General features: G+C 60.4%; 350 protein-coding genes, 1 tRNA gene and 30 pseudogenes (1 of these 381 running past the window's edge). 160 read left to right on the top strand and 221 right to left on the bottom strand.

Features of this window, described 5'->3' with window-relative positions:
- The 3 genes and pseudogenes from BFE01S_RS37580 to BFE01S_RS45670 form a co-directional block, all read right to left on the bottom strand.
- A pseudogene (locus BFE01S_RS37580) lies at window positions 1-502 on the bottom strand (hypothetical protein); the annotation flags it as partial.
- A 411-nt stretch (window positions 503-913) separates the two neighbouring features.
- Complete coding sequence (locus tag BFE01S_RS37575; RefSeq protein ID WP_042337239.1) at window positions 914-1,333, bottom strand: DUF4279 domain-containing protein; 420 nt, start codon at window positions 1,331-1,333, stop codon at window positions 914-916.
- Between the two features lie 7 nt (window positions 1,334-1,340).
- The gene (locus tag BFE01S_RS45670) at window positions 1,341-2,009 is read right to left on the bottom strand and encodes a hypothetical protein (RefSeq protein WP_322787810.1); all 669 of its coding nucleotides are present in this window, start codon (window positions 2,007-2,009) and stop codon (window positions 1,341-1,343) included.
- Between the two features lie 1,079 nt (window positions 2,010-3,088).
- Between BFE01S_RS45670 and BFE01S_RS42745 the strand changes: the two genes are divergently transcribed.
- Window positions 3,089-3,310 (top strand): c-type cytochrome, encoded by a 222-nt coding sequence (locus BFE01S_RS42745; protein WP_081833137.1) that lies wholly within the window; start codon window positions 3,089-3,091, stop codon window positions 3,308-3,310.
- A gap of 103 nt (window positions 3,311-3,413) precedes the next feature.
- Here BFE01S_RS42745 and BFE01S_RS05585 read toward each other — a convergent pair whose 3' ends face one another.
- Entirely contained in the window at window positions 3,414-4,124 is a 711-nt protein-coding gene (locus BFE01S_RS05585; protein ID WP_042337238.1) for a FadR/GntR family transcriptional regulator, read from the bottom strand.
- 109 nt (window positions 4,125-4,233) lie between these two features.
- Between BFE01S_RS05585 and BFE01S_RS05580 the strand changes: the two genes are divergently transcribed.
- The 8 genes from BFE01S_RS05580 (at window position 4,234) to BFE01S_RS05545 (ending at window position 15,342) form a co-directional block, all read left to right on the top strand.
- Window positions 4,234-5,439, top strand: a complete 1,206-nt coding sequence (locus BFE01S_RS05580) for a mandelate racemase/muconate lactonizing enzyme family protein (protein WP_028197596.1) — start codon at window positions 4,234-4,236, stop codon at window positions 5,437-5,439.
- 111 nt (window positions 5,440-5,550) lie between these two features.
- On the top strand, window positions 5,551-6,954 hold the full coding sequence (locus BFE01S_RS05575) for a sodium:solute symporter family protein (RefSeq protein WP_028197595.1): 1,404 nt from the start codon (window positions 5,551-5,553) through the stop codon (window positions 6,952-6,954).
- A gap of 23 nt (window positions 6,955-6,977) precedes the next feature.
- Complete coding sequence (locus tag BFE01S_RS05570) at window positions 6,978-7,946, top strand: 2-hydroxyacid dehydrogenase (protein WP_028224628.1); 969 nt, start codon at window positions 6,978-6,980, stop codon at window positions 7,944-7,946.
- Between the two features lie 49 nt (window positions 7,947-7,995).
- Complete coding sequence (gene kdgD / locus BFE01S_RS05565; protein ID WP_028197593.1) at window positions 7,996-8,913, top strand: 5-dehydro-4-deoxyglucarate dehydratase; 918 nt, start codon at window positions 7,996-7,998, stop codon at window positions 8,911-8,913.
- A 409-nt stretch (window positions 8,914-9,322) separates the two neighbouring features.
- The gene (locus BFE01S_RS05560) at window positions 9,323-10,906 is read left to right on the top strand and encodes an aldehyde dehydrogenase (NADP(+)) (protein ID WP_028197592.1); all 1,584 of its coding nucleotides are present in this window, start codon (window positions 9,323-9,325) and stop codon (window positions 10,904-10,906) included.
- A gap of 372 nt (window positions 10,907-11,278) precedes the next feature.
- Window positions 11,279-12,430 carry an L-dopachrome tautomerase-related protein gene (locus tag BFE01S_RS05555; protein WP_127837931.1) on the top strand — a complete coding sequence of 384 codons (1,152 nt, stop codon included), beginning with the start codon at window positions 11,279-11,281 and terminating at the stop codon, window positions 12,428-12,430.
- A 186-nt stretch (window positions 12,431-12,616) separates the two neighbouring features.
- The gene (locus BFE01S_RS05550) at window positions 12,617-13,942 is read left to right on the top strand and encodes an MFS transporter (RefSeq protein WP_042275559.1); all 1,326 of its coding nucleotides are present in this window, start codon (window positions 12,617-12,619) and stop codon (window positions 13,940-13,942) included.
- 218 nt (window positions 13,943-14,160) lie between these two features.
- Window positions 14,161-15,342 (top strand): porin, encoded by a 1,182-nt coding sequence (locus tag BFE01S_RS05545; protein ID WP_042275556.1) that lies wholly within the window; start codon window positions 14,161-14,163, stop codon window positions 15,340-15,342.
- 394 nt (window positions 15,343-15,736) lie between these two features.
- On the opposite strand, the gene BFE01S_RS05540 is transcribed toward BFE01S_RS05545, so the two are convergent.
- On the bottom strand, window positions 15,737-16,672 hold the full coding sequence (locus tag BFE01S_RS05540; RefSeq protein WP_028224627.1) for a LysR family transcriptional regulator: 936 nt from the start codon (window positions 16,670-16,672) through the stop codon (window positions 15,737-15,739).
- Between the two features lie 168 nt (window positions 16,673-16,840).
- Between BFE01S_RS05540 and BFE01S_RS05535 the strand changes: the two genes are divergently transcribed.
- From BFE01S_RS05535 to BFE01S_RS05510, 7 genes are all read left to right on the top strand, one after another.
- Entirely contained in the window at window positions 16,841-17,629 is a 789-nt protein-coding gene (locus tag BFE01S_RS05535) for an SDR family NAD(P)-dependent oxidoreductase (protein WP_028224626.1), read from the top strand.
- A gap of 11 nt (window positions 17,630-17,640) precedes the next feature.
- Entirely contained in the window at window positions 17,641-18,696 is a 1,056-nt protein-coding gene (locus BFE01S_RS05530; RefSeq protein WP_028197588.1) for an SDR family oxidoreductase, read from the top strand.
- Window positions 18,693-20,117 (top strand): MFS transporter, encoded by a 1,425-nt coding sequence (locus BFE01S_RS05525; RefSeq protein WP_028197587.1) that lies wholly within the window; start codon window positions 18,693-18,695, stop codon window positions 20,115-20,117. Before BFE01S_RS05530 ends, BFE01S_RS05525 begins: the two co-directional genes overlap by 4 nt.
- Window positions 20,114-20,848, top strand: a complete 735-nt coding sequence (locus BFE01S_RS05520; RefSeq protein ID WP_042275550.1) for an SDR family oxidoreductase — start codon at window positions 20,114-20,116, stop codon at window positions 20,846-20,848. The genes BFE01S_RS05525 and BFE01S_RS05520 overlap by 4 nt, the downstream gene beginning before the upstream one ends.
- Before the next feature lie 12 nt (window positions 20,849-20,860).
- The gene (locus BFE01S_RS42740) at window positions 20,861-21,361 is read left to right on the top strand and encodes a hypothetical protein (protein ID WP_052420790.1); all 501 of its coding nucleotides are present in this window, start codon (window positions 20,861-20,863) and stop codon (window positions 21,359-21,361) included.
- Window positions 21,362-21,610: 249 nt separating this feature from the next.
- Window positions 21,611-22,021 carry a hypothetical protein gene (locus BFE01S_RS42735; RefSeq protein WP_052420789.1) on the top strand — a complete coding sequence of 137 codons (411 nt, stop codon included), beginning with the start codon at window positions 21,611-21,613 and terminating at the stop codon, window positions 22,019-22,021.
- A gap of 32 nt (window positions 22,022-22,053) precedes the next feature.
- Window positions 22,054-22,239: a tautomerase family protein gene (locus BFE01S_RS05510; RefSeq protein WP_028197585.1), complete on the top strand. Its 186-nt coding sequence runs from the start codon at window positions 22,054-22,056 to the stop codon at window positions 22,237-22,239.
- Window positions 22,240-22,323: 84 nt separating this feature from the next.
- Here BFE01S_RS05510 and BFE01S_RS05505 read toward each other — a convergent pair whose 3' ends face one another.
- The 4 genes from BFE01S_RS05505 to BFE01S_RS05490 form a co-directional block, all read right to left on the bottom strand.
- On the bottom strand, window positions 22,324-23,301 hold the full coding sequence (locus BFE01S_RS05505) for an amidohydrolase family protein (RefSeq protein ID WP_028197584.1): 978 nt from the start codon (window positions 23,299-23,301) through the stop codon (window positions 22,324-22,326).
- A 58-nt stretch (window positions 23,302-23,359) separates the two neighbouring features.
- Complete coding sequence (locus BFE01S_RS05500; RefSeq protein ID WP_245621032.1) at window positions 23,360-24,592, bottom strand: MFS transporter; 1,233 nt, start codon at window positions 24,590-24,592, stop codon at window positions 23,360-23,362.
- A 177-nt stretch (window positions 24,593-24,769) separates the two neighbouring features.
- A complete protein-coding gene (locus BFE01S_RS05495; protein ID WP_028197582.1) occupies window positions 24,770-25,924 on the bottom strand; it encodes a mandelate racemase/muconate lactonizing enzyme family protein in 1,155 nt (384 codons plus the stop codon).
- Between the two features lie 54 nt (window positions 25,925-25,978).
- Window positions 25,979-26,926, bottom strand: coding sequence for a dihydrodipicolinate synthase family protein (locus BFE01S_RS05490; RefSeq protein ID WP_028197581.1), 948 nt, complete (start codon window positions 26,924-26,926; stop codon window positions 25,979-25,981).
- 160 nt (window positions 26,927-27,086) lie between these two features.
- Between BFE01S_RS05490 and BFE01S_RS05485 the strand changes: the two genes are divergently transcribed.
- Entirely contained in the window at window positions 27,087-27,989 is a 903-nt protein-coding gene (locus BFE01S_RS05485) for a LysR substrate-binding domain-containing protein (protein ID WP_028197580.1), read from the top strand.
- A gap of 203 nt (window positions 27,990-28,192) precedes the next feature.
- Here BFE01S_RS05485 and BFE01S_RS37560 read toward each other — a convergent pair.
- From BFE01S_RS37560 to BFE01S_RS46495, 3 genes and pseudogenes are all read right to left on the bottom strand, one after another.
- Window positions 28,193-29,776, bottom strand: a pseudogene (locus BFE01S_RS37560) (aldehyde dehydrogenase (NADP(+))).
- 419 nt (window positions 29,777-30,195) lie between these two features.
- The gene (locus BFE01S_RS41770; protein WP_028197579.1) at window positions 30,196-30,501 is read right to left on the bottom strand and encodes a porin family protein; all 306 of its coding nucleotides are present in this window, start codon (window positions 30,499-30,501) and stop codon (window positions 30,196-30,198) included.
- Between the two features lie 59 nt (window positions 30,502-30,560).
- Window positions 30,561-31,025: pseudogene (locus BFE01S_RS46495) on the bottom strand (MFS transporter); the annotation flags it as partial.
- Here BFE01S_RS46495 and BFE01S_RS42730 point away from each other — a divergent pair.
- Window positions 30,970-31,419: a GNAT family N-acetyltransferase gene (locus BFE01S_RS42730; protein WP_244144087.1), complete on the top strand. Its 450-nt coding sequence runs from the start codon at window positions 30,970-30,972 to the stop codon at window positions 31,417-31,419. The pseudogene BFE01S_RS46495 and the gene BFE01S_RS42730 sit on opposite strands and share 56 nt — an antisense overlap.
- Before the next feature lie 333 nt (window positions 31,420-31,752).
- Here the strand turns inward: BFE01S_RS42730 and BFE01S_RS42725 are convergent, their stop codons facing one another.
- The 8 genes from BFE01S_RS42725 to BFE01S_RS05445 all read right to left on the bottom strand — a co-directional run bounded on the left by BFE01S_RS42725 (window position 31,753) and on the right by BFE01S_RS05445 (window position 41,066).
- Window positions 31,753-32,187 (bottom strand): MaoC family dehydratase, encoded by a 435-nt coding sequence (locus BFE01S_RS42725; RefSeq protein WP_028197578.1) that lies wholly within the window; start codon window positions 32,185-32,187, stop codon window positions 31,753-31,755.
- Window positions 32,184-32,999 (bottom strand): enoyl-CoA hydratase/isomerase family protein, encoded by an 816-nt coding sequence (locus tag BFE01S_RS05475; protein ID WP_028197577.1) that lies wholly within the window; start codon window positions 32,997-32,999, stop codon window positions 32,184-32,186. The genes BFE01S_RS42725 and BFE01S_RS05475 overlap by 4 nt, the downstream gene beginning before the upstream one ends.
- On the bottom strand, window positions 32,996-34,564 hold the full coding sequence (locus BFE01S_RS05470) for a 3-hydroxyacyl-CoA dehydrogenase (protein ID WP_028197576.1): 1,569 nt from the start codon (window positions 34,562-34,564) through the stop codon (window positions 32,996-32,998). Before BFE01S_RS05470 ends, BFE01S_RS05475 begins: the two co-directional genes overlap by 4 nt.
- Window positions 34,561-35,388, bottom strand: coding sequence for an enoyl-CoA hydratase-related protein (locus tag BFE01S_RS05465; protein WP_028197575.1), 828 nt, complete (start codon window positions 35,386-35,388; stop codon window positions 34,561-34,563). Before BFE01S_RS05465 ends, BFE01S_RS05470 begins: the two co-directional genes overlap by 4 nt.
- A gap of 96 nt (window positions 35,389-35,484) precedes the next feature.
- Window positions 35,485-36,729, bottom strand: coding sequence for a benzoyl-CoA 2,3-epoxidase subunit BoxA (gene boxA / locus BFE01S_RS05460; RefSeq protein WP_028197574.1), 1,245 nt, complete (start codon window positions 36,727-36,729; stop codon window positions 35,485-35,487).
- A gap of 87 nt (window positions 36,730-36,816) precedes the next feature.
- Window positions 36,817-38,244, bottom strand: coding sequence for a benzoyl-CoA 2,3-epoxidase subunit BoxB (boxB, locus tag BFE01S_RS05455; protein ID WP_011494013.1), 1,428 nt, complete (start codon window positions 38,242-38,244; stop codon window positions 36,817-36,819).
- Window positions 38,245-38,320: 76 nt separating this feature from the next.
- Window positions 38,321-40,000 (bottom strand): 2,3-epoxybenzoyl-CoA dihydrolase, encoded by a 1,680-nt coding sequence (gene boxC / locus BFE01S_RS05450; RefSeq protein ID WP_028224625.1) that lies wholly within the window; start codon window positions 39,998-40,000, stop codon window positions 38,321-38,323.
- Window positions 40,001-40,118: 118 nt separating this feature from the next.
- Window positions 40,119-41,066, bottom strand: coding sequence for a helix-turn-helix transcriptional regulator (locus BFE01S_RS05445; RefSeq protein WP_028197572.1), 948 nt, complete (start codon window positions 41,064-41,066; stop codon window positions 40,119-40,121).
- A gap of 185 nt (window positions 41,067-41,251) precedes the next feature.
- Between BFE01S_RS05445 and BFE01S_RS05440 the strand changes: the two genes are divergently transcribed.
- The 4 genes from BFE01S_RS05440 to BFE01S_RS05425 all read left to right on the top strand — a co-directional run bounded on the left by BFE01S_RS05440 (window position 41,252) and on the right by BFE01S_RS05425 (window position 45,943).
- A complete protein-coding gene (locus BFE01S_RS05440) occupies window positions 41,252-41,719 on the top strand; it encodes a DUF4863 family protein (RefSeq protein WP_028224624.1) in 468 nt (155 codons plus the stop codon).
- Between the two features lie 10 nt (window positions 41,720-41,729).
- Entirely contained in the window at window positions 41,730-43,325 is a 1,596-nt protein-coding gene (locus tag BFE01S_RS05435; RefSeq protein ID WP_028197570.1) for a 3,4-dehydroadipyl-CoA semialdehyde dehydrogenase, read from the top strand.
- Between the two features lie 138 nt (window positions 43,326-43,463).
- Complete coding sequence (locus BFE01S_RS05430) at window positions 43,464-45,059, top strand: benzoate-CoA ligase family protein (RefSeq protein WP_028224623.1); 1,596 nt, start codon at window positions 43,464-43,466, stop codon at window positions 45,057-45,059.
- 20 nt (window positions 45,060-45,079) lie between these two features.
- Window positions 45,080-45,943, top strand: coding sequence for an alpha/beta fold hydrolase (locus BFE01S_RS05425; protein WP_028197568.1), 864 nt, complete (start codon window positions 45,080-45,082; stop codon window positions 45,941-45,943).
- A 27-nt stretch (window positions 45,944-45,970) separates the two neighbouring features.
- On the opposite strand, the gene BFE01S_RS46215 is transcribed toward BFE01S_RS05425, so the two are convergent.
- The 4 genes from BFE01S_RS46215 to BFE01S_RS44015 form a co-directional block, all read right to left on the bottom strand.
- Window positions 45,971-46,099, bottom strand: coding sequence for a hypothetical protein (locus BFE01S_RS46215; RefSeq protein ID WP_281177389.1), 129 nt, complete (start codon window positions 46,097-46,099; stop codon window positions 45,971-45,973).
- Window positions 46,100-46,527: 428 nt separating this feature from the next.
- Window positions 46,528-47,727 (bottom strand): helix-turn-helix domain-containing protein, encoded by a 1,200-nt coding sequence (locus BFE01S_RS37550; RefSeq protein WP_081833130.1) that lies wholly within the window; start codon window positions 47,725-47,727, stop codon window positions 46,528-46,530.
- 516 nt (window positions 47,728-48,243) lie between these two features.
- Window positions 48,244-49,716: a benzaldehyde dehydrogenase gene (locus tag BFE01S_RS05410; protein ID WP_028197567.1), complete on the bottom strand. Its 1,473-nt coding sequence runs from the start codon at window positions 49,714-49,716 to the stop codon at window positions 48,244-48,246.
- A 94-nt stretch (window positions 49,717-49,810) separates the two neighbouring features.
- A complete protein-coding gene (locus BFE01S_RS44015; RefSeq protein WP_156966915.1) occupies window positions 49,811-49,999 on the bottom strand; it encodes a hypothetical protein in 189 nt (62 codons plus the stop codon).
- 333 nt (window positions 50,000-50,332) lie between these two features.
- On the opposite strand from BFE01S_RS44015, the gene BFE01S_RS42295 reads away from it, so the two are divergent.
- Window positions 50,333-51,340 carry a SphA family protein gene (locus BFE01S_RS42295; protein WP_042275473.1) on the top strand — a complete coding sequence of 336 codons (1,008 nt, stop codon included), beginning with the start codon at window positions 50,333-50,335 and terminating at the stop codon, window positions 51,338-51,340.
- Between the two features lie 867 nt (window positions 51,341-52,207).
- Here the strand turns inward: BFE01S_RS42295 and BFE01S_RS05395 are convergent.
- Complete coding sequence (locus BFE01S_RS05395) at window positions 52,208-53,212, bottom strand: oxygenase MpaB family protein (RefSeq protein WP_028197565.1); 1,005 nt, start codon at window positions 53,210-53,212, stop codon at window positions 52,208-52,210.
- A 727-nt stretch (window positions 53,213-53,939) separates the two neighbouring features.
- Between BFE01S_RS05395 and BFE01S_RS42720 the strand changes: the two genes are divergently transcribed.
- Window positions 53,940-54,887 (top strand): helix-turn-helix domain-containing protein, encoded by a 948-nt coding sequence (locus BFE01S_RS42720; RefSeq protein ID WP_081833129.1) that lies wholly within the window; start codon window positions 53,940-53,942, stop codon window positions 54,885-54,887.
- Window positions 54,888-54,942: 55 nt separating this feature from the next.
- Here BFE01S_RS42720 and BFE01S_RS37545 read toward each other — a convergent pair whose 3' ends face one another.
- The 11 genes from BFE01S_RS37545 to BFE01S_RS37540 all read right to left on the bottom strand — a co-directional run bounded on the left by BFE01S_RS37545 (window position 54,943) and on the right by BFE01S_RS37540 (window position 68,389).
- Window positions 54,943-56,406: a carotenoid oxygenase family protein gene (locus BFE01S_RS37545; RefSeq protein WP_042275470.1), complete on the bottom strand. Its 1,464-nt coding sequence runs from the start codon at window positions 56,404-56,406 to the stop codon at window positions 54,943-54,945.
- A 152-nt stretch (window positions 56,407-56,558) separates the two neighbouring features.
- The gene (locus BFE01S_RS05380; RefSeq protein ID WP_042337237.1) at window positions 56,559-58,037 is read right to left on the bottom strand and encodes an aldehyde dehydrogenase; all 1,479 of its coding nucleotides are present in this window, start codon (window positions 58,035-58,037) and stop codon (window positions 56,559-56,561) included.
- A 214-nt stretch (window positions 58,038-58,251) separates the two neighbouring features.
- The gene (locus BFE01S_RS05375; protein WP_028197562.1) at window positions 58,252-59,394 is read right to left on the bottom strand and encodes a methyl-accepting chemotaxis protein; all 1,143 of its coding nucleotides are present in this window, start codon (window positions 59,392-59,394) and stop codon (window positions 58,252-58,254) included.
- Between the two features lie 126 nt (window positions 59,395-59,520).
- Complete coding sequence (gene leuD, locus BFE01S_RS05370; protein WP_028197561.1) at window positions 59,521-60,186, bottom strand: 3-isopropylmalate dehydratase small subunit; 666 nt, start codon at window positions 60,184-60,186, stop codon at window positions 59,521-59,523.
- Between the two features lie 91 nt (window positions 60,187-60,277).
- Entirely contained in the window at window positions 60,278-61,408 is a 1,131-nt protein-coding gene (locus tag BFE01S_RS05365; protein ID WP_028197560.1) for a porin, read from the bottom strand.
- Window positions 61,409-61,492: 84 nt separating this feature from the next.
- Window positions 61,493-62,809 carry an MFS transporter gene (locus BFE01S_RS05360; RefSeq protein ID WP_028197559.1) on the bottom strand — a complete coding sequence of 439 codons (1,317 nt, stop codon included), beginning with the start codon at window positions 62,807-62,809 and terminating at the stop codon, window positions 61,493-61,495.
- Between the two features lie 87 nt (window positions 62,810-62,896).
- Window positions 62,897-63,850, bottom strand: a complete 954-nt coding sequence (locus tag BFE01S_RS05355) for a PDR/VanB family oxidoreductase (RefSeq protein WP_042275464.1) — start codon at window positions 63,848-63,850, stop codon at window positions 62,897-62,899.
- 4 nt (window positions 63,851-63,854) lie between these two features.
- Complete coding sequence (locus tag BFE01S_RS05350; protein ID WP_042275460.1) at window positions 63,855-64,931, bottom strand: aromatic ring-hydroxylating dioxygenase subunit alpha; 1,077 nt, start codon at window positions 64,929-64,931, stop codon at window positions 63,855-63,857.
- A 225-nt stretch (window positions 64,932-65,156) separates the two neighbouring features.
- Window positions 65,157-66,218, bottom strand: a complete 1,062-nt coding sequence (gene gtdA, locus BFE01S_RS05345; protein WP_028224620.1) for a gentisate 1,2-dioxygenase — start codon at window positions 66,216-66,218, stop codon at window positions 65,157-65,159.
- Between the two features lie 2 nt (window positions 66,219-66,220).
- A complete protein-coding gene (locus BFE01S_RS05340; RefSeq protein WP_028197555.1) occupies window positions 66,221-67,090 on the bottom strand; it encodes a fumarylacetoacetate hydrolase family protein in 870 nt (289 codons plus the stop codon).
- A gap of 66 nt (window positions 67,091-67,156) precedes the next feature.
- Complete coding sequence (locus BFE01S_RS37540; protein WP_042337236.1) at window positions 67,157-68,389, bottom strand: 3-hydroxybenzoate 6-monooxygenase; 1,233 nt, start codon at window positions 68,387-68,389, stop codon at window positions 67,157-67,159.
- A 156-nt stretch (window positions 68,390-68,545) separates the two neighbouring features.
- On the opposite strand from BFE01S_RS37540, the gene BFE01S_RS05330 reads away from it, so the two are divergent.
- Window positions 68,546-69,442 carry a LysR family transcriptional regulator gene (locus BFE01S_RS05330; RefSeq protein ID WP_028197554.1) on the top strand — a complete coding sequence of 299 codons (897 nt, stop codon included), beginning with the start codon at window positions 68,546-68,548 and terminating at the stop codon, window positions 69,440-69,442.
- Window positions 69,443-69,706: 264 nt separating this feature from the next.
- On the opposite strand, the pseudogene BFE01S_RS42290 reads toward BFE01S_RS05330, so the two are convergent.
- The 5 genes and pseudogenes from BFE01S_RS42290 to BFE01S_RS37525 form a co-directional block, all read right to left on the bottom strand.
- Window positions 69,707-70,186 (bottom strand): annotated as a pseudogene (locus BFE01S_RS42290) (OmpW/AlkL family protein); the annotation flags it as partial.
- 297 nt (window positions 70,187-70,483) lie between these two features.
- Complete coding sequence (locus BFE01S_RS45665; RefSeq protein WP_322787812.1) at window positions 70,484-70,648, bottom strand: aldehyde dehydrogenase family protein; 165 nt, start codon at window positions 70,646-70,648, stop codon at window positions 70,484-70,486.
- Entirely contained in the window at window positions 70,645-71,091 is a 447-nt protein-coding gene (locus tag BFE01S_RS45660) for a flavin reductase family protein (protein WP_052660761.1), read from the bottom strand. The genes BFE01S_RS45665 and BFE01S_RS45660 overlap by 4 nt, the downstream gene beginning before the upstream one ends.
- A 95-nt stretch (window positions 71,092-71,186) precedes the next feature.
- A complete protein-coding gene (locus BFE01S_RS05315) occupies window positions 71,187-71,615 on the bottom strand; it encodes a hypothetical protein (protein WP_028197553.1) in 429 nt (142 codons plus the stop codon).
- Complete coding sequence (locus BFE01S_RS37525) at window positions 71,575-72,225, bottom strand: transporter permease (RefSeq protein ID WP_028197552.1); 651 nt, start codon at window positions 72,223-72,225, stop codon at window positions 71,575-71,577. Before BFE01S_RS37525 ends, BFE01S_RS05315 begins: the two co-directional genes overlap by 41 nt.
- Before the next feature lie 116 nt (window positions 72,226-72,341).
- Here BFE01S_RS37525 and BFE01S_RS46210 point away from each other — a divergent pair, with 116 nt between their 5' ends.
- The 3 genes from BFE01S_RS46210 (at window position 72,342) to BFE01S_RS05300 (ending at window position 73,494) form a co-directional block, all read left to right on the top strand.
- Window positions 72,342-72,476 carry a cupin domain-containing protein gene (locus BFE01S_RS46210; RefSeq protein WP_255246794.1) on the top strand — a complete coding sequence of 45 codons (135 nt, stop codon included), beginning with the start codon at window positions 72,342-72,344 and terminating at the stop codon, window positions 72,474-72,476.
- A 6-nt stretch (window positions 72,477-72,482) separates the two neighbouring features.
- The gene (locus BFE01S_RS37520; RefSeq protein WP_244144085.1) at window positions 72,483-73,073 is read left to right on the top strand and encodes a helix-turn-helix domain-containing protein; all 591 of its coding nucleotides are present in this window, start codon (window positions 72,483-72,485) and stop codon (window positions 73,071-73,073) included.
- A 109-nt stretch (window positions 73,074-73,182) separates the two neighbouring features.
- Window positions 73,183-73,494 carry a cupin domain-containing protein gene (locus tag BFE01S_RS05300; protein ID WP_028197551.1) on the top strand — a complete coding sequence of 104 codons (312 nt, stop codon included), beginning with the start codon at window positions 73,183-73,185 and terminating at the stop codon, window positions 73,492-73,494.
- 189 nt (window positions 73,495-73,683) lie between these two features.
- Here the strand turns inward: BFE01S_RS05300 and BFE01S_RS05295 are convergent, their stop codons facing one another.
- Window positions 73,684-73,968, bottom strand: coding sequence for a hypothetical protein (locus BFE01S_RS05295; RefSeq protein WP_028197550.1), 285 nt, complete (start codon window positions 73,966-73,968; stop codon window positions 73,684-73,686).
- 869 nt (window positions 73,969-74,837) lie between these two features.
- Between BFE01S_RS05295 and BFE01S_RS05290 the strand changes: the two genes are divergently transcribed.
- From BFE01S_RS05290 to BFE01S_RS46205, 4 genes and pseudogenes are all read left to right on the top strand, one after another.
- The gene (locus BFE01S_RS05290) at window positions 74,838-75,671 is read left to right on the top strand and encodes a DUF932 domain-containing protein (protein WP_028197549.1); all 834 of its coding nucleotides are present in this window, start codon (window positions 74,838-74,840) and stop codon (window positions 75,669-75,671) included.
- 125 nt (window positions 75,672-75,796) lie between these two features.
- Window positions 75,797-78,040, top strand: a complete 2,244-nt coding sequence (locus BFE01S_RS05285) for a ParB/Srx family N-terminal domain-containing protein (RefSeq protein WP_028197548.1) — start codon at window positions 75,797-75,799, stop codon at window positions 78,038-78,040.
- A gap of 90 nt (window positions 78,041-78,130) precedes the next feature.
- Window positions 78,131-78,376 carry a hypothetical protein gene (locus BFE01S_RS05280; RefSeq protein ID WP_028197547.1) on the top strand — a complete coding sequence of 82 codons (246 nt, stop codon included), beginning with the start codon at window positions 78,131-78,133 and terminating at the stop codon, window positions 78,374-78,376.
- 184 nt (window positions 78,377-78,560) lie between these two features.
- Window positions 78,561-78,716, top strand: a pseudogene (locus BFE01S_RS46205) (DUF6900 domain-containing protein); the annotation flags it as partial.
- A gap of 255 nt (window positions 78,717-78,971) precedes the next feature.
- Here BFE01S_RS46205 and BFE01S_RS05270 read toward each other — a convergent pair.
- From BFE01S_RS05270 to BFE01S_RS37515, 4 genes and pseudogenes are all read right to left on the bottom strand, one after another.
- Window positions 78,972-79,673 carry a hypothetical protein gene (locus tag BFE01S_RS05270; RefSeq protein ID WP_028197546.1) on the bottom strand — a complete coding sequence of 234 codons (702 nt, stop codon included), beginning with the start codon at window positions 79,671-79,673 and terminating at the stop codon, window positions 78,972-78,974.
- Window positions 79,666-80,358 carry a nucleotide-binding protein gene (locus BFE01S_RS05265; RefSeq protein ID WP_028197545.1) on the bottom strand — a complete coding sequence of 231 codons (693 nt, stop codon included), beginning with the start codon at window positions 80,356-80,358 and terminating at the stop codon, window positions 79,666-79,668. The genes BFE01S_RS05270 and BFE01S_RS05265 overlap by 8 nt, the downstream gene beginning before the upstream one ends.
- 9 nt (window positions 80,359-80,367) lie before the next feature.
- A complete protein-coding gene (locus tag BFE01S_RS05260) occupies window positions 80,368-80,820 on the bottom strand; it encodes a hypothetical protein (RefSeq protein ID WP_028224619.1) in 453 nt (150 codons plus the stop codon).
- A gap of 790 nt (window positions 80,821-81,610) precedes the next feature.
- A pseudogene (locus BFE01S_RS37515) lies at window positions 81,611-82,156 on the bottom strand (IS110 family RNA-guided transposase); the annotation flags it as partial.
- A gap of 182 nt (window positions 82,157-82,338) precedes the next feature.
- On the opposite strand from BFE01S_RS37515, the pseudogene BFE01S_RS42710 reads away from it, so the two are divergent.
- The 6 genes and pseudogenes from BFE01S_RS42710 (at window position 82,339) to BFE01S_RS42700 (ending at window position 89,181) form a co-directional block, all read left to right on the top strand.
- Window positions 82,339-83,065, top strand: a pseudogene (locus tag BFE01S_RS42710) (IS6 family transposase).
- A 55-nt stretch (window positions 83,066-83,120) separates the two neighbouring features.
- Window positions 83,121-83,368: pseudogene (locus BFE01S_RS45655) on the top strand (hypothetical protein); the annotation flags it as partial.
- 498 nt (window positions 83,369-83,866) lie between these two features.
- Window positions 83,867-85,036 (top strand): DUF4382 domain-containing protein, encoded by a 1,170-nt coding sequence (locus BFE01S_RS05250; RefSeq protein ID WP_028224618.1) that lies wholly within the window; start codon window positions 83,867-83,869, stop codon window positions 85,034-85,036.
- Between the two features lie 49 nt (window positions 85,037-85,085).
- Window positions 85,086-85,253: a hypothetical protein gene (locus BFE01S_RS44010; protein ID WP_102857445.1), complete on the top strand. Its 168-nt coding sequence runs from the start codon at window positions 85,086-85,088 to the stop codon at window positions 85,251-85,253.
- 399 nt (window positions 85,254-85,652) lie between these two features.
- Entirely contained in the window at window positions 85,653-86,096 is a 444-nt protein-coding gene (locus BFE01S_RS37510) for a hypothetical protein (protein ID WP_025647668.1), read from the top strand.
- A 670-nt stretch (window positions 86,097-86,766) separates the two neighbouring features.
- On the top strand, window positions 86,767-89,181 hold the full coding sequence (locus BFE01S_RS42700) for a putative bifunctional diguanylate cyclase/phosphodiesterase (protein WP_169742599.1): 2,415 nt from the start codon (window positions 86,767-86,769) through the stop codon (window positions 89,179-89,181).
- 139 nt (window positions 89,182-89,320) lie between these two features.
- Here BFE01S_RS42700 and BFE01S_RS05235 read toward each other — a convergent pair whose 3' ends face one another.
- Together BFE01S_RS05235 and BFE01S_RS46725 are read right to left on the bottom strand one after the other, a co-directional pair.
- Entirely contained in the window at window positions 89,321-89,674 is a 354-nt protein-coding gene (locus BFE01S_RS05235; protein ID WP_245621037.1) for a GAF domain-containing protein, read from the bottom strand.
- An 843-nt stretch (window positions 89,675-90,517) separates the two neighbouring features.
- Window positions 90,518-90,652, bottom strand: a pseudogene (locus BFE01S_RS46725) (transposase domain-containing protein); the annotation flags it as partial.
- A 2-nt stretch (window positions 90,653-90,654) separates the two neighbouring features.
- Between BFE01S_RS46725 and BFE01S_RS46720 the strand changes: the two are divergent.
- The 3 genes and pseudogenes from BFE01S_RS46720 to BFE01S_RS45415 form a co-directional block, all read left to right on the top strand.
- Entirely contained in the window at window positions 90,655-91,284 is a 630-nt protein-coding gene (locus BFE01S_RS46720) for a hypothetical protein (RefSeq protein WP_454805904.1), read from the top strand.
- Complete coding sequence (locus BFE01S_RS46715) at window positions 91,253-91,441, top strand: hypothetical protein (protein WP_025647663.1); 189 nt, start codon at window positions 91,253-91,255, stop codon at window positions 91,439-91,441. The genes BFE01S_RS46720 and BFE01S_RS46715 overlap by 32 nt, the downstream gene beginning before the upstream one ends.
- Before the next feature lie 637 nt (window positions 91,442-92,078).
- A pseudogene (locus BFE01S_RS45415) lies at window positions 92,079-92,211 on the top strand (ATP-binding protein); the annotation flags it as partial.
- Window positions 92,212-92,344: 133 nt separating this feature from the next.
- Here the strand turns inward: BFE01S_RS45415 and BFE01S_RS37500 are convergent.
- Both BFE01S_RS37500 and BFE01S_RS45650 read right to left on the bottom strand, forming a co-directional pair.
- Window positions 92,345-93,427: pseudogene (locus BFE01S_RS37500) on the bottom strand (glycosyltransferase).
- Between the two features lie 226 nt (window positions 93,428-93,653).
- Window positions 93,654-94,043 (bottom strand): GMC oxidoreductase, encoded by a 390-nt coding sequence (locus BFE01S_RS45650; protein ID WP_278499587.1) that lies wholly within the window; start codon window positions 94,041-94,043, stop codon window positions 93,654-93,656.
- Between the two features lie 320 nt (window positions 94,044-94,363).
- Here BFE01S_RS45650 and BFE01S_RS46710 point away from each other — a divergent pair.
- Together BFE01S_RS46710 and BFE01S_RS44000 are read left to right on the top strand one after the other, a co-directional pair.
- A pseudogene (locus tag BFE01S_RS46710) lies at window positions 94,364-94,821 on the top strand (DDE-type integrase/transposase/recombinase); the annotation flags it as partial.
- Between the two features lie 847 nt (window positions 94,822-95,668).
- Window positions 95,669-95,959 carry a hypothetical protein gene (locus BFE01S_RS44000; RefSeq protein ID WP_156966914.1) on the top strand — a complete coding sequence of 97 codons (291 nt, stop codon included), beginning with the start codon at window positions 95,669-95,671 and terminating at the stop codon, window positions 95,957-95,959.
- 513 nt (window positions 95,960-96,472) lie between these two features.
- Here BFE01S_RS44000 and BFE01S_RS43995 read toward each other — a convergent pair.
- Together BFE01S_RS43995 and BFE01S_RS46490 are read right to left on the bottom strand one after the other, a co-directional pair.
- On the bottom strand, window positions 96,473-96,856 hold the full coding sequence (locus BFE01S_RS43995) for a hypothetical protein (RefSeq protein ID WP_156966913.1): 384 nt from the start codon (window positions 96,854-96,856) through the stop codon (window positions 96,473-96,475).
- Between the two features lie 277 nt (window positions 96,857-97,133).
- Window positions 97,134-97,367, bottom strand: a complete 234-nt coding sequence (locus tag BFE01S_RS46490; protein WP_169742598.1) for a cytochrome b/b6 domain-containing protein — start codon at window positions 97,365-97,367, stop codon at window positions 97,134-97,136.
- Between the two features lie 296 nt (window positions 97,368-97,663).
- Between BFE01S_RS46490 and BFE01S_RS05175 the strand changes: the two genes are divergently transcribed.
- The 5 genes from BFE01S_RS05175 (at window position 97,664) to BFE01S_RS37490 (ending at window position 103,165) form a co-directional block, all read left to right on the top strand.
- On the top strand, window positions 97,664-98,557 hold the full coding sequence (locus tag BFE01S_RS05175) for a LysR family transcriptional regulator (protein ID WP_028197523.1): 894 nt from the start codon (window positions 97,664-97,666) through the stop codon (window positions 98,555-98,557).
- Between the two features lie 638 nt (window positions 98,558-99,195).
- Entirely contained in the window at window positions 99,196-100,365 is a 1,170-nt protein-coding gene (locus tag BFE01S_RS05170) for a porin (RefSeq protein ID WP_030101873.1), read from the top strand.
- A 422-nt stretch (window positions 100,366-100,787) separates the two neighbouring features.
- A complete protein-coding gene (locus BFE01S_RS43990) occupies window positions 100,788-101,084 on the top strand; it encodes a hypothetical protein (protein WP_145962427.1) in 297 nt (98 codons plus the stop codon).
- A 361-nt stretch (window positions 101,085-101,445) separates the two neighbouring features.
- Window positions 101,446-102,135: a response regulator transcription factor gene (locus BFE01S_RS05165; RefSeq protein WP_028224614.1), complete on the top strand. Its 690-nt coding sequence runs from the start codon at window positions 101,446-101,448 to the stop codon at window positions 102,133-102,135.
- Entirely contained in the window at window positions 102,119-103,165 is a 1,047-nt protein-coding gene (locus BFE01S_RS37490; RefSeq protein ID WP_051743444.1) for a histidine kinase dimerization/phospho-acceptor domain-containing protein, read from the top strand. The genes BFE01S_RS05165 and BFE01S_RS37490 overlap by 17 nt, the downstream gene beginning before the upstream one ends.
- A 64-nt stretch (window positions 103,166-103,229) precedes the next feature.
- On the opposite strand, the gene BFE01S_RS05155 is transcribed toward BFE01S_RS37490, so the two are convergent.
- Window positions 103,230-103,535 carry a PepSY domain-containing protein gene (locus BFE01S_RS05155; protein ID WP_028197520.1) on the bottom strand — a complete coding sequence of 102 codons (306 nt, stop codon included), beginning with the start codon at window positions 103,533-103,535 and terminating at the stop codon, window positions 103,230-103,232.
- A gap of 205 nt (window positions 103,536-103,740) precedes the next feature.
- Between BFE01S_RS05155 and BFE01S_RS05150 the strand changes: the two genes are divergently transcribed.
- The 5 genes from BFE01S_RS05150 to BFE01S_RS05130 all read left to right on the top strand — a co-directional run bounded on the left by BFE01S_RS05150 (window position 103,741) and on the right by BFE01S_RS05130 (window position 107,824).
- Complete coding sequence (locus tag BFE01S_RS05150) at window positions 103,741-104,067, top strand: DUF4148 domain-containing protein (RefSeq protein WP_028197519.1); 327 nt, start codon at window positions 103,741-103,743, stop codon at window positions 104,065-104,067.
- A 193-nt stretch (window positions 104,068-104,260) separates the two neighbouring features.
- A complete protein-coding gene (locus tag BFE01S_RS05145; protein ID WP_028197518.1) occupies window positions 104,261-105,037 on the top strand; it encodes a COG4705 family protein in 777 nt (258 codons plus the stop codon).
- A 31-nt stretch (window positions 105,038-105,068) separates the two neighbouring features.
- Window positions 105,069-105,815 carry a COG4705 family protein gene (locus BFE01S_RS05140; RefSeq protein WP_030101870.1) on the top strand — a complete coding sequence of 249 codons (747 nt, stop codon included), beginning with the start codon at window positions 105,069-105,071 and terminating at the stop codon, window positions 105,813-105,815.
- A 21-nt stretch (window positions 105,816-105,836) separates the two neighbouring features.
- Window positions 105,837-106,502: a response regulator transcription factor gene (locus tag BFE01S_RS05135; protein ID WP_028197516.1), complete on the top strand. Its 666-nt coding sequence runs from the start codon at window positions 105,837-105,839 to the stop codon at window positions 106,500-106,502.
- The gene (locus BFE01S_RS05130) at window positions 106,478-107,824 is read left to right on the top strand and encodes an ATP-binding protein (RefSeq protein WP_028224613.1); all 1,347 of its coding nucleotides are present in this window, start codon (window positions 106,478-106,480) and stop codon (window positions 107,822-107,824) included. The genes BFE01S_RS05135 and BFE01S_RS05130 overlap by 25 nt, the downstream gene beginning before the upstream one ends.
- 481 nt (window positions 107,825-108,305) lie before the next feature.
- On the opposite strand, the gene BFE01S_RS05125 is transcribed toward BFE01S_RS05130, so the two are convergent.
- Genes BFE01S_RS05125 through BFE01S_RS42285 form a run of 3 tightly spaced genes read right to left on the bottom strand, consistent with a single transcriptional unit; the run spans window position 108,306 to window position 111,237 of the window.
- On the bottom strand, window positions 108,306-109,304 hold the full coding sequence (locus BFE01S_RS05125) for a tyrosine-type recombinase/integrase (RefSeq protein WP_028224612.1): 999 nt from the start codon (window positions 109,302-109,304) through the stop codon (window positions 108,306-108,308).
- Window positions 109,301-110,257: a tyrosine-type recombinase/integrase gene (locus BFE01S_RS37485; protein WP_042337233.1), complete on the bottom strand. Its 957-nt coding sequence runs from the start codon at window positions 110,255-110,257 to the stop codon at window positions 109,301-109,303. The genes BFE01S_RS05125 and BFE01S_RS37485 overlap by 4 nt, the downstream gene beginning before the upstream one ends.
- Window positions 110,254-111,237: a site-specific integrase gene (locus tag BFE01S_RS42285; protein ID WP_081923035.1), complete on the bottom strand. Its 984-nt coding sequence runs from the start codon at window positions 111,235-111,237 to the stop codon at window positions 110,254-110,256. The genes BFE01S_RS37485 and BFE01S_RS42285 overlap by 4 nt, the downstream gene beginning before the upstream one ends.
- A 213-nt stretch (window positions 111,238-111,450) precedes the next feature.
- Here BFE01S_RS42285 and BFE01S_RS46705 point away from each other — a divergent pair.
- The 7 genes and pseudogenes from BFE01S_RS46705 to tnpC form a co-directional block, all read left to right on the top strand.
- A pseudogene (locus BFE01S_RS46705) lies at window positions 111,451-111,701 on the top strand (hypothetical protein); the annotation flags it as partial.
- A gap of 410 nt (window positions 111,702-112,111) precedes the next feature.
- Window positions 112,112-112,960 (top strand): metallophosphoesterase, encoded by an 849-nt coding sequence (locus BFE01S_RS37475; protein WP_051743440.1) that lies wholly within the window; start codon window positions 112,112-112,114, stop codon window positions 112,958-112,960.
- Window positions 112,961-114,279: 1,319 nt separating this feature from the next.
- Window positions 114,280-114,714 carry a response regulator gene (locus BFE01S_RS37470; protein WP_051743439.1) on the top strand — a complete coding sequence of 145 codons (435 nt, stop codon included), beginning with the start codon at window positions 114,280-114,282 and terminating at the stop codon, window positions 114,712-114,714.
- Between the two features lie 448 nt (window positions 114,715-115,162).
- Window positions 115,163-115,405 (top strand): annotated as a pseudogene (locus BFE01S_RS45640) (SMP-30/gluconolaconase/LRE-like region family protein); the annotation flags it as partial.
- Window positions 115,406-115,482: 77 nt separating this feature from the next.
- Window positions 115,483-115,869, top strand: a complete 387-nt coding sequence (gene tnpA / locus BFE01S_RS05080) for an IS66-like element accessory protein TnpA (protein ID WP_028197512.1) — start codon at window positions 115,483-115,485, stop codon at window positions 115,867-115,869.
- 16 nt (window positions 115,870-115,885) lie between these two features.
- Window positions 115,886-116,203, top strand: a complete 318-nt coding sequence (gene tnpB / locus BFE01S_RS37465; protein ID WP_081833121.1) for an IS66 family insertion sequence element accessory protein TnpB — start codon at window positions 115,886-115,888, stop codon at window positions 116,201-116,203.
- A 63-nt stretch (window positions 116,204-116,266) separates the two neighbouring features.
- Window positions 116,267-117,613, top strand: a pseudogene (gene tnpC, locus BFE01S_RS37460) (IS66 family transposase); the annotation flags it as partial.
- A gap of 118 nt (window positions 117,614-117,731) precedes the next feature.
- On the opposite strand, the gene BFE01S_RS42670 reads toward tnpC, so the two are convergent.
- A complete protein-coding gene (locus BFE01S_RS42670) occupies window positions 117,732-118,160 on the bottom strand; it encodes a tyrosine-type recombinase/integrase (protein WP_255246792.1) in 429 nt (142 codons plus the stop codon).
- A 188-nt stretch (window positions 118,161-118,348) separates the two neighbouring features.
- On the opposite strand from BFE01S_RS42670, the gene BFE01S_RS42665 reads away from it, so the two are divergent.
- The 5 genes and pseudogenes from BFE01S_RS42665 to BFE01S_RS05050 all read left to right on the top strand — a co-directional run bounded on the left by BFE01S_RS42665 (window position 118,349) and on the right by BFE01S_RS05050 (window position 121,559).
- On the top strand, window positions 118,349-119,008 hold the full coding sequence (locus tag BFE01S_RS42665; protein ID WP_051743438.1) for a site-specific integrase: 660 nt from the start codon (window positions 118,349-118,351) through the stop codon (window positions 119,006-119,008).
- A gap of 24 nt (window positions 119,009-119,032) precedes the next feature.
- Window positions 119,033-119,308: pseudogene (locus BFE01S_RS46485) on the top strand (tyrosine-type recombinase/integrase); the annotation flags it as partial.
- Window positions 119,309-119,312: 4 nt separating this feature from the next.
- On the top strand, window positions 119,313-119,609 hold the full coding sequence (locus BFE01S_RS45635) for a tyrosine-type recombinase/integrase (protein WP_127837934.1): 297 nt from the start codon (window positions 119,313-119,315) through the stop codon (window positions 119,607-119,609).
- The gene (locus BFE01S_RS45630) at window positions 119,606-120,553 is read left to right on the top strand and encodes a tyrosine-type recombinase/integrase (RefSeq protein WP_028224607.1); all 948 of its coding nucleotides are present in this window, start codon (window positions 119,606-119,608) and stop codon (window positions 120,551-120,553) included. Before BFE01S_RS45635 ends, BFE01S_RS45630 begins: the two co-directional genes overlap by 4 nt.
- The gene (locus BFE01S_RS05050) at window positions 120,546-121,559 is read left to right on the top strand and encodes a site-specific integrase (protein WP_028224606.1); all 1,014 of its coding nucleotides are present in this window, start codon (window positions 120,546-120,548) and stop codon (window positions 121,557-121,559) included. The genes BFE01S_RS45630 and BFE01S_RS05050 overlap by 8 nt, the downstream gene beginning before the upstream one ends.
- Here BFE01S_RS05050 and BFE01S_RS37450 read toward each other — a convergent pair whose 3' ends face one another.
- From BFE01S_RS37450 to BFE01S_RS45625, 6 genes and pseudogenes are all read right to left on the bottom strand, one after another.
- Complete coding sequence (locus BFE01S_RS37450; RefSeq protein WP_245621031.1) at window positions 121,560-122,228, bottom strand: tyrosine-type recombinase/integrase; 669 nt, start codon at window positions 122,226-122,228, stop codon at window positions 121,560-121,562.
- On the bottom strand, window positions 122,225-123,172 hold the full coding sequence (locus BFE01S_RS05040; protein ID WP_028224605.1) for a tyrosine-type recombinase/integrase: 948 nt from the start codon (window positions 123,170-123,172) through the stop codon (window positions 122,225-122,227). The genes BFE01S_RS37450 and BFE01S_RS05040 overlap by 4 nt, the downstream gene beginning before the upstream one ends.
- On the bottom strand, window positions 123,169-124,401 hold the full coding sequence (locus BFE01S_RS05035; protein ID WP_028224604.1) for a site-specific integrase: 1,233 nt from the start codon (window positions 124,399-124,401) through the stop codon (window positions 123,169-123,171). Before BFE01S_RS05035 ends, BFE01S_RS05040 begins: the two co-directional genes overlap by 4 nt.
- 169 nt (window positions 124,402-124,570) lie before the next feature.
- Complete coding sequence (locus BFE01S_RS43970) at window positions 124,571-124,807, bottom strand: helix-turn-helix domain-containing protein (protein ID WP_028197508.1); 237 nt, start codon at window positions 124,805-124,807, stop codon at window positions 124,571-124,573.
- Window positions 124,808-125,073: 266 nt separating this feature from the next.
- Window positions 125,074-125,652: a glycine zipper 2TM domain-containing protein gene (locus tag BFE01S_RS05030; protein WP_028197507.1), complete on the bottom strand. Its 579-nt coding sequence runs from the start codon at window positions 125,650-125,652 to the stop codon at window positions 125,074-125,076.
- 334 nt (window positions 125,653-125,986) lie between these two features.
- Window positions 125,987-126,175, bottom strand: a pseudogene (locus BFE01S_RS45625) (hypothetical protein); the annotation flags it as partial.
- Between the two features lie 99 nt (window positions 126,176-126,274).
- Here BFE01S_RS45625 and BFE01S_RS05025 point away from each other — a divergent pair.
- Together BFE01S_RS05025 and BFE01S_RS46480 are read left to right on the top strand one after the other, a co-directional pair.
- Complete coding sequence (locus tag BFE01S_RS05025) at window positions 126,275-126,673, top strand: hypothetical protein (protein WP_028224603.1); 399 nt, start codon at window positions 126,275-126,277, stop codon at window positions 126,671-126,673.
- A gap of 1,031 nt (window positions 126,674-127,704) precedes the next feature.
- Window positions 127,705-127,859: pseudogene (locus BFE01S_RS46480) on the top strand (hypothetical protein); the annotation flags it as partial.
- Between the two features lie 577 nt (window positions 127,860-128,436).
- Here the strand turns inward: BFE01S_RS46480 and BFE01S_RS05020 are convergent.
- From BFE01S_RS05020 to BFE01S_RS05015, 3 genes are all read right to left on the bottom strand, one after another.
- Window positions 128,437-129,339: an NAD(P)-dependent oxidoreductase gene (locus tag BFE01S_RS05020; RefSeq protein WP_028197504.1), complete on the bottom strand. Its 903-nt coding sequence runs from the start codon at window positions 129,337-129,339 to the stop codon at window positions 128,437-128,439.
- On the bottom strand, window positions 129,239-129,760 hold the full coding sequence (locus BFE01S_RS46375) for a helix-turn-helix domain-containing protein (RefSeq protein WP_311733173.1): 522 nt from the start codon (window positions 129,758-129,760) through the stop codon (window positions 129,239-129,241). Before BFE01S_RS46375 ends, BFE01S_RS05020 begins: the two co-directional genes overlap by 101 nt.
- An 83-nt stretch (window positions 129,761-129,843) precedes the next feature.
- Complete coding sequence (locus BFE01S_RS05015; RefSeq protein ID WP_028197503.1) at window positions 129,844-130,767, bottom strand: LysR family transcriptional regulator; 924 nt, start codon at window positions 130,765-130,767, stop codon at window positions 129,844-129,846.
- A 131-nt stretch (window positions 130,768-130,898) separates the two neighbouring features.
- Here BFE01S_RS05015 and BFE01S_RS05010 point away from each other — a divergent pair, with 131 nt between their 5' ends.
- The 7 genes from BFE01S_RS05010 to BFE01S_RS46200 all read left to right on the top strand — a co-directional run bounded on the left by BFE01S_RS05010 (window position 130,899) and on the right by BFE01S_RS46200 (window position 138,585).
- On the top strand, window positions 130,899-131,762 hold the full coding sequence (locus BFE01S_RS05010; RefSeq protein ID WP_028224602.1) for an amidohydrolase family protein: 864 nt from the start codon (window positions 130,899-130,901) through the stop codon (window positions 131,760-131,762).
- A 170-nt stretch (window positions 131,763-131,932) separates the two neighbouring features.
- The gene (locus BFE01S_RS05005; protein WP_028224601.1) at window positions 131,933-133,237 is read left to right on the top strand and encodes a dicarboxylate/amino acid:cation symporter; all 1,305 of its coding nucleotides are present in this window, start codon (window positions 131,933-131,935) and stop codon (window positions 133,235-133,237) included.
- Between the two features lie 113 nt (window positions 133,238-133,350).
- Window positions 133,351-134,445: a porin gene (locus BFE01S_RS05000; protein ID WP_030101862.1), complete on the top strand. Its 1,095-nt coding sequence runs from the start codon at window positions 133,351-133,353 to the stop codon at window positions 134,443-134,445.
- Between the two features lie 101 nt (window positions 134,446-134,546).
- Window positions 134,547-135,572 (top strand): amidohydrolase family protein, encoded by a 1,026-nt coding sequence (locus BFE01S_RS04995; protein ID WP_028224599.1) that lies wholly within the window; start codon window positions 134,547-134,549, stop codon window positions 135,570-135,572.
- Window positions 135,573-135,574: 2 nt separating this feature from the next.
- Window positions 135,575-136,258: a 4-carboxy-4-hydroxy-2-oxoadipate aldolase/oxaloacetate decarboxylase gene (gene ligK / locus BFE01S_RS04990; RefSeq protein WP_028197498.1), complete on the top strand. Its 684-nt coding sequence runs from the start codon at window positions 135,575-135,577 to the stop codon at window positions 136,256-136,258.
- 14 nt (window positions 136,259-136,272) lie between these two features.
- Window positions 136,273-136,962 carry a substrate-binding domain-containing protein gene (locus BFE01S_RS04985; protein WP_028197497.1) on the top strand — a complete coding sequence of 230 codons (690 nt, stop codon included), beginning with the start codon at window positions 136,273-136,275 and terminating at the stop codon, window positions 136,960-136,962.
- Between the two features lie 63 nt (window positions 136,963-137,025).
- Entirely contained in the window at window positions 137,026-138,585 is a 1,560-nt protein-coding gene (locus BFE01S_RS46200; protein ID WP_030101861.1) for a methyl-accepting chemotaxis protein, read from the top strand.
- A gap of 179 nt (window positions 138,586-138,764) precedes the next feature.
- Here BFE01S_RS46200 and BFE01S_RS37440 read toward each other — a convergent pair.
- The 7 genes and pseudogenes from BFE01S_RS37440 to BFE01S_RS37420 all read right to left on the bottom strand — a co-directional run bounded on the left by BFE01S_RS37440 (window position 138,765) and on the right by BFE01S_RS37420 (window position 148,317).
- Window positions 138,765-140,426 (bottom strand): annotated as a pseudogene (locus tag BFE01S_RS37440) (phage integrase family protein).
- Window positions 140,427-140,481: 55 nt separating this feature from the next.
- Window positions 140,482-140,775: pseudogene (locus BFE01S_RS42645) on the bottom strand (transposase); the annotation flags it as partial.
- Window positions 140,776-141,022: 247 nt separating this feature from the next.
- Window positions 141,023-145,060, bottom strand: coding sequence for a CheR family methyltransferase (locus BFE01S_RS37435; RefSeq protein ID WP_042337230.1), 4,038 nt, complete (start codon window positions 145,058-145,060; stop codon window positions 141,023-141,025).
- Window positions 145,061-145,579: 519 nt separating this feature from the next.
- Window positions 145,580-145,777 (bottom strand): hypothetical protein, encoded by a 198-nt coding sequence (locus BFE01S_RS43960; RefSeq protein ID WP_025496736.1) that lies wholly within the window; start codon window positions 145,775-145,777, stop codon window positions 145,580-145,582.
- 331 nt (window positions 145,778-146,108) lie between these two features.
- A complete protein-coding gene (locus tag BFE01S_RS43955) occupies window positions 146,109-146,519 on the bottom strand; it encodes a hypothetical protein (protein ID WP_156966912.1) in 411 nt (136 codons plus the stop codon).
- A 74-nt stretch (window positions 146,520-146,593) separates the two neighbouring features.
- On the bottom strand, window positions 146,594-147,370 hold the full coding sequence (locus BFE01S_RS45600; RefSeq protein WP_245621029.1) for a hypothetical protein: 777 nt from the start codon (window positions 147,368-147,370) through the stop codon (window positions 146,594-146,596).
- A gap of 485 nt (window positions 147,371-147,855) precedes the next feature.
- Complete coding sequence (locus tag BFE01S_RS37420; RefSeq protein ID WP_311733170.1) at window positions 147,856-148,317, bottom strand: c-type cytochrome; 462 nt, start codon at window positions 148,315-148,317, stop codon at window positions 147,856-147,858.
- A 765-nt stretch (window positions 148,318-149,082) separates the two neighbouring features.
- Here BFE01S_RS37420 and BFE01S_RS43950 point away from each other — a divergent pair.
- Complete coding sequence (locus BFE01S_RS43950) at window positions 149,083-149,442, top strand: hypothetical protein (protein ID WP_030101858.1); 360 nt, start codon at window positions 149,083-149,085, stop codon at window positions 149,440-149,442.
- A 130-nt stretch (window positions 149,443-149,572) separates the two neighbouring features.
- Here BFE01S_RS43950 and BFE01S_RS04945 read toward each other — a convergent pair whose 3' ends face one another.
- Window positions 149,573-150,484, bottom strand: coding sequence for a class I SAM-dependent methyltransferase (locus BFE01S_RS04945; RefSeq protein WP_169742597.1), 912 nt, complete (start codon window positions 150,482-150,484; stop codon window positions 149,573-149,575).
- Window positions 150,485-150,990: 506 nt separating this feature from the next.
- The gene (locus BFE01S_RS04940; RefSeq protein ID WP_028224596.1) at window positions 150,991-151,347 is read right to left on the bottom strand and encodes a SpoIIAA family protein; all 357 of its coding nucleotides are present in this window, start codon (window positions 151,345-151,347) and stop codon (window positions 150,991-150,993) included.
- Between the two features lie 1,203 nt (window positions 151,348-152,550).
- Between BFE01S_RS04940 and BFE01S_RS37415 the strand changes: the two are divergent.
- Window positions 152,551-153,243, top strand: a pseudogene (locus tag BFE01S_RS37415) (tyrosine-type recombinase/integrase); the annotation flags it as partial.
- A 611-nt stretch (window positions 153,244-153,854) separates the two neighbouring features.
- On the opposite strand, the gene BFE01S_RS04925 reads toward BFE01S_RS37415, so the two are convergent.
- From BFE01S_RS04925 to BFE01S_RS04855, 17 genes are all read right to left on the bottom strand, one after another.
- Complete coding sequence (locus BFE01S_RS04925) at window positions 153,855-154,625, bottom strand: DUF3047 domain-containing protein (protein WP_028224595.1); 771 nt, start codon at window positions 154,623-154,625, stop codon at window positions 153,855-153,857.
- Between the two features lie 346 nt (window positions 154,626-154,971).
- On the bottom strand, window positions 154,972-155,274 hold the full coding sequence (locus BFE01S_RS04920) for a hypothetical protein (protein ID WP_028224594.1): 303 nt from the start codon (window positions 155,272-155,274) through the stop codon (window positions 154,972-154,974).
- Window positions 155,275-155,422: 148 nt separating this feature from the next.
- Window positions 155,423-155,638: a hypothetical protein gene (locus BFE01S_RS37410; protein WP_144193915.1), complete on the bottom strand. Its 216-nt coding sequence runs from the start codon at window positions 155,636-155,638 to the stop codon at window positions 155,423-155,425.
- A 182-nt stretch (window positions 155,639-155,820) separates the two neighbouring features.
- Window positions 155,821-156,174, bottom strand: coding sequence for a DUF3579 domain-containing protein (locus BFE01S_RS04915; RefSeq protein ID WP_035520035.1), 354 nt, complete (start codon window positions 156,172-156,174; stop codon window positions 155,821-155,823).
- The gene (locus BFE01S_RS37405) at window positions 156,156-157,781 is read right to left on the bottom strand and encodes a methyl-accepting chemotaxis protein (protein ID WP_042337228.1); all 1,626 of its coding nucleotides are present in this window, start codon (window positions 157,779-157,781) and stop codon (window positions 156,156-156,158) included. Before BFE01S_RS37405 ends, BFE01S_RS04915 begins: the two co-directional genes overlap by 19 nt.
- A gap of 114 nt (window positions 157,782-157,895) precedes the next feature.
- Entirely contained in the window at window positions 157,896-159,026 is a 1,131-nt protein-coding gene (locus BFE01S_RS04905) for a porin (RefSeq protein ID WP_028197488.1), read from the bottom strand.
- Between the two features lie 200 nt (window positions 159,027-159,226).
- Window positions 159,227-159,901, bottom strand: coding sequence for a response regulator (locus tag BFE01S_RS04900; RefSeq protein WP_028224593.1), 675 nt, complete (start codon window positions 159,899-159,901; stop codon window positions 159,227-159,229).
- Between the two features lie 417 nt (window positions 159,902-160,318).
- Window positions 160,319-161,179, bottom strand: a complete 861-nt coding sequence (locus tag BFE01S_RS04895) for an ABC transporter permease (protein WP_025495996.1) — start codon at window positions 161,177-161,179, stop codon at window positions 160,319-160,321.
- A 39-nt stretch (window positions 161,180-161,218) separates the two neighbouring features.
- Window positions 161,219-162,016 (bottom strand): ABC transporter ATP-binding protein, encoded by a 798-nt coding sequence (locus BFE01S_RS04890; protein WP_028197486.1) that lies wholly within the window; start codon window positions 162,014-162,016, stop codon window positions 161,219-161,221.
- Between the two features lie 99 nt (window positions 162,017-162,115).
- Window positions 162,116-163,129, bottom strand: coding sequence for an ABC transporter substrate-binding protein (locus BFE01S_RS04885; RefSeq protein WP_028224592.1), 1,014 nt, complete (start codon window positions 163,127-163,129; stop codon window positions 162,116-162,118).
- Window positions 163,130-163,982: 853 nt separating this feature from the next.
- On the bottom strand, window positions 163,983-164,156 hold the full coding sequence (locus tag BFE01S_RS43945) for a hypothetical protein (RefSeq protein WP_156966911.1): 174 nt from the start codon (window positions 164,154-164,156) through the stop codon (window positions 163,983-163,985).
- Window positions 164,157-164,399: 243 nt separating this feature from the next.
- Window positions 164,400-164,702, bottom strand: coding sequence for a hypothetical protein (locus BFE01S_RS37400; protein WP_052420782.1), 303 nt, complete (start codon window positions 164,700-164,702; stop codon window positions 164,400-164,402).
- A 158-nt stretch (window positions 164,703-164,860) separates the two neighbouring features.
- Window positions 164,861-165,490 (bottom strand): ubiquinol-cytochrome c reductase iron-sulfur subunit, encoded by a 630-nt coding sequence (petA, locus tag BFE01S_RS42640; RefSeq protein ID WP_051743434.1) that lies wholly within the window; start codon window positions 165,488-165,490, stop codon window positions 164,861-164,863.
- Between the two features lie 293 nt (window positions 165,491-165,783).
- The gene (gene pal / locus BFE01S_RS04865; protein WP_028224591.1) at window positions 165,784-166,302 is read right to left on the bottom strand and encodes a peptidoglycan-associated lipoprotein Pal; all 519 of its coding nucleotides are present in this window, start codon (window positions 166,300-166,302) and stop codon (window positions 165,784-165,786) included.
- Window positions 166,303-166,366: 64 nt separating this feature from the next.
- The gene (locus BFE01S_RS43940) at window positions 166,367-166,630 is read right to left on the bottom strand and encodes a hypothetical protein (protein ID WP_156966910.1); all 264 of its coding nucleotides are present in this window, start codon (window positions 166,628-166,630) and stop codon (window positions 166,367-166,369) included.
- Between the two features lie 708 nt (window positions 166,631-167,338).
- Entirely contained in the window at window positions 167,339-167,770 is a 432-nt protein-coding gene (locus BFE01S_RS04860) for a carboxypeptidase-like regulatory domain-containing protein (protein WP_028224590.1), read from the bottom strand.
- Window positions 167,771-167,822: 52 nt separating this feature from the next.
- Window positions 167,823-169,277 (bottom strand): trypsin-like peptidase domain-containing protein, encoded by a 1,455-nt coding sequence (locus BFE01S_RS04855; RefSeq protein ID WP_028224589.1) that lies wholly within the window; start codon window positions 169,275-169,277, stop codon window positions 167,823-167,825.
- 1,168 nt (window positions 169,278-170,445) lie between these two features.
- On the opposite strand from BFE01S_RS04855, the gene pstS reads away from it, so the two are divergent.
- Together pstS and BFE01S_RS37395 are read left to right on the top strand one after the other, a co-directional pair.
- Entirely contained in the window at window positions 170,446-171,477 is a 1,032-nt protein-coding gene (pstS, locus tag BFE01S_RS04850) for a phosphate ABC transporter substrate-binding protein PstS (protein ID WP_028224588.1), read from the top strand.
- 1,613 nt (window positions 171,478-173,090) lie between these two features.
- Window positions 173,091-173,300, top strand: coding sequence for a hypothetical protein (locus tag BFE01S_RS37395; protein WP_042337225.1), 210 nt, complete (start codon window positions 173,091-173,093; stop codon window positions 173,298-173,300).
- A gap of 76 nt (window positions 173,301-173,376) precedes the next feature.
- Here the strand turns inward: BFE01S_RS37395 and BFE01S_RS04835 are convergent, their stop codons facing one another.
- The 4 genes from BFE01S_RS04835 to BFE01S_RS04820 all read right to left on the bottom strand — a co-directional run bounded on the left by BFE01S_RS04835 (window position 173,377) and on the right by BFE01S_RS04820 (window position 178,320).
- The gene (locus BFE01S_RS04835) at window positions 173,377-173,694 is read right to left on the bottom strand and encodes a P-II family nitrogen regulator (RefSeq protein ID WP_028224587.1); all 318 of its coding nucleotides are present in this window, start codon (window positions 173,692-173,694) and stop codon (window positions 173,377-173,379) included.
- Between the two features lie 501 nt (window positions 173,695-174,195).
- On the bottom strand, window positions 174,196-176,211 hold the full coding sequence (locus tag BFE01S_RS04830) for a bifunctional DedA family/phosphatase PAP2 family protein (RefSeq protein WP_028224586.1): 2,016 nt from the start codon (window positions 176,209-176,211) through the stop codon (window positions 174,196-174,198).
- Window positions 176,212-176,344: 133 nt separating this feature from the next.
- On the bottom strand, window positions 176,345-177,682 hold the full coding sequence (locus BFE01S_RS04825) for a sensor histidine kinase (protein ID WP_028224585.1): 1,338 nt from the start codon (window positions 177,680-177,682) through the stop codon (window positions 176,345-176,347).
- Window positions 177,646-178,320, bottom strand: coding sequence for a response regulator (locus BFE01S_RS04820; RefSeq protein ID WP_028224584.1), 675 nt, complete (start codon window positions 178,318-178,320; stop codon window positions 177,646-177,648). Before BFE01S_RS04820 ends, BFE01S_RS04825 begins: the two co-directional genes overlap by 37 nt.
- 293 nt (window positions 178,321-178,613) lie before the next feature.
- Between BFE01S_RS04820 and BFE01S_RS04815 the strand changes: the two genes are divergently transcribed.
- The 4 genes from BFE01S_RS04815 (at window position 178,614) to BFE01S_RS04800 (ending at window position 185,181) form a co-directional block, all read left to right on the top strand.
- Window positions 178,614-179,774 carry a TolC family protein gene (locus tag BFE01S_RS04815; RefSeq protein WP_169742596.1) on the top strand — a complete coding sequence of 387 codons (1,161 nt, stop codon included), beginning with the start codon at window positions 178,614-178,616 and terminating at the stop codon, window positions 179,772-179,774.
- 7 nt (window positions 179,775-179,781) lie between these two features.
- Window positions 179,782-180,819 carry an efflux RND transporter periplasmic adaptor subunit gene (locus BFE01S_RS04810; protein ID WP_028224582.1) on the top strand — a complete coding sequence of 346 codons (1,038 nt, stop codon included), beginning with the start codon at window positions 179,782-179,784 and terminating at the stop codon, window positions 180,817-180,819.
- 20 nt (window positions 180,820-180,839) lie between these two features.
- Window positions 180,840-183,875: an efflux RND transporter permease subunit gene (locus BFE01S_RS04805; protein WP_028224581.1), complete on the top strand. Its 3,036-nt coding sequence runs from the start codon at window positions 180,840-180,842 to the stop codon at window positions 183,873-183,875.
- A gap of 106 nt (window positions 183,876-183,981) precedes the next feature.
- Complete coding sequence (locus BFE01S_RS04800) at window positions 183,982-185,181, top strand: MFS transporter (RefSeq protein WP_028224580.1); 1,200 nt, start codon at window positions 183,982-183,984, stop codon at window positions 185,179-185,181.
- 170 nt (window positions 185,182-185,351) lie between these two features.
- On the opposite strand, the gene phoU is transcribed toward BFE01S_RS04800, so the two are convergent.
- The 5 genes from phoU to BFE01S_RS04775 all read right to left on the bottom strand — a co-directional run bounded on the left by phoU (window position 185,352) and on the right by BFE01S_RS04775 (window position 190,580).
- Window positions 185,352-186,059, bottom strand: coding sequence for a phosphate signaling complex protein PhoU (gene phoU, locus BFE01S_RS04795; RefSeq protein ID WP_028224579.1), 708 nt, complete (start codon window positions 186,057-186,059; stop codon window positions 185,352-185,354).
- A gap of 1,127 nt (window positions 186,060-187,186) precedes the next feature.
- Window positions 187,187-188,590 (bottom strand): ATP-binding protein, encoded by a 1,404-nt coding sequence (locus BFE01S_RS37390; protein ID WP_042337223.1) that lies wholly within the window; start codon window positions 188,588-188,590, stop codon window positions 187,187-187,189.
- Entirely contained in the window at window positions 188,587-189,249 is a 663-nt protein-coding gene (locus BFE01S_RS04785) for a response regulator (protein WP_028224578.1), read from the bottom strand. Before BFE01S_RS04785 ends, BFE01S_RS37390 begins: the two co-directional genes overlap by 4 nt.
- A 328-nt stretch (window positions 189,250-189,577) precedes the next feature.
- A complete protein-coding gene (locus tag BFE01S_RS04780; protein WP_028224577.1) occupies window positions 189,578-189,880 on the bottom strand; it encodes a PepSY domain-containing protein in 303 nt (100 codons plus the stop codon).
- Window positions 189,881-190,031: 151 nt separating this feature from the next.
- Window positions 190,032-190,580, bottom strand: a complete 549-nt coding sequence (locus BFE01S_RS04775; protein ID WP_028224576.1) for a cytochrome b — start codon at window positions 190,578-190,580, stop codon at window positions 190,032-190,034.
- Between the two features lie 875 nt (window positions 190,581-191,455).
- Here BFE01S_RS04775 and BFE01S_RS42635 point away from each other — a divergent pair.
- Together BFE01S_RS42635 and BFE01S_RS04765 are read left to right on the top strand one after the other, a co-directional pair.
- Entirely contained in the window at window positions 191,456-191,749 is a 294-nt protein-coding gene (locus tag BFE01S_RS42635; protein WP_030101846.1) for a DUF4148 domain-containing protein, read from the top strand.
- 1,661 nt (window positions 191,750-193,410) lie between these two features.
- The gene (locus BFE01S_RS04765) at window positions 193,411-193,593 is read left to right on the top strand and encodes a hypothetical protein (RefSeq protein ID WP_028224575.1); all 183 of its coding nucleotides are present in this window, start codon (window positions 193,411-193,413) and stop codon (window positions 193,591-193,593) included.
- Between the two features lie 1,610 nt (window positions 193,594-195,203).
- Here the strand turns inward: BFE01S_RS04765 and BFE01S_RS04760 are convergent.
- Genes BFE01S_RS04760 through BFE01S_RS04755 form a run of 3 tightly spaced genes read right to left on the bottom strand, consistent with a single transcriptional unit; the run spans window position 195,204 to window position 196,404 of the window.
- The gene (locus tag BFE01S_RS04760; RefSeq protein ID WP_028224574.1) at window positions 195,204-195,635 is read right to left on the bottom strand and encodes a DUF6691 family protein; all 432 of its coding nucleotides are present in this window, start codon (window positions 195,633-195,635) and stop codon (window positions 195,204-195,206) included.
- Between the two features lies 1 nt (window position 195,636).
- Window positions 195,637-196,071, bottom strand: coding sequence for a YeeE/YedE family protein (locus tag BFE01S_RS37385; RefSeq protein ID WP_030101844.1), 435 nt, complete (start codon window positions 196,069-196,071; stop codon window positions 195,637-195,639).
- Window positions 196,072-196,086: 15 nt separating this feature from the next.
- Window positions 196,087-196,404 carry an ArsR/SmtB family transcription factor gene (locus BFE01S_RS04755; protein ID WP_028224573.1) on the bottom strand — a complete coding sequence of 106 codons (318 nt, stop codon included), beginning with the start codon at window positions 196,402-196,404 and terminating at the stop codon, window positions 196,087-196,089.
- Window positions 196,405-196,490: 86 nt separating this feature from the next.
- Here BFE01S_RS04755 and BFE01S_RS37380 point away from each other — a divergent pair.
- Both BFE01S_RS37380 and BFE01S_RS42625 read left to right on the top strand, forming a co-directional pair.
- Window positions 196,491-197,351: pseudogene (locus BFE01S_RS37380) on the top strand (MBL fold metallo-hydrolase).
- Window positions 197,352-197,582: 231 nt separating this feature from the next.
- Window positions 197,583-197,906 carry a DUF4148 domain-containing protein gene (locus tag BFE01S_RS42625; protein ID WP_028359581.1) on the top strand — a complete coding sequence of 108 codons (324 nt, stop codon included), beginning with the start codon at window positions 197,583-197,585 and terminating at the stop codon, window positions 197,904-197,906.
- A 278-nt stretch (window positions 197,907-198,184) separates the two neighbouring features.
- Here BFE01S_RS42625 and cueR read toward each other — a convergent pair whose 3' ends face one another.
- Window positions 198,185-198,625: a Cu(I)-responsive transcriptional regulator gene (gene cueR, locus BFE01S_RS37375; RefSeq protein ID WP_042275411.1), complete on the bottom strand. Its 441-nt coding sequence runs from the start codon at window positions 198,623-198,625 to the stop codon at window positions 198,185-198,187.
- Between the two features lie 125 nt (window positions 198,626-198,750).
- On the opposite strand from cueR, the pseudogene BFE01S_RS46350 reads away from it, so the two are divergent.
- Window positions 198,751-199,082, top strand: a pseudogene (locus BFE01S_RS46350) (type II restriction endonuclease); the annotation flags it as partial.
- Window positions 199,083-199,153: 71 nt separating this feature from the next.
- Here the strand turns inward: BFE01S_RS46350 and BFE01S_RS04740 are convergent.
- The 19 genes from BFE01S_RS04740 to BFE01S_RS04660 form a co-directional block, all read right to left on the bottom strand.
- Complete coding sequence (locus tag BFE01S_RS04740; protein WP_025496007.1) at window positions 199,154-199,471, bottom strand: P-II family nitrogen regulator; 318 nt, start codon at window positions 199,469-199,471, stop codon at window positions 199,154-199,156.
- Between the two features lie 39 nt (window positions 199,472-199,510).
- Window positions 199,511-200,068 (bottom strand): PCYCGC motif-containing (lipo)protein, encoded by a 558-nt coding sequence (locus BFE01S_RS42615; protein WP_028197462.1) that lies wholly within the window; start codon window positions 200,066-200,068, stop codon window positions 199,511-199,513.
- A 28-nt stretch (window positions 200,069-200,096) separates the two neighbouring features.
- Complete coding sequence (locus tag BFE01S_RS43930) at window positions 200,097-200,252, bottom strand: hypothetical protein (RefSeq protein WP_156966908.1); 156 nt, start codon at window positions 200,250-200,252, stop codon at window positions 200,097-200,099.
- Between the two features lie 88 nt (window positions 200,253-200,340).
- On the bottom strand, window positions 200,341-200,568 hold the full coding sequence (locus BFE01S_RS04725) for a DUF2933 domain-containing protein (RefSeq protein WP_028224572.1): 228 nt from the start codon (window positions 200,566-200,568) through the stop codon (window positions 200,341-200,343).
- A gap of 54 nt (window positions 200,569-200,622) precedes the next feature.
- The gene (locus BFE01S_RS04720) at window positions 200,623-200,931 is read right to left on the bottom strand and encodes a hypothetical protein (RefSeq protein WP_028224571.1); all 309 of its coding nucleotides are present in this window, start codon (window positions 200,929-200,931) and stop codon (window positions 200,623-200,625) included.
- 133 nt (window positions 200,932-201,064) lie between these two features.
- On the bottom strand, window positions 201,065-201,421 hold the full coding sequence (locus tag BFE01S_RS42610; protein ID WP_030101841.1) for a hypothetical protein: 357 nt from the start codon (window positions 201,419-201,421) through the stop codon (window positions 201,065-201,067).
- Window positions 201,422-201,490: 69 nt separating this feature from the next.
- Window positions 201,491-203,350, bottom strand: a complete 1,860-nt coding sequence (gene dsbD, locus BFE01S_RS04715; RefSeq protein ID WP_028224570.1) for a protein-disulfide reductase DsbD — start codon at window positions 203,348-203,350, stop codon at window positions 201,491-201,493.
- 78 nt (window positions 203,351-203,428) lie between these two features.
- Window positions 203,429-203,773 (bottom strand): copper-binding protein, encoded by a 345-nt coding sequence (locus tag BFE01S_RS04710; protein WP_028224569.1) that lies wholly within the window; start codon window positions 203,771-203,773, stop codon window positions 203,429-203,431.
- The gene (locus BFE01S_RS04705) at window positions 203,770-206,976 is read right to left on the bottom strand and encodes an efflux RND transporter permease subunit (RefSeq protein WP_028224568.1); all 3,207 of its coding nucleotides are present in this window, start codon (window positions 206,974-206,976) and stop codon (window positions 203,770-203,772) included. The genes BFE01S_RS04710 and BFE01S_RS04705 overlap by 4 nt, the downstream gene beginning before the upstream one ends.
- Complete coding sequence (locus tag BFE01S_RS04700) at window positions 206,973-208,496, bottom strand: efflux RND transporter periplasmic adaptor subunit (protein ID WP_028224567.1); 1,524 nt, start codon at window positions 208,494-208,496, stop codon at window positions 206,973-206,975. Before BFE01S_RS04700 ends, BFE01S_RS04705 begins: the two co-directional genes overlap by 4 nt.
- Before the next feature lie 11 nt (window positions 208,497-208,507).
- Window positions 208,508-209,803 carry a TolC family protein gene (locus BFE01S_RS04695; protein ID WP_028224566.1) on the bottom strand — a complete coding sequence of 432 codons (1,296 nt, stop codon included), beginning with the start codon at window positions 209,801-209,803 and terminating at the stop codon, window positions 208,508-208,510.
- Between the two features lie 92 nt (window positions 209,804-209,895).
- On the bottom strand, window positions 209,896-210,258 hold the full coding sequence (locus BFE01S_RS45595) for a hypothetical protein (RefSeq protein WP_030101838.1): 363 nt from the start codon (window positions 210,256-210,258) through the stop codon (window positions 209,896-209,898).
- Between the two features lie 463 nt (window positions 210,259-210,721).
- Window positions 210,722-211,057, bottom strand: a complete 336-nt coding sequence (locus BFE01S_RS04690; RefSeq protein WP_028197457.1) for a DUF4148 domain-containing protein — start codon at window positions 211,055-211,057, stop codon at window positions 210,722-210,724.
- A 375-nt stretch (window positions 211,058-211,432) separates the two neighbouring features.
- Window positions 211,433-212,374 (bottom strand): copper resistance D family protein, encoded by a 942-nt coding sequence (locus tag BFE01S_RS04685; RefSeq protein WP_028224565.1) that lies wholly within the window; start codon window positions 212,372-212,374, stop codon window positions 211,433-211,435.
- Entirely contained in the window at window positions 212,374-212,748 is a 375-nt protein-coding gene (gene copC / locus BFE01S_RS04680; protein ID WP_028224564.1) for a copper homeostasis periplasmic binding protein CopC, read from the bottom strand. The genes BFE01S_RS04685 and copC overlap by 1 nt, the downstream gene beginning before the upstream one ends.
- Window positions 212,749-212,815: 67 nt before the next feature.
- Window positions 212,816-213,166 carry a copper-binding protein gene (locus tag BFE01S_RS04675; protein WP_028224563.1) on the bottom strand — a complete coding sequence of 117 codons (351 nt, stop codon included), beginning with the start codon at window positions 213,164-213,166 and terminating at the stop codon, window positions 212,816-212,818.
- 64 nt (window positions 213,167-213,230) lie between these two features.
- Entirely contained in the window at window positions 213,231-214,526 is a 1,296-nt protein-coding gene (locus BFE01S_RS04670) for a copper oxidase (protein WP_028224562.1), read from the bottom strand.
- A gap of 1 nt (window position 214,527) precedes the next feature.
- Window positions 214,528-215,961, bottom strand: coding sequence for a TolC family protein (locus BFE01S_RS04665; protein ID WP_028224561.1), 1,434 nt, complete (start codon window positions 215,959-215,961; stop codon window positions 214,528-214,530).
- Window positions 215,958-216,260 (bottom strand): hypothetical protein, encoded by a 303-nt coding sequence (locus tag BFE01S_RS04660; protein WP_028224560.1) that lies wholly within the window; start codon window positions 216,258-216,260, stop codon window positions 215,958-215,960. The genes BFE01S_RS04665 and BFE01S_RS04660 overlap by 4 nt, the downstream gene beginning before the upstream one ends.
- Before the next feature lie 266 nt (window positions 216,261-216,526).
- Here BFE01S_RS04660 and BFE01S_RS46370 point away from each other — a divergent pair, with 266 nt between their 5' ends.
- The 7 genes from BFE01S_RS46370 (at window position 216,527) to copM (ending at window position 222,031) form a co-directional block, all read left to right on the top strand.
- On the top strand, window positions 216,527-216,751 hold the full coding sequence (locus BFE01S_RS46370) for a hypothetical protein (protein WP_051743433.1): 225 nt from the start codon (window positions 216,527-216,529) through the stop codon (window positions 216,749-216,751).
- Between the two features lie 269 nt (window positions 216,752-217,020).
- Window positions 217,021-217,692, top strand: coding sequence for a heavy metal response regulator transcription factor (locus tag BFE01S_RS04650; protein ID WP_028197448.1), 672 nt, complete (start codon window positions 217,021-217,023; stop codon window positions 217,690-217,692).
- Entirely contained in the window at window positions 217,689-219,086 is a 1,398-nt protein-coding gene (locus BFE01S_RS04645) for a heavy metal sensor histidine kinase (protein ID WP_028197447.1), read from the top strand. The genes BFE01S_RS04650 and BFE01S_RS04645 overlap by 4 nt, the downstream gene beginning before the upstream one ends.
- 104 nt (window positions 219,087-219,190) lie before the next feature.
- On the top strand, window positions 219,191-219,388 hold the full coding sequence (locus BFE01S_RS04640) for a heavy-metal-associated domain-containing protein (protein ID WP_028224559.1): 198 nt from the start codon (window positions 219,191-219,193) through the stop codon (window positions 219,386-219,388).
- Between the two features lie 27 nt (window positions 219,389-219,415).
- Window positions 219,416-220,378, top strand: coding sequence for a YVTN family beta-propeller repeat protein (locus tag BFE01S_RS04635; protein WP_028197445.1), 963 nt, complete (start codon window positions 219,416-219,418; stop codon window positions 220,376-220,378).
- 23 nt (window positions 220,379-220,401) lie between these two features.
- Entirely contained in the window at window positions 220,402-221,613 is a 1,212-nt protein-coding gene (locus tag BFE01S_RS04630; RefSeq protein ID WP_028197444.1) for a permease, read from the top strand.
- A 22-nt stretch (window positions 221,614-221,635) separates the two neighbouring features.
- A complete protein-coding gene (gene copM / locus BFE01S_RS04625; protein ID WP_028197443.1) occupies window positions 221,636-222,031 on the top strand; it encodes a CopM family metallochaperone in 396 nt (131 codons plus the stop codon).
- Window positions 222,032-222,290: 259 nt separating this feature from the next.
- On the opposite strand, the gene dmeF is transcribed toward copM, so the two are convergent.
- Entirely contained in the window at window positions 222,291-223,568 is a 1,278-nt protein-coding gene (dmeF, locus tag BFE01S_RS04620; RefSeq protein WP_028224558.1) for a CDF family Co(II)/Ni(II) efflux transporter DmeF, read from the bottom strand.
- Between the two features lie 10 nt (window positions 223,569-223,578).
- Window positions 223,579-223,854 carry a metal/formaldehyde-sensitive transcriptional repressor gene (locus tag BFE01S_RS04615; protein ID WP_028197441.1) on the bottom strand — a complete coding sequence of 92 codons (276 nt, stop codon included), beginning with the start codon at window positions 223,852-223,854 and terminating at the stop codon, window positions 223,579-223,581.
- A gap of 149 nt (window positions 223,855-224,003) precedes the next feature.
- Here BFE01S_RS04615 and BFE01S_RS04610 point away from each other — a divergent pair, with 149 nt between their 5' ends.
- Window positions 224,004-225,065, top strand: a complete 1,062-nt coding sequence (locus tag BFE01S_RS04610; RefSeq protein WP_028224557.1) for a DMT family transporter — start codon at window positions 224,004-224,006, stop codon at window positions 225,063-225,065.
- A 159-nt stretch (window positions 225,066-225,224) separates the two neighbouring features.
- Here the strand turns inward: BFE01S_RS04610 and BFE01S_RS45585 are convergent, their stop codons facing one another.
- Genes BFE01S_RS45585 through bufA1 form a run of 5 tightly spaced genes read right to left on the bottom strand, consistent with a single transcriptional unit; the run spans window position 225,225 to window position 227,926 of the window.
- Window positions 225,225-225,428: a GDCCVxC domain-containing (seleno)protein gene (locus tag BFE01S_RS45585; RefSeq protein ID WP_407668180.1), complete on the bottom strand. Its 204-nt coding sequence runs from the start codon at window positions 225,426-225,428 to the stop codon at window positions 225,225-225,227.
- Window positions 225,429-225,433: 5 nt separating this feature from the next.
- Entirely contained in the window at window positions 225,434-225,925 is a 492-nt protein-coding gene (locus tag BFE01S_RS04605) for a DoxX family protein (RefSeq protein WP_028224556.1), read from the bottom strand.
- Complete coding sequence (locus tag BFE01S_RS04600; protein WP_028224555.1) at window positions 225,922-226,737, bottom strand: HvfC/BufC N-terminal domain-containing protein; 816 nt, start codon at window positions 226,735-226,737, stop codon at window positions 225,922-225,924. The genes BFE01S_RS04605 and BFE01S_RS04600 overlap by 4 nt, the downstream gene beginning before the upstream one ends.
- Window positions 226,709-227,599 (bottom strand): MNIO family bufferin maturase, encoded by an 891-nt coding sequence (gene bufB, locus BFE01S_RS04595; RefSeq protein ID WP_028224554.1) that lies wholly within the window; start codon window positions 227,597-227,599, stop codon window positions 226,709-226,711. The genes BFE01S_RS04600 and bufB overlap by 29 nt, the downstream gene beginning before the upstream one ends.
- A 15-nt stretch (window positions 227,600-227,614) precedes the next feature.
- Entirely contained in the window at window positions 227,615-227,926 is a 312-nt protein-coding gene (bufA1, locus tag BFE01S_RS04590) for a BufA1 family periplasmic bufferin-type metallophore (protein WP_028197436.1), read from the bottom strand.
- Between the two features lie 265 nt (window positions 227,927-228,191).
- Between bufA1 and BFE01S_RS04585 the strand changes: the two genes are divergently transcribed.
- From BFE01S_RS04585 to BFE01S_RS04575, 3 genes are all read left to right on the top strand, one after another.
- Complete coding sequence (locus BFE01S_RS04585) at window positions 228,192-228,719, top strand: sigma-70 family RNA polymerase sigma factor (RefSeq protein WP_028224553.1); 528 nt, start codon at window positions 228,192-228,194, stop codon at window positions 228,717-228,719.
- A complete protein-coding gene (locus BFE01S_RS04580) occupies window positions 228,716-229,369 on the top strand; it encodes an NrsF family protein (protein ID WP_028224552.1) in 654 nt (217 codons plus the stop codon). Before BFE01S_RS04585 ends, BFE01S_RS04580 begins: the two co-directional genes overlap by 4 nt.
- Window positions 229,370-229,493: 124 nt before the next feature.
- Window positions 229,494-230,108 (top strand): class I SAM-dependent methyltransferase, encoded by a 615-nt coding sequence (locus tag BFE01S_RS04575; RefSeq protein ID WP_028197433.1) that lies wholly within the window; start codon window positions 229,494-229,496, stop codon window positions 230,106-230,108.
- Window positions 230,109-230,160: 52 nt separating this feature from the next.
- Here the strand turns inward: BFE01S_RS04575 and BFE01S_RS45580 are convergent, their stop codons facing one another.
- From BFE01S_RS45580 to BFE01S_RS04565, 3 genes are read right to left on the bottom strand one after another with little or no spacing between them, the layout of a single operon-like run.
- The gene (locus tag BFE01S_RS45580) at window positions 230,161-230,373 is read right to left on the bottom strand and encodes a GDCCVxC domain-containing (seleno)protein (RefSeq protein ID WP_081833110.1); all 213 of its coding nucleotides are present in this window, start codon (window positions 230,371-230,373) and stop codon (window positions 230,161-230,163) included.
- Window positions 230,373-230,660 carry a mercury resistance system periplasmic binding protein MerP gene (gene merP / locus BFE01S_RS04570; RefSeq protein WP_042337218.1) on the bottom strand — a complete coding sequence of 96 codons (288 nt, stop codon included), beginning with the start codon at window positions 230,658-230,660 and terminating at the stop codon, window positions 230,373-230,375. The genes BFE01S_RS45580 and merP overlap by 1 nt, the downstream gene beginning before the upstream one ends.
- Before the next feature lie 9 nt (window positions 230,661-230,669).
- On the bottom strand, window positions 230,670-231,020 hold the full coding sequence (locus BFE01S_RS04565) for a mercuric transporter MerT family protein (protein ID WP_028197431.1): 351 nt from the start codon (window positions 231,018-231,020) through the stop codon (window positions 230,670-230,672).
- A gap of 67 nt (window positions 231,021-231,087) precedes the next feature.
- Here BFE01S_RS04565 and merR point away from each other — a divergent pair, with 67 nt between their 5' ends.
- The 3 genes from merR to BFE01S_RS04550 all read left to right on the top strand — a co-directional run bounded on the left by merR (window position 231,088) and on the right by BFE01S_RS04550 (window position 232,804).
- Window positions 231,088-231,498: an Hg(II)-responsive transcriptional regulator gene (gene merR, locus BFE01S_RS04560; protein WP_028224550.1), complete on the top strand. Its 411-nt coding sequence runs from the start codon at window positions 231,088-231,090 to the stop codon at window positions 231,496-231,498.
- A 191-nt stretch (window positions 231,499-231,689) separates the two neighbouring features.
- Window positions 231,690-232,076 carry a thioredoxin family protein gene (locus tag BFE01S_RS04555; protein WP_028197429.1) on the top strand — a complete coding sequence of 129 codons (387 nt, stop codon included), beginning with the start codon at window positions 231,690-231,692 and terminating at the stop codon, window positions 232,074-232,076.
- Entirely contained in the window at window positions 232,076-232,804 is a 729-nt protein-coding gene (locus BFE01S_RS04550; RefSeq protein ID WP_028224549.1) for a cytochrome c biogenesis CcdA family protein, read from the top strand. Before BFE01S_RS04555 ends, BFE01S_RS04550 begins: the two co-directional genes overlap by 1 nt.
- Window positions 232,805-232,966: 162 nt before the next feature.
- On the opposite strand, the gene BFE01S_RS42585 is transcribed toward BFE01S_RS04550, so the two are convergent.
- Window positions 232,967-234,829: a sensor domain-containing diguanylate cyclase gene (locus BFE01S_RS42585; RefSeq protein ID WP_051743432.1), complete on the bottom strand. Its 1,863-nt coding sequence runs from the start codon at window positions 234,827-234,829 to the stop codon at window positions 232,967-232,969.
- 844 nt (window positions 234,830-235,673) lie between these two features.
- Between BFE01S_RS42585 and BFE01S_RS42580 the strand changes: the two genes are divergently transcribed.
- Window positions 235,674-235,997 carry a DUF4148 domain-containing protein gene (locus tag BFE01S_RS42580; RefSeq protein ID WP_081833109.1) on the top strand — a complete coding sequence of 108 codons (324 nt, stop codon included), beginning with the start codon at window positions 235,674-235,676 and terminating at the stop codon, window positions 235,995-235,997.
- Window positions 235,998-236,342: 345 nt separating this feature from the next.
- Here BFE01S_RS42580 and BFE01S_RS42575 read toward each other — a convergent pair whose 3' ends face one another.
- The 3 genes from BFE01S_RS42575 to BFE01S_RS04530 all read right to left on the bottom strand — a co-directional run bounded on the left by BFE01S_RS42575 (window position 236,343) and on the right by BFE01S_RS04530 (window position 237,945).
- Window positions 236,343-236,630 (bottom strand): hypothetical protein, encoded by a 288-nt coding sequence (locus BFE01S_RS42575; RefSeq protein WP_081923029.1) that lies wholly within the window; start codon window positions 236,628-236,630, stop codon window positions 236,343-236,345.
- A gap of 152 nt (window positions 236,631-236,782) precedes the next feature.
- The gene (locus BFE01S_RS46365; protein ID WP_028197426.1) at window positions 236,783-237,016 is read right to left on the bottom strand and encodes a glycine zipper 2TM domain-containing protein; all 234 of its coding nucleotides are present in this window, start codon (window positions 237,014-237,016) and stop codon (window positions 236,783-236,785) included.
- A gap of 614 nt (window positions 237,017-237,630) precedes the next feature.
- Window positions 237,631-237,945, bottom strand: a complete 315-nt coding sequence (locus tag BFE01S_RS04530; protein ID WP_042275394.1) for a PepSY domain-containing protein — start codon at window positions 237,943-237,945, stop codon at window positions 237,631-237,633.
- 119 nt (window positions 237,946-238,064) lie between these two features.
- Between BFE01S_RS04530 and BFE01S_RS43915 the strand changes: the two genes are divergently transcribed.
- On the top strand, window positions 238,065-238,220 hold the full coding sequence (locus BFE01S_RS43915) for a hypothetical protein (protein WP_156034532.1): 156 nt from the start codon (window positions 238,065-238,067) through the stop codon (window positions 238,218-238,220).
- A gap of 259 nt (window positions 238,221-238,479) precedes the next feature.
- Here the strand turns inward: BFE01S_RS43915 and BFE01S_RS41725 are convergent, their stop codons facing one another.
- The gene (locus BFE01S_RS41725) at window positions 238,480-239,193 is read right to left on the bottom strand and encodes a response regulator (protein WP_051743431.1); all 714 of its coding nucleotides are present in this window, start codon (window positions 239,191-239,193) and stop codon (window positions 238,480-238,482) included.
- Between the two features lie 546 nt (window positions 239,194-239,739).
- Here BFE01S_RS41725 and BFE01S_RS04515 point away from each other — a divergent pair.
- The 5 genes and pseudogenes from BFE01S_RS04515 to BFE01S_RS37355 form a co-directional block, all read left to right on the top strand.
- A pseudogene (locus BFE01S_RS04515) lies at window positions 239,740-239,910 on the top strand (IS110 family transposase); the annotation flags it as partial.
- Between the two features lie 158 nt (window positions 239,911-240,068).
- Entirely contained in the window at window positions 240,069-241,310 is a 1,242-nt protein-coding gene (locus BFE01S_RS04510; RefSeq protein WP_028224546.1) for a site-specific integrase, read from the top strand.
- Between the two features lie 14 nt (window positions 241,311-241,324).
- Window positions 241,325-242,275 carry a tyrosine-type recombinase/integrase gene (locus BFE01S_RS04505; RefSeq protein WP_028224545.1) on the top strand — a complete coding sequence of 317 codons (951 nt, stop codon included), beginning with the start codon at window positions 241,325-241,327 and terminating at the stop codon, window positions 242,273-242,275.
- Window positions 242,268-243,275 (top strand): site-specific integrase, encoded by a 1,008-nt coding sequence (locus BFE01S_RS04500; RefSeq protein WP_028224544.1) that lies wholly within the window; start codon window positions 242,268-242,270, stop codon window positions 243,273-243,275. The genes BFE01S_RS04505 and BFE01S_RS04500 overlap by 8 nt, the downstream gene beginning before the upstream one ends.
- A 190-nt stretch (window positions 243,276-243,465) precedes the next feature.
- Window positions 243,466-244,314 (top strand): annotated as a pseudogene (locus BFE01S_RS37355) (IS110 family RNA-guided transposase); the annotation flags it as partial.
- A gap of 492 nt (window positions 244,315-244,806) precedes the next feature.
- On the opposite strand, the gene BFE01S_RS45570 reads toward BFE01S_RS37355, so the two are convergent.
- The 10 genes from BFE01S_RS45570 to BFE01S_RS37335 all read right to left on the bottom strand — a co-directional run bounded on the left by BFE01S_RS45570 (window position 244,807) and on the right by BFE01S_RS37335 (window position 251,827).
- Window positions 244,807-245,415, bottom strand: coding sequence for a helix-turn-helix domain-containing protein (locus tag BFE01S_RS45570; RefSeq protein ID WP_245621028.1), 609 nt, complete (start codon window positions 245,413-245,415; stop codon window positions 244,807-244,809).
- Window positions 245,415-245,735, bottom strand: a complete 321-nt coding sequence (locus BFE01S_RS37350) for a response regulator (protein ID WP_063607668.1) — start codon at window positions 245,733-245,735, stop codon at window positions 245,415-245,417. Before BFE01S_RS37350 ends, BFE01S_RS45570 begins: the two co-directional genes overlap by 1 nt.
- 1,293 nt (window positions 245,736-247,028) lie before the next feature.
- The gene (locus tag BFE01S_RS04485) at window positions 247,029-247,364 is read right to left on the bottom strand and encodes a hypothetical protein (RefSeq protein WP_028224543.1); all 336 of its coding nucleotides are present in this window, start codon (window positions 247,362-247,364) and stop codon (window positions 247,029-247,031) included.
- A gap of 56 nt (window positions 247,365-247,420) precedes the next feature.
- A complete protein-coding gene (locus tag BFE01S_RS04480; protein WP_028224542.1) occupies window positions 247,421-247,633 on the bottom strand; it encodes a hypothetical protein in 213 nt (70 codons plus the stop codon).
- A gap of 674 nt (window positions 247,634-248,307) precedes the next feature.
- Window positions 248,308-248,508 carry a response regulator gene (locus tag BFE01S_RS42565; protein WP_051743429.1) on the bottom strand — a complete coding sequence of 67 codons (201 nt, stop codon included), beginning with the start codon at window positions 248,506-248,508 and terminating at the stop codon, window positions 248,308-248,310.
- An 11-nt stretch (window positions 248,509-248,519) separates the two neighbouring features.
- Complete coding sequence (locus tag BFE01S_RS42560; RefSeq protein WP_156966907.1) at window positions 248,520-248,669, bottom strand: response regulator transcription factor; 150 nt, start codon at window positions 248,667-248,669, stop codon at window positions 248,520-248,522.
- Between the two features lie 228 nt (window positions 248,670-248,897).
- Window positions 248,898-249,218 (bottom strand): hypothetical protein, encoded by a 321-nt coding sequence (locus BFE01S_RS45305; protein WP_063607667.1) that lies wholly within the window; start codon window positions 249,216-249,218, stop codon window positions 248,898-248,900.
- 860 nt (window positions 249,219-250,078) lie between these two features.
- The gene (locus BFE01S_RS04465; protein WP_028224541.1) at window positions 250,079-250,282 is read right to left on the bottom strand and encodes a cold-shock protein; all 204 of its coding nucleotides are present in this window, start codon (window positions 250,280-250,282) and stop codon (window positions 250,079-250,081) included.
- A gap of 765 nt (window positions 250,283-251,047) precedes the next feature.
- The gene (locus BFE01S_RS04460; RefSeq protein WP_028224540.1) at window positions 251,048-251,287 is read right to left on the bottom strand and encodes a DUF2442 domain-containing protein; all 240 of its coding nucleotides are present in this window, start codon (window positions 251,285-251,287) and stop codon (window positions 251,048-251,050) included.
- A 168-nt stretch (window positions 251,288-251,455) separates the two neighbouring features.
- Entirely contained in the window at window positions 251,456-251,827 is a 372-nt protein-coding gene (locus tag BFE01S_RS37335; protein WP_051743427.1) for a response regulator, read from the bottom strand.
- A 213-nt stretch (window positions 251,828-252,040) separates the two neighbouring features.
- Here BFE01S_RS37335 and BFE01S_RS04450 point away from each other — a divergent pair, with 213 nt between their 5' ends.
- The 4 genes from BFE01S_RS04450 to BFE01S_RS04435 all read left to right on the top strand — a co-directional run bounded on the left by BFE01S_RS04450 (window position 252,041) and on the right by BFE01S_RS04435 (window position 256,712).
- Window positions 252,041-253,801 carry a hybrid sensor histidine kinase/response regulator gene (locus BFE01S_RS04450; protein WP_028224539.1) on the top strand — a complete coding sequence of 587 codons (1,761 nt, stop codon included), beginning with the start codon at window positions 252,041-252,043 and terminating at the stop codon, window positions 253,799-253,801.
- Between the two features lie 260 nt (window positions 253,802-254,061).
- Window positions 254,062-254,658, top strand: coding sequence for a ParB-like protein (locus BFE01S_RS04445; protein WP_028224538.1), 597 nt, complete (start codon window positions 254,062-254,064; stop codon window positions 254,656-254,658).
- A 103-nt stretch (window positions 254,659-254,761) separates the two neighbouring features.
- Entirely contained in the window at window positions 254,762-255,265 is a 504-nt protein-coding gene (locus BFE01S_RS04440; RefSeq protein ID WP_028224537.1) for a DUF421 domain-containing protein, read from the top strand.
- A gap of 196 nt (window positions 255,266-255,461) precedes the next feature.
- Window positions 255,462-256,712: a phosphatidylserine decarboxylase family protein gene (locus BFE01S_RS04435; protein WP_028224536.1), complete on the top strand. Its 1,251-nt coding sequence runs from the start codon at window positions 255,462-255,464 to the stop codon at window positions 256,710-256,712.
- Between the two features lie 102 nt (window positions 256,713-256,814).
- Here BFE01S_RS04435 and BFE01S_RS46475 read toward each other — a convergent pair whose 3' ends face one another.
- From BFE01S_RS46475 to nirB, 7 genes are all read right to left on the bottom strand, one after another.
- Window positions 256,815-257,252: a response regulator gene (locus BFE01S_RS46475; protein ID WP_081923027.1), complete on the bottom strand. Its 438-nt coding sequence runs from the start codon at window positions 257,250-257,252 to the stop codon at window positions 256,815-256,817.
- 704 nt (window positions 257,253-257,956) lie between these two features.
- Window positions 257,957-258,190: a hypothetical protein gene (locus BFE01S_RS45565; RefSeq protein WP_156966905.1), complete on the bottom strand. Its 234-nt coding sequence runs from the start codon at window positions 258,188-258,190 to the stop codon at window positions 257,957-257,959.
- Window positions 258,191-258,941: 751 nt separating this feature from the next.
- The gene (locus tag BFE01S_RS43910) at window positions 258,942-259,121 is read right to left on the bottom strand and encodes a hypothetical protein (RefSeq protein ID WP_030101817.1); all 180 of its coding nucleotides are present in this window, start codon (window positions 259,119-259,121) and stop codon (window positions 258,942-258,944) included.
- A 185-nt stretch (window positions 259,122-259,306) separates the two neighbouring features.
- The gene (locus BFE01S_RS04430; RefSeq protein WP_042337213.1) at window positions 259,307-262,129 is read right to left on the bottom strand and encodes a nitrate reductase; all 2,823 of its coding nucleotides are present in this window, start codon (window positions 262,127-262,129) and stop codon (window positions 259,307-259,309) included.
- Window positions 262,130-262,142: 13 nt separating this feature from the next.
- A complete protein-coding gene (locus tag BFE01S_RS37330; RefSeq protein ID WP_051743426.1) occupies window positions 262,143-263,414 on the bottom strand; it encodes an NAD(P)/FAD-dependent oxidoreductase in 1,272 nt (423 codons plus the stop codon).
- Complete coding sequence (nirD, locus tag BFE01S_RS04420; RefSeq protein WP_028224535.1) at window positions 263,411-263,758, bottom strand: nitrite reductase small subunit NirD; 348 nt, start codon at window positions 263,756-263,758, stop codon at window positions 263,411-263,413. The genes BFE01S_RS37330 and nirD overlap by 4 nt, the downstream gene beginning before the upstream one ends.
- A gap of 32 nt (window positions 263,759-263,790) precedes the next feature.
- Window positions 263,791-266,331: a nitrite reductase large subunit NirB gene (gene nirB / locus BFE01S_RS04415; protein ID WP_028224534.1), complete on the bottom strand. Its 2,541-nt coding sequence runs from the start codon at window positions 266,329-266,331 to the stop codon at window positions 263,791-263,793.
- Between the two features lie 671 nt (window positions 266,332-267,002).
- Between nirB and cobA the strand changes: the two genes are divergently transcribed.
- On the top strand, window positions 267,003-267,815 hold the full coding sequence (gene cobA, locus BFE01S_RS37325) for a uroporphyrinogen-III C-methyltransferase (protein WP_081923026.1): 813 nt from the start codon (window positions 267,003-267,005) through the stop codon (window positions 267,813-267,815).
- Window positions 267,816-268,063: 248 nt separating this feature from the next.
- Here cobA and BFE01S_RS04405 read toward each other — a convergent pair whose 3' ends face one another.
- The 4 genes from BFE01S_RS04405 to BFE01S_RS04375 all read right to left on the bottom strand — a co-directional run bounded on the left by BFE01S_RS04405 (window position 268,064) and on the right by BFE01S_RS04375 (window position 273,314).
- Complete coding sequence (locus tag BFE01S_RS04405) at window positions 268,064-269,461, bottom strand: MFS transporter (protein WP_028224533.1); 1,398 nt, start codon at window positions 269,459-269,461, stop codon at window positions 268,064-268,066.
- A gap of 23 nt (window positions 269,462-269,484) precedes the next feature.
- Complete coding sequence (locus tag BFE01S_RS37320; protein WP_035520028.1) at window positions 269,485-270,183, bottom strand: methyl-accepting chemotaxis protein; 699 nt, start codon at window positions 270,181-270,183, stop codon at window positions 269,485-269,487.
- Between the two features lie 1,228 nt (window positions 270,184-271,411).
- Complete coding sequence (locus tag BFE01S_RS44935; RefSeq protein WP_169742594.1) at window positions 271,412-271,552, bottom strand: hypothetical protein; 141 nt, start codon at window positions 271,550-271,552, stop codon at window positions 271,412-271,414.
- A gap of 739 nt (window positions 271,553-272,291) precedes the next feature.
- Window positions 272,292-273,314, bottom strand: coding sequence for an IS110 family RNA-guided transposase (locus tag BFE01S_RS04375; RefSeq protein WP_028224532.1), 1,023 nt, complete (start codon window positions 273,312-273,314; stop codon window positions 272,292-272,294).
- A 145-nt stretch (window positions 273,315-273,459) separates the two neighbouring features.
- On the opposite strand from BFE01S_RS04375, the gene BFE01S_RS04370 reads away from it, so the two are divergent.
- Both BFE01S_RS04370 and BFE01S_RS04365 read left to right on the top strand, forming a co-directional pair.
- Window positions 273,460-273,645: a hypothetical protein gene (locus BFE01S_RS04370; RefSeq protein WP_028224531.1), complete on the top strand. Its 186-nt coding sequence runs from the start codon at window positions 273,460-273,462 to the stop codon at window positions 273,643-273,645.
- 69 nt (window positions 273,646-273,714) lie between these two features.
- The gene (locus BFE01S_RS04365; protein WP_028224530.1) at window positions 273,715-274,149 is read left to right on the top strand and encodes a universal stress protein; all 435 of its coding nucleotides are present in this window, start codon (window positions 273,715-273,717) and stop codon (window positions 274,147-274,149) included.
- A gap of 689 nt (window positions 274,150-274,838) precedes the next feature.
- Here BFE01S_RS04365 and BFE01S_RS04360 read toward each other — a convergent pair.
- Window positions 274,839-275,156, bottom strand: a complete 318-nt coding sequence (locus BFE01S_RS04360) for a DUF1840 domain-containing protein (RefSeq protein WP_028224529.1) — start codon at window positions 275,154-275,156, stop codon at window positions 274,839-274,841.
- 433 nt (window positions 275,157-275,589) lie between these two features.
- On the opposite strand from BFE01S_RS04360, the gene BFE01S_RS04355 reads away from it, so the two are divergent.
- From BFE01S_RS04355 to BFE01S_RS37315, 4 genes and pseudogenes are all read left to right on the top strand, one after another.
- Window positions 275,590-276,753 (top strand): HPP family protein, encoded by a 1,164-nt coding sequence (locus BFE01S_RS04355; protein WP_028224528.1) that lies wholly within the window; start codon window positions 275,590-275,592, stop codon window positions 276,751-276,753.
- A 92-nt stretch (window positions 276,754-276,845) separates the two neighbouring features.
- Complete coding sequence (locus BFE01S_RS04350) at window positions 276,846-277,259, top strand: MarR family winged helix-turn-helix transcriptional regulator (protein ID WP_028224527.1); 414 nt, start codon at window positions 276,846-276,848, stop codon at window positions 277,257-277,259.
- Window positions 277,260-277,265: 6 nt separating this feature from the next.
- Window positions 277,266-279,056 carry a chloride channel protein gene (locus tag BFE01S_RS04345; RefSeq protein ID WP_028224526.1) on the top strand — a complete coding sequence of 597 codons (1,791 nt, stop codon included), beginning with the start codon at window positions 277,266-277,268 and terminating at the stop codon, window positions 279,054-279,056.
- Between the two features lie 291 nt (window positions 279,057-279,347).
- Window positions 279,348-280,064 (top strand): annotated as a pseudogene (locus tag BFE01S_RS37315) (RNA polymerase sigma factor).
- Between the two features lie 414 nt (window positions 280,065-280,478).
- Here BFE01S_RS37315 and BFE01S_RS45560 read toward each other — a convergent pair.
- On the bottom strand, window positions 280,479-280,655 hold the full coding sequence (locus BFE01S_RS45560; protein ID WP_245621027.1) for a hypothetical protein: 177 nt from the start codon (window positions 280,653-280,655) through the stop codon (window positions 280,479-280,481).
- 229 nt (window positions 280,656-280,884) lie between these two features.
- The gene (locus tag BFE01S_RS45555; protein WP_245621026.1) at window positions 280,885-281,643 is read right to left on the bottom strand and encodes a nitronate monooxygenase; all 759 of its coding nucleotides are present in this window, start codon (window positions 281,641-281,643) and stop codon (window positions 280,885-280,887) included.
- Between the two features lie 265 nt (window positions 281,644-281,908).
- Between BFE01S_RS45555 and BFE01S_RS04330 the strand changes: the two genes are divergently transcribed.
- Together BFE01S_RS04330 and BFE01S_RS37305 are read left to right on the top strand one after the other, a co-directional pair.
- On the top strand, window positions 281,909-282,391 hold the full coding sequence (locus tag BFE01S_RS04330; protein WP_028224525.1) for a universal stress protein: 483 nt from the start codon (window positions 281,909-281,911) through the stop codon (window positions 282,389-282,391).
- Between the two features lie 72 nt (window positions 282,392-282,463).
- A pseudogene (locus tag BFE01S_RS37305) lies at window positions 282,464-283,287 on the top strand (pyridoxal-phosphate dependent enzyme).
- Between the two features lie 26 nt (window positions 283,288-283,313).
- Here BFE01S_RS37305 and BFE01S_RS42535 read toward each other — a convergent pair.
- Both BFE01S_RS42535 and BFE01S_RS37300 read right to left on the bottom strand, forming a co-directional pair.
- A pseudogene (locus tag BFE01S_RS42535) lies at window positions 283,314-283,454 on the bottom strand (IS5/IS1182 family transposase); the annotation flags it as partial.
- A gap of 522 nt (window positions 283,455-283,976) precedes the next feature.
- Window positions 283,977-284,530: pseudogene (locus tag BFE01S_RS37300) on the bottom strand (PDDEXK nuclease domain-containing protein); the annotation flags it as partial.
- A gap of 160 nt (window positions 284,531-284,690) precedes the next feature.
- Here BFE01S_RS37300 and BFE01S_RS04315 point away from each other — a divergent pair.
- Window positions 284,691-285,122 (top strand): hypothetical protein, encoded by a 432-nt coding sequence (locus BFE01S_RS04315; RefSeq protein ID WP_042337209.1) that lies wholly within the window; start codon window positions 284,691-284,693, stop codon window positions 285,120-285,122.
- A gap of 184 nt (window positions 285,123-285,306) precedes the next feature.
- Here BFE01S_RS04315 and BFE01S_RS04310 read toward each other — a convergent pair whose 3' ends face one another.
- Entirely contained in the window at window positions 285,307-286,320 is a 1,014-nt protein-coding gene (locus BFE01S_RS04310; RefSeq protein ID WP_028224523.1) for a relaxase/mobilization nuclease domain-containing protein, read from the bottom strand.
- Between BFE01S_RS04310 and BFE01S_RS43905 the strand changes: the two genes are divergently transcribed.
- From BFE01S_RS43905 to BFE01S_RS04295, 3 genes are all read left to right on the top strand, one after another.
- A complete protein-coding gene (locus BFE01S_RS43905; protein WP_028224522.1) occupies window positions 286,319-286,564 on the top strand; it encodes a hypothetical protein in 246 nt (81 codons plus the stop codon). The genes BFE01S_RS04310 and BFE01S_RS43905 overlap by 2 nt on opposite strands.
- A 992-nt stretch (window positions 286,565-287,556) precedes the next feature.
- Window positions 287,557-287,760 carry a hypothetical protein gene (locus tag BFE01S_RS04300; RefSeq protein WP_028200415.1) on the top strand — a complete coding sequence of 68 codons (204 nt, stop codon included), beginning with the start codon at window positions 287,557-287,559 and terminating at the stop codon, window positions 287,758-287,760.
- Between the two features lie 84 nt (window positions 287,761-287,844).
- Window positions 287,845-288,273 (top strand): hypothetical protein, encoded by a 429-nt coding sequence (locus tag BFE01S_RS04295; protein WP_028200416.1) that lies wholly within the window; start codon window positions 287,845-287,847, stop codon window positions 288,271-288,273.
- A 78-nt stretch (window positions 288,274-288,351) separates the two neighbouring features.
- On the opposite strand, the pseudogene BFE01S_RS37295 reads toward BFE01S_RS04295, so the two are convergent.
- The 21 genes and pseudogenes from BFE01S_RS37295 to BFE01S_RS04190 form a co-directional block, all read right to left on the bottom strand.
- A pseudogene (locus BFE01S_RS37295) lies at window positions 288,352-289,142 on the bottom strand (DNA adenine methylase).
- Window positions 289,143-289,157: 15 nt separating this feature from the next.
- Window positions 289,158-290,207: a relaxase/mobilization nuclease domain-containing protein gene (locus BFE01S_RS04285; RefSeq protein ID WP_028224521.1), complete on the bottom strand. Its 1,050-nt coding sequence runs from the start codon at window positions 290,205-290,207 to the stop codon at window positions 289,158-289,160.
- A 1-nt stretch (window position 290,208) separates the two neighbouring features.
- Window positions 290,209-290,730, bottom strand: coding sequence for a hypothetical protein (locus BFE01S_RS04280; RefSeq protein WP_028200418.1), 522 nt, complete (start codon window positions 290,728-290,730; stop codon window positions 290,209-290,211).
- Between the two features lie 10 nt (window positions 290,731-290,740).
- Window positions 290,741-292,300 (bottom strand): LPD7 domain-containing protein, encoded by a 1,560-nt coding sequence (locus BFE01S_RS04275; RefSeq protein ID WP_028224520.1) that lies wholly within the window; start codon window positions 292,298-292,300, stop codon window positions 290,741-290,743.
- A 45-nt stretch (window positions 292,301-292,345) separates the two neighbouring features.
- Complete coding sequence (locus BFE01S_RS04270) at window positions 292,346-294,259, bottom strand: PriCT-2 domain-containing protein (RefSeq protein WP_028224519.1); 1,914 nt, start codon at window positions 294,257-294,259, stop codon at window positions 292,346-292,348.
- Window positions 294,256-296,037 (bottom strand): type IV secretory system conjugative DNA transfer family protein, encoded by a 1,782-nt coding sequence (locus BFE01S_RS04265; protein ID WP_028224518.1) that lies wholly within the window; start codon window positions 296,035-296,037, stop codon window positions 294,256-294,258. The genes BFE01S_RS04270 and BFE01S_RS04265 overlap by 4 nt, the downstream gene beginning before the upstream one ends.
- Window positions 296,034-296,435: a hypothetical protein gene (locus BFE01S_RS04260; protein WP_028200423.1), complete on the bottom strand. Its 402-nt coding sequence runs from the start codon at window positions 296,433-296,435 to the stop codon at window positions 296,034-296,036. Before BFE01S_RS04260 ends, BFE01S_RS04265 begins: the two co-directional genes overlap by 4 nt.
- Window positions 296,436-296,449: 14 nt before the next feature.
- A complete protein-coding gene (gene virB11, locus BFE01S_RS04255) occupies window positions 296,450-297,589 on the bottom strand; it encodes a P-type DNA transfer ATPase VirB11 (protein ID WP_028224517.1) in 1,140 nt (379 codons plus the stop codon).
- Window positions 297,586-298,788 (bottom strand): type IV secretion system protein VirB10, encoded by a 1,203-nt coding sequence (virB10, locus tag BFE01S_RS04250; protein ID WP_028200425.1) that lies wholly within the window; start codon window positions 298,786-298,788, stop codon window positions 297,586-297,588. Before virB10 ends, virB11 begins: the two co-directional genes overlap by 4 nt.
- On the bottom strand, window positions 298,781-299,617 hold the full coding sequence (locus BFE01S_RS04245) for a TrbG/VirB9 family P-type conjugative transfer protein (protein WP_030101808.1): 837 nt from the start codon (window positions 299,615-299,617) through the stop codon (window positions 298,781-298,783). The genes virB10 and BFE01S_RS04245 overlap by 8 nt, the downstream gene beginning before the upstream one ends.
- Entirely contained in the window at window positions 299,614-300,348 is a 735-nt protein-coding gene (locus BFE01S_RS04240) for a virB8 family protein (RefSeq protein ID WP_028224516.1), read from the bottom strand. Before BFE01S_RS04240 ends, BFE01S_RS04245 begins: the two co-directional genes overlap by 4 nt.
- A 177-nt stretch (window positions 300,349-300,525) precedes the next feature.
- Complete coding sequence (locus BFE01S_RS04235) at window positions 300,526-301,170, bottom strand: type IV secretion system protein (RefSeq protein ID WP_245621034.1); 645 nt, start codon at window positions 301,168-301,170, stop codon at window positions 300,526-300,528.
- A gap of 62 nt (window positions 301,171-301,232) precedes the next feature.
- The gene (locus BFE01S_RS04230; protein ID WP_028200429.1) at window positions 301,233-302,390 is read right to left on the bottom strand and encodes a type IV secretion system protein; all 1,158 of its coding nucleotides are present in this window, start codon (window positions 302,388-302,390) and stop codon (window positions 301,233-301,235) included.
- Window positions 302,387-304,858 carry a VirB4 family type IV secretion/conjugal transfer ATPase gene (locus BFE01S_RS04225; RefSeq protein ID WP_028200430.1) on the bottom strand — a complete coding sequence of 824 codons (2,472 nt, stop codon included), beginning with the start codon at window positions 304,856-304,858 and terminating at the stop codon, window positions 302,387-302,389. Before BFE01S_RS04225 ends, BFE01S_RS04230 begins: the two co-directional genes overlap by 4 nt.
- Before the next feature lies 1 nt (window position 304,859).
- Window positions 304,860-305,192, bottom strand: a complete 333-nt coding sequence (locus BFE01S_RS04220) for a type IV secretion system protein VirB3 (RefSeq protein WP_028200431.1) — start codon at window positions 305,190-305,192, stop codon at window positions 304,860-304,862.
- A gap of 13 nt (window positions 305,193-305,205) precedes the next feature.
- Complete coding sequence (locus tag BFE01S_RS04215; RefSeq protein ID WP_028224515.1) at window positions 305,206-305,547, bottom strand: TrbC/VirB2 family protein; 342 nt, start codon at window positions 305,545-305,547, stop codon at window positions 305,206-305,208.
- 35 nt (window positions 305,548-305,582) lie between these two features.
- A complete protein-coding gene (locus tag BFE01S_RS04210) occupies window positions 305,583-306,254 on the bottom strand; it encodes a lytic transglycosylase domain-containing protein (protein ID WP_025496127.1) in 672 nt (223 codons plus the stop codon).
- On the bottom strand, window positions 306,251-306,829 hold the full coding sequence (locus BFE01S_RS04205) for a hypothetical protein (protein WP_028200432.1): 579 nt from the start codon (window positions 306,827-306,829) through the stop codon (window positions 306,251-306,253). The genes BFE01S_RS04210 and BFE01S_RS04205 overlap by 4 nt, the downstream gene beginning before the upstream one ends.
- Entirely contained in the window at window positions 306,822-307,670 is an 849-nt protein-coding gene (locus BFE01S_RS04200; RefSeq protein ID WP_028200433.1) for a ParA family protein, read from the bottom strand. The genes BFE01S_RS04205 and BFE01S_RS04200 overlap by 8 nt, the downstream gene beginning before the upstream one ends.
- 457 nt (window positions 307,671-308,127) lie before the next feature.
- On the bottom strand, window positions 308,128-308,439 hold the full coding sequence (locus BFE01S_RS42525; protein ID WP_025496123.1) for a hypothetical protein: 312 nt from the start codon (window positions 308,437-308,439) through the stop codon (window positions 308,128-308,130).
- Window positions 308,436-308,678 (bottom strand): helix-turn-helix transcriptional regulator, encoded by a 243-nt coding sequence (locus tag BFE01S_RS04190; protein ID WP_028200434.1) that lies wholly within the window; start codon window positions 308,676-308,678, stop codon window positions 308,436-308,438. The genes BFE01S_RS42525 and BFE01S_RS04190 overlap by 4 nt, the downstream gene beginning before the upstream one ends.
- 470 nt (window positions 308,679-309,148) lie before the next feature.
- Between BFE01S_RS04190 and BFE01S_RS04185 the strand changes: the two genes are divergently transcribed.
- On the top strand, window positions 309,149-310,240 hold the full coding sequence (locus BFE01S_RS04185) for an IS630 family transposase (protein ID WP_028224514.1): 1,092 nt from the start codon (window positions 309,149-309,151) through the stop codon (window positions 310,238-310,240).
- Between the two features lie 488 nt (window positions 310,241-310,728).
- On the opposite strand, the gene BFE01S_RS04175 is transcribed toward BFE01S_RS04185, so the two are convergent.
- The 8 genes from BFE01S_RS04175 to BFE01S_RS04140 form a co-directional block, all read right to left on the bottom strand.
- On the bottom strand, window positions 310,729-311,763 hold the full coding sequence (locus tag BFE01S_RS04175; RefSeq protein WP_028200436.1) for a porin: 1,035 nt from the start codon (window positions 311,761-311,763) through the stop codon (window positions 310,729-310,731).
- Between the two features lie 81 nt (window positions 311,764-311,844).
- A complete protein-coding gene (locus tag BFE01S_RS04170) occupies window positions 311,845-312,390 on the bottom strand; it encodes an amino acid synthesis family protein (RefSeq protein WP_028200437.1) in 546 nt (181 codons plus the stop codon).
- A complete protein-coding gene (locus BFE01S_RS04165; RefSeq protein ID WP_028200438.1) occupies window positions 312,387-313,802 on the bottom strand; it encodes an amidase family protein in 1,416 nt (471 codons plus the stop codon). Before BFE01S_RS04165 ends, BFE01S_RS04170 begins: the two co-directional genes overlap by 4 nt.
- Window positions 313,803-313,856: 54 nt before the next feature.
- Window positions 313,857-315,035 (bottom strand): ABC transporter substrate-binding protein, encoded by a 1,179-nt coding sequence (locus BFE01S_RS04160; protein ID WP_028200439.1) that lies wholly within the window; start codon window positions 315,033-315,035, stop codon window positions 313,857-313,859.
- 28 nt (window positions 315,036-315,063) lie between these two features.
- Window positions 315,064-315,807 (bottom strand): ABC transporter ATP-binding protein, encoded by a 744-nt coding sequence (locus BFE01S_RS04155; RefSeq protein ID WP_028200440.1) that lies wholly within the window; start codon window positions 315,805-315,807, stop codon window positions 315,064-315,066.
- The gene (locus tag BFE01S_RS04150; protein WP_028224513.1) at window positions 315,794-316,528 is read right to left on the bottom strand and encodes an ABC transporter ATP-binding protein; all 735 of its coding nucleotides are present in this window, start codon (window positions 316,526-316,528) and stop codon (window positions 315,794-315,796) included. Before BFE01S_RS04150 ends, BFE01S_RS04155 begins: the two co-directional genes overlap by 14 nt.
- Complete coding sequence (locus BFE01S_RS04145; RefSeq protein WP_028224512.1) at window positions 316,528-317,601, bottom strand: branched-chain amino acid ABC transporter permease; 1,074 nt, start codon at window positions 317,599-317,601, stop codon at window positions 316,528-316,530. Before BFE01S_RS04145 ends, BFE01S_RS04150 begins: the two co-directional genes overlap by 1 nt.
- Window positions 317,602-317,606: 5 nt before the next feature.
- Window positions 317,607-318,482 (bottom strand): branched-chain amino acid ABC transporter permease, encoded by an 876-nt coding sequence (locus BFE01S_RS04140; RefSeq protein WP_028200443.1) that lies wholly within the window; start codon window positions 318,480-318,482, stop codon window positions 317,607-317,609.
- Window positions 318,483-318,708: 226 nt separating this feature from the next.
- On the opposite strand from BFE01S_RS04140, the gene BFE01S_RS04135 reads away from it, so the two are divergent.
- Together BFE01S_RS04135 and BFE01S_RS04130 are read left to right on the top strand one after the other, a co-directional pair.
- Complete coding sequence (locus BFE01S_RS04135) at window positions 318,709-318,948, top strand: helix-turn-helix domain-containing protein (protein ID WP_028224511.1); 240 nt, start codon at window positions 318,709-318,711, stop codon at window positions 318,946-318,948.
- 316 nt (window positions 318,949-319,264) lie between these two features.
- On the top strand, window positions 319,265-320,689 hold the full coding sequence (locus BFE01S_RS04130; protein WP_028224510.1) for an amidase family protein: 1,425 nt from the start codon (window positions 319,265-319,267) through the stop codon (window positions 320,687-320,689).
- Between the two features lie 51 nt (window positions 320,690-320,740).
- Here the strand turns inward: BFE01S_RS04130 and BFE01S_RS04125 are convergent, their stop codons facing one another.
- On the bottom strand, window positions 320,741-321,577 hold the full coding sequence (locus tag BFE01S_RS04125; RefSeq protein WP_028200446.1) for a FadR/GntR family transcriptional regulator: 837 nt from the start codon (window positions 321,575-321,577) through the stop codon (window positions 320,741-320,743).
- A 241-nt stretch (window positions 321,578-321,818) separates the two neighbouring features.
- On the opposite strand from BFE01S_RS04125, the gene BFE01S_RS04120 reads away from it, so the two are divergent.
- The 12 genes from BFE01S_RS04120 to BFE01S_RS37285 all read left to right on the top strand — a co-directional run bounded on the left by BFE01S_RS04120 (window position 321,819) and on the right by BFE01S_RS37285 (window position 333,955).
- Window positions 321,819-323,129: an acyl-CoA dehydrogenase family protein gene (locus BFE01S_RS04120; protein WP_028224509.1), complete on the top strand. Its 1,311-nt coding sequence runs from the start codon at window positions 321,819-321,821 to the stop codon at window positions 323,127-323,129.
- Entirely contained in the window at window positions 323,119-323,397 is a 279-nt protein-coding gene (locus BFE01S_RS04115) for an acyl carrier protein (protein ID WP_025496106.1), read from the top strand. The genes BFE01S_RS04120 and BFE01S_RS04115 overlap by 11 nt, the downstream gene beginning before the upstream one ends.
- Window positions 323,381-324,415: a beta-ketoacyl-[acyl-carrier-protein] synthase family protein gene (locus tag BFE01S_RS04110; protein ID WP_028200449.1), complete on the top strand. Its 1,035-nt coding sequence runs from the start codon at window positions 323,381-323,383 to the stop codon at window positions 324,413-324,415. Before BFE01S_RS04115 ends, BFE01S_RS04110 begins: the two co-directional genes overlap by 17 nt.
- Window positions 324,416-324,417: 2 nt before the next feature.
- Window positions 324,418-325,371, top strand: a complete 954-nt coding sequence (locus BFE01S_RS04105; RefSeq protein ID WP_028224508.1) for a ketoacyl-ACP synthase III family protein — start codon at window positions 324,418-324,420, stop codon at window positions 325,369-325,371.
- 19 nt (window positions 325,372-325,390) lie between these two features.
- Window positions 325,391-327,007, top strand: coding sequence for an acyl-CoA ligase (AMP-forming), exosortase A system-associated (locus tag BFE01S_RS04100; protein ID WP_028224507.1), 1,617 nt, complete (start codon window positions 325,391-325,393; stop codon window positions 327,005-327,007).
- Window positions 327,004-328,212: a pyridoxal-dependent decarboxylase, exosortase A system-associated gene (locus tag BFE01S_RS04095; RefSeq protein ID WP_028200452.1), complete on the top strand. Its 1,209-nt coding sequence runs from the start codon at window positions 327,004-327,006 to the stop codon at window positions 328,210-328,212. The genes BFE01S_RS04100 and BFE01S_RS04095 overlap by 4 nt, the downstream gene beginning before the upstream one ends.
- A gap of 24 nt (window positions 328,213-328,236) precedes the next feature.
- Entirely contained in the window at window positions 328,237-329,337 is a 1,101-nt protein-coding gene (locus BFE01S_RS04090; protein WP_028200453.1) for an acyl-CoA dehydrogenase family protein, read from the top strand.
- Between the two features lies 1 nt (window position 329,338).
- On the top strand, window positions 329,339-329,947 hold the full coding sequence (locus BFE01S_RS04085) for a GNAT family N-acetyltransferase (RefSeq protein ID WP_028224506.1): 609 nt from the start codon (window positions 329,339-329,341) through the stop codon (window positions 329,945-329,947).
- Window positions 329,944-331,008 (top strand): beta-ketoacyl-[acyl-carrier-protein] synthase family protein, encoded by a 1,065-nt coding sequence (locus tag BFE01S_RS04080; protein ID WP_028200455.1) that lies wholly within the window; start codon window positions 329,944-329,946, stop codon window positions 331,006-331,008. The genes BFE01S_RS04085 and BFE01S_RS04080 overlap by 4 nt, the downstream gene beginning before the upstream one ends.
- Complete coding sequence (locus BFE01S_RS04075) at window positions 331,005-331,931, top strand: 3-oxoacyl-[acyl-carrier-protein] synthase III C-terminal domain-containing protein (RefSeq protein ID WP_028200456.1); 927 nt, start codon at window positions 331,005-331,007, stop codon at window positions 331,929-331,931. The genes BFE01S_RS04080 and BFE01S_RS04075 overlap by 4 nt, the downstream gene beginning before the upstream one ends.
- Window positions 331,932-332,328: 397 nt before the next feature.
- Complete coding sequence (locus tag BFE01S_RS04070; protein WP_028200457.1) at window positions 332,329-333,024, top strand: autoinducer binding domain-containing protein; 696 nt, start codon at window positions 332,329-332,331, stop codon at window positions 333,022-333,024.
- Window positions 333,025-333,190: 166 nt separating this feature from the next.
- A complete protein-coding gene (locus tag BFE01S_RS37285) occupies window positions 333,191-333,955 on the top strand; it encodes an acyl-homoserine-lactone synthase (protein ID WP_081833266.1) in 765 nt (254 codons plus the stop codon).
- 2 nt (window positions 333,956-333,957) lie between these two features.
- Here the strand turns inward: BFE01S_RS37285 and BFE01S_RS04060 are convergent, their stop codons facing one another.
- Window positions 333,958-334,524, bottom strand: a complete 567-nt coding sequence (locus BFE01S_RS04060) for a hypothetical protein (protein ID WP_025496095.1) — start codon at window positions 334,522-334,524, stop codon at window positions 333,958-333,960.
- A gap of 600 nt (window positions 334,525-335,124) precedes the next feature.
- Between BFE01S_RS04060 and BFE01S_RS04055 the strand changes: the two genes are divergently transcribed.
- On the top strand, window positions 335,125-336,021 hold the full coding sequence (locus tag BFE01S_RS04055) for a hypothetical protein (RefSeq protein ID WP_028200459.1): 897 nt from the start codon (window positions 335,125-335,127) through the stop codon (window positions 336,019-336,021).
- Window positions 336,022-336,190: 169 nt separating this feature from the next.
- On the opposite strand, the gene BFE01S_RS42520 is transcribed toward BFE01S_RS04055, so the two are convergent.
- From BFE01S_RS42520 to cysS, 8 genes are all read right to left on the bottom strand, one after another.
- Window positions 336,191-336,421, bottom strand: a complete 231-nt coding sequence (locus tag BFE01S_RS42520; RefSeq protein WP_025496093.1) for a helix-turn-helix transcriptional regulator — start codon at window positions 336,419-336,421, stop codon at window positions 336,191-336,193.
- 334 nt (window positions 336,422-336,755) lie between these two features.
- Entirely contained in the window at window positions 336,756-337,961 is a 1,206-nt protein-coding gene (locus tag BFE01S_RS04050) for a tyrosine-type recombinase/integrase (protein ID WP_028200460.1), read from the bottom strand.
- A gap of 159 nt (window positions 337,962-338,120) precedes the next feature.
- Window positions 338,121-338,214 (bottom strand) — tRNA-Ser (locus BFE01S_RS04045).
- 173 nt (window positions 338,215-338,387) lie between these two features.
- The gene (locus BFE01S_RS04040) at window positions 338,388-339,638 is read right to left on the bottom strand and encodes an aspartate kinase (protein WP_028224505.1); all 1,251 of its coding nucleotides are present in this window, start codon (window positions 339,636-339,638) and stop codon (window positions 338,388-338,390) included.
- A gap of 596 nt (window positions 339,639-340,234) precedes the next feature.
- A complete protein-coding gene (tilS, locus tag BFE01S_RS04035) occupies window positions 340,235-341,668 on the bottom strand; it encodes a tRNA lysidine(34) synthetase TilS (RefSeq protein ID WP_028224504.1) in 1,434 nt (477 codons plus the stop codon).
- A gap of 43 nt (window positions 341,669-341,711) precedes the next feature.
- Window positions 341,712-342,683 (bottom strand): acetyl-CoA carboxylase carboxyltransferase subunit alpha, encoded by a 972-nt coding sequence (locus BFE01S_RS04030; RefSeq protein ID WP_028224503.1) that lies wholly within the window; start codon window positions 342,681-342,683, stop codon window positions 341,712-341,714.
- A 219-nt stretch (window positions 342,684-342,902) separates the two neighbouring features.
- Window positions 342,903-343,922, bottom strand: coding sequence for a DNA-3-methyladenine glycosylase family protein (locus BFE01S_RS04025; protein ID WP_028224502.1), 1,020 nt, complete (start codon window positions 343,920-343,922; stop codon window positions 342,903-342,905).
- Window positions 343,923-343,967: 45 nt separating this feature from the next.
- The gene (cysS, locus tag BFE01S_RS04020; RefSeq protein WP_028224501.1) at window positions 343,968-345,365 is read right to left on the bottom strand and encodes a cysteine--tRNA ligase; all 1,398 of its coding nucleotides are present in this window, start codon (window positions 345,363-345,365) and stop codon (window positions 343,968-343,970) included.
- A gap of 262 nt (window positions 345,366-345,627) precedes the next feature.
- On the opposite strand from cysS, the gene BFE01S_RS04015 reads away from it, so the two are divergent.
- The 4 genes from BFE01S_RS04015 (at window position 345,628) to BFE01S_RS04000 (ending at window position 348,455) form a co-directional block, all read left to right on the top strand.
- A complete protein-coding gene (locus BFE01S_RS04015) occupies window positions 345,628-346,338 on the top strand; it encodes a tetratricopeptide repeat protein (RefSeq protein WP_028224500.1) in 711 nt (236 codons plus the stop codon).
- Window positions 346,339-346,407: 69 nt separating this feature from the next.
- Window positions 346,408-346,995 (top strand): peptidylprolyl isomerase, encoded by a 588-nt coding sequence (locus BFE01S_RS04010; protein ID WP_028224499.1) that lies wholly within the window; start codon window positions 346,408-346,410, stop codon window positions 346,993-346,995.
- Between the two features lie 130 nt (window positions 346,996-347,125).
- Window positions 347,126-347,620: a peptidylprolyl isomerase gene (locus BFE01S_RS04005; RefSeq protein WP_028224498.1), complete on the top strand. Its 495-nt coding sequence runs from the start codon at window positions 347,126-347,128 to the stop codon at window positions 347,618-347,620.
- Between the two features lie 37 nt (window positions 347,621-347,657).
- Window positions 347,658-348,455, top strand: a complete 798-nt coding sequence (locus BFE01S_RS04000) for a UDP-2,3-diacylglucosamine diphosphatase (RefSeq protein WP_028224497.1) — start codon at window positions 347,658-347,660, stop codon at window positions 348,453-348,455.
- Window positions 348,456-348,525: 70 nt separating this feature from the next.
- On the opposite strand, the gene cysE is transcribed toward BFE01S_RS04000, so the two are convergent.
- Together cysE and BFE01S_RS03990 are read right to left on the bottom strand one after the other, a co-directional pair.
- Window positions 348,526-349,371 (bottom strand): serine O-acetyltransferase, encoded by an 846-nt coding sequence (gene cysE / locus BFE01S_RS37275; protein ID WP_042337205.1) that lies wholly within the window; start codon window positions 349,369-349,371, stop codon window positions 348,526-348,528.
- A 189-nt stretch (window positions 349,372-349,560) separates the two neighbouring features.
- The gene (locus BFE01S_RS03990; RefSeq protein WP_245621025.1) at window positions 349,561-350,403 is read right to left on the bottom strand and encodes an RNA methyltransferase; all 843 of its coding nucleotides are present in this window, start codon (window positions 350,401-350,403) and stop codon (window positions 349,561-349,563) included.
- A gap of 395 nt (window positions 350,404-350,798) precedes the next feature.
- Between BFE01S_RS03990 and BFE01S_RS03985 the strand changes: the two genes are divergently transcribed.
- From BFE01S_RS03985 to BFE01S_RS03970, 3 genes are all read left to right on the top strand, one after another.
- Complete coding sequence (locus BFE01S_RS03985) at window positions 350,799-351,596, top strand: inositol monophosphatase family protein (protein WP_028224495.1); 798 nt, start codon at window positions 350,799-350,801, stop codon at window positions 351,594-351,596.
- 164 nt (window positions 351,597-351,760) lie between these two features.
- Window positions 351,761-353,059: a lysophospholipid transporter LplT gene (gene lplT / locus BFE01S_RS03980; RefSeq protein WP_028224494.1), complete on the top strand. Its 1,299-nt coding sequence runs from the start codon at window positions 351,761-351,763 to the stop codon at window positions 353,057-353,059.
- Between the two features lie 492 nt (window positions 353,060-353,551).
- Entirely contained in the window at window positions 353,552-357,661 is a 4,110-nt protein-coding gene (locus BFE01S_RS03970) for a hypothetical protein (protein WP_156966903.1), read from the top strand.
- Between the two features lie 26 nt (window positions 357,662-357,687).
- Here the strand turns inward: BFE01S_RS03970 and BFE01S_RS37270 are convergent, their stop codons facing one another.
- The 6 genes from BFE01S_RS37270 to BFE01S_RS37265 all read right to left on the bottom strand — a co-directional run bounded on the left by BFE01S_RS37270 (window position 357,688) and on the right by BFE01S_RS37265 (window position 368,022).
- A complete protein-coding gene (locus tag BFE01S_RS37270) occupies window positions 357,688-361,395 on the bottom strand; it encodes an SNF2-related protein (protein ID WP_084169557.1) in 3,708 nt (1,235 codons plus the stop codon).
- A 69-nt stretch (window positions 361,396-361,464) separates the two neighbouring features.
- Window positions 361,465-363,099: an EH signature domain-containing protein gene (locus BFE01S_RS03960; protein WP_028224491.1), complete on the bottom strand. Its 1,635-nt coding sequence runs from the start codon at window positions 363,097-363,099 to the stop codon at window positions 361,465-361,467.
- Window positions 363,096-363,815: a flagellar motor protein MotB gene (locus tag BFE01S_RS03955; RefSeq protein ID WP_028224490.1), complete on the bottom strand. Its 720-nt coding sequence runs from the start codon at window positions 363,813-363,815 to the stop codon at window positions 363,096-363,098. The genes BFE01S_RS03960 and BFE01S_RS03955 overlap by 4 nt, the downstream gene beginning before the upstream one ends.
- A 6-nt stretch (window positions 363,816-363,821) precedes the next feature.
- Complete coding sequence (gene zorA / locus BFE01S_RS03950) at window positions 363,822-365,825, bottom strand: anti-phage ZorAB system protein ZorA (protein ID WP_028224489.1); 2,004 nt, start codon at window positions 365,823-365,825, stop codon at window positions 363,822-363,824.
- A gap of 464 nt (window positions 365,826-366,289) precedes the next feature.
- Window positions 366,290-367,282, bottom strand: coding sequence for a helix-turn-helix domain-containing protein (locus BFE01S_RS03945; protein ID WP_169742592.1), 993 nt, complete (start codon window positions 367,280-367,282; stop codon window positions 366,290-366,292).
- Between the two features lie 302 nt (window positions 367,283-367,584).
- Window positions 367,585-368,022, bottom strand: coding sequence for a helix-turn-helix domain-containing protein (locus BFE01S_RS37265; protein WP_042337198.1), 438 nt, complete (start codon window positions 368,020-368,022; stop codon window positions 367,585-367,587).
- Window positions 368,023-368,150: 128 nt separating this feature from the next.
- Between BFE01S_RS37265 and BFE01S_RS03935 the strand changes: the two genes are divergently transcribed.
- The 4 genes from BFE01S_RS03935 to BFE01S_RS03920 all read left to right on the top strand — a co-directional run bounded on the left by BFE01S_RS03935 (window position 368,151) and on the right by BFE01S_RS03920 (window position 370,837).
- Complete coding sequence (locus BFE01S_RS03935; RefSeq protein ID WP_245621024.1) at window positions 368,151-369,287, top strand: CAP domain-containing protein; 1,137 nt, start codon at window positions 368,151-368,153, stop codon at window positions 369,285-369,287.
- Window positions 369,288-369,295: 8 nt separating this feature from the next.
- Entirely contained in the window at window positions 369,296-369,655 is a 360-nt protein-coding gene (locus tag BFE01S_RS03930) for a hypothetical protein (protein ID WP_028224486.1), read from the top strand.
- A gap of 95 nt (window positions 369,656-369,750) precedes the next feature.
- Window positions 369,751-370,383, top strand: a complete 633-nt coding sequence (locus BFE01S_RS03925) for a TapB family protein (RefSeq protein WP_028224485.1) — start codon at window positions 369,751-369,753, stop codon at window positions 370,381-370,383.
- A 76-nt stretch (window positions 370,384-370,459) separates the two neighbouring features.
- Window positions 370,460-370,837 (top strand): hypothetical protein, encoded by a 378-nt coding sequence (locus tag BFE01S_RS03920; RefSeq protein ID WP_028224484.1) that lies wholly within the window; start codon window positions 370,460-370,462, stop codon window positions 370,835-370,837.
- A gap of 139 nt (window positions 370,838-370,976) precedes the next feature.
- On the opposite strand, the gene BFE01S_RS03915 is transcribed toward BFE01S_RS03920, so the two are convergent.
- From BFE01S_RS03915 to BFE01S_RS37260, 3 genes are all read right to left on the bottom strand, one after another.
- Window positions 370,977-371,996 carry an ankyrin repeat domain-containing protein gene (locus tag BFE01S_RS03915; protein ID WP_169742591.1) on the bottom strand — a complete coding sequence of 340 codons (1,020 nt, stop codon included), beginning with the start codon at window positions 371,994-371,996 and terminating at the stop codon, window positions 370,977-370,979.
- Window positions 371,993-372,280 (bottom strand): hypothetical protein, encoded by a 288-nt coding sequence (locus BFE01S_RS44930; RefSeq protein WP_028224482.1) that lies wholly within the window; start codon window positions 372,278-372,280, stop codon window positions 371,993-371,995. The genes BFE01S_RS03915 and BFE01S_RS44930 overlap by 4 nt, the downstream gene beginning before the upstream one ends.
- 91 nt (window positions 372,281-372,371) lie before the next feature.
- Window positions 372,372-374,387: a type IV secretion system DNA-binding domain-containing protein gene (locus BFE01S_RS37260; protein ID WP_156966902.1), complete on the bottom strand. Its 2,016-nt coding sequence runs from the start codon at window positions 374,385-374,387 to the stop codon at window positions 372,372-372,374.
- A 294-nt stretch (window positions 374,388-374,681) separates the two neighbouring features.
- Between BFE01S_RS37260 and BFE01S_RS03900 the strand changes: the two genes are divergently transcribed.
- Window positions 374,682-375,236, top strand: coding sequence for a hypothetical protein (locus BFE01S_RS03900; RefSeq protein WP_156966901.1), 555 nt, complete (start codon window positions 374,682-374,684; stop codon window positions 375,234-375,236).
- Window positions 375,237-375,396: 160 nt separating this feature from the next.
- On the opposite strand, the gene BFE01S_RS41710 is transcribed toward BFE01S_RS03900, so the two are convergent.
- Window positions 375,397-376,470, bottom strand: a complete 1,074-nt coding sequence (locus BFE01S_RS41710) for a site-specific integrase (RefSeq protein WP_028224480.1) — start codon at window positions 376,468-376,470, stop codon at window positions 375,397-375,399.
- A 537-nt stretch (window positions 376,471-377,007) separates the two neighbouring features.
- Here BFE01S_RS41710 and BFE01S_RS03890 point away from each other — a divergent pair.
- The 3 genes from BFE01S_RS03890 to BFE01S_RS03880 all read left to right on the top strand — a co-directional run bounded on the left by BFE01S_RS03890 (window position 377,008) and on the right by BFE01S_RS03880 (window position 381,801).
- Entirely contained in the window at window positions 377,008-377,499 is a 492-nt protein-coding gene (locus BFE01S_RS03890; RefSeq protein WP_028224479.1) for a helix-turn-helix transcriptional regulator, read from the top strand.
- 27 nt (window positions 377,500-377,526) lie between these two features.
- Entirely contained in the window at window positions 377,527-380,859 is a 3,333-nt protein-coding gene (mobF, locus tag BFE01S_RS37250) for a MobF family relaxase (protein WP_084169529.1), read from the top strand.
- Window positions 380,860-381,012: 153 nt separating this feature from the next.
- Window positions 381,013-381,801, top strand: coding sequence for a hypothetical protein (locus BFE01S_RS03880; RefSeq protein ID WP_156966900.1), 789 nt, complete (start codon window positions 381,013-381,015; stop codon window positions 381,799-381,801).
- Window positions 381,802-381,992: 191 nt separating this feature from the next.
- Here the strand turns inward: BFE01S_RS03880 and BFE01S_RS37245 are convergent, their stop codons facing one another.
- The 3 genes from BFE01S_RS37245 to BFE01S_RS03865 all read right to left on the bottom strand — a co-directional run bounded on the left by BFE01S_RS37245 (window position 381,993) and on the right by BFE01S_RS03865 (window position 386,175).
- Window positions 381,993-382,403, bottom strand: a complete 411-nt coding sequence (locus tag BFE01S_RS37245) for a hypothetical protein (RefSeq protein ID WP_156966899.1) — start codon at window positions 382,401-382,403, stop codon at window positions 381,993-381,995.
- Between the two features lie 109 nt (window positions 382,404-382,512).
- Complete coding sequence (locus BFE01S_RS03870) at window positions 382,513-382,983, bottom strand: hypothetical protein (protein ID WP_084169527.1); 471 nt, start codon at window positions 382,981-382,983, stop codon at window positions 382,513-382,515.
- Between the two features lie 90 nt (window positions 382,984-383,073).
- Entirely contained in the window at window positions 383,074-386,175 is a 3,102-nt protein-coding gene (locus BFE01S_RS03865; protein WP_028224476.1) for a TrlF family AAA-like ATPase, read from the bottom strand.
- A 362-nt stretch (window positions 386,176-386,537) separates the two neighbouring features.
- On the opposite strand from BFE01S_RS03865, the gene BFE01S_RS03860 reads away from it, so the two are divergent.
- Together BFE01S_RS03860 and BFE01S_RS03855 are read left to right on the top strand one after the other, a co-directional pair.
- Window positions 386,538-387,185 (top strand): hypothetical protein, encoded by a 648-nt coding sequence (locus tag BFE01S_RS03860; RefSeq protein ID WP_028224475.1) that lies wholly within the window; start codon window positions 386,538-386,540, stop codon window positions 387,183-387,185.
- Window positions 387,186-387,281: 96 nt separating this feature from the next.
- Window positions 387,282-388,412 (top strand): DUF3800 domain-containing protein, encoded by a 1,131-nt coding sequence (locus BFE01S_RS03855; protein WP_028224474.1) that lies wholly within the window; start codon window positions 387,282-387,284, stop codon window positions 388,410-388,412.
- A 41-nt stretch (window positions 388,413-388,453) separates the two neighbouring features.
- Here the strand turns inward: BFE01S_RS03855 and BFE01S_RS03850 are convergent, their stop codons facing one another.
- Window positions 388,454-389,458 carry a hypothetical protein gene (locus BFE01S_RS03850; RefSeq protein WP_028224473.1) on the bottom strand — a complete coding sequence of 335 codons (1,005 nt, stop codon included), beginning with the start codon at window positions 389,456-389,458 and terminating at the stop codon, window positions 388,454-388,456.
- 346 nt (window positions 389,459-389,804) lie between these two features.
- On the opposite strand from BFE01S_RS03850, the gene BFE01S_RS03845 reads away from it, so the two are divergent.
- Together BFE01S_RS03845 and BFE01S_RS37240 are read left to right on the top strand one after the other, a co-directional pair.
- Window positions 389,805-390,440, top strand: a complete 636-nt coding sequence (locus BFE01S_RS03845; RefSeq protein WP_028224472.1) for a hypothetical protein — start codon at window positions 389,805-389,807, stop codon at window positions 390,438-390,440.
- A 378-nt stretch (window positions 390,441-390,818) separates the two neighbouring features.
- On the top strand, window positions 390,819-391,048 hold the 5' portion of the coding sequence (locus tag BFE01S_RS37240) for an ImmA/IrrE family metallo-endopeptidase (RefSeq protein WP_052420779.1). 454 nt of this gene lie beyond the right edge of the window; only the first 230 of its 684 coding nucleotides appear in the window; the start codon lies at window positions 390,819-390,821; the stop codon falls past the right edge of the window.

Raw genomic sequence — 391,048 nt, 5'->3', positions numbered from 1 at the left:
CCTGTGCGTCCGCAGGAGCCTGTCGGGTACCTTTTTCCCGCTGCTTCGGTATGGCCTCCATACACTTGCGAATGGGGTCCCGCTCGGGCACAAAGAGCAGGTTGCCGTCCTTTACCTCGTTGTACAGGGCTTTCGCAACTTGGTGGTTGTCCATCGTTTTCATGTGAAAGCGGTTACCACTTCGGCCCAGCATGTCGCGCAGTTCTTGCGATGGGTGCGCCAGCAGCGTGGATTCAGCGTGCTTTAGCCACGCTGCGCGCGCTTCCTGCATGCCCTGCACGATGTCATCATGCGCTTCGTGCGGTACGCGCGCCGGCCATGCAAGATGAAACCACCGGTCCACGTCAAACATCCAGGGGGACTCGATATGAAGGTACTGCGACTTGCGAATGCTTGCAGAAGAAGTGTCCGTGCCGCCCTTCACGGACGCTGTGACCAGACCTGGGGGAAAGTGACAACATCGCGCCTCGCCGTCAATTGACCAGACCCGATTGTGCAGCATGACGCCATCTCGAAAAACCCCGACGAAGCGGGAAGTCCGCTTAGTTGCCTTCGTAACAGTTATTTCGGTATCCCGACGTTAGCTGCAGCGTTACAGTCCTTTACGACTTCGCTATAACTGCATATACCGGTCCCGTTTCGAGTTGCAACCGTGCCGCGTAGCGACCGCGCACGGCTTTAGAAGCTCATTCAGAGATTGGACCAGCGAAAGCGGCTACGCCCGCGACCTTGCCGAGCGTGCGCTCGCGCATACCATCGCGCACAAGGTTGAAGCGGCCTACCACCGCACGGACCTTATCGAACAGCGCCGTCCGATGATGGAAGCGTGGGCGCGGCACGTGTGTGGGCTGGCGGCCCGACTCAATACAAAGCCGCCACAAGAGCGGCTTTCTAGTTTTTACTGGCAACGGCGTTATTGATATTCGTCGATCTCGACCGTTCCGCCCATTGCTTCCATCATCGCCCGAATGTCGTCAGGCACATCGGGTACGCGGTCGCCGCTTTCGTTGTACCAGTAGCAAAAGAAGCGCATATGCGCATCAGTGCGCTTAAGCAATTCTGGCAAATCTGACCGCGGTAGTGCCAGGCGCCCGACAAGATAGCGAAGGTGAGGGGCGAGAAGATTGCTCTGGACGTGCTCTTTGCTACGCACCCCCCATAGACCGGTTCGCGCCGGGAATTTACTCTTCTGGCCCGATGATGTAAGCCAGAACTGGTCTTTTATGCGTTGTGTATCAGGTAGGACTCCAAAGTAGTTTGTCCAGAATTCAGGCGGCTCAACGTCCTGATAGATCGTAAACGATGCGTGTGCAAGTTGATGTATGGAGGTCATTTCGCACTCAGAAGGCGTAGTCGTGCATGTTGCCGATGATGTTTTTCCCGAATTCAATGTCTCCTGTGTCATGCCAGATAACATTGTCATCGCCTCGTAACTCAAGATCGTCTTTCATGACGTGGACCATATCGCCAAACGTCTTGCGCTCATACCCAAGCATCTTCGCTGCGTAGTCCGGATTGTTCGTGCTCGCGGCAAGTTCTTCAGTATCGCCACTCATCGCGTCCGGCGTGTATTCGAACGGCTGGGCATTGCTGAGGTTCTGCGGCACACGCGGACTGTTGTCATGGAGCACCTTTGCCACGTCCGCGTCGGCCGGCCCTTGCGCGTCCGCAGGAGCCTGTCGGGTACCTTTTTCCCGCTGCTTCCGTATTGCCTCCACACACTTGCGAATGGGGTCCCGCTCGGGCACAAAGAGCAGGTTGCCGTCCTTTACCTCGTTGTACAGGGCTTTCGCAACCTGGTGGTTGTCCATTGTTTTCATGTGAAAGCGGTTACCACTTCGGCCCAGCATGTCGCGCAGTTCATGCGATGGATGGGACAGCAGCGTGGATTCAGCGTGCTTTAGCCACGCTGCGCGCGCTTCCTGCATGCCCTGCACGATGTCATCATGCGCTTCGTGCGGTACGCGCGGCGGCCATGCAAAATGAAACCACCGGTCCACGTCAAACATCCAGGGGGACTCGATGTGAAGGTACTGCGACTTGCGAATGCCTGACCAGAAGAAGTGTCCGTGCAGCCCTTCACGGACGCTGTGACCAGACCCAGGGGAAAATGACAACATCGCGCCTCACTGTCAGTTGGCGAGACCTGATTGTGCAGCATGACGCCATCTCGAAAAACCCCGCCGAAGCGGAGAGTCCGCTGAATTGCCTTCGCAACATTTATCTCGGTATCCTAACGTTATCTACAGCGTTACAGTCCCTTCGGCTTCGCTATAACCGGATAACGGCCCCGTTTCGAGTGGCAACCGTGCCGCGTGGTAACCGCGCACGGCTTCAGAAGCTCGTCCTGGAGTTCGCGCAGCCGGTTCCGGCACTGGCGCAACAGCGCGTTCAGTTCGCGCAACTGGCTCCGCGAGCGCACGGACCTCATGCCGTGCCTGGCAGCAACGCCGCCTCTTCGAGCGAAAAGCCTGCGGCGCTGGTCCAGTGGTCAAGATCAGGATTGCCCGCGCGTTGATGCAACTCCTTCAGCGTAATCATTGCGTCCCTTCCCGCAAACCCTTGGGGAGAGTTACGCCAGTCGGATAAGGGGGGCCGGTTTTCGGGGATCAGCCTGGGCGCAACGCTCAATGGTTTGCAATTTCTCGCCTGGGTGCCAAGAGCCGCCACATGCTGATGTGGCTAATTGATGGGCCAAGAAATGGAAAAACCCCGTAAGTCCTTGAACTTACGGGGTTTCCACCGCCATTTCTGGCGGAGACGGAGGGATCCAGGATCCCCCCGCAGGGTCTTGTGCCACGGGCTTCCGCGCAAATAGCGCTTCGCCTACCCATACTCGTACCCATACTCAAAAACGCCCGCGACAGCCTCTATATGCCGACCCCGAACATAATTAGGGCCAAATTAAGCGTCGCACGGCACCTTGACCGCCCGCTACTGGCAGTCACCGATTAATTTTACCCGATCCTGATATGAAGTCGATCGCGGTATCGAACACCTCGTGCGCCTTTCTGTAGAGTGACTCCGTCGCCGCCCCGGCCATAGCAGCTGAACTCATCCCCGAAAGACCTGGCCAGGTGGAGGCCGCATGCGGCCCCCACGATCGCGCTCGCCGCGCGGCGGCTCATCCCGATCAAACCCGCCCTCGTTCGCATGGAAGCTCTCCGATACGCAGGTGGCGGCCGTCGTGACCTATGTGCTCAATTCGTGGGGCAACGCTGCGCCAGCTGCCACCACTAACGAGGTGACGAAGGCGCGCAAGGCGCTCAGCGCGCGTCCGCAGCTCATCATTGTGCGCCCGCACTCCTGATGTCCCTGCCATGGCCGATGGCATTCCGTCCGCCCACGAACGCAGATCTCGACGGCGCGCCGGGCAGGCATGCGAAAGACCAGGCGGCAGAAAACGCTTTGCGCTACTGGCCGAAAAGCCTTGCAATGCCCCCGTCGATATGAGCCCGCATGGCCGTGCGGGCACCATCAATGTCCCCGGCATCAATGGCGGCGAGGATATGCGCGTGCTCTCGCACCACCTCCTGTCGACGAACGTCAAGCGGGCGGCCTGCCAGATCCCTGACCAGACGGATGCCGAAGTTCATCTGCTCGGACAATGCCGCGAGTGTATGGGCGAAGAAGCGGTTGCCCGTCGCCTGGGCCACCGCCATATGGAACGCGATGTCCTGTTCCGTCCCCGCTTCTCCAGCGGCAATTGCCTGCTCGAGCCTTTGATGCGCCTTGCGCAGCCTTGCAAAAGCCACCCGGTCAGAGGCCTGTGCCGCACTGGCCGCACATTCACCTTCGAGGCTGCGCCGGAATTCGAGAAAGCTCTTCACGTCGGGAATGCTGGCCAACGTCGAGAAAGCCAGGGCCTGGGAGGCGGCGATGCCGTCATTCACATAATTACCGGAGCCCTTTCTCGAATAGATCCGGCCTTCCGATCGCAAACGGGATAGCGCCTGCCGCAGCATCGGTCGTGAGACGCCGAAGCGCTCGGCCAGCGTCTGTTCCGCCGGCAGCTTCGTGTGAGGAACGAATTCCGGATCGCTTAACAGCGCAAGCAACTGATCGTAGGCATATTCGTCCCGCGTATGACTGGGAACATCCGGCGACGTGCGGATCGAATACATGGCATTTCCTCCAGGACAAGCTGTCAGACAGCATAGCAAATAAGTTTGACTGGATACAGAGGCGACGACAGAATCCGCGCATCCGTCCTGAAATGTTGCTCATACTGTCATGCCTCGAATTACCGCCCTGCGTACCATCCGACTGCCCGAACGCCCGAAGCTCATCTGGGTTGAAGTTGAAACGGAGGACGGTCTCACGGGTCTCGGCGAAACCTTTCGCGGCGCCCAGGCTGTAGAGGCGGTTCTTCACGAGCAGACTGCTCCGGCAATCATCGGGCGGGCAGCGGAAAACATCACCTCGATTTCCAGTGAGTTACTGAATCCGTATGTGGGCTTCGGCAGCAGCAGTGCAGAGGTGCGTGCTGCCAGCGCAGTCGACATCGCTCTCTGGGATCTGGCGGGCCAGCGCGCGGGCGTTCCGTTGCATGTCGCCCTCGGGGGCGCGGCACGCGATCGCGTCCCCGTCTACAACACCTGCGCTGGTTACGACTTCAATACGTCACTGGGCGGCCGCCGGTCCATCGGATCTGCTGAGTTGAGCACAGGACCGTACGACGATCAGGTCGCCTTCATGCGCGATGCCGGTGTACTGGCGGAAAGCCTCGTGGCCGAAGGGTATGCCGCGATGAAGATCTGGCCATTCGATGATTTCGCGTCGATCACGCCGCACCACATCAGCCTCACTGACCTGAAAGATGGCCTGGAGCCCTTCCGGAAGATTCGCGCAGCGGTCGGTCAGCGCATTGAGATCATGTGCGAACTGCACAGCCTGTGGGGCACCCATGCCGCCGCGCGTATCTGCAATGCACTGGCGGACTACGGGGTCCTGTGGGTCGAAGACCCGATCGCGAAGATGGACAACATTCCTGCGGTTGCCGATCTGCGGCGGCAGACTCGCGCACCGATCTGCGGCGGCGAAAATCTCGCCGGCACCAGGAGGTTTCACGAAATGCTCTGCGCCGACGCAATCGATTTCGTCATGCTCGACCTGACCTGGTGCGGCGGACTGAGTGAAGGACGCAAGATCGCCGCGCTCGCAGAAACACATGCCCGTCCGCTGGCGCCGCACGACTGCACCGGCCCCGTCGCCCTCATGGCAGGTCTGCATCTGGCGCTGCATGCCCCCACCGCAATTTTCCAGGAAGTGGTCCGTGCGTCACTCGCAACCTGGTATGCGGACCTCGTCGACCACCTGCCCGTGATTCAGGAAGGTATAGCCTTGGCACCGACCCGGCCTGGATTGGGTACTGCGCTCCTGCCACATGTCAGGAAGATTGCGGGCGCAGTCGTACGGGAAAGCGGGAAGCCCCGATAACCTTGTCTGCGGGAATGGGGTGGCAGCCCCACGCGGCACACAGGCGATCGCCAGAATCGCTGATCAACAAACGGCAGCAACGCCAACAGGAATTCATTCAGGAGACAGGACATGCTATCGAGGGTAACAATTGTGGTCGGAGTCACCGCACTCTATTTCGCTGTCGTCGCATTTATCGGCTATAGCGTGCGCCGACAGGCATCTACCAGCACCGGATTCACGACGGGCGGCAAGCCCTTCTCCCCCATTCTGATCTCCGCCCTGATGCTGTCCGAGTTCATTGGAAGTTCCGTGAGTATCGGGACCGCGCAAAAGGGCTTTGAGGAGGGGATATCGGCAGCGTGGAATCTCGTGGCGCTGGCGATCGGCTTTCTGTTGCTGGGTTTGCTCCTTGTTGGCCGCTACCGGCGCACCGGACTGAACACCATCTCTGCAATTCTTGAACAGACCTACGGCCGAGGTGTCCGTTACGCGGCGTCGGCTCTGACGATCTTTTCACTGAACGTCGTTGCGGTGGCACTGTACGCTGCCGGTGGCGCGGTGCTCGGCACGGTTCTCGGAATCGGGCATGGAATTGCGACGGTGATCGTGGGTCTGGTCGCGATCTTCTTTGTGACCGTCGGCGGCTTTCGATCAGTTGTCTATACGAACACCCTGAATGCTGTCATCAAATACCTGGGGATTGTGCTTGCTCTCGCCTTCGCACTGACGCAGGCAGGTGGCTATGCGCATCTGCAGGCCATGTTGCCAGCCCGGATGTTCGATGTCTCTGGAGTCGGGGTATCGCAGATCGTCGCGTGGATGATCGCCGGCATCGGATCCATCTTCGCGACACAGTATGTGATCCAAGGGGTTGTCACGACCCCGGATGAGCGCGGCGCACGACGCGCCTGCTACTACGTCGCCACGTTGATGATCCCGTTTGGCATCATCGTGGCGCTCATCGGTGTGTGCAGCGCGCTTCTTTATCCCTCGATCAGGTCGGTTGATGCCTTCCCGTCGATAATCGCGCACATGCCGCCATTCGCTGCGAGCATCGTTGTCATCGGCCTGGCTGGCGCACTCTTTGGCGGCATTTCTGCCAGCACGATCGCGTCCAGTACCCTCCTGCTGCGTGACTTTTACGAGCCATTCTTTAAACGCTCTTCCGCCGATCGGGGATCACTACGGTTCATCCGTATTGCCACCATCGTCATCGGCCTCATACCGCTCGTGCTCGCACTGTTCGCAAGCAAGATTCTCCTGATCGCGTTCCTTGGAAAGTCGCTGCGTGCCACGCTTGCGGTTCTGATTCTGCTGTGCTTCTACGCGCCGCGGTTTGGTACGACTCGCGGCGCACTGACCGGCATCATCCTGTCGATCGTCATCACGGTCACGTGGTTCCTCGCCGGCAATCCGTTCGGAATCGACAGTTCGTATTTTTCCCTTGCCGCGCCCGTTGCCGCCATGGCCATCAGCCATGTTTTCAAGTCCCGTAGCCGTGAAACGCCGGCAGTAACCGCCCGTCACCCGTAACATCAGGACCCGTCGCTATAGCCATGCATTCATCCCCACCTCAGGCACATTCCCAGGCCCTCCACGTACTTGTCGCGGGGCCGCTTTCGCCCGATCTCGTATCGGGGCTGGATGCGCTTTACGAAACGCGCAAACTCTGGCTGGAGCCTGACCAGACTGCTTTCCTGCAGACACACGGCCCGAGCGTCGACGTGCTCGCAACGAGCGGAATTTTCGGTGCAGATGAGGCGCTCATGAACCAGCTTCCCAACCTGCGGCTCATTGCAAGCTTTGGCGTCGGCACGGATCCAATTGATCTTGATGCGGCGCGTGCCCGCGGCATCGTGGTCACCAACACGCCCGACGTGCTTAACGAGTGCGTTGCCGATACAGCGTTGGGCCTGCTCCTCGCATTGGCGAGACGCATCGTGCAATCGGACCGGCTGGTTCGGGCGGGCGAATGGACAGCGGGGCGAAAGATTCTTGGCACCAAGCTCGGAGGAAAGGTGTGCGGAATCGTTGGGTATGGCGGCATCGGCCGGGAGATCGCAAAGCGTGTAACGGCATGCGGAATGCGGGTCGCCTATTACGGTCCGACGCGCAAGAACGATGTCCCATACCTCTGGTACCCGTCACTCGTCGGTCTGGCGCGTGACGCCGACGTGCTCATTCTCTCATTGCCTGGCGGAACCGCAACACACCATGTCGTTGATACCACTGTGCTTCAGGCACTCGGCCCCGACGGAATGCTCGTCAATGTCGCCAGAGGATCCGTTGTCGACGAAGCGGCACTCGTGAGCGCACTGGAACAGGGAGCCATCCGCGGCGCAGCGCTTGATGTGTTTGAACACGAGCCAGAAGTTCCATCGGCACTCTTTTCGCTCGACAACGTTGTACTCACCCCGCATATCGGAAGTGGCACGAGCGAAACCCGTGAGGCGATGACGCAGCTGGTCCTCGCCAATATTGCGGCGTTCGCGGCGGGTCGCCCCTTGCTATCACCCGTGCGCTGACCGAAGCCGCACTTTTCCCCTTGATTTGACTCGCTACAGGAGATAAACCATGACCACACCCCAGGAACTCAAACAGATCGTCTCGGACGGGCTGCTTTCATTTCCCGTCACTGACTTCGACGCCGCTGGAGAATTCCGCCCCGGGACCTACGCCGGACGTCTGGAATGGCTCGCCCCCTATGGCGCGACGGCGCTTTTTGCCGCAGGTGGCACGGGCGAATTTTTTTCCTTGACCAAAAATGATTACTCGAATGTCATTCGCGTGGCAACCGAGACCTGCAGGGGCAAGGTTCCCATCATCGCCGGCGCGGGTGGTCCGACGCGGGTGGCGATTGAATACGCTCAGGAAGCGCAGCGGCTCGGCGCGAATGGCATCCTGCTGATGCCGCACTATCTGACCGAAGCAAGCCCCGACGGGATCGCTGCGCATGTGGAAGAGGTCTGCCGATCGGTGAAGAATATCGGCGTGATCGTCTACAACCGGGCAAACTCGCGGTTCAATGCCGACGTTCTTGAACGTCTTGCGGATGCATGCCCGAACCTGATCGGTTTCAAGGATGGTGTCGGCGAAATCGAGAACATGGTCACCATCAGGCGCCGCCTTGGCGATCGCTTCTCGTATCTCGGCGGACTGCCGACCGCTGAAGTTTACGCAGCCGCATACAAGGCGCTCGGCGTACCCGTCTACAGCTCGGCAGTATTCAACTTTATCCCGCGCACGGCGATGGAGTTCTATGGCGCAATCGCGTCGGATGACCACGAGACGGTGGGCAAACTGATCGACTCGTTCTTTCTCCCCTACCTGAAAATCCGCAACCGCGTCGCCGGCTATGCCGTCAGTATCGTCAAGGCAGGCGCAAAGCTGGTCGGCCATGATGCAGGTCCGGTACGTGCCCCGCTGTCCGATCTCACGAACGAAGAGCTTGAGCAGCTCGACGCCCTCATCAAGGCGCTCGGACCGCAGTAGTCCGGTCGTGTTACCTCCGCGAGGTATCAGACCTGGCACCGCGCGAAACATCAGACAACCGGACGTCCTGTTCCGCGGGCTGACATGGCCGGGATAGCGGGAGGGTGAGCCTCTTTTGAGCCACGGGCTGTACGGGCATGTACGAAGACCCGCCCTCCTGCGCCGGACAGTTTATCCGGAAGAGGGTTGGGGATTCGGCCATGAGCACCGGACCAGAGCCAGATAGTGCATGTGGCCAAAGAAACGATGCACTTTCATGTCGATAGTCATGCGCGTCATCGTGGTCCGCCCGCTGCCCACGCAGGCATAGTTGCCGCTGCTTTCAGGAATTCCCGGCCGTAATGACCATGCCCTGCATCTTGCACACTGAACCGGTTCGATTCAACTTATCCTCAGACGGAGTTTTTTCATGAAAATCACAGGAGAACTATTGATTGGCCGCCGGACGGTCATGGGAGCGGACGGAGGAATAACAGCCTTCGATCCCGCTCAAGGCGAGTCCATCCCTGCACCTGTCTTTGGTAATGCCTCAGCTGCGCAGGTCAATGAAGCGTGTGAACTGGCTGCTTCGGCGTTTGATGCATACCGTAATCTGCCCTTCGAAGTGCGCGCAACATTCCTTGAGGGCATTGCGGACGGCATTGGCGAACTCGGCGACGCCCTTGTTGAACGGGCACATGCGGAGTCAGGATTGCCCAGGCAGCGCCTGGAAGGAGAACGCGGCCGCACGATCAGTCAGCTGAAGCTCTTTGCGAAGGTTGTGCGTTCGGGGGCGTGGCTCTCCGCAACACTGGATTCGCCTCTGCCGGAACGCAAGCCGCTCCCGCGGCCGGATCTTCGCATGCAGAAGATTCCTGTGGGTCCGGTAGTCGTTTTCGGCGCAAGCAATTTTCCCCTCGCGTTTTCCGTCGCGGGTGGCGACACTGCGGCCGCGCTCGCCGCAGGCTGCCCAGTGATCGTCAAGGCACACCGCGCGCACCTGGGTACCGCGGAAATGGTTGGTCGCGTCATTCAGCAGGTCGCAGATGCCATGAATCTTCCGGATGGCGTGTTCTCGCTTGTTATCGGCGCTGGCGCCTCTGTGGGAGAGACGCTGGTTTCGCACGCTGCGGTAAAAGCCGTTGGTTTCACAGGCTCGCGCAGCGGTGGAACTTCGCTGATGCGCGTCGCCGCCGCGCGTCGTGAACCGATCCCCGTCTATGCCGAGATGAGCAGCATCAACCCCGTGTTCCTGTTGCCGGCTGCGCTCGCTGCACGCAGCGACGAAATCGCCCGTGGCTTTATCGATTCGCTGGTGCTGGGCGCGGGCCAGTTCTGCACCAATCCCGGACTCGTCATCGGCATCGATGGTCCTGCTCTGCGTCGGTTCATCGATTCGGCCACTGCACAACTCACCAGCCGTGTGGCGCAAACCATGCTGACGCCGGGGATCCACGAGGCATGGCTCGACGGGAACGCCAGGCTTGCTGCAACCCCCGGCATTCGCGCCGCCGGCCACGGCCTTGATACTTCCGGTCCGAATCAGGCTCGTGCGGCACTCTACGCGACCGATGCCCAAACCTTCCTCTCGACCCCGGCGGTCGAGGACGAAGTATTCGGTCCGGCGTCGACGATCGTGTGTTGTGCAAACGAAGCCGAACTTCTGGGATTGACAGAACATCTGGCCGGACAGCTGACGGCCACCATTCACCTTGACAATGCCGATACCGCCCTCGCGCGACAACTGCTTCCGGTCCTTGAACGCAAGGCGGGACGCATCCTGGTCAATGGATTTCCAACCGGCGTCGAAGTGTCGTACGCGATGGTCCATGGCGGGCCGTATCCGGCAACTTCCGACAGCCGGGTCACGTCTGTAGGCGCATCGTCCATAGAACGCTTCCTTCGTCCGGTCTGCTATCAGGACCTCCCCGCTGACCTGCTGCCAGAAGCCCTTATCGACACCAATCCGCTCGGACTCTGGCGCACACGTGATGGAGAAGTTGTCCGGGCCTGACAGGACCGCGCAGCGGAGCGAACCGCGCTCCGCGTGCGGCTTGCGCAGGAGATACGCCGCCAGCGCAGCGGGCACGCGCCACCTGCCCAGCTCCTTTCCGGATAGGGAGGCTGTCCGGCACTGTGAACCCGGCGGCAGTGACGATGATGGGAGCAGGTAACGCCGGCCGGTTGGCAATGCCACCGTCGCCCGTCAGCGCCCGGCGACAACGGCAGTTCACGCCCATTTACTGTGCTGTCAGACAGCAATGAGGATTGGTTTGACTGGGTAGTTGAGCGGGCGAGACAATCGCGACAGCTTCAGGGCAAGAACATCCGGTTGCAGCATCGCCCTGAACAAGCACCAGCAGTCCATAAAACAAAGGAGAGTGAGGTGACAACGAAGAATCCCATGTATCGCCGTACGCTGTTGAAGGGCGTCGCCGCGATCGCGGCACTTGGCACGTTACCCGCGCTGGGTTACGAAAAAAACCAACCCACGCTCGAACTGGTTGCCACATCACCGACGCATCTGTGGAACGCGGTCACCCTGACCAGCAGCGGCCGCATGTTCGCCGCGATGCCACGCTGGCCCGGGTTTACATCGACGCCGTCAGTTATCGAAATACGTCCGGATGGTGAACTGCGTCCCTACCCGGGGCGTGGCTGGAATGACTGGAGAGAAGGAAAGGATGCGACCCGGGCGTTTGTCTGCGTCAATACCGCCCACTGCTTTGACGGCACGTATCTCTGGGTCGTGGATACCGGTTCGCTTCCGCTTTCCCCCACTTCGGTGCAACGCGGTGCACAGAAGCTTGTCCAGATCGATACCCGGAATGACCAGGTCGTGAGTACCATCGTGTTCGACGACCTGTTGCCAGCTGGGGCATCGCTGAACGATCTGCGAATCGGCGGAGGCTATATCTACCTGACCGAGTCAGGCCTGGGCTCGATCGTCGTCGTTGACCTGAACACTGGCCAGAAGCTGCACCGGCTCGCGAATGACCCGACCACGAAAGCCGATCCGAAACGGCCGAAGATCGGTCGAGGCGGGAAATGGCTCACACTCCCGGATGGAACGCCGCAGGTAACCAACGCCGATCCTATCGAACTGAGTCCCGATAACCAGTGGCTTTACTATCAGCCTGCCTCCGGGCCGCTTTATCGTGTACCGACACGATATCTGATCGACTCCTCAGTGTCGGAGCAGACCTTGTCCTCAAAGGTCGAGTACGTTTATGACACGCCAACGCTGGGTGGTACGGCGATGGACAGTTCCGGCAACATCTTCCTCGCGGAATCCGCACGTCCCCGGATTTCGGTGCTCGCACCTGACGGCTCGGTGCGAACACTCGTGGAAGACGATCGACTCTGGGGTGGCGACGCGCTTTTCATAACGAAGGATCGCTACCTGTACATCCCGTTGTCACAGGTACCTGACCTCCAGTTTCTCCAAGGTCCGAATGGACGCGACATGGTGCAGCGGCCATTCAAAATCTTCCGGGTCAAGCTCCCCGAGCGATATGGTGGCCCAATCACTGGCTGACTCCGTCAGTCCAGTTTCGTTACACATCGCTGGCGACGCTGATTGACCGGACATTGCAGACGCACCGGACAGCGTCAGTGCCCCCTGCCAGACCCACGCACTCGAGTTTTCATGCCCGTCGATCACGCTCATAGCCGCCACCGTACTGGGGACAACCGCCGGTCCTTCGCAAGATTGCGCCATTACATGTCGCAACATATCCGCTACGAAGTCATCGGTTTGATCTTCCTTGTGATGAGCATTAACCAGGCCGATCGCGCCACGATGTCGATCGCGAGCACGCCGATGTCGGCTGAACTCCATCTTAACCATCTGCAACTCGGCTGGATGTTCTCCGCCTTCGCCTGGGCGTACATGCTTTTCCAGATTGCAGGCGGCTGGGCATTGGACAGGTTTGGTGCCAGGCGCACCTACACTGCCGCCATCATGTTGTGGTCAGTGTTCACGGCAGCAGTTGCATTTGCACCCATGTTTAGTGCGCAAACCGCGAGCGCGTTGATCTTCGCGCTGGTATTTCTGATCGGCGTTGCCGCTGCGCCCTGCTTTCCGGCAAACAGCAAGATCGTGTCAGCCTGGTTTCCGACCGCCGAGCGCGGCACAGCATCCGCAATCTTCAACGCCACACAGTATTTTGCCGCCGCCGTCTTTACCCCTCTTCTCGCACTGCTCGCAGTCACGCTTGGATGGCGCTCGATTTATTATGTCATGGGTGGAATCGGAATTGCCGCTGGCCTGCTGTTTGGCTACCGGATGAAATCACCGTCGAACCACCCTAGGCTGACACGCGAAGAACGCGAGGTCATGGTGGATGGCGGTGCAACCCTTCATATGGAGGGGCGCCATGATCAGGCTGAGCCACAAACGGCACCCACGGACTCTGCAGAGGCCGACTCCACGTCGAGAAAATTCCGCAGACTGCTGGGTAGCCGGAAACTGCTGGGTATCTATTTCGCCCAGTACTGCATCAGCACCCTCACCTTTTTCTTTCTGACCTGGTTTCCCGTCTACCTGGTCCAGGCAAGACATCTTCCGCTTCTACGCGCCGGCATCCTCGCGTCGGTGCCGGCAGTGTGCGGCTTCCTCGGTGGGATCCTGGGTGGACTGATCTCCGACTGGCTGCTTCGCAGGGGACACTCACTGACCATTTCCCGAAAGATTCCGATCTATGCCGGGATGTTGATGTCATCCGCGATCATTGGCTGCAACTATGTCAACGTAGACTGGCTCGTCGTCGCGCTCATGGCTGTTGCCTTTTTCGGAAAAGGCTTCGGCGCCCTTGGGTGGGCAGTGATTGCGGACACATCACCGGTGAACGCAACCGGGCTCAATGCGGCAGTATTCAACACGTTTAGCAGTCTGGCGGGTATTACCACTCCCATTGCAATCGGCTTTCTGGTGCAGACGATGGACTCTTTTGACGGCGCACTCGTGTACGTGGGCGTCCATGCGTTGCTCGCGATTGTCAGTTACGCCTTCGTTGTAGGGCCCATCAGACGCATGGAGCCAGTCTGACGACCTGAGGACTCGCTGGGAAAACGCGCTGTCGCCCGGGACACAGGCTTGCCGACCAGGTCCCGGGGAAATCTGGAAACACCACCTGCTTCGAACGTTGGTCACCCCGTAAAATACGACCCATTCAGAGTAACGGAAAGCTTTTTCTTTCCTAAGATATTACGTATTTAATTAGTATACCTATGTAATTAACAATAAATTTACTGGAGACGTAGAAGATGAAAATGATGTGTTGCATCGCCACTGGCACGCTGATTCTCGCCACCGCCGCTCATGCCCAGAGCTCCGTGACTCTGTACGGGATCATTGATGAGGGTATTAACTACAACAGCAACATGAACGGCACCAGATCATTAGCCATGCAGAGCGGGGTGATGCAGGGGAGCCGATGGGGTTTCCGGGGCCTCGAAGACCTCGGCGGCGGGTATAGCGCAGTGTTTGTTCTCGAGAACGGATTCGACGTCAATACCGGGAAGCTCGGTCAAGGTGGGCTTCTGTTCGGGCGTCAGGCGTATGTCGGCATATCGACGCCCTTTGGGACCATGACGGCCGGTCGACAGTACGCATCGGCCATCGATTTCCTGAGCGCGATGGCCGTCAGTAACCAGTGGGCAGGCAACATTGGAACGCATCCTGCCGACCTCGACAATTTCAATGACACTTTTCGCATCAACAACGACGTCAAGTTCAAGAGTGTTTCCTACGGCGGTTTTTCGTTTGGTGGAGACTACAGCTTTGGGGGCGTCGCCGGTGACGTAACACGCAACCAGGTGTGGTCCGTTGGTGCCGGTTACGCGATGGGACCGCTGCAGCTCGGCGTGGGGTACATCAATTCCCGTAACCCGAACCTGGGCCTGTTTGGTACTTCGACCTCTGGAGGCGCCACGTCAAGTGTGGCCAACACAAGCTATCCGATTTTCAGCGGATTCACCTCTGCGCGCACCTATCAACTGGTCAGCACCGGTATCGCCTATACGATGGGTTCTGTGACGCTCGGTGCGACCTATTCCAACATCGCCTTCAAGGGCCTCGGGGATCTGGCGGGTGGACCTAATTCCTCGGGTTACACCGGCAGCGTTCACTTCAACAGCGCCGAAGCGAGCCTGAGATACCAGATCAATCCTGCACTCGTGGTCGGGCTGGCGTACAACTACACCAACAGTAGCAACGTCTCTTCTTCTACAGGCACCAACAACGGTGCCACATACCAGCAGGGGATGGTCGGGGTGGATTACTTCCTGTCCAAGAGTACGGACATTTACCTGGTCGGGATCTATCAGAAGGCGTCAGGCACCGACTCGCGGAACCGCCCCGCCATCGCGTCCATCAATAACCAGTCGTCACCTTCGGGCAACGATCATCAAGCCGTCGTTCGCATAGCCATGCGCCACAAGTTCTAAAAGACGCCGGAGACCCCGCACGCTCGGCAGGTTCCGGTGCAGTGCATACCGGTGAGCAAGTTCCGCCCACCGGTGCGCGATCGGCACCGGAAATACCCTCCGTGCTTCAGATCCGAGTCTCGCCAAGATCGGTAGTCCGGAAAACGTGGTATGGACGTGCGTGCAATCTGGACAGGCACGAGCGTCACGGCCCAATAATAGCCGGCGAGTCTGAGCTGCATTGTCGTTGACAGCAGGCGAAGGCGGCATGGACGTGATTTCCCAACGCGTATCGTGGCAAGGCGCGCCGTGAAAGGTGGAGCCTTCCGGCCGATTTCGATTATCGACAGGTAGGTTCGCAGCCAGATTGCGCGTCTGTAACGGACTCAAGGACGTCCTCTGCACGGACAGGGAGTCACCGCTGCCGGCCGAAGATCCGCTGCAAGCGGTCGTCCTGTTGAATCGATGCGAAGCCTTCAATCAGGAAATCGATGAACAGTCTCACGCGAGGCGCCAAGTGGCGTCCGTGCGGGTAGACCACATTCAGGGGCGCGGCGGAAACAGCATGACGCGGCAATACCTGGACGAGTGTCCCCTGATCAATGTCCTCGGCCACGTCAAGTATCGACTTGAGCACAATGCCCATCCCCTGTAATGCCATGGCATGTGCCGCCTCGCCGTCGTTGCACAGGATATGTGCTTCGACACGAACTGAGTGGCTCCCCGAGCGCCTGGTGAAACTCCATTCCGTAACGGGAGCCGACCCAATCACAATGCATTGATGCCTTTGCAGGTCGGCAAGCCGTTGAGGTTGGCCACATCGCTTCAGGTAGCCAGGGGACGCGCAGAGAATCCGGCGATTACGTGCCAGCACCCTCGCAACAAGACGGGAATCGGCCAGTTCACCGTAGCGTATTGCAACATCAATGCCACCAGCAACGAGATCGAGCACGTCATCGCTCAACTGCAGTTGAATTTTCAGGTCGGGATATCTTGCAGTGAAGCCTGCAAGCAGCGGGGACAGCCGTCGACGGCCAAAGCTGTTCGGCGCGGTCACGCGCAACGTGCCAGTTACCCCGTCGCGCTGGCGCGTCAATGCGTCACGCGCCTGTTCCAGATCAGCGATCACGCGTGCTGCATATGGATATAGCAATCTGCCCTCGTCAGTCAACGACAGGCTGCGCGTGCTGCGATGGATCAACTGCACTCCGAGACGCCGCTCGAACCCGGCCAGCCGTTTGCTGATCGCGGCGAGCGTCAGTCCGAGCTCCGAGGCCGCGGCGGTCAGGCTACCTGCGGCCGCAACCCGCTCGAACGCGTACAGCCCCGGCAAATCGTCAAATCCGTCCATTATCAACCGTCTGGCAAGTGTAAATCGTCTGGATATCCATTTAATCAATGTTCCCGTTGCGGGACAATACCCGAAGCTGAACGCCCCCCGGAAGCCTCTCAGACGCCGGTTGTTATTCGGGTGGCAACGTGGGGAGAATCTTCGCGACCATTTGAGGGAAACGCAAACATGCAAATCGACCTCACCGGAAAGACCGTCATCGTGACCGGATCGACAGCCGGCATCGGGCTCGCCGCCGTCAAGGGTCTCGCCACGAGCGATTCCGCGGTGGTACTCACCCGCTCGCAGACCAGTGTGGATCGCGCGCTGGCCGCCGTACGCGCGGAGCTGCCGGATGCTACAGTCACCGGTTTCGCGGGCGACCTCGGCACAACCAGGGACTGCGCTGCACTGGTCGCGACCCACCCGGACTGCGACATCCTCGTCAACAATCGCGACATCTACGGACCGCAGGACTTCTTCAAGACGCCTGACGATACCTGGCTTCACTTCCTCCAAGTCAACGTACTGTCCGGCGTGCGACTCGCGCGCGCCTATCTGCCCGACATGACGGCAAAAGGCTGGGGACGCGTCGTTTTCGTCTCGTCAGAGTCGGCGCTGAATATCCCTGCCGACATGATCTACTACGGCGTGACGAAGACCACCCAGCTCTCGCTCGCGCGCGGTCTCGCCAAGCGGGTGGCCGGCAGCGGCGTCACCGTCAACGCCGTCTTGCCGGGTCCCACGCTCTCCGATGGCCTCGCCAGCATGCTTCGCGACGAAGCAGACAGGAGCGGCAAACCGCTGAAACAGGTTGCCGCTGAATTCGTCATGGCGAACCGGCCCAGCTCGATTATCCAGCGCGCAGCATCGGTTGAAGAAATCGCGAACATCATCGTCTACGCATGCTCGCCACAGGCATCGGCCACGACGGGCGCGGCGCTGCGCGTCGACGGCGGCGTGGTCGACAGCCTCTGATGGAGAGTGCAATGCCCCAGACAACGAAACATGCGCTGGTCGCCGGCGGCCTGGGCGTCATCGGGCGCAACCTGGTCGAGCATCTGGCTGCACGGTCCGACTGGAAAGTGACCGCGATCTCGCGCCGGTCTCCCGACTTCCAGACCTCGGCACGCTTCCTCCCGGTCGACCTGACCGACGCCAACGCCACACGTGCGGTGCTCGCGGGCCTCGGTGATGTGACACACGTGTTCTACGCGGCATACCAGGAGCATGCCGATCCGCGCCAGCAGGTCGACATCAATGTGGCCATGCTCGTAAATACGGTCGAGGCAATAGAGGCCGCCTCGCCAGCTCTGCAGCGCGTCGTGCTGTATGAGGGTGCGAAGTACTACGGCGCGCATCTGGGCGCGTTTCCGACGCCGGCGCACGAAGACGACCCACGCCAGATGCCACCGATGTTCTACTACGACCAGGAAGACTGGTTGAGGACAAAAGCCGACGGCAAGACGTGGGACGCCGTGGTGCTGCGCCCGGACGTTGTCTGCGGTTTCGCGCTCGGCAACCCCATGAACCTCGCGATGGTGATCGCCGTCTACGCGACGATCTCGAAAGAGCTGGGCCTGCCGCTGCGTTTCCCCGGCTCGCTGGACTGCTACGGGCGGCTCGCGCAGGTGACAGACGCCGCGCAACTCGCGCAGGGTTCGCAGTGGGCCGCGGAGCACGCGACCGGCGGCGCGGCTTACAACCTGACCAACGGCGACGTGTTCCGCTGGAATCGGGTGTGGGCCACCTTCGCGCGTTACTTCGACATGCCGCTCGCGGCGCCAATGACGATCCCGCTCACGTCGATGATGGCGGACAAGGCCAGCGTGTGGGAGCGCATCGTCGCCCGACACGGGCTGGTGCCGGTACCCTACGGGCACGTCGCGTCCTGGGCGTTCGGCGACTTCATCTTCCGATGCGACTGGGATGTGATTTCGTCGACCACCCGGATACGCCAGGTCGGCTTCTATCCGGTAGTCGACTCCGAAACCATGTTCCTGCGCCTGTTCGACGAATTCCGCGCGCGCAGGGTCATCCCATGACGGCCGGCGAAACTGCCCCGGCATCGAGCGCCAGCCTCACGTCGGTGGCGCTGCTTGTCGCAGGCACGTTCTTCATGGAGAACCTCGACGCGACGGTCATCACGCCTGCGATCCCCCAGATGGCGTCAGGCTTCGCGGTGCCACCGGTTGCCCTCAACACCGGGGTGAGTGCGTACATGCTCACGCTCGGCATCTTCATCCCGGTCAGCGGCTGGGTCGCTGACCGCTTCGGCGCACGCAGGGTGTTCGCGTCCGCAATCGCGCTGTTCACCCTCGCGTCGCTGCTGTGCGGACTCGCGCAGACGTTGCCCGTCTTCGTTCTCGTACGCATCCTGCAAGGCATTGGCGGTGCGATGATGGTGCCGGTTGGCCGGCTGGTCGTGCTGCGCGTCACCCCGAAAGAGCGGCTCATCCAGGCTATTGCGACGCTCACCTGGCCCGCGCTGGTCGCCCCAGTGCTTGGGCCGCCCCTCGGCGGATGGATCGCGGAGCATGCCGACTGGCGCTGGATATTCTGGCTCAACCTGCCGCTCGGTCTGATCGCGTTTGTGACGGCACTCATACTCGTGCCGCGCGCGGGCGGCGAGCAGAGGGTGCCTTTTGACTGGACCGGGTTCGTCCTGTCCGGGGCCTCCCTCCTCTGCCTGCTCGATGCGGCCGACCTGCTCGGCCGGCCGGAAATCGCATGGAGCACGGTCGCAGGACTGGGCATCGCCGGGATCGCGCTGCTGGGCGCGACGCTGCGTCACCTCCGACGAGCGCGTCATCCCATGATCGATCTCAGCACGCTCAAGGTGCCCACGTTCGGGGTGACGATCTGGGGCGGGTCGCTCTTCCGTATGGGCGTGAGCGCGATACCGTTCCTGCTGCCGCTCATGTTCCAGATCGGCTTTGGTTACGATGCATTCAAGGCAGGCGCGCTGCTGATGGCGGTGTTCGCCGGCAATCTCGTCATGAAACCGATGACGACGCCCGTGCTGCAACACTTCGGCTTCCGGGCGGTGCTGGTTGTGAACGGCCTGCTCAATGCCGCGACGATCGCGGCATGCGCGACGATCTCGACGGGCATACCACTGCCGCTCGTCTGCCTGATCCTGTTCGTGAGCGGCATGACCCGTTCGATGCAGTTCACTGCGCTCAATACAGTCGCTTTCGCCGACATCCACCAGTCCGCAATGGCCGCAGCGAACACGCTGTTCTCGGCCGCATTCCAGCTCGCGATGGGCCTGGGCGTTGCGCTCGGGGCCATCGCATGGCGGATCGGCACAGTCATCGCTACCACGGACGCCCCACCGGCCGATCCGTTCCGCGTCGCATTTCTCGTCATCGCAGCAATCGCAGTGGTCGGCGTGTGGGATAGCGCGAGGCTTCATCCGCGTGCCGGCGAACAGGTCATTCAACGCAAGGAGGTCAAGGCATGACGCAGGATATAACGCAGGGCAAACCATTGTCCGGGAAGCGGATACTGGTCGTTGGCGGAACATCCGGAATCGGTTTCGGCACCGCGCAGGCCGCAGTGGAAGCCGGCGCTTCGGTCGTCATCGCATCCCGCTCGGCGCAGAAGATCTCGGCGGCGGTTGCGCGACTCGGCGACGCTACCTGCGGCGCGCCACTTGATACGAGCGATGAGGCCGGCATCGACGCGTTTTTCACCGCACAGGCGCCCTTCGATCACGTGGTGGTGTCGGCCGCGCAGACGAAAGTTGCAGCCATCCGCGACCTTGCGCTCGCGCACGCGTACCGGTCGATGAACTCGAAATTCTGGGGAGCCTACCGGGTCGCCCGGGCGGCACGGATCACGGCGGGGGGATCGCTGACCTTCGTATCGGGCTATCTGTCGGTCCGTCCGAAAAAAGGTGCTGCCATTCAGGGCGCTATCAATGCTGCACTCGAAGGTCTGACGCGGGGACTCGCGCTCGAATTCGCGCCCGTGCGCGTGAACTGCGTATCGCCCGGCCTCGTGATGACCGAACTGTACGATGCCCTCGAAGGCGATGCGCGCCAGGCTATGTTTGACGGCGCTGCAGCGCGCCTGCCAGCCGGTCTCGTCGGCACCCCTGCGCACATCGCAATCCAGATCATCGCTTTCATCACCAATCCGTATATCACCGGTAGCACCGTCTATGTGGATGGCGGCGGCGCCATTGCCTGAAGGCACGCTTCCATGACGGCATCGCGACGAACCGTCCAGCGTTCGGCAGCCCTCGGACTGGGCATCACCCTTCTCGGTGACGGCTGGCTATGTGCCCAGCCGGTCGTCTCCGATGGCGATCCGTGGGCCGCCTGGCACGCCCTGCCGGCCGCCTCGGACTATCCAGATCCGCGCGTACGGGCCGTCAGCTGCGCGATCCTCGCGCCCAACGCGATGAATCTGCAGCCCTGGCTCGTGCGACTCGTCGGCGACGACCGCCTGCAACTCTTTGTGAACCTGTCGCGGCGGCTGCCGGTCAGCGACCTTCCGGACCGGCACCTAACCGTGAGCTTTGGCACATTTACGGAACTGATGGTCATTGCGGCAAGCGATAGCGGTCATGAGCTTGATGTCGAACCGTTCCTAACAGGCGAGCCCATGCCACGGCTCGACGCACGCCCTCTGGTCACCGTCCAGTTCGCGCCGCGGCAGGGGCTCGCGCGCGCCCCGCTGCTCGACCAGGTGCTGACGTGATCGACCAACCGTCTGCCCTTCGATATCACACGCAGTGTCGAAGAGACAGACCTGTCGGAACTCGCCTCGGCCGCGAGGCGCCCGACTCTCGTACACGCAACAGCCGATCCCGGGCTCGCTTCGCGTATCCGCGACATTGCGCCTCGCGCCTACTGGCTCGAACTTCATCAGGCGAATATCCGCGAGGAGATCATCTCGGTTACGCGGCTCGGACGCAGGGAGATCGGTGCGCGCCCCTAGGGACAGGCAATGAGCGGCGCGGCAGTCGAAACGATGATCGCCAACGGCACCCTGACGCGTCATATGCTCAACGCCCCTCACAACCAGGCCTTCCAGCAGGGACTTGAGCACTACCTTCAGGCGATCGACAGCGGGCGCGCCTACGTATGGGTATTAACACCGGACAATTCTCCCCGGTCGATGTTCGACGCGGGCCGCGAATGGACAAGACTGCATCTGAAGGCTACCGCCATGGGGTTCAGGATGCAGCCTCACAGCCACGCGCTGCACGATTTTCCCGAGATTGCGCCCCTGCGTACGGCCATGCATGACGCGGTGGGTGCTCCGGTAGGCAGCCGCCTGCAGATGCCAGGACGTACAGGTTTTGCGCCCGCGGCACCCCACTCCCCGCGCCAGGCTGTCCAGAAACAGTTCGTATGAGCGAGATTCACTGACCTTGAAAGGAGCAGGACATGCCGGAAGTCATCGTATTTGCCGCCACCGGGCGGACCACAGAACAGAAGCGTGGCCTCGTGAAAGACATCACGGACGCGGTCGCCCGGAATTTCGGGGTGCCCGCCGACACTGTGGTGATCCAGATCGTTGAGTCGCCGTCGGACTCCAAGGCGAAAGGCGGCATACTGTTCAGTGACCGGTAGCGACGGTCCAGGCAGTATCGCGTCCCGGAAACACAGATGTGCCGCCTGGACACGAACGAGACCAAGCTGCGGACTCTGACACACTTACCCGAAGTGGTAGAGGGTCGTGGGATTCCCGACAAGAATGCGGTTACGCGCACCCTCATCCGGCACGGCCTTGGCCAGCAGATCGAGCAGCAACGCGTCGTCGGGAATGCGGTGAAGCGGCTGCTCGGTCGGATGCGGCCAGTCACTTCCCCATACCACCTGCTGTGGCGCCGCCCTGGCATAGGCCGCTGCGACCGCAACGCTGTCCGAGTAAGTGGGCGCCCCCACCGTACTTTCGTTGTAGAAGCCGGTCAGTTTCACGTACGCCTTGCCCTGCGCCAGCAGATCAGTCACGAGATGAAAGGCGGGATGCGTGAGCGCGTCCGGTTCCGGAATATGCGCGAGGTGATCGAACACGACGGGACATGGCAGACGGTACCAGATTTGCCGCGCTGACAGAATCGTTGCGGCTGACGCATTGACCTGCACATGCCATCCCATCGGGGCGATGCGTTGCGCGAGTGGTTCAATCATCTCAACCGTTGCCGGCCCTGGCACCACTACGTTGAAGCGGATGCCCCGTACGCCGCCGCGATGCAGCGCTTCGAGTTCCGCCTGGCTCACCGTGTCGTCGACAACGGCGATGCCACGCGCACGGCCGTTGAACGCCGCAATCGATGCGAGAAGCAGACGGTTATCGGTGCCGTAACTGGACGGCTGGATTACGACGTTGCGCGATGTGCCAAGCCGGCGCTGCAAGCGCCGATAGTCGTCGACCGTCGCGTCGCCGGGTTTCAATGTCGCACCAGATGCGAGCGGGTAGCGATGATCATAGATGTGATGATGACAGTCCGTTGCATCCGCGGGCATTTTCAGTGACGCATGCTCGGTTCCCTTCGTCCACGGAACAGGTTCTTGCATCCCTGTCCGCGCCCAGGCGCTCATGCAGGTTCCACTACCGGTTACGCCCGCCAGCGCGCTAATCGCGGCCAGGGTTTTCAGGGTGCGTCGTCGGGACTGACTGTGACTGGACATGCGTGTCTCCTTTGTTGTTGGTGGCGATAGGCCGACGGATGCGCGCATCCGTCTTGCTTCAGGCAGGTTGTCGAAGGCGCGAACGGTTCGCCAGAAGGGCGACGATCAGTGCGCCGAGAAAAGTGAGCGCGACGATCGGCAGGAGACCCAGTGCATAGCTACCGGTCGCGCTCTTGACAAGACCAAAGAGCCACGAACCCAGAAAGCTCCCCAGTCCGCCAATCGCGTTGACATGCGCGAGGACGACGGCCGCCTCGCCCGGCGCGAAGGTTTCGGACACGAAGGCCCAGAACGGCCCCTTGAACGCATAGGTCGCCATCACTGCGATACTGAGGGCAAGCAGTGTCAGCGGGAGTGCATCAATTCCTCCGACGCCCGCGAGCGCGACACTGATGACCACCAGCGGCACGAGCGTGTAGAGCACGCGATTGCCACTGACATCTGACAGGCGCCCCCAGACCAGCATCGCGATCACGGCCGCGCCATAGGGAACGGAATTCAGCAATCCGGCTTCGAGATTGGTCAGGCCATGCGATTTGATGATCTGCGGCTGCCAGACGGCAAGCCCTACGCTCGATGCGGCGACGCCTGCATAGACAAAGGCACAGGCGAGTACCTTCGGGTCGACCAGCAGTGTGAATAGTGGTCGCGAAGGCTTATCGGGCTGCAGGGCCCGATCGTCGGCGAGGCGGCGTTCGAGCCATTGACGCTCCTCTGGTTCCAGCCACGATGCGGCTGCAGGGCGATCGCTCAACACCCACAGGCACGCGACGCCCAGCAGCACGGAGGGCACTGCTTCCAGAAGGAACAGCCACTTCCATCCGGCAAGACCGAGAAGCCCATGCATTTCGAGCAGCATCGTCGAGACGGGCGATCCAAGAAAGAGCGACAGTGGCACGCCCGTCGTGAACACGGCGACGATACGACCGCGATACGCAGCAGGAAAGAAGTACGTGATGTAGAGAATCACGCCCGGATAGAAACCCGCTTCCGCCGCGCCGAGCAGGAATCGCAGCACAACGAACGACGTCGTGCCCCGCACGAAAATCATCGCCGCCGCAAGCAGTCCCCATGTGATCATGATCCGCGCGATCCAGCGCCGCGCACCGAATCGCTGGAGAAGCAGGTTGCTCGGTACTTCAAAGAGGAAGTACCCGAGAAAGAACACGCCGCTGCCAAAGCCGAATGCCGCCGCGCTTAACCCAATAGCATCGTTCATCTGCAAGGCCGCAATACCGACGTTCACCCGGTCCAGATAAGCGAAGAAGTAGCAGGCAATCACGAACGGCACAATGCGGACTGTCGCCTTGCGTATTACGCGCTTTTCGATCGGATCGATCTCATCTGTCCACTGCATCTCGTCTCCTGCGCCAGCTTTGTGCCGGCTCTCATGTCCTGTTCAGGGCCGGTTCCCGCTGGCCTCTATAGCCTTTGTGCACCGAAGAACTACGTTGCGACTGTCGTCAGCCTATCGGCGCGAGATCGTCTGCCACGGCTGCGACTGGCCAGGCTGGGTGAGGCCATACCGGTCGATGGCCCGGGGATCGAATTCAAACGCAAGTCCCGGCTGCTTTGGCAACAGGATGTCGCCGTTGTGCGCTTCGAGCTGACGGTCGATCAGATGCCGGAAGTTGACGATGTGATCGTCGGGCATCCATTCGACCATGGTCGCATTTGGCGTTGATGCAACCAGATGTACATGTACGTCGTGCCACGCATGGGGCGACACTGGAATGCCGAAGCTCGACGCGGTCGCCGCAATGCGGCGCCACTCGGTGATGCCACCGCAGACGGTCGCATCGGTTTGCAGCAGTGTTGCGGCGCCGCGCTGCATCAGGTCCTTGAAACGCCACCGCCCGGCTTCGATTTCGCCGGTAGCGACGGTGACGCGGGTTGCCTCGGCTAGCCGCACGTGATTGTCGAGATCGTCAGGAGAGAAGGGCTCCTCGATCCAGAACGGATCGTATTTTTCGAAACGGGAGACGTACTGTAATGCATGAGGCAGGTCGCGCCAGCCATTGTTGATATCGAGCGTTAGCAGCACATCCGGACCAATCGCTTCGCGCACGGCCGCAAGACGCGCTTCTTCTTCTCGCGGACTCAGCAGCCCGGACTTCATCTTCACCGCCTTGAAGCCCTCACGCACATGCTCAGCCATTTCCTGAGCAAGCAGGTCGTTCGTTTTGCCCTCCAGGTAATAGCCGCCGCTCGCGTAAGCCGGCACACGATCGTCGGCATGCGCGCCGAGATACTGATAGAGCGGTAATCCGGCGGTACGCGCGTTCAGATCCCACAACGCCGTGTCGACGGCGGACAGCGCGCGCATTACTCCGCCTGCACGCCCTTGCAGCAGCGCTTCCTGATACATCGACTTCCATAGCCACTCCACGCGCAGTGATTCCTGCCCGACGATCACAGGCGCCAGCAGTTCAGCGACCGCGCCGGCCAGCAGATGGCCCGACGTATTGACGGCATAACAATAGCCGAGTCCTTCGACGCCATCGACGGAACGCACGCGCACGAGGCAATATTCGCGAGCCGTGACGGTTCGGGTGGAAAACGTGACCGGCTTCGACAGCGGGACACGGGCGACACATACGGATACGGAATCGATCTTCGACATGCTTTGCGCTCGTTGTTTAGGGAAAGACGGTAAACGATTTGGCTACCGGATCGATCAGGCGTGAAGCGGCGCGACCGCGAAGCCAATGCGTTCAAGCTGTGCGTCGAGGTCGCGCGCAGCGTTGCGATCGAATGCCTGCAACGGAGGGCGCACGACATTCCAGTCTTCGGCGTGACGCGCGCGGGCGAGCGTCGCTTTCATCGCTGGAATCATTGCCAGACGCTGGAAGATGCCGCGTACATCGTCTACTTCGCGTTGTAGAGCCGTAGCAGCCTCTGCGCGAGGATTCGCATGGAGCTGTTCGATCAGTGCACTCACACGGCGCGGATTCACGTTGACCGTGGCGCTGATACAGCCTGCGGCGCCGATCGGAACTGCCTTGCCCAGCGTTGATTCGCTGGCCGGAAATACAGAAAAGCCGTGAGGGTGAGACGCGAAGCGCTCGATCATCGTGCGCGTATTGTCCCAGTCACCCGACGAGTCCTTCAGGCCCGCGATGGTTTCCGGATAGCGCTTGAGCAGCCGCTCGACAAGGCTCGCCGTGATGGGCACCTGGGACATCTGCGGGAAGTGATAGAGGTAAAGCGCGAGACGCGCATCGCCGACGCGTTCGATGATCTCCGAGTAATACGCGAAGAGTCCGTCTTCGGACGGCGACTTGAAATAGTACGGTGGAAGCACAAGCACGCCCGGTGCACCGAGCGACACCGCGTGACTGGTCAGTCGAACAGCTTCGGGCAGCGCACAGAGACCCGTGCCTGGCATCAGTTTCGCCGGATCGATGCCGGCCTCGATAACGGCCTCAGTCAGTTCGATGCGTTCGTCCAGCGACACAGACGCCGCTTCCGAGTTGGTGCCAAATACCGCGAGTCCGGCGCCTTGGTCTGTAAGCCACCGGCAATGCTCGACGAAACGGTCAACGTCAACCGAAAGATCATGTCTGAAGGGTGTCAGGACCGGCGCATATGCGCCGCGCAGGCGAACGGGGTGGGAAGCAGTCATGGCGTCTCCGGTTGTTGTGCGTTTCCGTGGGGAATGTTGTACGCCGTCAGTGCGGCGGGCAGGTGGGTATCGATCTACATTTCCCGCTTAAAATGCAGTGTAAGATCGAAACGGTACCGTTCAAAACGGCTTTTCTACCCTCTATGCATGAGTTTTACGCATGAATCCACGACGTCTCACCCCGTCGATGTCGATGCTGCTTGCGTTCGAAGCAGCCGCCCGCCATCAGAGTTTCACGCGCGCCGCGGAGGAACTGGCACTGACACAAAGCGCGGTCAGCCGCCATGTCCAGATGCTCGAGGAACAGCTTGGTGTCGAACTGTTCCTGCGCCGTGGCCGCAAGATTGCGCTGACCGACGTCGGCTCGATATATCTGCATGAAGTGGCGATCGGACTCGCGAAGATACGCAACGGGACCCTGCAGGCAATCAGCTACCGGCAGGGCGGTGGGTCATTCCATCTGTCGATCCTGCCCTCAGTCGGCTCGAAATGGCTGCTACCGCGAATCCACCGCTTTTATGCGCGCAACCCGAACGTCCAGGTGCATATCCACTCCCGCATCGGCCAGTTTGATCTCGAACTGGGCGGCATGGACATGGCGATCAGCAACAGTGTCGATGGACGGTGGCCCGGTGCGGTGTCCGAAAGGTTGCTGAATGAGGAACTGGTGCCAGTCGTCAGTCCGAACATTGCCGACATGCTGGACGGAGGCACGACACGCGGCATCACGAAGCTGCAACTGCTGCAGGTCGCCGCGCGACCCGACGTGTGGCGCCACTGGTTCATACAGCACGGCTTTCCGACCGTAGACATGCGCCCGGGTCCGGTTTTCGAACTGACGTCACACCTGCTACAAGCGGTGATGGCCGACATCGGCGTCGGTCTGGTCGCGCGTTTTCTGGTGGAAGACGAGTTACGTACAGGTCAACTACGGATCGCGTGCGATTCCGCACACGTCGAGGGGATGGGCTACTACATCTTCACCCGGCCGCATCGGATCGATTTTCCGCCGGTCAAGGCGTTTCGTGACTGGTTACTGGAGGAGTCGACCGCAACACAATAAGCGATGCACGTTCCCATGCAAAACTGCGAAACCGGTCCGGCGTAATGGGTACACTCCAAATTACTGCGCAGGGTGGGCCAGGATTCATTCAAATCAACACGTTTGGGAGGCAGTCCCAAGCTACCAACTCGAAAGCGCGCTCGACTCCTGACCAGCAACTTAATGACCGGCCTTAAAACGAAAATCCCCAGGCTAGCTGATTGTCATGACGCCAGTTGCAACTTTCCGTCCATGCGACGATTCAGACCCAACGGGTTGTCGTTCTTCAGGGCATCTGGCAACAGCCCTTCCGGCAGGTCCTGATAGCTCACCGGGCGCAAGAAACGATAGATTGCCAGGCTGCCAACTGAAGTCGAGCGGCCATCTGCCGTCGAGGGGAACGGGCCTCCGTGGACCATCGCATGGCCGACTTCCACTCCAGTGCCGAAACCATTCACCAGAATACGCCCAGTGCACCGTTCCAGCGCGGGGATGACACGCTTCGCGTCGGCGTAGTCGGCTTCATCGATGTGCAGCGCCGCAGTCAACTGGCCTTCGAGCGATTCGACCAGCTCAAGCATGTCTTCCAAGCTCCGGCAACGTACAACCAGAGACGATGCGCCAAAGATCTCATCCTGGAGTTCGTGGCTCTTTCGGAACGCTTCAGCGTTAGTCACGAACAGTGCGGACCGCCCCTGGTTGTCGCCGGTTGCTTCACGGCCTCGCACCGTGCACGTCACATCAGCGTGCTTTCCGGCGTTCGCGACTGAGCTTTCGTACGCCTTGAAAATGCCCGGCGTCAACATGGTCTGCGCGGCGGTATCCTTCAGCGCAATCGATGCTGCCGCGATGAATGTGTCGAGATACGGACCATCTACCGCGAGTACAAGACCTAGGTTCGTGCAGAACTGACCTGCGCCCAGCACGAGCGATTGCACGAACGTCTCCGCGATGGCTTCGCCACGGTTCTTCAAAGCGTTCGGAAACAGCAAGACGGGGTTGATGCTGCTCATTTCTGCGTAGATGGGTATCGGTTCAGCGCGTGCTGCCGCGAGTTTCATCAGCGCCGTGCCGCCGCCACGCGACCCGGTAAAACCAGCCGCTTTGATACGTTTGTCGTTGACGAGGCCCTAACCAACGTCCCGACCGCTGTCGAAAAGCAGCGAGAACGTGCCTTCGTGCATCCCGCATTGTTTCACTGCAAGTTGCACCGTGCGACCAACAAGTTCTGCCGTGCCCGGATGTGCCGAGTGTGCCTTGACGATCACCGGGCAACCGGCGGCGAGCGCAGAAGCGGTATCACCGCCCGCGACCGAGAAAGCAAGCGGGAAATTGCTAGCGCCGAACACTGCGACGTGACCCAGGCCAATCTGCCGCAGACGAACACCCGCACGCGGGAAAGGTTGACGTTCCGGCAGTGCTGGATTGATGCGTACGCCGATGAAGTCGCCATTGCGCACGACATCTGCGAACATGCGTAATTGGCCGATCGTACGTCCGCGTTCGCCTTCGAGGCGATGACGCGGCAGGCCGGTTTCGATCATGCAGCGCTCAATCAAGGCGTCGCCGATATTAAGAATGTTCTGCGCGATAGTTTCCAGAAAATCGGCGCGCGCTTCAGGCGAAGTTTCGCGATAGACGTCGAACGCCGCCCATGCGAGGGAACAAGCTCGATCCAAATCGCCAAGTGTCGCGCCACCAAAAGCCGGTCCGATAGCGGCGCCCGTCGACACATTCACAGCCTTGATTGAGCCGTTGGTGCCGAGAAGTGATTGCTGACCGATTAGCAGCTTGCCAGTAAGTTGCATGTATTTCGTCCTTACGAGGTGAAAATAAAACGAGGAGGTTCTCAGGAAACCCGACTATCCCGGCTATCGGTCGCAAATATCGCTACCTTTGACAGCTAAAGTGCGAACGCTTGCGAAGCGTTGTCGAGCTGACTAACAAGGCTTGCATCATTCCCTCCGGAACGACGGCAATATCCGGTAGTTCGCTAACTTGCCAATCGCTCTGGCCATCTTTTTCCGCCCGATTCTTTCAGCGCGCTGTTAAAACGCGTGCCGCAGCCCAATCGCCGTGGTGGCCTGATTCGAGGATGTAGATGCGGTCAGCCCGTAGATATCGGCGACCGCTCGATGTCCCGTTGAGTCATGTCCGGATGCATGCTGCCAGATCACGCCAATGTAGACATCCGTGCGTTTTGACAGAAAGTAGTCGATCCCCATATTTATCTGATTGTAGGCAACGCTTCCTGCTCCATTTGTTGGCCCGGTCCCTCCCGTATAGACATACGCGAACCAACGCGGACCGACGGAGCGACAAAGCCGCTGAGGCTCAGTTCGAATGAATTGAACAAAGCCTTTCCGGCATAGCTCAATGCATTGACGCCTGGTTCAGATCCAAAGTTGGTGAATTGCGTGTTGGTGTAGACCAGCGCAGCATCCAGCTTTCCAAAGTGATAACCAGCCAACGCGCCCAAAACCTGTAGCTTGCCGGCAGATGCGTATCCCGAAAAGATCGGCGCGAAGGACATGTTATTCGTAGTGGGACTATTGTTAGCGTTGTTCCCGTAATACGAACAGTTATGATCAGTCTAAGTGCTGCCACACGCGCTCGCTTTCCCGTACGATCACTGACTGACGCCATGGGCACTGCCAACAGTACGGCGAAGAGAAAAGCAACTGCACTGGCTACGGCCTGCGCTGTTCCTGAGAACCCGATGGAACGAATCGCAAGAGGCAGCCAAAGGGTGATCCCCCAGAACAACATTCCCCGTGTAACCTGTACAAACAGCATCAGAGAGAGAAACTTGCCTCGCCCCATCGCGGCAAGCGAAAGCTTCGTCTTGCCGCCCGTCGCAGGCAGCGTGCGGTACGGCGCGTCCTGTTCCCGGCGCAGGGTGAGCGCATACAGAGGCACGATGATTAGAAGGCCTAGTGCACCAGTGATCAGGAACAATACGATGCCTGTCTCTCCATGGACCGTGATCCCGAGGTGACCTGTGACCGGTCCGTGGAGTGATCCCGCCGCGCACGAGCGCTTTCTAGAACATCGCATCGAAACGGGATTTGGCGAGGGTCTCGGGTACTGGTCCATCTTTCCGAAACAAGATCCCCGTCATTTTCTTGGTTGGGTGCTCCTGATCCCCTATGATGCAATCGGACCGGAGATCGAGATCGGATGGCGTCTCGCCCGTAAGGCATGGGGACACGGATATGCGACAAAGGCGGCACTTCCGATAGCAACGCATGCGTTGTACGATAAACAATTGCCAGAGATCGTTGCGGATATTCACGCGGCTAACGTCGCGTCGATGAGAGTCGCCGAGAAGGTGGGAATGAGGGACCACGGGCAAAGCACGCATGATGGAATGCCGAGTCGACGTTACAGAATGACCCGGCAGGACTATTTGCGGCAAACAATTGACCCTGTCCGAGAAATCCGTAGGTAAGCATCTGATTTGTACCGTTCCCTGCCTCGCGTAGAAGATGCAATCATCGGCTGCGACGGAAACGAGTATCCGACTCTTTCCACGAACAGAGGAAATGATGAATTATCTGCACAAAGTTCAGAGTCGGTACATTTCCCGGTTAGAGGGCCGAAGAAGGAGCGGACGAGAGAGCCGCCACACGAAAAGCCGACTTCGTCGCTGATTGCTGCCCGATAGATGTCTTGCGTCAAACACGAAAATCCTGACAGACCCAAGATCGTCAGCTACGTCCCAAGAATGCCAGAGCCATGTGTGGATTCCGACTGTCTGGGTGAACGCACGCTTTTTCCTACGCTAATTCGCCTCGAAGAAACTATTCGCAACAGTATCGAGGACCTCGGTCTGGTTCTGATTGAACAGTTGCCAGCGCCATTTCACGATTCCCAGGGATGGCGTAGATCTCGATCTGCGGACGTCAATGACCGTCGCGTGAAACGTCAAGGAATCGCCGGGCCGTACCGGCTTCACCCATTTCAGATAGTCAAGTCCCGGAGAACCCCAAGACCCCGAATCGGAGAGCGCCGCATCACATGCCAGTCGCATGGCGATAGCACACGTATGCCAGCCACTGGCGATCACTCCGCCCCAGCGTCCTTGCCCTGCAGTTCGTAGATCCGTATGAAACCATTGCGGATCATAGCGACTGGCGAACTCAAGCACCTCAGCTTCGGTCACGACATATGGGCCGGCCTTAATGACCTGGTGAGGGCTGAACTCGTGAAATTTCATACTGCCTTCGCCTCGACATTAACAAATGACGGCGCCCGCTTCTCTTCCAGCGCATGAAGACCTTCACTAGCGTCGGCACCAGCGAATCCCAGGATTTCTGCCGCCAATGATGCTTCGAAAGCTGGCCACGCGGCGCGCAGCCAGTGGTTAAGCGAGCGTTTGGTCCAGGCCAGCGCCGTGGGGCTCCCATTAGCGAGCCTCCTGCTCACGCTGCGAGCCGTTGTAAGCAGTTCGGCTTCGTCCACAGCCGCGCTGACCACTCCAATCCGCTCCGCCTCCTCGCCGCTCAAGGTCTCACATAGCAGCAGGTAGTACTTTGCCTTTGCCATCCCGCACAGCAGCGGCCATATCAATGCCGCATGGTCGCCTGCGGCAACACCGAGCTTCGTGTGGCCGTCGATGAGCTTCGCCGTCTTCGCCGCAATCGAAATGTCGGCCAGCAACGCGACCGCAAGCCCGCCACCGACCGCAGCACCATTAATCGCGGAAACGACAGGACGGTCGCAATCCAGCATTCCCTGGACGATGGCTCTGGCTTCCTTCATGACCGTCAGGCGCATGGTCTCGCTGCCAACCATCTGCCTCACGACGTCGAGGGTCCCGCCCGCACAGAAGCCCTTGCCCTCGCTGCGAACAAGAATCGCCCTTACACCAGGATGCCCGTCCAGCCGCGACCAGATCCGGGAGAGTTCGCGGTGTCCACGCTCGTCGGCAAACGGCATGCTCCCCGGCGTGCCAAATACAAGCTCGGCCACGCCATCATTCAGTTCGACACGAAAATTATCGGTATCAACTTCGAACCGGTCGCTCATGATTCAGTCCCCATCGCTTGCCCCCAGATGCGTCGGCGCAGCAGCAAACTCGCACGGTATCGCTCACCGCGATAAACGGCATCAAGATGATCAAGCAGGTTACACACTGTCGGCGCTCCAAGCTTGTCGAGCCATTCGAACGGCCCCAAAGGATAGTTGGTACCCAGCTTCATGGCGGTATCAACTGAGGCTTCATCGCACACGCCCTGTTGCACGGCGTCGGCCGCTTCATTAACCAGCATCGCGATTGTGCGTGCGACGACCATCCCCGGCGCATCGTCGATTTCGATGGGCCTGCGGCCCACTGTTTCCAGAAGATTGCGCACTACCGCGCGTTGCTGTTCTCCGCAACTGGGCGCAAATGCAACGCAAAGCGGGCCGGCGTCCTCACTGACGATGATGTCAATGACGGCGACATGGCGGCGACCAGATTGTGCAGCGACCTGTGCGGCAGGACGGCCGTCCGTTACGCAAATCAGCGTATCGCCAACAAGCAGCGTGTCCTTCATCAATATGTTGTCAGCACGTCCCAGCGAGGCACCGGCGGAATTGGCATATTCGACCTCCCATCCCTCGCCGGATAGTTCAGCGCCTACCGTCGTAATTGTGAAGCTGTCACCGGATACGCTCACGCACGGTGGATCGGTATCGACCTGTGCGGGCGTCGCAGCAGCTTCTGCCAGGGGTTCCGCCGGGTAGTCATAGAAACCTCGCCCGTTCTTTCGGCCTAGCAAGCCACCATCTACCAGTTCGCGCTGGACGATGGATGGGGTATAGCGCCGGTCAAAAAAGCTGGCCGCAAACATCGACTCGGTCACCGAGAAATTGACGTCGTGACCGATCAGGTCCATCAACTCACAAGGGCCCATCCGGAAGCCCGCGGCACGCAGCGCAGCGTCGATTTGCGACGGCGTCGCATATCGATCCTGCAGCAGAAGCAGCGCTTCCGCGTAAAACGGCCTGGCAATGCGGTTGACCACAAAACCCGGAGTGGAGCGTGCGTGGATCGGCACCTTGCCCCAACGCACCGCCAGATCGGCCACCGCGTGCGCAACAGCGCTGTCGGTCGCCGCGCCGGAGACGACTTCGACGAGCTTCATGACAGGCACCGGGTTGAAAAAATGCATCCCGACGAGCCGTTGCGGCAAGCGCAGATCACGACCTAACGCGGTAACGGAAATCGATGATGTATTGGACGCAAGAATCGTCCGGTCAGCCACGAGACTCTCGAGTTGCGCAAGCAGTTCACGCTTGGCGTCGAGACGTTCAACAATTGCTTCAATCACAATACCGGCTTCGCTGACAGCGGCAATAGCATCGACAGGCTCGATTCGCGCAACCAGGGCCCTGGCATCAGTGGAATCGAGTTTTCCCGCGTCGACCCGCTTTTTCAGATCAGCGTTGAGCTTATCCAGGACCTGTGCCGCAGCGCCGCTCCTCGCGTCGAAAAGCAGGACCCGATGTCCGGCTGCTGCTGCGATCTGCGCAATGCCTGCGCCCATTGTCCCGGCGCCGATAATGCCAACCGCCGCGTCATTCCTCAGCCCGGAAGCGTCCCAATTCATTTGACACTCCAGGCTGCGGGCCGTTTGTCGAAAAATGCGGAGAACCCCTCTTTCGCCTCTTCCGTGGAACGCACCCGGGCGATGGTCGCCGCGGTGAGATCTGTGACGCTCCCGTCAATCGGACGGCCAGCGATATCGCCGAACAAGGTCTTTATTTCCTGCAATGCAGTCGGACCATTTCCCGTCAGCCCGGACACAACCTTCTGCACCTGCCCGTCCAATCCTTCGCTCATGGTTACATAGTGAACGAGACCCAGGTCGCGGGCCTCGGCCGCGTCAATCAGCGATGCGGTAAGTGCAAGACGTCTCGCCTGCCGCACACCGACCGCCTCAATCAGGTATGGCCCAATCACAGCGGGCAGAATCCCAAAACGCGCCTCGGTGACAGCAAACCGGGCCTGCTCGCTCGCAACCACAATGTCGCAGACGCAGATCAGGCCCACGCCACCGCCAAACGCCCCGCCCTGCACCCGCGCGACAATAGGCCTGGAACATGCATGAAGCGCCTGCATCATGCTGGCGAATCGCCGTGCATCCTGGATGTTCGCATCGGCACGGTTAGCGCTCGCCCGTTTCATCCAGTTGAGGTCTGCGCCGGCACAAAACACGTTGCCGGACGACGCAAGTACGATCACCCGGACGCCGTCGTGCGATCCCAGTTGCAGAAAGCAGCGCGTCAACTCCTCGATCATCGCGTCGTTGAACGCGTTATGCACGTCGGGGCGGTTTAGCGTAACGCGGGCGACACCCGTCTCGTCGACAACGCAATCAAGGGTCGCGAAGTTGTCATCAAATGTGTTCTTTTCAGTCACCTGGATTTCCATTCGCTTAAGGCGGCGACGTGCCGTGCCGTCCCTTACACCAACCGGGCAATGCGGCCGTCAGAATCAACTGCGGCACCCGGTTGGCACTCGCGTCAATCAATATGTTTCAAGATGCAGACGCCCTTCGCGCTTCAGGCGCGGCCAAAGCGTCGCCCAGTCGAGACCATTCCGTTCCGCAATCTCCTGCAGCGCCTGCAGCACGCCGTCCTCCATGCCCTTCAGGCCGCAAACGTAGATGTACGTGCCGTCGTTCTTCAGCAACTGTGCGATATCAACCGCTCGCTCGCGCATCGCGTCCTGCACATAGCGCTTCGGCTGTCCGGGCGTGCGGGAAAACGCAAGGTTCGTATCGATGAAGTCCTTCGGCAAATTGGTCAGAGGTCCGAAGTACGGTAACTCTTCTTTCGTGCGCGCTCCGAAGAACAGCATCAGCTTGCCAGTCGCACCCTTCAGGCGGCGGCGCCGGCGGTATTCCGTCATGGCGCGCATGGGCGCCGAGCCCGTACCGGTGCAGATCATCAGCAGATGAGAGTCCGGGTGGTTCGGCATCAGGAAGGTGCTACCGAATGGCCCAATCACGGTAACCTTGTCGCCCTTTTTCAGGTCGCACAGGTAATTCGAGCACACGCCGTCGGCCGCATTGTCCTGATAGTCACGCGTGACGCGTTTGACTGTCAGCGATACATTGTTATAACGGGGACGCTCACCATCGCGTGGACTGGCGAGCGAATACTGGCGCGCGTGATGTGGCTTGCCGTCCTTCGTGGTCCCCGGCGGCAGAATCCCGATCGACTGTCCTTCAAGCACGGGAAACGGCAACGTGCCGAAATCCAGCACGATATGATGGATGTCACTGTCGGCCGATTCGTCGGTAAGACGGTAATTGCCCACGACCGTCGCCGTAGTCGGCGCCTTGTGCGTATACAGGTTCACGTAGGGCTTCGCCGCCGACCACGGCGGCACGGTCGAGCCGCGCGCAGCATCGACTTCGATGCCACTCGCTGTTTCGCCCGTTTCGTTGTCCCCGTTTGCTTGCGCTGTCGCATCAAGCGCGGCGTTCGCGGTCGTGTTCTGCGCCGGCAGCTCGTCCCAGCTGAACTGCTCGTCGATGCTATACGCGTCGGCCTTGAGCACGGTACGCCAGTTGTCGATGGCGCCGGTGGGGCACGGCGACACGCATGCCATGCAGCCATTGCACACGTCCGCCTTCACGACGTAGTTGTTATCGTCATGCGTAATCGCGTCGATCGGACAGGTCTCTTCGCAGGTGTTGCAGCGAATACAGATTTCCGGGTCGATCAGATGCTGCCTGAGCACTTCTATTGGAACTGGAGCATTCATGGTTGTCTCTCCCTGCGTCCGGTCCCGCTGCCTGAACGCTCAGCGTGGCCGGACGCCTGATATGGCGCAGATACGGCTTTGGCCAGATCAGTTGAATCGCACATATTCGAAGTCAATCGGCTGGCGGTTGATGCCCATCGCCGGCGGTGCAATCCAGTTGGCGAACTTGCCCGGCTCAACCACGCGGCCCATTAGCGACGCGACATACGCGCGGTCTTCCGGTGTCGCGAGCCATTTCGCCTCATTTGCGGCCCATTCGGTTTCGCTGACGACGCGCCCGTCCGGCGCCACGCGCGTGCCGGCAAACGTACCGATCTGGCGATTGAATGCCTTGTGCGGCACCGTCAGGCGGAACTCGATGCCGGCCTTCTCCAGCACCTTGTTCCAGCGGTTCACGCCCGCCACCGAGTCCTTGATGTAGTCGTCGCGCAGCACTTCGTTCATCGCGTTGAGCATCGGCACTTCGCGTTCGACCAGCTTGCCGTCCTGGACGTCGAGCAGTTTGTAGCTCTGCCCGCCAAGCTGATGGTCGTCGTCGCGTTTGGTTTCCTCATAGCGGCCCTTCAGGCCCGAGCTATAGAAGGTCGCCGCATTCGACGAATGATCGGCACCGAACAGGTCGATCGTCACTGAATAGTGGAAGTTCAGGTAGCGCTGGATCGTCGGCAGATCGATCACGCCCGCGGCGCGGATCTGGTTGACGTCATCGGTCTTCAGTTCGTTCATCACCTGGGCAGTACGCTGCACAACGCGCGAGACGCCAGACTCCCCGACGAACATGTGATGCGCTTCTTCGGTCAGCATGAACTTCGTGGTGCGGGCGAGCGGATCGAAACCCGACTCCGCGAGCGCCGACAACTGGAACTTGCCGTCGCGGTCCGTGAAGTACGTGAACATATAGAACGCCAGCCAGTCCGGCGTTTTCTCGTTGAATGCGCCGAGAATGCGCGGATTGTCGTCGTCGCCCGAGCGGCGGCCGAGCAATGCTTCGGCTTCTTCACGACCGTCACGACCGAAGTAGCGATGCAGCAGGTACACCATCGCCCACAGGTGACGACCTTCCTCGACGTTGACCTGAAACAGGTTGCGCAGGTCGTACATCGACGGCGCGGTCAATCCGAGGTGACGCTGCTGCTCGACCGACGCCGGTTCCGTGTCACCCTGCGTGACGATGATGCGGCGCAGGTTCGCGCGATGCTCGCCGGGCACGTCCTGCCACGCCGCCTCACCCTTATGCTCGCCGAACTGGATCTTGCGGTCCTGCTCACCCGGCGTGAGAAAAATGCCCCAGCGATAATCGGGCATCTTCACGTGATCGAAGTGGGCCCAGCCTCCTGCATCGACGCTCACCGCCGTGCGCAGATAGACGTCATAGCCATGCGAGCCGTCCGGGCCCATATCGCCCCACCACGACAGGAAGTTCGGTTGCCACTGTTCGAGCGCGCGTTGCAGCGTGCGGTCGTCGGCAAGATTGACGTTGTTCGGAATCTTTTCGCTGTAGTTAATCGTTGACATGGTCGGTTCCTTGATCGGGAAACAGCAGTGCTTGAGATGAGAGGCACGTATTGACGGCGGACTGCGGGCAGCGGAGTCAGACCCGCGAGACGTCGAATTGCGCCTTGCTGCCCTTGCCGTACACCTTGAGCGCGCCCTTCTCGCCCACTGCATTCGGCCGGTTGAAAATCCAGTTCTGCCATGCGGTCAGGCGGCCGAAAATGCGCGTCTCCATCGTCTCGGGACCGTTGAAACGCAGGTTCGCTTCGAGACCGGTCAGCGCGTCCGGCGACATCGCCGCGCGTTCCTCGAGCGCGATGCGGATTTCGTCGGCCCAGTCGATGTCGTCCGGCGCTGCGGTCACGAGGCCAAGGCGTTCAGCCTCGACCGGCTTGACTGCCTGGCCGATCTTCGCGCGCACGGCGTCGAGCGGTGCGGTCTCCTCGTAGAAGCGGCGCGCAAGGCGTGACTGGTGCGTGACCAGCGGATAGAGGCCGAAGTTGACTTCCGACAAGGTGATCGCCGGTTCTTCGTCTTCGTTACTGGGAATTGCCGCCATATAGGTGCGATCAGCGGCAAACGCGAGTTCGGCCAACGTGCCGGCAAAGCATGAGCCCGGTTCGATCAATGCAAAGAGCGAGCGGGATGAGACATCGATGCGCGCCAGCGTGCGGCGCAGCAGACCGATCGTTTCGCGCACAAACCAGTGATTCTGGTGCTGGATGAGCGTCGCATCGGCGGCGAGCACAGCGCGGGCGTCGCCTTCGGTCCTGAAGATCCACGTGCCAATCTCCAGTTCGTTGGTGCGCATCGACAGGATCGCGTCGTCCAGTTCGCGGGCGAACCGCAGCGGCCACCAGTTCGAGCCGGCGGCGACGATGGCGTCGATGTCGGTCGGTTGCGGGCTCGCCGGCGCCTTGGCGGTGAAGGTAGCGGTACGCTTTGCACGGTCAATCGTGACGTCGACGGTCTGGTAGCCCAGACCATCCGCGCGCTCGGTGCGTTCGATAAAGGTCAGCGCCACGCCCTTCGCATCGGCAGGACGGTCGCTTTGCGCGGCGAGTTCCAGCGCGCGCGCGGCAATCGCCTGATCGAACTGGTTGGGCTTCACGACTTCATCCACCAGACGCCATTCCTTTGCGCGTTCACCGCGAATACCTTCGACCACCGTGCAGAAAATATCGGCGCGGTCGTGGCGGACACGGCGTTTGTCGGTCACACGAGTCAAACCGCCCGTGCCGGGCAGCACGCCGAGCAGCGGCACTTCCGGCAATGACACCGACGACGAGCGGTCATCCACCAGATAAATTTCATCGCATGCCAGCGCCAGCTCGTAGCCGCCGCCCGCGCAGGCGCCGTTCACCGCCGCGAGGAACTTGAGGCCCGAATGACGCGACGAGTCTTCGAGACCATTGCGCGTTTCGTTGGTGAATTTGCAGAAGTTGACTTTCCATGCGTGCGTGGACAGACCCAGCATGAAGATGTTGGCGCCCGAGCAAAAGACGCGGTCCTTCAGGCTCGTGACCACCACCGTTCTGACTTCGGGATGCTCGAAGCGGATGCGCTGGATCGCGTCATGCAGTTCGATGTCGACGCCCAGATCATAGGAATTCAGTTTGAGCTTGTAGCCGTCGCGAATGCCGCCGTCTTCGGCGATATCGATGCCGAGCGTCGCAACGGGACCGTTGAACGTCAGCTTCCAATGCTTGTATTGCGAGGGACTGGTACGGTAATCGACGCGTTGCGCCGCGCCGATGGCGGTTTCTGCTGAGGACATGGGGCGTCTCCTGGACTGGACGATGCAAGATTGTTTTGTGAACAATAATGCACCTTCACACCCATGTAAAGCACTTTACTTCATTTTATATCGTAAACCCTTAGACAAATCCCGCAATTCAGTTCACGTGAGCGTCATCCGGCGCTTCGGCCGCCAGTCGTGCGGCAAGACGGTCGCGCAATTGCAGATAGGCATCTGCGAGGGTCTTCTCACTGGTGTCGTAAGTCATGTCCGCTCGTCCATACAGTTCGCTGCGGCCCGCCAGGATTCGCTTCAGATCGTCCATCGCTTCCTTGTTGCCCGACATCGGCCGCAGGTCGCCTTGCGCAACCACCCGCCGCATATGCTCTTCCGGGGTGGCCTGCAACCATACGGTGAAGCAGTGCGCGAGCAGCATGTTGAAGGTGCCCGACTCCGAAACCAGCCCACCCGGCGACGCGATGACCGCCTTCTCATGCTCCTGGATCACCGCCTCGAGCGCGCGGTGCTCGTAGCGCCGGTAAGCGCTCGCGCCGTACAGCGAATGAATTTCGGAAGGCGGGCAGCCCGCCAGTTGCTCGATCACCCGCGTCAGCTCAACGAACGGCACCTTGCGCTCCTGAGCGAGCATGCGCCCAAGCGTCGACTTGCCCGCACCGCGCAAACCGATCAGCGCGATACGGTCCTTGCGGTGAGGGTCGCGCGGTGCCTGCGCGAACATTTCGGCCAGCGCGACGCGCGCCCGCTGCAGCGCGGCCTGATCACGCCCGTGCAGCAACTCGCGGATCAGCAGCCATTCTGCCGACGCAGTGGTCTCGTCGCCGATCACCTCGGCAAGCGGGCAGTTCAGTGTGCTCGCGATCTGTCGCAACACCAGCACTGACGCGTTGCCCAGCCCCGACTCCAGATTGGCCAGATGCCGTTCGGACAGCCCCGTCTCGGTTGCCAGGGCCTTGCGGGTCATGCCGCGGCGCGCGCGAAGGAGCCGCACGCGCTCGCCCATCGCCGTCAGGAAAGGATCGCGCTCCGTCCGCGTCGCGTCCTCCGGACGCTCGTCCAGGGGCAGGATCGAGTCGGTTTGATTCATGTTTTCGGACCTCACGACTTCTGTACATGTACTATAGTGCTTGACAGGCACCCGGTGAACGGTTAATTTTCGCCAAATATTGATCCAATCACAAACGCCGCGCAGATTTTTCGGGCGGCGTGTCGGAGACGGCCAGCGGACGCACATGAAGTAAGGTGCGCGCCAGCCCTTTTTTAGAGGCTCGCATGACCCCACAAGACTTCCAGCGCCTCGTCGCGGGCGTTACGGAACAACTCGTCGATCGCCCGTTGGACGACGAACTGGCGAGATGGCTGAACGACACCCTTCCCGCCGGCGGCAAGACCTTTCGCGCACTGGCCGACGCCTGTCGCGACGGTGTCGCCGCCGGCTGGCTGTGCAACCGCGAAGGCGGCGGCATCCGCTACGGGCGTATCTTCAAGGCACTACCCGACACGCACGGCTTTTCGGTCGACGTGGTCGACATGAAAGATATTGCAGGGCCGCACCATGTCCATCCACACGGCGAGATCGACCTGATCATGCCACTCACCGACGGCGCGACCTTCGACGGCCATCCAGCCGGCTGGTGCGTGTACGGACCCGGCAGCGAGCATCGCCCGACTGTCGCCAACGGCCAGGCGCTCGTGCTGTATCTGCTGCCGCAGGGCGCCATTGAGTTCACTCCCGCCTGAGAGCGCCATCATGACTGAATTGCTGAAGAATTACGTGGCGGGCCAATGGGTCGCCGGAAATGGCGAAGGCAGCACGTTAACTGACCCGGTGACGGGCGAAGCGCTGGTGCGCGTGTCGAGCCAGGGGCTCGATCTTCCACGCGTCTTCGATTTCGCCCGCGAGCAAGGCGGCGCCGCGCTACGCGCGCTCACTTATGCAGAGCGCGCCGCGCGTCTTGCCGACATCGTCAAGCTGTTGCAGGCGAAGCGCGACGATTACTACGCAATCGCCACCGCCAACTCCGGCACCACCCACAACGACTCGGCAGTCGATATCGATGGCGGGATTTTCACGCTTTCTTATTACGCGAAACTTGGCGCGACGCTAGGCGACGTGCACGCGCTGCGCGACGGCCACGTCGTTTCGCTCAGTAAGGACCAGTCGTTCAGCGTCCAGCATGTGCTCACGCCCACGCGCGGTGTCGCCCTCTTTATCAACGCGTTCAATTTCCCGTCGTGGGGGCTGTGGGAGAAGGCCGCGCCCGCGTTGCTGTCCGGTGTCCCGGTGATCGTCAAACCGGCTACCGCGACCGCGTGGCTCACGCAGCGCATGGTCGCAGACGTGGTCGATGCAGGCATTCTGCCGCAGGGGGCGCTATCCGTCATCTGCGGCAGCTCCGCGGGCCTGCTCGATCAGGTACAGGCCTTCGACGTGGTGTCGTTCACCGGCTCCGCTGAAACCGCCGCGATACTCCGCGCTCACGCGGCCTTTGTTCAGCGCGGCGCGCGCCTGAATGTCGAAGCCGACAGCCTGAACAGCGCGATCCTCTGCGCCGACGCCGCACCCGATACGCCAGCCTTCGAACTGTTCATCAAGGAAGTGGTGCGGGAGATGACCGTGAAGTCGGGGCAGAAATGCACGGCGATCCGGCGAGCGTTCGTCCCTGAGGCCTTACTCGAAGCCGTGCTCGATACGCTGAAGGCAAAGCTCGCGAAGATCACCGTCGGTAATCCGCGTAACGACAGCGTGCGGATGGGGTCGCTCGTGAGCCGCGAACAGTATGAGAGCGTGCTTGCTGGAATCGCCGCATTGCGCGAGGAAGCAGTGCTCGCGTTTGACGGCTCGGCCGTGCCGCCTGTCGACGTGGATCCCGCGATTGCCGCGTGCATCGCGCCGCATCTGTTCGTGGTCAACGATCCCGATCGCGCGACGCTGCTGCACGACGTCGAAATCTTCGGACCGGTCGCTACGGTTGCCCCGTATGAGCCGGCCAGCGACGCCGGCGAACTGCGCGAGGCACACGCCATCGCGTTGGCGCGGCGCGGCCGCGGCTCGCTCGTCGCCTCGGTCTATTCGAACGACGATGCGCACCTCGCCCGTGTCGCCCTGGAACTCGCCGACACGCACGGTCGCGTCCATGCGGTCTCGCCATCGGTGCAAGGCAGCCACACCGGCCACGGCAACGTGATGCCAATGTCGTTGCATGGCGGTCCCGGTCGCGCGGGCGGCGGCGAGGAACTGGGCGGCTTGCGGGCGCTGGAGTTCTACCATCGGCGTGCCGCCATCCAGGCATCGAATACCGGCATCGATGTATTAACGCAAACGGCCCACTCGCTCGAAAGCTGAGCACGGCGGTGACCTTACACGCCCGAGTCCCTGCCAGAACTCACACGACACGCACTGGGGCACACAGGTTACGCCGGTAATTCGAGCGGTTCCCGTGCCTATGAGCCGGGCGACCGCCCCACCCGATGGAGGAGACACATGGAAGCCCTGCTCGAATCACGCGCCAGTCAGCCCGGGGCAGCCTTGACGGCCAAGCCACCGCCAGCGCAGTTCAATTTCGCCGCACACCTGTTCCGCCTCAACGAGATACGTGCCGGCAAGCCCGCATATATCGACGACCGCGGCATCACTACCTACGGACAACTCGAAGAAAAGGCCCGTCGCTTCGCCGCTGTGCTACGCACGCTCGGCGTGCACGCGGAAGAGCGCGTACTGCTGGTGATGCAGGACTCCGTCGAATTGCCAATCGCGTTTCTCGGTGCGCTGTATGCCGGCGTCGTCCCGGTGGTCGCTAACACGCTGCTCGGCGCGCCAGACTATGTCTACATGCTCACGCATAGCCACGCTCGCGTCATCGTCGCTTCTAGCGCAGTGCTACCGGCGGTCGAAGAAGCGCTTGCCGTCGCCGAGCATGAAGGCTGCCAGTTGATCGTCGCGCAGACGGCCAGTGGTGAGACACGCGCACTGCTCCTGAGCGAACTGATCGATGCGGCCATGCCCGCGCCCAAAGCTGTTGCGAGCAGCTGCGACGATATCGCGTTCTGGTTGTATTCGTCGGGATCGACGGGCAAGCCCAAGGGCACCGTGCATACTCATGCGAACCTGTACTGGACCGCTGAGCTGTACGCGAAAGCGATCCTGGGCATCGTCGAACAGGATGTGGTGTTTTCCGCCGCCAAGCTGTTCTTTGCGTATGGACTGGGCAACGGACTGACCTTCCCGCTTTCGGTCGGAGCAACTGCGGTGCTGATGGCGGAACGCCCTACCCCCGACGCGATTTTCGCGCGTCTCACCCGGCACAAACCCACCGTTTTCTACGGCGTACCAACGCTCTATGCGAGCATGCTGGCCTCGCCCAATGTCCCCGCGCGCGAGGACCTCGCGCTGCGCATCTGTACGTCGGCGGGCGAAGCGCTGCCGCGCGAAATCGGCGAGCGCTTCACCGCGCGCTTCGGCGCGGAGATTCTCGATGGCATCGGTTCGACCGAGATGCTGCACATTTTCCTGTCCAATCGCGCCGGCAGTGTCGAATACGGCACGACGGGCACTCCGGTGCCCGGCTACGAGGTTGAACTGCGCGATGAGAGTGGACATGCGGTAGCTGATGGCGAAGTGGGCGATCTTTATATCAAGGGACCTAGCGCCGCGTTGATGTACTGGAGCAATCGCGAGAAGTCGCGCGCGACTTTCCTCGGCGAATGGATCCGGAGCGGCGACAAGTATCGCCGGCTGCCGAACGGCTGCTATGTCTACGCGGGACGCAGCGACGACATGCTGAAGGTGAGTGGTCAGTATGTCTCGCCGGTGGAAGTGGAAATGGTGCTCGTGCAACACGATGCGGTACTCGAAGCGGCCGTCGTCGGCGTCGATCACGGCGGTCTCGTGAAGACACGCGCCTTCGTCGCGCTGAAAGACGAGTTCGTGGCGTCTGACGCATTGGCGGACGAGCTGAAGGCGTTCGTCAAAGGGCGGCTCGCGCCGCACAAATACCCACGCGATATTGTATTTGTCGACGACCTGCCGAAAACGGCGACCGGCAAGATTCAACGCTTCAAACTGCGCGAACAGCTTTGAGCTGGTTAATGAGGTGGTTCATGCACAATCCTGCAACAACGGCAACCGATAGCGAACTGGCTGTGCTCCCTGCTACTGCCGCACGTGGTCCGCTGAACATCGAATACCAGTGGCTCAATCCTGAACTCAGCGCTGCACCCGTTGCCGTGTTCCTGCACGAGGGACTCGGCTCGATCGCGATGTGGCGAGACTGGCCACAGACACTGTGCGACCAACTCGGCATGCGTGGCCTCGTCTATTCACGGCCGGGCTACGGACGCTCGACACCGCGACCTCACAACACGAAATGGCCGGTGGATTTCATGACCGTCCAGGCGCGCGACGTGTTGCCGGCCCTGCTGGACACGCTTGGCGTCGAGAGTGCCGAGCGTTCGCGGATGTGGGTGATCGGCCATAGCGATGGCGGGTCAATCGCTCTGCTTTACGCGTCCTCTTTTCCCGGCGAGCTGGCCGGCGCCGTGGCGATCGCCCCGCACGTATTCGTCGAGGACATTTCGGTCGAAAGTATCGCGCAGGCGAAGGTAGCCTATGAGCAAGCCGGTTTGCGCGAAAAACTCCGCCGCTATCACGCCGACGTCGATTCGGCGTTCTACGGCTGGAACGACATCTGGCTGAATCCGGCGTTCAGGACGTGGAATATCGTTGAAACGTTACCGGCAATCCGCTGCCCGTTACTTGCTGTTCAGGGTCATGACGATCATTACGGCACCATGGCGCAGATCGAGGCGATCGCAGAACAGGTGCCGCATACACAACTGGTGAAGCTGGAGGCTTGCGGACACTCTCCGCATCGCGATGCGCCCGAGGCGTTGAACCGCGCAATCATCACTGTGATCAGATCCGTCGCTGCTACGAGCCATAGCACCATGGCGCGCCTCGATTGACAATCCGGTTTCCTGGTCCATCTCATCTCACACTTGTTCGGACAGCAGGCGCCACGGCCGCATCAGCAGGCAGGAATAGTGTAATGGCTTCATTCCGCCCTGGCGGACTGGCAAGACGATCGCCAGCGGCGGCCTGAAACACGCGAGGTCGATCATGAGCGTCGCGCTGCTGAGCAGCGATCTTGCCGGGAATATGTTTGCGCGACCGGAATTCCTGTTTCAAAGGTGCAGGCATGACCTGCTGAAACCAGCTCTTCCATTAGCCGTTCCTAGCCCGGAAATACGGAGCCGGTAACGGCTCGGCATCAAACACTGGAGGCAACGTAGCCGCCGGATAGCCGCCCGGTACGTTGAGGATGAGGTAACGACCAACCGAACGTTTGCTTCTCAAACGGCCGATCTTGCAATGGAAGTTCTGTCGCTGAAATCCGGTACGCTGAGGCCTCATCCGCTGCACCGGAGAATCCCGATGTCCCAATATCTGTTCCCTTCCTGCTTGAATACTACGCAAAAAAACTGCGCGACTGCCCGCGAAAGCGCTGCAGATAAACTATCTGATAATACGTCCGCCGAACCATGCGAGATCAATCCGCCATAGCGGCTCCTTGCCCAGCTAGCATGCCGGTTTCCCGCAATTGCCGAACCCGCGCATAGACGGTGGTCCGTGACACGCCCAGTTGACGCGCCACTGCGGCCACATTCCCCTGGTGATCCCGCATAGCTTGTAATACTGCACGAAGCATCTGCTCCTCAAGCGTTGTGCCACGCGACGCGTCGACCTGCCTCAGCGACGGTACATGTTCAGGTTGAAAACTTCCGCGGCGCGCCGTACTCCGATTGAGGAGCGCACGTGAATATTGGACCCACAGACGGGTGCCGTCCGCACGCGAAACCCGACGCGGCTGCCCTCGTGGCTTCAGGATGCGTCCAAGGAGGTCGCCCCCGGAGTCATCAAGAAGTTCGCCGAGGACGACCGGCGGAAGACTCGTTTCACGTGGGAGAGAAAGTATGCGGCACGCCGCCCGAGTTGCCGCCCGAATCTCGCCGTCCTCCTCGACAGCAAGCACGCCCGCTAACGGCGTCTCGAGCCAGCGCGGATCGGCGTGCACGCGCAATAAATGGCAGCCGCGCAGCGTAGCAAATATGCGCTGCTCAGCGGCAAGGGAGGCGAGGCGGAACTGTTCCTTCACAATCGAGAGATCACGCTGGCCGGTACCGGTGATATCCAGCGCGCCGATCACCTCCCCTCGCAGGCCGAAAAGCGGCACCGCAACGCAAGAAACGCGGTCGAATTCATTTAAATAGTGCTGCCCTCCCGTCACGATCACTTCGACGCCCTCCTGCAGAACGCAGCCTGGTGCAGTCGTGCCAACGTGCGACTCGAGTATGCGCCGCCCAGCAATGATCGGCAAAATAAGGTTGTCATCGCAGCCCGGGCTACGGCGTGCGTGAATGACGGTGCCTTTCCGATTAATGCAGAAGATGGTCCAGTCGTTGCCGCCGAACGTGTCCCATAGCTGCTCAATTTCATCGATGACGCAACTGCGCAGACGCCGGTCATCTGGCGTTCCACCCGCGCTACCGAGAAGCTCATATTCCGGCGGCTGACCCGGCATCAGACCCGCATCGCGCGAGCGCGCCCATGAGCGTGCTATCGCCCCGGGCAGCAGTCCAGACATGAGCCCATCCGGCAATTGTTCGCCGTTGGCGAAGCGCTTGCAGGCCGCGCGTAGTGGTCCGAGAGCGCCTGAGTTCACGGACACCGGCACGGACGTACTCTTCATACCCGTTCCCGTTCAGATGATGATTTGGAGCCAACCTGTAGAGAGCAACGATAATGACCCTACAGACAGATGTGCGGCCGGGCGGTGCAAATTCTCTCGGCCGTGTGCCGCTCGCTCGAGGCGGTCCTATCCACACGTATCAAGGATCCTGCAACCCGCGCGTCATTCTTACGTGACACTGGATTGGCTCGAGCGTGCTGCCGCGCTTGCCCTCCTCGACCGCTTCGTCGAACTGTTCGAGCATGCCGGACTTCACGAGCTTGCCGAACGACTATGTCCCCGCTGAAACTCGCCGACCTGTCGCCCAGCGCCACCAGGAGCAAATCGTTAACGGCGCTCGCGGCGCGCCGCGCAGCGGCCTTCTCCATATCCGGGCCAACGTCCTCTTGTGCGCCGGCACCTTCCGGCCTGGGCTCGCTGCAGTTGCACCGGGTAACGCTGTTCGACGACGATCCTATCGATGTGGCTCGGGACTGTCGCGCAACACGGACCAACGCAGTCTTATCCACCGGCACCTTAGAGCGGATAAAGCGGCGCTTCGCCCTTGACCGTGAGCCATTGCCATTGCGTGAATTCCTCCCAGTTCGCTGGGCCGCCGACGCTCGTTCCGTTTCCCGATGCACCCACACCACCGAATGGGTTGATCACCTCGTCGTTAACCGTCTGATCGTTGATGTGCAAAAGGCCGCTGCGCAGACGTTCGCCCATGCGCAACGCGCGGCCTACGTTTGATGTGACGATGGCCATCGCGAGTCCGTACTCCGTGTCGTTGGCGAGCGCTATCGCCTCCTCGTCCGTGTCGAACGGAACTACCACCGCAACTGGACCGAAAATTTCCTCGCTGAAGGCCGGATTTTCTTTAGTCACGCCAGTGAGCACCGTCGGCTCGAAGAAAAGGTCACGGAAACTGCCGCCCGCTTCGACGCGCGCGCCCGCCTGCTGCGCGGCGTCGAGCACGCGCGCGACGTGATCGCGTTGGGTCGCATTAATAAGTGGCCCAAGCGCGACATCGCCCGTGGCGGGGTCGCCAACCGTCAGACTCGATGCCTTCGCCACAAGCTTCTCGACGAAGCGCTCATATATGACGCGTTGCACGAGCACACGGCCCGTGGCCATGCAGATCTGGCCTTGATGCAAATATGCACCCCACGCCGTATTGGCGACAGCGAGATCAAGATCGGCGTCGTCGAGAACCAGAAGCGAGTTTTTGCCGCCAAGCTCAAGCGAGACCTTTTTAAGATGACGGCCCGCCGCCTCGCCAACCTTCCGACCCGCGTTCGTCGAACCTGTGAACTGGATCATCGCGACGTGCGGATCGCTCGTGAGTCCGGCGCCCGCGGCACCGTCGCCGGGCAACACGTGCAGAACCCCTTTCGGCAAGCCGGCCATTTCAAACAGACGCGCAATAACGAAGCCGCCGCATACCGCGGTACGCGGGTCCGGCTTGAGGATCACCGCGTTGCCGAGGGCGAGTGCGGGCGCAACGGCACGCATGGCCAGATACAGCGGGAAGTTGAACGGAGAAATTACGCCCACGACGCCAAGCGGACGGCGGCGCGCGAGTGACAGACGCCCCGGAACCGATGGCAGCACCTCGCCCGCCGATCGCGACGGTAATGCACTTGCTTCGTGCAGTGCCTTCACCGTCACCTGTGTCTCGAAGGCAGCCTTTGCGCGCGTCGAACCGCTCTCGCGCACGATCCATCCCACGATCTCCTCGATCGACTCCTCCGCAAGACGCGCGGCACGACGCAATACCGCGGCGCGCTCGTCGTAGGGCAGCGCGGCCCACCCCTGCTGTGCTTCGAACGCCGTCTTCGCCGACGCAGCGACAAGGGTCCCGTCGGCCATGCCGATGCACGCGAGACGCTTGCCTGTGGCGGGTTCGTTCACTTCAGCCTCTGAAGCGCCATTGCACCATGAACCGTTGAAAATACGACCGTGCCAGACGTCGTCGCCCAGGAGGCGGGAGGAAGGGGTAACGCTCATGCTGACTCCTGTTCAATTGATTCGAAAACCAGAAACGCGGTCACCACGACGGCGCACGCCGCCGTTCAACTGCGCCCCCAGATTGGGTCTTAACTTAGCGACGAAGGCCCTGGATCACAATCGGGAATTGTTCCAATGCCGAAAAGCCGCGTAATGGCGGGACAGTGCGACAAAAAGCGTCCAGTTGCTGAACACCAGATTCGGAACCGTCTTCAATAGATGGATTCGGAATGGCCCGCTCCTGTACACGCCGCATATCCAGTGCTTCGTCCGTCCATCTCATGAGATATCCCCAGCACCGACGCCGCGAGCCCGCTTATGCCTCTCAGGCGTTCCATACGAGAGGGCTCATACGACGTTTATCAGTCGTAGTGCTTATCGAATGAATCGTAGAAACTGCAACCCAGGGTTGACGATTCGTGTTTAGCCAATTGCTCGGTGGCGCGGCTCTAACGTGGGCAATGAAACCGAAGTTGCCAGAAGGCACTCTCAGACATCAACGCGTCACTGGCAGACAAGACGCATCCAATCCGACTTCCTAAACTGCGTGCCAGAACAGCTCCTCAAGTGAAGGAGCGACTCGAGCAAAACCATCATAAAAGACAAGGAGACGGCGATGAAATGCACACGCGGACGTTGGAAGAGCGCAGCGTCGAAGATAACTATTGGCCTCGCGGCCTGCGCCGCGCTTAACGCTCGGGCCGTACCACCAACGGTGACGCTACCGAATGGCCTCGATCTCGGCAATACGTCATTCCTGGACGGATTCGGTGGGAACCCCGGTGATCTCGCTGTGCAGAGCTATCTGACGTTCGCACATGCCAACGCCTATAAAACTAACAACGGCTCCAATTCTCCCCTCTTCAACGATCCGCAGTTGAACGTCACCACGTTGGTGGAACAGGTTCTCTACGAGTTACCCACTGCAACAACAATTCTTGGCGGTCATCCCGGGATTGACGTGATCGTGCCGTTAGTGAATCTGAATTCGTCGTTTAGCCCGCCGCCTCCGTATCCCGGAGTCATGCCAACAAGTGGACACGCAGGCCTCGGCGACATGAACCTGGGCGCGCTCCTTCAATGGGATCCAGTGACAGTTGACGGGCATCCAGTCTTTGTTAGTCGCGCCGAAGTGTATGGGATGTTGCCGACGGGCAAGTATGACCGGACAACAGACATAAATCCGGGGAATCACTTCTGGGGCATCGGTATCACTGGATCGTTCACATTTCTCCTGGGCCCAGACTTTGAGATCAGCTTGCGTCCGCACTACCAGTACAGTTTCAAGAACGGTTCACCAGCCAGCAGCGCACCGCTTGACCCAGGTATCGAAGACACTCAGGCTGGCCAGGTTTTCTATACGAACTTTGCCGCCTCCTACAAAGTGACGGACAAGCTGCGCATGGGTATTAACGGATACTACCTGCGCCAGATCACAGACAACCGCGTCAATGGTTCCGCGATCGCGGACTCGCGGGAGCAGGTGCTTGGTATCGGGCCAGGAGTCTACTACGACCTGTCGAAGGGAGATAAATTCTGGCTCAACACCTACACAGAAACGCTCGTTAGAAATCGGTTTAGAAACAGCGCGGTTGTGAATTTGCGCTGGATTCACATCTTCTAGAAAAAACGTAGGGTGCGGTCGGGTCGCTCGCGGCATTGCTGCGAGCGACATTACCTCTCGAAGGTTCTACCATGCCTGATGAATATGCCCGTTTTTTGCCCAAAGCGCGACGGGGAGTCCGCGTAAGACTCCACCCCGGCGTATCTGCCCCAGACCATCCACATCACACGGTTGCGCAGCAACGTCCCCTCGCGCCCAACCAATCGATACGCCATACGGATCTATGCATGTAAGCGTGAATTGCGGCAAGCGAATGACGGATATGACGCGCATACAGAGATGTTTCAGCTCCGATTCGTCACTGTTCAGACGGATCGATTTACTCCAGGCGCTTGCTGGAGGCGGATATATATAAGTCCGGTGATATTTGAAAGCGCATGCGTGAACACCGCTTTGGCGAGCCAGTCTCGAAGATTGCACGCAGGCGAATAACTCCCAGGGTGCCCCCGGGGCTGGCAAAATGATACCCGCCGTTGGTGGCGTAGGCCGATCGGAATCTATTCACTGTCCTCCGACCGAACTGCATACCGATACGTCGGGAACAGAGACTCGCTGGGATGCGCAACGCCATGTTCTCCGCATACCGCGTGGTCGCAACAAAATGTCGCCTGTCCAAATACCAAGGTCCGCGGCGGCTGCGTTTAGTTCTCAACATTCATCCTTCCGCCGCCCACGCCGCCTGCGGTTTATCCCGGATCCCCTTGCCTTCCTCTCCCCATAGGACTGGTTTTCACACAATAACGGCAAATGCGGCGCAAAAAAAGAAGGAACCTAATACGAATGCTCCTACTGTCGGTACGGCCAGCGCTGCTTTGGAAATAAGTCTGGGTGGCCCCGATAATGGCCGCCGCACGGGTACAAAGATCGCTAGTGTCCGTCCTCTCCCTCACTGTCTGTGCCGATATATTCTTCCTTATGCGCCGCACGGCCATGAAACGGGCATCCGCTCCCAGAAGACTGCTCATGCCTGGGCTTTATCGGTGGCGTAGCCGCTGCCGCGCAGATAGCGAGCCGGGCGTCTCGCCGCTCGATGAACGTATTGGCGGGATCTGGGGCGAGTCGATCGCCTATCCAGAAGAAAGCCGCAGTTCCCAGGCGAAATGCTTTCAATACGAATGGATGAGGCTGCCTGATCTTGTATGGACCGAGCATCCACGCCGGAAGCAGACTGATGACCCACAGACGCCCGAACCATCGCAAGGACCGCGGGAAATAGCGATTCGCAAACTGCTCGATTATGTGCGCAGTCGCTTCGACGCCGAGAGGATGGTCACCATCGACGTCGCGCCCCTCATATTGGTCCATGAAAGCCATTACGCCTTCGAACGTCTCAGGGAAGCCACCAATCGGCCTGCCGCTCTTTACATTGAGAAAGAGGCCAGTCATCTTTGTCCAGAACCTGACTGCAACGCGCTTTTCCTTTTCCGAGAAGCCACGTAACCCGACCCGCCTCATCAAGCGGTGCATGCCTGCAGCCTCGTAACACAACGTATACATGTAGATGTCATCGTCCGCGAATGTGTCCGGGCCCTCTTCCGGGTACTTCTTCGCATAGAACGCGTGGATACGATTGATCGAGTCGACGTTTCGCTTCGTCTCGTCATGCGTCGAGCCATAATGCCACCACGTCTGCATTTTCCATGACGTATCATCTGCGCGTCGATCCGGCGCGCGGACGATTTTTCCCTTGCCGCCGTCGAGAAGCACCTTCGCCCCAAACTCACTGATGATGAAGTGCGGAAACGTAACCGCGTAGATTAGGTTCATCACGAAATCATTGGCCCGGTACGCGGTCATCAACTTCCAGATTTCGTCACAGTCCCGCTCTTCATCGAGGGACTCGATTCGCTTGGCAATCCACTTATAGGCCATCTTTGCCTCCGTTATTTGATTCTTTCTTGTGGTAAGTGCACAGACCTGTTCATCGCGGCGCCCGGGGAGACAATGCTCCGACACTCTGCGTCAGGGACGACTTGCCATCGCTGCATCGGCAACATCGCTCTCCTGTGAACGCAGGGCCTTGCTCCCGCGCAAAACTATCCAGTGGCACGCACGCAAATTCCGCTACGTTATGTCTGTATCTCCGACGCATTTGCGACGCGAGGCTTTTCAACACCGTTAGTCTAGAAGCCCCTGAGCAGCGAATCTTGCCTGCCCGTGACTTACCGATATCTGATAACGACAATTGAATCTGTGCGGATTCACTATCCGGCTAGTAGGGGGCCGGCATTATCTGATGGCGCCTGGATCGACTCTGAAACGTATAGCTGCACGTAGTCGGGCGAGCGTTTTAACTGAACGTTTCACCACACCGACTTCCAGTGAGTCTGACGAGAGAAAGCATTCAGACGGCAGTGGCCCGATTTGGATTCCCCGGCCCACGGGGGAACCAGCCGGCCCAATGCCAGCTCACGCGCGAATACCGCAGATACAACGGGCATAAGGGAAAACACGTCTGCCGTGGCCGCGCAAATTTATCGAGAATCCGAGGAAGTTCACAACAATGTTCCGTGAATTGATGCGACTAATGAATCAGTAGGAGAGCAAAATCGGTACGCAACTGAGACATCAGGTTCTGCATGTCACATCTTCCAGCGAAATGTGCGCGTGGCCAGATTTAATCAGCGATCTGGTCGCAGGCAGCCCGCCCGAAAAAAATCGTCAGTCATGCGAATTCGAACCCATCGGCACGACACCGTTCGGCGGATCGATCACCTGCGGCGCCGTGGGAGCAGCACGGTTTGCGCGCGTCGCGGCGACACCCTCCGTATACAGGGGACAACCCAGATTAGGGTCAGATATAGCTCCGCTCTTCGTCGCATTGCAGACGCACGGCGACAGTCTTCTCGGAGACGGCGTCAGGCAAATTCGTCTATTGCCGGGAGAATGGACGGTCTTTGATGCCCGGTGCCCGTTCACTATCAGCAGCCAACACTGTATGGAGCTGATCTTCGTGAACGTCCCGGGTTTGATCCCAGCGCAGCCACCGAGGCAGCCACTCATCTATCCGACCTTTGAGCCTCCTGGAACATCGGGTTCGGCACGGATGTTTTCCGACCTTGTAGTCTCGCTCTTCAGGGAGTTGGAGAACGTCGATTCGAATATCGCGATATCGTCGGTCGACCTTCTCAGAAACCTGTTTTCTGACGCTTTTCGTATCCAATGCCCGTGGCCCGCACAACCACTGGAGACACAACGTCGTGCGGTGATGCAATTCATCGAAGAACATCTCTCAGACCCGGAACTCAGTCCGCCTTCCATCGCGAGCGCTCTTGGAATGTCAATCCGTCAGGTTCATCGCCTGTTCAAGCGGGCGGGTAGTCAGACCGTGGGCGAGTATATCTGGAAGCGCCGTATTCAAAGGTGCTCGGAAGAGCTTCGTTCCGGAGCGAACGCCGCGCTCAGCGTGACCACGATAGCCTTCCGCTGGGGCTTTAGCAGCTCGCCTCACTTTTCACGCGCGTTTAAGGAGGAAATGGGGCTGACGGCATCCGAGTACCGCCGTAACTTCCTGACTGATCCGGGCAGCGCAATCCAGCTCCGCTAACGGCTATCACCCCGCACCGCTACTAAGCAACGGTGCGGACACGATGGCTAATGCGCTAGGCGGCCCCGATCCGCGAACGGGGAATCCAGTTGCCATGGAATGCGAGCGGAATACGATTACTGATCCGAATCCTTGCGACGGGTTCCCCGTCAAACTCCCTCGCATCAAGAATAATCAATTCCGACGAATTTCGCGTAGGATTCCACCAGACCGAGAACAGCCATCCGTGATCTTCGCTATCCGGCGAAGGATGCGGTACAAAAATCGGCTCACCGGGGATCATGCTATAACTCTCTTCAATTCCCTGCAGTTGCATATTGCCTGTTGCAAAGTCGAACTTCGCCAGGCAATTGAATCCTTGCCCGCTCCTTTCAGGATCGACAGCCGCGAGATATCCGAATCGATGCTTCTTGCCCGAGACCGCCTCATTCAACCGGAGGAACTCGCCCTCCACCCCCTCGAATGCCATCTGAGCCGAACGCCGATTACGGGTATCGATAATCGTACGTACCATTCGAGGAAAACCAAACACCGGGGCTGTCACATGCGGAAAGGGAAACGGAAACACCTCTCCGATCGGAGGCACACTGCCTGTCTCAAGGAGGTCCGAAATGCAAGCATCGACGACGATTTCATCGTCCTCCTGGTAGGCATTCAGGAAGTGCGTAATCTGAAAGTCTTTTTCCTGCCTGATGGTGATCGTCGAACCATCGCGACGATTAACCAGAAATATCCGGGTGCCAGCCGATGTATCGAGAGACAGGACGCCTTTACCCTGCGCCACCACGCTCTCTTCCGCAACGTTATTGATAAGCGGGCTCAGAAAGAAAATGAACCAATCGTCGCTGAAGATAAAATCGTGGATCCACGCGCGACTATCCATTTTTACGGAGTGTTCGCTCTGCACTGCTCCGGCCTGATCTACTGCAAAGCACGTCAACATCCCGGCCCTAACGTCCTGCGCAATGAAAAGCGTCTCCCCGGTCGACGGATCGACGTGCGGGTGACCAGTGAGAAGCCTGTCTCCAAAGCGCCCCCCAAAATCGAAGGTTCCCTTCGTTTCCAGCGTGTCGGGATCAAGCTCCCAGTAGTGATTCCCGAGCTCATGAAGGGCCAACACCTTGCCCGCGAGCGCAATGACGTTAATCCCAGCGACGGTCTTGATCGGGGGAGCGCCGGGTGGCAATTCGCCTTGAGAAACATTCGAAACCCCATAAAGCCCGTTATAGAGCGCCCGTCCGGCCTTTTGTTCCACCATCAGACCTTCCGTCCCCACCCATTTGCACGCATACCGCACGCTGCCTTCGTCCAGGAAAAACGCGTGCGTCATGCCATCGCCATCAAACCAGTGAGCGCGGTCGGCGTTGAGCGGCTGGAAAAATTGCGAGTTTCCGGTTCGATACAGTACGCCGCTTAACTCGCGTGGGATCTTGCCCTCGACGATCGGCGCGTCCTCCTCATATTCTCGCGTAAGCGGCTCGAACGGGCCGTTAAGAAACGGATTTACCTCACTCCACATGTTCCAACTCCTGCAAAACGTCATTTTGTGTTTCAGGGGTCAAACGCGGTCATTTGGCTACCCCTGGGTTTCGAAAGATAGACGTCGCAGGGACACCAAACCTGATCGTTTTCAGGGTATCTTCCCCGTCATCGCGACGCCCACCTTGTTGATCAAACGGCGGGAAAGTAGATCGCCTTCGTCTCCGTGAACGTTTCCAGGCCCTCGGGACCACCTTCCCGTCCGATACCGGACTGTTTGAATCCTCCAAAGGGAATTGAAGGATCGAGCTGAAGCCCGTTGACCGTGAGGTTTCCCGTGCGAATTCGTCGTGCGATGCGCTCGGCTCGACCGATATCAGCCGAGAATATAGTGCCGCTGAGACCGTACAGACTGTCGTTTGCAATGCGGATAGCGTCTTCGTCTCCGTCGTGGCATATGATCGAGACGACTGGACCGAAAACCTCCTCACGAGCGATCGTCATATCGCTATGGACGTTGTCGAACACAGTGGGGGCGACAAAGTAACCGTGCTCGTGCCCCGGGGCGCGGCCTCCGCCAATGACGGGGTTGGCACCCTCACGTTTTGCCACGTCAATGAAGTCCAGCACGCGCCGGTATTGATTGGAGGTTGCCACGGGTCCGATCATCGTGTCCGGGTCCCATGGGCTTCCAACCTTCATCCCATCAATCGCGCGGATGTATGCGCTCATGAATTCATCGTGCCGCTTGCGCGGCACCAGAACACGTGTTTGCGAAAAACAGATCTGACCGCTGAACGGCATTGTGAACGGCGCTACGTTCGCAATCCAGGCTCCAATGTCCGCATCGTCACAGATGACTGAGGCCGATTTTCCACCAAGTTCCAGGCTGACTCGCGCGAGCCTGTCTGCACAGACCTGTGCAATGTGCTTTCCTGCCACGGTCGAGCCAGTAAAGCTAACCTTGTCGATCATCGGTTGGCGAATCAACCAGTCACCGACCTCACGACCAGCCGGCACGACGTTGAATACTCCTGGAGGAAGTCCAGCGGCGGCGACACACTCCGCAAGTACCAATGCGTCCAACGGCGTTTCCGGGCTGGGCTTCGCAACAACGGTGCAACCTGCTGCGAGCGCGGCGGCCAGCTTTTGCGTCAGCAGAACAAGAGGGGCATTCCACGGTACGATCAGCGCACATACGCCTACCGGCTCCCGAACGACTTTTACCCGTCCCGTTGGCACCGTGCGCTCATCCTCGAACGAAGATTGCGAAATCAGGTCCGCGTAAAAGTCGAAGTATGCCGGTGCGATCCCGGTAAACTGGCTCGCAAACCAGCTCGGCGCCCCGACCTGCGCCGTCCAAAGCCTGCCAAAAAGGGCGAGACGATCCCGCATCTCCGACGCAATCCTCCGAAGCACTACAGCCCTTTCCACAGACGGGCTACACGCCCAGGAGCCTGTATCGAATGCATCCCTGGCCACCTTAACGGCAGCACCAGCGTCTTCAATCGATGCGGCGGGCAACCGGAAGATCACCTCTTCGGTAATGGGCGAAACCAGCTCGAACTCCTCTGAGCCCTTCGGCGCGCACCACTCTCCGTTGATGAAAAAGCGCGTCCGAACGTTGTCGGACAGTTCACCGTCGAAATTGAATTGATCTGTCGCTGCCATTATTTGCCTCCTCAAGCGTTTCCCGGTATCGAACTGGAGGTTACGGAGGCAGCGCTCTGGCGTCTTGCCTGAGCATGACACCGCGATATCTGTGCATGACGTCCTGCAACCCCACAGGCGATAGCGTTGGCATTCCGGCGACTCCGGACCACTAACGGGCAACGATCAGGCGCAGGCCAAAGCTATCCGGAGCGCACATCTATAACGGATGCCGTCACCCGACGGACGCCTGATCCGGGGCAAACCTAAACAAGGCGACCTCAGCCTTCAACCTATGTGCCTGGTCGTCAAGCGATTCGGCTGCTGCTGCCGCCTGCTCAACCAGCGCTGCATTCTGCTGCGTTACCGAGTCCATCTGAACTATCGCCCGGCTTACCTGGTCAATGCCATGGCTCTGTTCTGCCGACGCACCTGCGATCTCCTCCATGATCCCGGAAACGCGCCCAACCGCCGTCCTGATACCATCCATGACCTGGCTTACGTCTGCCATATGTTGTGAGCCGAGTGCGATGCCGGCCACGGAGGCAGAGATTACTTCCTTGATTTCTTTGGCAGCCGCGGCCGAACGTTGAGCGAGGCTACGGACCTCGCCGGCCACTACGGCAAAGCCCTTTCCCTGTTCGCCAGCGCGAACCGCCTCAACCGCAGCGTTAAGTGCGAGGATGTTGGTCTGGAAAGCCAGTTCTTCAATAAGGCCGGTAATTTGCGAGATTCTGTTTGAGCTTTCGCTGATACACCTCATCGTGTCTCCCATCGCGACAACCATATTGCTTCCGGCGGCCGAGACCTCGGTGGCCTGTCCGACTAGCATGGTTGCCTCGCGCGAGCTCTCCGCATTCTGTCTTACCGTCTGAGCTATCTGTGTCATGCTTGATGCCGTCTCTTGCAGAGACGCGGCCTGTTCCTCCGTACGTGCAGAAAGTTCAAGGTTGCCTGCCGCTATTTCGCCGGCTGCCCTGGCCACGGCATCGGCTGACAATCGCACTGAAGACACCGTTCCTTCAAATCTATGCATCAGCTTGTCGAAGGCCAACGCGCCCCTACCGAACTCGTCCATGCGTGGACTGGCTGATCGCTGCGACAGATCCAGTGTCCTCGTAATTTCCTCAAAGTTCCTCCGCATGCGGATCAGTCCGCCACAGACAACGCGTTGAAGATGAACGGTCGCCCACAACGACATGGCAGTTCCGACGGCGCATGCGAAGATCACACCGCTCAAGAGAAAATCTGATCGAGTTCCCGAAATATTTCGGCCGAACAACTCGATCGCGGCCAGTGATGCCGACGTCACCGTCAGGATCGCGCATGATCCGAGCGCGAAGAGCAGCCGAAGCCTGATTGTTATTACTTTATTCATAGCCCTATCCCCGGCGAACACTGGATGACACGTCTTCCGTTATCAGTTCTCAACGCAGCGTGATGAAATCCATTCAGTAGAAGTGCTTCAGGATCTGAGACGCATCCCCGACTGTCCAGTCGCAGGTCATTTTCCGATCAGTGGAGATGTCAGGTGTCTGGCGAGCCACGGTTGGCTCTCTATCCGCTTTTTCTCGAAACTTCGAATCAGGTCGGCGTGACGCAAAGTGAGCGCGATGTCGTCGTAGCCGTTGAGCAGGCAATATTTCCTGAACGCTTCGACCTCGAACGAGTGCTCGTCACCACCCGACGTAGTTATGCGCTGCCGTTCCAGATCAATGGTCAACTGAAACCCGCAGTTTGAGCGCGTCTGCTCGAACAGATGTGTCACCTGCTCTTCCGGCAGCACGATCGGCAATAACCCGTTCTTAAAGCAATTGTTGTAAAAGATCTCCGCGAAGCCCGGTCCGATTAATGCCCGGAAGCCGAACTGCTCCAACGCCCAGGGCGCATGCTCACGGGAGCTCCCGCAGCCGAAGTTGCGCCGCGTCAACAGGATCGATGCGCCCTGATAACGGGGTTGGTTGAGTATGAATTCCTGATTCAGGGGACGTGTTGAATTGTCCATCCCCGGCTCGCCGTGGTCGAGATAGCGCCATTGATCGAATGCGTGTGGGCCATATCCCGTCCGCCTGATCGACTTCATGAATTGCTTCGGAATGATCGCGTCCGTGTCCACGTTCTCCCGATCGAGAGGTACAACCAGACCCGTATGTACGGTGAATTTGTTCATCATGCGGTGCTTTACAGATTTCAGTCGAAAGGACGTGAGCGAACCGGGGCGCAGTATCCCCGCGCGTCCCGGTCACGGAGCGTTGCGTGCCTTAGAAGCTGTGTCTGATCCCTACCATGGCCCCGAACTGACCGTCGCCCGCCGCCGGCGTCGTGCCTCCGCCGCCCGAGCTAACGGTAAACTGCGCCCTGGCGCTGTTATCGAGGTAAGCGCCTTGCGCGTATACGGCAGTGCTTTTTGATAGCAGATAGGTAAGGCGCAGCGTCCCCAAGGTGCCGCGGGTATCGTGCTGGGACACGATCATGCGGTACATCTCGCCATCAACGATAACCGCTGGTGTGGCCTGAATACTTGCCCCGGCGTAAAAGAGGTTCGCACGGACGCCCTCAACGCCGGGCCCCGTTACCGTCCGGGCGATCCATCCCGCACCCAGTCTCGCCGGTCCGATCTTTGCCCAACCGTTCGCTTCGATGCGCGCGTCCTTATCACCGCTTGCCGTGATCGGTACCGCCGCCACACCATCGAAAAAGCTCGCAGTCGCGTTCGCGCCACCTCTCTGTTCATCGTAGACAGCCGATGCGCCGAAATTACCTCCATCGTATTTCAAACGGGCGCTCCATTGCCTGCACGCAGTAAACTGGCCCGCAACACTACCCGCGCAAGTACCCTGCCCTGGAGCGTTCCCGGTTCCGGCGGAGTCCCTGCCAAAAGAATAGGTCGCGCCGAAGCTCAGCCCGTAATAGGTAGCACTCTGATAGACAACTGCGTTGTCGCTACGCGCATTAGGCAGGTATGCATCAAACGATGCTATTGCATAGATGTTTGGGCCGAGAATGTCAGATTCCTGGATTCCCCAGTACGCCATCGAATATTGCCGGCCGAAGGAGAGCGTCCCCCACGTAGATGATTTGATTCCAACCCAGGCCTGTCTTCCGAACAGGCGCCCGCCTTGTCCCAGATCCCCTCCACGCGGGTTGAATCCGTTTTCCAGCACGAAGAGAGCCTGAAGGCCGCCCCCAAGATCTTCCGCTCCACGCAAACCCCAGCGCGATGGGAGTGAACCCGTAACACCAGGCATTCGAACAATTGAATCTCCCTTGGCATTTGCGTGCGTAACATATTCGACCCCTGTATCAATAATCCCGTAGAGGGTGACGCTACTTTGCGCCAATGCCGGCGTCGCCGTGCAGACTGCCAAACCTGCGATGATGTATTGTTTCATTAGATCTCCGAATTTTATAATAATTGAACAGCCCTATATTTGGGCTACTCGAGTGCCGTTCAGTTCGCTTGCTGAGCTCAGACTCTATTCACGCCGGGCGCTTCTACGCAGCGCAACAGCAACTGCCGCGACGACCGCCGGGACAATGCCTGCAAGGAACACTTCGCTGACGCTCCAATGCAGTTCAAGGAGAATTCCGCCGATCAGCGGACCGCAGATAGAACCGATGCGCCCAATGCCGACGGCGCATCCGACGCCCGTAGCCCTCATGTGGATCGGATATATCTCGGCGGCTAGCGCGTTCAGTCCCGCCTGGACACCCTGTACAGCCACGCCCATCAGGACGCTCACGACGACGACCGTGTGAGCATTGCCTGCCGAGCTTGCCAGCGTCACGGCAAGCAGCATATATGCAACGAGCTCCGAGATGAGTACCCTTCGCGTACCGAACCGGTTCATCAACGGACCCTGCAGCAGACAGCCCACGACACCGCCCAGACTGAACAGCGCCACGGAACGGATTCCTGCAGAAACGGAGTGCTGAGCCGAGGACAGTACGGCCGGCATCCAGCTTACGATGAAATACAGTACGACAAGGTTCATAAAATAGGGTATCCAGAGCAGCAACGTCTGGACAGCGTGCTCACGTGCGAACAGGTCGCGCAGCGGCACGCGGGCCGCGGCATCCTCCGGCGCGTAGCGCACCAGAGACGGGTCCAGGTCCGGTGCTATTCGCCGAACAATTGCGCCCAGTTGTCGCTGTTTGCCCCCGCGTAACACGAGAAAGCGAGGCGACTCTGGCATTAGGGTGAGAGATAGTAAAGCGACCGCAAGAGGCAATGAACCACCGACGATGAATACAGACTGCCAGCCGTGAATGGGGATCAGTGTCGCGCTGATCACGCCACCCAGCACCGCACCTAACGGCATACCGCACATCAGGGTGGCGACAATGGTTCGGCTATGCCGCCGCGGGGCGTATTCCGACGCCAACGAAATCGCATTAGGAAGTGCCCCACCCAATCCGACTCCAGTGAGGAAGCGCAATATCAGGAGCTGATCATACGTTTCGACATACGCGGTCGCGATCGAAAGTGCTCCAAAAAGCACGGTCGAAAGAACGATCATCGTCTTGCGGCCAAATCGATCGGCAAGGGGGCCAAGCGAGACTGCCCCGAGAAGCATACCAAGCAGCCCGGCACTGAATACTGGACCAAAATGGGTAACGGGCACTCCGATCCCCCGCGAAATGACCGGGGCCAACATACCAATGATCTGTGTATCGAAGCCGTCCAGAACCGCCGTTAATATACAAAGCGATATGGCATAAAACTGCAGGCGACTCAGCGGTCGGGCGTCTATGACCTCGTGCACCTGTATTGAGGCCGATGATGTACTCATATTTGTCTCCGTGCGGCTGCGAGCCGCTCTTTTTGTTAATCAGCTTCGAACCGGCTGACGCGTCAGTCGAGAGATACGTCAAACGGCTTAAGGAAGGTCTACGGTGAGGCTTCCCCCATTGACCCGCGACACACAGGCGCACATCTTTACGCCTGCCCGCTTTTGCTCATCGGACAGGAACACATCACGGTGATCGATTTCGCCCGTGGATTGGACAACCTGTACAGCACACAACCCGCACTCGCCCTTTCTGCAATTGAAAAGCGGGTCGGCGCCGGCAGCTTCCAGCGCATCAAGCACGGTCTCGTCTGCGCCGACGCCGACCTCTATTCCGAGCCGGGGCACCTTTAGCGTGAACGGGCGATTTGGATATGCGCCACCATTGGCAAATGACTCGAACCGCAGATCGGCGCTTCGTCGACCATCAGCAACCCATGCATTCCTCGCCGCGGTCAACATACCGACAGGGCCGCAGACGTACATCTCTGCGTCGCGATCCAATCCGTCCAGCAGATTTTCGAAGGAAACGACCTCATCCAGGCTGGCGTCATAAATCTCTATTGCACGACCCAGACGCGTCTCTAACTGGTTGAGAAACGGCATGGATTTGCGATTCCGGCCAGCATAAACAAGACGAAACTCCGCGCGGGCAGTCAGCAACTGCTCGACCATCCCTACGATAGGAGTAATGCCGATACCGCCCGCCACGAGGATCCGCGGTACCGCGTGCGTCGACAGCGGAAACGCGTTATGCGGACCGTCAATCCGGAGCGCATCGCCTTCGCGCAGGCGCCACATGAAAGCCGAACCGCCCCGCGACGCTTCCACGCGTCGCACTGCGATGAGCCCCTTCGATCCACCATTCTGCGTGCCGATCAGCGAATAGGACCTCGACTGGGTACCCGATTCCAGTTGACAAAGAACATCAACGTGGCTTCCCGGCTGGAATGCAAGAGGCGCCCTGAAGTCGAGCTCGATAAGACGGACGTCGTCACATACCTGCTCGACGCGAGTGACATACACAGCTTGTACGTATTTCATGTCGCTACTCCGCTGCTTGCGAACCGATAGAGACAATGGGAATGACCGGATTTTTGCCGGTCCTTCCCTGCCGCTCACGTTCCACAAGCCGGTCGATGTAACGGCGCGCCAGTATGGCTCCGCCATCGACGTTAAGCGGATAGAATTCTCGATCGGGATAGCGCGACACCGCGCCCTGCTGTGCTTCGAGAATCGCCTTATCTTCAGCAAAAATTGAGCGTACCGCCTCGCGCCACTCTGTCGTGAGGCGCTGGCTGCTGAGCTTGTAGTTCCGTACGATTGCCCAGTAGTAGACGCATGAGGTCTCGGTCTCCGGCGTGCTCACATGAATCACGAAGCCCGTGATGCCCCGGCTACGATCGCCCTCAGGCGCGCCCGTGCCCGTCGGCGCGACACCGACGTCAATCGTGACGGTGCCAGGAGCATGAAATGTGATGTGTTGCCACCGGTCTACCGGCCCCTCCTTTCCAAGTTGCTTTTTGAAGAAGGGGGGCGGCTCGATGTTGACCATCCAGCGCGTCACCTCGACAGTGTGTTCTGTACGGGAAACGGTAAAGGGCGCTTCAGCAACGGCGCGATTACCGATACTGCCGTGATGGACGAAGGTCTCGTGGGTAAGATCCATGAGATTGTCGATCAGCAGACGATAATCGCATTGAAGAGGTGTCGTCCCACCGTCACCGGCCCAATCGGGGCTGTCATTCTGGAACAGGTTAGGAACGAGCGCTTCGTCCGCCAGCTGTGGGTCGCCCATCCAGACCCAGACAAACCGATGTCGCTCGACGACGGGAAAAGACCGCACGCAGGCCGATGGGTTCAGGGTCTCCTGTGATGGCATCTGGATGCAACGGCCGTCAGCTGCAAACACCAATCCGTGGTAGCCGCACGTGACAGCATCACCATTCAGTGTTCCAAGTGACAGGGGCAGCAAGCGATGCCAACAGGCATCCTCGAGCGCCGCTGCGGAGCCATCCAGTTTTCTGTAGACGACAATAGAAATGCCGCATACCTTCTTCGGCGTGAGCTGACGGCCAATCTCATGATCCCACCCAGCCACGTACCACGCATTCATTGCAAACATACTTCGTCTCCTCACTTGCTGTCGCTCTTATGGCGAACATTCGAAATGCTCTGCACGGCGCTTACGGCACGCCAGCACATCGTGGGGTCAATCCTGATTTATTCTGTACTCCAGAGTTGAACTCCGCGCATGCCACCGGCCCATCATCAAGGGCAACTACCGTGACATTCGCGATGTCCGAATTTCCGCGCCAAGGTTCAGCACGGCCCCGGAGCGCGGTGACGCTCAGTCGTCAAGCCGTTGCTCGCGCCAAAGTCCAAGTGCCTTTTGCGCGGGCCGGTCAGAGAAGCTGAAAAGGACTGCGTGCTCGGTCGTCCGGTGTGAAGTCACGCTCCACGACGGCGCAACGAATACGTCACCCACGTTCCATTCGATAAGCTCACCGTTTATCGTGCTTGTACCCTGCCCTTCTCGCACGCAATAAACCGTGGCATCGGTACACCGGTACGGTCGGCCATTGAATCGGACTGGCAACTGCTGAATGAACGCACCCATCGTCGGCATCGGATATCCGCCCGTCGTGGGATTGGTGTACTGGAGCTTGATACCGTGACAGTCATCCACACCACCGCACGCCAGTTGTCGGAACGCTTCCTTCACCCTCGAGTACGGGTAATGAAAAACCGGGGAGGAACTGCCCTCCGGGACGTACTCGATCGGCAGCATGTTCGAACCGTAGCGGGCAAGTGCGTCTCCCGCGGACCGTTCGACCTGCTGTGTCTCGCCGGAGGGATAGGCTTCGGCGAAACTCGCGTCAAAGAGGTTGACGATTGGGACGTCAAGGCCATCAAGCCAGATGACGGGGTCCTCGCCGAGATTGCCATGGTCATGGAAGGTCCAGGAGGGCGTCACGATAAAGTCACCCGGGGACATCGGGATGCGTTCGCCGCTAACTGCTGTATATCCGCCCTGACCTTCGATAATCAGACGCAGGGCGGCCGCGGCGTGTCGATGGCTTGGTGCCACTTCGCCCGGCAGGATCAGCTGAAGGCCGGCATACAGGCTCTGGGTGATCTGTGACATCCCACGGATGCCCGGGTTCTCGAGCACCAGAACCCGGCGCTCCGCCTCCTTCGCGGTAATCAGCTCTCCTGCCTCAAGGAGCAGCTTGCGCATATCCAGGTAGTCCCACTTATGTGCAACGCTGCGCGGCCTCGGCTCGGGCGTCACGAGCTGGGCCATCACAGCCCACAAGGGCGCCGAATTCTGTTCGTTGAGTCGCCCGTATAGCGCCAGGCGTTTCGGATCGTCCGTGTCCCTGGCCAGTTGAATATCGGGTGTCTGCATGGTCAAGCCCCGATCCCGCTGCTTCGAACATCTACGCGCATCGAGCCAATGGCATCGAACTCGGCAAACATGCTGTCACCCGGCCGAATCGACGCAACACCTTCGGGCGTACCGGTAATGATCACGTCGCCGGGGTACAGGGTATAGAAAGAGGAAGCAAATTCGATCAGTTCCGGCACACCGAGAATCAGCTCACTGGTGTTGGATTGCTGACGGATCTCCCCGTTGACCGCAATGGAGAATCCGAGATTGCCCGGGTCCGGAAGCTCGTCGCTCGTGACGAGCCACGGTCCCAATACCGTGTACGAATCCGGAGATTTGCGGAAGCTGCGCTCTTCCGGGCCCCGAATCGTGATATCCAGACCGATGCAATAGCCGGCAACGTACTTGAGTGCATCTTCCTTCGACACGTTCGCGGCTGTTTTCCCGATGACGACGGCGAGTTCGACTTCGTGATCGTTGCGACGATCGAGCTTGCGCAGCGCAACGCCTTGGGATGCACCGACGAGCGAGCTCGTCGCTTTCAGAAACAGGCCCGCGCGCTGGATATGGTTAATCTGGTTGTCATGATGCAGATTCGCATCGCCGAGCACTTCTTTCAGGTGCTTCTGGTAGTTCACCGGGGCTGCGACAATCTTTCCAGGGTTTGCGACCGGACTCAACAGCGCAACCTCAGAGAGCGGAATCGACCGCGCGCGCGGCGCTATCTCCAATGCTGCGTGTCGAACCTGCTCCAGATTCGCGATCAGTACATCATGTTCAGGAAACGGATAATGAGCCGAAGGAAGGACCTGGAGAGCTTCCGTTACGTCCCTGACTACATCGCCTTCTACAAGACCAAGGCGGTTTTCATTAAAGCGGCAGATCTTCATGTTTTATCCCAGCAGTATTTCTAGTGGCACACGTGACGCGTGGTGATCTGGTCAGGTAGTCCAACCTTAGTTTGTGGTCACGAGGCTCTCGCCTCGAAGCTGCGAAGTCGGGCGGATAGCACTGGCGTCATAGAGCCATGCCATACCATCCAGCGTCTGATCGAGGGAGCGTGACTGCAGGAACTGATTCCGCAACTCGCGATTCACGCCATTCGCGTGATAGAACTCGCCATATAATCGCGCGCTCATCTGGACCTTGCCCGTGCGCAGATAGCGCCGTTCCTGATATCGCACGAACGCGGTCGCGAGATCGTCGTTGGCATGGGCAATCTCGTCCGCAAGCACGACGGCGTCTTCCATGGCCATGCAGGCGCCCTGTGCCATGTATTGCAGCATCGGGTGGGCGGCGTCGCCCAGAAGCGTCACGTTGCCCTTCGACCAGTTCTTCACCGGATCACGATCGCACAGCACCCACATGCGCCACGTCTGGATTTTTTCGAGCAGGGTCTTCACGGTGGGCACTGCGTCACGAAAGCGAAGATGCAACTCTTCCGCGTCGCCCACAGCGTCCCAACCTTCCACGTATCGGTCGCTGTGGAATACGGCGACGAGATTAAACAACTCTCCGCCGCGCAGCGGGTAGTGAACGAGGTGAGTCTTCGCCCCGGCCCAGAGCGTCATCGTGTTGGAGCGCAAATCCTCCGGCACTTCGCTGATTGGAAGAACCGCGCGATATGCGATATGCCCGGACACTCGTGGACCACCGTCTCCGACGATCTGGCTCCGTACGGTCGACCAGAGTCCATCAGCGCCGATCAGCGCACGCCCCCTGACGTCGCCATCCGTCGTCTGCAATACAACGCTGTCGCCGTGGTCAGTGAAGCCGTTCACTTTCACGTTCGTCGACACTTCGATCAGATCCGAGCGCAGGCAGGCGTCCAGAAGAATCCGATGAAGATCGGCACGGTGAATTAGTGCATAGGGGTAGGTAAACCGGTTGAGGAACTGGTCGTCGAGGGGAATCGACACAACCTGCTCACCCGAGATTCCGTCCATCATCACCAGCCGTTGTGGCATCGCCGCCTTGGCACGGACCGCATCCGTGACGCCAAGTCGTTCGAAAACGTGGAAGGCATTGGGCCCGATCTGAATGCCCGCCCCGATCTCTTTGATCTCCTCGGCGCGCTCGAAAAGCCGAACTTTGAAACCGGCCTTGCTCAGGGCAAGTGCCGCTGCGAATCCACCAATGCCACCGCCCGAAATAAGGATGGGCAGCGAATGTTGCTGTCCTGATGCCATGTCTCCTCCGACTTATCTGCAAGTACATGAATGCGTCTGAACGCCCCCAGGTTCGGTGAGCCTTCACAACGTTGTCGATTCTAGGGACTCGCGGACCATCAATCTATATGTAACAATTGATAGGCATCGTCAAACAAATTGATAAAGGAGACAGAGGTGGACAATCTCGACCTGAAGAGCTTGATGGTGTTTGACGAGGTCTATCGAACGGCCAGCGTTTCGCGGGCCGCGGAGAACCTGGATCTGGGGCAATCGGCGGTAAGCATGGCGCTTGCCAAATTCCGGAGGCACTACAACGACCCGCTGTTTGTCCGAACTTCTGAAGGAATGCAGCCGACGCGTCTTGCCGACGACATAGTGGGTCCCATTCGCGAGGCCATGTCAGCGTTGAAGCTCACTTTATTGCATCGCACCACCTTCGATCCGCTTACGTCGAATCGTATGTTCGGGTTATGTATGACGGACATAGGTCAGCGGGTGATGATGCCGCGCCTGCTTGCTCATCTTCGGGAAGTTGCACCCAGTGTTCGCATTGATCTCAGTTACACCTCCGAACACACAGCTCACCAACTGGAGGCAGGTGAAATCGATCTTGCGATAGGCTTTTTGTCGCAGCTGGATGCAGGCATGTATCAACAGCAACTCTTTACCGATAGATTCGTCTGCATCGTAAATCGCGACCACCCGCGCCTTCGCGAAAACAGCGTCACGCTCGAAGAGTTCGAGCGTGAATCGCATCTGATTGTTGCCACGCAGGGAACAGGGCACGTAATTGTTGAGGAAACGCTGGAGCGCAACAACATCAGACGGAAGGTCGGGCTGCGTATCCCGAATTTTCTGGGCGTCGTCTCGAATATCGCAAGCACCGAATATCTCGCGATCGTCCCGGAGCGATTTGCACGTATCGTCGCCGAGAACACGCCGATCAAATTGATTGAACTGCCGTTCGCGGTGCCCACTTACCGGGTCATGCAACATTGGCACGAACGCTATTCTCGCGACCCATCCTTGAGCTGGTTTCGAGCGACCATCGGCCAACTCTTTCGCGAATAGAGGCATCACTTCTCTGCCAGTTGCCATTCTGCTTCCCCGTGCTGACGCAAACTAAACTTAAATCCATGCTGTCTGGGGCCGCGCTCGATAGATCCGCAAAAAGGCCGCCCGACCGTGATCACGGAGCAAGTCCCAGACCTCTCTCCGGCTCCCGCTTTTCGCGAAGGCAAGTGCGGCACGTTGAAAAGTTTTATCGCCCGACTGGAAGTCCCCACCCTCCAGGGCATCCCGTCGAACTGTTCGGTATCGACCGATAGAGCGCGTCTAGAAGCGAAATGCGATGCCAGCCTGGGTGACGAGGGGATCAAGACGGACTGCCGCATCAACAGGCGCCGGGCCGAGATACCCCGTTGCACTGGTGCGCGCGATGAATTTCTTCACGTCGACGAAGACCCCGATGTGTTTCGTTATCCGGTACTCGAGGCCGACCTGCCCCAGTCCACCCCACGCGTTGCGTGCCTGAAAATCGGTGACGGAGCCGTCCGTCGTGTTGAATATCTTCAGATATGTCACGCCGGCGCCGATGTATGGATAAAGGTTGTAGCGCGCAAGCCCCTGGAACTCGTACTGAAGCGTCAATGTGGCCGGGGCGTACTTCACTTTCCCGATGGTCCCTGGGCTCGCCACGGTTCCTGTCCCCGTCAATGTCGTTGTAGACGGCACGCCCACGGTGAGTCCCAAAGACACGCCTGGCGTAATTCGGTAGCCAAGTTCCGTGAGAAATGCCGCATTGTTCTTCACGTCTGCATTCGCGCCTGGTACGGGCTAGCCACCAGCCTTCAGATCGGCGTTCGCATTGAACGCAATCCAGGCAGCCCCGGCACGAATCCACCAATGACTGTCATCCTGCGTGGTTGGCGTCGTCAGAACGCTCTGTGCGTTGGCGGCATTATATGACATCATAAGTATTGCTAATGAATAGACAGTTTTACCTATCGAAAACCTGACTGTTGGAAAGATTACCTTCTGTCTCCTTGGATCTTTTTTTGACTTTTATGCTGTTACTACTCGGGCACAGGTTAGGTGCCCGCCTCCCTGCTTTCAATACGCGATAGAGATGGACTTCGGCGTTGTGTAGGCATCAATCGCCGCGGCACCATGCTCCCAACCAATACCCGAACTCTTGGATCCGCCAAACGGCAGGTTTGGATCGACCATATTGTGGGTATTGATCCAGACCGTTCCTGCCTCGATGGAGTCGGTCAGTGACAGAGCCGCGGAGAGATCATTTGTCCAGACACTTGCGCCGAGGCCACCCTCCCGGTGACTTCGCAGGCGAACCTGGCCAGGCTTGAGCGGAGCATCGGTACGTGGCTGCGAACTTCGAACTCCGGCATCAGATCCGCAGACGGTCGACCGCTGAACTGGGCCGATTTCCCTTCCTGCCCGTCATGCAGGATGCTTACGCCGTAGCGCCCGTGTTCGCTTATGAGGCGATGGGTCCGGCCCGGCTTCAGCGAGATCATGAGCGTCGGCGGGTCCAGGCTGATTGATGTGAAACTGTTTATCGTCATGCCATGCACGCTGCCCACCTGCTCACCTTCGACTGTGACAACGGCGATGCCGATGGCAAATAGGGACACCGCCCTACGGAACTTTGTTCGCGCATCGATCTCCGCTTGGGTAGGTTGCTCTTCCATCAAATCCATTTGTAGTCCTACATGCTTGTCACTCTTCTGCTCAGACAGGATCGCCACCGCCACGTGGCGAACATCCCCGACACGCGGTCATTGAGACCGCACTTCTATGCCGCAATGGGAGCCGACGTCGCGTTCTGCTCTCCCGCTTTCGGTCGTTCGCACCATGCTGCCATCCGCTGCGGACTGGAAAAGCAGTCCCATTGACGTTCCGGATAATTGAAATTGTCGGTGAATTCGTCTGCGAGCTCGCGATGCTGGTACAGGTTGAAAATGAATTGTTGCAACTCCGCCGGAAGAAGTCGGAGGTTCGTAAGCATGAAGTTGGTCCAGCGGGTTGCGCTCAGCACCCGATCCTGGCGCCGCATGTTGACGTGCTCGCAAAAGCGCTCGTCAAACACGTCCTGGCGGACGATCTCTTCGCCGACAATCCAGGCTGCATGGGAAGCCATGTTGGCACCCTGACCGAGCACCGGGTCAACGGTGGCAGGCACGTCACCAAGCGCGAGCGCCATCTTGCCGTCGCCAAGCGCCATGTGCGTGGTTCGAACCGTCGGTGTGCTGACTGGCAAATATGCGCTTGAGCAGCAGGACCCGGCCCGTCGTCGATAGCATCACGAACGCCAGAGCGATGGCACCCAGCGCGACCGCGGCAACATGGTGGCCGTATGTGTCGATCCTCGCGGCCAGCAGGAAATTGCTGAAACGGCCCGCGAGCCCTGTCACGCGCACCGCCACGCCGGTTATCGCGCCGCCGAACACCAGCCACCAGGCGGGAGACGAAAACCCCGCGAAGACGGTCTGCGCCGGCTCGACACTGAACAGCATCGCGAAGAGGAAAAACAGCAGTGTGGTCACGGGCTCTTTCAGCAGCCCAAGCGCCCATGAACAGACCGTGAAGAACACGAGGATCGCCGCCTGGGACATGGCCACCGGGTAGCCCCGGATGAGCGGTACGTAGCGCGTCGGGATGAGTGCCGCCACCCACAGGATCAGCAGGCCCGTACCGATCTGCTCCCCGTAACGCGCATGCACCGACCGGCGCCAGGGTTTGCGCGCGGGCCGCTTTACGTCGACCCTGGCTGCCTTCAGTTCACCCACTGTCGTCTCCACATCATCGTCTGCCTGCGAAACTGCTTTCATCATAGGCAGTCGTACAATGGCGATGATTCGACTGCCGGACATCTTCTTACGAAAACATGCCACGACGCAATGCATGGGATCCGCAGCCCAAGAGAGTGCCCGCCCCCAAGGAGCCGGTCATGGCGCATCTGCGCCTGCCACCCGCGGACGGCATCATCGAGTGGCACCGGCACACCTGGGGCCAGCTCGCCTGCACCCGGCTCGGGAGCATCCGCGTCAGTGCGCCCGGCATGATGTGGATCGTGCCGCTCTGACGCGCGGTGTGGATTCCGCCCGGCATCGATCACCAGGTAGTGATGCTCGGACACGTCGAGTTTCACACCCTCTATATCGAGCCGGGCGCATCGCCGTTGCCGCCCGATGCGTGCTCGGTCATTGAAGTTTCGGACCTGCTGCGCGTGCTCACCGGATCGCTCGCAGATAGCACGCAGACTTCGCCCCGCCACCGGTCCCTCGCCATGCAGTTGCTGCTCGAAGAAATTCGCGCAGCGCCCACGCTGCCCCTGGGCCTGCCATTGCCCTCGGAGCGGCGCCTGCGTGCGCTGTGCGCGGCGATGATGGAGGAGCCGGGCTCAAACCGCACCCTCCAGGATTGGGCCCGCGTCGTGGGCGCAAGCGACAGGACGCTGGCCCGGCTTTTCCAGAGCGAACTCAATACCAGCTTCGCGATCTGGCGCCGGCAGCTCAGGCTCTCACGCGCCATCGACCTCATTGGCCGCGGCGTTCCGCTGCATGTGGTCGCAGCCGAACTTGGATATGCCAATGCGCCGGCCTTCTCCACCATGTTCCGGCACGCACTGGGCTTTCCGCCCTCACAGCTCGCAGGCACGTCCGGCGCGCGGCGCCCGTAGGCCGCAGCAAGGACCGCCATCCCGATCGGGTCGGGCATCGAGGCGCGCGCCTGCACGGGCCTGTGCACAGGTTACGATGGACAGGATCTTTTCAGTCAGGAGCCAACCCGTGAAAATAATCCGCAGTCGCGAGTTCACGTCAGACAGGGCATGGGGTGCGCTCGACATAGCGACGATGCAGGGCATCAGCGTGCGCCTGCACTGGACGGACCAGCCGTATCTATGGCATGTGAACGATGGCGAAGAGGTCTTCGCCGTTCTCGATGGAGCCGTCGACATGCATTACCGCGAAGCGGGCGAGGAACAGATCGCCACCCTGCATGCCGGTGACGTCTTTTTCGCCGGCCTGGGCTGCGAGCACGTCGCGCATCCGCGCGGCGAGGCCCGTATTCTCGTTATCGAGCGCGAAGGCAGCATCTGAGCCCCTGCGTCATACAGCGCCCAGCGCCAATCCGGCCACCAGCCGGTTGCGCATTTCCTGGCATCGGCGACCGGCTGCGGGAGGCCCGATCTGGTCGGTCTCCGGTCGACGCCTGGATCGCGAGTGCCGGGCCGGACATCACACACCCTGGCCACGCGGCCAGCATCTCGCACCCCCCGGTCTGAAACGTCAGATTACGACCTTGCAGGTGCCCCAGGCGGTCTTGAGTATCTCGCCCGGCCGCACGCAGGCATCCCCCGCCGGGCGCGCAAGGAACGTCACGACCTTTCCGTCCTGATCCGTATAAGGCCCGATCTCCACCACCTCGAGTTCGAACGCATCCACATGAATGCGTGAGCCGATAAACGCACTCGTTCGCTCCCGCTGCGCGAGCGCGCTGGCAAGTGTCAGGCGACGGGGTTTGTTCCCTCCCGCGATATCGTCCGTTGATTCAGTCTCAGGCTGCACAGGCATCGTTATGTCATCGCTTGACCGGGCCATCATTGTAGCAAGCGCGCGCATGGCAGACGGCGCCCGCGCAATGCGGCAGACACCGCTTCCGTCATGATCAGGGGCGCCCCCTGCGCCGACGTTTCGCGCCGGGGGCGGCGCCAATGCACGTCAGCGAACCCATCATCACCAGCCAGCGCGTCCGCGGATGGGTCATTCATCGTCATATCGCACACACCACATCTCATGGGCGAGACTGCGCACGCCCCCGGTTAGCCAGTGCCTCCTTACGTTGTTATGCGGGCAACTGATACGCTGGCCGTCATCGCCAGCAGCCTGTCGTGAATCATCCTTCCTGCAAAGGGCGCCTCCCTGCGCTAACGCTCCGGGACCAGGGCTTTCGCGCTTCGCGTCGAGCCGCGGACCGCGTCTCGCCCCTGCCGGGCATCAATCCCTTGACGCAAAAACCCTCAAGACCCTCAACCCCTCAACCCCTCAACCCCTCAACCCCTCAACCCCTGAAAGACCTGGTCAGGTGGAGGCCGCATACGGCCCCCACGATCGCGCTCGCCGCGCGGCGGCTCATCCCGCTCAAACCCGGAGCTTCGCAGCCGCCTGCCCCCTGAGTTCCCGCCCGACACCCTCGACCGTAGCCGATGGCCGCCCGGTGTCAAGGGGCGAGGGACCGTGTTGCCCGCACCCCTCCCTCGCCTTTTTCCTTGACACCGGGCGGCCATCGGCTCCTTGAGTCGCACGGGCGCGAACTCAGGGGACTGGCGGCAGTACTGCCAACCCCGGGTTCCACCGGGACGAGCCCAACCCCTACGAGGCGGGCGGAATCTTGGGGCCCGGTCAGCGCAACACCCCTCAACCTTTTTGCTGTGGAGAGTGCCATGCAACTCGCTTCCTCCTTCCGTTACGGTTCCCCGATGCTCCGCTCCGACTCGCCGCTGTCGGACGACCAGATCCGCCATGTTGCCCCTTCGATCTTCGCGGACGGCAAACACGAAAGCCGCTCCGAACGCTACACCTACATTCCCACCATCGATGTGCTGCGCGGCCTGCGCAACGAAGGCTTCCAGCCGTTCATGGTCTGCCAGACACGCGTGCGTCATGACGACCGCCGCGAATTCACCAAGCACATGATCCGCATGCGGCACGCCGACGAGATCACCGGCGAAGAAGCCAACGAGATCATCCTGCTCAACTCGCACGATGGCACGAGCAGCTATCAGATGCTCGCTGGTGCCTACCGCTTTGTCTGCCAGAACGGCATGGTCGCAGGGGACACCGTGCGCGATATCCGCGTCCCCCACAAGGGCAACATCGTGCAGAACGTCATCAACGGCGCGTTCGACGTACTGGACGGCTTCGACCTGATCCGCGAGCAGAAGGAAGGCATGAAGGCCCTCACGCTCGCGCGCGACGAACAGCACGCGTTCGCGCGCTCCGCGCTCGCGCTGCGCTACGACCCGACCGACGCCGACGCGCCCGCCCCCATCACCGAAAGCAGCCTGCTTGCCCCGCGCCGCTTCGAGGACCGCCGGGACGACCTCTGGACAGTGTTTCAAAGGGTCCAGGAAAACCTCACCAAGGGCGGGCTGCATGGACGCTCACGCAGCGGACGCTCCATGTCCACCCGTCCCATCACCGGCATTGACCAGAACGTGAAGCTCAACCGCGCGCTGTGGATGCTCGCAGAAGCGATGCGCCAGATGAAGGCATAAGCACCTTCGGGGCGGACTCTCTGCGCCGCCCCTTTCCATTCGATCAGGACTCCTCTCCGGGTCAAGTCCTGATGCGTCCTGCAACATCGACCCGGAACCTTCTTTCCAACCTTCTGGAGTCAGTCATGCAAACCCAAGTTGAAACCGCCGTAGTAGAAACCCCCGAAACCGCATCGCCGCTCGAAACCAGTTTCGGCAACGAGCAGCCCGTCATCACCGTGCCGTATTGCAGTCTGCGGCCCTCGCCACTGAACGCCCGCACCCAACCCCTGTCCGGCATTCCAGCCCTTGCCACCAGCATCCGCGCCAAGGGCCTTTTGCAGAATCTCGTCGTTCACGAAATGAAGGGCGGACGCGGCAGGCAGCGCCGCTATGGTGTCTGCGCGGGCCAGCGCCGCGAGGCCGCGCTCGACCTGCTGTTCGAACAGAAGCACATTGCTGCCGACTATCCGGTACCGGTGCGCATCGTCAGCGAAGGAGAAGCCCTCGCCATTTCGCTGATCGAGAACAGCGAACGCGAAGGACTCGACCCGTTCGACGTGCTGCGTGCGTACCGGATGCTGGCGGAGGAAGGGCGCAGCGTCGATTACATCGCCGCGTTGTTCTCCGCGTCGCCGCTCACCGTCAAGCGCCGCATGAAGCTCGCCAACGTATCACCGAAGCTACTCGCGCTGCTGCGCGAGGATGCGATCACGCTCGACCAGCTTGCGGCTCTCGCGCTCGCTGACGATCACGAAACGCAGGAACACATCTGGTTCGACGCGAACGACTGGCAGCGCCAGCCCAACTATCTGCGGCAGGCCATCACACGTGCCGAGATCGACGCGGGCCGCAGCCGGCTTGTGCGCTTCGTCGGCGTTGCCTCCTACGAAGCAGCAGGCGGCTACGTTCGCCGCGATCTGTTCAGCGACGACGAAAACGCAGGCTATATCGCTGACGCCGAACTGTTGCAACGCCTCGTCGCACAGAAGCTCGACGCCGCCGCAGAAGAAGTACGCGCCGAAGGGTGGGGCTGGATCGAAACGCGTGTCGAGCGCGATTTTCTGGAACTGAACCGTTACGGCAGGCTGCGCCCGGTCCTGCGCCCCTACACCGACGACGAGCAGCAGCAGATGGATGCGCTCACCGCGCAGCAAGACGAACTGGCCGAGAAGCTGGAGGCGCTGTCGGAGGATGACGAAAACGCCTACGAGGAAGCCGACCGCCTGAACGACGAAATCGAGCGCGTCAGCGTAGCCCTCATCGCACTCGAAGGTGTTGCCCTGATATGGGACGAGCAACAGATGGTCGAAGCCGGTGCGTTCGTCCTCGTCGGCCAGCAGGGCGAACTCGTCATCGAACGCGGCCTCGTGCGCCGCGAGAACGCCGATGCGCTCGAAGCCGCAGGCGCGCATGTCACCGGCACGCCCGAAGCCGAAGCACACGACACGGTGTCCGCAACGGCCCCGAAGGTCAAACCGGTCCACAGCGCCAAGCTCTGCCAGCGCCTCACCGCGCACCGCACCGCCGCGATGCGCGCGGAACTCGCCGCGCAGCCCGCCGTGGCGCTCGCCGCACTGCTGCATCACCTGGTCCCGAAGGCGCTGCCCGAGCATTTCGGGCACACGTCCGCGCGTGACTTCCTCGCCCTGACCGGCACGAACAATCACGACGGACTGCTGCGCGCCGCAGACGACCTAGACACCAGCCCCGCGTGGAGCGCCATCGAGACGCAACGCGCGCGATGGATCGCGGAACTGCCCGCGAAACGGGCCGACCTGCTGCCCTGGCTCATCCAGCAGGACCCCGGCACGACGCTGCTCGATCTGCTCGCGTTCTGCACCGGCACCCTGCTTGACGGAATCGCAGGCGAAGAAAGGCCGCATGCGATCAACGCGCTCGCAGGTGCGCTGAACCTCGACATGACCGGGTACTGGACGCCCACCCGCGCCACGTATTTCGACCATGTCAGCAAGGCGCGCATTGCCGAAGTCGTCGCTGCCGCCGTGTCGCCGAAGGCTGCAGCCGACCTCGACAGGATGAAGAAGGCCGACGCCGCAGCAGCCGCCGAACTGCGGCTCGCGAAAGTCGCCTGGGTGCCGGAAATCTTCACCGACCGGGAAATCCCTGCGGCACCTTCATGGGCGAGCCGCGACGACGACGAGGATGAGGACGGGACCGACGGTGCGGACAGCGGAGCCGATACGGAAGAAACGCCGGAGGGCGACGACGCCGACACGGAGCCGGATGCCGGTCACGGCACGGAACACATCAACGACACCCCGCCCGATGCACCAGACGCGCCCGTCGCAGCCAGCCCGCAGCCCGCATGGCCTTTCCCGAGCGCTGACAGCGTGAGTACCGGGCAATCCGGCCCGCTCGCAGCGTAATCCCAACCTCGGCAACGGGGCGACGCAGGCGCAGCGGCTCCGCATCACGCCCTGCCGCCTGCGCATCCAGACTGAACCGGAGAGTCCATCATGTTCAACCATATCCGCATGGTCGTGCTCGCGACCAATGCCGTGGGTTCACCCGATCTTTTTCTCACTTCCGTCGAGGCAACCGACACGCAGTACCAGCATGGCCGCCATTACGACATGGCATTGCTGCGCGCCCGCGATGAAGGCTACAGCACCCCGATGATCGCCTTCGACCAGCACGACGCGGCAGCTCGCATGCTCCGCCGCGCCGCTGCGTTCATCGAAAGCGACGCTGCCGAGGTATAACCCGTGCGGGCAGACGGCTTGCCACCTGCCCGCTTCATGCGGATGGCCGCCCACCCTGTCCAGCCAGTTCCTAGCAAAAATGCTTGATGTACGTGCGAAACCGCGCGTGAATGATGTCGTCGCAACCCAACCGGGAGATCGCCGTGAACACTTCTGACCTCCTCCCGTCGCAAGGCAGCAGCTTGCCGAAATCGCCATGAGGATACTGCGCGTGGAAACCCTCGAAGCCCGCCACTCCGACCGGCTCGATTTCTACGATATGCCGGTCTGGTCTATCAGGGACGCGCTCGAAGCGTCTTACCTGGCCGGTGTCGCCAACGCGAAAGCCGGTGCAGCATGAACAGGACCCGGCCATTCGCCGTGCTGGCGGTCTCCAATACGACAGGCGCGGAAACGCAGACCGTCCGGGCTTTTCCCGACAGTGCTCACGGTCGCCACCTTGCCGACGAGTCCACAATGGCCTGACCTGTGGAGTGGCCCTGTCCGAGGCCGTCGCCACCGTCATGCAAAGACAGACGAACCGAAAAATTCGCAGCAGAATGAAGCGCCCATATGGCTTCGCGCACGGCCTGCCCCGAATGACGCGCTTCGTGATTCATTGCGGCCTGACGGAAGGCAATACCGACGAGGTGTAACTTTCTGCCCGAACCCAATGGTCGCCTGCCCACCAGCCTGCCAGCCCGCCCGCACCCGCCGCCAGCAGCATCACCACCAGTCCGCTCGCCACCAGCCCGTAGCACGCCTTCACGAACCGCCGCATGGCGACCCGCTCGAATGACGCGAGCGCCGCGTCGAGCCGTTGCCGCTGTTCACGTGCCGCGATCGCCATCGCCGCCACGAGCCGGTTTCCGGCAACACGCGCAATCCGGTTCGCCGCCCGCTGGGTGAGCGCAGCGAGCGCCTCATCGTTCAGCGCCGCAAGCGCCGCCCGGTAGCGCGCCTCGTGTTCGGCGGTCATCTTCTCCGCCAGTGTGATCGTTTCCTTGCAGCGTGCGAGCGCGTCGCGATGCTGCGCCATCAGCGCCTGCGTCGCCGCGTGCGCTTCGGCGCGCGCCGCATCGACGCCGCCTGCGCCCGCCTGCCGGATGCGCTCCGGCATCGCCTCGTAGAGGCGCACGTAGTATTCCAGCACTGCCAGCACCGACCATAGTGCATCATTGTCACGCAGATTCAGCGCCGCCGACACGCGGCGCATGCGCAGCAGGCTCGTGTCGTCCGGCGGCGCGCCGCTCACTTCAAGGAACAGCCGCGCGAGCGGATCAACCGGGCGGGCACGCCGTGTACGCCGCTCACGCATCGCCCGTCACCTGCGCGAACATCGCGTCATAGCACGCCCGCCAGCGCAGCAGTTCCGCACGCTGACCGATGGGCAACGTCTCCACCGCCTTGCGTACCGACAGCCGCTGGCTGCGCAGGTCATCCGCAACGCGATCAGCCAGTTCCGGAAAATCCAGCGACCGGCCCTTCGCCTCAATGCTCCTGCGCAGCTTCGAATCTTGATACAGCACGAAGCGTTCGGGCATGCCGTAGTAGCCATTGCGCACGACATGTACCGTCGCATCCGGGAATGTATCGCTGAACTGCCGCAGCAGTTCAAGACTGTCGCGCTGCCGGTTGATGACCCAGAACACGACGAGCCGCCGTCCGAGTTCATCGAGCGTACTGCCGAGTGTCGCGCCGTAGCGCGTGACGCCATCCTGGTTGCGCGCAGCCGTGCTGACCACCACGACTGCATCGCGATGCCCGTCACAGTAGTTCACGAAATCGATCCAGCCACCGGCCTTGTCCAGATCGAATGATGCGCAATCGATCTCGTCGTGCACCGCGCGCATCACGTCCGGGTTCGACGTATCGTTTTCCACCAGCACGGTATTCACGCCCCGGCGCTGCAGGTGATCCACGAGCGCAAGCGCAACCACGCTCTTGCCGACACCACCCTTGCCGCCGCCAACAAGATAGATGGGATTGACTGTCGTGTTCATGGCGACTCCCTACAGATCGTCGGTGTCGGGCCGGATCGCAAATCCGAGCGTGCCCTGCACCGGCATGGGTTCTCTGGTTACGGTCTTTCCCCCGTCCTTGCGGACATGATTCGTGCGCGGCGGCGCATCGGGCTGACGCCCCGCTGCGCCGGCCGCCTGCCCTGCCGTACGCGCACCCGGCGACGGGCGTGTGCCACTCCCAGTACCGCTCCCCTTCCCGGCTGCGCGCAGCGCGTAGCGGATCGTTCCCGCCGTGATGTCGATGCCGTGCGATTTCGCCTGCTCCGCGATCTGCTCCAGTGTGTAGCCCTTCGCCTGCGCCGCGCGTACACGTGCGCGCATGTCTTTCATCGCATCGCGCACCGTGACGCCATGCTCAGCCTCGGGCTTTTCAGGTAGCGCATCGAGTGTGTGGGCGAACGCCTCCCATTGCGACTTTGTATAGACCCTCGCGACAGGCATGAGTCACCCTCCTGCGCACACCGTTACGCGCCACCTTCACACCATCCTGCGCACAGCAAGCACACGCGTCAACCACCTTTTTTCGCACCGCAAACGCACATGGGAACACCTGGGAAGCGACGGGAACCCGTGAGAACAACACACTTTTTTGCGCCTGTCGTACGCGCGCGACACATCCTCCGTTGCGTATCCCAGTTGACTCGTGACACGCATGCTATTCGACCGGCGTCGTCCCCGGTTACGCGCGGACCTCGATCAACCATACGCAGCGGATGCACATCGGACAAGGCAAGCTCAGGACGCGCGCAAGCGTAGCGAATCACGTCAATGCGCCAGTCACGCGCCACCGTCAGCGGATTTGATACGCACGCAGCCGTGCCAACCCTGAACACGTTACGCGCGCGTCCATTCGCAAGACATGCACACAACAGCACGCATGCCTTACGCACGGGATTGACTACCGAATGGGAAAGCATCACGCACGCCGTTTACTCCGGAGGGGAGACCTCTACGCAACACCCTTGCTTACCCATTCGCACATGATGGTGCAGGGTCTGAACGGGCGTTTACGCGACGGCGGAAACCTCAACGCAAAACGTTTACGCGGGGCGACAAAATGCGCACTGAAAACACGGTATTGCAGGATAGGCTACCGCCGGTTTTGGGCGCCATGTGCAACGCACTTCTACTAGATAAACATGGTCGCGGCCTCGGTAACCTTGCGCTTGCTAACAAGTGCTCGCGCGTCGATCAGGATGCTGTTGCGTATTCCGATAATGTGATCGACCAGATCATGCAGTGTGTCCACCAGCATCGCAGGCAAACGCTCGCTCAGACGCGCCAGCACACCGGCCATCGCCCGGTTCAGCGCGGCCCGGCCCACCGCCATCACCTCACCGTATTCCGTCAGCAGTCCACGCAGGCCATTAATCTGCATCGTGCGGAATCTGACCAGCTGCTGGCGCATCCGGTGCAGCGCCAGCACCGCCTGCTGCGTTTCAGTCTTGAGCGCCACCGCCCTCACGCAAGGCTGCTGTACCGCGCTCCAGATCGCGCGCGCATCGGCCACATCGTTCCTGTTGCCAATCACGAATGCCTTGACCGCCTTGCCCGGCATCAACCTGACCTGATGCCCCATTTCGCCCAGCCGACGCGCCCAGTGCTGGGCTCCGCCGCACGCTTCCATGCCGATGAGGCAGGGCGTGCGGTTGGCGAAATGCTCCAGAAACGCGCCACGCCGGATCTGTCGGCTGATGACCTCGCCGGTTTGCGGATCAACCCAGTGCACCTGGAAAACCTGCTTTGCAATATCCACACCGACCGGAGTAAAGTTCATTTGGGTTCTCCTTCCTCAAGTGGTTCGTTGCCCAACTTCCACTCTGGCACATCTGATGCCGTCGGTTGCGAGAACCCACCTTACCTTTGCCCGCCCCCCACGGTCAGTGATCAGCAGCCCTCACGGGGGGAGGCGTCCATTCCATTTGTCTCGTTGCCGAGGTGGTCGCGTAAAATCGGGAGATGAAAAAGACGAAATCTCTCTATCACGGGCATCGCTTCCCAGCGGTGGTGATCAGTTGTGCCGTTCGTTGGTACTTTCGATTTCAGTTGAGCTTGCGCGACATTGAAGAGTTGCTGTTCGAGCGTGGCGTCGTGGTGAGTTACGAATCGCCGCTGGTGCGGTAAATTCGGCACAGGGTTCGCGCATCGCGTCAAGGCAGCCCGGCGCAAACCGGGCAGTACCTGGCATCTTGACGAGTTGTTCGTGATGCTGCGCGGTGAACCTTTGTGCTGTGGCGAGCCGTTGACGAGCACGGCGCCGAACTCGATATCCTGCTGCAGAAGCGGCGCGACACGTCCACAGCCGAACGATTCTTCAGGCGCGTGCTTCGTTCGTGCCCGACGCCGCGCAAGATTGTCACCGACCAGCTGCGCAGTTATCCGGCCGCGAAGTCCCGCATCCCGGATGCTGGCAAATGTCAAACACGTGTTCGTCAAGGCTGCTGCCCGCGTGAACAATCGGGTCGAAAATAGCCATCAACCTACGCGTGAACGTGAGAGGCGCTTTCGCGGGTTTCGCGACCCCAAGCGCACCCAGGCGTTTCTTGCGAACTTCGGACCGATCCGGCAGCACTTTGCGCTCAAGCGACATTTGCTCCGCGCGTCTCTCTACCGCAAACAACTCACTCGACGTTTTGACGCGTGGCATCGTTGCACCCAGCTTACCCAAAATCCGTCCTGCCTCTAAGGAAAGCTCCATCCATCGCACTGCTGCGCCGCGATCACTTTAGTGTGACAACGCCGCATCCGGCGCCGCGCTCGCGCACGTAGACGTTGGCGTGTATCTCGGAGCGCCAGCACCCGTGTATATCGCCTCCCTCCCGTAGTCTACGAGGCGCCACCCGTAGTCTATGCGGCACCCCCGGTAGTCTATGCACCTACGCCTGCAGCGTATGGATACGACAGCGAATACTGGGAACGGCGTCGCTGGCACGAGTATCGTCGGTACCGGGACTGGAGACATCACCACGATGATGACGACGAACAGTGAATCGTTGCGCATCGCCGAAGTGCCTGAGACAAGAGCAAACGATGTTTGCCCCTTGGCCGGTCGTGCAAGCGAAAGTCCACACACGGCCGTTTCATCAGACGTAGCGCAGTACGGAGAGCGCTTACAACTACTATCTGACGCAACCGGTTCCGATATCGAGGCTGAATCACTTGAGGGACCGCCAGTCACCGCCCGCGCGGCCCACGCATCAGGCGCCGATTCGGACGCTGCCCAACGATCACCACGATCGCCAATCCTGTCCGACATGAAATTGATGGCGCTGTCGGCGGGCGAACATGCTGGGGGCGCGCAAAGAGAGACAGTTGCTGCGCCAGATCAGATGGTCCCGGGTAGAGGTCCACCCTTCTGTTTTTTTGGGAGAGGCCGGTCGCCGAATCATCCGGCTCTCCCAAAGTTACGGACGGTTTCAATTTGCCAGAAATCTTTACACGGTCTATCCGTATCCTTCGGACACACAACAACGAAGGGGATTCCTCCATGAAAACAATCCTGAAGACGCTGGCCTTCGTGCTGGCGATTCCCGCGATGCTGTCCGCCTGCGGAGGCGGAGGCGGCGGTGACGGCGGAAGCAGCACCACAGGCACGCTGCATGTGCAAATGACCGATTCACCGTCATGCGGTTTCGACCATGTATATGTGACGGTCAGCAAGGTTCGCGTCAACATGAACGCCCAGGCCGGCGATACTGATGGTGGATGGACCGACATCGCTTTAGCGAGCCCGCAAAAGGTTGATCTGCTGTCGCTGACCAACGGCATGCTGGCCGATCTGGGACAAACCGCGTTGCCCGCCGGCCAGTATCAGCAGGTTCGTCTGGTGTTCGCGCAGAATCGGGGCAATACGCTGGCAAATTCGATTGTTCCGACCGGTGGCAGCGAGCAGCCGCTTGATACGCCAGGCGCCACGCAAAGCGGCTACAAGATCATCCGGCCGTTCTCGGTTCAACCCAACACGCTCGTCGATCTCGTACTCGACTTCAATGCGTGCAAATCGGTCGTCCAGAAGGGTAACGGCTCGTACAGTCTGAAGCCCGTCGTCACCGCGACGCCGACGGTCGTGAGTGGTACGATCTCCGGCTACGTCGCGCCCGCCGAAGCCGGGGCTGCTGTCTATGCGGAGCAGAACGGACATGTCATCAAGGGCACCGTTGCCGACAGCAACGGACAGTTCGTTCTGACGCCGCTCGAGCAAAGTTCGACTAACGGCAACTATGATGTCGTCATTGTGCAGAATAACGTTGCTACGGGTATCGTCCGCTCGGTACCGGTCGTTGTGAATACATCGACGGTCGTGGCCATGTCGTCGGCACCGATCGCGTTGCCGGCTTCCGTCATGCACGTCGCAAGCGGGACCGTTCTGCCGGTCAGTGCGCAGGCCATCGTACGGGCACTGCAATCGGTCAGCGGCCTCAACTACGAAATTACCAGCGCGAACGCCAATCTGGATACCGGTACCTACGCGTTGAACCTGCCAGCCGCCGCACCATTGATCGGCACCTATTCGGGGAGCCTGCCGGTCGCGCTGTCCCCGGCCGCAAGTGCCGCCGGACAGTACACGGCAGAAGCCGACAGCGTCACCGGGGCGACCCAGTCATCCGCAGTCAATGTATCGGCAACCGGTCAGACAAACGTCAACTTCGGTTTCTAACAATCACTACGTGACGAAGGAAGGGCGCAGGCCCTTCCTTGAGAAAAACATGAAAATAATCTTCTCTCTTCTGCTGGCGAGTGCCGGCTTGCTAAGTGGTTGTGCGCTTTATGTACCGGATGCGCCAGGCACCATCATCGTGCCGCAGGGTGCACCTCAAGGCGGGCCTGGTAACGGTTTCTGCCCGCCGGGGCAGGCCAAGAAGGGCAATTGCTGACGTCTGGCGCCGCGGTGACGGGAAGACGACCTGGCGGACTGTCCGGCAAACCCGCGATCATCGTCTGCCACGACGCCGGGCGCTCACGTTGGCTGCTGGATCGTCCATCCGGCGTCCCGAGAAGACGAGCTTAAGCCGGTTAAGTTGGACAGCTTTTTCGGCGGCGTTTTCCCATCGGGACCGGCACGCTGCTTCCGGCTCCCCTTGCGTCACGTGGGCATGGTTCGTCCGTCCGCTGGCGACGTTCGGTTTGGCATCGTAGTCGGCTCCTTGAGGTGCTGTGAATGCCCGGATCGTAGCTCTCCCCCTAGCATGGAAGGCGCCGGAGTGTAATGATTCGTAACGTTCGCAGAGCGCATCGCCGATCGGCGACCTGGATACATCAATGCTGGCCACATCATGAAAACGAACCGCAGGAGGGAGCCGCTGAGCAAAGCGATGCTATTGCCGGTACCGGCTGTCGATGCCCGCGCGATTTCACTCGAAAACCACCTTGCGCTTGTCGCCATGCGAAGCGGACAAGGGAATGTCGACCTGGTTCTCGGCCTGTTCAAGATCGTATATATGGCGTACTTTCTTCATGAAGCGCTACGCGCCCGGACCGAGCCGGATCTTTTTCGCGACGCCGAGCATGTGCTGATGCGCACCACAGCGAGGGCTAACCGCGGCGAGGCGTGGTCTATTCCCGCAGAAGACGTTTCCTGTCTCGAAAGAATCGTGACGCTATACGATCGCTACCTCGCCACGCTGCCGGCCCACCGTTTTATCAGCGCGCGCGACCGGCTGCAACGCTTTCTCGCCGGTAAGTCAGTCTCACCGATTGCCACCGGGGAGTCGTCCTGAAAACTCCAGTGGTCTTTCGGGGTGGACGAGCGAATCAATCATTGCTTGATGCGCGCCATGCGCTCCTCGCTGGTTCCATCGGAAAAACCTCTACGTTCCCGAACCTCTCCGCGGCCGAGGTCGCTCGTGGTTTTATACGAGCGCAACAGGGACAATCCCTGTCTTCTTCCTGGGACTTTTAATATCAATGTTGTCAGCGACCGTGCGTTAAAACATTCGCAAAATCGATGCGCGAGTTCGCATGGTTATATACGCCGGGAAACCGTGTTATCCGAAATCAAACCGTAATCCTAAAGAACCTTTCTTTCGTAAGGTTGCTTCCGACGGCGGTCGGTGTCGGCGCGAAGGCACAATGACGAGCGATTGCCAGGATGCGACGCTGCGTGTTCACAAACTTCAGAAGTTTTTTCTCGAAAAACAAAAATTCCAGCACTTCGGTGCCAGATGTCATTTTCAACCCATTTGTTCTGGCTGTAGTCGAAGTCCTGTTGCTTCGGTGTCGTACTCGTGTCGGCGGAATTTTTTCGATCACGCGCGGCGATATTCAAGAACGGGGAAAGCTACGCCGTTAACCGACAGGGAACTGATGTGTTCGGCCCCCTCAGGCGCTGGAGGCGCAGACCATCAGATATCGATCAGCACAGCAAATGCAATGGGACCAGTGGCAATCATGTTTCGAATGCTTTTCAACGAATGGACCGTCATTGTCGGGTCTGTGAGGCGAGTGCCTCGTTTATTGCTGCTTGCTGACTCGGGAGCACGGGCCACCGTCGGGCTGATCGCCGTGCTGGTCCTGCTGCCAGTTCTTGCTTTCATAGCCGCATGGACGAGCTACGAGGCCGGCAAGGCAGCGGAACACGCAAGCGAAATCAGCGAAGCTTTTGACGAAGCGCGCTATTGCGTCGGTGCTGAGGAATCTCTTGAGCGGAAGTATCGCCTCGAGCCCGGTGGTGATGTTCGGCGGGCCCATGCCCATGCCGGCGCGTCGCTGGATTCGGATTTAAGGCACTTGCGGATACTCGAGCCACGCGAAGCCCCGGCAATTGACAGACTCTTACAGGAACATAACGCGTACCTGTCCTACATCGCACAGATATTCGCCGCGGCAGACATCGGTGACCAGGCAACCGTAAAGGAAATCGACGAAAAATACGCCGACCCGTCATTTGACAGGATCGAGCAGGCAATCTTCAAGGAAGCAGGTGCTCGTCGTGCCCAGGCGATGGAGCAGTTGAGCCACCTTGCCTGGATCCAGCGCGCCGTTTTCTTTGGGACTCCGATTGCCTTTGGCACCGGGCTCGCCCTTGTCATTTTTTTCGCGCTCGAACTGCGCCGGTACAGGCTGCAAACTGTTGAGGCCACGCTCCGGGCAAACCGACGCAACGAGCGGCGCCTTCATGCGCTCGTTAAAAATACGTCAGACGCCATTTTCCTGTGCGATGCGACGGGCGGCATTTTTTACCAGGTACCAACGATGGGATCGGATTTCTGGGGGCTGAACGGTGATCTGTCCGGTACCTCGCTAGCGGATCTGATCCACCCCAGGGACGAAGCCGCCCTTACTGCAGTCTGGCGGCAGGTCTCCGGAACTGCGAGCGGGACGGCCACGGTAGAATTGCGCGTGCCCAATATCAAGGACACCTGGCATTACGTCGAATGCTCGGTCACCAATCTTTCGCATGATGACGCAGTCGGCGGCTTTGTCGTGACGCTGAGAGACCTGAATGAGCGAAAGATCTTCGAAAAGCAGCTCACAAAGCAGGCGTTCTACGACGTTCTCACCGGTCTACCGAATCGCGCGTTACTTCAGGATCGAATCGACCGTGCGCTTGCGCGTGCAAGCCGACGACAGGCAAGAGTCGGGCTAATCTTTATTGATCTTGATAATTTCAAACGAGTCAATGACAGCCTCGGTCACCGGCAGGGCGACACACTTCTGGTTGAAGCCGCGCGACGGCTGGAGGATTGTATCCGCCCGTCTGACACAGTCGCCCGTCTCGGCGGTGACGAGTTCGTGATCCTGCTCGATCGACTGACAAGCGAATCCGGGAGCGATGCGACATTAATCGCGCAGCGCGTCCTGAAACAGTTCGAAATCCCGTTCATGCTAGAAGGCAGGGGCTACGTTGTTACCGCCAGCGTAGGCATAGCGCTTACTGATACCGGGATGAGCCCGAGCCAGACTGACGCTGACACGCTGCTCCGCGATGCGGACGTCGCCATGTACCGGGCCAAGAGCGCCGGCAAGGCACGGTATATGACGTTCGACTCCCACATGCGCCTTAATGTGCTGGACCGTTTAACGCTTGAGGCAGATCTGCGTCAGGCAGTAGAACGGAACGAGCTACGCGTGCATTTCCAGCCGATCGTGCACCTGCTATCAGAACAGGTTCGCGAGGTCGAGGCATTGGTGCGATGGCAACACCCGGAGCGCGGGCTGATCGGGCCGGCGGAATTCATTCCCATCGCAGAGGAAACCGGCCTGATTATTCCAATTGGACGTAGTGTGCTTCAGACCGCCTGCCAGCAGGCAGCGATCTGGCAGGACATGTTTCCGCAGGAGCCGCCGCTTCAACTCAGCGTGAATCTCTCGCCGCGCCAGTTTGAAGACCCCTCACTCGTGGGCGATGTCATGTGCGCGCTTCGTCTCTCTGCCATCCAGCCCGGATCACTAAAACTTGAGGTAACCGAAAGCATCATCATGCGGGATACGGAAGCAAGCATCCACACGCTCCACAAGCTGAAGGCTCAGGGCATCAAGATCGCCATTGACGATTTCGGCACGGGCTACTCTTCGCTCAGCTACCTCAAAGCGTTGCCCCTTGATGTCCTCAAGATTGACCGGTCGTTCGTGAAAGGCATCGGCACGAACGCTGAAGACGACGCAATCGTGCAGGCGATAATCTCATTGGCCCGCTCTCTCGATCTGGACGTAACCGCAGAAGGGATCGAGACCGATGCGCAGGCAGCCCGCCTACGTGAATGGTCTTGCGAAAGCGGACAGGGGTTCCTGTTTTCGAAACCGTTGCAGGCTGCGCAAATGATGGAACTCCTGCGAAATGCGGAGGAACCCTACACATCCTGAGACGTTGGCTAACAGACATCGGGCAAGTACCCCAGCGAGGAGTTGGCCCAAAAACTCAAACCGGTTGAGCCACGGATGCGCCGGACCGCAAGTGAAAAGCCAACAGCCTACGGATAGCCCGGATGCCCTCCTCTGTCCACTACAGGGTTGTGCCCATCCATTTTGCGCGGCGATCGACGAGGCGAAGTCTGATTTTCTCCGAGACGGCTTCCCCGAGGACGGAAAGCTGCCGCCGCTGCCTCGCGTCGAAGGCGCGCGCAACCCGGTCAATAACGCACAATCCGCCGAGACGGTGTCCATCAGCGTCATGGACTGGAACACCCGCATAAAACCGGATGTGCGGCTCCCCGGTGACGAGCGGATTGTCCCGGAACCTGCCGTCAACAATGGCATCCTCGACGACGAACACGTCGTGCTGCAACAGCGTGTAATTGCAGAAGGCCTGCGAACGGGGGGTTCGGTAAGCCCTATGCCGTGTCGCGCCTTGAACCATTGTCGCGTCGGCGTCAACACGGTGATACGCGCGATAGTCTAGCGCCATTTCTGGGTTATTATCGCGTCGCGCGCCGTTCTCGGACTCGCCAGCCATGGCAGTACGGGCCCCCAGCGGCGCATGCTCTCTCAGGTTCTAGCTACCTCGGAAGCTAGGGCTTTTCGGGCCGGCCTATGGCCGGCTTTTTTTATATATTGCCGGACGCCTCGTCACGTGTCGCGCTCGCGAGTGGCGCACCTTAAGTTTTTCTTCAGCAACGCCCGCTATCATAGATATGACCAATTGGAAGACATACGCGAGTGGTGCTTCTTCTGCCAGGCGCGATGTTGTCACGAAAAATGAGAGCGAAAAAGAACAATGCCACGGGGCCGGACAAGTGGCGAGACGTTAGCGTCAGCTCGTAGGATTTACGTGCTGGAACTGGCTCGGGAATGCTCCCATATCGCCAGCATGCTGACACCAGAAACCGAGTAACTCGCCGTTCGCGAGGTACTTGAAGAGTTTCTTCAGCTATACGGTCAAAAGGACACGGCGCTATTCCAGAAACTGCTTGTGGAAGAGTTGCAGCGGCGCGAAAAGCGCGCGGCGGCCAACGCTGTGCGCGCCTTCAATGCGTGCTTGCGTTGAATGACCCAGCACCGCCCGTGCGAGTGTGCAGGGTCGGGCCTGTCAAACCGACTGTACAGGTTTGTAATGGTCAAGTTATTTCGCTCAGGCAGATAGGTTTTTTGTAGGCCGCCAATTAACGACGCCGGTCAGAGAGTGGCGGGAAGAGAAGCGACCGACTTAACGTGGTCCAGCGGGCATGTTCGAGGGCATTGGCGCGGCGTAATCGTCGACGGTCTACGCGAGAGGAAGGCGCTGGAACAGCCGGGTAACGTACCGATATCGATCGACGCCACCGGCCTTGCAGGTTTGGACCAGAGAGTAGAGGTTTGCGCTGGCATGTGCGCCGGCATCGGCAAACAGGAAGCTCTTGTGTGCTGCTTCGGACCTTCGGCATCGGGGGGGGCGAAGTGCCGGTCCCCGCCTACCAGCAATTGAACGAGAATCCGCGGCTCGCCGAGCGCGTGCATGAGATCATGGTCATGGGCATGTCGACGCGCAAATATGCCAAGGTCCTGCCCGAGACGGCCGGCACCGTCGGCATCTCCAGGAGCAGCGTCTCGCGCCAGTTCATCGAGGCCAGTCAGACGGCGCTCACCGAGCTGATGAGGCGGCGATTCGATGACAAGGACTTCCTGGCGATCCACGTGGACGGCATCATCGTCGACTCGCCTCAGATCATCGCCGCCATCGGCGGTGGACAGCCCCCGGCCAGAAACATCTCCTGGGCCTCGCAAGCGGCTCGAGTGAGAACGCCCAGATCGTCACAAGGATCTGTTGCGCAGACTGATCGAGCGCGGCCTGCCTGCGGATCGCCAATACCTGTCTGTGATCGATGGTTCCAAAGCGCTGCGCTCGGCCATCGAGGAGTTTTTCGGCGAACGGGCCCACGTGCAGCGCCACCGTATGCACTAACAGCGCAACGTTCTCGAGCGCCTGCCCAGAGAGAGCGTTTCGCAATCCGCCGCGATCATGAAGGCGGCCTGCAAGCTGTCGGCCGATAATGGCATCACCAAGCTCAAGACACACGCGGCGTGGCTCAAGGCAGACCATCCGGACGCCTCGCCGACACTGCTCGAGGGGCTCGGGGAGACGTTCATGGTGAGCAAGCTGGGCCTGACGCCGGCGCTCATCCGTGGGCTGGACGACCAACATCATTGAGAATCCGAACGGCGCGGGGCGCGTGAAGCGCTGTCGTGACGCCGGTATGGCCTAGCGCTGGACGGCCGCTGGCTTCCTGGAAGCTGGGAAGCACTTCCGGAAAATCCTGGGCGTGAACGAGCTCTGGATTCTCGCTGCCGCCTTGAAACGATCGACCCCAAAATCGATTGAGCACGATCGGAAGGTTGCCTGACCTATGCCGCAGCCGCCGTCCCAACCTTCAACTGTCTTTGTCTTCGGGACAGCGCCCAATTTGTGGGTAACCCGGAGCGCTGGGAGGGGCGTCCGGGGTCTGTTCAGCAACCGGCTCATATAGATTTGTGAATAGCGCGTTACTCACGCAAAAAGATGCGCTCTCCGAAGGGGTAATAATCCAGTCAGTAGGATGAACATCCGTCCATCCTTCAGGTGTCGCTATCGCCCACGTGATACCCCGCTGTACGACAGCCGGATGATCCCCCGGCCCGAGCCACTGTGTGGCCTCAACGATACTGTTGTGTTTCTGGTAGCGCAATTCTGCCTCCTCATGACAAGCCTGGCCGTCAATTACTAGTTTAAGAGCTTAGGCTGATTTCAGCCACGCGTTCCTTGAGCATCTTTGCAAGCCAACGGAGAGGAAAATGAGGTTGTAACCTGGGGCAACAACACGATGAGCACCACGATCCTGCCGGCTCATCCATCCGTGCCATCTGCTCGAATTCGATGGTCGCAGCTATCGCCTTAAAGAGGTTGCCGAAACGTTTGCACGGAAAGCAAAAATAGCTAAATAACCCCTTGGTCCTGCTTCACCGGATGCGGCAATTTATGCCACCAGGAATTGAGTTCGAACTGACCGTCCGCGATCCGGGCAGGCATGTCGCGGCGTCTGCCAGCCAGTGTTGTCCACCATGTTGCCCGCGGCAGTCAACCCGCACACATTTCACCTTCCCTACGTGTCACGCGCCTGGCAACCGCAAGATATCTTTCAGCAGTATCGGCAAGTGTCAATCCGATCAGAGGATCGGTGGACGCGTTGCTGATTCATCGCTGCGATCAGCCCATTCGCGTAATCGCGTGTGCTCTCAGGGTCGAGCAAAGTTACGGCGGCGTAATGGGCTGCAAACTGAAACGGGGGGATGTCGCTCGCGACGACAGGGATGCCCGACGCAAGAGCTTCCAGAAACGCAATGCTGTGTCCTTCCGAGCGCGACGGCATAGCGAACGCGGTTGCGTCAGCGAGAAGCTCAGCGACGTCCGATCGTGGGCCTTCGACTGTCACCTGGTTATCCAACCCTAGCCTTGAAACCAGGTCAGTAACAGCAAGATGATACGCATCGTCTTCAATCACGCCGCAAAGAAGCAGGCGTGCATCTGGCACCTGTTCTATCAGTTCGGCAAAAGCGTGAACAGTAAGCAACTGATTCTTGACAGACGTGTACCGCCCGATCTGGACGATGAGTCGTGTCTTTGCACACCTGCACGCAGGACGCTGGCCGGAGAAGCGCGCGACGTCCACCCCATTTGGGATCAACTCAAGACAAGGGTGACGGCGAACCGCGGCGACATAGTCCCGGATGTTCTCCGGGGAAACAGCGATAATCGCTTCGGCCCTTCGACTCAAGGCGCGTTCGACGGTTCGAAAAAACCCGCGCTCAAAGTCATTGGTTGCCGAGTGCATAACGTACACGATGGGTACCGTAATAGGTAGCGATCGAACGTAAAATGCCGGAATCGTTGCGCGCGCGAAGATCACATCAGGGCGGAACATCCGCACCGATCGGAAAAGGCCCCACAGCCTGCCCGGCAGCCCAGCCGCATGCAGCGGCAACAGACATCGGACCCCAGCGCTCAAAAGCTCATCGTGCAGTTGGGCAAAGTCCTCCCGAGGTGGCGTTAACGCAGTCACGCCCACTGCCTCCCACTCCGTTGCTGATAGATAGCCAGGTCTTTCGCGAGCACCTCCGCCCCGGAGAGACGCGGCGAAAGGACTAAATGTAGAATTCTCACATTTCCCCCGTATATCGTTGAGCTACCGCTTTCGATCGGCATCCAGGCCGCGCCGAGTTGAGAACGCCGCGAGTCTCGGTGACAGCTCCCGTCAGGTCCACGGGAGCAGTATTTCTTTGCGTTGCTCCAGTGCCGGTAATTTTATCCTGACGTTTTCGACCGATCGGCCTTCCGTCGCTTGACGAACGCTCGATACCACACGAACACTGCGTTGAAAAGTAGCGGCCTACATTTTGTCAATGAAGGTAGTCTCTGACCGCGCGTGGTGCGTTGGCGTCGCGAACGGCATTACCTCTTCGTATCCACGTCGCCCCTCCCCCGTTGCCATCGATGCCGGCCATCCCAGCGACGCAACTTCGCCTTGCAGCGCCTTCAGAATATGCTCTGACAGATGCAAGGTTATTGCCGCGATCGACACGGTCGGAAAGTTAGCGCCAACCGCGGGAGATACCGACCTGCCTGCCACGTAATGATTGCTCATCCCATGTACCCGGCAGTTACAATCGACTACACCATGACCGGGCGAGTCGTGCATGCGGGTCGTGCCCATGTGACGCCGCGAGCCTTCGAGTAGCGCTGGCCACGGCTTGCCCTCCAGAGGATCGTCGGTCTGCACGTCCGTCACGCTGGCACGCCGCAATTCTTCCGCCAGCAATGCGACGGTGCGGTCAAACGTTCGCTTTACCAACTCTGTCAGCTGTCAGTCGACCGTCACGCGGTTCATGCCTAGCTCGTCTTTCTGTGACGAAAATGTCACGCTGCTGTCACAATTTGCCTCGGCTTCAGCGATCGTCTGGAGCTTGACTTCGGTGATAAGGGAGCGGGGCTGCAACAGGCGCGTCCGACCGAAGCAGGCGGTATCGACGAGGGTTATGTTGCAAATAGGTCCGGCGAATCGGTTAGAGCTGTCGGAGTAAAGCGACCTGATGACCCGCCATGAGCAAGCTGAAGAGTCTGGAGGAGTTGTTCGGCGGACGTCATCTTGATCGGAAAATCATCATTCTGTTTGCTCGCTGGTATCTGCGCTACAAGCTCAGCCTACGCGATCTGGTTGAGATGATGGTCGAACGGGGCTTGTTGCTGGCTCACACGACGGTCCTGCACTGGCTGAGGCGCTATACGCCCGAGTTGGTCAAACGCTGTAACCGTTCTACTACGGGTACGGGTCGCTCCTAGGGTGTCGAGGAGACCCATATAAAGATGTGCGGAAGGTGCGTCTACCCCTGCCGTGCGGGGATCGAGTCGTCCAGACGGTGGACTTCATGCAGGGGAGGCGCGACATGGCCGCCGCCAAAGCCTTCTTCAGCCAGGCCCTTAGGCATCAGGGCCAGTCGCCGGAGACCATTACGCCCGACGGTTATGCTGTTTCGCACCGCGCAGTGCGCGAGATGAAGAGGGGGCAAGCCAAGATACGCGTTTATGCTCTGCAGAGGATAAGCGCTTTTAGGCACAGTTCCGGGTTGTATACAGTTCAGCAATCTTCGGAAGTGGCTACGGCCGACCGATGCCGGTTTGCTAGGAACAGCACCTAATGAAGGTTCGCATAATAAGAGCAGGCTTTTCCGATCGGCCATGGTGGCCGAAAGGAGAAGCTGATGTCCACGCCATCGACGCCGACCTGGCAACAAAGGAGCGAGCCCTTGAGAAGCTCGCGCCCACGGACGCAACTTCACTTAGGTTCAAGCCCACCGACAGCGTGCTTGCCTTCCTGCAACAGCTCTGATTATCTACAGTTGGTCCGCCGGCAATCCAGAAACATCGGATCGCCAGCGGACAAACTGTGTACAACCCGGAACTGTGCCTAAAAGCGTTTGCCCTGCAGCGCATAAACGCTTATCTTGGCTCAACCTCAAATGGAGCAACGTCCCGCGCAACAGCAGGGATCTTACGGGTAAGCGCGAACGTCAAGCAAAAACAGTCTCCCGGATTCCCAGGGCGCTGCACTCTAGCAAGCTGATGCTCCCGTTCACAAGCATTTTATTCGACGTGCCAAACAGCCGCGCTAGCGCTCACCCAGGGCGCCGAATCTGCAACGGCGAACCTTGATGAAAACCTTAGGGAAGATACCGACGACACCGGCGAATCACGATAGGAAAATGTATTCCTAGGAATGCCATCGTGACTGAGCCTTAGGAAATGCTTAAGGATCTCGAAAAACTCAAAAGATATACTTCTCAAGCGCGCTAGATCCAGGCCGTTAGATAGAACGCAGTACACACGTTTTTCTATCGGGAGATTTAGATGTCCATTCAGGCAATCGGTCAAGGCACCGCACAAACAGCTCCTTCGTCCACCGCATCGACTTCGAGTTCAGCGTCGACGGCGCGGGCATCGAGCACGACCGCTTCGTCGGCTACGGGGTCAAGCACCAGCACGTCGACGTCGTCGTACACGGTCAACATCAGCAGCGCCGCGCGCGCATTGATGGCTGAAGCAAGCGAGACGTCGGTTCAAACCGCGCAGGAAGCAGGAAAAGGCGATCAGCAGGCGCAACGCCTGCTCGCCAAGGAGGTGGCTGCCAAAGCGGGCTAACGCGCCCGAGGAGGGCACTTCGACGAATTCGATCGAACTCGAAAATCCGCTTCGACGTCTCGACATCCGATCACCGCGGCGTAGCCGATCTCTGCTTTCGCTCACTGCAATATTCAAGGCGAAAAAAAAGATCTCGAGGAAACCGATTTCCGGTCTGGTGGACACAATGCTCGCGCGAAACGTACCACCAGGAAATCGATCGAGAATTCGAACGAGTGGGTCCCGGCCGCAAGCAGATGTTGCCGCGGCCGCCAGGGGCACATCGCCACTACAAGTTTGAACTCATCGACGGTTCGCTCAGCCCGAAATTCGTAGATTACGCATGTCTTGCATCGGTAACTGACGATCAGTGACTACGTCAACCAGGCATCGTTGATGCCAGTGTGGATATCTGTAAGGAGCAGCCCGGTTCTCCCTTGCTTACTCTCACGCGACGACAGCGAATCGACAGGTCCGGCGACCGGTTGAAGCATAGCAACGGTTTCCTGGGAAGTGCGGGGGTAACCCGCCAGGCTACGCGAGAGGTTCATAGAGATCGTAGAAAAGCTGATTGCTGATGCGGTGAACTGAGCCGTCGGATGAAGTGATCACCCAGTCGCCAGGATGCACGTCGCTCCATCCTTCGGCCGTAGCGATGGACCATGCGCCGTTGCGTTGTTCTACGGCCGCGTGATCTCCCGGTGAAAACCACTGCGTGGCCTCAACAAGCCAGTCACGTTTCCGGAATTTCAAATCGAGCTCCGATAGTCGCGTGGAGCCACCCCGCATAGGGAAGTGCTGGCGGTGGAGAACGGAAACGCAAGAGAGCATGGCGCTGACTGCTCTCTTGTTGTGGTTCCGCTGCCTCAACAACGAGGCGAGCGACGAGGTAGCTGAATCGAAGTCGCTGTTTGTCATGTCTGCGGATATCGCATCGGCGAGTCTTAAGGAGATCTCACCGGCGCCAGGAACGCGCTTTCACGCACCCGTTGGCTAGCCATGCTGAGGGCTCCATTGGCCACTATCAACCGGGATCGCCTGGCGCACCTTCTGAGTTGCAAATCGAAACGGTTCGTCCGGTCGATCCGACCCGGACGGATTGACGCCGCCGTCACAGGCAACAAAGTCCCGGCGTTCCTGTAAGAGGATCTGGGAACTCACGTCGACACTCCCTCAGGATCAGCGTCCAACTCAGCTACAACATGCGTCGGAGCAGATTGTCTCTAAATCCGACCTGATGCACAAACACCGCAAAAACGTGCAGACCAATAAGGATCGAAAGAACGATGGCGCTTGTGCTGTGCCATTCCCCGAGGGCGGCTGCCGTTGAATTAGCCGTCGCGAAGCGAGTCTGACGATCCAGCCACGACCGTCTGCATTTAGCCAGCGGATCGGTTTCTGTCAGCAGACGACTGCGCCCGCTCGGCACATGCGCTGACGCGCCCAACAAAGCGGCAGGCTAGGCGGAAAGGGATAGCCGGCTCCGAAGCCGTGACCGCACGGCCAGGCTAATTGACCACCGGGTCCCAGCGGCAGGGCTGCCAGCGCCGAATCACGGTTAAGCAATCGTTAAGCTGCCGTCCTGATAATAATCGCCCAGCCAGTGCTTGCGGCACCGTCCGTGCTTCACCAGAGAAGTGAACTTTCGCGACTCGCGTGGCATATGCGATGTATTCATCAGATAACGCGAGCCGTGGCACTAATTCGAGTTCTACGGACGCGGTAATGGACCATCTGACTTCAATGCGCACCTTCATAAAGGTGGCGGAGTGTCTTAATTTTGCCGCGGCGGCGAGGCACCTCGACGTTTCGAATGCGGTCGTCACCCGGCAGGTGGCCATGCTCGAATCGCACCTTAATGCAAAGCTGCTAAACAGGACGACGCGCAGCGTGTCGCTCACCGCTGCCGGTCGCGCCTATCTGCAAGGATGCGTCGAATGGCTCAACGAACTGGAGTCGATGGAAAAGGGCATCCTGTCTGCCGCCAATGAATGTGCCGATGCGTTGAAAATTGCGTGTGCAGCGTCGTTTGCCGAAGGCGACCTGGCGGACTTGCTGACTGAGTTTCACCTCGCCGAACCGCAGATCCGGTTCGATCTCAGCGTCTTTGAATCTATGCAACGCGTTACCCTCGTCGATTTCGATGTTTGCTTCAGCGTCGAAAGCCAACTCCGCGATTCCGCGATGATATGCCGAAGCCTCGCAGTAACAAGGGACGTCATTGTCGCATCACCGCGCTATGTGAAACAATGTGGTATCCCTGAGCGTCCCGACGATCTTACACATCACAGTGTCCTGGTCGCAGGCGAGATACCGGCTCGTTTCTGGGAGTTTGACGATGCCCACGGCGTCAACCGTGCGTTATTCAGGCCCGTCCTTCGGGCCGGAAGCGTTCTGGCCGTCAAGCGCGCCGCACTTGCCGGGCTCGGGATCGCGCGCCTGGCGGAGTCGCTGGTGCGGACAGAACTGAATGACCGGACTCTTGTTCCGGTGCTAGGCCAGTTTCCGCTGAAAGGAAATGAACGGGCAATATGGATGCTTTATCCGGCGCATCGCCATATACCGAGAACCTTGCAGAGCTTCACCGATTTTGTGGTGTCACGCTCGCGTCGCTACTGAGGCACGAACATTTCCCCGGCCATCTGCCGGAAGAATGCTCGTGGCAAGCGTGACCACCCGCCAGCTCTAGCGTGCTTTGGCAACTACAGCCATGACGGGCGCCCCGGATGAGGGGGTTGCGCGTCTTCATGCGTGGCGCTGTCTTGTGCCGTCGTGGTACAGGCAGGCAGGAAAGCGACCAAGGTGGTTAACACTAAAGCCGCCATAATATTTTTCATGATCGCCGCCCGTCGTTCCGTTACCACAATTCTCGCTGCGCGACCTTAAGCGATCCTTAACCAATGTCGTCGTATCACTGGTCTTCTGGCGAAACCCCTCCTCGACCAGGCTGCATCCCGATCTCCAGATTTTATATCGTTCGGCGCATCGCCGGTCCAGCGTGGATCCTCAGTCCTGAGCGGCACCGGCGGTCCCCAAGCGACAGGCATCGGGTCGAGCATTTGCGCTGCACACGGTCGTGATGATTTAGCAACGCCCAGGGGAAACAGTCTGGCGCGAACATAGACGTCGCAGTATCGGCGTGTAAGGATCACACCCGCTGTATTGATAACAATTCAGTCAATAGTACTAACGCAGAAACAAACACAAGCTGTCTGAAAAAAAGTTGTCTACTCGAACAACATTTCTGGAGATCTTTTATGAAGAAAAGTCTGATCGCGCTGGCTACGTCAGCCACATTTGCAGTGCCTGTGTTCGCCCAGAGCAGCGTCACGCTGTATGGGGTGGTCGACGAAGGTTTCAACTACACCAACAATGTCGGCGGCAAGCACGACTATGAACTGCAAAGCGGCTATGCTCAGGGAAGTCGCTGGGGACTCAAAGGAGCCGAAGATCTCGGCGGCGGCACGAAGGCGATATTCCAGCTTGAGAATGGTTTTAACCTGAACAATGGTCGTCTGGGTCAGGGTGGCCTGTTATTCGGACGTCAGGCATATGTGGGCGTCTCGAATGCCACGTTCGGTACAGTCACGCTCGGTCGTCAATACGACTCCGTCGTCGACTATCTTGCGCAGACAACAGCCAACGGAAACTGGGCCGGCTATCTGTTTTCGCACCCGTTCGACAACGACAACACGGATAACTCTTTCCGGGTGAACAATACGGTCAAATATGCGAGTCCGGATTTCGCCGGATTGCAATTTGGCGGCACATACAGCTTCAGCAACGCCACCGGCTTCGCTAACAATCGACAGTTCAGCCTGGGCGCGCAATACGCCAATGGCGGTCTGCTGGTCGCGGCGGCTTACCTGAATGCTGACAATCCTGGCCAGTCGTCCGGTGGTGCCATTACGTCGACCGATGCGAATTTCGTGGCGGAACGTCTGCGCATTTTCGGTGGCGGCATCAACTACACGTTTGGCCCCGCGACCGTAGGCTTCGTCTACACGAACACTAACATCAAGAACCCGTCCGCGAACGCCGGGTATCTGTCCAGCACCGAAACGATCCAGCCCGTCACGGGTCCGTTGGCGGGCGGGAAGCTCAACACGCTCAAGTATCAGAATTTCGAACTCAATGGCAAGTATCAGATCACGCCGGCATTCTTTGTCGGCGCGCAATATGTGTACACGCTTGAGAATTACGACGCGACAACGGGCAGCGTAAAACCGAAAATTCATAGCGTCGGATTGATGGCGGACTACAACCTTTCGAAACGCACGGATATTTACTTTCAGGGGGCCTACCAGAAAGTTGCAGGAAGCCAGACGGGGTCATCGCTCGACCAGGCTTATGTACCGGGCGCAGCCGACCTGTCGTCAAATTCGAAGCAACTTGTCGTGCGCGCGGCAATTCGCCATAAGTTCTGAAGCGTGATGCTAAGGCGACGCGTACGCATTGCCTTAGCATCGCTGGAGGTAAAAGCAGCGCCCGCACTTTATCCTGCGGGCGCGCTCCACTGGTCTGCCATCCAATTTCGGGTGCCCCCATCAACGTTGATTGTCCAGTTCAATGAAACGAACCAAAAAGGCACAGCTTGCCGCATCAGCAAGCCGGATAGGAGCCGATGTGTCGCGGAGTTCAAGGATCTCTCCCCCATCGCGGTTCTCACAAATGGCATCCGAAAAAATGTGCCCCGAAGGGATGGAACGAATAATTCGGCAACGCCTGTCCCCGATTTGGTGGCATCGATCATCCTGCGATTGACCCACCTCAATTCAGCGTCTGTTAAGGAGCCCCGTCAGAAAATGAGTTTTAACGCGGGTTGCCGCGCCTCGTGGGAGAACTCATCATGCGTATATTTTTCAGAATCGCGTTTGCCGGCGTCCTAGCCGCTGCCGCCGTTGGAAACGCCTTTGGTACATCCAGCGTCTCGTATGTGACGACCGTTCGCCTGCACGATGGAAAACAGGTCGTTTGTGCTGTCAATGAACCCCGGTCGATTCAAGCGGGCGACCGCAACCAGACGCTGACCACTGGGGAACTTAACGAAGCACAAATTGATGCAACGGCTAGATTGCGCCGTCATCCAGGCAACAAGAATCACTACCCGTCCGCCTCCACAGCCCCGCACATTGACTGCTCCTAGGCAATCGCAGGGATTGGCGGGCAGGTCTCCAAGCAAAAGGAGCGGGTCCATTCTATGGCCGGACGCGCGTGGCCTCCGCATCGCGATGGCCCTCGACGCGTCGAGAAAGTGAGAGCCTATGCGCCAAGGTCATCATTAGACGGTATCGAGCTCACTGGCGTTGCACTGACGCATTGAACGCGCCCATTGAGATTGAGCGCGCCGCGCGTCCTGAGTCGTCCGCGACGGTTATAGTAGAAAACAATGAAAGGCCATCGCGAAAGCCATGAACGGCAGCGAAAAGCACGGCGGACCGACGATGTGAACGTGTTGCGCGTTGCCCTTCAGCCGCTCAATGTGACACTCCGCGGAGAACTGCAGGATGAGAATCCTGATCATTGAAGACGATGCAGCGATCGCCGCCAATCTGTACGATTTTCTGGAGAACGCCGGCTATGAACCCGACCTCGCGCGGGACGGAGCGCAGGGACTCCACCTCGCTGTAACACAACGGTGGGACGCAATTCTGCTCGACCTGTCGCTACCGGCAGTGGACGGCCTGACGATCTGCCGAAAGCTTCGCAAGGAGGTACTTCTCGACACGCCGATTCTGATATTGACCGCGAGGGACACGCTGGATGACAAGCTCCAGGGCTTTGAGCAAGGCGCGGACGACTATCTCGTCAAACCGTTTTCACTCAAGGAAGTGGACGCACGCCTCGGTGCACTGATCAAGCGCTATAAAGGCCATGCGACGCAGGCGGTCCTGTGCTGCGCTGACATCCGGTTCGACCCCACGACGCTCGCTGTGGAGCGAGCCGACCGGCCGATCAGGCTGCCGCCGAAGTGCCTGCATCTGCTGCGCCGTCTGATGCAGGCGCCGAATCGCGTATTCGGTCGCGCGGAGCTCGAAACGGAAGTCTGGGGCGAGCAGCTGCCGGATAGCGATACCCTACGCGCGCACATCTATACCTTGCGCCGAGCGCTGACCTCTAACGGGGAGGACGATCTCATCGAAACAGTTCATGGTCTCGGTTACCGGCTGGTGGTGATCGATGCAACGACGCCGTAGCCTACGCTTCAAGGTCGCGCTGGTTTTTTCGGCGCTGGCGATCCTGTTGCTCATGGCCCAGGCGCTTGGTGTGAAGGCGCTTGCCGAAGCGCAGGAGGAGCGGCTCATTACTGCACTGATCGCCGACGACATGGCGAGCGTCCTGAACAGCTGGCGGTCGGACCCAACGCTTGTGCCGCCTCTGGATCCTCGGCTCGGTGGTCATGTTTCGACAGGCGGCCGCGTAAGCGTGCCGTTACCGGCTTCGGTAAGGGATCTGGCCGAAGGCACCCACGAAATCATCGTGAACGGCCGTGAAATCCATGTGGCAATCGCACCGTTTGACGATGTACGCGTCTATCGGATCTACGACTTCAGCGCATACGAGCAGCGTTTCAGGCAGGTGATTGACGCACTGATGTTCGGCACCGGTGTGTTTGCGCTGCTCGCATTCTGGCTCGCGTTTGGACTGTCTGGTCTGCTGGTCCGGCAGGTTGCCGGCCTCGCCCGCCAGGTCAAGGCACTCAGGCTCGGTGCATCGAGTGCGCTCGATTCGGACAGGTACGATGAAGCAGAAGTCGTGGAATTAGTCGACGCGTTCAATGACTATCACGGGCAGATGGCACAGATGATTGCGCGGGAGAAAGAGTTCACCGGCAACGTCAGTCATGAATTGCGCACACCGCTCACGGCGATCAAGACCAGTTGCGAGCTTCTCGACCACGATGCGTCGATCAACGCGAAGTCGAAGACGCGCCTGCGGCAGATCGATCGCGCAGCCAACACCATGATAGTTCTGGTCAACGCGCTACTGCTGCTTGCGCGTGAAGAGTCGCAGTCCGATATCGGCCCCGTGCGTCTTGCCAGTGCCATCGAGACCGCGCTTGACCTCGTTCGACATCCTGCAAGCCAAGGGCATCCAGACCGGATCGACGTCAATCGCGGCCTGCACGTCGGCGCAAACCAGTTCGCGCTTGCCCTCGTGCTACCGAACCTGGTCGACAACGCGGGCCGGTACTTCAACAGTGGCCGTGTCGCCTTCCGTTCCTGAAAAAGTCGATCAGGGGCGAGCGCCAGACACTTCAGGCTCCGTGGTGCGCCCCGATGCGCCCATTTCAGTCCGGGTTCGGTCCTTCCCTGCTGTTTTCGAGGACCGACCCCGTTTGCGCGTCCACTCCGACTTCCTGTGTGCCCTGTTTCGTCGCAATGTCGAACGAGTAACGCAGCCCACTACCTCCCGCCTCTCTTTCAAGTTCTTCGTCGGTGATCTTCCCAGGATGGGCCTTGAGAGCGGACACACGCGCCTGCTTCAGGCTGATCTTTGCGTCCTTCGAGTATTCCTGACCAGTGAAAGCATGTGCCGCGATACTTGTAACGAGCAGACCTGCCGAGGCCAGACTAAAGTAATAACCCTTTTTCATGTCGAACTCCAATGTTGATTTGCCACGATTTCATGCTGGCATGTATCAGGTTAAGAGAACCTGAACCGGCGAGAATTCGCGAAATACCTCAACTTCGGCAGAGATAGCAGGCGGCTAAGCTTCACCTAAGTCAGCCGCCCTAGAATGGGTTCACGGTCGCGGCGAATGCCGCTCCAGAAAGCCAACTATTCTCGCAGGAGCAGCCATGAAATCGTTAATTCGTTCAATCATCACAGTTGCCGCGCTGACGGCTCCCGTCATCGCCTTCGCCCAACAGTCAACCGGCCCGGTTACCCGGGCACAGGTGCGCGCCGATCTCGTCCAGATGGAAAAGGCTGGCTACAACCCGGCAAGGCGCGACGATGCAACCTATCCTGCCGACATTCAGGCGGCTGAGGCCCGCGTTGCCGCTAAAAGAGCTGCGATGCCGATGTCCGACACGGGTATGGGCACCGAGCCGACCGGCGCGTCCCAGTCGGGCACGCGTAGCCACACCGGATCCGCGCGGTCGAATCTTTATGCTCACCACTGATGGGGCTCCTTCGCGCAGGTCGTGAGCGCGAGCCGAAGATCACATAGGCAGGAAACGGCCGTGTGCTCTTCGGCTCCCAGCGGGCCGGCGGGGAAACTCTATTGCTCGCGCGTGCGAGCGAATCATTCGCAGTGCAATTAGTGCGGGAAAGGTGATGGCGGCGCCCGCTCATATTCCCCAATAAGAAACGTCCATGAATCCAAGCTCGCCCACGGCCGTCAAATGGCTAAACAAGGTCCCGGAGATCACACTCGTCTTCTGGATAATCAAAATGATGTCCACGACGGTGGGTGAAACGGCCGCAGATTATCTGAGCATCAACCTGAAGCTTGGTCTGGCCGGAACTTCGATCATCATGGCTTGCCTGCTCGCGGGCAGCCTGTTTTTCCAGATACGCGCGAAACGATATGTGCCCGCCTTATACTGGTTCTGCGTCGTCTGTATAAGCGTGTTCGGCACGCTGGTCACCGACAATCTATCCGACACCTTTGCGGTCCCGCTCGCAGTCTCGACTGCGGCCTTTGGTACCGCACTTGTGATCGTCTTTGCGATCTGGTACGCGAAAGAACGCACGCTTTCTATCCAGGCAATCGATACCCGTGGTCGCGAATATTTCTATTGGGCTGCTATCCTGCTCACGTTTGCGCTCGGCACAGCAGCCGGCGACTGGATAGCAGAAGGTCTGGGCACCGGCTACGCCAACGCCGCTCTGCTCTTCGGCTCCATGATTGTCTTCATTGCCCTGGCACGCTCTGTGTTGAAGGCAAACACCACGCTTTGTTTCTGGCTGGCATACATCCTGACGCGCCCGTTCGGTGCGTCATGCGGTGATCTGCTGGCACGGCCGGTAACCAACGGCGGCCTCGGCCTCGGAACGACGATGACAAGTATCATCTTCCTCGCGACCATCGCATGTCTGATCGCCTGCCTATCCATTTACAGATACCCACTCGGAGAACAACGTGTCTGATTCGCCCATACATCGCCCGCCAGATCGCAGCATGGACAACGCCCTCGTTAAAGTTCCAGAGGTTACGCTGCTGTTCTGGATGTTGAAGATTGCTGCGACTACCCTCGGCGAGACCGGTGGGGATGCCGTGTCGATGTCGATGAATCTCGGCTATCTCGTTGGAACGCTTATCTTTGCTGTCGTGTTTCTGGCGGCCGTAACTGCGCAGATCCGGTCCAGGTTCTTCCAGCCTCCACTGTACTGGGCAACGATTATCGCGAGTACCACGGTCGGCACCACCATGGCTGACTTTGCTGACAGGTCACTCGGCATCGGTTATGCGGGAGGGGCGTCGCTTCTTCTTGCGCTACTATGCGTCTCGCTGATTGTCTGGTATCGCGAAATGGGCTCCATCTCCGTTTCGTCAATCGGATCACCCAAGGCTGAGCTGTTTTATTGGATAACCATCATGTTTTCCCAGACGCTCGGCACCGCATTGGGAGACTGGACAGCCGATACAGCAAGACTTGGCTACACGGGCGGTGCTCTCGTTTTCGCCGCCCTGCTCGCCGTCGTCGTCGCTGCGTATTTCTGGACCAGGGTATCGCGCACGATGCTCTTCTGGATCGCATTCGTACTGACCCGGCCGCTGGGGGCGGTTGTGGGCGATTTTCTCGACAAACCGGTGAACGCTGGTGGTCTCGCCTTGAGCCGCTATACTGCTTCCGCGGCGTTGTTGACATTTATCGTCGGCAGCATTTTTTTGTTCAGGCAGCGCGCTGCGTCCAGATCCCATTGATAGCCAGTTCGCGGGGTAACTATGAGGGTACTGCTGCTGGAAGACGATCCGATGATCGGCGAAGCCATCGAGGGAGCGTTGAAGGACGCTTCGTATGCGGCGGACTGGGTAAAAAGCGGCAGCGCCGGTCTTACGGCGCTTCAAACCCACTACTATGATCTGGTGCTGCTCGACCTTGGACTTCCTGGAACAGACGGCATGCAAGTTCTGAAGGCGATCCGCGGTAACGCCAATGCTGTTCCCTTGCTCATTATCACTGCTCGGGACGGACTTGAGGACCGGCTTCAGGGTCTCGATGAAGGAGCTGATGACTACGTTCTGAAGCCATTCGAGATCGCGGAACTCCTTGCCCGTATGCGCGCAGTGCTGCGTCGCCGGAATGGCAACGCGTCGCCGTCCCTGTCCAACGGGACGGTGACGCTTAATCTGGCGACCCGGGAGGTGTCCGTTCGAAACGGCGAACCCCTGCAACTGTCGAATCGCGAATTTGCATTGCTCCGTGCCCTCCTGATCCGTCCCGGCGCCATCCTGTCACGGGCGGAACTGGAAGAGCGAATCTATGGCTGGGGTGAAGAAGTTGAGAGCAACGCGGTCGAATACCTGATACATGTATTGCGACGAAAACTCGGCACCGATCTGATCCGCAATATCAGGGGGGCCGGATGGATGGTTTCGCCTTCAGGCTGAAGCATTCCGTCCGATTTCGCATCTCGCTCTGGTTGTGTGTGGCGATCTTTGCGGTCGCGATCATTGCGGGCATCTCGGCCTTTGTTTCAGCGCTCGATGAAGCTCATGAGCTTCAGGATGATGTCTTGCGGCAAGTCGCAACGCTTCTCAGTCAGACGCCCGTCTCCCTTGGTGACACCACTGGTGCGCTCCATTCGACTGGTGGCGGCGAAGAGTCGCGCGTTATCGTCCAGTACTTCACCAACGACCATTCCGGCGGGGCGGGAGATGGAGATACCCAGCCTCTGGAGATCCCCCAGAACATCGCCGATGGTATTTATACAATGAGCTTTGGCGGCGAATCGTTTCGCGTGCTGATTCATACCGCGGCTGCGGGCCGTCGCGTTGCAGTAGCACAGGAGACGGGACTACGCGATGAGATTGCAACAGGTAGCGCGTTTCGCACCGTGACGCCGTTCCTGGTGCTGGTACCAATACTTCTGATCATCGTCGCCCAACTGGTCAAACGCATGTTTTTACCGATTGCGTCACTGGCCATTGGTGTCGAAGCGCGGAAAGAGCAGGATCTGTACCCGCTCAACGAGCGGGACATTCCAGTCGAGGTGCAGTCGTTCGTCGCCGCAATCAACAGATTGCTCGCCCGCGTCGGGCAGTCGATGGAAACCCAGCAACGCTTCATTGCAGACGCGGCGCATGAACTGCGCTCGCCGATGACCGCTTTTTCCCTTCAGGCGGAACGTCTCGCGCGGATTCCAATGTCACCTCAGGCGTCCGAACGCCTGGCCGATCTGCGACGAGGCATTGAACGCGGGCGTTCGCAACTCGATCAGCTGCTAACGTTAGCGCGAATCCAGTCCGCACCCGTGGACGCCTCCTCATCGGTCTCAATTCTCCAGGTCTATCGCCGGGTACTGGAAGACCTGATGCCGCTGGCCGCGGCGAAGCAGATCGATATCGGCATCGAGAGTGGCGACGACGTGCAAATTAGCGCGAATGAAATTGAAGTTCGAACGCTTGTGAAAAATCTCGTCGACAACGCGATCCGGTACACGCCGGAAGGCGGCCGGGTTGATCTTTCCGTGACCATCCAGCAGAAGCATGTGCGGCTTGCAGTGAAGGATTCCGGGCCCGGCATCGCGCCTGCGGAACGTGCACGGGTTTTCGATCCCTTCTATCGCGTGCTTGGCAGCAATCAGGAGGGCTCGGGCCTTGGGCTTTGCATTGTCAAAACAATCGCAGACCGGCTAGGCTGGCATCTAGGTCTGACTTATTCCGACGAGCCCGCGCGCTCTGGACTCTGCGTCACGGTCACAGTTGTGTGAGACGCATGGCGTGGGCTTTGTGTCGTCACTCGTCGGATACTGGCATCGGCCGCAATGCATTTGTAAGGGCGCATCCTAAACTTTCGAAGTCCGTCCTAAGGGCCGGGTCGTGTGGAACCTTCCGCGCACATGACAGCGCCGCTCGCCGTTCGGCGCCCGGTTGCGCGCAGCGAATTGAAGGCTCCAGACTGTCGCTGCCGCGACGGCTGACATGTGCGGGTCCGATCTCCCTGACCGATCGATTCGCGACCACGTCGATTTACCTGCACAGCGCCGAAGTCAGGCGAGCGCAACAGATCCGGAACGCCTTCGCGGATGGATAGGGGTTCAAACTGCTCTGAAACGGCATGATCTTTCCGGTTTATATAACCTAGACGCTTATGATAGGAATTCGCGCTTTTAGATACAGTTCCGGGTTGTACGCAGTTGGTCCGCTGGCGATCCGATGTTTCTGGATTGCCGACGGATCAACTGTAGATAATCAGAGTTGTTGAAGGAAGGCAAGCACGCTGTCGGTGGGCTTGAACCGCAGTGAAGTTGCGTCTGTGGGCGCCAGCTTCTCAAGGGCTCGCTCCTTTGTTGCGAGGTCAGCGTCGATGTAGATGTGCGTGGTCTCGATACTCTCGTGACCGAGCCAGAGGGCGATGATACTGATGTCGACGCCGGCCTGCAGCAAATGTGCCGCGGTCGTGTGCCTCACAACATGCGGAGAAATGCGCTTGTCTGTCAGGCTTGGACAATGCGAACTTGCCCGGCTGATGGCCTGCTGCAGAATGTAGTCGACACCGTTACGCGATAGCTGCCGCCCACGGTGACTGGGAAACGCGATCGGCGAGTGGGTACCCTCCAGTTCATGGAACCATGCCTTCAGGATTTGGGCAGTATTTGACCACAATGGGATGCTCCGCTCCTTGCGGCCTTTCCCCTTCAGGTTAATGAACGTGCTGCTGCCGAACTGAACCTGCGCCTGGTGAAGCGCCGTGATTTCTGAAACACGAGCGCCGGTGTTATACAGCGTCAACAGCAATGCATGATCACGGCGCCCGAGCCATTGGGACCGGTCGGGCGCAGCAAGCACCGCATCAACTTCGGCGCGGCTGAGCGACTGCACAAGCCTTCGATCGGTCCGCTTCGCAGGTATGGCAAGAACGCGTGTTGCCAGCCCAGCCAGCTCGGGATCGCATAGAGCAACCCATCGGAAGAAACTGCGGATTGCCGCAAGCCGGACGTTGCGCGAGCGTGCTGAGTTGTGTCGCGCAAATTCCAGATGATCGAGAAACGACAGAATGATTGGCGCATCCAGCGCGGCCACGCGCAATGACGAAGGCTCGGTGTGGGTTCGATCCCGTACAAACTGGAGCAACATGCGAAACGTGTCCCGGTAACTCGAAACAGTCCGAGGACTGACGTGTTTATGGGCAAGCAGATGCTCGACGAAGAAGCCCTGCAGCAGTGGGCCGATCATGGTGGTGGTCTTCATTTTGCTTCTCCCAGGCTGACGTATTCCCGAAATGCCATCGCCGCGGTCAGCAGGAGCGCTGGCGTCGCGGTTAGGTACCAGTACGTTTCCACGGGACTGACATGTCCCAGGTAGACCGACAGATTTGGTATCCATTGCTGGACTGGCGCCCCCACCAGACTCCATTGGGTCAGTCGCTCGACGGCGAACGTGTGACGGAGGCTGTGGAGGGTTGGTCGCCGCGCGTCGGAAGACGGCAGCATGCCTAGCCGGTGCGCCGTACGTGTAAACCAGGTCGCGAAGAATCCGTAGTCGATCGACGTTCCGATTTCGGACATGAAGAACAGATCCGATAGCCCGGCGTAGCCCAGTTGCTCGCGAAGCCGCACGTAGGCCTTTAACTTCTCCGCTGCCGTCACATGCAGCGGCACGATCCTCGACTTGCCAAACTTGGTCTCGAGAACGAGAATCCGTGGCGGATCAGCGTCGAGTAGCACGTCGTTGATGGTCAACCGAATGGCCTCGCCTGCGCGTATTCCTGTGCTGGCCAACAGGCCGATCATCGACACGTATACGTGCGGCCGCAGCGCGCGACCCGGCCGCATCGCGGCGGCGGCATCCAGAATGCTGACGAGTTCCTGTTGCGTGAAGATGTAGGGCCGGCGCCGGCGCGCTCGAGCAATCAACCCGTCGCCGGGAACCTGTGTTTCCGGGACGCTGGCTCGCAGATAGCAAAGGAATCTTCGGACGGTGGAAAGGCGACTTGCCTGCCCGGCGGGACCTCGAAGGGATGCCGGGCCGCATGCCCAGTCCACCGCAAGTTGAGCGTCAATTGGCCACCGCCCGTCACTAGAGACGGCATACTCGACGAAGTTTCGCAGCAACACCTTTCTGGCTGTATCGTTAAACCCAAGAGCCTCCCGAACAGCAAGATAGGCTTCAAGGTGGTTCTGCAACTCAAGGTGGCCGTTCATGATCTCGCTCCCGGCCACGGTAGTGCCACTTGCACGAGCTTGGCGACGTCGAGCTTGGCGTAGATCGCCGTCGTCGCCAATGACGCGTGCCCCAGCACGTCGGCGATATCCTTGAAGTTCGCCCCTCGGCACACCATCTGGGTTGCTGCCGTGTGGCGGAGCGCGTGCGCAGCGGCCGGGATGCCCACCACGCCTGCTCGGGTCATCGCGCGGCGGACGGTTCTCGATATTACCGAAGAGTCCAGAATCGGCCCGTACGGCTCTTTGGTGCTCAGAAAGATCGTGCGACAGAGGCTGGCAGGACGTTCATGATGAAGATACGCATACAGAGCCTCACCAACATCGCGAGGCAAAGGCAAGCGTCGTTCGCGATGGGACTTCCCGGGGGCAATACCCACGCACCCTTCTGCCCAGTTGATATCATCGAGCGTCAGGTGCCTGACCTCGCAGGCTCGCAATCCCATTCTCGCCAGGATTAGCACGATGGCATGGTTGCGCAGCTCGTGCGGACTACTATCCAATGCTGCCCCGAGCACGCGTTCGGTTTCATCGATAGTGAGATGGACCGGCAGTGATGCGTGTTTCCATTGAGGCATTGAAGGAATTGCGGCTTCTAGCCCAGTGTTCACCACTCCGCAGAAAACAAGATATCTGAGCCAGGCCCGCATCGCAGTACCGGGTTGGTTGCGCGAATGCCCGTGAAGGCGACCGGCCTCCTGTCGAACGAAATTGGTGAATGCCTCCGCCCGCAACGCGGAGCGATCCGGAAAGGCGGCTACACGAAGCTCAGCCAAAAATCGGCGAACGTAGAAACAATATTGGTGCCGGGTCGTTGCTGCGAGTCCAACCACGCGCGACAGATGACGGTCGAAATCGTCGACCCATCGATTCAGTTCGTCGGGTAGCTCTACGCATAGGTTTGCCCTCGCAGATCCTCGAGGCCGGGTCCCGAACCCGTCGGAAGAATTCGTCTTGATCATCAGCTTCTCCTGTCGACCACAATGGCCGATCGGAAAAGCTTGCTCTTTTTATGCGAACCTCCACCGGGTGCTACTGCGCGGAAACCTGCCTCCGTCGGCCGTCGTTACTCTCGAAGAGTGCCCTACTGCGTACAACCCGGAACTGTATCTAAACGCGTTTATGCTCTGCAGAGGATAAGCGCGTATCTTGGCTCAACCTCAAGACGGATGGTCCTGCTGCCCGAAGACACGAAGATTAGATTGTCGAAATATCTGAACCACGTGATCAAGCAGGACCATCGCCACATGAAATCCAGAGCGGATGTGATGCCAGGTTTCAAATGCCTCTGGAGGGCCGCGATCACGAATTCAGGCATTGAGTTGACGCATCGCATCGCAAGGGGCAGTTCAATGGCGCTAAATTCGGTCTGAAGGACGCTGCCGCTTCGGCCGCCTATGGGATGCGGTCCCTGTCTATTCGATAAGGCCTCCTGATTATAAGGCTAATTCGCGACTGGCGTTTTACAAGGTCGGCTGGCGATCAGCCTCCGCGTGACGCGCGTTCATCGGCAGAAGCAACCGGATCAAACCATCGGACGAATACATCTCTGTTTACAAACGGATACTACTGGCGAGCAATTGACACTCGACACTACCTGTGCGGTGGACCACAGTCGCCACGCCGGCAAAAGATCAACATCAGTGGCTGATTGACGCTATCGTCCGCACCTAGCTCGCGAAACAAAGCTCCCGCGACGCGCATGCGCCGCGCACCCGTAAGCAACTCTCTCTGAACGATTGCGCAAAGCCTCGTGCTGCCGCGCTGGAGACTCGGATTGAACATTACGCTCCATCCTGACGACGGTGCAACGAGGACATCCTTACGGCGGCAAAAATGCGGCAGACCTTCCCACCAGTTCGGCGCTTTAAAAAAAATACGTCAGGTCGTGACTTTGTTGTGGGCGATCTGCACGGATGTTTCTCGCAACTGCGAAAGGAACTCGAAGCATGCCAGTTCGATCTCGCCAGGGACAGGCTCTTTGCCGTCGGCGATCTCGTAGACAGAGGGTTCGAATCACCTGCTGTCCTCGATGTGGTGCGTCGGTACGACATCCAGTCGGTGCGCGGCAATCATGAGGAGTCGATCGTGCGCTGGCGTCTTTATGGCGCCAATGACGGCTTCGTTCGGGGCAATGGCGGCAGGTGGCTACTTGATATGGCAGCGGACGGGCAGTCCATTGACGCTATCGTTGCGTACATGGCAGCGCTCCCCTATGCAATCGAAATAGAGACGGACTTTGGTCTGGTCGGAATCGTACATGCGAACGTGCCTCTGCAATCCTGGCCCAGAATGGTTAAGGCAATAATGAAAGAAGATGTTGACGGGAAGATACGGCGCAAGGTCATCTGGGATCGGTCACGATGGCAGTTGCCAGGATCGGACGGCTTCGCGTCGATGCGCTGCGTCGCAGCGCGACTGTTCAGGCGGTTGAAGTCCGGAAGGCTTGATACGTGCGGCAGGGTCGAAGGGGTCACGGCTGTTATCGTAGGACATACGCCTTCACCCCGGCCGGTCGTGAGCCACAATGTCATCAACGTCGACACGGGTGTTGTCTACGGCGGCAACCTTACACTATTGCGCCTCGACGAAATCCCCACCCTGCTGAGCGAGGGCACCCGCGCGGCACCTGCACTCAGCCCGATAGCGCAATACCCGCCGGCCCGCGAATCGGGACAAGTATAGTGCCCTGTCAGGCTCATGCGTCAGCATGACCGACGGGCGCAGGTACGAGTGGGACGCCCAATCCACCGGTGCGGGGTAGTCATTCAATCTGAGATTTTTTGCAGCGAACGCCAAAGCGCCCGGTTGACCCGCCTCATTATCCTGGCGTTCAATGCCCGCGCAAACCTCGTCGGGGCACATTAATGCGCCGCAAGTATTTCAGCTTTCCGGCTAGAAATCCGCGATCGGGAACCCCACTTGCGCTTCCTTAATACGCGCGACGGCCTGTTAACCAGCTGCAAGCCGCCGCGTCAAACGCCAATGCCGCGACGGCCGGTCAGGAAATCGCTCCAGGAGACAGAGCGGACTGCCATAAAACATGGGCGGGCTGATCAGCCAAGCGGCGTATCGGGACGACATTTCTGCATTCAAAGCGGCAGCGAACGCGAGTGCCGTCGCTGTTTTCCGATACAAGATGCCCGTTCGTTTCTTTCGTGCGAAACCAGTACGGCATCCAACAGCAACGCTTCGATGACTTCGGACGCAATGCGCGGCGCATTCGTGGGCGGTAGTGAGAGCCGTGCACACGCCGGAAGGACCCGCACCGAGGTCTACCATCAATTACGGCGCGCCCAAAAAAGGATGGCACACTGGATCCATGAATGCACGATATGGCGGAGGCAACTGACTGGAGATACGCTTGCATTTCTGCCAGTTTCGCGAAACCCGGTCGCGCAAAACGCAATTGCGCGACCAATCATAGCAGGGAATAACGTAGGCACCATGTTGGGCAGAATTTCCTAAAAATCGACTGCTGCTCGTCCGAGCTGCCGGTGGCTGTTGAGGAGATGTTCAATCCGAGTGAACGCCTTACACGCGGAGCATTTTCGAACTTGCTAGTTAAGCAGCCCCAAGTCGCCGAAGCAGAAATTCCCGCGGAGGTCGCTTTGCCTTCGCTTTTTCGCTAACGCATCGTCGGATCGACCGCGATCGATATGCTCGGTCTTATTCCAAACGCCGAGACCGGCCCGGCAGACCTCCGATTGGGTCCAAAGATTTTTACAAGCCTTGTGCCGAGGTTTGCAGGATCGCCCCGGGAAGCATGCGCCCCCTGTCGAACGTGTTAAAAAGTGAACCGCATTGACGCTAGGGCGCCGAACTCGCGAGGTCTTGCCATTGCAGTCGCGCCGTTACAATTCGTTCAGATGTAAACATTTCAACGGAAGCGACAGTCCTTGGTTAAAATTGCAGCATCGGAACGTTTCCCTTGCGTGGGCGCCGCCGGGTGGCATGGCCAATATCTTGCTTAAAGTGGCCCAGTTTGGACTCGCCACACTGACATGAAGCCATCCGAGCCGCACCCACTGATCCTCTTGGCCGACGATGACGAACAGACCGCTGCCGCCTGGACGGCCGTCCTCCGCCTGAACGGGTTTGATGTTGTGTGGGCGCCTGACGGCGCTTCGGCCTGGGCTCTCGCGCGTACCGCTCGCCCGGACCTTTTGCTCACCGACTGGAACATGCCTGGTATAGACGGGCCGGAATTGTGCAGGATATTCCGGGCCGACCCAACTCTGGCTAGTGTGCCTATCGTTCTGGCTTCGTCACTAAGCCTGCCGCCCTCTTCGCCGCCTGTTCTGTCCGATCTGTTTCTTCAGAAGCCCGCAGACGCGACAGCACTGTTAACGGCAGTCTCCGCGCTTGCGATTGTCAAGGGAGTTGCAGATGGATCGAAGGATGACGCCAAACCTCACAATGGAGAAACCGGGGTTTGACCGACCGGTTCGGACGAACGGGAAGAAGTTTGGACCGCTTTTATCCGGATCGGAGAACGAGCGCTTTAATTATGCTGACGGTCTCTCATGCTCTGGCAGCCCTCGGAAAAATGTCAGAGCATTTCGCCGGCACGGACGAAAGTCCGTGCCGTTTTTTTGATGGTCCGAGGTCCCGTTTGCGCACGCACCTTGCGCACCCGGCTCGTCCCGTTAACCGGAAAGTGATGCAGGCCTCCAGCCGTGCTGGCGCCGTCATCAAGGTCAAGTGAGAAATCTCTCAACTCGCGCCGCGGACCGCCGTTAACTCAGACGACATACCTGACCAATTCGACGCGTCACGTCGCAAGTGCTCGAATCGTCAGGGTTCGGACTCCAAGTTTGCCAGGGTTGGCAACACCGGATTATGGACGCCTGTACTGCACGGCGTGCGATCGAAGAAACGTCCCTCATGGTTTTCAAAGGACTCTGTACCGCGTTCATCGCGGTAGTGCTGAGCGCCGCGGCTGCGTCCGTTTGCGAAGCACAATACTCCACTCGGTGGATAGCCAACACGCATGGCACGGCCACGACTCGAGTGGGCAATGTGGCTCGCTCGATGTGGGTGGCACCTGAAGGGGAGATCTATACCGCATCAATGTGGGACGAAGGTGAGGGCGGCATCGCGATCTATCAGAACGGACAGAACATCGGTTGTAAGCGCCTAGCCATCCCATCTTGAGTTGCATGAAAGGTCTTGGGAGCATCGTATCCACTTAAATAGGTGGACACGTGAACACTATCGAAGAAGAAGCGCCAGTTGGCCGTCGTCGACGCCGGCGCTATAGCGTCGAGTTCAAAGCCCAGGTGGTGGCAGCCTGCCAGGGGCCTGGGGTATCGCTCGCGGCCATCGCGTTGCACCACAAGCTGAACGCAAATCTGCTCCGACGTTGGGTGGAACAGGCCGAAGGGAACGAGCGCTTTCTCGTCTCACGTAGCGATGTGGCGGTGCAGTCGGCAGTGGCGCCGGCATTCGTACCGCTCCCGCTCGACACGAAGAACGTGCGCCCGGCTGAGATCCGCGTCGAAGTGCGCCGCGCGGACCAGTCGATAACGGTTAGCTGGCCGACATCAGAGGCCGCACAATGCGCCACCTGGCTGCGAGAGTGGCTCGCGTGATCCGCATTGATGAAGCATGGCTGCAGTCGAACCACTGGACATGCGTGCGGGCTTCGATACGGCACTGGCGCGGGTGATTACGGTGTTCGGCGCGGCGCATCCGCACCATGCTTACCTCTTTGCCAACCGGCGGGCCAATCGCCTGAAGGTGCTGGTTCACGACGGAATCGGGATCTGGCTGGCAGCGCGACGGCTGAACGAGGGACAGTTCGTCTGGCCTCACGCTGGTAGCGAACCAAAGCAACACGCACTCACGCAGGAGCAGCTCGGAGGTCTGGTGGTGGGTCTGCCGTGGCAGCGCATCGGCCCAAACGGTGTGATCCGCGTCGTATGAGGCCAACAGGGACGTAAACTGTCGCGCTTCCACGGTGCCAGGGGTTCTGGCAGACTGGTTTGCATGAACCTGCCTGCCGACCTCAATGCCCTCAGCCCTGAACAGTTGCGCGCGCTCGCCGCGCAGCTGATTGCCCAGGTGCAGGAGAGAGACCGGGAGATTGAGGAGAAGACGCGGGAGGTCGAGGACAACGAACGCGAGCTGCATTACCGACAGACGCGTATCGAGCAGCTGAGCCACGAGATCTCCATCCTCAAGCGCCAGCAGTACGGTCGGCGCAGCGAACAGTTCAGCAGCGAGCAGATGAGCCTGCTGGAAGAAGCGATCGACGCGGATCTGGCCGCCATCGAACTGGAGCTCGAGCAGCTTCAGCCGCAAGCCACCGCCGGCCAGTCACCCCAGCAACCGAAGCGCGCATCACTGCCAGCACAACTGCCGCGCACAGAGATCCACCACGAGCCGGATAGCACCGTATGCCAGTGTGGCTGCGAGCGCGTGCGCATCGGTGAGGACATCAGCGAGAAGCTGGACTACACGCCGGGCGTGTTCACGGTTGAGCGGCATATCCGTGGCAAGTGGGTATGCAAGAACTGCGAAACGCTGATGCAGGCGCCGGTGCCCGCACACGTTATCGACAAGGGCATCCCGACCACGGGGCTGCTGGCCTCGGTGCTGGTTGCCAAATACGCTGACCACCTTCCCCTGTATCGTCAGGAACAGATCTTTGCGCGGGCGGGTCTGGCAATACCGCGATCGACATTGGGTGCGTGGGTCGGCACGTGCGGCGCACAGTTGCAGCCACCGGTCGATGCCCTGCATCAGGAAATCCTGCAGCAGGGTGTGCTGCATGCGGATGAGTCACCGGTACAGATGCTTAGTCCAGGTAAAGGGAAGACACACCGGGCGTACTTGTGGGCGTATACGCCCACGCACTTCAGTGAGCTGCGCGCCGTGGTCTACGACTTCGCCGACAGCCGTGCAGGCGAGCACGCCCGCACCTTCCTTGCCGGCTGGCAGGGCAAGCTGGTGTGCGACGACTACGGCGGATACAAGGCCGGATTCCAGCAGGGCATCACTGAAATCGGATGTGCTGCGCACGCACGGCGCAAGTTCTTCGACCTGCATGCCAATCACAGCAGCCACGTCGCTGGACAGGCCATGCCGTTCTTCGCTGCGCTTTATGATATCGAGCGCGACGCTGCAGTGCTGGATGCCGAAGAGCGGCGCAAACTCCGGCAGAGTCGGGCCAAACCGGTGTGTGACGCACTTTATGAATGGATGGTGGCGCAGCGTAAGCTGGTTTCGGAAGGTTCAGCGATTGCGAAAGCGCTCGACTACAGCCTCAAACGTTGGGAAGCGCTCACGCGCTATCTCGACGACGGACACGTGCCGATAGACAACAACTGGGTTCATGCCGCTAGCGGCATGAACCCAGTTATGCCGACTCCCCGATTATGCCGCGTCATGAATCCATCCACACAACGGTTGGGTGGATCTCTGTTCCCGGCCGCTCGGATTGTCGGCATTATCAGAGAGCCTCCAGGAAGGCAAGCAACGGATCTGGAGGTTTGTAGCGTCTCGGCGCGACACCGCTCGCCGTGGCGTGCGCGAGCGCGCGTTCCTTGAGTTGCATGTCGGCGTGCAAGTAAATCTGAGTCGTCTCGGAGGACTCGTGACCGAGCCAGAGCGCGATCACGGACAGGTCTACGCCGTGATGCAACAGGCTCATCGCGGCCCCGTGTCGAAGCGTGTGGGGAGTTACTGATTTCTCCTTCAGCGAGGGGCACGAGCGGCACGCGATTGCGACGTTGCGCGACACAAGCCGCTGAAGTGCGTCGGCGCTAAGACGGCCACCGCGCGAACTGGGGAAGACCGGATCGTCGGATTCGCCAGGTTGATAGCGTAGCCATGCTTTCATCACCGCGACGACGTCCGGTCGAAGCGGAGTGCATCGCATCTTCCGTTCATGCAAATATTTGCATGAGCGCAACTATGCCGATCTCGGGAATATGCGCAGTTCCGCGCCACGGAGACTCGTTTGCCCTTCTGCGATGGGTTTTCCACGGCGGCCGTCAGTAGTGGACTGCGCATAATAAAAGTGCTTTGCTCAGAAGGCAGTACGGCCTTTTGAGGAGAGTCATCATCATGGACAACGATTTCGCGATACCGCAGCAGACCCGGGCATGGCTGACAGACGGCGTGTTCAAATCCAGCTACCGGGCCTATTCGAACTATTTGATCGGGCGCGGATATTCGGCGTGGAGCGTCCGTAAGTATCTGTGCAGCGTCGCGCACTTTGCGCATTGGCTGCGCAAGCGACGCGTCAAACTCAGTCAGATTGATGAAGCACTGGTACGCCGTTTTCTGGATGAACACTTACCGCGGTGTGACTGCCCTTTGCGCACACCACGAAGCAGGAACCATGTTGGGCCAGCCTTGAATCGTCTGCTTGTCGTGCTTCGCCAGAGAGCCGACATACCACCTCGGCCCGATTTCACGCCCCTTTTGATACAGGAGGAACTCAAGGAATTTGATGCACACCTTGACCGGACTTGCGGGCTGGCCCCGTCTACGAGAACATTGCGCACGCGTATAGTACGGATATTCCTGTCGGAGCGATTCGGTGTGTCGAGAATCGATATGGCACAGGTCAAGCCGGAACATGTCTACGGATTCGTAGTCCGTCACCTCGCGGGATGCAAGCCGAGCACAGGCAAAGTCCTCGGGATCGCGCTACGCAGCTATTTGCGTTTCCGGGGCATGCACGGAGATCACGTCCTGTGCCTTATTGCCGCGATCCCGTAAATCGCCCAGTGGCGGTTCGCATCGTTGCCAGACACGCTATCTGAGGCGGAGCTGGAGCGCTTTCTCAACGCATTCGATCGCCAATCCGCGATCGGCCGCAGAGACTATGCGATGGCCCGGTGTATGGTCGACCTGGGACTGCGCGCCGGCGAAGTGGCCTCGCTCAAGTTGGACGATCTGAACTGGCACGACGGGACCTTGCGGTTATCAGCAGGCAAGGCGCGGCGAACAGACGTGCTTCCATTGCCGACCCGGACCGGACGCGCCATTGCCCAATACCTGACTAGCGGCCGTCCGGCCTCCGATAGCCGGGCGGTATTTTCTGCGGCATGTCGCTCCACTTACCGAACCAATCGGTTCGAGCGTCGTTCGCAACACCGTCCGCGCCGCTCATGCGCGATGCGGCAGCGATGCACGCCTGCGTGGAACTCATGTTCTGCGACACAGCGTAGGGAGCCGGCTGATCCAGGCTGGAGTCCCCATGAAGGAGATCGCCGATATCCTTCGACACCGGTGTCTGGATACGACGGCGATTTACACCACGATCAACATCAAGAGCCTTGCCCGGGTCGCGCTGCCCTGGCCGGGGAGCGCATCATGAAACGCCCAGTCAGGATGGTATCGCTCGCCGAGGACTACCTTGCGTCAAGACGTCGCCTCGGCTTTGACCTGAGGAGCACGGGACGCCGGCTCCTTGACTTTGCCCGCTTCGCCGACCGGGCCGGCCATCAAAGTCCGCTGACCACAGATCTCGCCGTGTCCTGGGCTCGCTCCGGACCACTTCAGGCGCCCATCACCTGGGCACGCCGGATTGAGATCGTTCGCCCGTTCGCAAGATATCTCCAGCAATATGACCCTGCCACGGAGGTTCCTGCGCTTGACCTGTTCGGCCGCTCTCATCGCCGTCTGGCACCGCACATCTATACCGATGAGGAGATCCGGGACCTGCTGGTCGCAGCTGCAACCTTGCCCTCGAAGGAGAAACTGCGGCCCGCCACCTACTCAACCCTGTTCGGGCTGATCGCGTCCACCGGACTGCGGATTTCTGAGGCGCTTAATCTGAGACGCACAGACGCCGACCTGGGTCACGGCCTGATTATGATTCGGCATGCGAAGTATAGTAAGTCACGCGTCGTTCCACTTCATCCAACCGTCGTGCGAGCACTCAGTCGCTACGTAAAGCTACGGGATCACGATTGGCCCGTCACGCTAAGCGATCACTTCTTCATCGTGCACGGAAGCAGCATGAAGATCAGTACGGTCGAGGATGTCTTCGGGTCATTGCGTTCACAGTTGGGATGGGTCGCCCGTGGTGATCATCCGGCTCCACGCATCCACGATCTGAGACACTCGTTTATCTGTCGACGGGTGTTGCTCTGGTACCAGCAAGGGGTGGACGTCGACAACGCGATGGTCATGCTGTCGACTTACGTCGGGCATGCCAAGGTGACCGACACCTACTGCTATCTGACCGGCATCCCCGAACTAATGGCGATTGCGGCCCAGCGCTTTGAGCACTTTGCAGGAGGAGCTTGCCATGTCTAGGCCCAGGCATTCTTCGGCGTCGAACTTCGCGGCGCTGCTACAGGAATTCTTCGTTGAACGGTTGATGCAACAGCGGGCAGTCAGTCCGCAGACGATAGCCAGCTACCGGGATACATTTCGATTGTTCCTCCAGTTCGCTCAGGCGCATCTCCACAAGTCGCCCACCGACCTGGCGTTGACGGACATCGACGTGAAGTTAGTGTTGGCTTTCCTTCGTCATCTGGAAGACGACCGACATAATTGCGCGCGTACCCGGAACGCGCGGCTCGTTGCCCTCCGTTCATTCCTGAAGTACGCGGCACTTAAGGACATTTCTGCACTGGCTGTTATCCAAAGCACTCTGGCCATTCCGATGAAACGCTTCGACAGACCGCTCGTCGGCCACCTGTCGCGTGATGAGATCGAGGCGCTACTCGCCGCGCCTGACCTCAACACCTGGTGCGGGCAGCGGGACCGGGTACTGTTTGCAACTCTTTACAACACTGGCGCACGCGTTTCCGAACTGATCGGTCTGCGGGTGGGCGACGTCGTCCTGGATAAAGCGCCCTGTGCCCATATCCACGGCAAAGGTCGGAAGCGGCGCACCGTACCTCTGTGGCGCTCGACAGCGAGCCTAATCAGAAGCTGGTTGCCACGCATCGGGGCGTCACCCGACCAGATGCTGTTTCCCAATCGCTCGGGCAATCCGATGACGCGCTCGAACGTAACGGATCGGCTCAAGCTCGCCGTGCGGACGGCCACCGGGCAATGTCCCCAACTATCAAGCCATCCCGTTTCTCCGCATGTCATCCGGCATTCGACCGGGACGCATCTGCTGCAATCAGGCGTTGACCTCAGCGTCATTGCGCTGTGGCTCGGACACGAAAGCCCAGCCACGACTCACATGTACGTCGAGGCCGACCTGGCGATGAAGGAGCGCGCGCTCAATACTTTGCAGCCACCTCACAGCAAGATCCCGCGATATCGACCGCCCGATCGCCTGATGCAGTTCCTTGAAAGCCTGTAATTATGCGCAGTTCACACCACGGACCCGCCATGCATAGCCCATCGCAGAGAGACAAACGAGTCTCCGCGGCGCGGAACTGCGCATATTCCCGAGATCGGCATAGTTTCTGCCTTTGCCGAGGCAACGGACGTGGGCGCCTGTACCGAGCACCACATCCTGACGCCTGAGAGAGGTCAATTCGCTATTCCGCAGACCCGTTTGAACCGCTACAAGAAGCAGCGCTCGGTCGCGGTTGCCGATCCATGTTCGTACATCAGGTGCCGCTACTAGCGCTGCGGCCTCGCGCTCGGTTAGAAACTCGACGGGACCATGTTCACAACGTTTGGATGGAATTGCAAGGATACGCTGACACTGCAGAAACAACGCAGGCTCGCTGACCGCGACGAACCGGAAGAAGGCATGCACGGCGGCAAGCCGCGTGTTGCGTGTCCGCACCGAATTGCCTCTGCCGTGTTCGAGGTGCTGTAGGAATTCCTCGATCAACGACACGTCGAAGTCCTCGATTCGCAGCTTTGACGGCGTGAGCCCGATACGCTTCGTGGCAAACGCTAGAAGCAGCCGGAACGTTTCACGGTAACTTGCCACCGTATGCGAACTCAGACCTTGCTGCTCGAGCAGACGCTGGCTAAAAAAACGCTGAACGAGGGATGGGAGACTGGCGGCGCTCACGGCTGTTCTCCTGGACAGTTCTTGTCGAGATAGGCTGCCGCGAGTTCGAGCAACTCAGGAACCGCTTCGATGTACCAGTACGTAAGACCGACGTTGACATGCCCGAGGTAGGCGGCAAGTTTCGGCAATTCCCGACTTACGTCGCGACCGGCACGGTACCACTCGACCAGCCGTCCAGTCGCAAAGCTATGCCGGAAGTCCTGGAGGCGTGGGCCGTAACCATCGCGCCCATCCTCTGTCGCCGATCGCAGACCGACAGCGCGCGACATTCTGACGAACATACTTCGTGCGGTGCCGGCCTTCAATCGCTTGCCGCGCTCACTAACCAGGAACGCCTCGCTCAATCGTAAAGGACAGAGTTGATCGCGTTTCTGGACGTAGTGTTCGAGTGCCACCCGGGTCGAGTCTGCTACAGGAACACACCGCGATTTGCCGAGCTTCGATTCCCGGATGGAGAGTATCCCGCTGACGAGGTCAACGTCGGACCGGTCGAGCCGAAACGCTTCGCCTGGCCTGAGGCCCGTCGCTACAAGAAGCCCTATGAGCGTCGAATAGGTCAGTGCTCGCATGCCGGTTCGGGATCGCAGTCGAGCTGCTCGGGTCATAAGCAGATCAATTTCCTGCTCAGTGTAAATGTGCGGTGCATTGCGCCGTCTGCGGGCACTCAGGAGCCCTGCCGGAGGAATCTGGTTTCGACCGTCAGTGACGTTTATCCATCGGGCGAATCCTCTCACTTGCGAGAGGCGCCGCCCCCAAGTGGCGCGTTCGACGAGTGTGGACGTCATCGCCCAGCGCAGAGCCAGATCGGTAGTAATGAACTCTGCATCTTCATGTTCCAGAAGATCAACGAAATGGCCGAGTGCCAATGCAGGTTCGTAGAATGACGCCCCGAGAGCGCGGCGGACCGCCACGTACCGAGCGAGAGAATCGCGGATCGCAGTCATATTGAACCTCCAGCCGTGGGCCACGAGCGCGCGACCTCGCGCAGGTCCTCAAACGCGACCTTTGCATAGATCGCGGTACTGTCCGTTGAGCGGTGCCGCAAGACCTCGGCTATTTCTGCCATCGAGGCCCCGTGGCGAATCATCGTCGTTGCCAGACCGTGACGGAACAGATGTGCGGCGCCCCGGCACGCGGGGCGGAAACCGGCACGTGCGAAGGCCTGACAAACAATCTTGCCAATCGCCGCCGGCCCCGCCAAACCAACCCGAGGTGCCAATCTGCGAAGGAAGACGCGCCGCGATGCACTTGCTCCGCGACAGTCGCGGAGATATGTTGCGATTGCTTCTCCGACCTCCGATGGCAGGGGGACGTGCTCGACCATTTGCCCCTTGCCATGAACGACGAGTTCCACCGAACGCCAGTGAATGTCGTCGAGTTCGATGGCAACGATTTCTCCGGCACGTAGACCGAGCCGCGCCAACAACAGCAGGATTGCGTAGTCACGGCGCCCAGTCGGAGTCGACCGGTCTGCAGATGCAATGAGAGCTTCTTGCTGCTCAGGCGTGAGGAACGTTGGCACAGTTGATTGTCTCCACTTACGAACCGAAGGCACTGACTCATACAGGTCTCGGGCCGTATCACCGCGCAGAAAGAGGAAATGGCAGAACGAGCGAAGCGCAACTGCCATCAGCCGCGTGTACTCTGCCGATCGGCCTTTTCTGCGGGCAAGAAGATGATTCCGGATCGTTACCGCGTCGAATGCATCTGGCAATAAACTTCCGTCGCCGGCCGAGTGGCTGTCGAGAAAGTCGCGAATGAACGGACCATAGACGAGCAGAGAGTTCTTCGCGAGTCCGCGATCCTGCCTCAGATAGTCCAGGTATCGACCATAGATGTGCGCGATTGCGGATTGGCGGCCCGACGTCGGCGGCCACGCAATGGCTTCGGCACGCAGATAGGCGAGAAACTGCCGTAATGTGGGTCGCGCACGCTGGACGCGGTCTCGTGATTCGCCGATCATGCGCTTCATAAAACGAGCCGCGACAGACTCATCGAGATCAATCAGGTCGATGTTCCTGTTCTTCATCCATCCAGAGAACGCACACAGGACTCTTCGTTTCTTGCGAAGCGATACCTCGGAGTAGTGTGCCGTCCGTAGACGATCAAGAAATGCATTGATGTGATGGGCCGGCAGCCCGCCGGATTCGCTGACTGTGCGTGTCGCATTCATCTGATCTCTCCTGGCCAGCGCGATAGCCAGCCTGAGAAATCATACTTTTATGCCGACACAGCGATCATGAAAGGCCATACCCACCGCCACGCGCATGCATGACGCGGCATAATCGGGGAGTCGGCATAATTGGGTAGAAAACCAGATACGTCCATGGGCAATGGGGCGTTCATTGTGCACCTCCTTCTGAGGCCTCGATAAACATTGGGATTTGTCCTTCCCCATCATTGCGACACGGGCGATGTTTGCGCGATAAGGCCGCTGTAACCGCATCGCTGCGCAGATCGCTCGCACGAATTTGCCAAGGAGCGTCGGGCATCACCTGCTCGGCGGGCAGAACCCGATCGTTGATCAACCGGCGGATCGCGTGACTGGTGACGCCGAGCAGTTTTGCGGCTTCGAACATCGTCAGCCATTCTCCATCCTTCTCAGCCGACTTGTACGCATGGATGTCTCGCACTCGCCGTATGGAACTGACACGGTGCGCAGATTTATATGAGCATGCAATCCTGGCGCGGGCACACGCCAGTCAACGAGTATGCAGACGCGGGCAACTCACAATGCTCCGGGGTCCGTAAATACAGGCCGGCGCTTGCTGCGTCGGAACGACTGCCCAGCCAGTGAAAAAACTCGGCGAAGCACAGGCACCGGCCATACTGGCAAGCAGATCGATCAGGAACGGTCCAGCCGGTTTCCGTCAATCCGCACGCGGTCGCCCGGACGGAGATCGCCGGGTGAGGGCACGTCGAAGGAGCGTGACGATCCGTCATTGAGTTGAACAACGATTCGATACGCGCTCGGGGCCGCATTGCTGTACTGCCGGCCAATCTGATTTCCGGCCACCGCACCGCCGAGCACGCCCACTACGGTCGCCACGTCGCGGCCATGCCCTCCGCCAAACTGGTTGCCGACCACACCACCGACGACCGCGCCGACCACCGTGCCCATTACACTGCCCGGGCTAACCGCATTGGATGTGGCGAGAGGCTGAATTCCCGAAACAACCCCATACTGAAGTCCGTAACCGGAGCTTGCAGGAGGCGCGTTGCCATAGGCGCTTGCGCTATCGACTGGCGGTGGATAGGTTGGCTGCACATACACCGGCTGGGCATATGCGGGTTGCACATAGGCAGGCTGCGCCGGACTCGCACCGTACGGCATGTTTGCGCCAGGAACCACGCATCCACTCAGGGGTAAAACTGCGCACAGCGCGATGTAAAAGATTGGTTTGGCAAATTGAGTGTTGTACATGATGCTCTCGACATCTTGACGCCGCATGTCAGCGGCCAAAGTTGAAGTTCCGCATGGAGTATAAGGATTCGTTGCCGAATATTTTCACTGCGCCGCGTAACAGTGTGTAAGTTGTTCCGCCGCCAACGCTTAAGTCAAACGCATTGCCCTGCTGACTTGTGTAGTTTCTCTGCGACGCGTTCCCGGACGCTTCGCTCGACGGGTGAGCGGCGTCGCGGCGTCGCGTTGAGTCGACCGCTTGATGTGTGCCGGGCACTAAGCAAACGGGGGTGCCGGAAGACAGCCGCTCGAACGCACTTACGTCCTTCCTCGCGGCCGCAGTTCGAAACGCCGATCAGCACTCGCCTTTTTTCGCATGTCCCGGCGGACAGTGATCGGGCCCGTGCCCGTGATGGCGATGACGCTCTTTCCATTCGTCGCGATCCCAGTAACGGCGTCCGTCGCAGTAACGGTCGCCATGCCAACCCGGCGACACGACGAGCACCGCTGCCGGAGCGACCACGTCGGGCGGCGGCACGCCAATTGCTGAACATCGGCCAACCACATTGACCCATTGACCACAGCTGCCCAACTAGCGAAGCGCAGCTGATCAGGTCGGTCCGATCTGATTCCGTACAAGCTTTTGAACATCGCCGGCATCATCTACGGTCTCATTGGCGTACTGGTTTTGTTGGAGATGGTCGCAAAAAGCGTTGCAATGAAGGCATTCTTGGTCCATTGGGCGGCGGCCGTGCTCGTCTGGGCTCACACGGTTACCCCGATCGTTGCCCTGATTGGTGCGAGCATCGGTCCCACACTTCCATCCGCCGCGATCACGGTGAAGTTCTTCATGTCGTTTTTGTGCTATTCGGTCGTCGTGCCAGGAGTCGCGGAGTCGGTGGTATTTTTTCCACGGTCAAGGCGCTTTCAAGCGCTTACATCGCGTACGTTGGCATTCGGCCTGATCAGCAAAAACGGCGCCGAGTTGCTATACCGCGACTCAGGAGTGACGCGATGGAAGCTGTTGGACAAGTGGGTATGAGAACGCGGAAAAAGCGAATGGCGGGTGGTAATAGCTCGCATAGGGGCTCAAGATTTGCCTGATCCGAAAGGGTGCAGACTTTCGCGTCGCGCAGTTGTCGCAGGTCCGCGTTAAAGATTCACCGAAGGGAAGCTTGTGAGAGGCCGGTATCGTTACGGTTCAGCGCCCTTCGTTTCAGCGATGAGGCGAATCAACAATGTGATGCTTGCGAAGGGCTCGTGCAACTGGCGAGACCGGCGTCAGTGCGACGTTTAATGCTGTGCTTGAGCGCAGTGCAGCGAAAGTCGCATGCTGCGTTCTTCGGGGGCTGCGTTTCCGAGAGGGAACGTGGCTACCCTCTTGGTCCGTGTTCACGGCACGTGACCGCACACGGAGCAGCGAGGGGGCTGGCGGCAGGACTCGCCACCCGTCGCGGCTCCGCCAGACCCGGTCCCCGCCATGCGGGCCGTTATTTTGCGGCGCTTCAATGCTGATAAGTCGTATTAGCTGCGTTGCGTTTAATGATCCGGCGGGCCGCCGACCGCTCCGGTCGCGCAAAGTCGAAAATATCGCGTCCCCTTGCAACCATGCACATCGGCGACAACGCCGGTTGCCTCCGAAGGCAGATTGAGGCAGAACTCCAGACGGACAAAGCCTCTGGATTATCTGGTCAACCGTGGCCGGTACATTGCAGACCATCTGCGACGGGACGTGAACGATGAAATCTTCCGGCGCCGACCGCTAGCTGTGCTGGTGGGTGACGTGATAGTCCATGCTATGGGTGTTCAGCCCTCTTCTGCTCGTGCCCTGCGTTCTGGCCAGCTTCTGCGCCATATCACTGGCGATCCCGTAAGGCGAATGCCGGCCGGCTAAGCGTTGGCGAGGCAGCGTGGCTTTGAATGCGCGGTGGCCAGTCGTAGAACGCATTGAAGATGTCAACTTTGCGCAATTAAAGTTGTCAACTGGATGAGATCTCGAACCGTGAAAAACGCGCAGGCATGCTGGACAATGGATTCCCGTGCGCGAATTAAACATGTCAACTGCCGCCGGAAGCGTACCGGGTTCCGATCGGGGCGAGGCTGCGAATCCAACCCAATCATGCATGTGCAACGAGCTCACAGCATCCGGTCTATCAGGCGCTCGCGAAGGACGGCACAGTCGAACGTGGTGCCGGTTTTACGGATGGTCATTCGGCAGGATCAACTGATGCACATGGCCACCCCACTTCGGTTCGACAGGACACGCGACGTGTCTGCGAGATGAACGGCGGTAACGCAAGTTCTGCCGGCAGTTCAAGCCGTATTCAGTAACCTCCTCCAGTTCCCGCAACGAACACGGCACGTGCGGACTGCGTGCAATTGCCGCACAGCGGTCCGGATGGCGCTGCCATTTTCGAAGTCAATCGCCATCACGCACGGTCGAGCGAGATTGAGAAGTGCGGCCGGGTCGGGCTACCGGGTTGGCGAAGGTAGCGGGCGGGTAACGCAAACGCCGCGTCAGGCGACGTTGCCGGTCCGCGACCATGGAATGCAGGTCGCGCGGTTGAATGCAGGCTCACTTGCAAATAATCCGGGCTCGTGCGCGCCGTCGGTTGCAGCTTAGGCTGGCGCAAAAAGCGTGGATTGCAGATTCGGCTGTTTTGGATTGCAGTTCATACAATTATGCAACGTCATCGTACCGGTCCCTCAGTCAGCGTTTTCCTTGGCACCTAGCGCAAACGGATGAAGCGACCGACTTCCGTCTGTCCTCACGGGCCAGGTTCGCCTTGCTACTTCAGGATTGGTTCAGGTGACCCCGAGCAGGTTTCTCCACTCCGGAAGGCTTCCCTTGGGATCCAGTGCGTTGACCAACGGTGCGGCACGCGTCGCCAGGTCCTGTTGTACGTCGGCGATAGCATTTGTGAGGGCACTCGACATTCCTAAGCCGTCTAGCATTAACGCTGCTTCGCGCATCTCTTCGGCGCGCCGTTGCCCGTGTTCGACCACGCGACCGATCAGATACGCTTCGTAGCCCTTGTCCCACCCTACACCCGGAAACGTTGCCGCGAGCGACGCAAGCACGCGGCCGTCCACGTCGAACTGTCTGGCCGCCAGCATCGACTGAACGCATAGCGCCTCCATGCCCTTGATCATGATGCTGCGGCATAGCTTGATGGCTGACGCGAGGCCGACTTCCTGCGCCACCGCTTCCGTGCGCATCCCCAAACCATTGAGACAGTCTGCCGTTTGTACAGCGAGTCGGCCGCCCAGCAGCATCGGCACCCGTATGCCTTGCGGCGGAACCGGCGCCATCACCGCGGCTTCCACGTAGTGGGCGCCATTGCGCTCGATCTGTTGGCAGTTGCGTTGTTTGACGGCGGGCGAAACCGAATTGAGGTCGAGGAAGATCTGGCCGCTTGTCAGATATTCCGCTGAAGCTGTGGCGACCGCTTCCGCCTGGCTCGCGGTGACTGCGGAGAAAATAAGTTGCGCATCGCGCAGTGCCGCAGGGAGATCGTCGGCCACGTGAACTTTGCATTCGTGGGCCCGCTGCATGATCGTCGGGCGCGTAGCCGCATCGTGCAGCTTGATGTCGAAGATCGATACTTCATGGCCGGCCGCGGTCAATGCGCGACCGAAAATAGGCCCCACTTCTCCGAAGCCGATAATTGCAATGCGGCCAATAGGCTGAGTGCGATTCTGATCCATGCTGATTCTCTGCGAGTGAGGGTGGAAAATGAAAATATGAAGTGAAGGAGCGCCGTGATGTGTGTCGCGACCTCAACGCGGATGTTCGGACGCCCAGACTGTCGCCGGTCCGGCTGACGGCGCGTGACGGTCGCTCACGTAGGCGTCGGGTTTCTGCTGGTCGAACATGCCCTCCCATTTTGACAGCGCGAGCGTTGCCGATCACGTTGGTCGTCGCCGTGGCGATCGCGAGCACGCGATCGATGCCCAATAGCCACCCCACAACCGAGGTGGGCAACATGCTTGATGGCCGCCGTTCCAGCAGCCGTTCGCCGAGCGTTTCTTGGAGTTCCCGCACGGAGCGCGTCACGGCTGATTGCGCGCGAAAGAGCAGTGACGCTGCCCGGCTTGCGCCGCCGTGTTCGACGACGATTGTGAACACACGCAGTTTGGCGAGGTTGAGAATTTCGGCGATCGGGGATGTCGGGTTGGCCAGGAGAGCGGACGTGCGAAGTAAGCGCACGGTCAGGCAGCGGTGCCGTAGAGCGGCAATATTCTCGACTCGAGCATTGCGATCGCCTGGATGGCAAGTTGTGACAGCGTGTGCTTGCTACTGGTTGCGATTGCAAGGCGGCTGAAGAGCGTCGGCTCGGTAATGCGGATCACCTGGAAGCGCCGCTTGAGCGCATCGCTGCTAGTCGCATTGAGCGATAGCACCGCATAGCCGATACCCTCGCTGACCAGATCGAGAATCGAGGTCACTGCGTCGACCTCCAGCTCGATACGCAATCTTACGCCCTGTTCCGCAGCAGCCGCCTCGACCATCCGTCTGATCGCGTGCATGCGGCCCGGGATGATGAGTGGGTAGCGCACGATTTCCCGCAGCGCGATCGTTGTTGTTGACTCGCCTACTGCCTCTGTGAGTGTATCGCCATTGTCCGGGCCGATCAGAAACAGTTCTTCAGTAAAAATGGTTCGCTTGTCGATCAGCGGCGTATCGAATGTGTCGTACAGGACAGCGACGTCGATGCGGCCCATCATCAGCCATTCGATCAGATAGGTGGACAAGCCTTGCGCCACCGAGATAGTCGCCCCGGGAAAGGAGGACCGAAAGCCACGCACGAGTTCATGCGTGGCGACCCTGGCAAAGCTGGGGGTAATGCCGATGGCGAAATGACCACCGGGTGCGCCGTGTAACTCGTCCAGATCCTGCGAGGCCCGCTGCACCTGCTGCAGGATACCTTTCGCATGCGCGAGCATCCGCTGGCCGGCCGGCGTCAGCGTCACGCCGCGGCCGGTGCGCTCGAGCAGCGTATGCCGCAATTCCACTTCCAGATGCCGCACCAGCCGGCTCAAGGCGGGCTGATTCGAGTCCAGCGTAATCGCAGCACGGGTAAAGCTGCCGAGTTCAGCGACGTGAACGAATGCCTCGAGCTGCTTCAGGTCCATTGTCGATAACCTATGTGAAATTCACATATCAGCTAGTTCAATATGGCGATTGTATCGGTCCATCGTCGCGGCCACAATGCATACAACCCATAGAAAGCCGCGCCATGCGGTCTGACATTGAGACGACGCTCATGAAATCCTGCCTGCCGCCCGATCCCCACCCCGTTCAACCCACCCAGCGTCTGCCTGCCGGTGCTTGCGATGCGCACTGCCACGTGTTCGGCCCCGCCGAAATCTTTCCATATGCGCCGGACCGCAGCTATACGCCGCCCGACGCGCCTTTCGAGCGGCTTGTTGCGCTGCACGATTTTCTCGGCGCGAGCCGCGGCGTGATCGTCCAGGCAAGCTGCCACGGCACCGATAACACTGCGATGCTGGATGCGATTGCGCGCGGCAACGGACGCTATCGGGGCGTCGCGATTGTCGACGGCGACGTCACCGACGAACAGTTGGCAGATCTCGACGCGCGCGGCGTGCGCGGCGTGCGATTCAATTTCGTCGCGCATCTGGGCGGCGCACCCGATCTCGACGTTTTCGACCGCGTTCTCGAACGTATCGAGCGGCTCGGCTGGCACGTCGTGCTGCATCTCGATGCACAGGACATCCTCCAATACGCCGAACGGATTGCGCGTATCAAGGTGCCGTTCGTGATCGACCACATGGGTCGCGTACGCGCGGATGCCGGGGTCGATCAGCAGCCGTTCCGCCAGCTTCTGGAACTGATGCGCAATCCGCTTGCCTGGGTCAAAGTGTGCGGGGCCGAGCGCGTGTCCGTAGGCCGCCGTCCGTTCGACGATGCGATCCCGTTCGCGCGCACACTGATCGAAGCCGCACCCGACCGCGTGCTTTGGGGTACCGACTGGCCGCATCCGAACATCAGCAAGGACATGCCAAACGACGGCGAACTGGTCGATCTGCTGTTCCGCTTCTGCCCGAACGCGGCGCTGCGCGAACAACTGCTCGTCATCAACCCGGCGCGGCTTTACGGATTCTGAGCGAGCCGTTTGCTTCACAAACTTTGAACTGCCACACGAAGAATGGCAGTCAGGCGGAAATCCGGAATCGACCGGCTTTTCGCTCACCATTCGAATCAGGAGACAACGATGACCGATATGCATCGCCACGCGGCCAATGCGGCCGATTCGGCTGATCAGGGAGCAGCGTCATGAACGACAGTGCCGTCATGACGCCCCCCGCGCGCAGCGCGAAGAAGAAACCCTTCTATCGCACGCTGTATTTCCACGTTTTACTCGCGATCCTGCTCGGCGTGCTGCTCGGTCATTTCGCGCCGTCGCTCGCCGTGCAGATGAAGCCACTCGGCGACGCCTTCATCAAGCTGATCAAGATGGTGATCGGCCCGATCATTTTCTGCACCGTCGTCACCGGCATGGCTGGAATGGGCGACATCAAGAAGGTCGGGCGTGTAGGCGGCAAGGCGCTGCTGTACTTCGAAATCGTATCGACGCTGTCGCTCGTAATCGGACTCGTGGCCGGACATCTGTTTCGTCCCGGCGCCGGCTTCAATCTGAATCCCGCGACCATCGATACCAAAGCGCTCGCCGGATTCACGACTGCCGCCCATGAACAGAACACGGTCGACTTTCTGATGCACATCATTCCCGACACCGTGGTTAGTGCGTTCTCCAGTGGCAATGTGCTGCAGATTCTACTGATTTCCGTGCTGTTCGGCGCTGCGCTCGCGGCTACGGGGGAATATGGCCGGCCACTGGTTCGCATGATCGACCGCTTTGCGCAGACGTTCTTCGGCATCGTTCACATCATCATGAAGGTCGCAGCGATCGGCGCGTTTGGATCTATCGCGTTCACGGTCGGCACCTTTGGGATCGGCGCCGTACTGCCGTTGCTCAAGCTGATCGGGACGTTCTACCTGACGCTCGCCTTCTTCGTGCTGGTGGTGCTCGGCATCATTTCCCGCTTACTCGGTTTCAGCATCCTGCGTTTCCTGAGCTATATCCGCGAGGAAATCCTGATCGTGCTCGGCACAAGTTCGTCGGAGGCCGCGCTGCCGCGGATGCTCGAAAAACTCGAACGGCTCGGGTGCTCGAAATCGGTGGTGGGTCTCGTGATTCCGGCCGGCTATTCATTCAATCTGGACGGCACCAACATCTACCTGACGATGGCGGTGCTGTTCATCGCGCAGGCCTTCAACATCGAACTTACCCTGACGCAGCAACTGACGCTCGTGGGCGTGGCGATGCTGACGTCGAAAGGCGCAAGCGGTGTGGCCGGCGCGGCCTTTGTGATGCTGACATCGACATTGATGGTGTTCCCGATTATTCCCGTGTCCGGAATGGTGCTGATTCTCGGCATTCACCGCTTCATGGGAACGGGACTCGCGATCGCGAACACTATCGGCAACGGCGTCGCCACCCTGGTGGTGTCGGCATGGGAACACGAGCTTGACCGTTCGAAACTGAACGCCGAAATGTCACGCCGTCACACCGAATGACCGGCTAGCCCGCGAGAAAAGCCCTCGTGTATTTCTGTCTGCGTGCGCCACCGGTGCGCGCAGCGGGAAGCGTTCGCGCATAAAACAACAACCTGGTTTGGAGACGAAACATGATGTCAGTAAAAAACAGCGGCACCAGCACACCCTTGAAACTCCATGCGGCATGCCTGGGCGCCGCACTGCTCGCGGCCGGCGGGCTCGTCGCGCCTGTCGCGTACGCCGACGATTCGCAGGTAGCGGCCGGCGCAGCGACGATGTCAGGCTCCGCGGTTCAGTTGTATGGACTGATCGGTATGTATCTCGACAATTCCAAACTGAGCACCACGCGAGCCAGCACGGTACAGCTAGGCGGCGGTGGGATGACAACGTCGTTCTGGGGCATGCGTGGCCGGGAAGACATTGGCGGTGGCAATGCGGTGTTCTTCGCGCTCGAAAGTTTTTTCAGGCCGAACACAGGGCAGATGGGACGCAACACGACGGATGGCCTGTTTTCCCGCAATGCGTATGTTGGCCTGACCGGTGCATACGGCACGTTCAAGTTCGGAGAGCAGACCAATCCAACTTATTTCAACCAGATCTTCGTCAATCCGTTCGGTGGATCGGTGGTGTTTTCGCCGTTGATCGTGCAGTCGTACACGGCGAGCTACAGCAATACGCAGATCGGCGACACAGTCTGGCAGAACGCCATCACGTATGTTTCGCCTAGCTACGGCGGCCTCACGGGCACTGCGATCTATGGCGTGAGCACCACCACGGGTCAACAGGGGAAGGACAACATCGGTTTGCATCTGACCTATGCAAACGGGCCGCTCACGGCGGTGTTCTCGGCGCAGCGTGTACGAGCGGCGGTGGTCGCGCCGTCGAGCGGTCAGTATCTGTATCTCGCAGGCGCTGCGTACGATGCAAAGATCGTCAAGGTCTATGGGGCTGCGCAGATGACAAGTAACAACGACGTTGAGACCGGTTCGCATACGTATGAGCTAGGGGTTTCCGTACCGTTGTCACCGTCGAACATGATCCTTGCCGAATGGGCGCGCACGAAGAAGAGCGCACCGCTGAACCATAGCAACGTACGCAACACCGGCTCCATTGCATATGACTACATTCTGTCCAAGCGCACGTATGTGTACGTGGTCTATTCCTACGACAAGCTGACGGCCAATCCGTCGGGCAGTACATACGGTGTCGGCATGCAGCATACGTTTTAGGGCGAGGCGAATCTGCAGCCGAAAAAGGTTCGTTAACGAAGTCGGCGCGCATGTCATTCGCACCATCGCGCCGGTAACTCAACCAGTTTTTTGGAGCGACGATGATCATCGACATTCACGGCCACTACACCACCGCGCCGAAGGCGCTGGAGACGTGGCGCAAGCGCCAGATTGCTGGCACCACAAATCCGTCCGAGGCGCCGAAGGCGTCCGAATTGCACATCGGCGACGACGAGTTGCGCGAGTCGATCGAAAGCAACCAGTTGCGTTTGATGCGCGAGCGCGGCCTTGATCTGACCATTTTCAGCCCGCGTGCGAGCTTCATGGCACATCACATTGGCGACTTCGAAATATCGAGCACGTGGGCCGCCATCTGTAACGAACTCTGCTACCGGGTGAGCCAGCTCTTTCCGGATCATTTCATTCCGGCTGCGATGCTTCCTCAGAGCCCGGGCGTGGACATCGCCACTTGCATTCCCGAACTGATGAAGTGTGTCGAACAGTACGGCAACGTCGCGATCAATCTGAATCCGGACCCGTCGGGCGGCCACTGGGCCAGCCCGCCACTGTCCGACCGCTACTGGTACCCGATCTACGAGAAGATGGTCGAGTACGACATTCCCGCCATGATTCACGTGAGCACGAGCTGCAACGCATGCTTCCACACCACTGGCGCACATTACCTGAACGCGGACACGACTGCCTTCATGCAATGCCTGACGTCGGACCTGTTCCGCGACTTCCCAACCTTGCGCTTTGTGATCCCACATGGCGGCGGCGCTGTGCCGTACCACTGGGGTCGCTTTCGCGGGCTCGCCCAGGAGCTGAAGAAGCCGCTACTGACCGAGCATCTGCTCAACAACGTCTTCTTCGATACGTGCGTCTATCACCAGCCGGGCATCGACCTGCTTACGCGCGTGATTCCCGTGGACAACATCCTGTTTGCCAGCGAGATGATTGGCGCGGTGCGTGGCATCGACCCGGAGACCGGCGACTACTTCGACGACACGAAGCGCTATATCGAGGCGGCGCACATCGATGCAGATGAACGGTACAAGATTTACGAGGGTAACGCGCGACGTGTCTACCCGCGTCTGGATGCAGCATTGAAAGTGAAAGGGCATTGATCATGTATGAACTTGGAGTGGTGTATCGCAACATTCAGCGGGCAGACGGCGACGTCGCCGCGAAGCTCAGTGCTCTCGGGACTGCGACAGTACACGAGGCAATGGGACGTACTGGACTGATGAAGCCCTATATGCGTCCGATCTATAGCGGCGCACAGGCGAGCGGCACGGTTGTCACGGTCCTGCTCCAGCCGGGCGACAACTGGATGCTGCACGTCGCAGCGGAGCAGATCCAGCCGGGCGACATCGTGGTTGCCGCGGTCACGGCTGATTCCACCGACGGTTTTTTCGGCGACCTGCTGGCGACCAGCTTCAAGGCGCGCGGCGCGCAAGGGCTCATCATCGACGCAGGCGTGCGCGACGTGCGCGTGCTGGCGCAGATGAACTTCCCGGTATGGAGCAAGGCGATCTCTTCCAAAGGGACGGTCAAGGCGACGCTCGGATCCGTGAACATTCCCGTCGTTTGCGCCGGGGCGCTGGTGAATCCGGGAGATGTCGTCGTCGCGGATGACGATGGTGTGGTCGTGGTGCCCGCAGCATTGGCGGCGCAGGTGCTCGAGAAAGCAGCCGCGCGTGAGGCCAACGAAGGCGAGAAGCGCGCCAAGCTGGCCGCCTGCGTGCTCGGCCTGGATATGTACAACATGCGAGAGCCATTGCAACAGGCCGGCCTGCGCTATATCGACTGAAAGGCAGAGAAACCATGAGTGGGCAGATCACCGGCATCTCTTCGATGGCCACGCGCCAGGTGCTGGCCGAGCTGGTCGAAGAATACGGGCGGCTATCGGCGCGGCTGGTGGCCATCGAGTCGGTTGGCGGCGTCGCCGCTGCCCGGCGAGTCCAGGAAGGTGAGCCGTTCGATATCGTCGTGCTTGCGGCCGACGCGCTCGACCCGCTTGCCGCAGCCGGCCGGATCGATCCGGCCAGTCGGGTCGACCTGGTCCGTTCGGGCGTGGCGATTGCGGTAGCAGCAGGCGCGCCGCGGCCCGAGATCGGCACTGAAGCCGCGCTGCGCGACGCCATTCTGGCCGCGCGTAGTATCGGGTATTCGACGGGTCCGAGCGGTTCACACCTGAGTCGCCTGTTCGAACACTGGGGCATCGCCAAGACCATTGCGCCGCACATCGTGCAGGCGCCTCCAGGTATTCCGGTCGGCGCGCTCGTCGCGCGCGGGGATGTCGAGCTCGGCTTCCAGCAATTGAGCGAGTTGATGCACCTGCCGGGCATCGATGTCGTCGGTTCTTTGCCCCCGGAAGTGCAAATCATCACTACCTTTGCGGCCGCCATATGCACGGCATCCCGACAAAGAGATGCCTCGAGGGCATTGCTCTCATTTCTGGCCTCCCCTGCGACCGCCCCCACCAAGCTTCGTCACGGCATGGAGCCGGCATGACAAAAGGCGGACCTTGCTGAAACCCTGTTGCCCCTATCGCGATAACTCATAGATCAAGGTTGCATGAAACTCGCCACCAAACTCTGGATTTCAACTGCGTTGCTGCTTGTGCTGATTTTCGGCATCGTTGGCTTGTCGATGTGGCGGTTCGCGAGCATGGAGGCGCAACGGGACACCTCGCTGAAGATGCTGTCTGGAAAAGTGACTGCTGCCTACGCCTGGTCGAAACTCGCGGATATCGCGGCATTGCGCACGCAGGCGATGATTATTAGCGCCGATCCCGCTTTATCGGATTTCTTCAGCAAGGATAATGCCGCGACGATTTCCCAGATCGCAGTGGTGCAGAAGACGATAGCCGTCCTGGCGCACACCCCCGCTGACCGGAAGCAGCTCGATGCTATTGCAGGGTTGCGCAATCAGGTCCTGGCGACCCGCGACAGGATCGTGGCAATGCGATCCAATGAGGCCCGGAAGCCTGCGGCGCTTGCCATGTTGAACGAGGAATACATGCCGGTTCAGACTGCCTACGGTAAGGCGATCAGGACGTTCGTTGAACTGCAGGAGCAGCAACTGGCGACGGCCCAGGCAGATTTCGAACGTCAGCGATACATCATTGTTGCGACGACCGCGATACTGATTGTGGTCCTCGCGCTGAGCGTACTGACCGGTGCTGCTGCACTGATCCGGTCAATCCGCAAGCCTTTGCTCGAAGTCAATCACCTCGCGGCGAAAATCGCGCAAGGTGATCTGAGTGCGGATCTGACGGTAACCCGAGTCGACGAATTTGGCGAACTGATGGAATCCATCCTCGCGATGAGCCGCTCATTGGCGTGCATCGTTCAGCGCATTCGCACCGGCGCCGAAAGTATCGGTACGGCATCGAGCCAGATTGCATCCGGCAATCTCAACCTGTCGCAGCGGACGGAGCAACAGGCCGCGTCGCTCGAAGAGACGGCGGCCAGCATGGAACAGTTGACTGGCACGGTGAGGCAGAACACTGACAATGCGCGGCAGGCTGGTATGCTTGCGGTGACCGCTGCCTGCACGGCCGAGCGGGGCAACGAAGTCGTAAGCCGCGTTGTCGCCACGATGGCCGAAATCAGTCAGCGTTCGGAAAGGATTGGGGACATCATCGCGATCATCGAAGGGATTGCATTCCAGACCAACATCCTCGCGCTCAATGCAGCGGTTGAAGCTGCCCGGGCCGGAGAACAGGGTCGCGGATTTGCCGTGGTCGCGGGGGAAGTGCGCACGCTTGCACAACGCTCGTCGTCTGCGGCAAAGGAAATCAGGGATTTGATTGAAACGTCCGCAGAACGTGTACGTGCCGGAGGTTTGCTGGTTGGGGAGGCCGGCCAACGGATGAATGAGATCGACACGAGCGTGCGGCGCGTGACAGATATTATGGGCGAGATATCCGCCGCTTCAGCGGAACAACAAACCGGTATTGAGCAGGTGGCGCTGGCGGTCACGCAGATGGACGAAGTGACCCAGCAGAACGCCGCGCTCGTCGAAGAAGCGGCGGCCGCCGCGCAGTCACTGGAGGAACAGGGGCGTGATCTGAAGGCGACCGTTGCCCTATTCAGATTGTCGGACTATAAGCGCCTTTCGGGCAATGCGTGAGGAATGTCTCGCGCTAGCAGCTCCTACGTGGGAAGCGCGGTAGGGTGTGGGACTAAATACTGAAACATGTCGCCCCGGGGCGTTGGACTATCGTGCGGCAAACGCATGATTGGGGTCGCTTCAGAAAATGGAAATAATGCATGTTAAGCAGGTGACGCCCGTCTGGCTCGGCCTTCTGACTATCTTGCGGCGAAGGCTTCAGTCATCTGGCGCGCACGCTTGCCCTCGTCACTTTGCGGGTAAATCGAGGTGGTCGCGATCGAGGCGTGGCGCAGGTTATCCCGAACCGTCGTCAGTTCCGCTCCGCGGGCCAGCGCATGAGTGGCTTGGGCGTGCCTCATCCAGTGCGGGCCGGCGCGTCGCAGCTTTTCGGCAACTGCGGGATGGTCGGCCGCAATGACATCAGCGACCTCGTCAAAGAAGCGCCTCATCACATCGAGGCTCGCGAGCAACGGTGTCCTTGGGTCCCAGCGCGCCGGCGTCACCGGAAGGCGACGCTGGACGAGGTACTGGTCGAGCGCTGTGCGTGCCAGTGGTGGCAATGCCACCTTGCCGGGCTTGCTTCCCTTGCCGACCAGATGCAGCCAGTGATCGTCGTGTTCGTCGGTGCGGATGTCGCCAAGCGTCGCTCCCACGAATTCGCTCGCAATCCGGTCGCATACGGGAAGTCCAGCGCGAAGCGCATCCGCTGAGCAGCGGGCGCTTCCCAGCCATATGACCATTCAAGGCCGTCTGCAATCGTGCGAACGAGCAGCCATTCGCCTTCCCTGAATCCGCGCGATGTGTCGAGCGGCGCAACGCGCGTGCGGCCCCGCACTTTGATGGCCGGCAAACGGGTTGGCCAGCACGTAGCGCTGCTCGATCAGCCAGCGAAAAAGCGCGCCCAGCACCGACAGAGCGTAGGCGACCGAGCGCGCCGACAGGTTACCGGCGAACGGCCGCCAGTCAGGTGCCGTGCGTGGCCGTGGCGGTCCGACCCAGCGCTCGCGCGGCGTCGGCCGGCGCAGGAAAGCCCAGTACGCGATCGCGTCTTCCGTGGTGAGTGACGATAGCGCCCGTCCACGCTGCACGATCGCCCACAGGATCAGCCGCTCCGCCTCCTTGCGATAGGCGCGCTGGGTCGTGGGCACCTCGTGCAGCGCGAGCCACGCCTGCACTGCCTGAAAGTCGTTCGATGCGTCCAGCGTGCAGGCCTGCCGGGGCGCGCGGAAGCTACCGTGCGAACCATCAACCTCATGCGGTAGCCGCAGCCGTTCCCACTGCACGACCAAGTCTGGCGAGGCCGTCACGATCAGTGCACGGGCCCGATCCGTCAATCGGGGATGGGCCTCGAAGAACATCTCGATCTGTTGTGCACTGGTCCGGCCTAGACCGGGAATTGCGCTCCACCATCGACGCCGGCGTGGTACCCGCACAGTCAGGTCCGCAAGCGTGGTGATACCGGCCGCACGTAGCACGCGTACGGCGCGAGGTTTCAGCCACAGTTCGATGTCGTCGACGATCTGCGGCTGCGGCGCAGGCAAAGCGGCGAGTATCTTGAGCGCGTGTGCGACCGCACCGGCCCGCTCAAGCCGTTCGTTGATGGAGTGCAGGAGGAGATCAGCGAGATCGGTGCGCTGGCGATGATGCGCGAACGCGATCAGTTGCAGGCGGATCAGGCCGATGACGCCGCGAGCCGACTGGCCCGACGCCTTGCCCTGCGGCAGGTAACGGTTCACTGCGGCCGTGGAAGACAGGTCCGCATACCAGCCGCGCAGCGCCGCCAGCCGGTCAGCATTGGGAAACGTTGGCGAATCGGGTGTGTGGCCGTGCCCGGGGGCCTTGGACTGACCTATTTTCATGATCTGAAGTTTAGTGTAAAGATGTGTCTATTGAGATAGGAATACTTATCTTAATACCCGGTAGCCACATAAGTTCAATATTGCGTTGAGTCTCATGCTCCAGACGCCGACTGGACTGAATCCGATTCGGATAGCCGTCGATATAAATATTGAGCAATACAGATGGATGATACGAGGGCCGCCCCGTTGCTGCGGGCGCGGTTCCGTCGAAGCCGAGATGATGGAGATCAAGCTCGTCGACAAAGACGTCGACTACGCGCACCGGATTGTCCGCGGAGACATAGTCTTCGAGATACTCGGGCAGCAGGACAGCCCGCTTACGGTCTTCGCGTTCAACGAATCGCTTCATGTGGCCGCCCGGTCTGAACGCGTTACTTCAGTTGAGGCGTTCAGCATGCGTTTTCACACAAGCTGGACCCATCGCTGCCCGCTAACCAGTTGCATGGAATGTCAGAGCCTCAGCCAATTGCGGCCGCTCATAGTCGCGGATCCGTATTACCTGGCAGGCTGATTTGTCGCAGGTGTCGCGCATACGTTGAGTTTCTGCGAAATACGGCTGCCGGCGCGCCGGCGGTTAGCTGTCGTTGTCGCGAGCACTACGCGTACGAGCTCCCGTCCGTTCCCGCGTCAAATAGCCTGATCAAGGCTTGATAGTCAACCGGCTTGGTCAGATGATGGTCGAACCCAGCCTCGGCCGATCTGAGGCGATCCGCCGGAAGTCCGTATCCAGTGACGGCCACCAGGATCACATTTCGATTTGCCCCGGATTCGCGTAGCCTTCTCGCTACTTCGTATCCGTCCATGCTTGGGAGCCCGATGTCGAGAAGTACGAAGTCAGGGTTGAAGGTCGCCGCAGCGCTGAGTCCCGAAACACCATCTATGCGCGTCTCGACCTGATGACCCTCACTCGCCAGAAGCATTGCCAGCGCTTCGCTCGCGTCGGCGTTGTCATCAATGATGAGAATCCGCCTTGGAAGGGCCGCAGCCGCGGCTGACTGCGAGTTGATCTGTTCGTCCGGGATGGCTCCCGGGTCAAGCGGCAGATCGATGATGAACTCACTGCCAGTCATGCCGTCGCTAATAGCCCGGACCGTGCCGCCGTGCAACTCGACCAGCCGTCTCACCACGGACAGGCCAACACCCAGGCCATTCTGGCGCTGACCATCCGACGCAGGCCCCTGAACAAACATGTCGAAAAGACTCCCGAGCATCGAGGACGGGATGCCTTTTCCGTTGTCTTTGATGCTGAGCGATAGTCGATGCGCCGTTGTGGTCGCCCGCAACTGTATGGAGCCGCCCGGCGCGGTGTATTTCGCCGCATTGATTACGATGTTCTCGATGACCTGCGACAGCCGGGTCGGGTCAGCGTTTAGCCAGATGGGTTCTTCCGGCAGGGAGACGGCCAATGAATGGCGACGCTCATCGACGATCGGCTGGCAAACTTCGATGGCGCTCTGAACGATTGTTTTAAGGAGAACCGTCTGTCGGTTCAACTCGATGCTGCCGCTCGTTATCCGGGTGATATCGAGCATGTCGTTCACGAGGTGCATCATTGCGCGCCCCTGCCTTTGAATGACGCCGGCGGCCCAGTCCTTCTGCGTGACCGGCACCGTTTCCGACGCGAGCAGATTTCCGGCGGAAACCAGCGCTGCAAGTGGATTGCGCAGCTCGTGGCCGAGCATGGCCAGAAATTCGTTTTTCCGCCGGTCGGCGACCGCCAGCTGTTCGGCACGCTCGCGAAGGTGAGCATTGCTCACGCTGCGGTTGACGAGATCACGCTCGGTTGATGACACCGCAATCGCATTGCCCCCGTCGTCCGTCAGAACCGATAGCGTAAGCCATATGTCGACGACGCGGCCGCCCTTCGTTACCCGTTGTGTCTCGTAGGAATGCAGCGCCTCGTTGTGCTCAGCATGGCGCACGAAGTCGATATGATCCTGCCTTGCACCGCGGGGCATCAGATCGGAAACAGTCATGCGCAGCGCTTCGGCCTCGCTGTAGCCATACATCGCGCTCGCAGCCTTGTTCCAGGCGAGAAAGCGGCCTTTGAGGTCGAATATCGTCACCGCGTCGTTCGAATCCTGAACCACGGCGGCAAGGCGGCGGGCGCGTTCATCGGATAGCTTGAGATGGGTGATATCGGTCCAGGTCACGACGACGCCCGAAGGCGGCGTTCCGCGAACCGCGATATACGGCATGACGCGGCGAACATACCATTCTGCGGTCGCGGTTTCTATCTCCTTCTCGACCCGCTGGTCCACGCCCATCAGTATCCGGTCGACCTCTGAGGGCAACGCGTCGCCGAGCGGGTTGCCGAGGACCTCTACGATCCCGCGTCCGATGTCCGGCGGCGCAAGGCCCAAAATCTTCGCTGCGCTAGGGGTAAACCGTTTAATCAGCCCCTGCCTGTCGAGCAGCAGCGTCGCGATTTCCGTGCTGGCAAGCAGATTCGTGACGTCCTCATTGAGGACCTCCAACTGATGAACCTTCTGCTCCAGTTGAGAATTGACGACATTCATCTGCTCATTGACCGCCTGCAGTTCCTCCTTGGACGTTTCGAGCTCTTCGTTTGCGGAGCGCAGCTCCTCATTCATCGAAAGGATTTCTTCGTTCGATACCCGCAATTCGCTGTTGCTCTCCTCCAGTTCCTCGATTGTGCTGCCAAGCTCCACCTGCGTTGTGCGAAGTTCGCTCTCGAGGTGCCAGAGGTCGGAATCCGCGCCGGAGGGCGCCATCGACACAGGCCGGTCGGCCGTCGGCAACCTGGCGAAGATGACAAGCAATGCCTTGCCGGCATGCGTCGTGTCGAACGGTCGCGTCACCGTGATTTTCACCGCGGGCGCACCACCGTCAGCGACGATTTCACTGACCGGCGAGGCCGACTGGTCCTGGATCGCCCGACGCAATACAATCCGGAGCTTGAGGCGCAGGCCGTCGCGCGCCATGTCGAGAATATTGCCGGTTGGCTCACCTGCCGGCTGCGTCAGGTATTCGTCCGTCGAGCCGCTCACGTAGAGCACCTGGTGAGCAGAATTGATTAGCACCGAGGCGGCATGGTGCTCTTCCAGCAGCGTGGCGTTGACCAGTTCCGCGTAACCCTTGCTGCGAACACCGACGCGGCTTGCGGGCGGGAATTCCTCGCGGCGCGCCGTATTTGCGGAAAACCGGTAGCCAGTGACAGCCGGTGCGATGACCGGACTGCGCTGGTAAATACGCCAGGCTCTCGACACCTCCTGGAACTGGGTGGAATCGGGATCGGTACTTTCCGATCGTCCCAGAAACAGATAGCGCTTCGGATTCAGCGCGAAGTGGAATAGCTCAAATACCCGCTGCTGGGCTTCGGGCTCGAGGTAGATCAGCAGGTTCCGGCAACTGATCAGATCGACGCGGGAAAACGGGGGATCGGCAATAAGGTTCTGCGGGGTGAACAGAACCGTTTCGCGAAGTTCCTGCCGGATCTGGAATCCATCGCTGTGCGCCTGAAAGAAACGCTCGAGCCGCGCTTCACCCACTGGTGACGCGACGCTGGCCGAATAGATGCCCTGACGTGCGCGTCCCAGCGCAACGCGGTTCACGTCAGAGGCGAGGATCATGAACGGCCGCGTCACCCGGCGCTTCTCGATCTCCTCGGTCAGCAGCATGGCCATCGAATAGGCTTCTTCGCCCGTTGCGCATCCCGGCACCCATACACGAATTGGCTGCTCGCTCTGCGGCTCCTCGAGCAGTACGCTCAGCACGCGTTCGGACAGCGCGGTCCATGCATCAGGATCGCGAAAGAACTCCGTCACACCGATCATCATATCGAGACTGAGTGCCTGAGCCTCCTCGGGCGAGGCCGACAGGACGCCGCAATAGGCATCAAGGCTATCAATCCGGTTGACCGCCATGCGGCGGGCAATGCGGCGCTGAAGCGTCCCCCGTTTGTAGCCCCTGAAATCTGATCCGGCAGCCGCAAGCGCCCTGAGCACCGGTTCAAGATCGACCGGCCGCGCGGCATCCAAGGCGGCCTGTGACGTCCCTGCCGTGGATCGTGTGATGTAATCGAACAGCGCAGCAGGCATGTTTTCGACCGGCAGCACATAATCGACCAACCCCGTTGCGATTGCATGGCCAGGCATTGCGCTGTGCTCCGCCGTGTCAGGCGTTTGCGCCATGACCATGCCGCCCTCGGCCTTGATCGCTCTCAGGCCCGCTGAACCGTCCGCGTTCGCGCCGGTGAGCACAACCCCGATGGCGCGATCATGCTGGTCAGCGGCCAGCGACGTGAAGAACGCGTCAATCGGCATGGGGATTGCTGGGCGACCGACGGCGGCCCGCAGCCGGAACGTGCCTTGCTCGATAACGACAGACACCTTCGGCGGGATGACATAGACATGTCCCGCGCGCAGTGTTGCGCCATCCTCAATGGCTGACACGGGTAAACGCGTGTCTTTGGCCAGCAATCCGGGGAGGTGACTCTCCGAACCTGGCGCCAGGTGGACAACGACCACGAAGGCAACATCGGCCGGAATTTCGGAAGCAGCCCTGAAAAACAGGCTTAACGCATGGAGGCCACCGGCCGACGCGCCGATCGCGACTATTCGCGGAGCGATGGCCAACCCTTGCGCTGTAGAGGTCTTATTGGAATCATTCATGGTACACCGCTCAAGACCGCTGGAGCGCCAGTGTAGCGCCTATTACATCGCCACTGATCGAACTCCCGGTGCAGAGGCATTTCACGCCCGGTGGCGGACGTTGGATACGGAGCACGCGAAAACGCGTTGGCATGAAAGGAGACTTACAACGGTATGCCTGACGTACCATACAGCACGGCTGCAAATATCCGTATCCGAATTTCCGTGATCGCCCCCAAGCGGCCGGCCAACTTTCTCGGCAGCGGACGTTCGCAAACTGTGACGACCGAAGTGATGCTACGTAGCTGACAGCCACTTCCTGATTTCGACAGCGTTGTCTTACGTGTAACTCATTCGTAGAGCACCTGAGCGAGCGCGAGCCAGCCGCAATCACCGGCATGGAAACGCTAGCGAGTGGAGACTGCGAAAGAGGTCGAACACCCGTGGGGAGTTCGAAAGGATCAGGACGGCTCAGATCGCACCCTTCTGTCGCCACCTTCCCGTAAACGCTCACCGTGCAGCACGCGCTGGCGCTGATGGTCATTGGTTGATTGTGTGGGGTTTCCATCGAGGGAAACTTTCCAGAAAGCCTTCGTCCACCGTCAGCATGTATCGGGCTTTAATCCCTAGCGTGATATAGCACGCATCCTGCACCAGTGTTGCACCACCAAACACCTGTAGATCGCGCTGCAAGTCAGGGAGTTCGGCTTTTGGTATATCCAGAATCAGAAGGACCACGACTTCCCCTTAAGATTAGTTTTTACCGGCTATGCCGCAAAACCGGCGGGGTTTTCGAATGCCGCCACTAGCACGCTGGCCCACTCAAGGAAGGCCCGGCGTGATGTCGGGTGCCCCCTTCCAGCATTCATCTTTATTGCAAGGATGTCGCCGACATGTACTGTTCACGCACTGCCAGCCCTCCATAAGGCAAGTGAGACGCGGTGACTGTCGCGACGTAGTCTGAATAGGCATATTCCACCCTCGCCACCGCCACGGGTTTTTCCATCAGCGAGGTCAAGGTCGTATCACCCGCGATCGACGTCGGGATTCCAAGGGCGTTCCGGAGATTTTACACGGCGATCCGCCAGCTCTGACTGGCCTCGGGTTTGGTCATGTCCCGGCCGTACAGGTTGATCGCCATCAGTGTCCCATCCGGTCCGAAGCTGAACCATATTTCGCTCACAGGTGGCCCGTTTGTGCGAAGCAGTTGCGCCGGTACGCCCCGACAGCGCAGGTAGCGAAAGCCGCGTGATATTTCATCGCAACGCACGTTGTCGCGAGCCATTTTTTCCACCACTTCCGGCTCGGTACTGCGATCAAGCTGCAGTCCCAGCGCCGGACGGTCTGGCGCCGCAGTTGATCCTCTTTCCCGCGAAATTGCGTGGTTCCGCATGGATAGAACGACGTTGGAATCGACCGTATCAACTGGACATTGGACGCCGAGTTTGGCCAGGAGATGCCGCCCCTGTGACGTGTGCATCCTGCCAATCGCAGCGACGCTCACGCACGCCGCTATAGCAACGCCAGCCATCACGCGTGTGCTTCGCGCAGCCGTTAGCCTGAATATGACGTTGCAACCGTAGGAGGCAGATAAAGCGGGCCGCCGGGCGTAGCGCTTATGATTGTGCTGCGCAGGTTGAACAGAGTCGGAACCGCACTGAACTGGAACTTCGTGCCAACCGGTATGCCCGCGGAATTTGTCGCGGTGAGCGGGTAGGTTCCATTTGTAGTCGAAGTCAGTGCGGCGAAGTCCGCGGCAGGTAGTTTGCTTTGCAGCGTTGCGATCAGATCTACCATGAACTGATCGAACACGCAGCCAGGAACGCCGACGTCGTTATGGGCGGTCGTCATGTCCTGACACATTTCGGGTTGGGCGTCGATATCTCCGGCAACCTTGACCGGCCCTGGATAGGTGTACGGACCACCGAGGAGCGATTCGAACTGCAGCGTGAGACATGCTTCCAGCCGGGCGGCAGTGTCATGGGCTGCACTGCTTTTGCTTTTGCTGGTGTTGGCGACGGGGCTAATTGTCGACGAAATGTAGGGATAGCTCCATGCCGGCGCGCTATTCCATACGTCCTGCACGGCGGGATTGTTGTGCAGGGTCAGGCCGAGTATCAGGTCGCTGGTGTCCCCGATGATACTGTCCACAAAGCGGAAATCGGTGTTGTCCGACCCCCAACGACCCTGCCATTGGCCGTCACCATTCTGGTGATCGTAATTCGAGTAGGTGAAGTGGGCGAATCCGCCAATATGATCGGTAATTTTCCCTGCAAGGAAAATGCTGGCCGAATCGAACATCGGAAGGCCGTTTTTTGGATTGATGGGCATCCCGTTTGGAGTCCAGGTTGTTCCTTGTCTTGCTCACATCGACAGTGGCAATAGCGGCTAGCGGAATCGTGCGCTCGCCGATGGTATAGCCATTTCACTTGAACCAGCGCCCGTAGGGTGTCAGTTCAGGAAATTGCCCGCCGGCGTGACACGCCACGCAACTTTGCCCCGTCTGTCGTGCGAATATGGGCAACGCATGGGCGGCAGAGGCCTGGAGCAGGCAAAGCGCCGCCAGTACGGCAATCCAGGCGTGGCGAAGCAGGCAGCGGGATGTCCGGTCGCGGGCAAGAGCGAACGTCATCGTCGTTTCTCCCTCTGCAGTGTCGCACCGCGTCGCACTCTTCCTTTAACGAATCGGTAGCGAAGGCGAGTCATTCAGGCATGAGTGAATCTCGCTGTGCCCTGGCAGCGTCGCATTGATCAAGATCATCTGGCCTACGGAATAGCTTGTTCAGAGTCTGCCGCCCCGCCAAGCGGGGAATATCTTATTTGGATTGCAGATAGACCGCCACGGCCCTGGCCTGTTCGTCATTCAAGGTATGCGCTACTGCGCTCATCACAGGCGCATTGCCACGCATACCGTTTTTTAAAACCTCGAACTGATGCAATAGATACTCTTTGTGTTGCCCGGCCAGCCGTGGGAATGCGCCAGCTCCCTGGGCCTCCGCGCCGTGACATGTCGCGCAAGCCGGCACGCCCTTATCCGGCAGGCCGCGTTCGAAGATTTCCTGTCCCTTGGCCGTCAAGGCGACGTCTCCAGTCGCGCCTCGCGTTGCCGGCTGGTGCGAGAAATAGCCCGCTAACGACTTGACGGCGGCGGCGTCCAGCAGGGCGGCCATGCCCGACATGTAATCGCGGGCAGTGTTTTCACCGCGCGCGTGCTCGCGGAATCCCGTCAACCGGGCTTCGATGTATTCGGGGGTCTGCCCATTGAGTTTCGGAAACATCGGCGATTCGCTACGCCCCCCCTACACCGTGGCAGCCGGAACAAATCTGCATGGCAATGCGGACACCACCCTCACTTTGTGCGAGGGCTGGCGTCAAGGTGAGGCCAGCGGCGGCAAGCAACGCAATCACGGGCATTCGTGGACCGAGGATCATTTTGTCAGCGTTGTCTTCAAGTCGAACGGATGGAAGATGTCAACTCGTCCGGGGCAGAATAGGATATTTTTGAACTCAACGCGAACGGAAAGTTGAAGGCCGATGTGTTGTGCCACACATGCGACCGGTGCGGGTACGCTGCGACAAGCAGCGGGCGCCTCAGTGGCGAATCCCGAGTGTCTCGATCACGATCGGGCCTGCGCGTGAAGCGCTTTGGCATGGCACTTCCCGCCAAACGGGCTCAGCTTGTTCGCTTTCGCGGCACACCACCTAGCAGTTTTCTTGCGTGCCGAGAACGTAGCTGGTTCCGGAGCCTACGCCATGGCCGTGGGCTGCGGCCAGAGTGCACTGATATGCCCCTTTTTTTGTGCGTTACAGAATGGCACCAACCAGTATTCCTTCTTGATGCGCCTGAGGTTGTCGTGGATACTCCACCGAAGGTGGCCTGTTAGGAATACTTCAGGTTTCCCTAAGGTACGTTCTGTAGAGTGGAAACCGGTCGTGAGACTATTAGGACTTATTCTGAGAATCAACGCCAAACGGCTTGGTTAAGTTGTGCGAGTGTTCGAACCGAAATGAGAACGATACCGAAGTTCAATTCGGAAAGGTGGATGCCTGGCCTGAAGGCGCCAGAGACCGTGCGTGCTTTTCGTGCGCATCTGATAGCGGCGTCTGTAGCGGCGATGTCTATTCAGTTGGTTGCGCTCGCAACCATTTTTTTGGCCGGAGTGCCAGAGCATTTGTTCGAGACAACCATGTTTCGACTCTCGGCTGCAGCGTTGGTGCTAGGTATGATGGGCGCAATAAGGTGCGTCGCGTGGGTCGCCTTCGTGGCTGCCATCGGTCGCAACGATGCGAAATTTCTTGATGCTCGGCATAGTCTCGTATCGGTTTCGGCAACTTGTCCGCGGCGCCATCTGGTTATTCTTCACGCTCGATTCGCCGGATTCGCGGAAGAAATATTTAGTTAGTCAGTTCGCAGAGTATCCGCCGAACCGCCTGTTTCGCGTACTCTTTTCGATTTTTGCCAGCCGCAATCATTGCTGACGAAAACGGGCGACGCATCATCGAAACGGAGCGGACTTGGGGCCGTTTGTCCAACTACCCACGCGGCTTTACTGCGGTGACGTAGGAAATTCGTGATGCAGACAGCTGTCGGCCACTCTCGACCAATGGTCGCAACCTCGATACGAAGAGTTGCCGCTCCTCCGCAGTGAACCTGTCCTCAAGAATACTCCTAAGTGTTGGAGCCAATGGATGAGGCGAGTTGTTAACAAATACTTCCCACGAAGGCGCGTTGGCCGGTAAAACATCTATATGTAACTCAAGATGGATTTCGGTGAAGCCCGCGTCCATCGCAAAACGGATGAGATCCCGTTCGCCGTAGTTGGTAATGGGAAGTTGACGAGCTTTTTCTTCCGTGTCTGGGAATTGCGCAGACCTCCAGCGGAGCATCAACGGAAAGAATGGATCGTCAGACGCGGGGCCGAGTCCGTCGACCAGTTTCCTTAGCGCGCACACCTCGAACGCTTCATCGCGGAGAACGGGCTCGGCAATCGAGATGCGTCCACCCGGTTTGAGGATCCGGTAGAACTCTCGCATCGCGGCAACTTTGTCGGCAACATAGGCTAGGACCGCGCGCGTCGCCACGGCATCAACCGACGCATCGTCGATTTCGGCGAGCGAATCTGCAGAGCAATTAAAAAACTGACATTGTTGTCGAATGCCGCGTTGATTCGCGAGCATTTCCGCGTAACGCAACATCGGCCTGGAAACATCAGTCATTAGCACGTTTAGCGATGGGCCAATGCGCTCGATTGCACGGAAACCAACCAGACCGTCTCCGGTGCCTATGTCCGCAAGCGTCATACCTTCGCTTAATCCTGCAGCGTCAAGGACACGATCCGCGTATCGCGTGACATCAGCGCGAATAGTTTTCTCATGCCCGGCGTCACCGCCGTGGCGGTGATTTAAAAGCCATTCTGACCAAATGTCGGAGCTTTCGGTATTCACTGAACGATTCTCAACCTGCTTAAACATCCGATTCGACGTTTCGCGTCCGTTGCCCGTCTGCTGGGAGTGGCGGACATGGTATCGGGGATACCTTATGGATGCCTTAAGCACGCAACACGCCCAGACATGTTTCTTGCTCGGCATCATTGCCGACGGGGCGCAACCGGCTATCTAGCAGATCCGACAACATGAGACGCCCCAGGTTACGCTGAAGTCGCGCAGATCCGGGTGTGATCGACCGTTATTCATCATGGTTCGGACTTCCGAAGAGGCCCACCGAAGGACTGTAAAGGGTCGAACTGGAACGCCCAAAGTCACTTGGCCAGGTTTTCAAGCGCGGCGATAGTTCAGGGGGAATGACAGGCGCACGGCCTGTCGGATATGGATTGCTACCATTGCTGTAGCAAATCTGTAGCGCACAAAACTCCCCATCTTAAAGCCTCGCCCGACTACCACTCCGTCCCGGCTCGCGCGCGCTCATTTCGACGAAATTCACCGGGCGGCGCTCAGGTATTGATCCAGACGCGCGCCTGCTCCAGCTCATCGACGTGGAACGCCTTGACTTGGGCCTTCGTAAAGAACCGCGCCAGATGCATCGAGGCACGGACCCAGCTCGCATCGGCCACCACGGCGGCGCGCGTGACCTTGCGGGCCACGGAAACGCCGAGCGTTATATCGGTCCACAGCGCCGTCGGCTCGATGCCGGCGAAATGTTCGATGTGTTCGAGCACGCGGGTCTTGCCGTTCAGTTCGAGATCACCACGCATGCGCTCAATGGCTTCGCGCAGATCGTGGTCGGTGATTTTGCCTTCGACGGAAATTTCGATGACCGGGGAATCGGGCTCGGTGCGATACAGGATCATGGCAAGACCGCCTGACTAGGGAGACGTTACACGCTCAGGCGCGGCGCGGACGAGCCTGGCGTTCGATAATTTCTTCACGATACCCCATTTCACACGGCTCGGTTAGACCGGTTCAACGCCGTTTAGAGTACGCTGACGGCCCCGCCCCGTTACCATCTTCCCGCCCGTGTCGGTCATTCGAACGTCGTTACGCCCTGACAGCGGACCTGGTACTCTCTTCCAAGTAGTCGACGGCCTGCGCGAGAACATTTTTCCACGGACGGGTGAGCCCGATGCTGTTGCATCGCTGATGCGCGTGAACAGCACCATTAGCGTAGGCCAAATTAAATGTGTCACCGACGGAGTCTCGAAATGTCGGACCGATTCGCCGTTGTAGTGACACTTTTGCTTGCAATCGGAACGAAATGAAACTGTCACTTCGCATAAGTCCGTATTAACTTTGTCACTTCGCATCGCGCTTAGTGACTTTTGTCGTAACCATCTGATCTTACGGGTGATTCTCGGTGGCGACCGGGGTTGCTCGTCAACTGTAGCCGCCGCATAGGTGCCGCGATTGGGCCGCGCCATCAGCAGCTCCTGCTTAACTGCAGAGGGCCAGCGAGCAGCGTTAGATGACCGCAACTAGATATATACAGTTAGGAATGCGGCATACATTTACTCTTATCTAGCGCGATGCCCCGCGTTAGATATCATTGAACCAGGATCAGAGGGTTCTGTTCAGTGACCGAGGTATATTCATCCTGTCAGTTGGGGCGCAGGGATTGGACGAAGACTAGAGCTGAATCCCTTACGTAGCAAGGGATGCGGCCGATGTGGAGGTTCTCGCATCGTTTCGGCCATGCCCTTCTGGGACGCCGATGGCAGTACAATTCACCGCATCCTTTCGTACCAGTGGCAGCGCGGCGCGCTATGACGCCACACCGTTTCGCCACAGCCGTAGATCAGGATGACGTATCATAGAATCGCAAATAAAGAGTCCGCCCGTCAAGCTTTCCCTATGCTAGCTTTTGCGCTCCGCAACGCAGGGAAGGCGACCCAAGCGGATTCCGCAGTGACACGTTTGCGGACCGGCGGCAGTGACGATTTTCGTTCGCTCGCGCCAAGTCATTGAGCCGACACGCTTTTTTCGGGACATTGACTGACCAACGCGCGAAATGACCGTTTTATTGTCGAGGCTGTGACACTTTTAATGCTGTCTACGCCAGAGGGCGCCGCTCAAAGCCACGCATCACACGCTATCTCGACCGCGAGCTGTGGCAGGAAGTGAATGTGTATATCGACAGCCTGCCGAAAGACACTCCGCGCGAGCGGGAGCGCTAACTTCGTGCACGGTGGCTGTTCACGCTGTTCTATCTCGGTGGCCTGCGCATCTCCGAGGTCGGAGGCAACACGATGGGCTGCTTCTTCTGCCGACGCGATGCCGACGGTCACGAGCGCTGGTGGCTTGAAGTGCTGGGCAAGGGCGACAAGGAGGGGTTGGTACCCGCCTCCGCGGAAATGATCGTGGAGCTTGGGCGTTACCGGCGCGACCGCGGCCCGTCCGCCCTGCCCGCCCGGCATGAGGACACGCCGCCCGTGCTGCCGCTGGGCAAATCCATGAAGCCGCTGACCCACGCCGCGCTGCACACGATAGTCAAGGGCATCTTTGCCGGCCCGGCCGGACATCTGAGGCTGCGCGGCGACAGGTTCGCGAGACAGGCGGATCTGCTCGAACAGGCCTCCGCCCACTGGTTGCGTCACACAGCCGGTTCGCACATGGCCGACGGCGGCGCCGATCTGCGTACCGTGCGCGACAACCTGCGTCACGCGTCGCTGACAAGCACCAACCCCTACCTTCACACGCCTGACGAAGAGCGCCACCGTGAAACCGAGGAAAAGCACCGCATCGACTGGTAAGGTCTCGCCCGGACCGTTGGTGACAGGCGCCCCGATCCGGAACGTCTGGACAGGCAATTATTTACGCAGTCGCCTTGCTGTTCTAGCCGCTCCCGGACCGCCTGCGCCAATAATCTGACCTGCGTCAATGCGGCATCCATTAGACGCCGCGCTCGCTACTTCAGGGTTGATAGGTACTTGATCAACGCCAATGCCCCGAAGGCCAGGACGATGATAGCAAGGATCGATATCAATCCAATGCTGAACATTCTCCAGCCACCAATCATGGTGTCCATATTGATGCGCCTTATCGCCTCGCAGCGCTGAGTCTATGGTTCACGCTCCGTTATCGAATTTTACCTGCACGCTCTTGAGAGGAAGACCTGTCCAGGGCTGGCAAAGGGTCGAAGTGAAAACTAATCGGGCTAGGTCGGTTTGCTGGGCGGATCAGACGTTCGGATGCTCGCCTAAGACCTCGCTCGAACAACCGAACGTAGCCGAAGCACTCGCTGAGCGATGCCGTCGCAAAGCTGTCGTTGCCGCAAGGAGAATGCTTGCTTACGGCGCGAGGATTGAAAGCCAGCTACTCGTATCGTACAGATGGGCTCAGTTGGTTCGCCGCCTTTGCGTCATCAAGGCCCGGGCAGGAACTCGACGTCTCCATACCAGGCACGCGTCGTGGTAGCGGTATTATCGGTGTCGGTTAACAGCCCGTAGCCGTTGATTCGTCCTGGCGGTTCGTGAAAAACCCGTCTGTAGTCTTGCACGATATTGCGGCGTAGGCTTTGCCACTGACCCGCGTCGCCGGGTAGACCGGAGACCACGATCATCTGCACGCGGTCGGTGTGAGGGTTGGCTATGACGGTGCCTGGCGCGGCGGTGGTCGACCAGATATACATCAGCGTGGCATAGGGCAGCTCCTCGCCACCCAGGCGCCTTGCCAGATCCATCTTGGCGCGGTCGAAAAACGATAGCTTGCTTTTGTCGCCGTCAAATAAGAACACCAGTCGCGCTGGCGCGTCTTCCTTCGATCCGACGCGGTTGTCGGCCCCCTCGATCGGTCCTTCTGCTTTCCAGCGCCATGCCACTACAGGTGTGCGAGCGAGATCGATGTTGCCCTTGTGCATCAGCGCAGACGCAGAGCGGTTCGCGTCCGCCTGCAGGACGGCGGTCTGACCTTCGTGAACGAGCGTGTATTGCGTCATGGGCTTGCCGCGCACGACCGGCACGTTCTTCCAGCCTGATGGCAGTGGTGCGCCGGGCTCGATCGCGGAAAAGGCAATACCCGGCTTTTCGTCCTGAGCGCGCAGAGATGGCGACAACAGAAGGAGCGCGATGCACACGGCACTGCAGACTGGCCGGACTGTTCGTTTCTGCGCGCGATGGATCGAGGGAGGATGCATGGCTGGTCGTATTGGTCATTTGGCTAGCAATCATTGTAGTCGGCTCAGCTGACGGCATTTTAGCGGGAGCTCTAACACCGACGCTTACATCCTGTGAAGCGGAACTCCGGGCCGTCAATCTCAAGCATAAGACCGACTCCCACCTACCCGCGAGCAATGGCGCAACTACTGCGGTAATCGTTAGGTTGATGCGAAACCTGGAGGTAGCCAGACGCAGAGCCGCTTGCAGCAAGGCCCGGCGGCTGTGCGACTCGTGCGCAATAGAAGGTTGCGCAAGCTATTGATCAATATCGATCTGTCGAAACCACCCGCCAGATTCGCACGGAAATTACGACAGCCCCGATGCTCAGTTGACAAGCACACACCTCACGACAGGCGCCGTGTAGGGGGACGGGTATACCGATTTGGGGCCGCTCAACACGCGCAGGCGCTGAGTGGCTAGCACCTCAGCCTTGCGCTGATCGCTCAGGTCCAGCGTACTGCTTGAGACGCGCGCGGCATCCGCAGGCTCATTCACGGCACACCGCGCCGTTTTACCGTCGGGCAGACGTACGGTTGTCTCGTACGTGTAGTCGGGCTGCGGGGCCGTGCAGGCAGTGCCGAAGACAGTCACTGCAACCAGCACGATAAGCTTTGCGGGATCATCCACTTTACTCTCCCCGAAAAACTACATGATCGTTTGACCCGTTCGCGCCCGGGCTGTTCGGGCCGTTTGGGAAAAGGCCGTTCTACAAGGGGGAGATCAGGCTGATCGCCAACTCCTGTCACAAGCGCCAGGGTTATATCGACGCACCGAACTAATCGGAAACATTGAAGCCGATGTCAATAATCAGATCGCAAATGACCGTGACGCGGTGACGACGGGCAGCGACAAGAGAATTGCCAGAACAAATCCGCTCTATCTCCGGGAACCGCACGTCGGTATCGAGCACCACGTTGCTCCAGGCGCTGTGCGTAACATCCAATGAATTGACCGGGTCCGCAACCGCATCATGTCCGGTGAGAACGAGCAAAAAACTGCACGTGAGGAAACTGGTGCAAACGCGCCACATTGCCGTTGAGGGCCCATGGCGTAACTCTGTGCCTCTGGCACGACTATGAGTTGGCCCTCAAGTTGCCACGGCAGGTCGCGCCGCGGCCGGTTCGACCGATTGCCCGTCCCACGCGGGCCCGCGTCGCACCGGTACGGCGCGAATCAGACGACCGGAGACGGACCCAGCCGGGCAGCCCGATCGCCGGGCGAGAAACAAACCTCAACCGGCAGATCATTGTCTTCGGCAAACCTGACAACGAAGTCAAAGGCTTCCGGACACACGCTCCAAAGTTCGCCAGACACGATCAGGCATTTCACGCCAGCGTCGACGACAGGCATGGCGAGGCGCGTCGCGGCAACATGAATGCCGGGCCGACGCTCCCCGACGAACAGGATGATGACACCCATCAGACGCTCGGCCCAATCACCCGGCCGGAAGACTGTCCGGTGGTGTGTGAGGCCACTGATCAGGTAGTGTGCGCTGCTGTCGGCTATCGTCATGCGTTGACGGTCAATGGTTCGGACGCCATCCAGTTCTGCTCGCCAGGTTCCACGGCGGGAGATCGGTCTGTTTCAGCCAGCCGGAACACGGCCACCGCATGGTCGAGCGCGCGGGCCTGTTCTTCGAGCGCCGCCGCCGCCGCCGCGGCCTGCTCAACCAGCGCGGCGTTCCGCTGGGTCGCGTTATCCATCTGCGTCACGGCGCGATTGATCTGATCGATGCCGCGCGACTGTTCTTCCGAGGCCACGCTGATTTCGCTGACGATGGCGGTAACGTTGCGGGCCGCTACGACGATTTCGGTCATCGTGTCGCCAGCGCGAGCTGCCAGGTCGGCACCGTTCCTCACTTTCGCAACCGAATCGCCGATCAGTTCCCTGATTTCCTTTGCTGCAGCGGCCGAACGTTGCGCGAGCGCGCGGACCTCGCCCGCGACCACCGCGAATCCGCGCCCTTCCTCGCCGGCACGCGCCGCTTCAACGGCTGCATTCAGCGCGAGGATGTTGGTCTGGAACGCGATACCCTCGATCGCGCCAATGATATCGACAATCCGGTTTGAACTCGATGACATGTCCGCGATCACATCGACAACCTGACCGACAACCTTGCCCCCGCGTGCCGCGACTTCCGACGCATTTTCTGCGAGCGCGCTGGCCTGCCGCGCGTTGTCGGCGTTCTGCCGGACGGTCGCAGTCAGCTCTTCCATGCTCGACGCGGTCTCCTCCAAAGTCGCCGCCTGCTGCTCGGTACGTGTCGACAGATCGCCATTGCCACTCGCGATTTCGCGCGCGCCGTGTGTGATCGCCGCCGTCCCGTGCCGCACCTGCCCCACGGCCGCAGCAAGCCCCGTCTGCATTCGCGCAAGCGCAGCCATCAGCCGGCCCATCTCGTTGGCGCGCAGCTTATCGATCGCGCTTGTCAGATCTCCCGCCGCGATACGTTCGAAATGACGAATCACCTGATCAATGGGCCGTACGATCGATGCCATCAACGCGAAACGCGCGAACACGCCCAGCACGATCGCAGCAGTCCCGATCGCGCCGAAGAGCCAGAGCAGCATATGGAAATGCTGTTCCGCTGATGCGAAACTCGCCTTTTGCTGCTCTGCCTGAAAATCCTCCAGCGCAAGCTCGGCGCTCCGGTAGTCACTGAAAAGGGTGTCTGGTGCCTGACGCTGCGTCGTACGAAAAGACATGAAATCGTTCTGGTCAAGCGCCGCAATTTCAGGCGCAAGTGCCTGCTTCATCAATTGCTCGCGCTTCGCCCGCAGCGCGTCGGCCAGCTTCCTCTCGACCTCATTCGAAGGCGGTTGTGCCGAATAAGCAGCCAGTTCCCGGTCGCTGCCCGTCTGCTCCGCGTGCACCCTGGCGAGCACCGCATCAGTCGGTTTTCCCTGTGCGACGAGTGTTTCGAACGCGCCGAGATCGACTCGCACCTGCAGAAGCGCATCGCTGCTGGCGGTCAGGTGTCGCAGCGCTGCCGTTTCCTCTCGATACATCCTGTCGAGCGCCGTGTTGGCCGCTTTGAGTCCCGCGATCGACGTTACGATCACGAGCATTAGCGCTGCTGTATAACCGGCGATGGTGATGGTCAGCGCGACCCGGATAGTGGTATTTCTGAACATGGCTGCCTTCCTCGACCCGCTGAGCAGAAAAAAAAGCGGCAGGCGGATACATCCGCCGCCGCAAAATGGAGGAAATCGATCGAAAAGATCTACTGCGAGGAGCTGATGCCAGGATCAGAAGCGGGTGCGGATACCCGTGGCCACTTCGATCTGGTTGTTGTGGCCGAACGTGGTCGACACCGTGTAGCCGCCATGCAGTTTCATGTAGTCGGCGGCCAGGTACACCTCTGTGCGCTTCGAGAGGTGGTAGAAAGCTGACGCGTAGACCGTCTCCTTGTAGCCGTTGTGAACCGTCGTGGCCGTCGTGTCGAATGCGCCGGAGTTGGCATTCGGGATGTCGCCGTCGCTGTTGTAGGCGGCGTTCTTCACATGCATCTGCTGATAGCCGAGTTCATAGTCGAACGGACCCTTTGGTGCGAGCTTGAACGACACCGTCCACGCATTGTCCTCCCGATCCGGCAGCGAGCCCTGCTTGCCCGTGTAATGGAAGTAGCCGGCGTTGACACGGCCGATGCCGAAACGATAGTCGCCCCCCACCGAGTACGTCTGATCGGTAAAGCCGCCATTGTTCGTGTGGCTGTAGAAGCCACCGATTGAGGCCGGCCCAACGTTCCAGCCGAGCACGGCCTGATAGCCCGAGCCGTTGGCGAACTGCGTTGAGTTGCTGAACTGATAGCCAGCGGCCGCATAGATGCCGTTGCTGAAGAGCTTGCGCCACTGGATGCCGTTCTCGGAACGCGTGCCGGTCGGGCCAGCCGCGTAGAACACCAGTTGCTTGAAGTTGTTGGAATTGGTGTAAGCGCCTTCGTTCGTCGAGAACTTCGCGCTGACGTACGGGTCGGCGTAGAGGCCCGAGAAATCCTTCGCAACGGTGTCCTGGAAGCCGGCCGTCACCTGGCCGATCGTGGGGTTCTCGATGCCGACCCAGGAGTCACGATCGAAGAGCTGACCGGGATCTTCCATGTTGCCGTTCGCGGCGACGAATTCGCTCTCCAACTTGAAAATAATCTTATTGCCGCCACCGATGTCCTCGGCGCCGTGCACGCCCCAGCGGCTGCCGCTAAACCACGGCTCGCCGGCGTGGCCCATGCCAATCACGTGCTTGCCGGATGCGTCGGCATTCGTCGTGTAGGCAAGCGCGCTCAAATCGATGAGGCCATAGAGTTGCACGCTCGATTGGGCGTGCGCGCCGCTCGACGCCAAGGCGCCTGCCGCGACGGCCATGGTTAGGTACTTTTGCTTCAAGGTCATCTCCTCTGATTACTGCGTTGAAATTTTTTTCTTGTTGCCCGCTGCAACTGCGGTGCGGACATCCGGACATCCGGATGACAGTTCCCTTCAGTCAATGAGCGCTATCCTAGTGAGCTCAATCCTTCAGGCAGCTTTCCCGTATCATTCGCACAACTAAGTGTATTTGCTGATATACGGTGCTGATTTGGCACCCGCTACACCGCGTCCCTGCTGCGCAAAATGTATCCAAGCCCACGCAGTGTCACGATCTGCGCGCTCGACAGGGCCAGGTGCCTGCGCAAACGGTGAATATAGATGTCAATCGCATCCGCGCTAGGCTCGTCGTCGAGACCGAACACGCTGTCCATCAGAGTTGTCTTCGAGACTGTTTTCCCCTGTCTTAGCATCAGGGCTTCGAGGATGGTGCGCTCACGAGCTCGCAACGCCAGCGGCAGGTTGTTATGACGAAAGTCACGCGTGTCGGGTATGTACTCCAGATCGCCACAAACAAGACAGCCCGACATGGCGCCTGCCTGCCTGCGGATCAGCGCCTTGATCCGCGCCACCAGTTCCCGTGCGTCGAATGGCTTGACGACATAGTCGTCGGCGCCCGCGCTAAAACAGTCGACCTTGTCGTCTGTCGAGCCATAGGCTGTCAGGATCACTACCGGCACCTTGTCGCCGCGACGGCGCAGTCGTGCCAGCACTTCCTTGCCGTCCATCCGTGGCAGCTGGATGTCCAGTAGCACCACGTCGTAGCATTGGGCCGCCAGCAGCCTATCCGCGCTTTCGCCGTCGCCGACGCAATCGATCGCGAAGTTTTCACGACGCAGCAGGTTGACAACCCAATGCGCGAGTTCCGCGTTGTCTTCCACGAGCAGCAGCTTCATCGCTTTTCCTCAATTGCGCGACGCGCGCAAGCTAACCGCGGCGAGGGCAAATACGCTCATCTTCCCTTGTGCCGGTCCGTCGCCCCAGCGTCAGGCAAGGCAAATCCGTGGACATTTGATGACCCAGGTCAGACGTGCCCGTCATCGGTCGTACCTCGAGTGATCGAATCCATGCCTGTCTCCGCAGGAATACCCGAACCGCTCACTCACCTTACGGCCAGGTCGCCGGATGACGACCCGAATGTCTTCACCACCATAGCGACCTCGCCAGGGACAGCGGGTCCTCGTCTGCGTTGGTATCGTCATCCGACGTTCACGCCGACAACAGCTAAGCGACGTGCTTCACCAGACTGGCCGTCTGCGGCATTGTGCCGGCCACGCCCCTTCGCTTTAGCAACGCCCCCCTCCTCCTGAAGCTCAGAATGCCGCCGGCCGCCACTTCAGCAGACGCTTCTCCAGCGCGGTCAGCAGATAGTCGGCCGTGAGCGCGACCACCGCGAGCACGATCATCGCCGCGAACACGCCGCTCGCATTGAATGCGCCTTGCGCTGTCGAAATCAGCAGGCCGATACCCTGCTTCGAACCGAGGAACTCGCCGACTACCGCACCGACCAGCGCGAAACCGAAGCTCACGTGCAGGCTCGCAAGGATCCATGACAGTGCCGATGGAATCACCACTGACGTGGTCAACTGACGCTTCGAGGCACCGAGGATCTGCGCATTCGCGATCATGTACCGGTCGGCCTCACGCACGCCCTGGAATGCATTGCCAAACACGACAAAGAACACCATCACGACCGCCAGCGCGACCTTTGAGGCCATGCCCAAACCAAGCGCGATCACGAACACCGATCCCAGCACCACGCGCGGAATCGAGTTGGCAATCTGGATGTAAATGCTGAACACGTCGGAGAGCAGTTTGTTGCGACCAAGCACGACGCCACAGACAATGCCACCGACCGCACCGATGAGAAAGCCGATGCCGGTTTCTTCAAGCGTGACCCAGACCTGCTGCAGCAGTGGGCCCTGCGAGGTGCCGTTGACAAACCAGTCCACGATCTGAGCGAAGATCGCCGAGGGCATCGAAAAAAAGAACGGATCGATCCACTTATGCCGTCCGCCCATTTCCCATCCACCCAGCACGACGACCAGCACCAGCACCCGCAGGGCGATGATCAGAGCATGCCGCTGGCGCAGCCTGCGTTGTGCGATTTTTTCAACAGTTGCCAGCGACGCGCTATCGAAGCCCGCCTGCAGCGCGTATTCAGGAGTTGCCATGAATGTTGTTCCGAAGTCAGGTTTATCAGGCGATCTACGTCAGGCGATCTGCACTTCTTCGCGCAGGTCATGCCAGATATCGCGCGAAATCTCGATGAAGCGCGGCTCGTAGCGAACTTCCGACGTGATCCGCGGGCGCGGCAGATCTATCTCATAGACCTTCTTCAACGTCGCGGGGCGCGCGCTCAGCACGAACACGCGATCAGCCAGCGCGATCGCTTCTTCCAGATCGTGCGTGACGAACACTACCGACCCCGAATTAGCCGACCACAACTGCAGCAGTTCGTCCTGCATCAGCGTGCGGGTCTGCATGTCGAGCGCCGAGAAGGGCTCGTCCATCAGCAGGATTTCAGGCTTGTTGATAAAGGTTTGCGCGAGCGCCACACGCTTGCGCATGCCGCCTGACAGCTGATGCGGATAATGCTTGCCGAACTTCTCGAGCCCGACGCGGCGCAGCCATTCATTGGCCTCGTCGTGCGCGGCCGATTTCGAGCGGCCGCGATAGAGTGGCCCGGCTGCCACGTTATCGAGGACCGAACGCCACGGAAACACCGCATCGGCCTGAAACACGAAGCCGATTCGCGGATCGATGCCGTCTACCGGCGCGCCCATCACGCGCACTTCGCCGGTCGTCGGCTTCAGGAGCCCGGTGATCATGCTGAGCGTGGTCGACTTGCCGCAACCGGTCGGTCCGACGATGGCGACGAACTCGCCCTTCGCAACCGCCATGCTGAAGTCGCGCAACGCGATCGTCGCCTTGCCGTCTGGAGAAATGAAACGGCACGACACCGAGCGGAACTCGATCACCGGCGCGCTCTGAGAAACAACTAGGTTCATCTGTACATCCGTGGGAATGGCCGGTACCGCAAACGCGGCACGGCAAGCGAAACGAAACCGGCTGCATCAGACACGCAGGCGCAACCGGCAGGCGCTGACTTACTTCGCGCCAACGAACTCATTGGTATAGGTTTTCCCCAACTCAATATGTTTGCCCTTGACCGACGGATTGAACGCCGACAACACCTTGAGCACGGTCGCCGGTCCATCGGCGGGCATCTTGCCGTCCGGCGTGTACATCGGCAGCGAAGCCTTCAGCGCACTCACGTAAAGCGGTTTGTCCTTCTGGTAGTCGTCGGGCATCTTTGCGGCGATTTCTTCCGCGCTATGCGTGTGGATGAACTGCATGGTGCGCACGAACGCGTGCGCGAGCTTTGCTGCTTCAGCCTTGTGCGAATCGGCCCATGCCGCCTGCACATAGAGGCTCGACGCCGGGTAGGTGCCGCCCAACGCCGCCTTCGTGCCTTCGACCGAGCGCATGTCCACGAGCACCTTCGCATCGCCAGACTTCTGCAATGCCGACACGGTCGGTTCGGTCGTCATGCCGGCGTCGATGCGACCTTGCTTGATTGCGGCGATGAAGCTGACGTCAGCGCCCACCGGCAGCATCGTGTATTCCGTCGACTGGATGCCATGCTGTCCGGCAAGGTATTGTGTAAGGAAGCTTGTTGAAGAACCGAGGCCAGTCACACCCAGCGTCTTGCCCTTCACGTCCGCCATCGACTTGACTGTGTCTGCGGCTTTAGTCGAAACCATTTCCACCTCGCCCGGCACTTGCCCGAACACGACGATCGCCTTGACGTCCTTGCCTTTGGTCTGCAGATCGATGGTGTGGTCGTAGAAACCGACGACAGCCTGAACAGCGCCGGCCAGTAGTTCGTTTTCCGCGTCAACACCGGCCGGCTGCGACAGCAGTTCGACGTCAAGCCCTTCGTCCTTAAAATAACCGAGCTGTTCGGTCAGGCGCGCTGGCAGGTAGATCAGCTTCGTGATGCCGCCGACCATGATCGTGATCTTCCCGCTGTCGGCGGCTGTCGCGTGCTGCGACGCAATACCGAACAGCAGGCTGGAAGCGACGGCGATATGGCGCAGCGAGCGAAAGCTAGGGGTCATCGATAGTCTCCATTATTGTCCGGCGCGGCGGAATGCCGCCCGTCTGCATCGATGGAGGAGATTCTAGGGGAGTGAATCCTTCTGCCGACTTACACGGGGATAGGTTTTTCATGAGGGATTTCCATGAGCGGAGTTGTCGAGCGTTGGCAATCGATGCTTCGTCAATACTCAGCGACCGGCAGACAGCTCTTACACAATTGTCTCGTCGCCCGGTTTCCTGCTGCACGAGCCATGCCTGGATTTGCTCTCGACTTCGAGGCGGCCACGCGCGAGGACACGCGGCGCAGCCACGGGTCGGCGATCCGGCATTTCGCGGGTGAACGGGCTGGCTTCCCTGGTCCGACCAGAATCACGCAAGTTCAGCAAGCGCCAATGCCATCGCGCGCGACGCGCGAACCTGCAGCACGTATATCAGTAACAAGCCGCTTGCTGTCACGCTTCTGACAGAGCTTTCGCTCTGGCGGACTCAGCAGACTTCGGCTCGTGGCATAAGGTCGATCGTTTAGTTCGTGACGAGTGTATCTTTACGTCAATCGACTGCAACCGCTTCCAAGTCAAGCCCCACTCTTGCGGCGCTCTCATATAGTCGAGAAAGTCCCGAGTTTAGTAGCCAGGTTGCAGGAACTTAAGTTCGCTTAACACCGAAGGAGTACTCACGCGGCGTTGACTGAATCAATCGCGCGGTGTTGGATGTGGATAACGTGATTTGGCAGAACGCCGCGCTCGTCGAAAGGATCGAGTCTCTCGACGGCACTGCGGCGGTGTGCCCGCTGTGCTAGGCGCGCGCCAGCGGTCACCGAAAACATGAACAAACACGCCGCGATGCCGGCGTGATCTGCGACCTGCCATCAACCTAGTGTTGACGCACGTCGCAACGTCGGTCGTGTAGGCCGGCGTCAAACGTCTGACTGTCGTGGGCGAGATGCGATGCGCTCGCCCCGATGCGTTCGATTTCGTTGCCCGCTTCGCACGCGATAACGACCTGCCGGTCCAGGCGCTCATCCAGCCGGTCGTCGAATTCGGTCATGCCCGAACCGGCCAATCCATCCAATTGGCTTTGCGCAAAGGAGGCTTACGACGGACAGGCTATCGATCGTCGGCTGCCTTCGCAGGTCATTGTGCATCGGCGTTCTGAACAGCGCGGGATGCGACGCGTTGAGCGGGCCGTCAACCTCGATTGGCCCGGTTCGCGCCGTATCCATTTCCGGGCGATGTCCCGCATCGCACCTCGTAGTCGCCTCGGGCACCGGACGGCGCGAAGCGGCCAGCCCTAGCCTGCGCTCGAGCAAATGATGGTGGGCGCGGTGTAGGGCGATGGATAGCCGGAATCGGGGCCGCTGAGGACGCGCAGGCGCTGGGTCGCGAGGACGTCCGCTTGCGTTTGCTCGCGGCGGGTGAGAGCTGCGGGCGCGGCGCCGTTCGGCAGAGGTTCGTTGACGCCGCATTTCAGCGTCTTGCCGTCGGCAAGCTGTACCGTCGTTTGGTAGGCGTAATCGGGTCGCGCAGCCATGCCGTCGGTCGACCAGAAAGTGACGACGCCGAGCAGTGCGCAGGTGAAGTGTCGAATCATCATGATGTGTTCCTCAATACTTGTCCACGTCATTTGACACCGGCCGACGCTGTTGAGATACGGCATATCCTGAAACTCTCTTTTCCAGGATATGCGTTTGTCGTAGGGCGACGCTGATCCGGCGGTGTTGGCCCCTCTCGTGATGCGACACGTGCATACGGTCAGTTACGCTTCTCCCCGCTTACAGGCGACAAAAACATATAGCGTGGTACATCCAGGTTTTGCGGCGCAGGTTTGTTCCTGAATACACGACCAGCGAGGTCGTATGTGGAACCATGACAAGGGCACAGGAAGCCACCCGGCCAGTTGTCTGGCAGATTGGCCTGTGGCCCCGGCTGAAATCGCGGTCTGGGTGTGCAGCCAAGATGCGTACAGACGCCGACGACAACGAGAAGGTTTTGATGATTCGCTCGCGAACGGTATTCATTCTTGCAGTAGTTCGGCAACGGCATCGAGAACGGATGGCGAGTGGATGGGTCTGCGACCATTGAACCAGCCTTGACCACATCTGCCAGCACTTCCTCTGTCCGGTTGACGACGAATACCGGCATACCGCGCCAGGCAACCGTCATCATCTCGCCCGGCCCCAGCGTGCTGATGTCCGCAGTAACCGGCGCACCCTCGGCCCGAGCTTTCTCCGATGGCGCGAACGAATCCACAAACGGCACGAGCGTGACCACACCGGCGATTCCCCCTGTCACCGATGTCGCAATCAACCACTTGCGGCGGCTGCCGTCCACGCCTTCTTTAGCATCTGCTTTCACGTCGCCCTCCATGCGTCCGAGGCTCATGTCTATTTGATTTTTGTTTTGCTGGGGCGTTCTGCACTCCGACCGAATCCTTTTCGATAATTTGTCCACTGTCCGCGATTTACTATTGAAGGACATTTTGTCAGAGGCGTCGACGACGGCCTCTGACAAGCTATCAAGCTATCGCACGTGTCCACTGACGCGCCGCACTTAAGCGATAGCAGAGCAATGCCGGTGCTGCACCACGAGTCGCAGACCCAATGCCGTTCTCGAAACCGCTGCCGCCGCGATCGTGCAGTATTCGCGAAGCGGTCCGACGTACCGTGCGTCGCCGCTTACTGTTGATATGCCAAATCGGCACGTCGGTTTTGCGCCCACGATGCTTCGTCGTGTCCTGTTGCGACCGGCTTTTCCTTTCCGAAACTGACCGCCTCGAGCTGCGAGTCGGGAACGCCAAACAGCATCAACTCGCGGCGGACCGCCTCGGAACGCTTCTGACCCAGTGCGAGATTGTATTCACTCGAACCTCGTTCATCGGTATTGCCCTGGATACGCACATGGCGTTGGGGATGGTTCTTCAGATATTGCGCGTGCAGCTTCAGGAGCGACTCATATTCGGGCTTGACAGTGTAGTCGTCGAAGTCGAAGTAGACACTGCGTTTGGCCAGCGGGCTGTTCGGGTCGTTCAGCGGGTCGACCCCTATCTGGGTAACGGCGTTCGGGTTCGTTTGTGCGCCGACGCCGCCACTGGTACCCGTTGCGCTGGCGCCCTCGTTGAGCTTGACGCCCGAGTGACATGCCGTCAACGCGCCGACCAGCAGAACAGTGAGCAACTTGGGAAGTTTCGACATCATTTGGTCTCTCCTTAGTGGTTTAAACACTGCCAGCAATACTCATCTTGCGATAGCCGCCCGACGGTCACCTGTCATCGTCACGCTCGTGAAGGAAAAACCGGCCACCGCGCAAATACTCAAACCACCCCTTGCCAAGCAGCTCATCACCTCGCCACGCTGGGTAATACCCTGGTCCATGGACCACGGGAGGAATGCGATATGCGACCAGCGGAAGGTCATTCTTGACTTCAGATATGTCGCTCGCAATAGATACCGTGTTGACCTCGACAGGATTGAGCATTCCGATTTCGATGCACGCTTGCGATTGAGCACTGGCAAGCGGACTCATGCATGCAGTCGAAAAAACAATCAGTAAAGCGGCTGGACGGTGTCTCATGGCTTCTTTTTCTCCAACCTGCCGACCCGGTAACGGTGCCGACTGGAAACGCATCGAGTCCCGGACGCTTTACCAATTCTGGGACAAAGCTCACACCGCCGTACCGAAGGCGGCACGGTCCTGGCATTCAATGAGGGAATAATCTCGCCACGATGCTCAGCACGCACATTGCTACCACCAGCGTTGCAATCACGACGGGGACTACGAGAACGATAACCCAGAGACTCTTAATCGCTCCAGACTCCCGACGCGTCGGACGAGCAAGTTCGCTTGGTCCGAGAATTGCCGTTGGGGCGATTCTCGGACCTCGTCGCGCGGCGGCTGATTGTGTATGATCAACTCCAATTCGACGTGCTTTCCCTGTCCCGGCTTGATGTCTCATCGGTGCCTCGCACCTCATTGTCGAATCTGCTTGGCGGCACTTTGTCGAGCGCCGTCAATCAAAAAACGAATCGTTGGTCCCCTTTTCGCCTGCAGCACCGAGAAACGAAACTTCGCGGTCGCCACGTAACCCCTGGCGGCCATCGGTCGACCTCCAAGTCGCAGACTCACCAAGAAACGGCTTGATTAGGTCAGTGTCGAAATGGCAATCAAGTTGGTTCGTGTTGTCGCAGGACGGAGAGTTGGAGTTTACTCACCGCGCATGGCCAACTCCGTGCCCTACATGGGCCATATGAACAGTTCGCGCGAGGGTGCGCCAGCTGCAATACTCACCACGCGGCGCACCTGGTTTCCGTTGTAGCTGGCCGTCACCGTGTACCGACCATACGGCAGAGAGACCAGCATGAACGGACCGCGCGTGCTTGTATCTAGCACGACAGTACCGTGAGCGTCGGAAATCTGGACAGGTATGTCCGCGAGATACTCATTCCCAGCATTCGTCTTGCCTGCGAACTCAAGAACAAGCGGATAGTTACCCATCTCGCTTTTGATGGCTGTCGACTCGTCACTACCCACGCCACCGGACAAATAATTTATTGCACCCGCGTGCTGCACGGGCGGAAGTGCCTCTGGCATAGCCAACGCGAGTTGTGCGGTGGCGGAGAGCACGAGCGTCATCGCACTCAATCGCAATATCGAGTGTTGCTTCATTTTGACCTCCGACGAACTCCTTGAAATACGGGAGCATCCGGCGCCGGTATCCCTATCCGATGTCGATTGCCACGAAGATTGGACGACCATCACGCTGAACCAGCAGCGCGACGTTGCCGCCAGCGTTGTCTAGCTCGTCACGCAACTGAGCTGCGCTTGAGACCGGTGTACTGTTGACCCGCGAGATGATGTCCCCCGGCTGAACGCCGGCGAGCGCTGCGGGGCCCGAGCTCGCCTCGACGCGGACACCGCCGGTGACGCGCGCCTTTTGCCGTTCTTCTGATGTCAGACTGCGCACTGTCAGGCCAAATTGTCCGACCGCAGTCTTAACGTGTTTGGCCGAGGCGACTGAGTTCTCCTCCATTGCACCCAACACGACCGAAGTTTCATGGGCCTGTTGGTCCCGCCAGAACTTCACGCGTACTGCGGTCCCCGGGCCCAAGTCGGCCACAACTAGAGGCAATTGCGCCGAGTCGGTAATTGCCACGCTGTTCACTCGCAATATAACGTCTCCGGCTCGCAAGCCAGACTTCGCCGATGGACCGTTACGATCAACCGAGCTGATCAGCGCACCGATGGGCTGTGCCATGCCGAAAGACCTCGCGAGAGGCGCGCTGACCTCCTGAATGGTCACACCCATGCGGCCGTGCTCAACCTTCCCTTGAAACTGCAATTGCTGTTCGATTCTCATCGCGACGTCAATCGGAATCGCAAACGAAAGTCCCTGAAAGCTATGATGAACCGGTGTATCAATACCGATGACGTCGCCGTTCAAATCGAAGAGAGGCGCACCTGAGTCGCCAGTATTCAGGGTGAGGTCGGTTTGAATCAGGGGAACATACGTTTCGTCCGGCAGCAACCGTCCTTCGCTGCTGATGATGCCGGCAGTGGCTGTATTTTCAAATCCGTAAGGCGAACCAACAGAGACGACCCATTGCCCGACCTTCGCACCGGATGGGTTTCCGATTTTCACCGTCGGAAGGTTATGCGCATCGATTTTTAGCAACGCTATATCGCTCGGCGGGTCGATACCGATGACCGATGCCTTGAACTCGCGACGGTCCGTTAGCCTGACGTTGATTTGCGATGCACCTGCAACCACCTGGGCGCCAGTGAGAATGTATCCGTCCGGGCTGATGATGAAGCCGGAGCCGAGGGCTCCCGATAACAATGGGCCTTCACTGGAACGGCTGGGGGAGAATTGTCTGAAGAACTGGACGAACGGGTCATGCTCGTTCGATGCGGGCGGCCAAAGCGGCGTCAGATTGGCGATATGGCTTGAGCGCGGTGCGCTGATATTGACCACAGAGGGCCCGTTCTGCCGCACGATATCTGCAAAGTCCGTGGTAATCCCAGTCGAGAGAACGCGCTGCGTCGTCGGTATGGCGCCGGGAACCGCCGAGCCCTGCACTGCCGACGAATAGATCGGCCTGGACGCGCATCCGACAGACAAAACCGCCATCAGACACGCCGCAACCGGCGTACGCATCAGATTTCCGGCTCGCATGGCACCGCTCCTAGCGATGTGGAAATGACCCGCGTGATGCAGCGTTTACGCAAGCGCCACGCATTCATTCCCTATTACGACGGTTTCAGCCTAGGCGGACAAACTTAAGAGACACTTAAAACTCCACCGGGGGTGTTGCAGAGCCTCGGCGGCTGGGTTGGTCTCAGATTTACGCGTCGCTTTCGGCTGGCAATGCAAGGCGACGGGGCTACTTCAACCCGCGCCCCAGATGCCGACTTTGCTGGTGGTCGAATTGGTATGGGTGCTCGGTCGTGCAATCCTGAGTTTGGCGTACTGCCCATCCGGTGAACTGCCGGCGCGCACCGCTCATCTCACTTGAGCATCGCGAACCCGGCGAGCGCCGCTGCGCCCAAGGCTAAAGGACCCACACGTATCGCAACGCTCACGCCGAGAAGAACCTGCGCGCGCTACGGTGGTCTATGTGTGATGCAGATGCCAACAACACGCGCACCGGGCCACGGAATGACAAATGGAAAGACCACGTTCAAACGAGGCACTTGCGCTTGAACGTGTCGTTGACGCCGCACGTGAAGTGGACGCAGCGTCAATAGCACTCGAAGCAAGCTTCACTGAAAAAGAGAGTGCGAGACCATCGAGCTTGCAACTGGCGTGGTTCGCAGCGGCCATGTAAGAGTTGCGGGACGCTCGTGAGGCATTTGATAAGCTGGTTTCCCGCGGCGAACGACCAGCAAGCTGACCTGTCCGCGCCTGGCACATGTCACTCAGAACCTGTCATTCCCGACCCGCTCTCCAGCGAGACAGGTTTGAGTGCCTTGTTAAGGCGGCGTGCCTTTCGATTTGCAGCGCCATCCTCCTCCTTGGCTACCAGATAGCAGCCAACTCGATTCCTGCCACTGCTCTTCCCTTCATACATCGCCGCATCGGATGCATTCAAAAGTGACCTCAGATTTGAAAACCTATGGCTCACTGTGCAAGCACCCTTAAAAACAGGCAACTCTTTCACACAGCGACAACCCCAGCCGTAAAACGCAGAACAATTTAACGAGACTTCGGAACAGATTAAGCGCCGCCCTCACCAGAGCATCGTGGCTCCATGCGTCCGAGCACCGGCCCCATGTCATATTCCTGACATCAATCCGGTCTATTTTCGGGCGACCTTTTCCTACAACCACACGCTGGAGCACATATGAGACTCATTCAAACCGCGATTGCCGGCCTGACCGGCGCGCTCTTCGTCGTCGCGGCCCACGCCACCGACATCACGGGTGCGGGCAGCACGTTTGCCGCACCTATCTACGCCAAGTGGGCAGACGCCTTTCAGAAGGCAAACGGCGGCAAGGTTAACTATCAGGGCATCGGCTCCTCGGGCGGTATCAAACAAATCATCGCCAAGACGGTCGACTTCGCCGGGTCAGACGCTCCCCTGAAGGACGACGAACTGGCGAAAGACGGCTTGTTCCAGTTTCCGACCGTGGTGGGAGGGGTGGTGCCGGTCGTAAATCTGCCAGGCATCAAGCCGGGCGAGTTGACTCTATCTGGCGAAGTGCTCGGCGACATGTATCTGGGCAAAATCAAAAAGTGGAATGACCCGGCCATCGCCGCTTTGAACCCCAAAGTTAAGCTACCCGACACAGATATCGCTATTGTCCGTCGTGCTGACGGCTCAGGCACGAGCTTCATCTGGACGCACTATCTGTCGCAGGTCAATCCGGATTGGAAGAGCAAGGTGGGCGAAGGCACGACCGTCAGCTGGCCGACGGGTACAGGCGGCAAGGGTAACGACGGTGTGGCCGCTTTCGTCCAGCGCCTCCCGGGTGCCCTTGGCTATGTCGAGTGGGCATACGTGAAGCAGAACCATATGGTCTACACCGCGATGAAAAACGCATCGGGTGCTGTGGTTCAGCCAGAGACAGAAACGTTCAAGGCCGCTGCTGCTGGCGCCAACTGGTCGAAGTCGTTCTACCAGATCCTGACGAATGAACCGGGCAAGGATGCGTGGCCGGTTGTCGGCGCTACCTTTGTACTGCTGCACACCGCGCAGGACAAGCCGGACCAAGGTAAGGAAACGCTGAAGTTCTTCGACTGGGCATTCAAGAACGGAGACCAGGCCGCTCAGGACCTGGATTACATTTCCCTGCCGCCATCCGTTGTTACCGAAATCCGCTCGCAGTGGAGCACGAAAGTGAAAGACACTGCCGGCAAGCCAATCGCTGAATAAGTTCGGGGCCTCAAGCGCGCTCCCTCGCGGAGCGCGCGATGCCTAAACCCTAGAGGGCACTTTTGCAAAGAAACTTCGCACGTCATTCGTCGTCGTGCTCGCCGCCCTTTTCCTTGTCAGTGTCCCCAGCTCGAAGTGCCGTTAGCCCGAGACTGAGCGCCATCACAACAAGGAGCGCCAGAAAGTACCACCCCCACGAGAACCTCAGGTCCACGGAAACCTCCGCTGTCAACCTTCACTGCATCGCAGTGCAAACCCACTCCTTTATTCTAGAAGCCGTGTGGCGCAGCAGTTAGTTCGGAAACTGATGCATTGCAACAGAAATTTGGCCGTAGGGTTCTGCGCCGAACGAGTACTGACTTCTGTGCCGCCGAGGGATTTCAGCAGCTATTCGCGCTATCGCTGTTTTAGTATTCTACGAAGCGCGCGCATGACGTCGCGCTCCGTGTACGCCTGCCAGACACAGCGTGCTTCCGTGCAGCGCGCGGATACAGGCGGCAGAGCGTAGCGTCGCGGAAAGCGTCCGCGTTTTCAACACCATAGATGAATGGCATAACTTCCGTCGCGCCGGCGGAGTTGTTGTGCCGCTGGAGGAGCGAAACAATGCGTTCAACAACCGAGTTTCCCGTAAGAGCCCTCGCATGTTTTACCAGCCTGGGCATCCTGACGTACGGCACGCGTGGACTTGCATTGCATCAGCACTTGCATATGGCCTATCTGGCGCTCACTGCGGTCGGAATAGTTACGGGAGCGCTTTTCACGGCCACGTGGTCGCCAAAGGCGTAGATAGCAGGTTCGGCAACGAACTCGGCCAAGCGACCAACAATCGATGCTTAGGCACGCGTCGAAGTTTCGACGTCACGCCTCATGGACACACGCATTGCGTTGACCGTCCCCTTTCTAACAACCTGGTGCCGCGCCGTAAGTCTTCCCCGGAGTGATGCTAAACGCGGTGCGCTCTGATGGGCTCGGCCGCTTCCAGGTCGGTAGAAATCCCTCTTGACAGCCCCGCTTCCGCTCGGCCTTATATCGTGTACAGTTCCAGGCAACTGCTTCAACGGCGACTTTGTCAGTTTGCGGAAGCTCATCCGCATCACATAGCCGACCACCCGACGTTGCACCGAATTTAAGTCTGGCTTAAGCGCCATCGAGTACACTGCGCAAACCTTGCCGACGACCGTGTCGACATAGATTTCAATACTTCGCATGACCGCTCAATCGCCGTCCACACAGTCGCGTATACATTCCTGCTAGAAGCAAACGAGTCCAGCGCAGTCACAGGCAGTTGCAACCAACAGATGTCCAGAACGGCTGGTCGACCCTCCGCCCTTGCTCAGGGCCGACTTTGGGACCCGGAGCTCCGCCGGGTCCGCTTTTTCCCCACTACCAGGCGCTGTCTGCGACAGCGTTAAACCGCTCATCCAGTCAATCATGATGGAAAGCCTGCTACCCACTGCCACCTACAGATCGCTGCCAGTCGGGTCATTATCAAATCGTTGTCACGCGGCTTCGCTATAGTCGGTCATAGCGTACAAGGAGCATAACCACCTCCCTCGTTCCTCAAATCGCGTGTTGACAGAACTCCATGTGCGTAACAGTTATTGAGGCACATCATGAAGAAGCTTCTTAGCCACCATGAGATCGCGATGTTGTTCGTGCTGTTCAGCGCGCCTGGACAGGTGGCGCTCGCAGACCCCGATGTAGCGGCCCTTCAACAGGAACAATTGGTGGAAGTCGTGTCCACGACATCCGAGAACGCCGAATTCAGATTGACATTGGAGGGTACCGAGATGCTACGGCGCCTGGGGCTGGCGAGGACGTGACAAACAGGTCGCCGGGACCGGGACGGGCAGGCACATAGGTACTGCTGCTCGACCGAGCTATAGCACGCATGTCCAATCACGCTTTCGCCTCAGACTGGCTGCGAACGCGGAAGAATTTCTCCACCGGCATGACTGCAACGACCCCATTTCCGGCCGCGCCGACATGGGCAATATCCATGATTGTCTTGATTAACGCATCGACGCTTTCCGCCTGCACAAAAATTTCGATTCTGATGTGCTCCCTTGTCCAGTCATCGGCGAAGAAATTGGGGTGCGCACCGAATCCTCTTACCCGCGTAACGGTCACACCATGGATGTCGATAGCACCAAGTTTCCTTTCCAGTACTTCCGCTAAACCGGGCCGGACAATGGCAACAACGCATTTCAGTTCCATGTTTTCCTCCAGCAACGTCGATTGTTAGCGAAGCCGTTTCCTACCGCTTTGGTGCTGCATTTTTCACTCACTCCAGCTTGAGTCTTGCCGGCATCCTGTGAACCCCTGCTTGTGTCATGAACTCCGCTTTGCTCAAGCGAACCGCGCTTGTCACCGCCATCAGGACTTCGAAGCACTGAAAATTGGAACGGTGCACGCCGCAATTTCGGCCTCCGGTCCTCTGGTGAGCAGGCGCGTTCGTGATGAACGATGCCGATAGCGGACCTGCAGCAGACCGTCGCGAAGCGAATACAGGAACTCGCTCCAATGGCGAAGCCCCATGGCCACCCACACCGCGACCAACGGTCGCGGTGCTCCCTCGAATAACAGACTCCCACAAAGACCGATGGCTAACATGTCCAAGTGAGTTCCCTTCGAATGAAAGAGTTAAAAGACATTGTAGCGACGTCACTTAGTATCTCCACGTCCCTAAATTTTAGGCAACGCCCCGTCGCACCGCATTCAGTCGGAGCGCAACGTCAGTAACGTCACTGGAACGCCATGACAATCCTTCTTCGCCAACACGGCCACCCCGGGAAGTGCAGGTAACGGGTCATCAACGGCAAGAGGCGCTGTCGCCGGGTCAACGGCACGTAGCATGTTGATTGGCCAGGAAGCACGATAAAGCCGCTCATGCACAAGCGAACCCAACCAAACGGGCGCAGCTGACGCGGCGCCCTGCTCCTCAATCGCATAGTCCGTGGGCCAGAAACGCAGCACATCGCGTTCGTCTCGCGTGCTGCCGGGATGCGTGAAGACAAGCAAAGACGGCACACCATTGTTCAATTCCGGCAGCACCGGCAGTGCCATCGCCGAAACCTTGGGCGATGCGAGGGAGAGCAGGCTGCGCGCAGAAAGCTCCGCTCCGTCAACCCAACCTTGAGCTCGAAGGCGACTTCCTATCTCCTTAACGTTCGCGGACCACTGAATTGCTAGAGGCTCCTTCCGGTCACCTTCCATGTCTGAGCGATAGCAAGGCAAACTCCGCCACAGAGAATCGGTCCATTGCGACGTTGTTGCGATGACCGGTGCGCTACCCGGCGCGCTATGAGATTTCGGTGCGGGTGTCCCGGCGCCGAGTTGCACCGCCACGCTGACGCACACAACCGTCAGCATGAGAACTGGCATGAACCCACGCGATGGTTGCACTACCGGCCTCCGCCACACGGCGGTAAAGGCGACAACAGAGACCCAGACCGACGCAAGCGCCGCGCCTCCAATGGCGTCGGAAAACCAGAATCGACCGAAGTAAAGCCCAGACAGGCTGACGCCGACCACGACGACGGTACTCACTGTCACGACGAACACGCCAACCAATGTACCAACCCTTCGAGCGAGCAGAAATGCAAGAAAGCCATATACAACGACCACGGCGGCGACGTGATTGCTCGGGAACACATATGCGCCGGACGCAAGCGAATCCGGCGGAGCACGATGGATTGCAAACTGGAGGGTAAATATCAGCAGCTGTGAAAAGACAACGGCAGCGAGCCAGTAACCAAGCGTGCGCCAACGACGTTCCCACACCATCCATAGCGCCGATGTGGCGACCAGCGCTGCCAGCGTGGTGACACTGCCGGGCGTGGCAAGGCCCGACAGGAGGGTATCGCCCCATGGGCTGCGCACAGATTGAAGGAAGTGATAAACGGACACGTCAACCCGTACGAGTGGGTCACCACTGATGACGTCCTGTAAGACGCCGAAGAACAGCCAGCAGGAAAGAAGCACAATGACCGACGCCACCCCTATTGCACCGGAAGCTGGTCGGGTCGGATTCAGTAGCTGCAACGCAAGACGGCCTGTCCGCCCTTCGTGGCGACTGGCCCAGTTCGTCAGAGTGCGGCCCGCGGCACTCGCCCAGGCACTGGCGTGTGAGAGAACGAAGCGGGCACCCCGAAAGCTCAACCATACGATTCCGACCAGTAGCGCGATGATGATGACGAGGCGAAACGAAACAGCGCCGGCCACCTGGACGGATGCCCCGAAAATAACGCCCGGCAGGATATGCGCGGGCGCCCAGAGTAGAGCTGACAGGATGTTCATGGTGTAAAACCGCACCGGCGTCATACCCGACGTTCCCGCAACCACTGGCACAATCGCGCGCAACGGCCCAATGAACCGGGCGAACACGACGCTCTTCGGACCGTGTTTTGCGAAGAAATCGTGCGCAGCCGCAAAGACTTGCGGGTGCGTCCGGAACGGCCACAACTGACCAATCTGGGACCTATAGCGGCTGCCGAGGCAGTAGCTCATGCCATCCCCGGCCACTGCGCCAGCAATCGCGCATGCAAATAGTGCCCCAAGGTTTAGCGACCCGGTTCCAGCAAGCGCACCGGCCAGGAACATCGCCGTGCTACCCGGGATGAATGTTCCAATAACTGCGATGGCTTCCAGAAATGCCGCCAGGAAAGCGACAGCGAGCGTCCATCCCGGGTGTCCGGCGAGCAGATGCAACATGTGGTCATATGCGTGTTCCATCGACATCTCCGTGGTTCGCGCGCCAGTTGCTGCTCAGCAGCCGTTCAGATTGCCGCGGGGTTGTGTGTCAGATGCTGCGGGTACGGGCCAACTCGGCAGCAGCCGATAACCTGAAGCCCAGCAGATACCGAAGTCATTGATTCGGACGTAACGGTTGAAAATACCGCGCACGGAAACCACGGTCGATGTTTTCGAGTACCAACCGGCCGCCTGTGCGGCGTGCAATCTCCGAGACGATGGAAAGACCCAGTCCACTCCCCGACGCAACCGAATGGTCCAGCCGGTAGAACGGTTCCAGCACACGGTCGAGTTCGACGTCCGGAATACCGGGACCCGAGTCGGTAACTTCAAACATCACTTCGCCTCCTGCATGAACGACAGACACATCCACCTTGCCGCCAGTCGGCGTGTATCGCACCGCGTTGTCGACCAGATTTCGCAGCACCACCATGACTGATGACGCGTCGACCACGGCATCAACTTCATCAAAGTGCTCGAATCCAAGGTCAATATCCTTCTCATGGGCGACGCCAATTGTGGCGTTTATGACCTCCGTTGCCATTGCTCGTAGCGATACGGTCGTCGGCTCCCCCAGCATGGCCTCTTCAGACCTCGCCAGTGCGAGCAGTTGCTCCACCAGTCTGTGGGTACGGCGCAATCCTGCCTGAAGGGCCAGCAGCCGTTCCCGGGCATCCGGCGACGTGATGGCGGCTCCCAGATTTCCCGCTTGCAAGGACAGGGCTGCCAACGGCGAACGCAACTCATGTGCTGCGCTGGCGACAAATCTCCGCTGCTGACCGATAGCGTCCCTCAGCCGCGCAATCAGGCGGTTTATCGACCGGACAAAGGGCAGCACTTCCGCGGCGATACCCTCCTCTGATAACAGCTGGACGGTTGCATCGGTCTGGCGGTCCACAACGGCCGAAAGCCGTGTAAGCGGCGCCAGTTTCGCCCTGACAATCACCACCACGACGATAGACAATCCCGGCAAAAGGAGGAGCACGGGCACGAGTGTTCTCATCGCACCGTCCCGCGCTATTTCATCGCGTAACGCAGAAGGCTCTGCCACGGCGATGCGCCCCCCGCTCCGGAGCGTCCGTATATTGACGCGCCAGCTTTGGTCACTACCGGTCAAATCATGAAAGCCGTCGGCCAGCTCCCGCGGAACCGCCAGTCCGACGGCCTGCGTCACGCCTGACGGTGCCTCGCTGAACCGGTCAATGACCACCTTGACGTCCGGGTCCTGGGAGCTCTCAATTGATGGACGGGACCCCGTGAACGCCAACGCGCCGCTATCAATGAGCGCAGCGATTTGCCTCAGTTGGCCGTCCTGAAGCTCTCTCGCTTCCTGATACGCAAACAGGAATGAAAACCCGCAGGCAAGCACGCCAACTGCCACAATCACACTGCCAATCCACACCGACAGCTGCAGCGTCAGAGAGCGTGATTGTTTTCCTTGTCTACCAACCATCCCACACCTCGTACGTTGCGGATAACCGACGCGCCCAGCTTCTTGCGGATACCGTGAATCAGGACCTCCACGGCATTGCTCTCGACCTGCTCCTGCCACGCGTATAGTTGTCGCTCCAGGTCGCTTCGCGAAAGGACCGTCCCGGGCTTCATCAACAGCGCGCTCAACAGCGCAAACTCGCGACTCGTCAGCCGGCACTCATTGTTCTCATACACAGCCATGTGTGTCGCGACGTCGAGTGTAAGACTCCCGCTTGTCATCCTGGTATCGCCGTGGTCGCCGAGCCGGCGCGTCACCGCCCGAAGTCGCGCGAGTAATTCGCTTATTTCGAATGGCTTGACAAGATAGTCATCGGCGCCGGCATCGAGCCCGACTATCCTGTCCTCGACACTGTCGCGCGCCGTAAGAATAATCACCGGAACTTTGCTTCCTCCTGCTCTGAGCGACCGGAGCACGTCAATGCCGTCGCGCTTCGGCAGATTCAGGTCCAGCAGCACGACGTCGTGCTCACGTCCCAGCAACGCGCCCGTCGCCGACTCCGCGTCGCGGACCCAATCAGCCGCATGCGCTGCGTCCTTCAATGCCTGGACGATTGCATTGCCAATCATTTCGTCGTCTTCTACGAGGAGAATTCTCATGCGTCCCACCGATTAAAAACCAGCGTGCTAAGTCAAATCTAAGTCTCGTGGCTTAGTATCCGAAGCGTTTTTTGCGTCGGATATCCACCGTGACCCATGATGCTTACGATAGTAGGTTGCAAAGCGAACTTCCCGCAACCGGTAGGCGATATCCCGACGCTGTTGCACGCGTGCGATTCGCGCTTGTCACGCTGGCTGTAGTGTTGACCGGCTGTGTGATGTATGCACCAAAGCCGCTCCCGGAAGCGCCTCAATGGCCTGATGACATCACGTCAACAGCAGCCCCATTGACGGTGGACCAGGTGGTTGGACGCGCGCTCAAGCATAGTGCGGATATCCGACGTGCTGAACGCGAGCTCGATATCGCGGCCGCACGGCAATATGCCGACGGGCTTCTGCCAGACCCAACACTCAGCTTCAGTACCGACCGCCCCGGTGCGGAGGGCTTTGTTCCTGCATTCATGGTCGGACTCAGCTATGAGGTGTCCGCACTCGTCGACCGGCCCGCGAAGAGGCGGGCGGCAGACAAGGCTTTTGAGAAGCAACAGCTCGCGCTGGAATGGACGAAATGGCAGGTCGCGAACCACGCCTATGCGCTCTACGTCAATAACGCGAGCCTCGAACGTCTCGAGAGAGAAGTCGAGCCGCTGGTCGCCTATCAGAAAAGTGTCGCTGAACGAATGCAAAAGACGCTCGCACGCGGCGACATAACGCGAGACATCGCCGTGCAAGCGGAAACCGCGTACCGAGACAACGCGCAGCAATTGGCTACGCTGCGCCAGGCGCACCTCAAAGCGGGACAGGAACTCGATACGCTGCTTGAACTTCGCCCTGGGGCACACCTGGCGCTTGCGGTCCCGCCGCAGCCGCTTGAAGTCCCGGAAGAAGCGGTGTTACATGCGCTCGTCGACCTCGGACAGCGTCGTCCCGATTTGCTGGCCCTGCGTGCGGGATACGCCGAACAGGACGAACGCTATCGGGCAGCGCTCCTCGCGCAGTTTCCGCGACTGGACATTGGCGTTACACGAGGCAGAGACACGTCGGCCATCTACACCTCGGGTCTTGCCATGTCGGTGACGCTTCCCCTGTTCAACGGCAACCGGGGAAATATCGCGGTCGAAAAGGCCACACGGGAGAGCCTCTATCAGGAATACACCCAACGGCTTGACGATGCGTACACCGCCGTAGACGGCATCAGCTCGGAACTGAGCCTGCTGGGTGACCAGCTTCGTAACGCACAGTCAACGGAAGCTACGCTCGAGGCGTCGGTGACGCAGGCGCGTCGCGCCTATGGCGCCGGCGACGTGACGCTACCGGTATTGGCCGACCTCGAATCGCGATTGCTGACCCAACGCATCGCGACAGCGAAACTCGCGAACGCGGTACTCCAACAGCAGGTCGAGCTCTGCACCCTGATTGGCGTCAGCGCTATTGACCACCAACCGCTTCGCTAGGCCCTCCATGAAATCCGCCCGCTTGTTCATCCTCGCCGCCGTCATCATCGCATCATCCGTCGCCGGTCATCGTGCGTTCGCCGAAGAGGTCGTGACAATGCCTGCAGTACAGAAGCGCGTTGTGACCACGCTCTCCGCGCCCGCGCACGTGCAGGCCGCGTCCAATACCGTGCTGAGTGCGCCTACGGCGGGCATCGTCTCCGGCCTGCGCGTCCTTCCGGGCGAAACAGTGCGGTCCGGACAGACGATTGCGCAACTGACCGGCCCCACGGTATCAGCCGAGAGCGCCCACCTTGCGGCCGACCTGAAATCGGCGCAGATACGGGTGTCTGCCGCAACGCAGGCTGCCGCCATTGAACAACAAAAGCTTGATGAGCAACTCAGCACGCGCGACGCCGTCGTTCGCGTGCACGCCGAACTCGACACCGCACGCCAGCAACTTGCAGTTGCACAGTCGGCGGCCCGAAGCTACGCAAGCTTTACTGCGGTTGGCGTACCCGAGTCCGGTATTGTGACGGCGGTCAATGCGGCCAATGGTCAATACGTGGGTGCCGGGCAGGCACTGATAACCGTGGCCTCCTCCCGCGGCCTTCATGTGGTCGCGAATCTCTACGGAAGCGACGCCTCATTGGTCACCGACGGGATGAAGGGGGTCTTTCTGGCCGAGGGCGCGGATGCACCCATTGACGTGGCGGTTCAACGCACGTCGTGGAGCGTTACCGCACCCGGTCAACTGGACGTCTGGCTCAATGCCGCTTCGGGTCACGCTCTGGTGGCGGGGACGGTCGGCACCGTTTCTTTAACCACATCGGACGCCAAACGGCTGGTCATTCCATCCACAGCGCTCGTGCTCGAAGGTGGCCAGTGGTGGGTGCTGGTGCATGACAGGAGTGGCAACCAGCGGCGGCATGTCTTTCCGGGGCCCTCTGATGGCGGCTGGACGTCAATCGTGCAGGGGCTCTCGCAGGATGAACGGGTTGTATCACAGGACGCGTATCTGCTCTTCCACCAGGATTTTGCAACGCGCTACCAGCAAGCCGACTGATGCTCCCTGCCGACGAGAACATGCTCAACGACATCGTCAAGCGCCCTCTCCTCTGGGTCATGCTGTATGGCGCACTGATTGCGTACGGCATCTACGCGCTCATCAACATTCACGCTGAAGTCCTGCCGCAGTTCAACATGCCACAGGTGAGCATCATCGCCCAGTTGCCCGGTGCGACGACGTTAGACCTGGAGGGACTGATAGCCCGGCCAATTGAGGCCGAACTTCAGTCGCTACAGTCGCTAAGCGACGTACGGACTGTCATAGGCCAAGGCTCCGTCAGGATTGAAGCACGTTTCGCAGAGGGGACTGCCGCAACAGGCGCGCTGCAAGACGTCAACGGCGTCATCGGGCGCATCAACGGCTCGCTGCCAAATGGCGCGACCTTGACAACGGAAATCTCCGGCAACGCGATAAATGAGGTCGCCGACTACGCCGTGCAGATTCCTGACGGTGTCGACGCGTCAATGGTGCAACGTGTCGTCGAGTCGAATCTCGCTCCTCGCATCCGGGCGGTTCCAGGTGTACAACGCGTGTCGGTGGCCGGACCTGGCCAGGATGCCATATGGGTCCGCCCCGACCTCCTCAAAATGCAACGGTTTAACGTCTCTGCGTCGACACTCGCTGCGTCGCTCGGGGCTGCCACGGGCATGGTGCCCAGCGGATACGTCGACCTGGGCCACCAGGACATTTTTGTTGAAGGAAGAAGCCTGCCGACGCAACCGTCCGACTATGCGGGCGTATCGCTGCCGACACCCGGTGGCACCATTCCTCTAGGCGCGATTGCCGACATAGTCCGTTCCGCGCCTCCATCTCACCACTCCGTCAAACTTGACAACAGGCCTACCATCGCGCTGGTTGTGTTCAAGCAGCCGGACGCCTCAACGCTTCCGGTTGTCAATGAGGTCGACAGGACACTTCATGAACTGGAGCCCCAGTTACCCGGCGGCGCCCGTTTCGTGCGCATCTACAGCCAGGGCCATATCGTCGGCGTGGTCGCCGCTGATTTGAGCCGCAATCTCGCTATCGGCGCTGTACTCGCCGTCGCCGTCCTGTTCTGGATGCTGGGCGCGAGCCGCGGAATATGGGCGGTGGCCCTGAGTATTCCCCTCTCGCTTCTGCTCGGTATCGCCGGACTGTACCTGGCCGGACAAACGTTGAATTTACTGACGTTCGGCGCCTTGTCGGTGGCCGTGGGGCTGCTTGCCGACGATGCCATCATTGTGCTGGAAAGCATCTACCACCGGTGGGAGGCCGGCGACGCCCGGTGGGAAGGCGTTGCACGTGGCTTACGTGACATTGCCGGGCCTGACATTTCCGGGACGATGACGACCGTCGCGGTGTTTCTGCCACTTGCGTTCGTGGGCGGCCTGGCGGGACTGTTCTTTGTTCCGTTTTCGCTGGCGATGACGGTAAGCCTGATTGCGTCGCTCATCATTTCATTGAGCGTGATTCCGCTGGTGCTGGGATTCATCGGCCCTCACGCGGAAAAGCGCACATCATCAGGTGCGCACGCAGTCGCGTGGCTCAAGAACCATAACCTCCGTCTGTTCGAATTTACCCTGCGTCGCCCCAAGCGCTCGCTCTGGGCATGCGTGGCCATTTTCGCGGTCTCTATTGCGGGACTGGCGCTGGTTCCGGTGGATTTTTTGCCGCTGCCAAACGAGGCCGTACTGCTCGAAAGCTTTACCCTGCCGCCCGGCACGTCGCTACATGATGCTCAGGACGTCGCGGACCGCATTAGCGAGCGATTGCGCGGACTCGGGCCCGTCGCCCATGTGTTTTCGCGCGTCGGCTCGGCGTCCGGGACGTCCTATACGGAGCCTGCCTACGCTGGCGAGATTCAGATTGTGCTGAAGCCGAACGTAAACGCAAGCAGTCTCGACAGAATCGGCCAGCAGGTGCTCGATGCATCGAAACTGCCCGGCGTGCAAACCGCAATTGGAACGCCGACCCTTGAGCGGGTGGGCGAAACGCTTTCCGGCTTGCCTCAGCCATTCGTTATCGATGTGTACGGCGATTCGATTGCGACCTTGCAGTCACTCTCCTCGGAAGTCACGCGTCGACTCGCGGGCGTGCCCAACCTGTCGGGCGTGTTCAACAACGACGGCTATCCCATCACCGAACTGCAAATCACGCCCAAGCCGAACGGCCTGGCGCTCCATGGCATCACGCCTGCACAGCTCTTCTCCCAGTTGCATATCCTGCTGGCCGGGCAAACGGTTGCCACGGTCCCCGAAGGCAACGGCCACGTGGATGTGTTTGTCAGACTGGCCGACCCCACACACCTGTCCATCGAGCAGCTAAGGCAGCTTCCGGTGATGGCTAATGGGTGGACCGCCCTGAGCGACGTGGCCGACGTCCGCATGGCGACGGGACCCAATGTCATCAGGCATCTGAACGGGCTGCGCGCGATTGAGATACTCGCGACGCCAACTGCCCCGCTCGGACAGGTGATTTCTGCTTCCAGACAGGCGCTTGCGACGCTTTCGTTGCCGGCTGGCTACGAGGTGAAGTTTGGCGGCCTGTATCCGCAACTCGAACGTGCGGCAATTAACGTAGGTATTGCGGCAGTGGTCGCACTCGCGCTCATGCTGGGTATCCTGACACTGCAGTTTGACGGCTTGCTCGTGCCAGGCCTGCTGTTGCTGCAAATGCCGCTGGCGTTTTCCGGAGGCGCAATCGCGCTGGTGGTGAGCGGGGTTGGCCTGAATGCAATCGGCCTGATTGCCTTTCTCACCCTGATTGGGGTAAGCCTGAACCACGGCATCGTGCTACTGCAACTGGTGAAGCGAAACGAAGCGCAGGGAATGTCTGTCACTGACGCCGTACGCGATGCGGTTGAGGTGCGCTTCCGGCCGATTCTCCTGACGGTCCTGACAGCGTCACTGGGTCTGCTGCCGACGGCACTCGGCTTCGGCAAGGGCGCAGCGCCCGAACAGGGGTTGGCCATCGTTACGCTGGGCGGGTTAGTCTGGAGTGGCCTGCTCAGCACAAACCTGTTGCCGGCTCTTTATGTGTACAGGCGCGAGAAGCAACGTCAGAAGACACTGTAGGGACACGCGATACCATCGCTGCGTCGTTGGTATCGCTTCATAATGGCGCTATATGAATGACCGACCCCACCGCCGCTAAATCTGACACTTGCTACATCGAGAAACGATGCAGACCAAACCCGCGCCGAACAGCAGCACACTACGCCAAATCCCCCGTGGCATCTGGATGCTGGGTTTCGTCAGTATGTTCATGGACATCTCGTCGGAAATCGTTCACAGCCTTCTGCCGATGTTCCTGGTGACGAGTCTCGGTGCAAGCGCCACGATGGTCGGCCTGATTGAAGGCGTCGCAGAAGCCACTACACCCATCGTGAAGATGTTCTCTGGTGCACTGAGCGACTACCTTGGCAACCGGAAATGGCTTGCGGTCATCGGATACAGCATGGGGGCGTTGAGCAAGCCGCTGTTCGCTCTCGCGCCGACGGCGGGCATCGTGCTGGCCGTGCGTGTTGCAGACAGAATCGGGAAAGGCGTGAGAGGCGCGCCGCGCGATGCGCTCGTGGCTGACATCACGCCTACGCATCTACGTGGTGCCGCGTACGGACTGCGTCAATCACTCGACACGGTTGGCGCTTTTCTTGGCCCGTTGCTGGCCGTCGGATTGATGCTGTTGTGGGCGGACAACTTCCGTCGAGTGTTCTGGGTCGCCGTGATTCCGGGCCTCGTCGCCGTGGCACTACTGGTATTCGGTATCCGCGAACCTGCGCACCAGGCTGGCGTAAAGCGCGTCAACCCAATGACGCTTGAAAACCTGAGGAAGCTGAGTCGCAACTACTGGGGGGTCGTGTTCGTCGGCGCAGTGTTCGCGCTCGCGAGGTTCAGTGAGGCATTCCTTGTTCTGCGCGCCATGCAGGGCGGTATACCGGTGGCACTGGTGCCTCTCGTGATGGTCGCGATGAACGTCGTGTATGCGGTATCGGCCTATCCGTCTGGAAAGCTTGCCGACTCGATGAGCCACAACTGGCTTCTGGCTGTTGGCCTCGTAGTGCTCTTTGCATCGGATATCGTGCTTGCCCACGGAAGCCAGTGGCCGGTCGTGCTGCTGGGTGTCGCGCTTTGGGGCTTGCACATGGGGCTGACACAGGGTCTGCTGGCGACGATGGTCGCACATGCAGCACCTTCGGACCTTAAAGGCACTGCATTTGGGTTGTTCAACCTGATGACCGGTCTCGTGACCCTGGTCGCCAGTTTAGTCGCAGGCGAACTGTGGGACCGGTTTGGGGCAAGTGCGACGTTTTACGCGGGAGCAGGGTTTTGTTTGCTGACCCTGTGTGCTCTGGCTATCGGCGGAGGATTGCGCCGATAGAGCGCTTTCTGGAGGAATATTGAGGCGAATGTTGCGCCGGACCAGGTGGGGTCGATGTCGTTACGAGTCTGCGCCCGACCTGAGATTTCGAATCGTGCAACGTTGTACAGCTGTATTCCAGATACTTCGCCAACAAAAAAGTGACGCACATCACCTCTCCTTGCCAGGCATCAACTGTCAGAGGCGTCGTGTCCAAGCTGGTCTCGGGGTACGTGGCGGACATCGGTGCCGCTAACCACATAGACAACCGACTCGGCGATATTGGTCGCGTGGTCACCAATACGCTCGATGGCTTTAGCGATAAACAGGTAGTCCAGTCCAATCGAGATTGTCCGAGGGTCTTCCATCATGTATGTCACGAGCTTGCGCACGAAGGCTCGAAACTCGTTATCGATGGTCTCGTCATCCCGGATAATCTGTGCTGCTGCAACGGTATCCATCCGCGCAAATGCATCCAGCGCTCTGCGAAGAATATGTAAGGCCATTTCGCCGGAAACCTTGATTTCAGCGATGTTGATGCTACGTGCGTTGGCTTCCGTGGCAATGCGGCGCGTCCGCTTCGCAATCTTCCGGGCCTCGTCACCCGCACGCTCAAGGTTGGTGATGCACTTCGACGCGGCCATCAGGAGTCGCAGGTCACGTGCGGCGGGTTGTCGACGAGCGATGATGTTGCAAACTTCTTCGTCGATTTCTATTTCCATCGCATTGAGCCGACGTTCGCCCTCGAGGACCTGCTCGACAAGTGGCAAATCGAACGTGTTCATTGCGTCCATCGCGAGCGCAATCTGTGACTCCACAAGGCCGCCCATTTCGAGCAACCGGCTTGAGAGCAGGTTGAGGTCGATATCAAATTTTCTCAAAATATGCTTATCCGACATGTTCGTTCCTCGGCCGAGGCGACCAGCGACATAGTCCGCAGTTGCCCGCAGTATCGTATCGGGTTCAGAAAATCTGCCCGCTCGAACCAGACTCCACGAACGCACCGATGCATCACGGATACCTGGTCATCAAGCTCGACGCGTACGATAGCGCTCGCAACCGTATTAGCGTATGCCTGCGTTTCGACATAGGCAACAACACCTTCGCGCCTGGTACGAAAAAGAAGGCCCGGAATCGCTTCCGGGCCCGAGAAAGGTGGTCATGGCATAGCTCCTTCGGCTCGAAACGTGACTGAGCCGAACTTCGCCAGCGGTGATAACCACCTGCGTGGTCGAACAAATGAAACAGCCCGACATGCGAGCGTCTCGAACGTCAGAAACGGAGTTCCGCTACTGCCCTGCCTGCGCGAAAATTAGCAGCCTCTCCTTAAGGGCAGCTTATGCAGCGACGAAACGCTCTGAAGGGCTGCGCCTTTCGACATTGGCAAAAAAAGGCGCGTCAGGTAGCCCCAGTTTTGAGCTTTGGCTATCCGGCAAGGTGTCATTGTCCGGAACTGCGCAATCCCGGTGCATCGCATCGGTCACGAGCACGCTACCCGCGGCGCGGTCACCGGGTCAGGATATTTATTCTTTTGAGTCCGATCTCCGCGTAACGGGGCGATGGCATCAACTTCCGCTTCATTTTTTTCCGCGGTCGTTAGTGTGGGTATCGCGGCCCCAGTCAAAGTTTCAGGCCCATGTCCATTGACAATGCACGTTGCCGTCCTTCCATCGCGAAAGCGTACCTGTTTGGTGTAGCTCATGGCGGGACTTGCGTTTGCATACGAAGTTGCAAGCAATAGCGCCATCGTCGAAAAGACGCAAAGGCGACTGGATTTCATTTGACTCTCCTTGTTGACCGCCCGACGAACGCTCGAGCCTTTCAAAACGGTACCGAACACATGAACCGGAAAGTTCGGTACCGACAAGGACAGTCTGCGGCGAGAGACCTTAAGCCGTCATGAAGCGAGAACCGACGCGGATGGCTTAGCACTTACAGGTAGAGGGTACAACTGGCAAATGGGGCCTTGGTTACTACCCAACTTTGACAAGCATCGGACGAGCCCTGCATCGCTCGTCGCAGGTGGTCATGTGTGCCGGTGCCAGCCCGGCTCGAGGCGCGCACTTGATGACCGCGCCGCAGGCGGGCTGTCTGCAGGAGCACGGCGCAGTCCACTTACAGAGACCTTCAGCCCTCGCCCATCCGTTCGATTGAGCACAGAGAGCTCAGCGTGATGCTTCGCTGCCACCTTTGCTGCGATGGCTAACCCCAGCCCGCTGCCCTGTCCAGTTGTATTTCCTGCACGATAGAACCGGTCCAACACGCGCTCAAGGTCGGCCGTCGGTATGCCAGGTCCGTTGTCGACAACCTCCAGCGTTACTTCGGCATCGCTCGCGCAAAGTCGAACATCGACCTGCCCGCCAGGTAAGGTGTACCGAATGGCATTGTCGACGAGATTTGTGAGCATCGTTGTCAGTGAGGTCTCGTCTCCATTCACGACGATTGGGCTTTCCATCGCCGCAAGACCAGTACATTCCAGACCCAGGTCAATTCCCTTGTGTTCTGCCAGCACGGAGAGTTCACCGACTACCTGGGTGGCCACACGACGAAGGTCGGCATTTCCTGCGCGCGCGCTGGCCTCGGCATCCTCCCGCGCGAGCGTCAGCAACTGCTGGACGAGATGGATTGCGCGATTCACCCTTTCCTCCAGTTTGCGCAGCAGGTCCTCGTCACTCAGTTTCGCGTGGTCCCGTCGTGCAACCTGAATCTGGAGCTTCAACGCCGTCAACGGAGTTCGAAGTTCATGTGCCGCGTCCGCAACGAAAACGCGCTGCGCATGCAATGCACTGTCGAGACGTACCAGTAGGTCATTCAATGCCTCAACCAGCGGCTCGATTTCAATCGGTATGGCATTGGCCATATCGATGGGTGCCAACGTCTCAATCGAACGAGTTGCCAAGGACCTGGAGATGATATTCACAGGCCGCAACGCCCGCTTCACAACCAGCAAGACCAGGGCGATTTCGAGTGGCAGAATCGCCAACAATGGCCAAAGCGTCCTTGACGCCTGTGTCAAGGCTGACTCGTCACGGACGGACATGGGTTGTCCAACCTGAACAAAACGGGAAGCCTGCTGTAGACCGAAAACCCGATAATGACGCTCACCCACTTCGACGGTCTGAAATCCCGCGTGCTGGCGTGGCAGCTTTGCGCTTGGGAGCGATTCATAGGTCAGATGGTTTGACGCGTCCCAAATCTGGATGACGACGCGGTCATCCTGTAATCCCTCGAAGTCGCCAGACTCTTTATTCGCCAATTCTGTATCGGCCACCGACTGCGGCAAAGAGATGGCGACGGAACGCAGTTCATAGTCAAAAAGCTCGTTCGCCTCTTCCAGCGCGCTTCGAAAAATGCCGTATCCCGCAAGAGCGCTCATTGCGCCGAGCCCCAAAATCAGGCCAACCAGGAGTTGTGTGCGCACCGACCTCATGCTGTCCCCGCCAGTCGATAGCCGATGCCTCGAATGGTTACAATCTGCTCAGCGCCCAGCTTTTTTCTGAGATTGTGGACGTGCACTTCGATGGTATTGCTCTCTACCTCCTCGTTCCAACCATAGAGCTTCTCCTCCAACTCTGCTTTGCTATACACCTTGCCCGGTTCTTCGATAAGCGCACGCAATAAACTGAATTCGCGGGAGACCAGTGGGATGGCTGTGCCACGAAGCGTGACCTCGTGCGCGACCTCATCCAGTGTGAGCGCACCGTGAACATACACGGGTCGGGATTGCCCGGCGCGTCGCCGAAGCAGAGCACGCACCCGAGCAGCCAGCTCATTCAAATCGAATGGCTTGATGAGATAGTCATCGGCGCCGGCGTCCAGCCCCGAGATTCGGTCGTTCACAGCATCCTGCGCTGTCATGATGATGACCGCGGCGCTTCCGCCGCTGGCGCGATAGCCTCTCAGAACGGTCAGGCCGTCCTGCTTCGGCAGACCCAGGTCCAGCAGGACGAGGTCATACACATCGTTTCCGAGTGCCAGTTCCCCGGCTCGCCCATCTTCTGCCCAATCGACCGCATGACCAAGCCCCCTCAATGCGTCAAGAACGCTCTCGGCAATCATGGCGTCGTCTTCGACTATCAGTAAGCGCATGCGTGGTCTCCTCGACTGAAGAGTGTGCATCACGTGAGCTTAAGGATTTCTTATGCGGACGTCGGAGAGGACACATGTATCTGTCTGCCCCAACATTCCCGGTCGCAGAAATTGTCTGGAATTCGAAAGCCATCCTGACATACCACGCGCGGACACTGAAACGCGCATCGCTCCGTCAGATACAACGCCAAGACCCTCGCTACATTGGGTCGGACGAGGTTGTCTTTGCGGGCTTCGAGAGTCGCGGGTCAACGCGTATTAGTCTGTTCGCAAGGAGCGTCGAATTTCCGTCCGGTGCCGCTCAGCCCCTGCTGCCAACGATGATGCGCTAGTCAGGATTGGGCCCTTCCAGTTTGTTTTCCAGAACCGCTCCATCCTGGGCGTCGACACCGACCTCCTGGGTCACCTGTCCCGCGCGAATATCGAAGGAATATCGAAGTCCGCTGCCCCCAACCTCCTTTTCCAGTTCCTCATCCACGATTTTTCCCGGATGTGCCTTGAGCGCGATAGAACGCGCCTCTGCGATTCCGACCTTGGCATCCTTTGCAAACTGCTGGCCGCCGAACGCCTGCGCCCCAACACTTGCAACGAGTAACCCACACGCCAAACCAATTGCGGCATAGTTTCGCATCTGAACCTCCACGGTGACTTCGGTTTCAATGCAATGCTGGACGTTCGACCTTAACGCTTGCTTACGGCCCGTCTCTCCGGTTGCGTAAGTGCGGGCCGCGTGCGCGAAAGACCGGAATATCGTCAGACCTCAAGGCGATTTCCCGCGGCACCTACAGAATGCGTCGAAGCAGGCGGTCCTTGAATCCGACCTGATGTACAACTACAGCGAAAACGTGTAATCCAATCAGGATTAGAAGAATCGTGGCGCTTGCGCTATGCCACTCGCCGATGGACGCTCCAAGCGAATCTGGCGTCGCAAGCTGTGGCATATCCCATACCCCGGCCAACCTGACAACCCAGCCCCGGCCACCTGCGTTCAGCCATCCGAGCATGGGAACGAGCAGCAGAAGCGCGTACATCGAAACGTGAACCGCCGCCGCGAAAAACCGGAGCACGCCATGCTGGTCGACCGGACGTGGCGAGCGACGCATTGCAGCCCACACAAGCCTTGCGGCGAATACGGCCAGTAGCGACGTCCCAATACCAACGTGCCATGCGACCAGACCAGCCGGAGCCTTCACTGAATCAGCGTCTGGCATCAACCATCCAAGACTGAACTGCGCCACCAGAAGCAGCAGGCTGAGCCAATGAAGTAGCCGGGAAACCGTGTCGTAGCGAGCCGGAGTATCGCTGAAGCGTACTGTGTTTTGAGTATTCATTTTTGACTGAATCAGAACCTGGAAATGAGGGCGCCGCCGTCCGACGTTCGAACAGCGAATCCTTCCTGCACGAACACGCGACAGGATTGCTATGGCACGGCGAGTGGAAAATGCACTTCCGCCGAACCGCCCGGAAACTTAACCGCCAGAGCTTGTGATGACCGACTCGCCAATCGTTCTCACAGCATCGAGCGCACGCGACACCACCTGTTTCCACTCGCGTGACGTTACGCCCGCAAAATGCTGTATGCATTTGGCTTAAGGGATACTTAAAGGGTTCGAAAAAGACCTGCCGTCGCACGATGAACGACGTGTTCAGCGGAAATCCCCTTGCTTTCTACAATGAGCAAATGTCGTCTGGCGCTCAGAGATTGCGCTGACCTCGTTGGTGTTCGATGCGAAGAAGGCGTCTTGCGCTGTGAACTCTCGTGTCGCCTGAATCTGTCAGCGCAAATGCGGAGTTGCTGGAGCCAGCCCGCCGGCAGACGGCACACGAAGCGTCATAGCATGCGCTATCCGTTCGACGGCGCTCGACACGTTAGCGTCCGTCCACCGCCCAAGTCGCGTTAAGGATGAGTTAAGGATGTCTGCCTATTCTGAACGCGAGCACTAGACGAAACGTCAGTGCCCACGACAAATAGGCATCACGTTGCAAATGATGCCCTTGCTGCCGTCAAGACTGACGGACAGACAAACATTTCAATCGGCGATGGTTCCGTCATAGGGACCATCACGAAACATTGTGGACTGGTCCATATGAAAACTGGTCACTCGCAGGTTTTGAGAGAAACTCCCCCACCAAGTTTGTCGTTCAGACAACGACATGCGCTCGGGCCTGCCGGCTGACCAAATCCTTTTTTTTGGAGAAACATCAAATGAAAACGCTCGTGTCTGCCATCATTGCGTCCGCTCTTGCCATTCCGGCAATGTCATTCGCTCAGCAAACGAACGGCCCCATGACGCGTGCAGAAGTACACTCCCAGCTCGTCACCGCCGGGCAGGAAGGCCTGTTGCATCAATCAAATTCGCAATACCCAAAAACGGCTCCTGCGTCGTCACGAACCGCAACAGCGTTCGACATCTCGGGGTACGGCCCAACTGCCAGCGGTTCGTCGCAAACAGTCAGTCCGGCGATGGGTGTGAAACCTTCGCTGTATTCCCATCACTAACCGGCAGGCGACTGCACGCTCGACGTTCGCCACAAAGACGTACCCATTGCAACAAGAGAGTGGGCGCATTGCTCAATTGCACGCGGCACAGCGCGCTCAATCGAGTTGTGGCAGACCCTGACCGCCATTGCGTGGCATGACGTCCGAAGACGATATAGAAATCCGAAAGCCTGAAAAGCTCACTCAATGTTGGGCCTGTTTTAAGGCTGGCTTAATTTTGCTCTGCGAGCATCCCCTAATATCCCCCCTGTTAAGCCGTCAGTGCACCGGCGGCGTTTTTTTTGATGCAGGACGGACGCCGCCGATGCGACCTGTAGATGCTATGCGCCCCTGTCTGCAATAGAGCGCAGCAATCTCTAGCTTTCGACCGCGGCGCTGTCGCCCAATGTTCGCGCGTTTAAATCCACACATGCTTCGCCACCCATATCCGCCGCGCTCATCGGCGAGCTGGAGAAAATCGAGGTCCAGCTACTGTGTGCCCGTTTCGACCACTTGCCCATCGTCCACGAGCAGGCAATTCGTCGCGGCAGACGTTGACGCTTCTTCACGTGACTGGCATTTCGAAAATGGTGTTCAGATATGGGCGCCAGAAGGAGGACCATCGCGACTGCGAGGATTCCCGGGACTTCGATGAAAGCTCCTATGATTATGGTGTCAGCGCAACGCCGGACTTTAACGCTAACTGATACACGTCGTAGTCGGCCGGTCTCCGTTGGTGGATTGGTATGCCTCGCAGCACTCATCGGAGACATCGCAAATTTGCAGTTCTTCGAAGATGCGTGACACGGATGCGAGGCGACAGAGACATGCGCTACCGGATGCGTTGAGGACATGCGATGCACGGGCCAAACCAGGACCACAGCGACCTGTCCGCCTCGTTGCGAGCAGTAGCCAGTCGATATGACGGGGTTCAGGAGCGCCCGCTGTTTTGGTGTCCGGGCTTCTTTATAGGCACAACAATGCTCGCCGGCGTTTACGACAACCAGATAGTACTTAGGCTGCCAGAGAATCGGGTAAACGCACTACTGAAGACCTCTGGCTGCTCCCAATTCAAACCATATGGCCGGGCGCCCATGCGACAATGGCTGGTGTTTGGCGTGAGCAGCCCGGCGTACCATATGCTCGCGGAGCTCTTCGAGGAGGCAGTGTCATTCGCACAGGTGACATCCCAGAGCGACAAACGGCGCCCCAATGTGCCAAAGAGAAAATAATCTCGCCAGCAATCCTGACGTCAATTTAGGCCGTTCCATCACTGGCGCAATAACTGCCACAGCATCCCGCATGGTATCCGCAGGGGCCGATGGCAGCGTCAGCCGTATCGGCAGCAACATAGCCGACTGCCGACACGACCCATGCGAAGCCGGCTGTGTAGCGCGACGCAGTCAACAGGGTGCCCCGAGTCTTGCTGTTTTGCTGGCTATCGCAACGCGAGCGGCGCAACCATGTTGGGTCTTGAATGTCGAACTAGCGCTTATCGCTGGTTAGACAGAAATGCTGACCACTGCGCGCATGAATAAGTGTGCTGGGCCGGGGATTCGGACTCCTGCCCGACGAGTGGCACGAGGGACGGATGCTTCCGCTACCCACAGCGACAGGTCAACCGTCCCTTTGACTTGCTGCCGCCCGGCCAGGAAGGCCGTTGGTTTATGGCTGGATATGCGATGAGTTCCAAAGATTCAGATGTCGTCAGCGTGATTCCTTGCGCGCTTGGCATCGTCGCCGTGGCGTATGGCACTTATGGACTCGCGTCGCATCAGCATCTACATATCATGTATCTGATGCTCGCAGCGCTCGGCATAATCGCCTGCACGCTGTTTGAAGACAGATTGCCGCCTGAATCTTAGCCAATCGACTCGCGGGCGAATTGACCGGGCGGCAACATTTCGTATTGCTTGCACACGACCCGCGAGTGCAATCGCAAGGCTGTCCAAAGAATCCGTCCAGATACTGCGCGCAACCCGTTACTGCCGGACCAGCGTGCGTGCCGGCAGTAGACACGACTTGCCTGAGCACCCGATGCCGTAGCACTTCTTTCAGCTTGAGCGCGCTCTCCCCGCGTTTACACTGATTCCCGATTTAAGTCTGCTTTAAGCCTACTTTCATAGATTGGACTACAACCCGACGAAAATCACGATGTGTCGCAGTGCAACTTAGCGCGGTAATGCTGCGGGGTTGGACTTGGTCAGATTCCGCGGATGCGGCCTGGTGAATATACGTGTGATTGCGGCGCATGCATTCAAGCTGAAAGTGCACGCAGTCAGGCGTGTTCAGCCGTCCGTTCAAACGGGAGAGCAGGTCCGAAGTTGGGGGAGTCGAACCTTGCCGACCGACAAGGTGCCGAGAGTTGGGACCCGGTTCCCGCCGGGTCCGCTTTTACTTTCGGCGGTACGTGCAGCAAGGGGGGGAGTATCCGGTCTACAGAAACAATTGGAGCGAGCGATGGGGTCTTGTGAGCGGCAATTCAACGTCATCCGGCGCTAACGTCGTTGTCCCTTGGCCCCGCGACACTCTTTCATTGCTCGCAAGCGGCCGGGGACCTCACCATCGCTTATTCGCAATCATCGAAATTTACGCATCAGTTGACGGAAGCCAAATTGTCGGCGCGGTGCTCGCAAACAACGATGCATGTCCGTCATACAGGAAAGCAGTTGCTACTGAGAGAATGCCATGAAAGCCCCCCATACAAGAGATGCTGCGAGCGCGAGTCCTTACACACTCCAGAACGTCGACGCCGCAATCGCCGATATTGAGCAGGTCTTATGCGCAGAAGGCGCCGACTCTCTTTTTGTTCAGGCTTACTGGCGCGGCCGTGCTCTTCAGGCATGTGCGACGCCGGGGCTCGCGCCAACGCAACTTGAGCGGCTACAGCGCTTGCTTGGCCGCCTCCCGACCAACTCAAAGGTATCGAGTGCCGGTAGCACGTTGCCCGAAAAACATTCGTCCGAACCGCCTAAAATATAACCGACACGGCGCGGCCGCTCGACATCCGAAGTCTGTAGCAATCGTTTCAAGGGCGTGCGCGAGTATGTGCGCCGATGTCACGTATTCAGAGCTTACGTCTGGGACTTCAGGTCGCGCACTTTTTGTCCCTTGCTAACCAGCCGCGTGTGCCGTTCAACGAACCGAACGCGCAATGTCGGTCGTCCGCGGAAAATGTTCATAACATTTGCGGGAAACTGTTCGGCATTGCACGAGCGTTTGTCACCCAAATTGCAGCAAGGCAAGCAGCCTCTTAACAGGAGAGCAAGGGACCGGGCAGCAACCGGTGAGCGGGAATTACTCGTTAGCGAACGTGAGATGTCGGCAAATGCAGTAAGACCCGCGGCTCGACAGCGGACATGTCTGCATGCAGGCCGAACGACTGGAAGCAAGGCAATAGCCTACGTCCAGAGAAGGAACAAAGGCCACGGCTCCCCGACGGAACAACAACCCTCGACGCATGCACAGCAGCAACTCAGGTCGGCTGCCGTCTCAGCTTCACGCGCTCAACCAGCTCGAAGATGGCCATGCCTGCTAGCATCGCGACGACAAAGCCCCACGCCTTGGGAAAGCCAGCACCCAGCGTGACTAGCGCTGGTCCCGGGCAAAACCCCGCAAGTCCCCAGCCCACGCCAAATATCGCGCTTCCCAGCACAAGTCTGCGCGTTACGGTAGTACCGGCAGTAATCTGCACGGGCAACCCAAGCAGCGTTTTTTTTCGCCGTTTTGCAAACCGGAAGGCAATGGAGGCGACCGCTATCGCACCGAGCATCACAAATGCGAGTGACGGGTCCCATCGTCCAGCGATGTCGAGAAATCCCAGCACCTTCGCCGGATTGGCCATGCCGGACACCATCAGGCCGACGCCAAACAGGAGCCCGGACAGTAACGCGGTGAGCAAACCCATCTCAGCCTCCCAGCAGATGTCTGGACACGAACACGGTCAGAAAACCGCTTGCCATGAATGTTGCCGTTGCGACAAGCGAACGGAGGGAACCGCGCGAAATGCCACAGACGCCGTGGCCGCTCGTGCAGCCGCTCGCGTAACGTGTGCCAATGCCAACCAGAAAACCCGCGACAAGTATTTCGCCCCACCCAGCCTGGATATCAGGCGCTATCGGGTGACCCAGCAAGCCTGCCAGCACAGGTGCCCCGACAAGCCCTGCAAGAAAAGCGACACGCCATTCCGCATCTTTTTGTGGCGTACCCAGCAGACCACCAAGAATGCCGCTGATGCCAGCGATACGCCCGTTGAAGAGAACAAGCACAGCAGTTGCGGCGCCAATCACCAGGCCCCCAGTCAATGACAGGCCCGGTGTGAAACTCGCGATATCAATCGACATGGCCCCTCCTCATCTTCATTGGCCGCAAAACTGGTCGTACAGCACGGCCATGACCGCCATCGCTTCGTTGCTCGCGATGGAATAAAAGATGCTCTTCCCTTCCCGCCGCGTCTCGACGAGCGCGTTGTCGCGAAGCACACCGAGTTGCTGTGAGAGGGTGGGCTGCCGTATGCCCAACTGTTCTTCCAGGTCGCTCACACACAACTCGCCTTGGGATAACTGGCACATCAGCAGCAACCGGTCGGGATTTGCCAACGCCTTCAGTAGTGCACAGGCTTTCTCCGCCGAGGCCTGCATCGCCGATAGGTCGATTGGGGCGGACTTCTTCCTCATCTCACCATCCTATGATTTACACATATTCATTATATTGAATAATAGATTATTTGCGAATAGAATGAGTAACATCTGAGAAGGTCAGGATGCAGCCCATCGTTCAACCGTTCTTCGACCCGGTCACCGGCACGGTCACTTACGTGGTTTTCCAGTCCGGGCATCAGGAATGCGCAGTCATTGACCCGGTCCTTGACTACGACCCCAAAGCATGACGCACTTCAACGACGAATGCCGACAAGGTCATCGAGTTCGTTCGCCAGCGCGACTTGCGGGTGCAGTGGATTCTGGAAACCCATGCGCACGCAGACCATCTGTCGGCGGCGCATTACCTACGAAGTAAGCTCGGCGGCAAGATTGCGATTGGAGAGCACATTCGCACCGTTCAAGGGGTCTTCAGGAAGCTTATCAAGCTCGAGCCAGGATTCCATGTGGACGGTTCCCAGTTCGACCATCTTTTCCGCGAAGACGAGGAGTTTTCCATCGGTGCCCTGACAGCAAAGGCGCTGTATGTGCCGGGCCATACCCCGGCAGACACGGCCTACCGGATTGGCGACGCGGTCTTCGTGGGCGACACGCTGTTCATGCCGGATGTCGGTACCGCACGCTGTGACTTCCCCGGCGGCGATGCGCACAGGCTATACGGGTCGATTCGAAAGCTGCTGGACCTGCCGGGCAACACCCAGCTCTTCATGTGTCACGACTATCCGCCCGAGGGCCGGAAACCCGAGTGGGAAACTACGGTGCTCGCGCAGCGTGCGCATAACATCCATGTGCACGACGGCGTAACGGAAGAGCAGTTTGTCAGCATGCGCGAAGCACGCGACGCAACGCTAGCGATGCCCGTTCTTATCCTGCCATCTGTGCAGGTGAATATACGGGCTGGCGATTTTCCACCTACCGAGGAAAATGGCACCCGCTACCTGAAGATTCCCTTAAACGCACTCTGATTTGAACGCTATTCAGCACCGACTCGTCAGCGGCCCGAGTGTTCAGTTTGAGCTACGGAGACAACGCCGCAGCGCCTGTAAAAGCACGAAATTGCGCGGCCTGGTTAGAGTGTCGCGGCCAAAAGCTTTCTAAAATCGCATCATTTTCGCTTAAGCATCCGTACCTTACCCTGTAGTCACCGTTTGCGAACAGGGCTGTCCGCGACGCGAGAAACTGTGGAGGTACGAATCATGAAATCACTTCAAGCTGTCGTTATAGCCGCCGTGCTGGCGACACCGGTCGCTTCTTTTGCTCAGCAGTCGAATGCACCGGTCACACGAGCAGAGGTACGCGCCGAACTCGTGCAGTTGGAGAAGGCCGGGTACAACCCGGCAAAACGCGATAACGCTACCTATCCGGCCGACATTCAGGCTGCCGAAGCACGCGTCGCGGCTGAAAATTCCTCAATGCAGGCCGCTACGCAAGGAGTGGGCGGAGTCACAAGCGGTGCGGTGCAGTGGGGCCAACGCACTTCCGCCTCTACCACTTCGGGCCTACTGTACAGACACCATTGATGTGGTCCGGCTCGTCTGATGGCTGCGTGCCGCTCATGGGGAATTAACGACGAGCCGTAGCCAATTGGCTGTCAACAGTCTCTACGCACTGCGCGAAGTGACCGTCAGCACACGGCAGTGGCGCAGTTCAAGGTCGAAATTGCGACAGGTATCGGACCGATGTGGCCTTGACCAACGCATAGGTAGCGTTGGTCAAGAGTGCCCCCGTCACGTATCCCACGGTTTCCTGCTCTTCGGCGCCCGGCTTGCGTGTTGCACAAAACTCCACTTTGTGGCGGTCATTTCAGCTTCGACCTTTCGGAGCGTGGAAGTTCGCGATGCAGTGAATGCGCCTCGCCAGCCAGCTTCTCCAGAATCGGACAGTCAGGACGTGAATCGCCTTTACAATGGGCTGCCAGGTGCCCCAGCGTATCGCGCATTTCCGCCAGTTCCTGAATGCGCAGGTTCAAGTCGGCAATATGCTCATTTGCGAGCCGTTTGACCTCGCTGCTGGACCGGCTACGGTCCTGCCAAAGAGCCAGCAGCATCGCAATCTGCTTTGTGGAAAAACCAAGATGCCGAGCCTGCTGGATGAAGTGCAGCAACTGAACATCCTTGGGCGTGTACACCCGATAGTTCGCCCCTGTCCGCGAGGCAGCCCGAATCAGGCCGGTTTCCTCGTAATGGCGAATCATCTTGGCGGACATGCCCGACGACTTCGCGACCTCGCCAATATTCATCGCTTTCTCCCGTCGACTCGGCCATACAACCGGTACAGATTATTTTTGACCTTCCCGTCGTGGAAAGGTCAAGGAGTTTCAATCGGCGACCGCTTTCGCGGTGATAGACTCGCCGAACAACCAGAATCCGCCACAACACGGACGCGCTTCGCACGCTAATCGAACACTGTGAGCCCGCCGGCACCTTCCAGGCATGGTTTTTATGGCCCTGGCGGCTTAAGAGCTTCGGGCACATCCGTCAAGGCATCCGGTAAGTCGAAGGAAATCAAATCAAGTGGGCGGCAACGCGTCTCGCAGCTCATCGCACGCAACGGTAGTCGCGTCCATCGCGGAGCAACACCAGATTTTCAAAGGAACAGACTACGCGTTTCTCTGGAAGCCAAAACTGCGCATCCCCGACATTTACGAGCATCCAGCGAGCCAACGTGCCTTCGCCAAATTGCTCGACTCATGCGACCCATTGAAGCGATTGCCAAATCGCTTTATGCCATCGGGATACGGCGGACGTCCTGTCCGCCGTCGTTTGGTTCAGGGAGCCGCTTCTGAGGCAGTGCGCACCCGGAAAAAATGCTCTACCGGGAGGACGGCGACGATTCCGTCCTCTCCCGAGACACCCTTTGCGACGTCCATAATTTCCCGCACCAGTGCGTCAACGCTTTCGCTCTGAGTGAAGACTTCAATCTTGATGTGCTCGGTCGTCCAGTCGTCCGAGAAGAGGTTCGGATGCGCTCCGAATCCCTTGACCCGGGTGACGGTAAGGCCATGAATATGGACTGCCGACAACCGCCGCTCCAGCACCTCCAGAATACCGGGCCGAACAATCGCAACAACGCATTTGAGTTCCATGTTCTCCTCCGTGACCAATTGGGGCGATGCTGCAGTCGTCTATCCTTTCGGCGCCCACTTCGCATCAACCGCTGCCTGAATCTTGCCCGCGTCTTGAACTCCAGCCTGCGTCATCTGATACGCAATCTCCGCGGTTCCCTGACAGACCGCACACGTCACCGCCATCTGGTCTTCGAAGCACTGGAGATTGGAACGATGCACACCGCGATTTTCGCAACCGCACCAGCAGTAGAGCTTATTGAGAGTCGCAGGAATCTGCGTTGCGACCCAGTACGCGTGCCTGACATCCTTGTCGGCGAACTGATTCGGATTCAACACGTGAGAGGCATCTGACCTGCCACTCGGGATGATGCGCAATCCATCCGAACGCAGCATTCCGACGCGCCAGGCGGATGTCTGCTGTGCTTGACCGGATGGTCCCTCCGCCTTCACTGCCGACGCGGTCTCATACCGCACAAGAGACGGCCCCCAGACCATGGCCAAAGGTATCGCGACAACCATGGCAAGCAGGAACAGCAGGTGCAGTAAAGTTTTTCTGGGCGGCTTGACGCGCTCAGCGGACCTGACCGCTTTCTTTTCGGGTGTATGACGATTCATTCTGTATCTCCCAATTCGCAAACGGGTGTCACGGCTGGAGATGCATCGCCTGGCTGCACGAATGCAATCCGTGCATCATGCTGACATGCATCGCCGTCATGCCGGCCGCACCAAGTACGACGATAAGGCCGATGACCGCAAAGATGCCGATGATGAAGTTCAATATCGGCTTTCCGTTAAACATGGTTCGCTCCTACGCTGCGCAGGAGCACGGCACAACGACCATCCATGTCGCACCGGCCCCACGCGACGCCATCAGAAAGATGGCTGAATTACGACTTGCTCTTGTCCACCACGTGACCTGGCTTCTCCTGACTATCGGTGTGCGACTGCATCGCGCGCATCATGAACAGCATCGAAAGCGGGCAAATCAGCGCGCTGGCTATCACGATGAATGTGCCGAGTGCTCCTCTTAACTGAGGAAGCGCCCAGTACCCGAGCGTCAGAACCAGTGCGAGAGCAAGCGCAGTTGCCACCATCGTCTTCGTATTGCACTTCATGGTTGAATCCTTATGGAAATTGGGACGGAGGTTCGTCGTTGAGAGACGAGCTCATTACTTCGATGGTGCCGTTCCAGCCTGGTCGGAGTACTTGAGTATGATGTCGCCCATCGCCCGCATCATCTCGCCATGCATGCGCATTGCTGTCTTCGGGTCCATACCCATGTTTCCGCCCATCATTGGACAACTGCCCATCATTCCGCCCATACCCATCATGCCGCCCATCATCGAGCCATGTTCCCGGCTCTGTGCGGATGCGCCAGGGTAGTTGCTGGTGCCGCCTCCCGCTGCAGCCACGCTGACAGCGCTGGTTGCCAATAACAGTGTGGATAAGGCTGCCGCACGTAGAAATTTCGTGTTCATGTAACTCTCCGGATTCGGTTTAATCGTGTCATTGCAAAAGCAGCTGAGAACGTACAGCTCGACGGCCATCACGTTTGCAGCAGGCGTACGCGAGCCACGGCGAGTAACCGGTCGAACCTGTTCGATTCAGGAGTTACAGCGAGCGCGGCGGCGGGGCCGGCAGTTCAGGAATGAACTGTTCGGTAAGGGAGCGGACGACAGCCCGATAGACAGATGAGGAAGGTACCGTGATAAATGCATACGTCACGGGTATGGCAGGCGCACCGCAGAGAACGCCACCCATGTTGCCGTGGCATACGGGCTGAGCAGTCACAGTGTGGCGGTTCGCACGTTGCTCGCACGCCACCATGTCCGACACGTGCGAGGCATGGGTCGGCTGGTGCCTGGCCGTCGACGACATTGCCGGGCAAAGTGCCGCCTGCGCCGGGTAGCCGAGCAGCGGCAACCACGCAATCAGAAAGCACGCGACGAGTTTGGTCCAGACTTTCATAAAATCCAGTATAGGCGGTGCCGCAGGACGCTGCTACGGTTTGCCACAAGACTTGGGCGTTGCATCACGTTACCTTCCCCATTGTTTCAGGTGTGCGAGGAACGCGTCTGCGCCGACGAATCCCGCGAGTTGGGCATCGGGCTGCTGCCGGCCGTCCCTGTCATAGAAAATCAGGGCCGGCGGCCCAAAAAGCCCAAAACGCCTCAGCATGGCGGTGTCCTCTGCCGCGTTCCTGGTCACATCGATGCGCAGCAGTTTCCAGTGGGCAAATTCGCTGACTACGCGCGGGTCGGTGAACGTAAAGCGCTCAAGCTCCTTGCAGCTGATGCACCAGTCCGCATAGAAGTCGACCATCACAGGTCGCCCTCTCGCTGCCTGGAGCGCCTGGTCCAGTTCGGCATTTGACCGTATCGTCTCAAACTGTGCGGTCGACTTCCCGTCCACATTGCCGCCTGTCGATGAAGCTCGCATCACGCCACCGAGTGGTGTCAGAACGTCGACGTTGCCCGATGCAACACCAATAAATTCAGTAACTCCGGCGACCAGCAGGAGCACACCTAAGGCCTTTCCCACGCGGAAAATTCCAGGCGCATCGGGCGGTAGCGGGTCAATCGCCCGGAGCATCATGCCGCAGGCGGTCAGCAACAGCGCGACCAGTATCATCAACAGCCAGCCTGGCAGCAGCGAATAGACGAACCACAAAGCCGCGGCGAGCAGCATCACGCCGAGCGCGTTCTGAATCGCAACCATCCAGTGGCCAGACTTGGGCAGGATGCGCGCACCGAAGGTGCCGACAAGCAGCAACGGAATGCCGATTCCAAGGCCCATCACATACAGGGCCAGTGCTCCGCCGACTACATCGTGGCTGTTGGCGATATAGAGCAGCGCACCCGCGAGGACCGGTGTCGAACACGGACCGACAATCAGTGCGGAGAGCATACCCATCACGAACACTGGAAAGATGCGTCCGCCGGGCAGACGATTACTCCACGTCGCGATTCTGGTTTGCCAGTTGGTCGGCAGCTGCACCCGGAACACGCCGAACATACCCAGTGCAAAGACGACCATGAGCAGTCCAAAACCGGCTAGCACCCACGGCTTTTGCGTTACGGCGACCAGCGGAATGCCGATGAGAGCGGCAATGGTGCCGGCCGCCGCGTAGGCAATTGCCAGCCCCTGGCCATAGGTGAACGACAGCAGGAAGCCGCGCCATAAGGACGCCTGCTCCCGCGTTCCGCCGATTACTGCGGTCACTATTGGGATAAGCGGATACATGCACACCGTCCCGGCCATCAACAGACCGGCGAACAGAAAACCCAGCAGCTCAGATAGTGAAATGCCATTCACTGGATGCAGATTGATTCCCAATGACGTCGCCGTGGGCAACTGGCTTTCGCCGACGCTCGGGAATTTGGCAGCGTTGCCGGCTGTCGCCACGGGCATAACGGAGCCGTCGGCAGCCACACGATAGCTTCGTGTTTGCGGCGGATAGCAGACGCCCAGGTCTGCGCATCCTTGCGATGTGACGGACAGTACGACGCTGGCCGCTATCGCACGAGGCAACGCAATGCGGAATTGCACCGGTCGATGGTAGACCGTGACCATGCCGAATGTCGGGTCATTTTTCAGCTCGCCGGGCGGCATCCGGTCCGGCTTTATCGGCACGCCGTCAGCAGCAAAGCTGAACCTGTCCCGATACAGGTAGTAGCCTGGGTGTGTATCGAAATCGAGCACAACCTGTTGCGGCGCACTGAGCGTAACCTTCAGCGGAAATGCCTGGTCAGGCGGAAGCAAATCGGACTCGTCCACTGCGTGGGCGGCCAGTGACGTCAGTACGAATAGCAAGCCGAGTGCGATGCGCAACGCGCGATTGAGCGTATCTCCCAGGCGGTAAATGCCCCGTTCAGTGGTGAGTCGTATCGTTCGCATCGCTGGCCTCTATCCTTGCAAGCCGACTTGCGGGCCCGCCGTACACGGCAAGCCGACAAGTTCGGTAACGATAATGCATCAAGACTGCTTTTCGAGCTTCACAATCGTCAGCGTCCCGTTGACGTTTTCGACGCGGACCTTGACCTTGTCGCCCTCGTGAACCCGCTTGACCATCGCGGCATCCTTCGCCTTGAATGCCATGGTCATCGGGGGCATTCCGACGTTTTCCAAGGCCCCGTGTTTGAGCGTGACCATACCGGTCGCGGCATCCACCTTTTTGACTTCCGCGTCAGTCAGCGCTGCGTTGGACGCTGACGTCTTCATCGACATATTCATGCCGGCCATGTCATCGACGGCGAACGCCGGCCCAGAAAACGCACCAATTGTGCAGAGAACAACAGAGGTCATAAACAGCTTCTTCATGGAGTTTCTCCAGTTTGGGTAGAGGGCACTTTCATGCCGTGAGGGACTGCAGGGGACAATCGGGTATGGTCCAGCTTTCTGGCGCGACGACGCTGCAGCAGGAACCAGGCTGCAGGGATAACGAACATCGAAAGGATGGGTGCCGTGACCATGCCGCCCACCATCGGGGCGGCAATGCGCTGCATGACTTCCGAGCCGGCGCCGTGCCCAACCATGATGGGGATGAGACCCGCCAGCACGACAGCAACCGTCATCGCTTTCGGTCGCACGCGCAACACGGCGCCTTCGCGAATTGCATCGAACAGAAGCGCCTCGGTTAGCCGTTCACCATCTTCCAGCCGGCGATTGAGCGCACCCTTCAGGTAGAGCAGCATGACGACACCGAACTCGGCTGCGACACCAGCGAGCGCGATAAACCCGACTGCGGTTGCGACCGACACCGCGTGACCCAGAATCCAGATGAGCCAGAAGCCGCCGACCAGAGCGAATGGCACCGTCGACATCAGCAGGAGTGCATCAGCCGCGGAGTTGAAGGTCAGGAAGAGCAGCACAAAGATGACGACGAGCGTCACCGGAATGACCGTGCGCAGCTTTGCCGCTGCCCGCTCGAGGTATTCGAACTGGCCGGACCACGCAATTGAATAGCCCGGTGGAAGCGTCACCTTCTCCGCAACAGCGCGTTGCATTGCCTCGACCGCTGACTGCAGGTCCGTATTGCGGATATCGACATAGACGTAGCCGGAGAGCCGCGCGTTTTCGCTGCGAATCATCGGTGGACCGTCGGCAATCGTGATGTGCGCGACATCGCCGAGCTGGATTTGCGCACCACGGTCCGTGACGACCGGCAACTGTCGAAGCTTCTCGAGTGAATCCCGGATTTCGCGTGGATAGCGGATGTTGATGGGGAACCGCTCGCGGCCAGCAATCACCTCGCCGACGTTGTCACCGCCCACTGCCGAGGACACGACTGACTGGATGTCCGCCACGGCGAGCCCGTAACGTGCTGCCGCCAGCCGGTCGATGTCGACGTCAATGTAGCGGCCACCGTTCAGCCGTTCGGCCAGTGCGGACGTGACGCCCGGTACATTCTTCACGGCTGATTCAACTTGTGCCCCGATTCTGTCGATTTGAGAGAGGTCGCTGCCTGAAATCTTGACCCCGACAGGCGTCTTGATGCCCGTCGACAGCATGTCCAGTCGATTGCGGATAGGCGGCACCCACACGTTCGACAGCCCTGGCACCTTGACGGTCCGGTCCAGTTCGTCGACCAGCTTCTCCGGCGTCATGCCGGGTCGCCACTGGCTACGCGGCTTGAACTGAATCGTGGTTTCGAACATCTCGAGCGGCGCCGGGTCCGTAGCGGTGTCGGCCCGCCCGGATTTACCGAAGACGGTCGCCACTTCTGGGACTGTCTTGATGAGCCGGTCAGTCTGCTGCAGCAGTTCGCTCGCTTTCTCGGCCGAAATTCCCGGAAGCGCTGTCGGCATATACAGCAGGTCGCCTTCATCGAGCGGTGGCATGAATTCGCCGCCGAGGTGGGAAAGCGGAATCACCGAAGCGGCCAGCGCAACCACCGCCAGACCAATGGCAACCCACGGCCGCCGCAGCGTGGCCTCCAGCAACGGTCGGTACAGTCGAATCAGCACGCGATTGATGGGGTTCGAGTTCTCATGAGGGATGCGACCTCGAATGAGATAGCCCATCAGCACGGGCACCAGTGTCACCGACAAGCCGGCAGCAGCGGCGATGGTGTAGGTCTTGGTGAACGCCAGAGGCGAAAACAGCTTGCCTTCTTGCCCCTCGAGCGAGAACACCGGGATGAACGACAGGGTGATGATGAGCAGCGAGAAGAACAGCGCCGGCCCCACCTCCGCTGCCGATGTCGCGATAAGGTCCCAGCGCTGTGCGGTCGTGATTTGTTCGCCCGGGTGGTCATGGTCGAACGCTTCGAGATGCTTGTGAGCGTTCTCAATCATCACGATGGCAGCGTCAATCATCGCGCCGATTGCGATTGCGATGCCTCCCAGCGACATAAGGTTGGCGTTCACCCCCTGATAGCGCATCACGATGAAGGCGGCAAGCACACCTAGCGGCAGTGACAGAATCGCCACGAACGCACTGCGCAGGTGGAACAGGAATACCGCGCAGACGAGCCCAACGATGATGAACTCCTCGATGAGCTTGTCCTTCAGGTTGTCCACCGCGCGTTCGATGAGCTGCGAGCGGTCGTAGGTCGTCACGACCTCGACACCGGCCGGTAGCGAACGTTTCAGGTCGGCTAGTTTTGCCTTCACCGCATCGATAGTCGTGAGCGCGTTCTTGCCGGAACGCATGACGATGACACCGCCCGCGACTTCACCTTCGCCATTCAGTTCCGCGATGCCGCGCCGCATCTCGGGCCCGATTTGAATCCGGGCTACGTCGCCGAGCAGAACCGGCGTACCGGCATCGTTCGTTCGCAATACGACGTTGCGAAAGTCGTCGAGTGTGTGCAGGTAGCCAGACGAACGGACCATGTACTCCGATTCGGCCATTTCAACCACCGAGCCGCCTGACTCCTGATTGGCTTTGCCCAGTGCGTCGGCCACCACCGCCTGGGTGATGCCATACGCTCGCAGCTTGTCCGGGTCGAGCACAACCTGGTATTGGCGCACCATGCCGCCGATGCTTGCGACTTCGGACACGTCCGGTACTGACTTCAATTCGAACTTCAGGAACCAGTCATTCAGTGCGCGCAGTTGCCCGAGGTCGTGTTGTCCGGTTTTGTCGATGAGTGCATATTCGTACACCCAGCCCACACCGGTTGCATCCGGTCCGAGCGAGACGGTCGCCCCTTGCGGCAGCCTGCTCTGCACTTGATTCAAGTACTCGAGCACACGCGAACGCGCCCAATACTGGTCGGTCTTGTCGTCAAATAGCACGTAGACGAACGCATCGCCGAACGACGAATACGCGCGGATGGTTTTCGCTCCCGGCACGCCAAGCAGCGTCGTCGTGAGCGGATACGTCACCTGGTCCTCGATGACTTGCGGGGCCTTGCCCGGATACGAGGCCTTGATGATGACCTGTGTATCGGACAGGTCGGGCAACGCATCGAGCGGCGTTTGCGTGACCGAATAGATACCCCACGCCGTAACGAGCACGGTCGCGAGCAGCACCAGGAAGCGGTTGTGAATAGACCACCTTATAAGACGCGCAATCATTTGGCGCCTCCGACTGGCTCGACCTTGGTCAACTGGTATCCGTCACCCGACTGCCTGAAGACAAAATGAACAGTCTGGCCAGGCTTCACGTTCGGAAACGCCGTCGGCGACGGTTTGCCGAATGCCATCGTCATCGCGCCCCAGCCCAGAGCTGGAACGGGTTGATGTGAAAACGTAATGTCTCCGGCCGTCACCTGTTCGACCTTACCTGTGGTGTCGTAGGTCTGTGGTGCAGCAGCAGGTGCTGGAACCGGCGCGCTCGCACCGGTCGGCGCGGTTGCTTCGAGCTTCGGCAGAACGGATTTCAGACTCGCTTCCGAGTCAATGAGGAACTGGCCGGATGCGACAACCTGCTGGCCTTCAGTCAGGCCGCTGCTCACCTCGGTATCGTCGCCGGTATCGTTCCCGATGGTGACGGAGACGGGTTGCAACCTGCCGTCTGAATTCTTGACGATGACCACCGACCGCTTACCCGTCGTGATGACGGCTTCCGAGGGAACGAGCAACCGCGATACCTTTTTCGCGGCACCAATGCGCGCCCGCATCAGCATCCCCGGCGTCAACCTGAAGTCTGCGTTGTCGATTTCGAGGCGTGCCTGAAGCGTGCGGCTGCTTGTGCTGATGCCCGGCAGGATTTCGCGGATGTGTCCCGTGAAATGTTGCGCCGGGTTGCCGGCAAACACAGCGTCCACGTTCATGCCCGGTCGAACCTGGAGGGCCAGTGCTTCGGGTACCTCGACCACGAGCCACAGCCTGTTGAGCCCGGAGACTTTCGCAAGCGTCTGCCCGGGCGACACCATCGCGCCGTCGCGAACGTTTAGTTCGGTCAGCACACCGGTTTCCGGTGCGGATAGCGTGATGTGCGTCTGTGCCTTGCCGGTGCGGTCGAGACTTGCAATCACACCGTCCGGAATCGACATCGCCCGCATGCGCGCACGTGACGCCACAAGCATGCCGTCATCCATGCCGCCACGTTTCAGCGCCAGATACTCTTCCTGCGGCGCAAGCCAATCTGGAACGAACAGGGACGCAATCGGAGCGCCTTTCGTTACGCGCTGCATTGGGGCGCTGGCGTAAAGATGGTCAATGTAGCCGGTCACTCGCGACTGGACGACATCAGCTTTCGACTCATCGAACTGCGTAGTGCCCACCGCGTCGAATCCTTCCGTTGTTTCCTGCCGGCGCACGGTTGCGTAGCGAATGCCCAAATTCTGCTGAAGACCCGGGTCAATCTTGATACCGCTGGAGCCTCCTTCGTCGGCATAGACCGGCTCTAACTGCATGTTCATGAAAGGAGACTTGCCCGGCTTGTCGAAATGCTGGTTCGGCACCATCGGGTCGTGCCAATAAAGGACCTTCCGGCCAGTCTTCGGGTCGATTTTGTCGCTGGAGGGTGTTGCCGCAACAGCGCTCTCGCCACCCATCGCCGAACGATGTGTGCCGGCCACATAGCCGACACCTAGCAACGCCGCTGCGGCAAACACCATAAGCGCCGCACGTGCCAGTTGTTTCTTTTGCATGTTGTTCTCCTTCACTGACTCACGGACATCGAGGCGGGCACGACCTGGTATTCCAGTTGGGCCCAGGTCTGGGATACGTCCCGCTGCAGGTCAAGCACCTGAAGCTGGGCGTCGAGTTGTGCGCGCCTGGCAGCGAAGGTGTCCGCAAGCGAGCCTGTGCCTGCCTTGTACGCTGCAGTCGCCAGTTGGGCGCGCTGGTCCGCAGCGGGCAGCAGGGAGTTGCTGAGATTGGCGATACGTTCGCGACCGCTGGCCAAAGTTGCCGCCTGCGTGCGGATATCCGCTTCTACTTGCCGCTGCGCGTCTTCGTACATCAGGCGCGCCTTGGTGCCGAATTCCGCTTTTTCGGCGGCGTCCCGGTTCTGGCGGTTCTTACGGTTGATGGGCAACGGGATGCTGACTCCAACCGAAACCATGTTCGAGTACTGTCCGCCGCGCTGCTGGTATGAGACCTCCCACGTCCAGTTGGGACTGCGGTCGCTGTTGGCAACCGCAGTATCGGCGTCGGCTACGGCGATGTCCCGTGAGGCTGCGATGAGCACCGGTTGCACCTCGCGCAGCTCTTCGGGCGGCAGGGACGATACGTATGACTGTGGTGCCGGCGGGTCACCGGTCACATCGGAAACGGGCGTTGCCGTCCAGCGGGACAGGCCGATGAGTGCGGTCTGAAACGTCTGCCGAGCCTTGAGCAACTGGTCTTGGGTCTGCGCCTGCATCGCCTGGGCCTGCATCACATCGGCGGCAGTCGCTTTTGCCCCCCGATAGGAAGCTTTCGTCGCCTCCAGCTCATGGGTCATGTCGCCAACGAGTTCCTGCTGCAGCGAGACAGCTTGCTTCGCATAGACCGCGTTCAGCCACGCCGTGGCCGTCTGCTGGCGCGTGTTCGCGAGCTGGGCAAGGTAGCCGGCCCGTTCGCGGTCCACTACGTCATTCGCCAATGCAGAGCGGAGCCGCCGCTTGTCACCCGATACCCATTCCTGTTCGATACCGATGCGGCGCTGGGTCATGAAGTCCTGACCGATGGTGAACCGTTGCGGTCCGTTCACCGGCAGGTTGTCCACGCCGGCCTTCAGCATCGGGTCGGGCAACTGGCCAGCTTTTACGGCCGCCTCTGAACTGGCGCGCACTGATGCCTGCGCAGCCCCCATGGCGGCGGAGCGGTCGGTAGCGGACTGCAGCGCCGCATCAAGCGTGACCGGTGTTTCCTGGGCGTGCGCGGCGACGCTCGCGAGAATCAGCACGGCAAAAAGCGAACGCGTGCGCAGTGGTGGACGCCGGCATGACGGCGTGCCAATTGTTAAAGGCATGTTCTAACCCCAACGGCGGACTCCCAACGGGAATCCACGTCCTGGACGCAGGACGACCTCGCCGCAAACGCGGCGAACCTGTCACAAAGGGATTAGATGGCGCGAGGAGGTCGCCAGAAACCGCCCGGTTCACGGACGGACAGGGACTGCGCGTAATGGAAAACAACTGGGCTGGACAGCCCGGCGGGACGAGAAACCTCGGTGCGGGATACCGGGTGATACAGGCTACCGAGCTGGCATTGCGCAGTTACCTTGCAGAACAAGCCTTTGGCTTTCCCTGGCTGCGATGATTTCATGGTTTCGCAGCCAGGCATCTCCGAAGACATCGCACTAGCATCGTCGGAGCCCATGCTCATCTGCATCGGACATTCTCCGGTCAAGCCGCTGGCCGCCAGCCCACTGATGGGAAGCGCGGCACAGAGCAACAGGAGGAGCAATGTCCGGAGAAATTTCATGGCTGGGATTATAGCCGAGCCATTTTATCCAGGTCCCGGGAAATTTTCCGCCAGCGTCGCTCACCGCACACTGCAGACCGACTGGCGATTGGGCGGAAGGAACGCAAGCGCCCGGCGCCGGCACGGCGCGCGGAGCATTCGCGTCGCACGCTATCGCGGCGGACAGCTCGGTATTTGCACGTGCAGGTTTTGACACGGATAGGAAGTCGGCAATTGCGGCGTCTTACCCGAGGGTGAATCCGGGTCTTGCCCGCTATCGACGACCGGCAGAGTCGACGTGGCGGCGCTCGCGCAGCCAGCAAGCGCGACAACAACTGCTGTCATTGCGATGATGCGCACATAGGCTACGGAAGGCATCTGCATCTTCGGACCAGAAAAGGTATTTCGGCATCTCCGGCTGGGGCTCCCCGGTCTGCGCGTCGCCAGACCTACTCGCGACGTTGCCGTCATCGGAATAATTGCTTTACTGCCGATTAGCCCATGTCGGAGGGTTGGCCCTTATGCGGGCCCGATTGCGCTCAATCGTCGCCTGACCTGGCGGATAGTCGGTGTGACCCGCAGGGACCAGACCATCGCGTCTCGCCTGAATCAGCTCCTGCACTACCTGCTCTCTGGTATTTCCTTGCCGCTGTGGCTGGATGGTCGGAGCCGTCGCATTGGACGTCGACTGACTGGCGCCGCTCGCGGACGGTAACGTGGTCGAAGCGGTAGATTCAGGGTAGTCGTGGTCGGCATCGGCAAATGCGGACGTGGCGAGCGTTGCAGCGATGAGCGTGGCGGCGATAGTTTCGAGCTTCATGTACTCCTCCAGAGCGATGTGAAATCGATAAGAGTCGATTCCGAACGGTTTCTATTCTGGACATTGACGTCTGAACGAGCCGTGACGCAGAAATGACTTTTTAGCCATCCGAACGACAGGTTCAGAGCCATGCATGTTGGCTTCAGCTCGGAAGTCACGAACGCGAATTCCGCTAACGACGACGCACGGGAATTGACGTCCTCCCGCCCTGAAAGACGGGGTCTGCCCGTGTTATCGGATAAAAAAAGGACCCGACGTGCTGTCGGGTCCCGTAAAAGATGGCCTTTGCCTGAAGTCAATCGGGCAGGATGCAGCCTTTATTGACCCTGCGGCGGTGACCATCTGCGTGGACGTGAGAAACAACTAGCGAACGGACTACGACGTACCGGGTAGTGGACTGGAGACCAGTATCGCAGCGGCGACCAGCACCCCTGCCAGTACCACCGATTCGATATGCAACACGGCGGCAAAGCGTTTTAGAGGCTTCAGGGGTGACGTCGGGGAGGCATTCTTCAACGATGCGAGCAGCTTGGGCATCTCAAAGAAACGGTTGTGTCCTCCGAGGACTGCAGCCACGAACACCAGCGCGAGTTTCAACAACAGAATCTGTCCGTAGCCCGATTCCAGAAGCTCGCCAGGCGACCTGACACCGCGCCAGCCGTTATAGGCGCCTGTGGCAAAAAGAATAACCAGCGCAAGCGTTGCGGCATCCGACAAAGACTGGATATATGCAGCGCTATTTACGCGGTCGCTGCCCGGAGCTTTGAAAAAACGTGGCGCAACAACGTACGTCGTAACCAGCACAAGCCCCACCCACGCACTGATGGCGAGCAGATGTACCCAGTCCGCCCATACCGGTAGACTGAACAAGCCAGCATCGACTGGATGTCCTCCGTTGCTGCGCGCCAACGCGACACCGCCAAGCGCCAACCAGATGGCCAGAGAAAACCGGATTGATTTCCCTGTCTGGATAAAGGAAAGAATGACCACACATAGCATCAGCCCGGCGCCGACAAGCCATGCGTGACCAAAACCGGTCTCGACCAGCATCGAGCGGACAGCGGACCCCGCCTCAGGAAGTGTGGACTCGCTCATCAACGCACAATGAATCCAGAAGGCGAACGTGCTCGACAGCAGCGCGCCGGCAGATGCAATACGCAGGGCGCTAACAAGCCGGCGGCTTACGCCCGCCTGCCACGGAGACGTTTTGCGTGCGAGCCACCGGTCACTGAGCAGTACACCTACGGCAACCGCAAAGCTAAGGTTTTGCAGCGCAACGAAAGCAAGCCGCAGGATGCCAAGGAGACCGTCGTTCATCACTTCACCTGGAAGGTGTACTTGCCCTTGGTCTTATGGGCATCATGGGTCATGACAGACCATTGCACAGAGTAGGAACCGGATGACAACTTCGGAAGAGCTATCGCCAGCACGCGCGGGTTAGAAGCGTCGACCTTGGCCTTTTCTTTGGTCACGGCGGCGCCGTTTGCATCGGACACTTTCACCGTGCTGAAAGTGGACTCAAGGTCTTCGTTGAAAGTAAGCCGCAGTGCATCCGGTGCCGCATCGAGGGTGCTACCGGCCGCAGGAACGGCGTTTTCGAGCTTGCCGTGTGCGAACGCGGCAGCCGGCATCAGCGCGATGGCGGCCGCCGTAGCCAGCCCCGTGAGCCGCTTGCGAGTGAATGTTTTCATGTTCTTGCGCATCCTGAATAGTCAAAGTGGGTGTTGCTTGCCTGTGGTCGCAACACCCGGTGAACCCTTACTTCTTCTGCAGCTTCGTCACCGTCAGTGCGCCGTCTACTTCTTCGGCCACGAAATCAATCCTGTCGCCGACCTTGACCTGCGAAATCATCGCCGGGTCCTTGACCTTGAAAACCATGGTCATGGCGTCCATGCCCAGGTTTTCCAGCGGACCGTGCTTGATGGCCAGCTTTCCGGCTGCGGCGTCGACTTTCTTGATTTCCCCATGCGACATGCCAGCCTTTGCATCGCCAGCCTGCCTGGCGCCGCTGCCACCCATGTCCATGTTGCCCATTTCGCCAGCCGCATAGGCCGAGCCCGAAATTGCCAAAGCGCAGCTAACTGCAATCGAAGCAAATACGTTCTTCATCACTCTTTCTCCTGCGTTGAAATAAAAAATTGAGCCGGACCACAAAATCCGACGAGACGGAAAATCAGCTGTCCGGCATCTCTCCGGTGTATTCGTAGGCAACTGTCCCTTTGGGGTGTTTGAACCAGCCCGGGTCGCGGTAGTCCTTGCGGCCCAGTCCCTCGCGCACCTTCACGACGGTGAACATGCCGCCCATTTCCAGCGGGCCAAACGGACCTTTACCGGTCATCATCGGCAGCGTGTTGTCGGGCAGTGGCATCTCCATCTCGCCCATCGCGCCACCTGTGCTGCCCATCGCCATGTAGTCCGGTACGAGTTTGTTGATGCGTTTCGCGAGGTCCTTCTGCGGCACGCCAATCAGGTTGGGTACGGAGTGCCCCATCGCATTCATCGTGTGGTGGGACTTGTGGCAATGGAACGCCCAGTCGCCGGGCCGGTTCGCCGTGAATTCGATGGCGCGCATCTGGCCGACCGCGACATCGGCGGTCACCTCAGGCCAGCGCGCGGCCGGCGGAATCCATCCGCCATCCGTGCCCGCGACCTCGAAGTGATAGCCGTGCAGATGGATGGGGTGATTGGTCATCGTCAGATTGCCGAACCGGATGCGCACGCGGTCTTCGGCACGTACCGGCAACGGGTCGATGCCCGGAAAGACCCGCGAATTCCAGGTCCACATGTTGAAGTCGGTCATCTCATTGACGCGCGGCGTAAAGCTGCCCGGGTCGATGTCGTACGCGGACATGATGAACACGAAGTCACGGTCGACCTGCATGACGCTGGGGTCTTTCGGATGAACGATGAACGTCCCCATCATCCCCATCGCCATCTGCACCATCTCGTCGGCGTGCGGGTGATACATGAAGGTGCCGTGCTTCTCGAGCTGGAATTCGTAGACGAAAGTCTTGCCTGGGGGGATATGTGGTTGCGTGAGCCCTCCGACACCATCCATTCCCGACGGCAACAGCATCCCGTGCCAGTGAACGGTGGTGTGCTCCGGCAGCTTGTTCGTCACGAAGATGCGGACCTTATCGCCTTCCACTGCCTCGATGGTTGGGCCCGGGGCCTGTCCGTTGTAGCCCCAAAGATTCGCATTCATGCCCGGCGCCATTTCGCGTACGACAGGCTCAGCAATCAGGTGAAACTCCTTCCAGCCGTTCTTCATGCGCCACGGCAGCGACCAGCCGTTCAGTGTGGCAACGGGCGTGTACGGACGGCCATTGGGAGGCGTGAGCGGCGGTTGCATGGTGGCCTTGGCCATCGTGGGCGCCTCAGGCAACGACGCAGCACCCGCCTTGCTCACCAATGCTGCTCCTAGCAGCGCGGCCCCCGAGCCGCCAAGAAAATTTCGACGTGACACCATTTCATTTACCTTCGGAATCTGTAGGCGACGCCGGTTGCGTCGTGGGTGCTGACGGCGCCGGGGCCATCGCGAGCGACGGGAGACGGCCACCGACTGCCTGCTGCAGGTCAGTCTCCGCGAGCCAGTAGTCCTTCAACGCGTCGATGTAGCTGTTCACCGCGCCGACCTGGTCACGCGAATCGGACAGCAGCTCGAACACGCTCGCGAGCATGCCGTTGTAGCGAAGCAGCAGTTCGTCGGAAATCGTCTTGCGGATGGGTACGACTTCGTCGCGATAGTGCTTCGCCACGTCGTAATCGGTGACATAGGCCGAATACGACTCCCGGACTTCGGACCTCGCGTTAATCGCTGTCTCGGCGACGCGGTTGACCGACTGCATGTAAATCGCTTCGGCGCGCGCAACCTTCGAACCGCCCCAGTTAAAAATGGGAATCTCGACGCTGATTTCATAGCCCTGTTCATGGCCGTCGGAAGTCGTGAAATTGTTCTGATACCCGACGTCCAGCGCGTTGATGAAACGCGTCGCCTTGCTGAGACCCAACGAGCTTGCGACACTCTGCGTCTGCAGCTTCGCGGCCTGGATGTCCAGCCGGTTCTGCATCGCGAAGCTCTCGAGGTCATTCAGCTCTGGGCGGTTCCTGGGCAAGTCTGGCAGGCGTTCGGGAAGCGTGTACTGCGTCCCGGCGCCCCACAGGCCCATCGTGCGCGTAAGCTTTTCCCGCGCAGAAACCGACTGCTGCCGCGTTCTTGCGAGTTGCGCCACCGCGTCTGCGTAAAACGCCTGCTCGCGAGCGTAGTCGAGTTTGCTGAAGTTACCGGCCTGTTGCATACGCAACGCCAGTTCGGCACCAGCCTCCGCCGAATCCTTCACCTGCGCGGCATATGCCGTAGATTGCCCGGCAGCGACAGCGTTGACGTAGGCTCGTCGCGCGTCGGCGGCAACCTTGAGCATCGCGTCTGTCGCCAGGAGCCTGGTCTGCTCGAAGCGGCGACCCTCGATGCGCGTCGCCAGCTGCAATGTGAGCACGTTCAACAATCCGAGCGTGAACGTGCGATTGATGCTCAGGTCGTTACCCCCGTGAGTGCGGCTAAAACTAAAACCGGGGTTCGGCAGCCGTCCGGCCTGAACCAGGTCCGCCTCAGATATGCCGAGTTCGCCATACGAAGCCTGCAGGCCCCGGTTGTTCAGCAAAGCGATTTGCACGGCGTCGTCCATGCTCAATGGCCTGGAAAGCAGTTCCTGCGTGCGCTTTGCAACCGCGTCCCGGTCCTCGTCGGTCTTCACCAGTACGGCATCTTTCCCCAGACGCTCGGAGGCGGTGGTTGAAACGGTATTGAAGCCACCGTCCTTCGAAAAGGTCGTACAGCCTGCAAGGAAAACCATCGCGCTGGCGACCGCAAGGATGCGGCCGCCCGAAAAGAAATGCCGCGTCATTTCGCCGGTTCCTCGTGTCTGGAGCTGTGTTCGTTCTTCTTGGCGTCGGTGCTGCCGCCCGGCGTGTTGCCGTGGCTCATCCCTTTCATGCCGGATGAACTTGTCACGGAACGGTTGAGCTCCTGCCAGGTAGGCGCCTTCTGGTCGCGGTATGGCTGGTAGCCCGCAAAGGCGGACGGCACGCTGACAGCCGGAACCGATGCGGCAGCGTCGGTCGGGTCTGGAAACGTAGTGGTGGCATGCACAAGCGCTGGCAACAATGCCGCCGCGCTCAGCAGCGCGGCGATAAACATTCGCATGGATTTTTCTCGTCGTCAGTCACCTGGATGGCCGGAGCACGGCCATCAGGGCGAAATTGCACATCGCAGCCAGAGGCCGCGACAAAGGGCTAGGCGAGAGAGGCTTTGGGAGGTCGTTCGATGCCACTTGTCAGAAATGACGCGACATTGACCGAGGGAGGGAGCGGAACCGCAAAATGAGCCATGCCGGCGGGCGTTGCCACCGTAGGAATGGCAGATAATGCTACGCCGAAGCAACAAGACGCGCACGTCGCGCAAGAGTGCGCATGATGATGGCCGTGATGGTCGCCGTCGGCCATCATCACACCATGCGCATGATGACTGTGAGTGGCCTCATCGGCATCTGCATGCTGCACAGACGCACCGTCGCTCCCGAAATGCGAGGACTCGCATTTCATGGAGATGGCCGCGAACGACTGAACCGGAAGGCTCAGTATCAGCAGCACGATGACGAAAAGTTTGCGCCAATACGACATGGTTGCGAAGTCTAGCACGCAGGTTAAGTAGACTGTAAGGTCAGGAATGTGTCATTGCGTAACCCCCGCTCTCTAAGGGAGCAGAGGCTCGCCGGGTACATGCCCCGAACCTTATCGCCGCGTACGTGACGAAGGGGTGGCCGGGACATGACCAATTTTTCAGGTTGGCTGAAGATGAAAAAATTGTCATTTTCCCGTCATTTTCGATACACCTTCTCGCCACTACGCTGGGTACACTGATTGAATGCTCATAACCGGCGACGACCACCAGGCCGACCTCTCCCATGCGGATACTGATAGTCGAAGACGAGCCAAAAATGGCCTCCTACCTGCACAAGGGACTGACGGAGGCCAGCTACACGGTCGACATCGCCGATAACGGCAAGGACGGCCTCTTTCTCGCTTTGCACGAAAACTTCGACCTGGTCGTCCTCGACGTGATGCTCCCGGAGCTTGGCGGTTTCGAAGTGCTTAAGCGTCTCAGGGCACAGAAGCAAACCCCGGTACTGCTACTGACCGCCAGAGACACGGTCGAAGACAAGGTGGAGGGACTTGAGCTCGGCGCCGACGACTACCTGTCAAAACCGTTCGCCTATGCGGAGTTTCTGGCGCGCATTCGCTCGCTGCTAAGACGTGCGCCGCGTGGCCCTCGCGACGTGCTGACGATTGCTGACCTGGAGGTGGACCTCATCAGGCGCAGGGTTCGGCGAGGTGAGACCCGCATCGACCTTACCGCTCAGGAGTTCGCGCTGCTTCAGTTGCTTGCGGAGCGGCAAGGCGAGGTCCTGACCCGCACGTTCATCACGTCGCAAATCTGGGACATGAACTTCGACAGCGACACGAATGTGGTCGATGTTGCCGTCAAGCGCGTGCGTGCGAAGATTGATAACTCGTTTGATAAAAAGTTGCTGCACACGGTTCGAGGCATGGGTTACGTGCTCGAGGACCGCTCGTGACGACCGGTACGTCCTCGTATTCCCTGCTCAAACGATTGACCCTGGCGTTCTCGACAGTCGCCATCCTGGTCTTCGCGCTGACAGGCGCATTCCTGTATAACGCGCTGTCAACCGAGTTGCAGCGACGCGATGACATCGAAATCAGCGGCAAGCTTAGCCAGTTTCTTCAACTGGCACGAGATGCCGGTTCAGCGCAGGCCGTGCGCGATAAGCCCTCTGTGTTCCACGAGGTGCTGCTGTCTCACCCCGGCGTTTATCTCGCCATATCCGACCGGCAAGGCACCGTGCTGCTTCAGCATTCGGACAGGTCGCCGGTCGACCTGACGGGTACGCCCGCTGCCCACCGCCCGAACACCCCGTATACCTGTGAGCCGCCCGGCATTGGTCCATCCCGCTGTGTCTTTGCCGATGAAACGTTACCGTCCAGCGATTCGGTTCGGGTATTGCTCGTTCGCGCGGCGGCCGACCGACATTCGTTGCTGGAAAGCTACCGGATAGATATCTGGCTTGCGGTGGCCGTCGGCGCGGCACTGGTCGGGGCGCTGGGCTACGCGGTCGCCCGGCGGGGTTTTTCGCCGGTTAGAAGCATTGGGCGTCAAACTTCACGGATTGAAGCTCACAATCTGAGCGAACGGCTCGACATCGAGGGAGGCCCAATCGAGCTTCAGGATATCGCGTTTTCGGTCAATCGCATGCTCGACCGGCTCGAGCGCGCCTTCGTCCGTCTTTCGCAGTTTTCGTCCGACCTTGCGCATGACATGCGTACGCCTCTCGCCAACGTTATCAGCTCATCGCAGGTCACGCTGTCACGTACCCGAACCACCGAAGAATACGAAGCGCTCATCGACTCCAATATCGAAGAGTGTGAGCGACTGCAGCGAATGATTGAAAACATGCTGTTCCTCGCACGCACAGACAACGCGCAACAGCTCATCAAGGTCGCAGAGTTCGACGCGGCAAACGAATTGCGCCGGCTCGCGTCCTACTTTCAGGGGCTCGCCGAAGAAGCGGGTGTGCACATCGCTGTAGAAGGGAATGCCCGGATAGTTGCGGATGGGACCTTGTTCCGGCGCGCCGTCAGCAATCTGGTGTCGAACGCGCTCGACCATGCGTTCGCCGGGTCTTCCGTCGAACTGTCGTCGTTCGACTCGCCGAAATATGCCGTCATCGAGGTAACCAATCAGGGACAGCCTATTGCACCGGAGCACGTCCAAAGGATTTTCGAGCGGTTCTATCGGGTCGACGCGTCACGGCACGGTTCAGCCCGAAATGCGGGCCTCGGCCTTGCTATCGTGAAATCCATCATGGAACTGCACCGCGGGAAAGTCGACGTCGCAAGCAACGGCGAACGGACGACTTTCACCTTGTATTTTCCGCGTCCGGTCGCGGTCTAGGCGGTTCGGACGCGAATCAGCAGCCAGCGCGTCACGCAGGCGCTTGACCTTCCTGCCATGGGAAGGTGCATGCTGAGGGTTCTGATTTGCTACTGGAGGCAAAAATGGAATTCGAGGTTAAGGATATGTCATGCGGCGGTTGCGCCAACTCAATTACGCGCGCGGTCACCAGTGTTGACCCGGCAGCCAGGTTGGACATCGATGTCACCACCAGAATCGTGAAAATCGATTCAGCCTTGCCGCCAGAACGTCTGGTCGCTGTGATTAAGGCGGCAGGATTTCACCCGACGGTCAACGCGTAACTACATCGTCCCACGGAGATAGCTGAAATGCGGTTCCCTATTGGCGCCTTACTTTTGACGTTCGCGTTTCAGCTTCCCGCTCATGCTGAAAACGTTATTGTGCTGAATTCGGCCGACGCGAGCGTGAGCCTGATTGACGAAGCAACGCAAAAGGTGGTCGATACCTTCCCGGTGGGGAAGGAACCCCACCATTTAATGGCGACCCCCGACAATCAGTCGCTGATTGTCGCGAACTCCGTGGCCAACAATCTCGTCTTCCTCGACCCGAGAAGCGGCAAGATTCAGCGATGGATGCCTGACATCGAAGACCCGTACCAGCTCGGTTTCTCATACGACAGGAAGTGGTTCGTCACGAACGGCCTGCGGCTCGACCGCGTGGACATCTATCATTACGACGGGAAGAACTTCGCGCTGGCCAAACGCGTGCCGCTTGCAACGATGCCCAGCCACATGATTTTTTCGGCTGACAGCAAAATCGTTTTCGTCACGCTGCAGGTCTCGGGTGAAGTTGCCGCGATTGACTTGGCAACCCAGACTGTGCTCTGGAAGATGCCGGTTGGGAAAGCACCTGCCGGCCTCTGGCTCACGCCGGGTGACAAATATCTACTGATTGGAATGACAGGCGCTGACTACGTGGCCGTCGTCGATTGGCGCGCGCGCAAAATCGTGAAGACCATTCATACGGACAAGGGCGCGCATAATTTCCGGTCGCTCGTCGACGGACAGTACATTCTGGTGTCGAACCGGGTCGGTAACACCATCAGCATCCTGGACCAGAACAATCTCACCAACGTTGGGACCATCACCGGTCTGCTGCCAGGCCCCGACGACATGGAGCTGACGCCTGACAAGCGATACCTGTGGGTGACCTTCCGGTTCACCCGTTACGTCGGCGTCATCGATATGAAAACGCTGAAACTCGTCAACACCATCAAGGTCGGAAAGTCCCCTCACGGCATTTATTTCCATAACCGTGCACCGCTCGTGTAGGAGTTCCCACGCAGGAGATTGCCATGCAGATTGTCACCGCTCTCGGTCATGCGCTGTGGATGGCCTTCACGATGCTGTGGCAGATTTTCTGGGGACTGAGTCTCGGCTTCCTGTTCTCAGCCGTGATTGAAGTCGTGGTCTCGAAGTCCGAGATGTCGAAGCTTCTGCCTGATGCATCGCCTCGCTCGCTGACGGTTGCCAGTCTGCTCGGCGCCGCGTCTTCCTCCTGTTCCTACGCCGCCGTCGCGATGGCGCGGTCGATTGTGCGCAAGGGCGGCGACTTCACGTCCGCGATGGCGTTCCAGTTCGCAGCGACGAATCTCGTGCTTGAACTCGGCGTGCTGATGTGGGTGCTGATTTCCTGGCAGTTCGCTGCCGCTGAGTTCATCGGTGGCCCAATCATGATTGTCGTCCTGACGCTGCTCTTCCGGTTCTTTCTTAAGGATTCGCTGGAGAACGAAGCTATCGAGCAGGCAGACAAGGGTATCGCCGGCAGCATGGAAGGTCATGCGGCCATGTCGATGGGCGAACAGCACGGGACCTGGAAGCAACGCCTCACATCCAGAGACGGGTGGATAGCTATCAGCCATAGTTACATGATGAACTGGGCGATGCTGTGGCGCGACATCGGTATCGGGTTACTCATCGCTGGCGCGCTCGGCGCCTGGGTGCCGGACAGTTTCTGGCAGAAATTCTTCCTCGTCAGCCATCCAACTGCCGCGATGATTTGGGGTGCGTTTGTCGGTCCCCTGATTGCGGTTGCGTCGTTCACCTGCTCCGTTGGAAACGTGCCGCTCGCTGCAGTACTGTGGAACGGCGGCATCAGTTTCGGCGGTGTCGCCTCCTTCATCTTTGGCGACCTCATCATCCTTCCCATCCTCAACATCTACCGGAAGTACTATGGCGGCCGGATGACGGTGTTCCTCGCTGTGACCTTCTATCTTGCAATGGTCTCAGCGGCACTCACGGTCGAAGCGCTGTTCCAGTCGCTCGGTTGGGTTCCGCCGGAACGGCATACTGCAGTCGTCGACGCAGCCATTACGTTCAACTACACCACCGTGCTTGATATTATCTTCGGTGCAGTCTTCATCGTCTTGACTGTTGCGTTTTTCAGGACAGGCGGTCCCGAGATGATGCGCATGATGGAGAGCGACGGGCACGAACATGGCGCTCATGGACATCACGCCGCGCATGACGACGCGCATCATCAACACCATCACGACCCATCCAACTGATTTCACTGTAAGGAGCTTTAGCATGAAATACCTACATTTCCTCAATGTCATCTCTGTCTGTGCTGGCGTCGCCCTCTCGGGCGCGTCGCTCACGGCCCACGCGCAACAGGGTGCTTCGATGCCCGCGATGAATATGTCCGGGTCGAACTCCGGTGAATCGAATCCGTCAACGCAGGCTTTCAAGGAGGGCAGCGACCAGATGATGAAGAACATGAGCGCGCCTCCCTATACGGGCGATACAGACAAAGACTTCGTCGCCCACATGATTCCCCACCATCAGGGTGCGGTCAGCATGGCAAAGGTCGAGTTGAAGTACGGCAAAGACCCCGCGATGAAGCGCTTGGCAAGAAACATCATCAAGGCGCAGAACGAGGAGATTGCCTACATGAAAAGCTGGCAGGCAAAGCATGGCAAGTAACGTCGTGCGACGCGGGCAGCCAGCGTGAAGCGGAGAAGACCGGCGCGCCTATCCGTTGCGGTCGGGATGAACGCAACGTGCGTGCTCGCATTCGAATGCGAGCTGAGGTATCTCTGAATGCCTGAGTTCCAGTCAAGTAACCTGAGCGCGTGCCTCAATTCTGTTTGACGGACAACTCCGGGGTTGCGAATTTCGACGACAATTTGGTCTTGTCATCGAAGGCGCACACGTCAATGCATGGGGACTTGATTGCCATGCGTCAGGCCGACGCTGGCGCAGGTTGCACTTCAACGGTGACATGCGACAGTCCTTTGAAGCGCTCGAGCACGGTATGGTAGAAGCGAGAATCCCGCTGTGACTCACTGGTAGCAACCGACACTACGGCGCTCATGTGGCCCGGACCTACGCGCCATACGTGCAGGTCAACAACCTTGTCGCCCCGGTCCTCGATAGCATGACGCACATTCTCCGCCATGCGTCGGTCGGGATTCATGTCGAGCAAAATCGCGCCCGTGTCGCGCATCAACCCGTAGGACCAGTTCGCAATCACGAGTGCTCCGATAACACCTGCGAGCGGGTCCATCCAGAGCCAGCCAAACGCTCGCGCCAGTACCAGGCCAATAATTGCCAGCACGGATACCGCCGCGTCGGCCATCACGTGGATGTAGGCGGAGCGGATGTTGTGGTCCCGGGTGGCTGCGTCGTGCACGTCGTGGCCGTGCTCGTGCTCCTCGAACTCAACCTCGTACTCACCGTCCACCATCCGCACGATAGCCTTGAAGGTATGTGGCTCTGGAATCTCGTCCATTGATTCAAGATAGCCGTCGCGGTCTGCGAATGCAAAGACCTGGCGCGCGCCGTCAGGTCGCACCGTTGTCACCAAAACAGTCGACGCGTCCAGTCGCGAACGGTCTGGTGCAGGCGTAATGCGAAAAACGGGGGGCACGCCATCCTCGAAGATTGAAACGGCGAACACGCCGGACGTAGCAAAAATCTCCTGCGCGTCTTCTTCGTGAGCGTGGTCGTCATGACCATGGCTATGTCCGTGACTATGGCCATGGCTGTGTCCGTGGTGGCCGCCGCTCAGCAGCCAAACGCTTGCCAGGTTAACGAGCAGACCGACTACCGCGATGGGAATCGCTTCGCCGAAGTGGATGGGCACCGGCGACAGGAAACGCGAGATAGCCTCGTAACCAATCAGCAGCGCAATCATCGCAAGCACAATGGCACTTGTGAATCCTGCGAGGTCGCCCAGCTTGCCCGTACCGAACACGAACCGCGAATCAGTGGCGTGCTTGCGGGCATAGGTGTAGGCGAGCGCCGCAATCAGCATGGCACCCGCATGGGTCGACATGTGCAGACCATCAGCGACGAGCGCAAGCGACCCGAACATGCTGCCGCCGACGATTTCAATCAGCATCATCGCGCTGCACAGCCCAATCACGGCCCACGTCTTTCGCTCGTTTTGCTCGTGACCAGCTCCAAGAAAGATGTGGTCATGCCCTGCGCCGAACGCGGCGTTTTTGAAATCACTCATTTCCAACCCATCACTTGAAATAGCTGTGAACAACTTCGATAAGCTGTTCGGTCGCACTATCACCCGGCTCCTCGCCGCTTTCCGCGTCGACAAGATGGTTCCTGATGTGGTCCTCCAGCACAACGGCAAGCAGACCATTCATCGCGCCTCGACAACTCGTAATCCGCTGCAGAATGTCTGAGCAGCCGTGCTCTTCCTCGAGCGCCCGCTCAATGGCTTCCACCTGCCCCTTGATACGGCGAACCCTGTTGAGAAGCTTCTGTTTTTCCTGAACGGTGTGACTCATCGCGTCCTCCACATACCCCCGCTGGGTATATAATCGTTCAGAGTCTAACATAGGGGGTAGGGGTATTGCACGGTCACGCAAAACTCTCCTCGCTCGCGGATTTCACTGGATACGTCCTGAATCTGGTTATTGTTCGTAACCCTCAATCCATGCACGCACGTCACAACGCCGCTTTCACCGCACTTCTTGCCGCCGCGCTATTCGGCGCAACGACGCCTCTCGCCAAGACCTTGCTCGGCTCTCTCTCGCCGTTCATGGTCGCGGGTTTGTTTTATCTTGGTAGCGGCGTCGGTCTTGCTATCGGAATACTCTTCCAGCGACTGCGCCGCACTGCCGGCGAACGAGAAAACGAAAGCCGGATTCAGCTCGCCGAGGTGCCCTGGCTCCTTGGCGCAATTGCAGCAGGCGGTGTCGCCGGACCTGCGCTGCTGATGTTCGGTCTTAGCACGACACCTGCCGCAACCAGTTCCCTGCTACTGAACCTCGAGGGCGTTTTCACCGCGGTCATTGCCTGGGTGGTATTTCGCGAAAACGTTGACCTGCAGATATTCCTCGGAATGGTCGCCATCGTGGCGGGCGGCGTCACGCTGTCCTGGCAACCCGGCGCCGTCGGCGTGTCGCCCGGTGCACTACTGGTGGTTGCAGCCTGCGTTTCCTGGGCGGTCGACAACAACCTTACGCGCAAGGTTTCAACGAACGACGCGATGGTTATCGCGTGCCTGAAGGGGCTGGTTGCGGGTTCCGTCAATTTGGGCATCGCGCTCTTTACGGGTGCGCACTTACCTGGCGTTGGCAGGATGGCGGCCGCCATGCTGACCGGCTTCGCCGGCTATGGCGTGAGCCTGGTCCTGTTTGTCGTCGCACTACGTAACCTCGGGACGGCCCGAACCGGCGCCTATTTTTCAATTGCGCCGATATTCGGGGTGGCGCTGTCGCTCATCCTGTGGCCAGAAATGCCATCGCTGCTTTTCTGGCTATCGGCTGCACTCATGGCTGTTGGAATCTGGCTGCATATCCGTGAGCGGCATGAACATCCCCATACTCATGAAGTTCTGGACCACAACCATCGACACAGGCACGACGAGCACCATCAACACATCCACGACTTCGAATGGGATAGCGATAAGGCACACACGCATCCGCACCAGCACGTGCCCATTACTCACACGCACGCGCACGTCCCCGACATTCATCATCGGCATACGCATTGACGCTGCAGCGACAATATTGCGTTCAGCGTACGCCAATGGTCGTGCCGGGCATCATCAGGTCCCCTGTCATGGAACTGCATACAGTACGGAACCGGGGACGCAAAATGGACAGTAAAGGGCATTGGGACGGAATCTATCGCTCCAAGGCGCCTGACGCAGTTAGCTAGTACCATCCGCATCTCGAAACCTCGCTGGGCACTTGTTGGTGCCATATGAGCAGTACGTACAGCAATCCCCGGATTTTGGTTTGAGCATCGTCTTGCAATTTGCGCATTCGAAAAACCAGACACAGGTGTCGGTGGGCATGGTTTCACGCTTCATGTGTCCGCACACGGGACACGTGATAGTAGATTCCAGGACCATCGCATTCATCTCGTCGGACCATTTGATGCCGGGCGGCTATGAAAACGCCTGTATAACCAGTAGTCCAATGACCATTTTCCGGCGCCTCGGCACAGCAGGACCAGCAGCATCGCAGCCCACTCAATGTGCGTAGGCCATGCCTGCGGATACACGAACACCTCGATGACAGTTGTCATGCCGAGCAGGAGCAACGCTACGGGTCGCGTCGCCAGGCCGAGCACAAGTAGAACCGGTGTCGTTAGTTCGATTGACACCGCCAGGTAGGCCGCGAATTCGGGAGCAACGAACGGCAGTCGATAGTCTTCCCTGAACAACTCGAGTGCGGCGTTCCAGTCAGCCAGTTTGGTCATCGCCGAGTTCCAGAAGACCGTTGCAACAGCCATCCTCAGTGGAACCGCGAGAACCGTATGCGGCACTCGCTCCAGCCAGCCAACGGCGCGTAGGATGCGGTCAGTCAGTATCGACCGGGGACGAGCGGATTGAGATTCCGGCATCATGTGACTTGCCTCCCAATTGTTTGGCTGGACGCTTCATTCGACAGGCAGACGTCGACGAAGCATCCAGATGCAAGAAGGTGTGCGAGCCAGACGGATGTCTCCGCGTCCGACGTGTCGACCAGGACATCGTGCAAGAACCGCCCCGCAAGCAAGGCAGCCGTGAACCGGTATTGCCAAGCTGCTATCCGGTCCACCTCGACGCCCGAAGCCCCTCGGTGGACATACAGCCAGACCGGGCCAGCGGCAAGATTGATATCTGCTAATGCACTATCGTCCCGGGACAACACCGCTTGCCAGATGGCGTCGACCGGAAACGACGACTCAACTACCCGCGCGGCAGGACTCGGCAAAAACCGTACGGCTTGCATGTCTGCTTCACCCAATTGCTCAAGGCGCCGTAGGTCAAGCAGCTGCGCATCTGGTGCATGCAGCGCCTCATTCACAGCCCATTCAAGTCGCGCCGTATCTGGCAGATAGGCAAGAGACGCCGCTTCCGGCATCTGTGCCAGAAACTCTGGAAACGACTCGCCGTAGCTGTCTAGCAACGCGCTCGACGGTGGGCATTGCTCAATGAACAGTCGAGCCGCGCCTTCGAAGAATTCGGACCCGACCAGAGCCTGCACTGCCGGAAAGCTCAGCCGCAGCGCCGTTAGCAGTGAACTGTTTGCCGTGTTTCGATAGATGGCGAGCCGTGCCTGCGGAGCCAGGCCGTCGGGTTCGACGTACCCGGATGCGTCGCCACTGGCAACCCCAAGCCAGTCCCGGCGGACCGCGGATTGCAACTCAAGGAGCGTTGGTGCACAGGTTGTCATTTCGCTGCCTCTCAATAGCGGCCTCTGCAATCGCGGCTTCTTCCATCAGAACCCCAAGCGCCGGTACATCAGTGTCCCATTCAATTAGCGTGGGAACCGGTCCAAAACGTTTGAGGGCCTGCTCAAACAGGTCCCACACGGGAGGCGCGACGCGCGAGCCGTGGTCGTCAATGCGAATTGTCCGGCCCTGGTCAAGCTGTCGGATGCTGTGCCCGGCCAGGTGGACCTCGGTAACCGACTTCGCCGGCAGAGCGTCAAGATAGGCCAGTGCATTCCAGCCGTGATTGCTGGCACTGACATAGATGTTGTTGACGTCGCAGAGAATGCCGCATCCCGTGCGCTGCGCGACCTCTGCAAGAAATTCCCACTCCGGGATGGTCGAATGCCGGAAGCGCAGATAGGTCGACGGATTTTCTAATGAAATCCGCTGCTGCAGGCAAGTCTGGGCCTGGTCGACACGAGTGCAGACAATGCCCAGCGCTTCTTCCGTCATCGGCAGCGGCAGCAGGTCGGCGAGGTAGATGCCACCGCTGATGCTCCAGGAAAGATGTTCAGAAACCAGCCCGGGCTCAACTCGCTTCATCACATCGCGCACACGCTCGAGATGTCGAACATCGATGCCTTCGGCGCTGCCCAAAGAAAGTCCTACCCCGTGGAGTGAGATTGGATAGTCCCGTCGAATGGCGTCCAGATAGGCCGGAGCGCTGCCCCCGCTCATGTAATTCTCGGTATGCACTTCGAACCAGGCCGCCGCCGGCTGCTCTTCGACAACCTCCTGATGGTGCCGAAAGCGCAGCCCGACCCCGGCGCATGCCGGAATCAGGCCATGCGCAAATTGCGACGATGCGTAAACAGCATCCATGAAATCCCCGCCTGCTCAGGCTGGCTTCAGCTTGCCGCCCTGGATTTTGCTGCAATCTCCAGCGGGCAACAGAACGAACGACTTCGCGTCGCGTGCCTGCGTCGCTTGTCCGGCGCAGGAGTGTGCGCCTTCAGCGCAGTCGTTTTTCGATACGGCGTTGACTCCGTAACACTTCTCCAGTTTGTTTGCCGCCATCCTCGCCATGTTGTCTTTCACAACTTGCGGCATGTCCTTCATGGTCTGAGCCTGGAGCGGTACCGTCTGCATGGCAAGTGCCAGCCCGATTGCCGACGAAAAGGCCGAGGCGGCCATAACACGTTTATTCATCACGCTTCCTCCTGAGGGTTGCGGCCCGGCATTCCGGCCGTCTAATGAAGTTCGGTCGGTCGCCGCAAAAGGTTACGGCCCAATCAAACTTTTTCTGCGTGACAAACCATCGACCGCGCCGCAAAATTTCCTCATGCTCCGGCACCCACCCCCGCCCCATCCACTTCCAGGCTCCGAGAGAAAGGGCCGAGGCTCGTCCACGCCGACCCGGCAGACTGAGCCTCTAGCCAGTCGTGCGGATGGCAAGCTGGACTGGTCCCTGACCATGGCGCAGGCGCAAACCGGCGACCAGGATGCCTATCGTCGGTTGCTCGAAGACATCACCCCCTATCTTCGTGCGCTCGCGGCACGGCACATCCGGAATGCCGACGACATTGAGGACACAGTTCAGGACGCGTTGCTAACCGTGCACTCAGCGCGCAACACCTACGACCCGTCCCGCCCGTTCGGCCCGTGGCTGGTCGCCATTGCAAACAGACGCATTGTCGACGGTCTGCGTCGGCGTGGACGCGTTTGCTCACACGAATCTTCAATGGAAAAAGAGCTGGAAACCTTTGTTGCTGATGCAGCGAACTTACAGGAAGAGGCGGTGGACGCCCGCCTGGTACGGGAAGCTATCGAACAATTGACGGGCGGCCAGCGTGACGCGATGCGCATGCTGAAGCTGGAGGAAATGTCACTGCAGGAGGCTGCTGCCACAAGCGGAATGTCGGTTGCGGCATTGAAAGTAGCCACTCACCGGGCAATGAAACGACTACGGGAAATGTTCCGGCAGAAAGGTAACGAATCATGACCCGAACCTCCGACCTGATTGATGTCCTGGTCGCAGACGCAACACCTGTCAGGCGTCTGCGTGCTCCTGCGGCAAGAGCCGCATGCTGGTTGCTGTTTGCGGGAGCTGTGATGCTTTTCGTCGGTATCGCGCACGGGGTACGTGCCGACATCGCAGTCAAACTGCATCAACCTCCTTATGTCGTCGGCGTCGCTGCAGCCATGACAACAGGTATTCTGGCCGCCGCGGGTGCTTTTCTTGCCAGCGTGCCAGGCATGTCGCGCCGCTGGCTTCTTTTACCTGCCCCCTTCGCGCTCGTTTGGGTCGCCACGATTGGCTACGGTTGCCTGACCAATTGGGTCACAATCGGCCCGGAAGGTATTTCAATCGGCGAGACGGCCAAATGCTTTTCTACGCTCGTGTTAGTCGGTATGCCGCTATCGCTCGTCATGCTTATCATGCTGCGTCACGTTGCCCGACTGTCGCCGGGCCCGGTCATCATGGCAGGAAGTCTCGCGGTCGCTGCAATGACTTCCGTGGCCTTGTCGATTCTCCATCCGCTCGACGCCACTGCGATGATTTTGCTGTGGAACCTCGGTGTCGCCGCGCTTTATCTGTCGTTGGGCGGCCGGTATGGCGAGCGACTCTTGAGCTGGATGACGCAGCGTTAGCGCGCGGGTAATTCGAATAGTTGCTGATTCACGAATGGCTCCAACTGGGCATGCACCGGTTTCGTGGCCAAATGGCTTCACCTATCATGGAACTGCACCAAGGTGCGGCGTTCAAGGATGCGAGATGGACAGCAAAAGTCACTGGGAAGACGTGTACCGGTCCAAAGCCCCGGATGCAGTCAGTTGGTACCGCGCGCACCTTGAAGTCTCACTGAAACTGATTGTCGAAGTTGCGTCGGACCGGAATGCAGCCGTGATTGACGTGGGTGGAGGAGAGTCGACGCTGGTCGATGATTTACTTTTGCGCGGGTACCGGAACCTGACCGTACTCGATATGTCCGCCGTCGCTCTCGATACGACAAGGAAGCGTTTGGGTTCTATCGCCGGGCAGGTAACGTGGGTCGAATCCGATATTACGATGGTCGACCTGCCTGAGCATCGATACGACGTGTGGCATGACCGCGCCGTCTTCCACTTCCTGACGGAGTCATCGCAGCGAGATGCCTACGTCCACCTGCTGACGAGAGCGCTCAGGCCGGGTGGTCACGCTGTGATAGCTACATTCGGACCACTGGGACCAAACAGGTGCAGCAGGCTGGACGTGAGGCGATACGACGCTGAGCAGCTTTCCGATGAATTCGGTGCAGGGTTCGAGTTGGTAACAAGCACACTCGAAGACCACCACACACCGGCTGGCTCCAGCCAGCAGTTTCTTTACTGCTGCTTCCGGAAACGGTGACTGTCGGGTCTACTCGTCCCGGCGTTGCGCCTGGCCAATTGCGTGAACCTGGTCAGGCGCAGCAGGAGCCAGACTGCTGTATAGGCGGGCACCTGTTGGTGCCGTACGAGCAATACACGCAGCAATCTCCGGGTTTCGGGTTGACCACTGCCTTGCAATGCTCGCATTCGTAAAACCACACACAGGCGTCGGTGGGCATCGTCTCGTCTTTCCTGTGCCCGCACGCCGGACACGTGATGCTCGAATCCAGCACGACTGTAGCCATCACTGCACCTGCTTTAGGTGAGACGGATAGCCGGCATCGGTCGTGGCGTTCGTCAACGCGTCGACCGAAGCCTTCTTCGGGTCAAATACCACCTCCGCGCGTTTGCTTGCGAAGTCGACCTTTGCCGAGGTCACCCCGGGCACTTTCTCAAGTGTCTTGCGAACCGTAATCGGACACACAGCGCAATCCATGTTCGTGACGTCAAGCGTGACCGTGCGAAGCTCCTCCGCGAGGGCCGTGGATGCGCTCAGCGCCGTCGCGACGAACACAGCAATCAGTTTCTTCATGGCAGGTACTCAATAGAAGAGCGGCGCATACAGGGGGAACGACATCAGTGCGAGCGCGGCCGGCATCACGACCCAGAAAATGAAGCGCTGCCGATGGCGCGCCGAAGGCACCGCGCAGGCTTTGCCCACCGCACATTCTTCGGACCTGGCGTAGAGCCTGCGGAAAGCGACCGCGAAAAAGGCGATGGATATGACAACAAACAGGGGTTGGACCGGCTGCAACGCGGTCAGGCGCGAGCCCCAGGCGCCCCCGAGGCCCAGCACGACTAGGAGCAAGGGGCCGGCACAACAGGCGGATGCCCCGAATGCGGCAGCAGTTCCGGCTAACAAGGAGCCGGTAGTGGCCCAGCGAGGTCGCATGGCACTTCCTTTTCGGACGGGTTGAGTCTAGTCTAGGTGCGTACCTAAGTACGGAGTCAAGCGCGCCATGCAGGAAATGACCATCGGACAACTGGCTGAAGCGGCAGAGGTTAACGTCGAAACAGTGAGGTACTACCATCGTCGCGGGTTACTACCGGCGCCACCCCGTCCGATAGGCAGCATCCGCCGATACCCGGCAGCCATACTGACAAGGCTTCGCTTTATCAGGCGGTCCCAGTCGCTTGGCTTTTCGCTCGATGAGGTGGAGGCCCTGCTGTCCCTGCACGATGGTCAGGCATGCAACGCCGCGCGCGCTATCGCCGAACACAAGCTTGTCGATGTGCGGCAGCGCATCCAGGATTTGTCCATGCTGGAAGCCGCGTTGGCGAACCTGGTACAGCGCTGCTCGACGTCGAAAGGCAAGGTGTCGTGCCCGCTCATCGACACGCTCATGAACGGCGATGAGCTGACCCGGTGAACGCTTTAACGCAAGGCGTGCCCGTAGCACACATCACCACCGACACAACCGGGACAGGGCTCACCAGTGAGACGGGTCTGGCGGTCAACAGGCAACCCGAACTTTACTTGCAACCACAACCCAAGAGGCGCAATCATTTCGTCTCTGGGACGTCTAACAATAACGCTGTGCTTATCTCTGGGTAAACCACAATGCTGAAAGTTATTCGCAGATACCTGCTCGTGTCGAGCTTGTTACTGGTCGTCAGTGCTGCTTTCGCTGGCGAGCAGCCGTTCAACCAAGCCCAGTTCGACAGGCTGAACGCCGACAGAAAGCCAAACATCGTCTACTTCCATGCGACCTGGTGCCCGACCTGCAAGGTCCAACAACCCATTGTGGACCGCCTGGCAGCGAGCCCGGAAATGAAAGATATGACCATTTTCGTGGCCGACTACGACAAGGAAGTTGCCCTGAAGCGGGCAATGAAAGTGACCCAGCAGTCGACCTTCGTTGTGTTCAAGGGCGGCCACGAGGTCGCGCGCTCCACGGGGCAGACACGCGAGCAGGACATCAGGAACACGTTTGCCAAGGCCCTGTAATGGATTTGACTCCGGGTACGTACGCGCTCGGGTTCCTCGCCGGAACCCTGACGACGCTGTCACCGTGCGTGCTCGCCCTCCTTCCCGTACTCGCTGTGTCTGCATTGGCGGTACATCGGCTGGGGGTAGTTGCACTTGCAGCCGGATTGGGTGTGTCGTTCTCAGTCATCGGCATTTTTGTAGCGACAGTCGGTGTGTCGCTGGGACTGGATAACGAGGTGTTCCGTCGCGTGGCCGCCGTGCTGATGATTCTGTTTGGGCTTGCAATGATTTCCCAGCGACTGCAGGCCGTCTTGAACCGCGCGACCGCTGGGATAGGTGGTCCCAGCCAGAACTGGCTCAGCCGGATAAAGGGCGACACCCTGTCTGGCCAGTTCGCGGTCGGACTGCTTCTCGGAGCCGTCTGGAGCCCCTGCGTCGGCCCAACATTGGGCGCGGCAACCACGCTCGCCTCGCAAAGCAGGAGTCTCGGTGGTATCGCGCTGCTGATGGGCATATTTGGCATCGGAGCCGGCCTTCCGCTTGCGATTCTTGGTTCCCTTTCCCGGGCCTCCATATCGCGGCTTCGAGGTCGGCTTGGCTCCGCGGGAGCCGTTGGAAAAACCGCTCTCGGAACGGTGTTCATCGCCTTTGGCCTGCTCGTGCTTACCGGGCTCGACAGGGCCCTGGAAACGGCACTGTTGACTGCTAGTCCGGCGTGGTTGACAGCCGTCACGACGTCGCTTTGAGCGGCGCGAGATGGATTAACAGAGGGACCACTCCTCCGAAGGCAACTGACTCCAGTCCACCGACACTGTTCGATGAGGCATTGCGTAAGCGTCGTGGCCACGGGCCTGGGCACATCCATTGGAGTGCATTAACTGACGCGCATGCGGACACGGCGTTCGCCTTCATTCCCCGACCATGCAGGCCTGGTTCCGACCGCGTCGTTTGGCGGCGTAAAGCCCCCGGTCCGCGGCCGCAACCAGGCTGCGCCCGTCGTCGCCTCCGTTCGGTTTATGAGCCGCCACACCAAGGCTCACCGTGACAATGCCGGCGCTGCTCGCCGGGTGCGGAATCCGCAGGCTCTCAACGGCCTGCCGGATGCGCTCGGCGACGACCAGCGCACCCTCCTGGTTGGTATCCTTCAGAATCAACGCGAATTCTTCGCCGCCGTACCGGGCCACTACGTCTGTCGGGCGCCTGGCTGATGACGCGATGGTTTGTGCAATGGTGCGCAAACAGTCGTCGCCAGCCTGATGGCCGTAGTGGTCGTTATAGCGCTTGTAAGCGTCGACATCGACCATGACGACCGCGACAAAGCTGCCGCTGTCTGCACAAACCTCTTGCCGCCAATGAAACTCCAGCTCACGGTCGAAGTGCCGACGGTTAGAGAGGCCCGTCAGGCCGTCCTGGAATGCAAGCCCTTGAAGCTCCCTGCGCTCGTCTGCGAGGCGTTGCTCCGTCACTTTGCGCGCCGTAATGTCCTGGGCCGTAGCCGTGAGCGCCTCCGGTTTGCCCGAAAACGGGTCGATGACCGGGCGAAGGTGAGTTTCCATCCACAGAATCTGACCATCCGCGCGCTTAAAGCGGCTGACCTCCGAAGCCTCGGCGACATCCGTTGCCAGGTTCCCGATGGCCGCAGCCAGTGCATCGCGGTCGTCAGGCAGCACAAGGTCCGGGTAGTACACGCCGATAAGGTCGTCAGGAGCACAGTTCATTACCGATTGGGCTCGTGGCGAAACGTATGTGAGCCGACCGTCGAGCGACATACTCATGACGACGTCGGTCGCGTTCTCCGCAAGTATCCGGTATCGCCTCTCACCCTCACGAAGCAGCGCAATGAGGCGGTTCCGCTGCGCCTGAATGGCACTAATAGGTAACGCAATACCAAGCGCAGCAAGGAGGAAAAGTTGCAACGAAAAGATGCGGCCCTCCATACTCTGATAGTGAAAAATCCAGAGCGGTCCTGACCCGCGCATGGTGAACGACACCGCAATCGCGAGGCACAACAGCAATCCGACCAGTACGCCGGCAAGGTCGGCCTGAAATGCCAGCAGTACGATAGGCGGGAGCGCCCAATACCGCAATGGAAACTGGCTTTGCCCGAATACGCCAGTCGTAACGATGCAAACCAGTAGCAGCAGAAAGGCCGTTTTCCTGCGACGGTCGGCACGCAGAAGTTGGCGCACTTCCCCAGTCCAGAAGACGACAGCAGCCGGTGTGAAAATGGCGAGGCTCAGGGCATCCGAGACGAACCAGTTACAAAGGTTCGGCAGCATATGGCCGGTCAGTTGCCCCCGCAGCAGGGTCGTAGCGACCAACCCGGATGCGATGGGCGCAAGCGATACACCACCGACCAGGAATCGGATGAGCGGCCTCGGGCGCACCAGTTCGGTGACCGTCGAGACATGTGGCGCAAAGGCGAACGCAATCACCACCTCGAGGATATCGGCAGCAGTATATGAGAGCGACACCGCCAGACTTTCACCGAGAAGGTTGGCCGCGATATTGCCGAGCACCCCACCTGCGAGTACCCAGAATCGCTGCCTGGATGGCGCCACCATTAACTGTGCGAGGAGGACCGCATTGGTCAACCAGAGAGGTGCGATTTCACCCGCCATGGTCTTGAGCGCCCCGCTGGCCATGCAGGTGAGCATGGTCACGGCCACCGCGAGCAGCAAGGACCAGATATTTGAGGCCCAGCGAGGCAAACGCGACGCGTCGATGAACGCCCTTAACTCCCGAGTCGGTCCTTCAGGTGACTTCCCCATTTGTTCGCTCTCGCTTTTTTTTTGATTCGAATTCGTGCGCGCGTCATGCTCAAACTAAAGCTCTCTTGCGCCGCCGTGGACTGCAGCGCCACAGCCTGCGATTTCTTTTCGGCGCCACCGCAACCAGCTTCCGACTTGTTGGGTTGCATGTACCTGCGCCGACGGAAATTCTAACCGCGAACACTGGGGAAGATGGGTTTCAGCGAGAATAGTGGCGCGGGGATGCATGAGGTGCAGCAATGCGGTTGGGTTTATCAAGGCAAACACGTCTCGCTGCCTGGGCGGGACGTTGAATGACCTCGAAGCGTGGGATGCCGCATTCTTTAGCGACAGGCATGAACGGCCTCAGGACCCACGTTTCGCTGGCTCAGTCGAAGTTATGCGCGCCAGGTATCACGAGTCACGGAACCCGATGTACGGATAAACGGTGGACGGCCATGTTGCAGGACGCCAGCAGGTCAATTTCAGACCCGGTTGACATCCGTTCGTGAGGGTGAAGAGCACCCTGCCCACCAGCGCGCGGCCGCCGTGCACTTAACGACAGAAACTGTATTGTGAATACGCGCCTGCCATCCGAATGAAACCGTATAACGCGCGGGACGTGCCCTGCTCCAGACACGTCTTTGCCAGCGCTGCATCACGGCTCCTGGGGCCTCTTCATCCTCTAGGCTCAGCGACCACAGCAGGACTCCACGCGCATAAGATTGCGCGACAGAGACTTCGAACGCAATCGTAACGACTGTGATGCCCGCATAATCTCGCCTTAAGCATGCGTACCTTATCCTGCACTGACCGGTCGTGAACACGACTGTTCGCAACGGGAGTCACCGTGAAGGTACGAATCATGCAATCACTTCAAGCCATCGTTATAGGTGCCGTGCTAGCGACACCACTGTCCTGTTTCGCTCAGCAATCGAATGCACCAGTCACCCGGGCACAGATGCGCGCCGAACTCGTGCAGTTGGAGAATGCCGGCTACTATCCGGCAAAACGCGACAGCTCTACCTATCCTTCCGACATTCAGGCTGCTGAAGCACGCGTCATGGCAGGAAATTCTTCAAGGCAGGCCGCCATGCAAGGCGTGGGCGGAGTCACAAGTGGTGCGGGACAGTCGGGCCAACGCACTTCCGCGTCTACCACTGCGCGCCCAGTATTCGAACACCACTGATGTAGGCCGGCTAGTCTGATGGTTATTTCCAGCGCGTGCAGATTCAACGGCGAGCCGCGCCTAGCCATCCATTCCATAAATGGATGTGTTTGGAACTCGCACAACCGATGCGGCGACAGCGATACTGAACGTCGCTTCGTTTGAGTTCGTTTATCGCTCCTGGCCGTCCGCGGACAGCTCACTTACGGGATAAAGCTCCTGCACTCGCCGTTTCATCGTCCCGGCTTCGCAGTTTGTTTTTTCCGGACACGCTTTCGAGATGGCGAAAGAAGACCTGTGTCGAAGAAGGGAGCGTCGAATCCCCTTGTCGCCCTCAGACACTATCGGCGCGCAGCTAACGTTGAATCAGTCATCATCGTCGTCATGGTGATGATGCTCCCATCCACGATGGCGACCGTGGTCATGCCACCGGCGCTCATCACCGTAGTCCTCTTGATAGCGATATCCATAGCCGTAAACCGGGGCCGGCGCATAGACCACGGGCGGCGGCGCCTCATACGCGACTGGTGGTGGTGCGACATAAACGGGACCGGGCATACCCAGAAACACGCCGATGTCCGCGTGTGCGAGAGCCGCGCTGGATGCGCACGCAGCGCAAAGGCCCACTGTCAGAAAAAGGGTCGCGCGTTTCATTGGATTCTCCTGCTCTGTCCGTTTCTGGCGGGCGCCAGACAATGGCGAACGATGCGGATTCTAGGCGTGACGCGCGCAAGCAGGTGAGCCTGAAATGTCAGTTCTGTAACCGGCAGTAACCCGCTCCGAAGTACTGCGGGTTCCGGGCATGATTACGACGCAGTCAGGGAGTCGCCCGAGCCGTGGACGTGCTCACCGACCTGTACAGCCGGCTGGGCCGGGTGTTTGAAATTCCGGTGGCTGCCGCGCTGCATCCCGACCTTCACCTGGTAGCTCGTATCCTTGCGCACCACATGCTCGATGCCGTTGCCCGCAAATCCACCTCCAACCGCTCCCGCAATTGTGGCCAGAACACGGCCGCGCCCTCCGCCGACCTGACTTCCCAACCGCCCGCCAGTGACAACTTCGCCAGCATTCGGGTCAGCGCGGCTGGCCTTGGTGCGCGTTGCCGCCCGTGCTGATAAGTTTTGTTGTTCGCATCCCTCGGAGCCTGCTCAACCGGGACGCTAAGGTGATGATGGATATGGGGCTGTACGGGCGCTTCCTACCGCGTGACGCGTTGCTGGATGTCTGCTTGCGGTACTGCGACCGCATTCAGGCGATTTGCCCGGCGAACGGCACAGCAAGCGTCGAAGGCGCGACCGTTGCCTGGACGTGGGAAGAATGCCGGTCATCGCCGCGATAGCGGTCGCACTGGCCGGGATGACTGCCATAGCTGCACCGGCAACCAGAGGGTGGATACGACCGCGTTGCGGTGTGCTGGAAGTCAGGTTGTTGCCCATATCACGCTCGCCTCGTCGACGTGTGTCAGCGAAAACGCCGGAGTCGATAAAACGGTGGATATAGCGAAGTTTGTAAGCACGTGTAGCGCTTCCCGACGATTTTTCGGCCGGGTTGTGTGTATCGCCTCGGATATCAGTCCGTGGGCGAACAGTGCCGACTTTCCGCGACCAAACCAGACCCAGCGTAGCCATCAGCTTTGACTTCCAGCGACGCGGTATTAGTCCGGATTGGAACCCTCCACTGAGTTTTCCAAAACGGCACCATCCTGAGCGTCAACTCCGACTTCCCGCTTCACTTGTCCGTTGCGGATAACGAAGGAATATCGCAATCCGCTGCCGCCCGCTTCTTTTTCCAGCTCCTCGTCGACGATTTTGCCGGGATGTGCCTTGAGCGCGATAGAGCGCGCCTGCGAAATGCTGACCTTCACATCTTTCTCGAACTGCTGTCCGCTGAATGCATGAGCACCGTCACTTGCAATCAGTAACCCACACACCAACCCGATTCCAAAAAATTTCCGCATGTCAGCCTCCATCGTTACGTTCCTTCATCACGAGGCTGACACGTTGTGCCTTAAGAGCTCCTTACCATGGACACAAACGGTTGCGTAAGTACCCGCAAAAGCTGGAACGTCGGCAGAAGTCGCGGCGACGGATGCCTTGGACTGAGGTCAACGACGACCGTGCCGTATCGGTGTTCACGGCCACCGGCACGGCGCTGCATGCATCGCGTGCGATAGTGGGCATCAGCGCGGGAAGACGAACGATGGGCCCGGTGAATGCCGCGAACGCGGGCGGGCAAGCCATGTGATAAAGGCACCGGCTTTGAGCAGCGCTTCCGGTGTTCACGACTCGGCACACTTCGGCCCTCCTCAAGCCAACCAGCACCCATACCGCGCTGGGTGCGCTTCCCTTGCAGCACCCGCGATGCACTTAAGAGTTACGGCCTTCCGCGAGGTCGTGGCTTCTGCCATACTGTCGTCGTCACCACTGCGGCTGGCGCCGCAAAGTCACTGTCGCGTGGACATCACAGTTGCCCGCCTTGTTTCCGCCAGCGTGTTAGCCTATCATTAGGTTCTGCATGAATGCTCTCTATCCTGCACAACAATTCTTTCGGTGAACGTAATGCTCGCTGAACGGATGGGCAGTCCACTGATGGGCGAGAAGTCTGTACCGGTCGCAAAGGCAGTATCGTCGCTCGCGAGCCATGACAGCTTCGATGCAATTTCGGTGGTCTCTCCGAGATGGCATACCCGAATGTTCTGGATGATTGCATCTGTTACTTCGGGATGAAACCCGTCTTCGAATTTCAAATTTATCTTTTGCGGCCGTCTGCTCCTTTTCGAGTACTCCAGCCAAAGAACTGCCCGGTGTGCCCACTGGAGCGAGCGTTCAGACATCCAGGCTGCGCATCCTCGATTCGTCAGGCAGAAGAGCTCAAAAAAACGCACTAGCGATGCCCGTACGGTCTCGATGGCCACGGGTTTCTGCCAAAACTCATCACACAGTTCTGTATCGTCGTGCTTCAGGGGGGCAGCGCTAGTGAGAATGAGAGGAATCCGGACAAGCTCGCTCTCCAGCTTAAGTTGCCGGCAAAACTCAACGCCATCCATTATTGGCACCGACCGGTCTGTGATGATGAGGTCGGGCCTTTCCTCCCTGGCGATGACAAACCCAGCATAACCGTTGCTGGCGGTCACGACTCGGCAGCCTTCCAATCGCAGGATGCGTCTCCAGGCGTTCACGACGCCGGCTTCGTCGTCCACAAGGAGGATAGTTTTCATTTTTCCTTGCTGCCCAGGCGAACGGCGAGCGGCGGCATCGCATTCGTCAACCAACTTCCTACGCATCTTTCGACCTCGTTCGTCTCGATTCCACTGTATCGAGCGGGCAAATTTACGGCGTGTTTGTATGTAACGAAACGTGTCGCTTGAAACATCGTTGGAGTTGGCCAGTATCAGTCGCAGCGCGCGTCAACGCGTTGTCCGAAGCTGTCTTCGGACCATGGGTGACCCACGTGCCACGGGCGCATTAAATGCTGCCCGGTCGTCGGCCAGTTAATATCGGTTGCCGTATACGGCTCGGCCTGTTTCCCGCTGCGGGGCCCAGCAATCTTCATCAACAGATGCAAAATCAGCTGGCTCCGTATCCAGGTGCCACTCCGAATACGACGAGATGGTCGTGAGATACCCGCTGTGGTTGTCGTCGCATGACCCGACGCCGAGCTGGCAAGTGATAATCATTGAAAGGCCTCCTGGCCGCCCAAAGAAGGGGCGGCCAGGGTCTACAGTTGAGATGCCAAGCTCAACCGACCCGTTCAGGAGGCTGAAATGAAGTATAGCGGCATCGATCTGCACTCGAACAACGCCGTAGTCGCCGTGATCGACGATCAGGACCGGGTGCTTTACTGCAAGCGACTGGCTAACGACCTGTCATCAATCATCGCGGTCCTCGCGCCATTCCACGAGGACCTGCAAGGGGTCGTGGTGGAATCAACCTATTATGAACGCCCCGGGATTATGCATGGTTTGTCTGTCGTTCCCAGGTGCGATCGCCCGAATTTTTGGGACTCCGGGTAGCGCCTCAGCAACGATAGACTTGGCATAACGGATCGTGCTCTTCTCAGATGGCTTCACCGCCATCTCTGAGGAGAGCAACCATGATCACGCAAGACGTTTCTGAAGTCGTCGCACGCAATCGCGCACGGAACGGCGTACTCGAACCAGTTGTCGGAGCTTATGCCAGATACTTGAGGCATCGCGGATACGCAAGTATTACTATCGAGAACTATCTGCAATGCGCGTCCCACTTCGGACGGTGGTTGACTGCGCAGCACATTGATCTCGATCGCATCGATGAGCCGGTGCTGCATCGCTTTCTTACGGTGCACCTTCCCGTGTGCCATTGCTGCAAGCCAAGTCCTCGCACCCCCGCAAACCTTCGCCGCGCGCTCCGTCATCTGCTTCGCATGCTGCGCTCGGAGGGAATCCTTCCGCCGAAATCGATGCTGATTTCTGAGGTTGTAAGTGAAGAGCTTCGGCGCTTTGACACGTATCTCAAGGATGTACGCGGGCTGGCTCCGGCAACGCGTCTCTACCGCCTGCACTACGTCCGTGATTTCCTGCTTGCCCAGTTTGGCTGGGGACCGATTGCGCTTGAATGTCTTAAACCAGATGACATATGTCGATTCGTCATTGATCGTGCCACAGGCTGTCAGCCCCGAACGGCCGGAATTATTGGCGACTGTCTGCGTAGCTATTTGCGTTTCCGGCGTTTGCAAGGGCAACCTACTGAAGCCCTGACTGCCGCAGTCCCCAGAGTCGCCCACTGGCGCCTCGCGGCGTTACCGGATTCCCTTACCGATTCCGAACTCAAGGGCTTCGTGAATGCCTTCGATCGTACGTGTCCAACCGGCCGACGCGACTACGCGATGGCCCGCTGTCTGGTAGACCTGGGCTTGCGGGCGAGCGAGGTGGCGTCTATCCAGCTCGATGACCTGGACTGGCGAGAAGGCACGCTGCGGATTGCCAAAGCGAAGGCAAAGCGCACAACACTCCTGCCGTTGCCTGCGCAGACGGGACGTGCGATCGTGGACTACCTGCGTTTCGGCCGCCCCAGGACAGATAGCCGCGCCCTGTTCGTGCGGCACCGCGCTCCGCGCGATGAGCCAGTGGGACCGAGCCTGGTGCGTAACGCCGTACGCTGCGCCTACGCTCGATGTGGCCTGGCTCACCGGTGGACCGGGACCCATGTGCTACGCCATTCCGCTGCATCAAGGTTGCTTAGAGGAGGGGCAAGTCTCAAAGATATCGCCGATCTGTTGCGCCACCGCAGCGTCAATACGACGACCATCTATGTCAAAGTCGATCTGCCCAGGCTCACCGCCGTCGCCTTGCCCTAGCCGGGGAGACTCACATGAAGCCCGCCACCACCATGGTCTCCCTGGTCGAGGACTACCTCGAATACCGGCGGCGACTCGGCTTTGCCCTGGAGAGTGACGCGAGGCGGCTGCTGTGCTTCGCTCGCTTCGCCGATCAGGTCGGTCATCGCGGTCCGATCACGGAGGAACTCGCTTTACGTTGGGCCAGTTCATCGACCCGCACCACCGCCATCACGAGGGCGGGCCGATTGAAGATCTTGAGCCCATTCGCCAAGTATCGTCTGCAATTTGATCCCGCCACCGAAATTGCTCCGCCCGGACTTTGTGGACCGGGATACCGACGGCTAACCCCGCATATCTATTCGGAGCAGGAGATCGAGGCGTTATTGGTTACTGCGCGCCAACTTCCGCCCGCCGGTGGCCTGCGTCCAGTTACCTGTGAAACCGTCTTCGGTCTGCTCGCCGCTACCGGTTTGCGTATATCGGAGGCGTTGGCTCTTCGGCGCCTGGACGTAGACCTCGAACGTGGTCTACTCACGATCCGGCAGAGCAAGTTTCGCAAATCGCGTCTGGTTCCTCTACATCCGACCACCACCGAGGCCCTCCGTGCCTATGCGTGTGATCGCGATAAAAGGTTACGCGCGTCAACGACCGACGCGTTCTTTGTGTCGGACAGCGGCAGACCGATGAACTATCGCCAGATCGAATACGCCTTCGCCTGTCTTCGCGCACAGCTCGGATGGCGGGCTCGAGGAGGTCACCCGCACCCACGCATCCACGACCTGAGGCACAGCTTTATCTGCCGCCGTCTGATCGGCTGGTACCAGGAGGGAATCAATGTCGACAACTCGATGCTTGTGCTCTCCACCTATGTCGGACACACCCAGGTCACCGACACGTTCTGGTATGTGACGGGAATTCCTGAGCTGATGGCCATTGCTGGCGATCGCTTCGAGCGCTTCACCCAAGGAGGCCGCCATGCCTGAACTGCATTCATCCCCAACGTTTGCGCAGTTGATTCAGCAGTTCTTTCTGGAGCACCTGATGCAGCAACGTAACGCCAGCCCGCGAACTGTGGCAGCTTACCGCGATACCATGCGGCTGCTTCTCCAATTTGTCGAACAGCGGCTGCACCGACCACCTGAGCGCGTGGCACTCAGCGATCTTGACGCACCGCTGATCCTTGAGTTCCTTAACCACCTCGAAGTGGGGCGCCACAACAGCATCCGCAGCCGCAACCTTCGACTTGCCGCCATTCGCTCGTTTCTGCACTACGCAGCGTTCCGAGCCCCGGAGTCGCTTCGCACGATTCAACAGGTTCTTGCGATCCCAACGAAACGCTACGAACGCCCGCTAGTCCGCTTTCTCTCACGAGACGAAATATGTGCATTGCTCGATGCACCCGACCCCAACACGTGGTGCGGCCAGCGCGATCGCGTAATGTTGGCAACCCTCTATAACACCGGCGCCCGGGTGTCCGAACTCATCGGCATACGCGTGGGCGACGTCGAACTGGATAGAAGCCCTTCGGTACGTCTTCACGGCAAGGGTCGCAAGGAACGTGCGGTCCCGCTTTGGCGCAGCACCGCCAGCCAGATCCGGCTCTGGCTGCGGCAGATTGGTGCCTCACCTGAACAGCGGCTCTTTCCAAATCGCTCCGGCGGACCGATGACGCGCACCGGAGTTACCGACCGACTTAACCTCGCGTACCAGGCAGCGGCAACTCGTTGCTCAGGGTTCAATGCCCGACGCATCTCACCCCACCTGGTTCGGCACGCGACTGCCATGCATCTGCTCCAGGCTGGCGTTGACCTGACAGTCATCGCGCTGTGGCTGGGTCACGAGAATCCAGCGACTACGCACATGTACATAGAAGCAGACCTGGCCATGAAGGAAAGAGCCCTGAGTGCACTCCAGGCGCCCCAGAGCAAGCAGCGCCGCTACCGGCCGACCGACCGCCTGCTGCAGTTTCTCGATGGGCTGTGATTATGCACGTCCAAAAGAGCCCGTGCGGTCCGCGAAGGCTGTGAGGCTCGCGCATCCGGATGGGTCGCGCGGCGTGGTTTGCACTGCAGTTCACATTGGCACTTACGCCGCGCAATCCAATCCGCTTAATAACAAACCATGCATAATCCCGGGGCGTCCATAATACGTGCTATAGAAATATTTCTATAGGACCTATAACTGGTACTGGCTCGTCGATGGCCTGATGGCCGCCGGCTTTGCCGTGCATCTCGCAAATACCTCTGCCATCAAACAGTACGAGGGCCTGAAGTATGCGGGCGACGAACGCGACGCCGTGTTTCTCGCGCATATCTTCCGCCTTGGACTATTGCCAGAAGGATACATCTACCCACCAGAGGAGCGAGGCTTGCGTGATCTCGCCCGCAAGCGCATGCAGCTCGTGCAGCAAAGCACGCTCAACAGGCTCAGCATCGAGAACATCCTGGCCCGGCAGTTGAACCTGCGACTCAACGCACAACAGGTTCGCCACCTCGATAGGACCGCCGTAAGCGCACTTTGTTTGCCGCCGCATACCGAGTGTGCGTTGATGGCGAACCTCACGGTCCTGCGCACGCTGCAGGCCCAGATCCACGCAATCGAAACCGTTCTACATCGCACGGTCAAACTGCGGCCCGAGTTCGCGATCCTCAAGACCGCGCCAGGCATCGGTGACACCCTTGCGACTACCATCATGCTGGAAACGGGCACAATTTCCCGCTTTGCCAGTGTTGGCCACTTCAGCTCCTACTGCCGGTGCGTCGAGAGCAAGCGGATCTCGAACGGCAAGAAGAAGGGTGAAGGCAACGCAAAGAACGGCAACAAGTATCTCTCGTGGGCTTTCATCGAGGCTGCCGCCATCGCAATGCGCAGCTGTCCGCAGGCCAAACGCTTCTATGAGCGCAAAAGAGCCCGGCGCATGCCTGTCGTGGCGATGAAGGCGCTCGCGCACAAACTCGCGCGTGCCGCCTTCTACATGCTACGTGACGGCAAACCCTTTGAGGTCACAAAATGTTTCGGTTAGATCCGGCAGGAGATCGTGAGCCCGGTAAATTTGTTGGCGTAAATCCAGGCAAGTGATTGGGCCACGCACTCCTGCCACCTTCCGTTGACGAATGCCGGGACGCCCAGACCATGAGCCGAAATAAGGTTGGCGCTGCTGACGCGGTATGCCGAACTTCGTGAATACTCCCGTGGACACCGGTCTGGTACCGATGGTTTTCTGGGGCTCTACATGAGCCAGGGGCGAACGCCAAAGTCCCGGCCCTCGCCTTGATCCCGATGGATGACTGGTACAGACCAGCGCTGCAACCAGATGATAGAAAAATCGGATGCGCACTCATGCGCTTCGACGTGAAGACGTGGTTGAAATTGCTTCACATAAGCAGGGACAGGCCTGAGAGGCGCGTGCTTGTCTCTTGACCTTGGCCTTTCAATGGATGACTATCCAAACCTACAGGTGCTACGCATAACCGAGGGACTACCGTGCGGGAGCAGAAGATGCAGACCTGGTGTCCTATGGTTGCCCGGTGCAAAGCCAATGAACGTCAAGGCTGAGGATATCAGCAAGACGGGCACAAACGTTGAGCGGAGGCACCGTGATGCCCTGTCGCCAGTATTGCACGTCGGCCTCGCTCAGGTTTAACCGCCTGGCCACCTGAGCCGAACTGACGCCGGACCGTTTAAACGCCTTATCCAGGCGTGCGGCCAGCGCGCGTCGAAGGCGACTGTCCTCGACGCTGCGTTCGAGGTGACCAATCGACTGGATATGTCTGTTCATCTCTTTAAAATGTCTCCCAGTTTCTATTTGCACGCCGCTTCTATGAGCGTGTCGAGCGATGTTGCATAAACGTCTGTTGCAATGCACCGCTGGCGGAGCATCGTAAGCGGCAGCCAACGGTCCTGCATTACAGGTAATGACTCGCATCCCTGGCAGCCAGTTGAGGACTTCGCCCCGGCACGGCCAAAGGAGCAGGAAAATCGCGAAGGAGCACTGCTCGCAGGTTAAAAGGGGCAGAAATCGGGTTGCACCGTAGCCGAACGGACAACCGAGGAATTGCGAGTTCAGGCGGCCAATAGCGCGCCGTGCAGCGCCACTACCGCGAGCACCTTCAATGACCTTCATCAGCGCTTCCAGGGAAAACGGCTTGTGCAGACAGACATAAAAAGCTGCGGAGATTCCAGGCTGCCGTCGCTGTCTCCTGTCATGGGAACAATGAAGGGCCGGTCAAAGACCCGCATGTCGATAATCGACCGCGCGACAGCGCTGCCCTTGAGACCGGGGAGATTTTCGTCGAGAAGGACCAGTTGGAAAGGCTGCGCGCGAAGTACCCGGAGCGCAGCCTCTCCATCATGTGCCGCCGTAGCGCGGTGATTATAGCAATCCAGTAAAAAGGTCAAACTTTCAGCAACCGCTTCATTATCTTCAACAACAAGCACATCCATTCGAATATCCCTATTACGAAACAAGCTCTGACACGTTCGCAGCACAACCCCGTTTAAGTAATATAATATTATTAAGCATCTCTACTTTTTTGCAATGGTGAGTTTAACAACGTTGGGCCGGTTTTGTTAACCGTTCAAGTTATTAAAAACAGTACGAACGTCCGGATTATTCATCCGGCTTTTGTCTGCGTAAATTCAGCCTCGCATATCGAGCCTTGAGCGATGGGACCTATCCTTGAAAGCGGCCGCTCATGGCCGGGCAACGGTGCGCGTTGTGAGCGGTATCGCGCTGCGGCAAGGTATGCGGCGGGTTCGATAAAGGCACATCGCCCACGCGAATCTCCATTGAATTCCTGCGCTTATCGTGGTGCTCAGTTGACGCGTGTATCAGTACTTCCCGTACGTCGCGAATATTGCGGTAGCGGCGGAGTCGGCCGCCGTCCGGAAGTCCACTTCCCGAAGACGTTCGCGCGATGCGGGTCGGCTCGCCGAAAAAAAAGCCGACTCGTGTCGGCTCAAGGGTTCTAGTGCTTCCGAGGGCAAGCTAGAACTGAGAGAGGTGACTATGCGCCGAATGCGCATTGTCGCGATAGTGGAGCAAATGCCATGCTTTCCGGCGAGGAACCTCGCGGAGCTGGCGATAGATGTTTTAAGGCCCTGATGGCGACATATCAAATCAGCCCCATCTCCCAGGCTTCGCCGCCACTTCTCAATACGGCTTCGTTCGGTAAGGGGTGCGGCACGATACGCGGTAACCTGCCCGCTACTGGGTGCGGTCAACCAGCAACGCGGCTCTGTGCTTAGTGACACTAACGAGTCGAACGCCACACGCGCGTCTTTCAGTCCCTGCATTGCAGCGGCGAATCTGGCGAGCGCAAATGTGGACGGTTGCCAAACTCCATCCTGTCCGAAGTTTGCTTCCAGCGCTGTCGAAGCCGCAAAGACCTCTCGCGTGGCACCGGCGACCCGTTCAAGGGCGTGCATTTCGTGTGACAGCGTTTTTTTCCTCTGCATGGTTCAACCCTCGGCATAAATCGTTGGAGCGTATGGATGGCGGTAGAGAACGAGCGCGCCTGCTTCGTTCCGGATACCCTGCGCCCGCCGTGTTTGCGTACCGATGGCCTGGCGCGTTCTGCTCACGTCGTATGCGTCATCGCGAATGATGAGACACGTTGGTGAGCAGGCATCCCCGGCGCTGGTGGGCCGTGCCTCAACAAAGTCAACAAGCGCATGCTTGTATGAGTGGATGAACCCTTCCAGTCTGCTGACGACCGCACGGGTGTGACGCGTCATTCATTCGCCGCAGAGGTCACTGCACGGTCCGGCGTATCGAACATCGAGCGAGGACCAGTCCTTGAAAACGAGTCGTTTCACAACCCCGCAGTCGTGAACCGCGTGAATGGCATCGCGTTTCACGAAGATACCGGGGCGTTCGTCGGGCAGAACCAGCTGCAACAGCGGACCGAACTTTTGCATGGCGTCGAAAAAGCAGGGTTCGCGCGATCGTTCCGGGACGCCCTGCCAATAAACAAGAGCCGTACTGGGGTTGCTGGCGTCGCGTGCGAGAAAGCGCAGCGTCTGCCGGGCAAGGAGGTACGACGACGGTTCGACGCGTGGGACATCGCGCATGGAGATCTCCGTTGGTTGCCTGTCCATATTCGTGATGCTTGAACCTGAAGCAGCGCTCAGGTCTTCATCTCGACCCCGATGCGTCCCCAGTGGGTCGCATATTTCAACGCCTGCTGGTCGTCGAAGAAGTAATCGAGCGCAGAAAAAGATTCTGGCGAACGGCCGGGCTTTTTGATGACAAGGTCCGCAGCATGGAGACCGCCGTGCACAGGACATGCGCTGGCCGTGAGTTGATAGCCTCGATGAATCGTTGCGACGACTGCCTTCATAAACGGTATCTCGTGTGCCTTGGCTCCAGGGGCGTGGACACCGTCGGCATTCAGGCGCCATCACGCGACTGCTACGGCGGACCATGCCGCTACAGCCCATCTATTGGGATATCCATGTTTCACTGGCATTCTGGGCGAAAGCCATGGTCATCAAAACCGGGGTTAACGCCAAGTGATACCTAGCATATCAGTCCGGTAATTATGGGGGGCGCGAGCCGGTCCGGGGACAGCTTGATTTGGGTTGCTTACTATTACCTTGGAAAATTCGCACCTACCACCGTCGACATGCCTGCCCAGTCCGCGCCTAGGCCGGGCTCGAGGCACAGCTTTGTGAGTCAACCAGCCATCCACGCAATAATAGTTCCGGGATAGGATTTTCAACTTCGGCGAGAGACGGATGCCGGTTCGTTTCAGCATCTCATCCGCAGATGTCGCTTAACGACCTCGCAAACGTACTGTGGCTTCGTGGGATGCATCGGAGGCAACGACCAGTTTGCTTCCGCTCATGTCTGCGCGTCAGCTAGCCTTGTTGTTCCCTGTCGAACGACAACAGGGAACGAGTTGCGAAAATCACTTTTGACGACATCCAGTCAGGACGCGTCGTTGTCCACGGTCGTGATAGCGTCGGCCGCCTGGACCACGTTTTGCCGTAGAGAGCGACAAAACACCGCCGGCTAATGGCGGGCTGCCAGCAGGCGCCCGATGAGCGCCGACAATTCCTCCAGTGAAACCGGCTTGCGAAGAAATCCGTCGTACAAGGTGGACCTTGCGTCTGCAGGTGGCAGGTCGCCTGACATGAGAATGACCGGCAGGTCGGCGGCGGGATTGCTATGCCGCAACATCCTGCACAGGGCGAGTCCGTCGATATGCGGCATCTTCCAGTCCGTTACAACGACGTCTGCTGGCGTCCAGCCGCTATCTCGAAGGCTTCCAGCCCGTCCAGGGCGGTCACTGTGTGATGGCCTTCCGACTCCAGGAAAATGCGCAGCGCGTCGATAACGTCTGGCTCGTTATCCACCAGGAGTATTCGGCTCATTGCTTTCCCCGCAAGGCAGTCCCCCTGCACGCGCATTCTCCGTGCCTGATACCCTCCGTGGGCCTTCCCAGTAGATGCGCGTCCGCGTATTGGCGGAGCCCAAACGCCGCAGTCAGTTGGGTTGATGGCAGTCCTTCGCGGTTAACCGCTGGTGAAATTCTGCCGTTCGCGGTCTGGTTGCGCCGGCCGACCTTTTGCAAGCAAAAGGGATATGAAGTTACGCGCCCGTTACGTATCTCGCGTCTTCGCAACCGCCTTCGGTTTGGCAGGGAGCGTGTGCCTTAGCGCACGGCGCTCGTCCTGGAGCGAATGGCGTTCCTCGCTCGCCCGGTTATCCGCCATACCGAAGCGTCTTACCGCTGACGCGGCTTCAGGACGCTGGCGCTCGTCAAGGCGGTCTGCGAGCAGTTCCCGAAAGACGGATAGTCTTTCCTTTCCATGCTGCTGCAGGAACTCATTCACCACTTCGGCAACGGCCGTCTGCAATGTGGCTTCGGTCAATGTACTGGCAATATGGGAACCGCCTCTTGCCAGTTCGACGACATACATCACCCTGCAACGCTCAATATCAGCAGTACAGCGACTCCTTCGCCTGATGGTCATTGTCGTTCTCTCACAGTTTTTCTGTTGTGACCGAGACTGTTAGCACCGTCTTTCGTCCGCGCAGCTCGAGCCCCACTTCAATACCAATCCAATTCATTATATTGGACGCCCCAGAATTTGCCAAACAACGCCGCAAAACGCCTTAAATGATGGTCGCGCGGCGCGTCAGAAAGATGAATACGGCAAAAGCCATGATTAACTGGTCAGGGGAAACTGATTAAACGATTTGAATCAATCGTAATTCGGCACTAACCACGAAACAACCTGGCAACTAAGGGGCGTCGCCAGAAGGACCATGAACGTTCATCGTCGCCGTCGAAAAATATGCCGATGGTGAGTCGACCAATGATGAGTGAGAACTGGAAAAACCCAGCCGGACTGAATATGCGTCACCGCATGTCCCCAGCACCATCACGGTGCCGGTCCATGGCGACCTGAAGCCACGATACCGCGCTGGTTGTTCGTGCGCCAGCAAGTGAGCCCGAAGAACCTAACACGTTCGTGGCAGTAGTTGACGCGAGAAGACGCCTCCGAAGGCTAGTTGCAATCGCTCAGTCAATGACACCATACCGCGGACCGCACACGCACAACGCATCAGTTTGAGCGGCGTGACGGTTTCCCCGGGAACATACGACTCCAATTGCCGCCGTGAGAACCGTACATGCCAGCCCAATCATGGCACGAGACGCCAGTTTCTGGACGGTTCGTGTTACTCATCATCGCCACACTGTTTGTCATATCGCAGACGGGAATCAGCAGGCAGTGTCGCGCGCTAAAAAGACCGAGCGCAACCGGGCATCCTTTACTTACAGAGGCTGGATGTTCGCGGCCTGCTTGCCCTTTGGTCCCTGCTTGACCTCGAAGCTCACCTTTTGCCCCTCCTGAAGCGACTTGAAGCCTCCCGATTTGATTTCAGCAAAGTGAGCAAACAGGTCTTCACCTCCACCGTCCGGCGTGATGAAGCCAAAGCCCTTCGAATCGTTAAACCACTTCACTGTACCGGTAGCCATGGTTGCTTCCAAAATTGAAGTAAGCAGTGCAATAGCGACGCTATCGGTCACGTCGCAGACACGTTCAATGCCTTCAGATAATCGAACGGCAGCTTCACCTCCACTTTCGGTTTTATGACGACCGTGGAACTGCTGTCGACAAAAGGGACTTCGCGACCGACAAGGCAACGCCGGGCAGCGGTTCCAGGCAGAGAGACGCCCGATAGTAAAACATTAGCGACCCGCGTTCTCGGGCCGGTATAAAAGGAACGCCGGGACATTTACGTCTTCGTCAATCTCCGGTCAGAATATTTGCTCATGGTCTAGAGAGATGGCGAAGTGTTCGCGCTCGGCTGCCGTGGCTGCTTTCAACACGGGGGAACCAGTCCAGCGGAAACTGAACAGAGGGCCCCGTGGACATGTCGAGAAATAGGTACCTACTGTCGAAATGCACGTCCACCGCAGCGCGGTTCATAATTGACTGCTTAAAAGGGCACCTTAAAGATAGGTCGCAGCAGCGCCGCGTTCAAGAACGGACGAGTAACCGACGTCAAACGGAAAGCTCGGGTACCGGTGCCCGGCGGTCGGTACGCGATGGAGACTTATTCAGCGCAGTTTCGCATTGCACGAGTTATCCACATAATATGTTCACTAGGCTGTGCGTAACTCGCGCACGGGTGCAGGGCAAATGGTCAGCCTCGCTGCAGTCTGGCCTGTGTACACGTGGGTAGACCCTTGGACAGGATGACCGCTCACTGTCGCAGAAGTCCCATGTCACCCCAAGCGCTAGCGGCGTGCAGTGTTGGACATGAAAGCAAGCAATGCTGCGACGTTCACGTCTTCATCGATTTCAGGCCAGAACAATTGCTGCCGGTCCATTGAGATGGCGAAGCGTTCGCGCTCCTCCTGCGTCGCGGCCTTCAGAACAGGAAGCCAGTTAAGCGGGATTCGGACCGGCCTTCCTTCGGACAGGTCTAGAAGCAGATGCCTACCTTCAAAGCGGACGTCAATTGCGAGGCCGCGCATGCTCATCTCCGGTACGGGAGGACGTTAAAGAATGGGTTACAGCAGAATGTCGTCGAGAAACTAATGCCGAAGAGAAGACCGCTAATCTGCGGTAAGGTTCTGACATCCGACGTGGCGCCAGGGAACTGCCTTGATGAAGTCGCCGGGACACTTCCGGACGCCGCCCCATCATTCCAGCGGAACACGGATATACGCGCCTGACTGTGCGCGTTCCCGACGGGAACGAATCGCGTGTAACAGCCCGTTTACGGGAGTCGGCTTTAACAGGAATACGTCCCAAAGTCGTTCCGTCTGCTGCGGCGGCAACGCGGCCGACAGCATGACCACTGGTGTGTCAACCGTTGCACAGTCGCTCTTTAGCCGGCGGCACAGCTCAATGCCGTCAATGCGGGGCATCATCCAGTCGGTCACGATAACGTCTGGACATTGGGCAGCAGCGACAACGAGTGCGGCTGCGCCGTCAGAAGCCGTCACCACGCGATAGCCCTCAAATTCGACCAGCATTTGAAGCGGACGCAGAATTTTAGGGTCATCGTCCACGAGAAGTATTGTCGCAGGATTTTCACATTTCCAGCCGGACATAAGGTTAACAAGCTATGGCAGCAATATCTGCGCCATACTTGCCTCGTCGATATGGCCGGTGTCAGTGCTGCTGCTATAGCCATTGTGCCGCGACGCCTGAACGCACCGACTACAATTCAACTGGGTAGTTATTTCGCATACCTATGACAGGAACTACCTCCAGGAGGCCATATGATTGGAGCGGCTGCGCCACCCGCAGCAGAACACGCGTTACGCGCGGGTACGTTGGTCACAGCGGTGCTTCGCTCGCGCGCACATCGTCCACCCGATTTTGCAACTGAAAACGAATCGATGCATCGTCTGGCACACGCACTGACGACCTCACACAGTGCGATGCTGCAGACGCTTTCGGATATGGCGCTTCATCTCTGCGAGGGCGGCAGCGCAGGCATCGGCTTACTGGAACGGAATACCGACGGCTGCCCAGTGTTTCGCTGGGTGGCAGTGTCGGGCGAAAACGTTACGGCCCTGAACACCGTAACGCCGGTTGCAGACAGTCCGAGTGGCATTACGCTCGAACTGGAAGCCGGGCAACTGTTCTCGTTTCCACAGCGTCATTTCGCATGTCTGCGGGATGTGGTCCCGGAGGTTATCGAAGAACTGGTCGTCCCGATACCTGGTGAACCTACGCCGTGGGGCACGCTATGGGTGATGTCTCACGACAGGGACTATCTCTTTGATTCGGAGGACCTCAGAATCCTGACCAGCCTCGCCAACTTCACCTGCGCGGCGCTCACGATGACACGCGCAAAAGCGGACGCTGAAGCCAGGGCGGCAGAAGCAGAGGCAGTAAGAAATGCGCTGGCATTGGCGGAAGCTCGCAAGGACGACTTCATTGCGTTGCTGAGTCACGAACTGCGCACCCCCCTTGGGCCCATTGACAGTGCCATGACTGCCGCGCGAAAACTCGCGACAGACAATCCCGGCGTAATGTCTGCGTTGGGCATTGCTGACAGGCAGTTGCGGATACTGAAACGACTCGTAGGTGACCTGCTCGACGCGTCCCGGATAAGGCACGGCAAACTTTCTCTCCGTCCTTCGTACGGGTTACTCCAGGATATCGTCGCAGACGCGGTGACGGCGATGAAGGCAAACATCAATAATGGTGAGCATCAATTGCATCTCAAGGTGCCGCCGCAGCCGGTGACCGTCCACGCCGACCCGGCGCGCCTCACACAAGTTGTGGCAAACCTGCTGTCGAACGCGGTGAAATACACGCCAGCTGGCGGCGACATCACCCTGACGGTGGAGGCACCTGATCTCAGCATCGAGTCGACACACGACTCATCGTCCCGGCATGCGATCATCAAAGTGAAGGACAACGGCACGGGCATTTCGGCGTCGCTCCTGCCGCACGTTTTCGAGATGTTTGCCCAGTCTGCCTCGGCGCGAACGCGAGCAGAGGGCGGCCTCGGAATTGGACTGGCCCTCGTGAAGCATCTGGTGGCGGCACACAATGGCACAGTTACCATAGCGAGCGCCGGCGAAGGCCAAGGGACGGAGGTAACGATACGACTACCCATTGTCTGTGAAACCGTAGACGAGTCGACAAAGTCAATGCCGCATGCAATGACACCGAGGCGCATCCTCCTCGTCGACGACAACGCGGACGCGATAGAGGCGTTGGGCACGGTCCTCGAACTCGAAGGGCATGAAGTAAAGCGAGCGACGAATGGACCAGACGCGCTGTCGATAGTGGAGTCATTTATGCCCGAGATTGCCCTCATTGATATCACGATGCCCGGCATGGATGGCCTTGAACTCGCACAGTTGCTGCGCCTGCGCGCGCAGTGCTCCTTGACCAGGCTGGTTGCTCTAACAGGCTATGTCAATGATCCCACCAGCTTTCAGAACGACGAACGGGTATTTGACTTTCACCTCACTAAACCACTATCGCTGGACGACCTCGCCGATGTCCTGTCGTGCTCATAGGGTTTCGCTTTCGGGTGAATAGCAGCCAGGAATGAAGTATGCGCGCCTCTCCAATCTCGCAAAGGTCGCCGGTGACGATTTTTTCGGTCATCGAATTGTGACGGCGCTGCGAACAGCGACGTGCGATGCGGCGAGTTCACTGCGATGCCCGGACGGCCGGGTATTGGAGGGAAGGCCTGACGCAGTGAGTGGCATCCGCTAACGATGAACTTCGCCGTCTATCATGGGCGAACACTTCCGTTGTTCGCCGAGGAGGAGCATTGAAAACAGCAATCATCAAGGACCTTCGCCCAACTCAGTTGACGCATGGACTGCGAGAGATACGTCAAAAGACTCAGTTCTACCAGTCGCTGTCCGGTCATGACCTGAACATGGCGATTGCGGAAAAGCCCGTCCCGCTGGTCATTGGCCCCGGCGGTTCACCTTTTGCGATTGACCATCATCATGTCGCAACTGCGTTGTGGCACGTTGGGATAAAAGCAATGCCGGCGGTGCTCGTGGCCGATTTTTCATCGCTGCCGTACCAGGAATTCTGGCTGTCGATGGAGAACCGTCGCTGGACCTACCCTTACGACGCCAAAGGTCAACGCAAAAGCTTCACTGATATGCCATACCACGTGTGGGAGTTAGCTGACGATGAATATCGCAGCCTTGCGGCTTCGGTTCGCGACGCAGGTGGATACGAAAAAACCACTGTGCCACTGGAAGAATTCAGGTGGGCGGACCTGTTTCGCACCTATCTACCGTACCCCAGGACAGACGACGAATTCGTTTCCGTTGAACGCCAGGCGTTCAAGCTTGCAAGGAGCAAAGCGGCTGCGGGCTTGCCAGGTTACATCGGCAAAGCGCGACGGTAGGCGGCAACCAGTAACAGCCCCCTGGTAACCCCGCACATTCTTGCGCCGCCCAGTGACTCGGACACGCACGGCAAAGCAGCTCAGAGGAGAAAAGGAGACATCCATGCAAACACTCATCGCATTGTTCGGGGAGGGGAAGAACCTCTCTGCATTGCAAATGGGGATGCGCGCAGGAGTGACGTTTTTTGCCGCACTCGCTTTGATTCGTATATCGGGGCGACGTTCCTTCGGTCAGCGTTCACCGTTCGATTACGTTGTTGCCATTCTGCTTGGCGCAACATTGAGCCGCGCTATCGTCGGCGCTTCGCCAGCTGCACCGACCTTTTTCGCTTCACTGGTTATCGTGCTCATGCATCGCACCCTGGCGTGGGCTTGCGTCCGCTCGCGCGCGCTGGAGTTGCTGGTAGGAGGTGTGGAGCGACAGCTATATCGAGACGGGAATTTCAACGAACGACAAATGTTAGCGGCGCTTGTTTCCCGAACCGACGTCCTGGAGACAGTCCGGAAAGAACTGGGCACCGATGCACTGGACACGGTGCAAAGCGCGATTCTTGAACGCAACGGCGAAATAAGCATCATCCGGAAGAGCAGCGCATTAGACCGATGAAGATATCTCACTGTCCTGTTACCGGGGACGCGCATATTCCGCTTGCGCTCAGTTCGAACCGCCCAGTCTTCTCAAGAGCGCCTGGATTGGACCGATTGCCTATTTCACCTTGGGGCCAAGCAAATCCTCCTCAATATACTTCCGGGCAGGCATCTTGCTGACAGTTTCCGTGTCGGAGACACAAAAGGAGCGGCGAATGGATGATGACCGGACAAATCCTATTGAGGAGCGCCGCCGTCTTGGCGGATGGCTGCCTCGCAAAGAAGACGAATTGGTGGCGTTCAGGAAAGACCTTTCGAAGCAAGCTCAGGAGCGTACCGGGTTGGTCCCACGGATGAGTGCTGTGGCGGACCTGGCGGCGCTAATCAACGGCGACCCGGTCCTTCGCATGGATCTGACCCGCGCCATTGGTGACGCTATCACAGCGGGGTATGAGCTTGGCTATTCCACCATCGGTGAGTTAATGGATATCGTCGACTATCTGATGACCTACTCCCCGCGCTTCAGCGAAGCGAGTTTGATTCACTGCCCGTTGAACGCAGTGCTTGACTGGCCAATGTGCATGCCATCCGGCTATGCGTTGTTTCGTGACCCTGCACTCAACGCCCAGCTCAAGCGTGTGCTTAACGTCTGGTGTGGATTTCTGAGCGGCCCTCACTCGCGCACGCACCTGAACACCTCGGCTCCAAAAGGTTGGTTTTCTCCCGAAGCGCAGAAACAGCTCGACATGTCACAGTTTATCTGCGACCCGGATAAGCCTTACTGGGGATATTCGTCGTGGAACAGCTTTTTCACACGAAACTTTCGTTATGGCATCCGCCCGGTCGCCGAGCCCGATAACAGCAAGGTGATAGTCACCGCATGTGAGGCATCCCCTTACAACATCCAGCATGACGTTAAGCTTCACGACCAATTCTGGATTAAGTCCCAGCCCTATTCGCTGCAGGAGATATTCACTGCCGGCCAACGCGAGCTGGCAGTGAAATTCGTCGGTGGGAGCGTATATCAGGCATTCCTCAGCGCATTCAACTATCACCGCTGGCACGCACCTGTCAGCGGCAGGATTGTGAGGGCATATCACGTCGACGGCAGCTACTACTCTGGCGCGGAGTCGGAAGGCATCGACCCGGGCGGACTCAACGATTCGCAGGGCTATACCACGGCGGTCGCAACACGAGCGGTTATTGTCATCGACTGCGACGACTCGCAAGTTGGACTCGTCGGCTGCATCTTTGTCGGCATGGCGGATGTGTCGTCATGCGTCATCGAGGCGCTCCCTGGTCAGCGAGTTGAAAAAGGCGATGAGCTCGGATATTTTCAGTACGGCGGCTCGACCTACTGCCTCGTTTTCCGACCGAATGTGGTTCGAAGCTTTGTGTCACAGCCACCATTCGACGACGAGGCTCCACCACTTGAAGTCAACTCGCATGTTGCGACAGCAAGATAAAGGCTTCGCTGGAAAACCTGGCGATGTGCCTTAACATGGGCCCAGCAAGCCAGCCGTTGCTGCTGCCATTGGCATCGAACCGTGGACGCGCAACGTGGTCGGCTATGGCCAGCAGCGATGGTCAACTGGTTGCCAACGCGAGGCCGCCGGGCCTGAGCAGGCGAGTGTGGTGGATGCCATGGTCAGGCGCTCCGCTACGAATGATTCAACCGCTCGCATCAGCGAAGACAGGTCCGCCGGCTTGCGGAAATACATTGACCAGCACCGCGGCCCAACGGTTGGTTCAGGTGCCGCCGACATCAGGACAATCGGCACCTGGGTGAATGCGGGCCAGCACCGTACCCGTCTGCAAAGTTCCGCGCCATCTATCTCAGGCCTCTCCAGGTCGGTGATGATGACGTTTGCGGGCTCGTGAGCGAGTTTCCTCAGTGCATCTCGGGCGCTATCTGCAAGAACGACACGATGTCCTTTACTTTCCAGCGCAAGCTGGAAAGACCAGAGACTCTCCAAATCGTCATCGACGAGCAGCACCGTGGACATCGTGCAAGGCATGCCATGTTAGGTACGCGAGATGCGCAATGCGCGTGCCACGACCACGGACTGCGACGCCTCCATTCGTCCTGGAGAATTGTGCATGGCCGCCGTGCGTCCCCGGTTCCTCCCACTGGTCATCGCGGACGCGTTGCAGCTCCCTTTGTCTGGCCCTTGAAATCTCGGAACGTACGGTGACTGACCGCGTCACACCACAGCAAAAGGGACAGTGCCGTTTGCCCGTGGGGCTGTGGGCCGGCCGCTTCGGCAGCACGTCGCGGCAGGAGAGAGGGAACCGCGGAATACTCCTTGCTCGCACCAAATCATTCCTGCCCAACCGGAATCCAACATGGCCACCAACCCGAAGGAACAGAACCCTGCGAGTGAAAAGTCCGAGAGCGATATCGATGAGGGGCCGTTGAGGGCACCTTCCGCGCCAGCGGCCCTCCGGCGACGGGCGGAGCCACGCGGATTAAGTCCGAAGATGGCGAAGAAGTCGACGAGGACGAGCCGGGATAAATCGCACGTGCAAACAAGCAGGCAAGAACACCTGTAGCGTCCGGCGCCAGCGGTATAGCGCGCCAGGGGCGGGATAGGACGCTACGCCACGGGGCGCACTGGCGAGGCGTAACTGCGCCCGTGAGTGTCGATATCCCGCGTTAGTTAATTTGCGTCGGCTTGAGCACGAGCGGGGAACCTTCAATTAACAACCGCTATTTTGCGGAGGCCCCGCTCGCCGCAGCCGCCTGACTTGCCGCCTTTGCCTTCTTGCCGGCCTCATGGTGCCCAATGGCACATCCAGCGGCCGCCCCTGCCGCGCCATGCTTTCCCGCAACGTGCCCGGCAACGCCTCCAACGACGGCACCCTTCGCGCAACCAGCAGCCTCCGCGTTTCCAGCGACGGCGGCGCCCAAAGCCAAGAGAACATAGCCAACGAGTCTCATCATGAGGGTCTCCCCGAAATTACGTTTCGATTTTCTTCGTGCAAGGAACGTACCCGAGGTAAGAATGAGACGGTGCCTTCGCGATATCGAATGACGGCGCAGAATACCCGCTCAGACGTTTGCCAGGGCTTCAGGAGGGCTTACTCAAGTTCCAGATGAAGCGTTCTTAGTCAATCAAGGAGGAACGGAAGGTTGATGACGTCGGCGCTTGCCCACATCGTCGGTTCCACAAAAGGGGGGACCATCGTCCTGACAGGCGGCTCGCACCATTCCCTGAAGCCCCGCACTTTGAGATATTCGGTTTCCGAACTCACGACTTAGCAGGCAACTACAGCTCTTGGACAAGAGTTGCATAAAAGCGGAAGAAGCGTCTGGTGGGCATGACCGTTGGGTGTAAAGAGCGATACGCCGCAAGCCCGGGTGAGAGTGGGCATCGAACCTTTCCTTTCCCAAAGAGGCGAAACCCCGCGGCGTCGCCGGACGAAGAGGTCAAGGAATTTAGCTGAGAGGGCTAAGGACTTGCGAACGTTCGCTCACATTTTGACGGGATTGAATATGCGTTTCAGCACTTCGCGTTTCAGCACTTCGCCTTGCCACACCACCGGATGAACATGCTATCGCACGAGACTGGAGGCGTGTCTGCTCGCATGGCAGGATTGGACGGGCGTGAAGGCTTCGCACGGATCTTAATAAGGAAACCGCAGTGTTCCCATGGATCAAACCATTTGCCTGAACTCAAAGCCCCTGCGCGCGGTCAAGGATCGACTATCGATCCAACTGAGAAGCTCGAAGCGATCAGCACGATCTTTTCACCATAATTCACCTGGTGCCGATACGTGCCCGCTTCAACGCAATCGGGGATGATGCGAAAATAGCGTGCCGGGGTACGCTTACCACGTGCCCAGGTCGCGGGCGCGGTGCCGTATACGTTCATGTCGCCCTCGTTCGCTCAGATGCGAGGAGCGAAGGTGCGCTGTATGTCGCAGGTGTGTCTCCCTGACGTCCGCAGGAACTGACGACGTGATCTCGCCGTCGCCATTGTGACCCAGGAGATCATCGCCGTGCTTGATCGTGGCCATCATCGTTTTTAGTCGCTTCATCATGTAACTTCAGTCTCCTTCAGGCTGTGCTCAGCCTTTCCAGTTCGGTGTCGACCAGCAGCTTCTTCAGCTCCGGCACGCAGGACCCGCAGTTGCCGCCGGCCTTCAGGCACGCGGTGATTTCCGCCGCGGTCTTTAGCCCTTGCTCACGGATCGCCGTGCAGATCGTCTTGCGTCCCACACCGAAACACGAGCAGATCGTGGGCCCCGTATCGACACCCTTGCCAATCGGCTGCCCGACCAGCAGACCAGCACGGTCCTCCTCGTCGAGCCTGCCCTTCCCGAACAGGCCCGCGAGCCACGTACGCGACGGCAACGGCAACTCGGGGCGCGCCGATACGAAGATGCAGCTCTCGATACGCTCGTCGACCAGATGCACGGCGCGATAGACGCCCGCCGTCCTGTCCTCGTACTCCAGCCAGTCGGCGTACGGATCGTCGATGCCGAACAGTGCTTGCGCCCAGCCATTGTGATCGGTGAGCGGCTTGCGCCCCGCGAGTTCGTAGCGCACGAACTGCGTGCCGTGGACACGCGTCCAGTAGGTCATGCCGTCCAGCAACGGGGCGTGACGGCTCAACGAGAAGCCGTGCCAGGCGACGTCGAACCTGTCGACGCGAACCGGCGTATGTTTGAACTCGGGCTCCCCGGAGACCGGATCGACCTCGGGATTCACCACCGCGCCGACCCGCGCGTCGGACGCCACCTGATCGTTCCAGTGGATCGGTACGAACACGCTGCCTCGCGATATGCCACCGCCATGCTGCACACGTGCGACCATCGTGCCCCAACGGCTCGACACGCGCGCGAGTTCTCCTTCCCGCACGCCGCACGACAGCGCGTCCTGCGGATGCAGATCGACGAATGCCTCCGTAACGTGGCCGGCGAGTTTCTCCGACTTGCCCGTGCGGGTCATCGTGTGCCATTGGTCGCGCACCCGGCCGGTATTCAGCGTGAGCGGATACTCGCCGTCCGGTGCGTGGACCGGTGCGCGCGGCGGGGTCGCGACGAAACGCGCCTTGCCGTCTGCGTGCGCATAGCGGCGATCACCGAAGAGACGCGCGGTACCGCACTGCTCTGAGCCGTTCGCCGCGAGTACCGGCCACTGGATGGGCTGCAGCGCGTCGTAACGCTCGCGGCCAAGCGCGACGAGCCCGCCCAAATTGAACACACGCGGCACATCGCCTTCGATGTGCTCATTGCCTGTTTTCCCGTCGCTGTCAGTGGTCTTGCCACTGCTGCCAGCGTCGTTACTGTAAGTACTCAGCCGCGCATGCTCATCAAAAATTTCATGCGGAGCCGAAAAATCAAAGCCGGCATACCCCATGCGCTGTGCGACGTGGCAGATGATCCGCCAGTCCGCGCGTGCTTCGCCCGGTGCCGGCAGGAACGCCCGCTGGCGCGAAATCCTGCGCTCGGAGTTGGTGACCGTGCCGTCTTTCTCGCCCCAGCCGAGCGCCGGCAGCAGAACGTGGGCAAACGCATTGGTGTCCGTACTTTCAACAATGTCGGAGCTGACGACGAGCTCGCAGCGCGCGAGCGCGCGCTTCGCCTGATCGCCATCGGGCAGGCTCACAACCGGGTTCGTGCCCATGATCCAGACAGCCTTGATCCGCCCTGTCTCGATTGCCCCAAACAACTCGACGGCCTTGAGTCCCGGCCGCTCCGCGATGGCGGGCGAGCCCCAGAAAGTCTGCACGAGTTCGCGATGGCGCGGATTGTCGAGTTCCAGATGTGCCGCCAGCGTGTTCGCGAGGCCGCCTACTTCACGCCCGCCCATCGCGTTCGGCTGTCCGGTAAAAGAGAACGGCCCCATCCCCGGCTTGCCGATGCGGCCTGTCAGCAGATGGCAATTGATGATGCTGTTCACTTTGTCGGTGCCGGAGGTCGACTGGTTCACGCCCTGGGAATAGACCGTTACGACCTGCTCGGTCCGCGCGAAGAGCCGATAGAACTCGAGCAGATCGTGCCGGTCGACCTTGCAGGCCTTCGCGCACTGCGCGAGATCGAAGCCGTTCACCACGTCAGTTGAGGCAGCATCGAGCGCCTGCGCATAGCCGGTCGTATGCGCATCGACGAAACCTGCATCTGTCGTATCGTGTTCCGCGAGAAAACTGAGCAGCCCGTTGAACAGCCGGACATCGGTGCCCGCCTTCAGCGGCAGGTGCAGGTCGGCCATCTCGCAGGTCGCGGTGTAGCGCGGGTCAATCACGACGACCTTCATCTCGGGTCGAGTTTCCTTGATCCTGACAATCCGCTGGAACAGGATCGGATGGCACCACGCGGTGTTCGATCCGACCAGCACGACCAGGTCCGCGAGTTCGAGGTCCTCGTAGCACACTGGCACGAGGTCTTCGCCGAACGCACGTTTATGTCCTGCAACTGATGACGACATGCACAGGCGCGAATTGGTGTCGATGTTTGCGCTGCCGACATAGCCCTTCATCAGCTTGTTGGCGACGTAGTAGTCCTCGGTCAGCAGTTGTCCCGAGACGTACAGCGCGACAGCATCCGGGCCGTGCTGATCGATGATCCGGCGAAAGCCGCCGGCAACCGTGTCGAGCGCATCGCTCCACGACACGTTGCGCAATTCACCGCTGCCCGGATCGCGCAGTTGCGGATGCAGCAGGCGTCCATCGAGCCCGACCGTTTCGCCGAGCGCCGAGCCCTTCACGCATAAGCGGCCGGCGTTTGCCGGATGGCGTTCGTCGCCGGCAATGTCCGGCGGGCCGTCCGTGCGCGGCGTCGCGAGTACGCCGCAGCCGACGCCGCAGTAGGGACAGGTGGTTCGGACCGGGTCACGACTTGCGTCGGGCGGATTGGAAATGACGATAGGAAAACTCACGTTCGATTCCGGTTCAGGCGGGCTGCGCCTCGCACAGGGCTTTACCGAACAACAGCCGGGCGCGCAACGGCGCAATGTCGGTCCGGTTCTGGATCAGTTCGAAGTACCAGGCGCCGTCCTTGACGTCGCCGTACAGGACGGCACCGATCACCCGGCTACCCTCGATCACAAGGCGCTTGTAGATGCCGCGTCGCGGATCGCGCAACACGAGGTCTTCACTGTCCGGGCCGCCGGTGAATTCGCCGGCAGAATAAAGATCGACGCCGGTGACTTTCAGCTTGGTCGCGGTCGCGCGCTGCACGTAACGGCGGTGGCCCGCACGGGCCAGGTGCGCGCCACAGACCCGCGCCTGATCCCAGATCGGCGCAACGAGACCGAAGGTCGCCGTGCGGTGCTGCACGCATTCGCCAACGGCATAAACACGCGGATCGTAGGTCTGCAATGTGTCGTCGACGACGATCGCGCGCTCGCAGTGCAAGCCCGCCTGCTTCGCGAGCTCGATATTCGGTCGCACCCCGGCCGCCATGACAACCAGGTCGGCAGGAATCTCCATGCCGTCGTCAAAACGCACCGCGGTGACTCGCTCCGGCCCGACAATTTCGGCGGTGCGTGCCTTCATCAGGAAACGCAGGCCCCTCTTCTCCAGCGTTTGCAGCAGGAGGGCCGAAGCGCTCCTGTCGAGCTGGCGGTCCATCAGGCTTTCGGTGTCATGCACAACAGTCACCGACATGCCCTGGCGCATGAGCCCGTTCGCCGCCTCCAGCCCGAGCAGACCACCGCCGATGATCACGGCGTGACGGTGACTGCGCGCTGCGGCGAGCATCGTCTCGACGTCCTGGATGTCGCGAAACGCGATCACCCCTGGCAGCTGGTGACCCGGCACCGGAATCAGGAATGGCTTCGAGCCGGTTGCGATCAGCAGCCGGTCATAGCCCACCTCAATGCCGCTTTGCGAGCGCACGATGCGGCGCCTCCGATCAATAGCGGCCACCGGGTCACCCGCATGCAGCCGGATACCATTATCCGTATACCAGTCACGCGTATTGAGGATGATCTCGTCGACACGCTTCTCGCCGGCGAGCACCGGTGACAGCAGGATGCGGTTGTAGTTGCCGTACGGCTCGGCGCCGAATACGGTGATGTCATAGAGGTCCGGTGCGAGCTTCAGCAGCTCCTCGACAGTGCGCATGCCGGCCATACCGTTGCCGACCACCACCAGACGCGGACGGGAAGGCGCGCCGGGCGATGCGCCTCCCGAGGTCTGTCCCGCGTATTCGTGTCTCATGCGGCAACCCACACCTGACCGCTCTCGACGCGCACCGGGTAGGCGTTGACGGAATGCTCGGGCGCCTCGAGGCACTCGCCGGTGCGCAGATCGAAATGATGCTTGTAGATCGGCGAGGCCACCACGATGCGCTCACCGAGGTTGCCGACCAGTCCCCGCGAGAGCACCGCTGCCTGCGAACCCGGATCGAAGTTGTCGATCGCGAAAACGCTGCCGTCACCGTGCGCGACGTGAAACACCGCGACCTGCTCGCCGTTGACAAGCGCACAGACGCCCGTATTCGGAACAATGTCGTCGAGCGCACACACGGGCATCCACGATTGCGGAAGTCGATCGTTGTTCATGTTGATCTCCTCAGGGTAGGTCGTGTAGAGGGTCAGGCGGTCTCGACAACCACGGGAATGGGGAATTGCTTCGCTTGCCGCTCGGCGGGCGTCGCGGGCCGGATCTGGCCGCGCTCCTCCACAAACGTAACGGTGCTGTCGGCCTTTTCGCTGTTGACGAAATGACGGAAGCGTTTGCGTGTTTCAGGATCGGTGACGGCTTTCTTCCACTCGTCTTCGTAGCTGTCGACCACCTGCTGCATTTCGACTTCGAGTTCCGCCGCAACACCAAGGTGATCGTTGACGACCACGTCGAGCAGATACTCGAGGCCACCTTCGAGGTTGTCGCGCCACACACTGGTGCGTTGCAGACGATCCGCCGTGCGCACGTAGAACATCAGGAAACGGTCGATGTAGCGCACCAGCGTGTCGTTATCGAGGTCGGACGCGAGCAGTTCGGCATGGCGCGGCTTCATGCCGCCATTGCCGCACACATAGAGATTCCAGCCCTTCTCTGTGGCGATGATGCCGACGTCCTTGCCCTGCGCTTCCGCGCATTCACGGGTGCAGCCCGATACGCCGAACTTGATCTTGTGCGGCGTGCGCAGGCCCTTGTAGCGGTTCTCGAGTTCGACCGCGAGGCCTACTGAATCGCCGACACCGTAACGGCACCACGTCGAACCGACGCACGACTTCACAGTGCGCAGCGACTTGCCGTATGCGTGGCCCGATTCGAAACCGGCGGCAATCAGTTCTTCCCAGATGAACGGCAGTTGCTCGACGCGCGCGCCGAACAGATCGACCCGCTGACCGCCGGTGATCTTGGTGTAAAGGCCGTATTTCTTCGCAACCTTGCCAACCGCGATCAGGCCGTCGGGCGTCACCTCGCCGCCGGGCATGCGTGGCACGACCGAATAGGTGCCGTCGCGCTGGATGTTGGCAAGGTAGTAGTCGTTGGTGTCCTGCAGCGATGCGTGCTCCTTCTTTAGCACGAATTCGTTCCAGCACGACGCGAGGATGCTCGCAACGGCCGGCTTGCAGATGTCGCAGCCAAGCCCATGACCATGCTTCGCGAGCAATTCGCCGAAGCTGCGCACGCCCTCGACACGTACGATGTGATACAGCTCCTGGCGCGAATACGGGAAGTGTTCGCACAGGTGGTTGTTGACCATGAGACCCTGCTTCTTCATCTCGGCCTTCATCACCTGCGTGACGAGAGGCACGCAGCCGCCGCACGACGTGCCGGCCTGGGTCGCGCATTTTAGCGAGCCGATGTCGGTCGCGCCCGCGCACACCGCGGCGCACAGGTCGCCTTTGGAGACGTTGTTGCACGAGCAGATCTGCGCGGCCGCGGGCAGCGCGTCGACCCCGAGTCCGGGTTTGGCCTTGCCGTCGCTTTGCGGCAGGATGAGAAATTCCGGCGCTTCGGGCAGCTCGATGCGATTCAGCATCATCTGCAGCAGCGTGCCGTATTCGCTCGCATCGCCCACCATCACAGCGCCGAGCAGTTGCTTGCCGCACTCCGACACCACCAGCTTCTTGTAGACCTGCTTGCGTTCGTCGCTGAACTGGTACGTGCGGCTGCCCGGCGTCTTGCCGTGCGCGTCGCCGATGCTCGCGACATCCACGCCCATCAGCTTGAGCTTGGTACTCATGTCCGCGCCGCTAAAACCGGCCTGCTCGCCCAGCAATTGCTTCGCTGTGACGCGTGCCATGTCATACCCTGGCGCTACAAGGCCATATACCATGCCGTTCCACGCCGCGCATTCGCCGATCGCATAGATGTCGGGATCGCTCGTGCGGCAGGTGTCATCGATCGCAATGCCGCCGCGCGGGCCCAGTTCCAGTCCGCAGTCACGCGCGATCTTATCGCGCGGACGGATACCTGCGGAAAACACGATCATGTCGGTGTCGAGATGCGTGCCGTCGGCGAACTGCATCCGGTGGGTGCCCGCTTCGCCGTCGGTGATGCTAAGCGTGTGCCTGGCCGTATGGACCTGCACGCCCAGCTCCTCGATCTTGCTGCGCAGAACCCGTCCGCCGCCGTCGTCGACCTGCACCGCCATCAGGCGCGGGGCGAACTCGACGACGTGCGCGGCCAGTCCCATATCATGCAGCGCCTTCGCGCATTCAAGTCCTAGCAGGCCGCCGCCTACCACCACACCTGATTTCGCGCGCGCGCCGCACGCCTGCATCGCCTCGAGATCTTCGATGGTGCGATAGACGAAGCAGTCCTCACGATCGCTGCCCGTCATCGGTGGAACAAACGGCGAGGAACCGGTGGCGAATACCAGTTTGTCGTAGGAAAGCGTCTCACCGGTCGAGATGCTTACCGTGTGGGCTTCCCGGTCGATCGACACCGCCTTTGCATTGAGCCTGAGCAGCACGTTCTCACGATCGAAAAAACCAGGCTTCACGAGCGACAGGTCTTCCGCGGATTTGCCGGAAAAGAATTCGGATAGGTGTACGCGATCATAAGCGGGACGCGGCTCCTCGCACAGCACGGTGACGTGCAGCGCGGCGCTCGCGTCGTCCACAAGGCATTCAAGAAGTTTGTGTCCCACCATGCCGTGACCAATGACGACAACGTTCATGACTGGAGTCCCATCCGTTTCCAATTCGATTTCCAACGCGGTTCGCGGCATGTTTTTTCGTCCGGCAAATAAAAAGGCGTCCCGCGGATCCAGTCATCAGGTGACTGAATTCGGGGGACGCCGTTGTCCAAAAAACCGCAATCTGGGATTCACTTCTGCTGCATGCGGGCCGGACCGCCATTGGTCCTCCGCGCATACTTATGCAAAGGCCGTGCCATGAGTCACTTCGATCGCAGTGGCCCAGGCCACGGGTGATGCGAGGCATCGGCCCTGGTTTGGGGTGCAACAGAAAGATGCACTTTGATGCAGCAGGGCACAAAGGTGGTGCGGTGCAGCACTGCATCCGTGCAGCGGTCGGGCGAAGATGGCCTGCTGTGGTTTGGCTCGTGAACCGGGATTAGTGAGCAACCCAGAAGTTTTCGTGGTGTACTACCCGCATCGACACTGTCTGGCGTAGATATTGCGTCTATTGATGCGCGCGGCAACGGTGCCGGCACATGGAGTCACGCTGCAGAGGGTGCGCAATGCGCCGCCCGGCAGCATAGGCAACCCAGATCAGGACAACGGCGTCCCTTCGTTCAACACGACGAGCGGACGCCGTTTGCGTTTGGCGCAGCGCTCGATCAACCGGCCATCGAGCCGGCCGCCTCAGGACTTACAAGGACATCACCATGGCAACGGGCAAGGTCACTTTACTCAGCGCGGGTCCGGGCGACCTCGATCTGCTCACAATCAGGGCGGCGAGGCTGCTGGCAAGCGCCGATGTCGTGCTGCTCGACGACCTCGTCAATCCGGCGATCGTGTCGCTTGCGCCGCAGGCGCGCGTGATTCGCGTGGGCAAGCGCGGCGGCTGCAAGTCGCCCCCCCAGGCGTTCATTCAGCGCCTGATCCTGCGCTACGCGCGTGCCGGCCGCCACGTCGTACGCGTGAAAGGCGGCGACGCCCTGCTATTTGGACGCGCCGGCGAAGAACTGGCGGAACTGCGCCGCGCGCAGATACCATTCGAGATCGTCAATGGCATTTCGTCGGGATTTGCAGCGGCAGCAGGTCTCGGTATTTCGCTCACGCATCGCAATCACTGCCCGGGCGTGACGTTTATCACGGCGCACCTGCGCGACGACAGCGAGCCCGACTGGGCCGCACTGGCCGCCACCGGCACGACGCTCGCCATTTACATGGGCATGAGCCGCATCGACAGCCTGTGTGCCGCGCTGATGTCGGCCCTGCCGCACGACACGCCCGCTGCGGTGGTGCAATCGGCGGGCAGCGCTGCGGAGCGGCACGTGCTGGCGACGCTTGACTCGCTTGCGGCGAGTGCGCGTGAAGCCGGGCTTGGAAGCCCCGCTGTCATTCTGGTTGGCAAGGCGATTGGCGAGGCCGGCTCGCACGCTACGCACGAGTCGGTGGCGGACGTGTCTACTGAATTACCGTCCACTTCTCACGTGCGGCGCTACGAGCGCGAGGCGGTCTTGCGCAGCGCATGATCCAGACGCCAAACGATAAAAAGCTTAGGCCCGCGTCGTCTGACGCGGGCCGTTTTACATACGGCGTTGGCATATGACAGCGGCGATCCAATTTGCACACACCGGTCGCTTCACTCTGCAAAAGAACTGACGTTTCACACCTTCAGGCTGGGCTCCCGCGTCTGTCCGATCCTTTGCGAGCGAGGCGAAACGGGAAGCGCGCGCGGCGACTTGCAGCCAATGCAGGCACTTTTCGCGCCACGCCCAGCTCACACCCTATCCGCACGCGCGCCCGCAGCCGGGATCCCGCTCGCAACCACCAGGCTCTCCGTAGGCAGCGCCCATGTGAGCCAACGCGTGCGATGCAGGACAACCAGCGCGAAGGCGAGCGCGGAGATAACGCCAAAGGTCGCGAAGCCCATCTGATAGCTGCCGGTGCTTTCCTTGGCCATCCCCATGATCACGGGAAGATAGAAGCCGCCGATGCCGCCCGCTGCACCGATGATGCCGGACATCAGCCCGGTCTTGCCTTTCCAGCGTTGCGGCACGAGCTGGAACGTCGCGCCATTGCCGAGCCCGAAGCACAGATAGGTGGCCACCAGCAACGCGATGCCGGCGGGCAGCGGCGGCATCCACGCGGCGAATGCGAAATCGCACAGCGAAATACCGGCGAGCAGCAGCACCAGCGCGCGCACGCCGGAGATGCGGTCGGCGATTAGGCCGCCGAGCGGCCGCACCAGCGCACCCGTGAAGGCGAGCAGCGACATGAAGAGCCCCGCCTCCACCTTTGGCAACTGATACAGCGAAACCAGCAGCGTCGTCACATAGGACGACATGCCGACGAAGCCGCCGAACGTGATGCTGTAGACCAGCATCACGACCCACGTGTCGCTTTCCGAGAGCACGCTGCGATAGTGCTTCGGCAGCACCGCAATCGCCAGCAGCGCGCCCAGTACCGGCAGCAGCAGCACGCCCGTCTTGCCGGCGCCGAACACACCCGCGTGCACGGCGAGCACGAGTGCGATCAAGCCGCCTAGCGTGACGCAGAAGCTGCGCAACGCACGCGGCGCGCTGCCGGACTTCGGCCCCAGGTCCTTCGCCCAGAAGAACAGCGCCGTGGCCGCGAGCGCGAGCAACGGCAACGCAGCGCCCGCGGCCTTGGCCCAGCCGAAGTGATCGGCGAGGCTCGGGAACAGGAAACCGTCGAGCACCGCGCCGATATTGCCCGCTGCAGCGAGCCCCAGCACCAGCCCCTGCACCTTGGGCGGATAGTTGCTGCCGGCCATCGGCAGCGCCACCGCAAAGCTCGCGCCGCCCACCCCGAGAAACACGCCCAGCACCAGCAGCATCACGTATGAAGGCGCGGACGGTGACAGCAGCAGCACGATCGACGGTAATGCCGACAGCACGACGCCGCAGAGCGCAATGCGGCGGCCGTCATAGGCCTGATACAGGTTGCCGAGCGTCACGCGCAGGATCGCCGCGCCCAGCACCGGAACCGCGACGAGAAAGCCCAGTTCCGCGGGCGACATCGAAATGTCCCTGTGGATGAACGGGGCGAGGGGGCCGTACATGACCCAAACGGTAAACCCGGTATCGAAGTAGAGGAAGCACGCGAGCAACGCGCGCCAGTTACCGCTCGTCAGCGAATTCAACAGATGTTTCATGGGTTTCTCTCACAGGGCAAAGGCTATTGAAGAGCGCGGCCGGCGCTGGCGTGCCGACCTTGAAGAGGCATGCCGCGCGTGTCGACGACGCTTTTGATAAGCTCGTCCATCTCCTTGATGATGTCCGCGAGCACGGTCGTGATCACAGCGAATTCCCGCCCGAACTGGCCTGCTCGCGCGGCCGAGATACGCGCGTTGAGGGCGACGATGTTGGCCTGCATCGAGATGCTGCCGAGCCGCCCGGCAATGTCGGTCTGCCGCTTGAGCGCTGCCGCTTCGATGCCGCGCATCTCGTGCTGATACGCGAGCGTGATGTCCTGCAGCAGTTCGAGCAGCGGCGTCGCCTGAGTGACGAGTGCGTCGAGTTGGGTCCGATCCTCCACGCGGCCCGACTCGACGCACGACACTGCGCGATTCACCTGGGCGATAAATTGCTGAATCCGCTCATCGGCCCTACGGTTGCCGAAATACAGCTCGCGCAGCGCTTCGGAAAACACGCCCGGCAGGCGCTCGTTGCCGCTCACCAGATCGGTATGCGCTTGCGCAAACGTGGCAAGGCACGCTTTGGCTACGGACAGCGCGTCGCTGTTGCCAAGCGACGCGAGCAGTACGTGCAGCACGATGCGCTGTGAGAGCATCCGTTGCCGCCCCCCCAGATTGATGAGCTCACCGATGACCTGTCCAGAGACGGCATCGGGACCTGAAAGAGTCGGCTGTTTCATCGTAAATGTGGACATGAAGGCCCTGCACCGTTACTCCATTCGCACGGCGCGCGCGCCATGACGAGACTCACGGCGGCATATGACGCGCAAAAAAAAGCGCCCCGAGCGCAACCGCGCGTCCCGATTGCTCGGTTGCACAGTTGGCACTCGGGACGCCGTTGTCCCTGCGGGTCGCTCAGACCGAGCGGCCGGTAAAGATTCAATACGTTGGGGCCTCCGTTGGCTCCGCTCCCGATCTATGCAATAGCCGTGCCATAGATCCGTGTGCGCTAATCCGGGGCAGTCTCTCCGGCGGCTTCCAGCCGCGCCTCATTCGGCTAACGGTGCGTCCGCCGGGCTGGCCAGTTCAACGACGTATCGCACAATCATCAAATTTCCAGAAAAGCCGGGACGTTCACCTCGGCACAAGTGATGGGATTTCAGTTGCTGCGAAGCACGGATTTGCCGCGTGGCCTGAATTAGGTTGGTGCGACGCGTTGGTGCAGCGCACTACAGCTGTGCACCGCACCGGCTCAAGCTACAGTGCCAGCGTTGGTAGCAAAACCATTCCGGAGCGAAGCTGACGTTGGCACCGGGCGGTAACCTGGTCAACTTCCGCCCGCAAGGCGGATTCGCGTTCGGCGTGGGCAGCCAGCAATCCGTCGAGCTCGCGCGCATGCGCGGACCGCGCATCGCGTAGTGCCTGGTCCGATTGCGCACGCAAGATATTGCGCCCGACTGTAGCGGCTTCGCTCTGCCGGGTGTCGGCATCTCGCTCAGTCTGGGCACGGGCAAGATCTGCCAGCGCCGAGGCAAGGCGTGTCTGCTGATCCTCGAGTTGGCACACAGGGTATGACCTTCGGCCTGAGGACCTGCGCTGGCCGTCGCCAGGGACTCGGCGCGTATCACCGCGGCCGTCGCTTCTGTCTCAAGCTCTTCGCTGCGTTGCGCGAAGACCTGTTCGCCATGTTCGATCGCGAGCCCCCAGACCGATACCATCGCGTTCGCCACCGCTGGCGGCAGTGAGGCGCGCAATCTATCGATGCGCGCCCGCTCGTCCTTCCACAACTTGCGCTCGTCGTTGATCGAGGTCCGGCTGCGTTGCCGGATCTCGGTTTAGATCAGGTCGACGGTGAGATGATGCGGGAGCCGACAGGCGACACGTGCCTTTCGTCGAGGTTCCACGCGGTCCACGGACCGCGTCCGCCAGGCAAGGTCACAGCGACTGCCCCCCCCTCTGCCTGACGCATCACTCCACAGGCGGCTCCTCTTCGCCTCGCGTCTTGACGGGCTTGGCTCCCGCTTCCTCACGTTGCGGCATCTTGCTTTTCTCGTTATCGCTGTGCTTCACCGGTTGCGGATGCCTGATTTTTTCGTCGACGTCAGTCATGACTTTCCTCCCTCTACTTAGCCGATCGTCCTACGGCGATCACGAGACCTGTACTGCAATGTTGCGAAAATCACACGACTGCGGCTTCACGGACATCGACTACTTCGTCACTCCGAATCGGAGCCGCGCTCGAGGTCATTAATGGACCCCGGAATATTTCATGTTTTGATGTTCTGCCGATCGGTCAGATTCGTCAAGAGAGGCCATTGACCGGGGCTGCCGCAAGAAGCAGAGCGGGTTTCGCGCGCCCCTTCATCGTCATTTCGTAGTGCTTTTGCCGACCGCGATCTCGATGACCTCGCAGCCAGTGGATCGGATGATCACATATGTCATGCCGTGATATATAATTGGATTTAGGGCCTGTATCGGAACCCGGAGTGAACTGGAAATGCAACTGGCGCCAGGAAACCTGAACCCGCGAAAGCGGCCACGGGTTGCCGGCAAAGCCTCATTCATGAGTTTGATGACACAGTCTTATATGGACACCGCCCGGTTTGCCAGGTTGATCGTGATGTGATGCCGCAACGAGGTATCGGCTGCGGTCTTAAATCCGGCTTTACGCAGCCCGAAGCCGCGAGCCCTGATGGAATGCGCCAGGAATGTCCTCATCTCGGCCGCGTGCTTCAGGCACAAGACTGTGTTCAGGTTTGCACTCCTGCGGTCCGACCTGTTTTGCCATCACATTGAAATCAACCCTAGCAACCTACCAGTTCCATGACGCTTCAACGTGCACACTCCGCTATGCGGGTCTGTGGCTTACATGATGCGCTTCGTACGGAGTCTGGTGAGCAAGGATCGCCCAGGCGGTTCTTGCCATCTTGTTTGCCAAGGCTACCGCCGCCACATTTGCTGGGCGTCTCGCCTGAATCGCCTTTTGCCAGGCCGTTGGTACTTTGGTGTGACACAGAACAGAACGTGCTCCATGTATCAATAAGGTACGCAGGTATGGGTCACCGCGCCTTGAGATCGAGCCGAGCCGTATCTTTCCGCCCGTACCGTTCTGACGAGGAACGAGCCCCAGAAACGCTGCGAACTCGCGGCCTGACTTGAATGCCTTCGCGTCTCCAATTGTTGCCACCAAAGCCGTTGCAGTTAGCCGGCCGATTCCCGGTACTTCGGAAATCGCACGGCATGCCGCTTCCTGCTTCTGCCATGCACCAATCCTCTTCTCGAGTTGATTGATGTCTTCCTCAAACAGGTTGATGCGACGCAACTGTTCGAGGAGGTTCAGAACTATTGATCGTGGCAGCGTGTCTTCGAGTTCTGCCATGCGCTCCCTAATCTCATCGAGCCCTGCAACGCGTCCTGCGCGAAACGTAACACCGAATTCATACAGCAACCCGCGCAGCTGATTTATTTGCATTGTTCGAAACTTGACGAGCAACGAGCGCATGCGATGGAGGCTTAGCATCACTTGCTGATCTTCTGTCTTGGCGGCAACCGTACGCATGCCGGGTTGCTGCACGGCAGTCCAGATTGCCCGGGCGTCCGCCGCATCAGTCTTGTTTGTTTGCACGAAAGGTCGAATAAATTGGGCGTGTAATAGCACCACCTCATGTCCGAGCGCGCGAATCTTACGCGCCCACCAGTGAGCACTTCCGCAAGCCTCGAGGGCGATGCGACCGGCGGGGCGTTGCGCCAGAAATGTAATCAGATCGTCACGTCCGAACTTCCGATTCGCGATCTCGCCAGTTTGGGTGTCGACCCAGTACAGCTGGAACACCCGCTTTGCAATATCGAGTCCGTATGTCGTAGCATTCATCTGGGGCCTCCGTTCCTTAAGTGGTTGTGTCGCAACTCCACTCTGGCACATTGATGCCGTTCGGTCCTGGAGGCCCTCAGTCGTGCCCAATTCCCCGGAGGGAGGGCGGTGTCCATTCCATCTCACGCGACATAAAGGAGGCGTAATGATCATAAATAACGACTTTGAGATCAGCTACCTGCTGATTGCCTTTGCGCTGCTCGGCACGATCCTGGTTGGTGACCTGCTCAGCATGCTGCAGTTGCAACGCTGGCATCCCAAGCTGCCGGGTGCAGCAGTGGGCGCGTTACTGGGCTTCGTGCTGATCGAGGCCGTACCGATGTTCACCTGAACAATTTCGTGGTGAACCGATTTGATCGCTCGAATGGAGACACCGCGAAAGTTGGCAAAGGAATCCACCATGGCTCCGTTCAACCGGATTCTTCTCTGCTACGACGCCACACCGGAGGGCCGGCTCGCGCTGCGCTGCGGTGCGGCTCTTGCGCAGCAGCTTCAGGCTGAAACCCATCTGCTTTCGATTTCCGACTGCACACACTGGGCAGGCGGATTCGACGTTCTGTCGTCGCTGAAATTCGAGTTCGACGAGCAGGCGGCACAAGAAACACTGCGCGAGGGAATTCACTGGTTGCAGGCGTGGGGCGTGACCGCAACGGGACATTATTCGGTCGGCAATGCGATCGATCAGATCTCTCGCCTGGCGGATTCGTTGAGGGTTGACCTGATCGTCATCGGGCATCACCCGCACGGTTTTTTTGCGCGCTGGTGGACAGGGGAGAACCACGCATTGCTGCTCGACCGCATATCTTGCGGCGTCCTGTTCAAGGTGGCCGCGTGACAGGTTTATGTGTTTTATCGGGAGGCGAAAATGATGGTGGATCTTCTGGTAAAGATCGCCGTTGCGGCTGCGGTACTCGTCATGGTGATTCTTTTCGTCGTTGCCCAGGACACCCGGCCCAATCCTCGCGAACGGATTCTCCGGCATGCAAGCGACAGGCGCTGGTGGAACCGCACGCGTCACGGACCTTGATGTTACAGGCGGCGCCATCTGCGCAAAGACGAGTGCGCCGCGCTTGCCCAGGATCTGACCGCCGATTCGTCTACAGCGCGGGCCAGAGAAAGATCACGTGCTGCTGATTGCCGGACGGATTCTGATGCGTGCCTCCCGTGCGCCATCGCCTGCTTTTCGTACAGCAGCCATCTGGCCACTTCACCAGCATAAAGGGTCCGCTCGAGAGCATATCGAGCGCCGTACCCCCGTAGGCGTCGACAACCGTCTCCGGAATATCAGCGAAATAAGGCGTAACCGCTTCGCCGGCCGGCTTGCCTCCTGATGTCCTGACAGGCTGGCAGCCATTCCAGTTTCCGCATGATCCCGCGCCCGCATCCTGCGGTTGCGCGCCTGCCCACGCCGATGCCGCACGCAGCGAGCGCCGCAGCGAACAGGTACGATGCGATCCGTCGCTTCATCATGGCGTCCTTCAACGGGCGGTGCAGCCCGCATCCATTTGCGCGGCACCCCGCTGTCTAAAGTCCCCAGATGATGTCGGCGTTATGTTTGCTGGCCTCGCGCATCATGTCGAGAAATGGCCAGGCCCGCTGCGAAAGCCCACTGCTGGATTCCTGACGGCGTTCGCGGGAATACTGCAGCGATTCGAGGGCAATCTCCGCTTTTTCATCGTCCGAAATCGCCGCTTCGAGACGGCTGATCGCACGCGGCAACTCGTCATGGAGAATGACCCCTCGCGTGTCGAGCCGCTTGCCCACCAGACCCAGCAGATACTGGGCAACGTCTCTGAGCATCACAACATCGGGCGCAGCGGGCGATTGAAACGTGATTAACATGGTGGCTCCTTGCTTCGGCAACTGGCTATCGTTTCCTGTGACGATAGCCGCGGCCTCCGCGATGACCGGCTTTGCGCATCGGAGCGAAGCACGGCATCCCCATGGGCGCGTGCCATCCGGGCAAACCATCTTTGTAGTTTCATCCGGACTGCTTCTGCTCAGGCACGATCACGAGAAGGCCTGCCTTCATTTTATATCACAACGTGATCCATTCAAGCTGAAAATAGCATCAATCCGGCCACTTCAGCGTCAGACGCTGGATCGTCCCGAGCTCCCTTGTCAGTGCGATTCTGTCGGACTCTGGCGATCCGGAACACAGTTTTATATCATAATGAGATACAATCACGTCGAAATGTTCTTTCGCTTCGTAGGAATTTGGCCTTAAGGTGTGCTGCCGTCCTACGCGATACCCACCTACTTTCCTACTCGACCCTTGTCCCGCTACGCTCTTGTTCGCTGGTTTTCCAGCTTTGCCCCCCACCCTATTGCCGTCCGGTGGCCGGAGCGCTTCAGGTCGTGTCTCGGCGCATTGCTTGGTATCGCGTTCACGGGCGGGAGCATGCACGTCCTTCTCGGGCCGGCAGCCAACATTCCGCTCCTCGTGGCGCCCATGGGGGCGTCGGCTGTGCTGCTGTTCGCGGTGCCGGCCAGTCCGCTTGCGCAACCGTGGTCCATCATCGGCGGCAATCTCGTTTCAGCGACGGTAGGGGTTGCCTGCGCAAGCTGGATCGCCGATCCGGTGGGCGCCGGCGCGCTGGCCGTCGCGCTGGCGATCTGCGCGATGTTCGCGTTGCGGTGCGTGCACCCGCCGTCGGGCGCGGTTGCCCTCACCGCGGTTCTGGGCGGCCCGGTCGTCCATGCTCTGGGCTATCGCTTCGTGCTCGAACCGATCGCGATCCAGTCGGTCGCCCTGCTGGGCGCGGCCATCGCCTACCACGCAGCCACCGGGCATCGATACCCGCACGTCGCCCAGAGTTCGGTCAAAGGCCCGGCGACCTCGACGGCAGTGGCGAACGAAGGTTTCACGCGCGCGGACCTGGAGTCCGTGCTGAGCAAGCGTGGAGAACTGCTCGATATCGACACCGACGATCTGGAATCCCTGTTGCGCGACGTCCAGTTGCAGGCCTATGCCCGCACGTTCAATGAGCTGAGCTGCGCCGACATCATGTCGCGTTCGCTGGTCGCCGTGTCGGCAAACACGAGGGCGTCGGCAGCATGGAGCCTGCTGAAACAGCGCAACATCAAGGCACTCCCGGTTACCGACGAGAAGCAGCACGTGATCGGCATCGTGACCCGCGCCGACCTTGTGGACAAACGCGCGTTCAGCAAGGCGGCCGGTCTCTCGTCTCCGCTGCAACGCTGGTTCCAGCGCAGCATCACCCCGGCGCCGCTGGTCGGCGCCCTGATGAACGTCGACGTGCATACGGTCGACGCGACAACACCGATCGTCGAACTGGTGCCAGTGTTCGCGAACTACGGACACCACCACGTCCCGGTTCTGGATGCCAACCGGCGGCTTGCCGGAATGATCACGCAGGCCGACCTCATCGCGGGTTTGTACCGCCAGGCTTACGCCCAGCAGCGACGCGCGGCATAGCACTATCACGAACGGACATTGCGCTGAAGCACGGGCACAAATATCATGTCATGATATAATTTTCACCTTACTGATCTCCTCACGAAACGCCGATGAAAACACTCACTCGCAACTTGACCAAGGCGGACTTCGAGCAACTGTCGGAGTTTCGCTACCAGATGCGGCGCTTCGAGCGTTTCTCCGAGCAGGCCGCCCAGGGCGAAGGCATTACCCCGCTGCAGTATCTGCTGCTCCTGCATATCAAGGGGTATCCGGAGCGCGACTGGGCCACCGTCGGCGAGCTGGCAGAACGACTCCAGGCGCAGCATCACGGCGTGGTCGCGCTCGTGTCCCGCTGCGAGGCGCTCGATCTGGTCCGGAGAAAGATCAGTGAGACGGATCGCCGCCAGGTCGAGGTTCATTTGTTGAAAGCAGGCGAACTTGTGCTTGCCCGTCTTGCCGAGATGCACCGCACCGAACTGAAGTCGCTCGAAGGCGCATTTAAGGTCCCCCGTATTGATTTTTGAGTCACCATGAGTCTAGATAACCATAAGCGTGATTTCTCCGCCAACGCACGGCTTCCCGGCATTTCCGCACTCGCGGCGGGAATCGGCGCGCTTAGCACGCTCGCAGCGTTCTTGCTGTTGAGCCTGATTCATCTGTTCACGAATCTGTTCTTCTTCCAGCAGTTTTCGTTTGCAGAACGCTCGCCGGCCGGCAACACGCTGGGTATCTGGGTGGTGATCATTCCTGTGATCGGCGGTTTGATCGTCGGGTTCATGGCCCGCTATGGCTCGGAGAAGATTCGCGGTCACGGTATTCCCGAAGCGATCGAAGCGATTCTGTTCGGCAAGAGCCGCATGTCGCCGAAAGTGGCGATTCTCAAACCGCTCTCGTCCGGCATTGTGATCGGCAGTGGCGGCCCGTTCGGCGCAGAAGGCCCGATCATCATGACAGGCGGCGCACTGGGGTCGCTGATCGCGCAATGCGTGAAGGTCACGGCCGCGGAACGCAAGACGCTGCTGGTGGCCGGCGCGGCGGCCGGCATGACCGCGGTCTTTGGCACGCCGGTGGCCGCCGTCCTGCTGGCGGTCGAACTGCTGCTGTTCGAATGGCGTCCGCGCAGTTTTCTGCCGGTCGCGCTGGCATGTGCGGTCGCTGGGTTTGCGCGTGCGGCATTCTTCGGCACGGGAGCGCTGTTTCCGCTTGAGACCGCGCCTCCCGGCGCGCTGTCGCTCGTGTCTTGCGTTATCGCGGGGTTGATGTCCGGCGCGCTTGCAGCCGGCCTGTCAGCCGCGCTGTACAAGACCGAAGACCTGTTCGGCAAGCTGCCCATCCACTGGATGTGGTGGCCCGCGCTCGGCGGCCTCGTTGTCGGTATCGGCGGCTTTATCGAGCCTCGCGCGCTGGGTGTCGGCTATGACGTGATCGGCGACCTGTTGCACCAGCACATTGCCATCCAGATCGCGCTGGCGATCCTGGTGGTGAAAGCGGTCATCTGGGTCGTGGCTCTGGGCTCCGGCACCTCGGGCGGCGTCCTTGCGCCGCTGCTGATGCTCGGCGCAGGACTCGGTGTGGTGTTCGGACACGTGCTGCCGGGCGGCGACCCTGCCCTGTGGCCGCTCGTCTGCATGGCGGCCACGCTCGGCGCCACGCTCGGTGCGCCTTTGACCGCGATCGTGTTCGCCTTCGGCCTGACTCACGACAGCAACGCCTTGCTGCCGCTGCTCGCCGCAACGCTGATCGCCCACGGGTTTGCAACGGTCGTCATGAAGCGTTCGATCATGACCGAGAAAATTGCGCGGCGCGGTTATCACATTTACCGGGAATACAGCGTCGATCCACTTGAGCGCCACCATGTCGACGAAGTGATGTCGCGTACGGTCGAGACCGTCGACGGCGAGCTGTCCGTGGGCGAGGCGCTGGCAACGTACTTCGGCACGACCCAGACACATCGCGCCTATCCGGTCGTGCATCAAGGCGCGCTGGCGGGTGTGGTGGATCGCGCGGTGCTGGAAAAAATTCGCGGTGACGAGACAGCGCATACGCTCGACTCGCGCCTGAGCGACGTGTTGCGTCAGCGCGCTCCCGCGTTTGCATTGCCGGGTGAAACCTGCCGGCTCGTCGCAACACGTCTGGCGGTGCACGGTCTTGAACGCTTGCCGGTGGTTGCGGATACCGAAACGTTGCAGCTGATCGGTATCGTGTCGCGCAGCGATCTGATCAAGCCGTCTCTCGCCCACTTCGACGAAGAGCATAAAAAAGAACGCTTCCGCCGTTTGCGGGTTCCCACCGGTAAGCGGCACTTTCCGCCGGTGCCTTAACACCGATTCCTTAAGTCAGCGGCCGGTCGACTGCCACAAACAGATACGCGCGCTTCATCCGTGCCCCTTCGGGGCCACCTCTCCCGCCAAGGATCTGTTTGCTCATACGGTGACTTGGAATGTCGAAGGCGTTCGATTCACACGAAATCTCGCCAGATGCATCGTGGAGTTACGTGGCGCGCCAGACGGCGCCGTTATCCGTACTTGTGCACGCTCCACACCACAATGCGTGGCACACTGATCGTGCTATGACGGATAAGAGATGAGTGAGGGCGACCCGGCGAGGTGGCCATGACAGACATCGCTGAAGCACATTCAACGTTTGCCGCAGGCGACGAACGCGAGGTGGTCAGGCGCATCGTCGCGGGCGATCGATCAGCGTTCGAATGGCTGATGTGGCAGCACAATCGGCGCCTGTATCGTCTGGCGCGCGCCACCTTGCGTGACGGAACAGAGGCGTAAGACGCGCTGCAGGCCGCGTATCTGTCAGCCTACAGATCGATTGCCCGGTTTCGCGGAGACGCCACGCTCCTTACCTGGCTATCCTGACTTGTACTCAATGAATGCTATGGACGCCTGCGCCGGGCAGCACGCCGGCAGAACGTAATTCCCAGGGTGGACGCGAACGCTCATGTCGATATCGATGCCATGACCGCGCAGGATTCCGATTCCCCAGACAAGGCGGCAGCGCGCGCCGAGTTGCGAGCCTTGCTCAAGCGCAAGCTGGATGAACTGCCGGAAGTCTTTCGCGTTGTGTTTGTGCTGCGTTCGGTCGAGGAATTGAGCGTCGAGGAGACGGCACAGTGTCTCGACATCCCGGAAGCGACGGTGCGCAGCCGGCATTTCCGCGCGAGGAGCCTGCTTCGTGAATCGTTGGCGCACGAGATCGATCTCGCCGAGCGTGACGTATTCGAATTCGGCGGCGCCCACTGCGACCGGGTGGTCGCCAACGTACTATCGCGGGTAGCCGGCAAGGATGACCAGGACAGTAGCGCACCCGCGATATAAATCGCCTCTCCTCGTCAGTGCCTGTCGCGGTATATGGGTGATAGCGAGCATTCTCGCCGTGGCGGCAAGTTCGAGCGCGGAAGCACAGGCGATCAGGATCATATCGGGTACCCATGGTACGCACTGCGGAACGCCACGCGCCGACGCGGCTCGTGACCTCGCGCGTCAGTGCGACGGACTGTAGACCTGCCGGTACATCCTGCGCAAGGCACTCACGGGTGCGCCATCCAAAGAATGCCACAGCGACCACATGGACTTTCATGTCGAATGGGTGTGTACCGATACCGAATTCCACGCCGCCACGATCAGCGCCGGATCTGCGTCGGGAAGTCGACTCGTGCTGAGTTGCGTCGAAGAGACCGGCTCGGGCAGATAGACCTTGCCGTGCGGTCGTCCACGTTCGACGTGACCGGATCAGGATCGGGCACGTTGATCATCTGGCGAACGGTTCACTAACGACATCAGGTGTGCACATAACGATGCGATCCGCGATGAGGCATCGTTTGCCTCATTCAACAGCCGCTCGATGACCTCGGCGGCGCTGGAGACCCGTTCGACGAGCGCTGCCGATTCCCCGGCATAGAGCGCCATCTGCTCAAGATCGCCGGTCGTGCTGCGTAGAGGTGAATCGGTGCTGAACCGGTAGATCGGCCGCCCGTCGTCATAACCGATCAGATCGCGCGACAGCCTGTCCGGGGGTGTCCAAACAGCTTATTTCCAGCTTTCCCGGTCACGCTGTTTGTCAGGACGCGCACGGGAGAGCGAGGCGGCCAGTTAATCGCAAACAGATCGGTATAGACCGTATCCCCAGCCTGGGCGGCTAGAATGCGCTGTTTGTGATAGTCATGAGCGAAAGACTCGTGGGTGGCGAGGGAAAGCGTACCGCAGTGAATTCCGCTGCGCCGAGCGCAAGCGCCGCAACGAGACCCTCACCTGTCGCGAAGCCACCCGATGCGACAACCGGAATGCGCACGTGCCTGACAATCTCTGGAAGTAACGTCAGGATTCCGGTGCGCGCACGCACGTGGCCGCCCGCTTCGATACCCTGCGCGATCACCACATCGGCCCCCGCCTTTTCCGCGGCAAGCGCGTCTTCGAGTGACCCGACCTGATAGAGCACCAACGTGCCAGCGTCTTTCGCTTTCGCGAGCACTTCGGGTACGACCTCCCAGAAGAAACATATCGCGGGAACGCGGGCGGCCAGACAGACGTCGAGTTCTGCCGCGAGAAGAGCGGGGTCCGTGGCCGAGGGAATCAGATTCACGCCGAACGGCTGATCCGTTGCAGCCCGCACCGCAGCAATCTCGCGAGAAATCAGCTCAGGCGATTCACGCAGCATACCCAGCAGGCCAAATCCGCTTGCATGGGAAACGGCCGCGGCGAGCTCGGCACGCGCCGGGCCGCCCATGCCCGCCGAGATGACGGGGTACCGGCAGCCCAGCAGCCGGGTCAGTGGCGTAGCAAATGAGGTCATATCGATAGCCATCAGAATGCCTTTTCGATTGGGGATGGAAGTGCCCTGAGGATCGACATGTTGATTTCCCTCAGCGCCCACCAGTCCGGTGACGGGCTCCGCCATTTGTGCAATCCGGGAACAGCTTCCGTCACTTCCTATCATGACATGATGGTTTCGAAAGACGGACCCATACCGCTTCTGCTCGAACCAGTCGGGTAGTCGGGGGGGAAACACAAATACATCACATGATGATATATAATGATTTCGACGTGATATGACCTCCGACGTTGTGCCGCTGCGCTCTTGGGCGACGGGCATTCGAAGGGTTGCGCATCCGCCGCCTGGCTGCTGCATAGCGGGGCTTTCCTGAATCGAAGCGAGTGACAATATGTCTGCATTCGGGCGCATCCTATTGTGTTATGACGCAACCCGTGAAGGGCGGCGGGCGTTACGTGATGGCGCCTCATTAGCGGAGCAGCTGAACGTGGAAACGCACCTGCTTGCCATTCTGAATAGCCTGGCGTGGACGCAGGGGGTCGACGTTGCGTCGGCCGTGCCGTTCGATGCGTTGGAGCAGTCTGCGAGGGAGATCCTCCGCGACGGCATCGAGACACTCGCTGCGCGCGGAGTCATCGCAACGCCTCATTTCGCGATTGGCGACCCGCTGGACCATATTCCGTTTTTTGCCCGTGAGCTGAAGGCCGATCTGGTTGTCGTGGGACATCGCCGAAGCGGCCCCGTGCGGCGATGGTGGAGTGGCAAGAACGATAGATTGCTGCTGGACAGGGTTTCCTGCGCAGTACTGGTCGCCATGGACCCGGAACACGCCAACGCTCACGATCCGGCAGAGACACTCTCAGCGCATACATAAGGGCATCAGGAAAAGCTCGTAGCCAAACGATCCGACAGCCGTAGTTCCCGCACCTCCCTAATACCAAGGAACATGACCTACAGAACCATTGACGCCGTCATTGGCAATACCTCTCTCGTCGAACTCGTTCGTCTTCCCGACGAAACAATCCGGGCACGCAACAACGTCATCCTCGGCAAGCTGGAGGGCAACAGCCCTGCGGGCTCGGTCAAGGATCGCGCGGCGCTCTCGATGATCAGATGGGCCGAGCGTCGCGCGCGTATACGGCCTGTGGTGCTGCTCATGCCAGAGGATGTCTCAGAGAAACGGCGTCGCAGCATGGCGGCGTACGGCGCCGAAATAATTCTGACGCCTGCCAAAGGCGGTATGGAGTGCGCGCGGGACATGGCTGCGCAGATGGAACAGGAAGGCGGCGGCATCGTCCTCGATTAGTTCTACATCCCGACAATCCGCTTGCACATTATGAAGGCACCGGTCCGGAGATCTGACGTGAAACTCAGGGACCGGTCACGCATTTCGTTTCGGCCATGGGGGCGACCGGAACTATCATGGGTGTAAGCCGGTTCCTGAAGGAACAGAATTCCGCCGTTCAGATTATCGGGTTGCAACCTGACGAGGGCTCGCGGATTCCGGGCATACGCAAATGGGCCGACGGATATCTGCCTGCATTCTTTGAACCTGCGCGCATCAATCGGATCGAATCGGTGGGTCAGGCAATGGCTGAGGCCGCAGCGCAATGTCTTGCTGCGATCGAGGGGATTTTCTGCGGAATTTCGGCGGGTGGCGCATGCGCTGTGGCAATGCGCATCGCCCGGGAAGTCGAGAACGCTACGATCGTGTTCGCTATTTGTGATCGCGGCGACCGTTACCTGTCGACAGGCGCGTTTCCAGCGTGATGGACATCGCGAGGGCTGATCCCCGGCTGCCGGATCCGACCGACCGTTTTACCCCAGCCGAAATGCTCCTCGATGCGCTTGCGAATGATCTGGCTGATCCGGTAGCTGGCATGCCGGGACGTGCGACCATCGATCGCGCTCCCGCCGTGGCGCTCATCGTTGCGCGCACGCTGGCTACCCGTCGGCGCCCAGCGTCATTACGCCAGGTGCCATGCGGCGACGTCATGCGGTTCATATTGGGGCCAGTGTCCGCAAACGAAGGGGATGATAGCTCTGATTCCTACCCTCCCCCATTGACCGGAACTGCCATTCGAGTGGTTTGAGCACGGTGCCGCTTTGCGAAGGGCGTCCATCCAGGATACGAGTCAGGTCCCATGCCTCGATAATCGGCGCGCTTTCGCGCAAAACATGGATGGGGTGCCACGAGCCCGCAGGCTACCTCAAAGGGCAAAGCAAACAGGTCGCATCATTTTCAATGCTGATAAGTCGTATTGGCTGCGTTGCATTTAATGATCTGGCGGCCCGCAGACTGCTCCGGACATGCAAAGTCGAAATGCGGCCGCCCCTTTGCAACCATGCACACCGGCGACAATGTCGGTTCCCTCCGCAGGTGTTCGGCCCTCTCCTGCTCGTGCGCCGCGTTCTGGCTTCCCCTCATTCAAAGATCCGGGCTCATCACGACGGTTTGCTCATGCTACGAGCCACCAAGGCGCTGGTTGATCAGACAATCCAGAGGCTTTGCCCGTCTGGAGTTCCGCCTCAATCTGCTCGATCGATGGCAGGTTAGGCATCAGAGGCGCCGGGATATCGCGCAGCAGCTGATACTCAGCGACGCCCATAGGACTTGCAATCCCGCGCAGCGCGTATTCGGCGACCAGGCGATTATTTTCCTTGCACAGTAGCAAGCCTATCGTGGGCTCGTCGTGCGGCCCTTTGACTTGGGCATCCACGGCTGAGAGATAGAAATTGAGCTGACCGGGATATTCGGGCTTGAATGGCGGTGTTTTCAATTCGACGACAACGTAACACCGCAGCTTGAGATGGTAAAAGAGCAGGTCGACAAGGAACTCGTCTCCTCCGACTACCAGGCGGTATTGCCGCGCCACAAATGCAAACCCGGCACCAAGCTCAAGCAGGAAACGGGTGATGTGCCGGGTGAGCGCGTTTTCGATGTCCCGTTTCTGAGCGCTTTCCGTCAGGCCCAGAAATCGAAGATGTAAGGATCTTTGAGTTGTCCTCGTGACTGATACAAATTGCCTTTGTCCGAGCCGACCGACGAGAATCGCCGTATTCTTCAAGCAACCGTCTCTATTTGGATAAAAAGCAGCGCAAGGATAGCGCGCACCGAATCACGCTCTTTATCTGTAGTCGACCGCATATCTCCACAGTCCATCGATCGAGGAGTGAGGCAGTGGAAATTCTTAAATGTGCCGTTAGGCGCGCTGGTCGCTCTTGTGAAGGGCATCCAGTTGTTCGACAGCCACAGCCGTCGCCGTTTCGGCCATCGCTTTTTCACGCTTCGCGCATTCTGGCTGGCTGCACTGGGCATCAACCTCATGTGGCTGGGACATTATTGCTATGCGAATGCTGTACGCGATCATGCCTCCATTAATGAGGGACTCGTCCTCTTCGTTCTGAGCATCGTCGCTATTGTCTGGATGGCCTATGAAAACATCTGTGAAACGGATCTTGCCCACGGACTGGCCGGCTCGGCATTGCAGTTAGCGTTGTTCTTCCCCGTGGCACTTTACAGCCTCCCGCTCCTCCTGATTGCTATGGCAATTGTGCTGTTCGCATCCTTCAAAGCTGGGCCGGCGTGGCTCGTCCATCGCTAAGCGGCAGTTAGCATTCCACACCGGCGCTCTATATCGTGCCGTCTCGCTCTGCACGCAGCACACATTGGAGCAATGCCTCTGGGTAATCTGACCTATTCCAACTGAAGGGGATCAGTTCCTTATGCGAAGTGGTACTGTTCGCGCCTCTGGCCGTGATCCACATGTCTATTATCATCTCCGCCGATCAGCGCTCCACATCCGGCCCGACATCGTTTGACCGGCCATCGCTTTCCGATACCGTGCGAGCCGGCTGGTCCTGCCCGATATCTCGCTCTCGTTCCGCTGCATGCCTGTCACGCTGTACCGGCATCGCGCCAACGAAATACGCCATTTCAACCGCCATCACACGATCCTCGCTCACACGAGATTCTGCCATCGCGTAGGCGAGCTGGCGCCATGCAGCAAACACCCCACCGTGTGCAACCCAACGCGCCTCGCGCTGCGCATCGTTTGCGACGGCCCGCCAATACTTCGGTACCTCGCCGCGCTCCATCATATGCACGATTTCTGGTATGGAATACCGTTGTGTGACACCGCGGATTCGCCCGGAGGTGGCGTTCGCCCCCACACCATGCGCCCGAAGTTGCACTGCAAAATACTCACGCCACCGCTGAAGATCCTGGTGACGTGGATTCAACCGACGACCGTCCGGCTCTCGCACCTGCACACTCAAATGCACATGCGGATGGGCCTCATCGTCGTGTGCTGCAAAGACATACGCGCGTCCGTCGCCAAACTCGTGCGCCGCAAAATCACGCGCCGCATCGCGCACAGCCTGCCGGTTCGTTCCCGGCGGCATCGACAAAAGGATATTGAATACTTCGCGGCGAGTGCTGGTGTCCGGTATCCCCCATCCTGCGAACTGCCAAGTTCGCGTGAGGTCGCGCAGCGCATCGACGCCGGAAATCCGGTCGCCGTTCTGATCTTCCAGATCGACCTGGCCGTTACGCGAAATGTAACGAAGATGCCGACGTACAGCTCCTATTCCCTGGGCACTAGACGCCCTGTTGGTGATGTTGACCATCACCTCCGGGGTCCGCTTCAGCGTTCGAGCCAGTTGGCCGCGCATGCGTGAAGCCTCATCCCGAATGTCCGCTCGTGAAAGCCGTGACGCCCGCGCATGCCTGAACGGCTCCTGAAATAACCGATCCCCCCAGTTCAGGAGCATCGCGCCGACGTAAATTTTCGGATAAGGCATGTTACCGGCTCCATCGATCGAGGTTGGCGCGAATCGCACCCACGACAGCACGCAGATGCGCGTCAATCTGTTCCCGGATGCCTCCAAAATCAGCCAGTTCCTCGCACGTGAACTCCGCTCCACCGCCGCGCGTAAGCTGCCCCAACGACCGGCTGACGACAGCGAGCTGCTGGTTCGACGCCGACAGCAAAAGCAGTTCCCGGCCTCCCAACTGGGGCTCCCGCGCCAGCTGCGCGCGGATTAGCGCGACGATCCACCGGATTTCGATACGAATGCGCGACTCTCCGGCTATCGGCTGTGCGAGCCCAGATTCGATCGCAACAGGTCGATCGCCGACGATCGCGGCCCGAAGGCGCCTTTGAATCGAAGACTTTCAGAGTCGGCACCGGAATATCCTCCTTTCCGAAAGCGTCCAGCATGCGTGCGGCGTGCTGCTGCACACGGGAAATGGAACGTTCGCCAAAGCCCTGCTCTCGCATCGCTGCGCTCAGGACGGCCAGGTGCAGCACGCGCCCTTCATCCGTCCGTTACGCGCCGCGAGGACGCTGCGACTCAGGCTCTGCGGCAGCCTCTACATGCAGGTCGGCATGAGGTTTCAGACCTACGATCGCATCCCGCAACCCGTTAAAGTCAGGGGCACACGCCGCGTAACTGCCACCGGTCAGTCGCCCGACGGTGTTCGAGACGTCGGACGTGGTTGGCACGCTACGACCGGAACTCGTGGCACTGTGCTGGCGCCGATTGCGAGGTGCAAGCCGCTACCGCTTGCGCTGCAACCCGGGCAGTGTCGAGCCGGCGATGGCGGAGTTCACCTCGTCCTAGCAGGACAACATCTGACACTGGGCTTGCGTGACCGCGCTGGCGTAATCCGTTCTTGTTTTGCACCAGACATATGGGCGTTGCCTTGTGGCCGCGAAGCCCGATATTCGCGAATGCTGACGGCAACTGCGTTCCGCCGTAGCCCGCGGACGGTTCGCCGATGAAGCGACTTGAGGAAGCGCAAATGCCCGGAACAGACAGACACGATACTCTCGTCGCCAGTTAACTGGCCGCACTCAAATGGCCCGCGCCCCAACGGAGCCTCGCCGCCCACAGTGAGCCCGCCTCCCAACAGCAGGGTCGGCTCCATGGTCAGCGTGTCTTCGGTGACCGCTGATCGACTGTCGCTATCTTCGCTCGACTCGCTCGTCAAGGGAAATCAGCACTACAGCAACGGTGATGGTTGTATGACCATGGATGGCAGTCCTCGCGATTATCTCCATCCTTGTCGTTCCCGCATTTGCAGACAACGGACTTCTGGCTTCGCTTGCCAGCGGCATCATTGCAATTGCGATGCGTTTCATGGTCACGTACGCAATCGCTGCGGCAACGCAGTCGGCAATAGCCGTCCATGTTCGCCGCCACTACATTGCATTCGTCAGCCAAACGTCTATTATTTGACGGGTAAAACTTTGCTCCCGGCTGAAGCCCTCCGAGCGGGCCGGGACATCCTGACGTTACATTTCGTGCCCGAAGGAGCACACCATGGGCTTCCTGAAACTGGCGTTGATCATTACTGCCCTCGTCGCCGTGGCGAAGGGGATCCAGCTATTTAACCCGCATTGCCGGCGCCGTTTCGGCCACACGTTTTTCACCCTGCGAGGATTCTGGCTCGCGGCCATCACAATCAATCTCATCTGGTGGGGACTGTACTTCTGGGCCAAAGCGACCCAGCAACACACTCCCACGTCCGACGGGCTGATTCTCATCGCTCTTGGTTTTGCTGCAACCGCGTGGCTGCTCTATGAAAACATCCGCGACACGAATCTACTGCATGGCATCGGAGGATCATCCCTTCAGCTTGCGCTGTTCTTTCCGTTGGCCGTATGCAGCTTCCCCCTCCTTCTAGTCGCGATGGTCGTCATTGTCGTCGCCTCGTACAAGGGTGGCCCCGCCTTGTTCATCGATCGCTGAAGCTGAGGCATCCGCACACTGCTGGCCCGAAGCCGGGCCGAGACACGGGATAAGTTCCCGTGGACATCACCTTCCGCCTCAGAACAGCCCCGCAGGGTCCTCCGCTCTATCCAAGCTATAGATGATCAGCTCTCCGTGCATAACGGTGTTGGCCGGACCGCCAACGGTATACGCCAGTTCAACTCGCTCTCTGTCAAAGCCTGCGAACAGATCGTGAAATGCTGCGTGATCATTAGCGTAAGGATCGCACGCCCCTGCAGCCCCCTCGACGCGGCTGCCATTCGTTCATCCTGTCCGAATTCGAAGGGCACACCGTAGCCCTCTATCTGCCAGTATGGCGGGTCGAGATAGAAGAATGTGTGCGGCCGATCGTACCGGGTCACGCATGTCTGCCAGTCCAGTTTTTCGATGTAGGCGCCCGACAGCCGAAGATGTGCCGCAGATAGCGTCTCTTCGAGACGCAGAAGATTGAGCCCGGGTGGCGAGGTCGTCGCCGTGCCGAACGTGAGCCCTTCCACGCGTCCGCGGAAGCAGTTCTGCTGCTGGTAGTAAAACCGCGCGGCACGCTGGATGTCAGTGAGCGTATGCGGTGGCGTATCGCTCAGCTACCGGAACACCTCCCGGCTGCTCAACGCCCACTTGAATTGCCTCACGAACTCCTCCAGATGATGCTGCACGACGCGGTACAAGTTAATCAGACCATCATTAACATCATTTAGGACTTCTACCTCGGCGGGCGGCCGCATGAAAAACAATGCGGCCGCACCGGCAAACACCTCCACGTAACAAGTATGCGGCGGAAAGCGCTGAATGAGCACGTCCGCGAGCCGCCGCTTGCCACCTATCCACGGAATGATCGGCATCGCCATCACGGCCTCCTCTGCCTAGCGCTCCACCCCGGCATCCGGCTCATCCGGAAACAGTTCCCGTTGCCCTTCACTACGGCCTGCGTGACGCAACCCCTGCGCGTGAACTGGTTTGCGACGCCGTCGCTGTTCGTGTCGCCCGTTACGCTCCACCGATGGCCCTTCGTGCTGCACCGGCATAGTCTGAACGAAGTCCATGACCACTGCCGCCAGGCCGCGATCGTCCGAACTCTGCGAGCCAGCCATTGCATGCGCCACGCCCTGCCACGCTTCGAGCGCACCGGCGTGCGCGTCCCACAAGGCAAGGCGTGCGTAGTCGTCGAGCTCCGGCCGCCAGTAAAGTGGTGCATCACCACGTGCAACCATGTGTACGACGGCCTGTTTCGGATGGCGGCGCGTCTCGCCCCTGGCTAGTCGGTGCGTCGCATTGGCTTCGACACCGTGCTCGCGCAACTGCCTTGCAAACCGCTCGCGCCAGCGCTGCAGATCCTGCTTTCGCGGATTGAGCCGCTTTCCGTCCGATCCGCGTACCTGGACCGTCAGATGCACGTGCGGATGCGCCTCGTCATCGTGCACGGCAAAGACGTACCGCCTGCCGTCGCCGAATTCCTCCGCCGCGAACGCGCGCGCGGCGTTGCGTACCGCCTGCCGGTCTGTGCCGGGCGGCATCGAGAGCAGCACGTTGAACACTTCCCGCCTGCGGCTTTCTTCCGGGATACCCCAGCCACCGAGGTGCCATGCATCCGTCAGATCGTCCAGTGCCTCACGGCCGAGCATGGTCGTCCCGTCCTGATCCTCGAGCTCGACCCTCCCGTTACGCGAGATGTAGCGCAGATGACGGCGCACTGCGCCCATGCCCTGTGCGCCGGACGCCTTGTTCGTGATCTTGACCATCACCTCCGGGGTACGCCTGAGCGTGCGGGCAAGCTGCTCGCGCATGCGTCGTACATCGCGTTGCAGTTCGCCGCGTGACATGCGCGGTGCACGCACATGCCGTAGCGCATCATGAAAGAGCCGGTCTCCCCAGTTCAGCAGCATCTGGTCGACCCAGGTTTTCGGGAACGACATGCTAGCGGCTCCAGCGATCGAGGTTGGCGCGCAGCACCTGCATGACCGTGCGCAGGTGCGTATCAATCACGGCACGCGTGTCCTCAAGCACGCGCCCCGCCTCGCGCGCGCCACCGTGCGCCTGCAACCGTCCGAGCAGCGTCACGATCGTGGCCAGATGCTGGTTCGAGTCTGCAAGCAGTCGCATCTCGCGCTCGCCCAGTTGCGGCTCATGCACGAGCTGCGCGCGGATCACCGCAACCATCCAGCGATTGACATTCATTCCACCAGTCAATGCACGTCGTCTGGCCACTTCGAGTTCTTCCTGGGTGAGACGGATCTCGATGCGTTCGCGATGCCCGTCGACCGGAAGGCGAAGATGCCCGGACACAGGCACCCCGTCTTGCGACTCGCCCTGGCTCAGCACACCGTGGACCAGTTGCCGGACAGCGTCGGCCGCCGTTACGCCATGAAGCGCACACCATGCCTCCCAACGTGATTTCGCTCGCCCAAGATCCACACACAGTCGCGCACGTGTGGGCATGCCTGTGCTCCTACAGAGACGGTGGCGCGGGTTCTGTCGGGCCACGCTCTACCTCACGGCTCGGGACGCGCTCCGTAGCCGTGCGGGTCCGGCGGCTGCGCGTAGAGGGCGCCTCGGGATCGAATACGTGCGGTCGTGGAACCGTGACACCCTCGGACTCGAGCGCGCTCAGCAGCCGTTGCGCGCGCTGCTGCACGCGTGCAATGGATCGCTCGCTGAAACCTTGCTGCCGCATCGCGGCGGTCAGCACCGCCATCTGCACGACGCGCTCCCCGGGAGACGCGATGGAAGGCTCGCGCCGACGGGCGGTCTGCGCCTCTTCGGGCGTCGCCGGCACAGCAGCTTCACTTCTTCCGGCTTCGCCCTGTCTCTCTGTCGCCCTAGGGCGCGACGGTGTCCGCTCCTGTCCCACGACATCGACCTGCCAGGTATTGCGATAGACCTCACTTTCCGCTTCGCCGATCACGTTTCCCGTCGCGTCGAGAACCGGGACCTTCACTGTCACGAGACGCCGGCCAAGGTTTTCGAGCATGACCTGCTGTCCGGCGAGCACGCCGGAGTCCGCCACGGCCCGTTCCAGATCCACACCCCAGACAACATGGTCCGCACCACCAGTATCGCGATAGACGACGTAATACGAATCGCTGCGCGCAGGATTGTGCTGATATGGCGCACCGCCATGCTCGACCAGTTCGCCCATATAGCGCTGCCGCTCCTGTCCCTCGGACTCGGCAACGCGCGGCCCCGTTTCGGAGGCTGGAGCGGTTCGGGGCGGCTCCGCCGGCGCGGGCGGAGCCAGCGCACGAGCCTCTGGCTGCCGGGGAGCATCGCGCCTCGTCGGTTGCGCCGCCTGTGATTCGGTGGGGCCAGGCGCCACCTCGGGCGCTTCTGGTCGATTCGCAGGATCCTGCGCGGCCGCGGTCGTTTCCATCACGTCGATGCGGTTCGTCATCCGGTCACGGCGGCCTTCGGCCAGACGGGCGAAGTCGACTGCCTTCGGCTCGTATCCGCTCACCTCGATGCCGAGCAGCGTTGCCTGTACCCACACCTCTCGCCGGAACTGCTCGTGACCCGACACCCGGATCCGCCCCCAGGCCTTCGCACGGGCCATGTCGACCATCGACTCGACGACATCGGGCCGGTTGTGCTCTGTGACCAGATACCGGCCGATGTCCTCGAACGCGAGCTGATGCGGCGCATCCTTCAGGAAATACTGGTTGCCCGCCCGCAGGTAGCGCTTGCGCACCGTCTCCGGCGGACTGCCCAGCGGTGCCCAGCGCGTTGCGGATGCGTCGTCGGTGCCACGGGACGCCGCCTGAGACGCCGGTTGCCGTACAGTGGCCTGCGACGGGGCGTCCGCCTGGATGGCCTGATCGCGCAGCCGCGCCCGCGCTGCATCGAACTCGCGGCGCCGGCGCGCGGCCAGTGCGTCGGCCGCGGTCTGATCGAAACGCCTCGCGCCCGCGGCCCCGCCCTGCGGATCCGGGATGGGTGGCGGGTCCGGCTCGATCACGTTGATGACAGGTTCGTCGGCATGCGGGCCGGAAGAAGTTGCGGTTTCATCCATCATGGATCTCCCTCTGATCACTGCACTGGCGGGCAGAGCGTCGCACGCTCAGCGTTGCTGCCCCTGTCCCTGCTCCTGCTCGCGGCCGGTGCGCTCTTTCGACTGCGCGAGTGCCGCAGCCCGTGCTTCCCTCACCCGGGTCCACGACGTGGCCTGCAGCTGGTCAAGAGTTGCGTCGAGGTCGTTTCCGAAACCCACCTCGCGGGCAGACTTCTTCAGCGATGCCACCGTGCGCTCGAGCTGGTCGCGCGCACGGTCCCACGGATACACTTTCGCCCGTGCGCCGTCGTAGCCGACCTGCACCTCCGCCCCATTGAGGCGCTGGTTCTCGTCCATCCACCGCAGCCGGTCCGAGACGAACTCCATGTCCGACTTCTCATGGAACACAACGCTACGCGTGGACACCTCCTGGATCAGATAGTGCTCCGTGTTGAACACCTCACCGCGGTACGGGCCACCGTTCTCGCGGGGCGTCGCCATACGGATCTGCGCGCCGAAGCGGTGCTGCGCGAGTGCCCTGATCTCGCCTGGTACCTCGTCCAGTCCGTACAGTGGTTCGCCCACCTGCCGGCGCGCCGACGCGTCCACGCCGCGCTCCGGTGCGGGAGCTGGCTTCGACGCATCCACTTCCCGCCGGTCCGGGTCCGGCGGCTGCGACTGTGCCTGGGCAGTTGCCGGCTCTGGTGCCGATGCCGTGCTCTCCTGCCGCGTCGGTTCCAGCGCATCCTGATGGCCGGCCCGACGACGCGAAGTACGGTGCCGACCGGAAACCTCTCCATCTCCCACGAGTTTCTCTTTCACATTGCCCATTGCATGGTCCTCCTTCAGTGCATGATCTTCCTTCAGTGCGCCGTCCGATCCCTGTGCAACCACGGCCTGTCCGTCGGCTACATCCCGTTGCGGTGCTCCGTACAGCGACTCCCGTAAAATCTCACCAACGACACCGGGCCCGGAGAGCACCGCCATGTCGTCGAAATCAGTCGGCACCTCGCCGGCAATCCGTGCCTGCGACGCGAAGCGTGGCTCGGCCAGCAGCGATGACGTGCTGAGCGCGGCCTGCTTCGCATGCTCATACCCGGCACCGAGATCGGCGAGCACCAGCATCTCCGCTTCCGGGTACCGGCCGCGCCACATCGCCGCCACCGGCCTCAGGTTGCCGCTCGACAGTGCGGCGACGCTGAACCAGCCGGTCGACTGCCATGCTGCCAGCGCCGTTGCCACGCCTTCGGCGATCAGGATGGGCGTCACGGCGCCATCACGGAACCGGTCTGGTTCCACCACCCAGTAGCCGCCCGACTTCGCGCCACCTGCGAGAGCCGACTTGCGCCCTTCGGCATCGATCAGTTCCAGCGTCGAGAGGGTGTCGCCGATGCGGACCGGCACGACCAGCACGCGGCCCGTGAGCAGCTCTTCGGCACTACGCGGCGCGTATCCGAGCAGCGCGTGCAACTCTTCGGCCTCCAGCTCGCGCAGCGTCGGAACGGCCCTCACCTGCTTGCGTCCGAGATACGGATGTCCGGGGCTCACCGGCCGCGCCCACTTCCAGATTGCCAGCGCCTCCCGCGCGACCGCAGCCTGTTGCGCGCGCACGCGAGCCTCGACCCTGCCGTCCTGCCCCGCCCCGTCCACGGATTGACGGGGCGGCGACACGCGCAGCCGCTCCGCAGGATCCATCGCTGCGCGCGAGCCCCTGACATCGAAACCGTGCTGCTGTGCGAGCCAGAAGAGAGAGGCAAGCGTCTTGCCGCCTGACTCGCCAGCCGAGCGCCACGTCACCCGCGCCGCACGCTCGCTGTAGTTGTGGGCGGTTCGGCTCCACTCGTCCCAGATGTCGAAGCCCGCTTCGCCAAATCCCTGCTTGAGCGCGAACGCCATATCGACCCACGTCATGTAGTCCCCGGCAGGGATCATGGCGAGTGCCGCACGGGCGCGTTCTTCTTCGCTCAGGTATTGGGCATTCATCGGCGTTCTCCGTGAAGCGGCACGACGTTCGAGCCGTCAGCCGTGCGCGATGCCGCTCGCCCACGTGGCGTACGCGGTGCGCCGGAGGCGCGCCTGGTCTTGCGCCCAGGCGCCCTTTCAGTGGGTCGCAACTCCGCGACGTCGAGATCGGTCGGCGACAGCCGCCGCGCCGCCATGGCAACGCGCGTAGCTGGCACACCCAGCAGCATGAAATGTCGCTCGACGTAGGCGGCCGCCTCTTCGTCACTCACGTCGTTGAGATCCCGCGGCAGGTCGCGCGGATCCCAGGCCTGCAGCACTTCCAGATACTCAGGGGGAATGTGCATCACACCGGCTTCGTCCACGTCGTCCGGTTGCACATCCCTCACCCGCCGCTCGACCTGGGTGATGAAACGCACGAGATCCATCGCTGGAATTGCTGGCGCAGCCACCAGGCGTGACGTGAAAACGGGATCACGCCAGTAGCAGATCCGCTCCGCCAGGATCGGCTTCGTGTTTTCGAGCAGGATGATTTCGCTGTCCCGCCCGAGCTCCTTGAGTTCCTGTGGCAGCAGCAGCGGCCGGCGCTGCTCGGAGAAACTCTCGCTCGACCCGCCGCGACCGCCGAAGATCGCGTTCGATCGGCTCACGCTGCGCGAGCGGTCTGTGAAGGTACCGAGCATCTCCGAGTATTCGTTCGCGTCCTTCTGCTCACGCGGCGCGTAGATGATCTGCATCGCGTGATTGGTGACGAACGTCCTGGCATCCGCCCGGCCATAGACCGACTCAAGCTGCGACACCGACTGCACGATCGAGAGCAGCCTCAGGTTGTATCCCGCCATATAGGCGACAGCGCGGGCGATGATGTGGATCTTGCCGACCGACGTGAGTTCGTCCATCAAAAGCAGGCACTGGTACTTCAGCTCCGGGTTGTCCTGCGGCAGTTCCTTCGTGTTCAGGTTGACAACCTGCGAGAACACGAGGTTCACCAGGAGCGCGGCCTCCGTCAGATGGTCCGGTGTAATGCCAATATAGACCGACATGCGGCGCTTCCGGACGTTACGTGGGTCGAAGTCGCTGGCACTCGTCGCGGCGTCGACAATCGGATTGGCCCAGATCGTGAGCGGCGCATTGAACGTCGCGAGGATGCTGGCGAGCACCTTGTCGTCGTTCGCGAGAAAGCGGTTGAGCGCGTCGGCGCACGCGCCACTGAGCAGCCGCCGGTTCTGCAACAGCGCCTGCTGCAGGTATGCCTTGACGGGCATGCCGTTTCCCGATGACTGCCGCAGTACCTCACCCATCGTCACCGGGTAGTCGGGCACATCGGTGTTGCCGGTGCGACGCACATCGCGCCACTCGCACAGCAGCAGCACGATACCGAGAAAGAGGTTGCGTGCCTGGTCCTTCCAGAAGTCGTCGTGACCGCCGACCGGATACAGCGCGTAGCCAATCGCCAGGATGTCGCCAACGCGGAATACGCTGTCCGGGATCGCCGACAGCGGGTTATACCGGTGCGTACGGCCGTCCTCCGCAAACGGGTTGAACAGGTACACATCGTGCCCGTGCGCACGTCGGAATCCCGCAGTGAGATTGAAGTTCTCCTGCTTGATATCGAGCACAATCACCGAATCCGGGTAGCTGAGCAGATTGGGCACCACGATGCCCACACCCTTGCCCGAACGGGCCGGCGCTGCGAGCAGCACGAACTGCTGCCCGGTGAACCGCAGATAGCGGCCACGCCAGATGCCCACGACCAGCGGCGGGTCGCTGTACGCGCCTGAAGTCGCCCTCGTGTTCATAGCAGTCCTGCCCGGCGGATGTCCGCCTCGTTTGCGAACCGCGCGCTGCCGTAGAGGCGCCGGCGCCTGGACTGTTCCAGAAGCGTGTAAACGCCGAGCGCGGGCGCGCCGAACGCCAGCAGCAGGCCGAACAGCGCGGCCCCGGCGAGCCGCCGCCCCTGCTTCGGCAGGTGTCCGTCGTACCAGGCCATCGCCGCATCCGGCCACGCATGAAACCCGGCATGAAGCGGGTTGACGTGCTGACTCGCGACGAAGAAAAACGAAGCCAGCCAGAGGGCAAGCGTCAGCCCGGCCGCCGCAGCGGCCATGACCGCAAGCGTGACCAGCACAAGCATCACGTGGTAGCCGATCGCCTTGCTGGTCGACCGTCCCGTTGCAGTTCCCTTTCCGATGTCCATGGCCTGTTACCCCTTCACCGGAAATCCGCGTGATAGTCCGTCTGATGGCGGCGCAGCGGATCGAACCAGACCTCCGTCATCGACCAGCGTCGGCCGGTCTGAGCGCCAGATTCATCGAAGAGTGCGGTGGCCTCCATGTGCGCCACCACGTCGATCGTCATGAAGAGCAGCCGACGCAGTGCGACGTCGTCCCATGTGGCGGCTTCGGGATGTTCCTTCGCCATCAGCGAGAACCGCTCGATGGCGACCGATGCGCTGGACGCGTGATAGCTCGTGATCGAACCGGAGTGCCCGGTCGTCAGCAGCTTCAGGAAGTCGTACGCTTCGCTGCCTCGCAGTTCGGCGAGCAGCACTCGATCAGGGCGCATGCGCATCGAGCTTGCGATCAGATCCGCAGGTGTCACCCGTGCGTGGCCGTGGCCACCCTTGCTGTAAATCAGGTGGACGCAGTTCTCGATGTGATGGATAAAGAGCTCGCGCACATCCTCGATCGTCACGATGCGTTCAGTAGCCGGGATGGACCGGCACAGCGTCTTCATGAAGCTCGTCTTGCCCGAGCCCGTACTGCCCGCGATCACAAGGTTCAGCCGGCCGCGCACCGCCCGCTCGAAGAACGCAGGGAACTCGCGCGCTTCGAGGCACCTGGCGAGATCACGATCCAGTTGACGCAGTGCCGGCATTGCCTCATCGAGTCCAGCCGGGCGGTGCCACGTGGTCTGCGCGAACAGGCCCTCGTTGCCGTAGGCGTCGAGTGTCTTCTCGCGCGACGACGGACGGCGGATCGTCACCGATACGGTACGCGGCGGCACCACCGGCGGGATCACGATCTGGACGCGCGCATCACCGGGCAGCAGCGCGGAGAGCACCGGATGCAGCGCCGAGACCTCCTGGTTCGTGAGGGTGGCGATCGCCACCGCGAATGACATCAGGCGCTCGAAGTCGAGGTCCGCACAGTCGTGTGCCTGCCATCCGAGATGGGTTTCGGTCAGCACGCGCTGCGGCCGGTTGATCACCAGCTCCGTGAGCGCCGGGTCTGCGAGCAGCCCCGCGAGTGGGCGCATCAGCTCGCGCACCGAAGCATCCTCTGCCAGCCTCGGCAGCAGGCCGTCGGCCGGTACCGGCGCTTCGCTCAGGATATGGGCCGACGCGTTCATCGCGTACCCCCTGGCTCCAGCGCGTAGACCGGACTGAAGTCCAGATCCCGGGCAACGATAATCGCGAACTCGGCCCCCTGGTTCTGTGTCAGTGTGGGCGGAATGTTGATCGTGCTGTCAAGCACGCGCGAGGCCATGTCATTGCCCTGCTGCTGCGTGTTCTCGAATACGACCGAGCCGTTGCTGTTGCCGCCACGCGTCGCGAGATACCCGATCGCATCCTGCGTCATGCCAAGCAGCATGGCCGCGCCGATACGCTCGCCCCAGTGATTGTTCACGTAGCCGCTCACGCCGATGCGCCCCAGCGCGTCCGCCGCGGGAGAATCGATCTCGACGGTCACACCTTCGGGGGTCTTGATGCGTGCCGACAGGATGAATACCCGCTTCTGTCCGGGCGCCAGGTTCGAGCGGTACTCGCTGTTAATCTGCGAGCCGCGCTCGATCAGCACGACACGGCCGTCATCCGAATAGACGTTCTTCGTCACCGTGCAGGTCGAGATACCCGCCTGGGTCGAATCAAATGCCGTATCGCCTGCGCAGTCGATCTTGGCGCCTTCCGCGAGGATCAGGCTGCGATTGCCGAGAAAGCCCGCGCGCACTTTGGACGTCACCGTCGGCGTCAATGCCTGGGCCAAAGGACCGCTTCCCTGAGACTGGCTGCCGGATACGACAGTCGCTCCTGGCGAAACGCCTGGCGCAGATGCCGTCGGGCCTGCCCCTTCGTCGGCAGGGCCATTGCCTGCGCCCGTACCTCCGGTGGCGAGTAGCGGTGCGTCGTAGTAGCTGCGAGCTGGTGCAGTGTGTACGGGTGCCTGCCGCGTCGATACCGCAGCGGGAGCCGACGCAACGGCGGCTGCTCCCGCCGGGCTGGTTGCGGCGGCAGCAGCCGATGCCGGTGGGTTCCCGTCGCCGAACACCCGTCCCTGGGACGGCTGACCCTGTACGGCATCCCGTCTGGCCTTCTCCGCCGCATCGTGCCGCACAAGAAACCCGTGGATCGTCCAGGCCGCTCCACCGATCACGAGAGCCACGATGACCAGCGGCGCAAGCCACCAGGCACGGGCTCGGCCACCCTGCTGCCCCAGTTCCGGCATGCCGCGATCGATCGGCTGGTTCGCAAGGTCACCGTTTATGGTATCGGTGACCTTCGCCGGGTCAGTATCAGGCGCAATAACATTGCGCGACGTTTCTTCATTCATGACCGTCGCTCCGCAAGACACGCTTCACACCGCTGACCGTCGTACCATCCGCCGGTGGCACGCCGTCCACATCGAACGCGTCGTTCCACAGACCGACTACCTCGTCACCGAGGCGCAGGACGAAGCGCCGGGCCACCTCGTGCACGACGATCACGTCGTCTTCCATGTGCCGGTCAACCACGCTTTCGCTGCTGTCATCGGCGACGCGGAAGATCGCCGGAATGCGGCGGTTGTTCGGAATGCGGATGTAGGTGAAGCGCCCGTCATCCCATGCCGCCGTCGGCGCGATATCCTCCGAGTGCGGCATCACCTGCATCGAGTAAGCCGTGTTGCGCACCGCCGGCGCCTGGTCGAGACGCTGGCGCACGAGGGCGGCGTCGTCTGCGGCCTTTGTCTTCACCGCCTGTGTGTCCGGATAGACGAACGTGATGCGGTACATCTCGTCGTCGTTGCCGAAACGGGCCTTCAGCGGCAGTGCGACCAGGTCGAAGCTGTAGCTGTGCCGGTCCGTCCGGATTTCGAGGTTCGTGTCGTGCGCAGCACGCTGCGGCTTGAGGTAGACGTCGTGGTCGCCGCGGTTTGCGACCACCTGCCATCCGTCCCGGTCGCCCGGGGCTACGACGAGGATGTGCTCGGACGGATCCAGCGCAATGTGCGTGGCGAAGCCGCGTTGCGCGATGACCCGCACCACCTCGTCCTGCCGGTACACGACCTGCCGTACGCGCGAGTCACCCGACCAGCCAGGCACGTCGTAGGCAAAGGCGCCGGCGCATCCCCCTGCCAGCCCGGTCACCAGCGCGGCGGCCCTCACCAGTGTGTTCAGTCTCATGGCGCACCTCCCGCAGCAGGTGACAATGTCGGCGACGCCGCCGCAGGGGTGTATTCGGGATCGCGGCTATACGCCGTCACCCTGAAGCCGAAGGGATTCTCGATGGCCGTGCGCTCCCGCGTGAAGACGGACGGCCGGTATGTGAAAGCGAGCGTGATGACGAAGCGCTGCGGCGGCTCCGCGTTATCGATGCCGTTCTTCCAGGTCGTGCGTTCGATATGCACGACAGCACGGCCGGGTTCGTCCGGCACGAGCGTCGTCGAGAGGATGCGGATGCGCCGCTGCGTGTTCGCCCCGAGCTGCCGGTCCAGCGCGTCGGGGCCGCTGTAGATCGACCGGTAGTCGCGCGCGACCCGGTCGTCGCTCATGTCGAGCACGCGGTCGTAGTCCATCTGCAGCAGGCCCCAGTCGTAGCGCTCGCGCGAGCGCACGTAGACTTCCACCCAGTGCTTGTCCTCGATGTCCCGCATGTGCATCTGCTTCGCGTCGAGCACGTCGATCATCTGTGCTTCACCGGTCAGACGGTCGACCTCGATCGGCAGCGGCACCACCCGGTAGAACGGGACCATCACGGCCAGTGCGACAGCACACAGGATCGCGACCACAACGGAGCCCATGGCCACGTGCCACGCACGACGCTCCGAGCGCTCCTGCAGGTGCGTGACCGACACCTCGAAATCGAGTGCGCGGCGATAGTCATGTGATTCACGGGAGTCACGCTCACTGCTCATGACCGCCTCCATCGGACGGGGGAACCGGTGCTACGCGGTTCACTGGAAAACGGTGCAAGCCGTCTGGTAGGACAGGTTTGGGCGGGCTTCCCGAGCAGCCATTAATCAGTAAAACTAATTGAATGGTAATGATGGCCACAACAGAACGGATCATGTCAGCCTCCCCAGTTTCCGAACTCAGTTACCAAAGGCCGCAGGCACCATCTGGTCCTGCAGCCGTGCGGTATTGCCGGCGCGCTTGAGCACAAGCTCCTGCTGCTGCTCGGCAATCAGCCGGTCCTCGGAATCTGCGAGCATCCTGAAAAGCTGCAGCTTCGTCATTTCATTGCCAACCGCCGTGCTCTCAATCTGGATGCGCGCCTGCAGTTCCCCGATGCCTTTCTGGTCCTGGGTCACATCGATCTGCTGCATCAGGCCCTGGATCTGGTCGAGTTCCTGGAGCTCCGTCTGATACGCCTGCGTGCCGAAGGCCTTGTCCTGAAACGGCTTGTTCAGCGCGCGCTGGCAGACCTGCAGGTCAATGCCGCGCTGGTCCTCGCAGTTGTAAATTTCGCTCGCCGAGCGCAGCGTCTGCGCGGTGCCCGTCAGACCCGCATATCCACCGTTCTGGATCGCCGTGTAGACTGACTGCCAGTTCGACGGCAGCGAGTTCGACAGGACCGGATTGCTCATCAGTGCGCCGAAGCCGCGCGTACCGCTGAGGGACTGGTACAGCTGGAGTTCCTGCTGCACTTCCTGTTTCAGTTGCCCGACCGTCGCAATGGCCTGAACTACGTTTTGCGCGTCGTAGACCGGAATGCCCTGCGCACGGGCCAGCGGCATCGTTGCGACGGTCAGCACCGCCGCTGCAACGGGGACAAGACCGGTTTGCATCAGTAACCTGATCATGATGGTGACCCTCCTGAGTTGTCCTGGTCGCCGAGGTGCTCGCGGGCGACACGCTGGTAGGCGGGTATCGAGCGATCTCTCGCGCCGCCGTCCGAAATCTTTCCGCCGGGCCGACTCGGACCGTGCCCAAGACTCACGAGCGAGCCCAGGCCCCGAACCGCACCGCGTGACGCAAATCCGGCGACGAAGGCACCAAACCCGGACAGCGTGGCACCGCCAGCGAGCCCCGAGGCGACAGCCGGCAACTGCCAGCCGATGGTTGCCAGCAGCAGGGACGTGATAAACAGACCGAATGCAGCCCCCCACGGCGCAATGGCGGTCAGTACAGCCTGGCCCGCTGCTGATAGCGCCGAAGCGTTCGCGTCTGGCGATGAAGTGGTGACGTTGAACGGCACGAGGTCGGCTGAGAACGCCGTGAGTGCCATGCCAAGAAATGCTGCGATGAGGATCTGCAGCAGCGCATAGTTGGCAATCTTCGCGGTCCACGCCTCGAAGAATCGGGCGGTTGGGCCGAATGCGCCACAGGCAATGAACAGAGGTCCAAGACCGAGCACCAGATCCAGCAGCATCCTCGCCATCGTGACCTCGAAGGCCAGGACCATCAGGAAAATGGCTCCCCCCAGCCCTACGAGGAACCCGCCGACCAGATCACCGATGCCGGCAACAAAGCCACTGATACTCAGGCCTTCGTGCGTCGCCTTGTCGAAGTAGGCATCCATCACGATGTCGATCTGCCGGTCGTAGCAGTCAAGGGTCTGGTAAATGGCGGATGCACTCGTGCCTGTCACGCTGGTGCCACTCACCGTTCCGCAGCCCGCGTTGCCTGCACCGGCATTGGCCGCCGCCGTCTGGATCGTCTGGGCGAGGCCCGTCGTCGCGCCTTCGACTACCGTGACGACCTGGGACTGGTAAATACCCGCGCCGAGCGCAAAGGCAAGCATGATGGCCATCTTCAGGCCACGCCACGCGAATGCAGGTACCGACTCATGGGCCTCGCCGCGTACTACGGCGAACCCGTACGTGAGGATCCAGATCGACAGGGCCGTCGTGACAACAGGTACCAGCGCGCTGGACAGGGCTGAGGACACGCTCGTGACATACGTTGACATGCCGTTCTCGAGCGTGCCGCCGACTGCAGCGAAAAGGCCGCTCATCGTGCTGCCCTCCTCGACACACGCGGGGTCGGTGCATTCAGGGCGCCCCCGGTCGCACGACGCTTCGCCAGCCGCTCATGAAACACGGGGAGCCACACACCGGGATCGTCGCCCACCTCGGCACGGATCCCGTCGAGCAGTTCGACGTTGTCCGTCGTCCCCGACAGGACGTCGAGCACGTCGCCGAGCCCGGCGAGATCCAGCCTGCCGATGGCCGCACGGTGGCCCTGCTTCACAAGGAACAGGCGGCTGTTCTCGCCGAGTGAGCGGACGATGTTGAATTCGGCCTCGGTCAGCTTGAAACCATGCACGTAGTCGTCGTAATCGGCGCGCGGATTCGGCAGGAAGAAGAACGTCGCGGTCTGCTCGACCAGCGCCCGCGCGATGTCGCTACGCAGCACATCGGCCGGGGACTGCGTATCGAAAATACCCAGACCATTCTGCTTGCGGATCGTCTTCTGCTTGTCCTTTGCGAAATCCGTGAAGACCGGATCGCCCAGGCGCTTCCAGAATTCGGTCATCACATAGACAAGGCGGCGCCCGTCGATCAGGCTTTCGGTCAGCTGCAGCAGGTACATCGTGACCGGTGTCGACACCTCCGGGTCGTCGAGTAGCTCCGTATCGTCGAAGCCGAATAGCTGGTTGTGGCTGAAGTCCAGCAGGTCCGACGGGTTGTCCAGTACCCACCCGAGCCGCCCGCCCGCGCACCACTTCGTGAGGCGTGCATGCAGGCTGTTTTCGCCCACGGCCGGGAGCAGTTGCCGGACCATCGACAGGCGCCGCAGCGGGCGCTCCATGCGGGAGACTTCTCGGACCGCCCGTGATATGTCGAGTTCGTCCTTCGCCGACAGCAGCGTGCCTGTGTCGACCAGACGGCGCACCAGCCGCTCCCAGAAGTCCAGCACCGCCTCGTCCGGATCGAGCTGAAACGGATTGAGTCCCGTCGGGACACCCCGTCGAAACACCGTGTAACGACCTCCCATCGCCCGGATCGCGATCTCGGTGCCCCGGTCCTTGTCGTAGACGACGCCGGTGAGGCCATACTTCATCGCCATCGCCAGCAGGAACAGTTCCAGAACCGTCTTGCCGGCACCGGCCTGCCCGATGATCTGCGTGTTGGCGAGTGCCTTCTCGTCAGCAGACTCCTTCTTTTCCGGCGTCGCATGGAAGTTCAGGTACAGGGGCTGGCCACTCGGCGTCTTCACGATCGTGATCGCCTCGCCCCACGGATTGCCGTCGCGCTTGCCGGTCGCGAAGTTGTGCAGGCTCGCGAGCCCGCAGAAGTTGCGCGAGGTGAGCTTTGCCTCCCGGGGCCGGTAGCGCCAGTTACCAGGCAACTGCGCGAACCAGGCTGCGTCCGCTACCAGATCGACCCGCGCCGTCTGGAAGCCCACGTCCGCAAGCTGCGTGCGCGCCTTCGCTACGTGCCGCGCGACTTCGTCCGGGCGGTCACCGAGCACGGCGAGCGAATAGTGATACTCACCGAGGACGAAATCACCATTGATCAGATCGTCCAGCGCCTGGTCCATTGCCTGAACCTGCGAGACTGCCACGTCCTCGCCTGCAATCATCTGGTTGCGCTGACGTTCGAGTGCCTCTTTCGCTGTGGGACGGTCGAGGATCGTGAAGCTCTGCGTCTCGATGTACTCGAAGTCACCGTAGAGCAGACCATCAAGCATCCCGGGCTCGGTTTCTTCCGGGTAGTCCTTCAGGTCCAGCAGCGCCGCATAACGCGTTGCCCCCGGCATCCGAATCTCAACCTTCTCGGTGTGGAAGAAAAGCCGCGACGTCGGCAATGCCTCGGCAATGCGGCCAGATGGCACCGGCACGGGCTCCCATGCGGCGTTAATGAGATAGCCCAGGAACTCCAGCGCCGCGGAGAACCGGACAGGACGCCGCGTGTAGCGGACCTGCTTCCTGTAGACGCCAAGCGCCGCCGGATCCCACGGCTTAAGGCCGGATTCGACCTGCGCGGCAAGCTCCGCCATCACCTTCAGGGCCTCATGCTGGTCCCGCCGGATATCATCGGAGGTACGCCGCGCCGCCTGGCTGAAAAGACGTCCCAGGCGCGTGCGGCGCGGCCGGTATACGAGCGTCAGGAAGAGTTCGTTGGCCATCATCCGGTAGCCGGCAAAGCTCGCGTAGTAGCGCGTCGCGAGTTCCTGGCAGAACCGGTTGCCGTACGGCGTGGCGAAGTGGTCGGTCACGCGCCGGCGGATCCTGTGCGACCACAGCCCGACGTGCCCGCCTGGCAGGCTGCGCACGAGCTGGTTGAATCCTTCGTGACGCACGAGGATGTCGCCCGGATCAGCAGCCTCGAAGGCAATGCCGGCGATCTTCCAGACACGCAGATAGTCCCCTTCGCGCGTGCGGATCACGTAATCATTCACGTGCGACGAAAACGGCACGAAGTCCGCGAGCACCACCTCACGTTCGGCCACGTCGATGAATTGCGGCTGCGCGCTCATGTCAGCCCCTCCTCTTGACGCGAACCGGCACGTAGGCGTGCGCGCCCCAGAAACGACGGTTGCGCTGGCGGATTGCCATGCGAGCGCACAGGGCACACTGCGCCAGACGCTGGTCGTCATGGCGCGTGATCGAGCGCATCGTCACGAAGACGGGGATGAGGAGCAGCACGATGCCGACACCCACCGGCGGACTCGCAAGCAGCGCCCAGATCGCGGGGATCAGGATGCCGCCGCCGACCATGAGGAACGGCACGAGCGGCACACCCCAGAGCATCGCGGGTCGCGTGCAGCCCTTGAAAACTGGATCCCTGAGTGGATTCACGCGCGGATTCATGTGCGCCTCCGCATCAGCTCGTCGGAATCAGCATCGCCGCGATCACCGTGGCGCAGCCCACGAACAGGCCGCCGATGAACACGTTGGCAATGTCGCCAAAGCGCGCGTGCTGGAACATCATCTTGAAGCCCGCCCAGATGATCGAGATCGAGCACACCACCGCGCCCACGCTAAGGAGCGTGGTCTGGATCGTCGTGAGCAACGTGTTGACCTGCGAGAGCTGCGCGTAGGCCGGTGTCACCGTCAGCATCACCATGGGCACAATCGCGAGGCTGTGCCAGGCATGTCGCGCCGATCCACGTGTCCGAAACTGCGGTGAAATCCGTCTGTATTTGATATGTAGTCCTGATTTCATGGATTGCTCCTGTCACACACGTTGTCCCTGCTTTCTCAGAACACCACAGCGCTTTCCTGTGTCATGTCGTCTGCCTGTCCGGCCTTCTGGTCCGTCCTACCGCCCGTGGGGGACCCGAGGCCAGCGCGACCACGGGACGGGTCAGATCGCGCCGCCTCCGGTCGGGAGGGAATGACGGGAATGGGCGAAACATCGGTGGCAATCGCCGGAACCACCGGATCGGGCCGTGCAGCCTGAGCGACGACCCGCTGCACATAGCCCGTACGGAACCCGCTGGAAAAGTCGCCGCTCGCGTAGCACGAGAGCCCCGCGCGCAACGCGTCTTGCGCCTGGGCGTGGGTCCGTGCATTTGCCCGCGTTTGTGCCTGTTTCGCGCGCTCGAAGCACTCCAGGAGGATCGCTGCGCCGGCGGCGAGATTCCGGCATGGATCGAAGACCGTCTCCGGGGTCAGGCCGAAACGGATCCAGTTCGACCGGTTCACCTGTGCGAGACCCGCGCTGTAATTCCACCCGGCGGCATCCAGCGCGCGTGCTGTCGCTACGGCTTCACCAAGGTTCACTGGTTGCCGCTCGAGACGGCCATGCACCACCCCGATCGCGTACGGGTTGAAGCCTGACTCGACCGGCACGACTGCGGCCATCGTGGCGGGCGCCACGGCAGGCGCGCACTGCTGAGCCAGGACTAGGAATGCGGCGAGCGGAATCATTCGCCACCACCCTGACCGCCCGAGCTTTCGTACTCGCGCTCCAGAAAGAGGCGGGCCGACTGTGTCGGGTCGTACGGGATCGCCGTACCACCAGCCCCGTAGAACTCCGTGATCGTACGGTCTGCACCTCTCGCGTCCCACCACACACGTGTGTACAGCGAGCCGTCGATCTCGACGCTGATTGCACCGCGCGCATTGCACAACAGCTCACTCTGCTCGGAGCCGCCCCGGTACAGCAGGTCCTCGCGGCAGTACCCCGCACTGGCAAACATGTTCACGGCCGAAGTCCCCTGCGAGCCACCCGCTCCGAAATCGCACGTCGGAAAAGGATCACCGTGCCGCAAAGCGGCCCACAGCTTCTCGATCGGCGGGACACACTCGCCGTACTGTTCAGGGCCGCCGGGACTGGAAAGGCACAGGATCACCTGGCAGCCCCAGTCGTCGGCATGGGCTGTGCCGGGCACCAGGATCGATGTGCCGAGGAATGCGGCAAAGACGACCGACCAGCGGCGCAGCGCCCGCAGCAGCCCTCGACCGGCGACGGCAATGTCCGTTGCGACGGCAGCGTTATGCATCGCACACCTCAGCGTGGTGGGCGGCAGGCGTGGCGACGTCCCGGATCGCATCGAGCCGGTGCGTGAGCGCATCGAGACACGCGGCCAGCGCCCGGCTGTTTTCAGGCACATCTCCATCCTGTGCTGGAGACTGGCCACGCGCCAGGGCGGGATGCTCGACACGCCAGACGGACGTCAGGTGCGGCAGATACACGTATCCGTGAGGAGATGCCGGGTCCGCGATCAACCACTCACGCAGCGTCGTCTCCATCACCCTCGCCCACGCCTCGTCCAGTGACGCAGGAGCGGCCACGACTGGCATAAGCCCGACAAAGTGCAGCGCCGGATTCAGTCGCGCCCGGACGTTCCGAACCCCGTACTTGCCGTTGATGACCTCCGAGGCGCAGCCGATGCATCCGGGCGACACGGCTACGGGGCTCACCACTGCGTCCACGAGAGCCTCGGCACAGACGGCACGCAGGTCAGGCAAGACGGGAGCGTCGATCAGACAGACATCGAACCACGGTGTCACCACGGACAGCAGCTGACGCAGGTTGGCGTAATAGCGCGTACGGGCGGGATCGTCGGGCGACTGCAGACCGTCGATGGCGTCGGCGTTGAGCACGTGTATGCGGCCACCCGATGAGGATCGGGGGCCCTCCTGCGGCGCGGGCGCCCGGTTGCCGGACACGATCGCGTCGGAGCGGCAGCGCGCGAGCAGGTGCGCGCAGCGCGGCGGCTCGGCCAGGTCCAGTACCAGCACCCGCCAGTGACAGGTGCACTGCAGGTGGCGGGCGAGCAGACAGGTGAGGGTCGTCCTGCCCGAACTGCCCTTCGCCGAAATGATCAGAAGCGATTTCATGGTTCATCGTCCTCAGCCGCACCCGCTGTCGATGAACCTGCGAAGAAAAAAGGAACCCGCGGCGCCGAAGAGGCTGACCGCGGGCTTAACGGGGGATCATTGCATCAGCACCAGAAAACGGAAAAGCCTGCAGATGCAGGCTTTTTGCGAATGCGTCACGGCACACCACGTCGTCGCACAGACATCGAAACTGCGGGGCCGCTAACGCGTACTCGGTCGTGCGTGGCACGTTGACCGGATCAGATTGTTGGCTTCAATCTAGGCGAGTACGCGGCACAATGCAAGAGCCCTCGGGCGCTCCGCTACCGCTCCATTTACTCACGTGTTCCCAGGTGTTCCCACGTGTTCCCAAAAAAATTCAGATAGCGATGTTCAACTGCAAGCTGTCTGTAGCGGCCGCACTGCTCACGCACTGCGGAACAGCACCACATGAACTACAGCCGAACGAAGGCGCGAACTATTGTTCGTCCTCCCGGAGGGGATGGCCACAATCCCCGGCGAGGGCACGTGCCAGCGCTGCGCGTGCGGCCGCAAGTTCCAGGTCAAAGCATTGCGCCGGGCGCCGCGGAATACACAGCCGCCGGCAGACCACTTCCCGACGCGCATGCCAAAGATAGACCATGCGCAGCATGTCGCGATGTCGGAGATGGAGCGTGCGCCAGGCCTTCGTAATCCGCGCCGCATCGACCGGATCGAAGGCACCGCGCGATGCGTTACCCCAGTTCTCCAGCCGCCGGGCAAGTGGTGCCGAAGCGAGATCGCGACTCATGGCGCGCCCCCCACGTCGTCGTCGCGCTCTCGTGCAGGCGCCCGGTAACGCGCCGGACTCTCCAGAAACTGTTCAATGTCCCCCGCACGCCACCCCACCAAGCGGCCGCCCAGCGGTATGGCCGGGGGAAATGTTCCCGCCTGCATGCGGCGGTAAATCGTTGAGCGCGACAGCCCAGTTCTCTCTTCGACCTGCCGGCGGCGCAGGATCCTGTGCGCATCACTGTTCGCAATTGACATGGCCTTCCCCCAAGAAAAGATGCCGGCCTGGCGTTGCCGGTACATGGGGGCATTCAAGCAGCGGTCGAGTCCGACTTCCAAACCCGTCTTATCGACGGGAAGCTCCCGTCGGAGCAGGCCGAACGACATACGGGCGAGGCGAAACACATCAGCTATTGACGACGGTGATCATCGCAATCAATCACACGAATGTGGAGCATAGAATGGTCAACACCAGACGTACGGTGGTAATCTCGGCAAGCGTAGTACCAGTCGCGTCAACCAGGAGAGACGGTCATGCGGTCTTCCGATGAATGGCGAAGGCATACCGTTGAAGATGGCGTCGTGCTCTGTCCGGGCTGCGACTCGTTGCACGTAACGATGGGGGCTTGTGCTGTCGGCGCGTACACCGTCTACTAGTGTTCCGTTCTGTTGTTAACTAATCTATGTTCACGTAGCATGCTGGTATCAACGGAACGGGAGATACCGGCATGCCCATGGGACGACCGAAGGCCGAACTGGTGTTGAGTGAAGATGAGCGTTCCCAACTGACTTCGATAGCGCGTTCGCGCTCGATTTCGGCGGCGCTGGTCACGCGTGCGCGCATCGTGCTGGCTGCCGCTGCCGGGGAGCCCAACAGCGCAATTGCCCAGCGTCTTCAGCTCACGCGTGCCACGGTGGGCAAGTGGCGTATCCGGTTCCTGGAGCATCGCATCAACGGGCTGTATGACGAAGTACGTCCCGGCAAGCCGCGCACGATTGACGATGAGCGGCTGGCTCAACTGATTCACAAGACCCTGCACACAAAGCCAGCGGATGGCTCCACGCACTGGAGCGTGCGCACGATCGCCGCCGAAACGGCTATCTCGCCGACGAGTGTGCACCGTTACTTCAAGCTGCTGGGTCTGCAACCGCATCGCAGCGAAAGCTTCAAGCTTTCGACCGATCAATTCTTCAGCGAGAAACTGCGCGACGTGGTCGGCCTGTACCTGAGCCCGCCCGAGAACGCATTGGTACTGTGCGTGGACGAGAAGAGCCAGTGTCAGGCGCTCGAACGCACGCAACCCATGCTGCCGATGGGCTTCGGCTACGTCGAAGGCGTCACGCACGACTACGTTCGCCACGGCACCACGACACTGTTCGCCGCCCTGAACGTACTCAATGGCGCAGTGCTCGCCACCTGCAAGCCGCGTCATCGGCATCAGGAATTCCTGTCGTTTCTGCGCGAAATCGACAAGGCCGTACCGGCTGAGCTCGACGTGCACTGCATCGTGGACAACTATGGCAGTCACAAGCATCCCAAGGTCAAGGCGTGGCTGGCAGCAAAGCCCCGCTGGCACATGCATTTCATTCCTACCTACAGTTCGTGGCTCAACCAGGTCGAACGCTTCTTTGCGCTGATCACCGACAAGGCCATCCGCAGGGGCTCGTTTGGCTCAGTCAAACAACTGATCACACGTATCGATCAGTTCGTTTCCCACTACAACGAAAACTGCAAACCATTCATGTGGACCGCTTCCGCTGACTCCATCCTCGCAAAGCTACAAAGACTTGGTACGCGGATCAGCGGAACGGAACACTAGGAATACGTGTGCGAAGACTACGGGCACGAATTTCAGGCAATGTTTAGCCTGATAGGGTACATGCCCGGAAGCCACATCGAGGACGACGACATCTGATGCATTGTTCCGCCAGCAGGCGAGTGAGCACACCGGCATGGAATCCGTCACACGGCTATATGAGGCCCTGCGTCGCAGACCCGCGGAGCCGTTGAAGCGAGTTCGTCCGAGGTAATTCAGGGGCGCCACGGAGGAAAATGCCAGCGACACACTTCACGCCCTGGTTTCGACGTGTTCGCTGCGCGGCATGCGCGCCAGAGATTTTTTGTCATGCTCCGACTGCTGTCACGGCACGAGGGCGAGGCGGTACGGCGCGCGCTACTGGAAACCGCGGCGTCATCTGCCCCGTTCTCGAGGACCACGATGTATCAACCCGCCGAATGTCGTCGCGGGCATACGATCTTGCGGCAATCCGACTCCTCCGACCATGCAAACCTGATGGACCGGCCCAGCTAGAACTTCATCCTGATGCCCGCACCCAGGCTGTTGCCTGACGACACACGGGTCATGGTGTCGTACCGACACGCGGCGTAAACGTCTGTGCGTTTCGAGAGCGGATAGTCATATCCGAGCACCACAGTCGACCAACGGATATCCGTGCCCTGGGCAGGCCGCCGGAGCGTTCCCGCCCAGGACACCAGTATGCTCCCCGTGCCAACCTGGGCGCTCGCCCCCACCTGAACGGTATCGTCGGTGAGGTCATCGTTGTTGGTCACCCTTTCGTACTGGAGATAGAGCTTCACTGCCTGCAGGCGATACGCCGCTCCGGCCAGCCACGCCGTCTGCTCCGTAGCGCCGTTCAGGAAAAGCGACCCAGTGTGAAGGCTCTGGACTGCGGCGGTCGCAGAGAACGGCCCCGCGAAGTAGAGCACGTTCGCACTGTAGTTCGCCTGCCCGGCGTGGCCCGCGATGCCCGCATTGCTGTACAGGACACTTCCTGTCAGACCGCCAACCTCGGGCGTCTGGTAGACAATCGAGTCGTCAATTGCCGTATCGCTTTGCACCGACGCAGCGCCCATCGCGGAACCCAGAAATGTGTGGACCACCATGGGGGAGAAGACGAACGAGTTGCCGAACGGGTTGAACAGCAGCGTGGAGACGAACAGCAGTGAATCATTACGCCCCAGCGTCAGTTGACCAAATTGCCCGCTCAAGCCAACAAACGCCCTGCGCCCAAAGAATGACTGCCCGTCGTACGCTCCTGACTGCCCACCGCTGATCCGGTAAAAGCTCTCAAGGGTAAAGATTGCCTTCAGGCCACCACCCAGATCCTCAGCGCCCGACATGCCCCAATACGATGTCGAGAGCCCTCCCGAGCCAACTTCCCACGCGTTGCCCGCCGCACCGGGCATCCGCACCACCCCGGCAAATGCATCGGCCAGCCCGTAGAGGGACACCGACGACTGGGCGTGTGCTGCCCCGACTGTGACCCATAACGACAGCGCTGCCAGCCCCTTACTCCATCTTCCCCGCACATCCCTGCCCATGTTTTTCTCCTTCATCGCTTGTGAGTGTTCGCTTGTTCGCCTGACGCGCGCCTGCCTGACGGCACGGTTTGCCGCCATGCGTCACCCCGGCCTGACGCGTGCGAGCGGCCTGCCCCGCTCGGCCAGCGCAATGGCAACCAGCAGTTCATCCGGTTCCGGCGAGTCGGGTATGCACAGCGACACCGTGTCGAAGTGGTCGAAGCTCCACATGTCTGTGACGCTGTGCAGGGGGATGTCGACGCAGGCTCCCGCAGGCCCGCGCTTCGTAACGGACGGCATGATCGAAGACGCGCCAGGCAGGCAGTCGCGCACCGCCTTGCCGAGTCGCGGATGGAGCAGCGCCGCTCCCCATTCGAGCGGCACGCCTGTGCCTGCGAGTGCCGCCTTCCCGTAACCCTGGATGTCTGTCCCCGCACAACCGAGCGCAAGTAACGCCCGTCCGGTGAGCATCCGGCCGAGATTAGCGCCCGTCGCATAGAGCGACTCAAGCTCGCAGGCAACATCCTGGTCGGTCGGCTTCAGCACCGCCGCGGCCACTACCTGACGGTGCGGTGGGGTCACCGGTGTGCCGAGTTCAGCGCGCCGCTCAACGAGATGAACCACGATCCGCGCGATCTGGATCGTCATGGCGCGATCTCCGTGTCGCCCGGAAGCTGCAATTCCGGTCCCGGTGCCGGGAAATCCCCTCTCGCCAGTTCGTACGCACGCGCTGCCCGCAGCACCAAGGCATCGCTGCCCCGACGCCCGATAATCTGCAGGCCCGTCGGCATGTCCCCTGCGAATCCGCACGGCACGGATATGGCAGGCACGCCAGCCTGGTTGCACCATGCCGTCAGAAGCGGTGCATTACGCAGATGGCCGGGCAAGCCGGGAACCGGAGGTGGTCCGCAATGAAACGTTGGCGTGAGCAGCAGGTCGTAACGCTCGAAGAACGTTTCCATCGATGCGCCGAGCGCGTGACGGGCAAGCAGTGCATCGACGAATGTCGCGGTGTCTATCCGTGCCCCTGCATCCGAAAGTGCCGTCAGGTCCGGATCAAGCAGCGTCCTGTCGGCTGCCTCCATATGCCGCACGCGCTGAGCGAAGAACACGGACCACTGGACCGAATGCATGCGGCCATTGCCGTAGTAGTCCGCGATCGGCGCAACGTGGGTCTGGATGACCGTCGCGCCGAGCGCCCCGAATGTGTCCACCGCCCTCTCGATACACTCCGCGATGTCCGGCGCCACCGATACACTGTCCGGGGCAGGACACCAGGCGATCCGCAGACCCGCGACGCCGTCGTCCAGTCCGGAGGAATAGCCGGACGAACTCCCCGCCCCCGGAGGCACGTCGTTGTTCGCGCAGGTCATCGCATCAAGCATCAACGCTGCGTCGCGCACGGTTCGCGCGATCGGGCCGAGGGTGGACAGTGCAGTCCACGACGCCGCACTGCCCGCCGGCACCAGCGCGAACGTAGGCTTGAACCCGACCACACCGCTCCAGCAGGCCGGAATCCGGATGGACCCGCCCCCATCGGTGGCAAGCGACAGCGGACCCATGCCCAGCGCAACCGCGACCGCCGATCCGCCGCTGCTACCTCCCGGCGAGAGCCGCGTATCCCACGGGTTGCGCGTCGCGCCCGTCAACGGACAGTCGGTGACGATCTTGTTGCCGAACTCGGAAGTCGTTGTCTTGCCAAACGGTATGGCGCCCGAGCGCCGCAGGCGCGCCACGGCCGGCGCATCGACGCTTTCGCGGTCCGGCGGCGCAGTCCATGACCCATGCCGTGTCGGAAGACCGGCTACGGCGACGAGATCCTTGACCGATACCGGCACGCCATCAAGCGGACCGCACGGCTCGCCGCGTATCCACCGGCGCTCGGCCTCGCCGGCGGCCGACATCGCCCCTTCCTCGTCGAGAGCGCAGAAGGCGTTGACCACCGGATCGAGCTTCGTGACCCGGTCCAGTACCGCGCACATGACCTCCACAGGCGAGAGGCTGCGCTGCCGGAAGCCGGCAACCAGCTGAGCCGCATTCAGCATGACAATTTCGCTCATTTTGTAGTCCTTATCTCTTGGTGCAAACGATTCCAAAGCGTGGCGAGGACACGTCTATCCTTCACAGACCGGCGTCACCGGGCCCGTGGATTCCAGGATCGAAAAGCTGTTATCGGCGAGCGCCTGGCCGATCCGTGTCTGGCAAAGCACGTGGCCCCCGTCATGGCTCACACCGGTTTTGCCACGCGGCAGCGCAATGGAGACGGCGGGCAGCGCAGCCCTCACGCGCGCGGCGTCGACACTTCCCGCCGACCGGACGGCCTCGGCGAAGAGACGAATGCCTGCATATGTGTTCTCGCCGTGCGGCAGTACAACGGCAAAGCCGCCGAGACGGGGATCGCGTGCACCGGCGTAACGGACCGCATAACGCGTGAGGAACGCCTGGTTTTCCGGGTTGTCGATGCTCATGAAGTACGACGACACGCCGATCGTTCCGGTCGATGCTCCTGTGGTTGCAATCGAGAGGGATTCGTGTGCGATGTCCGTCACCAGTTGCGGTTTCATCGCGAACGACCGGTACTGCTTCACGAACGTCACCGGGTCGTCTCCGATGCTGTGCCATACGATCTGCGGCCTGGCGCTCGCGACCTGTTGCAGTACGGCCCCGTAGTCGCGCGTGCCGAAGGGTAACCAGTAGACGTCGAGGAACTTGCCGCCGTGGCGCGCCACCGCCGCCTGCAACTGCGGGATCAGCACCTTCCGGTTGCTGCCGATGTCCGAGACGACTGCGCAGACGGACTGTCCACCACCGCGCATGAGCCACGCAATGAGTGGCTCGATCCGCTGGCTCGTGGCGAGGCCTGTCGTGAACAGTTGCGGGTCGCACCGCCCCTCGTCGAAGTTCGGATAGACGATGAGCTTTCTCGCTGCCCTTGCGGCCTGAAGGGCCGCCTCGCGCTCAGACGGCAGCACCATGCCCGTGATCATTGCCACGTCATCACGCATGAAAAGCTGCCGCGCCTTCTCCAGCGTAACGGCCGTCGACATCTGCGTGTCCTCGACGCTCAGTTGCAGAGGGCGGCCAAGCAGCCCACCCACCGCGTTGATCTCATCCACCGCCAGCGCGGCACAGTTACGGTTGGTCTGCCCCACGCGCGTCAGGGGACCGCTGAGTGGCGCGAGCAGGCCGATCTTCAACGGCTCGGCGCCACGCGCGAACGGAGAGACCGCCGATGTGGCGAGGGAAGCAGTTGCGCCAAGCACTACGGCTCGGGAAAATTCACGTCGGTTCATGCGTTTTCTCACTAGGCATCACTGGATTTCACTGGATGTTTTCAGGGCGGAAGTCCGGCGCGCCGTCAGTGGCCGGAGAGAGGTAGCGCGCGAGCGGGTGTTCTCCCGTTCCACTACGTCGCGGCTCAACGGCGCCGGCATGCACGAGGCGTCCGTTGCTGAGCACAATGCACCGGCGCGCGCTCTGGAGGACGAGGTCGAGGTTCTGTTCGACCAGGAGCACGGCCAGCTTCGAGCGGCGGCAGAGCTCGGGAATCACCTCGCCGATCCGCTCGACCAGGTTGGGCTGCACACCGTCGGAGGGCTCGTCCAGCAGGAGCAGCTTCGGACGGCCGCACAGCGCGCGCGAAATGGCGAGGACCTGCTGCTCGCCACCCGAGAGCGTGCCGCCCTGCTGCGAAAGGCGCGACTTCAGCACCGGAAAGTAATCAAATACCTCGTCGAGGATGTCGGCTCCGCCGGCGGCCTGCGTGCCCATCAGCAGGTTCTCCCGCACGGTCAGTATCGGGAAGATCCACCGCCCTTGCGGCACCAGACCGATCCCGCGCCGCGCGATCTCGTGCGTGCGCAGGCCCGTCACCGGCTGCCCGAGGAAAGCGACCTGCCCGCTCACGCGAGGCAGCAGCCCCATGACCGCCTTCACCAGCGTGGACTTGCCGGCGCCGTTGCAGCCGAGGACACCGACCACCTCGTTCGGCAGCACGTCCAGCGTGAGGTCGTGAACCACATCCACGTCGCCGTATCCGGCGCACAGGTTTTCAATGTGCAGCATGTGTCGCCCCCCGCCCCAGATAGATGCGGCGGATCTCCTCGTCGTCCGCGATCTCCGCATACGATCCCCGTCGAACCACCTCTCCCCGGTGCATCACCCACGTCTCACACTCAAGGGACTGCACGAAGCCCAGGTCGTGTTCGATGGCGAGTACCGCGCACCGCTCCCGTAGCCGGTGGATGAGGCGTACCAGCCGCTGCGCGTCCTTCGTGGACAGACCGGCTGCAGGTTCGTCGAGCAGCAGCAATGCGGGCTGGCACATGATGGCCATGCCGATCTCGAGCCACTGCCGCTCACCGTGCGGCAAATGCGAGGCGGTTTCGCCCGCCTGCCCGGCCAGACCCACCTCCTCCAGTACCGCGTCGGGATCCGGCATTGGCGTCGACCGGTAAGCCGCGACGCCAAGGCCCGCTACCACCAGGTTGTCGCGCACCGTCATCGTGAGGAAGGTGTTGGTCCCCTGAAACTTGCGCACCACACCGCGTCGGCAGAACGCGTGCATCGGGCGGCCGGTCATCCGCTCGCCGTCGAGATACAGTTCGCCGGAACCGGGGGCAATTGCGCCTGAGAGCAGCCCGACAAGCGTGCTCTTGCCCGCGCCGTTCGGGCCAATCACGCACAGCAGATCGCGTGGCGCGATGTTGATGTCGACGCCCGCCACGGCGTTGATTCCCCCGAACGCGCGCGACAGGTTGGTGCCCTGCAGAAACTGGCCGTCCATTACCGTTCCTCCCGGGCGTGTCCCGCGCGGTGAACCGGCGGCCTGCTCCATACCGCTCGAGCAGTCCGACGCGCAGCCTCCACCAATTCATGAAGTCGCAGTCCGTTGGGCATGAACAGCACGCAGGCGAGAAACAGACCGCCGAGGATCAGGGGCCAGCCGTCCGTGCTGTAGCTGGAGACGGTCTGCCTGAGCAGTGTCAGAACGACCGCGGCGACGACAGGTCCACCAATTCTTCCCCTGCCGCCGATAGCCACCCAGAGGATCACTTCGGTCGCAAGGAGCGGCGAGAACACGTCCGGTGCCACCACCCCCGAGCAGGCCGCCATCAGCGCGCCGGCGATTGCGGCAAGCGCCGCCGAGGCGACGAAGACGAGCAGCAGGTGAAACGACGTGTGATAGCCGCACGCCTTTGCGCGCCACTCGTTGGTCGCGATCGCATCGAGCACCTTGCCGTAGCGACTGCGGCAGGCGAGCCATATCAGGCCAGTCGCGGCAAGCAGTACAGCGACGACCGTGTACCAGGAAGCGCGAGGACTGCTCATGTCGAACGTGTGGCTGCCCACGCCAAATGACAGTCCCGGGATGCCAAGGATGCCCGTGTCGCCCCCGGTAATCGACTGCCAACTGACGGCGAGCTGCTGGGCGACGATCAGCACGGCCAGGCTGATGATGGCGAAGAAGTGGAGCCTTACCCCCGCAAAGAGCAGAAAATAGCCAATCACGGCGGCGACAGCCACAGCGCAGAAAACACCCGCCGCCAACCCGGTCACGGATGCCTGTCCGAACTGCACGGTCGTGATGGCAAATCCGTAAGCGCCGAGACCCAGGAACGTGGTGTGCCCGAGAGTGAGCACCCCGGCCCGTCCCCAGAGCAGGTCATAGCTCAATGCGAGGATCCCCATGACCAATGCATCGCGTACCGTCGACAGCAGCCAGGGACCGGCAAAAAAAGGCACGAGCGCCGCGGCGGCAACTGCCACGCTCCACATCAACAGCGGCGAGCCATCCCTGGGGGCCAGGACGGGCTGTGAGAACCAGAGCCGCAGACAGCCTGCATGTTTTCCAGACATACGCTTTATCCTTTTCCGAGAAGCTGATGGGCCGCGCTGAATCCTGGGATCAGCCCTTGCGGTCTGAACCGGATCACCACGATGGAGAGGACCAGCACCACCGCCGATGCGAGGGAGGGATCGACGCGATAGCTCAGTAACGTCTCGGCGGTACCGATGACTGCGCTGCCCAGGATGCTGCCCGCGATCGATCCGATACCGCCCAGCACGATCACGAAGAACGCCTTGGCGAGATAGGAGACGCCCAGATGCGACTCCACCGAAACCATGGGGGCGACGAGCACGCCAGCAAGCGAGGCGAGCGCCGCACCACCGCAGAAGGCAATGCGATTCAGGCGCCGGGTGTCGATGCCAGTAGCCTCGGCCATCGCCGGGTGCTGGATCACGGCCCGCAGCCGGGTACCAAAACGCGTACGGGCAAAAAGCAACCAGCACCCTGCCGTCACCATCAGCGCGACGCCGATCACGAAGATCCGGTAGGCCGGATAGCTTCCGCCCGGGACGGGGATGGCCCCGCTGAACGGGGCGTACACGAGCATCGGCTGGGTGCCGAAGACGAGTTCCAGTGCCTTCTGCAGGATCAGGCTGACCGCATAGGTTGCGAGGAGCGTGTCCAGTGGCCGGTCATAGAGCAGCCGGATGATGAAACGCTCGAGGCACCACCCGAGGGCGGCCCCGACAGCGGGCGCCACAAGCAAGGCAAGCCAGAAAGCCTCCTTCCCGCCAACCGCCTGGGCAACGGCTAACGCGTATGCGCCGATCGTGACCCACTCGGCATGTGCAAGGTTCACGATGTCCATCATGCCGAACACCACGGCCAGACCGAGCGCAATCATCGCGAGAACGCATGCGTAGCTCGCAACATTAAGTATTCCTATCATCATCTCCTCGCATACCAGGTGGAACCCGCCAGCAGCCATCTGCCGGTAGCCCGCCGAGGGAGAGAACACGAGCCAGTTGCCACCAACGCCGTCCCCGGCTCGCACTCTCACGTTTACACAAAATATTGTGAATTTTAGATCAACAAAACTCCGTTTACACAATTTATTGTGAATTTCTGGTCGTTCGCTCCCCGATACTCGATTCGCCCAGTTCAATCGAGTACGCATGACCAAGGAAACACTGATCAAGGCTGTTGGGAAGGAGATCCGCGCACGCCGCAAGCTGAAGAAGTGGACGCAGGCCGGTCTGGCATTACGCGCGGAAGTTCACCCAAACACAATCTCACTCATCGAGCGCGCAAAAACGATCGCGGGAATCGACGCATTGATCGACATTGCTGACGCGCTCGGTGTGTCGCTGTCGCAGTTGATCAAGGCAGCCGAAGACCGCGGCGGTATCCGCTGACTATCTGCGGCAACCCGCACTCTTTTCCCATACCAGCCGCGGTAGCCTCTCCCTGATGATCGCTCATCGCAGGCGATCCGCGCTGCGCCAACGCTCACGACAAATTGCCGTCACGGCACACGGACACACTGTGACTGTCCAGCCGCATCCGGCCGGTCGCGCCCCTGATTTATTGCTATTAAATTAGCCCCGCAAAATGCGGGTGTCAACTCATGTTTTCAGCGTGTTTACCCCGAAACCAATAACTTGAACGGGACCTTGACATCGACCACAATCGGCAATATGGTGTATTTGTTATAATTAATAAGGAGAGGACATGCAGGGCGATCTCTGTGAACTCACTGCACAGGAACTGCAGGAGGTTTATCGCAACGGTAGCGTCTCGCCAGTCGACGTCATGTCCGCCGTGCTTCAACGGATCGAGAGGTTCGACCCCGCCGTGAATGCTTTCTGCCAGATGGCTCCAGACGCGCTCGACATGGCCCGCGCATCGGAAACACGATGGCAACGCAAACGCCCGCTTGGCCCTCTCGACGGAGTGCCAATCAGCGTCAAGGACAACGTCGCTGTCGCCGGACTTGCTACACGATATGGCTCGCGCGTCACGGACGAAACGCCATCACCCCACGACAGCCCGTGCGTCGCGAGGCTTCGCGAGTCTGGCGCCATCTGCTTTGCCAAGACCACCCTGCCTGATTTCGCCCACAAGATCGTCACCGATAGTCCGCTTACGGGAGTCACGCGCAATCCCTGGGATACGGACCGTACCCCAGGCGGCAGCAGCGGCGGAGCCGCCGCGGCGGTCGCGCTTGGCATGGCGCCCGTGGCGATCGGCACCGACGGCGGTGGATCGATCCGGATTCCAGCCGCGTTCACTGGTACGTTTGGTTTCAAGCCGAGCTTCGGACGCGTTCCGCATGCGCCACGCGGTCCGTTCGGGCTGTTGAGCCACGTTGGCCCCATGACACGCTGCGTGGGGGATGCCGCGCGCGTCCTGACCGTCATCAGCCGCCCTGATAGCCGCGACTGGTACGCCTTGCCGTTCGACGCCAGCGACTATGAACTTGGTCTTAAGTGCAAGCCAACACCAGGCGGTGTCCGCATAGCGTACAGTCCGTCCCTGGGCCTCGCTGTCACGCCCGAAACCGCCGTCCACGACGCGCTCATGCGTACAGTCGACACCTTCCGTGACCTTGGCGCCAGGGTTCAGCCGGAAGATCCGCCGGGTATCGCTCGCTGTAACGCGATCCACGCCACCATCTGGCCTGCCTGCTGTCGCCAGCTCACCGAAAGCATGGCTGACGGCGGTGCGGCGCTTGATCCGTCATTGCAGGCCTACTCTGAAGCAGGCGCGACAATATCGCGCCAGGCGTTGCTTGGCGCACTCATCGAGAGAGGGGAGCTCGGAGCCGCGGTCAACGTGTTCTTCGAGCGGTACGATCTTGTCATCTGCCCGGTGTATCCCCGAGTGGCCATGCCGCTTGCGGAACTCCCGGCCAGCGAGGAGCTGTTTCCCCACTTCACCGCGTGGTGCAACCAGCTCGGTCTTCCTGCGGCGAGCGTCTACACGGGCACCACTTCAGAAGGTCTACCGGTCGGGATACAGATTGTTGGCGGCCGTCACGCCGATGCACTTGTGCTCTGGGCAAGCCACATCCTGGAACTCGCGTTCGGACGGGCACCACTCGCGGACGTGGCACGCTCGCTTTCCGCTTCTATACCTAACCGCACAACACACTAAGGTTGGTCAACCAGCGGACACCGAGCGCAGTGTCAACGGTTCGGGCATCCGTCAGTTACCGCCCTTTCTGCCGACGTGCAGACCAAGGTCCGAATCCAGTACCAGCTTCTGGCGCAAGGCTGCGTGCACCTTGCGCAGTTGGGCCTCGGCTTCATCCATGTGCGCCGCCATAAGCTGCTCCACCGCACCGGCGTCGCGCTTCTTCGCGGCATCCAGAATCGCGCGGTGAGCAGCGACAGTCTGCCGCCCGAACGCCTGGTAATCCCGCTGGGTCACGTTGCCGGCCACGATCACGAGGCTGTGCAGCATCTGGTTGATGATCTGGCATACGCAGCGAAGAAAGGCGTTCGGATTTGCCGCAGCCAGCACGTCATGGAAGTGGATGTCCTCGTGGCGCTGGTCGAGCGCACGTTCATGACTCGGGGCAAATGGCTCGCACACATCCACACTGCGCTCGAGCGCCTCCAGATCTGTGTCCGTCAGATGCTCCACCGCTCCCGCCGCAAGCAGCGGCTCCAGCACGCGCCGCACCGCATAAATATCCTCGAGGCTGATGCTCTCGAAAAACAGGTAGTTCTGCAACGCCTGAAATGCCCGGGCGAGTGGCACTCGCGTAATCGTTGCACCACCCTCCGGTCCCGTACTCAGACGCACGAGTCCCTGCACCTCCAGTGCCTTGAGGGCATCGCGCATCGAACCGCGGCTGACGTTGAATATTTCCTGGAGGTCGGCCTCCTTGTTCAGCCGCACGCCCGGCCGCACCTTGCCATCGGTAATCCACGTCTTGATAAGTTCGGCAACCTGGTCCCCTCGCTTGGTCGTGCGGGGCCCTCGCTTGTCTCGCTTCAGCAACGGTTTTTTCTCTGTCGTCTGTTTTCGCGCTGCCATACGTCACACCTGTAGTTAGCCATCATCGTTTGGTCTGAATGTCATTATCGGTCATCCACTGCCGCGTGACCGCCACAACGTCCCCACGAACGCCCCCGATACAACAGCCTCCCAATGTTCGGAGGTGACGACTCCCCGCCCTGATGCCTACGCTCATTGCCAGACGACACGCAAACCTCATCCGTGGGTTCGCGTGAATATCGGTCCTGGGCGCAGATGCGCCCACCTGGGAGAAGGCGTCATGACGCGACACGAACCAACGTCGCAGCAGGCTCACACGATCGACGACATCGGCGCAGCGCTCGCCGATCGCGGGCTCGATCTCGACCTGCTTGCCAGGCGTATGCGCGCTGTCAGTCCCGAATCGGACGCAACCGGCGAGATCGTCGGTCCTCCCTGGCGTGCAGCTGACCTAAGCGCTCTGAACATGAACCTCGTGCCCACCCGGTACGGCGGCTGTCCGACACTGCAGTCCCTCGTCGCGCAGACAACTCTGATGGCCTACCTCGGGGAGGCCGACGCAAGCATCGCGCTGGCGCTGCCGGGCCCCGGGCTGGCCATGCCGCCTGTCGTTGCGCTCGCCTCGACGCAACAGCAGGCCGGGTTCTTCGAGCGGTTCCAGGCGGGCTCGCCGCGCTGGGGCGCTTTCGCCATCACCGAGCCGGACTGCGGTTCCGACGCGACTGCCATGCGCACGAGTGCACGAAAGACCGGCCGCGGCTGGGTCCTGAACGGCACAAAGTGCTTTATCACGAACGGCGCACGCGCAGACTGCGTGATCACGTTTGCAACGATCAACCGAGACATGGGTCGCTACGGGATCCGCGCATTCCTTGTGGATTGCAATACGCCAGGATTCACGGTGTCGCGCATCGAACGGATGGCAGGTCTGCGCGCGACCCAGCTCGCCGTGCTCTCCTACGCAGACTGCGAGCTCACCGATGATGCGCTGCTTGCCCGCGGCGACGAAAAGCCCCTCGATGACGCTTTCTCGGGTGCGCAGCGGTCCTGGGACTATTTCAGGCCACTGCTCTCCGCCGTCATGGTCGGTACCTGCCGGCGGGTGCGCGCGGACCTTGCGGCCTGGCTCGGTGCGGGCGGCACACCCGCAGACAGGCATCGCAGCGTGGCGAGCGTGGAAGCGTCCCTGCTCGACATCGACCGCCAGATTGCGGCCGCGTGGCTGCTCTGCCACTGCACGGCCTGGAAAGCAGATCGCGGCGTTGCAACGTCAATGGATTCATCCATGACCAAGGCGTTTGCCTCGCGCGTAGCCGCACGGGTGACGCGTGCTGCCATCGACCTCGCCGGTATCGACGGCATCGCCGCCTGTCCGTCACTTGAGCAGGCTTACCGGGACGCCAAGGCTTTCGACATCATGGAAGGTACCGGCGACCTGCAGCGACTCATGATTGCACGGGCAGCGCAGCGATCAGCGTCACGTCCGTGGGACATCACGGCACCGCCCTCCGGCTGCCCCACTCAGCCTGACCCATCACCCGACATCGCCAATGCCCACCGATCCGGGCAGGAGACATCTCATGACGCATAACATGCACGACCCGGGCCGCGAGGAAATCGCCACCGCCGTCAGGTCATGCCTGCTGTCGGCTATCGGCAGCACCGCGGCAGCGGACCTCATTGCGGACGACACGAACCTGTTCGACGTCGGCATCGACTCAATGAACATGACAGACCTGCTTCTTCAGCTCGAGCAGCGCTTCGGCTTCACACTCGCGCCGGAAGATCTCTCGTCCGACCTCTTTCTACGTTTCGACAATCTGGTCTCCTTCGTGGAATCCCATGTACGTCGCAACTGACCACGGCCACGGGCAAGTCTGCATCGCAGCGACAGCGCGCTATGTACCGAAGGCACATGTGCGCCCCGAAGCGCTGGCACAGGAGCCAGCGGCCACACCCAACTCCATGCGCGAAGCCGTCATGCGATCAGTCTATGCCGATACGCTGCGCTGGCGCCAACTGGAGACACCGCCCGTCGCCGCAAATCATCCGTCCCGGCCCGTCCACCCTGCGATGCCGACGCATGTCGCCAGCGAGCTACGCCTCAGCCTCTCGGAAATGACATCCGCCGTAGCCAGCGAAGCTATCCGACGGTATCCCTCGAAAGACAACCATGTGCCAGACCAGATCATCGTATGTGGAACCAGTCTTGAACACGATCTCGCGCTATCGTGCGCGGGTCGCCTGCACAGCGAACTGGGATCGACGGGTGCCCCGTTCGCAATCGGACAGATCCAGGGCGTGTCCTTCTTTCTTGCGCTGCAGGTGGCGGCCGACATGATGGCCAGTGACGACCGCATGCACACGACACTGATCGTCGCGGCTGAACGCTGGCTCCCGCCATTTTCACGTCAGACCGGTTCGCTGACCGTATTGGCTGATGGCGCAGCCGCGATACTGGTCAGGCGTGAGGCGTGTCCCGGATGGCACGTACGCAGTCTCACGGTACGGACGCCCTCCACCTCCGTGTCCGTCCCGCCGCAGGATATCTGTATCGACGAAGAGGTCGTAGTCGAAGTCATTGAGGAGACGTGCGCGCAGACTGGCCTGAAACCCACTGCATTTGACTGGATCGTGCCTCCGCGCATCAACACCACCCTGGCATGCAACGTCAGTGCAGAGGCCCGACTGCCAGTCGGGCGAATGTGGTACCCGGAGTCAGGCGATATCGGGTATCTGTGCGCCGCAGACGCGCCGGCGCAGCTCCACGTGTTGCTGCAAACGATTGTTCCGGCGGACGGACAACGCATCCTGCTGTGGTCAGCAGGCTTCCAGGGGCAGGCGGCATGCGCCGTTCTCGAATACCGCGGGAGCTAGCGATGTCTGCGTCTCCAACCCCTCCTGTACTGTCGCTGTCCGGCATCGCATCCAGCCTGCCGGTACGAACGGTCGATGCTGACACCTGGGCCCGTCGCTGCGGATTTCCCGAGGCACGCGCAAATGCACTGCTGCGCAACGGTGTGCAGCAGTTCCACGACGCTGCAGCGACATCACCCGTCGCATTCGCGTGCGAAGCGGTTTCCGCCCTGCTCGAGGACACTGGCACGTCACCGGCAAGCATCGATGCCCTCATCTACACCCACACAATCCAGAGCAGCGTGCTGGCGCCGCCTGCCGGTACTGCGGCGCTCATCCAGTCCCGCATGGGCCTTGAGCGCGCACTCGCGTTCTCGGTGATGCAGCAGAACTGCGTGTCGCCGATGGCCGCCATCCGGTTGCTGCGCGTGCTCACCGTCGCAGGTCGCACCATCCAGCGGGCAATCGTTGTCTGCGCAGATGTGATGGGATCGGGCTGCGATCATCTGCGCGCCATCCAGGATCTCGCGCTACATAGCGACGGCGCATGCGCGCTCCTGCTGGAGCGCCGCGCCGACCGTAACAGCATCGTGGGGCTGCACCTTTATACAGACGCTCGCTACTTCCGCGGGACCGACGATGATCTTCAGCCCGTCCCAGATGACCGTTACTACTGGTCGGCATTCACGACGATGCGCGCGGCGCTTCGACAGGCAGGCATCACGGGCAATGAACTCGTTCATGTCCTGCCTCACCACGTCAACCTGCCTGGCTGGTCGCGTCTCATGACCATGCTGTCCGTACCACAGGAACGTCTTTTCACCACGAATTTCGGACGCCTCGGGCACGTGTTCGGCGCCGACCCGTTCATCAACTTCCACTCGGCGCCTCGCGGGAAACCGGACTCCTGTTCCCTGCTGTTCTCCAGCGGACTTGCCGGTTGCTTTGGCGCCATGGTGATCCGCCACTGCCCCTGAACCTGATCGCTATCCGGCCATGAGAAACCTCCTTGATCTTGTCCAGTCGGCAGCGCGCCGCACACCCGATGCGGAATCGCTCGTCTGCGGTGACGTCCGCCTCACCTACGGCCAACTGCTGCAACGCAGCCATGCCTTCGGACAGGTATTGCCTTCCCTCGGTGTGGCTCCGGGCGAACGCGTCGCCATCTTTCTCGACAAGCGCGTGGAGACTGTCGTGTCGATGCTCGGCGCCTGTGCCGCAGGATGCGTTTTCGTTCCGGTGAATCCGCTCCTGAAACCGAACCAGGTGGCTCACGTGCTTCGCGACAGCAGCGCCCGGTGCCTCGTGACCACCGCATTGCGCGCCCGCTCCCTGGCCGCTGAGGGCGTTGCGCCGGTGTCCGATGTCATCCTCGTAGACGAACCAGACCAGGCTTCGTCTGATCAGCCGACCGGGGTCAGGATTCTCCGCTGGCCAGACTCCATCTCCAGCCCCCACGACGCGCTGGTGCCGGTCTCGGCCGTAACATGCATCGACACAGACCTCGCAGCCCTTCTCTATACATCCGGCTCGACGGGATTGCCCAAGGGCGTGATGCTCAGCCACCGGAACCTGCTCGAAGGTGCCTGGAGCGTCGCCGAGTATCTGCGGCACGATCCGTCTGACCGCATTCTTGCCGTCCTGCCCCTGAGCTTCGATGCGGGCCTCAGCCAGCTAACCTCGGCGTGGTCGGCAGGCGCGACAGCAGTGCTGCTGAACTACCTCACGGCGCACGATGCTGTCCTCGCGTGTGAGCGCGAACACATCACCGCGATCACGGGTGTCCCGCCATTGTGGATGCAACTCACGGGCGCAACCTGGCCAGACTCGGCGCGCAATAATCTGCGTTACTTCGCGAACACAGGAGGGCGTCTTCCGCTGCCTGTACTGCAGAAACTGAGGGCGGTGTTTCCGCAGGCCACGCCGTTTCTGATGTACGGGTTGACGGAGGCGTTCCGCTCCACATTTCTCGACCCCGCGGAGGTTGACAGCCGCCCCGACTCGATCGGCAAGGCCGTGCCCAATGCGCGGGTGCTCGTCGTCCGCGAGGACGGCACACCGTGCGCTCCGGGCGAAGCCGGCGAGCTTGTACATGTCGGCGCATCCGTCACGCCAGGCTACTGGAACGATGCTGCGCGCACCGCGCAACGCTACCGCCCTTCGCCTGAAGCAAAGCCGGGCGGCGCGCCGCGTGATATGGCGGTGTGGTCCGGGGACCTCGTGCGGTGCGACAGCGAAGGTTTTCTGTATTTCATCGCCCGCAACGATGCGCAGATCAAGAGTTCAGGCTACCGGATCAGCCCGGAAGAGATCGAGGAAATGGTCCATGCGAGCGGCCTTGTCGTGGAAGCCGTTGTGCTGGGCATCCCGGATGACGAGCTTGGTGAAGCGGTTGTGCTGCTCGTCGTTCTCGCCGGTGATTCAGACGTCGAAGAGTTACGCGACTGGTGCACGCAGCGCCTGCCGCGTTACATGGTTCCGCGACATATTGCTAGTTATCCGGATATTCCTCGCAACCCCAACGGAAAATTCGACCGGGCGGCACTGCGCAGCGAGGTCGCGTCGTCCGGCCTTGCCTCCCTCGCGCGCGATTCAGGGGAGAAACCATCATGAGTCTCACCTTCATCAGGCGTCCCCCCGGGCTGCAGTTCGGCGGCCTCGACGTGCGCCAGCTGGCCGACCGCGCCGGGCGTACGCCATTCTTCGCCTACGACCGCTCTGCGATCGATACCCGCGTGCGGGAACTGCGCAGTCTGTTGCCCTCCGGCATGCACCTTCACTACTCGATCAAGGCGAACCCGATGCCCGCCGTGATCCACTACCTGGCCGAGCGGGTCGACGGGTTCGACGTTGCCTCCGCGCAGGAGATGGCGCTGGCGCTCGATGCGGGTACCTCCCCAAAGGCGATCGGCTTCGCCGGGCCGGGCAAGTCTCACGACGACCTACGGCGCGCGGTGGCCAGTAGCATCAATATTCACGTCGAGTCGGAAACCCAGTTGCGGCTTGTCACCGCCCTTGGGTGGGAGCTGGGCGTGCAGCCCAACGTGGTGATCCGCGTCAATCCCGATTTTCAGGCCGGACACAGCGGCATGCGCATGGGGGGCGGCGCCGCGCCGTTCGGCGTTGATGTCGACCAGGTTCCGGCACTGCTGCGCGAACTCGAAGCGCGGGAAGTCGCTCTCGCGGGCTTTCACGTCTTCTGGGGCTCGCAGTGCCTGCATGCGACAACCATCATCGAAGCCCAGCGCCAGAGTGCTGATCTCATCCTTCGACTTGCGAGCAGTCTGCCGCAACCGTTGCGGTTCGTGAATCTCGGCGGCGGCTTCGGCATCCCCTACTTTCCGGGCGATACCCCGCTCGATGTAAAGGCTGTCTGCAAGGCGATGCAGGACTGGCTGCCGCCGCTTTGCGAACGTCTGCCCGGAACGACGCCGATCCTCGAACTCGGTCGTTACCTCGTGGGCGAGGCCGGCATCTACGTGTGCCGCGTCATCGACCGGAAAGTGTCGCGCGGCAGGACGTTCGTCATCACGGATGGCGGACTGCATCATCACCTGGCGGCCTCCGGCAACTTCGGCCAGGTCCTGCGCCGTAACTTTCCGGTCGTGCTCGGCAACCGTCCCGACAGCGCGCCACGCGAGCAGTGTCACGTGGTCGGCTGCCTCTGCACGCCGCTCGACCGTCTTGCGGACGAGGTTGAACTTCCCGAAGCGCACATCGGGGATTTCGTGGTGGTGAAGCAATCGGGTGCCTATGGCCGCTCGGCGAGTCCTGTGCATTTTCTCAGCCACCCGGAACCCGTCGAAATGCTCGTGTAACACCTCACCATCCGGAGAAACGTCATGCCATTCCGTCAATCCGTGGTCACAGACCTCGCGCCCGGATCCTGGGCACTCAACGACGGGCAGCAGGGGCTGGTTACGGCCGCAAGACAGTTCGCGCGTGACCGCCTCGAGCCACTGCTGGGTGGCGCGCCTGACTCCGCCCGGTGGGACGAAACGGTCCGACTTGCCGCGGCACTCGACCTCGCGACCATGATCCTCCCGGAACAGAGGGGCGGCATGGATATCAGTCGGCACGACCTTGCACTTGTCATTGAGCAGTTCGCAGCAGGTCCGCTCGAACGGGCCGCCGAACTGACACTCAGCAGCGCCGCACTGATGACGCTGCGCAAATACGGTGCACTCGACCTGCTACCCGATCATAATATCCAGCATTACCTTGATGGCACAACGTCGATCGCACCGGGCATCCCTGACGTCGACGCTTCGGGTTTCTGGGTGTTGCGCCGGCACGCATGCTCGCAGGCAATGATGGTCCGGATGGACGGTGAACGTCCGCAGCTCGTGCTCGCTACGCTGACCGAGAGGCGGGACACCGGGCGTTGCTCCTCCGTTGCCCTGCCAGGGCCGCTTTCCATCGAGCGATACACCACTGTGCCGGCAGGCGATACGCCGCTGCGGGTTGTGTCCAACGGCGCGACCGCAGAAGGCAATCTGGTACGGCAGTGGCTTGTCGACGCAGCCACCTACTTTGCTGCGCTGCTGTCGGGCGCCGTCCAGCAGGGCGTGACCTTCGCCCTTGCCTACAGCGCCTACCGGCAGACGTTTCGCAAGCCAATTACCGCGCACCAGCTCGTCGCCGTACGGCTCGCCGACATGCTGATATCGGCGCACACCATTCACCTTTTCCTCAGGTCCATTGCAGCACGCGATCCGCAGCCGGATATCGCGCCCGTGCGGTCCATGGCTCACCACATTGCCACCGAGGCATTGGACGTTGCGCGCGAGCTTGTGCAGCTTTGCGGCGGTCATGGCTATGTGGAAAGCCTGCCGCCCGCTGCACGGTTCCAGACGATGCACTGGTTTGCGATGCTGTTGATCAAGCTCGAAGCCGGACTAGGCGCGCTCGCTGCGCCAGACGTCCACCAGCGGGAGAGTTGACGTGAGCAGCCAGGACCCGGCTGCCGAACCCGCACATCGCACTGACGGATCCCACCAGACGGGCGGAGAATCCGGTTCATGCTGGCTTCGGGAGCCCGACTCGGACGATGTCAATGACATTGCTGCCTGGCTCGCCGAACAGCACATCAACCAGTGGTTCGATTTCGGGCAGGGCCGACAAACGCTTTCCGTGCCGGCCGTGCGGTTCATGATCCAAGGCGGTCGGCACCGCATACGCATGTTTGGGCCCGCGGGCCACGAGGCCGCAAGCGGCCTCGTGGCCGCCAGCGACCTGGCGCATGCATTCGGCACCGGCTCATTTTGGGTGCTGCGCGACAGCCGCCGACCAGCCTGCAGGGACATGACATTTACCGCGTCCACCAGGCTGCTGCGCGAGGCGTTCGAAGCCGACCGGCTGCATTGCATCACCGCGTGGGCCGTAGAGTGCAACGTGCGCTCGCGACACCTGCTCGAGCGGATCGGCTTTCGCCTCGTCGGGCTGCAGCGCGATTGCCACGTCATGCATGGCTCGCGGTATGGACGCGTACACTATGACCTGCTGCCGGCCGATCTCGCCGCCGACACCGGCTCACCCCAGCGTGGCGCATGAAGCCGCCCGTCATCACCGCAGTGACGGCCTGGGTGCCAGACGCCCTCCCCCTGTCCCGATGGACGGCAATAGAGTCGTCGCTGCGCGCGACCGGGCATCCCGGCTGGGACGCCTGGATGCGGTCCTGGCACCCCGACTACGGGCACTGGCTGGAGGCATGGCCGGGTGTGGAGAACGCCGGTTCGCCCCCCGTGCACCTAGCGGGTCTGGTAACGCCCGAGATGAACTGCAAGGTGCCGGTTGAGACCGTTACCGATCTGTCAGGGCTCGCCGCAAAAGTGACAAAAGCGATCTGTCACGCACGCCCGCCGCACTCACGACCAGTGGAGGTCATAGTGTTCTGTCACAGCAGCCTTGATGAACACGTTTCAACCACGATTGCCGGACGCCTGTGTGCCGAAGTCGGTACACCATGCTTTCCTTTTTCGATCTCGCAGCAACACGGTGTATCGCCATTCACAGCATTGCGGATCGCATCCGACCTGTTCATCGCCGAGCCGGACATCCACACGATACTCATTGTCGCCGCGGAAAAGTGGCGTCCACCGTTTTCCAGAATGTGCGGACCCGGCATCGTGCACGGTGATGCCGCAGGTGCGCTGCTGATCGAAAGGAACCACCAGGCAGGAGCTAACCTGCAACTGCTCGATGCTGTAACCCGGCAGGTTCCCGTTGACATCGGGACCCTTGCATCTGGGATCCCCGATGCACCCAGATTCGCCCTGGTTTCGATGATCGAATTCCTGCTCGCCCGGCACGACCTCCGTCACGAGGATATTCACGAGGTCATTGGGCATCCGGGCACTCCGTCGCTCACACGTGCAGTAGGGGAGCTTCTCAACCGACCCGATGCCCGAGTGGAGCATGCGGTTTGCGTTCATCTCGGCGCGGCCGAATCCATCGTAAGACTTGCGCAGGCGCTCACCCGTGCCACCGGTCGCCAGCGACGCCGCCTGCTGCTATGGAGCTACGGCACCCGCGGCTTTATCGGCACGGCTCTGCTGGAATTGTGCGGAACGCCCTCCCTCTATTGGCGGGACGGTGTCCGGTCCGTCTCATGATCCCCGATCTCGGGATACCGCACGTCGCCTTTCATCTTCCCCAGCGTGTCGACGACGTCCGGGACTGGGGAAAGCGAACCCGGCAGAAGACCGCCACCGTGCAGAACCTGGAGCGGGCCGGGATGCGTTACTACCGCAATGCGAACGGACAGACCGCAATTGGACTTGCGGCCAGCGCTATCCAGCGTCTTCTGCTCGCCTCCAGTATCTCACCTCGTGAAGTCGACTGCATCGTCTACGTGCACACGCTCCAAGGCAGCATCGCGCCACCACCGCAGTCGCTGCCCGGCCTGCTCTGTGACCGGTTCGGCTTCACGAACGCGGAAGCTTTCTCGTTCGCGCAGCAGCACTGTGCATCCGCACTTGGCGCATTGCGCGTGATTCGCGCGATGTTCATTGCGCGGCCCCACATGAAACGGGTCCTGCTTGTCGGCGCCGACGTGATGCCGCTCGACTCTGAGAGGTTAATGAAAGCAGAAGGAATTCTGGGCGACGGTGCGTTTGCTGCATTCGTGGAGCGCGACGCCGCCGTTAACCGCCTGCTCGCGATCGCGACACACGCCAGCGGCCAAGGTTGGCGTGGGGTACTGGCAAATGACCAGCCGCGCCTGGCGGCGCAGAACTTCTTCACGGCGCGACGACTGATCACTGACACAGTGCAGCTGACACATTTCAAACCGGGCGACATTCAGAAGATCCTGCCCCACCACCTCGATCTGCCTGCGTGGCACGGCCTGCTCGATTCACTTCGGATCCCACAGGACCGGCTTTTCGCAGAGAATTTTGCCCGTATTGGCCACGTCACCGTCAGCGACGCGTTCATCAATCTTGCCCAATGTCATGGACTGGTGCCAGATAAGCCGCTCCTGCTCTTTGCACGGGGCGTCGGAGGGTTTTCAGCAGCAGCGCTGCTGGTCCATTAGCCGACCAACTCAGCCCCACTTCGTCCGCTTGCCCCAGTCGCGCGGAAATTAGCCGCAATCGCTTGCATGAACCATCCGGCGGCAATCTGCAGACTATAATAAAAGTTGAATGCGCCCGGACGAATGCACGTCCAGTTGGCCATTGTTGGTGCCGTAATCTGCGGCAATCGTATGCGGGCTTCTGACTGGCCTCTGACCGCCGGAAACGCGTGTCGCATGAACCGCACCGTCGTTGCGCGCAGGCCGCGTTCTCATGTGACCCCTGGCGTTCCAGACGCTGTGGGACAGCGCCAAGGTAGCGAACATGGAACATGTGTCTCGACGCCGTTCAAAAAAGGGACAGCACAGGCCCTCACCCAGATACGATCGTCTGCAAACTGGCGCGCCGGCGCCGGTCGTGCGTCTCGCACGTGCCACCGACATTCCTTCCCTCGTCGAATCTTTCGGCAATGTGGCTGGGAAACTCGGCTTCCCGAATTACGTGATCAGCCGCGTTACACGGAGCCGTTCGACAAGCAACCGGCGAACGGTGCTCGAGATGATCGGCTCACACTATCCGCAGGAGTGGGTGCGGCACTACCAGCGTCGGGACTATGCGTCTACCGACCCCGTTCATCGGGCCGCGTTTTTCCAGTCGGTGCCCTACCGGTGGCACGACATCGCCGGGTTGAACAAGGCCGAGCTTCGTCTGCTCGACGAAGCGAGAGAGGCCGGGCTACCCGCGGGACTCAGTATCCCGCTCCACCAGTCGGATGGCAGCATTCTTCTGTTCAACCTGTCCGGCCCTCCGCATTCCGTCAACGACGCAATCAACTCCCGGCTGGCATACCTGATCAGCGCGCAGTTTCACTTCGAACTGCATCGCCTTGCGCAGATACCTTCAAGAAGAGCGGCACACCTGCTTACACCACGTCAGCTCGAATGCCTCACCTGGGTCGCCCGGGGGAAAACCTCGGCCGAGATTGGCGAAATCCTCGGGCGCTCGCGCTATACCGTTGACTACCACATCGACCTGGCGATGGAGGCTCTCAACATCCGCAGCAGGACGGCCGCTGCAGTCCACGCGACCGTACTGGGCATCATAAAACCCTGAATCTGTCTGTCCTGCAATTCCAGCGCACGTTCAGCCCGTCGCCGTATATCCGGCGTGCGTTCGTGCACGCTCGCACGTACTTGTCGACACCCTCCCAAAGCTCCGAGTTTCTGGGCCACATACACGCTGATAGCGTCGCATCAACGGCTAACATCAGGAGAAGCCCATGTCACACATCCTTGCCGGCAGGCTTGATGACCTGCCATCGGATATCCGTCACCATCTCGGAGCCTTCCGCCACAAGGTCTTTGTCCAGCGTCTGCACTGGGAAATACCCGGCGTGTCCCACGATGCGACGAGCGAATGGGATGAATTCGACGGAGGCAGTACCGTACACCTGGTCGCACTGTCCGCAGACGAAGAGGTTTGCGGTTGCGCGCGGCTCATGCCGACTACGGGGCGCTATCTGCTCCGCGACGTGTTTCCGGAACTTACTGGCCCTGGCTCGCTGATTTCGTCACCTTCGATCTGGGAGCTGTCGCGATTTGCTGCGTCAGGACTGGCAGACCCTCGAACCGGCTTAAACTCGGGCATGTCGTTGCTCCCATACGCGATGGCGCTTGCCCGCTCGTTCGACGCCAAGCGCCTGATTGGCGTGGTCTCGCGCCCCGTTGCACGTCTGTACCGGCGCTTCGGACTCGATCTGCGGGATATCGGCGCTCGCACGGCCCCGAGCACCGTCGATATCGTTGCGTGCTCAATCGATGTGGAAGCTGCCACGTTCCACAAACTCCGGTGCGATCCTGTCACGCTCCTGGACTCTATCACCCGTTTCGGCCAGCTTTCATCTCCTCACACCGGTTTGTCGTTTGATTCGCGTCGCACCGACGCGGGTGCGCATTCTCCGTACACCAATGGCGATGAACCTCTCACAGCAAGCGGTAGCGAAACAATGCGCGCGCAGGCGACAATCCGGACGACTGGCGTCTAACATTAGCGCATCCCTGCAGGGCGGCAATGGTGCCGGTTATCGCCCTCCTTGATCCAGTCCGGTCTGATCGCCGACGCGTAGGCTTGGGCGCTACGCGAGGCCTCTCCATTCGCCTGTGAGCTCAGGCCCAGGCGCTCGTCGATCGCGCGCGCGACGGTCGCAGACTTCGGGAAATGATCGTGATCGCATTCCGCCCAGAACGTATGCATTGCGTCGAACAGGACCGACAGTATCGAAGTCATGTAGGGCAGTCTGACGACGATGCCCTCCGCCGTAGAGCCACCACCGGCTTCATCCCGTTCGTCCAATGGATTGTCCACAAGCATCGCGATCCGCAGCGACTCGAGTTCACGCTGCAGGCGATCTTCGAATGAATAATGAACAGTCGCCGAATGCGCAAGTGCTCTGCGCAACTCGCAAAGTTGCTGGTCCTTCATCGCCATGCATCGGGTTAGCCGATGGACCTCTGCTTCGGCCCGCCGCAAACGCTGATCGGGAGCAGCGTTTGCAGACGAAATCGGTGGGGCGCTCTCCATCGCAGCGACTGTCCATGCATCGACCTCTTTCATGATATTCCTTGTCTCAAATGCACATGCCTATGAGGTTGCCGCTACCCCTTTTCTCTATCCCGTGCGAATGGGAAAAGGCCTGGCTTCTCCGGCCACGGGTCAATCATGATGGACATCCGTGACGGAGTTATCGGGCTCCACCCACGTATCTTTTTTCGGTTTTCTCAGACGAAATATCAACTGCGAAAAACGGCAGGGTCCGCCTTATCTGAGGCTGCCCGATGCTCTCAAGATCCGGCGACCCGTCGCTCCTTTGCGCACCCCGACACCGGGGTCCGATAATTCTCCGGCCTCGTAATTCCCACGGCGACGCCTGCGACCACAACTCGCAAACAGCAGCGACTGCCATTCGCAAATCCGAGCTCGAGACAGACCTGCACCAACCGATCCTGCCCGAAATCCATAAGAATCCCAGCACAATCCACGCCGCACCCAGCGCGTATCCGGTAAACAGGTCGATCAGGGCAAGTGACTACCAGCGCAGCGACCGACTATGCATTGTGAGTAATCCCCACACGCCTTGCTGAATTCGCTAAAGCTATTCCCTGGGCCTGCCGAAAAAGCAGTTACAAATCTGCCTGACAAGGACCAGACCAGAAAATGAAAATACCTGAGTTCGCTTTTCCCACCGGCCTTGACAGTATGGCCAGGACTGCAACTACCCTCACCAAGCTTGGTATTTTTACTGGTGGTATTTGCATCGTCGCGTACTCACTGAAAATCGGCTACTTTCCGCAGGATCTGTCCATTGGAGACGGTGCGCTATTTCTCATGGCAGCGGGTTGCTTTGGCATCGTCTACGCCTTCTTTGTAGCCTGCCTCGTCTCGTTGGGTATATTCTTTTCGCCATTAGTACGCATACCGTTTAATGCATTCATTAAAACCCTGAATCGATTCAGCAAACGAAAAAGGCCTCCCGCGCATGAATTGGCGCCCTTTGACTGGATCACCCTTCTGTTCGCGATCTTGGCCGTCATCCTGATCCTCGCCTTCGGAAAACAGGAACAGACTGCATACTGGAACCTTCCGCTGCTGTCGATCGCGCTGTATTTTTTTTATTCCATCTTCCACTCTTCAGGAAAGAAGCTGCGTGCCATCCACTCCGTCCAGAACGCCATCCTGCATACAGAAGAGAAGGACAAGCTCTCGAAGCTCGGCAACCCCGAGCATCTGCGGCGCAGCCAGTGGTTCAGCCTCGCTGCCATTGTCGTCATGCCGCTTCTTCTGGGTCATGTATCCGGCCAGCTTCTGGACGCAGCCATGCGCTTCGGCAAGATACGGATCGAGCACCCCACGATCTACGTCAAGTCGCCGTACGCACTGATGTTGCCGAAAAACCTGGTGCCCGCGGAGCACGCGAGTCTCGCTGACTACACGAGGTTTGACGGCACTGTCGTGCTGTTTAACGGATTCGGCAAGAACAGAGTCATATCATTCCCCGACGCCGGGGCAGTCAGGACAATACGGATTCCAAACGAATATATAATCGTCGAATAGCTCATGAGGCCGTCGGGCCGCGCCTGCGGTAACAACCCGGCCTCGGGGCTGCATGGACCATCCACGGCTGTGCCCTACCGCATGTTCGGGCCGGAGTCAGCCCACGCCCACCGCCCGACTCGACAGAGCATGAAGCCTGCCATGACGTAGCGAGCGTGCGTCGGACGGATCATCTTGACACACGGGTGCCCGCCACCTTGCGGCTTGCGATCCATGCGTCAATCTCGCTTTCATACCACGCTACCCTTCCGCCGCCAATCTCGACTGGCCTTGGAAACTTGCCTGCTGCCAGATACCGGTAGACTGTGCTCGCCCCCAGGCTCACTCGCATGCGCACTTCAGGGAGGCGAATAAGGCGCGACTTCGCGCTTTCGTGGCCGCCAATATGCTCGTCGTTCATCACGCTGGTCCTCCTGACGATGTCCGGGTGCCGCCGGACAGCCCCAGACTAGCGTGCTGCCGTAATCACATCAAACATACGGTCAGGAGAAACATTGCTACGGTGCAGGCTGGCCCACGGTCGCGAACGTCCCGTGGTTACCCTGCAGTTCCCACCCGCCAGCAACCACCGGTCGATTCTTGCCCCAGCATTCGGCTCCCGGAAAAAACCTCACTATTTCGGAGGAGCAGCTCCGACACGACCAGAGCCACGCGACCGTGAATCACCGACACCGCCCGTCACATCCGGCGTGGAGTCAGCCCTGCGCTGGCATTCGAGCGGAGTCCCAATTCAGCTACCCCTTCACCGCACAGAAAGCCGCCCAGTCGTCCATCATCTGTCTGCGCCGCTGGAACATGTCGCCGCGGCGATAGGCGGCCTCAACCTTGTCGTCCACGGTGTGCGCCAACGCCATCTCCGCCATCTCGTTGGGATAGGTCGTGCATTCCGCCGCCCAGTCACGGAATGTCGAGCGAAAACCATGCACGGTGAGGCCCGTGCGTTTCATCCGGCGCAGAACCGTGAGCATGGCCATGTTCGACAGCGGCCTGCCCTTCTTCGCGCCCGGAAACACCAGGTCACCGTCCGCCTCTTCAAGCAGCCTGCGCACCAGTGCAAGCGCGCAACCAGACAGCGGAATCCGGTGTGCCCGTTCGGCCTTCATCCGATCTGCCGGCACCGTCCATGTAGCCGCATCCAGATCGAATTCATCGCGGACCGCACCAATGACCTCGTTTGTCCTGGCTGCGGTCAGGATGAGCAGTTCGAGCGCCCGTGCAGCGAGCCCGTCCTGCGTCCGCAGTGCCTTCATGAAGGCTGCCGATTCCTTGTACGGCAAAGCGGCATGGTGCTGGACCTTCCGTACTTTTGTGCGTGCAGGCAGGATCTTGTCGAGGTGACCTTTCCACCGTGCGGGGTTCTCCCCTTCGCGGTAGCAGTGCACAGTGGCCCAGTCGAGCACCGACTCAATTCTTCCGCGCACACGACTGGCCGTCTCGGGCTTCGTCCGCCAGATCGGCTCGAGCACGCTCACGATGAGCGCCGTTTCGATGTCCCGTGCGGGAAGCGATCCAATGATAGGTGACGCATAGGTGGCCAGCGTGTTCTCCCACTGCGCGACATGCTTTTCGTTCTTCCACCCTGCACGGTTTGCCTTGATAAATGCCTTGGTGCATTCATCAAATGTCCGGCTGCGCGCTGCGGTCGCGAGCTGCTGCGCCCGCTCGGCACGGCGGGCCTCGATCGGATCGACGCCCTCAAACAGCATCCTGCGACAGCGCGCGGCGAGTTCGCGTGCGTCGGCAAGCGAGATGACATGCAGTGGGCCCAGGCCCATCTCGCGCAACCGTCCCTCGCGCCGGAAGCGGTAGACCCATGAGCGCGTACGCGCCACCGATACCTGAAGGTACAGACCACCACCGTCGCAGTAGTGGCCTGGCTTCTTCAGGCGCGCGACGCCGAGCGCCGAAAGACGGTGGATGGAACGCGGGTTTGTGCTCATGGCGACCTCCTCTGTACCCATACTACTACCCATACTTCTGGTTGCAATCGGGAGGTATGGAGCGGGAAGGTCCGGCACAAGAAAAAACCCCGGAAGGCCCATGTGGCAGCCTTCCGGGGTCTGGTCCGGGACATTGTGGAATGCCCCGGGGGGTGCTCCTGGCGGAGACGGAGGGATTCGAACCCTCGATCCAGGTTTTGGCCCAGATGCTCCCTTAGCAGGGGAGTGCCTTCGACCTCTCGGCCACGTCTCCCGAAAATTTCGCTCGCACCAGGGAGGCAGCGCGACGAAGCCAAGATAATAGCGGGTTAGCGCGTTCCGGTCAATTTTTGAGACGCATTTTTTGCAGTCTTTTCTGCAAGTGCGCCATAACCGCTGCGCACTGCGCCCCAAAACCGGTAAAACCTGTCACGCGCGCGTCACGCTTCAGGCGTGTTCGAGATCGAACGCCTTATGCAACGCGCGCACGGCGAGCTCCATGTACTTCTCGTCGATCAGCACCGAGATCTTGATTTCCGAGGTCGAGATCATCTGGATGTTGATGCCCTCTTCCGAGAGCGTGCGGAACATCTTGCTCGCCACGCCCACGTGCGAACGCATGCCCACGCCCACCACGGAAACCTTCGACACCTTCGGGTCGCCCAGCACCTGTTCGGCGCTCACGTGGCCCTTCACCTGGTTGTTGAGCACATCCATGGCGCGCTGGTAGTCGCCGCGCGGCACCGTGAACGTGAAGTCGGTCTTGCCGGCCACGCTCTGGTTCTGGATGATCATGTCGACATCGATGTTCGCGTCCGCCACCGGGCCGAGGATCTGATACGCGATACCCGGCTTGTCGGGCACGCCCATCACGGCGATGCGGGCCTCGTCGCGCTGGAACGCGATACCCGAAATGACTGCTTTTTCCATGGTGTCGTCTTCTTCAAAAGTAATCAGGGTGCCCGACTTCATTTCTTCGGCGAGGTCCATCATCGGGTCGGTCAGGCTGGAGAGCACACGCGTCTTCACCTGATACTTGCCCGCGAATTCCACCGAGCGGATCTGCAGCACCTTCGAGCCGAGGCTGGCCATTTCCAGCATCTCTTCGAAGGTAATGCGGTCGAGCCGGCGCGCGTCGTCCACCACGCGCGGGTCGGTCGTGTAGACGCCGTCCACGTCGGTATAGATGAGGCATTCGTCGGCCTTCAGCGCGGCGGCCACCGCGACCGCCGAGGTGTCCGAGCCGCCGCGGCCGAGCGTCGTGATGTGGCCTTCGGGGTCGATGCCCTGGAAGCCCGTGATCACGACCACCTTGCCCGCGTCGAGATCGGCCAGCACGCGCTCGCCGTCGATCTCGTTGATGCGCGCCTTGGTGAAGGAGCTATCGGTTTTGACCGGGACCTGCCAGCCGGTGTAGCTGATCGCATCGACGCCGGCTTCCTGCAGCGCGATCGACAGGAGGCCGACGCTGACCTGTTCGCCGGTCGAGGCAATCATGTCGAGTTCGCGCGGGTTCGGCTGGGGCGAAAGCTCTTTCGCGAGACCGAGCAGACGGTTGGTTTCGCCGGACATCGCCGAGGGCACGACGACCATCTTGTGGCCCGCCTTGTGCCATTTGGCAACGCGTTTGGCAACGTTCTTGATGCGCTCGACCGAGCCCATCGAGGTGCCGCCGTATTTGTGTACGATGAGTGCCATTGTCGTTCTGAACTGGAGATGTTACCGCGCTGGCGCACTGAAAACGGCGCCGCCCGAGGACGCGATGCCACGGCGGCAACAACGCTTTAGCGCGTGCAGCACGCGCGGATTTGCCCGCCGGTGAAGGTGCGGCCAGCTGCGCTCAGGTACGCGCGCGACGCGACACTTCACTCGCCCCGCGACGACATTCCTGCAACCGATCCTTGCGAAACTTCAAGAGGTCTTTGAGAGACGCTCGAGAGCCGAAGGAAACGCCGCGCTGTGGCTTGGCTGTTGCGTGACTATGGCTGGGCGTTGCCGGATACCGCCTGCTTAAGATGCGCAGGATGCTTGGGACACTTAAGACGCGGCATTCGAAACCAACGCGCACGCCACATCGGCGCTGCTTTTGGCGGCACCGTGAATGCGAAGAAACGGGCTGGGCAAACGAAATACCCTACCCGATCGGGGCCAAAATTACAAGCCGAAATTGGGCGAGCGCGGGCCAAAAAGGCTTGTGCAGCAAGGATTTGCGCGAAATGGGCTTATCGATTGAACCCTTATTGCGCATTTACGCCCGATATCCTCAAGAAAATCGGGCTCGAACATTCGCACCCTCAGGCGATCAGCAAATCCTCGCGCCATTCAATGCGGCGCCAGTGCCCGCCAGGGGCATCGTCCCAATCGGGAAACGCCGCGCGATTCACACCGACGTGCGGAACGAACAGCAGCGTCTCGCCGCTGTAGAGAAGCGGCACGTCGCGCTCCCATACGGGAATGCCGTGCGCCTGGAACACGTGCTTGAGCGTGCGGCTCACGCTCGCTCCGGCATCCCGCACGCGCTCTCCCCCGCTGCGTTCGCGCGCCACGAGCGGCGCGCGGGTCAGCAGCGCTTCGGGCACCGCGTCGGGGTCGCCTCCATCGGCATGGGCGAAGACAAAGGAGCCGCGCCAGCCCGGCAGACGCCAGACTTCCTCGCCGCGCCAGAGCAGTTCGACCGGCGGGCGCGCCGCGCGCGGCGCTTCGGTCTCGCGCACCTTCTCCCAGAAAATCGCGCCGCGATAACAACGCAGGCGCCACCCCGCATGATCGACACGCAGCGCATGGTCGCCCGCGTTCGCAGACTCTCTTCGCGCGATTTCGCGCAACTGGCGCAACGCGTCGGCCATGCGTGCGCTCGAAGCCGCCGGCAGGCCGAGCGTGCGCATCCAGTAGCGCAGCACGTTGAGCGCCCGTTCGTCGTCGAGCGCGAGCAGGGGTTCGTGCGCAAGCGACTTGCCGTCGGCGCCGGTCGCGATCGGCGCGATGTCGATCTGCGCAAGCGCGTCGAGCAAGCGCTGCGCCGAAGCCGCGTGCACCGCCGTGCGCGCGAGCGTGTCGCGAAAGCCGGGGAAATGCGCGCTCAGTGCAGGCATCACGTCGTGGCGCAGCGCGTTGCGGGCGTAGCGCGTATCGGCATTGGATTCGTCTTCGATCCAGCGCACGTCGTGCGCACTCGCGTACTGCTCCAGTTGCGCGCGCAACAAGGCGAGCAGCGGCCGCACGCGCGGCACGCCTGCTGCCGGCGCGCGCGCCGGCGCCATCGCCGCCAGCCCCGCGAGACCCGCGCCGCGCAGCAACTGCAGCAGCACCGTCTCGGCCTGATCGTCGGCATGCTGCGCGAGCCACAGCGACTGCGCGCCGTGAGTGGCACACATCGTTTCGAGCGCAAGATAGCGCGCGTCGCGCGCCGCCGCCTCCACGCCAGCGGCAGCGGCCGCAGCCGGCGCGACCTGCACGCGCTGCGCGTCGAAGCGCACGCCCAGCGCGCGCGCCGTCGCCGCGCAATGCAGGAGCCAGGCATCGGCATTCGGGCTCAGGCCGTGATGCACGTGCAGCGCCACGCAGCGCGACGCGCCGGCCGCCCGCACGGCCGCATCGAGCAGCACGGACGAGTCGAGGCCGCCGCTATAGGCAATCGCAATGCGGCTGTCGTCGGGCAGCGTGGAAAGCACGACGCCGAGCGCATCGAGAACGATGCGCTCGGCGTCGGAATCGGAATGGGCGTTCACTGAGGGGAAGGCGCTCGCGCGCCCCTCGGTCAGACGCGAGGCGTTACGCGCCCGGCGTCGTTTCCTTGAATTTGCCGTAGGCCATCAGGCGCTCGAAGCGGCGCTCCTTCAGGTCGGCAATGCTCATGCCCTGGAACTGGCGCAGCGAGTCGGAAAGCGCACGGCGCAGCAGCGCGGCCATGCCCTTCGGATCGCGATGCGCGCCGCCAAGCGGCTCGTTGACGATCTTGTCGATGAGGCCCAGCGCCTTCAGGCGATGCGCGGTCAGGCCGAGCGCTTCCGCGGCTTCCGGCGCCTTCGCGCCGCTCTTCCACAGGATCGCCGCGCAGCCTTCCGGCGAGATCACCGAGTAGGTGGAGAACTGCAGCATCAGCACCGTGTCGGCCACGGCGATCGCAAGCGCGCCGCCCGAACCGCCTTCGCCGATCACCGTCGTGATGATCGGCGTCTTGAGCTCGGCCATCACATAGAGATTATGGCCGATCGCCTCCGACTGGCCGCGTTCTTCCGCGCCGATGCCGGGGTACGCGCCCGGCGTGTCGACGAACGAGAAGATCGGCAGGCCGAACTTCTCGGCAAGACGCATCAGGCGCTCGGCCTTGCGATAGCCTTCGGGGCGCGGCATGCCGAAGTTGCGCGCGGCGCGCTCTTTCGTGTCGCGGCCCTTTTGCTGGCCGAGCACCATGCAGGCCTGGCCGTTAAAGCGCGCGAGGCCGCCCACGATCGACAGATCGTCCGCATACGAGCGGTCGCCATGCAGTTCGTGAAAGTCGGTGAAGAGTTCGTGCACGTAGTCGAGCGTGTACGGGCGCTGCGGATGGCGCGCGATCTGCGAGACCTGCCACGGGCTCAGATTCGCGTAGAGGTCCTTCGTGAGCTGCTGGCTCTTCTTCGAGAGCCGGTCGATCTCTTCCGAAATATCGACGGCCGAATCGTCCTGAACAAAGCGCAGTTCTTCGATTTTCGCTTCGAGTTCAGCGATCGGCTGTTCGAAATCCAGAAACGTGGTTTTCATGTGGTGGAATCCTTGCACTTACCGGCAGCGCGTATTCTAACCGCGACTGGCAGCGTCGAAATCGCCTCTGATCTATCGGTCAAGCACAGTCGATAGCCAAAGCCTCGGGCGACTCCGGGAGGTTCAAATTAGGGGCAAAATCAGCACGGCGCCCGCCCGGCGGCCCGCGACGGATCGCGACGGGTCACGGCAAGCCGCGGCGAAACCCGCCCGCGCCGCTCAGGCGGGCTCGAGGCTGCGCCACATGTACCAGGTTGCGACGGTGCGCCACGGCTCCCAGTTGGCGGCCACTTCGCGCGCCTCGCTGCGCGTGACCGGCTCGCCGCTGAAATAGTTGACGCTGATTGCGCGGATGAGGCCGAGGTCGTCGAGCGGCAGCACGTTCGGGCGCGCGAGGTTGAAGATCAGGAACATCTCCGCGGTCCAGCGGCCGATGCCGCGGATCTGCGTGAGCTCCGCGATCACGGCTTCGTCGTCCATCGAGGTCCATTTGCCCACGTGCAGCGCACCCGAAACGAAGTGCTGCGCGAGATCGAGGATGTACTCCGTCTTGCGCTTCGAGAGCCCGCACGCGGCGAGCTTTTCGTGGCCGAGCTTGAGGAACTGTTGCGGCACGAGCTTCGGACACGCATCTTCCACGCGCCGCCAGAGCGCCTGGGCCGCGGCCGTGGAAACCTGCTGGCCGACCACCGAGCGCGCGAGCGTGACGAACGGATCGTCGCGGCTCAACAGATGCACGGGGCCGAACTTCGGAATCAGTTTCTTGAGGATGCGGTCGCGCTTGACGAGATCGGCGCAGGCACGCTCCCAGTAATCGGGGCGCTGCACTTCGAGTTCGAGTTCGAGCGCGCCGGACGATGCCGCGGCACGCTCCGCCGCATCGAGCGTGGCCGCGCCGTCGGGCTGCACTGCGGGCACGGCATGCAGCGCTTCGGCATCGAGCGCGACGTGCACGCCATTGGCCTTCGTGCGTGCCGATTTCGCGCTTGCCGCTTTCGGTGCGGGCCGCGCTGCGCCATTGGTCTTCGCGTCGCTTTTCGCCACGCCCTTCGTCGCGCTTTTCGCCAGTTTCGCGGCAGTGCGCTCGCCCGGCGCCGTCTTGCCGTCGAGCCCGCTCTTTGCCGTTTTTGCCGCATTCGCAACCTGCGCCGCAGCCGTGCCGCGCGCCGTGCGCCTGCCCGCTGCCGCGCCCGTTAGCGACGCAGACCGCCTGGCCTGCGTCTTCGTGGCCATTGCCATCCTGCCTCCTGCCTCGCGAATCGATTAGTGGTTGGAATCAGCCGCTCAGACGCGGCGCCACTCCGTCAATCCGCCCGGTTTGTCTTCGAGCGCAACACCGGCTTCGAGCAGCTCGGCCCGGATCCGGTCCGCCTCCGCATACTGCTTCGCCTGCTTGGCGGCAAGACGCGCGGCGATCTTCGCTTCGACCGCGCCAACGTCGAGCGCCCCGGCCTCGTCTGCACCCGCCCCCTGCTGCAGGAACACGCGCGGCTCGCGCACGAGCAGGCCGATCACGCGCGCAAGACGCTGCAGCTGGCGCGCGAGCACGGCGTCGCGCGTGCGGTTCACCTCGGTGGCGAGTTCGAACAGCACGGCAATCGCCACCGGCGTGTTGAAGTCGTCGTTCATCGCCGCGCGAAAACGCTGCGCATACGGCTCGCTCCAGTCGAGCTCGCCCGCATCGGGCGTCACGTCCTTGAGCGCCGTGTAAAGACGCGTGAGCGCGTTGCGCGCATCGTCGAGATGCACGTCGCTGTAATTTAGCGGCGAACGATAGTGTGCGCGCGCCATAAAAAAGCGCACCACTTCGGCGTCGTACTTCGCAAGCACTTCGCGGATCGTGAAGAAGTTGCCGAGCGACTTCGACATCTTCTCGTTATCGATATTCACGAAACCGTTGTGCATCCAGTAGTTGACGAACTTCTCGCCCGTCGCCCCTTCGCTCTGCGCAATTTCGTTCTCGTGGTGCGGAAACTGCAGGTCCTGGCCACCGCCGTGAATGTCGAAATGTTCGCCGAGCAACGTGCAGCCCATGGCCGAGCATTCGATGTGCCAGCCGGGCCGGCCGCGCCCGTATGCCGAATCCCAGCTCGTGTCCGCAGGCTCTTCCGGTTTTGCCTGTTTCCACAGGACGAAGTCAAGCGGATCCTGCTTGGCATCGTTCGCCGCCACACGTTCGCCCGCGCGCAGGTCTTCGATCGACTTGCCCGAGAGCGCGCCATAGTTCGCGAACTTGCGCACGGCGTAGTTCACGTCGCCATCCGAGCCCTGGTACGCATAGCCGTTGCGCTCGAGCGCGCCGATCATGTCGAGCATCTGCGGGATGTACTGCGTCGCGCGCGGCTCGTGGTCGGGGCGCGCGATGCCGAGCGCGTCCGCGTCTTCGTGCAGCGCGTCGATGAAGCGGTCGGTGAGCGCCTTGATGGTCTCGCCGTTCTCCACGGCGCGACGGATGATCTTGTCGTCGATGTCGGTGATGTTGCGCACGTAGGTCACGTCGTAGCCGAGCGTGCGCAGCCAGCGCTGCACGACGTCGAACACCACCATCACACGCGCGTGGCCCACGTGACAGTAGTCGTACACGGTCATGCCGCAGACGTACATGCGCACGACACCGGGCTTGAGCGGCACGAAAACTTGCTTGTCACGCGCGAGCGTGTTGTAGATGCGCAGTGCTTCCATAAAGACGGAGGATACGTGGGCCGAAGAAAATCCGCGACGGCGCCGATCGCGGCCGGGCGGTGTGTCGCACCGCGGGCACTCAGGCTGCGATAGAGGCGGAGACGGCCACGAGTGGCGAAGACAGCCTGACATTTCACACGGCGTGCCCGGACTCTGGAGAAACCTGCGGAAACCCGCAGGACCGTGCCGGATCAAGCACGCGGCGAAAACGCACAGACCTTTTGTTAGAATGGCTCGGAGTATAACACCGCGACCTCACCCTATGAAACCATCCAGCGGCCGCACGCCGCGCGCTGCGACCCTTGCTGCAGCGGCGCTCGCAAGCGTTGCGCTCCTTTTCGGCGGCGCGCGCGCCGCGTTCGCGCTGCCCCCCGCGACGACGGACGGAACGCCCGGGGCGGACACCGCCATCGCGCAGCACAACTGGGCGAGCGCGCTCGACGCGCTCGATGCGCGCATCAAGTCGAACCCGCGCGACGTGCAGGCAAAGTTCAAGCGCGCCACGATCCTTGCGCGCCTGAACCGCGACCAGGACGCGATCGAGGCGTTCACCGAACTCACCGAGGCCTACCCCGAACTGCCCGAGCCGTACAACAACCTCGCCGCGCTCTACGCGAAGGAAGGCCGTTACGACGACGCCCGCGCCGCGCTGGAAGCGGCGGTGAAGGCGAACCCGTCCTACGGTCTCGCGTGGGAAAATCTCGGCGACCTGTATCTGCGCATGGCCGATGCGTCGTATCGGCGCGCGACCGCGCTCGGCCACGCAAGCGGCACCACGCCGCAGCGCCTTGCCGACCTCCAGAAGATCGTCTCGCCGCCGCCCTCGGCAAAGAAGCGCGCCGCGCAGGCCGAGGCGGCAAGCGACGCGGGCGCGGCCACGAGCACCTCGCCCGTGATCAGCAGTCCCGCGTTCCAGTTCGGCGGCCCGTCCGGGTCGCTCGCGATGCCGCCCTTCGTGGCGCCGTCGCAGTAAGCCGCGCCGCGCGCGGTCCGCGCGGCGCACGACGTTTCCCCGCTTGTTTTCGCTTTTCCGAGGATACTCATGAAATGGTTGATGTTGGCGCTCGGCAGCGCCGCCCTGATCGCGAACGCGCCCGCCTTTGCGCAATCGGCCTCCCCGTCGCAGGCCGCGCATCCGCAGGTGCTCTTCAAGACCAGTGAAGGCGACATTCGCGTCGAACTCTATCCCGAGAAGGCGCCGAAGACCGTGGACAACTTCCTCCAGTACGTGAAGTCCGGCCAGTACAGCGGCACGATCTTCCACCGCGTGATTCGCGGCTTCATGATCCAGGGCGGCGGCTACACCACGAGCTTCGTCGAAAAGCCCACGCGCGCGCCGATCCCGCTCGAAAGCAGGAACGGCCTGAAGAACGCGACCGGCACGATCGCGATGGCGCGCACGAGCGACCCCGATTCGGCAACGGCGCAGTTCTTCATCAATACCGTGGATAACGCCGGCCTCGACTACCCGAATCCGGACGGCAACGGCTATGCGGTGTTCGGCAAGGTCGTGCAGGGCATGGACGTCGTGAAGAAGATCGAAGCGGCGCCCACCACCACGCGCGGCCCGATGTCCGACGTGCCGCAAAAGGCAATCGTGATCGAGTCGGCGACCGTCGTCGGCAAGTAATCCACCTCTCGTCGCACGGCGCGGCACCGTTACACGCGAGGGGCACGACCCCCGCCTCGTGACGGTGCCGCGCCGTCCTTCCCCCCCTGCCCCGAAGCAACGCGGGCACCCTCACGCAAAGGATTCCATCATGGTCGAACTGCATACGAACCACGGCGTCATCAAGCTCGAACTCAATGCCGAGAAGGCTCCGAAGACGGTTGCGAACTTTCTCGAGTACGTGAAGAAGGGCCACTACGACGGCACCGTATTCCATCGCGTCATTGACGGCTTCATGATCCAGGGCGGCGGCTTCGAAGTCGGCATGACGCAAAAGCCCACCGACGCGACCATCGAAAACGAAGCGAACAACGGCCTGAAGAACGAGCGCGGCTCGATCGCGATGGCCCGCACCAACGACCCGCATTCGGCGAGCGCCCAGTTCTTCATCAACGTCGCCGACAACGACTTCCTGAACCACACGTCGCCCACGCCGCAAGGCTGGGGCTACGCCGTGTTCGGCAAGGTGGTGGACGGCCTCGACGTCGTGGACAAGATCAAGAAGGTCCGCACGGGTTCGAAGGGCTTCCATCAGGACGTGCCGATGGACGACGTCGTGATCGAGAAGGCCGTCGTCGTCGAGTAACGGCAACGAGTCACAGCAAGGGACGAGCGCTTCATTCATGCTGCAGGAAAAGGCACTTCGACACGCCGCTGCGGGCGTGCCCGGCGAGGGCAAGCGCCCTCACGCGGCACGCCCGTTTCTGTTCATCTCGGACCTGCATCTGAACGAGCGCTGCCCGCGCACGGTCGCCGCGTTCGAGCATTTCATCCGCGTCAGCGCCGATCAGGCCGACTCGGTGTTCATACTCGGCGACCTCTTCGAATACTGGATCGGCGACGACACGCTCGCCGATCCCTTTGCCGCGCGCATGGCCGCGCTGATGCACACGCTCTCCGAGCGCGGCATCGCGCTCTACGTCATGCACGGCAACCGCGATTTCCTGATGGGCAAGCGCTTCATGAAGGCGGCGGGCGCGATCTGGCTGCCCGATCCGATTGCGATTACCGCGTTCGGCACGCGCATCGCGCTCGCGCACGGCGACGCGCTCTGCACCGACGACCGCGGCTATCAGGTCTTTCGCAAGGTTGCGCGCAACCGCCTCGCGCAACTGCTGTTCCTCGCGTGGCCCTACCGCTGGCGCCATGCACTCGCGGAAAACATGCGCCACAAGAGCGAGCAGCGCCGCGAAGGCCCCTATCTGCCGCACTACGACGTGACAGCGCGCGGCGTTGCCGCGCTCTTCAAGCGCAGCCGCGCCGGCACCATCATTCACGGGCACACGCACCGCCCGGCCCGCCACCAGGAGCCCGGCGGCACACGTTGGGTGCTGCCGGACTGGGACCTCGATCACGGCAAGGCGCGCGGCGGCTATCTGCGTATCGACGCGGAAGGGTTCAGGATGTTGCCGCTCGATTAGAGCGGGTTCTTTGCCAGGTTCTTTGCCGGGTTCTTTACGTCGTCGCGCGTGCAGTCGTGACGCAAACGCCTTATGCGACGCGCGCGTGCTCCGTCTCGCTGCGCGCCTCGCCGGGATTCGCCGGGCCGTTTTCGCGCGCCGCTATCTCACCCTCCAGACTCGCGGACAGGCGGCGCAGATCGATCAGCGCCGCGTCGGCGCCGTGCAGCGCTTCGAGCCGTGTGCCGAGCTTCTCCAGCGCCTCGACGATCGCGTCGACGCGCTGCGTCTGTCGCGACGCGTGATCGATCAGGCCGTGAATCGCGAGCGAAACGGGATCGTCGGCATTCGGCGTGATGCCGTAGGCGCAGAACGCCTCGAGCGCCGGCGCATCCTTCGCCTGCGGCTGCGCAGCGCGCTTCGCCGGCGCAACGATCCTTGCCGGATTGCCCACGGCCGTGGCGCCTGCGGGCACCGGCTTCACGACCACGGCATTCGAGCCGATCTTGGCCTGCGCGCCCACGGTAAAGCCGCCCAGCACCTTCGCACCCGCACCGACGATCACGCCGGGCCCGAGCGTCGGATGGCGTTTCGCGCCGCGCGTGAGCGACGTGCCGCCGAGCGTCACGCCCTGGTAGATCGTGCAGTCGTCGCCCACCTCGGCGGTTTCGCCGATCACGACACCCATGCCGTGGTCGATGAAAACACGCCGGCCAAGCGTCGCGCCCGGGTGGATTTCGATGCCGGTCAGAAAGCGCGCGAGCTGCGAAATATAGCGCGCGAGCCAGCGCCGCTGCGCGCGCCAGCAGGCGTGCGCGAAGCGATGCAGCACGAGCGCGTGCAGGCCCGGATAACAGGTCAGGACCTCCCACGCGCTGCGGGCGGCGGGGTCGCGCTCGCGGATCGTGGCAATGTCTTCGCGAAGTCTCTTGAACATGGCTGTCACGCTGTCGTGGGGGAAGGCTGCGCGCCTCTGGCCCGCCTCCGTCCTGCCGGGAAGCGTTAAGCACGCGCACGCATTTGCTTATGATGTGCGATCGATTGTAGGCGATGCGCGGGCGCACGCCCGGATGCCCCCGATGGCGTCAAGGTCGGGGCGCAAACACCACCCGCACCCCGCACGGCTTCAGTGGCTGCCGTCGTCCTTGCCCTTGAGCAGGAGGATGTGCTTCGCGATGCCGCGCACGATGTTGACCTCCTCGCGTTCGAGCCCCGAGCGCGCGAAGAGCCGCCGCAGCCGCGACATCAGCTTCTTCGGATTTGCCGGATCGAGAAAGTCGAGCGCGATCAGCGCGTTTTCGAGGTGTACGTACATGCGCTCGATGTCGTCGCTCGTGGCGAGCGGCGAGGCTACCGCAGCGCCACCGGCCGCGGCGCCCGAAACGGGCGACGGCGCCCCGACGTCGGCCCCGGCGAGATACGCGAGGCGCAGCTCGTAAGCGAGCACCTGCACGGCCTGCGCAAGATTGAGCGAGCTGTACGCGGGATTGGCGGGAATATGCGCGAGCGCGCTGCAGCGCTCGACGTCGTCGTTCGACAGACCCGTGCGCTCGTTGCCGAACACGAGCGCGATGTCGCCATGCGCCGAGACCTGCCGGCAGGCGTCGCGCACCGCCTCGCGCGGCGTGCCGGGGGGCGGACCGTACTCGCGGGTGCGCGCCGTGAGCGCGAGCGACCATTGCGTGCCGGTCAGCGCGTCGGCGAGGGTCGGCACGATGTGGGCGCCGGCCAGCACGTCGTCGGCGCCGCTCGCCATGGCGATGGCCTCGGGGTCGCGATGCACCTGGGCGATGCGCGGCGCCACCAGCACGAGCCGGGAAAAGCCCATGGTCTTGAGCGCGCGCGCCGCCGCGCCGACATTGCCGGGATGGCTCGGCTCGACGAGCACGAAACGCGTGGACGTGAAACCGCCGCGCAGCGGCTCGTGAGCGTCGCCGCCAGCGGCGGCATGAGGATCGGGGTGCACCAAGATGAGTCTCGAACGACAGCGAAAGGAAACCCGTATCTTAGCGCGTGAGCTCGCCCGGGAGGGTCATGGGGTCCGGGGCATGGAGCTGCGGTGAGCTGGGGCGAACTGCGCCGCATCCGCCTTGCGGAACACCCCGAAAGCCCCGGAACGCCACGCCGCCAGCAACGGGAGCCCGGACTCGGGTAAAATACGCGGATTCGCGCGCGGTTGCGTCCGGGAAGCCTTGCGGGCCGCCCTGCCCCGCGCCCCGCTCTTATTCAATTCGTCTCCGTTGGCGGGACAGGCTGGGCTCTCGGCATCGTGCCGAAGCACTCTGTCCATCGTCGGACGCTTTTATCTTCTGCAGCCCGGCTTGCCGCGTCACCCGCGAGCGCCGGATAAAAAGGATCAGGCTCATGCATCCCATGCTCAACATCGCTGTCAAGGCCGCGCGCCGCGCCGGGCAGATCATCAACCGCGCGTCGCTCGATCTCGACCTCGTGCAGGTCTCGAAGAAGCAGCACAACGATTTCGTCACGGAGGTCGACAAGGCATCGGAAGCGGCCATCATCGACACGCTGAAGACCGCCTATCCCGATCACGCCATCCTTGCCGAAGAATCGGGTCTCTCGGAGAACGAATCCGAATACCAGTGGATCATCGATCCGCTCGACGGCACCACCAACTTCATTCACGGCTTCCAGTACTACTGCGTCTCGATCGCGCTCGCGCACAAGGGCACCGTGACCCAGGCCGTGGTGTACGACCCGACGCGCAACGACCTCTTCACCGCCTCGCGCGGCCGCGGCGCGTTCCTGAACGACCGCCGCATCCGCGTGGGCCGCCGCGACCGCCTTGCCGATTCGCTGATCGGCACGGGCTTCCCGTTCCGCGAAAAGGACGGCCTCGAACGCTACACCGAACTCTTCGCCGAAATGACGCACGCCTGCGCGGGCCTGCGCCGCCCGGGCGCAGCGGCGCTCGATCTGGCAAACGTCGCGGCGGGCCGCATGGACGGTTTCTTCGAGCAGGGCCTCAATCCGTGGGACGTCGCGGCAGGCGGCCTGCTCGTGACCGAAGCGGGCGGCCTGATCGGCAACTACACGGGCGACTCGGACTTCCTCCACGTGGGCGAAGTGGTGGCGGGCAACCCGAAGGTGTACGCGCAGATGGTGCCGATCCTCTCGAAGTACACGCGCATCAACGCGGCCTGAGGGATCCGCAAGGACCCGCGCGGCGCCGGCCGAGCCCCGGACGAGACCCAGCGCATGTGGCCCGGACTCATGCGGCCTGCGCGCGGTCCCGCGCAATCGAGCGGCTTCGGCCGCTTTTTTGTTTCGCCCTGCTTCTTATCCATCCGCCACCACGATCGCATCCGATGAAAAAGGGCTTCTACACGATCATCGCGGCGCAGTTCGTCTCGTCGCTTGCCGACAACGCCCTGCTGATCGCGGCGATCGCGCTCCTCACGGTGATCGCCTCGCCCGCCTGGGTCACGCCGCTCCTGCAGATCTTCTTCACGGTGTCGTACGTGGTGCTCGCGCCGTTCGTCGGCGCGTTCGCCGACGCCCTGCAAAAGCGCCACGTCATGTTCGTCTCGAACGCGCTCAAGGCGGCCGGCTGCCTGCTCATGATCGCGGGCGTGCATCCCATGATCGCCTATGGCGTGGTGGGTTTCGGCGCGGCGGCGTACTCGCCCGCAAAGTACGGAATCCTCACTGAATTGCTGCCGCCCGAAAAGCTCATCGCCGCGAATGCGTGGCTCGAATCGGCCACGGTGCTCTCCACCATCATCGGCACGATGCTCGGCGGCGCGCTCGTCAGCACCTACGCCGAGCGCTTCGTCGCGCACCACGCACTGCCGCTCATCCATTCGTCGGCCGACCTCGCCATGCTTGCGGTGATGATCACGTATGCGATTGCCGCGCTCATCAACTTCGGCATTCCCGACACCGGCGCGCGCTACGAGAACCGTCTGAAAGAGCCCAGGCGGCTCGTGAACGATTTCGTGCAGTGCTTCAACGTGCTGTGGGCCGACAAGCTCGCGCAAATCGCGCTCTGGGTCACGACGCTCATGTGGGGCGCCGCCGTCACGCTCCAGTTGCTGGTGCTCAAATGGGCCGACGCGAACCTCGGCCTCTCGCTTTCGAAGGCTGCCGTGATGCAGGGCGTGACGGGGCTCGGCATCGCGCTCGGCGCGAGCGCGGCGGCCGCGTGGGTGTCGCTGCGCGCGTCGCTCAAGGTGCTGCCCGTGGGCGTGCTGTGCGGCGTGGTGGCGGTGGCGATGGCGTTCTACCACAAGGGCCTGTTCCCGGCCGGCGAAGGCGTGCGGTTCGGCCACTTCATCCTGCCCTTCTATCTGCTGTTCGCGTATCCGCTGATGGTGCTGCTCGGCACGCTCGCCGGCTTCTTCATCGTGCCGATGAACGCGCTCCTGCAGCACCGCGGCGCGACGCTCCTCTCCGCGGGCCACTCGATCGCGGTGCAGAACTTCAACCAGAACCTCGCCGTGCTGCTGATGCTCGGCGCTTATGCGCTGCTGCTCACCGCAAAGATGCCGGTGCAGTGGATCATCGTCGTGTTCGGTGCGTTCATCGCCGCGATGATCGCGCTCGCCATGCGGCGCAGTGCCGCGAACGCGCGCAAGGTGGACCTGCGCGCGCTCGTGGACGAGTGAGCGTCTGCCTGCGCTGGCCGTTCGGCCAGGTTCGCATGCCCGCGGCGCGGGTTAAACTCACGCCCTGAACCCTAAGCAAGACTCCGAGGATGGCTACACATACCGAAGGCGACATCGCGCAGCACACACCGATGATGCAGCACTACCCGCGTGCGACTTTCTGAGCCAGTCCAGACAAGCCCCTGCCCGTTGCTCTCGCGCCACAGTCCCCCACTGATCCCCCTTGGCCCGTTAGATCAATCTGTTCCGACCAGTGCTTTTCGGGAACGTCATCGAGGACCGCCCACCGCGGGTCAGGCTGCTCGTAAAATGAGAGGAACAATCCGGAGCCGGTGATGAGGCTGTGCGTCATACCGAAGCTGACCAGGTGACACGCGTGGTCGTTTCGACTTTTCCCCAAGATGCTGTGCTGGTGGTCGTTTCCATCAGCGTGGTGGCGCTTCGCCAATTGAACCATCAATGTGCGGGAGCCTTCGCACAAAGGTGCACGCCGTGACTGCTGAGGGGGGTTCTACTCCGCTCACGGCGGATACCAGCCGGCAGGCAATCGATTCCCTGCGTGGCTACGACTATCAAATCTGGCGATCGGTAGATGCTTGGATGCGGCTGGATGCCGCTCAAATTCTCTACCTAGAAGGCGCCGAAGATTTCGACATCGTGGACGAAACGGGTGATGCCACCACGTCTCAGATCAAGAATTCCGCAAAGAACATCACGCTCGGGTCTGGCGACGTCCGCGACGCCATCGAAAATTTCTGGGCACACACAGAACGCAATCCGGGACGGTCGATCAGGATGCGTTTTGTCACGCGAGGCGGCGTCGGCTCAGAGAAGGGTGATCCATTTGGCAAAGCGAAAGGAATAGAACTCTGGCGAGCGGCGGCCACAGGTGATGACGCCGCCGCGACACAAGTCGCTCGCTATCTGAGCTCCACGCTGAAATCCTCCGCCTTGCTCAGCTTTCTTGGCTCAGCCGACGCTTCGGAGCTTCGTTCAGCGCTATTCGGGCGCATCGTTTGGGCGACGAGTGAGCCATCCACAGAAGCAATCCGGTTCGCGGTGGAACAAGCGGTGATCGATTTCGGTGATGAGCGCGACATCGACCACAACGAAGCGCTGAAAGCTGTTGATGGATTTCTCGCTCATTGCATGGAAGCGATAAAACGGCGCGATCCCAACCTACGCTGCGTGACTCACGCTGACCTTCTGAAGGTGTTTGAGGCCAAGACCAGTGTGATGGTTCCGCTAACGCGCGGCGTCACCGCATCGATTGCGCAAGCGCTCGCCGCCACGCGAGGAACCTCATCGGGGCTGCCAGGCTCGATATCATTCTCGAGCGCGACCTTGGGCGTCGAGCCCGAGCTCCCTCAGTTCTGTTTGCCACGCGCCGTCCTCGTCGCTGAAATCATGCAAGCAGGTAGCCCCGCGCTGATTGTCGGCTCCGAAGGGCGAGGCAAAACCACCGTGGCCAGCTTGGTTGGAAAAAAGATCGGCACCACGGCATATTGGGTCGACCTCTCCGCGTTCGACGCAGCGGCGCTACCGTCGGTTTTTGATCATCTGGCGTTAAACGTTCGCAACCTGCCTCCAAGGACTGTCGTTGTCGTTGATGACTTCCCTGTTGCGAACACCATCACGCAGGCGGTTTGGTCGCGATTTGTCGCCGTGAGTCTTCAGTGCTCAAAGCGCGAGCAGTTTTTGGTTCTCACAGCCAAAGGGGTGAACCCCGAGGCCATAGACCCCCGTCTGCGGACTTCACAGATTCAGCTTCATGCGGTTCCCGATCTTTCCCTCGATGAGATCACCGAGTTCGTGTCCAGCCTTGGGTGCCCCGCAGGCCAAGCCCCCCAATTTGCCGAGACGATTCTCGCGCAAAGCGGCGGGGGCCACCCCAAACTCGCGCACTTGTTGGGGCTTGAGCTGCAACGAGACAGCTGGCGCAATCCGCCTGCCGTCGTGATGGGAAATCCTCCTGCCAGCCTTGAGGAGGCCCGCGCGTTCGCTCGACGAAAAGCTGCGAACATGCTTTCCGATTTGGATCTTGAACTCCTTTACTCCCTTAGTCTCGCCCTCTGCGCGCTAGACCGAAAGGCCATCATTTTCATTGGAGAAAGGTTCTTGGGGCTGCGTTCTCCGGGCGACACCCTCGACCGCCTCGTCGGCCACTGGGTAGAAGCCCAAGCGTCTCATGAATACAAGGTAACAGCCCTCCTCGCGCAACAAGCCAAGCTGGCATGGTCCGCAGCAAGAGTTGCGCAAGCGCACGAGTCCATCTTTGATGCATTGGTGAGCGGGCGAACCATCTCGTTCGACAAAGCCTTCGCGATGTTTCTCCATGCATGGGAAAGCGGCGATGACACGCGACTCTCGAATTTCCTCGCCTCGTTGATTGACGAGAAGCGAGCTCTTCGGGGCGCCGCCGCGGAGATTTTGACCCCCATTGTCTTTGTTTGCCGAGGATCAAATCCCAAAACAAATGGGTTCAAGGCGAAGACGATCGCGCTATTGCGACTGACGCAATTCCGTATCGCAAAGCAACAAATCGTCACCGAGCTCTCTTCCCTAGCAAGCTCGTGGGAAAACGACATAGCGCGCATCGACGATGTGAATGATAGAAATGTCCATCGACTTTCATGGGCCATGTCCATCGCCGACTCGCCAGGCCATTCGTTTGCAGCGAGCACGCTTGTTCGCGCGCTCGCAGAAATCGATCGTTTGGAGCCCCTGGCTGCCGACGAGCCTGTCATCGACAGATTGAGCGCTGAGCTAGCCCCCGGCGGCGTCGTCAAAGACGCTGATTTAGTCGCCGCGTTGTTCGGCTTCAATTTCGCCCGTTTGCAAAAGCTCGATCAATTGATCGAGATGGTTGATGCGCTTGAATCGGCGGACTCAAAGGCCCGTGGTCGCATGCTCAAAGCATTCAACATCCCATTGTTCAGCAAGAACCATTTCTTCGTTCAGGGGCCTTGGCAAGATGAGGCGAATCGGGAAGCACCTCGTTGGGGATTGGTGGAGGAAACGTTGGTCCGAATGCTCGGTTTGGCTGGGCGTTGGAACGCAAAGGCGATGGGGGTGTCCATCGCGAGGTTGCTTTCGGTTCTCTACGAAGATCATCTGTCTCGCGGTGATGAAGCGCTGACATGCCTGAAAAGGGCCGCAGAAACCTTTGGCGAGGCGCCCATTCTGATCGCACAAGAAGCAACAGTGCATTTTGGAAGAAAGAACTTCAGGCAAGCGTTGAGTTTGTGGAGGCGGTCACTGTGGCGCCCGTCGTCCAGCGATGTCGAACTAGAACGCGACCCGCATGTTTTGCGAAAAGCGGGAATCGCTGCGGGCAACTTGGGGGATTTCGGCGGTGCATCCGAATGGTTCGAATTCGCGTCGCGAAGCGCAAGCGACAGTGGGATGGCGGCCATGGCGGGAGGCGCGCTTTTCGATGCAGCCTATTGCGCGTTCAAAGACGGAAAACGCTCCCGAGTCGTATCCCTTATCGTCGAAGGGCTGAACACGTTCGATCGAGACTTTGACCCGACCAAACAATTTGAGCTGTTCGCGGCAAAAAAGCTCGGCGGCCATGTCCTTCGGTGGATCTTGGAGCAACTGCGCGGCAAGTTTGAGGCAGAGCCGATCTTTGAACCCGTGGTTGGCCAATGCAGCAATCCTGGGCGTGACAAAGGGATCGCGGATCACCCTAAATTGCCTTCTGCAATGGCTGCGGCGTTTGTGGTGGAAATCGCTTCGCTCCTCCGCCTAAAAAGCGACGGCGTGGATGCTCTCCGGTCCGGGCTGTCTGAAACCAGAATATTGGCAGCCGGATTTCAATTTTGGAGCCTCCGCTGCAATGAACTGATCGGCAGCGGGGAGCTTGAACAACTGTCTAGTGCGCTCTACCATCTGAACGAGTATTTTTGGCGACATCGAGCACTTCAGCGTCGACAAGAAAACGGCATGTTGTCGGATTCATTGGAGCCGTTCGACGGAGAGATACTGGAAGTTGACCGATCTGCACCTATGGGCATGGAATCGGTGTTCGGCCTTGCTCTTTTTCTCCGCGCTATCTCCGGTGGTTCGATCAACACGCTGGCAAGCGAATGGATATCCGATCTGAGCGAGTTGCCACATAGCGCTATGCTCCTCAACGATGCACGCGAAGCACTGAGAGCGATATCCGTCGACTCTGCCGAAGCGCCCAAAGTCGCCGCAACCAACGGCGCCAAACCAATTGACAGATTGGGCGCCGTTTTCCGCATTCTCATCGAAAACGACCAAGGCCCCGAGTCAACGGCCGCATGGCAGATCCGAGCCGTTCATTGGCTATCCATTTTGCCGAGCAAAATCTTTCTCGATGCAGCGTTCAACCCGCTCGCAAAAGCGTTCTCAATCCCTTGGAGGACGCATACGCAAAATCGAGCCTTGCTGCGATTGCCAAACCTAACGGTCCCGATGCTCAAAGAGGCAATTGAGCAAGATGAAAATGCTCCTGACCAACTTGCGCGACTTCTGAGGGCAGCCTCGCTGGCGACCAGCGCGCAAGTTCCTCAAGCAGTGCTCGATCTTCTGGATCAAGCGGCGACGCTCCATCGCGCGCGCTTGCCCTGGTAGCACTGCAAGCGCTCATCCCGCCGTTGTCAACGTAAATTGCTCCATCCCGCGAGCAAAAATCGTTGGAGCTCGCCGCGTTTCATCGGATGGCGAGCGAGCATGTCCACCAATTCATCGCCTTCGATCAACTCGACGTTCAAAACATCGGCTTGTTGTCTGGCCGCCTGGTTGAAACGCCGGTTGGTGACGGCCAGTTTCGAGAAGGCGATGCCCGGATAGCGAGCGGAATATCCCGCCCAGCCTGCGGAAACGTCTTTCACCCCTTCCCAGCCGAGCTCCCGACCCTCTATGGTCGAGCTTTTGCATTGAATCAACACACCCTCATTGCGCCTGATAGCCACGACGTCCACACCACCGTCGCCAACGCGCTTGGTCTTGATGGTTCTGGTGTAGCCCATCTTCGTCCATAGCAGCGCACAGAACGCCTCGAACGCGTCGCCATCCAATGAGCCCACGTCCTCAGCTGTCAGGGGCTCATTGCTGAACGCGTTGCCTCCGTCGGGCCCCTCCAGGTCGCCGAAGTCTGCGGGACCGACATCTCCCGCTCCATTCAGCATTTCGGTCGCGAGTTCGCGCTTCTCGTGCAGCAGCCTGTCGAGCTTCGCGTCAAAGGTCAGGAAATCGTGCGCCACCACAACGGGATAGTAGACGTAGACGTCTCGCTCTTGACCAATGCGATAGGCGCGGTCTGTGGCTTGGTCTTCTTTGGCCGGGTTCCACGTGCGCGTGTAGTGGATCACATGATTGGCTGCCTGAATGTTGACGCCAAATCCCACGGCGAGCGGAGAAAGGACGATCACCCCAAAACCCGGACGCTCTTGAAATGCCTTGATTCGCTTTTGTCGGTTGTTCGCGTGGGCCGAATCGGCGGAAGTGTCGCCATTGATGACGTCGGGGAGAAACCCAAAACGTTCGGACACTGCTCGTTGCAAGGTCCGCTGCAAATCCCTGAACTCGCAAAACACGATGGCCTTCTCGCCCGTCTTCTCGATCTCTTGAAGGCGCGCCAGCATCCACGCCATCTTGGGCGAGTTGCGCTCGATGTCGGCGAGCGGCTCCGACTCCGTCGAGAGATGCCCAGGCGATCTCGGGTCCGAGCAGAGCCGCCGCAGGTATTGCAGCAAGCCCAGCGGCGACTGCATGCCGCTCCCCTGCCCCGATCCAGAGCGCGCCCGAAACTGCGCAACGGCGTCCGCGTAAAGAGCGCGCTGACGTTGCGAAAGCGGCAATGCGCGGCAACCCTCGAACTCGATCTTCTGCGGCAGGTCTTTCGCCACCTCCGCCTTCGTGCGCCTCAGCTTTTGTGGCTCGATCAACCCCTTCAATTCCTCGAGGCGGCCTTTTTCCTCCTCCGTCTCGGATTCGATCGGCCTGCGGTATTTGGAGCCGAAATCTTTCAATGCGCCGAGCAATCCGGGCTGGACGAAGTCGAACAGGCACCAAAGATCGGTGAGCGTGTTCTCCACCGGCGTTCCAGTGCACGCGATTTTCAGCCTGGCGTTCTGCTTCTTGGCCGCGCGAGTGACCAACGCATTGGGGTTTTTGATCTTTTGCGCCTCGTCGCAAATCATGACCGACCAGCGCTGCGCCGCCAACGAGAATTCCAAATCTCGAAGCGTCTCATATGTCGTCAGGACCACGTTGGCGGCGCCGAGCCAGCCAGGCAGCAGAAGCTTCGGCGAGCCAGCCTCAACCAGCTCTTCGTCGAGCGATGCCTTCGACGCTCTTTTGGCGGAGAGGTCCTTCCCATATAGAGTCAAAACCCGCATCGCTCCCGGCGCAAAGAATTTTGCGATCTCCTCTTTCCAGTTTTCGAGAAGTGAAACCGGGGCCACGACCAGGATGGGATCGATCTGCGCGTCGCGCTCTATCGCCGATGCAACAAAGGTCAGCAACTGAACGGTTTTCCCCAGCCCCATGTCGTCCGCCAGCAAGGCGCCTCGGCATAGGCTCGGCGAATGCCGCCACACGTGCTGAAGCCATGCCACTCCACGGAGTTGATGTTCTTTGAGCTGAATATGGTTGAGCAAAGCTGTCGGCAGGAAGGCGGGTTCCATTGGCTCGGCGAGCGCGCCGCGTCGCTCCTCGTAATCCAAGGAATCGACGTTCGGCTTCACGACCAGTCCCTTGCGTTCGGTCGTTCGCGCTTTGGTGGCCGGTTTGCGAGGATCGAATGTCCCCTTCGAAACATCTTCTCGGGCCTGCCCCAAGGTTTTCAATGCGTCGAGAGCCCACTCGACAGGGATAGGTTCTCGGCAGCCGGGAAGCTGGAATGTCTCACGCTTCTCGTCATGAGCTTTCTCGATTTCTTTTCGGAAAGCATCCAAGCCCTTTCCATCAAGAGCCAAGGCCACCGTTTCGCCGCCTTCGGTCTCAAAGCAAAGACCGACGTCGACATTCTCGGGAAACCATCCGGCGTCATCGCTCTTTTTTGCGATGAACGGCGAATAGTATGGCTTCTCGGCCCCGAATCCGCCCACCCTCTCAGAATACTTGGTGAGATCGAAAATCTCTGCGGCGCTGATGCGCCCGGGACGCAGCCAATCGGTCAACGCGCCACGCAACGTGGCCGCTTGCGCTGGCGTGTCGCCCAAGATTTCAAGATCGAAACCCTTCCAATGGCAACATTGCGCCCCGGCGGCCATCTTGCCTTCGAGCTTTTTGAGAAACTGTTCCAGTTCTGCCGCCTCGCCGAACTTCAATTGTTCGGCGCGGATTTCTCCTCTAAGCACCTCCTCCACGGTCAAAGAGACGTCGTAGGGATAGCCTTTGACATCCCGCAACACGGCTGCGGTGAAGCGAGCAAACGAGATGCCGGCATCTTCGCGCGCTCGCTCGAACTGCTCCGGGTCGATGACCTTGGCCGCGTCCGGCCCCAGCGTGGCGATCGGATTTCGAACGAATGCCTCCGCTCGCTCTCCCGCGATGCGCCGACCAGGCAGGCGCCTTATTTCGCGCAGGACCGTTCGCGCCTCCTCCGACAACAGCACATGCACCAGGCCATTGCCGTCAGGAATCTCGTAGCGCTCCGGCACACTCGCGAATCGGTCGAACAGTTCGAGCCAGCGGGGCGGAGCGCCGTCAAAGCTTGGCATGACCTCCACCAGTTGATCACCACCGACATCTCCCTTGCGAAGATCAATGCGCAAACGCTCGGGCGTCAACACCACCGTTCTTCGTAGAAAGTCCGTCAAGTCGGCGCCCGCGTGTGCGGCATGTCCTCGGATGGCCGCCCAATCTCGCTTGTTCACATCCGGCGTGCGCTCATCGGCCTTTCGGCCGCGCTGCTCAGCAATCGCTTGGGTCATACGCCAAGCCGCTTCGGAAACAATCGCCGACTTGCCGCCGGTCGTTAGCACAGCACCTTCGAGGCCGACATTTCCAGTTGGTCGACGCCCGTTAGGATCAATCCATCCCTGTATGCCGACAGCAAAACTCGTGTCGGTCAACGAGCCGTTGCTCGAAAGGCTCGGCCTCCAAGCCCGCCGCTCTGGAAGACCCAAAAGATCAAGCGCACCACTGTGCTCGGGAGATTCAAGCAACGCGTAGTAGTTTGGCCACGACAGCGTGGCGCCATCGTCGCGAAGGTCGACGAAGCCCTCCTCTTCGAGCTGACGAAGCAGAAGAGTCAGTTCAGATGCAGCTTGATGGTCGATCGGCGACGTCAACCAATCGCCGATCATCGGATCTGGACGGAAATGCGCCCCATTGCGATCCCACGAAACGGAAATCATGGGCGCACGCTCCGCGGCGCCATCCGCGGCAGAGCTGTTTTTTGACTTGAATGGTGACCAAACCATTTCCTACTCCTTGAACCAACCGCGTCCCGCTCTATACGCGAACCCCTTGGATTGCAGTCTTCTAGCGAGATATGACGAACGCTCCTCTTCATAAACCCACAGAGCGCCACCCGCCGCTCGAAGGTCGCTGACCTTCACTCGATCCTTGTCGAACAAAACTTCGAGATCGGGCACGCATGCGGGACGCGTCTCGGGCTTTTTGCCGATGAGCTTGATCAATTTGTCGTCGAATTTCTGCTCCCAGCTCTTCAGTGCCACCGGCGAATCGCGATGAGACATCTTGTCCTCGTTGTCGTCTCGCTTGAGTTCTTTGACGTGGACCTCAGCGCTCGCACGACCGGAGTTAAGGGACTGCAGAAGCGACGGGGCAAGGGCGTTCCAACGGAACAGATAAAATGCGTGGTTGCTCTCCCCAAACTCGACAGCGAGGTGACCACCAATGCGCATAACAAACGCATTGTTTTCAGGCCCGCTGCCTTCCAGTCTTAGGAGCCGACCTTTGGCTCGCGCTCTGAATTCTGAGAATTTAATGTCCCGGCTTTCCAAAGCTGCCGGCCCGAGCGCAAACCACATGTCTTCCACGAAAGGCACAAAGCGCAGCCAGTAAGCAACTCGCCTCTTGTCGTTGATCTCGTCCGCACTGAGCAACTCGAAGAAATCCGCGACTAAGCGTTCTTTCAACCAGAACGACACCATTTCACGCGCAAGATCGTCCGCTTGCTTGCCGACGCGCACATTCACGTCCCAGCGATCCTTCCTGAGCCAGGGATTTCCGATTGTGGAAGTGGAAGCATCCCGCAACGCGGGCTGCTCTGGTCGATCGACACAGCGCGCGTAGCGCGACACCAATTGCGCCACACATCGCGTCTTCAACATCTCACTGATCGACACTCCCACACGCCCCATCGCGATCGCGAGCAAGTCGGGCAACACGGCTTTGAACGGGGCGTCTTCGAGCGCGGCAGCGGCCCTCATTTGAGCGAGCACCGCCTCTTCGATCACCCATGACGTCTCGGGAATGGACAAGCCTTCGCGGGCCTCATTCAGGCCCGCCGCGTCGCCGCGCAGAAGGTCAGCGCCAAACTGGTTGCACGGCTGGCTGGTCAACAGCTCCGCATGGCGCAAAAGCGTTTCGAACCACGGCGGCTTGAAGTCGAGAAGCTCAATCAATCGGTCGCGCTCAGCTCTCAGCCAGCCGCGCAGCCCACGCCATCCGGTTTTCGATTCCTCGCTGGCCTCCTGTCCGTTGATCGGAAACGAGAAGTAAGCGAAAAGCAGGGCCTGAAAGCAGCGCAAACGCCTGTGCGCAGCGGACTGCTGCTCAATCGTGCGAGCCACCTTCCCTCGCAGCAGCTCGTCAGCCAGCACTGACCAGCCCTCTTCGTCCAGCGCTCCGATGCCAAGGCAAACGTATTTGAGGTCGCGAAATCCTTTAATGACGCCAGATCGCTCGAAGTCGGCAATGGCCGCCATAATCGAGCGAGAGTCGGCAACGATCGCCGCCCCGCCGTGGTCGTGATAGACACGCTTGCGCGCGCGAGTGATTTCCTCCGGATCTGACCAGCTCGCAGGCGAAAGCGGCGCGCCAGAGAACGATCGCGCGAGCTCCGTTTTGAGGATGGCGAGAGCGTCGATCATCGGTCATTCGGGCATCGAAGCCCGGGGTCCAGTGGAATGTCGGGGGGCGGTTCCCTGGTTGAATCCAAGTCACGGAATTCCAGCATGATCTCGACTCGGCGCATCTGCGCCGCGCTGCTGGCGGTCGTGTTGAAAGAGGAGCCGCCGGCCAAGAAAAGCGTTTGGATAAGGGATCGATCCGCCGCGGATAGCGCGTCCGGCGCTTGCGTGTTGAGCAATGCGCAAAGCACCCGTTGCGACCGCAGATAGCTCAAATTGAGATTGAATAGGTAGTCGCCAGTCTTGCTCGCAAAGCCTTCGACGACGACCCGCTTCAACCATTTGTCGCAAGTCGGCGCGCGCGCCACGTCGAGCACGCGAGGAATGAACCTGCGGACAAAATGCTCGTCCTCTGGGTTTTCAAACTTGTGCGCGTTGTCTTGGAATTGGACAAGCGTGCCAAAGTCGATGGAGTGGCCGTGGACTGTGACACCCTTGAATTCATCAAGCTTGGTCAGCGCCTTCACGTTGGCAACGCAGCTCTCGATGGTTTGATCGCGCTCCTGGGTGGCCTTCTTGATCTGCTGCAAACCCTGCGTGACCGCCATCAACGCCACAGCCATGGCCACCAAAAACAGCACCATCAAGGCAGTCATGAGATCCGAGAACGAAATCCAGAACGGTTTTTCGCCTTCCTCGCGTGAGCCGCGTCGCCTGGCGGCCTTCAATCCGAGCATGACGCATTACCCCCGCACTGGCATGTCGTCGACAACGTCGCCAAGATTCTTGATCGCCGTGGACAGCAAGCCAACGGCATTCGCCAGTTCACTTTGGAAATGGCGATTGCTTTCTCTCAGCGTGCGCTCGACCTCTTGTCCGAACTTCTCATGCGCCTCGGCCAGCACCGAACTGACGCCCTGCAGATATTCCTCCGACTGCTTCTGCGCGACAGCGAGCTTTTCGGCGGCAGCTTCGATGCGACTGACAATTTCAGATGTCATTGACGCGTCGCGCTTCGCATTTTCAATGGTGCCCTTCAAATCGGACACCATGAGAGCAAACGCGTCCCTCGTCTTCGCGTAGTCGGCGAAGATTGCTTGCGCGCCGTTGGTGGACGTGACCAGTTGCGTCGATGCAGCCTTGATCGCCTCCGTCGCCACGGCTGACGCGCGCATGGTCTCGGACACGCCCTGGCCGGCCTTGGCGAAATCACTCGCGGCCACATAGAGAGTTTCCGCCCCAGAATTCAAGCCGGATATGGCTTTGTCGGTGGCCTGAGCTAGGCTTGCCACCGAGTTTTGCAACGATTTGTTCGTGTCCATGGATTGAGCAAGCAGTTGCTCAACCTGCCCCGACAGCGAACCAATGACTTGACCAGTCGCTTGCTCAAATCGGGCCTGCCGCTCGCCATCCGAGCTCGCTGCCTGCTCTGCTTGTTTTCTCAGTTGATCGACGACGGCGGCAACCTGATCTCCCACCGTGGTCAACGTCTCTTTCAGCTTCTGCGAAGACTCGGTTTGCGACTCCGACACGAGCGCTCGAATCTGTTCCACGAATGTCGCCATTTGCGCGTTCATTGCCGCCTGGCGAGCGTCCATGGCGTCCAGCGCCTTGCCCAGCCGTTCGCCCATCGCGTCAACCGTGTTTGTTCCAGCCGCGTCCATGCTGACCGCCAACTGCTGAAACTGCGATGCCGTCGCCTGCATCGATTCGCTTGCCTTGACCAGCAACTCAGACATGCCCGCCATCTGGCCGCCGAACATTTCCCGCATCTGCGTCGCGAAATTGGACAGCACGTCAGTCAACATCCTGTTGACCGCCTCGCCTTGATTGGAGCTGACACCCTGAACGGCTTGGGTGATCGCGTCCATTGGCCCGCTTAGGCTTTCGGCGATCGCCTTTCCGACGTCGACCGACATCTGGCCGACGTTCTTCTCCGCTGCCGCCATTTGCTTGTCAGCAAGCGTCGTCATCACTTCTTTGAGGTCGGCGACCAACGAGTCCTTCATCTGGGCCAACTGCGTGGCGGCAATTTCGGATGAAATAGCCAACCGTTCGAGATACTCTTCTCCCGCACCGCTGGCGAACATGCCGTCGACAAGCTCTCGCAGTTCCTCGACCTTGCGATACTGTGAAGTGGCGAGCGTTTTTTCGATCCACGTGACCAACATCGCCAAGGCAATGGCCGCGCCTGAAACGAAAAAAGCATATCCAACCGAATTCACGAGCCCGCGGAGCTGCTCCTGCGCATGGCCAGGATCCAGTGAAACGTCGAAATGGGTGAGGCCTCTGATGAGTCCCACAAAAGTGCCGATAATGCCCAGACCGGTGAAAAGACCGGGCAGATGCTTGAAATAATCCGTGTTGAGACGACTATCGACGATTGATTGCTCGGTGAAAAAGCTTTCCGCAAGGGCGGTCGCGCGATAGCGCAGGATTTTGATCTGCCCTAGCCCGTCGTCTTCTTTCTGTGGATGCAGGGTCTTTTGATATTCGCGCCAAGGACCGCCGAGCACCGGCGAAGAAAACACCTTCTCTCCGATTTCGTGGAGATCCACGAAATCGCCTCCGGCCTGAGACACAAGAGTCCGAAGCGCCTTCAATGAACGCTTAAGTTCGCGCGACAGACCGACCGCTCGAACGACAAAGCGAATCGCAAAATCAACGACGAGAATGGCCAGAAAGCTCGCCACTACCGCGATGTGCCAATACTCTTTGGCCAGCCCCCAGAGATCAACGTCTCCCATCCTGCACTTCCCCTAACCCATTTTTGCTCTTGTATAACGGCGCGAAAATCGAATGTCTGAGGCCTAGAGCCGATGTCGCCGCTCCGCGTCGCCTACGTTTCGCCCCTCGGCCGCCCCTCAAATATGCATTTTGGTTCTTTCTGCGCCGTTTGACCGCCGGTAACGGGGCATTGCGGCCTACGCCGGCCCCTAGGCTTAGTCGGCGCCACAGGAACTGCGCCAGTTTAATGTCGGCGACATGGACTTGTCGAACCGGACGTTTCGAGCACGCGGGGGCCTTCAGGCTTTGGTGTGCGCGACCCGGATATCGTTAAGATTTTGTAAATGGCAAACAGCGGAGTCGCTAGCGACACCGGAGCCTTGGGCGCAGCGATTCAACCCAGCCATAGGGGCGGTCGGGCCGATCAATGATGCAGCCTTGGCAACCCGTGATCGCCGTCGACTTCTCTGTATCCGCCCCGCACTCAGACGGGCAGGCTTTGGACCTTCGCTTCGTATGCGGTTCCGATGCTCTCGTCGCCGCCGGCCGTCTTCGCGGTCGGCGGCTCTGTCGCTTCTCGCGCTTCTGAGGGCGCGCAGCCGAAGCGCTCGCGAAAGCTGCGGCTGAATGTCGATTCGCTGGGAAAGCCCAGCCCGTAGGCGATTTCGCCGATTCGCTCTTTCGGTCCCGCTAACGAGCGCAGCCGGCGCATAGCCTCGTCCAATCGACGCGCGCGAATGTGCCGCGCGACGCCGCCCGAGGCGGCGAACAACTCGTAAAGCGCGGTTCGCGACACGCCGATCTCCCGGCAAACCGCCGCGGCGTCGAGGTCGGGGTCCGACAGCCGCCGCTCAATGCAGGATAGCGCCTGGGCGCGCAGCATCGGCCCGAGCCGCGGGTCGCCCTGACGGACCGAAGGCTTCGCCTTGGGCAGCAAGCACGACGCGAGCAAGCTCAGCGTCGCGTCGCCCGCCAGCCTGGCTTCTTCCGCCGTCATCCGCGTCGCGAGCCGCGCCACGCTTTGCAGGTGCGTGGCGAGCATCGCGCCGATCACGTCCCCCGCGGCCCACGCCGCGGCGTGCAGGCCGGCGCCTGGCGGAAGGCGAGCCTCCAAGGGACCGCGCGGAACCGTCAACGTCACCATGGGGGCGTCTCGGGCGAACCCGATGTTTTCGACCGACAAGTCTCGGAGCGCGATCGAATTGGGCTCGACCCGCTGCTGCGTCCCGTCGAACTCGGACGCCAGCGAGCCTTCGAGAAGGCAATGCACCAGGTAGTGATCAGCCGGCGTCGACGAGATCTTGCGCCGGGTTCGGCGGAACTGCACCTCGTCGCGGATGAAATGCCGGGTCATCAGCATCGATCCGAGATCCCACACGCGGATGCTCGCCTCGAAGGGCGACGTCCGCGGGCGCCCGACCTCATACAAGGGACGAAGCGCCTCGCGCCAGTTTTCTTCGGCGTCGGCGGACGCCATGCCGCCCGCTTGCATGCGAGCGCTGTCGAATTCAAGGAACGGCCCCGGCATTTCCCACCAACCCGTTGATTCAGTTTTGTTGTCGGGCCGATTTTATATCCGCTGATTTATTCGGGCGCGCGCGATTTGTCGATTTAACAATTGCGGACGCAATGACAACAAATCGCGGACGAAACGCAGGGCGCTCGGTTCCCCCTTGGTTGAACATTTCGGCGACGCGGCGTCAGAAAAACCGCGAAAAGAAACAGGGCCAAGGGGTGGCGATGGGAAATCGGGAAACGTGGAAAGCGCCCCGCCTCGCGTCAGAGGCGCTTGGGCGCGCGGCGCGGCAACGGGCGATCCGGGAGAGCGGCTTCGAGCTGCGCGCGCTCGGCCAGCGCCGATTCCAGTTGTTGGACGCGCCGGCACTGGTCCGCCATCTCCTCGGCCATCCGCAGAATGCGCGCGCGGCAATCCGCGTCCACCCCGTCGAGCAGCGCGGCCAGCTTCGCGGCGTCCGCGCCGAGTTCGGCGTCCGATCCGGCAAAGAAGCTGGCGATGGAGCACCCATAAAGCCGGGCGAACTGCGCGAGCCTGTGGAGCGTGGGAGAAATGGCGCCCGTTTCGATCCGAGAAATCGTCTCTTTCTCGAGGCCGAGCGAATCCGCCGCCCTCGCCTGGGTGTAGTTCGCGCTCTTTCGTCGACGGCTCAACGCCGCGCCGACGCTCTTCGCGAGATCGTCATGAACGGCCTCGCCCATGCCTTGTCGCCTCCCGACGTCATTCGCGTCGCGGAAAAACGACGCGCGCCGTCATTTTCTCGTCGCGGCGCGCTCACAATTTAACGTCTAGAGTTATTCTTATTGACGCAATACATCAATTTCAGTCCGTGGGGCTGCTCGCAACGGTGCGAGGGCCCGCGCTCATACATGGAAAAGCAATGAAAAAGACTGTTTTGGCGGCCGCTGTGGGGGCGGCCGCGCTTGCCGCGTGCGGCGGCGGCGGGGGAAGCGGCGGAAGCTCGACGGGCACGTCCTCGACCAGCTCGGCATCCGCCGTCGCGCTGTTTGCGGCGCCAGGGACATCGGCTTCGGGCTCCTTCGTCGCGTCCGGGGACACGGCGACAGACGCGCTCGGCTACATCAACAACATGCGCGCCCAAGTCGGCCTCGCCGCGCTGTCGTCGCAATCGGGCGTCGCGCAAGCGGCTGCAAATCACTCCCTGTGGGAGCAAGACAACAACACGGTTGGGCACGTCGAAACTGCCGGGCAGACCGGCTACACCGGGGCCACGCCCAGCGACCGCGTGAATTTGTATTACTCGACGAACTCCGTCGGCGAAGTCACCGCTGGCTTCTCCGGCCCCTTCGCAAGCTCGACCGAGGCGATCGAGGCTCTTTTCGACGCCCCCTTCCACCGCGCGGTGATGTTGTTTGACGCGGTTCATGCGGGAGCCGGCGTCGCGAACGCGACGAGCTCGACGCAGCTCTCGACACTGACTGTCGACCTCGCCGACTACAAGCAGGTGGTCGGCGACGCGCAGCTTGTCGCGTGGCCCTACAGCGGAATGAGCGGCGTGAACACCGGCTGGTATGCGAACGAAAGTCCGAATCCCGTCGCCTCCTACAACAACGGTTCGCTCGAAAACACGGTGGTCGGCTATCCGGTGACGCTCTCGGGCGGCGACAACGCGGCGTTCTCCAACGTGTCGTTCACGATCACGGACGCGTCGGGCGCCAACGTGCCGTGCATTGAGACGGACAGCTCGAACAACTCCGACGCGACACGCGAGGCCATGTGTGTGCCGATCGCAAGGCTGGCTAAGGGCACGACCTACACGGCCAAAGTCTCGGGCACGTTGACGAACGCCTCGCTTGCCGCGACCTCGTTCTCCGTGAGCTGGCAATTCACGACCGCAGCGACAGACAACACGCCTATCGGCGCGCCGACATCCGCGAGCGCGCAGAGCGCGAGCGGCGCTCGCGCGTTCGAGCAAACCACGCCCCGCCGCGTCATTCTCAATTGAGACCTTCCATGAGCCAACGATTCCAACGAACCCAACAAAGCAAGGTTGCCCTCGTCCTCGCGCTCGCCGCGTCCGCGCTTTTGTCCGCCTGCGGCGGCTCGCCGAGCGAAGGCGACGTTCGCGCCGCCTTGGAGAAACAAGTCGACGTCGGGCGACAGCAAGCGGAGCAATTCGCCGGCAAGAACTCGTTCGTCGACCAACAGGTTGCTGAGCAGAAAAAGGCCGTCTCCGAAGTGAAGTTGATTGGCTGCAAGTCCGATGGCGAGAAAGCTTACGTGTGCGACATCCAGGGGAAAGCGGGCGCCGCGCGCATTCGCATGCTCAAAGGCGCGGACGGCTGGCTCGCCGCCGACGCGGACAAAGGCTAAGGCGCCAAGCCGCCACCTGTTGACCAATCCGTCGGGGCGCGCGGCTGTCGCCGCGCCAACCTTCGCGGCCGACCAATATCCACACCAAGACAACCATGGATCTTTCATCACTCGTCGCCGCCTCCGCCGCGATAGCTACGTCCGCCGCGAGCTTGCCCGCGCCCGTCGCGCAGCCCGCCCTGCCGGCGCAAGCTGATGCACCCGTCTACATCGTCGGCGAGCAATGGACCTTCCGCTACACCAACGATCTTGAACCGACCAAAAACTCAACGTTCGCGCAAACCGTCTCGCGCGTGGAGGGCGGACGCACAGAGATCAATGGCGGATCGATCGTTCTCGACGCGGGCGGCAACAACGTCAAAACAGCCACCGGCACGTTCGAACCGAGCGACGGAAAACTTCAATTTCCGATGTCGGTCGGCAAGACCTGGTCGTCTTCGAGCGTCTATCGATCCGGCTCTTGGGCGTCTGACGTCGAGCGCCAAGCCAAGGTCGTCGGCGTCGAACAAGTCGAAACGCCAGCCGGCGTGTTCGCCGCGTTCAAGATCGAAATGACCGCAAGTTGGTCAGGCACAGAAGGCAATCGCGGCGAGGGCACGGCCCGCGAGACAGACTGGTATGCGCCATCGGTTGGGCGAGTGATCAAGATGGACTACTTCGACCGACCCTCGCACGGCGCGCCGACACCAACGCACGTCGAATTGCTCAAATTCTCCAAGCCTCAATAGATTCCTTCAAAGATAGTCCCCCTTCGCTGGCGTGTCTGCAAATCGCGCGCGCCAGCGCTTTTTTATCGGAGCAAATATGCAAAACCAAAAACTCGTCAGCGAGCAAGTTCAAGAAAAGCGCGGCTTGGCCTTCGCAAAATTTTTCGGAGTGCTTGGATTTTCGATGTTCATGCTGATTCCGCTTATCAACGCGATCATCGGCTTGTTCATCGTCATTTTTTTTGTGATGAAAATCATCGCCGCAAGCGCGCAACGCACAAAAGATCTTTTTTGGGTGTTCGTCGGGGCGGCTGTGTGCATGTTCGGCTTCTTCCTTCCCGCACTTTGCGATGGGCCAACGTCAGCGGGCATGAAAATGGGCTTCTTCTTAGAGTTCGTGCTGAACATTTGCGTCGCGATCTTTATTGTCAGCGGCAAGCTCTCGCATTTGATCAAACCCGCCGGACAGGCCTGAGCCAGCAAAGCCAGCCACGATTGCCTCGGGCGGGATCGTGCCCGATTGGCCGCGAAAGCGGCCTTTTTTAATCTCAAATCGATCGCTTGTTCCGCGCTCGTGGCGCGAGCGCTTCAAGCAAGCCAGTCTGCGTCCACGCTCACAAAGTTCGCGGACGCAGCGACCCGCACGCGGCAGAGCCGCTCTCGCCCAACGCCTCGCCGATCGCGCCGCCCTCCTTCTCGGCCAACGCGCGACGCAACGCCTGGCGAATCGCCTCGCCGTCTTCGTCGCTCCGCTCCAAAGCCAAGCCGAAGGCTGACTTCCCCTGTTTGTCGGCAGCCAGCGGATCGGACAAGGGCGCGAGAAGCTCGACGGCCTCGGGCCGGCCTCCGATCGCGGCCAAGTGCAGCGCCGTCCGGCCGCGCCTGTCCCGCTTCGTCGCATCAGCGGCAGGCAGAAGCGCTTTGAGGCACTCGACCGCTCCAACGCTCGCGCCTTCGGCGGCGCACATCAACGCCGTTTGGCCGTCGATGTCGACCGCGTTGGGGTCGGACGTGGGCAACAGCAGCCGCACGCACTCGGCGCTGCCCGCCTTCGCGGCCGAGATCAGCAACGTTCGCCCCGAATCGTCCCGTTGCGTCGAGGCCAATCGCCGCTGGCGGCTTCCGCGCGGCCCGGATTCGATGGCGGCCAACAACAGCTCGACGCCTTCGGCCCAGCCAGCCCCGACGGCGATCATCACCGCCGTCGTTCCGTCTCGGCTCTTGCGGGCCGCGTCGACGAGGGGCAGCAGCAACTTCACGCATTCGATTTTTCGCGAGGCCGTCGCCAGCATCAACGTCGTCCAGCCGTGCGCGTCGGTCGACGCGACGCCAGCTCCGCGCGCGAGCAGATCGCAGAGGGATTTCGCGCTCCCCTTGCGAGCGGCTTCCCGCAGCTCGACGTCGAGCCGCTCCAAGTGTTCGATTGCCGGCCCCTTCACCGCGTAGCCTCCCAAGCTGTGTTTTCCCCGCACACCCTCGCTTTCCGATTTGCCCGCCGCCTCGCCGAACGTCGACAACCTCTCGACCTGCCGGCCGCGCGCGAGCGCCTCGCTTGACGGGCACGCAGCCACGCGACCGCGCCTTGTCTGGCGAGAGCAGGCATTCTTGATCGGGCCAAACGCGTCGCGGGTCAAGCCTTGCGAGCCAAGCTCCGACGAGCGGCCGCAAGCCGCGCCGCGACGCGAAGGAGCGCGCGCCGCGCGCGAAGAAACGCGTCGACAACCGCGCGGGGCAGCCGCGCCAACTTGCGCCTCCACCAAGCCTCTCTGACTTCCTCGATCCACGCGAGGCCACGCGGATCGTCTTCGCCCCGCGCCTCCCTCAGGCTCGCTTGAAGCCATTCGCCATCGGGGTCCGCCGCTTCGCGAACATCCCCTGATTTGCTCGCGCCAAGCGCGAGCGCCTTCGGCTCGTTCAATTTCCGTTTGCTTTCTCGTCGCTTCGTGGCTCTCATGTCGTCCCCTTGTGATGATTTCTCTTGGACCGCTTGCGGCGCTGGGCCGCCCCCGTCAGCGCGACGGCTGCGCCTTGGCATTCGCCGAGCCGCCATCGTCGCCGTCGCCCTCGTCTCCGCTTTTGTCGCCGCCTCCGTTTTCGCCAAGCTCAGGAAAATCGGTCGCAAGCAGCTTGGCGATCGTTGGATCCATCGCGGCCTGTCCGCCGGTCGTGAAAGAGGCGCCAAGTTCTGCCGGCGCGCTCATGGCGCGGGAGGCGCCTGGCGGCGCGGCGCGAGGCGCATTTGCCTCGGTGTCAGCTGCTTTCGCCTTGTCCAGCTCGCTCGGCGCGCTTGCCGGCGTCGCGGGCGCGACGCCGATCCCGAGCGTCCAAGGCGCAGGGGCATGAGCCCGCCGCGCGCGGCGAAGTCGGACGATCGGATAGAAAAGCTCGTGCGCGTCGCCGTCAGCGACAACAAGGAGCCTGACGCCTTTGCCATCCCGCGTCGGACCGAGCCGCGACGCAAGCTCCGAGGGCGAGTAAAGCGGAACACTTTCGCGAGAGAACGAAACCGTCTCGGAGCGCTTCGAGCCGTCCGCCGACACCGACACATTCCTTCGCTCGTGTTCGCGCGAGCCGAGGTTTTTGCAGAGTTGCTCGGCTGTCTCACCAGGGGACATCTGCCCGACGACCAGAGTCCCGCACATCGACGTCAACGCGCGCACGAGCAGCGGACCGTGGACCTCTTCCAACTGAGCAAAATCTTGGCAAGCGACAACGCAGCGCACTCCGCGCGAGCGGCCGACCTCGAACAGCTCGCGAATCGGAATCTTGCCCGCCTGCGGCAACTCGTCGGCGATGAACCACAGCTTGCGCGAAGGGTCGTCGCGCATCTCCACGCTGTTCACTCGCGCCGCGATGGTTCCCACGACGGCCTCAACGTAGCTTTTCGTGAGATCGGCATAGCTGCCGTGCCCCTGGACAATGATTTGCCGCCACGGCGATTTGCCGTCCGCCCATCGCCGAAAGCTGATCCGGCGCTCCGGAGGCGTCGCGCCCCAAGCGCTCGCGAGGTCGACAATCGGCGCGCAAAACGACGCTAGGTTGATGAGAATCCCTTGCGTCGTGACGGACGCCTTCTCGACCGCGCGCACGGCTTCGGGATGCCAGCGCCTCATGATCGCCAGAAGCTCAGGCTGCGAGAGGAAAAGCAGCCGGGCGAGATGCGCCCATCCCCATTCGCGCCCTCGCGTCGCACGCAGATAAACCAGCAAGCCGACAAGCAGTTGGCGAGCCGCGTTCGCCCACATCGGGTCTGAGCTTTCGCGGATCATCGCGGCGGAAAAACGGCGCATGTCCTGCGTGTTGCGCAGGTCGCGCGCGAGGTCCCACGCCAGCGAGCGAGCGTCCCAAGGAGCCAGGATGGCGGGCCGGACGAAAGCCTCCGTGAACTCCCCCTTCGGGTCGAAGATCAGCGCTTGGTCGCCCGCTTCGACGACTCGCTTGATTAGCGGCCGAAGGAACGTCGACTTGCCCGAGCCGACGCCGCCCACAATCAGCGTGTGGCGCGTCCACTTGTCCGCCGGCCACGGCACGCCGGGCGCGATCGGATGGTCTGGCCGGCGTTTAGCCTGCGCCGCGACCTTCGCCCGCAGCCTGCTCGCCGCTGCCCGGCGCTCATGCCGGGACGGGCCGCGAAGGAACGCAAGGCCGTCGCGCGGGGCCAAGCCGCGGCGAGCCGTCAGCGCGGCGGGCGCGCACGCCGCAAGCGCGGCGACAACGACACGCCACTCGACCGCGAGGCGCCCCGTCGGCGCGAGTCCGCTCCAACGCGCGGCGCAACCCCTCGCGCCGTCCGCGAACAAGCCAGGGGGAAGCTGATTGGCCGCCAGCTTGGCCCAGCAGAGCGCATGCGCGCCCAGCGAGCCCGAGGGTGCCGGCAGCCCTGGCAAGTCCCTCCACAGCGCCGCCAGCGCGAGCGCCCCGACCGCGGCCCCCTCCACCGCAGCCAACTTCAACCAAGCCGCCCAATCCGTTCGTTTGACGCTTGGCGCGTTCGCGCTCGCCCCGTGTCCCTGCCCCTGTCCCATGCGCGGCTCCCATGCTTCGAAGCCTCCAAATCCTCCAATCGCGCCGCGATCCAGGGGACATGCCACGAAGGGCGACGAACGGCAGCCTTGCCGCTCGTCGGGACAAACCTGGGAAAACCCCAATCGGCGGATTTAGGGTCAGCTTTCCGCGTCGCGGAAGGCACTCACCCAAGTCGACCCAGGAGGCGTATGACTACTCACGCGACAACACAACAGATCATCGAAGCGTTCAGAAATCTCACCCCGAGACAGCGCAAAGGCCTCCGCTTCGCGGGCGACAGGCTCTCGGAAGCCATGGGGTCCGACGGCGGCTGCGATCTCCTGCAAGAGGCGCTCTTGCGCATGCTCGACGGCAGGCGCAAATGGCCGCTCCGCATCCGGTTCGACTTCTATGTCTATCGGGTGATGGACAGCATTGCGCACAGCGAGCGCAAGCTGCACAGGCACGAACTGGGGCTCTCGTCCTCGTTCGACCATTGCGACACGGCTGGCGGCTGGCGATGCCCCGGCCCGACGCCGGAGCAAGCGGCAATCGCCGCGGAGGAACTCCGGCTCGCGGCGCGCGCGGCGCTTCGCGCTCGCCTCTCCCTCGGGAGCGATCTCGACCGCGCGGTGCTCGATGGCATGCTCGACGGAAAAACGCCGGCCGAAATTCGCGCGGAATTGCGGCTCGCGTCGCGCGACTACGAGCTCGCCAGGCAACGCGTGATGGCTCGCCTTCGCGCCGTTGGGTTGGCGGAAGGCATCGCCCCTGCCGCTCCTGCGAAGCCCAAGCCGAAAGCGAAGGGCGATGACGACGAAGCCGGCTCACCGCCTCCGGCCAAGCCCTCGCCGCGACGGCGCAGATAGCGCCGCGCGCAACGCCCCGCCAGAATTCGGCGGGGCGTTTTCGTTTGTCTCCGACTTACGACCGTCGCCGACCCGACCACACGGGACCGTTGGGAAAGACGCCCGCGCGCAAAAATGGCGACGGCCTCGCAGCCATCGCCATTCGCGGCTCGCTTGCGCGTCAATCGACGAGATCAAGCAAGTCTTCGCGTCCGAAATTGACGTATCCGTTGAACGTCGACATGTCCGAGTGGCCGACCGCGCGCATAACCTTGTATGGCTTGTCAGGATTGAGAAGCAGCAAGCGCGTCGCGCCTTCATGACGCAGATCATGGAAACGGAAGTCGACAAGGCCCGCTCGTTTGGCGTGGGCGGCAAAGCGCGTCGAGACTTGGCGTGGAGTTCCCAAGGCGATGAACATCGGCTGGGCGCCATCTGGTTGCAATCTCCTGAGCGCGCGCAAAATTCGCCGCGCCTTTTCGCTCAGCGGCACCTCGCGACTCTTTTTGGTCTTGGTGTGCCCAGCGGGCATCAGCCAAACCCCCTTGTCTTTCCCTTCCTTGTCCTTGAAGAAATGGAACTCGTCCCATTTGGCGAACATCAACTCTTGCAGGCGCGCGGCCGTCTCGATCGCCAGCAACACAAGCAGGCACAAAAAGCGCCCTTCTTCGTTTCGCTGGCGGCAGAGATGCTGGATAAGCGCGCGCTCCTCCTTCGGAGCCAGCCGGCGATGGCGCGGGGTGTCGTAGCCTTCGGGGAAGAGCTGCGAGAAGCGGGGAAACACGGGAGGCTGGACGTCAAGCTGCGCGGCGCGCCAATTGATCGCCAGAGACATCAAGCACAAGTGGGAAAAGATGCTGTTGTGGGAAAACGGGGCGCCGCGCTTCGACGGCAATTCCCGCATTTTGTTGATGTATTCGTCGATCCAGCGCAGCCGAACGTCCCCGACTTTGTGGCCGGACACATGCTTGGTGACCGTGGGTGCGAACCCAGGGTGGCGCTTGCTCGCCCACTTGCTTTTCGCGAACTCGGCGACGATCTCGCCGAGGTCCTCGGCCAGCAAATCCGGGGGCAAGGCAGGCTCGGCCGCCTTCGCGACGAGCGCCCGCAGTTCGTGGTCGATGCCCTCTCCGAAATCACGAGCCGCCTGCCACGTTCCGAAGGTTTTGCTGACGGTCTTTTGGCCTGGAACACGAATGGTCGCTTGCCATTGGCATTGACCGCTTTTTTTGACTCTCTTTGAAAGGCTAAGCATGGTTTGGTCTCCCTTTTTTGGACGAAAAGCCCCCTCGACAATCCTCTAAAAAAAGGGGGATTCAGGACGCCTCACGCGATGCTGCAAACCTTTGTGAATTGAAAATTGCAGCAGCGTTTGGCGCCGACCGTTTACTCTCGAAAAAAGTCTTTGTGCGCAATAGCTTGGGATTGCCAAATCAACGCCAAACCGGATGGCGCGTCACTGTGGGGCAGTGTGGTTTTTGGTATCTAATACTTAAAACCGCCTCTTGGTGGTCGAATTTGAATTGGAATCGAAAGACTACAAACCTTTATTCTGAAAAATACCCAAAAAATAGACCTCAAAGACCTTTGCTGCGACTTGCCATTGCAGCAAAAACAGTTATTGGATGCCGACGAACGGCTCAATAAATGATGAGAAAAGGGGCCTTGGTCCCCGAGGCGAGTCTCGATTCGCGCGCGCTCGAAACTGCCGGCGGTCGGTGAACGGGGAAGCAAACCATCGAACACCGCTCCGGCGGAGGATATGGGGGTTTAGCGTGTCCTCGGAGGGCAAATGGAGCGAAATGTCGAAGCAGACGAGCAAGCCGCAGCGCCCATGGAGCGGATGGAAAGAAGGATGACGGCCGATGAGGCCAAGAAATCCCTCGCGCAACAATACCGAATCGAGTCGGCATTTGTTCGCGTGGCGCAGTTGTCAAAGATCCTTGGCATCGCCGCGCCGACGATTTACACGGCGATGCGCGAAGGCCGCTTCTTTCTTCCGCATCGCATGCTTTGCTCGATGCCCGCCGTGCGCCTGGACGACCTCGCCGAGTGGTATAGCTCGCAAGAGCAACCGTCGCCGAAGGTCCGACGCCAAGCGGACGAGAAGCCCCCTGAATCCATCGAGCAGGCTCGGCAGAACAGCGAAGCGCGCGATGAGATCATCGCGCGGGTTTTGGCGAGGGTGAAAGCCAAACACGCCGCCAGCGGCCACGACGCCAAGGCGAGCCAAACCGCGGCCTCCGGGGCGCGGGAAACAAAACGGCGCCTCCGAGCCCGTTGAGGCTCGATCCGACGCTCGATCGGCCGAATGCTTTCCCTCACGAAAATCAACTCGGCGAAGAATCAGAAGCGCAGCGCAAAGAGCGGCGACGGCTACCTTTTCTATATCCGGAGCCCCTCAACGCGCGAGCGCGGCGACTTCGTCGAGTATCTCCGCGGCTCGCCCGAGCTCGGCCAGCCCGCTCCGTTTTGGGCCGGCGACGGCGCGCGGCTGCTTGGCCTCGGCGACGCGCCCGAGCCGGAGCACGTCGCGCGCCTGGCCCACGGCTTCCACCCGCTCACGGGCGAGCCCTTAGTCCAGGGCGCGGGCGATCGTCACGTCATGGGCTTGGACCTGACGTTCTCCGCCCCCAAGGACGTGTCGGTCGCGTTCGCGGCGGCCGACGCACAGACGCAACGAGACATCATCCGGTGCCTGAAAGACGCCGCTCTCGCCGCGCTGAGCTACGCTGACTCGGGAGCGCTCACGCGGCACGAGAAAGGCGGCCGCGTGCAACGCGAAGCGGACGCGACGCTGGCCGCCTGCCACGTTCATTTCGCAAGCCGGGCGCTCGAACCGCAACTCCATCTCCACGCGTTTTTTCTAAACGTAGGAAAACGTCATGGCTCCAACGAATGGAGCGCGCTCGAACTGCGCCCGCAGTTTGAACGCAAGCTCGCGACAGGGGCTGTGTTTCGAGCGGAGCTCGCTTGGCGCATGCGCGAACTCGGCTTCGCGATTGTGCCCGACGGCCCTTATTTCAATCTTGCTGGAATTTCCGACGCGCAACGCGACGCGCTCTCGACGCGGAGCCGGCAAATTCGCGAGCACCTCGACAAGCATGCGGCGGGCGACCACAGCCCAGCTGCGAAGGGCGTCGCGGCGCTCAACACGCGCGCCGGAAAAGCCGAGCCTCCGTTGCCCGAGCTGCTCGCGCTCTTCAAAGAGCAGGCCGCGAGCATTGGCCTAGACGCCGCCGCCGTCGCTCGAATGCGCGCCGGTCTTGCGCCCGCGGCGGCTCCCGCATCGCCCTCTCTCGCTGAACCTGCGCCCTCCGATCGCGCCGCCGCCCTGCCCGCCGAGCCGGCCCTCCATGTCCTGGCAGACGGCGCCACGCGCCACGCCCCGTCGCCATTCGCGATCGACCGCGAGGCCCTGCTCGAAGAGCTCATGTCGTCCAAGTCATGCGCGACTCGGCAAGAAGCGCTCGCCGCGATCTGCGCCCAGGCGATGGGCAAATGGTCCGCCGCAGAATGTCTCGCGGAGCTCAATGCGCTGATGTCCTCCGACTTGGTCGCGCGGCTCGGAACAACAGCGGGCATGACCGACGTCTTTTCGTCGAGGGCACGCCAAACGCTCGAAGACACGGCCGACGCGCGCGTGCATGCGGGAAAAGAGAGCCGCGCGCACAGGGTCGATCCGGCGCTCGTCGACCGGGAGTTCGACGCGCTCGAACGCGAGCTGCGCGAGAAGCTCGGCGTCGAAGTCTCGCTCGGCCAACAACGCGCCGCGGCTCTCCATGTCGCCTGCGAAACCGGACAACATGCGTTCGTCGTCGGCTGGGCCGGGACCGGAAAAACGACCATGCTGCGCGCGGCCATTCGAGCCTACGAAGCCGCCGGCTTCTCCGTCGTCGGCTGCTGCCAGTCGGCCTCCGCCGCGCGGACTCTCGCGAGAGAAACTGGCGCGAAATCCCGCACTCTCGCGAGCCTTCTGCTCGCCGCCCGCTCCGGCCGCGCGCCGCTCACCGAGCGCTCGATCGTCGTCTTGGATGAAGCCGGCTTGGTGGGCTCGCCCGAGTTCGCCGCGTTGCAAGAGGTTGTCCTGGCTGCCGGCGGCAAGCTTGTTTGCGTCGGAGACCCCAAGCAGTTGCAGCCCGTCGCGGGCGGCGGCATTTTCGCGTCGTTGCTTCGCGCGCACGGCCGCGCGGAGATTTCCAAAATCCAGCGACAAAGAACGGCGTTTGAGCCGCTTCTCGAATGGCTCGACGCTCAGGCGCGAGCCGGCCTGGGCATCAGCAAGGAGCAAGTCGCGGCGCTGCGCGCGGCGCCCGAGGACTCTCGTCTCACTGCGATCGAGCGGCTTTGCGCGAGCGCGCCAAAGCTCGCTCGCGGGTTCGCACGCTGGCGAGAGAGATTCGACCACGAATGGTTACGCGAAGCGGTGTCCTTGCTCGCCGAGGGCTCCGCCCTCCCCGCGTTGCGCCTGCTCGACGAACGCGGACGGCTTCGCCTTCTCGGCGTTGGCGTCCAGCCGAGCGCCTTGATCTCAGAAACGAATCGCGCCGCCGAGCCAAACGCGACGCCGACCGGAACGCCCGCCATGCGAGCCGCGGTGGATGAGTGGGCGATCGACAGGACGCTGCTGCCCTCCAAGATCATGATCGCCGCGACTCGCGCGGAAGTCGCATCGCTGAACACGATGGCTCGCGCGCTTCTTGTCGAGAAAGGCGTCGTGCGAGACGAAGCCGGCGCCGACTTGCCGGTCAACATTCGCGACGCGGAGCCGGAGACGAAGCGCTTCGCGCCTGGCGATCGCGTCGTCTTCACGAAAAACGACCGCGAGCTCGGCGTGACGAATGGAGCGACGGGAACCGTTCGAGCCGTCAACATCAGAGCCGCGCTTGACGTCGTCGAACCCGAGCCAGGCGCCACGCGTCCCGATCTCGCGGGCGAACTTGTTGTCGAGCTCGACGACGCGATCGACAACACGGGCGGGCGCGACAAAACGATCATCGCCGTTCCCGCGTCATTCGGATGGTTCGACCTCGCCTATTGCCTCACAAATTATAAAAGCCAGGGGCGCACGGTCGACAGCGCGCACGTCCTCGTCAATCCAACGACCGCGACCATGAGCCGCGAGTGGTCGTATGTCGCCGCGAGCCGCTCGCGATTCGCGACGACCCTCTACGTCGACGCGCCCGCTGTCGCCGCGTTCGATCCCGAGTCGCATCTCGCAGCGGCCCAAGCTGAGCGACAAGTCCCGCTCGACCGGGAGCAGATCATCGAGGCTTTGGCGCGCAGCATGAGCAAGAGCCGGGCGAAAGAGACCACGCTCGACTATCGCGAAGCCGCGTCGATCGACCGCGACGCAGCTTCCGCTCCTCTTCCCGCATCGCAACCGGCTCCGACTCCGACGGCCACACTGGCACGCTCACCGGCCCACTCCAATAATCCCGAGCGACGTCGCCGCGCCGCTGGCGCGAACGCAAAAGCAAACGCGCAAAAGAGAATGAAGACAGCGCGCGCCGAGAAAAGCCAGTCCGCCGCGCCACTTCCGGCCTCGCCGCAAGCGCGACGACGCGTCCGGCGACTCATGGGCGAGAAGCCAACTCGCCAACGCAACGCCGGCCGGGAGCCGGGCGACGATCTGCGTCGCTGAGTGCCCCTCGAAATCATGAGGCTGACGGTCGCGATGCTCCGCGTCGGCGCGGACACGATGCCCCGTCGGCCCGATTGATTCGCGTGCAGGCCGCCAAGACCGAACGACGCCAACAGCGAACGCCAATTTTCCGATCACGCGAAGACAAACGAAATGACGAACGAAGAATCGAGTGGCAGTCGGTGGGATCAAAAGCAGGTCAGCGTCTGGTTGACGCGAAGGCGAAAGGAGAAGTTGCAAGCGCTCGCCGCTTCGCTTCCTGGCGCCCCGACGCCGATCGACGCGATCGACAAAGCGCTCGAACTGGCGACGACGCCGCTCTTCGTTCCCGCAAGCGAGATCGACGCGGCGCGTGAGACCCGCGAAGCCAGCGCGGAAACGATCGCCGCGATCGGTCAGCTCGAAGCCCGATTGCTCGCCGCGCTGTCCGCCTCCGACAAAAACGCCGATCAAACCGCGCGGCAAATCCATGACCGGGTCGAGCGCGTCCACGAGATCGCCGAAGACATGCGCGCGATGATGGCCGCCGCAGTCGACGACGATTTCGACGAAGAACTCGGCGGTCAGCCACGCGAAGCTTCCGCCGTTTCGATTGGCGACTGGCTGCGCGCGACGGCGAAAGCGCTCGGCGAGCCGACGCCAAAATCGATGTTGGCGCGCGCCGCATGGCGATCGAAAACTCGCGCGTCAGGGACGTTTGTCTCGATGGACTTTCTCTGCCAGATCGTCGCGGTGGATGGCGCCCGCGCGCAAAGCGCGGCGCTGCCCTCCCTCGTCCGCGTCGAACTAATCGAAGCAGGCAGCCCGCTTTCTCGGCTCGATTCATTCAGCGCCGTTTGCTTCTCGTGCAGCCTTTCGCCGAGCGGCTCGTGGCAAATCGCGGCGCATTCGATCGACAAGCAAGGCAAGCTTGGAGCCGTTGTTGGCTCCTTCGCGGCATGACGCGGACGCGAATGCCCTGCTGTTTTTCGGGCGTTCGCGCCCGATGGTTTTTCACCTGGCAAGGGTGCGTCAGGTGTATAAGAAAAAATGAGATCAAAAACAGCGACGAGTCAATAAAACAGCGCTTGCGCCGCGTTCCGCTCTCGCGCGCTCATCAGGCCAGAGCGCACCAAAGACTCTCGCCGACAAGCTCAATCACCGGAGGCGTTGTCGAAACCGATGTCCGTCGTGTCAACGATGAATTCTCGCGACTCCCACTCTTCACCGCGAAATTTTGTCCGAACATTCACCTGGATCTCGGAGGGCGCATACACCACGCCATCTTTGACCGTGATCTTTCCACTGCCCATGAGGTCCGTGGCCCGCGCCAGCCCTCTCTTGATCCCGCGCTCATACCATTCGAGCGCCTTCGCCTTCATCGCCTCGGGAATCTCGTCGAGCAGCAACTCAAAGTCTTGGCTTGGCCAGCGAGTGTGCACAGGCTCACGGTCCAGCGCCATGGACAATCCATTCACAACTTTTCTGTATGTGGCAGGCGCCGCCCCTGACGAATCCTCTTGGGCCGGCCGACCTTTAAGCGCTTCCTTGAACACTTTCGACATGCGATCCCCCGTGAAAGGATTTTGATGTTTATGGACAAATCCTAGCAGGGAAACCGAGCGCGCGCACCCAAAGAGAGTCGCCCTGGTTGTGTTTGATACCGCGTGAACGCTACGCCGCGCACTCCTGCTCGGGAGGCTCAACGCGATACCCGGCGTGAATCAGAACCCACGCGCACAAAGCGATGAAGCCATCGACGGACAAATCGTTTTTTGCGTCGTTCGTGCGCCACGCGCATACCTTGAACGCCGCCTCGCTTGCCGACGCCTCGACGTGGTCCACCGTGGGCAATAACGCGAAGCCCGCTTTGTAATGATGCCGGCCCTCTTGGGATTCGGCGTTCGCGTATTTGCTGATGAGCGTCCAGTCGAGCTCTTCGCCTGTGTAGTCGTCGCGCCCGCCACTCGCGACAACCGCTTCGTGAATCGCCTGGCGATAAGCGGCTCCCGTTGCCTCATTCGCAAAACGCTTGCGGTCTCGGCGCACATGAGCAACGACCTTGCGAGCAAGCCAGCGGAAATAGACTTGCTCCGACACTACGCCATCCAGAAAAGGAGGCAACTGATGCTTGCGCTGCGACATGGCTCTTCCCCATTCAATCTCCGCCCCGATAACACGATGGCGCCCTGTTGCGCGCCAGCTAGCCGCCTCGCGCCATCGCCGACGAAACGCTCAAAGCGCGTATTTGTCGCTGCGGTTCTTAAACGCCGGCTTCGTCCCTTCAAGGATGTGAATCACCTTTTCGAGCATCTTCGGGTTCTCGATGCCCCCGGCCTCATAAGTGAAGCTGTGCTCGGTCTTGTCGCACTCCGCGTAGATGATCTGCTCCGCGTCGCACACAACCGCCAAGTTGGGATTGTGGGTGACGATGATGACTTGGCGGCGCTCCTTGGCCGCTTTAATGCATTTCACCAAGATCTTGTAGATCGTCTGGTTGTCGAGATTCTCCTCCGGCTGGTCGATGACGATGGGGATGTCGTCCTTGTCCACAAGCAGGTAAAAGACGAGCAGCAAAAGACCGCGCTCCCCCGGCGACAATTGCCCGATTTCCTGCTGCGCGTAAGTCAGCGAATACCGAGGCGACAGGTAGTCGAGTCCATAGAGGTAGTCGAGCACCTCTCTTGGCCCGGCCGTGCGTCGAACTTGGTCGGCCAGCCTCGTCGGCCGCCCTGCGTCGTCTCTGCGGTCGTGGCGAAGCAAATCGTCGAGCTTTTCCGCAAAAGCGATCGTCCCGTCCGCCGTTGAGAAGTCTGCTTCGCTCAGAAGCTCCCGCATCCGTTGGTCGCTGTCCTCGATCCCGTAAAACGATCCTCGCGCCTGGCGATTGATGCTTGCGAAGAAGCGCTCCTGAAAACCCGACTCGTCGATCCGAACTTGAAAGTCGAGAGGAAGAGGCATGTCCATCTGCTGCGCCGATTGAACAAAGGACTGAACCGGCTCGTATAGCCGACGGTATTCGTTGACGGCCTCCACGATCAACGCATGAACCTGCTTGGCCTTCTCGACCCGGCTCGCGCGCAAATCCGAAAGCCGCCCCGGCAATGCGGCGAGCCCCTCGATCTCCGCTTCCAGCCAGCCAATGCTATTTGCCTTGTCCTTCCCGCCGATCAGTTCGGTTTTCGCCTTTTCCCACGCTGCGAGCGCTTCCTTGTATTGGATAAACAGGCGCTGCCTCTCGCCGAGCTTCGTCTTCGTCGCCTCGATGGACGCCTTGACGGTCTCGCGTCGCTTGATGAGGCCGTCCGCCTCTTCGCTCAGAAGCGCCCCGTCAACGCTGAGAATCTCCGTGGCCGCCGCCGCGCCAACTTCATTGACGGGAGCCAGGTTGATTTGCAATGAAACAAGCTGATCGGGGCGAATTTCCGCGCCCAATTCGCCCAGCAAAGGGGCCAACTCTTGGAGAAACTGGTCGTGAGCTTTCTTGTGATTTTCGACCGCCTGCGAGATTCGCTTCGCCAGCGCCTGCCGCTTGACAGCCGCCCCCTTGCGATCGCGAAGCTCCGCCTCCTCCTTGTCTACGGCCGCCGCTTGCGCTTCGAGCTGCTGGATCAACTCGGCCGCTTGCTCCGATTCGCGCTGCGCTTCCGGTGAGGCGCCCGGGTCTGCGACCTCGACGGGTTTGCCTGCGTCAAGCGCCGCCAGTTCAGAGCGCTTCGCCTCAAGCTGCTTTTCCAGCCCCGTCCGGAACTCAGCCGTCATCCGATCCTCGGTGGCCAGAATATCGGCATTGATCCTCGAAATCTCTTTGATGATGGCTTGCCTCGCGGCATTGATTTCCGCGACCTTGAAGTCGATCAACGCATCCATTGATGGTTGGTCAAGCCGGTCCTCTTCGGGAACATGGGAGAAGATGATTTTTCGAAGCTCGCTGTCGAACGTGGATGAGCCGCCCTCGCCGAGCTCGTTGCACAGCGTTTCGAGATACAGTTGCGGCAAATATTTGACTCGCTCGACGCTTGTCGGCGAAGGGTCCTCGTCAAGCTGTCGCGGCGACTCCGTGCCGTCCCTCCAGACAATCGTGGCCGTGAAGTGCTGCGCCAGCTTCCCTTTGGGATTCCGAAAGCGCAGCTCGTTCAAGAACGAAAAACCCGCCCTGTTTCTCGCGTCGACCATGTTTTTCGTGTCGCCCGCCAGCGCAATGATGTCGGACAGAGCGCTTTTGCCGCTTCCCTTGTTGCCGATGATCGCCACCAAGTCACTGTTGAGAGGCATGTCCACGTCGAACCATGGTTCTCGCAACGCAGAGCCAGGCTTCTTCTTCACGCGAATGGACGAAACGTATTTCGTCCTGTTTCGTTCGACCAGTTGCCGCTTCGGCGGATTGTCGCCGATATAGACGCGGTTCGAAAACTCGCGTATCGCTTGGACCAGGCCCGCGAATGTGGCGTCCGCCTTGATCCACGTGAAGCAGTTGCCGATGCGGTCCTTGTCCTTCTCCGTGCTCAACCAATGGGCGTCCGAACAGTCCAAAAGCAAGGCATTCACTTTCGCGTCAGCCAAGCTTTTGCGCGCCTTTTCATAAGCCGCCGGGCTCTCCGCCGCAGTGAAGACGAGATCCGCCTCGTTAATGACGGTTCTCTTGTCTGCGATCGTGTGGTCACTCCAACGCAGGCTGTCCCATTCGGTTTTGCCGATGGCAAGCAAATGGCTGCGCTCGAAGTATGGTGTGTTGAGCGCCTCCTTGACCTTCTCCATGCTGACGTTCAACGAATTGAAGCCCTCCGTCAGCGGGTCGTCATAACCAGACTTTTGGCCGTCGGGTGCCGCGGCAATGATGGCTTCGCCGAGCGCGCGCAGATTTTCGCGCGTGATCACACCGCCCCATCTCGCCCCCTGGCTGCTCGCTTCCGGCGTCAGCGTGTAGTGCCGCGTGATCGCGCTGAGGAACTGATCCCGAATAAGCGCGGGCTCGACTTCGTCGAAAATGACGTGCAGGTTTATTCGGCTCCAATTCGACTCGGAGAATCCGTCTTTCGTCTTTTGGACGACGCCGCCAAACTTGTCGAGCCGCAGTTCAACGACCGGCAGAATCAGGTCAAGGTTCTTGAGTCGGCCTTGCTCCCGCTTCGCGCGCAGAACCCGTTCATAGCCATCGACGAACACATAATCGTTGATGCCGATGACTTTGAATTCGGCCGGCAGTTCCTCGAGATCGGAGAGGAAAGCCTCCCACGCGGCGTCTTCGCCTCCTGGGTAGTGGTGAATGATGGATGCCGGGGTGTGGACGTGCAAATCCCACTTTTTCCACGTGGACCCAATTTTTTCATTTTGCATACGGTCTCCGCGCTATCGGCTTGTTCTCGCGCTCTCTCATGACCGCGGCATGCGCGCCGCGACTCGGACCGCTCAACTATATCGTCTCATTCGCGCGGGAGGTAGATGCGGGTCGAGCGTTCGAGTCGACGCGATCCCGCCGCCGACCGATCTATGCAGATTGCATGTCGCCCGCATCGAAATGGCGAGCGGGACAAGTTCGCGGTCGAGAGAATTGGGTTAAAGCAAACGGCTCGCGCATGACGGCGGCGCGCTGTGCGAAACTGACGCAAGCGCGGCATGCCACAAAGCCGCGACGAGACCAAGCCCGGCTCGCATGCAAACGCATTTCGACCGGAGCCCCCGCAGCCCGAGGAGCGTTCATGCCAAAGAAGAAAACGACCGCAGCAGAACAATCGCTCGAAAAGGATGTCGTCGAGCCGCTCTACCTCGCTTGGGATGCACTCGGCCTTAGCACGACGAGCCCGGCATTCGAGCGTCAGTGGGCGGGGCCGACCAACGACGCGTTCGGAAAGTTATGGATAGGCATTGATACGGAGATCGAAAAGGAGGTTCACAACCTTCTTTTCGTGGACATCGCGAACCGAGAGCTTTCACGATACGGACAGGCACTGTTTCGCCAAGCCTATCTGCTTGCGCGGCTCTTGCATCACATCGAAAGCCGCGCCAAGGAGCCGGCCACCGCGGAAATCGCGCGCTGCGCCGTGATGTTTTACGCTGGCGTCCACTTCGGACGAAAACAGCCGGACTTCTGGGCGCTCTACCTTCCTCTCAGAGACGCAACCCGCCGAGCCAAGCCCGCCCTGTTCGCCGCCAAAGGCGTCGACGCCCCGAGCGCTCCGCCGACGGATGCCGCGCAGTTCGCGGCGACCGCATGGTTTGGCATGGACTGGCTTTACGGGCATCAATATTTGCCCACGTGGCGGCCGGATTTCTCCGCCAGCGCGCTCACCGAACCGGAGTTGTTCTCCTCCGATCTCATATACGGCGCGCGCGACCTGGAAGACTGAGGCTGGCGAGCGCGCTCGCGCCGCCCCATCGCGTCGCCGGGCAAGGGATTTCATAGCGGCGGCGCCGGCCGCAACGAATCGCGGGAGACATACACCATGGATTTTGACGTGAACGCCATGCGAAACATCATGATCGGAGCGTTCCAGCTTCGGCGCGCCGACGACAAGTTCACGTTCTACTACGACGAGACCAACAACATTCGAAAGCTCTATTTGACGGACGACGGCACCAACGTGTCTGAGCACAAGAATTTCGTGCTCGGCGGTGTCGTTCTCGAAGAAGGGCGCGCCCTCCCGGATCTCGCCCCTCTGCGCGCCGAGCTGCGCATGAATAGCAACGCGCCCGAAATCAAGTTCGCTCACGTCGCGAAAGGCGATTTCGAGACGGTGCTGACCTCAACGAAGCTGCGAACCGTCCTGTCCTGGATCATCGAGCACGGCATCATGATCCATTATTCCAGCGTCAACATCATCTATTGGGCGATCGTCGACATCATCGACTCCATCTTGTCGGAGGATGGGTTTGCGAGCTACCACCTGCACCAGCAAGCCTTGAAAAACGAATTGTATCGGCTTGCGAATCTCGACAAGGCCTTGTTCTTGGCCCTGTTGAAACGGCACGGCTATCCAGACATCCAGCCGAGCAGAACGGCGGATTTCGTCGCTGACATTGATGTTTTTCTCAATGCTTTTAGCCCCGAAGACGACCGTCTTCCCGCGCTGATGCTCAAAAGCCTGATGAAAAAATCAGCGGCGCTGCCAGAGCTAGCTTGTCTGCTCGACAATGAGGAAGACATGTTGATCGACGGCTTTCACGGCTTCTACACGCGCCCGGTCGTGCTCTTCAAAAACGCCGTTCACATCTTCGACCGAGAAATCGAAGTCGAGAAAAAGTTGAGCGACACGACGTTCAAAGACGGCGACAGGGACGTGAGCTTCCGCTTCTCCGACTCCAAGAGCGAGCCAGGCATCCAAATCGCCGACATCGTGACTGGATTTCTCGGGAAGTATCAATGCTTCGTGGAAGACCACTCACTGCCTGAGCTCATGAGACGAAGGAGCGAATGGAATCAAACTCAGGCCGAAAACTTCGGCCTGCTGACCAAGTTGATCGACATTTCGGACGCGGCAAGCAATGCGTTTATTTTTCGCTCAACGGCAATGGACAGCGAGTGGAAGAACGACACCTTTATGCATGGTCTGTCGCCAAAGCGTCACTTGCTTTGATCGTCTATCGCCGTCAGCAACCTAGCGTCGAAAATAAGTGATCAATTGGCCGTGCCGGCCCGCGCCCCCAGTTTCTCGATCTTCGCTTCAAGTTCCCGAATGCGCTGCCTGTCGTCCTGGTTCTGCCGACGCTCATGCAGCGCCATCGAATTAAATGCATTGATGAGCTCACCGACGACGAGTTCGACGGCGGCGGTGGCATCGCCTTCGGGATGCGCTGCTCGCGCCTCGCTCGCCTTTCTGGCAATGTCGAACAATCGACTGACCACGCGGGGGTCAGTGACCGTCTGCCCGCCAGCGGCACTGTTGACTTCGGCGAGCTCGCTTGCGTGATCGGCCAGCCATTCGCCGGGGTATTCGGCGAGTCGCCGCGCGTCTCGGGCCTGCTGAGCCTCGTGCTCGGCCCGCTGGGTCGCGACACGCTGCTTGTGCCGTGCGCGCAATCGTTCTGTGGTTTCCCCCACGCGCTCATCGGCGCGCGCCGCCGCGCGGTCGATCACGGCAGCGACATCGACGCCGGCGCTCTCGGGAATCAACGTTCGGATAAGCGTGTTGCCCTTGAAATCTGAAATCGGCACAAACCGCGCGATCATCAGATCAGCAGGCTTGCGCGTGCCAAACGTGCGCTTAAGAAAACCTGCCACGCGCTCGTCGCGTTCGGGGGCGTCTGCGCGTGCGGAGGCGAGCGTCGCGGGGTCTTCGCTGAAGAGCAGCATCCCCGAGCCGATGACAAAGTCGAGCTGGAAGTCGAGCACTCGCTCCCTCGTCGCGGCCGGCAAGTCGTCGCGCCGTGCCTCCGCCTCTTCGAGTCGCAGTTGCGCTACTTCGGCCTGCGTCAACGAACGACGGCGTGTGGTCGCACGGTCCTCTTTGCGTTGGTGGCCGACCGCGTCGGCGCGCGAGGCTGCGCGCCGCGTCGAGACGCCGGCGCGAACGATTTTTCCGACAACGCTATCGGACTTGGCTTTCGTGCCGCTCTTCGCGGTTTTCGTAGTGGTGGATGCGGCTGTGTCAAGGCTTTTCTTCGTCTTGATTGGCGTCGGCATACAGGGGTCCTGATAGCGTGTGGAATGAACTCGGGCGGCCTACGTGTCGCCCAAGCGCGCGTTTCCCGCCGCTCGGACGAAGGGCTCATTTTGGCCCGCACGTGATCGCCATGCAAGATGGGAAGCCCGCCGATTAACGCATCTTCTTTGCGGCCAGATTGACGACGCCATCAAACCTTGAGATAGAGCTGTTGGGGAATCGAGAGCCTCGTGCGGCGTGCTAAAGTCAGCCGATCGAGCCTTGGCCCTTATCCAACGAGACCTTGATTGTAGACGCCCCGCACTATCGCCTGTCGCGCGCCTGACGCAATCCGTCGTGTGTCGCAGGATTTACCTGAGCAAATCTATGAACGAGCATTTGTCGAACGATGAATTCCGGCAGGCAATGGAGTTTCCATATCCGGCGTCGGACTACCTAAACATGGCGTATGGCCTTTGCAGCGTTCTTCAGTCGACGCCCGATGGGATGAAAAAGTTTATGCACCGCATCGGCCTGGCCAAGGAATTGCAAGATGAAATGGTGCCACTCGGCTATCTCTGTAAATACTTTTACGAAGAATCACCCGCTGTCGAAGCAAGACTGGTCCTCGGCAACCAAGCCGGCGACGCCGTGATTGTTGATCGACGGTCGGGGGCGCCGGTCAGCTCTCACGTTGAGATCACGGTGCTGGAAAACGAAACCGAGCATAAAAAGAGAGTTGAATTGCACAAGACCGGCGTAGTCACCGAAATTGTCAGCGAAACCCGGTTAAACGAGACGCAAGGCGCCATGCTTCGAAAAGTGCTAACAAAGAAAAGCGGCAAAGAGTATCCAAGCGATACGATGCTACTTGTTTTCTGCAAGGCCAATAATCATTCGGCATCGCTGCAACGGACCTTCGCCAGCGTGGCAGACGAGTTGAAATCAAGTCTTTCACGTTTTTCGCGAGTGCTGATGGCCAGTCGAAATGGCATACTCCTCGACTTTTCTGCACCGTCATAGCTCGCTCGAGAGCGTCGCGCGGGAGGGGCCGCCATCCGCGCGCCCTAAGCAAAACAGCGCTCGGCCGTATCCCGGCAAGCACGAAGCGAGACTGCCCGAGCGCACGCCCGCCACGCGGTTCATCACGGCACCGCTTGGCGCGCGGATCGGGAGACACCCCAGCCTTGCTGCAAATAAAAACATCCATCAATAGTTTTTTTCTATGAATCATTTGCTCTGGCCATCCCGCTTGGCAGAGGGTTTAGAGTCAGCGACTGTCTGAGTGTCCCTAAGCCACGGCCAGGGAAACCACCGACACAACATCTGGTGTTGAATAGGACAAACCACACAAAATAAGGTGTAGCATGCAAATGCCACAATGCGCTCGGGGGTCGGGACATGAACCGACAAAACATCGAAGACGAGGCCAGGCGTCTGCAGTTTGAAATCTGGCACAAGCGGGATCTGTTGTTTCCGCTGGGGGCGCCGTCGCCGATTGCGATGTGCAAGCCGGAGGTCGCTGTCCGGGTGATCGATCTCCAAATCACGTATCCAGACGATCTCGGGACTTTTCGCTCGGGCTCTGAGCTCTACTCGGTAGCTGGAACCTTGGATCGGCGTCGTGGAAT

It is taken from the genome of Paraburkholderia ferrariae NBRC 106233 (assembly GCF_000685035.1).
Taxonomy (GTDB): domain Bacteria; phylum Pseudomonadota; class Gammaproteobacteria; order Burkholderiales; family Burkholderiaceae; genus Paraburkholderia; species Paraburkholderia ferrariae.
This window is presented reverse-complemented; position numbering and strand designations above follow the sequence as displayed.

Bases quoted from the DNA above. Each gene is read 5' to 3' on its own strand.
- zorA (WP_028224489.1), bottom strand. From the start codon at position 365,825: ATGGGAGACGTTGATCTCTGGGGGCTGGCCAAAGAGTATTGGCACATC.
- BFE01S_RS05410 (WP_028197567.1), bottom strand. From the start codon at position 49,716: ATGAGCGTTACCCCTTCCTCCCGCCTCCTGGGCGACGACGTCTGGCAC.
- BFE01S_RS04480 (WP_028224542.1), bottom strand. From the start codon at position 247,633: ATGAAGGCAGTCGTCGCAACGATTCATCGAGGCTATCAACTCACGGCC.
- BFE01S_RS45630 (WP_028224607.1), top strand. From the start codon at position 119,606: ATGAAACGCCCAGTCAGGATGGTATCGCTCGCCGAGGACTACCTTGCG.
- BFE01S_RS44935 (WP_169742594.1), bottom strand. From the start codon at position 271,552: ATGACTGACGTCGACGAAAAAATCAGGCATCCGCAACCGGTGAAGCAC.
- BFE01S_RS04345 (WP_028224526.1), top strand. From the start codon at position 277,266: ATGAGTCTAGATAACCATAAGCGTGATTTCTCCGCCAACGCACGGCTT.
- BFE01S_RS05435 (WP_028197570.1), top strand. From the start codon at position 41,730: ATGACTGAATTGCTGAAGAATTACGTGGCGGGCCAATGGGTCGCCGGA.
- BFE01S_RS46210 (WP_255246794.1), top strand. From the start codon at position 72,342: ATGGCGCATCTGCGCCTGCCACCCGCGGACGGCATCATCGAGTGGCAC.
- BFE01S_RS05510 (WP_028197585.1), top strand. From the start codon at position 22,054: ATGCCGGAAGTCATCGTATTTGCCGCCACCGGGCGGACCACAGAACAG.
- BFE01S_RS04825 (WP_028224585.1), bottom strand. From the start codon at position 177,682: ATGGTTGGTAGACAAGGAAAACAATCACGCTCTCTGACGCTGCAGCTG.
- BFE01S_RS04235 (WP_245621034.1), bottom strand. From the start codon at position 301,170: ATGCCGCTGGCCCGTGCGCAGGGCATTCCGGTCTACGACGCGCAAAAC.
- BFE01S_RS04185 (WP_028224514.1), top strand. From the start codon at position 309,149: ATGCCCATGGGACGACCGAAGGCCGAACTGGTGTTGAGTGAAGATGAG.
- BFE01S_RS05165 (WP_028224614.1), top strand. From the start codon at position 101,446: ATGAGAATCCTGATCATTGAAGACGATGCAGCGATCGCCGCCAATCTG.
- BFE01S_RS04165 (WP_028200438.1), bottom strand. From the start codon at position 313,802: ATGAGCGAAATTGTCATGCTGAATGCGGCTCAGCTGGTTGCCGGCTTC.
- BFE01S_RS43910 (WP_030101817.1), bottom strand. From the start codon at position 259,121: ATGAACGTATACGGCACCGCGCCCGCGACCTGGGCACGTGGTAAGCGT.
- BFE01S_RS04260 (WP_028200423.1), bottom strand. From the start codon at position 296,435: ATGGACATCGGAAAGGGAACTGCAACGGGACGGTCGACCAGCAAGGCG.
- BFE01S_RS04675 (WP_028224563.1), bottom strand. From the start codon at position 213,166: ATGAAGAACGTATTTGCTTCGATTGCAGTTAGCTGCGCTTTGGCAATT.
- BFE01S_RS03890 (WP_028224479.1), top strand. From the start codon at position 377,008: ATGGAGCGAAATGTCGAAGCAGACGAGCAAGCCGCAGCGCCCATGGAG.
- copC (WP_028224564.1), bottom strand. From the start codon at position 212,748: ATGAAAACATTCACTCGCAAGCGGCTCACGGGGCTGGCTACGGCGGCC.
- BFE01S_RS05340 (WP_028197555.1), bottom strand. From the start codon at position 67,090: ATGAAGATCTGCCGCTTTAATGAAAACCGCCTTGGTCTTGTAGAAGGC.
- BFE01S_RS03870 (WP_084169527.1), bottom strand. From the start codon at position 382,983: ATGTCGCAGCGCAAGCATCAGTTGCCTCCTTTTCTGGATGGCGTAGTG.
- BFE01S_RS04670 (WP_028224562.1), bottom strand. From the start codon at position 214,526: ATGGTGTCACGTCGAAATTTTCTTGGCGGCTCGGGGGCCGCGCTGCTA.
- BFE01S_RS04150 (WP_028224513.1), bottom strand. From the start codon at position 316,528: ATGGACGGCCAGTTTCTGCAGGGCACCAACCTGTCGCGCGCGTTCGGG.
- BFE01S_RS05265 (WP_028197545.1), bottom strand. From the start codon at position 80,358: ATGAACACGACAGTCAATCCCATCTATCTTGTTGGCGGCGGCAAGGGT.
- BFE01S_RS42565 (WP_051743429.1), bottom strand. From the start codon at position 248,508: ATGCCGCATATCGACGGACTCGCCCTGTGCAGGATGTTGCGGCATAGC.
- BFE01S_RS04205 (WP_028200432.1), bottom strand. From the start codon at position 306,829: ATGCATAACGCTGCCGTCGCAACGGACATTGCCGTCGCCGGTCGAGGG.
- BFE01S_RS04760 (WP_028224574.1), bottom strand. From the start codon at position 195,635: ATGGGTTTGCTCACCGCGTTACTGTCCGGGCTCCTGTTTGGCGTCGGC.
- BFE01S_RS04460 (WP_028224540.1), bottom strand. From the start codon at position 251,287: ATGCGCGGCCTCGCAATTGACGTCCGCTTTGAAGGTAGGCATCTGCTT.
- lplT (WP_028224494.1), top strand. From the start codon at position 351,761: ATGAAAAAGGGCTTCTACACGATCATCGCGGCGCAGTTCGTCTCGTCG.
- BFE01S_RS03960 (WP_028224491.1), bottom strand. From the start codon at position 363,099: ATGATCGACGCTCTCGCCATCCTCAAAACGGAGCTCGCGCGATCGTTC.
- BFE01S_RS05270 (WP_028197546.1), bottom strand. From the start codon at position 79,673: ATGCGTGAGCGGCGTACACGGCGTGCCCGCCCGGTTGATCCGCTCGCG.
- BFE01S_RS37540 (WP_042337236.1), bottom strand. From the start codon at position 68,389: ATGGCATCAGGACAGCAACATTCGCTGCCCATCCTTATTTCGGGCGGT.
- BFE01S_RS37435 (WP_042337230.1), bottom strand. From the start codon at position 145,060: ATGAATGATTCCAATAAGACCTCTACAGCGCAAGGGTTGGCCATCGCT.
- BFE01S_RS04665 (WP_028224561.1), bottom strand. From the start codon at position 215,961: ATGACGCGGCATTTCTTTTCGGGCGGCCGCATCCTTGCGGTCGCCAGC.
- BFE01S_RS05545 (WP_042275556.1), top strand. From the start codon at position 14,161: ATGAAAATGATGTGTTGCATCGCCACTGGCACGCTGATTCTCGCCACC.
- BFE01S_RS05550 (WP_042275559.1), top strand. From the start codon at position 12,617: ATGTCGCAACATATCCGCTACGAAGTCATCGGTTTGATCTTCCTTGTG.
- BFE01S_RS04295 (WP_028200416.1), top strand. From the start codon at position 287,845: ATGGGCTTCCTGAAACTGGCGTTGATCATTACTGCCCTCGTCGCCGTG.
- BFE01S_RS05130 (WP_028224613.1), top strand. From the start codon at position 106,478: ATGGATGGTTTCGCCTTCAGGCTGAAGCATTCCGTCCGATTTCGCATC.
- BFE01S_RS05315 (WP_028197553.1), bottom strand. From the start codon at position 71,615: ATGGCGCTTGGCGACGGCAAGATGGCGCTCGCGCTTGGTGACGTGCCT.
- BFE01S_RS43905 (WP_028224522.1), top strand. From the start codon at position 286,319: ATGTTACCGGCTCCATCGATCGAGGTTGGCGCGAATCGCACCCACGAC.
- BFE01S_RS05445 (WP_028197572.1), bottom strand. From the start codon at position 41,066: ATGAATCAAACCGACTCGATCCTGCCCCTGGACGAGCGTCCGGAGGAC.
- BFE01S_RS04375 (WP_028224532.1), bottom strand. From the start codon at position 273,314: ATGAATGCTACGACATACGGACTCGATATTGCAAAGCGGGTGTTCCAG.
- bufB (WP_028224554.1), bottom strand. From the start codon at position 227,599: ATGGATGCTGTTTACGCATCGTCGCAATTTGCGCATGGCCTGATTCCG.
- BFE01S_RS37510 (WP_025647668.1), top strand. From the start codon at position 85,653: ATGAAAACGAACCGCAGGAGGGAGCCGCTGAGCAAAGCGATGCTATTG.
- BFE01S_RS37400 (WP_052420782.1), bottom strand. From the start codon at position 164,702: ATGATGATTCGACACTTCACCTGCGCACTGCTCGGCGTCGTCACTTTC.
- BFE01S_RS03880 (WP_156966900.1), top strand. From the start codon at position 381,013: ATGACGAACGAAGAATCGAGTGGCAGTCGGTGGGATCAAAAGCAGGTC.
- BFE01S_RS05040 (WP_028224605.1), bottom strand. From the start codon at position 123,172: ATGACTGCGATCCGCGATTCTCTCGCTCGGTACGTGGCGGTCCGCCGC.
- BFE01S_RS03930 (WP_028224486.1), top strand. From the start codon at position 369,296: ATGAGCCAACGATTCCAACGAACCCAACAAAGCAAGGTTGCCCTCGTC.
- BFE01S_RS42520 (WP_025496093.1), bottom strand. From the start codon at position 336,421: ATGAACGACGAGCATATTGGCGGCCACGAAAGCGCGAAGTCGCGCCTT.
- BFE01S_RS37470 (WP_051743439.1), top strand. From the start codon at position 114,280: ATGAAGCCATCCGAGCCGCACCCACTGATCCTCTTGGCCGACGATGAC.
- copM (WP_028197443.1), top strand. From the start codon at position 221,636: ATGAAATACCTACATTTCCTCAATGTCATCTCTGTCTGTGCTGGCGTC.
- BFE01S_RS04805 (WP_028224581.1), top strand. From the start codon at position 180,840: ATGCTCAACGACATCGTCAAGCGCCCTCTCCTCTGGGTCATGCTGTAT.
- BFE01S_RS05290 (WP_028197549.1), top strand. From the start codon at position 74,838: ATGCAACTCGCTTCCTCCTTCCGTTACGGTTCCCCGATGCTCCGCTCC.
- BFE01S_RS04080 (WP_028200455.1), top strand. From the start codon at position 329,944: ATGAAGCCGCCCGTCATCACCGCAGTGACGGCCTGGGTGCCAGACGCC.
- BFE01S_RS04145 (WP_028224512.1), bottom strand. From the start codon at position 317,601: ATGTCTGGAAAACATGCAGGCTGTCTGCGGCTCTGGTTCTCACAGCCC.
- BFE01S_RS04605 (WP_028224556.1), bottom strand. From the start codon at position 225,925: ATGATGCCGGAATCTCAATCCGCTCGTCCCCGGTCGATACTGACTGAC.
- pstS (WP_028224588.1), top strand. From the start codon at position 170,446: ATGAGACTCATTCAAACCGCGATTGCCGGCCTGACCGGCGCGCTCTTC.
- BFE01S_RS04610 (WP_028224557.1), top strand. From the start codon at position 224,004: ATGCACGCACGTCACAACGCCGCTTTCACCGCACTTCTTGCCGCCGCG.
- BFE01S_RS05000 (WP_030101862.1), top strand. From the start codon at position 133,351: ATGTCAGTAAAAAACAGCGGCACCAGCACACCCTTGAAACTCCATGCG.
- BFE01S_RS04485 (WP_028224543.1), bottom strand. From the start codon at position 247,364: ATGCGCGATGTCCCACGCGTCGAACCGTCGTCGTACCTCCTTGCCCGG.
- BFE01S_RS04465 (WP_028224541.1), bottom strand. From the start codon at position 250,282: ATGGCTACCGGTACAGTGAAGTGGTTTAACGATTCGAAGGGCTTTGGC.
- BFE01S_RS05150 (WP_028197519.1), top strand. From the start codon at position 103,741: ATGAAATCGTTAATTCGTTCAATCATCACAGTTGCCGCGCTGACGGCT.
- BFE01S_RS45580 (WP_081833110.1), bottom strand. From the start codon at position 230,373: ATGGCTACAGTCGTGCTGGATTCGAGCATCACGTGTCCGGCGTGCGGG.
- BFE01S_RS04855 (WP_028224589.1), bottom strand. From the start codon at position 169,277: ATGCGAGCCGGAAATCTGATGCGTACGCCGGTTGCGGCGTGTCTGATG.
- BFE01S_RS03850 (WP_028224473.1), bottom strand. From the start codon at position 389,458: ATGCCGACGCCAATCAAGACGAAGAAAAGCCTTGACACAGCCGCATCC.
- BFE01S_RS37490 (WP_051743444.1), top strand. From the start codon at position 102,119: ATGCAACGACGCCGTAGCCTACGCTTCAAGGTCGCGCTGGTTTTTTCG.
- pal (WP_028224591.1), bottom strand. From the start codon at position 166,302: ATGATGTCGAAACTTCCCAAGTTGCTCACTGTTCTGCTGGTCGGCGCG.
- BFE01S_RS04310 (WP_028224523.1), bottom strand. From the start codon at position 286,320: ATGCCTTATCCGAAAATTTACGTCGGCGCGATGCTCCTGAACTGGGGG.
- BFE01S_RS05030 (WP_028197507.1), bottom strand. From the start codon at position 125,652: ATGTACAACACTCAATTTGCCAAACCAATCTTTTACATCGCGCTGTGC.
- BFE01S_RS04705 (WP_028224568.1), bottom strand. From the start codon at position 206,976: ATGATTGCGCGTCTTATAAGGTGGTCTATTCACAACCGCTTCCTGGTG.
- BFE01S_RS04710 (WP_028224569.1), bottom strand. From the start codon at position 203,773: ATGAAGAAGCTGTTTATGACCTCTGTTGTTCTCTGCACAATTGGTGCG.
- BFE01S_RS04890 (WP_028197486.1), bottom strand. From the start codon at position 162,016: ATGAACCTAGTTGTTTCTCAGAGCGCGCCGGTGATCGAGTTCCGCTCG.
- BFE01S_RS37245 (WP_156966899.1), bottom strand. From the start codon at position 382,403: ATGTCGAAAGTGTTCAAGGAAGCGCTTAAAGGTCGGCCGGCCCAAGAG.
- BFE01S_RS05035 (WP_028224604.1), bottom strand. From the start codon at position 124,401: ATGAATGCGACACGCACAGTCAGCGAATCCGGCGGGCTGCCGGCCCAT.
- BFE01S_RS04860 (WP_028224590.1), bottom strand. From the start codon at position 167,770: ATGAAGCAACACTCGATATTGCGATTGAGTGCGATGACGCTCGTGCTC.
- gtdA (WP_028224620.1), bottom strand. From the start codon at position 66,218: ATGCAGACACCCGATATTCAACTGGCCAGGGACACGGACGATCCGAAA.
- BFE01S_RS46200 (WP_030101861.1), top strand. From the start codon at position 137,026: ATGAAACTCGCCACCAAACTCTGGATTTCAACTGCGTTGCTGCTTGTG.
- BFE01S_RS04685 (WP_028224565.1), bottom strand. From the start codon at position 212,374: ATGAACGACGGTCTCCTTGGCATCCTGCGGCTTGCTTTCGTTGCGCTG.
- BFE01S_RS42700 (WP_169742599.1), top strand. From the start codon at position 86,767: ATGTTTCGAATGCTTTTCAACGAATGGACCGTCATTGTCGGGTCTGTG.
- BFE01S_RS37260 (WP_156966902.1), bottom strand. From the start codon at position 374,387: ATGGGACAGGGGCAGGGACACGGGGCGAGCGCGAACGCGCCAAGCGTC.
- BFE01S_RS37545 (WP_042275470.1), bottom strand. From the start codon at position 56,406: ATGTGGAGTGAGGTAAATCCGTTTCTTAACGGCCCGTTCGAGCCGCTT.
- BFE01S_RS05295 (WP_028197550.1), bottom strand. From the start codon at position 73,968: ATGCCTGTGCAGCCTGAGACTGAATCAACGGACGATATCGCGGGAGGG.
- BFE01S_RS04755 (WP_028224573.1), bottom strand. From the start codon at position 196,404: ATGAGGAAGAAGTCCGCCCCAATCGACCTATCGGCGATGCAGGCCTCG.
- BFE01S_RS04450 (WP_028224539.1), top strand. From the start codon at position 252,041: ATGATTGGAGCGGCTGCGCCACCCGCAGCAGAACACGCGTTACGCGCG.
- BFE01S_RS05535 (WP_028224626.1), top strand. From the start codon at position 16,841: ATGCAAATCGACCTCACCGGAAAGACCGTCATCGTGACCGGATCGACA.
- BFE01S_RS42575 (WP_081923029.1), bottom strand. From the start codon at position 236,630: ATGAAACGCGCGACCCTTTTTCTGACAGTGGGCCTTTGCGCTGCGTGC.
- BFE01S_RS04330 (WP_028224525.1), top strand. From the start codon at position 281,909: ATGTCTGCATTCGGGCGCATCCTATTGTGTTATGACGCAACCCGTGAA.
- BFE01S_RS44000 (WP_156966914.1), top strand. From the start codon at position 95,669: ATGTCCATTCAGGCAATCGGTCAAGGCACCGCACAAACAGCTCCTTCG.
- BFE01S_RS42285 (WP_081923035.1), bottom strand. From the start codon at position 111,237: ATGATCAAGACGAATTCTTCCGACGGGTTCGGGACCCGGCCTCGAGGA.
- BFE01S_RS44015 (WP_156966915.1), bottom strand. From the start codon at position 49,999: ATGAGATGGACGGACGAAGCACTGGATATGCGGCGTGTACAGGAGCGG.
- BFE01S_RS03900 (WP_156966901.1), top strand. From the start codon at position 374,682: ATGGGGTCCGACGGCGGCTGCGATCTCCTGCAAGAGGCGCTCTTGCGC.
- BFE01S_RS04820 (WP_028224584.1), bottom strand. From the start codon at position 178,320: ATGAGAATTCTCCTCGTAGAAGACGACGAAATGATTGGCAATGCAATC.
- BFE01S_RS37330 (WP_051743426.1), bottom strand. From the start codon at position 263,414: ATGAGACACGAATACGCGGGACAGACCTCGGGAGGCGCATCGCCCGGC.
- BFE01S_RS05350 (WP_042275460.1), bottom strand. From the start codon at position 64,931: ATGTTTGCAATGAATGCGTGGTACGTGGCTGGGTGGGATCATGAGATT.
- BFE01S_RS04210 (WP_025496127.1), bottom strand. From the start codon at position 306,254: ATGATTCCGCTCGCCGCATTCCTAGTCCTGGCTCAGCAGTGCGCGCCT.
- BFE01S_RS04005 (WP_028224498.1), top strand. From the start codon at position 347,126: ATGGTCGAACTGCATACGAACCACGGCGTCATCAAGCTCGAACTCAAT.
- nirD (WP_028224535.1), bottom strand. From the start codon at position 263,758: ATGAACAACGATCGACTTCCGCAATCGTGGATGCCCGTGTGTGCGCTC.
- BFE01S_RS37350 (WP_063607668.1), bottom strand. From the start codon at position 245,735: ATGGATGTGCTTGTTGTTGAAGATAATGAAGCGGTTGCTGAAAGTTTG.
- dsbD (WP_028224570.1), bottom strand. From the start codon at position 203,350: ATGCGAACGATACGACTCACCACTGAACGGGGCATTTACCGCCTGGGA.
- BFE01S_RS05235 (WP_245621037.1), bottom strand. From the start codon at position 89,674: ATGGTTCAAGGCGCGACACGGCATAGGGCTTACCGAACCCCCCGTTCG.
- BFE01S_RS43995 (WP_156966913.1), bottom strand. From the start codon at position 96,856: ATGACAAACAGCGACTTCGATTCAGCTACCTCGTCGCTCGCCTCGTTG.
- BFE01S_RS05475 (WP_028197577.1), bottom strand. From the start codon at position 32,999: ATGAGCGACCGGTTCGAAGTTGATACCGATAATTTTCGTGTCGAACTG.
- BFE01S_RS42580 (WP_081833109.1), top strand. From the start codon at position 235,674: ATGCAATCACTTCAAGCCATCGTTATAGGTGCCGTGCTAGCGACACCA.
- BFE01S_RS05280 (WP_028197547.1), top strand. From the start codon at position 78,131: ATGTTCAACCATATCCGCATGGTCGTGCTCGCGACCAATGCCGTGGGT.
- BFE01S_RS37575 (WP_042337239.1), bottom strand. From the start codon at position 1,333: ATGACCTCCATACATCAACTTGCACACGCATCGTTTACGATCTATCAG.
- BFE01S_RS04370 (WP_028224531.1), top strand. From the start codon at position 273,460: ATGATCATAAATAACGACTTTGAGATCAGCTACCTGCTGATTGCCTTT.
- BFE01S_RS04550 (WP_028224549.1), top strand. From the start codon at position 232,076: ATGGATTTGACTCCGGGTACGTACGCGCTCGGGTTCCTCGCCGGAACC.
- BFE01S_RS04000 (WP_028224497.1), top strand. From the start codon at position 347,658: ATGCTGCAGGAAAAGGCACTTCGACACGCCGCTGCGGGCGTGCCCGGC.
- BFE01S_RS04105 (WP_028224508.1), top strand. From the start codon at position 324,418: ATGTCTGCGTCTCCAACCCCTCCTGTACTGTCGCTGTCCGGCATCGCA.
- BFE01S_RS04015 (WP_028224500.1), top strand. From the start codon at position 345,628: ATGAAACCATCCAGCGGCCGCACGCCGCGCGCTGCGACCCTTGCTGCA.
- BFE01S_RS43945 (WP_156966911.1), bottom strand. From the start codon at position 164,156: ATGACCGAATTCGACGACCGGCTGGATGAGCGCCTGGACCGGCAGGTC.
- BFE01S_RS37395 (WP_042337225.1), top strand. From the start codon at position 173,091: ATGAAGAAGCTTCTTAGCCACCATGAGATCGCGATGTTGTTCGTGCTG.
- virB10 (WP_028200425.1), bottom strand. From the start codon at position 298,788: ATGAATGAAGAAACGTCGCGCAATGTTATTGCGCCTGATACTGACCCG.
- BFE01S_RS04075 (WP_028200456.1), top strand. From the start codon at position 331,005: ATGATCCCCGATCTCGGGATACCGCACGTCGCCTTTCATCTTCCCCAG.
- BFE01S_RS05140 (WP_030101870.1), top strand. From the start codon at position 105,069: ATGGACAACGCCCTCGTTAAAGTTCCAGAGGTTACGCTGCTGTTCTGG.
- BFE01S_RS04170 (WP_028200437.1), bottom strand. From the start codon at position 312,390: ATGACGATCCAGATCGCGCGGATCGTGGTTCATCTCGTTGAGCGGCGC.
- BFE01S_RS04835 (WP_028224587.1), bottom strand. From the start codon at position 173,694: ATGGAACTGAAATGCGTTGTTGCCATTGTCCGGCCCGGTTTAGCGGAA.
- BFE01S_RS37385 (WP_030101844.1), bottom strand. From the start codon at position 196,071: ATGTCGATTGATATCGCGAGTTTCACACCGGGCCTGTCATTGACTGGG.
- BFE01S_RS04155 (WP_028200440.1), bottom strand. From the start codon at position 315,807: ATGCTGCACATTGAAAACCTGTGCGCCGGATACGGCGACGTGGATGTG.
- BFE01S_RS04090 (WP_028200453.1), top strand. From the start codon at position 328,237: ATGCCATTCCGTCAATCCGTGGTCACAGACCTCGCGCCCGGATCCTGG.
- cysS (WP_028224501.1), bottom strand. From the start codon at position 345,365: ATGGAAGCACTGCGCATCTACAACACGCTCGCGCGTGACAAGCAAGTT.
- BFE01S_RS05145 (WP_028197518.1), top strand. From the start codon at position 104,261: ATGAATCCAAGCTCGCCCACGGCCGTCAAATGGCTAAACAAGGTCCCG.
- BFE01S_RS03985 (WP_028224495.1), top strand. From the start codon at position 350,799: ATGCATCCCATGCTCAACATCGCTGTCAAGGCCGCGCGCCGCGCCGGG.
- BFE01S_RS05520 (WP_042275550.1), top strand. From the start codon at position 20,114: ATGACGCAGGATATAACGCAGGGCAAACCATTGTCCGGGAAGCGGATA.
- BFE01S_RS04215 (WP_028224515.1), bottom strand. From the start codon at position 305,547: ATGAAATCAGGACTACATATCAAATACAGACGGATTTCACCGCAGTTT.
- BFE01S_RS04175 (WP_028200436.1), bottom strand. From the start codon at position 311,763: ATGGGCAGGGATGTGCGGGGAAGATGGAGTAAGGGGCTGGCAGCGCTG.
- BFE01S_RS05425 (WP_028197568.1), top strand. From the start codon at position 45,080: ATGCACAATCCTGCAACAACGGCAACCGATAGCGAACTGGCTGTGCTC.
- BFE01S_RS42635 (WP_030101846.1), top strand. From the start codon at position 191,456: ATGAAAACGCTCGTGTCTGCCATCATTGCGTCCGCTCTTGCCATTCCG.
- BFE01S_RS03845 (WP_028224472.1), top strand. From the start codon at position 389,805: ATGAACGAGCATTTGTCGAACGATGAATTCCGGCAGGCAATGGAGTTT.
- BFE01S_RS45670 (WP_322787810.1), bottom strand. From the start codon at position 2,009: ATGTTTGACGTGGACCGGTGGTTTCATTTTGCATGGCCGCCGCGCGTA.
- BFE01S_RS46215 (WP_281177389.1), bottom strand. From the start codon at position 46,099: ATGATCGACCTCGCGTGTTTCAGGCCGCCGCTGGCGATCGTCTTGCCA.
- BFE01S_RS04635 (WP_028197445.1), top strand. From the start codon at position 219,416: ATGCGGTTCCCTATTGGCGCCTTACTTTTGACGTTCGCGTTTCAGCTT.
- BFE01S_RS04785 (WP_028224578.1), bottom strand. From the start codon at position 189,249: ATGCGCTTACTGATAGTCGAAGACGACGCCATGATTGCCGAGAGCGTT.
- BFE01S_RS04925 (WP_028224595.1), bottom strand. From the start codon at position 154,625: ATGCATCCTCCCTCGATCCATCGCGCGCAGAAACGAACAGTCCGGCCA.
- dmeF (WP_028224558.1), bottom strand. From the start codon at position 223,568: ATGAGTGATTTCAAAAACGCCGCGTTCGGCGCAGGGCATGACCACATC.
- BFE01S_RS03855 (WP_028224474.1), top strand. From the start codon at position 387,282: ATGGATTTTGACGTGAACGCCATGCGAAACATCATGATCGGAGCGTTC.
- BFE01S_RS03945 (WP_169742592.1), bottom strand. From the start codon at position 367,282: ATGGCGTCCGCCGACGCCGAAGAAAACTGGCGCGAGGCGCTTCGTCCC.
- BFE01S_RS04435 (WP_028224536.1), top strand. From the start codon at position 255,462: ATGGATGATGACCGGACAAATCCTATTGAGGAGCGCCGCCGTCTTGGC.
- BFE01S_RS37420 (WP_311733170.1), bottom strand. From the start codon at position 148,317: ATGTTTCCGAAACTCAATGGGCAGACCCCCGAATACATCGAAGCCCGG.
- boxB (WP_011494013.1), bottom strand. From the start codon at position 38,244: ATGTCAACGATTAACTACAGCGAAAAGATTCCGAACAACGTCAATCTT.
- BFE01S_RS03925 (WP_028224485.1), top strand. From the start codon at position 369,751: ATGGATCTTTCATCACTCGTCGCCGCCTCCGCCGCGATAGCTACGTCC.
- BFE01S_RS04230 (WP_028200429.1), bottom strand. From the start codon at position 302,390: ATGAGCGGCCTTTTCGCTGCAGTCGGCGGCACGCTCGAGAACGGCATG.
- BFE01S_RS04725 (WP_028224572.1), bottom strand. From the start codon at position 200,568: ATGAAGTGCAATACGAAGACGATGGTGGCAACTGCGCTTGCTCTCGCA.
- BFE01S_RS05360 (WP_028197559.1), bottom strand. From the start codon at position 62,809: ATGAGTACATCATCGGCCTCAATACAGGTGCACGAGGTCATAGACGCC.
- BFE01S_RS05010 (WP_028224602.1), top strand. From the start codon at position 130,899: ATGAAATCCTGCCTGCCGCCCGATCCCCACCCCGTTCAACCCACCCAG.
- BFE01S_RS42720 (WP_081833129.1), top strand. From the start codon at position 53,940: ATGTGCGCGTGGCCAGATTTAATCAGCGATCTGGTCGCAGGCAGCCCG.
- BFE01S_RS05135 (WP_028197516.1), top strand. From the start codon at position 105,837: ATGAGGGTACTGCTGCTGGAAGACGATCCGATGATCGGCGAAGCCATC.
- BFE01S_RS04640 (WP_028224559.1), top strand. From the start codon at position 219,191: ATGGAATTCGAGGTTAAGGATATGTCATGCGGCGGTTGCGCCAACTCA.
- BFE01S_RS05170 (WP_030101873.1), top strand. From the start codon at position 99,196: ATGAAGAAAAGTCTGATCGCGCTGGCTACGTCAGCCACATTTGCAGTG.
- BFE01S_RS45555 (WP_245621026.1), bottom strand. From the start codon at position 281,643: ATGGCGGAGCCCGTCACCGGACTGGTGGGCGCTGAGGGAAATCAACAT.
- BFE01S_RS05155 (WP_028197520.1), bottom strand. From the start codon at position 103,535: ATGAAAAAGGGTTATTACTTTAGTCTGGCCTCGGCAGGTCTGCTCGTT.
- BFE01S_RS04100 (WP_028224507.1), top strand. From the start codon at position 325,391: ATGAGAAACCTCCTTGATCTTGTCCAGTCGGCAGCGCGCCGCACACCC.
- BFE01S_RS42525 (WP_025496123.1), bottom strand. From the start codon at position 308,439: ATGAGTCGCGATCTCGCTTCGGCACCACTTGCCCGGCGGCTGGAGAAC.
- BFE01S_RS37525 (WP_028197552.1), bottom strand. From the start codon at position 72,225: ATGATGAAAGCAGTTTCGCAGGCAGACGATGATGTGGAGACGACAGTG.
- BFE01S_RS04240 (WP_028224516.1), bottom strand. From the start codon at position 300,348: ATGAGCAGTGAGCGTGACTCCCGTGAATCACATGACTATCGCCGCGCA.
- BFE01S_RS04510 (WP_028224546.1), top strand. From the start codon at position 240,069: ATGATCACGCAAGACGTTTCTGAAGTCGTCGCACGCAATCGCGCACGG.
- BFE01S_RS37485 (WP_042337233.1), bottom strand. From the start codon at position 110,257: ATGAACGGCCACCTTGAGTTGCAGAACCACCTTGAAGCCTATCTTGCT.
- BFE01S_RS04650 (WP_028197448.1), top strand. From the start codon at position 217,021: ATGCGGATACTGATAGTCGAAGACGAGCCAAAAATGGCCTCCTACCTG.
- BFE01S_RS46475 (WP_081923027.1), bottom strand. From the start codon at position 257,252: ATGTCCACGGTGCTGCTCGTCGATGACGATTTGGAGAGTCTCTGGTCT.
- BFE01S_RS04600 (WP_028224555.1), bottom strand. From the start codon at position 226,737: ATGACAACCTGTGCACCAACGCTCCTTGAGTTGCAATCCGCGGTCCGC.
- BFE01S_RS04200 (WP_028200433.1), bottom strand. From the start codon at position 307,670: ATGAAATCGCTTCTGATCATTTCGGCGAAGGGCAGTTCGGGCAGGACG.
- BFE01S_RS04900 (WP_028224593.1), bottom strand. From the start codon at position 159,901: ATGAAGCTGCTGCTCGTGGAAGACAACGCGGAACTCGCGCATTGGGTT.
- BFE01S_RS04010 (WP_028224499.1), top strand. From the start codon at position 346,408: ATGAAATGGTTGATGTTGGCGCTCGGCAGCGCCGCCCTGATCGCGAAC.
- BFE01S_RS45585 (WP_407668180.1), bottom strand. From the start codon at position 225,428: ATGGTCCTGGAATCTACTATCACGTGTCCCGTGTGCGGACACATGAAG.
- mobF (WP_084169529.1), top strand. From the start codon at position 377,527: ATGCTTTCCCTCACGAAAATCAACTCGGCGAAGAATCAGAAGCGCAGC.
- BFE01S_RS05355 (WP_042275464.1), bottom strand. From the start codon at position 63,850: ATGAAATACGTACAAGCTGTGTATGTCACTCGCGTCGAGCAGGTATGT.
- BFE01S_RS42740 (WP_052420790.1), top strand. From the start codon at position 20,861: ATGACGGCATCGCGACGAACCGTCCAGCGTTCGGCAGCCCTCGGACTG.
- BFE01S_RS45560 (WP_245621027.1), bottom strand. From the start codon at position 280,655: ATGGCGCTCTATGCCGGGGAATCGGCAGCGCTCGTCGAACGGGTCTCC.
- cysE (WP_042337205.1), bottom strand. From the start codon at position 349,371: ATGTTCAAGAGACTTCGCGAAGACATTGCCACGATCCGCGAGCGCGAC.
- bufA1 (WP_028197436.1), bottom strand. From the start codon at position 227,926: ATGAATAAACGTGTTATGGCCGCCTCGGCCTTTTCGTCGGCAATCGGG.
- BFE01S_RS43930 (WP_156966908.1), bottom strand. From the start codon at position 200,252: ATGTTTAACGGAAAGCCGATATTGAACTTCATCATCGGCATCTTTGCG.
- BFE01S_RS42725 (WP_028197578.1), bottom strand. From the start codon at position 32,187: ATGAAATTTCACGAGTTCAGCCCTCACCAGGTCATTAAGGCCGGCCCA.
- BFE01S_RS04245 (WP_030101808.1), bottom strand. From the start codon at position 299,617: ATGAGACTGAACACACTGGTGAGGGCCGCCGCGCTGGTGACCGGGCTG.
- BFE01S_RS42585 (WP_051743432.1), bottom strand. From the start codon at position 234,829: ATGGGGAAGTCACCTGAAGGACCGACTCGGGAGTTAAGGGCGTTCATC.
- BFE01S_RS05395 (WP_028197565.1), bottom strand. From the start codon at position 53,212: ATGGCCTATAAGTGGATTGCCAAGCGAATCGAGTCCCTCGATGAAGAG.
- BFE01S_RS45565 (WP_156966905.1), bottom strand. From the start codon at position 258,190: ATGATGAGACTCGTTGGCTATGTTCTCTTGGCTTTGGGCGCCGCCGTC.
- BFE01S_RS04055 (WP_028200459.1), top strand. From the start codon at position 335,125: ATGAAAATACCTGAGTTCGCTTTTCCCACCGGCCTTGACAGTATGGCC.
- BFE01S_RS04160 (WP_028200439.1), bottom strand. From the start codon at position 315,035: ATGAACCGACGTGAATTTTCCCGAGCCGTAGTGCTTGGCGCAACTGCT.
- BFE01S_RS05580 (WP_028197596.1), top strand. From the start codon at position 4,234: ATGCCTCGAATTACCGCCCTGCGTACCATCCGACTGCCCGAACGCCCG.
- BFE01S_RS04985 (WP_028197497.1), top strand. From the start codon at position 136,273: ATGAGTGGGCAGATCACCGGCATCTCTTCGATGGCCACGCGCCAGGTG.
- BFE01S_RS04025 (WP_028224502.1), bottom strand. From the start codon at position 343,922: ATGGCAATGGCCACGAAGACGCAGGCCAGGCGGTCTGCGTCGCTAACG.
- boxC (WP_028224625.1), bottom strand. From the start codon at position 40,000: ATGTCCTCAGCAGAAACCGCCATCGGCGCGGCGCAACGCGTCGATTAC.
- BFE01S_RS37265 (WP_042337198.1), bottom strand. From the start codon at position 368,022: ATGGGCGAGGCCGTTCATGACGATCTCGCGAAGAGCGTCGGCGCGGCG.
- phoU (WP_028224579.1), bottom strand. From the start codon at position 186,059: ATGTCGGATAAGCATATTTTGAGAAAATTTGATATCGACCTCAACCTG.
- BFE01S_RS05250 (WP_028224618.1), top strand. From the start codon at position 83,867: ATGAAAACAATCCTGAAGACGCTGGCCTTCGTGCTGGCGATTCCCGCG.
- BFE01S_RS04225 (WP_028200430.1), bottom strand. From the start codon at position 304,858: ATGAGCGCGCAGCCGCAATTCATCGACGTGGCCGAACGTGAGGTGGTG.
- BFE01S_RS03955 (WP_028224490.1), bottom strand. From the start codon at position 363,815: ATGCTCGGATTGAAGGCCGCCAGGCGACGCGGCTCACGCGAGGAAGGC.
- BFE01S_RS04885 (WP_028224592.1), bottom strand. From the start codon at position 163,129: ATGACCCCTAGCTTTCGCTCGCTGCGCCATATCGCCGTCGCTTCCAGC.
- BFE01S_RS05050 (WP_028224606.1), top strand. From the start codon at position 120,546: ATGTCTAGGCCCAGGCATTCTTCGGCGTCGAACTTCGCGGCGCTGCTA.
- BFE01S_RS05525 (WP_028197587.1), top strand. From the start codon at position 18,693: ATGACGGCCGGCGAAACTGCCCCGGCATCGAGCGCCAGCCTCACGTCG.
- BFE01S_RS04140 (WP_028200443.1), bottom strand. From the start codon at position 318,482: ATGATAGGAATACTTAATGTTGCGAGCTACGCATGCGTTCTCGCGATG.
- virB11 (WP_028224517.1), bottom strand. From the start codon at position 297,589: ATGAACGCGTCGGCCCATATCCTGAGCGAAGCGCCGGTACCGGCCGAC.
- BFE01S_RS05560 (WP_028197592.1), top strand. From the start codon at position 9,323: ATGAAAATCACAGGAGAACTATTGATTGGCCGCCGGACGGTCATGGGA.
- BFE01S_RS04190 (WP_028200434.1), bottom strand. From the start codon at position 308,678: ATGTCAATTGCGAACAGTGATGCGCACAGGATCCTGCGCCGCCGGCAG.
- BFE01S_RS05015 (WP_028197503.1), bottom strand. From the start codon at position 130,767: ATGGACCTGAAGCAGCTCGAGGCATTCGTTCACGTCGCTGAACTCGGC.
- BFE01S_RS43955 (WP_156966912.1), bottom strand. From the start codon at position 146,519: ATGCACACGTCACAGGGGCGGCATCTCCTGGCCAAACTCGGCGTCCAA.
- BFE01S_RS37320 (WP_035520028.1), bottom strand. From the start codon at position 270,183: ATGAAACAGCCGACTCTTTCAGGTCCCGATGCCGTCTCTGGACAGGTC.
- BFE01S_RS05380 (WP_042337237.1), bottom strand. From the start codon at position 58,037: ATGGCAGCGACAGATCAATTCAATTTCGACGGTGAACTGTCCGACAAC.
- BFE01S_RS04050 (WP_028200460.1), bottom strand. From the start codon at position 337,961: ATGAGCACAAACCCGCGTTCCATCCACCGTCTTTCGGCGCTCGGCGTC.
- BFE01S_RS04220 (WP_028200431.1), bottom strand. From the start codon at position 305,192: ATGAATCCGCGCGTGAATCCACTCAGGGATCCAGTTTTCAAGGGCTGC.
- BFE01S_RS04130 (WP_028224510.1), top strand. From the start codon at position 319,265: ATGCAGGGCGATCTCTGTGAACTCACTGCACAGGAACTGCAGGAGGTT.
- BFE01S_RS43940 (WP_156966910.1), bottom strand. From the start codon at position 166,630: ATGAGTCCGCTTGCCAGTGCTCAATCGCAAGCGTGCATCGAAATCGGA.
- BFE01S_RS04125 (WP_028200446.1), bottom strand. From the start codon at position 321,577: ATGGCAGCGCGAAAACAGACGACAGAGAAAAAACCGTTGCTGAAGCGA.
- merR (WP_028224550.1), top strand. From the start codon at position 231,088: ATGCAGGAAATGACCATCGGACAACTGGCTGAAGCGGCAGAGGTTAAC.
- BFE01S_RS04580 (WP_028224552.1), top strand. From the start codon at position 228,716: ATGACCCGAACCTCCGACCTGATTGATGTCCTGGTCGCAGACGCAACA.
- BFE01S_RS04500 (WP_028224544.1), top strand. From the start codon at position 242,268: ATGCCTGAACTGCATTCATCCCCAACGTTTGCGCAGTTGATTCAGCAG.
- BFE01S_RS04300 (WP_028200415.1), top strand. From the start codon at position 287,557: ATGGCAGTCCTCGCGATTATCTCCATCCTTGTCGTTCCCGCATTTGCA.
- BFE01S_RS42295 (WP_042275473.1), top strand. From the start codon at position 50,333: ATGAAATGCACACGCGGACGTTGGAAGAGCGCAGCGTCGAAGATAACT.
- boxA (WP_028197574.1), bottom strand. From the start codon at position 36,729: ATGAATGCTCCAGTTCCAATAGAAGTGCTCAGGCAGCATCTGATCGAC.
- BFE01S_RS05530 (WP_028197588.1), top strand. From the start codon at position 17,641: ATGCCCCAGACAACGAAACATGCGCTGGTCGCCGGCGGCCTGGGCGTC.
- BFE01S_RS04120 (WP_028224509.1), top strand. From the start codon at position 321,819: ATGACGCGACACGAACCAACGTCGCAGCAGGCTCACACGATCGACGAC.
- BFE01S_RS37475 (WP_051743440.1), top strand. From the start codon at position 112,112: ATGCGGCAGACCTTCCCACCAGTTCGGCGCTTTAAAAAAAATACGTCA.
- BFE01S_RS03920 (WP_028224484.1), top strand. From the start codon at position 370,460: ATGCAAAACCAAAAACTCGTCAGCGAGCAAGTTCAAGAAAAGCGCGGC.
- BFE01S_RS05490 (WP_028197581.1), bottom strand. From the start codon at position 26,926: ATGACTGCTTCCCACCCCGTTCGCCTGCGCGGCGCATATGCGCCGGTC.
- BFE01S_RS05575 (WP_028197595.1), top strand. From the start codon at position 5,551: ATGCTATCGAGGGTAACAATTGTGGTCGGAGTCACCGCACTCTATTTC.
- BFE01S_RS04765 (WP_028224575.1), top strand. From the start codon at position 193,411: ATGAGTTCCAAAGATTCAGATGTCGTCAGCGTGATTCCTTGCGCGCTT.
- tnpB (WP_081833121.1), top strand. From the start codon at position 115,886: ATGGCTGCAGTCGAACCACTGGACATGCGTGCGGGCTTCGATACGGCA.
- BFE01S_RS04115 (WP_025496106.1), top strand. From the start codon at position 323,119: ATGACGCATAACATGCACGACCCGGGCCGCGAGGAAATCGCCACCGCC.
- BFE01S_RS04555 (WP_028197429.1), top strand. From the start codon at position 231,690: ATGCTGAAAGTTATTCGCAGATACCTGCTCGTGTCGAGCTTGTTACTG.
- BFE01S_RS04060 (WP_025496095.1), bottom strand. From the start codon at position 334,524: ATGAAAGAGGTCGATGCATGGACAGTCGCTGCGATGGAGAGCGCCCCA.
- cobA (WP_081923026.1), top strand. From the start codon at position 267,003: ATGGCAACGGGCAAGGTCACTTTACTCAGCGCGGGTCCGGGCGACCTC.
- BFE01S_RS04350 (WP_028224527.1), top strand. From the start codon at position 276,846: ATGAAAACACTCACTCGCAACTTGACCAAGGCGGACTTCGAGCAACTG.
- BFE01S_RS05125 (WP_028224612.1), bottom strand. From the start codon at position 109,304: ATGAAGACCACCACCATGATCGGCCCACTGCTGCAGGGCTTCTTCGTC.
- BFE01S_RS04040 (WP_028224505.1), bottom strand. From the start codon at position 339,638: ATGGCACTCATCGTACACAAATACGGCGGCACCTCGATGGGCTCGGTC.
- BFE01S_RS04940 (WP_028224596.1), bottom strand. From the start codon at position 151,347: ATGATCCTGTATCGCACCGAGCCCGATTCCCCGGTCATCGAAATTTCC.
- BFE01S_RS04530 (WP_042275394.1), bottom strand. From the start codon at position 237,945: ATGGAGGCTGACATGCGGAAATTTTTTGGAATCGGGTTGGTGTGTGGG.
- BFE01S_RS05470 (WP_028197576.1), bottom strand. From the start codon at position 34,564: ATGAATTGGGACGCTTCCGGGCTGAGGAATGACGCGGCGGTTGGCATT.
- BFE01S_RS03865 (WP_028224476.1), bottom strand. From the start codon at position 386,175: ATGCAAAATGAAAAAATTGGGTCCACGTGGAAAAAGTGGGATTTGCAC.
- ligK (WP_028197498.1), top strand. From the start codon at position 135,575: ATGTATGAACTTGGAGTGGTGTATCGCAACATTCAGCGGGCAGACGGC.
- BFE01S_RS42670 (WP_255246792.1), bottom strand. From the start codon at position 118,160: ATGCGATGCACTCCGCTTCGACCGGACGTCGTCGCGGTGATGAAAGCA.
- BFE01S_RS05020 (WP_028197504.1), bottom strand. From the start codon at position 129,339: ATGGATCAGAATCGCACTCAGCCTATTGGCCGCATTGCAATTATCGGC.
- BFE01S_RS46715 (WP_025647663.1), top strand. From the start codon at position 91,253: ATGAAGGCGGCCTGCAAGCTGTCGGCCGATAATGGCATCACCAAGCTC.
- BFE01S_RS45570 (WP_245621028.1), bottom strand. From the start codon at position 245,415: ATGAAGGTCATTGAAGGTGCTCGCGGTAGTGGCGCTGCACGGCGCGCT.
- BFE01S_RS04505 (WP_028224545.1), top strand. From the start codon at position 241,325: ATGAAGCCCGCCACCACCATGGTCTCCCTGGTCGAGGACTACCTCGAA.
- BFE01S_RS03860 (WP_028224475.1), top strand. From the start codon at position 386,538: ATGCCAAAGAAGAAAACGACCGCAGCAGAACAATCGCTCGAAAAGGAT.
- BFE01S_RS04630 (WP_028197444.1), top strand. From the start codon at position 220,402: ATGCAGATTGTCACCGCTCTCGGTCATGCGCTGTGGATGGCCTTCACG.
- BFE01S_RS04440 (WP_028224537.1), top strand. From the start codon at position 254,762: ATGCAAACACTCATCGCATTGTTCGGGGAGGGGAAGAACCTCTCTGCA.
- BFE01S_RS42745 (WP_081833137.1), top strand. From the start codon at position 3,089: ATGCGGCCCCCACGATCGCGCTCGCCGCGCGGCGGCTCATCCCGATCA.
- BFE01S_RS04615 (WP_028197441.1), bottom strand. From the start codon at position 223,854: ATGAGTCACACCGTTCAGGAAAAACAGAAGCTTCTCAACAGGGTTCGC.
- BFE01S_RS41770 (WP_028197579.1), bottom strand. From the start codon at position 30,501: ATGTCCTTCGCGCCGATCTTTTCGGGATACGCATCTGCCGGCAAGCTA.
- merP (WP_042337218.1), bottom strand. From the start codon at position 230,660: ATGAAGAAACTGATTGCTGTGTTCGTCGCGACGGCGCTGAGCGCATCC.
- BFE01S_RS04405 (WP_028224533.1), bottom strand. From the start codon at position 269,461: ATGAAACATCTGTTGAATTCGCTGACGAGCGGTAACTGGCGCGCGTTG.
- BFE01S_RS42610 (WP_030101841.1), bottom strand. From the start codon at position 201,421: ATGAAAGTCTGGACCAAACTCGTCGCGTGCTTTCTGATTGCGTGGTTG.
- BFE01S_RS42625 (WP_028359581.1), top strand. From the start codon at position 197,583: ATGAAATCACTTCAAGCTGTCGTTATAGCCGCCGTGCTGGCGACACCG.
- BFE01S_RS37390 (WP_042337223.1), bottom strand. From the start codon at position 188,590: ATGAGGTCGGTGCGCACACAACTCCTGGTTGGCCTGATTTTGGGGCTC.
- BFE01S_RS04110 (WP_028200449.1), top strand. From the start codon at position 323,381: ATGTACGTCGCAACTGACCACGGCCACGGGCAAGTCTGCATCGCAGCG.
- BFE01S_RS45660 (WP_052660761.1), bottom strand. From the start codon at position 71,091: ATGGATTTGATGGAAGAGCAACCTACCCAAGCGGAGATCGATGCGCGA.
- BFE01S_RS42665 (WP_051743438.1), top strand. From the start codon at position 118,349: ATGGACAACGATTTCGCGATACCGCAGCAGACCCGGGCATGGCTGACA.
- BFE01S_RS04360 (WP_028224529.1), bottom strand. From the start codon at position 275,156: ATGTTAATCACGTTTCAATCGCCCGCTGCGCCCGATGTTGTGATGCTC.
- BFE01S_RS37550 (WP_081833130.1), bottom strand. From the start codon at position 47,727: ATGAAGAGTACGTCCGTGCCGGTGTCCGTGAACTCAGGCGCTCTCGGA.
- BFE01S_RS04810 (WP_028224582.1), top strand. From the start codon at position 179,782: ATGAAATCCGCCCGCTTGTTCATCCTCGCCGCCGTCATCATCGCATCA.
- BFE01S_RS04365 (WP_028224530.1), top strand. From the start codon at position 273,715: ATGGCTCCGTTCAACCGGATTCTTCTCTGCTACGACGCCACACCGGAG.
- BFE01S_RS04095 (WP_028200452.1), top strand. From the start codon at position 327,004: ATGAGTCTCACCTTCATCAGGCGTCCCCCCGGGCTGCAGTTCGGCGGC.
- BFE01S_RS04270 (WP_028224519.1), bottom strand. From the start codon at position 294,259: ATGAATGCCCAATACCTGAGCGAAGAAGAACGCGCCCGTGCGGCACTC.
- BFE01S_RS05465 (WP_028197575.1), bottom strand. From the start codon at position 35,388: ATGGAAATCCAGGTGACTGAAAAGAACACATTTGATGACAACTTCGCG.
- BFE01S_RS05285 (WP_028197548.1), top strand. From the start codon at position 75,797: ATGCAAACCCAAGTTGAAACCGCCGTAGTAGAAACCCCCGAAACCGCA.
- BFE01S_RS43990 (WP_145962427.1), top strand. From the start codon at position 100,788: ATGCGTATATTTTTCAGAATCGCGTTTGCCGGCGTCCTAGCCGCTGCC.
- BFE01S_RS45595 (WP_030101838.1), bottom strand. From the start codon at position 210,258: ATGAAATTTCTCCGGACATTGCTCCTCCTGTTGCTCTGTGCCGCGCTT.
- BFE01S_RS04135 (WP_028224511.1), top strand. From the start codon at position 318,709: ATGACCAAGGAAACACTGATCAAGGCTGTTGGGAAGGAGATCCGCGCA.
- BFE01S_RS05585 (WP_042337238.1), bottom strand. From the start codon at position 4,124: ATGTATTCGATCCGCACGTCGCCGGATGTTCCCAGTCATACGCGGGAC.
- BFE01S_RS45600 (WP_245621029.1), bottom strand. From the start codon at position 147,370: ATGCCCATCAATCCAAAAAACGGCCTTCCGATGTTCGATTCGGCCAGC.
- BFE01S_RS05430 (WP_028224623.1), top strand. From the start codon at position 43,464: ATGGAAGCCCTGCTCGAATCACGCGCCAGTCAGCCCGGGGCAGCCTTG.
- BFE01S_RS04565 (WP_028197431.1), bottom strand. From the start codon at position 231,020: ATGCGACCTCGCTGGGCCACTACCGGCTCCTTGTTAGCCGGAACTGCT.
- BFE01S_RS04995 (WP_028224599.1), top strand. From the start codon at position 134,547: ATGATCATCGACATTCACGGCCACTACACCACCGCGCCGAAGGCGCTG.
- BFE01S_RS05485 (WP_028197580.1), top strand. From the start codon at position 27,087: ATGAATCCACGACGTCTCACCCCGTCGATGTCGATGCTGCTTGCGTTC.
- BFE01S_RS42560 (WP_156966907.1), bottom strand. From the start codon at position 248,669: ATGAGCCGAATACTCCTGGTGGATAACGAGCCAGACGTTATCGACGCG.
- BFE01S_RS05175 (WP_028197523.1), top strand. From the start codon at position 97,664: ATGGACCATCTGACTTCAATGCGCACCTTCATAAAGGTGGCGGAGTGT.
- BFE01S_RS05505 (WP_028197584.1), bottom strand. From the start codon at position 23,301: ATGTCCAGTCACAGTCAGTCCCGACGACGCACCCTGAAAACCCTGGCC.
- BFE01S_RS04740 (WP_025496007.1), bottom strand. From the start codon at position 199,471: ATGGAACTCAAATGCGTTGTTGCGATTGTTCGGCCCGGTATTCTGGAG.
- BFE01S_RS42735 (WP_052420789.1), top strand. From the start codon at position 21,611: ATGAGCGGCGCGGCAGTCGAAACGATGATCGCCAACGGCACCCTGACG.
- BFE01S_RS41710 (WP_028224480.1), bottom strand. From the start codon at position 376,470: ATGCTTAGCCTTTCAAAGAGAGTCAAAAAAAGCGGTCAATGCCAATGG.
- BFE01S_RS04265 (WP_028224518.1), bottom strand. From the start codon at position 296,037: ATGAACACGAGGGCGACTTCAGGCGCGTACAGCGACCCGCCGCTGGTC.
- BFE01S_RS05540 (WP_028224627.1), bottom strand. From the start codon at position 16,672: ATGGACGGATTTGACGATTTGCCGGGGCTGTACGCGTTCGAGCGGGTT.
- BFE01S_RS04285 (WP_028224521.1), bottom strand. From the start codon at position 290,207: ATGTCGTTCCCGAAAACCTGGGTCGACCAGATGCTGCTGAACTGGGGA.
- BFE01S_RS04275 (WP_028224520.1), bottom strand. From the start codon at position 292,300: ATGATGGATGAAACCGCAACTTCTTCCGGCCCGCATGCCGACGAACCT.
- BFE01S_RS44010 (WP_102857445.1), top strand. From the start codon at position 85,086: ATGAAAATAATCTTCTCTCTTCTGCTGGCGAGTGCCGGCTTGCTAAGT.
- leuD (WP_028197561.1), bottom strand. From the start codon at position 60,186: ATGAACAAATTCACCGTACATACGGGTCTGGTTGTACCTCTCGATCGG.
- BFE01S_RS05440 (WP_028224624.1), top strand. From the start codon at position 41,252: ATGACCCCACAAGACTTCCAGCGCCTCGTCGCGGGCGTTACGGAACAA.
- BFE01S_RS43970 (WP_028197508.1), bottom strand. From the start codon at position 124,807: ATGTTCGAAGCCGCAAAACTGCTCGGCGTCACCAGTCACGCGATCCGC.
- BFE01S_RS05375 (WP_028197562.1), bottom strand. From the start codon at position 59,394: ATGAATAAAGTAATAACAATCAGGCTTCGGCTGCTCTTCGCGCTCGGA.
- BFE01S_RS04280 (WP_028200418.1), bottom strand. From the start codon at position 290,730: ATGCCCACACGTGCGCGACTGTGTGTGGATCTTGGGCGAGCGAAATCA.
- BFE01S_RS04695 (WP_028224566.1), bottom strand. From the start codon at position 209,803: ATGCCTTTAACAATTGGCACGCCGTCATGCCGGCGTCCACCACTGCGC.
- BFE01S_RS04720 (WP_028224571.1), bottom strand. From the start codon at position 200,931: ATGAACACGAAATTTCTACGTGCGGCAGCCTTATCCACACTGTTATTG.
- BFE01S_RS45305 (WP_063607667.1), bottom strand. From the start codon at position 249,218: ATGTATGTCGTCGAACTGGCAAGAGGCGGTTCCCATATTGCCAGTACA.
- BFE01S_RS04780 (WP_028224577.1), bottom strand. From the start codon at position 189,880: ATGCGAAACTATGCCGCAATTGGTTTGGCGTGTGGGTTACTCGTTGCA.
- BFE01S_RS43915 (WP_156034532.1), top strand. From the start codon at position 238,065: ATGCCTTGGACTGAGGTCAACGACGACCGTGCCGTATCGGTGTTCACG.
- BFE01S_RS05570 (WP_028224628.1), top strand. From the start codon at position 6,978: ATGCATTCATCCCCACCTCAGGCACATTCCCAGGCCCTCCACGTACTT.
- BFE01S_RS04800 (WP_028224580.1), top strand. From the start codon at position 183,982: ATGCAGACCAAACCCGCGCCGAACAGCAGCACACTACGCCAAATCCCC.
- BFE01S_RS05495 (WP_028197582.1), bottom strand. From the start codon at position 25,924: ATGTCGAAGATCGATTCCGTATCCGTATGTGTCGCCCGTGTCCCGCTG.
- BFE01S_RS04775 (WP_028224576.1), bottom strand. From the start codon at position 190,580: ATGAATACTCAAAACACAGTACGCTTCAGCGATACTCCGGCTCGCTAC.
- BFE01S_RS43950 (WP_030101858.1), top strand. From the start codon at position 149,083: ATGCCTGGCCTGAAGGCGCCAGAGACCGTGCGTGCTTTTCGTGCGCAT.
- BFE01S_RS04575 (WP_028197433.1), top strand. From the start codon at position 229,494: ATGGACAGCAAAAGTCACTGGGAAGACGTGTACCGGTCCAAAGCCCCG.
- BFE01S_RS05260 (WP_028224619.1), bottom strand. From the start codon at position 80,820: ATGCCTGTCGCGAGGGTCTATACAAAGTCGCAATGGGAGGCGTTCGCC.
- BFE01S_RS04030 (WP_028224503.1), bottom strand. From the start codon at position 342,683: ATGAAAACCACGTTTCTGGATTTCGAACAGCCGATCGCTGAACTCGAA.
- BFE01S_RS04700 (WP_028224567.1), bottom strand. From the start codon at position 208,496: ATGCAAAAGAAACAACTGGCACGTGCGGCGCTTATGGTGTTTGCCGCA.
- kdgD (WP_028197593.1), top strand. From the start codon at position 7,996: ATGACCACACCCCAGGAACTCAAACAGATCGTCTCGGACGGGCTGCTT.
- BFE01S_RS04660 (WP_028224560.1), bottom strand. From the start codon at position 216,260: ATGCGAATGTTTATCGCCGCGCTGCTGAGCGCGGCGGCATTGTTGCCA.
- nirB (WP_028224534.1), bottom strand. From the start codon at position 266,331: ATGAACGTTGTCGTCATTGGTCACGGCATGGTGGGACACAAACTTCTT.
- cueR (WP_042275411.1), bottom strand. From the start codon at position 198,625: ATGAATATTGGCGAGGTCGCGAAGTCGTCGGGCATGTCCGCCAAGATG.
- BFE01S_RS42615 (WP_028197462.1), bottom strand. From the start codon at position 200,068: ATGAATCGTCATACACCCGAAAAGAAAGCGGTCAGGTCCGCTGAGCGC.
- BFE01S_RS04690 (WP_028197457.1), bottom strand. From the start codon at position 211,057: ATGAAGCTCGAAACTATCGCCGCCACGCTCATCGCTGCAACGCTCGCC.
- BFE01S_RS04895 (WP_025495996.1), bottom strand. From the start codon at position 161,179: ATGGCAACTCCTGAATACGCGCTGCAGGCGGGCTTCGATAGCGCGTCG.
- BFE01S_RS37285 (WP_081833266.1), top strand. From the start codon at position 333,191: ATGTCACACATCCTTGCCGGCAGGCTTGATGACCTGCCATCGGATATC.
- BFE01S_RS37405 (WP_042337228.1), bottom strand. From the start codon at position 157,781: ATGTTCAGAAATACCACTATCCGGGTCGCGCTGACCATCACCATCGCC.
- BFE01S_RS04830 (WP_028224586.1), bottom strand. From the start codon at position 176,211: ATGGAACACGCATATGACCACATGTTGCATCTGCTCGCCGGACACCCG.
- BFE01S_RS04585 (WP_028224553.1), top strand. From the start codon at position 228,192: ATGGCGCAGGCGCAAACCGGCGACCAGGATGCCTATCGTCGGTTGCTC.
- BFE01S_RS05365 (WP_028197560.1), bottom strand. From the start codon at position 61,408: ATGAAACAATACATCATCGCAGGTTTGGCAGTCTGCACGGCGACGCCG.
- BFE01S_RS05005 (WP_028224601.1), top strand. From the start codon at position 131,933: ATGAACGACAGTGCCGTCATGACGCCCCCCGCGCGCAGCGCGAAGAAG.
- petA (WP_051743434.1), bottom strand. From the start codon at position 165,490: ATGAGCCTCGGACGCATGGAGGGCGACGTGAAAGCAGATGCTAAAGAA.
- BFE01S_RS41725 (WP_051743431.1), bottom strand. From the start codon at position 239,193: ATGAAAACTATCCTCCTTGTGGACGACGAAGCCGGCGTCGTGAACGCC.
- BFE01S_RS46370 (WP_051743433.1), top strand. From the start codon at position 216,527: ATGATGATGGCCGTGATGGTCGCCGTCGGCCATCATCACACCATGCGC.
- BFE01S_RS37270 (WP_084169557.1), bottom strand. From the start codon at position 361,395: ATGATTTCCGTTTCGTGGGATCGCAATGGGGCGCATTTCCGTCCAGAT.